This is a genomic window from Streptomyces sp. MGP-P1, assembly GCF_057766565.1.
Genome location: NZ_JBYMEM010000001.1, coordinates 570,339 through 1,031,711, shown reverse-complemented (window position 1 = coordinate 1,031,711; position 461,373 = coordinate 570,339). Strand labels below are relative to the sequence as shown.

At 72.0% G+C, this 461,373-nt stretch carries 386 protein-coding genes, 3 tRNA genes, 26 pseudogenes and 1 riboswitch (3 of these 416 only partly in view); of the genes and pseudogenes, 229 read left to right on the top strand and 186 right to left on the bottom strand.

Annotation, left to right across the window (positions count from 1 at the left end):
* Positions 1-1,355, top strand: partial view of a protein translocase subunit SecD gene (gene secD, locus AC3CH1_RS04670; RefSeq protein ID WP_488461684.1) — the 3' portion only. 1,015 nt of this gene lie to the left of the window's left edge; the window shows 1,355 of its 2,370 coding nt (coding positions 1,016-2,370); its start codon lies beyond the left edge, outside the window; the stop codon is at positions 1,353-1,355.
* 104 nt (positions 1,356-1,459) lie between these two features.
* On the opposite strand, the gene AC3CH1_RS04665 is transcribed toward secD, so the two are convergent.
* Complete coding sequence (locus tag AC3CH1_RS04665) at positions 1,460-2,290, bottom strand: helix-turn-helix domain-containing protein (protein ID WP_488461683.1); 831 nt, start codon at positions 2,288-2,290, stop codon at positions 1,460-1,462.
* Between the two features lie 100 nt (positions 2,291-2,390).
* Between AC3CH1_RS04665 and AC3CH1_RS04660 the strand changes: the two genes are divergently transcribed.
* On the top strand, positions 2,391-2,696 hold the full coding sequence (locus AC3CH1_RS04660) for a 4a-hydroxytetrahydrobiopterin dehydratase (protein WP_488461682.1): 306 nt from the start codon (positions 2,391-2,393) through the stop codon (positions 2,694-2,696).
* Positions 2,697-2,808: 112 nt separating this feature from the next.
* Here AC3CH1_RS04660 and AC3CH1_RS04655 read toward each other — a convergent pair whose 3' ends face one another.
* Positions 2,809-3,771, bottom strand: coding sequence for a LysR family transcriptional regulator (locus AC3CH1_RS04655; protein ID WP_488461681.1), 963 nt, complete (start codon positions 3,769-3,771; stop codon positions 2,809-2,811).
* Positions 3,772-4,141: 370 nt separating this feature from the next.
* Here AC3CH1_RS04655 and AC3CH1_RS04650 point away from each other — a divergent pair, with 370 nt between their 5' ends.
* Positions 4,142-5,095, top strand: a complete 954-nt coding sequence (locus tag AC3CH1_RS04650) for a class I SAM-dependent methyltransferase (protein ID WP_488461680.1) — start codon at positions 4,142-4,144, stop codon at positions 5,093-5,095.
* A 33-nt stretch (positions 5,096-5,128) separates the two neighbouring features.
* Here AC3CH1_RS04650 and AC3CH1_RS04645 read toward each other — a convergent pair whose 3' ends face one another.
* The 4 genes from AC3CH1_RS04645 to AC3CH1_RS04630 all read right to left on the bottom strand — a co-directional run bounded on the left by AC3CH1_RS04645 (position 5,129) and on the right by AC3CH1_RS04630 (position 9,712).
* On the bottom strand, positions 5,129-5,596 hold the full coding sequence (locus AC3CH1_RS04645) for an RICIN domain-containing protein (RefSeq protein WP_488461679.1): 468 nt from the start codon (positions 5,594-5,596) through the stop codon (positions 5,129-5,131).
* A 147-nt stretch (positions 5,597-5,743) separates the two neighbouring features.
* The gene (locus AC3CH1_RS04640; protein WP_488461678.1) at positions 5,744-6,580 is read right to left on the bottom strand and encodes an aldo/keto reductase; all 837 of its coding nucleotides are present in this window, start codon (positions 6,578-6,580) and stop codon (positions 5,744-5,746) included.
* Positions 6,581-6,695: 115 nt separating this feature from the next.
* Positions 6,696-8,495: an AMP-dependent synthetase/ligase gene (locus AC3CH1_RS04635; protein WP_488462144.1), complete on the bottom strand. Its 1,800-nt coding sequence runs from the start codon at positions 8,493-8,495 to the stop codon at positions 6,696-6,698.
* A 323-nt stretch (positions 8,496-8,818) separates the two neighbouring features.
* Entirely contained in the window at positions 8,819-9,712 is an 894-nt protein-coding gene (locus AC3CH1_RS04630; protein ID WP_488461677.1) for a LysR substrate-binding domain-containing protein, read from the bottom strand.
* A 293-nt stretch (positions 9,713-10,005) separates the two neighbouring features.
* On the opposite strand from AC3CH1_RS04630, the gene AC3CH1_RS04625 reads away from it, so the two are divergent.
* Both AC3CH1_RS04625 and AC3CH1_RS04620 read left to right on the top strand, forming a co-directional pair.
* Complete coding sequence (locus AC3CH1_RS04625) at positions 10,006-11,055, top strand: bile acid:sodium symporter family protein (protein ID WP_488461676.1); 1,050 nt, start codon at positions 10,006-10,008, stop codon at positions 11,053-11,055.
* A 60-nt stretch (positions 11,056-11,115) separates the two neighbouring features.
* Positions 11,116-11,331, top strand: a complete 216-nt coding sequence (locus AC3CH1_RS04620; RefSeq protein WP_488461675.1) for a helix-hairpin-helix domain-containing protein — start codon at positions 11,116-11,118, stop codon at positions 11,329-11,331.
* Between the two features lie 115 nt (positions 11,332-11,446).
* Here the strand turns inward: AC3CH1_RS04620 and fdhD are convergent, their stop codons facing one another.
* Complete coding sequence (gene fdhD, locus AC3CH1_RS04615; RefSeq protein ID WP_488461674.1) at positions 11,447-12,295, bottom strand: formate dehydrogenase accessory sulfurtransferase FdhD; 849 nt, start codon at positions 12,293-12,295, stop codon at positions 11,447-11,449.
* 245 nt (positions 12,296-12,540) lie between these two features.
* Between fdhD and AC3CH1_RS04610 the strand changes: the two are divergent.
* From AC3CH1_RS04610 to AC3CH1_RS04535, 16 genes and pseudogenes are all read left to right on the top strand, one after another.
* Positions 12,541-13,499 (top strand): annotated as a pseudogene (locus AC3CH1_RS04610) (beta-ketoacyl-ACP synthase III).
* Positions 13,500-13,705: 206 nt separating this feature from the next.
* On the top strand, positions 13,706-14,887 hold the full coding sequence (locus AC3CH1_RS04605) for an ROK family transcriptional regulator (RefSeq protein WP_488461673.1): 1,182 nt from the start codon (positions 13,706-13,708) through the stop codon (positions 14,885-14,887).
* 224 nt (positions 14,888-15,111) lie between these two features.
* Positions 15,112-16,635: a sugar ABC transporter ATP-binding protein gene (locus tag AC3CH1_RS04600; RefSeq protein WP_488461672.1), complete on the top strand. Its 1,524-nt coding sequence runs from the start codon at positions 15,112-15,114 to the stop codon at positions 16,633-16,635.
* Entirely contained in the window at positions 16,632-17,684 is a 1,053-nt protein-coding gene (locus AC3CH1_RS04595; RefSeq protein WP_488461671.1) for an ABC transporter permease, read from the top strand. Before AC3CH1_RS04600 ends, AC3CH1_RS04595 begins: the two co-directional genes overlap by 4 nt.
* 76 nt (positions 17,685-17,760) lie before the next feature.
* A complete protein-coding gene (locus AC3CH1_RS04590) occupies positions 17,761-18,795 on the top strand; it encodes a substrate-binding domain-containing protein (RefSeq protein WP_137228885.1) in 1,035 nt (344 codons plus the stop codon).
* A 71-nt stretch (positions 18,796-18,866) separates the two neighbouring features.
* Positions 18,867-20,111: a Gfo/Idh/MocA family protein gene (locus AC3CH1_RS04585; protein ID WP_488461670.1), complete on the top strand. Its 1,245-nt coding sequence runs from the start codon at positions 18,867-18,869 to the stop codon at positions 20,109-20,111.
* 6 nt (positions 20,112-20,117) lie between these two features.
* The gene (locus tag AC3CH1_RS04580; protein ID WP_488461669.1) at positions 20,118-21,122 is read left to right on the top strand and encodes a sugar phosphate isomerase/epimerase family protein; all 1,005 of its coding nucleotides are present in this window, start codon (positions 20,118-20,120) and stop codon (positions 21,120-21,122) included.
* Between the two features lie 289 nt (positions 21,123-21,411).
* Entirely contained in the window at positions 21,412-25,131 is a 3,720-nt protein-coding gene (locus tag AC3CH1_RS04575; RefSeq protein WP_488461668.1) for a ThuA domain-containing protein, read from the top strand.
* 93 nt (positions 25,132-25,224) lie between these two features.
* Positions 25,225-26,496, top strand: coding sequence for an inositol-3-phosphate synthase (locus AC3CH1_RS04570; RefSeq protein ID WP_488461667.1), 1,272 nt, complete (start codon positions 25,225-25,227; stop codon positions 26,494-26,496).
* Entirely contained in the window at positions 26,493-27,893 is a 1,401-nt protein-coding gene (locus AC3CH1_RS04565) for an SCO3242 family prenyltransferase (RefSeq protein ID WP_488461666.1), read from the top strand. The genes AC3CH1_RS04570 and AC3CH1_RS04565 overlap by 4 nt, the downstream gene beginning before the upstream one ends.
* Positions 27,890-28,762 (top strand): sugar phosphate isomerase/epimerase family protein, encoded by an 873-nt coding sequence (locus AC3CH1_RS04560; RefSeq protein ID WP_488461665.1) that lies wholly within the window; start codon positions 27,890-27,892, stop codon positions 28,760-28,762. Before AC3CH1_RS04565 ends, AC3CH1_RS04560 begins: the two co-directional genes overlap by 4 nt.
* Positions 28,756-29,445 (top strand): EboA domain-containing protein, encoded by a 690-nt coding sequence (locus tag AC3CH1_RS04555; protein WP_488461664.1) that lies wholly within the window; start codon positions 28,756-28,758, stop codon positions 29,443-29,445. Before AC3CH1_RS04560 ends, AC3CH1_RS04555 begins: the two co-directional genes overlap by 7 nt.
* On the top strand, positions 29,445-30,293 hold the full coding sequence (locus tag AC3CH1_RS04550; RefSeq protein ID WP_488461663.1) for a TatD family hydrolase: 849 nt from the start codon (positions 29,445-29,447) through the stop codon (positions 30,291-30,293). The genes AC3CH1_RS04555 and AC3CH1_RS04550 overlap by 1 nt, the downstream gene beginning before the upstream one ends.
* A gap of 7 nt (positions 30,294-30,300) precedes the next feature.
* Positions 30,301-31,476, top strand: a complete 1,176-nt coding sequence (eboE, locus tag AC3CH1_RS04545) for a metabolite traffic protein EboE (protein ID WP_488461662.1) — start codon at positions 30,301-30,303, stop codon at positions 31,474-31,476.
* Positions 31,473-32,891: an alkaline phosphatase family protein gene (locus AC3CH1_RS04540; protein ID WP_488461661.1), complete on the top strand. Its 1,419-nt coding sequence runs from the start codon at positions 31,473-31,475 to the stop codon at positions 32,889-32,891. Before eboE ends, AC3CH1_RS04540 begins: the two co-directional genes overlap by 4 nt.
* 67 nt (positions 32,892-32,958) lie before the next feature.
* The gene (locus AC3CH1_RS04535) at positions 32,959-34,047 is read left to right on the top strand and encodes a sugar phosphate isomerase/epimerase family protein (RefSeq protein ID WP_488461660.1); all 1,089 of its coding nucleotides are present in this window, start codon (positions 32,959-32,961) and stop codon (positions 34,045-34,047) included.
* A gap of 70 nt (positions 34,048-34,117) precedes the next feature.
* Here AC3CH1_RS04535 and AC3CH1_RS04530 read toward each other — a convergent pair.
* Positions 34,118-34,562 (bottom strand): annotated as a pseudogene (locus AC3CH1_RS04530) (DUF2254 family protein); the annotation flags it as partial.
* Between the two features lie 163 nt (positions 34,563-34,725).
* Between AC3CH1_RS04530 and AC3CH1_RS04525 the strand changes: the two are divergent.
* Positions 34,726-34,813 (top strand) — tRNA-Leu (locus AC3CH1_RS04525).
* Between the two features lie 172 nt (positions 34,814-34,985).
* Here the strand turns inward: AC3CH1_RS04525 and AC3CH1_RS04520 are convergent.
* Positions 34,986-36,056: a glycerophosphodiester phosphodiesterase family protein gene (locus tag AC3CH1_RS04520; RefSeq protein ID WP_488461659.1), complete on the bottom strand. Its 1,071-nt coding sequence runs from the start codon at positions 36,054-36,056 to the stop codon at positions 34,986-34,988.
* Positions 36,057-36,292: 236 nt separating this feature from the next.
* The gene (locus AC3CH1_RS04515; RefSeq protein ID WP_488461658.1) at positions 36,293-37,627 is read right to left on the bottom strand and encodes a cytochrome P450 family protein; all 1,335 of its coding nucleotides are present in this window, start codon (positions 37,625-37,627) and stop codon (positions 36,293-36,295) included.
* Between the two features lie 755 nt (positions 37,628-38,382).
* On the opposite strand from AC3CH1_RS04515, the gene AC3CH1_RS04510 reads away from it, so the two are divergent.
* From AC3CH1_RS04510 to rbsD, 5 genes and pseudogenes are all read left to right on the top strand, one after another.
* A complete protein-coding gene (locus AC3CH1_RS04510) occupies positions 38,383-39,399 on the top strand; it encodes a LacI family DNA-binding transcriptional regulator (RefSeq protein WP_488461657.1) in 1,017 nt (338 codons plus the stop codon).
* A complete protein-coding gene (locus AC3CH1_RS04505; RefSeq protein WP_488461656.1) occupies positions 39,396-41,009 on the top strand; it encodes a sugar ABC transporter ATP-binding protein in 1,614 nt (537 codons plus the stop codon). Before AC3CH1_RS04510 ends, AC3CH1_RS04505 begins: the two co-directional genes overlap by 4 nt.
* A pseudogene (locus tag AC3CH1_RS04500) lies at positions 40,999-42,956 on the top strand (ABC transporter permease/substrate-binding protein). The gene AC3CH1_RS04505 and the pseudogene AC3CH1_RS04500 overlap by 11 nt, the downstream one beginning before the upstream one ends.
* A gap of 57 nt (positions 42,957-43,013) precedes the next feature.
* Positions 43,014-43,943, top strand: a complete 930-nt coding sequence (locus AC3CH1_RS04495) for a ribokinase (protein ID WP_488461655.1) — start codon at positions 43,014-43,016, stop codon at positions 43,941-43,943.
* Entirely contained in the window at positions 43,940-44,329 is a 390-nt protein-coding gene (gene rbsD / locus AC3CH1_RS04490) for a D-ribose pyranase (RefSeq protein ID WP_488461654.1), read from the top strand. Before AC3CH1_RS04495 ends, rbsD begins: the two co-directional genes overlap by 4 nt.
* Before the next feature lie 125 nt (positions 44,330-44,454).
* Here the strand turns inward: rbsD and AC3CH1_RS04485 are convergent, their stop codons facing one another.
* The 5 genes from AC3CH1_RS04485 to AC3CH1_RS04465 are packed head-to-tail and all read right to left on the bottom strand — an operon-like array spanning position 44,455 to position 50,210.
* Positions 44,455-45,051, bottom strand: coding sequence for a hypothetical protein (locus AC3CH1_RS04485; protein ID WP_488461653.1), 597 nt, complete (start codon positions 45,049-45,051; stop codon positions 44,455-44,457).
* Positions 45,048-46,592 (bottom strand): ATP-binding protein, encoded by a 1,545-nt coding sequence (locus AC3CH1_RS04480; protein WP_488461652.1) that lies wholly within the window; start codon positions 46,590-46,592, stop codon positions 45,048-45,050. The genes AC3CH1_RS04485 and AC3CH1_RS04480 overlap by 4 nt, the downstream gene beginning before the upstream one ends.
* Entirely contained in the window at positions 46,589-47,272 is a 684-nt protein-coding gene (locus AC3CH1_RS04475) for a response regulator (RefSeq protein WP_488461651.1), read from the bottom strand. The genes AC3CH1_RS04480 and AC3CH1_RS04475 overlap by 4 nt, the downstream gene beginning before the upstream one ends.
* A 59-nt stretch (positions 47,273-47,331) precedes the next feature.
* Positions 47,332-49,005, bottom strand: a complete 1,674-nt coding sequence (gene murJ / locus AC3CH1_RS04470) for a murein biosynthesis integral membrane protein MurJ (RefSeq protein ID WP_488462143.1) — start codon at positions 49,003-49,005, stop codon at positions 47,332-47,334.
* A 2-nt stretch (positions 49,006-49,007) separates the two neighbouring features.
* Entirely contained in the window at positions 49,008-50,210 is a 1,203-nt protein-coding gene (locus AC3CH1_RS04465) for a lipid II:glycine glycyltransferase FemX (RefSeq protein ID WP_488461650.1), read from the bottom strand.
* Positions 50,211-50,557: 347 nt separating this feature from the next.
* On the opposite strand from AC3CH1_RS04465, the gene AC3CH1_RS04460 reads away from it, so the two are divergent.
* The 4 genes from AC3CH1_RS04460 (at position 50,558) to AC3CH1_RS04445 (ending at position 56,250) form a co-directional block, all read left to right on the top strand.
* Positions 50,558-51,769 carry a L,D-transpeptidase gene (locus tag AC3CH1_RS04460; protein WP_488461649.1) on the top strand — a complete coding sequence of 404 codons (1,212 nt, stop codon included), beginning with the start codon at positions 50,558-50,560 and terminating at the stop codon, positions 51,767-51,769.
* Between the two features lie 414 nt (positions 51,770-52,183).
* Positions 52,184-53,635, top strand: coding sequence for a hypothetical protein (locus AC3CH1_RS04455; RefSeq protein WP_488461648.1), 1,452 nt, complete (start codon positions 52,184-52,186; stop codon positions 53,633-53,635).
* A gap of 102 nt (positions 53,636-53,737) precedes the next feature.
* Positions 53,738-55,009 (top strand): AAA family ATPase, encoded by a 1,272-nt coding sequence (locus AC3CH1_RS04450; protein WP_488461647.1) that lies wholly within the window; start codon positions 53,738-53,740, stop codon positions 55,007-55,009.
* Entirely contained in the window at positions 55,006-56,250 is a 1,245-nt protein-coding gene (locus tag AC3CH1_RS04445) for a vWA domain-containing protein (protein WP_488461646.1), read from the top strand. Before AC3CH1_RS04450 ends, AC3CH1_RS04445 begins: the two co-directional genes overlap by 4 nt.
* A 277-nt stretch (positions 56,251-56,527) precedes the next feature.
* Here AC3CH1_RS04445 and AC3CH1_RS04440 read toward each other — a convergent pair whose 3' ends face one another.
* The 6 genes from AC3CH1_RS04440 to AC3CH1_RS04415 form a co-directional block, all read right to left on the bottom strand.
* Positions 56,528-57,406: an N-formylglutamate amidohydrolase gene (locus AC3CH1_RS04440; RefSeq protein WP_488461645.1), complete on the bottom strand. Its 879-nt coding sequence runs from the start codon at positions 57,404-57,406 to the stop codon at positions 56,528-56,530.
* Positions 57,407-57,550: 144 nt separating this feature from the next.
* Complete coding sequence (gene sph / locus AC3CH1_RS04435) at positions 57,551-58,531, bottom strand: sphingomyelin phosphodiesterase (protein ID WP_488461644.1); 981 nt, start codon at positions 58,529-58,531, stop codon at positions 57,551-57,553.
* Positions 58,532-58,706: 175 nt separating this feature from the next.
* Positions 58,707-59,372 carry a class F sortase gene (locus AC3CH1_RS04430; protein ID WP_488461643.1) on the bottom strand — a complete coding sequence of 222 codons (666 nt, stop codon included), beginning with the start codon at positions 59,370-59,372 and terminating at the stop codon, positions 58,707-58,709.
* 127 nt (positions 59,373-59,499) lie between these two features.
* A complete protein-coding gene (locus tag AC3CH1_RS04425) occupies positions 59,500-59,952 on the bottom strand; it encodes a hypothetical protein (protein WP_488461642.1) in 453 nt (150 codons plus the stop codon).
* A gap of 126 nt (positions 59,953-60,078) precedes the next feature.
* Entirely contained in the window at positions 60,079-62,136 is a 2,058-nt protein-coding gene (locus AC3CH1_RS04420; protein ID WP_488462142.1) for an ATP-binding protein, read from the bottom strand.
* 1 nt (position 62,137) lies between these two features.
* The gene (locus AC3CH1_RS04415) at positions 62,138-62,860 is read right to left on the bottom strand and encodes a response regulator transcription factor (RefSeq protein WP_361866910.1); all 723 of its coding nucleotides are present in this window, start codon (positions 62,858-62,860) and stop codon (positions 62,138-62,140) included.
* Positions 62,861-63,194: 334 nt separating this feature from the next.
* Between AC3CH1_RS04415 and AC3CH1_RS04410 the strand changes: the two are divergent.
* The 16 genes and pseudogenes from AC3CH1_RS04410 to AC3CH1_RS04335 all read left to right on the top strand — a co-directional run bounded on the left by AC3CH1_RS04410 (position 63,195) and on the right by AC3CH1_RS04335 (position 85,375).
* Positions 63,195-64,496 (top strand): annotated as a pseudogene (locus AC3CH1_RS04410) (cytochrome P450).
* Entirely contained in the window at positions 64,493-65,746 is a 1,254-nt protein-coding gene (locus tag AC3CH1_RS04405; protein WP_488461641.1) for a cytochrome P450 family protein, read from the top strand. Before AC3CH1_RS04410 ends, AC3CH1_RS04405 begins: the two are co-directional and overlap by 4 nt.
* A 320-nt stretch (positions 65,747-66,066) precedes the next feature.
* Positions 66,067-66,558: an effector-associated domain 2-containing protein gene (locus tag AC3CH1_RS04400; protein ID WP_488461640.1), complete on the top strand. Its 492-nt coding sequence runs from the start codon at positions 66,067-66,069 to the stop codon at positions 66,556-66,558.
* Positions 66,456-67,631, top strand: coding sequence for a VMAP-C domain-containing protein (locus AC3CH1_RS04395; protein WP_488462141.1), 1,176 nt, complete (start codon positions 66,456-66,458; stop codon positions 67,629-67,631). Before AC3CH1_RS04400 ends, AC3CH1_RS04395 begins: the two co-directional genes overlap by 103 nt.
* Positions 67,628-68,725: an AAA family ATPase gene (locus tag AC3CH1_RS04390; RefSeq protein ID WP_488461639.1), complete on the top strand. Its 1,098-nt coding sequence runs from the start codon at positions 67,628-67,630 to the stop codon at positions 68,723-68,725. The genes AC3CH1_RS04395 and AC3CH1_RS04390 overlap by 4 nt, the downstream gene beginning before the upstream one ends.
* Entirely contained in the window at positions 68,725-73,179 is a 4,455-nt protein-coding gene (gene fxsT, locus AC3CH1_RS04385; protein WP_488461638.1) for an FxSxx-COOH system tetratricopeptide repeat protein, read from the top strand. The genes AC3CH1_RS04390 and fxsT overlap by 1 nt, the downstream gene beginning before the upstream one ends.
* Before the next feature lie 97 nt (positions 73,180-73,276).
* Complete coding sequence (locus AC3CH1_RS04380; protein ID WP_488461637.1) at positions 73,277-74,440, top strand: alpha/beta fold hydrolase; 1,164 nt, start codon at positions 73,277-73,279, stop codon at positions 74,438-74,440.
* Positions 74,437-75,318 carry an effector-associated domain 2-containing protein gene (locus tag AC3CH1_RS04375; protein WP_488461636.1) on the top strand — a complete coding sequence of 294 codons (882 nt, stop codon included), beginning with the start codon at positions 74,437-74,439 and terminating at the stop codon, positions 75,316-75,318. Before AC3CH1_RS04380 ends, AC3CH1_RS04375 begins: the two co-directional genes overlap by 4 nt.
* Positions 75,288-75,572: an effector-associated domain 2-containing protein gene (locus AC3CH1_RS04370; RefSeq protein ID WP_488461635.1), complete on the top strand. Its 285-nt coding sequence runs from the start codon at positions 75,288-75,290 to the stop codon at positions 75,570-75,572. The genes AC3CH1_RS04375 and AC3CH1_RS04370 overlap by 31 nt, the downstream gene beginning before the upstream one ends.
* A 104-nt stretch (positions 75,573-75,676) precedes the next feature.
* Positions 75,677-75,862: a hypothetical protein gene (locus tag AC3CH1_RS04365; protein WP_488461634.1), complete on the top strand. Its 186-nt coding sequence runs from the start codon at positions 75,677-75,679 to the stop codon at positions 75,860-75,862.
* 68 nt (positions 75,863-75,930) lie between these two features.
* Entirely contained in the window at positions 75,931-77,832 is a 1,902-nt protein-coding gene (locus AC3CH1_RS04360) for an HEXXH motif domain-containing protein (protein ID WP_488461633.1), read from the top strand.
* A 210-nt stretch (positions 77,833-78,042) separates the two neighbouring features.
* Positions 78,043-79,545, top strand: a complete 1,503-nt coding sequence (locus tag AC3CH1_RS04355; protein ID WP_488461632.1) for an aldehyde dehydrogenase family protein — start codon at positions 78,043-78,045, stop codon at positions 79,543-79,545.
* Between the two features lie 98 nt (positions 79,546-79,643).
* Positions 79,644-81,251, top strand: coding sequence for a GMC family oxidoreductase (locus tag AC3CH1_RS04350; protein WP_488461631.1), 1,608 nt, complete (start codon positions 79,644-79,646; stop codon positions 81,249-81,251).
* Complete coding sequence (locus AC3CH1_RS04345; protein WP_488461630.1) at positions 81,248-82,414, top strand: quaternary amine ABC transporter ATP-binding protein; 1,167 nt, start codon at positions 81,248-81,250, stop codon at positions 82,412-82,414. The genes AC3CH1_RS04350 and AC3CH1_RS04345 overlap by 4 nt, the downstream gene beginning before the upstream one ends.
* Entirely contained in the window at positions 82,414-84,399 is a 1,986-nt protein-coding gene (locus AC3CH1_RS04340; protein ID WP_488461629.1) for an ABC transporter permease, read from the top strand. The genes AC3CH1_RS04345 and AC3CH1_RS04340 overlap by 1 nt, the downstream gene beginning before the upstream one ends.
* Before the next feature lies 1 nt (position 84,400).
* Positions 84,401-85,375: an ABC transporter substrate-binding protein gene (locus AC3CH1_RS04335; RefSeq protein WP_488461628.1), complete on the top strand. Its 975-nt coding sequence runs from the start codon at positions 84,401-84,403 to the stop codon at positions 85,373-85,375.
* A 54-nt stretch (positions 85,376-85,429) separates the two neighbouring features.
* On the opposite strand, the gene AC3CH1_RS04330 is transcribed toward AC3CH1_RS04335, so the two are convergent.
* The 4 genes and pseudogenes from AC3CH1_RS04330 to AC3CH1_RS04315 all read right to left on the bottom strand — a co-directional run.
* Complete coding sequence (locus AC3CH1_RS04330) at positions 85,430-86,797, bottom strand: cytochrome P450 (protein ID WP_488461627.1); 1,368 nt, start codon at positions 86,795-86,797, stop codon at positions 85,430-85,432.
* A gap of 114 nt (positions 86,798-86,911) precedes the next feature.
* Positions 86,912-87,352 (bottom strand): annotated as a pseudogene (locus AC3CH1_RS04325) (hypothetical protein).
* Between the two features lie 61 nt (positions 87,353-87,413).
* The gene (locus AC3CH1_RS04320) at positions 87,414-88,994 is read right to left on the bottom strand and encodes an aspartate:alanine exchanger family transporter (RefSeq protein WP_488461626.1); all 1,581 of its coding nucleotides are present in this window, start codon (positions 88,992-88,994) and stop codon (positions 87,414-87,416) included.
* A gap of 99 nt (positions 88,995-89,093) precedes the next feature.
* Positions 89,094-89,635 (bottom strand): annotated as a pseudogene (locus AC3CH1_RS04315) (hypothetical protein); the annotation flags it as partial.
* On the opposite strand from AC3CH1_RS04315, the gene AC3CH1_RS04310 reads away from it, so the two are divergent.
* A complete protein-coding gene (locus tag AC3CH1_RS04310) occupies positions 89,585-89,743 on the top strand; it encodes a hypothetical protein (protein WP_488462175.1) in 159 nt (52 codons plus the stop codon). The pseudogene AC3CH1_RS04315 and the gene AC3CH1_RS04310 overlap by 51 nt on opposite strands.
* Here the strand turns inward: AC3CH1_RS04310 and xylB are convergent.
* Entirely contained in the window at positions 89,730-91,214 is a 1,485-nt protein-coding gene (xylB, locus tag AC3CH1_RS04305) for a xylulokinase (protein ID WP_488461625.1), read from the bottom strand. The genes AC3CH1_RS04310 and xylB overlap by 14 nt on opposite strands.
* Positions 91,215-91,435: 221 nt before the next feature.
* On the opposite strand from xylB, the gene xylA reads away from it, so the two are divergent.
* The gene (gene xylA / locus AC3CH1_RS04300; protein ID WP_488461624.1) at positions 91,436-92,602 is read left to right on the top strand and encodes a xylose isomerase; all 1,167 of its coding nucleotides are present in this window, start codon (positions 91,436-91,438) and stop codon (positions 92,600-92,602) included.
* A 214-nt stretch (positions 92,603-92,816) separates the two neighbouring features.
* On the opposite strand, the gene AC3CH1_RS04295 is transcribed toward xylA, so the two are convergent.
* From AC3CH1_RS04295 to AC3CH1_RS04280, 4 genes are all read right to left on the bottom strand, one after another.
* Entirely contained in the window at positions 92,817-94,064 is a 1,248-nt protein-coding gene (locus AC3CH1_RS04295; RefSeq protein WP_488461623.1) for an ROK family protein, read from the bottom strand.
* A gap of 140 nt (positions 94,065-94,204) precedes the next feature.
* A complete protein-coding gene (locus tag AC3CH1_RS04290) occupies positions 94,205-94,828 on the bottom strand; it encodes a DUF305 domain-containing protein (RefSeq protein WP_488462140.1) in 624 nt (207 codons plus the stop codon).
* Positions 94,829-94,860: 32 nt separating this feature from the next.
* Positions 94,861-95,511 carry a thioredoxin-like domain-containing protein gene (locus AC3CH1_RS04285; protein ID WP_488461622.1) on the bottom strand — a complete coding sequence of 217 codons (651 nt, stop codon included), beginning with the start codon at positions 95,509-95,511 and terminating at the stop codon, positions 94,861-94,863.
* Positions 95,512-95,636: 125 nt separating this feature from the next.
* Positions 95,637-96,068: a hypothetical protein gene (locus AC3CH1_RS04280; protein ID WP_488461621.1), complete on the bottom strand. Its 432-nt coding sequence runs from the start codon at positions 96,066-96,068 to the stop codon at positions 95,637-95,639.
* A 146-nt stretch (positions 96,069-96,214) separates the two neighbouring features.
* On the opposite strand from AC3CH1_RS04280, the gene AC3CH1_RS04275 reads away from it, so the two are divergent.
* The 9 genes and pseudogenes from AC3CH1_RS04275 to AC3CH1_RS04235 all read left to right on the top strand — a co-directional run bounded on the left by AC3CH1_RS04275 (position 96,215) and on the right by AC3CH1_RS04235 (position 105,820).
* Positions 96,215-97,930: an FUSC family protein gene (locus AC3CH1_RS04275; protein ID WP_488461620.1), complete on the top strand. Its 1,716-nt coding sequence runs from the start codon at positions 96,215-96,217 to the stop codon at positions 97,928-97,930.
* Positions 97,927-98,433, top strand: a complete 507-nt coding sequence (locus AC3CH1_RS04270; protein ID WP_488461619.1) for a MarR family winged helix-turn-helix transcriptional regulator — start codon at positions 97,927-97,929, stop codon at positions 98,431-98,433. Before AC3CH1_RS04275 ends, AC3CH1_RS04270 begins: the two co-directional genes overlap by 4 nt.
* A 151-nt stretch (positions 98,434-98,584) precedes the next feature.
* Positions 98,585-98,791, top strand: a complete 207-nt coding sequence (locus AC3CH1_RS04265; protein WP_488461618.1) for a hypothetical protein — start codon at positions 98,585-98,587, stop codon at positions 98,789-98,791.
* A gap of 495 nt (positions 98,792-99,286) precedes the next feature.
* Entirely contained in the window at positions 99,287-100,921 is a 1,635-nt protein-coding gene (locus tag AC3CH1_RS04260) for a sensor histidine kinase (protein WP_488461617.1), read from the top strand.
* Positions 100,918-101,325 carry a roadblock/LC7 domain-containing protein gene (locus AC3CH1_RS04255; RefSeq protein WP_007454741.1) on the top strand — a complete coding sequence of 136 codons (408 nt, stop codon included), beginning with the start codon at positions 100,918-100,920 and terminating at the stop codon, positions 101,323-101,325. The genes AC3CH1_RS04260 and AC3CH1_RS04255 overlap by 4 nt, the downstream gene beginning before the upstream one ends.
* Positions 101,322-101,693: a DUF742 domain-containing protein gene (locus AC3CH1_RS04250; RefSeq protein ID WP_026290056.1), complete on the top strand. Its 372-nt coding sequence runs from the start codon at positions 101,322-101,324 to the stop codon at positions 101,691-101,693. The genes AC3CH1_RS04255 and AC3CH1_RS04250 overlap by 4 nt, the downstream gene beginning before the upstream one ends.
* Positions 101,674-102,288 carry a GTP-binding protein gene (locus AC3CH1_RS04245; RefSeq protein WP_003964952.1) on the top strand — a complete coding sequence of 205 codons (615 nt, stop codon included), beginning with the start codon at positions 101,674-101,676 and terminating at the stop codon, positions 102,286-102,288. Before AC3CH1_RS04250 ends, AC3CH1_RS04245 begins: the two co-directional genes overlap by 20 nt.
* 229 nt (positions 102,289-102,517) lie before the next feature.
* Positions 102,518-104,107 (top strand): cytochrome P450, encoded by a 1,590-nt coding sequence (locus AC3CH1_RS04240; protein ID WP_488461616.1) that lies wholly within the window; start codon positions 102,518-102,520, stop codon positions 104,105-104,107.
* Positions 104,108-104,474: 367 nt separating this feature from the next.
* A pseudogene (locus tag AC3CH1_RS04235) lies at positions 104,475-105,820 on the top strand (6-phospho-beta-glucosidase).
* Between the two features lie 91 nt (positions 105,821-105,911).
* Here AC3CH1_RS04235 and AC3CH1_RS04230 read toward each other — a convergent pair.
* Together AC3CH1_RS04230 and AC3CH1_RS04225 are read right to left on the bottom strand one after the other, a co-directional pair.
* Entirely contained in the window at positions 105,912-106,349 is a 438-nt protein-coding gene (locus tag AC3CH1_RS04230; protein WP_488461615.1) for a hypothetical protein, read from the bottom strand.
* Positions 106,343-106,819, bottom strand: a complete 477-nt coding sequence (locus AC3CH1_RS04225) for an ATP-binding protein (protein WP_488461614.1) — start codon at positions 106,817-106,819, stop codon at positions 106,343-106,345. The genes AC3CH1_RS04230 and AC3CH1_RS04225 overlap by 7 nt, the downstream gene beginning before the upstream one ends.
* 207 nt (positions 106,820-107,026) lie before the next feature.
* Between AC3CH1_RS04225 and AC3CH1_RS04220 the strand changes: the two genes are divergently transcribed.
* Genes AC3CH1_RS04220 through AC3CH1_RS04205 form a run of 4 tightly spaced genes read left to right on the top strand, consistent with a single transcriptional unit; the run spans position 107,027 to position 109,442 of the window.
* The gene (locus tag AC3CH1_RS04220; RefSeq protein ID WP_265598113.1) at positions 107,027-107,887 is read left to right on the top strand and encodes a helix-turn-helix domain-containing protein; all 861 of its coding nucleotides are present in this window, start codon (positions 107,027-107,029) and stop codon (positions 107,885-107,887) included.
* Entirely contained in the window at positions 107,887-108,123 is a 237-nt protein-coding gene (locus tag AC3CH1_RS04215; RefSeq protein ID WP_018955330.1) for a DUF397 domain-containing protein, read from the top strand. Before AC3CH1_RS04220 ends, AC3CH1_RS04215 begins: the two co-directional genes overlap by 1 nt.
* 46 nt (positions 108,124-108,169) lie before the next feature.
* On the top strand, positions 108,170-108,979 hold the full coding sequence (locus AC3CH1_RS04210; RefSeq protein WP_488461613.1) for an SAM-dependent methyltransferase: 810 nt from the start codon (positions 108,170-108,172) through the stop codon (positions 108,977-108,979).
* 28 nt (positions 108,980-109,007) lie between these two features.
* Positions 109,008-109,442 (top strand): YchJ family protein, encoded by a 435-nt coding sequence (locus tag AC3CH1_RS04205; protein WP_488461612.1) that lies wholly within the window; start codon positions 109,008-109,010, stop codon positions 109,440-109,442.
* A 91-nt stretch (positions 109,443-109,533) separates the two neighbouring features.
* On the opposite strand, the gene AC3CH1_RS04200 is transcribed toward AC3CH1_RS04205, so the two are convergent.
* The 7 genes from AC3CH1_RS04200 to AC3CH1_RS04170 form a co-directional block, all read right to left on the bottom strand.
* Positions 109,534-111,627, bottom strand: coding sequence for an MDR family MFS transporter (locus tag AC3CH1_RS04200; protein ID WP_488461611.1), 2,094 nt, complete (start codon positions 111,625-111,627; stop codon positions 109,534-109,536).
* 60 nt (positions 111,628-111,687) lie between these two features.
* A complete protein-coding gene (locus AC3CH1_RS04195) occupies positions 111,688-112,542 on the bottom strand; it encodes an ATP-grasp domain-containing protein (RefSeq protein ID WP_488461610.1) in 855 nt (284 codons plus the stop codon).
* A gap of 74 nt (positions 112,543-112,616) precedes the next feature.
* Complete coding sequence (locus AC3CH1_RS04190; RefSeq protein ID WP_488461609.1) at positions 112,617-112,793, bottom strand: hypothetical protein; 177 nt, start codon at positions 112,791-112,793, stop codon at positions 112,617-112,619.
* A gap of 433 nt (positions 112,794-113,226) precedes the next feature.
* Positions 113,227-114,441 (bottom strand): acyl-CoA dehydrogenase family protein, encoded by a 1,215-nt coding sequence (locus tag AC3CH1_RS04185; protein ID WP_488461608.1) that lies wholly within the window; start codon positions 114,439-114,441, stop codon positions 113,227-113,229.
* 4 nt (positions 114,442-114,445) lie between these two features.
* Positions 114,446-114,919, bottom strand: coding sequence for an SCP2 sterol-binding domain-containing protein (locus AC3CH1_RS04180; protein WP_488461607.1), 474 nt, complete (start codon positions 114,917-114,919; stop codon positions 114,446-114,448).
* 126 nt (positions 114,920-115,045) lie between these two features.
* Positions 115,046-115,309 carry a hypothetical protein gene (locus AC3CH1_RS04175; protein WP_488461606.1) on the bottom strand — a complete coding sequence of 88 codons (264 nt, stop codon included), beginning with the start codon at positions 115,307-115,309 and terminating at the stop codon, positions 115,046-115,048.
* Between the two features lie 201 nt (positions 115,310-115,510).
* Positions 115,511-116,725 carry a PucR-like N-terminal domain-containing protein gene (locus AC3CH1_RS04170; protein WP_488461605.1) on the bottom strand — a complete coding sequence of 405 codons (1,215 nt, stop codon included), beginning with the start codon at positions 116,723-116,725 and terminating at the stop codon, positions 115,511-115,513.
* An 809-nt stretch (positions 116,726-117,534) separates the two neighbouring features.
* Here AC3CH1_RS04170 and AC3CH1_RS04165 point away from each other — a divergent pair.
* The 18 genes from AC3CH1_RS04165 (at position 117,535) to AC3CH1_RS04080 (ending at position 136,524) form a co-directional block, all read left to right on the top strand.
* Entirely contained in the window at positions 117,535-118,470 is a 936-nt protein-coding gene (locus tag AC3CH1_RS04165; RefSeq protein WP_488461604.1) for a hypothetical protein, read from the top strand.
* 211 nt (positions 118,471-118,681) lie between these two features.
* Positions 118,682-119,338, top strand: a complete 657-nt coding sequence (locus AC3CH1_RS04160) for a hypothetical protein (RefSeq protein ID WP_488461603.1) — start codon at positions 118,682-118,684, stop codon at positions 119,336-119,338.
* A gap of 522 nt (positions 119,339-119,860) precedes the next feature.
* Positions 119,861-121,357, top strand: a complete 1,497-nt coding sequence (locus AC3CH1_RS04155) for a DUF6801 domain-containing protein (RefSeq protein WP_488461602.1) — start codon at positions 119,861-119,863, stop codon at positions 121,355-121,357.
* Positions 121,358-121,930: 573 nt separating this feature from the next.
* Positions 121,931-122,914 carry an ABC transporter ATP-binding protein gene (locus AC3CH1_RS04150; protein WP_488461601.1) on the top strand — a complete coding sequence of 328 codons (984 nt, stop codon included), beginning with the start codon at positions 121,931-121,933 and terminating at the stop codon, positions 122,912-122,914.
* A complete protein-coding gene (locus AC3CH1_RS04145) occupies positions 122,911-123,783 on the top strand; it encodes an MlaE family ABC transporter permease (RefSeq protein WP_488461600.1) in 873 nt (290 codons plus the stop codon). Before AC3CH1_RS04150 ends, AC3CH1_RS04145 begins: the two co-directional genes overlap by 4 nt.
* A gap of 3 nt (positions 123,784-123,786) precedes the next feature.
* The gene (locus AC3CH1_RS04140; protein ID WP_488461599.1) at positions 123,787-124,590 is read left to right on the top strand and encodes an MlaE family ABC transporter permease; all 804 of its coding nucleotides are present in this window, start codon (positions 123,787-123,789) and stop codon (positions 124,588-124,590) included.
* The gene (locus tag AC3CH1_RS04135) at positions 124,590-125,909 is read left to right on the top strand and encodes an MCE family protein (protein WP_488461598.1); all 1,320 of its coding nucleotides are present in this window, start codon (positions 124,590-124,592) and stop codon (positions 125,907-125,909) included. The genes AC3CH1_RS04140 and AC3CH1_RS04135 overlap by 1 nt, the downstream gene beginning before the upstream one ends.
* Complete coding sequence (locus AC3CH1_RS04130) at positions 125,906-126,937, top strand: MCE family protein (protein ID WP_488461597.1); 1,032 nt, start codon at positions 125,906-125,908, stop codon at positions 126,935-126,937. The genes AC3CH1_RS04135 and AC3CH1_RS04130 overlap by 4 nt, the downstream gene beginning before the upstream one ends.
* The gene (locus tag AC3CH1_RS04125) at positions 126,934-127,953 is read left to right on the top strand and encodes an MCE family protein (protein WP_488461596.1); all 1,020 of its coding nucleotides are present in this window, start codon (positions 126,934-126,936) and stop codon (positions 127,951-127,953) included. The genes AC3CH1_RS04130 and AC3CH1_RS04125 overlap by 4 nt, the downstream gene beginning before the upstream one ends.
* Before the next feature lies 1 nt (position 127,954).
* Entirely contained in the window at positions 127,955-129,109 is a 1,155-nt protein-coding gene (locus AC3CH1_RS04120) for an MCE family protein (RefSeq protein ID WP_488461595.1), read from the top strand.
* The gene (locus AC3CH1_RS04115) at positions 129,106-130,386 is read left to right on the top strand and encodes an MCE family protein (RefSeq protein WP_488461594.1); all 1,281 of its coding nucleotides are present in this window, start codon (positions 129,106-129,108) and stop codon (positions 130,384-130,386) included. Before AC3CH1_RS04120 ends, AC3CH1_RS04115 begins: the two co-directional genes overlap by 4 nt.
* Entirely contained in the window at positions 130,383-131,618 is a 1,236-nt protein-coding gene (locus tag AC3CH1_RS04110) for an MCE family protein (RefSeq protein ID WP_488461593.1), read from the top strand. Before AC3CH1_RS04115 ends, AC3CH1_RS04110 begins: the two co-directional genes overlap by 4 nt.
* Complete coding sequence (locus AC3CH1_RS04105) at positions 131,615-132,136, top strand: hypothetical protein (protein WP_488461592.1); 522 nt, start codon at positions 131,615-131,617, stop codon at positions 132,134-132,136. The genes AC3CH1_RS04110 and AC3CH1_RS04105 overlap by 4 nt, the downstream gene beginning before the upstream one ends.
* A 23-nt stretch (positions 132,137-132,159) precedes the next feature.
* Positions 132,160-132,747, top strand: a complete 588-nt coding sequence (locus tag AC3CH1_RS04100; RefSeq protein ID WP_488461591.1) for a hypothetical protein — start codon at positions 132,160-132,162, stop codon at positions 132,745-132,747.
* A 179-nt stretch (positions 132,748-132,926) separates the two neighbouring features.
* Positions 132,927-133,439: a nuclear transport factor 2 family protein gene (locus AC3CH1_RS04095; RefSeq protein WP_488462139.1), complete on the top strand. Its 513-nt coding sequence runs from the start codon at positions 132,927-132,929 to the stop codon at positions 133,437-133,439.
* A 61-nt stretch (positions 133,440-133,500) separates the two neighbouring features.
* Entirely contained in the window at positions 133,501-134,316 is an 816-nt protein-coding gene (locus AC3CH1_RS04090) for a hypothetical protein (protein ID WP_488461590.1), read from the top strand.
* Between the two features lie 25 nt (positions 134,317-134,341).
* The gene (locus AC3CH1_RS04085) at positions 134,342-135,613 is read left to right on the top strand and encodes a lytic transglycosylase domain-containing protein (protein WP_488461589.1); all 1,272 of its coding nucleotides are present in this window, start codon (positions 134,342-134,344) and stop codon (positions 135,611-135,613) included.
* 185 nt (positions 135,614-135,798) lie between these two features.
* Positions 135,799-136,524 (top strand): hypothetical protein, encoded by a 726-nt coding sequence (locus AC3CH1_RS04080; RefSeq protein WP_488461588.1) that lies wholly within the window; start codon positions 135,799-135,801, stop codon positions 136,522-136,524.
* 135 nt (positions 136,525-136,659) lie between these two features.
* Here the strand turns inward: AC3CH1_RS04080 and ppk2 are convergent, their stop codons facing one another.
* Both ppk2 and AC3CH1_RS04070 read right to left on the bottom strand, forming a co-directional pair.
* Positions 136,660-137,631 carry a polyphosphate kinase 2 gene (gene ppk2 / locus AC3CH1_RS04075; RefSeq protein WP_488461587.1) on the bottom strand — a complete coding sequence of 324 codons (972 nt, stop codon included), beginning with the start codon at positions 137,629-137,631 and terminating at the stop codon, positions 136,660-136,662.
* 133 nt (positions 137,632-137,764) lie between these two features.
* Positions 137,765-138,826, bottom strand: a complete 1,062-nt coding sequence (locus AC3CH1_RS04070; protein ID WP_488461586.1) for an ATP-dependent DNA ligase — start codon at positions 138,824-138,826, stop codon at positions 137,765-137,767.
* A 76-nt stretch (positions 138,827-138,902) separates the two neighbouring features.
* On the opposite strand from AC3CH1_RS04070, the gene ligD reads away from it, so the two are divergent.
* Both ligD and AC3CH1_RS04060 read left to right on the top strand, forming a co-directional pair.
* On the top strand, positions 138,903-139,937 hold the full coding sequence (ligD, locus tag AC3CH1_RS04065; RefSeq protein WP_488461585.1) for a non-homologous end-joining DNA ligase: 1,035 nt from the start codon (positions 138,903-138,905) through the stop codon (positions 139,935-139,937).
* The gene (locus tag AC3CH1_RS04060; protein ID WP_488461584.1) at positions 139,934-141,001 is read left to right on the top strand and encodes an ABC-2 transporter permease; all 1,068 of its coding nucleotides are present in this window, start codon (positions 139,934-139,936) and stop codon (positions 140,999-141,001) included. Before ligD ends, AC3CH1_RS04060 begins: the two co-directional genes overlap by 4 nt.
* A gap of 15 nt (positions 141,002-141,016) precedes the next feature.
* Here the strand turns inward: AC3CH1_RS04060 and AC3CH1_RS04055 are convergent, their stop codons facing one another.
* The gene (locus AC3CH1_RS04055; RefSeq protein WP_488461583.1) at positions 141,017-143,254 is read right to left on the bottom strand and encodes an OmpL47-type beta-barrel domain-containing protein; all 2,238 of its coding nucleotides are present in this window, start codon (positions 143,252-143,254) and stop codon (positions 141,017-141,019) included.
* A complete protein-coding gene (locus AC3CH1_RS04050) occupies positions 143,251-145,755 on the bottom strand; it encodes a ThuA domain-containing protein (protein ID WP_488461582.1) in 2,505 nt (834 codons plus the stop codon). Before AC3CH1_RS04050 ends, AC3CH1_RS04055 begins: the two co-directional genes overlap by 4 nt.
* Before the next feature lie 271 nt (positions 145,756-146,026).
* On the opposite strand from AC3CH1_RS04050, the gene AC3CH1_RS04045 reads away from it, so the two are divergent.
* Entirely contained in the window at positions 146,027-147,091 is a 1,065-nt protein-coding gene (locus AC3CH1_RS04045; protein ID WP_488461581.1) for a multicopper oxidase domain-containing protein, read from the top strand.
* Positions 147,092-147,304: 213 nt separating this feature from the next.
* Here AC3CH1_RS04045 and AC3CH1_RS04040 read toward each other — a convergent pair whose 3' ends face one another.
* On the bottom strand, positions 147,305-149,533 hold the full coding sequence (locus tag AC3CH1_RS04040; RefSeq protein WP_488461580.1) for a DEAD/DEAH box helicase: 2,229 nt from the start codon (positions 149,531-149,533) through the stop codon (positions 147,305-147,307).
* Between the two features lie 474 nt (positions 149,534-150,007).
* Between AC3CH1_RS04040 and AC3CH1_RS04035 the strand changes: the two genes are divergently transcribed.
* Complete coding sequence (locus AC3CH1_RS04035) at positions 150,008-150,802, top strand: VOC family protein (protein ID WP_488461579.1); 795 nt, start codon at positions 150,008-150,010, stop codon at positions 150,800-150,802.
* A 113-nt stretch (positions 150,803-150,915) separates the two neighbouring features.
* Positions 150,916-151,170, top strand: a complete 255-nt coding sequence (locus tag AC3CH1_RS04030; protein WP_003964899.1) for a WhiB family transcriptional regulator — start codon at positions 150,916-150,918, stop codon at positions 151,168-151,170.
* A 454-nt stretch (positions 151,171-151,624) separates the two neighbouring features.
* On the opposite strand, the gene AC3CH1_RS04025 is transcribed toward AC3CH1_RS04030, so the two are convergent.
* The 4 genes from AC3CH1_RS04025 to ssgD all read right to left on the bottom strand — a co-directional run bounded on the left by AC3CH1_RS04025 (position 151,625) and on the right by ssgD (position 157,559).
* Positions 151,625-152,599, bottom strand: a complete 975-nt coding sequence (locus AC3CH1_RS04025; protein ID WP_397917479.1) for an acyl-ACP desaturase — start codon at positions 152,597-152,599, stop codon at positions 151,625-151,627.
* Positions 152,600-152,716: 117 nt separating this feature from the next.
* Entirely contained in the window at positions 152,717-155,152 is a 2,436-nt protein-coding gene (locus tag AC3CH1_RS04020; protein WP_488461578.1) for an ATP-binding cassette domain-containing protein, read from the bottom strand.
* A 148-nt stretch (positions 155,153-155,300) separates the two neighbouring features.
* Complete coding sequence (locus tag AC3CH1_RS04015) at positions 155,301-156,932, bottom strand: ABC-F family ATP-binding cassette domain-containing protein (protein WP_488461577.1); 1,632 nt, start codon at positions 156,930-156,932, stop codon at positions 155,301-155,303.
* A 210-nt stretch (positions 156,933-157,142) separates the two neighbouring features.
* Positions 157,143-157,559 (bottom strand): spore wall synthesis regulator SsgD, encoded by a 417-nt coding sequence (gene ssgD, locus AC3CH1_RS04010; RefSeq protein WP_026290062.1) that lies wholly within the window; start codon positions 157,557-157,559, stop codon positions 157,143-157,145.
* Between the two features lie 207 nt (positions 157,560-157,766).
* On the opposite strand from ssgD, the gene AC3CH1_RS04005 reads away from it, so the two are divergent.
* Positions 157,767-158,897 carry a WD40/YVTN/BNR-like repeat-containing protein gene (locus tag AC3CH1_RS04005; protein WP_488461576.1) on the top strand — a complete coding sequence of 377 codons (1,131 nt, stop codon included), beginning with the start codon at positions 157,767-157,769 and terminating at the stop codon, positions 158,895-158,897.
* A gap of 288 nt (positions 158,898-159,185) precedes the next feature.
* Here the strand turns inward: AC3CH1_RS04005 and AC3CH1_RS04000 are convergent, their stop codons facing one another.
* Together AC3CH1_RS04000 and AC3CH1_RS03995 are read right to left on the bottom strand one after the other, a co-directional pair.
* Complete coding sequence (locus AC3CH1_RS04000; RefSeq protein ID WP_488461575.1) at positions 159,186-160,055, bottom strand: alpha/beta fold hydrolase; 870 nt, start codon at positions 160,053-160,055, stop codon at positions 159,186-159,188.
* Between the two features lie 72 nt (positions 160,056-160,127).
* Positions 160,128-160,424, bottom strand: coding sequence for a YciI family protein (locus AC3CH1_RS03995; protein ID WP_488461574.1), 297 nt, complete (start codon positions 160,422-160,424; stop codon positions 160,128-160,130).
* Positions 160,425-160,531: 107 nt separating this feature from the next.
* On the opposite strand from AC3CH1_RS03995, the gene AC3CH1_RS03990 reads away from it, so the two are divergent.
* The 3 genes from AC3CH1_RS03990 (at position 160,532) to mmpA (ending at position 161,959) form a co-directional block, all read left to right on the top strand.
* The gene (locus AC3CH1_RS03990; protein ID WP_488461573.1) at positions 160,532-161,224 is read left to right on the top strand and encodes an endonuclease V; all 693 of its coding nucleotides are present in this window, start codon (positions 160,532-160,534) and stop codon (positions 161,222-161,224) included.
* 72 nt (positions 161,225-161,296) lie between these two features.
* Positions 161,297-161,734 (top strand): glutaredoxin domain-containing protein, encoded by a 438-nt coding sequence (locus tag AC3CH1_RS03985; RefSeq protein ID WP_488461572.1) that lies wholly within the window; start codon positions 161,297-161,299, stop codon positions 161,732-161,734.
* Between the two features lie 81 nt (positions 161,735-161,815).
* The gene (mmpA, locus tag AC3CH1_RS03980; protein WP_488461571.1) at positions 161,816-161,959 is read left to right on the top strand and encodes a morphogenic membrane protein MmpA; all 144 of its coding nucleotides are present in this window, start codon (positions 161,816-161,818) and stop codon (positions 161,957-161,959) included.
* Positions 161,960-161,989: 30 nt separating this feature from the next.
* Here mmpA and AC3CH1_RS03975 read toward each other — a convergent pair whose 3' ends face one another.
* Positions 161,990-163,180 carry a saccharopine dehydrogenase family protein gene (locus AC3CH1_RS03975; protein WP_488461570.1) on the bottom strand — a complete coding sequence of 397 codons (1,191 nt, stop codon included), beginning with the start codon at positions 163,178-163,180 and terminating at the stop codon, positions 161,990-161,992.
* Positions 163,181-163,388: 208 nt separating this feature from the next.
* Between AC3CH1_RS03975 and AC3CH1_RS03970 the strand changes: the two genes are divergently transcribed.
* The 4 genes from AC3CH1_RS03970 to AC3CH1_RS03955 all read left to right on the top strand — a co-directional run bounded on the left by AC3CH1_RS03970 (position 163,389) and on the right by AC3CH1_RS03955 (position 169,186).
* Positions 163,389-164,537, top strand: a complete 1,149-nt coding sequence (locus tag AC3CH1_RS03970) for a CaiB/BaiF CoA transferase family protein (protein WP_488461569.1) — start codon at positions 163,389-163,391, stop codon at positions 164,535-164,537.
* Positions 164,538-164,546: 9 nt separating this feature from the next.
* Positions 164,547-165,689, top strand: coding sequence for an acyl-CoA dehydrogenase family protein (locus AC3CH1_RS03965; protein WP_488461568.1), 1,143 nt, complete (start codon positions 164,547-164,549; stop codon positions 165,687-165,689).
* Positions 165,690-165,760: 71 nt separating this feature from the next.
* Positions 165,761-166,975, top strand: coding sequence for an acetyl-CoA C-acetyltransferase (locus AC3CH1_RS03960; RefSeq protein ID WP_488461567.1), 1,215 nt, complete (start codon positions 165,761-165,763; stop codon positions 166,973-166,975).
* Between the two features lie 39 nt (positions 166,976-167,014).
* Entirely contained in the window at positions 167,015-169,186 is a 2,172-nt protein-coding gene (locus AC3CH1_RS03955; protein ID WP_488461566.1) for a 3-hydroxyacyl-CoA dehydrogenase NAD-binding domain-containing protein, read from the top strand.
* 36 nt (positions 169,187-169,222) lie between these two features.
* On the opposite strand, the gene AC3CH1_RS03950 is transcribed toward AC3CH1_RS03955, so the two are convergent.
* Positions 169,223-169,954 carry a MerR family transcriptional regulator gene (locus tag AC3CH1_RS03950; RefSeq protein WP_488461565.1) on the bottom strand — a complete coding sequence of 244 codons (732 nt, stop codon included), beginning with the start codon at positions 169,952-169,954 and terminating at the stop codon, positions 169,223-169,225.
* A gap of 196 nt (positions 169,955-170,150) precedes the next feature.
* Between AC3CH1_RS03950 and AC3CH1_RS03945 the strand changes: the two are divergent.
* From AC3CH1_RS03945 to AC3CH1_RS03925, 5 genes and pseudogenes are all read left to right on the top strand, one after another.
* A pseudogene (locus AC3CH1_RS03945) lies at positions 170,151-170,285 on the top strand (Appr-1-p processing protein); the annotation flags it as partial.
* 118 nt (positions 170,286-170,403) lie between these two features.
* A pseudogene (locus AC3CH1_RS03940) lies at positions 170,404-170,520 on the top strand (oxygenase MpaB family protein); the annotation flags it as partial.
* Positions 170,521-170,695: 175 nt separating this feature from the next.
* Positions 170,696-171,478: pseudogene (locus AC3CH1_RS03935) on the top strand (oxygenase MpaB family protein); the annotation flags it as partial.
* Positions 171,479-171,766: 288 nt separating this feature from the next.
* Positions 171,767-173,152: a M14 family metallopeptidase gene (locus AC3CH1_RS03930; protein WP_488461564.1), complete on the top strand. Its 1,386-nt coding sequence runs from the start codon at positions 171,767-171,769 to the stop codon at positions 173,150-173,152.
* Positions 173,153-173,225: 73 nt separating this feature from the next.
* Positions 173,226-174,992: a BCCT family transporter gene (locus AC3CH1_RS03925; protein ID WP_488461563.1), complete on the top strand. Its 1,767-nt coding sequence runs from the start codon at positions 173,226-173,228 to the stop codon at positions 174,990-174,992.
* 235 nt (positions 174,993-175,227) lie between these two features.
* Here AC3CH1_RS03925 and AC3CH1_RS03920 read toward each other — a convergent pair whose 3' ends face one another.
* On the bottom strand, positions 175,228-176,151 hold the full coding sequence (locus AC3CH1_RS03920; protein WP_488461562.1) for an FAD-dependent oxidoreductase: 924 nt from the start codon (positions 176,149-176,151) through the stop codon (positions 175,228-175,230).
* Between the two features lie 157 nt (positions 176,152-176,308).
* Between AC3CH1_RS03920 and AC3CH1_RS03915 the strand changes: the two genes are divergently transcribed.
* The gene (locus tag AC3CH1_RS03915; RefSeq protein ID WP_488461561.1) at positions 176,309-177,946 is read left to right on the top strand and encodes an ABC-F family ATP-binding cassette domain-containing protein; all 1,638 of its coding nucleotides are present in this window, start codon (positions 176,309-176,311) and stop codon (positions 177,944-177,946) included.
* Between the two features lie 61 nt (positions 177,947-178,007).
* Here AC3CH1_RS03915 and AC3CH1_RS03910 read toward each other — a convergent pair whose 3' ends face one another.
* Positions 178,008-180,455 (bottom strand): Tex family protein, encoded by a 2,448-nt coding sequence (locus AC3CH1_RS03910; RefSeq protein WP_488461560.1) that lies wholly within the window; start codon positions 180,453-180,455, stop codon positions 178,008-178,010.
* A gap of 188 nt (positions 180,456-180,643) precedes the next feature.
* The gene (locus tag AC3CH1_RS03905) at positions 180,644-181,513 is read right to left on the bottom strand and encodes an SCO6745 family protein (protein WP_488461559.1); all 870 of its coding nucleotides are present in this window, start codon (positions 181,511-181,513) and stop codon (positions 180,644-180,646) included.
* A gap of 202 nt (positions 181,514-181,715) precedes the next feature.
* Here AC3CH1_RS03905 and AC3CH1_RS03900 point away from each other — a divergent pair, with 202 nt between their 5' ends.
* Together AC3CH1_RS03900 and AC3CH1_RS03895 are read left to right on the top strand one after the other, a co-directional pair.
* On the top strand, positions 181,716-182,678 hold the full coding sequence (locus AC3CH1_RS03900) for a GlxA family transcriptional regulator (RefSeq protein ID WP_488461558.1): 963 nt from the start codon (positions 181,716-181,718) through the stop codon (positions 182,676-182,678).
* Positions 182,679-182,713: 35 nt separating this feature from the next.
* Positions 182,714-183,349, top strand: coding sequence for a DJ-1/PfpI family protein (locus AC3CH1_RS03895; protein ID WP_488461557.1), 636 nt, complete (start codon positions 182,714-182,716; stop codon positions 183,347-183,349).
* Here AC3CH1_RS03895 and AC3CH1_RS03890 read toward each other — a convergent pair.
* A complete protein-coding gene (locus AC3CH1_RS03890) occupies positions 183,339-184,103 on the bottom strand; it encodes an enoyl-CoA hydratase/isomerase family protein (RefSeq protein ID WP_488461556.1) in 765 nt (254 codons plus the stop codon). The two genes, AC3CH1_RS03895 and AC3CH1_RS03890, sit on opposite strands and share 11 nt — an antisense overlap.
* Before the next feature lie 80 nt (positions 184,104-184,183).
* On the opposite strand from AC3CH1_RS03890, the gene AC3CH1_RS03885 reads away from it, so the two are divergent.
* Together AC3CH1_RS03885 and AC3CH1_RS03880 are read left to right on the top strand one after the other, a co-directional pair.
* Positions 184,184-184,807, top strand: coding sequence for an HdeD family acid-resistance protein (locus tag AC3CH1_RS03885; protein ID WP_488461555.1), 624 nt, complete (start codon positions 184,184-184,186; stop codon positions 184,805-184,807).
* Positions 184,808-184,953: 146 nt separating this feature from the next.
* Positions 184,954-185,409, top strand: coding sequence for an ATP-binding protein (locus tag AC3CH1_RS03880; protein ID WP_265598055.1), 456 nt, complete (start codon positions 184,954-184,956; stop codon positions 185,407-185,409).
* A gap of 27 nt (positions 185,410-185,436) precedes the next feature.
* Here AC3CH1_RS03880 and idi read toward each other — a convergent pair whose 3' ends face one another.
* The 4 genes from idi to galE form a co-directional block, all read right to left on the bottom strand.
* Entirely contained in the window at positions 185,437-186,030 is a 594-nt protein-coding gene (gene idi / locus AC3CH1_RS03875) for an isopentenyl-diphosphate Delta-isomerase (RefSeq protein ID WP_360729335.1), read from the bottom strand.
* Positions 186,031-186,177: 147 nt separating this feature from the next.
* Positions 186,178-187,446: a GNAT family N-acetyltransferase gene (locus AC3CH1_RS03870; RefSeq protein WP_488461554.1), complete on the bottom strand. Its 1,269-nt coding sequence runs from the start codon at positions 187,444-187,446 to the stop codon at positions 186,178-186,180.
* A gap of 239 nt (positions 187,447-187,685) precedes the next feature.
* The gene (locus AC3CH1_RS03865) at positions 187,686-188,627 is read right to left on the bottom strand and encodes a cation diffusion facilitator family transporter (RefSeq protein WP_488461553.1); all 942 of its coding nucleotides are present in this window, start codon (positions 188,625-188,627) and stop codon (positions 187,686-187,688) included.
* Positions 188,628-188,807: 180 nt separating this feature from the next.
* A complete protein-coding gene (gene galE, locus AC3CH1_RS03860; protein ID WP_488461552.1) occupies positions 188,808-189,785 on the bottom strand; it encodes a UDP-glucose 4-epimerase GalE in 978 nt (325 codons plus the stop codon).
* Between the two features lie 306 nt (positions 189,786-190,091).
* Here galE and AC3CH1_RS03855 point away from each other — a divergent pair, with 306 nt between their 5' ends.
* The 17 genes from AC3CH1_RS03855 (at position 190,092) to AC3CH1_RS03775 (ending at position 208,152) form a co-directional block, all read left to right on the top strand.
* The gene (locus AC3CH1_RS03855; protein ID WP_488461551.1) at positions 190,092-191,846 is read left to right on the top strand and encodes a DUF5941 domain-containing protein; all 1,755 of its coding nucleotides are present in this window, start codon (positions 190,092-190,094) and stop codon (positions 191,844-191,846) included.
* Positions 191,843-192,580 (top strand): phosphocholine cytidylyltransferase family protein, encoded by a 738-nt coding sequence (locus tag AC3CH1_RS03850; protein WP_488461550.1) that lies wholly within the window; start codon positions 191,843-191,845, stop codon positions 192,578-192,580. The genes AC3CH1_RS03855 and AC3CH1_RS03850 overlap by 4 nt, the downstream gene beginning before the upstream one ends.
* The gene (locus AC3CH1_RS03845) at positions 192,568-193,629 is read left to right on the top strand and encodes an iron-containing alcohol dehydrogenase family protein (RefSeq protein ID WP_050362121.1); all 1,062 of its coding nucleotides are present in this window, start codon (positions 192,568-192,570) and stop codon (positions 193,627-193,629) included. Before AC3CH1_RS03850 ends, AC3CH1_RS03845 begins: the two co-directional genes overlap by 13 nt.
* A complete protein-coding gene (locus AC3CH1_RS03840) occupies positions 193,607-194,386 on the top strand; it encodes a CDP-alcohol phosphatidyltransferase family protein (RefSeq protein WP_488461549.1) in 780 nt (259 codons plus the stop codon). Before AC3CH1_RS03845 ends, AC3CH1_RS03840 begins: the two co-directional genes overlap by 23 nt.
* An 8-nt stretch (positions 194,387-194,394) precedes the next feature.
* The gene (locus tag AC3CH1_RS03835; protein ID WP_488462138.1) at positions 194,395-195,267 is read left to right on the top strand and encodes a glycosyltransferase family 2 protein; all 873 of its coding nucleotides are present in this window, start codon (positions 194,395-194,397) and stop codon (positions 195,265-195,267) included.
* 101 nt (positions 195,268-195,368) lie between these two features.
* Positions 195,369-196,298: an ABC transporter permease gene (locus AC3CH1_RS03830; protein WP_403752565.1), complete on the top strand. Its 930-nt coding sequence runs from the start codon at positions 195,369-195,371 to the stop codon at positions 196,296-196,298.
* Complete coding sequence (locus AC3CH1_RS03825) at positions 196,291-197,076, top strand: ABC transporter ATP-binding protein (RefSeq protein ID WP_003964853.1); 786 nt, start codon at positions 196,291-196,293, stop codon at positions 197,074-197,076. Before AC3CH1_RS03830 ends, AC3CH1_RS03825 begins: the two co-directional genes overlap by 8 nt.
* Before the next feature lie 414 nt (positions 197,077-197,490).
* Positions 197,491-198,402, top strand: coding sequence for a squalene synthase HpnC (gene hpnC / locus AC3CH1_RS03820; RefSeq protein ID WP_488461548.1), 912 nt, complete (start codon positions 197,491-197,493; stop codon positions 198,400-198,402).
* Positions 198,403-198,431: 29 nt separating this feature from the next.
* Positions 198,432-199,352, top strand: a complete 921-nt coding sequence (gene hpnD / locus AC3CH1_RS03815) for a presqualene diphosphate synthase HpnD (RefSeq protein WP_488462137.1) — start codon at positions 198,432-198,434, stop codon at positions 199,350-199,352.
* Positions 199,353-199,470: 118 nt separating this feature from the next.
* Positions 199,471-200,856: a hydroxysqualene dehydroxylase HpnE gene (gene hpnE, locus AC3CH1_RS03810; protein WP_488461547.1), complete on the top strand. Its 1,386-nt coding sequence runs from the start codon at positions 199,471-199,473 to the stop codon at positions 200,854-200,856.
* Positions 200,853-201,956, top strand: a complete 1,104-nt coding sequence (locus tag AC3CH1_RS03805; protein ID WP_488461546.1) for a polyprenyl synthetase family protein — start codon at positions 200,853-200,855, stop codon at positions 201,954-201,956. The genes hpnE and AC3CH1_RS03805 overlap by 4 nt, the downstream gene beginning before the upstream one ends.
* A gap of 107 nt (positions 201,957-202,063) precedes the next feature.
* A complete protein-coding gene (shc, locus tag AC3CH1_RS03800) occupies positions 202,064-204,061 on the top strand; it encodes a squalene--hopene cyclase (protein ID WP_488461545.1) in 1,998 nt (665 codons plus the stop codon).
* The gene (locus AC3CH1_RS03795) at positions 204,061-204,708 is read left to right on the top strand and encodes a phosphorylase family protein (RefSeq protein WP_488461544.1); all 648 of its coding nucleotides are present in this window, start codon (positions 204,061-204,063) and stop codon (positions 204,706-204,708) included. The genes shc and AC3CH1_RS03795 overlap by 1 nt, the downstream gene beginning before the upstream one ends.
* Positions 204,709-204,713: 5 nt before the next feature.
* Complete coding sequence (gene hpnH, locus AC3CH1_RS03790; protein ID WP_488461543.1) at positions 204,714-205,733, top strand: adenosyl-hopene transferase HpnH; 1,020 nt, start codon at positions 204,714-204,716, stop codon at positions 205,731-205,733.
* 91 nt (positions 205,734-205,824) lie between these two features.
* Positions 205,825-207,222 carry an aspartate aminotransferase family protein gene (locus AC3CH1_RS03785; RefSeq protein ID WP_488461542.1) on the top strand — a complete coding sequence of 466 codons (1,398 nt, stop codon included), beginning with the start codon at positions 205,825-205,827 and terminating at the stop codon, positions 207,220-207,222.
* A gap of 82 nt (positions 207,223-207,304) precedes the next feature.
* Entirely contained in the window at positions 207,305-207,913 is a 609-nt protein-coding gene (locus tag AC3CH1_RS03780; protein ID WP_453339235.1) for a helix-turn-helix domain-containing protein, read from the top strand.
* Between the two features lie 65 nt (positions 207,914-207,978).
* Positions 207,979-208,152: a DUF6126 family protein gene (locus AC3CH1_RS03775; RefSeq protein ID WP_018955417.1), complete on the top strand. Its 174-nt coding sequence runs from the start codon at positions 207,979-207,981 to the stop codon at positions 208,150-208,152.
* Positions 208,153-208,199: 47 nt separating this feature from the next.
* On the opposite strand, the gene AC3CH1_RS03770 is transcribed toward AC3CH1_RS03775, so the two are convergent.
* On the bottom strand, positions 208,200-209,012 hold the full coding sequence (locus AC3CH1_RS03770) for a tyrosine-protein phosphatase (RefSeq protein ID WP_488461541.1): 813 nt from the start codon (positions 209,010-209,012) through the stop codon (positions 208,200-208,202).
* 444 nt (positions 209,013-209,456) lie between these two features.
* Positions 209,457-209,617: riboswitch (cyclic di-AMP (ydaO/yuaA leader) on the top strand.
* A gap of 2 nt (positions 209,618-209,619) precedes the next feature.
* Between AC3CH1_RS03770 and AC3CH1_RS03765 the strand changes: the two genes are divergently transcribed.
* Together AC3CH1_RS03765 and AC3CH1_RS03760 are read left to right on the top strand one after the other, a co-directional pair.
* Complete coding sequence (locus AC3CH1_RS03765; RefSeq protein WP_488461540.1) at positions 209,620-210,576, top strand: M23 family metallopeptidase; 957 nt, start codon at positions 209,620-209,622, stop codon at positions 210,574-210,576.
* Positions 210,577-210,765: 189 nt separating this feature from the next.
* A complete protein-coding gene (locus tag AC3CH1_RS03760; RefSeq protein WP_488461539.1) occupies positions 210,766-211,581 on the top strand; it encodes an SGNH/GDSL hydrolase family protein in 816 nt (271 codons plus the stop codon).
* A 12-nt stretch (positions 211,582-211,593) separates the two neighbouring features.
* On the opposite strand, the gene AC3CH1_RS03755 is transcribed toward AC3CH1_RS03760, so the two are convergent.
* Genes AC3CH1_RS03755 through AC3CH1_RS03730 form a run of 6 tightly spaced genes read right to left on the bottom strand, consistent with a single transcriptional unit; the run spans position 211,594 to position 217,831 of the window.
* Entirely contained in the window at positions 211,594-212,517 is a 924-nt protein-coding gene (locus tag AC3CH1_RS03755; RefSeq protein WP_488461538.1) for an STM4011 family radical SAM protein, read from the bottom strand.
* Positions 212,518-212,524: 7 nt separating this feature from the next.
* Positions 212,525-213,907, bottom strand: a complete 1,383-nt coding sequence (locus tag AC3CH1_RS03750) for an STM4012 family radical SAM protein (RefSeq protein WP_488461537.1) — start codon at positions 213,905-213,907, stop codon at positions 212,525-212,527.
* Complete coding sequence (locus AC3CH1_RS03745; RefSeq protein ID WP_488462136.1) at positions 213,904-214,734, bottom strand: STM4013/SEN3800 family hydrolase; 831 nt, start codon at positions 214,732-214,734, stop codon at positions 213,904-213,906. Before AC3CH1_RS03745 ends, AC3CH1_RS03750 begins: the two co-directional genes overlap by 4 nt.
* A gap of 43 nt (positions 214,735-214,777) precedes the next feature.
* Complete coding sequence (locus AC3CH1_RS03740) at positions 214,778-215,935, bottom strand: STM4014 family protein (RefSeq protein WP_488461536.1); 1,158 nt, start codon at positions 215,933-215,935, stop codon at positions 214,778-214,780.
* A complete protein-coding gene (locus AC3CH1_RS03735) occupies positions 215,916-216,875 on the bottom strand; it encodes an STM4015 family protein (RefSeq protein WP_488461535.1) in 960 nt (319 codons plus the stop codon). Before AC3CH1_RS03735 ends, AC3CH1_RS03740 begins: the two co-directional genes overlap by 20 nt.
* Before the next feature lie 5 nt (positions 216,876-216,880).
* Complete coding sequence (locus AC3CH1_RS03730; RefSeq protein WP_488461534.1) at positions 216,881-217,831, bottom strand: STM4015 family protein; 951 nt, start codon at positions 217,829-217,831, stop codon at positions 216,881-216,883.
* Positions 217,832-218,005: 174 nt separating this feature from the next.
* On the opposite strand from AC3CH1_RS03730, the gene AC3CH1_RS03725 reads away from it, so the two are divergent.
* The 5 genes from AC3CH1_RS03725 (at position 218,006) to AC3CH1_RS03705 (ending at position 222,471) form a co-directional block, all read left to right on the top strand.
* Positions 218,006-218,332, top strand: a complete 327-nt coding sequence (locus AC3CH1_RS03725) for a hypothetical protein (protein ID WP_361866713.1) — start codon at positions 218,006-218,008, stop codon at positions 218,330-218,332.
* 66 nt (positions 218,333-218,398) lie between these two features.
* Positions 218,399-219,400: a DUF6745 domain-containing protein gene (locus AC3CH1_RS03720; protein WP_488461533.1), complete on the top strand. Its 1,002-nt coding sequence runs from the start codon at positions 218,399-218,401 to the stop codon at positions 219,398-219,400.
* A gap of 347 nt (positions 219,401-219,747) precedes the next feature.
* Positions 219,748-220,188: a PPOX class F420-dependent oxidoreductase gene (locus AC3CH1_RS03715; protein WP_488461532.1), complete on the top strand. Its 441-nt coding sequence runs from the start codon at positions 219,748-219,750 to the stop codon at positions 220,186-220,188.
* Positions 220,189-220,292: 104 nt separating this feature from the next.
* The gene (locus tag AC3CH1_RS03710) at positions 220,293-221,492 is read left to right on the top strand and encodes an MBL fold metallo-hydrolase (protein ID WP_488461531.1); all 1,200 of its coding nucleotides are present in this window, start codon (positions 220,293-220,295) and stop codon (positions 221,490-221,492) included.
* A gap of 514 nt (positions 221,493-222,006) precedes the next feature.
* Positions 222,007-222,471, top strand: a complete 465-nt coding sequence (locus AC3CH1_RS03705) for a GNAT family N-acetyltransferase (protein ID WP_488461530.1) — start codon at positions 222,007-222,009, stop codon at positions 222,469-222,471.
* 188 nt (positions 222,472-222,659) lie between these two features.
* On the opposite strand, the gene AC3CH1_RS03700 is transcribed toward AC3CH1_RS03705, so the two are convergent.
* Positions 222,660-223,421: a MerR family transcriptional regulator gene (locus AC3CH1_RS03700; protein ID WP_488461529.1), complete on the bottom strand. Its 762-nt coding sequence runs from the start codon at positions 223,419-223,421 to the stop codon at positions 222,660-222,662.
* A gap of 145 nt (positions 223,422-223,566) precedes the next feature.
* Positions 223,567-223,785 carry a hypothetical protein gene (locus AC3CH1_RS03695; RefSeq protein WP_488461528.1) on the bottom strand — a complete coding sequence of 73 codons (219 nt, stop codon included), beginning with the start codon at positions 223,783-223,785 and terminating at the stop codon, positions 223,567-223,569.
* Positions 223,786-223,840: 55 nt separating this feature from the next.
* Between AC3CH1_RS03695 and AC3CH1_RS03690 the strand changes: the two are divergent.
* A pseudogene (locus tag AC3CH1_RS03690) lies at positions 223,841-224,311 on the top strand (hypothetical protein); the annotation flags it as partial.
* A gap of 154 nt (positions 224,312-224,465) precedes the next feature.
* Entirely contained in the window at positions 224,466-224,894 is a 429-nt protein-coding gene (locus AC3CH1_RS03685; protein ID WP_488461527.1) for a pyridoxamine 5'-phosphate oxidase family protein, read from the top strand.
* A 91-nt stretch (positions 224,895-224,985) separates the two neighbouring features.
* Here AC3CH1_RS03685 and AC3CH1_RS03680 read toward each other — a convergent pair whose 3' ends face one another.
* Positions 224,986-225,765, bottom strand: a complete 780-nt coding sequence (locus AC3CH1_RS03680; RefSeq protein WP_488461526.1) for an SDR family NAD(P)-dependent oxidoreductase — start codon at positions 225,763-225,765, stop codon at positions 224,986-224,988.
* A 172-nt stretch (positions 225,766-225,937) separates the two neighbouring features.
* Here AC3CH1_RS03680 and AC3CH1_RS03675 point away from each other — a divergent pair, with 172 nt between their 5' ends.
* Complete coding sequence (locus AC3CH1_RS03675; RefSeq protein WP_488461525.1) at positions 225,938-226,411, top strand: nuclear transport factor 2 family protein; 474 nt, start codon at positions 225,938-225,940, stop codon at positions 226,409-226,411.
* 583 nt (positions 226,412-226,994) lie between these two features.
* Positions 226,995-227,663 carry a hypothetical protein gene (locus AC3CH1_RS03670; RefSeq protein WP_488461524.1) on the top strand — a complete coding sequence of 223 codons (669 nt, stop codon included), beginning with the start codon at positions 226,995-226,997 and terminating at the stop codon, positions 227,661-227,663.
* A gap of 398 nt (positions 227,664-228,061) precedes the next feature.
* On the opposite strand, the gene AC3CH1_RS03665 is transcribed toward AC3CH1_RS03670, so the two are convergent.
* Complete coding sequence (locus AC3CH1_RS03665; protein ID WP_488461523.1) at positions 228,062-229,507, bottom strand: glyceraldehyde-3-phosphate dehydrogenase; 1,446 nt, start codon at positions 229,505-229,507, stop codon at positions 228,062-228,064.
* A gap of 423 nt (positions 229,508-229,930) precedes the next feature.
* Between AC3CH1_RS03665 and AC3CH1_RS03660 the strand changes: the two genes are divergently transcribed.
* The 7 genes and pseudogenes from AC3CH1_RS03660 (at position 229,931) to AC3CH1_RS03630 (ending at position 234,813) form a co-directional block, all read left to right on the top strand.
* Positions 229,931-232,072, top strand: coding sequence for a sensor histidine kinase (locus AC3CH1_RS03660; RefSeq protein WP_488461522.1), 2,142 nt, complete (start codon positions 229,931-229,933; stop codon positions 232,070-232,072).
* Entirely contained in the window at positions 232,069-232,503 is a 435-nt protein-coding gene (locus tag AC3CH1_RS03655) for a roadblock/LC7 domain-containing protein (protein WP_488461521.1), read from the top strand. The genes AC3CH1_RS03660 and AC3CH1_RS03655 overlap by 4 nt, the downstream gene beginning before the upstream one ends.
* A gap of 2 nt (positions 232,504-232,505) precedes the next feature.
* Positions 232,506-232,877, top strand: coding sequence for a DUF742 domain-containing protein (locus AC3CH1_RS03650; RefSeq protein WP_488461520.1), 372 nt, complete (start codon positions 232,506-232,508; stop codon positions 232,875-232,877).
* Positions 232,855-233,478 carry a GTP-binding protein gene (locus AC3CH1_RS03645; protein ID WP_488461519.1) on the top strand — a complete coding sequence of 208 codons (624 nt, stop codon included), beginning with the start codon at positions 232,855-232,857 and terminating at the stop codon, positions 233,476-233,478. The genes AC3CH1_RS03650 and AC3CH1_RS03645 overlap by 23 nt, the downstream gene beginning before the upstream one ends.
* Positions 233,475-234,059: a GAF domain-containing protein gene (locus AC3CH1_RS03640; RefSeq protein ID WP_488461518.1), complete on the top strand. Its 585-nt coding sequence runs from the start codon at positions 233,475-233,477 to the stop codon at positions 234,057-234,059. Before AC3CH1_RS03645 ends, AC3CH1_RS03640 begins: the two co-directional genes overlap by 4 nt.
* A gap of 52 nt (positions 234,060-234,111) precedes the next feature.
* Positions 234,112-234,394: pseudogene (locus AC3CH1_RS03635) on the top strand (ABC transporter ATP-binding protein); the annotation flags it as partial.
* A gap of 18 nt (positions 234,395-234,412) precedes the next feature.
* A pseudogene (locus tag AC3CH1_RS03630) lies at positions 234,413-234,813 on the top strand (MmcQ/YjbR family DNA-binding protein).
* A gap of 241 nt (positions 234,814-235,054) precedes the next feature.
* On the opposite strand, the gene AC3CH1_RS03625 reads toward AC3CH1_RS03630, so the two are convergent.
* Positions 235,055-235,957: a transketolase family protein gene (locus tag AC3CH1_RS03625; protein WP_488461517.1), complete on the bottom strand. Its 903-nt coding sequence runs from the start codon at positions 235,955-235,957 to the stop codon at positions 235,055-235,057.
* Between the two features lie 100 nt (positions 235,958-236,057).
* Positions 236,058-236,768: a transketolase gene (locus AC3CH1_RS03620; RefSeq protein ID WP_488461516.1), complete on the bottom strand. Its 711-nt coding sequence runs from the start codon at positions 236,766-236,768 to the stop codon at positions 236,058-236,060.
* A 127-nt stretch (positions 236,769-236,895) separates the two neighbouring features.
* Between AC3CH1_RS03620 and AC3CH1_RS03615 the strand changes: the two genes are divergently transcribed.
* Positions 236,896-236,969, top strand: a tRNA-Pro gene (locus AC3CH1_RS03615).
* A 56-nt stretch (positions 236,970-237,025) separates the two neighbouring features.
* On the opposite strand, the pseudogene AC3CH1_RS03610 reads toward AC3CH1_RS03615, so the two are convergent.
* A pseudogene (locus AC3CH1_RS03610) lies at positions 237,026-237,328 on the bottom strand (tyrosine-type recombinase/integrase); the annotation flags it as partial.
* Between the two features lie 483 nt (positions 237,329-237,811).
* Positions 237,812-238,789: an AraC-like ligand-binding domain-containing protein gene (locus AC3CH1_RS03605; RefSeq protein ID WP_488461515.1), complete on the bottom strand. Its 978-nt coding sequence runs from the start codon at positions 238,787-238,789 to the stop codon at positions 237,812-237,814.
* A 356-nt stretch (positions 238,790-239,145) separates the two neighbouring features.
* Here AC3CH1_RS03605 and AC3CH1_RS03600 point away from each other — a divergent pair, with 356 nt between their 5' ends.
* Both AC3CH1_RS03600 and AC3CH1_RS03595 read left to right on the top strand, forming a co-directional pair.
* Positions 239,146-239,343 (top strand): hypothetical protein, encoded by a 198-nt coding sequence (locus AC3CH1_RS03600; RefSeq protein WP_488461514.1) that lies wholly within the window; start codon positions 239,146-239,148, stop codon positions 239,341-239,343.
* Positions 239,344-239,563: 220 nt separating this feature from the next.
* On the top strand, positions 239,564-239,839 hold the full coding sequence (locus AC3CH1_RS03595; RefSeq protein WP_488461513.1) for a hypothetical protein: 276 nt from the start codon (positions 239,564-239,566) through the stop codon (positions 239,837-239,839).
* Between the two features lie 289 nt (positions 239,840-240,128).
* Here AC3CH1_RS03595 and AC3CH1_RS03590 read toward each other — a convergent pair.
* A pseudogene (locus tag AC3CH1_RS03590) lies at positions 240,129-240,345 on the bottom strand (hypothetical protein); the annotation flags it as partial.
* Between AC3CH1_RS03590 and AC3CH1_RS03585 the strand changes: the two are divergent.
* From AC3CH1_RS03585 to AC3CH1_RS03545, 9 genes and pseudogenes are all read left to right on the top strand, one after another.
* Positions 240,305-240,493 (top strand): annotated as a pseudogene (locus tag AC3CH1_RS03585) (hypothetical protein); the annotation flags it as partial. The pseudogenes AC3CH1_RS03590 and AC3CH1_RS03585 overlap by 41 nt on opposite strands.
* A 591-nt stretch (positions 240,494-241,084) precedes the next feature.
* The gene (locus tag AC3CH1_RS03580) at positions 241,085-241,315 is read left to right on the top strand and encodes a hypothetical protein (protein ID WP_109981233.1); all 231 of its coding nucleotides are present in this window, start codon (positions 241,085-241,087) and stop codon (positions 241,313-241,315) included.
* A 76-nt stretch (positions 241,316-241,391) separates the two neighbouring features.
* Positions 241,392-242,729 carry a YcaO-like family protein gene (locus tag AC3CH1_RS03575; RefSeq protein WP_488461512.1) on the top strand — a complete coding sequence of 446 codons (1,338 nt, stop codon included), beginning with the start codon at positions 241,392-241,394 and terminating at the stop codon, positions 242,727-242,729.
* The gene (locus AC3CH1_RS03570) at positions 242,708-243,430 is read left to right on the top strand and encodes a TOMM precursor leader peptide-binding protein (protein ID WP_326707347.1); all 723 of its coding nucleotides are present in this window, start codon (positions 242,708-242,710) and stop codon (positions 243,428-243,430) included. The genes AC3CH1_RS03575 and AC3CH1_RS03570 overlap by 22 nt, the downstream gene beginning before the upstream one ends.
* Positions 243,414-245,123, top strand: a complete 1,710-nt coding sequence (locus AC3CH1_RS03565; RefSeq protein WP_488461511.1) for a hypothetical protein — start codon at positions 243,414-243,416, stop codon at positions 245,121-245,123. The genes AC3CH1_RS03570 and AC3CH1_RS03565 overlap by 17 nt, the downstream gene beginning before the upstream one ends.
* Entirely contained in the window at positions 245,114-245,872 is a 759-nt protein-coding gene (locus AC3CH1_RS03560; protein ID WP_488461510.1) for a nitroreductase family protein, read from the top strand. Before AC3CH1_RS03565 ends, AC3CH1_RS03560 begins: the two co-directional genes overlap by 10 nt.
* Entirely contained in the window at positions 245,865-247,631 is a 1,767-nt protein-coding gene (locus AC3CH1_RS03555; protein WP_488461509.1) for an ABC transporter ATP-binding protein, read from the top strand. The genes AC3CH1_RS03560 and AC3CH1_RS03555 overlap by 8 nt, the downstream gene beginning before the upstream one ends.
* Positions 247,628-248,749 carry a hypothetical protein gene (locus AC3CH1_RS03550; RefSeq protein WP_488461508.1) on the top strand — a complete coding sequence of 374 codons (1,122 nt, stop codon included), beginning with the start codon at positions 247,628-247,630 and terminating at the stop codon, positions 248,747-248,749. The genes AC3CH1_RS03555 and AC3CH1_RS03550 overlap by 4 nt, the downstream gene beginning before the upstream one ends.
* A gap of 14 nt (positions 248,750-248,763) precedes the next feature.
* Positions 248,764-249,813: a glycosyl transferase gene (locus tag AC3CH1_RS03545; RefSeq protein WP_488461507.1), complete on the top strand. Its 1,050-nt coding sequence runs from the start codon at positions 248,764-248,766 to the stop codon at positions 249,811-249,813.
* Between the two features lie 674 nt (positions 249,814-250,487).
* Here AC3CH1_RS03545 and AC3CH1_RS03540 read toward each other — a convergent pair.
* The 3 genes from AC3CH1_RS03540 to AC3CH1_RS03530 form a co-directional block, all read right to left on the bottom strand.
* Complete coding sequence (locus AC3CH1_RS03540) at positions 250,488-252,344, bottom strand: KedN5 family methylcobalamin-dependent radical SAM C-methyltransferase (protein WP_488461506.1); 1,857 nt, start codon at positions 252,342-252,344, stop codon at positions 250,488-250,490.
* Positions 252,345-252,528: 184 nt separating this feature from the next.
* A complete protein-coding gene (locus AC3CH1_RS03535; protein WP_488461505.1) occupies positions 252,529-252,756 on the bottom strand; it encodes an MbtH family protein in 228 nt (75 codons plus the stop codon).
* 125 nt (positions 252,757-252,881) lie between these two features.
* Complete coding sequence (locus AC3CH1_RS03530; RefSeq protein WP_018955476.1) at positions 252,882-253,013, bottom strand: hypothetical protein; 132 nt, start codon at positions 253,011-253,013, stop codon at positions 252,882-252,884.
* Between the two features lie 74 nt (positions 253,014-253,087).
* Between AC3CH1_RS03530 and AC3CH1_RS03525 the strand changes: the two genes are divergently transcribed.
* Positions 253,088-253,498, top strand: a complete 411-nt coding sequence (locus AC3CH1_RS03525; protein ID WP_488461504.1) for a DUF6027 family protein — start codon at positions 253,088-253,090, stop codon at positions 253,496-253,498.
* A gap of 19 nt (positions 253,499-253,517) precedes the next feature.
* On the opposite strand, the gene AC3CH1_RS03520 is transcribed toward AC3CH1_RS03525, so the two are convergent.
* From AC3CH1_RS03520 to AC3CH1_RS03490, 7 genes are read right to left on the bottom strand one after another with little or no spacing between them, the layout of a single operon-like run.
* Entirely contained in the window at positions 253,518-254,408 is an 891-nt protein-coding gene (locus AC3CH1_RS03520; protein WP_488461503.1) for a dimethylarginine dimethylaminohydrolase family protein, read from the bottom strand.
* Between the two features lie 37 nt (positions 254,409-254,445).
* Positions 254,446-255,699, bottom strand: coding sequence for a sulfotransferase family protein (locus tag AC3CH1_RS03515; protein ID WP_488461502.1), 1,254 nt, complete (start codon positions 255,697-255,699; stop codon positions 254,446-254,448).
* Positions 255,692-257,623 carry a methyltransferase domain-containing protein gene (locus tag AC3CH1_RS03510; RefSeq protein ID WP_488461501.1) on the bottom strand — a complete coding sequence of 644 codons (1,932 nt, stop codon included), beginning with the start codon at positions 257,621-257,623 and terminating at the stop codon, positions 255,692-255,694. The genes AC3CH1_RS03515 and AC3CH1_RS03510 overlap by 8 nt, the downstream gene beginning before the upstream one ends.
* On the bottom strand, positions 257,620-258,072 hold the full coding sequence (locus tag AC3CH1_RS03505) for a rubrerythrin family protein (protein ID WP_488461500.1): 453 nt from the start codon (positions 258,070-258,072) through the stop codon (positions 257,620-257,622). Before AC3CH1_RS03505 ends, AC3CH1_RS03510 begins: the two co-directional genes overlap by 4 nt.
* Position 258,073: 1 nt before the next feature.
* Entirely contained in the window at positions 258,074-258,817 is a 744-nt protein-coding gene (locus AC3CH1_RS03500) for a class I SAM-dependent methyltransferase (protein ID WP_488461499.1), read from the bottom strand.
* A complete protein-coding gene (locus tag AC3CH1_RS03495; RefSeq protein WP_488461498.1) occupies positions 258,814-259,833 on the bottom strand; it encodes a sulfotransferase family protein in 1,020 nt (339 codons plus the stop codon). The genes AC3CH1_RS03500 and AC3CH1_RS03495 overlap by 4 nt, the downstream gene beginning before the upstream one ends.
* A 3-nt stretch (positions 259,834-259,836) precedes the next feature.
* Complete coding sequence (locus AC3CH1_RS03490; protein ID WP_488461497.1) at positions 259,837-261,501, bottom strand: B12-binding domain-containing radical SAM protein; 1,665 nt, start codon at positions 261,499-261,501, stop codon at positions 259,837-259,839.
* A 173-nt stretch (positions 261,502-261,674) separates the two neighbouring features.
* Between AC3CH1_RS03490 and AC3CH1_RS03485 the strand changes: the two are divergent.
* From AC3CH1_RS03485 to AC3CH1_RS03475, 3 genes and pseudogenes are all read left to right on the top strand, one after another.
* Positions 261,675-261,956, top strand: a pseudogene (locus tag AC3CH1_RS03485) (sulfatase-like hydrolase/transferase); the annotation flags it as partial.
* Positions 261,923-262,828, top strand: a complete 906-nt coding sequence (locus AC3CH1_RS03480; RefSeq protein ID WP_488461496.1) for a sulfatase-like hydrolase/transferase — start codon at positions 261,923-261,925, stop codon at positions 262,826-262,828. The pseudogene AC3CH1_RS03485 and the gene AC3CH1_RS03480, both read left to right, overlap by 34 nt.
* A complete protein-coding gene (locus AC3CH1_RS03475; protein ID WP_488461495.1) occupies positions 262,825-264,180 on the top strand; it encodes an MFS transporter in 1,356 nt (451 codons plus the stop codon). The genes AC3CH1_RS03480 and AC3CH1_RS03475 overlap by 4 nt, the downstream gene beginning before the upstream one ends.
* On the opposite strand, the gene AC3CH1_RS03470 is transcribed toward AC3CH1_RS03475, so the two are convergent.
* Positions 264,088-264,285, bottom strand: a complete 198-nt coding sequence (locus AC3CH1_RS03470) for a hypothetical protein (RefSeq protein ID WP_488461494.1) — start codon at positions 264,283-264,285, stop codon at positions 264,088-264,090. The genes AC3CH1_RS03475 and AC3CH1_RS03470 overlap by 93 nt on opposite strands.
* Positions 264,286-265,459: 1,174 nt before the next feature.
* Between AC3CH1_RS03470 and AC3CH1_RS03465 the strand changes: the two genes are divergently transcribed.
* Genes AC3CH1_RS03465 through AC3CH1_RS03440 form a run of 6 tightly spaced genes read left to right on the top strand, consistent with a single transcriptional unit; the run spans position 265,460 to position 278,801 of the window.
* On the top strand, positions 265,460-267,136 hold the full coding sequence (locus AC3CH1_RS03465) for a non-ribosomal peptide synthetase (protein WP_488462135.1): 1,677 nt from the start codon (positions 265,460-265,462) through the stop codon (positions 267,134-267,136).
* Positions 267,133-268,410 carry an FAD-dependent oxidoreductase gene (locus tag AC3CH1_RS03460; protein ID WP_488461493.1) on the top strand — a complete coding sequence of 426 codons (1,278 nt, stop codon included), beginning with the start codon at positions 267,133-267,135 and terminating at the stop codon, positions 268,408-268,410. Before AC3CH1_RS03465 ends, AC3CH1_RS03460 begins: the two co-directional genes overlap by 4 nt.
* Complete coding sequence (locus tag AC3CH1_RS03455) at positions 268,404-268,976, top strand: DUF6875 domain-containing protein (RefSeq protein ID WP_488461492.1); 573 nt, start codon at positions 268,404-268,406, stop codon at positions 268,974-268,976. The genes AC3CH1_RS03460 and AC3CH1_RS03455 overlap by 7 nt, the downstream gene beginning before the upstream one ends.
* Positions 268,973-276,685 carry a non-ribosomal peptide synthetase gene (locus tag AC3CH1_RS03450; RefSeq protein ID WP_488461491.1) on the top strand — a complete coding sequence of 2,571 codons (7,713 nt, stop codon included), beginning with the start codon at positions 268,973-268,975 and terminating at the stop codon, positions 276,683-276,685. The genes AC3CH1_RS03455 and AC3CH1_RS03450 overlap by 4 nt, the downstream gene beginning before the upstream one ends.
* Positions 276,686-276,687: 2 nt before the next feature.
* Positions 276,688-277,662, top strand: coding sequence for a methyltransferase (locus AC3CH1_RS03445; RefSeq protein ID WP_488461490.1), 975 nt, complete (start codon positions 276,688-276,690; stop codon positions 277,660-277,662).
* The gene (locus AC3CH1_RS03440; RefSeq protein ID WP_488461489.1) at positions 277,659-278,801 is read left to right on the top strand and encodes a cytochrome P450 family protein; all 1,143 of its coding nucleotides are present in this window, start codon (positions 277,659-277,661) and stop codon (positions 278,799-278,801) included. The genes AC3CH1_RS03445 and AC3CH1_RS03440 overlap by 4 nt, the downstream gene beginning before the upstream one ends.
* A gap of 94 nt (positions 278,802-278,895) precedes the next feature.
* Here the strand turns inward: AC3CH1_RS03440 and AC3CH1_RS03435 are convergent, their stop codons facing one another.
* Entirely contained in the window at positions 278,896-279,369 is a 474-nt protein-coding gene (locus tag AC3CH1_RS03435; RefSeq protein WP_488461488.1) for a MarR family winged helix-turn-helix transcriptional regulator, read from the bottom strand.
* 269 nt (positions 279,370-279,638) lie between these two features.
* On the opposite strand from AC3CH1_RS03435, the gene AC3CH1_RS03430 reads away from it, so the two are divergent.
* The 7 genes from AC3CH1_RS03430 (at position 279,639) to AC3CH1_RS03400 (ending at position 294,584) form a co-directional block, all read left to right on the top strand.
* Complete coding sequence (locus AC3CH1_RS03430; protein WP_488461487.1) at positions 279,639-280,799, top strand: NADP-dependent oxidoreductase; 1,161 nt, start codon at positions 279,639-279,641, stop codon at positions 280,797-280,799.
* A 94-nt stretch (positions 280,800-280,893) separates the two neighbouring features.
* On the top strand, positions 280,894-281,754 hold the full coding sequence (locus tag AC3CH1_RS03425) for a DUF4132 domain-containing protein (RefSeq protein ID WP_488461486.1): 861 nt from the start codon (positions 280,894-280,896) through the stop codon (positions 281,752-281,754).
* Positions 281,751-286,991, top strand: coding sequence for a hypothetical protein (locus AC3CH1_RS03420; protein WP_488461485.1), 5,241 nt, complete (start codon positions 281,751-281,753; stop codon positions 286,989-286,991). The genes AC3CH1_RS03425 and AC3CH1_RS03420 overlap by 4 nt, the downstream gene beginning before the upstream one ends.
* A complete protein-coding gene (locus tag AC3CH1_RS03415; RefSeq protein ID WP_488461484.1) occupies positions 286,988-288,250 on the top strand; it encodes an ATP-binding protein in 1,263 nt (420 codons plus the stop codon). The genes AC3CH1_RS03420 and AC3CH1_RS03415 overlap by 4 nt, the downstream gene beginning before the upstream one ends.
* A 3-nt stretch (positions 288,251-288,253) precedes the next feature.
* Positions 288,254-292,372, top strand: a complete 4,119-nt coding sequence (locus AC3CH1_RS03410; RefSeq protein ID WP_488461483.1) for a DUF5682 family protein — start codon at positions 288,254-288,256, stop codon at positions 292,370-292,372.
* Entirely contained in the window at positions 292,369-294,276 is a 1,908-nt protein-coding gene (locus AC3CH1_RS03405; RefSeq protein WP_488461482.1) for a serine/threonine-protein kinase, read from the top strand. Before AC3CH1_RS03410 ends, AC3CH1_RS03405 begins: the two co-directional genes overlap by 4 nt.
* Positions 294,273-294,584 (top strand): NIPSNAP family protein, encoded by a 312-nt coding sequence (locus AC3CH1_RS03400; protein ID WP_488461481.1) that lies wholly within the window; start codon positions 294,273-294,275, stop codon positions 294,582-294,584. Before AC3CH1_RS03405 ends, AC3CH1_RS03400 begins: the two co-directional genes overlap by 4 nt.
* 3 nt (positions 294,585-294,587) lie before the next feature.
* On the opposite strand, the pseudogene AC3CH1_RS03395 reads toward AC3CH1_RS03400, so the two are convergent.
* A pseudogene (locus AC3CH1_RS03395) lies at positions 294,588-295,305 on the bottom strand (DUF899 domain-containing protein).
* Between the two features lie 64 nt (positions 295,306-295,369).
* On the opposite strand from AC3CH1_RS03395, the gene AC3CH1_RS03390 reads away from it, so the two are divergent.
* Positions 295,370-296,026 carry an alpha/beta hydrolase gene (locus AC3CH1_RS03390; RefSeq protein WP_488462134.1) on the top strand — a complete coding sequence of 219 codons (657 nt, stop codon included), beginning with the start codon at positions 295,370-295,372 and terminating at the stop codon, positions 296,024-296,026.
* Positions 296,027-296,129: 103 nt separating this feature from the next.
* Positions 296,130-298,196 carry a phosphocholine-specific phospholipase C gene (locus AC3CH1_RS03385; RefSeq protein ID WP_488461480.1) on the top strand — a complete coding sequence of 689 codons (2,067 nt, stop codon included), beginning with the start codon at positions 296,130-296,132 and terminating at the stop codon, positions 298,194-298,196.
* A gap of 83 nt (positions 298,197-298,279) precedes the next feature.
* Here the strand turns inward: AC3CH1_RS03385 and AC3CH1_RS03380 are convergent, their stop codons facing one another.
* The 3 genes from AC3CH1_RS03380 to AC3CH1_RS03370 all read right to left on the bottom strand — a co-directional run bounded on the left by AC3CH1_RS03380 (position 298,280) and on the right by AC3CH1_RS03370 (position 300,900).
* Positions 298,280-299,176 (bottom strand): DUF2510 domain-containing protein, encoded by an 897-nt coding sequence (locus tag AC3CH1_RS03380; protein WP_488462133.1) that lies wholly within the window; start codon positions 299,174-299,176, stop codon positions 298,280-298,282.
* A gap of 75 nt (positions 299,177-299,251) precedes the next feature.
* Positions 299,252-299,944 carry a response regulator gene (locus AC3CH1_RS03375; RefSeq protein WP_488461479.1) on the bottom strand — a complete coding sequence of 231 codons (693 nt, stop codon included), beginning with the start codon at positions 299,942-299,944 and terminating at the stop codon, positions 299,252-299,254.
* A 2-nt stretch (positions 299,945-299,946) separates the two neighbouring features.
* A complete protein-coding gene (locus AC3CH1_RS03370) occupies positions 299,947-300,900 on the bottom strand; it encodes a HAMP domain-containing sensor histidine kinase (protein WP_488461478.1) in 954 nt (317 codons plus the stop codon).
* Positions 300,901-301,177: 277 nt separating this feature from the next.
* On the opposite strand from AC3CH1_RS03370, the gene AC3CH1_RS03365 reads away from it, so the two are divergent.
* Positions 301,178-301,465 (top strand): DUF3040 domain-containing protein, encoded by a 288-nt coding sequence (locus tag AC3CH1_RS03365; protein ID WP_488461477.1) that lies wholly within the window; start codon positions 301,178-301,180, stop codon positions 301,463-301,465.
* 228 nt (positions 301,466-301,693) lie between these two features.
* Here the strand turns inward: AC3CH1_RS03365 and AC3CH1_RS03360 are convergent, their stop codons facing one another.
* Complete coding sequence (locus AC3CH1_RS03360) at positions 301,694-303,619, bottom strand: DUF2264 domain-containing protein (RefSeq protein WP_488461476.1); 1,926 nt, start codon at positions 303,617-303,619, stop codon at positions 301,694-301,696.
* A gap of 136 nt (positions 303,620-303,755) precedes the next feature.
* Here AC3CH1_RS03360 and AC3CH1_RS03355 point away from each other — a divergent pair, with 136 nt between their 5' ends.
* Positions 303,756-304,562 carry a sulfite exporter TauE/SafE family protein gene (locus AC3CH1_RS03355; RefSeq protein ID WP_488461475.1) on the top strand — a complete coding sequence of 269 codons (807 nt, stop codon included), beginning with the start codon at positions 303,756-303,758 and terminating at the stop codon, positions 304,560-304,562.
* Between the two features lie 26 nt (positions 304,563-304,588).
* Here the strand turns inward: AC3CH1_RS03355 and AC3CH1_RS03350 are convergent, their stop codons facing one another.
* Together AC3CH1_RS03350 and AC3CH1_RS03345 are read right to left on the bottom strand one after the other, a co-directional pair.
* The gene (locus tag AC3CH1_RS03350; protein WP_488461474.1) at positions 304,589-305,080 is read right to left on the bottom strand and encodes a hypothetical protein; all 492 of its coding nucleotides are present in this window, start codon (positions 305,078-305,080) and stop codon (positions 304,589-304,591) included.
* Positions 305,081-305,177: 97 nt separating this feature from the next.
* On the bottom strand, positions 305,178-305,657 hold the full coding sequence (locus AC3CH1_RS03345) for a DUF309 domain-containing protein (protein ID WP_488461473.1): 480 nt from the start codon (positions 305,655-305,657) through the stop codon (positions 305,178-305,180).
* Positions 305,658-305,767: 110 nt separating this feature from the next.
* Between AC3CH1_RS03345 and AC3CH1_RS03340 the strand changes: the two genes are divergently transcribed.
* From AC3CH1_RS03340 to AC3CH1_RS03330, 3 genes and pseudogenes are all read left to right on the top strand, one after another.
* Positions 305,768-308,422: an ATP-binding protein gene (locus tag AC3CH1_RS03340; RefSeq protein ID WP_488461472.1), complete on the top strand. Its 2,655-nt coding sequence runs from the start codon at positions 305,768-305,770 to the stop codon at positions 308,420-308,422.
* A 50-nt stretch (positions 308,423-308,472) separates the two neighbouring features.
* Positions 308,473-308,546, top strand: a tRNA-Pro gene (locus tag AC3CH1_RS03335).
* A gap of 87 nt (positions 308,547-308,633) precedes the next feature.
* Positions 308,634-308,693: pseudogene (locus AC3CH1_RS03330) on the top strand (hypothetical protein); the annotation flags it as partial.
* Positions 308,694-308,734: 41 nt separating this feature from the next.
* On the opposite strand, the gene AC3CH1_RS03325 reads toward AC3CH1_RS03330, so the two are convergent.
* Positions 308,735-309,106, bottom strand: coding sequence for a hypothetical protein (locus AC3CH1_RS03325; RefSeq protein WP_488462174.1), 372 nt, complete (start codon positions 309,104-309,106; stop codon positions 308,735-308,737).
* Between AC3CH1_RS03325 and AC3CH1_RS03320 the strand changes: the two genes are divergently transcribed.
* Positions 309,105-309,314 carry a hypothetical protein gene (locus AC3CH1_RS03320; protein ID WP_488462132.1) on the top strand — a complete coding sequence of 70 codons (210 nt, stop codon included), beginning with the start codon at positions 309,105-309,107 and terminating at the stop codon, positions 309,312-309,314. The two genes, AC3CH1_RS03325 and AC3CH1_RS03320, sit on opposite strands and share 2 nt — an antisense overlap.
* A gap of 391 nt (positions 309,315-309,705) precedes the next feature.
* On the opposite strand, the gene AC3CH1_RS03315 is transcribed toward AC3CH1_RS03320, so the two are convergent.
* Together AC3CH1_RS03315 and AC3CH1_RS03310 are read right to left on the bottom strand one after the other, a co-directional pair.
* Positions 309,706-309,921 carry a hypothetical protein gene (locus AC3CH1_RS03315; RefSeq protein ID WP_488461471.1) on the bottom strand — a complete coding sequence of 72 codons (216 nt, stop codon included), beginning with the start codon at positions 309,919-309,921 and terminating at the stop codon, positions 309,706-309,708.
* Positions 309,922-310,596: 675 nt separating this feature from the next.
* Entirely contained in the window at positions 310,597-310,947 is a 351-nt protein-coding gene (locus AC3CH1_RS03310; RefSeq protein ID WP_488461470.1) for a hypothetical protein, read from the bottom strand.
* Positions 310,948-311,287: 340 nt separating this feature from the next.
* Between AC3CH1_RS03310 and AC3CH1_RS03305 the strand changes: the two genes are divergently transcribed.
* The 3 genes and pseudogenes from AC3CH1_RS03305 to AC3CH1_RS03295 form a co-directional block, all read left to right on the top strand.
* Positions 311,288-314,635: an RHS repeat-associated core domain-containing protein gene (locus AC3CH1_RS03305; RefSeq protein ID WP_488462131.1), complete on the top strand. Its 3,348-nt coding sequence runs from the start codon at positions 311,288-311,290 to the stop codon at positions 314,633-314,635.
* Positions 314,636-314,650: 15 nt separating this feature from the next.
* Positions 314,651-314,866: a hypothetical protein gene (locus AC3CH1_RS03300; RefSeq protein WP_488461469.1), complete on the top strand. Its 216-nt coding sequence runs from the start codon at positions 314,651-314,653 to the stop codon at positions 314,864-314,866.
* 282 nt (positions 314,867-315,148) lie between these two features.
* A pseudogene (locus AC3CH1_RS03295) lies at positions 315,149-315,359 on the top strand (NF041680 family putative transposase); the annotation flags it as partial.
* Between the two features lie 1,148 nt (positions 315,360-316,507).
* On the opposite strand, the gene AC3CH1_RS03290 reads toward AC3CH1_RS03295, so the two are convergent.
* The 14 genes from AC3CH1_RS03290 to AC3CH1_RS03225 all read right to left on the bottom strand — a co-directional run bounded on the left by AC3CH1_RS03290 (position 316,508) and on the right by AC3CH1_RS03225 (position 331,856).
* Positions 316,508-316,672 carry a hypothetical protein gene (locus tag AC3CH1_RS03290; RefSeq protein ID WP_488461468.1) on the bottom strand — a complete coding sequence of 55 codons (165 nt, stop codon included), beginning with the start codon at positions 316,670-316,672 and terminating at the stop codon, positions 316,508-316,510.
* Positions 316,673-316,748: 76 nt separating this feature from the next.
* Positions 316,749-317,171 carry a peptidoglycan-binding domain-containing protein gene (locus tag AC3CH1_RS03285; RefSeq protein ID WP_488461467.1) on the bottom strand — a complete coding sequence of 141 codons (423 nt, stop codon included), beginning with the start codon at positions 317,169-317,171 and terminating at the stop codon, positions 316,749-316,751.
* A 1,151-nt stretch (positions 317,172-318,322) separates the two neighbouring features.
* The gene (locus AC3CH1_RS03280) at positions 318,323-318,610 is read right to left on the bottom strand and encodes a muconolactone Delta-isomerase (RefSeq protein ID WP_488461466.1); all 288 of its coding nucleotides are present in this window, start codon (positions 318,608-318,610) and stop codon (positions 318,323-318,325) included.
* An 80-nt stretch (positions 318,611-318,690) separates the two neighbouring features.
* Entirely contained in the window at positions 318,691-320,205 is a 1,515-nt protein-coding gene (locus AC3CH1_RS03275) for an aldehyde dehydrogenase family protein (RefSeq protein WP_488461465.1), read from the bottom strand.
* The gene (locus AC3CH1_RS03270; protein ID WP_488461464.1) at positions 320,202-321,344 is read right to left on the bottom strand and encodes an ABC transporter ATP-binding protein; all 1,143 of its coding nucleotides are present in this window, start codon (positions 321,342-321,344) and stop codon (positions 320,202-320,204) included. Before AC3CH1_RS03270 ends, AC3CH1_RS03275 begins: the two co-directional genes overlap by 4 nt.
* Entirely contained in the window at positions 321,341-322,363 is a 1,023-nt protein-coding gene (locus AC3CH1_RS03265) for an ABC transporter ATP-binding protein (RefSeq protein WP_488461463.1), read from the bottom strand. Before AC3CH1_RS03265 ends, AC3CH1_RS03270 begins: the two co-directional genes overlap by 4 nt.
* A 14-nt stretch (positions 322,364-322,377) precedes the next feature.
* Positions 322,378-323,325 (bottom strand): ABC transporter permease, encoded by a 948-nt coding sequence (locus AC3CH1_RS03260; RefSeq protein WP_488461462.1) that lies wholly within the window; start codon positions 323,323-323,325, stop codon positions 322,378-322,380.
* Between the two features lie 19 nt (positions 323,326-323,344).
* On the bottom strand, positions 323,345-324,295 hold the full coding sequence (locus tag AC3CH1_RS03255) for an ABC transporter permease (protein WP_488461461.1): 951 nt from the start codon (positions 324,293-324,295) through the stop codon (positions 323,345-323,347).
* Between the two features lie 13 nt (positions 324,296-324,308).
* Complete coding sequence (locus tag AC3CH1_RS03250; protein WP_488461460.1) at positions 324,309-325,943, bottom strand: ABC transporter substrate-binding protein; 1,635 nt, start codon at positions 325,941-325,943, stop codon at positions 324,309-324,311.
* A complete protein-coding gene (locus AC3CH1_RS03245) occupies positions 325,940-327,547 on the bottom strand; it encodes a phytoene desaturase family protein (RefSeq protein WP_488461459.1) in 1,608 nt (535 codons plus the stop codon). The genes AC3CH1_RS03250 and AC3CH1_RS03245 overlap by 4 nt, the downstream gene beginning before the upstream one ends.
* Before the next feature lie 44 nt (positions 327,548-327,591).
* Complete coding sequence (locus AC3CH1_RS03240) at positions 327,592-328,575, bottom strand: dipeptidase (protein ID WP_488461458.1); 984 nt, start codon at positions 328,573-328,575, stop codon at positions 327,592-327,594.
* Positions 328,576-328,713: 138 nt separating this feature from the next.
* Positions 328,714-329,436 (bottom strand): maleate cis-trans isomerase family protein, encoded by a 723-nt coding sequence (locus AC3CH1_RS03235; RefSeq protein WP_018955545.1) that lies wholly within the window; start codon positions 329,434-329,436, stop codon positions 328,714-328,716.
* A gap of 610 nt (positions 329,437-330,046) precedes the next feature.
* The gene (locus AC3CH1_RS03230; protein ID WP_488461457.1) at positions 330,047-330,880 is read right to left on the bottom strand and encodes an IclR family transcriptional regulator; all 834 of its coding nucleotides are present in this window, start codon (positions 330,878-330,880) and stop codon (positions 330,047-330,049) included.
* A gap of 313 nt (positions 330,881-331,193) precedes the next feature.
* On the bottom strand, positions 331,194-331,856 hold the full coding sequence (locus tag AC3CH1_RS03225) for a GntR family transcriptional regulator (RefSeq protein WP_488461456.1): 663 nt from the start codon (positions 331,854-331,856) through the stop codon (positions 331,194-331,196).
* Positions 331,857-332,009: 153 nt separating this feature from the next.
* Between AC3CH1_RS03225 and lhgO the strand changes: the two genes are divergently transcribed.
* Both lhgO and AC3CH1_RS03215 read left to right on the top strand, forming a co-directional pair.
* Positions 332,010-333,257, top strand: a complete 1,248-nt coding sequence (gene lhgO, locus AC3CH1_RS03220) for an L-2-hydroxyglutarate oxidase (RefSeq protein WP_488461455.1) — start codon at positions 332,010-332,012, stop codon at positions 333,255-333,257.
* A gap of 119 nt (positions 333,258-333,376) precedes the next feature.
* Positions 333,377-334,783 carry an MFS transporter gene (locus tag AC3CH1_RS03215; protein WP_488461454.1) on the top strand — a complete coding sequence of 469 codons (1,407 nt, stop codon included), beginning with the start codon at positions 333,377-333,379 and terminating at the stop codon, positions 334,781-334,783.
* A 114-nt stretch (positions 334,784-334,897) separates the two neighbouring features.
* On the opposite strand, the gene AC3CH1_RS03210 is transcribed toward AC3CH1_RS03215, so the two are convergent.
* From AC3CH1_RS03210 to AC3CH1_RS03170, 9 genes and pseudogenes are all read right to left on the bottom strand, one after another.
* Positions 334,898-335,185 (bottom strand): SHOCT domain-containing protein, encoded by a 288-nt coding sequence (locus AC3CH1_RS03210; protein WP_488461453.1) that lies wholly within the window; start codon positions 335,183-335,185, stop codon positions 334,898-334,900.
* 24 nt (positions 335,186-335,209) lie between these two features.
* On the bottom strand, positions 335,210-335,650 hold the full coding sequence (locus tag AC3CH1_RS03205; RefSeq protein ID WP_488461452.1) for a DUF6325 family protein: 441 nt from the start codon (positions 335,648-335,650) through the stop codon (positions 335,210-335,212).
* Positions 335,651-335,781: 131 nt separating this feature from the next.
* Positions 335,782-335,922 carry a hypothetical protein gene (locus tag AC3CH1_RS03200; RefSeq protein ID WP_488461451.1) on the bottom strand — a complete coding sequence of 47 codons (141 nt, stop codon included), beginning with the start codon at positions 335,920-335,922 and terminating at the stop codon, positions 335,782-335,784.
* Positions 335,923-335,988: 66 nt separating this feature from the next.
* Positions 335,989-336,393 carry an SHOCT domain-containing protein gene (locus AC3CH1_RS03195; RefSeq protein WP_488461450.1) on the bottom strand — a complete coding sequence of 135 codons (405 nt, stop codon included), beginning with the start codon at positions 336,391-336,393 and terminating at the stop codon, positions 335,989-335,991.
* Between the two features lie 104 nt (positions 336,394-336,497).
* The gene (locus AC3CH1_RS03190) at positions 336,498-336,998 is read right to left on the bottom strand and encodes a nucleotide triphosphate diphosphatase NUDT15 (protein WP_488461449.1); all 501 of its coding nucleotides are present in this window, start codon (positions 336,996-336,998) and stop codon (positions 336,498-336,500) included.
* Positions 336,999-337,084: 86 nt separating this feature from the next.
* Positions 337,085-337,984 (bottom strand): hypothetical protein, encoded by a 900-nt coding sequence (locus AC3CH1_RS03185; RefSeq protein WP_488461448.1) that lies wholly within the window; start codon positions 337,982-337,984, stop codon positions 337,085-337,087.
* Positions 337,981-338,994: an SPFH domain-containing protein gene (locus tag AC3CH1_RS03180; protein ID WP_488461447.1), complete on the bottom strand. Its 1,014-nt coding sequence runs from the start codon at positions 338,992-338,994 to the stop codon at positions 337,981-337,983. Before AC3CH1_RS03180 ends, AC3CH1_RS03185 begins: the two co-directional genes overlap by 4 nt.
* A 56-nt stretch (positions 338,995-339,050) precedes the next feature.
* Positions 339,051-339,847, bottom strand: a pseudogene (locus AC3CH1_RS03175) (SDR family oxidoreductase).
* A 288-nt stretch (positions 339,848-340,135) separates the two neighbouring features.
* A complete protein-coding gene (locus tag AC3CH1_RS03170; protein WP_488461446.1) occupies positions 340,136-340,765 on the bottom strand; it encodes a TetR/AcrR family transcriptional regulator in 630 nt (209 codons plus the stop codon).
* A gap of 160 nt (positions 340,766-340,925) precedes the next feature.
* On the opposite strand from AC3CH1_RS03170, the gene AC3CH1_RS03165 reads away from it, so the two are divergent.
* Positions 340,926-342,008 carry a phosphatase PAP2 family protein gene (locus AC3CH1_RS03165; RefSeq protein WP_488461445.1) on the top strand — a complete coding sequence of 361 codons (1,083 nt, stop codon included), beginning with the start codon at positions 340,926-340,928 and terminating at the stop codon, positions 342,006-342,008.
* On the top strand, positions 342,005-342,973 hold the full coding sequence (locus AC3CH1_RS03160) for a DMT family transporter (RefSeq protein ID WP_488461444.1): 969 nt from the start codon (positions 342,005-342,007) through the stop codon (positions 342,971-342,973). Before AC3CH1_RS03165 ends, AC3CH1_RS03160 begins: the two co-directional genes overlap by 4 nt.
* Positions 342,974-343,060: 87 nt before the next feature.
* On the opposite strand, the gene AC3CH1_RS03155 is transcribed toward AC3CH1_RS03160, so the two are convergent.
* The gene (locus tag AC3CH1_RS03155) at positions 343,061-343,591 is read right to left on the bottom strand and encodes a PadR family transcriptional regulator (protein WP_488461443.1); all 531 of its coding nucleotides are present in this window, start codon (positions 343,589-343,591) and stop codon (positions 343,061-343,063) included.
* 81 nt (positions 343,592-343,672) lie between these two features.
* Positions 343,673-345,688, bottom strand: coding sequence for an oxidoreductase (locus tag AC3CH1_RS03150; RefSeq protein WP_488461442.1), 2,016 nt, complete (start codon positions 345,686-345,688; stop codon positions 343,673-343,675).
* 201 nt (positions 345,689-345,889) lie between these two features.
* Between AC3CH1_RS03150 and AC3CH1_RS03145 the strand changes: the two genes are divergently transcribed.
* Entirely contained in the window at positions 345,890-346,417 is a 528-nt protein-coding gene (locus AC3CH1_RS03145) for a DoxX family protein (protein WP_488461441.1), read from the top strand.
* Positions 346,417-346,980, top strand: a complete 564-nt coding sequence (locus AC3CH1_RS03140; protein WP_488461440.1) for a DUF7144 family membrane protein — start codon at positions 346,417-346,419, stop codon at positions 346,978-346,980. Before AC3CH1_RS03145 ends, AC3CH1_RS03140 begins: the two co-directional genes overlap by 1 nt.
* On the opposite strand, the gene AC3CH1_RS03135 is transcribed toward AC3CH1_RS03140, so the two are convergent.
* From AC3CH1_RS03135 to AC3CH1_RS03125, 3 genes are all read right to left on the bottom strand, one after another.
* Positions 346,932-349,088, bottom strand: a complete 2,157-nt coding sequence (locus AC3CH1_RS03135; RefSeq protein ID WP_488461439.1) for an MMPL family transporter — start codon at positions 349,086-349,088, stop codon at positions 346,932-346,934. The genes AC3CH1_RS03140 and AC3CH1_RS03135 overlap by 49 nt on opposite strands.
* A gap of 157 nt (positions 349,089-349,245) precedes the next feature.
* Entirely contained in the window at positions 349,246-349,746 is a 501-nt protein-coding gene (locus AC3CH1_RS03130) for a MarR family winged helix-turn-helix transcriptional regulator (RefSeq protein ID WP_488461438.1), read from the bottom strand.
* Between the two features lie 117 nt (positions 349,747-349,863).
* Positions 349,864-350,442 carry a fasciclin domain-containing protein gene (locus tag AC3CH1_RS03125; protein WP_488461437.1) on the bottom strand — a complete coding sequence of 193 codons (579 nt, stop codon included), beginning with the start codon at positions 350,440-350,442 and terminating at the stop codon, positions 349,864-349,866.
* Positions 350,443-350,595: 153 nt separating this feature from the next.
* On the opposite strand from AC3CH1_RS03125, the gene AC3CH1_RS03120 reads away from it, so the two are divergent.
* On the top strand, positions 350,596-351,438 hold the full coding sequence (locus AC3CH1_RS03120; RefSeq protein WP_488461436.1) for a DUF1206 domain-containing protein: 843 nt from the start codon (positions 350,596-350,598) through the stop codon (positions 351,436-351,438).
* Here the strand turns inward: AC3CH1_RS03120 and AC3CH1_RS03115 are convergent.
* On the bottom strand, positions 351,423-351,968 hold the full coding sequence (locus AC3CH1_RS03115) for a DUF4383 domain-containing protein (protein ID WP_488461435.1): 546 nt from the start codon (positions 351,966-351,968) through the stop codon (positions 351,423-351,425). The genes AC3CH1_RS03120 and AC3CH1_RS03115 overlap by 16 nt on opposite strands.
* Positions 351,969-352,110: 142 nt before the next feature.
* On the opposite strand from AC3CH1_RS03115, the gene AC3CH1_RS03110 reads away from it, so the two are divergent.
* Positions 352,111-353,151 carry a MerR family transcriptional regulator gene (locus AC3CH1_RS03110; RefSeq protein ID WP_488461434.1) on the top strand — a complete coding sequence of 347 codons (1,041 nt, stop codon included), beginning with the start codon at positions 352,111-352,113 and terminating at the stop codon, positions 353,149-353,151.
* A gap of 12 nt (positions 353,152-353,163) precedes the next feature.
* Here AC3CH1_RS03110 and AC3CH1_RS03105 read toward each other — a convergent pair whose 3' ends face one another.
* Complete coding sequence (locus AC3CH1_RS03105) at positions 353,164-354,372, bottom strand: cysteine desulfurase-like protein (RefSeq protein WP_488461433.1); 1,209 nt, start codon at positions 354,370-354,372, stop codon at positions 353,164-353,166.
* Positions 354,373-354,946: 574 nt separating this feature from the next.
* Between AC3CH1_RS03105 and AC3CH1_RS03100 the strand changes: the two genes are divergently transcribed.
* From AC3CH1_RS03100 to AC3CH1_RS03075, 6 genes and pseudogenes are all read left to right on the top strand, one after another.
* A complete protein-coding gene (locus AC3CH1_RS03100) occupies positions 354,947-355,888 on the top strand; it encodes a sterol desaturase family protein (protein ID WP_488461432.1) in 942 nt (313 codons plus the stop codon).
* Positions 355,889-355,945: 57 nt separating this feature from the next.
* A pseudogene (locus AC3CH1_RS03095) lies at positions 355,946-365,421 on the top strand (non-ribosomal peptide synthetase/type I polyketide synthase).
* Positions 365,411-367,093, top strand: coding sequence for a phytoene desaturase family protein (locus AC3CH1_RS03090; RefSeq protein ID WP_488461431.1), 1,683 nt, complete (start codon positions 365,411-365,413; stop codon positions 367,091-367,093). The pseudogene AC3CH1_RS03095 and the gene AC3CH1_RS03090 overlap by 11 nt, the downstream one beginning before the upstream one ends.
* Positions 367,090-368,811, top strand: a complete 1,722-nt coding sequence (locus tag AC3CH1_RS03085) for a phytoene desaturase family protein (RefSeq protein WP_488461430.1) — start codon at positions 367,090-367,092, stop codon at positions 368,809-368,811. The genes AC3CH1_RS03090 and AC3CH1_RS03085 overlap by 4 nt, the downstream gene beginning before the upstream one ends.
* Positions 368,808-369,863, top strand: coding sequence for an MDR family NADP-dependent oxidoreductase (locus AC3CH1_RS03080; protein WP_488461429.1), 1,056 nt, complete (start codon positions 368,808-368,810; stop codon positions 369,861-369,863). Before AC3CH1_RS03085 ends, AC3CH1_RS03080 begins: the two co-directional genes overlap by 4 nt.
* 48 nt (positions 369,864-369,911) lie before the next feature.
* Complete coding sequence (locus tag AC3CH1_RS03075) at positions 369,912-371,102, top strand: cytochrome P450 (protein WP_488461428.1); 1,191 nt, start codon at positions 369,912-369,914, stop codon at positions 371,100-371,102.
* A gap of 157 nt (positions 371,103-371,259) precedes the next feature.
* Here AC3CH1_RS03075 and AC3CH1_RS03070 read toward each other — a convergent pair.
* A pseudogene (locus tag AC3CH1_RS03070) lies at positions 371,260-371,499 on the bottom strand (hypothetical protein); the annotation flags it as partial.
* Between the two features lie 73 nt (positions 371,500-371,572).
* Here AC3CH1_RS03070 and AC3CH1_RS03065 point away from each other — a divergent pair.
* Complete coding sequence (locus AC3CH1_RS03065) at positions 371,573-372,850, top strand: pyroglutamyl-peptidase I (RefSeq protein WP_488461427.1); 1,278 nt, start codon at positions 371,573-371,575, stop codon at positions 372,848-372,850.
* A 6-nt stretch (positions 372,851-372,856) separates the two neighbouring features.
* On the opposite strand, the gene AC3CH1_RS03060 is transcribed toward AC3CH1_RS03065, so the two are convergent.
* Positions 372,857-373,318, bottom strand: coding sequence for a ribonuclease domain-containing protein (locus AC3CH1_RS03060; protein ID WP_488461426.1), 462 nt, complete (start codon positions 373,316-373,318; stop codon positions 372,857-372,859).
* A gap of 159 nt (positions 373,319-373,477) precedes the next feature.
* Here AC3CH1_RS03060 and AC3CH1_RS03055 point away from each other — a divergent pair, with 159 nt between their 5' ends.
* A complete protein-coding gene (locus tag AC3CH1_RS03055) occupies positions 373,478-373,771 on the top strand; it encodes a barstar family protein (protein WP_488461425.1) in 294 nt (97 codons plus the stop codon).
* 73 nt (positions 373,772-373,844) lie between these two features.
* Here the strand turns inward: AC3CH1_RS03055 and AC3CH1_RS03050 are convergent, their stop codons facing one another.
* Positions 373,845-374,369 carry a hypothetical protein gene (locus AC3CH1_RS03050; protein ID WP_488461424.1) on the bottom strand — a complete coding sequence of 175 codons (525 nt, stop codon included), beginning with the start codon at positions 374,367-374,369 and terminating at the stop codon, positions 373,845-373,847.
* Entirely contained in the window at positions 374,356-374,541 is a 186-nt protein-coding gene (locus AC3CH1_RS03045) for a hypothetical protein (protein ID WP_488461423.1), read from the bottom strand. Before AC3CH1_RS03045 ends, AC3CH1_RS03050 begins: the two co-directional genes overlap by 14 nt.
* A 296-nt stretch (positions 374,542-374,837) precedes the next feature.
* Here AC3CH1_RS03045 and AC3CH1_RS03040 point away from each other — a divergent pair, with 296 nt between their 5' ends.
* Together AC3CH1_RS03040 and AC3CH1_RS03035 are read left to right on the top strand one after the other, a co-directional pair.
* Positions 374,838-376,322 carry a DUF4331 domain-containing protein gene (locus AC3CH1_RS03040; RefSeq protein ID WP_488461422.1) on the top strand — a complete coding sequence of 495 codons (1,485 nt, stop codon included), beginning with the start codon at positions 374,838-374,840 and terminating at the stop codon, positions 376,320-376,322.
* Positions 376,319-377,581 (top strand): tetratricopeptide repeat protein, encoded by a 1,263-nt coding sequence (locus AC3CH1_RS03035; protein ID WP_488461421.1) that lies wholly within the window; start codon positions 376,319-376,321, stop codon positions 377,579-377,581. The genes AC3CH1_RS03040 and AC3CH1_RS03035 overlap by 4 nt, the downstream gene beginning before the upstream one ends.
* A gap of 192 nt (positions 377,582-377,773) precedes the next feature.
* Here the strand turns inward: AC3CH1_RS03035 and AC3CH1_RS03030 are convergent, their stop codons facing one another.
* From AC3CH1_RS03030 to AC3CH1_RS03015, 4 genes are all read right to left on the bottom strand, one after another.
* Positions 377,774-378,421, bottom strand: a complete 648-nt coding sequence (locus AC3CH1_RS03030) for a class F sortase (protein WP_488461420.1) — start codon at positions 378,419-378,421, stop codon at positions 377,774-377,776.
* Positions 378,422-378,473: 52 nt separating this feature from the next.
* Entirely contained in the window at positions 378,474-379,106 is a 633-nt protein-coding gene (locus AC3CH1_RS03025) for a hypothetical protein (protein ID WP_488461419.1), read from the bottom strand.
* A gap of 420 nt (positions 379,107-379,526) precedes the next feature.
* Entirely contained in the window at positions 379,527-379,904 is a 378-nt protein-coding gene (locus AC3CH1_RS03020; protein ID WP_488461418.1) for a phosphoribosyltransferase, read from the bottom strand.
* A gap of 38 nt (positions 379,905-379,942) precedes the next feature.
* Positions 379,943-381,496 (bottom strand): FAD-dependent oxidoreductase, encoded by a 1,554-nt coding sequence (locus AC3CH1_RS03015; protein WP_488461417.1) that lies wholly within the window; start codon positions 381,494-381,496, stop codon positions 379,943-379,945.
* A 989-nt stretch (positions 381,497-382,485) separates the two neighbouring features.
* Between AC3CH1_RS03015 and AC3CH1_RS03010 the strand changes: the two genes are divergently transcribed.
* Both AC3CH1_RS03010 and AC3CH1_RS03005 read left to right on the top strand, forming a co-directional pair.
* On the top strand, positions 382,486-382,788 hold the full coding sequence (locus AC3CH1_RS03010) for a hypothetical protein (protein WP_488461416.1): 303 nt from the start codon (positions 382,486-382,488) through the stop codon (positions 382,786-382,788).
* 140 nt (positions 382,789-382,928) lie between these two features.
* A complete protein-coding gene (locus AC3CH1_RS03005; RefSeq protein ID WP_488461415.1) occupies positions 382,929-383,603 on the top strand; it encodes a DUF6766 family protein in 675 nt (224 codons plus the stop codon).
* Between the two features lie 45 nt (positions 383,604-383,648).
* On the opposite strand, the gene AC3CH1_RS03000 is transcribed toward AC3CH1_RS03005, so the two are convergent.
* Positions 383,649-383,870 carry a DUF6480 family protein gene (locus AC3CH1_RS03000; RefSeq protein WP_488461414.1) on the bottom strand — a complete coding sequence of 74 codons (222 nt, stop codon included), beginning with the start codon at positions 383,868-383,870 and terminating at the stop codon, positions 383,649-383,651.
* Between the two features lie 298 nt (positions 383,871-384,168).
* Here AC3CH1_RS03000 and AC3CH1_RS02995 point away from each other — a divergent pair, with 298 nt between their 5' ends.
* Complete coding sequence (locus AC3CH1_RS02995) at positions 384,169-384,585, top strand: CBS domain-containing protein (protein WP_453339132.1); 417 nt, start codon at positions 384,169-384,171, stop codon at positions 384,583-384,585.
* Between the two features lie 161 nt (positions 384,586-384,746).
* Here AC3CH1_RS02995 and AC3CH1_RS02990 read toward each other — a convergent pair whose 3' ends face one another.
* The 8 genes from AC3CH1_RS02990 to AC3CH1_RS02955 form a co-directional block, all read right to left on the bottom strand.
* Positions 384,747-386,075, bottom strand: a complete 1,329-nt coding sequence (locus AC3CH1_RS02990) for a cytochrome P450 (RefSeq protein WP_488462130.1) — start codon at positions 386,073-386,075, stop codon at positions 384,747-384,749.
* Positions 386,076-386,451: 376 nt separating this feature from the next.
* Entirely contained in the window at positions 386,452-387,723 is a 1,272-nt protein-coding gene (locus AC3CH1_RS02985; RefSeq protein WP_488461413.1) for a cytochrome P450, read from the bottom strand.
* Between the two features lie 47 nt (positions 387,724-387,770).
* Entirely contained in the window at positions 387,771-388,571 is an 801-nt protein-coding gene (locus AC3CH1_RS02980; RefSeq protein WP_488461412.1) for an SDR family oxidoreductase, read from the bottom strand.
* A 573-nt stretch (positions 388,572-389,144) separates the two neighbouring features.
* Positions 389,145-390,278 (bottom strand): aromatic acid exporter family protein, encoded by a 1,134-nt coding sequence (locus tag AC3CH1_RS02975; RefSeq protein ID WP_488461411.1) that lies wholly within the window; start codon positions 390,276-390,278, stop codon positions 389,145-389,147.
* Positions 390,279-390,375: 97 nt separating this feature from the next.
* Entirely contained in the window at positions 390,376-391,170 is a 795-nt protein-coding gene (locus tag AC3CH1_RS02970) for a SigB/SigF/SigG family RNA polymerase sigma factor (protein WP_488461410.1), read from the bottom strand.
* Between the two features lie 503 nt (positions 391,171-391,673).
* Positions 391,674-392,006 (bottom strand): DUF3140 domain-containing protein, encoded by a 333-nt coding sequence (locus tag AC3CH1_RS02965; protein WP_488461409.1) that lies wholly within the window; start codon positions 392,004-392,006, stop codon positions 391,674-391,676.
* Positions 392,003-392,233 carry a hypervirulence associated TUDOR domain-containing protein gene (locus AC3CH1_RS02960; RefSeq protein WP_488461408.1) on the bottom strand — a complete coding sequence of 77 codons (231 nt, stop codon included), beginning with the start codon at positions 392,231-392,233 and terminating at the stop codon, positions 392,003-392,005. Before AC3CH1_RS02960 ends, AC3CH1_RS02965 begins: the two co-directional genes overlap by 4 nt.
* Positions 392,234-392,317: 84 nt before the next feature.
* Positions 392,318-392,728 (bottom strand): four-helix bundle copper-binding protein, encoded by a 411-nt coding sequence (locus AC3CH1_RS02955; RefSeq protein WP_488461407.1) that lies wholly within the window; start codon positions 392,726-392,728, stop codon positions 392,318-392,320.
* A 224-nt stretch (positions 392,729-392,952) separates the two neighbouring features.
* Here AC3CH1_RS02955 and AC3CH1_RS02950 point away from each other — a divergent pair, with 224 nt between their 5' ends.
* On the top strand, positions 392,953-393,429 hold the full coding sequence (locus AC3CH1_RS02950) for an SRPBCC family protein (protein WP_488461406.1): 477 nt from the start codon (positions 392,953-392,955) through the stop codon (positions 393,427-393,429).
* A 66-nt stretch (positions 393,430-393,495) separates the two neighbouring features.
* Positions 393,496-395,124 (top strand): phytoene desaturase family protein, encoded by a 1,629-nt coding sequence (locus AC3CH1_RS02945; RefSeq protein ID WP_488461405.1) that lies wholly within the window; start codon positions 393,496-393,498, stop codon positions 395,122-395,124.
* 9 nt (positions 395,125-395,133) lie between these two features.
* Here the strand turns inward: AC3CH1_RS02945 and AC3CH1_RS02940 are convergent, their stop codons facing one another.
* From AC3CH1_RS02940 to AC3CH1_RS02930, 3 genes and pseudogenes are all read right to left on the bottom strand, one after another.
* Positions 395,134-396,261, bottom strand: a complete 1,128-nt coding sequence (locus tag AC3CH1_RS02940) for an amidinotransferase (protein ID WP_488461404.1) — start codon at positions 396,259-396,261, stop codon at positions 395,134-395,136.
* A gap of 225 nt (positions 396,262-396,486) precedes the next feature.
* Complete coding sequence (locus AC3CH1_RS02935; protein ID WP_488461403.1) at positions 396,487-397,425, bottom strand: SDR family oxidoreductase; 939 nt, start codon at positions 397,423-397,425, stop codon at positions 396,487-396,489.
* 246 nt (positions 397,426-397,671) lie between these two features.
* Positions 397,672-398,089 (bottom strand): annotated as a pseudogene (locus AC3CH1_RS02930) (molybdopterin-dependent oxidoreductase); the annotation flags it as partial.
* Here AC3CH1_RS02930 and AC3CH1_RS02925 point away from each other — a divergent pair.
* Positions 398,049-398,291: a hypothetical protein gene (locus tag AC3CH1_RS02925; protein ID WP_488462173.1), complete on the top strand. Its 243-nt coding sequence runs from the start codon at positions 398,049-398,051 to the stop codon at positions 398,289-398,291. The pseudogene AC3CH1_RS02930 and the gene AC3CH1_RS02925 sit on opposite strands and share 41 nt — an antisense overlap.
* Here the strand turns inward: AC3CH1_RS02925 and AC3CH1_RS02920 are convergent.
* The 5 genes from AC3CH1_RS02920 to AC3CH1_RS02900 form a co-directional block, all read right to left on the bottom strand.
* Positions 398,276-398,875, bottom strand: coding sequence for a flavodoxin family protein (locus AC3CH1_RS02920; RefSeq protein ID WP_488461402.1), 600 nt, complete (start codon positions 398,873-398,875; stop codon positions 398,276-398,278). The genes AC3CH1_RS02925 and AC3CH1_RS02920 overlap by 16 nt on opposite strands.
* A gap of 106 nt (positions 398,876-398,981) precedes the next feature.
* A complete protein-coding gene (locus tag AC3CH1_RS02915) occupies positions 398,982-400,457 on the bottom strand; it encodes an aminotransferase class I/II-fold pyridoxal phosphate-dependent enzyme (protein WP_488461401.1) in 1,476 nt (491 codons plus the stop codon).
* Between the two features lie 52 nt (positions 400,458-400,509).
* The gene (locus AC3CH1_RS02910) at positions 400,510-401,397 is read right to left on the bottom strand and encodes an SDR family oxidoreductase (RefSeq protein ID WP_488461400.1); all 888 of its coding nucleotides are present in this window, start codon (positions 401,395-401,397) and stop codon (positions 400,510-400,512) included.
* A 117-nt stretch (positions 401,398-401,514) separates the two neighbouring features.
* Positions 401,515-402,567, bottom strand: a complete 1,053-nt coding sequence (locus tag AC3CH1_RS02905) for an SDR family oxidoreductase (protein ID WP_488461399.1) — start codon at positions 402,565-402,567, stop codon at positions 401,515-401,517.
* 45 nt (positions 402,568-402,612) lie between these two features.
* Positions 402,613-403,797 (bottom strand): alcohol dehydrogenase catalytic domain-containing protein, encoded by a 1,185-nt coding sequence (locus AC3CH1_RS02900; RefSeq protein WP_488461398.1) that lies wholly within the window; start codon positions 403,795-403,797, stop codon positions 402,613-402,615.
* Between the two features lie 125 nt (positions 403,798-403,922).
* Here AC3CH1_RS02900 and AC3CH1_RS02895 point away from each other — a divergent pair, with 125 nt between their 5' ends.
* The gene (locus AC3CH1_RS02895; protein ID WP_488461397.1) at positions 403,923-404,459 is read left to right on the top strand and encodes a cysteine hydrolase family protein; all 537 of its coding nucleotides are present in this window, start codon (positions 403,923-403,925) and stop codon (positions 404,457-404,459) included.
* Positions 404,460-404,527: 68 nt separating this feature from the next.
* Here AC3CH1_RS02895 and AC3CH1_RS02890 read toward each other — a convergent pair whose 3' ends face one another.
* The 5 genes from AC3CH1_RS02890 to AC3CH1_RS02870 all read right to left on the bottom strand — a co-directional run bounded on the left by AC3CH1_RS02890 (position 404,528) and on the right by AC3CH1_RS02870 (position 407,714).
* The gene (locus AC3CH1_RS02890; RefSeq protein WP_488461396.1) at positions 404,528-404,929 is read right to left on the bottom strand and encodes a VOC family protein; all 402 of its coding nucleotides are present in this window, start codon (positions 404,927-404,929) and stop codon (positions 404,528-404,530) included.
* An 88-nt stretch (positions 404,930-405,017) separates the two neighbouring features.
* The gene (locus tag AC3CH1_RS02885; protein WP_488461395.1) at positions 405,018-405,992 is read right to left on the bottom strand and encodes a TIGR03557 family F420-dependent LLM class oxidoreductase; all 975 of its coding nucleotides are present in this window, start codon (positions 405,990-405,992) and stop codon (positions 405,018-405,020) included.
* A 180-nt stretch (positions 405,993-406,172) separates the two neighbouring features.
* Complete coding sequence (locus AC3CH1_RS02880; protein WP_488461394.1) at positions 406,173-406,841, bottom strand: HAD family hydrolase; 669 nt, start codon at positions 406,839-406,841, stop codon at positions 406,173-406,175.
* 22 nt (positions 406,842-406,863) lie between these two features.
* Positions 406,864-407,337, bottom strand: coding sequence for a DUF5709 domain-containing protein (locus AC3CH1_RS02875; RefSeq protein WP_488461393.1), 474 nt, complete (start codon positions 407,335-407,337; stop codon positions 406,864-406,866).
* A 50-nt stretch (positions 407,338-407,387) separates the two neighbouring features.
* Positions 407,388-407,714 carry a plasmid stabilization protein gene (locus AC3CH1_RS02870; protein WP_488461392.1) on the bottom strand — a complete coding sequence of 109 codons (327 nt, stop codon included), beginning with the start codon at positions 407,712-407,714 and terminating at the stop codon, positions 407,388-407,390.
* 28 nt (positions 407,715-407,742) lie between these two features.
* On the opposite strand from AC3CH1_RS02870, the gene AC3CH1_RS02865 reads away from it, so the two are divergent.
* The 3 genes from AC3CH1_RS02865 (at position 407,743) to AC3CH1_RS02855 (ending at position 409,004) form a co-directional block, all read left to right on the top strand.
* The gene (locus AC3CH1_RS02865) at positions 407,743-408,018 is read left to right on the top strand and encodes a hypothetical protein (RefSeq protein ID WP_488461391.1); all 276 of its coding nucleotides are present in this window, start codon (positions 407,743-407,745) and stop codon (positions 408,016-408,018) included.
* A 144-nt stretch (positions 408,019-408,162) separates the two neighbouring features.
* Complete coding sequence (gene panD, locus AC3CH1_RS02860; protein WP_488461390.1) at positions 408,163-408,588, top strand: aspartate 1-decarboxylase; 426 nt, start codon at positions 408,163-408,165, stop codon at positions 408,586-408,588.
* Between the two features lie 62 nt (positions 408,589-408,650).
* Entirely contained in the window at positions 408,651-409,004 is a 354-nt protein-coding gene (locus tag AC3CH1_RS02855; protein WP_488461389.1) for a GNAT family N-acetyltransferase, read from the top strand.
* 81 nt (positions 409,005-409,085) lie between these two features.
* Here AC3CH1_RS02855 and AC3CH1_RS02850 read toward each other — a convergent pair whose 3' ends face one another.
* The 5 genes from AC3CH1_RS02850 to AC3CH1_RS02830 all read right to left on the bottom strand — a co-directional run bounded on the left by AC3CH1_RS02850 (position 409,086) and on the right by AC3CH1_RS02830 (position 414,572).
* A complete protein-coding gene (locus AC3CH1_RS02850; protein WP_488461388.1) occupies positions 409,086-409,856 on the bottom strand; it encodes a PIG-L family deacetylase in 771 nt (256 codons plus the stop codon).
* Between the two features lie 518 nt (positions 409,857-410,374).
* Positions 410,375-411,757 carry a type III PLP-dependent enzyme domain-containing protein gene (locus tag AC3CH1_RS02845; RefSeq protein ID WP_488461387.1) on the bottom strand — a complete coding sequence of 461 codons (1,383 nt, stop codon included), beginning with the start codon at positions 411,755-411,757 and terminating at the stop codon, positions 410,375-410,377.
* A 91-nt stretch (positions 411,758-411,848) separates the two neighbouring features.
* On the bottom strand, positions 411,849-412,646 hold the full coding sequence (locus tag AC3CH1_RS02840) for a family 1 encapsulin nanocompartment shell protein (protein ID WP_488461386.1): 798 nt from the start codon (positions 412,644-412,646) through the stop codon (positions 411,849-411,851).
* On the bottom strand, positions 412,646-413,719 hold the full coding sequence (locus AC3CH1_RS02835; protein WP_488461385.1) for a Dyp-type peroxidase: 1,074 nt from the start codon (positions 413,717-413,719) through the stop codon (positions 412,646-412,648). Before AC3CH1_RS02835 ends, AC3CH1_RS02840 begins: the two co-directional genes overlap by 1 nt.
* A gap of 322 nt (positions 413,720-414,041) precedes the next feature.
* A complete protein-coding gene (locus tag AC3CH1_RS02830) occupies positions 414,042-414,572 on the bottom strand; it encodes a DUF5709 domain-containing protein (RefSeq protein ID WP_488461384.1) in 531 nt (176 codons plus the stop codon).
* 282 nt (positions 414,573-414,854) lie between these two features.
* On the opposite strand from AC3CH1_RS02830, the gene AC3CH1_RS02825 reads away from it, so the two are divergent.
* From AC3CH1_RS02825 to AC3CH1_RS02815, 3 genes are all read left to right on the top strand, one after another.
* Entirely contained in the window at positions 414,855-414,998 is a 144-nt protein-coding gene (locus tag AC3CH1_RS02825) for a hypothetical protein (RefSeq protein ID WP_488461383.1), read from the top strand.
* Positions 414,999-415,278: 280 nt separating this feature from the next.
* Positions 415,279-416,754, top strand: coding sequence for a UDP-N-acetylmuramoyl-L-alanyl-D-glutamate--2,6-diaminopimelate ligase (locus AC3CH1_RS02820; RefSeq protein WP_488461382.1), 1,476 nt, complete (start codon positions 415,279-415,281; stop codon positions 416,752-416,754).
* Between the two features lie 139 nt (positions 416,755-416,893).
* On the top strand, positions 416,894-418,450 hold the full coding sequence (locus AC3CH1_RS02815) for a carboxylesterase/lipase family protein (RefSeq protein WP_488461381.1): 1,557 nt from the start codon (positions 416,894-416,896) through the stop codon (positions 418,448-418,450).
* Between the two features lie 125 nt (positions 418,451-418,575).
* Here AC3CH1_RS02815 and AC3CH1_RS02810 read toward each other — a convergent pair.
* Positions 418,576-418,821, bottom strand: a pseudogene (locus AC3CH1_RS02810) (hypothetical protein); the annotation flags it as partial.
* A gap of 38 nt (positions 418,822-418,859) precedes the next feature.
* The gene (locus AC3CH1_RS02805) at positions 418,860-419,222 is read right to left on the bottom strand and encodes a hypothetical protein (protein ID WP_488461380.1); all 363 of its coding nucleotides are present in this window, start codon (positions 419,220-419,222) and stop codon (positions 418,860-418,862) included.
* A gap of 96 nt (positions 419,223-419,318) precedes the next feature.
* Between AC3CH1_RS02805 and sigJ the strand changes: the two genes are divergently transcribed.
* On the top strand, positions 419,319-420,218 hold the full coding sequence (sigJ, locus tag AC3CH1_RS02800) for an RNA polymerase sigma factor SigJ (protein ID WP_488461379.1): 900 nt from the start codon (positions 419,319-419,321) through the stop codon (positions 420,216-420,218).
* A 9-nt stretch (positions 420,219-420,227) separates the two neighbouring features.
* Here the strand turns inward: sigJ and AC3CH1_RS02795 are convergent, their stop codons facing one another.
* Positions 420,228-420,803: a GNAT family N-acetyltransferase gene (locus tag AC3CH1_RS02795; RefSeq protein ID WP_488461378.1), complete on the bottom strand. Its 576-nt coding sequence runs from the start codon at positions 420,801-420,803 to the stop codon at positions 420,228-420,230.
* A 133-nt stretch (positions 420,804-420,936) separates the two neighbouring features.
* The gene (locus tag AC3CH1_RS02790; RefSeq protein WP_488461377.1) at positions 420,937-421,977 is read right to left on the bottom strand and encodes an SCO7460 family lipoprotein; all 1,041 of its coding nucleotides are present in this window, start codon (positions 421,975-421,977) and stop codon (positions 420,937-420,939) included.
* Between the two features lie 274 nt (positions 421,978-422,251).
* On the opposite strand from AC3CH1_RS02790, the gene AC3CH1_RS02785 reads away from it, so the two are divergent.
* From AC3CH1_RS02785 to AC3CH1_RS02775, 3 genes and pseudogenes are all read left to right on the top strand, one after another.
* Positions 422,252-423,397 carry a S1 family peptidase gene (locus AC3CH1_RS02785; protein ID WP_488461376.1) on the top strand — a complete coding sequence of 382 codons (1,146 nt, stop codon included), beginning with the start codon at positions 422,252-422,254 and terminating at the stop codon, positions 423,395-423,397.
* 231 nt (positions 423,398-423,628) lie between these two features.
* Positions 423,629-424,793, top strand: a pseudogene (locus tag AC3CH1_RS02780) (discoidin domain-containing protein); the annotation flags it as partial.
* A gap of 154 nt (positions 424,794-424,947) precedes the next feature.
* A complete protein-coding gene (locus AC3CH1_RS02775; RefSeq protein WP_488461375.1) occupies positions 424,948-425,718 on the top strand; it encodes an isocitrate lyase/PEP mutase family protein in 771 nt (256 codons plus the stop codon).
* A 269-nt stretch (positions 425,719-425,987) separates the two neighbouring features.
* Here the strand turns inward: AC3CH1_RS02775 and AC3CH1_RS02770 are convergent, their stop codons facing one another.
* The 4 genes from AC3CH1_RS02770 to AC3CH1_RS02755 are packed head-to-tail and all read right to left on the bottom strand — an operon-like array spanning position 425,988 to position 430,615.
* Positions 425,988-427,346, bottom strand: a complete 1,359-nt coding sequence (locus AC3CH1_RS02770) for a GH1 family beta-glucosidase (RefSeq protein WP_488462129.1) — start codon at positions 427,344-427,346, stop codon at positions 425,988-425,990.
* Between the two features lie 47 nt (positions 427,347-427,393).
* Positions 427,394-428,287 carry a carbohydrate ABC transporter permease gene (locus AC3CH1_RS02765; protein ID WP_329162311.1) on the bottom strand — a complete coding sequence of 298 codons (894 nt, stop codon included), beginning with the start codon at positions 428,285-428,287 and terminating at the stop codon, positions 427,394-427,396.
* Entirely contained in the window at positions 428,280-429,293 is a 1,014-nt protein-coding gene (locus AC3CH1_RS02760) for a carbohydrate ABC transporter permease (RefSeq protein WP_488461374.1), read from the bottom strand. The genes AC3CH1_RS02765 and AC3CH1_RS02760 overlap by 8 nt, the downstream gene beginning before the upstream one ends.
* Positions 429,294-429,304: 11 nt before the next feature.
* Complete coding sequence (locus AC3CH1_RS02755) at positions 429,305-430,615, bottom strand: ABC transporter substrate-binding protein (protein WP_488461373.1); 1,311 nt, start codon at positions 430,613-430,615, stop codon at positions 429,305-429,307.
* A 142-nt stretch (positions 430,616-430,757) separates the two neighbouring features.
* Here AC3CH1_RS02755 and AC3CH1_RS02750 point away from each other — a divergent pair, with 142 nt between their 5' ends.
* Positions 430,758-432,092, top strand: a complete 1,335-nt coding sequence (locus AC3CH1_RS02750) for an ROK family transcriptional regulator (protein WP_488461372.1) — start codon at positions 430,758-430,760, stop codon at positions 432,090-432,092.
* 82 nt (positions 432,093-432,174) lie between these two features.
* Here AC3CH1_RS02750 and AC3CH1_RS02745 read toward each other — a convergent pair whose 3' ends face one another.
* Positions 432,175-432,675, bottom strand: coding sequence for an NUDIX hydrolase (locus AC3CH1_RS02745; RefSeq protein WP_488461371.1), 501 nt, complete (start codon positions 432,673-432,675; stop codon positions 432,175-432,177).
* A 61-nt stretch (positions 432,676-432,736) separates the two neighbouring features.
* Positions 432,737-433,891 carry a LacI family DNA-binding transcriptional regulator gene (locus AC3CH1_RS02740; protein WP_488461370.1) on the bottom strand — a complete coding sequence of 385 codons (1,155 nt, stop codon included), beginning with the start codon at positions 433,889-433,891 and terminating at the stop codon, positions 432,737-432,739.
* 339 nt (positions 433,892-434,230) lie between these two features.
* Between AC3CH1_RS02740 and AC3CH1_RS02735 the strand changes: the two genes are divergently transcribed.
* Positions 434,231-435,646 carry a transglycosylase family protein gene (locus AC3CH1_RS02735; RefSeq protein WP_488461369.1) on the top strand — a complete coding sequence of 472 codons (1,416 nt, stop codon included), beginning with the start codon at positions 434,231-434,233 and terminating at the stop codon, positions 435,644-435,646.
* On the opposite strand, the gene AC3CH1_RS02730 is transcribed toward AC3CH1_RS02735, so the two are convergent.
* Positions 435,616-436,698, bottom strand: coding sequence for a DMT family transporter (locus AC3CH1_RS02730; RefSeq protein ID WP_488461368.1), 1,083 nt, complete (start codon positions 436,696-436,698; stop codon positions 435,616-435,618). The genes AC3CH1_RS02735 and AC3CH1_RS02730 overlap by 31 nt on opposite strands.
* A gap of 244 nt (positions 436,699-436,942) precedes the next feature.
* Between AC3CH1_RS02730 and AC3CH1_RS02725 the strand changes: the two genes are divergently transcribed.
* Positions 436,943-437,638, top strand: coding sequence for a (2Fe-2S)-binding protein (locus AC3CH1_RS02725; protein ID WP_488461367.1), 696 nt, complete (start codon positions 436,943-436,945; stop codon positions 437,636-437,638).
* Positions 437,639-437,681: 43 nt separating this feature from the next.
* Here the strand turns inward: AC3CH1_RS02725 and AC3CH1_RS02720 are convergent, their stop codons facing one another.
* Together AC3CH1_RS02720 and AC3CH1_RS02715 are read right to left on the bottom strand one after the other, a co-directional pair.
* On the bottom strand, positions 437,682-438,044 hold the full coding sequence (locus tag AC3CH1_RS02720; protein ID WP_488461366.1) for an STAS domain-containing protein: 363 nt from the start codon (positions 438,042-438,044) through the stop codon (positions 437,682-437,684).
* 222 nt (positions 438,045-438,266) lie between these two features.
* Positions 438,267-438,782 carry a MarR family winged helix-turn-helix transcriptional regulator gene (locus AC3CH1_RS02715; RefSeq protein ID WP_488461365.1) on the bottom strand — a complete coding sequence of 172 codons (516 nt, stop codon included), beginning with the start codon at positions 438,780-438,782 and terminating at the stop codon, positions 438,267-438,269.
* A gap of 86 nt (positions 438,783-438,868) precedes the next feature.
* On the opposite strand from AC3CH1_RS02715, the gene AC3CH1_RS02710 reads away from it, so the two are divergent.
* Positions 438,869-440,050, top strand: a complete 1,182-nt coding sequence (locus tag AC3CH1_RS02710; RefSeq protein ID WP_488461364.1) for a PP2C family protein-serine/threonine phosphatase — start codon at positions 438,869-438,871, stop codon at positions 440,048-440,050.
* 234 nt (positions 440,051-440,284) lie between these two features.
* Entirely contained in the window at positions 440,285-440,695 is a 411-nt protein-coding gene (locus tag AC3CH1_RS02705) for a RidA family protein (RefSeq protein WP_488461363.1), read from the top strand.
* Positions 440,696-440,711: 16 nt separating this feature from the next.
* Here AC3CH1_RS02705 and AC3CH1_RS02700 read toward each other — a convergent pair whose 3' ends face one another.
* The 5 genes from AC3CH1_RS02700 to AC3CH1_RS02680 form a co-directional block, all read right to left on the bottom strand.
* Entirely contained in the window at positions 440,712-441,167 is a 456-nt protein-coding gene (locus AC3CH1_RS02700; protein ID WP_488461362.1) for an ATP-binding protein, read from the bottom strand.
* Between the two features lie 96 nt (positions 441,168-441,263).
* A complete protein-coding gene (locus AC3CH1_RS02695) occupies positions 441,264-441,707 on the bottom strand; it encodes a response regulator (protein ID WP_488461361.1) in 444 nt (147 codons plus the stop codon).
* Positions 441,704-443,323, bottom strand: a complete 1,620-nt coding sequence (locus AC3CH1_RS02690; RefSeq protein WP_488461360.1) for a sensor histidine kinase — start codon at positions 443,321-443,323, stop codon at positions 441,704-441,706. The genes AC3CH1_RS02695 and AC3CH1_RS02690 overlap by 4 nt, the downstream gene beginning before the upstream one ends.
* Before the next feature lies 1 nt (position 443,324).
* Positions 443,325-444,560 carry a PP2C family protein-serine/threonine phosphatase gene (locus AC3CH1_RS02685; protein ID WP_488461359.1) on the bottom strand — a complete coding sequence of 412 codons (1,236 nt, stop codon included), beginning with the start codon at positions 444,558-444,560 and terminating at the stop codon, positions 443,325-443,327.
* A 116-nt stretch (positions 444,561-444,676) separates the two neighbouring features.
* A complete protein-coding gene (locus tag AC3CH1_RS02680) occupies positions 444,677-445,579 on the bottom strand; it encodes an RNA polymerase sigma factor SigF (protein WP_488461358.1) in 903 nt (300 codons plus the stop codon).
* Positions 445,580-445,847: 268 nt separating this feature from the next.
* Between AC3CH1_RS02680 and AC3CH1_RS02675 the strand changes: the two genes are divergently transcribed.
* Together AC3CH1_RS02675 and AC3CH1_RS02670 are read left to right on the top strand one after the other, a co-directional pair.
* The gene (locus tag AC3CH1_RS02675) at positions 445,848-447,332 is read left to right on the top strand and encodes an SDR family NAD(P)-dependent oxidoreductase (RefSeq protein ID WP_488461357.1); all 1,485 of its coding nucleotides are present in this window, start codon (positions 445,848-445,850) and stop codon (positions 447,330-447,332) included.
* Positions 447,333-447,689: 357 nt separating this feature from the next.
* On the top strand, positions 447,690-447,866 hold the full coding sequence (locus tag AC3CH1_RS02670; protein WP_488461356.1) for a hypothetical protein: 177 nt from the start codon (positions 447,690-447,692) through the stop codon (positions 447,864-447,866).
* 4 nt (positions 447,867-447,870) lie between these two features.
* Here AC3CH1_RS02670 and AC3CH1_RS02665 read toward each other — a convergent pair whose 3' ends face one another.
* The 3 genes from AC3CH1_RS02665 to AC3CH1_RS02655 are packed head-to-tail and all read right to left on the bottom strand — an operon-like array spanning position 447,871 to position 450,733.
* The gene (locus tag AC3CH1_RS02665; RefSeq protein ID WP_488461355.1) at positions 447,871-449,325 is read right to left on the bottom strand and encodes a lipase maturation factor family protein; all 1,455 of its coding nucleotides are present in this window, start codon (positions 449,323-449,325) and stop codon (positions 447,871-447,873) included.
* A gap of 56 nt (positions 449,326-449,381) precedes the next feature.
* Complete coding sequence (locus AC3CH1_RS02660) at positions 449,382-449,894, bottom strand: DUF1990 domain-containing protein (RefSeq protein WP_488461354.1); 513 nt, start codon at positions 449,892-449,894, stop codon at positions 449,382-449,384.
* Entirely contained in the window at positions 449,891-450,733 is an 843-nt protein-coding gene (locus AC3CH1_RS02655) for a YndJ family protein (RefSeq protein ID WP_488462128.1), read from the bottom strand. The genes AC3CH1_RS02660 and AC3CH1_RS02655 overlap by 4 nt, the downstream gene beginning before the upstream one ends.
* Before the next feature lie 181 nt (positions 450,734-450,914).
* On the opposite strand from AC3CH1_RS02655, the gene AC3CH1_RS02650 reads away from it, so the two are divergent.
* The 8 genes from AC3CH1_RS02650 (at position 450,915) to AC3CH1_RS02615 (ending at position 460,569) form a co-directional block, all read left to right on the top strand.
* The gene (locus tag AC3CH1_RS02650; RefSeq protein WP_488461353.1) at positions 450,915-452,039 is read left to right on the top strand and encodes a DUF6777 domain-containing protein; all 1,125 of its coding nucleotides are present in this window, start codon (positions 450,915-450,917) and stop codon (positions 452,037-452,039) included.
* A 125-nt stretch (positions 452,040-452,164) separates the two neighbouring features.
* Positions 452,165-454,228 carry a SpoIIE family protein phosphatase gene (locus tag AC3CH1_RS02645; protein WP_488461352.1) on the top strand — a complete coding sequence of 688 codons (2,064 nt, stop codon included), beginning with the start codon at positions 452,165-452,167 and terminating at the stop codon, positions 454,226-454,228.
* 123 nt (positions 454,229-454,351) lie between these two features.
* Positions 454,352-455,719, top strand: a complete 1,368-nt coding sequence (locus AC3CH1_RS02640) for a wax ester/triacylglycerol synthase family O-acyltransferase (RefSeq protein ID WP_488461351.1) — start codon at positions 454,352-454,354, stop codon at positions 455,717-455,719.
* Between the two features lie 36 nt (positions 455,720-455,755).
* Positions 455,756-456,616 (top strand): Fpg/Nei family DNA glycosylase, encoded by an 861-nt coding sequence (locus AC3CH1_RS02635; RefSeq protein ID WP_488461350.1) that lies wholly within the window; start codon positions 455,756-455,758, stop codon positions 456,614-456,616.
* Positions 456,617-456,702: 86 nt separating this feature from the next.
* Entirely contained in the window at positions 456,703-457,455 is a 753-nt protein-coding gene (locus tag AC3CH1_RS02630; protein WP_488461349.1) for a LytR/AlgR family response regulator transcription factor, read from the top strand.
* Between the two features lie 62 nt (positions 457,456-457,517).
* The gene (locus AC3CH1_RS02625) at positions 457,518-457,880 is read left to right on the top strand and encodes a hypothetical protein (protein ID WP_488461348.1); all 363 of its coding nucleotides are present in this window, start codon (positions 457,518-457,520) and stop codon (positions 457,878-457,880) included.
* Entirely contained in the window at positions 457,877-459,382 is a 1,506-nt protein-coding gene (locus AC3CH1_RS02620) for a sodium/solute symporter (RefSeq protein WP_488461347.1), read from the top strand. Before AC3CH1_RS02625 ends, AC3CH1_RS02620 begins: the two co-directional genes overlap by 4 nt.
* On the top strand, positions 459,379-460,569 hold the full coding sequence (locus AC3CH1_RS02615; RefSeq protein WP_488461346.1) for a sensor histidine kinase: 1,191 nt from the start codon (positions 459,379-459,381) through the stop codon (positions 460,567-460,569). Before AC3CH1_RS02620 ends, AC3CH1_RS02615 begins: the two co-directional genes overlap by 4 nt.
* A gap of 9 nt (positions 460,570-460,578) precedes the next feature.
* Here AC3CH1_RS02615 and AC3CH1_RS02610 read toward each other — a convergent pair whose 3' ends face one another.
* Complete coding sequence (locus tag AC3CH1_RS02610; RefSeq protein WP_488461345.1) at positions 460,579-461,079, bottom strand: hypothetical protein; 501 nt, start codon at positions 461,077-461,079, stop codon at positions 460,579-460,581.
* Positions 461,080-461,191: 112 nt separating this feature from the next.
* Between AC3CH1_RS02610 and AC3CH1_RS02605 the strand changes: the two genes are divergently transcribed.
* A protein-coding gene (locus AC3CH1_RS02605; protein WP_488461344.1) for a zf-HC2 domain-containing protein crosses the window boundary here: on the top strand, positions 461,192-461,373 show its 5' portion. It continues 16 nt past the right edge of the window; the window shows 182 of its 198 coding nt (coding positions 1-182); the start codon lies at positions 461,192-461,194; its stop codon lies beyond the right edge, outside the window.
* Positions 461,323-461,373 carry the 3' portion of a sigma-70 family RNA polymerase sigma factor gene (locus AC3CH1_RS02600; RefSeq protein ID WP_488461343.1) on the bottom strand. It continues 522 nt past the right edge of the window, so 51 of the gene's 573 nt are visible here — the last part of the coding sequence; its start codon lies off the right edge, out of view; the stop codon is at positions 461,323-461,325. The two genes, AC3CH1_RS02605 and AC3CH1_RS02600, sit on opposite strands and share 67 nt — an antisense overlap.

Here is a 461,373-nt window from a genome sequence, read left to right as displayed (position 1 = left end):
CTCTCGGCGTCACGCTGACGCTCCCCGGGCTCGCCGGTTTCGTCCTCGCGATCGGGATGGCGGTCGACGCGAACGTCCTGGTCTTCGAACGGGCCAGGGAGGAGTGCGCCGAACGGCCGAAACGCTCCCTGCGCTCCGCCCTGACCACCGGATTCACGAAGGCGTGGAGCGCGGTCGCCGACTCCAACGCGACCACGCTGATCGCGGCCGGACTGCTCTTCTTCCTGGGCTCGGGTCCCGTCAAGGGCTTCGGGGTCACCCTCGCCATCGGGGTCATCGCCTCGATGTTCTCCGCGCTGGTCATCGCCCGCGCGCTCACCGAGATCGCCGCGAACTCCAGCTTCGTCGGCGACCACCGGAGCGTCAACGGCATCGCGCGCCCCGGCGCCGTGCGGACCTGGCTGGTCCGCAAGGACCCGAAGCTCTTCCGCAAGCCGGTCCGCTGGCTCGTCGTCTCGGCGGCCCTGGTCGCCGTCGCGGTGGCCGGGATCGTGGTACGCGGCGTCGATCTGGGCGTGGAGTTCACCGGGGGCGACCTGGTGGAGTACTCCACCAGCCGGCCGGTCGACGTCGAGACGGCCCGGGACACGCTCGCCGCCGCCGGGTTCGGGGACGCCGAGGTCACCACGGCCGGGGAAGGCGACCTGTCCGTACGCACAGGGAAGCTCGACAACGACGGCGAACACGCCCTGCGGACCGCGCTGGCCGAGGAGGGCGGCGAGACGACGAAGGTACGGGACGAGCTGATCGGCCCGAGCCTCGGCGACGAACTGCGGCGCAACGCCCTGATCGCCCTGGGGGTGGCCGTCGCCGTTCAGCTGGCCTACTTGGCGGTCCGGTTCCGCTGGACGTTCGCCGTGGCCTCCGTCGGGGCCATGGTGCACGACGTGATCCTCGTGGTGGGGGCCTTCGCCTGGCTGGGACGGTCGGTGGACGGCATCTTCCTGGCCGCCCTGCTCACCGTGATCGGCTACTCGGTCAACGACTCGGTAGTGGTCTTCGACCGGGTACGGGAGACATGGGGGGCGAACCGGCGGACACCGCTGGACGTCATCGCCCGCCGGGCCGTCCTCCAGACCGTTCCGCGCACGGTGAACACCGGGGTGGGCGCTCTGTTCATCCTGGCCGCCCTCGCGGTGCTGGGCGGCGATTCCCTCGCCGACTTCGCGCTCGCCCTGCTCATCGGCATCGTCGTCGGCACGTGGTCCTCGGTGTTCGCCGCCGTACCCGGGGCCATCCTCCTGGAGCGGAACGCCAAGGCCCCGCCGCCCGCCCCCGGCAAGGGGAAGAGCTCGGCGCGCGGGCGCGCGGGCGCTCCCCGGCGCGATCCGCTCGACAACGGAGCGCGCGTCTGAGGTGACCCCGCGCTCCGGCGCCACGACCGGCCGCCCCGGCAGGTCGTGGCGCCGAGGGCCCAAGGGCCCAAGGGCCCAGGGCCCAGGGAAGGCAGGGGGCAGGGTCAGGACGGGACGTGCGCGTGCAGATAGGCGGCGGTCTCCCGGTCGGCGGGGAGGAACGTCTCGATGGCCAGCTCGGCCACCGTCACGTCCATCGGAGTGTTGAACGTCGCGATCGACGACACGAACGACAGGACCCGGCCCCCGTGTTCGAGCAGCATCGGCAGCGCGAACGCGGCGGAGCGCTCCCGCCCCGTACCGCCCGCACCGTCGGTGCGACGGCCCGCGCCGGCCGCCCGTGCGGCGACCGGATAGGCCGCCACCTCGTCGTACAGCGCCCGCAGCTCCGGCGAGCGTACGAGGGCGATCTGGCGGTCCATCTGCGCCAGCAGGTCCGCCCGCCACTCCGGGAGGTTCACGATGCGCGGGGCGAGCCCCTCCGGGTGGAGGGTGAGCCGCATGGCGTTCACCGGCGGGGCCAGCAGCTTCTCGGGCACCCCTTCGAGCAGCAGGGCGATCCCCCGATTGGCCGCCACCACCCCGTAGGTGCCGTCCACCACGAGCGCCGGATACGGCTCGTACGCCGCGAGCAGCCGGTCGAGGCTCTCGCGGAGGGAGGCCATCGCGGGGTCGTCGAGCGGCGTCTGCGCGTAGCGGGGTGCGTAACCGGCCACCACCAGAAGGGCGTTGCGTTCACGGACGGGGACGTTCAGCTTCTCGGCCAGCCGCAGGACCATGTCCTCACTGGGCCGGGAGCGGCCCGTCTCGATGAACGAGATGTGGCGGGCCGAGGAGTCGGCGCGAAGGGCCAGCTCCAGCTGGCTGATGCGCCGCTGTTCCCGCCAGTCCCGCAGCAGCGGCCCTACTCCCGTGTCGGGCAAGACAGTCGTCATGCCAAGACCGTAACGTCACCGGCGGGCCGGGGCCGGTACGGGCCGCCCCGGCCCGCTGTGACGCATGCGCCGATCCACCGAGACCCACGGGAGCCGTTCCATGAGCGCAGAGCCGCTGTCGCCGGCCGAGATCGACCGCCGGCTGGAGAGACTGCCCGGCTGGGCGCTGGAAGGGGACCGGATCACCCGGACCTTCCGGCTGCCCTCCCACTTCGCCGCCGCCGCGCTGACGGTCCACATCGCGCGGATCCAGGACGAGCTGAACCATCACTCGGACCTGACGCTCGGATACGACACGGTGGCCCTCTCCGTCCACACGCACGACGCGGGAGGCGCGGTCACCGAGAAGGACTTCGCGCTCGCCGCCCGGGTGGCCGACGCCGCCCCGGCCCACGGGGCCGAATAGTCCCACGGGGCGGATGGTCCCGCGGGGCGGATGGTCCGGCGAGTCCGATCAGCCCCGGGCCCCGGGCCACGGGGCCGCGCTGCAGTGGGCCGACCGGCCCCGGGCCGGGTGCTCAGGCGACCGTGCCGAACCTCGGGTGCGCGCCGAGCCACCGCGCGTAGCTCGGGCTGCGCGAGACCGCCTCGGCGTAGGCCGCGCGGGTCGCTCCGGCCACCGTCCCCGACGCGGCGTCCGCGGCGGGGGAGTGCGGGTGCCAGCCCACCAGATGACGCCAGCTGAGCGGTGCGCCGGCCAGCGGTCTGGTCACAAGGCCGGGCGCCGGCGGGAACGTCGCCCGGCACAGCCCTATCGCCCGTCCCACCTGCACCAGATGGACGACGGACGAGGTGTCCGTCTCGTACACCGACGCCGGGGTGAAGCCCGAGCGCGCGCAGGCCGCGGTGAAGCAGTCGGCGAAGCAGCCTTCGCCGGGCACGTCCGCCCAGCACTCGTCCGCGAGGGCCGCCAGCTCCAGCTCCGTCTCCCCGGCCAGGGCGTGATCCTCCGGCAGCATCACGAAGACCGGGTCCACCCCGACGACCTCCCAGACCAGCCGGTCCGCCAGCGGCGGCGGGCTCTCGCCGCACGTTCCGATCAGCGCGAAGTCCAGCCGGCCGTCGATCACCAGCGAGGCGATCTCGGCGACCGACCACGAGGTGTACGTCGACACCGGCACCAACGGGTGGGCGGCGGCCATCCGGTCCACCAGACCGCCGAGCAGCGGACCGTGAGTGCCGCCCAGCCGCAACCGGTCCGGCGACCCCGTGGCATTGGCGAACCGCACCGCCTCCGCCTGGAGTTCACTGACCGCGGGCAGCACCACCCGGGCCCGCCCCAGCACCAGTTCGCCGAGCGGGGTGGCCCGCGCCCCGGTGTGGTCGCGGTCGAACAGAGCGCCGCCCAGGGCCTTCTCGATCCGCCGCAGCTGAGCGCTGAGGGCAGGCTGGGCAAGCCCCAGGGTGGCGGCGGCCTTGGTGAGGCTGCCCGTGTCGGCAATGGCACGGACCGTTCGCAGATGGCGCAACTCGAGCTCCATAAGGGCAAGTTATGGGCCCAGGAGCACCCCGGCAATATGTGCGCTCCGCCTACCGTTCGGTCGGTGTGCACGGGGCGTACCCCCGTCGGCCCGGTCGGCGGGGTGCGGTGTGCCGGTCCAGCCCTGCCCGGGCACCGTTCCCGGAGGCCTCGGAGACGAAGTCGGAGAAGTGCGTCGGTTCCCGTCCCAGGGCCCGCTTCACGTCGTCCGTCGTTGCCGCGTCGTGGCCGTCCAGCGGCGTCGCAAGAACCTTTCGGCCAGGAGTTCCGCCTCCGGGCCGACCTCCTCGAACCCAGCCCGGCAGCCACCTCGATTTGCCGGACCGGCAAAGAAGATTGCCGGTCGACCGTCCTTCGGAGAGGCTGATCGCATGAGCAGCCACGCCGGTCACGGCCACCACGACGCGCACGCACCCGCCACGCCCGTACACGCCCACGCCCCTGCCCACGCCCATGTGCACGGATCGGGCGGCGACCCCGCGACGGACATCGACTGGGACGTCCTCGGACCCCTGCTGGAGCAGGAGGCCGAACTCAACGGCGCACAGTACGAGGAGGCGGCCCGCTGGATCGCCGCCCTGCCCACCGCTCCGAAGGTCCGCCGGGTCCTGGACATCGGCAGCGGCCCCGGCGTCGTCTCCTGCCTGCTGGCCGAGGTCTTCCCCGGGGCCGAAGTGGTGGCGGTGGACGCGACGCCCGCCCTTCTGGAACGCGCGAGGAACTGCGCGCGGCGTCTCGGCGTGATCGACCGCTTCCAGACCCTGGAGGCCGAACTGCCCGCGGACTTCGACAGTTTGGGCGAGGCCGATCTGATCTGGGCGGGCAACTCCCTGCACCACCTGGGCGACCAGCGCGCCGCTCTGGCGGGCTTCGCCGGGCTCCTGCGGCCCGGCGGCACGGTCGCGCTCGTCGAGGGCGGCCTGCCCGCCCGGCGGCTGCCCCGCGACATCGGCATCGGGCAGCCCGGCCTGGAGGCCCGTATGGGCGCGGCCGCCGCCACGCGCTTCCAGCACATGCGGTCCGAACTCCCGGGAGCGAAGCGGGAGACCGAGGACTGGAGCGCGCTCTTCACCGCGGTCGGCCTCGTCCCGCAGGGCACCCGGAGTTTCCTCCTCGACCTGCCCGCACCGCTCTCGGGCCCCGCCCGCGACCATGTCGTCGCGAGCATCACCCGAGAGCGCGAGGTGCTGGGCGACCTGTTGTCGGCCGAGGACAGCGCGGTACTGGACCGGCTCCTGGACCCCGAGGACCCCGAAGGCCTTCACCACCGCCCCGATGTCCACCTGCTCACCGCCCGCACGGTCCACCTCGGCCGCCGCGGCTGAACCGGCGACGCTGTCCCGGGCTGCCCCGCTGCGCTACGACACCGGCTCCAACTGCCACCACTGGAAGGGGGAGTCGGTGTCCTCCCACTGCTGAATCGTGCCGCCGTCCTCGGTGGAACGGTCCGCGACCTCCATGACGAGCCCGCTGATGAAACTCACCAGCGTCACCGTCCCGGGCGCCTCCGCGTGCTGCTCGATCAGCCACTCCTGGGCGCCGAAGTTGTTGGCCTTCCACTGCTGGATGCGCGTGCCGTTCGACGTATCGGCGTTGGCCACGTCGAGCCGCTTCCCGCTGTGCTCGTTGACCAGGTGGAAGAGGGCCGCGCCCTCGTGCACCGGGGCCAGCCGCCACACCTGCGAGGCTGTCCCGTCGTCCTCGCCCTGCTGGACCCGGGCCCCACTGCCCTTGGCGGCGCCGTACACCTCCAGCACCAGCTTGCTGCCGACGTTGCGCAGGCGGTACGGACCCGCCTCGACGACGGGCGTGACTTCGCCGCTCATGTTCCCTGTCTCCCCGGTTCGACCTGTGTACTGCCCTACTGCCCTGCTGCCGTACTGTCCTGCTGCCGTCCTGTCGTACTGCCGCCGGCGCACCGGCTGACGACGGCGCCCCCACCGTGGTCGGTGGGGGCGCCGTCGGCCGGACGCTCAGGCGCCGACGTTGAACTCCGCCGGGTCGGGGCCGAGCCGCTTGCCCTCGTCCAGGGCCGCGAAGGCGGCGAGGTCGTCGGCGTCCAGCTCGAAGCCGAACACGTCGAGGTTCTCCTTGATCCGCGAGGGGGTCACGGACTTCGGGATCACGATGTTGCCGGTCTGCAGATGCCAGCGCAGCACCGCCTGGGCGGGTGTACGGCCGTGCTTGTGGGCGATGGCGACGACCGTCGGCACCTCCAGCAGGCCCTTGCCCTGCCCCAGCGGCGACCACGCCTCGGTGGCGATGCCGTGCTCGGCGTGGAAGGCGCGGAGCTCGGCCTGCTGGAGCTGCGGGTGCAGCTCGATCTGGTTGACGGCCGGCACCACGGAGGTCTCGGCGAGCAGCCGCTTCAGGTGCTCGGGAGGGAAGTTCGACACGCCGATGGCCTTCGCACGGCCGTCGGCGAGGATCTTCTCGAACGCCTTGTACGTGTCGGTGTACGCGTCCTTCGCCGGGACCGGCCAGTGGATCAGGTACAGGTCGACGTAGTCCAGGCCGAGCTTGTCCAGCGAGGCGTCGAAGGCGCGCAGGGTGCGGTCGTGGCCCTGTTCGCTGTTCCACAGCTTCGTGGTGACGAAGAGCTCGTCACGGGCGATGCCGGAGGCGGCGATGGCCTTGCCGGTGCCGGTCTCGTTCTCGTAGATCGCGGCGGTGTCGATGCTCCGGTACCCGGTCTCGATGGCCGTGGCGACCGCCTTCTCCGCCTCGTCGTCCGGCACCTGCCAGACGCCGAAACCGAGCTGCGGCATGTCGAGGCCGTTGTTGAGGGTGATGGAGGGGACCTTGCTCACGAGCGATCGATCCTAACGTCGTGGGGTGATGACTCCCCACGACAACGACCGGGCAGGCCACAGCATTCCCGTCCCCTTTCGGCGGCCTCGAACGCGCCGCCGCGTCGCCGCCGGGTCAGTGGTACAGCGCGTCGACCTCGACCGCGTACGCCGTCTCGATCGCCTTGCGCTTCAGTTTCAGCGAGGGCGTCAGCAGCCCCGTCTCCTCGGTGAACGGATGGGCCAGGATCCGGAACGTACGGATCGACTCGGCCTGGGACACCGCCGTGTTGGCGGCCACCACCGCCCGGCGGACCTCCATCTCCAGGTCCGGGTCACGCACCAGGTCGGCCGGGCCGAGCGGGGTGCGGCCCTGCATCGACAGCCAGTGGTCCACGGATTCCTGGTCGACGGTGACGAGCGCCGCGATGTACGGACGGTCGTTGCCGACGACGATGCACTGCGCCACCAGCGGATGCGCCCGTACGCGTTCCTCCAGGCCGGCCGGGGAGACGCTCTTGCCGCCGGACGTCACCAGGATCTCCTTCTTCCGCCCGGTGATCGTCAGATAGCCGTCCTCGTCCAGCGCACCGAGATCCCCGGTGGCGAGCCAGCCGTCCCGCAGCACCGCCCGGGTGGCCCCGGGGTCGCCCAGATAGCCGGAGAACACGTTCGGCCCGTGCACCCACACCTCGCCGTCGTCCGCGATGTGCACCGACGTGCCCGGAATCGGCTGCCCGACCGTTCCGTACCGGGTGCGCTCGGGAGGGTTCGCCGTCGCCGCGGCGGTCGACTCGGTCAGCCCGTACCCCTCGAAGACGCTCACCCCGGCGCCCGCGAAGAACAGCCCGAGCCGGCGGTCCATGCCCGAACCGCCCGACATCGCGTGCCGCACCCGGCCGCCCATCGCGTCGCGGACCTTCTTGTAGACGACCTTGTCGAAGAACTGGTGCTGCATCCGCAGCCCGGCCGAGGGACCGGGACCGTCCCCGAACGCCTTCTGCTCCATGGCCTCGGCGTACTTCACCGCGATGTCGACGGCCTTGTCGAACGGCCCGGCCCTGCCCTCCGCCTCGGCTTTGCGGCGGGCCCCGTTGAACACCTTCTCGAAGATGTACGGCACCGCCAGGATGAACGTCGGCCGGAACGTCACCAGGTCCGGCATCAGCGCGTTCGCGGACAGCTCCGGCTGGTGGCCGAGCTTGACCCGGCCGCGGACCGCGGCGATCTCGACCATCCGCCCGAAGACATGGGCCAGTGGCAGGAAGAGGAGGGTGGCCGCCTCGTCGCCGGGCCTGGAGTGGAACACCGGCTCCCAGCGCGTGACCATCGTGTCGCTCTCGAACATGAAGCCGGCGTGGGTGATCACACACCCCTTGGGGCGGCCCGTCGTCCCCGAGGTGTAGATGACGGTCGCCACGGAGTCGGGCGTCACCGCGTGCCGGTGCCGCTGCACCACCTCGTCGTCGATGTCCGCGCCCGCCCCGAACAGCTCGTCCACCGCCCCGGCGTCCAGCTGCCACAGCCGCTTCAGTCGCGGCAGCCGGTCGATCACGGAGCCGACGGTCATCGCATGGTCCTCGTGCTCGACCATCACCGCCACCACCTCGGCGTCGTGCAGCATCCACAGGACCTGCTCGGCGGAGGAGGTCGGGTAGATCGGCACCGACTGGGCTCCGACGGTCCAGAGCGCGAAGTCGAAGAGCGTCCACTCGAAGCGCGTACGGGACATCAGCGCGACCCGGTCGCCGAACCGCACCCCGTGCGCGATCAGTCCCTTGGCCAGGGCCAGCACCTGATCGCGGAAGTCCGCAGAGGTCACATCGCGCCACTTGCCCCCGGCGTCCTTGCGGCCGAGCGCGACGCGGTGCGGGTCGTCCGCCGCGTAGTCGAAGACCACATCGGCCAGACCGCCGACCTGAGGCGCGGCCGGCAGGGGTGGGACAGTGAAATCGCGCAATGACATGCTCCTCGTGGCGCTCCGCACAGCGCCGCGACGCTACCCCAAGCGGGGACCCGACGGGAGGGGCCCGGACCCTTCGGGCACCGTGTCGTCCGCCCTGGTCAACCGTCGAAATCCGGCCAGATGGGCAAGGCTCGGGCGTCCGTCCGGCCCAGTTCTGACGGAGGGGTAAGCGGCTCGCGCCGGAATCTCCACCGAATCCGACCGCTGCGACCACCGACCACCGAGACCACTGCGACACTGCGAAGGCCGCGACCACCGCGAAGACCGCGACCGCTCCGAGTCCGCTGGGGTGGCTACGGTCCCTCCCCGCCACCGGTCCCGCGGTGCAGCCGGTCGCCGCCCGCCAGGATCGCGGAGGCCAGCGCGTCGGCCGCCTCCTGGGCCGCGCCCCGGCGGTTCCCGTACAGCAGGACGAAGTCGACGCCGCCGAGCTCCGGCAACCCTGCCCTGGCCGGAACCGGCACCAGCCCCGGCGGGATCATCCCCCGGGAGTGCGCCATCACCCCCAGGCCCGCCCGCGCCGCCGCGACCAGGCCGCTCAGGCTCGTACTCGTGCAGGCGATCCGCCAGGGCCGCCCGTGCTCCTCCAGCACCTCCAGGGCGCGGGCACGGGTGATGGCCGGCGGCGGGAAGACGACCAGCGGCACGGGGCGCTCCGGATCGACCCGCAGTTGCGGCGCGCCGATCCAGTCCAGCGCGTCCTGCCACATCAGCTCGCCATGCGTGTCACCGGTCCGCCGCTTGGCCAGCACCAGGTCCAGCCGGCCCGCCGCGAGCTGACGGTGCAGCGTCCCGGACAGCTCCACGGTGAGCTGGAGCTCGACCTCCGGATGGTCGCGGCGGAAGGACTCCAGGATCTCGGGGAGGCGGGTCAGCACGAAGTCCTCGGCGGCCCCGAACCGCAGTCGGCCGCGCAGCCGGGTGCCCGCGAAGAACGCGGCGGCCCGCTCGTGCGCGGACAGGATCGTCCGGGCGAAGCCGAGCATCGCCTCGCCGTCCTCGGTGAGGTCGACGCGATGGGTGTCCCGGGCGAACAGCTGCCGCCCGGCCGCCCCCTCCAGCCGCCGCACGTGCTGGCTGACCGTGGACTGGCGGATCCCGAGCCTGCGCGCGGCCTGGGTGAAGCTCAGGGTCTGGGCCACGGCGAGGAAGGTACGCAGCTGGGTGGGGTCGTACGTGGCGTCCATGCGCCCACGTTATCGGGATCCACGATGACAGTCAGAGCGGTATGCGTGATTCCCGATGAGGAGGAACGGGAGCAGGATGGACGCCGAAACGGCCCGCCGCCCGCACGCAGGACGCCCGCACGCAGGACGCCCGCACGTAGGACTGCCCGCACGTAGGACTGCCCGCACGCGGGGCCGCCCGCGCGCAGCTCGCGTGTACGGAGGACCGCATGTACGCGTTGGGCCGCCCGCGACAGCGGCACGCACGGCTGTCCGCCCGGCACGGCGGACCGACCCCTGGAGACCCCGAGCAGATGACCCGCCGCATCCCGAGACCGCCGTCCTGGCTGCCGGTCGACGCCTACATTCTGGCGCTGGCCGCGACCGTGGCCCTCGCGGCGCTGCTGCCCGCCCGGGGAACCGCCGCCGACGTGGCGGGCGGGGCCTCCACCGGCGCGGTCTCCCTGTTGTTCTTCCTCTACGGGGCGCGGCTCTCCGCGGCCGAGGCGCTCGACGGGCTCAAGCACTGGCGCCTCCACCTCACCGTTCTGGCCTGCACCTTCGTCGTCTTCCCCCTGCTGGGGCTGGCGAGCGCCGGACTGGTGCCGTACGTGCTGACGCCCGAGCTCCAGGCGGGCTTCCTCTTCCTGTGCCTGGTCCCCTCGACGATCCAGTCGTCCATCGCCTTCACCTCGATCGCCCGGGGCAATGTGCCCGCCGCGATCTGCGCCGGGTCCTTCTCCAGCCTCGCCGGGATCCTCGTGACCCCGCTGCTCGCCGCCCTGCTCCTCGGTTCGACCGGGGGCGGGTTCTCGGCGGACTCCCTGCTGAGGATCGTGCTCCAGCTGCTCGTCCCGTTCCTCGCCGGACAGGTGCTGCGCCGCTGGGTCGGTGGTCTCCTCACCCGGCACAGGAAGGTTCTCGGCCTGGTCGACCGGGGGTCGATCCTGCTCGTCGTCTACACGGCGTTCGGCGAGGGGATGGTCACCGGCGTCTGGCGCCAGGTCACCCCGGCCCGGCTCGGCGCGCTGCTCGCCGCCGAGGCGGTCCTGCTGGCTCTGATGCTCACCCTGAGCTGGTACGGGGCCCGGCGGCTCGGGTTCGGCCGGGCGGACCGGATCGCCATCCAGTTCGCCGGGTCGAAGAAGAGCCTGGCGGCCGGGTTGCCGATGGCGACCGTGATCTTCGGGGCGCACGCGAGCCTCGCGGTACTGCCGCTGATGCTCTTCCACCAGTTGCAGCTGATGGTCTGCGCGGTGATCGCCAAGCGCCGCTCCCGCGATCCCGAGCCGCCCAAGGACCCGGCGGATTCGGATTCCCCTTCCGAGGCGTTGTCGGACCCGCCGGTTACGGTGAGCCGGTAGCCGGTAGCCGGTAGCCGGTAGCCGGTAGCCGGTAGCCGGTAGCCGACAGCGAGGAAGCCCATGAGCGACGAGCCCGGTACGCCCGCCGACGACTTTCCGCACGGGGCGGGTAATCCGGCCCGGCGCGCTCTGCGGGCGGCGGGCCACACCCGCCTCGCCCAGCTCACGACCGTGACCGCGGCGGAGGTCCTCGCGCTGCACGGGGTCGGCCCGAAAGCGATCAGGGTCCTCCGCGAGGCGCTGGCCGCCGAGGGCCTGGCCTTCGCGGGGGAGTGAGGCCCCGTACGCCCCGGGCCCCCTGCCCCAGGGCCCCGTACGCCCCGGGCCCCCTGCCCCAGGGCCCCGTACGCCCCGGGCCTCCCCGCCCCAGGGCCCCGCCCCCCTCCGCGCCTCAGCCCTGGCGTACCGCCGGCTCCAACGCGATCCGGTGCTCACCGGCGTACACGTTCATCGACGGGCCGCGCAGGAAGCCGACCAGCGTCAGTCCGCTCTCCGCCGCCAGGTCCACGGCCAGTGACGACGGCGCCGAAACCGCCGCGAGCACCGGGATCCCCGCCATCACGGCCTTCTGCGCCAGCTCGAACGAGGCCCGCCCCGACACCAGGAGAACGGCCCGGGACAGGGGCAGCCGGTGGTCCGTCAGAGCCCGGCCCACCAACTTGTCGACCGCGTTGTGCCGGCCGACGTCCTCGCGGACGTCCAGCAGTTCGCCCTCCTCGGAGAAGAGCGCGGCACCATGCAGGCCTCCCGTCCGGTCGAACACCCGCTGCGCGGCCCGCAGCCGGTCCGGGAGGGCGGACAGCAGCTCCGGGGTGACCCGCACCGGGGGAGCGTCGGCCACGGGGTGCCGGGTCGTGGTGCGCACCGCGTCCAGGCTGGCCTTGCCGCACAGACCGCACGAGGAGGTGGTGTAGACGTTCCGCTCCAGCGTGATGTCGGGGACCCGGACCCCGGGCGCGAGCTTCACGTCCACCACGTTGTAGCTGTTCACCCCTTCCGCCGTCGCCCCGGCGCAGTAGACGATCGACTGCACCTCGTCCCCCTCGGCGATCACCCCCTCGCTGACGAGGAAGCCGGCCGCCAGCGCGAAATCGTCGCCCGGCGTACGCATGGTGATGGCCAGCGGCCGGCCGTTCAGGCGGATCTCCAGAGGTTCCTCCGCCACCAGGGTGTCCGCGCGGGAGGAGACGGCACCGTCCCGGATGCGGAGGGTGCGGCGGCGTTCGGTGGCCCGTCCCATGGGTGTGAACCCCGATTCTGTCCGTATGCGATGGCTTCGGTCCGGATGGGCGAAGCCGGAACCCGACCTTCGTCATTGTCCGGCACCCGCACCGGTGTGTCGCAGTCACCGCCCCAGCACGCTGACCAGGCTGTTGTCAACGCTCCAACGTGTGGGCCGGATTCCTGTGGGATCACGTGCCCCCGTACCCGGCGGTAGCGACCAAGACTGGAGGTTTCCTGCCCTACCCGACGATGGGAACCCGTATGACCGGCTCACGTGTCGTGGCGCTCGGCCACTACCAGCCCGCCAAGGTGCTCACGAACGACGATCTGGCGGCCATGGTCGACACGAGCGACGAGTGGATCACCAGCCGGGTCGGTATCAAGACCCGCCATGTGGGTGGCCCGGACGAGCCGGTGGACGAGATGGCCGCGCACGCGGGAGCCAAGGCGCTGGCCACGGCCGGGCTGGTGCCCTCGGACGTCGATCTGGTCCTCGTCGCCACCTCCACCGCGATCGACCGCTCCCCGAGCATGGCGGCGCGGGTCGCGGCGCGGCTGGGCATGGGCTCGCCCGCGGTGATGGACATCAACGTGGTGTGCTCCGGCTTCACGCACGCGCTGGCCACCGCCGACCACGCGATCCGCGCCGGTGCGGCGACCCGGGCGCTGGTCATCGGCGCCGACAAGATGGCCGACATCGCGGACTGGACCGACCGCTCCACCTGCGTCCTGCTCGGCGACGGGGCGGGCGCGGCGGTCGTCACCGCCGACCCGACGGCCCCCGACACCCCGGAGGGGCCCGGCATCGGACCGGTGCTGTGGGGCTCCGTGCCGGAGATGGGCAACGCGGTCCGGATCGAGGGGACGCCGCCGCGCTTCGCGCAGGAGGGCCAGTCGGTCTACCGCTGGGCCACCACCCAGCTCCCCCGATCGCCCGCCGGGTCTGCGAGAAGGCCGGCGTCGCCCCGGAGGATCTGGCTGCCGTCGTCCTGCACCAGGCCAATCTGCGGATCATCGAGCCGGTCGCCCGCAAGATCGGCGCGGTCAACGCCGTCATCGCCCGGGACGTCGTGGACTCCGGCAACACCTCGGCCGCCTCCATCCCGATGGCGCTGTCCAAGCTGGTCGAGCGCGGCGAGGTCGCCTCCGGCGCGCCCGTCCTCCTCTTCGGCTTCGGCGGAAACCTCTCCTACGCGGGCCAGGTCATCCGCTGCCCCTGACCCTCCGCCGACCCTGACTCCTCGCACCGCGCCGGCCCCCTTCCACGGCGCCTGCGTGAGCTCGGACGGAGAACCTTTGTCCTGAGTGTGGAGAAAGTTGGAGCGGATTCCTGCGCAACTTCTTCCCACTCCGGGAAAGCGCTGCTACGTTCCCCTCGAAAGCCCGACGGACTGGCCGATGTGGCGGGGAGGGACGCGTGAGACGCATGACGGCACGACCCGCGAACGCGCATCAGGCGCGGCTGCTCCGCCTGCTGCGCGACGGGGGCCCCAACTCCCGTGCGCAACTGGGCGATCAGGTCGAGCTGTCGCGCTCGAAGCTCGCCGTCGAGGTGGACCGGCTGCTGGAGACCGGCCTGGTGGTGGCCGACGGACTCGCCGCATCGCGCGGCGGGCGCCGCTCGCACAACATCCGGCTCGCTCCCGAACTGCGGTTCCTCGGGGTCGACATCGGCGCCACCTCGATCGACGTGGCCGTCACCAACGCGGAGCTGGAGGTCCTGGGACACCTCAACCACCCGATGGACGTGCGCGAGGGCCCCGTCGCCGTCTTCGAACAGGTGCTGTCGCTGGCCGCCAAGCTGCGGGCCTCCGGACTCGCCGAGGGCTTCGACGGGGCGGGCATCGGGGTCCCCGGCCCCGTCCGCTTCCCCGAGGGCGTGCCGGTCGCGCCGCCGATCATGCCGGGCTGGGACGGTTTCCCGGTCCGCGAGGCGCTCAGCCAGGAGCTGGGCTGCCCCGTCATGGTCGACAACGACGTGAACCTCATGGCGATGGGGGAGCAGCACGCGGGCGTGGCCCGCTCCGTCGGCGACTTCCTCTGCGTCAAGATCGGTACGGGCATCGGCTGCGGCATCGTCGTCGGCGGTGAGGTCTACCGCGGTACGACCGGCAGCGCCGGGGACATCGGGCACATCCAGGTGGACCCGGACGGCCGGGCCTGCGCCTGTGGCAACAAGGGCTGCCTGGAGGCCCACTTCAGCGGCGCCGCCCTCGCCCGGGACGCGGAGGGCGCGGCCCGGGAGGGCCGCTCGCCCGAGCTCGCCGCCCGGCTGGAGGCGGCGGGCCGCCTCACCGCCGCCGACGTGGCGGCCGCCGCCGCTGCCGGTGACGCCGCCGCGCTCGACCTGATCCGGGAAGGCGGCAACCGACTGGGCCAGGTGATCGCGAGCCTGGTCAGCTTCTTCAATCCCGGTCTGGTGGTGATCGGCGGTGGGGTCACCGGCCTCGGTCACAACCTCCTCGCCAGTGTCCGCACCCAGGTCTACAAGCAGTCCCTGCCCCTGGCCACCGGCAACCTCCCCATCGTGCTGGGCGAGTTGGGGCCCACCGCCGGAGTGATCGGCGCGGCCCGGCTCATCAGCGACCACCTCTTCTCACCGGCCTGACCACAGGGCCGTAACGCACCACCGCATTGGTCAGGTACCCGGCATCAGCCAGGTACTAGTCAGGTACCCGTCCGTACTCGCACGTCAGGTACCAGTCAGCAGCCGTTCGCGGTGCCGCCGGCTCCACGGCACCTCCAGCCCTGCGCCCTGTCCGCTCACCGGCCCTCCCCGGCCCCTCGGCACCGCCCGAGCAGGGGAGACCCCATTCGCCGAGGGGATTCGTCATGGCACCAGAACCACCCCTGCTCACCATGTCCGGCATCACCAAGCTCTTCCCGGGCGTCCGCGCCCTGGACGGCGTCGACCTGGAGGTCCAGGCCGGCGAGGTCCACTGCCTCCTCGGCCAGAACGGTGCGGGCAAGTCCACCCTCATCAAGGTCCTCGCCGGAGCCCACCAGCCAGACGACGGCGAGATCACCTGGCGCGGCGAAACCGTCCAGCTCAAGTCGCCGATCGCGGCCATGCGCCTGGGTATCGCGACCATCTACCAGGAACTCGACCTGGTCGAGGGCCTGTCGGTCGCCGAGAACGTCTTCCTCGGCCACGAGCCGACCAGCGCCGGCTTCATCGTCCGCACGGGGGAGGGGCGTTCCGCCGCGAAGGCGCTCCTGGCCCGCCTCGGTCACCCGGAGATCGACCCCGCCCGGCACGTCGGGGACCTCTCCGCCGCCCAGCAGCAGATCGTCTCCATGGCCAGGGCGCTCTCCCACGACGTCCGGCTCATCGTGATGGACGAGCCCTCCGCCGCCCTCGACCCCGACGAGGTCGACAACCTCTTCCGGATCGTCGACGGCCTCACCGCCGACGGGGTGGCCGTCGTCTACATCTCGCACCGGCTGGAGGAGATCCGACGCATCGGCGACCGGGTCACCGTCATCAAGGACGGCAGGACCGTGGCCGTCGGGCTGCCCGCCGCCGACACCCCCACCCGCGACATCGTTGCCATGATGACCGGCCGGGACGTCGCCTACGTCTTTCCGCCGCGCCCCGAGGAGCCGGCGGCAGCCACCACCGAACCCGTACTCCGGGTCCAAGGGCTCTCCCGCCAGGGTGAGTTCGCGCCCGTCGACCTGGAGCTGCGGCCCGGCGAGATCGTCGGCCTCGCCGGACTCGTCGGCTCGGGACGCTCCGAGATCCTGGAGACCATCTACGGAGCCCGTAAGGCGTCCACCGGGACCGTCACCGTGGCCGGAAAACCGCTCCGTCCCGGCAGCATCCGCGCCGCCGTCGCCGCGGGCATCGGCCTCGCACCCGAGGAACGCAAGGCGCAGGCCCTGCTGCTGACCGAGTCGGTCACCCGTAACGTCTCGGTCTCCACCCTCTCCCGTTACGCCCGGCTCGGCTGGATCGACCGGGGCGGGGAGCGGAAGGCCGTGCAGAGCGCCACCCGTGAGCTGCAGATGCGGCCCGACAACCCGGACGTCGCCGTCCGCACCCTCTCCGGCGGCAACCAGCAGAAAGCCGTCCTCGCCCGCTGGCTGCTGCGCGGCTGCCGGGTCCTGCTGCTGGACGAACCCACCCGTGGCGTCGACGTCGGCGCCCGCGCCGAGCTCTACGCCGTGATCCGCCGGCTGGCCGACGAAGGCCTCGCCGTTCTGCTCGTCTCCAGCGAAGTGCCCGAAGTCCTGGGCCTCGCCGACCGGGTGCTGGTCCTCCGCGAAGGCCAGGTGGTCCACACGGCCCCTGCCCAGGAGCTCGACGAGCACCGTGTACTCGACCTCGTGATGGAAGGGAGCCCGACGCCATGACACAGCCCGCCCCGTCGGCGCAGCACAACGGGCCGGACAAGGGAGCCCTCGCCGGCCCCTCCGACACGCCGCCCGCGAAGTCGGGCGGTGGCACGCCGGCCCTCGGCCTGCGGCTCGACGTCCGGATCCTGTCCCTGCTCGGCGTCCTCGCCGCCCTGATCGTGGTCGGCGGCATCACCGAACCGGACGCCTTCCTGGACACCGGGAACCTCCAGCTGATCCTGACCCAGGCGTCCGTCATCGGCGTCGTCACCGTCGGCATGACCTTCGTCATCATCAGCGGCGGCATCGACCTCTCCGTCGGCGCCATGCTCGCCCTCGCCTCGGTGTGGGCGACGACCCTGGCCACCCAGGAGTACGGCTTCGCCGGCATCGCGTTCACCGCGGTCGTCGTCGGCCTCGCCGCCGGGCTCGTGAACGGCGTCCTCATCGCGTACGGGGGAATGGTCCCCTTCATCGCGACGCTGGCCATGCTCGCCTCGGCGCGCGGACTCGCCCTCCAGATCACCGACGGCAAGACGCAGATCGTCACCGTGGACTCGGTCCTGGACCTCGGACTGCCCGACTCCTACATCCTCGGCATACCGCCGCTGGTCATCATGTTCGCCGTGGTCACCGTCCTGGGCTGGCTCATCCTCAACCGGACCACCTTCGGCCGCCGCACCGTGGCCGTCGGCGGCAACGCGGAGGCCGCCCGGCTCGCCGGGATCGACGTCCGCCGCCAGCGCCTCTACCTCTACCTGCTGTCCGGACTGTGCTGCGGCATCGCCGCCTTCATGCTGATCGTGCTCGCCGGCTCCGGGCAGAACACCAACGGCAACCTGTACGAGCTCGACGCCATCGCCGCCGCGATCATCGGCGGGACCCTGCTCAGCGGCGGCCGGGGCACCATCGTCGGCTCCGTTCTCGGCGTCCTGATCTTCACCACGATCACCAACATCTTCGCTCTCAACAACCTCCAGAGCGACGTCCAGCAGATCGCCAAGGGCGCCATCATCGTCGCCGCCGTCCTCGTCCAGCGCCGCACCATGCGCGGCAGGGAAACCTGAGCGACCGAGCCCCCCGGCCCCCGGGGCCCCCGCCCCGCACCTCGTACGTACCCACCGGATGAAGGGTCAGACCGTCATGCCAGAGACCAGCCGCAGAGGGCTGCTGTTCGGAACCGCCGCCGTCTCCGCGGGCGCGCTCCTCACCGCCTGCACCAGCAACGAGCCCAAGAAGACCGAGCCCGCCGGCAACAGCGCCCCCGCCGACGACAAGCCGGGCAAGGCCGTCACCATTGGCTTCGCCGGACCGCAGGCCGACCACGGCTGGCTCAACGCGATCAACGTGAACGCCAAGTCCCGGGCGGAGACGTACTCCGACGTCACCCTGGAGATCACCGAGGGCTCCAACGACACGGCCGCCCAGATCGGCCAGGTCAAGACCCTCATCAACAAGAAGGTCGACGTCCTCGTCGTCCTCCCCGCCGACGGCAAGGCCCTCACCCAGGTCGGCCTGGAGGCCATGAGGGCGGGCATCCCCGTCGTCAACCTGGACCGCATCTTCGCCTCCCCGCAGGCCTACCGCTGCTGGGTCGGCGGCGACAACTACGGCATGGGTCTCAACGCCGGGCACTACATCGGCGAGCAGCTCAAGGACAAGCCGAACGCCAAGGTCGTCGAGCTCGCCGGGATCGACAACCTGGAGCTGACCAAGCAGCGCAGCCAGGGCTTCGCCGACGCCCTGAAGAACTACTCCAACATCAAGCTGGTGGCCCGTCAGGCAGCCGACTTCACCGTCGAGTCCGGTCAGGCGAAGATGGCCCAACTCCTCCAGGCGCAGAAGCAGTTCGACGCCCTCTGGAATCACGACGACGACCAGGGCGTCGGCGCGCTCCGCGCCATCGAGCAGGCCGGCCGCGACGAGTTCATCATGGTCGGCGGCGCCGGAGCCAAGTCCGCGATGGACGCCATCAAGGCCGACGACTCGGTGATCAAGGCCACCGTCCTCTACCCGCCGACGATGGCCGCGTCCGCGATCGACCTGGCACGGGCACTGGGCCAGGGCAAGGGCGTCAGCGGTCTCTCCGAGATGGAGATCCCGACCTCCCTGACCCTGTACTCCGCGGTCGTGACGAAGGACAACATCGACCAGTACCTGCCGACGGGCTTCAACTGACCGGGACTACGGGGGGTGCTCGGAGCGCATCCCCCGGCCCGTTACCGCACACCGACGAGGAGGAAGTCCGCATGGCCCGTAGTCAAGAGACGGAAACGCAAACCCCAGCCCCTTCGCCGCGGGAGGCGCCGGGAACGCTCGGGGTCGGCATGGTCGGATACGCGTTCATGGGCGCCGCCCACTCGCAGGGCTGGCGCACCGCCGGACACGTCTTCGACCTGCCTCTGCGACCCGCTCTCGCCGCGATCTGCGGACGCGACCGCGCGGCCGTCGACGCCGCCGCGGCCCGGCACGGCTGGGCGTCCGCGGAGACCGACTGGCGGGCACTGATCGCCCGGGACGATGTCCAGCTGATCGACATCTGCACCCCCGGCGACAGCCATGCGGAGATCGCCATCGCCGCCCTGGAGGCGGGCAAGCACGTCCTGTGCGAGAAGCCGCTCGCCAACACCGTCGCCGAGGCCGAGGCGATGGTCCGCGCCGCCGAGGCCGCCTCCGCCCGCGGGCAGGTGGCGATGGTGGGCTTCAACTACCGCAAGGTGCCCGCGATCTCCTTCGCCCGGCAGCTCATCGCCGAGGGCCGGCTCGGCCCCCTGCGCCATGTGCGCGCCACCTACCTCCAGGACTGGCTGGTGGACCCGGCCTCACCGCTCACCTGGCGGCTCAAGCGCGAGCACGCCGGGTCCGGCGCGCTCGGGGACCTCGGCGCCCACATCGTCGACCTCGCCCAGTATCTTTCGGGCGAACTGCTCACCGGGGTGTCCGCCGTGGCCGAGACCTTCGTCCGGGAGAGGCCCCTGCTCGCCGGGGCGTCCGCCGGGCTCTTGGGCAGCGCCGACACGGTGGAGCGGGGCGAGGTGACCGTCGACGACGCGGCGATCTTCACCGGCCGCCTCGCCTCCGGCGCGCTGGCCTCCTTCGAGGCGACCCGGATGGCGGCGGGACGCAAGAACGCCCTGCGTCTGGAGCTCAACGGGGAGCTGGGCTCCCTCGCCTTCGACCTGGAACGGCTCAACGAGCTGTCCTTCCACGACCACACCGAACCCGCCGCCACCGCGGGCTTCCGCCGCATCCTCGTCACCGAACCCGAGCACCCCTACCTGGAGGCCTGGTGGCCCCCGGGCCACGGACTCGGCTACGAGCACACCTTCGTCCACCAGGCCCGCGACGTGGTGAACACGATCGCCGAAGGCGTCCCTCCCGTACCGTCGTTCGCGGACGGGCTCCAGGTGCAGCGGGTGCTCGCCGCCGTGGAGGAGAGCGCCGCCAAGAACTCCGTACACACCCCGGTCCCGTCCTCGGACCTCAGGAGGTAGCCGCCCATGCCCCGCCCCTTCACCCTGTTCACCGGCCAGTGGGCCGACCTTCCGCTGGAGGAGGTCTGCAAGCACGCCCGGGACTTCGGCTACGACGGTCTCGAACTCGCCTGCTGGGGAGACCACTTCGAGGTCGACAAGGCGCTCCTGGACCCCGGATACCTGGACAGCAGGCACCAACTGCTCGACAAGTACGGGCTGAAGTGCTTCGCGATCTCCAACCACCTGGTCGGCCAAGCCGTCTGCGACAACCCGATCGACGAGCGCCACCAGGGCATCCTGCCCGCCCGCATCTGGGGCGACGGCGAGCCCGAAGGCGTACGGCAGCGGGCCGCGGCCGAGATCGCGGACACCGCCCGGGCCGCCGCCGCCTTCGGGGTGGACACGGTCATCGGCTTCACCGGCTCCTCGATCTGGCACCTCGTCGCGATGTTCCCGCCCGTCCCGCCGCACATGATCGAGCGGGGCTACGAGGACTTCGCCGAGCGCTGGAACCCGATCCTGGACGTCTTCGACGCCGAGGGGGTGCGCTTCGCCCACGAGGTGCACCCGAGCGAGATCGCGTACGACTACTGGACCACCAAGCGCGCCCTGGAAGCGGTGGACCACCGGCCCGCGTTCGGGCTGAACTTCGACCCGAGCCACTTCGTCTGGCAGGACCTGGACCCGGTGGGCTTCCTCTACGACTTCCGCGACCGGATCTACCACGTGGACTGCAAGGAGGCCCGCAAGCGCCTCGACGGGCGCAACGGCCGCCTCGGCTCGCATCTGCCGTGGGGCGACCCCCGGCGCGGCTGGGACTTCGTCTCCGCCGGCCACGGTGACGTGCCCTGGGAGGACGTCTTCCGGATGCTCCGGTCCATCGGCTACGAGGGCCCGGTCTCGGTCGAGTGGGAGGACGCCGGCATGGACCGGCTGACCGGCGCCCCGGAAGCGCTCGCCAGCCTCAAGCGGTTCGACTTCGACCCGCCGTCGGCCTCCTTCGACGCGGCCTTCGGCGGCCGGGAGTAGGACGCCCGACCAAGCCCCGGGGCGCGATCCGGTTCACGGCCCCCCAGCCCCCGGGGCTGCCTCGCGCTGCCCGAAAACTCCTTTGTCCTGGCGGAAGCAGAAGTTCGACTTACCTGTTGCACAAGGGCTTTCCGTCGAGGACGAACAGGTCTACCGTCCATTTCGTGTACACGACATGACTCGCGTCACCGGGGTCGCTCCCCTCCCCGGTGACGCATGCGCGGCAGTCCCCGCGCGGCACGGCACGGCTACACCCGCCCGTACAACCGGCACTCTCCGGAGGACCTACGTGCACAGAACCAGAAAGCGGCTCCTGGCCCGGACCCGCGTCCGCAAATCGCTCGCGCTGTTCACCGGCGGCCTGCTCGCCGCCGCCACCCTGACCCTCGGTTCCGCCCCCGGCGCCACCGCCCACCCGGGACACCCCGGGCACGACGAGCCCGTGGCGGAGGACTTCCAGCAGGTCACCCTGGCCAAGGGCGCCGAGGAGACCGGCGAGCCCATGTCGCTCGCCGTCCTCCCCGACCGCAGCGTGCTGCACACCTCGCGCGGCGGCGAACTGCGGATCACCGACAGCGTCGGCAACACCAAGATCTCCGGCACCCTCCCCGTGTACACGCACGACGAGGAAGGCCTCCAAGGCGTCGGCGTCGACCCCGACTTCGCCGAGAACCGCGCGATCTACCTCTTCTACGCACCGCCGATGGACACTCCCGCGGGCGACGCCCCGGAGACCGGCACCGCAGCCGACTTCGCGAAGTTCGAGGGCGTCAACCGGCTCTCCCGCTTCGTCCTCAACGAGGACGGCACCCTCGACACCGCCAGCGAGAAGAAGGTCCTGGACGTCGCCACCTCGCGCGGCACCTGCTGCCACGTCGGCGGCGACATCGACTTCGACGCCGAGGGCAACCTCTACCTCTCCACCGGCGACGACACCAACCCCTTCGCCTCCGACGGCTTCACCCCGATCGACGAACGCCCCGACCGCAACCCGGCGTTCGACGCCCGCCGCACCTCGGGAAACACCAACGACCTGCGCGGCAAGATCCTGCGCATCAAGGTCGCCGAGGACGGCTCGTACACCGTTCCGGAGGGGAACCTCTTCGCGCCCGGGACGGACAAGACGCGCCCCGAGATCTACGCGATGGGCTTCCGCAACCCCTTCCGCTTCTCCGTCGACCAGGCCACCGGCACCGTGTACGTCGGCGACTACGGCCCCGACGCCGGCGCGGCCGACCCCAAGCGCGGACCGGCCGGGAAGGTCGAGTTCGCCCGGGTGACGAAGGCCGCCAACTTCGGCTGGCCCTTCTGCGTCGGCGACAACGAGCCGTACATCGACTACGACTTCTCCACCAAGGCATCGGGCGCCGCCTTCGACTGCGCCGCCCCGAAGAACGAGTCGCCGCACAACACCGGGCTCGTCGACCTGCCGCCGGCCGAGGCCGCGTGGATCCCGTACGACGGTGGCTCCGTGCCCGAGTTCGGCACCGGCTCCGAGTCCCCGATGGGCGGACCCGTCTACCGCTACGACGCGGACCTGGACTCCCCGGTGAAGTTCCCCGAGGCCTACGACGGCGACTTCTTCGCCGGTGAGTTCGGCCGCCAGTGGATCAAGCGCATCGAGCAGGACGTCGACGGCGGCGTCCAGTCCATCAACGACGTCCCGTGGTCCGGCACCCAGATCATGGACATGGCCTTCGGCCCCGACGGAGCCCTGTACGTCCTCGACTACGGCCTCGCCTGGTTCGGCGGCGACGAGAACTCCGCGCTCTACCGCATCGAGAACGCCACCGGAGGCCGCTCGCCCATCGCCGAGGCCTCGGCGAACAAGACCTCGGGCACCGCGCCCCTGAAGGTGAGGTTCTCCTCGGCCGGCACCGCCGACGGCGACGACGACCCGCTCACCTACGCCTGGGACTTCGGGGACGGCGGAACGTCCACCGCCGCCAACCCGACGTACACGTACAAGAAGAACGGCACCTACACCGCCACGGTCACCGCCAAGGACCCGACCGGCCGCACCGGCTCCGCCAGCGTCCATGTCACCGTCGGCAACACCGCCCCGACCGTGGAGCTGGAACTCCCCGAGGACGGGCAGCTCTTCGAGTTCGGTGACGCCGTGCCGTTCAAGGTGAACGTCAGCGACCCTGAGGACGGGACCATCGACTGCACCAAGGTCGAGGTCAAGTTCACCCTGGGTCACGACAGCCACGGCCACGACATCACCACCGAGCACGGCTGCGAGGGCACCATCAAGACCGCCATGGAAGGCGGCCACGACCCCAACGCCAACATCTACGGCGGCATCTCGGCCTCCTACACCGACAACGGCGGTGGCGGCCAGGCCAAGCTGACCGGCAAGGACGCCTCCCGGCTCCAGCCCAAGCACCGCCAGGCCGAGCACTTCGACGCCTCCTCCGGCGTCACCACACCGGCCAAGTCGAGCGCCCACGGCGGCAAGACCGTCGGCGACATCCACAACGACGACTGGATCTCCTTCAAGACGTACGTCCTGGGCGGCACCACCAAGCTCACCGCCCGCGTCTCGTCGGCCGGCACCGGCGGCTTCCTGGAAGTGCGCACCGGATCGCCCACCGGCAAGATCCTCGGCTCGGGACCCGTCCCGGTGACCGGCAGTTGGGACACCTTCCAGGACATCGACATCCCGCTGCGCGGTGCGCCCAAGAAGCAGGCCGAACTCTTCCTGGTCTTCAAGGGCGGCGACGGAGCGCTCTACGACGTCGACGACTTCGAACTGTCCAACACCCCCGTCGACAGGACAGCCAAGCGCGTCCTGGTCTTCTCCAAGACCGCCGGCTTCCGCCACGACTCGATCCCCACGGGCATCGCGGCCCTGAAGGAGATCGGCAAGGACACCAACATCACGGTCGACTCCACCGAGTCCGCCGCCCAGTTCACCACCAGCAACCTGGCCCGCTACGACGCCGTCGCGTTCCTCTCCACCACCGGAGACGTCCTCAACGCCGAGCAGCAGAAGGCGTTCGAGAACTACGTCGCCACCGGCGGCGGCTACGTCGGCATCCACGCCGCCGCCGACACCGAGTACGACTGGAAGTTCTACGGGGGCCTCGTCGGCGCCTACTTCGACTCCCACCCGCAGATCCAGCCCGCCACCGTCCGCGTCGAGGACCACGACCACCCCGCCACCGCCCACCTGGACGAGGAGTGGGAGCGCACCGACGAGTGGTACAACTACGGCACCAACCCCCGGGACAACGCCAAGGTCCTCGCCACACTCGACGAGACCACCTACACCGGCGGGAACATGAAGGGCGATCACCCGATCTCCTGGTGCCAGACCTACGAGGGCGGCCGCTCCTTCTACACCGGGCTCGGCCACACCAAGGAGTCCTACGCCGAGTCGGCCTTCCGCAGCCACGTGCTGGGCGGCCTGCGCTACGCCACCGGCCAGGTCAAGGCCGACTGCAAGCCGGACAAGGACTACCGGCCGATCTTCAACGGCAAGACGCTGGAAGGCTGGAAGCAGGCGGGCCCGGGGAAGTTCTCCGTCAGTGACGGCGCCCTGCACTCCGAGGGCGGCATGGGTCTGCTCACCTACCAGGCCAAGGAGCTGAAGTCGTACTCGCTGAAGCTCGACTGGAAGATGACCGGCGACGACAACTCCGGCATCTTCGTGGGCTTCCCGGAGTCCGACGACCCGTGGTCGGCGGTCAACAACGGGTATGAGATACAGATCGACGCCACCGACGCCGCCGACCGCACCACCGGCGCCGTCTACACCTTCAAGTCCGCCAACATCAAGGCCCGCGACCGCGTCCTGCGGCCGCCGGGCCAGTGGAACAGCTACGAGATCAAGGTGCAGGGCGAACGTCTGCAGATCTTCCTCAACGGAGCGAAGATCAACGACTTCACCAACACCGACCCCGCCCGCAGCCTGAAGGACGGCTACATCGGCCTCCAGAACCACGGAGCCGACGACCAGGTGTCCTTCCGCAACATCCAACTGAAGGAGCTGCCCTCGCAGTAGGGCGGCCGCCACTGCCGACGACGGGCGGGGGAAGCACACACCCTTCCCCCGCCCGTCGTCCTCCACCCCCGACATCCCCCAGGGAGGCAGCCCGTGACCGCACGCGCCGATCGTCAAGGCCGAACCGACGCCCCAGGCCGCAACGACGCCCCTGAGGCGTGTTTCGAAACCCCCGCCGAGCCCGCCCTCCGGGCGGACTCCGCTACCTTCGAAACACGCCCCAGCCCTTCGGAGGCCACCGGCCCCGACGGAGCCGCGGGCCGCACCGGCGTCTGGTTCATCGGAGCACGCGGCTCCGTGGCGACCACCGCCACCGCGGGCTGCGCCGCCATCGCCGCGGGCCTGCACCCGCCGACCGGCATGGTCACCGAGACGCCCCCCTTCGCCGACAGCGGCCTGCCCGCCCTGACCAGCCTGGTCTTCGGCGGCCACGACACCCTCGACTGCCCGCTCGCCAAGCGGGCCGAGGCCCTCGCCGACGGCGGGGTACTGCCGTACGGACTGCCCTCCGCCGTACGCGCCGAACTCGGCGCCGCCGACGCGGAGATCCGCCCCGGCGGACCGCTCCCCGGCGACACCCGCACCGATCAGGAGCTCATCGCCGCGTTCGCCGCCGACCTCACCGACTTCGCCCACCGCCACGGTCTGGCCCGCACCGTCGTCGTCAACGTCGCCTCCACCGAACCCGCGCCAGGACCCGACGACACCCGGCTGCCCGCCAGCTCGCTCTACGCCGCCGCCGCCCTGCGGGCCGGCTGCTCCTACGCCAACTTCACCCCCTCCACCGGCCTGCGCACCCCCGCGCTCACCGACACCGTCGCCTCCAGCGGACTTCCCCACGCCGGACGCGACGGCAAGACCGGCCAGACGCTGCTCCGTTCCGTGCTCGCCCCGATGTTCCTCCAGCGCGCCCTCACCGTACGGGCGTGGTCCGGATCGAACCTCCTGGGCGGCGGCGACGGAGCGGCGCTGGCCGATCCGGCGGCCGCCGCGGCCAAGAACGCCGGCAAGGAGCGCGTCCTCGCCGACACCTTCGGCGCCGCCCCCGAGGGCGAGGTGCACATCGACGACGTGCCCGCGATGGGGGACTGGAAGACCGCCTGGGACCACATCGCCTTCGACGGCTTCCTCGGCTCCCGCATGATCCTCCAGACCATCTGGCAGGGCTGTGACTCGGCGCTCGCCGCCCCACTGGTCCTGGACCTGGCACGGCTGCTCGCCCGCGCCCACGAGAAGGGGATCAGCGGCCCCCTGCCGGAGCTCGGCTTCTACTTCAAGGACCCGGACGGCGGCACGTCGGCGGCGCTCGCCGAGCAGTACGCCACGTTGCTCACCTTCGCCGAGCGGCTGCGGGACCAGCCGTGAGGTGGCGACGGAACGCCCTCCGGGCCGCACTCGCCTCGGCCCTGCCGGCACTCCCGGCCGGGCGGGCGAACGGTGTCGCACACGGCGTGAGAACGACCGCCGTGACCGATGATCGTCTGTCCGGTGCCGGCGGGACTGCGCCCGCACCGGACAGGCCCGAACCTCCCACCACGGGCCGGAACGGGGAACGAGGCGCGGACGCAGGCCCGGACCGGCCCGACCGGACAGCCGACCGGGGCGCGCCCCGGGAGCGCCTGCGGGCCTGGGCGGAACTGCTGCGGGTCTCCGCCCTGTTCTCCGTGCCCGGGGACGCCCTGGCGGGTGCGGCGGCGGTGGGCCGCCGGCCCGGCCGGGGCACCGCCCTGGCGATGGGCGCGTCCCTGTGCCTGTACGAGGCCGGGATGGCCCTCAACGACTGGGCCGACCGCGACGAGGACGCCGTGGACCGCCCGCACCGCCCGATCCCCTCGGGCCGGATCAGCCCGGCGGCGGCCCTGGGCGCGGCCGGGGTGCTGACCGCGGCGGGCCTCGCCCTGGCGGCCCGGGCCGGCCGCCCCGCGCTGACCGTCGCCACGGGCCTGGCCGCCACGGTCTGGGCCTACGACCTGCACCTGAAGCACACGAAGGCGGGCCCGGCGGCCATGGCGGCGGCCCGCTCACTGGACCTGCTGCTGGGCGCGACGGCCACGGCGCCGGTGACGGGGCCCGGCTCGCCGGGCGGGGGAGGCCGGCCCGACAACGTTGCCGGAGCGACGGCCCGGGGAGGGGCCCCGTCGGCAGGCGCGACCCCGGCAGCGGCGCGCGGCGCGGCGACATTGGCTCCGGCGCGCGGCGGCCTGGCGGCATGCCTGCCCGCCCTGCCCGCCGCCCTGGTGCTCGGGGCCCACACCTACGGTGTCACCGCCGTATCGCGCCACGAGGCGCAGGGCGGTTCCACCGGCGCCCCGCTCGCGGTCCTGGCCACGACGACGGCACTCGCGGCAGCGGTGCTGCGGGAGTCCCGGGGACAGGTCCCCGACCGGCCCGGTGCGACGAGGGCCGACACCGACGCCAAGGCCTACACCCACGCAGGCACCGACGCCGGAGCCAAGGCCCACGCCTACGCCGTCGCGCGGCGTCTCGACACAGGTCCGCTCGGCAAGGTCACCGACCCCGTCCGGCTCCTGGTCATCGCGCTCACCGGCGCCTACCTCCGTACCGCCGGGCCACCCCTCCTGCACGCCGCGCTCAACCCGTCCCCGCCGCTGACCCAGCGCGCGGTCGGCGGAGGCATCCGGGCCATGATCCCGCTCCAGGCCGCGCTCGCCGCCCGCGCCGGGGCGCCCGTCACCGCTCTCGCCGTCATGGGCCTCGTCCCCCTCGCCCGCAGCCTCTCCCGGAAGGTGAGCCCCACATGACCCTCCACCTCGGATACGGCACCAACGGGCTCACCGACCTCCGCCTCGACGACGCCCTCGGCCTCCTCGCCGACCTCGGCTACGAAGGCGTCGGCCTGACCCTCGACCACATGCACCTGGATCCCATGGCCCCGGACCTCTCCGAGCGCACCCGCCGGGTCCGCCGCCGGCTCGCCTCCCTCGGCCTCCGGGTCACCGTGGAGACCGGTGCCCGTTACGTCCTCGACCCGCGCCGCAAGCACGGCCCCTCCCTCCTCGACCCGGATCCCGACGCCCGGGCCGCCCGCACCGCGCTGCTGGTCCGCGCCGTCGACGTGGCCGCCGAACTCGGCGCGCACGCCGTCCACTGCTTCAGCGGCATCACCCCGCCCGGCGCCTCGCCGGACACCGCGTGGAAACGGCTCACCGAAGCGCTCGCCCCCGTCCTCGAAGCCGCCGACCGGTCCGGCGTTCCCCTCGCCATCGAGCCCGAACCCGGTCATCTCCTCGCCACCCTCGCCGACTTCCACCACCTGCGCGGACTGCTCGGCGACCCGGGCCCGCTCGGCCTCACCCTCGACATCGGCCACTGCCAGTGCCTTGAGGAGGCGACGCTTCTGGAGTGCGTCGAGGCGTCCGCCCCCTGGCTCCGGCACGTCCAGATCGAGGACATGCGGCGCGGAGTCCACGAACACCTCCCGTTCGGCGAGGGGGAGATCGACTTCCCGCCCGTGCTCGCCGCCCTGGCCGCATCGGACTACCGGGGCCTCACCGTCGTCGAGCTGCCCCGTCACTCCCACGCGGGCCCCGAGCTGGCCCGCACCTCGATCGACTTCCTGCGCGACGCCATGACGCGCGGTACCGCGCCCCAGGGAGCCGCCCCGTGCTGAAGTCCCGCGAGGAACTCGACGCCGAACTCGGCGGAGCCGCCCGGGCCTGGCTCGACGAGGCCCTGGCCGAGGCCGCCAACGACGAGGCCACACCCGACGCCCCCGGCCGGGCGGCGGCCGGCCCGTACACCTCCCCTCCCTGGGAACTGCGCTACGCCGCCGCCGGCCGGCACTGCGGCCTTGAGCACGCCGACTCCGTACGCTCCCTCCTCCTCGTCGAGGCACGCGCCACGCTCCCCTCCGTCACCCGGCTCTACGAACAGGGCACCGCTGCCGAACGCCGCGCCGTCCTGCTCACCCTGCACCGCCTCGACCTCGGCTCCACCGCGCTCCCGCTCGTCGAGGACGCCCTGCGTACCAACGACACCCGCCTGGTCGCCGCGGCCGTCGGCCCCTACGCCGCCGACCACCTGGACACCCACGCCTGGCGGCACGCCGTCCTGAAGTGCCTGTTCACCGAGGTGCCGGTCGCGGCGGTCGCCCGGCTCGGCGACCGGGCCCGGGAAGACGCGGAGCTCGCCCGCATGCTCGGCGACTTCGCCGCCGAACGCACCGCAGCCGGCCGCGCCGTACCCGAAGACCTGCGCACGGTCCTCGACCTCACCGCCCCGGCCGACACGGGCGCCCACCGGGCCCCGCCGACCGCGGCTCCCGCAGCCCCCGCCCCCACGGAGGAGTCCTGATGCGCATCTTCGACCCCCACATCCACATGACCTCCCGCACCACCGACGACTACCGGGCGATGTACGACGCGGGGGTCCGCGCGCTCGTCGAACCCTCCTTCTGGCTCGGCCAGCCCCGCACCTCGCCCGCCAGCTTCTTCGACTACTTCGACGCGCTCCTCGGCTGGGAGCCCTTCCGCGCCTCCCAGTACGGCATCGCGCACCACTGCACGCTCGCCCTGAACCCCAAAGAGGCGAACGACCCGCGCTGCACCCCGGTCCTGGACGCGCTGCCCCGCTACCTCGAGAAGGACGGGGTCGTCGCCGTCGGCGAGATCGGCTACGACTCCATGACCCCGGCCGAGGACCACGCCCTGGCTGCCCAGCTTCAGCTCGCCGCCGACCACGGGCTGCCCGCCCTCGTCCACACCCCGCACCGCGACAAGCTCGCCGGTCTGCACCGCACCATCGACGTCATCCGCGAATCGAACCTCCCCCCGGAGCACGTCCTGCTCGACCACCTCAATGAGACAACGGTAAAGGCCGCCACCGACAGCGGGTGCTGGGCCGGCTTCTCCATCTACCCGGACACCAAGATGGACGAGGACCGGATGGTCACCATCCTCCAGAACCACGGCACCGAGAAGATGATCGTCAACTCGGCCGCCGACTGGGGGAACAGCGACCCCCTCAAGACCCGCAAGGTCGCCGACGCCATGCTGAAGGCCGGGTTCACCGAGGACGACGTCGACCAGGTGCTGTGGCGCAACCCGGTCGCCTTCTACGGCCAGAGCGGCCGCCTCCACCTCGACGTCCCGGCCCCCGATCCACTCCACGAGGGCAACTCCATCCTGCGCGGCGGGGAGTGAGGCGGCCATGCGCTTCCGCCACCCGGACGGCTCGACGGTCCACCTCGCCTACTGCACCAACGTCCATCCCGCCGAAACCCTCGACGGCGTCCGCGCCCAGCTCCGGGACCACTGCGAACCCGTCCGCCGGCGACTCGGCCGGGACCGGCTCGGCATCGGCCTCTGGCTCGCCCGGGACGCGGCCCGCGCCCTGATCAACGACCCCGCCGAACTCCGCGCACTGCGCGCCGAGCTCGACAGCCGCGGCCTGGAAGTGGTCACCCTCAACGGCTTCCCCTACGAGGGATTCGGCGCCGACGAGGTCAAGTACCGGGTCTACCGGCCGGACTGGACCGAACCCGACCGCCTGGCCCACACCACCGACCTCGCCCGCCTCCTGGCCGCCCTCCTCCCGGACGACGTCACCGAAGGCACCATCTCCACCCTGCCGCTCGCCTGGCGCACCCCCTACGACGGGGACCCCGAGGCGGCCCGCACCGCACGCGCCGCCCTCACCACACTCGCCCAGCGCCTCGACGCCCTGGCCGAGATGACCGGCAAGTCCATCCGCGTCGGCCTCGAACCGGAACCGGGCTGCACGGTCGAGACGACCGCCGACGCCATCGGCCCGCTCACTGCCGTGGCCCACGACCGGATCGGGATCTGCGTCGACACCTGCCACCTCGCCACCTCCTTCGAGGACCCCGGCACCGCGCTCGACGCCCTGGCCGCCGCCGGCATCCGCGTCGTCAAGTCCCAGCTCTCCGCCGCCCTGCACGCCGACCACCCCCACCTGCCCGAGGTCCGCACCGCGCTCGCCGCGTTCGCCGAACCCCGCTTCCTGCACCAGACCCGCACCAGCACCGCCGCGGGGCTGCGCGGCACCGACGACCTGGACGAAGCCGTCACCGGCCGGGCCCTCCCGGACAGCACCCCCTGGCGGGCCCACTTCCACGTACCGCTCCACACACCCCCGGCGCCGCCGCTGACCTCGACGCTGCCCGTGCTCCGCGACACGCTCGCCCGGCTCGTCGGCGGACCCGTGCCCCTGACCCCGCACCTGGAGGTGGAGACGTACACCTGGCAGGCGCTGCCCGCCGAACTGCGCCCCCGCACCCGCACCCAGCTCGCCGACGGCATCGCCGCCGAACTCACCCTCGCCCGCGACCTCCTGGTCGACCTCGGCCTCAAGGAACTGCCATGAGCGCTCCCGAACCCGGCACGGAAACCGCACAGGAGAACGGCGGCCCCACCCCCCTCCTGGTCCTCGACGTCGTCGGCCTCACCCCGCAGCTCCTGGCCCACATGCCGAACCTCCGGGCCATGGGGGAGCAGGGCGCGAGAGCGCCGCTCTCCACCGTCCTGCCGGCCGTCACCTGCGCCGCCCAGTCGACCTTCCTCACCGGCACGATGCCCGCAGAACACGGCATCGTCGCCAACGGCTGGTACTTCCGCGAGCTGGGCGACGTCCTGCTCTGGCGCCAGCACAACGGGCTCGTCGAGGGCGACAAACTGTGGGACGCGGCCCGCCGCGCCCACCCCGGCTACACCGTCGCCAACATCTGCTGGTGGTACGCCATGGGCGCCGACACCGACTGGACGGTCACCCCGCGCCCCGTCTACTACGCCGACGGCCGCAAGGAACCCGACTGCTACACCCGGCCCCCCGCCCTGCACGACGAACTCACCGACAGACTCGGCACGTTCCCCCTCTTCCACTTCTGGGGCCCCGGCGCCGACCTCGTCTCCTCCCAGTGGATCATCGACGCGACCCGCCACATCATCGCCACCCGCACCCCCGACCTCGCCCTCTGCTACCTGCCCCACCTCGACTACGACCTCCAGCGCCACGGCCCCGACGACCCCCGCTCCCACCGGGCCGCCGCCGACCTCGACCGGGCCATCGCCCCACTCCTGGCCGACGCCCGCGCCGAGGGACGTACCGTCGTCGCCCTCTCCGAATACGGCATCACCCGCGTCGACCGCCCCGTCGACATCAACCGCGCCCTGCGCCGGGCGGGCCTCCTGGAGGTCCACACCCAGGACGGCATGGAATACCTGGACCCGATGACCTCCCGGGCCTTCGCCGTCGCCGACCACCAGCTCGCCCACGTCTACGTACGCCGCCCCGAGGACCTGGAAGCGACCCGGGCGGCCCTCGCCGACCTGCCCGGCATCGAGCAACTCCTCGACGACCAGGGCAAGAAGGCGCACCACCTGGACCACCCCCGCTCCGGCGAACTGGTCGCCATCGCGGAGAAGGACGCCTGGTTCACGTACTACTACTGGCTCGACGACGCCCGCGCCCCCGACTTCGCCCAGCTCGTCGAGATCCACCGCAAACCCGGCTACGACCCCGTCGAGCTCTTCATGGACCCCCAGGACCCCTACGTCCGGGTCAAGGCCGTCTCGGCGGTCGCCCGCAAGAAGCTCGGCATGCGCTACCGCATGGCGGTCGTCCCCCTGGACCCCTCACCTATTCGCGGCAGCCACGGCCGCCTCCCCGAGAGCGACGACGAAGGTCCGCTCATTCTCTGCTCCACCCCCCACGCGTTCACCGACCGGGTCAGGGCCACCGAAGTGAAGTCCCTGCTCCTCCAGCTTGCCGGACTGCACTGACATTCCCCGTCACGCGCCCGGCACCGCACCACTCACCCCGTCAGGCCAGCAAGGGAGACACCCGAACATGAGCCGCACCTCCAAGGACACCGAACTCGCCCGCAGACTGAGCCGCCGCAACATCCTCGGTGTCGCCGCCGGAGCCACCGCCGCCACCATCATCGGCACGGCGAGCGCCCAGGCCGACAGCCGCGACCGAGGCCAGGGACACGGCAACGGCCACGGCCACGGGCATGACCACGGGCACGGCAAGGGCAAGGGCAAGCCCGTCCTGCCGCCCGGGCGCCTCGGCATCCAGCTCTACAGCCTCCGCGACCAGATCTCCACGCTGGGCTTCGCGCCGGTCTTCGCCGAACTGGAGAAGTACGGCTACGACGAGATCGAGCTCGCGGGCTACACCCAGGGCTCGGCCGGTCCCATCACCCTGGCCCAGCTCAAGCGGCTGGCCCGGGATCACGGCCTCAACCCGATCGGCAGCCACGTCGGCTACTACGACGACAACAACCCCGGCGCGTACACCTTCGCCCAGAACCTGGAGAAGGTCCTCGACGACGCCCAGGCGCTCGGCCTCAAGCACATCGGCACGGCCTCGGGCCCGTTCCGCTACGGCTCCACGGTCGACGGCTGGAAGCGGGCCGCGGAGGAGTTCAACACCTACGGGGCGGCCGCCCGCAAGCGCGGCATGAAGTTCTACCAGCACAACCACGCCGAGGAGTTCTCCTTCGCGACCGACAAGCCGAACGTACGCCTCTACGACGTCCTGCTCGCCGAGACCGACCCGGACCTCGTCTACCTGGAGCTGGACATCTACTGGGCCTACTGCGCGCAGTTCCGCTTCAGCAAGCGCGTGGACGGCAGCCCAGCCCCGCTCGACCCGCTGAAGTACGTCCTGAAGCACCCGGACCGCTACCCGCTCTTCCACGTCAAGGACGGCGTCCGCGACGAGACGACCCGCGACGGCTACCGCATGTCGGACGTGGGCGACGGGGACATCGACTACAAGACGTTCCTGTCCAAGGTCACCGGCCGCACCCACCGCGGCCGGAGCTACCACCACTGGCAGGCGGAGCACGACAACCCGGTCGCGTCGCTCGCGTTCGCCCGCAAGTCGAGCGAGCACCTGCACTCGCTGCGTGAGGGCCGCTGCGCCGACTGACGCGTGCCGACCGACGCGTTAAGCCCGGACCGCCGGAGCCCCTCCGGCGGTCCGGTGGCACCGCTCACCACGGTCCGGCCCCAACCCGGACGAGCAGCAGGTCGTCCAGGACGACGAAGAGCAGCAGACTCAGCGCGAGCATCACCAGGACGAGCAGGCTCTGCACCAACGGGGCCGAGACCACCCGGCGCGGATCGCTCTCGCTCTCGTACGAGGAGAGCACCAGCAGCGAGAAGAAGAACGTCACCAGGAACACCGTCAGCGTGATCTTGCTGATCCGGCTCCTGACGAAGATCCGCGCCACCCGGGGCGTCAGCCGACCGCTCGCCATCCGCGCCGCGACCAGCGCGATACTGAACACGACGCGTGACGATCGCGTCGTCCCGTTCGGTGGCGATCAACCACAGCACGAACACGCAGACGAACCCCATGATCGCGGCGGACCAGAACGTGTCGCGCAGATGCTCGCGCAGAGGGGACAGCGGGCGGGGCCGGCGGTAGCCGCGATCACTCATGGACGCGAAGGTGGCCCCGGGACCTCCGAGGACCGGGAGGTCGAGCTCCCACCGGCACGCCGCACCGCACTGACCACCGGATATGCGGGTGAAGGGCGCGCCGAACCCCTGGTATTGTTTTCCATGTCGCCGCGGGGAACACACCGCGAACGGCAGACACCTTGTCCGGGTGGCGGAATGGCAGACGCGCTAGCTTGAGGTGCTAGTGCCCTTTATCGGGCGTGGGGGTTCAAGTCCCCCCTCGGACACCAGCCAGGGTCAACCGACCAAATGAAGCCGGTCAAAGCGACACTTTGTCGCTTTGACCGGCTTTGTTGTTGTGGTGGACGCGATCCGGCCTTCTGCGGGTTCCCCGAGAACGAATCCGGGTGCCCGTGGTTCGCCTCCGCCGTCCCTGCGCGCCGGAACGTCCGGACCTCGTCCTCAGCGGGGCTCGTAGGCCTTCGGCAGATGCATGCCGCGGTCGGTCATGATCTGGCGGACCCGGTTCGGGTAGTCGGAGATGATGCCGTCGACGCCCATGTCCATGAGCGCTGCGATGGTGTCCGGGTCGTTGCAGGTCCACGGAATGACCTTCAAGCCCCGCGCGTGAGCCTTGGTGATCATGGCCTTGTCGGGGTAGAAGCGGAAGCCGGGGTCGCCGATCTTCCCGTTCTGCGGGAAGCCGTAGTTGGGCGACAGTGCCTCGACGCCCTCGATGGAAGCAGCCGCGTCCACGAAGTCGCCGCCGAAGTCGTCGACGTCGATGCCACCGAGCCACGGGGAGGCGCCGGGCTTGCCCACCTGGAGGAAGTCGTGGTTGGTCAGGGCCACCAGCGGCCAGCGCGGAGCGAGCCGGTGCATCGCCCGCAGGGAACCCCAGTCGAAGGACTGGATCGTCACCTGCTTCGCCATTCCCGAGCGCTGGATCTCCTCGAACACGCGGCGGACGAACAGCTCGCGCGGTGCGGTTTCCTCAGGCGCGCCGGCCTCGATCTTGGTCTCCACGTTGAGGGTGACCTTGTGGGCCTTGTAGCGCTTGACGAGGTGCAGGACGTCCCGGAGCTCGACCATCCGAAAGCCCTTGACGACCTCCTGGTCCGGGTGTCCGGGGAGTCGCTGGAATCCGCAGTCCAGGGTCTGGACCTGCCGCAGCGTGAGGTCCTTGACGAGCTTGCCGGCATAGGGGTACATGGCGTCGCCCGGCGCGACCGGTGCGGTGTCACGGCACTTCTGGGCACTCACCTTGCGGTCGTGGGTGACGACGACCTTGGAGTCCTTGGTGACCTGGGTGTCCAGTTCCAGGGTGCTGACACCGAGGTGCAGCGCCTTGCCGAAGCCCTCCAGGGACCCCTCCGTCGTCATACCGAGACCACCCCGGTGCGCCTGAAGGTCGAAGCGCTTCTTCTGGTGCGACGCCTTCTCGGGACCGTCGGACGTTGCCGCGCGGGCGGTGACCGGAGCGGCGAGCAGCGGCACCAGTACCAGGCTCAGCAGAACACGACGCAGGGACATCAGGAGCCTCTATTCAGTCGTTCTACACTTCCGCCCGAGAACGTAGGCGTGGGAGCGAACGCGATGGATATCCGACGCTGACCCAGACGTGAACAGTGGCCTGCCAACCCGAGTCGGCCGGTACGACCGGCGCCGCGGGCAGAGGCGTCGAGGACGCGAACAGGCTTGTTGCGCGGGCGGTGCCAGTGCATCCGGTGCCCGACCAGGTTGCGGGTGCGGGTGCGGGCGCTGGTTCATCACGGGTCGAGGCGGACGGGCAGTCTGGCCAGTTTCCAGGAGTTGGGGGCCGCTTCACGGACCAGTTCGTCCGGGGTGACGGCCAGGGCGAGACCGGGGAAGCGGTCCCACAGCGCGGTCCAGGCGACCTGGGCCTCCAGGAGGGCGAGGCGGTCGCCGATGCAGCGGTGGGGACCGTGGCCGAAGCCGACGTGCGGGGAGCTGTGGCGGGTGATGTCGAGGCGGTCGGGATCGAGGTGGGCGCGGGGGTCGCGGTCGGCTGCGGCCAGGACCGGCAGGACCGCTTCGCCCCGACGGATCGGGCATTGCCTCAGGCGGAGGTCCTCGGTTGCGTAGCGGGGCAGGGCGCGGGGGCCGGGGCCGCCCCAGCGCATGAGTTCGTCGGCGGCGGCGGGTGCCAGGGTGGGGTCGTCGCGTAGCAGGGCGAGCTGGCCGGGGTGGGTGAGCAGGGCGGCGATGCCGTTGGCGATGAGGTTGGTGGTGGTCGTGTGTCCGGCGAAGACGATGTTGAGGATCAGCGCGACGTTCTCGGTGGGGGTGAGAGGGTCGTCGTGGGGTGCCAGCAGGGCGGAGATGAGGTCGTCGCCGGGGCATGCGCGGTGGTGGTCGACGAGCGTGTGCGCGGAGGTGATCAGGGCGTGCAGGGCATCGCCCAGGGCGGTGCCGGTGGTTCCGTCGGTGATCACGCTGCCCCAGGCGGACCAGTTCGGGCGCTCGGATTCGGGGACGCCGACGAGCTCGCAGATGACGGTGAGCGGCAGGGGGTGGGCGAGGTGGGGGATCAGGTCGACGACGCCGTCCGGGTCGGCGTGGGAGGGGAGGGCGTCGAGGAGGGCGCGGGTGATGTCCTCGATGCGGGGGCGCAGGCGGTTGACGCGGCCCGCGGTGAAGGCCCGGACGACCCTGCGGCGCAGGCGATGATGTTCGGGCCCGTCGGTACCGAACAGGGAGGTGCGCAGGTACTTCGCGTCCTCGGGGCGAGCACCGCGGGCGCGCCACAACTGCTCGATGCGGTGACCGGGTTCGGCACCGGGCACGCGGGCGGGATCGGCGACGAAGCGGGGATCGGACAGGACCCGGCGCACATCGGTGTAACGGGTCGCCACCCACATCGGCTCCACCCCGGGCATCACACCGCGGACCAGCGGCGCCCGTTCGCGGACCGGGGAGAACGCGCGGACCGGATCGCGCATCAGTTGCGGATCAAGCAGGTCGATCGTCTCGGCCGCGACATGCGTGCCGGCGTCGGCGTCACGACGCTCGGGTGCGGCGGCTTTGGCGGCCTTGCCCTGCCCGGGAGCCGCGGCCGGTTCGGTGTTGGTCTGTTCCGTCATGGACACACCTCTCTTCGAATATGGCGTCGAGCTTCCCGCAGCCTGAAAGAAGGCTGTCCCTTGACTCAGTGCCGTACTGGCGACCACTCCCCGCTGGTGCGGCACCCGCATCCTGACGACTCCGGTGGCCCTGTTCCGAAGCAGCTGCTGTGCGGGCAGCAGAGCGACCGCGTCGACGGTTCGGCGGTCTGCTCGAACGCCTCGGCGGTCAGACCGCCTGGGGTTCGGGCCGCCACGTCCCCCCAAGTGGGTGTCGGACGGCAAGGGCGAACAACTTCACTGTGCCCGCCCGGCGGACGGGACGACAAGAGATCTTCCGCCGGGTTACTCCGATCGCGTACATGGCGGACGCCAAACCCTCCGCTCACCGCGGCCGCGGGCCGAAAGTGCCGACGTAGCCCGCTCGGTGGCGGGCGCGGGACGTAGTTCTGGCCGAGTCCCGGGTCGCACAGATCGATCATGAGCTCGGTGCCGCGAGTCTCCTTGACCCGCCGTAGGCCCGGACGGGGCTCGACGGCGCGATGCGCATCCACCAAGGCCCCTGGCGGCTTCCCTCCCTCCCGCGCCGCCCCTCCCGCAGCCCAGCCCCCTCCCGTCACGATCCGGTCTCGGACGCGGGAGGGGGTCTTGCTTTCGGCCATGTAATCGATTCCAATCATCCGTGTAATCGATTCCATGGCGTCGAGCGGCTGGTCCGCCACCGGTCGGCACCAGGGGTTCGAGGTGTACGGAAACCACAAGGAGGTGGTCCGGACATGGCGGGCATCAAGGATGTCGCGGCCGAGGCGGGTGTGTCCGCCGCCACGGTGTCGCGCGTGCTGAACAGCCATCCGTCCGTCAGCGAAGAGGCGCGTACCCGCGTCCTCGCCGCAGTCGAGGCCCTCGGCTACCGGCCCAACGCGGTCGCCCGCTCATTGCGCACCGCGCAGACCCGCACGTTCGGCCTGGTCATCAGCGATGTGCTCAACCCGTACTTCACCGAGCTGGCCCGCTTCGTCGAGGAGGAGGCCCGCGCGCTCGGCTACAGCGTCATCATCGGCAACGCCGACGAGCGGCCCGAGCTCCAGGACCACCACATCCGCACGCTCATCGACCGCAGGATCGACGGTCTCCTCGTCTCGCCCGCCGACGGGGGCTCCCCGTTGATGCGGGACGTCGCCCTCGGCGGCACCCCGATGGTCTTCGTCGACCGCTGGATCCCCGGCATCGACGTCCCCGTCGTCCGGGCCGACGGTACGGGCGCGGTCAGGGATCTCGTCGCGCATCTGCACGGCCTCGGTCACCGTCGGCTCGCCATCATCGCCGGGCCCGCCGCCACCACCACCGGCAACGAGCGTGTCCAGGCCTTCCGGGACGCGATGGGCGAGCTCGGGCTCGCCCTGCCCGACGCCTACATCGGCCAGGGCGACTTCCAGGCGGCCAGCGGCCGCCGGGCCACCGAGCGCTTCCTCGCCCTGGCCGAGCCGCCCGAGGTCGTGTTCGCCGCGGACAACCTGATGGCGCTCGGCGCGCTGGACGCGATCCGGGCCCGAGGGCTGCGGGTCCCCGACGGCATCGCGCTCGCCGCCTTCGACGACATCCCGTGGTTCGTCCACACGGACCCGCCGATCACCGCCATCGCCCAGCCGACCGCCGACCTCGCGCGGGCCGCCGTACGCGCGCTGGCCGACCGGATCGAAGGACGGACCCCGCAGTCCGTCACCCTGCCCGCCCGCCTCGTCGTACGCCGCTCGTGCGGCGGGCCCGCATCGAACCAGAGGAGCGACCGGTGACCGCACCGGAAAAGCCACGGGTGACCGCACCGGACGAGTTGCTGCGCATCGAGGGTCTCCGCAAGACCTTCCCCGGTGTGGTGGCCCTCGACAACGTCGACTTCGACCTCCGCAGAGGCGAAGTGCATGTCCTGCTCGGCGAGAACGGCGCGGGGAAGAGCACCCTCATCAAGATGCTCTCCGGCGCCTACCGCCCCGACCGCGGCCGCATCCTGGCCGAAGGCCGTGAGGTGCGCATCGAGGGCGCGCAGGACGCCGAACGGCTCGGGATCGCCACCATCTACCAGGAGTTCAACCTCGTCCCCGACCTCACCGTCGCCGAGAACATCTTCCTGGGCCGCCAGCCGCGCCGCTACGGGCTCGTCGACCACCGCCGGATGCGCGAGGACGCGGCAGAGCTGCTGCGCCGGGTCGGCGTCAACGTGCGACCCGACGCCAAGGTCCGTGAACTGGGCATCGCCCGGCTCCAGATGGTGGAGATCGCCAAGGCGCTCAGCCTGGAGGCCCGCGTCCTGATCATGGACGAGCCGACCGCCGTGCTCACCTCCGAGGAGGTCGACAAGCTCTTCGCGATCGTCCGCCAACTCCGCGAGGACGGCGTCGGGATCGTCTTCATCACCCACCACCTGGAGGAGATCGCCGCACTCGGCGACCGCGTCACCGTCCTCCGCGACGGCCGCAGCATCGGCCAAGTGCCCGCGTCGACACCCGAGGACGAACTCGTCCAGCTCATGGTGGGCCGCAGCATCGAGCAGCAGTACCCGCGCGAACGGCCCGAACGCCCCGACTCCGCAGACGCGTTGCTGTCGGTGCGCGGGCTCACCCGTAACGGCGTCTTCCACGACATCAGCTTCGACGTGCACGCCGGCGAGGTCGTCGGCCTCGCCGGACTCGTCGGCGCCGGGCGTACGGAGGTGGCGCGCGCGGTGTTCGGGGCCGACCCCTACGACGCGGGCACCGTCGACGTACGCGGCGAACGCCTCGCCCGGCACGACGTGCCCGCCGCGATGGGCGCCGGGATCGGACTCGTACCGGAGGACCGCAAGGGCCAGGGCCTGGTCCTCGACGCCTCCGTGCAGGAGAACCTGGGCCTGGTCACCCTGCGCTCCGCGACCCGCTCCGGGCTCGTGGACCTCAAGGGGCAGCGCACGGCCGCCGCCCGCATCGCGCAGCAGCTCGGCGTCCGCATGTCCGGCCTCGGCCAGCATGTGCGCACCCTCTCCGGCGGCAACCAGCAGAAGGTCGTCATCGGCAAGTGGCTGCTGGCCGACACCCGGGTCCTCATCCTCGACGAACCCACCCGGGGCATCGACGTCGGCGCCAAGGTCGAGATCTACCAGCTCATCAACGAACTGACCGCCTCCGGGCACGCCGTCCTGATGATCTCCAGCGATCTGCCGGAGGTCCTCGGCATGAGCGACCGGGTGCTCGTCATGGCCCAGGGCCGGATCGCCGGCGAACTCCCCGCCGACGAGGCCACCCAGGACGCCGTCATGGCCCTCGCCGTCGGCACCCCGGCCGCCGCTCAGGGCCCCGCCCCCACCGACGTACCGACGTCCACCGAACATCCCGCACCGAAGAAGGAAGAGGAGGGCCCCCGTGGCCACTGAGACAGCCAAGAGTGACGCGGGAACGGGCGGCGGAGTCTCCGTGATACGCCGCGTCCTGCTCGACAACGGCGCGCTCAGCGCCCTGGTCGTCCTGGTGGTGGCCATGTCGCTGCTCTCCGGCGACTTCCTGACCACCCAGAACCTGCTGAACGTCGGCGTCCAGGCGGCCGTCACCGCCATCCTCGCGTTCGGCGTCACCTTCGTCATCGTCTCGGCGGGCATCGACCTGTCCGTCGGTTCGGTGGCGGCCCTGTCCGCGACGGTCCTCGCCTGGTCGGCGACCTCGGCGGGAGTCCCGGTCGTCCTGGCCGTCGTCCTCGCGATCGTCACGGGCATCGCCTGCGGCTTCGTGAACGGCGCCCTCGTCTCGTACGGCAAACTCCCGCCGTTCATCGCGACGCTGGCGATGCTCTCGATCGCCCGTGGCCTCTCCCTCGTCATCTCGCAGGGCAGCCCGATCGCCTTCCCCGACTCCGTCTCGGTGCTCGGCGACACCCTCGGCGGATGGCTTCCCGTACCGGTCCTCGTGATGATCGCGATGGGCCTGATCACCGCACTGATCCTCGGCCGCACGTTCATCGGCCGCTCGATGTACGCGATCGGCGGCAACGAGGAAGCGGCCCGGCTCTCCGGGCTCCGCGTCAAACGCCAGAAGATCGTCATCTACGCGCTGTCCGGCCTCTTCGCCGCCGTCGCGGGCATCGTCCTGGCCTCGCGCCTCGTCTCCGCCCAGCCGCAGGCCGCCCAGGGGTACGAACTCGACGCCATCGCCGCGGTCGTCATCGGCGGGGCGAGCCTGGCCGGCGGTGTCGGCAAGGCGTCCGGCACCCTGATCGGCGCGCTCATCCTCGCCGTCCTCCGCAACGGCCTCAACCTCCTCTCCGTGTCGGCGTTCTGGCAGCAGGTCGTCATCGGCGTCGTCATCGCGCTCGCCGTCCTGCTGGACACCCTGCGCCGCAAGGCCGGTTCGGGAGCGGCCTCCTCCGCGGGCACCGCCCCCGGCGCCCCGGGGCCGGCCGCAGGGGAGCGCTCAAAATGGCCGGAGCGGCACTCTGCGTCGCCCTCGTCGTCGGCGCGGTCTCCTTCTTCAACTCCGGATCGTCCGGCGGCACGAAGAAGGTCGGCATGTCCCTCTCCACCCTCAACAACCCCTTCTTCGTACAGATGAAGGAAGGCGCACAGGCGGAGGCGGAGAAGGCGGGCATCGACCTCACCGTCACCGACGCCCAGAACGACGCCTCCCAGCAGGCCAACCAGCTCCAGAACTTCACCAGTTCCGGCGTCTCCTCGATCATCGTCAACCCGGTGGATTCGGACGCCGTCGGACCGGGCGTCCGCAGCGCCAACAAGGCGGACATCCCCGTGATCGCCGCCGACCGCGGCGTCAACAAGGCGCAGACCGCGACGCTCGTCGCCTCGGACAACGTGGCGGGCGGCAAGCTCGCCGCCGACGCGCTGGCCGACAAGCTCGGCGGCAAGGGCAGCATCGTCATCCTCCAGGGCACGGCGGGCACCTCCGCCAGCCGTGAGCGCGGGGCCGGTTTCGCCGAGGGGCTCAAGGCGTACCCGGGCATCAAGGTGGTCGCCAAGCAGCCCGCCGACTTCGACCGCACCAAGGGCCTCGACGTCATGACCAACCTCATCCAGTCGCACCCCGGCGTCACTGGTGTCTTCGCCGAGAACGACGAGATGGCGCTCGGCGCGGCCAAGGCACTCGGCGGCAAGGCCGGGAAGTCCGTGTCGGTCGTCGGCTTCGACGGAACCCCGGACGGCCTGAAGGCTGTCGAGGCAGGAACGCTCTACGCGTCGGTGGCCCAACAGCCCGCCGAACTCGGGAAGATCGCGGTGCGCAACGCCGTGAAGGCCGCGAAGGACGAGAAGGTCGAGAGCACGGTGAAGGTGCCGGTCAAGGTGGTCACGCGGGAGAACGTCGCCGACTTCTCCTGAACCCGCGCCTTGAACCGGCCTGTTGACCCCGGACCGACGAAAGCAGGAAGCACGCACATGCACGACAACGCCCCCGACGACCGGTACCGGTACGACCTGCTGGTCGTCGGGTCGGCCAACGCCGACCTGGTGATCGGCGTCGAGCGCCGCCCCGCGCCCGGCGAGACGGTCCTCGGCTCCGACCTGGCCGTCCACCCCGGAGGCAAGGGCGCCAACCAGTCGCTGGCCGCCGCGCGCCTCGGCGCCAGGACCGCCCTCCTCGCCCGGGTCGGCGACGACGACCACGGACGCCTCCTGCTGGAGACCCAGCGCGCGGCGGGCGTGGATACGGACGGCGTCCTGGTGGGCGGGGCCCCCACCGGCGTCGCCCTGATCACCGTCGACCCGTCGGGCGACAACAGCATCGTGGTCTCCCCGGGAGCCAACGGCCGCCTCACCCCCGAGGACGTCCGGGCGGCGGCCCCGCTGCTGGCCGCCGCCCGGGTCATCTCCGTACAGCTGGAGATCCCGCTCGCCACGGTGGCCGAGACGGTACGCGGCCGGGGGCCGGGCGCCCGGCTCGTCCTCAACCCGTCCCCACCCGCCCCGCTCCCCGAGGAGGTGCTCGCCGCCTGCGATCCGCTGGTGGTCAACGAGCACGAGGCGCGGTACATCCTCGGCGACGGGGCGGGGGAGTCCCCGCAGGACTGGGCGCCGGCGCTGCTCGCGCTCGGCCCGCGCTCGGTCGTCATCACCCTGGGCGCGGCCGGGGCCCTGGTGGCGGACAGCCGGACGGACTCCCTGGACCACCTGGTCAGCCCGAAGGTCGAGGCCCTCGACACGACCGGTGCCGGGGACGCGTTCACGGCGGCCCTGGCCTGGCGTCTGGGCCGTGGCGACGACCTGCGGGAGGCGGCGGCCTTCGCGGTCAGGGTGGGCGCGGCGGCGGTCACGGCGCGAGGGGCGCAGGAGTCGTTCCCGACGCTGGAGGAGGTCGACGCGCTGTGAAGAAGTCGGGCATCCTCAACCGCCACCTGGCGGGCGCGATCGCCGAACTCGGCCACGGCGACACCGTCCTGGTCTGCGACGCCGGCATGCCGATCCCACCCGGCCCCCGCGTGGTCGACCTGGCCTTCCGCGCCGGGACGCCGTCGTTCGCCGAGGTGCTGGACGGCCTGCTCGACGAGCTGGTCGTGGAGGGTGCGACGGCCGCCCAGGAGATCCGTGACGCCAATCCGGAGGCCGCGGCGCTCCTGGACGGGCACTTCCCCTGGCTGGAAGTGGTCCCGCACGACGAGCTGAAGGCTCTCACGGCGGCGGCCCGGCTGGTCGTACGGACGGGGGAGGCCCGGCCGTACGCGAACGTACTGCTGAGGTGCGGGGTCTTCTTCTGAGCGAGGGCGCGTCCCGGAGCCTCGGGAATGGTCACACCGGCCCTGGGGCTGTCGCAGGACGGTACGGGTCCGGGACGTCGCCGTACGCGGGCCCTGCGGGGCGGCTTCCGGCCGGGGGGGCGTTCTCAGCCGGCTCTGCCGGGGGCGAGTCCGCAGGTGCCGGACCTCTTCACCCCGTCCTGTCCCGTCAGCGTCACGACCCCCCGGCCCTCGGTGGCTTCGTTGTAGGCGATCGTGCAGGTCAACTGATGTAGGGCTGTGCCGTTCAGCCCCCGCACGGCCAGGGGCAGGCGAACCGCGACCCCGCCGGTGGGCGAGACCTCGACCGCTACGGTCCCGCCCTCGCGGACCGCGGGAAGCGCGGTGGTGAGACCGGCGGCCCGGTCCGTCCTTCCAGGGCCCAGGAGCAGCGCCAGGACGACCTTCTCCGTGGGCGTGGGGCCCGCCGGGCCCGTGGGATCGCGGTCGTCGGAGCCCAGTTCCACGTACTCGTCGCTGAACCCGGCCGAGGGTCTGACCGCCCGGATCACGGGGCTCAACCCCCCGTCGGGGGAACGGAAGAAGAGCAACATGTCGTCGTCACGGTTGAGGAAGGCGTCGACGGTCGCGGGTCCGCCCGCCTCGATGACATCGGACTCCTGGATCCCGCAGCCGCCGATCATGGACGCGCCGACCGTGACGAGGACGCCCACCACGAGTCCGCGCCACCACGCACGCCTCATCTGCCGGCCTCCTCGACCCGGAGCGGTATCTCGACGGTGAAGACGGCGCCGCCGCCGGGCAGGTTCCCCGCGCGGATCGTCCCGCCGTGCAGACGCACGTTCTCCAGGGTGATCGCCAGCCCCAGGCCGCTGCCCGGCGATCGGGTTCGGGCCGCGTCGGCCTTGTAGAAGCGGTCGAAGATGTGGGGGAGGGAGGCCGAGGGGATGCCGGGGCCGCTGTCCGCGACCTCGGTGATGAGCACCTGCGTGCCCAAGGAGCTCGCCTCGGTGCGCAGGCGCACCCTGACGGGCGCGCCGCCGTGCCGCAGGGCGTTGCCGACGAGGTTGGCGACCACGATGTCGTAGCGGCGCGGGTCGAGCCGGGCCCGGATGCCGGTGGGGAGCTCGGCGTGGATCCGGTCGTCGTTCGACCAGCGCCGGGTCTGGAGGGACTTGCGGACGGCCTCGGCGACATCTATCTCGTCGGAGTTCAACTCGGCCGCGCGGGCGTCGAATCGGGATATCTCCATCAGGTCCTCGACGAGTACGGCGAGCTTTCCGGTCTCCGCGCTGACCAGCCGGACCGCCTGGGCCGTGTCGGCGTCCAGGCGGTCCGCGTCCTGATCGAGGACCTCGGTGACGGCCAGCATCCCGGCCAGCGGGGTGCGCAGTTCGTGCGAGACGTCGGAGGCGAAGCGGCGCGCCCGTGCCTCGGCGTCGCGCAGTTCGCCGACGGACCGCTCCAGTTGTCCCGCCGACTCGTTGAAGGTGTCCGCCAGGTCGGCGAGTTCGTCGTTGCCGCGTACCGGGATCCGGGTGTCGAGCCTGCCGCCGCCCATGCTCCTGGCCGCGCGGCGCAGCTCCCGCACCGGACGCAGCACACTGCGCGCGGCGATCAGGCCGGGTACGAGCGCGATGGCGAGGCCGGGCAGGGCGCCGTTCCTGGCGGCGACGAGCAGGGCATCGACGTTGACCTGTTCGTCGGTCATCCGCATGACGGCGTACAGGACGAGTCCGGTGGGCAGCACGTCGTCCGGGCCGGTCCTGAAGACCGTGGGCATGCCGATGGTCAGGTACGGGACGCCGTCCTTGACGACCCGCTCGAAGCTCCCGTACCGGTCGGCCGTCGCGGCCCGACGCAGTTCGGGGGTGATGACGGTGGAGACCGGGTTCTCGCCCGAGGACGCGCGGAGCGAACCGTACTCGGCGAACACCACCCAGGGGCGCGGTTTGCCCGCGCGGGCGAGGTCGCGCAGGAACCCCTCCAGTCCCTCCTCCTGAACGGGCAGCCCCCAGCCCGTCCGCTGGACCTGGTCGCGGAACGTCGAGACCGCCGTGTCCTGGGCGGTCTTCAGCAGCGCGTTGCGGGCCTCGCGGTAGGTCAGCGCGGACGTCGTCCCGGCGCTGACCACGGCGACCAGCAGGAAGGCGGCCAGCAGTCGGGTGCGCAGGCCGAACGCCCTGGCCCGCCGACGCCGGCGGATGGTCGCGGCCGAACCGGCGCCGTCCGGTCCTTCGTTCCCGTCACCGCGCGGGCGGCCGGGGCGGGGGACGGTGATCACAGCGGTCCGAAGCGGTAGCCGAAGCCCCGCAGCGTCTGGACGTAACGCGGGCTGCCGACCTCGTTCTCGATCTTCCCGCGCAGCCGGGCGACACAGGCGTCGACCAGGCGGCCGTCGGCGTGGAAGGTGTGCTCCCAGACGTTCTCCAGGAGCTGCTGCCTGCTGAACACCTGCTCGGGAGCGGCGGACAGGTGCAGGAGCAGCCTGAGCTCCGAGGGAGCGAGCGTCAGAAGCCGGCCCGCTTTGGAGACGGTCAGACCGACCCGGTCGATGGTGAGGTCGCCGTAGACCTCGATGGCCGGGCGGCCCGAGGAGCCGTCGTCCATGCGGCGCAGCACGGCCCGGATGCGGGCGTCGATCACCTCGGGCCGGGCGGGCTTGACGATGTAGTCGTCGGCGCCGGCCTCCAAGCCGATGACCACGTCGAAGTCGTCGCCGCGCGCGGTGAGCATGATGATCGGCAGCTGGCTGTGCTCGCGGACCTGTCGGCAGACCTGGACGCCGGTCATTCCGGGCAGCATCAGGTCCAACAGCAGGAGGTCGGGGCGGAATTCGGCCAGTGCGGCGAGGCCGTCCTCGCCGGTCTCGGCTGCTCGTACGTCGTGGCCGCGGCGGCGCAGACCGAGCTGGACCCCCTCGCGTACGAAGGGGTCGTCCTCGACGAGGAGCACGCGGGGCATCGGTTGTTCTCCCTCGGTGGTGATGGTGACAGCGGTGGTGATGGTGACGGTGATGGTGGTCAGGTACGGGTACGGGTCCGGGGCCGCCGTCTGTCTACACGCAGGAGCAGCGCGTTCAGTTCGGCGAGCCGCAGCGGACGGGCGAGCAGGGCGAAGGTGAGGGCGAGGGCGGCGGCGCCGGCGACGGTGGCGGCCAGGGCTCCCGCCCGTCCCGCGCCCAGGGCCGCGAGGTGGCCGAGGGCGGTGGCGGGGACGGCGGCGAGCAGCAGGCGTGCGTGGGCGGCCGCGGAGGAGGACCGCCGCAGGGGGCGTACGACGTCGAGCCGACGGCTCAGCACCCTGCCGGTCAGCGCCCAGCCCGCGCACAGAGCGAGCGAGTAGGCCGCTGCCATGCCCGTGACGGCCCAGCGTGCCGGCAGCAGGTGCGCGGCGGCCAGGGACAGACCCGCGTTGAGGACGACGATCACCAGGTTGAGCAGGAACGGCGTACGGGTGTCGGAGAGCGCGTAGAAGGCGCGGGACAGGACGTACTGGCCCGACAGGGCGACCAGTCCCGGTGCGAAGGCCATCAGGATTCCGGCCATCGCGGCCGTGTCGGCGGCGCTGGTCCTGCCGTACCCGAAGACGAGGGACGTCACCGGCCCGGCGAGGGCGAGCAGCGCGCAGGAGGCGGGTACGACGGCGGCCGCGCAGACCCGCAGTGCGTGGGAGACGTCGTGCCGCAGACCGCTGGTGTTCCCGTCGGCCGCCGCCGCACTCATCCGTGGCAGGAGCGCGGTCACCACGGACACGGTGATGACGCCGTGCGGTACGACCCACAGGGCGTAGGCGTTGTTGTAGGCGCCGAATCCGGGTCCGCCGTCGAGGCCGGCGTTGGTGGCGAGCCGGGTGGTGACCCAGTAGGCGGCCTGGTTCGCGAGGACCAGCAGCACCAGCCAGCCGGCCGCTCGCAGAGGGCGGCCCAGTCCGCTGTCGCGTGGGCCGAAGCGGGGCCGCCAGCGGAAGCGGGCAGCGCGCAGGGCCGGGACGAGCGCGAGTGCCTGGACGGCGATACCGGCGGTCGTCCCCCAGCCGAGCAGGGCGGTCCCCGTCGGTGTGAGGGTGTCCCCGCCGCCCAGGGACAGGGCCAGGTACAGGCCGAAGACGGCCATGACGACGATGTTGTTCAGGGCCGGCGCCCACATCATCGCGCCGAATCGGCCCCGGGCGTTGAGTATCTGGCCGAGCAGCGTGAACAGTCCCAGGAAGAAGATCTGGGGCAGGCAGTAGCGGGCCAGCGCGACGGTCATGGCCGCCTGCGGGCCGGTGTAGTCGGTGTACACGTCGACGATCGTGGGGGCGGCCCACACCGCCGTCGCGGTGATGGCCAGCAGGGCGACGACGCAGACGGTGACGAGCCGGTCGGTGTACGCGGCCCCCGCGTCGGGGTGCTCCTTCGCGGCCCGGACCAGCTCGGGAACGAAGACGGCGTTCAGCGCGCCGCCCAGCAGCAGCATGTAGACGATGGTGGGCAGGGCGTTGCCGACCGCGTAGCCGTCGGCGCTCGGCCCGATGGTGCCCAGAGCCGCCGCGACCACGGCGGACCGGGCGAAACCGGTGGCGCGGGAGACGACGGATCCGGCGGCCATGACAGCACTGCCGCGCGGAGCGGAGATGGCCTCTCCGGCTTCCGGACGGGCGGTGTCGGTGGGCGGCGTCGGGCATGTCTGCGTCGTCTTCGTCTTCGTCTTCATCTTCATCGGCGGTTCAGGTACGCCTGGAAGGCACGGTGAAGCGCGAGGTTGGCGCTGCCCCCCAACGGCCTCTCCCATTCCCCCAACGTCTCGACGACCTGCCCACCGGTGCCGAGCTTCCACCGCAGCAATCCGTAACCACGTTCTTCCGGATCGAGAGTGGAGGCTACCCCGCGCATGTCGTAGACGTCCGCCCCCCGCGCATGGGCGTCCAGCAGCATCCGCCATTGAAGGGCGTTGGACGGCCGGACCTCGCGGCGGTGGTCGGCGGAGGCGCCGGTCTGGTACCAGGCGCGGCGGCCCACGGTGATCAGCGTGTGGGCGGCCAGGATCTCGCCCCGGTGACGGGCCAGGTACAGCTTCATCCGACCCGGTTCCTCGGCGTTGAGCGCGGCGTACTGGCGTTCGTAGTAGGCGAGCGAGCGGCCGAGGCGGAATCCGTCGCGTCGCTCGGTGACGGCGAGCAGGCGGCAGAACTCGGGGAGGTCCGCCGCACTGCCGACCACCACCTCCACGCCCTCCTTCCGGGCCCGGCGTACATTGCGTCGCCACTCCTGGTTGAGCCCGGCCCACACGTCGTCCGTGCTGCGTCCGGCGAGCGGCACCCGGAAGACGTGGCGGGGCTGGGCGTCCCCGCCCTGCCCGGGCCCGTCGCCACCGCATCGGCGCCAGCCCCTGACCCGCAGCCGGTCGGCGACGGCGGAGCCGAGGGGGTCGACCTCGCTGGCCAGGACATCGCCGAGGCGTCGGCCCGGGCCGGTGAGCGGCTTGAGCCGGGCGGCGTCCCAGCGCCGGTAGGCGGGCGACGGGCCGATGCGCACGGCGAACGCGCCCGCGCGGCGCAGGTGCCCCAGGAGCGGATCGAGCCAGTCGTCGACGTCGGGGTCGCTCCAGTCGGCGACAGGCCCTTCGGGGAGGTAGGCGAAGTACTTGCGCGTCCCGGGGAACGGCCGCAGCAGCACCAGGGCCACGCCCGTCAGGCCGCCCGCCTCCGGGTCCGGCCCCCAGCCGATCAGTCGGGAGTCCCATCCCTCCTTGACGCCGGCCCAGGACGGGCACTGGAGGAAGCCGGCGCCGAGGGCCCGGCCTTCGGGGGACGCGAGAAAGCCGCGGTAGGTCTTCGGGGTGATGGTTCCCAGGGCCACGGCCCGGTTCCGTGCTCGGGGCACGGGGCTGGACGACGACGGCACGAGCAGCGCTGACACGGTCTGGCCTCTCCTTCTCCCCGGACTCGGTCGCGGGGACGGCTCCCCGGACTCGGTCGCGGGGACGGCTCCCCGGACTCGGTCGCGGGGACGGCTCCCCGGACTCGATCGTGGGGACGGCTCCCAGGACCTTTCGCGGGGGATGGCTCCCCGGACGTTTCGCGGGGTTGCAGAGGATGCTCACAGCGCTTCGTGACCGCTCCGACCGGCGAATGTGACCGGACGATGACCGTTCCTCACCAGTCGCCGTCACATGGCTCCCCAGCGTCTGACCTCGGCTTTTCCGGCCCTACAGTCGCAGCATCGCCGACTCGTCCGGCTCTCTCGCGGCTCTCCCGGAGGTCCTGTTGTCCCGCTCGTCACGCACACCCGTACGCACCCGTGCCCGCGTCCGGGCCGCCGTCGCGGCCGCCCTGCTGGCACCGCTCGCAGCCTGCTCGTCGAGCGCCCCTCCCGGCGCTCCGGCCGCCGAGGTGACGCCGAGCCCCGACGACCGCCCCGCCACCGTCTCCGTCACGCCCGTGGGCAAGCAGGTCCCGGCCGGTGAGCCCGTACGGGTCACGGTCACGGGCGGCAGCCTCACCTCGGTGACCGTCACCGACGCCGAGGGCCGTCGGCTCGCCGGAAAGGTCGCCGCCGACGGCCGGTCCTGGGTCTCCGACCGCAAGTCCGTACCCGGTACGGCGTACGAGGTGACGGCCGCGACCCGGAGCGCCGGCGGAACCGCCCGGAGCGCCCGGGCCGGATTCACCACGGCGAAGGCGGGCAAGGTCAACAAGGTCGACTGGAGACCGGGCGCCGGCACCACCGTCGGCGTCGCCCAGCCGATCTCCCTGGTGTTCGACCACCCGGTCAGGAACCGGGCCGAGGTCGAGAAGCACCTCAGGATCACCACCTCGAACGACACCGAGGGCTCCTGGGGCTGGATGCGCGACTGGTCGGGCCGGGACCGGGTGGACTGGCGGCCCCGGACGTACTGGAAGCCGGGGACCGAGGTCAGGCTGGACGCCGAGTTGAACGGCACCGACTCGGGCGCGGACGGCGGCTGGTTCGTACGCGACTACACGACGTCCTTCACCATCGGCGACCGGCAGATCGTCGAGGTCGACCTCGACCGCCATCGGCTCTCCCTCGTACGGGACGGGAAAGCGGTCCGCCGGATTCCGGTCTCCGGCGGCACGCCCGGCGGCGACAAACGCTCCTGGCGAGGAACCGCCGTGCTCATGGCCAAGGAGGGCACGATCAACATGAACTCCGAGACCGTGGGCCTCGCCGACGCCTACGACAAGATGGTCGACCACTCGATGCGGTTGACCTGGTCGGGCATGTACGCGCACGCCGCTCCGTGGAACGCCCGCCATCTCGGCAGGGCCAACCGCAGTTCCGGGTGCATAGGAATGAGCGACGCGGACGCGGCCTGGTTCTACGGTCAGGTGCGGCCCGGCGACCCGTTCGAGATCACCGGCAAGGACACCAAGGGCGTGGTCGCCCCCGGGAACGGCTTCGGCGCGTGGAACGTCTCGTGGACCGAGTGGCAGGAGATGAGCGCGTTGCGCTGAGACGGGTGCCGGTCGTATGCGGGAGACCTCAACCGCGGTGCAGGTCGGGCTGGGCGCGGAACACGTCCAGCACCACGTCGTACACCTAATACCCCGGGATGCCTGATCTTCGCGGTGATGCGCGCCTGGCGACGCAAGCGCTTCGCGAACTCCTCGACGTGGTGGGGGACGAGTCTCGCCGGTGGGAGTGTGCCAGGTCCACCGGCGGCCCGGGGCGAGGGACGCGCCGTCTTGTTCCGGTCAACGCAGTGGCTCGTCAGTGCTGTTCAGGGCGGTGCGGCCGCCCTGTCGGCTGCGGAAGGCGCACGGCGGGAGAAGAAAGTCCTGGCAGATCTCGGTGACCGGAGCTAGGCTCCCCGCGATGACTCTCTCCCTGAACAGATTGGGGGACCCGTCCGCGCAAGGTGAGTGCTGATGCTCATCTCGACCGCGAACCGGGATTCCTACCCGTCTCCTCTCTCCTCCCCGTCCTTCTGGCCGCGCGTGCGCGAGTTCGCCGTGCCGGCCCCGATGATCGAGACTGCGACCGCCCGCCGTGAGGCCGGGGACTGGGCAGGAGCGTGCGCCGCGGCAGGCGTCGACATCGATTTCCGCCTCCGGTCCGTGGTGCGCGGCCACGGCCAGGAACTCGCCGCCCGCATCCGGGCGGACCTTCGCCATCTGGCTCCTGACCTGCTGCGCTGGCACATGCCGAGAATCGCCCCGCACGGGCTGCTGCGCCCGGGGCTGACGATCGAACTGGCCCGCTACGACCCACCCGAGCGTGACGGCCCGGGCCCCCTGCACCTGGTCGTCCGGACCCCGCCCGCCTGGGCGAACGCCGGGCAGCGGATCAGCCTCGCACTGTGGGACGGGTCGCACACCGAACCGGGCGCCCGCCGCCACCCCCACCCGCATCCGAACCGGCGCTTCCGCCTCGACCTGCACCGCCACCTGTGGGATGCGCGCAGGGCCGATGAGCTACGGATCCGTTGCGGCCTCGACGACCTGCCGTCCGCCCGTGCCACCGAAGCCGTCGACCCGGAGACGTGGAGCGCCGTCCCGCCGGACCGACGCTGCGCCGTGGACCGTTGGGCGGCGGAGGCGGCGATCCTGCTCCGCGCCGAGGGGCAGGGGCCGGGCAGAGCGTTCAGCGTGCGGCTGGGCGGCCGACATCGCCTTCTCCTGCGACTGGAGGCCGGCGCGGACGGTCGGGGGACGCCTGTCGCGCGGGTCGCGGCGGCGGCCCCCGACCCGGGCGCGTCCACACCACCGGTGCTGCCGGACGCGGCGACCTGGGTGCTGCCCGACCTCGACCTCCTCCGGACCGGGGAGATCGAGGCCGGTCAACTGCACCCGCTGGTCGCGCGGGCCCTCGTCCCGGGCCTGCCGCCGCCTTCTCCCACACCGGCTCGTCCGGGTGGCGGTGACAGTGCGGGAGCGTCGCGCCTCGTGGAGTGCCGGGGAGAGCAGCACCGGATCGGCCTCGTCGCAGGGGCCCTCGCGCCGCTGGACCACGATCCGGCCGAGGTCCGCCGCGAAGAACTGCTGGTCGCCCTGACCGGTACTCCGCTGCCCTGCCTCCAGGCCATCGACGAGGCGCACCGGCGGCCGGACTGCCTCACCGGTGTGCGGGAACGCCTCGACCACGGCGACATCGCCGGTGCGCTGGCCGTCGTCGAGGGGCTGCTCGGCCCCGGGGCGTTGCTGCGCGATGGTCCTCTGCGGGACGAACTGGAGGCCGCCGCGCAACGGCGGATCACCTACGGGCTGTTCCGGGCCGACCTGCTCGGTCCCGGACCCGTCCGCCACCGCTCCGACGCCCGCAAACCCGTCGACCCCCGCCCTCGTCGGTCCCGACGCCCGCGCCACACAACCGTCGGCTGACCCCGGGGCTGCCGGTCCTGTCGGCTCCCGCGCCGTGACCGTCCTGGCCCAACCCCGCACCCCCCTGCGCATTCGCCCCTCTCCTACCCTTAGGTGATCCTCATGCTCACGAGCACTCCGTCCGCCGCGCCCGCACCCGAGTCCACCGACTCTGCTCCCATCTCCCAACTCGTCGTCGCCGACGCGCTGATGAGCCTGCTCCGCGACACCACCACCGAGCCGCGCCCCGACATCCAACTGGAGGCGCTGACCCTGGCGGTCTCCGCCGACCTGCCCGTCCTGCTGTGGGGTGAGCCGGGGATCGGCAAGACCGCGGCGCTCACCCAGCTCGCTTCCTCCCTGGACCTGCCGCTCACCACGGTCATCGCCAGCGTCCACGAGCCGTCCGACTTCTCCGGACTGCCCATCGTCGGCGACGACCCCGCCGAACAGGGCGTGCCGATGGCCCCGCCGGACTGGGCCGTTCGCCTCGTACGGGCCGGGCGCGGGCTGCTGTTCCTCGACGAGCTCTCCACCGCACCGCCCGCCGTTCAGGCCGCGCTCCTCCGCCTCGTACTGGAACGGCGGATCGGAGCACTGCAACTCCCGCCCGGCGTACGGATCGTGGCCGCCGCCAACCCGCGCTCATCGGCGGCCGACGGCTGGGAGCTCAGCCCGCCGCTCGCCAACCGCTTCGTCCACCTCCAGTGGACCCACGACCACGAGGTCGTCGTACGCGGCCTCGCCGGCACCTGGCCCCGCGCGACCCTGCCCCGCCTCGACCCCGACAAGCTGCCCGAGGCGGTGGACTTCGCCCGGCGCGCGGTGTGCGGGCTCCTCTCGGCCCGCCCCACCCTCGTCCACCGGCTGCCCACGACGGAGACACGCCGGGGAGGCCCGTGGCCCTCGCCGCGCAGCTGGGACATGACGCTGAGCCTGATCGCCTTCGCGACCGCCGCCGGGTCCTCCCGGGACGTGCTGTCCTTGCTCGTCAGGGGGACGGTGGGGGACGGCCCGGGTCTTGAACTGCTGGCGAGCCTGGACCGGATGGACCTTCCGGACCCCGAGGACCTCCTCGCCGACCCGGCGGGCGCCGTCCTGCCCGAGCGCGGCGATCTCCGGCAGGCCGCCCTGGACGGGGTCGTCGCGGCGGTCCGTACCCGCCCGGACAGAGCCCGTTGGGACGCCGCGTGGGCGCTGCTCGTCCGGGCGCTGGAGGACGGAGCCCCGGATCTGGTGGTCGTCCCGGCGACGACCCTCGCCTCGCTGCGCCAGGAGGACTGGGACGTACCGGCCTCCATCGAACAGCTCGCGGGCGTCGTGTCCCTGTCCGGGCGCGCGGACCGGGCCGCCGCCCGGGTCACGGCGAAGGCGAAGGCGACGGCGGGCCGATGACGACGACGGACGCGTCGAGCGCACTCGACCTGGACAAACTCTTCGCCGCCCGCCTCCAGGCAGCCCGGGTCCGCCCCTACCTGGCGACCGCGCTGTTCGCCCTGCACACCGTGGAGTCACGGCAGGTCCCGACCATGGCCGTCGACCGGTACTGGCGGGCTTACGTCTCGCCGTCCTTCGTGGCCCGTACCCCCGTCGAGGAGTTGGCGGGGGTGTGGGTCCACGAGGTGTCGCACCTGTTGCGCGACCACCACGGCCGCAGCGACCGGGTCGCCCGGCAGCGCGGACTGACCGGACCGGGGGAGCGGCTGCGGATGAACATCGCCGCCGACTGCGAGATCAACGACGACGTGTACGGCGACGGCCTCGTCGGCCCGAAGGGTGCGGTCTACCCGTCGACGCTGCACCTGCAACCCGGCGAGCTCATGGAGGACTACCTGTACCAGTTCCGCCTCGGCTCCCGCACCCAGGACCTCGCGTGGCTGGACTGCGGAAGCGGCGCCGACGGGCTGGAGAGGGAATGGGAGCTTGGGCCCGACGGCGCGAACGGGCTGAGCGCGCAGGAACAGGACGCGGTCCGCTTCCGGGTGGCGCAGGGCATCACCGGTCGGCCGGGGAACGCCTCGAAGGGGTGGAAGCGGTGGGCGGAGGAGGCGTTCCACCCGCCGCAGCCCTGGCGGGATCTGCTGGGCGCAGCCGTACGCTCGGCCGCCTCGGGGCCCGGCGCGGGGGAGGACTACACCTACGGCCGCCCGTCGCGACGCTCCGCCGGACTGCCCGGCGTCGTCCTGCCGAGCCTCCGCCGCAGACCGCCCCGGGTCTCCGTCATCATCGACACGTCCGGTTCGGTCAGCGACGCCGAACTGGGCAGCGCGCTCTTGGAAGTCGCCGCCATCTCGCGCGCGGTGGGCGGCCGCCGCGACCTGGTCACCGTCCTCGCCTGCGACGCGGCGACCCGGGTCGTCCACCCGCTGTGCCAGGCCGAGGGCATCCCGCTGGTAGGAGGTGGCGGCACGGATCTGCGTACGGGCTTCGCGAAGGCACTCCGGTCCCATCCCCGCCCGGACGCCATCGTGATCCTCACCGACGGACAGACCCCCTGGCCGGCCGCGCAACCGGCCTGCCGGACGGTCGTCGGCCTGTTCCCGAGGGACCACAGGCGCCGCTCCTGGGACGAGGACAACCCCGACTACGTACCCCGTCGGCCTCCGGCGTGGGCGCGGGTGGTGGAGATCGGTTAGCTCGCCGGCTCAGGAAGCCCGTCGAAGGTCGGCCCCGGTGTTGAGTCTGGGGTGGGCGGGATGGTCCCCTTCATGGCATTGCCGTTCAGAGGGCCTGTGCTGCCCCCTGAAGTCGGCGCCCAGTGCCCTACGGATTCTGCCCGCGACCTCGCCGCTCGGCGCCCGGTCTGACGTAACCGCAGCCGTCCCTGCGTAAGCAGTCCTTGCCCTGCCATGTCGGCAGAGCAGGGTCCGGCGCCCGTAGGCGGTTCGGTGCTGGGTCAGAGCGGCCGTACGTTCAGGGAGGCCCGGACGGTCTTCCCTGGGCCGGCGGTGCGGGGGAACCAGCCCCAGTTGTGGGCCAGGGCGGCGAAGGCCGGCTTAGCGCCTCCACCAGCTCCGCCAGCGCCCCGGCCAGCATGTCGAGCCCCGGCCCCGCCGGGCCGCCCGGCTCGCTCATGTACGTGTCGCGGCGGATCTCGATCATCAGCGCGGTGACCCGGCGGTCCGTTCCGTAGTGCCGGAGAGGAACGTACGTACCGGCGAACGGGGTGTCTCGGCCGAGACCGCCGGGGGAGACGCGGCCCCCGAACGCCGTTTCCGCCGCCGCGAGGAGATCCGGCGGGGTGTGGAACGGGTCGGTGCCCAGGCAGACGGGCGGGCGGGGGCCCGTGCCGTGGAGTTCGTAGGGGAGGGGCACGGTCGGGTACGAGTGGACGTCGATGATCACCGCGCGGCCCGCAGCCGCGAGGCGCGACTCGACCGCCGCCGTCATCGCGGCGGCGTACGGGTGGAAGTACGCCTCCAGCAGCGGATCCGGGTCCGCCTCCTGCGGGCGGAGCGGTTCGCGGTGGGTGGTGCGGGTGTAGACGGCGCCCATGCCGACGGCGAGCATCTCCTCCCGCTCGTCCGGGAAGCGTTCCGGGTCGACGACCAGCCGGGACAGGTTGTTGACGAAGCGCCACGGGGCGGCCGGGGCGAGCACCGTGGCCGCCGACGCCAGTTCGGCGGTGTGGGCGTCGGTGATGTGGTCGAGCTCGCGCTCCAGGGCGGCATCGTCCAACGTGATCCCTTCTCGCACTTTTCGCGGGATGCGGCGGGACCCGTGCGGGACGTGCAGGAGGACCGGGGAGTCGGCAGCTCCCGGGATGAGCGTGAACGGCTGCGGATCACTCACCAGTGACTCCTTCGAGGTGTTTCGTTCGTTCCCGCACCAGAATCCCGGATCGGCCCCGGAAGGCATCGGCAGGGGGCGGGCGACGTCGCCGTCCCCCGCACCTCCGGTGGATGAGGGGCGGGGGACGGCGACATCACGGCTCGGCTACCGGCCGGAGCCGATCACCGGGTAGTGGTCGGAGAGGTTCGTGTACGTGTAGTCCTTGCCCCAGCTGGACACCGTCCAGGGGGCGCTCTCCTCCTTGACCACGTCGTTCCTCCAGCCCGCCGGCTTGGCGTGGCCCGTGCGGTGCAGGACGTGGTCCAGGTCCTCGCGCGGGTCGTCGGGGTAGCGCTCGGAGGCTATGGAGTTGTCGCGGGTGTCGAAGGAGTACGGGTGGCCCGTCCGGGTCTCCGGTGCGCTCAGGCCCGCGTCGGAGAGGAACGACGCGTACTCGGCCGAGTGCCCGTCGACGTTGAAGTCTCCCGCCACCACGACCTGTTCCGATGCCGGGATGTTCTTCGCGTCCAGGAACGCGTCCATCTGCTGGAACTGCCGGCTGCGCACCTGGGCCGCCTGGCCCGCCGAGCAGCCGGGGTCGGTCGACTGGGCGTGCGTGCCGACGACGTGGACCCGGACGCCGTCGACGTTCAGCACCGCGTAGGCGAAGCCCTTGTTCGAGAACCAGTCGCCGCCGCAGGCGTCCTTGAAGACGAACTGCTCCTTGCGCACGATCGGCCACTTGCTCAGGATCGTGACGCCGCCGTCCTCCGGCGTCGTCGCCGCGTACGAGCCGCCCGTCGCGTCCCAGCCGCTCTTGCTCCGGCCGACCACCGGGGTCTGGTACGGGTACGGGGACGCGGAGTTCCGCAGCAGCGCGTCGGAGGCCCCGTTGTCGAAGGCCTCCTGGATCACCACGACGTCGTTGCCCCGGAAGAACGATGCCTTCGGGATCTCGGCGGCCCGGTGGTCCTGGCCCCAGTTGGGGTACAGGGTCTTGCTGAAGAGGAACGCGTTGTACGAGAGCACCCGCAGCGACGGGGTCTCGGCAGCCGCCGCCTGCGGCGCGTTCACGGCGAGGGTGACGGCGGCGAGGGTGGCGGACAGGGCCACGCCGGTCAGGCGGCGGAACGCGGTGTTCGGCACGAGGTCTCCTGGGGTGGGTCGAGTGGGGGGGGCGTACCGGTCGATCCCATCCAAGCAGCGGGAGTTACCCACGGGTAGACATCGGGTGGCACGAGTCTGTCCGGCCGGCTGCCATCCGTCGTGCCGACGCCATGTGGGGGCCGTGCTCGCGAGATTCCCGTGGCGGCAGGCCGTTTCAGGCGAGGGCGCCGTACACGATGAGGTTGTCGACCGTATGACCGTCCGCGTCGAACTCGCCGTCGCAGGTGATGAGCCGCAGCGTGCTGTCCTTCGTCGGGCCGTAGACCTTGTCGGTGGGGAACGCCTTCTTGCTGACCGCTTCCTTCCCGGTGACCGTGTAGCGCAGGGTCTTCCCCGCCCCGTCGCGGACCAGGACCTCGGCGCCGTCGCGGATGTTCTTGAGGTCGTGGAAGACGGCGCGGCCGAAACGGGTGTCGTTGTGGCCGATCAGAACGGCGGGCCCCGGTGCCCCGGGCACGGAACCGCCGGTGTACCAGCCCGCTGTCATGCCCTTCTCCGCGGGCGGGACCTCGACCGTGCCGTCCGGATTGAGCCCCAGCTCCATGAGGGGGCTCTGTATGCCGATCGAGGGGATGGAGACGTGGGCGGGAGCCGGCTGATCCGGCTCGCCCGTCCTGGACGGTTCGTTCGAACCGGCCGGTCCGGATGCCGCCCCGCCCTGAGCGGAGGAGGACGAGGCGGAGGGCGCGCCTGTCGAGGCGGAGGAGGACGAGGCGGAGGGCTCGGCGGGCGAGCAACCCGCCAGTGCGACGCAGGCCGCGAGGGCGGTCAGCAGAGCGGCGGTCCGCCGGAAGCGGTGGGGCGACGTGCGGGACGGCACAGAGGACTCCGGGATCGGGACGGGACAGGGCGGCGGGACGGTGCGGTGCGGTGCGGGCCGGTGCGCGGGCGTGGCGCCGCCCCGGTGTGGGGGCGGCGCCACGGTCGGCTGTGGTGAGCGGTGCGGGTCAGCCGTTGAGGCCGGCCGCGGAGCGGCGGCGCAGCACGATCGTGCCCACGCCGGCGAGCAGCGCGGTCCCGGCCACCGAACCGACCAGCACCGCGGTGCTGTTGTCACCGCTTCCGGCGGGGCGCTCACCCGCGGCGACACCGCCGCGCGGGGTGACCACCGGGGCGGCCTCCTTCGGCGTGGGCGCCGGCGCGGGGCCCTCGCCCGCCGCGACACCGCCGCGCGGCGTCACCGCCGGCCGCGCGGCGTCCTTCGCGGCATCATCGGCGGCCTCGCGCTCGGACAGGTCGACCACGGGAGGCTTGCTCTCGGACAGGTCGACGGCGGTGGGCTCCGACGGCTTCGGGGAGGAGTCGGCGAAGGCGGCTGCGGACGGGACCAGCACCGCGCCGGCCGCGACGGCGGCCAGGACGGCGGCACGCAGGGTACGACGAGAGAGGAAAGCGGTCATACGGATGGCTCCATTCCATAGTCGGCCCCGTGACGGTCCCGGATGACGGTGCGCACCGGGGACGGGGCATGCCGCCAGGCTGGCGTGGAGATATGAAGAAGCTGTCAGAGCGCTGTGGTCATCCCATCAGGGGCCGGACGGCGTGGTTCCGGGCAGCCGAAGGACGAACGTCGACCCCTTGCCCTCGACGCTCGTCGCTCCCACCGTGCCACCGTGCGCCTCGACCAGTTTGCGGACGATGGCGAGGCCCAGGCCGCTGCCGCCCGTACGGCGGCTGCGGGACTTCTCCGCGCGCCAGAACCGGTCGAAGACATGGGGAAGGTCCTCGGACGGGATGCCGGAACCGGTGTCCGCCACCTCGACCAGCACCGCCCCGTCACCCTCGTCGGAGACGTACGCGCGCAGCGTCACCCGCCCGCCCTCCGGAGTGTGCCGTACGGCGTTGGACACCAGGTTGCCCACCACCTGCCGGAGCCTGACCGGATCGGCGCGCAGGACCGGCCCCGGGGCGGCGCCCGTGACGGCGAGGGTGACGCCCGCGTTCTCCGCCCGCGCCTGGTGGGCGGCGGCGGCCTGGCTCAACAGCTCCCGGACCTCGACGGGTTCGGGATGCAGCCGCAGCACGCCGGCGTCGGCGGCGGCCAGGTCCTGGAGGTCGTCGATGATGTGCTGGAGCAGCACGGCCTCCTCCAGCAGCGAGGAGACGAACGCCGGGTCGGGGTCGGCGAGCCCGTCCTGGGCGGCCTCCAGCCAGCCCCGGATGTTGCTCAGCGGGGTGCGCAGCTCATGCGCGACGTCGCTCACCATGGCCTTGCGCTGCTCCTCCAGCCGCGCCCGGTGCGCGGACATGTCGTTGAACGCCGCGGCGAGCCGGCCGACCTCGTCGTCCCCCGAGACGGGCACCGACTCCGGCTGCTCCCCGTCACGCATACGCTGCGCGGCGCCGGTCAGCGCGTGCAGCGGGCGCACCAGCCGGGCCCCGGCGAACACCGACGCGCCCACGGTGAGGGCCAGCACGAGCGCCGCCGCCCCGGCGATCCTGGCCGTGTTCGCCGGGGAGAGGTCGAACCCGGGCAGTGTCGCACCGCCCTCGTCGCCGATGAAGAGGAGGGCGGGGGAGGCCACGTACGAGCTGAGCTGTTCGCTCCGGGCCGTGCCCACACAGGACGCGATGGCCCGGTCGTTCTCCCCGGTGCGCTCCGGCGTCACGACGGATGGCTCGGCCGCCTCCGCAGGGGCGTCGCGCGGCGTCGGCACAGGCGCGGGCTCCGGCACCAGCGGCCCGGGTCCGTCCGGCCGCGGACCGGACTCGGGTGCCAGGGACACCCGCGCGGGATCGCCCCAGGACAGGTCGCTGTTCAGCCGTACGCCCTCGCGGCCCTGGCGCTTCAGACAGGCGTCGGCCAGCTCGGTGAGCGCGTCGAGCGCCTTGCGTTCCGAAGGGGTGGGTGTGTCCAGAGCGGCGAGATCACAACGCGTGCCCAGCGCGCGCTCGGGGTCGTTGCCCACGGTCTGCACCCGGGGGCGCCCGCTCGGGCCGACCACCACGTCCGAGGCGATACCCGCCCGGTTCAGGCACTCCACCTTGTCGTCGGCGAGCCGCCGCAACGCCTTGCCATCCGCCGCCGACAGCCGGAACGGCCCCACCGCCCGGGGGTCGATGCGGTCGGCCGCCGTGCCCTCCCCGTCGGCCCCGCGCGCCGCCAGAACGGTGTCCACGGACAACGGGTCGACCACGGCGGACGCCTGCGGCCCGAGCGCCGGGGCGGGCGCCGCGGTGGCCGAGTCGGCGAGCGGCTGCCTGCCCTGCGTGGTCAGGGCGACCCGGCGGCCCGACTCCCGGGCCAGTTCGCGCACCGTCGCACCGACCCCGTCCCAGGTCGGATTGCGGGCACCGTACTCCAGCAGGGTGTCGTAGATCCGGGCGTCCGCGGTGAGGTTCTGCCCCTGCTCCTGCTTGATCGCACCCGAGGTGGTCTGCACGGCGATCCAGGCGGTGGCAGCCACCGAACACGCGGCCACCAGCGCCGAAACGGCGAGCAGCCGCCCCAGCAGGCTCCGGCGCAGCGGCAGCCGCGCCCGGCCCGCCACCTCCCGCCGGCCGTCCCGCCGACCGGGTCGGCCGGCGCTCCTGCCGTCCCCGTCCGTCCCGCGCCCGACCGCCCCGTCGTCCCCGTCGCGCACCCTACGCACGCCGGACGGCCTTCGCCGGATCGGTGAGCTTGTAGCCGACGCCGAACACGGTGAGCAGGCGCTCCGGCCGCCGCGGGGCCCGCTCGATCTTCTTGCGCAGGTTCATGACGTGCACGTCGACGGTCCGGGCGCTGATGTAGCGGTCGAACCCGTGGAGCTCCTCCAGCAGCCGCTGACGGCTGAACACCCGGTCCGGTCCCGCGGCCAGGGCCGCCAGGATCCGGAACTCGCCGGGGGTGCACTCCACCGCCCCGCCGCCCACGGACACCTCGTGCCGCGCCGGGTCGACCACGAGGGCGCCGACCCGCAGAACCGGGTCCTCGGCCACCGGCTCCGGGGCGGCGGTGCGCCGGGTGCGCCGCAACAGGGTACGGACGCGGGCCATCAGCTCCCGCGGACTGTAGGGCTTGGTCATGTAGTCGTCGGCGCCGAGGTCGAGACCGAGCAGGAGGTCGTCCTCGGTCGAGCGGGCGGTCAGCATCAGCACCGGCAGCTCGCGGTTCTCGGACCGCAGTACGCGCACCACGTCCAGGCCGTCGGCCCGGGGCATCATCACATCGAGAACGAGCAGGTCGGGTTCCTGGTGCCGGACGGCGTCGAGCGCGGCGAGGCCGTCGCCCACGATCCGTACGGCGTGTCCTTCCCGTTCCAGATAGCGGCGTACGAGCTCGGCCTGCTTCTCGTCGTCCTCGGCAACTATGACGTCAGCGCACACGCCCTGATCGTAGAGCGGTGGGACAGCGGTGCGAGCCCGGGGCGGCCCCCGCGCCGTCCCCATCCCGGACGCGCCCCCGGACGCGCCCCCGCCCGGGACCCCGCCCGGGACCGACGGCCGTCGGCGCCCGGCCGAGCCCAGCGGCGGTGCCGACCTTGTGATCAAAGGTGTGCAGATGTCATGGGAGAACGGGCGGAACATGAGGTCGAATCGTGAGGAGTTCGGGCGAAGATGAGCGCGAACAGCTCCGATGGTTCACGCAACCTCCTTATAGTGGTGCCGCGTTGATCGTATGGTCGCAACGCGCGAAGCCGCCGCCCCTGGAGTCCGTACGATGACGAACCCCTCGTCCGCCACGCCCGCGTCCAAGGCCGGCGCCGGAGGAGGCTGCCCCGTGGGCGCCGGTACGGGCGCCGTCGCGCTCGGCGGGCCCGGCTTCCCCACCGAGCCGCAGGAGCTCTACCGGTCCATGCGGCGCGACCACGGCCCCGTCGTCCCCGTCGAGCTGCCCGGCGGCCTTCCCGCCTGGCTGGTGATCGGATACCGGGAACTGCACCAGGTCACCAGCGACGGGGAGCTGTTCCCCCGGGACGTCTCCCTGTAAAACCAGTGGGCACACGTCCCCGCCGACTGGCCGCTGCTGCCCATGGTGGGCACCCCCATGCCGTCCATCTACTTCACCGCCGGAGCCGAGCACCGCCGGCACGTCGACATGGTCGTACCGGCTCTCGAAGGGACGGACCCCTTCGAGATCCGGCAGCACTGCGAGCAGTTGGCCGACCGCCTCATCGACGCCGTCTGCCCCCGCGGCACCGCCGACCTCGTCGCCGAGTTCGCCGAGCCGCTGCCCGTGCTCGTGCTCGCCCGGCTCGTCGGCTTCCCCGACGACGAGGGCGCCGACATCGCGCGGGTGCTCAAGGACCTCGCCGACGGCGGCCCCGGCGCCCAGAAGGCGCACCTGAGCTTCGGTGAGCACATGCGGCGCCTCGTGGCGGCGAAGCGGGCCCGGCCCGGCGACGACGTGACCTCCCGGATGCTCGCCCACCCCGAACCGTTCACGGACGAAAAGTACGCGCTCGACCTGATGGCGGTCACGGCCGCCGGCCACCTGACCACCGCCGACTGGATCAGCAACTCCACCCGGCTGATGCTCACCGAGGACCAGTTCGCCGACGCCCTGTCCGGCGGCCGGCACAGTGTCGCCGAGGCCATGAACGAGGTGCTCTGGGAGGACGGCCCCACCCAGATCCTGGCCGGCCGCTGGGCCGCGCGTGACGCCCGGCTCGGGGGCCGGAACATCGCGCGCGGTGACATGCTGCTCCTCGGCCTCGGCGCGGCCAACGCCGACCCGCACATCCGGCAGCAGGTCACCGCCTCCACCGTCCGCTCCGGGCAGGGTGGCAACAGCGCGCACCTGGCCTTCAGCCACGGCGAGTACCGCTGCCCCTTCCCCGCCCAGGAGATCGCCGAGATCATCGCCCGTACCGGCATCGAGGTGCTGCTGGACCGGCTGCCCGACCTCGAACTGGCCGTCCCCGCCACCGAACTGGTCCGCCGGCCGTCCGCGTTCCTGCGCGGGACGACCGCCCTGCCCGTCCGCTTCACGCCCGTACGCACGACAGGAGACGCGTTGTGAACTGCCCGCACACTGCCGCCGCCGCGGCCGGCCGGGGCGCCGGGACCGTCGTCATCGACCCCCTGGTCCAGGACCTGGACGGCGAGACCGCACGGCTGCGCGAGGCCGGCGTCCTCGCCCGGATCGACCTGCTCGGCGTACCGGCCTGGACGGTCACCCGGCACGCCGAGGCGCGCCGACTCCTCCTCGATCCGCGGCTGGTGAAGGACATCGACGCCTGGGGCCTCTGGCAGAGCGGCGCGGTGACCCACGCGTGGCCGCTGATCGGCATGATCGACGCCGGGCGCTCCATGTTCACCGTCGACGGGGCCGCACACCGACGGCTGCGCACCAAGACCTCGCAGGCGCTCACCCCCCGCCGCCTGGAGGCGATCCGCCCGGAGATCGAGAAGTTCACCCAGGAGCTGCTGGACGCCCTCGACGCCGCGCGGGGGGACGACGGGGTCGTCGACCTGAAGGCGGTCTTCGCCCAGCCGCTGCCGATGCGGGTGGTGGGCATGCTCATGGGCGTGGACGAGTCCCAGCACGCCATGCTGACCAGGCAGTACAAGGCGTTCTTCTCCATGCTCACCCCGCAGGACGAACGCCTCGCGCTGCTGGCCGAGTTGGACGTCTTCTACACCGACCTCGTGCGGGAGAAGACCGCCCGGCCCACGGACGACCTCACCAGCGCGCTGATCCTGGCCGAGGAGGGCGGCGAGCCGCTCACCGAGGAGGAGGTGGTGGGCAACCTCAAGGCCATGGTCGCCGCCGGGCACGAGACCACCATCGGACTCGTCCTCAACGCCGTACGCGCCCTCCTCTCCCACCCAGACCAGCTGCGCAAGGTGCTCGCCGGGGAGGCCGACTGGGACGCGGTGATCGAGGAGACGCTGCGCTGGGACACCCCCACGACCCATCTGCTGATGCGGTTTGCCACCGAGGACATCGCCGTCGGCGACGAGGTGATCCGCAAGGGCGAGGGAGTCGTCGTCTCCTACCGGGCGATCGGACGCGACATCGAGCAACACGGCCCCGACGCCGACGCCTTCGACATCACCCGGCCCACCCGGAACCGCCACATGACCTTCGGCCACGGCCCGCACATCTGCCCCGGCGCGGCCCTGTCGCGCGTCGAGGCGAGCGTTGCCCTGCCCGCCCTGTTCACGCGTTTCCCCGGACTCCGCCTCGCCGTCCCGGACGAGGAGATCACCAAGCTTCCGGTGATGACGCAGAACGACATGACCGCCTTCCCGGTCCTCCTGGACTGACGGCGAAGCCGAGGCGGAGGGCGGACGGGAGGGGGCGGTCGGCGAGGCCGACACGGCCTGGTTCAGCACCGTGTACGCCGCCGGCACCGACCGCGCCCCGGACGTGGTGCTCCGGTCGGCGGACCCTGGCGGCCCGGTCCGCGAGCGGGACCCGGCGTTCCCGCGGGACCCGCCCCACCGAACCCCCGTCCAGGGCCTGGGGCAGCGCCCCGCACGGGGCCACAGGAGCGCGTGAAGTTCCTGGTTACCGAAGATTCAATCGTGGTAACTTCGCGTTCAGCCATGTGAGTTGGACCGACTCGGCGGGGGGATGGCCGGCGATGAACGCTGTCCCGCACGGGCACCCGGGACCGGACCTGGTGCAGAGCCTGGTCGACGCGCTGACCCTGCTCGAATGTGTCAAGGACCCGACTCAGCGCGGCGAGTTCGTGGAGACGGTGGCGTACCGACTCGGCGTCGAACTGACCTACCCGGACAGCACGCCCCGGGTCGCCATGACGCATCTGGTCCGCAAGGTGATCCACCGGCCCGGCGGCCCCGAGGCGCTCGTCTACGCGGTCCGCACCGTCTCCGGCCCGGACGAAGCCGAGCGGTTCGCCGCCGAGGCGGGCATCCGGACCGCGCCGGCCGGCCGGCGCCCTGGCCCGCGCCCGTCTTCGCCGATGACATCGCCCGGCAGGCACGGCGGCTGCTCGTCGAGGCGAAGGACATCGACGGCGGCCGCCTCGCCGCCCTCCTCGGCGACGAACTGCCCGGGGACCTGCCGGACCACGGAACGCCGGCCGAACTCTTCGACCACGCACTGGACATGACCGCACGCGGCGACGGCCTCCCGGCAGCCGTCGTCCTCGTCGAAGCGGCCGCCGCCCTGTCGGCCGAGCAGGGCGTGGCGCTGCGCCGCTGGGCGGACCGCTGGGCGGAGGCGGAGGGCCCCGCCGGGCCGGCCGACGACCCCCGGGCGGCGGTCGTCGCGGCGCGGGAGGCACTCGCCGACTGCCGGCGGCGCCTGGAGCGGCCCGTCGCCCCCGACCCGACGGTGCCCCGGTGTCTGGTGGTCATGGTCGAACCGGCCCGGGACGGTTCACCGGACGTCTTCGTCCGGCACTGGCTCAACAAGGTCCCCGGCTACTGGCGGCCGGAGCAGGGCGCCATGGAGACCGTCACCCTGAACACCCTGGCCGGAGCGGTCGAGCGCGCCGTCGAGCGGGGTGAGGCGCTGTGGGCCGACCCTCCGCAGGGGCACTCGGGACAGCCCGAGCCAGGCGGTCGCGCAGGGAAGGCGGGAGCCGGCGGGGGGCCGGTCCACGTCGAGTTCCTGCTCCCCTTCGACCTGCTGAACCACGACATGGCCCGCCTGGAACTGGGTACCGGAGCCCCGAGGCCCCGGCCGATCGGCATGCACTACCGGGTCCATCTGCGCAGCCTGGACCGGATGCGCGGCGACGCCGGACAGTTGCGCCGATGGCAAACCCGCTGGGATCAGCTACGAGCCGCGACCGCCCCGACCCCCCACCGCTGGAAGGCCGCGGACCGGGAAGGATTCGAACGCTGGCGTGCCCACCTCGCCGGGGACGAGTCGCTCACCGCGGTCATCCTCGACGCGCCCGCCGTCCAGGGGCACGGCCTGGAGGCGTTGCAGGCCGCCGTCGTCGAGGGCGTGGGCGTCGCCGCCTGGGACCGCAGGGCCGAAAGCTCCTCCCGGTCCAGCGAACTGCTCACTCTGCTTCTGGGGCACACGTACGCACAACTACCCGAAAAAGTGCACCGGTTGAGGGCGGGAGCGGAGACCGAGGAGGACGGCCCCCTGTGGGTGGGCAGGCACATCGCGTTCTTCTGGGACGACCCGTACCGGCTGGTCGATCGTGAGGAGTTGTTGTCGGCATGACCGGAGAGGCCTCTTCCGTACCACCGTCGCCGCCGCCCCCGTGGTGGGTCTTCCACGCGACCGGAAGGGCGCCCGGGGGCGAGCCGCCGGAGCTGCCGACGCCGCCGCCCTGGCGTACGTTTCCCGGCGGCCCGCTCCAGCCGCCGCCGCCCGAGGACGACCGTGCCGCGGAGCGCCGCCTCGGCCGGATCCAGGACGGGCCGCAGCTGCGCCGCGAGGAGATCGACGCGGTCAACGCCGCCCTGCTGCTGCGCCGCCCGCTGCTCATCACCGGCCCGCCGGGCGTCGGCAAGTCCACCCTCGCCTACCTGATCGCCCGCGAGCTGGGGCTCGGCCGGGTCCTGCCCTGGAGCGTCGTCAGCCGCAGCACGCTCAAGGGAGGCCTGTACGCGTACGACGCGATCGGCCGCGCCCAGGCGATCGCGGCCTGGCGGGCAGCCGACGCCACGAGCGCGCACGGCCCCGCCCCCGACACCGTCGGCGGAGCTCCGGACGGACTCGGCCCGACCGGTGAAGGGCCGCCGGCGCTGGGGGACTTCGTCACCCTCGGCCCGCTCGGCACCGCCCTGCTCGCCTACGCGCGCCCCCGGGTGCTGCTCGTCGACGAGCTGGACAAGAGCGACATCGACCTGCCCAACGACCTCCTGCACGTGCTGGAGAACGGCAGCTACGAGATCCCCGAACTCGTGCGTAGCAACGAGGAGTCGGCGACCGTGTTCACGGACGACCCGCGCGGCTCGGCGAGGGTCGAGGGTGGCCGGGTGGAGTGCGCGCAGTTCCCCGTCGTGGTCATCACGAGCAACGGCGAACGGGAGTTCCCCGCCGCGTTCCGCCGCCGCTGCCTGCCGCTGGAGATGCTGCCGCCGGGCCGCGAGCAGCTGATCGGCATCGTCGTCAGCCATCTGCGGCAGCGCCCGGAAGGCGTCGAGGCGTTGGTGGACGAGTTCGAGAAGCGTCTGCGCGGCGGCGGCACCCAGTCCATCGACCAGTTGCTCAACGCCGTTCAGCTGACGACGGCGGGCGGTTTTCAAGCGGATGCCGACGGGCGTAAACTCGTCGAGATGCTCCTCCGAGACCTCTCGAAGGGCCGCTGATGAACGGCTTGCCCAGGGAGCGTGCTCCGGACCCCGCGTCCGTGCCGGCCGACTCCCCCGATCCCACCACCGGCGACCGGCACGAGGACGACGGCCCGCCCGACCCGGGCGGAGCCGACTGGACGGAGCTCGCCGACGCCGCCTGGCTCGCCGCCGCCCGCCTCGACGCGCAGCGCACCCCCGGGCCCGCCCCGGACCACCCGCCCCACGCCGAACGGCACCCCGACACGCCCGGCCCCGACACGTCCGGTTCCGGGCAACCGCCCGCCGCCGGCCCGCAGCCCGCCGAAGGGACCGAACCGCTGCTCGGCCCGGCCCCCGGCACGGCGTCCATCCCCGCGCCCCTCGCCGTGCCCGGGGTCTCCGGGCTGCCCGGACCACCGGCGTACGAACGGGAGATCAGGACCGTCCAGGAGCTCACCCGCACCGGCCCCGAACGGCTGCCGGGCCACCGCCCCCGGGCCGTGCGCACGGCCACGCCGCGGCTGGCCAGGTCGCTGCGCGGGCTGGGCCGCAGGGTGCCCACCGGGGGCCGGAGCACGCTGGACGAGGAGAGCACGGCCGAGCACGGGCTCACCGACGGACTGTGGGTCCCCTACTTCCTCCCCGACCGCGAGAGGGCCTTCGACCTGGTGCTCCTCGTCGACCGGGCGCCCACCATGCCGCCGTGGGGCGCCACCGTGCGGCAGATCGCCGAAGAGGCCGCCCGCAGCGGGGCCTTCCGCGACGTCCGCACGGTCGGGGTGGCCCTGCCCGCCGGGGCCGGCGAACCCGCGCTGCGCTGGCCCGGCGGACGCGACGGCGACCCCGCCGAACTGCTCGACGGCCGCGGCGCGCGGCTCTTCCTCGTCGTGACGGACGGACTCGCCCACGGCTGGGCGGGCCCCGGGGCCGACCGGCTGCTGGAACGGCTCACCTCCGGCGGGCCCACCGCGCTGGTCCACCTCCTGCCGCCCTATCTGCGCCACCGCTCCTCGCTCTTCCCCTTCCGCGCCCAACTGGACGCCGGAGGCTTCGGCGCGCCGAACCGCCGCTTCCGCTTCCGTCCGCCGCTCGGCGCGCACGACCCCGTCCGGCCGCTGCCCGAACCGGACGACGACACCGTGCCCGTACCGGTGCTCAGCGTGCGCGCCGGGTCCTTCCGCGCCTGGGCCGACCTGGTGACCGGCGAACGCGGCGTGCGGCGAACCCTGCCGGTGGTCCTGGCGGGCGCGATGGCCAAGGGCGCCTCCGCCCCCGGGCTGCGCACCCCGGTCGTCGACGGCCCCCGGGCGGCGGCCGCCGCCGTACGCAGGTTCCGCTCCCTCGCCAGCCCGTTGGCCCGGCAGCTCGCCGTTCTGCTGGCCCTCGCCCCCATGGACTTCGCCGTCATCGACGAGCTGCGCGACCTGGCCCTGCCGGACGCAGGGCCCGAACACCTCGCCGAGGTCATGATGGGCGGGCTGATCGACTGGGACGCCGACGCCGGGAGCGGTCCGGACTTCGCCGACGATGTGCGCGAGGCACTGCTCGCCACCAGCACCAGGACCCAACTCGCCCGCACCGTGGGCCTGCTGGCGGAGCTGCGGACGGGGCAGGGTCACGGTGCGCGACTGCGCGCGGCCCTCCACGACCCGGTGCGCACCGCCCTCCCCGGTGCGGAGCCCGGCGTCCGTCCCTGGCTCCGCATCGAGCTGGCGGTGCTCCGGGCGCTGTCGGGCCCCTACGCCGGCCGGGCCGCCAGGGTGGCCGCCCGCCTGGTGCGTTCGCCGGACGACCCCCCTGCCCGGCCGGGTGAGATCGACGCGGATGTGCTGAAAGCCGCCTCGAAATGGGCAAGGCTGCCACCGGACAGCGTCGTTTCACCAGGAGGACCCGTGCCGCCCACGACACCCCCAGCAGCTGCCCCCTCGGCACCAGCTGACAACACCGCCCGGAGGGCTCACGAGGAGATGGAAGTCAAAGCGCCGGAAGCACGCGTCGTCCGTTCGGGCCAGCCGAGGATCATGGGCAACGTACCGCCGAAGAACCCCAACTTCACCGGCCGCGAGTCCCTCCTCGCCGCCGTGGAGCGGCAGCTGACCGAGGACGAGACGACCGCGGTCCTCCCGCACGCACTGCACGGCCTCGGCGGCGTGGGCAAATCGCAGATCGCGGTGGAGTACGTCTACCGTCACAGCGGCGAGTACAACGTCATCTGGTGGATCCCCGCCGAGCAGGAGAGCCTGATCCTGGCCGCGCTCGCCGAGCTGGCGGCCGGCCTCGGCCTGGAGGTCGGGCCGCAGGCGAACACCGCCGTCCCCGCCGTCCGCGAGGCCCTGCGCACCGGCAAGCCCTTCGACAACTGGCTGCTGGTCTTCGACAACGCCGAGGACATCGAGTCGGTGCGCTCGTACTTCCCCAACGGCGGACCGGGAAAGATCATCGTCACCTCGCGCAACCGGGAGTGGGAACGGGTCGCCACCCCCCTCAGCGTCGACGTCTTCGACCGCGAGGAGAGCATCGCCCTGCTCCAGCGCCGGGCCCGGGGACTGAGCACCCATGACGCGGGCCGGCTCGCCGAGGCGCTCGGCGATCTGCCCCTGGCCGTCGAACAGGCCGGCGCCTGGCACGCCGCCACCGGCATGCCGGTCGACGAGTACCTCCAACTGCTCGACGAACGCCGCCCCGAGATCCTCGAACTGGCCCCGTCCCCGGACTACCCGCTGCCCGTCGCCGCGGTCTGGGACATCTCACTCGGCCGGCTGTCCCTCGAGAACCCCGCCGCCCGCCAACTGCTCCAGATCTGCGCCTGCATGGCACCCGAGCCCATCCCGCTTAACATGCTCCGCGGCGGCCGCAACGTCCAGATCACCCCCGAGCTGGACCCTGTGCTGCGCGACCCCCTGCTGCTCGCCCGCGCCACCCGCGACCTGAGCAAGCTCTCGTTGGTGCGCCTCGACCACAAGGCCGGCACGCTCCAGATGCACCGGCTGATGCAGAACGTGATCGTCGCCCGGCTGGGCCCGGAGGAGCGGGAGGCGATGCGCAACGCCGCCCACGCGCTCCTGACCACCGCGAAACCCGGTCTGCCCGCCTCGCCGGAACAGTGGCCCACCTACCTCGGGCTGCTGCCCCACGTGATCGCCTCCGACGCGGTCGACAGCTCCGACGGCTGGGTGCGCGACCTGGTGTTCGACATGGTCACCTTCCTCTACTACTGGGGTGCGCACGAGGCGGGCGCGGACCTGACCCGGCGGGCGTGGGACGCCTGGAGCGAGCAGTCGGCCGAGGACGACCTGCATGTCATCCGGATCACGAAGATGCTCGGCTTCTACCTCCAGCACCTCGGCCGGATCCCGGAGGCCGCCGCGCTGAGCGAGCAGGCCATGGAGGTCTCGCGCAACGCCCCGATCCCGGAGGAGGAGCTCATCGACTCCATGCTCCAGATGGCCGGTTCGCTGCGCTACCGGGGCGACTTCGCCGCCGCCCGGGAGCTGAACGCCGAGGCCTTCGAGCGGTCGAGCGACCTCTACGGTCCTGAGGACCCGACCACACTGAACGCGGCCCACAGCTACGGCGTCTCGCTGCGGGTGAACGGCGACTTCCGGCGGGCGATGGAGATCGACGAAGAGACCGCCAGGCAACGCCAGTTGCTCTACGGTCCGACCAGCGGCCTGACTCTCAACACCCTGAGCGCCCTGGCGGCGGACACCCGCGAGGCGGGCGACTTCCCCCAGGCCCGGGTGCTCCAGGAGTCGACCTACCAGACCTATCGAACCCATTTCGGCCGCACCAACGCGGCGACGATCCGGGCCGCGCTGAATCTCGCGATCTGCCGACGCCGGGCCGGGCTGCAGGAGGAGGCGTCGGAGCTGGTCGAGGAGATCCTGGAGAGCTTCACCACCCGGTACGGCGCGGAGTACCCGGAGACCCTGGGGGCCGCCCTCGCGGCGGTCGTCGACCGCAGGATCGCGGGCAGGCTGGAGGACTCCCGGCGCCTCGGACGGCAGATCCTCGACCGCTACCGGGACATCTTCGGCGAGCACCACCCGTACACCCTGTGCGCCATGGTCAACGTGGCCGCCACCCTGCGGGCCATGGGCGAGGTCGAGGAGGCCGAGCGGCTGGACACGGTCGCGGGGGCACGGCTCCGGGCGGACCTGGGGGAGCGGCACGTCTACTCCCTGGCCGCCGCGCTGGGCCGGGCCAACGACCACTACGCCCGGCTGGACTTCGCCGGCGCGCTGGAGGTGGACAGCGCCACCCTCCCGCTGCTCACCGAGGTGGCGGGAGAGGACCATCCCTTCACCCTCGTCTGCGTCGCGAACCTCTCCCTGGACCAGCGCGGACTCGGCCGCCCCACGGAGGCGGACCGGCTCAACACCCGGGCGGTGGAGGGCCTGACGCGTGTCCTCGGGGAACAGCACCCGTGGCGGACCTCGGCCCGGCTGCACCAGCGCATCGAGTACGACGTGCCGGTGATTCCGTTGTGAGGCGACGGACCGGGCCGGCGCTCGGACGTCCGGTCCGGACGGACCACGGGACCCGGCCCGGATGGGCGGGCCGGGAGAACACCGACGGGGGCGAGGCATGACCACGGTCATATTCATCCACGGCACGGGCGTGCGACCACCGCACGCCGAGACCCTGTACGCACGGGTCACGGCCTCGCTGGCCGAGGCCGCCCCGGGCGTGCGGGTCGTTCCGCTCGACTGGGGCGAGCGGTACGGGGCCCGGCTCGCGGCGGGCGGGGCCAGCATCCCGTACGACGGGGCCGGAGCCACCGAACGGGACGCGGAGAGCGAGCAGGACGACGAGACCGCCGCCTGGGAGCGCCTCTACCGCGACCCGGAGGCGGAGCTGGCCCGCGCCGCCGCGCGCGGCCCCTCGGGTGAGATCCCGCCGGGCGCCGCCTTCCCCGACGAGGAGTTCCGGGAGCGGCTGGCGGCGCTGGCCGCCCGGGGCGAGGGGACCGCCCCGGAGCTGGGCCCGGGGCTCGGTGCGCGGGCCGCCGCCCTGGCCCGTGGTCCCCTGCTCGCCCCGGCCGCCGAAGCCCTGGACCCCGAAACCCTGGCGACGCTCCTGGCCCGCGCGCTGGCCGCGGCCGTGATCGGCGCGGCCCTGGCCGAGGACGCGCCCGTGATCCCCGACGGGGCCACCCGCGACGCCGCGGTGGACCGCATCGCCCGGGAGCTCGGCGCCGCCGCGCCCGGTACGAGCAGGGGGCCGGTGGGCCGTCTGGTCGCCCGGCCCATAGCCCGGCTCGGCTCCCGTTACGCGGTACGCCGCCGCCGCGCCCTCACCGGGGCCGCCCACCCGGCGGCGGGCGACGTGCTCACGTTCCTCGTCCGCGGCGGCCCCCTGCGCGCCGCGCTGCGCGAGCTGGTCGCCGCCGTGGAGCCCCCGGTCGTCCTGCTCGGCCACAGCCTCGGCGGGATCATCGCCCTCGACACCCTGATCGAGGCCCCGCTGCCCGGCGTCCGGCTGCTGGTCACGGTGGGCTCGCAGGGGCCGTTCCTGTACGAGACGGGGGCGCTGCCCCACCTCGAACACCCAAAACCGCTGCCCGCCCACGTCCCCGCCTGGCTGAACATCCACGACCGCCGCGATCTGCTCGGCTTCGCCGCCGCGCCGCTGTTCCCCGGCCGGGCCGAGGACATCGCGACCGACAACCGGCAGCCGTTCCCCGCCGCCCACAGCGCCTACTGGGCCGATCCGGCCGTCTACCGGGCCATCGCGGAGCGGCTGCCGTGACCGCGGGCGGTGTCGACCCGGCGCGCGTGGTGGCGCTGGTCGTCGGCGTCGAGGCCTATGCGGCGGGCCCGCACTGGACGCTGCCGGGGCCGGTCCGCGACGCGCTGCGCTTCCGGGACTGGCTGCGGTCCACGGGCGTGCCGGACGCCAACATCCTGCTGCACCTCGCCCCGGCGCACGGGTCGGACCCGGTCACCGGCCACCGCGGCGCCGACCACGAGAGCCTGCGTCGGGTCCTGGTCCACGAACTGCCCGCCCGCCAGGGGGACGTGCTCTGGGTCTGGTGGGGCGGGCACGGCGTCCTGGACCGGGACGAACACCTGCGGCTCTACTGCGCCGACGCCACGGACGCCGACCGCCGCAACATCGACCTGGAGTCCGCCCGCCGCCGCCTGAGCAGCGATGTCCTGCCCGGCTTCGCGGAGCAGAACTGGGTCGTGGACGCCTGCCGGACCTTCGAGGAGCGCCACCGCCCGGCGGTCACGATCCCCGACGGGAGCCTCCCCGCCGGGCAGCGACAGCGGGTGCACCGGCAGAACGTGCTGCTGGCCGCCGACCGGGGGCAGCGCGCGGCCAACGACCCCGTGCGCCGCCTGGGCGTCTTCTCCGACGTCCTCCTCCGCGAGCTGGCCGGACTGCCGGGCGGCCCGGCTCCCGACCCGGAGGCCCTCTTCGCGGCAGTCCGGGGCCGGTTCGACCGGCTGCGCGCCGAAGGGAGCCACACCCAGCTCCCCACGCTCCAACTGCACCGCCCCGGCCACTCGGAGCACCTGCCCGACCGTCCGGCGACACCGCCGACGAACGGAGTCCGCCCGGACCCGACCGGACGGGCGGCGGTCTTCTCCGGGTGGTCGAAGCCCTCCTCGCCTATCCGCTGATGAGCGACCGGGACGAACGCCAGACGATGGTGGGGGAGCTGGACCCGGTCCTGGTGGCACGGATGCCACGGCACGCGGTGCCCCGTACGGACGTCCTGGGCATTCTGCGGACGCTGCGGCGGCGCCCGGAGGGACCCTGGGACCTCTACCGGGCCGTCACCCTGCTCGACGACGATCCCGCCAGGGCCGTCGAACTGGAGCAAGCCCTGCGGGAGTTCCTGGTCGAGGACCGGCCCGGTCCGCCCGGACCGTGATCGTACGACGTGATCGCACGGGTTTCCGGAAGGCAACCCATTCGTCATGATGGGAAGGGACGGGTGGCATCGTGTGCCGCCGGACCGAAGAGGGGGAAAAGGCCTTGCAGCAGACGGCATCGGCCGGTGAACCGGCCGACTACCTGGAGTCCGATGTGGCGGACCTCGCGGAAGTGGGCGTCGCCACCGTGCGCGCCCTCGCTCCCGCGCCCGGACAGCGTCTGCTGGAGGAGATCCGAAGAGCGCGTACCAGCACGCTGTCCGAACCCCCCACCGCCCGCGCCGACTGAGCGCTGTGCGGCCCGCCCCGGAAGCGGTTTCCCGCAGGTCGAGTCGGGGCCATAACAGAGGAGCGCGGGTGCACGGACCGATGCGGATGCCCGGCCACTGGTTCGACGAACTCGCCGCGGGCGGTGGCTCGGCGGAGGCCGTCGGCTTCCTCGTGGCAGGCGAACGGGCACGACGCCTGCTCCTGTTGCGGGAGTTGCTGAGCCTGCTGGAGGAACGGCCCGCGCTGCTCGGCCCCGCCGACCTGGGCGTCATCTGGCGGGCCGTCGAACGAGCCGAGGCCCGAAAGCCGGGCTGCGTCGAGGAGTTGCTGCTCAGTCCGCAGGTGGGGAGCTGGCTCGCCCACACGCTGCGGCGATTGCACGGTACCGCCGTCGGCTCGCCGCTGTGGGTGGACACCGGTCACCTGGCCGGCGTCGCCGTGGTGGCCGCGCTGAGGGCCGGGACGGCGGCGGACCTCGTCGTGCCCGCGAGGGAGGGCGCGGTGGCCCTTCCGACGCTCGGCCTCGCCCGACTGCCGGGCATTCCGCTGCTGGGCTTCCAGCCGGTCCACGCGCGGGTGCGAGAGGGGGAGTTGCTCCTCCTCGCGACCGGACGGGGCACCGGGGCGACGGCGCTGACCGTGCGACCGCTCACCGCCCCGCCGAGCGCTCTGTGGTGGCCCACGCACCGGCTGCCGGTCCGGCCGGGCGGGCCCGAGGTCGCCCTCGACGACACCGACCCGTACCGCGACCTCGACCGGCCGATCCCGCCCCGACGGCTCACTCCGCGCGAACTCGGCACCTGGCAGAGCCTCTTCACCGAGGCGGTCGCGCTGCTCGGACCCGCCTGCGGTCCCGGGCCGCGTTCCGGCGGTACGGGACCGGGCACGCTGCGCCCCGAGGCGATCAGGCGCATCGTGCCCTGGCCCGGACGGCTGCCGGACGGCCCCGTCGCGGGGCTTAGCGCCTCCACCGCCGACGCGTTCGGCTCCCTGGTAGTGGCCCTGCCCCCGGACGGCGCGGCGCTCGCGGAGACGATGGTCCACGAGTTCCAGCACAGCAAACTCGGCGCGCTGCTGCACCTCTTCGCGATGCTCGACGACGACCGAGAGGAGGAGCACTACGCCCCGTGGCGCCCGGACCCGCGGCATCTGCCGGGGCTTCTCCACGGGGCGTACGCCTTCGTCGGCGTCGCCGGGTTCTGGCGGGACCGGATCGGGGACCGGGCGGCCGATCCGCTGGACCTGGCGCCCTTCCGGTTCGCGCTCCGCCGCCTCCAGACCCGTACGGTCCTGCGGACCCTGGCGACCCGCGCCGCGCTCACCGGACCCGGCCGCCGGCTCGTCGCCGGACTGACCCGCACCGTCGACGGCTGGCTCCGCGAACCCGTGGACGGGCGGGCCGTGGCGCGGGCCCGCGCGGCGGCGGCCGGTCACCGGGTCGAGTGGCGGCTGCGCAATCTGCGGTGCGCGGACGAGGAGCGCGCCGGCCTGGGCGCTGCGCTGCGCACGGGGGCTCCGCCGCCGCCCGTAGGACGGCCCCTGCTCGTCCCGGCCTCGGAACGTACACACTGGCAGGACGTGCGGGGCGCGCTGTACCTCCGCCCGGACATCGCGCGCCCGGACAGCGCGCCGGACGTCACCGTTGCGGACACCGGGCCGGGCGGCACGTCGGTCGCCGCTCCGGACACCGCGTCGGTCACCGTCGCCCGGGGCGTACGCCTCCGGGCCGCGCCGCCGGTCCGCGCCGATGTGCTGCTGGTCCGGGGGGAGGCAGCGGCGGCACGGGAGGCGTACCGGGAGCGCTGGTCCGAGGCGCCGGGGGATCCCCATCCGCTGGCGGGCTGGCTGCTGGCGCACACCGCGCTCCACCCCGGCCACCGGCGGCTCCTCGCCCGCCCGGAGCGGTTCGCCGCCGCCGTCGCGGGGGAGGGGCCGGAGGTGTGGGAGCACGCGGCCCACCGGCTGGCTGCCGCACAACCACCCGTCTGACCAGCACAAGGCCGCCCGCACGGAGGGCCGGGATCCTCTCGGGGAGGCCCGCGCGCGTGAGGCGCATCACTCTGCGTGAAATTCTCGGCATACATTCCGCCGGACCGGGGAGGGGACCAGGCCGCTGGTGCGGCCGTACCCCGGTTCACCGCGCAGCACGCCCCGGCCGAACCGGAGGGGGCATATCAGGCACGGAAGGCGAAAATCGACATGTCGGCGCTCAATACCATCCACATCGACGGCACCTGGCGGGCCGCCGGATCAGGCGCGACGCGCGAGGTCATCGACCCCGCCGACGCCACGGTCCTGGCCGTCGTGGCGGAGGGCGGGGCGAAGGACGCCGACGAGGCGATCGCGGCGGCGCGACGCGCCTTCGACGACGGCCCCTGGCCTCACAAGCCCGTCGCCGAGCGGGCCGGGCTGCTGCGCCGCGTCGCCGAGCTGCTCCAGCGTGACCGCGAGGAGATCGCGATCACCGAGAGCCGCGACACCGGCAAGACCCTCGGAGAGGGCCGGGTCGACGTCGACGACGTCACGGGAGCCTTCCGCTACTTCGCCGACCTCGTGATGAACGAGAGCGGCGGCCGGGTCGTCGACGCGGGCGACCCCGACGTCCACAGCATCGTCGTCCACGAGCCCGTCGGCGTCTGCGCCCTCATCGCCCCCTGGAACTACCCCCTCCTCCAGGCCAGCTGGAAGATCGCCCCGGCCCTCGCCGCCGGCAATACGTTCGTGCTCAAGCCCAGCGAGGTCACCCCGCTCTCCACCGTCCACCTGATCCGGCTGCTCTCCGAAGCCGGGCTCCCCGCCGGCGCGGCCAACCTCGTCACCGGCGCGGGCGACCCGGTGGGCGCGCGCCTCTCCGAGCACCCGGACGTCGACCTGGTCTCCTTCACCGGCGGCCTCGCCAGCGGTACGAAGGTGGCCCAGGCCGCCGCGCCGACCGTGAAGAAGGTCGCCCTGGAGCTCGGCGGTAAGAACCCCAACGTGGTCTTCGCCGACGCCTGCGCCACCGACGAGGGCTTCGACACCGCCGTCGACCAGGCGCTGAACGCCGCGTTCTTCCACAGCGGCCAGGTCTGCTCCGCCGGGGCCCGACTGATCGTCCAGGACTCGGTCAGCGAGCGGTTCGTCACCGAGCTGGCCCGCCGCGCCGACGCCATCCGCCTCGGCCGGGGCACCTTCGACGGCGTCGAGTGCGGCCCCCTCGTCTCCGCCCAGCAGCTCGCCAAGGTCGAGGCGTACGTCGCCTCCGCCCGGGAGGAGGGCGCGATCGTCCGGGCCGGCGGCGAACGGCCGGAGCCCAGCGACGTACGGCCCGAGGGCGGCTATTTCTACCGGCCGACCGTCCTCGACGGCTGCCACCGCGCGATGCGGGTGGTCCGTGAGGAGACCTTCGGCCCGATCCTCACCGTCGAGACCTTCCGTACCGAGGAAGAGGCCGTCACGCTGGCCAACGACACCGACTACGGCCTCGCGGGCGCCGTCTGGACGACCGACGCGGGCCGGGCCCGCCGGGTCGCCGGACGGCTGCGCCACGGCACCGTCTGGATCAACGACTACCACCCCTACCTGCCGCAGGCCGAGTGGGGCGGCTTCGGGAAGTCCGGCACGGGGCGCGAGCTCGGCCCGACGGGGCTCGCCGAGTACCGCGAGTCCAAGCACATCTACCAGAACCTGAACCCGCGCCCCCAGCGCTGGTTCGCCGGCTGACGCCTGCGGGGGCCCCGGAAACGGTCGACTCCGGTGCCCCGCCCGGCTGTTCGCAGCATCACGTACACGCACGAACCTTGCAGAAGGAGCAGTGACCGATGCCTTCCACCCCCCGCAGCACCGCGGTCCCCGACGGCCCCGTGGCCGACTACGTGATCGTCGGCGGCGGCACCGCCGGATCGGTCATCGCCTCCCGGCTCACCGAGGACCCGGACGTCACCGTCACGGTCATCGAGGGCGGCCCCACCGACATCGACCGCGACGACGTGCTGACCCTGCGCCGCTGGCTCGGCCTGCTCGGCGGCGACCTCGACTACGACTACCCCACCACCGAACAGCCGCGCGGCAACTCCCACATCCGGCACAGCAGGGCCCGGGTCCTCGGCGGCTGCTCCTCGCACAACACCCTCATCAGCTTCAAGCCGCTGCCCGGCGACTGGGACGAGTGGGCCGAGGCGGGCGCCGAGGGCTGGGGCGCCGCCGCGATGGACCCGTACTTCGCCAAGCTGCGCAACCACATCGTCCCCGTCGACGAGAAGGACCGCAACGCCATCGCCCGCGACTTCGTCGACGCAGCCCGGCAGGCGGCCGGGGTCCCGCGCGTGGACAGCTTCAACAGCGAGCCGTTCCACGAGGGCGTCGGCTTCTTCGACCTCGCCTACCACCCCGAGAACAACAAGCGCTCCTCCGCCTCGGTCGCCTACCTCCACCCGCACATCGAGGCCGGCGACCGCCCCAACCTGCGGATCATGCTGGAGACCTGGGCGTACCGGCTGGAGCTCGACGGCGCCCGCGCCACCGGCGTACACGTGCGGACGAAGGCCGGCGAGGAGATCCTGCTGCGCGCCGCCCGCGAAGTCATCGTCTGCGCGGGCGCGGTGGACACGCCCCGGCTGCTGCTGCACTCCGGGATCGGTCCGCGCGAGGACCTGACCGCACTGGGCATCGACGTACGCCACGACCTCCCCGGCGTCGGCGAGAACCTGCTCGACCACCCCGAGTCCGTCATCGTCTGGGAGACCGACGGGCCCATCCCGGACAACTCCGCGATGGACTCCGACGCGGGACTCTTCGTCCGCCGCCACCCCGAATCCCGGGGCCCGGACCTGATGTTCCACTTCTACCAGATCCCGTTCACCGACAACCCGGAGCGGCTCGGCTACGAGAAGCCCGAGCACGGGGTGTCGATGACCCCGAACATCCCCAAGCCGCGCAGCCGGGGCCGCCTCTACCTCACGAGCGCCGACCCCGAGGTCAAGCCGGCCCTGGACTTCCGCTACTTCACCGACGAGGACGACCACGACGGGCGCACCCTGGTCGACGGCATCAAGCTCGCCCGTGAGATAGCGGCCACCGAACCGCTGGCCCACTGGCTGAAGCGCGAGGTCTGCCCCGGGCCCGAGGTCACCTCGGACGAGGACATCAGCGAGTACGCCCGTAAGGTCGCCCACACCGTCTACCACCCGGCCGGCACGTGCCGGATGGGCGCGTTTGACGACCAGCAGGCCGTCGTGGACCCGCAGTTGCGCATCCGTGGCCTGGAAGGCATCCGGATCGCCGACGCCTCCGTCTTCCCGACCATGCCGGCCGTCAACCCCATGATCGGGGTCCTGATGGTCGGCGAGAAGTGCGCCGAACTCCTCGCGGACCGGGCGCGTGACACCGCGCCGGTCACCAGCACCAGCACCGGAGGCGATGTCCGATGAGCGGAACCGAGACCCTCAAGGCCACCGGGCCGGCCGGGGCCGGCGGGAACCCCGTGTTCTCCGTGCGCGGCCTCTGGAAGGTCTTCGGCCCCAAGGCCGACCGGATCCCCGGCGGCGAGCACGCCGCGCTCCCACCCGCCGAACTGCGTGCAGCCACCGGCTGCACCGCCGCCGTGCGCGACGTCTCCTTCGATGTCCGCAAGGGCGAGGTCTTCGTCGTCATGGGCCTCTCGGGCTCCGGCAAGTCGACCCTCGTACGCTGTCTGACCCGGCTGATCGAGCCCACCAGCGGCACCATCGCCATCGACGGCGAGGACGTCCTCGCGATGGACCGCTCCCGGCTGCGCGAACTGCGCCGCCACCGCGCGGCGATGGTCTTCCAGCACTTCGGACTGCTGCCGCACCGCACGGTGTTGGACAACGTCGCCTACGGCCTGGAGATCCAGGGCCTGAGCAAGGCCGAACGCCGTTCCAAGGCGGCGGAGTTGGTGGCGAAGGTCGGCCTCGCGGGTCTGGAGGACCGCCGCCCGTCCCAGCTCTCCGGCGGCCAGCAGCAGCGCGTCGGGCTCGCCCGCGCGCTCGCCGTCGACCCGTCCGTCCTCCTCTTCGACGAGCCGTTCAGCGCGCTGGACCCGCTGATCCGCCGCGAGATGCAGGACGAGGTGGTCCGGCTGCATCGTGAGGAGGGCCGCACCATGGTCTTCATCACCCACGACCTCAGCGAGGCGCTGCGCCTCGGCACCCGGATCGCGCTGATGCGCGACGGCGGCATCGTCCAGCTCGGCACCCCCGAGGAGATCGTGGGCGCGCCCGCGGACGACTACGTGCGCGAGTTCGTCCGCGACGTGCCCCGCGAACAGGTCCTCACCGTCGCCACGGCCATGCGGCCCGCGCTCGCAGGGGAGAGCGAGCGCGGCCCGGCCCTGCGCCCCGGGGCCACCGTCTCCGAGGCCATCGAAGCGGTCTCCCGCTCCGGCGACCCCGCCGCCCGGGTGATGGACGCCGGCCGGCTCGTCGGCGTCGTCGACCACGCGTGCCTGCTCGACGTCGTCGCGGGAACGACCGGACCCCGTCACGCGACCGCCTCCGCCTCCGCGTCCGGCGCCCCGGACCTCGCCGCCGGCCACGACGCGCCGGACGGCTCCCGCGAGGTGACCCTGTGATGGCCACCGCCCAGGCCACTCCGGCCCGCCCCGCGCAGGCGGGCGCGCGCCGGGGACCACTGGCCGTACTCCGCGACCGCCCGGCAGCGGCCAAGCTCCTGCTGCTCGCTCTCGTCGCCGCCGTCCTCGTCCCGCTCGCGCACGGCCGCTGGGGCGGCGGCGTCTGGCCCGACGCGCTGACCGCCGACCTCTCCGCGCCGCTCGGCGACGTGACGGACTGGATCGTCTCCAACCGCGACAGCCACCCGCTGTTCCTCTACTTCTTCGGCCACATCAGCAACGCCGTCGTGCTCTCCGTACGCGGGGTCTACCTGGTCCTCCTGGCCCTCGGCTGGGCCGGCGTCACCGTGTTCGCCGCCGCCGTCGCCTGGCGCGTCGCGGGGATCCGGCTCGCCCTCACCGCGGCCGTCTCCTTCCTGGTCTGCGGGCTGCTCGGCATGTGGGTGCCGACCATGCAGACGCTCGCGCTGATGGCCGTCGCCGTCCTCGCCTCGGTCGTGCTCGGACTGCTCCTCGGACTGGCGGCCGGCCTGTCCGACCGCGTGTTCCGCGTCCTGCGCCCGGTGCTCGACACCATGCAGGTGCTGCCCGCCTTCGCGTATCTGCTCCCCGTGGTGCTGGTCTTCGGCATCGGCGTGCCCGGGGCCGTCCTCGCCACCGTCGTCTACGCGGCTCCGCCGATGGCCCGGCTCACCGCGCTCGGCCTGCGCGGCGCGGACGCCGGCGTGATGGAGGCCGTCGCCTCGCTCGGCGCGACCGGGCGGCAGCGGCTGCTGAGCGCCCGGCTCCCGCTGGCCCGCAAGGAACTCCTCCTCGGCCTGAACCAGACCATCATGATGGCGCTCTCCATGGCCGTCATCGCCTCCGTGATCGGCGCGGGCGGCCTCGGCGACCGCGTCTACCAGGCGCTGTCCTCCGTGGACGTCGGCGCCGCGCTCGCCGCCGGCATCCCGATCGTGCTGCTGGCCGTCGTCCTGGACCGTACGACGGAGGCGGCAGGACGCCGCATCGGCGCCGAGCCCACCGGCCCGGCCCTGCTGCGCGGTTGGCGCGGCTGGTCCCTTGCCGCCGTGGTCACCGCGGCCGTCGCCGTCGTCGGACGGGCCACCGACGGCCGGGTCTGGCCCGAGGACGTGACCGTGGCCATCGCCGGACCGGTCAACACCGCCAAGGACTGGATGGTCGACCACCTCTACACCGGGGTGCCCGTCGTCGGCGGCACCGCCGACCTCGCCTCCCACTTCACCAGCGGCGTCCTCAACCCGCTGCGCGGCGGGCTCACCGGCCTGCCCTGGTGGTCGGTGCTGCTGATCGTCGCCGCCCTCGCCTGGACCATCGGCACCTGGCGCACCGCCGCCACCGCCGTCCTCGCCATGGCCGCGATCGGCGTCCTCGGAGTGTGGGAACCCTCGATGGACACCCTCAGCCAGGTGCTCGCCGCCGTCGCCGTCACCCTGGTCCTCGGCTTCGGCGTCGCCGTCGGCGCGGCCCGCAGCGAACGCCTGGAGCGGCTGCTGCGACCGGTCCTGGACGTCTTCCAGACCATGCCGCAGTTCGTCTACCTGATCCCCGTCGTCGCCCTCTTCGGAGTCGGCCGCGCCCCCGCCGCCGCTGCCGCGGTGATCTACGCGCTGCCCGCCGTCATCCGCATCACCACCCAGGGCCTGCGGGGCGTCGACCCGGCGGCCATGGAGTGCGCCCGCTCGCTCGGCGCGACCCCCGGCCAGCAACTGCGCCAGGTCCAGATCCCCCTGGCCAGGCCCTCCCTGCTGCTCGCCGTCAACCAGGCGGTCGTGCTGGTCCTCGCCGTCGTCATCATCGGCGGACTCGTCGGATCGGGTGCGCTCGGTTACGAGGTGGTCCTCGGCCTCGCCCAGGGCGACCTGGCCACCGGCCTCGTCGCCGGAGCGGCGATCGTCTGCCTCGGCCTGATGCTCGACCGGGTCACCCAGCCCACCGCCCGCCGCCAGCGACAGGAGAGCTGAGATGAACCGCTCCCGCACCCGCCTGCCCGTGGCGCTCGCCTCGGCCGGGGCCCTGCTGGCCACGGCCGGCTGCGGCGCCGCCGACATGACCAAGCAGGCCTCGCCCTTCGCGGCCCCCGCCGGCGTCAGGACCGTCACGCTCTCCGTCCAGTCCTGGGTCGGCGCCCAGGCGAACGTCGCCGTGGCGGAGCACCTCCTCGAGGAGAAGCTCGGCTACCGCGTCGACCTCGTCCAGACCGACGAGGTCCCCGCCTGGGACGCCCTCAGCCAGGGCCGCGTCGACGCGATCCTGGAGGACTGGGGCCACCCGGACCAGGAGAAGTTGTACGTCGACGAGAAGAAGACCATCGTCCGGGGCGGCGACCTCGGGGTCACCGGCCACATCGGCTGGTACGTGCCGAAGTACTGGGCGGACGAGCACCCCGACGTCACGGACTGGAAGAACCTCGACAAGTACGCCGAGGAGCTGAAGACCGCCGAGAGCGGCGGCAAGGGCCAGCTGATGGACGGCTCGCCCTCCTACGTCACCAACGACGTGGCCCTGGTGAAGAACCTGGACCTGGACTACAAGGTGGTCTTCGCCGGCTCCGAGGCGGCCCAGATCACCCAGATCCAGCAGTTCGCCAAGGAGAAGAAGCCCTTCCTCAGCTACTGGTACCAGCCGCAGTGGCTGTTCAACGAGGTGCCGATGGTCGAGGTGAAGCTCCCCGAGTACACCGACGCGTGCGCCGCCAAGGACCCGGCGGACATCGACTGCGCGTACCCGACGACACCGCTGCAGAAGTTCCTCAACGCCGACTTCGCCGAGCGCGGCGGCGAGGCGTCCGCGTTCCTGAAGAAGTTCCACTGGTCGGAGAAGGACCAGAACGAGGTCTCCGAGATGATCGCCTCGCAGAAGCTCGACCCCCAGGAAGCGGCGAAGCGCTGGATCGAGCGCCACCCGGACGTCTGGAAGAAGTGGCTTCCGCGGGACTGAGGTCGCGGCGCCCGGCTCCTGGAGGGGAGCCGGGCATGATCCGAACGAGAGGTCCTACCGCGCCCGGACCGTCGCCAGCACGTCCCGGTCCGGCTGGAGCGTCAGACCCGTCAGCGGCGTGATCTCGCCCGGGTCCACGTCCAGGGTGAAACGGCGGGCCAGCACGGCGAGGAGGAGGACGGACTCCACCATCGCGAAGCGCGTGCCGATGCAGACCCGGGGACCCCCGCCGAACGGGAACCACGCGTACTCCGGGATCTCGTCCCCTGCCTCGGCGTCCCAGCGCTCGGGCCGGAACTCCTCCGGCTCGGGGAACCACCGCGCGTCGCGGTGCGTGGCCCACTGACTGCTCCACACCCGGGTGCCCTCCTCCACGGGCAGGCCACCGATCGTCGCCCCCTCCTTCGCGATCCCGGTGATCAGCCAGACCGCCGGGAACAGCCGCAGCGTCTCCTTCACCACGGCCTGGGCGTAGGTCAGTTGTGCGTAGTCCTCGAAGCCGGGCTCCCGGTCGCCGAGCACCCGGTCCAGCTCCTCGGCGAGCGCGTCCCGGACGCGGGGGGTGCGGGCGAGCAGGTACCACGCCCACACCAGCGTCGTACTCGTCGTCTCATGGCCGCCGATGTACAGCGTGACCGCCTCGTCCCGGATCTCCTCGTCGCTGAGGCGCGTCCCGCTCTCGTCGACGGCGGTGAGCAACCGGCTGAGCAGATCGGGGCGTTCCTCCTCGCCGTCCCGGTGCCGCGCGACGACCCGGCGCACCTCGGCGTCGATGACGACGGCCGCCTTCCTGATCCGTGCCCGGCCCGGGGTCGGCACCCAGTCCGGAAGCAGCGCGCCGAGCCCGGCGAACTCCTTGCCGATCTCCATCTGGGCGACGTCCATCGCCCGGCCCATCGCCTCGGAGTCCGCGGGGGTGTCCACCCCGAAGATCGTGCGTACCGCGATCCTCTGGGTCAGCGCGGACATCTCCCGCTTGACGTCGACCCGTTGGCCGTCCGTCCAACGGTCCGCGAGCTCCACCGCACAGTCCGCCATCGTGGTCGCGTAGGACTTGACCTGCTTGGGCCGCACGGAGGGCTGCACCAGCGAGCGCTTGCGCCGCCAGTCCCGGCCCCGCGCCACGAGCATCCCGTTGCCCAGCACCGTACGGAACGCGATGCCGAGCTTCGGCTGGTCGAAGGTGCGCTCCGTCTCGGTGAGCAACTCGCCCACCAGGTCGGGGTCGGCGAGGAAGACGCACCGGTTGCGTCCGAACCGCCAGCGCACCAGGTCCCCGTGGCCCCGCAGGAGTTCGAAGAAGGCAAGGGGATTCCTGCCGAACTGCGGCAGGTTCCCCACGAGCGGCAGCCCCTTGGGCCCCGGCACGAACGCATGGCCGCGAGGCTGGGTGTCGCGTGCCGGGCCGGTCTGCGTGGACATCGAGGAACTCCGCTCCCTGGGGCACGCCACTGCCGGCGCGCGACTGTTCGAACCTCATCGAACAGGATGGGGGCGGCGCTTCACCAGAGCGACGACAGGCGTGGCCGAAAGCCATCAGGTGCCGTGCGGCGTGAGCCAGTCGAGGGCGGCCTCCGGGTGCGCGCTCCCGGAGTGGGGCACCACGACGACCTGATGCTCGTCCTCGTACACGATCCGGCCGGGATCCGCCGACTCCAGCCGCTCGCACGGCACTCCGTGCGCGGTCAGCAGCGCGAGATAGCCGGGGATCCGGTCCATCAGGTGGACCGCCGTCCCCTTGAACCAGGCCACCGCCCCCGGGTTCACCCCGGGGTCGTACACCGCCGGGTCGATCCGGGAGGGGTCGGTGTACGCGGCGTCGTACCAGTCGTTCGCCGCACGCTAGAAGCGGTGCTGCTCCTCGGTCAGGCGGCCCTCCCGGGCCAGGCCGTTGGCCAGCGCGAAGATCCCGGGGAAGTGACCCCGGGGGCTCCGTTCGGTGCTCTGGAACCGTACGTACGTCGCTGTCCCGCCCATCCTGTCTCCCTCCGTCGCGGCCGGTGAAGGGTTCAGGGTAGGCCCGGGTCGAAGGCGTGGTTCAGAGGCCGACGATCAGCTGGATGCAGACGATCTTGACCAGGATGGCGAGCGCGAACAGCGTCGAGTAGCCGTTGTTGATCCGGCTGTCGCTCGCCCGGCTGTTGGCGTACGCCACGATCGCCGGGTTGCCGACGTAGCCCGACAGCAGCCCCATGGTCCGCTCCCGGCTCTGCCCCAGGGCCTTCGCGACCAGCACCATCAGGGCGTAGCTGACGACCGCGCCGATGGCCAGCACGGCCGCCAGTTTCAGCCCGAAGAGGGAGAAGGCGTTCTCCCGGAACGAGTAGCCCGAGGTGAGCCCCACGACGGCGAGGAAGAGCAGCAGCCCGATCTGGCGCAGGGTGAGGTTGGCGCGGGTCGGCAGGGTCCACACCAGGGGGCCGGTGCGCCGGCGCCAGCCGAGGACCATCCCCATCACCAGCGGTCCCGCCCCGGTGCCCAGGGCGAGCGTGGTGGAGCCCAGCGTGAGGGAGGGGATGCCGAGGAGGAAGCCCAGGGTGAGACCGAGACCCAGGCTGACCGCGCTGACCTCGCTGACCTTCGCCTCGGTGTCCCCGAGGTACGTGGTGACCTCGCCCGTCCGCTCGCGCGGCATGACCACCCGTACCCGGTCGTCGAGCTGGAGCAGCAGGTCGTCGTGGGCGAGCATGTCGAAGTCGCCGCGCCGCACCCGGCTGACGAGGGCCCCGTACTTCTCGCCGAGCCCGAGCTCGCCGACGGTGTGCCCGGCCAGGTCCGGGTTGGTGAGCAGGACCCTCCGGTAGTCCACCGCACTGCGGTCGTCCAGCAGATGGCGCGGGGCGAGGGATCCGAGCGCGTCCGTCGCCGCCCGCACGTCGTCCTCGCCGCCGACCAGCACGACCTGGTCGCCGGGGGAGAGGCGGCCCAGCTCCCGGGCGACCCGGATGACGCCGTCGGCGGGACGGTACTCGCTGGCCAGCACCCGGTGCGCGGCGACGCCGGGCACGTCCGCCCAGCGCATGTCCCGGGCCACCTCGACCGTACGGGTGACGAGGGTGGCCGGCAGGCCCGAGTCGGGGTCCCGGCGGGCGGTCCAGTGGCGGCGGACCGCGATCGCCGAGACGAACATGATCGTGATGACGACGGCGAGCGGGTAGCCGATGGCGTACCCCACGGCGGGCTGCGTCGGGTCCTCGGAGGCGTCCTGGGCGGCGGCGAGACCCGGGGTGGTGGTCCCGATGCCCGCGTACCCGCCCGCGAGGAACGGTCCGTCGATGCCGAACCAGCGGTGTCCGACGAGGCCGACCACCGCCGCGGTGAGGGCCAGGGCCACCACGGCCCCGGCCATCACCGGGAGCTGGCCGCGCAGTTCACGGAAGAACGCGGGACCCGACTCCAGGCCGACCGTGTACACGTACAGGGCCAGGCCCAGCGCCGAGACCCCGGCCGGCACGGCGGCGGCGATGTCCTCGTCGAGCGCCCCGACGAGGAGGCCGACGAACAGGACTCCCGCCGCGCCGAGCCGGACCGGGCCGAAGCGCACCAGGCCGAGCAGCGCGCCGAGCGTGATCACGGCGAACACCGCCACCCACGGATTGTCCGCGAAGAACTGCCACACCGGCCGTGCCTCCCCGACCTCGAAGATCCCGCCCCCGTCCGGGGCCAGGATCCGTGAGGCCGGGGGAGGGCGCCACCCGGGGAGCGGCGGCAGCGCCCCTCAGACGCCGGGCGGTACGCGGACCGGCCGACCCCGGCCCCGCGTCAGCGAGCAGCCGAACACGGCCGCCGGCGCGGCGAGCACGCCGCCGCCCACGGTCCACAGCCAGCGGTCGGTCCGCCGACCCGCCGCCCAGCCGTTCTCCGGCTCACTGGCGGACGTCACACACGGCGCGGCACTCGTGTCGCCCGCCGAATCCGCCTCTCCCGCCGAACCCGCCTCGCCGGCCGAGGCGACCGAGACGCCCGGCGCCAGCGGCTCGGAGAGCGTGCCGTCCACGTCGTGGCCCCGCCCTGCTCCTTCGAGACCGCCTTCACCTCGACGCCGACCGGCAGCCCGAGGTCGGCGGCGGGCAGGTCCACCACCGTGAGGCGGATGTAGTAGCTGCCGGGCAGCGGGTCGCTCGCCCAGGGCTCGGACCAGGACCGCACGGTCCGCAGCACGCAGGACAGCTCGACGGGGGCCGTGTCGGCCGCCGCCTTCCTGGTCTGGTGCCCGTACATGCAGGCCTGGCGGCGGCGCAGCCCGTCGTACACATCGATTCCGCGCGGTTGCGCGCCGCCGCCCGGCGCGAGGGCGGCGCCCCGCGCGCCGTCGGCCTCATCGAGGACATGGTGGCCCTGGCCCCGGGGGGCGTCAGGAACCGGTGAGCAGGGGCCCGGAAGCGCGCTCCAGGACCGAGGTGACCCGCTCCCAGGTCTCCACGTCCCGTTCCACCGGCGGCAGCCGCCGGTCCGTCCCGGTCCGCTGCCAGGCCGTCGCCAGCGCCACCGGATCGCCGCCGCCCGCCGCCGAGGCGGCGAGCGCCGCCGCACCGAGGGCGACCAGCTCGCCGCTGCCCGGGATGACGAGCGGCCGGCCGGAGAGCCGGCGGACCGACTCCACCCACATCCGCCCCCGCGCCCCGCCGCCGATCAGGCGCAGCGGGCGGGCGGCGACCTCGGGCGCGTGCGGGTCGAGACCGCAGGCCGACAGGAGTTCGTCCATGGCCCGCAGCACGGTGACGGCCGCGCCCTCGTAGGCGGCGCCCAGCAGTTGCTGCCGGGTCGTGTCGTGGCGCAGGCCGGTCAGCAGTCCGGAGGCGGTCGGCAGGTCGGGGGTCCGTTCGCCGTCGAGATAGGGGAGCAGGATGGCCTCGCCGCCGGGCGCCGCGTCCTCGCGGTCCAGGCCGAGCAGGGCGGCCACCTTGTCCACGGCGAGCGTGCAGTTGAGGGTGCAGGCCAGCGGGAGGTACGTGCCGTCGGCGGCCGCGAACCCGTTCAGCGCGGTCGACGCGGGCCGGGTGCGGGAGGCTGCGAAGACCGTGCCGGAGGTGCCCAGACTGAGGACCGGGTGGTCCAGCAGTCCCTCGCCGCCGAGTCCGAGGCCCACGGCGGCGCTCATGTTGTCGCCGGTGCCGGCCGCCACCGCGATGCCCGCGGGCAGCCCGAGCGCTCGCGCCGCCGACTCGGTGAGCGAGCCGATCCGGGACGCCCCGGTGGGCGCGACCTCCGGGAGCAGCGCCGCGTCCAGGCCGAGCAGCTCCAGCAGGTCGGGGTCGTACGCCCCGGTGGCGGTGGAGTACCAGCCACTGCCCGAGGCGTCCCCGGGGTCGGTGGCGGCGACGCCCGCGAGGCGTTCGGTCAGGAAGTCGTGGGGGAGCCGGACCGCCGCCGCGTTCGCGGCGCTCGCGGGGTCCGTCTCGCGCAGCCACTGCCACTTGGACGCGGTGATCGAGGCGACCGGTACGGACCCGGTCCGTGCCGTCCATGCCTCCGGCCCGCCGAGCGCGTCGGTGAGCGCGGCGGCCTGCGGCGCGGAGCGGGTGTCGTTCCACAGCAGCGCGGGGCGCAGCGGCCGGCCCGCCCCGTCCAGCACGACGAGCCCGTGCTGCTGCCCGGCGACCGCGATGCCGGTGACCGCGCTGGCGGGGAGGCCGGACTCCTTCAGCCCGGCGGCCACCGCCTCGCACAGGGCCCGCCACCAGATCTCCGGATCGCTCTCCCGGGCGCCGGCCTCGCCGGTGACCACGTGCGGGGCGCGCCCCACGGCGAGCTGCTCGCCGGTCGCCGCGTCGATGAAGGCGGCCTTGGTGGACTGGGTCGAGCTGTCCACGCCGATGACGACGGCGGGTGACGGCATGGGGAGCCTCTTTCGCACGGGACGGCCTGATCATTTGGCTGGGGCACGAACAAATTACGGGATGAGCGCCGCCCTGCACAGGGGGGCGGGGTCGGCTTCGCCCGGCAGGGGGGTTCCCTCGTCGAGGGGTGGTGTGCTTGATTAGTCATGACAATGAACAAATAGGGGTGCCGGGCTGGCGGCCGGGCGTCCCGACGGCAGGCGAAGGCGGTCGGACGACCATGACGGAACGCTTCACCCCCACCCCCGAGGACAAGTTCAGCTTCGGCCTGTGGACCGTGGGCTGGCAGGGCCGGGACCCCTTCGGCGACGCGACCCGCGCGGCCATCGACCCCGTGGAGTCGGTGCGGCGGCTCGCGGAGCTGGGCGCCTGGGGAGTGACCTTCCACGACGACGACCTCATCCCCTTCGGGGCGCCGGAGACCGAGCGCGAAAGGATCGTCAAGCGCTTCCGTACGGCGGTCGACGACAGCGGGCTCGTCGTGCCCATGGTGACGACGAACCTCTTCACCCACCCCGTCTTCAAGGACGGCGGATTCACCGCCAACGACCGTGGCGTACGCCGCTACGCGCTCCGCAAGACCCTGCGCAACATCGACCTCGCCGTCGAGCTGGGCGCGAGCACGTTCGTGGCGTGGGGCGGCCGTGAGGGGGCCGAGTCCGGCGGGGCGAAGGACGTCCGCCTCGCCCTCCACCGGATGAAGGAGGCTTTCGACCTGCTGGGCGAGTACGTCGTCGAGCAGGGCTACGACCTCCGCTTCGCCATCGAGCCCAAGCCGAACGAGCCGCGCGGCGACATCCTGCTGCCCACCATCGGCCACGCCCTGGCCTTCATCGAGCGCCTGGAGCGCCCCGAGCTGGTCGGCGTCAACCCGGAGACCGGGCACGAGCAGATGGCCGGGCTCAACTTCCCGCACGGCATCGCCCAGGCCATGTGGGCGGACAAGCTCTTCCACATCGACCTCAACGGCCAGTCCGGCATCAAGTACGACCAGGACCTGCGCTTCGGCGCGGGCGACCTGCGCCAGGCGTTCTGGCTCGTCGACCTGCTGGAGAGCGGCTACGAAGGCCCCCGCCACTTCGACTTCAAGCCCCCGCGCACCGAGGACTACGACGGTGTCTGGGCCTCCGCCGCGGGCTGTATGCGCAACTACCTCATCCTCAAGGAGCGGGCCTCCGCCTTCCGCGCCGACCCCGAGGTGCGGGCGGCCCTGCGCGCGTCCCGCCTGGACGAACTGGCGCGCCCCACCGCCGGCGAGGGACTGGCGGACCTGCTCGCCGACCGCGGCGCGTACGAGGACTTCGACGTGGACGCCGCCGCGGAACGCGGCATGGCCTTCGAGGCACTGGACCAGCTCGCGATGGACCACCTGCTCGCCGTGCGCTGACCCGCCGGGGCGGGACCCCGGCCCGGTCCACTGGGCCGCACCACGGTCCGTCTCGCCGGGGCCGTCCCACCGGCCTCGTCCCACCGGCCTCGGCCCACCGGCCTCGTCCCACCGGCCTCGGCACCCCGGTCCGGCTCACCGGCCCCGGTCCACTGGGCCAGACCGGCCCACCGGGCCCGCCCCACCGGCTGGGCCGGAGCCGTCCGGCGCCGGCTCAGCCGCCGGACGGCTCCGCGTACGCCACCGGGTCGTCCAGCACGTCCTGCACCACGAGTGCCGCCGCGCCCCGCGCCGCGTCGCCCGCCACCGACGACGCCCGGAGCCGGCCGCCGCCCCGGGACCAGAGCCCCGACACCACCCGGCCGGTCAGCTCCTCGTCGGCGGGCGGCGCCAGCCACGGCATCAGCCCCCGGTAGATCCCACCGAGCACCACCGCGTCCGGGTCGATCAGGTTCACCGCGCCCGACAGCACCCGGCCCAGCATCCGGCCCGCCTCACCGACCGCGGCCACCGCCCGCGGGTCCCCGGCGCCCGCGCGACGCTCCAGCTCCAGCACCCCACAGGCGCCGCCGGGGCCCTCGATCCCGGCCGCCCGCAGCAGCGCCGCCTGACCGGCGTACTGCTCCAGGCACCCCCGCGAACCGCACCGGCACTCCGGCCCCGCCGGATCCACCACGACATGCCCGATCTCCCCGGCGAAACCGTGCGCACCGCGCAGCAGTTCACCGCCCAGGACGAGGGCGCCGCCGACCCCGATCTCCCCGGTCAGATAGAGGAAGCTCCGCACATCCCCCAGGCCGCCGAACCACAGCTCGGCCAGTGCCGCGAGATTGGCCTCGTTCTCCGAGGCGACCGGCAGCACCGGGTGGCCGGGGCGCAGGGCGGCCAGCGCCTCGGCGAACAGCTCCTGCGCAGGGACCTCGTTCCAGCCGAGGTTGGGGGCCTGCCGCACCGATCCGCCGGAGACGAGACCCGGCAGCGCCAGCGCCGCGCCCACCGGACGCAACTCCTGCTCGTACGCCGACTCCAGGGTCCGTGCGGCGATCCGGGCAGCCCGGGCCAGGGCCTCCTCGGCGGGCGCGCCCCGGTTGTCGAGGTGCTCGGTCTGCCGGACCCGGCCGGTGCCCGCCAGGTCGACCACGCACACCGAGACGTAGTCGATGTTGATCTCCACGCCGAGCCCGGCCGGCCCGGTCCTGGCCACCTTGAGCGCGGTGCCGGGGCGGCCGGCCTGCCCGCTGAACGTCTTGCCCGACTCGGTGACGAACCCGCTGTCCATCAGCTGCTCGACGAGCGAGGACACCGCGGCCCGGGTCAGCCCGACCCGGGCGGCCACTCCGGCCCGGGTCGCCTCGCCCCGCTCGCCCTCGTCCCGTACGGCGCGGAGTACCAGGCTCAGATTGTGCCGTCGCACGGTGTCCTTGTCGGCCTTGGGCCCCAGCGGAGTGAGGATGCTCTTCATATCGTCGCCGAGCCTATGTGATGCGGGGCTCCCGGCGGAGGCGCGGGGACGGGCGTACCGCGGAAGCGGAGGGGGAGACGTCACGGAAGGGGGCGGTTCCGGCCGTCCGGCCGGAACCGCCCCCTCCGATCAGGCCCGGCTCAGGAACCCGCGCCCCGGTCCTTCAGCATGTTCGCCATCAGGCCGATCTCCGACTGCTGGCCGCTGACCATGCCCGCCGCCAGATCCCGGATCGCGTCCGTCCCCGCCGCACCCGCGGCCGCCTGCGCCATGTCCGCACCGGCGCGGTGGTGCACGGTCATCAGCCGCAGGAACAGCACCTCGGCCTTCTCGCCCTCCGCGGCCGTGAGGGCCGCCAGCTCCGCGTCGGTGGCCATGCCCGGCATCAGCGACCCGTCGTCCGTCGGCGTGAGGGTGTGCCCCATCCACTCCATCGGCGGCCCGGCCGCGCTCTTCGGCAGCCCCCACAGCTCCAGCCAGCCCAGCATCATGCCGCGCTGGTTGGCCTGGGTGTTGATGATGTCGTACGCGAGACGCCGCACGTCCTCGTCGTCGGTGCGGTCCCGCACGATGAACGACATCTCGACCGCCTGCTGGTGGTGGATGGCCATGTCCCGGGCGAAGCCCGCGTCCACGGAGTCCTCCGCCGGAGCGGACCTCGCCGCGGAGGACGCCCCGGACGGGGAGGCCGCGGAGGGGCGTACGACCATCAGCGCCACCAGCCCCAGCGCCAGGAGCAGCACGGCGGCCCCCGCGAGGACCATCCGACGCATGGAGCCGGGAGACGTCAGGGCGGTCACTTGTCCAGCCCGCCGGTGCAGGCGGCCCCCGGCTCAGGGGTCTGCGGGCCCTGCACGTACTTGGTGAAGAACTGCGAGACCCGGTCGTCCGTGGCGTTCTTGATCGTCACCTGCTTGCCCCATGCGCTGAGCATCAGCGGGTCCTTCTGGTCCTTGACCGGACTCATCAGGGAGTACGGGGTCGACTTGACTTTCTTGGTGAGCGCCTCGATGTCGGAGTCCGAGGCCTTGTCGTTGTACGTGACCCAGACCGCGCCGTGCTCCAGCGAGTGCACGGCGTTCTCCTTCGGTATCTCGTCGGAGTAGACGTCGGCGTTGCAGTTCATCCAGACCTGGTTGTGGTCGCCGCCGACGGGCGGGTTCATCGGGTAGTCGACCTTGGTCGTCACGTGCTCCCGCCCCAGCTTGTCCCAGCTGCGCTCGCCGGTGACCGGCGAGGTCTTGGCCTGGTTCTCCTTCTCCTCCTTCTCGTTCGCCTGCGACATCAGATAGCCGCCCCCGGCGACCAGGGCGGCGACCACGGCCACCGACGCGCTGATGGTGATGATGCGGACCCGTCGCTCGCGGGCGCGCTCCTTGCGGCGCGCCTCCTCGAGCTTGGCGCGACGCGCTGAGGCCGGGTTGTTCTGGTTCTTGGCGGAAGCCATGGGGAGTCCTCGTCGTTCAACCGATGCATACGGGCGATGCATGAAGGGGGAAGGGGTGCGGGGCAGGCGAAGAACCGCTCCCGGTGAACCGGCGCCGGGGCGCGGCGGGAGAGCGGACCCGGCCTCTAGATCCGCTGGACCTGAAGGCGTAGTTGATCGACGGAACGCACACCGTCGTGCGCGGGACCCCGGATGGCCGCCGCGCCGGTGAGCGGGGTGGCGGGGACGAAGGTCACGGGCGAGGGAACGGTGACGGGGGCGGACGACGCCGGAATCACGACGGCAGCCGTGTGCGTCGAGCCCCCGTGGCACGACGTCCCGAGGCCGCGGTCCGCGGGAGAGGCCAGGACGACCGGTTCGAAGGCGGCGTCGGGCGTCGGGGTGAAAGCGCGGACGGCACTCGCCCCGGCAGGGCCCGCGGCCACCGGGGCGCCGGCGGACGAGGTGATGACCGAGCAGCAGAAGAGCATGGCCAGGAGGAAGAACACCCAGCCCAGAGCGAGGGGCGTGCGGGAGCGGTACCGCTCCCGGTCCGTCCGCGTGCTCACCCTGGTCATCGCCCGTCATCGTAGTGGGTGCATGAAGATTCAAAGAATATGGGTCGCGCTGTCCGCGGGACAGTGTGCCCGAGTCGCGGTCGCTCGAACAGGGCCCATATGATCTCCAGATGATTTACAGGTGTAATACCTGCTAACGTAAATGAGTGACTGATACACCTATCCGTTCGGGGCGGCCCTCCGCCCGGGCCCTCCCCCTGGCCTCTGCGCTCCGGCTGTCGCGGCCGTCGGACACCTGGTTCAAGCCCGCCCTCAGCGTGGTCGTCGCCTCCGCCGCGCCCCAGTTGACGCTCCTGGCCATCGGCCGGCTCGACCTGGTGATGTACACCATGGCCGGTTCGCTCTGCGCGCTCTACGGTCACGGCCTGCCGTACGCCCGGCGGGCCGGGGCCGTCGCGGGCGTGGTGCTCGGCATGACGGCCTCGCTCGCCGTCTCCCTGGTCACCGCGTCGCTCACCGGATCGACCGCGGTGCTCATCGCGGTCGGGGCGTTGCTCGCCGCCGCCCAGAAGGTGCTGTGCGACGCCACCCGGATCGGACCGCCCGGCCATGTGATCTTCACCTTCGTCAGCTCCGCCGCCCTCTTCGCCCCGCAGCGCCCGGAGCAGATCCCCGGTCACCTCGCCCTGACCCTCGGCGCGGGCGCGTTCGCCTGGCTGGTCGCCGTTGCCCCCGCCCTGGTCCGTCGCGAGGGCCCCGAACGCCGGGCCGTGGCCCGCGCCCTGGAGGTCGCGGCCGCGTGTGCCGCCGACCCGGGCCCCCGTGCCCGCAACGCGGCGGCCGCCGCCGTGCACGCCGCCTGGCAGTGTCTGCTCGCCTCCGGCCGCCCCACCCCCGTACGCCGGTCGCTGGAACGCCTGGTGGTGCACGCCGAGGCGGCCTTCGCGGCCCCGGGCCCCGGGGGCGGAGCCGTGGATCCGGACCGGCTGCGCGCCTGGGCCGCCCTGACCCGGGCCCGAGGTCCCGTGCCCACGCCGCCTTCGGCCCCTGGCACCGCCGACGAGCTGTACGGGATCGACGCGGAGCGCGCCGCCCGGCGGGCCCCCGAGGCGCGCAGCGCGGCCCGACGCGCCCTGCTCGGCCGCCTCGGCCCAGGATCGCCCCTGCTGCCGGTCGCCGTGCGCACCCTGGCGGGCTGCGCACTCGCCGGATACCTCTGCGCCGCGCTCGGCGTCGGACGCCCCTACTGGGCGATCGTCACCGCCGCCTCCCTCTACCAGGCCAACATCACCCTGTCGTGGAACCGGGCTCTCCAGCGCACCCTCGGCAACCTCCTGGGCGTGCTCGTCTTCGCCGCCGCCCTTCCCGTGTCCCGGATCAGCCCGCTCGCCCTCGTCTGCTGCTGCCTCTTCTTCAGCTTCGCCGCCGAGGCCCTCATCACCCGCAACTACTGGCTCGGCTCCGTCGCGGTGACCCCGATGGCCCTGCTGGTCCTGGAGTTCGGCGGCGCGCATCCGGCCGGGGAGCTCATCGGCGACCGGGTCCTGGACACCGTCCTCGGAGCGGTCGTCGGCTTTCTGGCCGCGACGCTGGTCACCAACCGGCGGGCGGCGGGGCGCGTCGAGCGGGCGCTCGACGCCCTGGACCGGGCCCGCGCCGACGCCGAACGGACCGGAGCCGACCCCGGGGCGGCGCCCGCGACACGGGACCGGGTGCGCCGGACGCTCACCGCGAGCCTCGTCGAACTGCGCGAGGCGGGCGACACCGCCGCGGGCGAGTGGTGGCAGCGCGCCCTGCCCGAGCAGCGCCTTCTCGCGGCCGAGCGGGCCGGACACCGTACGCTCGCCGCGACAGACATACGGCGGGGGCCCGGGGGCGATACGCCTACCGCGGCCCACGCCCCTTCGATCGGAGCGGAGTGACCGACGACATCGTTGCCTCGGTGGTCCGGCAGTGGCAGGCCGTCAACCCCGGGCTCGACACCGGACCGATGGAGATCATCGGCCGGATCAACCGCTGCGCCGCCCTGCTCCAGCAGGCGGAGGACGCCCCCTTGCGTTCCGCCGGACTGACCCGGGCCGAATTCGACCTCCTCGGCGCCGTACGCAGGACGGACCGGGAGCTCACCCCCGGCGAGCTGGCCCGCGAGACCTTCTCCTCCGGAGCGGCCGTCACCAAGCGGCTGCGCGCCCTCCAGGACCGCGCCCTGATCGAGCGCCGTGGCGACGCCCGCGACCGGAGGGTCGCCCATGTCCGGCTCACCGACGAGGGCCGGGCCCTGGTCGACCGGATCCTGCCCGAACAGCTCGCCTACGAACGCGCGGTGCTCGCCGGTCTGGACGGCGGCGCGCGCGACGAACTCGGCTTCAGGTTGGGCGAGTTGCTCGTCCAGTTGGAGGGGCGGCTCGGCGGAGCCCGGCGCTGACCGAAGGCACCCTCACCCGCGCGTGCACCGAGACCCACCCGCCCCGGACCGGGCCGCCCCCGAGGTCGAAGAACCAGCGGCCCGCCGCCCGATCGGAGCTGGGTCACCGGAAACGCCAATTGGTCTGTACCTGTTGGGGCACAAGAGGACCATGAGCGACGACATCCCCACGATCATGGTCGAGTTGCACGGTGGCCCCCTCGACGGTCGAACCGTCCGCGTCACCATCACCGACGAGGACCCCTGGACCGCGATACCCAACGACGGCTGCACCTACCCCGGGGGTCGCAGCCTCTACGCCCCCGACACAACCGGCCACTGGGTCTGGCAGGACGATCAGCCCGCCGGCGCCCCGTGAGAGCCGGTCGGCCAAGCCTGACCCGGCACCCGGAGCCACGCCACGGACCAGAGGCTTCGCAGCCGCGTCAGCGCGGCGATTTCGCGCGTCACTCGCTCGTCGGTCAGGAATCTGCGCCTTTCGATCCGGTTCGATCACCTGTGTCGTTGTCCTGTTCTGCCCTACGAAAGTCGCCCGCGCGAGGGTGATTTGCCCGAGAAAAACTCTCAATCGGTGGTGAATGTTCGGATCCTCGGGTCTGCGGAGCCCTCTCGGTGGAGCGATTTCAGCCACGATCACTCACCGCGCACAACCCAAAGCGCAGCGTGCAAAAACTCGCGAGTGTATTCCTCTCGGAGAGCTTCCGCAGGGGGTTGGGTGAATATGCCGAAGCACTGTTCTGATCTGGCTAAGCTCACGCGCAGTGAAGACGAGTTGAGATGAATTCGAGCACTTGTTCCTGAGTCTCCGCTCACGTGCGCATACATCCCGGAATCAACCGCCAGAGGGTTTTAGATGGTCCGTGTTGAATCACCGCCGACCGACAGAGAAGTTCCCGTCGTCCGCGTAGTCCTGCTGCCCGTGGCCCTGCTCCTCGGAGCCACCGCCGCCGGCTCGGCCGTGGTCGCACCGGCCGCGCGGATACCAGTCGCCGTGTGCGGCGTGATCGCCACGCTCGTGGTCGCCGTACTCACCGTGGCGCTGCACCGCCGCCGACGCGCCATGCGCGTCCAGCGCGCGGAGTACGAACAGCGCATCGCCTACCTGGAACACCGCATCCACTCGCACGACGCCGAGACGGTACGGCTCACCAAAGAAGTCATGCCCGCCGCCATCCGGCGGCTGCGCGTGGGCAATTCGCCCGAAGAAGTGATGCGCGACATCGTCGACGCGGACGCGGCCAACCGGCATCTGCCCAAGGCGCTGCGCGAGCAGGTCTACCAGGTCCTCGAAGTCATCGACAACGAGGAGGCGCGGCGTGACTCCGCTCAGCGCGCCTTCGTCAGCGTCGCCCGCCGCGTCCAGGCGATCGTGAACCGCCAGGCCAGCGAACTGCGGGAGATGGAGAACCACTACGGGCGCAACCCCGAGGTCTTCGACGACCTGTTGCGCATCGACCACGGCACCGCGCTGATCGGCCGCCTCGCCGACTCCATCGCCGTGCTCGGCGGCGCCCGCCCGAGCCGCCAGTGGCCCAAGCCCGTACCGTTGTTCAGCGTGTTGCGCGGGGCGATGTCCCGCATCCTGGAGTACCAGCGCGTCGATCTGCACTCGATCGCCAAGGTCGCCATCGTCGGCACCTCGGTCGAACCGCTCATCCACGCCTGCGCCGAACTCCTCGACAACGCGACCCGCTACTCGCCGCCCCAGACCCGGGTGCACGTCACCGCGGTCGAGGTGCAGACCGGCATCGCCATCGAGATCGAGGACGGCGGCGTCAGCCTCAGCGAGGAGGCCCGCGCCCGCGCCGAGAACATGCTCGCCCAGGCGCAGGCCGGCATCAACATGAACGACCTCGGGGAGTCCCCGCGCCTCGGCATGGCGGTCGTCGGCCGGCTCTCCCGGATGTACCAGCTCCAGGTGTCGCTGCGTCAGTCGGCGTACGGCGGCGTCCGCGCCGTCCTCATCGTGCCGCGCGACATGATCACCACCGGGCCCGCCCCGGGCATCGCCCACGGCATCGGCGCCACCTCGCGGCCCACCAGCTCCCTGGACATGTCGCAGCTCCAGCACGTGGTGCCGCCGCCCGGCAAGCGCAAGCCCAAGCCCGCCGCCACCGGCCCCGTGCCGTCCGTGGCCGCCCCGGTCTCCACCGGAGCCCCCGCGGCCACGTCGCACCAGGCCCCTCCCGCGGCAGCCATGGAGGACGACCTTCCCGTGGTCACCGAGTGGACCGAGAACGGGCTGCCGCAGCGCCGCAGCCGGGGCCGCGCCCCGCTCGGCTCGCACAACCTCCCGCAGCAGCCACCCCCCGCCCCCGCCAACGGGTTCCACCCCGGCGCGGACGAGGGCGCGGCCGACGGACGCGGCGAGGAGAAGCCCCCCGGCCTCTGGCTGGAGGCCTTCACCAAGGCCGTCAACGGCGTACCGCAGGAACGAAAGCACGGCGAAGACTCCGATGACGCGTGGGACAAGGGAGACCTGAAGTGATCCAGCAGCGGGGAAACATGGACTGGATGCTCAAGGAACTGGCCGACGACGTTCCGAGCATTCACCAGATCGTGGTGCTCTCGTCGGACGGCCTGCGCATCGCGATGCACGGCGGCGACCCCGACGTCGCCGACCGGCTCGCGGCGGCCTGTGCCGGGCTGCAGAGCCTGGCCGCAGCCGTGGCCACCGAGATCCCGTACAGCGACGGCCTCATGAAGCTCGTGGTCATCGAGGTGACGGGCGGGTTCTTCTACCTGATGGCGGCCGGGGCCGGCGCCTATCTCGCGGTCCTGGCCGGCGAGACCGTCGACGCCGGACTCGTCGGGGCCCGGATGCGGGACATGGTCGTGCGGATCGGAGCCCACCTGACCAGCCCGCCCCGCCACGGCGGGCAGTCCGGATGAGTGGTCCTCGACGAGAACGCCGCAAGGCCGATCCGGACCTGCACGATCCGGAACGGCTGTACGTGATCACCGGCGATCTCGACGACAGTGAACGGTCCGCCCTCGACCTGGTCACGATGGTCGTCGCGAAGGCGGAGCCCTCGCCGACCTTCCAGCCCGAGCAGGCGGCCATCCTGCGGCTCTGCCAGGCGCCGTTGTCCGTCGCCGAGATCTCGGCCTACCTCAGCCTGCCGTTCAGCGTGGTCACCTCGCTCCTGAGCGATCTCCTCGCGACCGATCTCATCCAGTCGCGTGCGCCGATCGTCCGTGCCACGCTCCCCGACAGGTCCCTTCTCGAAGCGGTGATGCATGGACTTCAGAAGCTCTGACACGATCACCGGACCCCGCAGCGAGGACGTCCTTCCCACCACGGCCACCGCCGCGGTGAAGGTCGTGATCGTCGGCGGGTTCGGCGTGGGCAAGACGACCATGGTCGGCTCGGTGAGCGAGATCCGGCCGCTGACGACCGAAGAGACCATGACCCAGGCCGGCGTCGGCGTGGACGACAACGCCGGGGTGGAGACGAAGACCGCCACCACGGTCGCCATGGACTTCGGACGGATCAGCCTCAGCGAGGAACTGATCCTCTATCTGTTCGGCACCCCCGGCCAGGAACGCTTCTGGTTCCTCTGGAACGGCCTCTTCGAGGGCGCCCTCGGCGCGGTCGTCCTCATCGACACGAGACGGCTCGAAGTCAGCTTCGACGTCATCGGCCGACTCGAGGAGCGCGGAGTGCCCTTCGTGGTGGCCGTGAATACCTTCCCCGACGCGCCGCACCACCCGGTCGAGGCCCTGCGCAGAGCCCTCGACCTGCCGGACGAGGTCCCGATGATCGACTGCGACGCCCGGCTGCGGGCCTCCAGCCGCGATGTGCTGATGACCCTGATGCGCTATCTGCACAGCCTGGCCGTCCCTCTCGCCTGACACCGAACCTCCTTCGGGACACCGAGACACCTCCGGTCCGGCGGACCCGCGACCGGACCCACGACCGGATCTGCGACCGGATCCGCGACCGGATCCGCGACCGGACCCACGACCGGGGGCGCGCTATCCCGCGGCGCCTGCCCCCGGCCCGTCCGGCCCGGGCCGCGAACCGTCGACCCGTCCCGCCCACTCGCGCACCAGCCCTGGAATCCTGATCCCTGGAGCCCCTGTGACAACCCCCTTCCACCACGAACCCGGCGCCGTGCCCCCGCCCCAGTGCCCGGCCCACAACCTCGACATCGGCCCCGGCGGACTGCGCCGGCTCTACGGCCCCGAGGCGGAGAACAACCCGGCGGGCCTCTACGACAAGCTCCGCGCCGAACACGGCACGGTCGCCCCGATCCTGCTCCACGGCGACGTTCCCGCCTGGCTCGTGCTCGGCCACAGCGAGAACCTCCACGTCACCCGGACGCCCTCCCAGTTCTCCCGGGACTCGCGGCGCTGGCGGGCCCTCCAGGACGGCAGCGTCGCCCCGGACCACCCGCTCGCCCCGATCTTCACCTGGCAGCCCGTCTGCGTGTTCGCCGACGGCGCCAAGCACGAACGGCAGCGCGGCGCGGTCACCGACAGCATGGAGCGCATCGACACCCGCGGGGTGCGCCGCCACATCAACCGCTTCAGTAACCGCCTCGTCAACGACTTCTGCGAGAAGGGCACCGCCGACCTGGTCAGCCAGTTCGCGGAGCATCTGCCGATGATGGTGGTGTGCGCGATCTTCGGCATGCCGGACGAGTACGACGAGCGACTCGTCCAGGCGGCCCGGGACATGACGCGCGGCACCGAGACCGCCGTGGCCAGCAACGCCCACATCGTGTCCGTGCTGACGCGCCTGGTCGAGCGCCGCCGCGCCGAATCCGCGCCGGACCTGGCCTCCTGGCTCGTCGAGCACCCCGCGACGATGACCGACACCGAGGTCATCGAGCATCTGCGTTTGATCATGATCGCCGCCTACGAGTCCACCGCCAACCTCATCGCCAACGTTCTGCGCATGGTCCTGATCGACCCGCGTTTCCGTGCCCGGCTCAGCGGCGGGCACATGACCGTCCCCGAGGCGGTCGAGCAGACCCTGTGGGACGAGCCGCCGTTCACCGCCGTGTTCGGCCGCTGGGCGGTCGGTGACACGGAGCTGGGCGGCCAGCAGATCAAGGCGGGCGACGCCCTGCTCGTCGGGATCGCCCCGGCCAACACCGACCCCGCCGTCCGCCCGGACCTGGCCGCCGACATGAGCGGCAACCGCGCCCACCTCGCCTTCAGCGGCGGTCCCCACGAGTGCCCGGGACAGGACATCGGCCGGGCCATCGCCGACGTCGGGGTCGACGCGCTGCTGATGCGCCTGCCCGACCTGGAGCTCGGTGTCGGGGAGAGCGAGCTGCGCTGGGTCGGCAACATCATGTCCCGCCACCTGGTCGAGCTGCCGGTGAAGTTCGCCCCCAGCCCCCAGCAGAAGCTGGACGCCGACCCGCTCTCGGTGATGGCCCGTGCCGCCCGCCCGGCCGACGCCTGGGAGATCTCCTCCCCGGCCAGGCAGGTCCCCGAGCCCCGGCACGAGGCGGTCGTGGCAGAGCCCGCCCACGCCCCGGCCGCCACAGCCGCTCCCGTTCCGGCCGCACCCCTCATGCCCGAACCGGCCCCTTCCCCCGGACCGGCACCGGCTCCTTCCCCCGCACCCGCTCCGGTGGCGACGATCCCGCAGCAGCGCCGGCCGGCCGCCCCCGCCCGGCTCTGGCAGGCCGTCGTCCGCTGGTGGAGCGGCTACTGACACGCCCTCGACCCCCACCAGGCCGCGGCGGCCCCGGATCACGCCCACGGGCCCGGGGCCGCCGCGTCGCGCCAGGCCCTGTCGTCGAACTGCCGCCCTCCGGGCGACGACGAGAGTTCGACGACAGGACCTCGGCCCTGTCGTCGAACTCCCGTCTGCCCCGCGGCGCCATGCACGCACTCTCGCCGCACCGGGCCCACGCCCGAGTACGTCCCGTACGAGGACGTGAGCCCGGCACGCCGAGAGCACGCACCTGACCCCGCAGGGCCGCCCTCCGGGCGACGACGGGAGTTCGACGACAGGACCTAGGGGGCCATGGGCGCGGGCAGCTCCGGGGAGCCCGGAGCTGCCCGTACCATCGAGCAGCGTGAAGCTGACAATTCTTGGCGGTGGCGGATTCCGGGTGCCTCTCGTGTACGGGGCCCTCCTTGGCGATCACGCCGAGGGCCGCGTCTCGCGGGTCACGCTGTACGACACCGACGCCGACCGGCTCACCGCCGTCGCCCGCGTCCTGGAGGAACAGGGGCGGGGCATCGCGGACGCCCCCGCCGTCGTCGCCACCACGGAGCTCGACGAGGCACTGCGCGGCGCCGACTTCGTCTTCTCCGCCATCCGGGTCGGCGGGCTGGCCGGACGCGCCGCCGACGAACGGGTGGCCCTCGACGAAGGCGTCCTCGGCCAGGAGACCGTCGGCGCCGGAGGCATCGCGTACGGACTGCGCACCGTCCCCGTCGCCCTCGACCTCGCCCGCCGCGTCGCCCGGCTCGCCCCGCACGCCTGGGTCATCAACTTCACCAACCCGGCGGGCCTCGTCACCGAGGCCATGTCCCGGCACCTGGGAGACCGGGTCATCGGGATCTGCGACTCACCGGTCGGTCTTGGGCGGCGCATCGCCCGCGTCCTGGGCGCCGACCCGGACCGGGCCTGGATCGACTACGCCGGGCTCAACCACCTCGGGTGGGTCCGAGGGCTGTACGTGGACGGGCGGGACGAACTGCCCCGGCTGCTCGCCGACCCGAAGCTGCTCGCATCCTTCGAGGAGGGCCGCCTCTTCGGCGCGGAGCTGCTCCGGTCGCTGGGCGCGATCCCCAACGAATACCTGCACTACTACTACTTCAACCGGGAAGCCGTACGCGCCTACCAGAAGGCCGAACAGACCCGGGCGCCTTCCTCCGGGACCAGCAGGAGGGCTTCTACGCCCGTATGCGGGAGCCCGGCACCCCTGCCCTGGCCACCTGGGACCGCACCCGCGCCGAACGCGAGGCGACGTACATGGCGGAGAACCGCGAGGTCGCCGGGGCGGGGGAGCGGGAGGAGAGCGACCTGGAGTCCGGCGGCTACGAACAGGTCGCGCTCGCCCTGATGCGGGCCGTCGCCCGCAACGAACGCACCTCGTTGATCCTCAACGTCCGCAATCGCAGCGCCCTTTCGGTCCTGGACGCGGACGCCGTCGTCGAGGTGCCCTGCCTCGTCGACGCCAACGGGGCCCACCCGGTGGCCGTCTCCCCCCTCCCGAACCACGCGGTCGGCCTCGTCACCGCCGTGAAGGCAGTGGAGCGGGCGGTGCTGGAGGCGGCGGAGAGCGGGTCCCGCGCGGCGGCCGTCCAGGCGTTCGCGCTGCACCCGCTGGTCGACTCCGTGGCAGTGGCCGGGCGGCTGCTCGACCGGTATATCGAGGTCCACCCCGGGCTCGCGTACCTCGGCCGGCCCTGACAACGCGGGGCCCGCGTCGGAACGAGACGGGCCCGACCTGACCGGGCCCGGCTCGTCCGACGCGGGCCCCGCCGCCCGGTCGCCAGGAGGACTACGGCGCGGACACGACGCTCGGCCTGCCCGCCGTGGCCCAGCTCGGCGTCACCCCGGTCACCTGGCAGACCATGAGGAAGAGCGGAATGGGCGGGGTGTACGGAGTGAGGCCGTCCGGAGAGTGGATCAGCCGGGGCCGCCCGACGGGCACCTCCGCGTCACGCGCGTACGTCACCTGCTCGGGCCAGTCGAGATCCAGGTCGGAGCCGGCCGGGACGATCCACCACCAGCGGTCGGCGTCGGCGAAGACGCATCCGGTGCGGGGCAGATGGGACATGAGGCGGAAGCCGTGCCGGGCGGGCACCCCGACCGCGTCACAGCCCAGGGTGGTCGACATCGAGGCCGGCACCACCAGCCGCACCCGGCCGCCACGGGCCTGCTCGGGCGTCCGGGCCCGGTGCGCCGAGCGCAGCCTGGCCAGCGCGTTCTTCAGCATGGCCGCTCCGTGCCGGACGGCTGCTCCGCGTCGGTCGCCAGCTCCGCCCAGACGATGCGTCCGGAGGCGTTCTGGGCGTCGTGCGAACCCCAGGCGCTGCTCATCGCGTCGACCAGGAGCAGACCGCGGCCGTGCTCGTCGTCGGACGAGCGGCGCAGCCGCGGACCGTCGGGCTGGTGCCCCTGGTCCTGCACGGCTATCCGCAGTCGTCTGCCGAACCGGCTCAGCTCGCACACCACCCGGGTGCTCGCGGTGTGCACGACGACGTTGGTCACCAGCTCGGAGACGATGAGGACAGCCGCGTCACCGGTGTCACCGCCCAGGTTCCAGGCGTCCGTCCGGGCTCGCGTCAGCTCGCGCGCACCGGCCACCGACTCGGGGTGCGCCGGCAGCGCGAAGCAGTAACGGAGCGCCTCCGTCCCGGGGCTGAGGTCCATGGGACGGGGGATGAGCGCACTGCCAGGTGCCACGACCGATTCCTCACAGTGGGGGCTGCGTCACGCTTCGTTCCCCGGGTGTTCGGGGGCGGGCGTGACTGAGCGAACTGGTTCGGGAGTCAACTCTCCCCCTGACGATGACACTTGGCAAGGGGCACTCTGAAATTTCCAGAGTGACTGTGTCGTTGGGGGCGCACGCATGGCACACTGCTGGCAAAACAGCGCATGGGGAGGTCTGAAGTGAGCGAACCGCGGTCCGCCCCGACCGTGGGCCAGGTCGTTCTCGGCAAGCGCCTGCAAGATCTGCGCGAGCGTGTCGGCCTGACCCGTGACCAGGCGGCGAAGGTGCTCAGGGTCGCCCCGGCGACGATACGCAGGATGGAAACGGCCGAGGTCGGGCTGAAGATCCCCTATGTCCAGCTGCTGCTGAAGGCGTACGGCATCGCCGACCAGGAGGCCGACGCTTTCGTCGACCTGGCCGAGGAGGCGAACAAGCCGGGCTGGTGGCAGCGTTTCCACGACGTCCTGCCCGACTGGTTCAGCATGTACGTCAGCCTGGAGGGCGCGGCGAGCCTGCTGCGCATGTACGAGCCGCACTTCGTGCCCGGACTCCTCCAGACCGAGGACTACGCACGTTCCGTGATGCGGACCGGAGCGGTCGGCCAGACCCGGCCCGAGGACATCGAGCGGCATGTGGCGCTGCGGATGGAGCGCCAGTCCCTGCTGGCCAAGGAGGACGCCCCCCGACTGTGGGTGATCATGGACGAGACCGTCCTGCGGCGACCCGTCGGCAGCGCGCAGGCGATGCGCGGGCAGATCGACAAGCTCCTCGAAGCCACGGAGCTTCCCCACGTCACGCTTCAGATCGCCGAGTTCGCCACCGGCCACCACCCGGGAACCTACGGACCGTTCGTCCTCTTCCGGTTCGCCATCCCCGAACTCCCCGACATGGTCTACAGCGAGTACCTGACCGGAGCCGTCTACTTCGACGCCCGACCCGAGGTGGCCTCCTATCTCGAAGTCATGGACCGCATGGCGGCTCAGGCCGCGACTGCACAACGCACGAAGGAAATCCTCCGGGACTTCCGCAAGGAGCTGTGATGAACCACATATACAACGGCATGCCGGCCGGTGACCTCGGTTCCGAAGGCTGGTACAAGCCGTGGAGCGGCGGGAACGGCGGCAACTGCGTCGAGGCCATGAAGCTCGCCGACGGACGGGTCGCCGTACGCCAGTCCGCCGACCCGGACGGTCCCGCGCTCATCTACTCCAACGGCGAGATCGCCGCCTTCATCCAGGGAGCCAAGGCAGGCCAGGCCGACTTCCTTCTCACCTGAGACCGCCTCCACCTCTCTGTACGGACACCCGACCACGGAGCGCGCCATGACCGGGCAAGAACCCCACTCCATCGAGATCGACACCAGCAAGCCGCATCCGGCCCGGATGTACGACTGGTTCCTCGGCGGCAAGGACAACTACCCGGTCGACGAACAGATGGCACGACAGCTGCTCGCCCTGGACGCACGGGGCCGTGACATGGCGCGGGTCAACCGGGCGTTCATGCACCGGGCCACCCGCCGGCTCGCCGAGAGCGGGGTGCGCCAGTTCCTGGACATCGGCACCGGCATACCCACCGAGCCGAACCTCCACCAGATCGCCCAGCGGACCGCCCCCGACGCGCGCGTCGTCTACTGCGACAACGACCCGATCGTGCTCGCCCACGCGGCGGCGCTGCTCCGCTCCACGCCCGAGGGCGCCACCGAGTACATCCAGGCCGACGCCCGCAGACCGGAGACCATCCTGGCGGAGGCCGGCAAGGTCCTGGACTTCGACGAACCGATCGCCCTGTCGATGCTGGCCCTGTTGCACTTCATCGACGACGAGGACGGCGCGGGCGAACTGGTCGACAAGCTCGTCGAGCGGCTTCCCTCCGGCAGCTATCTCGTGCTCTCGCACACCACGGGCGACTTCAACGTGGAGGGCGCCGCGCAGGCACGGGCCATGTACAAGGCGCGCGGGATGACGCTGCGTCCCCGCAGCCGCGCCGAACTCACGGCGTTCTTCCACGGTCTCGAACTCGTCGATCCGGGCGTCTCGCTCTCCGCCGACTGGCATCCGGAACTCGGAGAGGTCATCGACGTCCCGGGCGACGAGCCGATCCCCGGCTACGCCGGCGTGGCCCGCAAACCCTGAGCCCGCCGCCACGCGTCACAATGGACCCATGTCACGACGCACCTCCCGGCCCCGGGGGCCCGCCGCCGAGCGGATCACCCCCGCCTCCCCGTGCCCGTGCGGCCTGCCCGCCGCCTACGGGGAGTGCTGCGGCCGCTTCCACTCCGGCAGCGCCGCCGCGCCGACCTGCGAGGCCCTGATGCGCTCCCGGTACGCGGCCTTCGTCGTCCGGGACGCGGCATACCTGTCGCGTACCTGGCACCCCGGGACCCGGCCGCCCGGGGTGGACTTCGACCCCGCGATGCGCTGGACGGGGCTGGACATCCTGGACACCACCGAGGGCAGCGCCTTCCACTCCACCGGAACGGTCACCTTCCGCGCCCACTACACCGACGACGGTCGCCCCGACTCCCTCCACGAGAAGAGCCGCTTCGTCCGGCACGAGGGCGCCTGGGTCTACACGACGGCGGTCTTCGTCGACTGAGCCCGCGCCCGTACGGCAGTGGCGCGGCCTTCGTCGACCCAGCCCGCCGGAACGGCAGTGGCCGGGGTCGCGACCGGGAGCGTGCCCGGGCTCAGACCGGGGCCCCCACCCGCCTCGACCCCCCGGGGCCGGCCGCCGGGGACAGCTCCTGGGCCAGGTCCTCCGCCAGCAGCCGTTTGGCGATCACGTCCACGGTGGCCCTCAGCTGACGGTCGTCGGGGCGGGCGCCGTCCTCGGCCAGGCGCTCGTTGAGCCAGCGGCCCCAGGCGTCGGAGATCACCGCGGCCTCGCGCCGGCCCGCCGCCGTGTGCGAGAAGATCCGGCCGTCGCCCGTCAGATAGCCCTCCTCGATCATCCGGTCGAAGACCGGCACCAGCACCTCGGGCGGGATGCGGTGCCGGGCCGCGATCAGCCCGAGGCCCGCGTGGCCGACCATCCTGGTGAAGAGGTCCACCTGCATCACCGCCCAGGCCCCCGCCATGTCGAGGCGGGTGTCGGACTCGGCGGTGATCCGCCGGGCGGTGTCCGGGCCCGCGCCGTGCAGGATCGTGGCCACGGAGTACTCCAGGACCTTCGCCGAGTCCCCGCTGCCCGGCTGGGCGAAGCCCTCGCCCATGTCCGTCGACCCGAGCCGGGCCGAGTCCCGCAGCTTCACCTCCTTCAGGAACAGCGCGACGACGAAGCCGATCAGCGCGACGGGCACCGTCCACAGGAACACGGTGTGCAGGGTGTCCGCATAGGCCAGGGCCAGCGGTTCCGACTGGGCGGCGGGCAGCGCGTGCAGCGCCTGCGGGTTCTGCGAGGCGCGGGCCAGGGTCGCCGGGTCGCCGCCCGCCGCCACCGCCCGAGCGACGCCGTCGGTGAGGTTCGGCTTCAGCGCGTTGGCGTAGATGGTGCCGAACACCGCCGTGCCGAAGGCGCTGCCCAGGGTGCGGAAGAACGTCACGCCCGACGTGGCCGTGCCCAGGTCCTCGTACTCGACGGTGTTCTGCACGGCGATCGTCAGCACCTGCATGGCCAGACCGATGCCGAGCCCCAGCACCACCATGTAGAGCGACTCCAGCCAGACGCCGGTCCCCGGCCCCATCCGGGACAGCAGGAACAGTCCGGCCGCCATGACCAGCGTCCCCACGATCGGGAACACCCGGTAGCGGCCCGTCTTGCTCACCACGTTGCCGCTGAAGATCGAGGCGGCCAGCAGACCGACGACCAGCGGCAGCGTCCGCACCCCCGAGAGCGTCGCCGAGTCCCCGTCCACGTACTGGAGATAGGTCGGCAGGAAGATCATCGAGCCGAGCATCGCGAAGCCCACGATGAAGCTGAGGATCGAGCAGACCGTGAACACCGGGTTGCGGAACAGCCGCATCGGCAGCATCGGTTCCTTCGCCCGCGTCTCCACCACGCAGAACAGCGCCAGCGCGATCAGACCGCCGGCGAACAGCCCGATGATCATGGGCGAGCCCCAGGCGTACTCGTTCCCGCCCCAGCTCGTCGCCAGGATCAGCGCGCTCGCCCCGACGGAGACCAGCGCGATCCCGGCGTAGTCGATGACCGGCCGGCCGGCGGCCTTCACCGACGGAATGTTCCGGGCGGCGGCGATCACCACCACGATGGCGATCGGCACGTTGACGTAGAACGCCCAACGCCAGGTCAGATGGTCGGTGAAGAGCCCGCCGAGCAGCGGCCCGATCACCGTCGAGATGCCGAACACCGCCCCGATCGCGCCCTGGTACTTGCCCCGTTCGCGCAGTGGGATCACGTCCGCGATCAACGCCATCGACGTGACCATGAGGCCGCCCGCGCCGATGCCCTGCATACCGCGCCAGATGATCAGCAGCAGCATGTCCGACGCGAGGCCGCACAGGAACGAACCCGTGACGAAGATGATCGCCGAGACCTGGAAGACCAGCTTCCGCCCGAACAGGTCGCCGAACTTGCCGACCAGGACGGTGGCCACCGTCTCCGCCAGCAGATAGGCGGTCACCACCCACGACATGTGCGCGGCCCCGCCCAGCTCCGAGACGATCGTCGGCAGGGCCGTGCCCACGATCGTCTGGTCCAGGGCCGCGAGCAGCATGCCCAGCACGATCGTCGCGAAGACGATGTTCCGCCGCCGCCGGTCCAGGACGGGCGGCGGCGCGGCGGCACTCTGCGCGGCGGGAGCTTGCTCGCTGGCAGTGGTCACCCCTGCACCCTCACACCGGCTCATGACCCCCGCATGCCGGGGCGGGCCGGACGGGGGTGGTCAGCTGGGCAGCGAGGCGATCGACGTCTTCAGCCGCGCCACGAACGCCTCGCGGACGTCCTCGCCGACCCGGTCGAGCGACAGATACGGGTTGAGGTCCTCCAGCTCGACGAGCAGCAGCGCGCCGTCCGCCGTCCGGCAGGCGTCGACCCGCTGGATCCCGTGGGTGAGGGAGTTCCAGGCGATGAAGCGCTGGGCGAACTCCAGGTCCGCCGCGCTCGCCGGGTACGGCTCCAGCATCCAGCGCCGTTCCGGGTCCGGCGCGTACAGCGCGTACTGGAAGTCGTGGTCGATGAAGTAGAAGGACACCTCGTGGCGGAAGTCGATGCGCGGCTGGACGAGGAGCGAGCCCTCGACCGCCCGCTCCAGCGCGGTGGCCGCCTCCGCCGCCGTGACGAAACGCAGCCCGACCGAGTCCGCCCCCAGCTTCGGCTTGACCACGTAGGCGGGGGCGTCGGGCAGCTTCGGCAGCTCCGCCGCCCGGTCCACCGTGGGGATGACCGGCAGACCGGCCCGGTCCATCTCGACCAGATACTCCTTGCCCGCCATGTCGCCACGCCCGTCCAGCGGGTTGTAGACCGGCGTCCGCAGCTCCCTGGCCCGGGAGCGATACGCGTCGTACGCCTCCCGGTGGTGCAGCACCGGCCCGCTGTTGCGGATGAGTACCGTGTCGAAGCCCTCCAGCAGCGCGGCCGCGTCCCGGGGGTGGCAGAGAGCGACGTCGAACGACTCGCGCAGCCGGGAGCCGAGGTAGATGTCCTCGTCGCAGTAGCGGCGGCCGCGGGCCTCGTACGCGAGATCGGTGACGAGCAGGAGGGAGGGGCGGCGTGCGCCGGCGGGTGACGCGGCGGTCATGAGGTTCTCCCGGGGTCAGGACGCGGACGGACGATCACTATCGCCGATGCCCGGCCGGCCCCGCGGCCCCGTGGTCAGAGGGCGTCCGAGGATCCGCCCCGTACGGCCGCCACCCATTCGACGAGCAGCCGCTCGTACTCCCGGCGACCCTCGGGCGACACCACACCGCCGGCGGCGACCAGAGCGCGGATCTCCGCGTTCAGCTCAACCATCGGGCGGGCAGGCGTCGGCTCGGTCGAAGTGGAGGTCATGTGAAGAGGCTAGTGGCAGGGAGCCCGGAGAGGCACCGGTCAAAGGTGTGGGGCCCACCACGGGCACCGTTCGTCGTCGACCCCGAGGCTGTGCCGACCCGCTGTCGTACTGCGTCGCGACGCTCTCCACGCCGTCGTCACGGATCGCCGCGCGTCATCACGGCCGGACGGTCCGAGCCGTGTTGCCGCACGTCGGCGGGGTGTTGCGCGGCCTCGGCGCTGTTGCGTACACGTCCCGACGCGCTCGGTGACGATCTCCGTCCGGCCTGGCCCGACGGAGAATCGCGCGGCTCCGTTCCCCGTCGGTGTACGCGTTCAGGGCGACGAGGATCACACGGATTCTGGGCGGAGGAGGACCGGATCAGGACTGGATCAGGACCGGATCAGGACTGGATCAGGACCGGATCAGGCCGCCCCGGCCTCCGCCTCCGCCTCAGCGGATGTGCCGACCCGAGATCGCCCGCGCGATGACGAGGCGCTGGATCTCGCTGGTGCCCTCGAAAATGGTGTAGATCTTCGCGTCGCGGTACATCCGCTCCACCGGATGCTCCCGGCTGTAGCCCGCGCCGCCGAGGATCTGGACCGCCTTCTCCGTGGCCGCGACCGCGAGTTCGCCGGCCCGCAACTTCGCCATGGAGCCCTGGCCCGCGTCGAAGGTCCGGTCGTTGCGGGCCATCCAGGCGGCCTGCCAGATCAGCAGACGTACGGCTTCGATCTCGGTGCGGAGATCGGCCAGGGCGAAGGCGATCGACTGGTTCTCGATGATCGGCCTGCCGAACGCCTCGCGCTCCCCGGCGTATTCCAGGGCGTACTCGTAGGCCGCCCGGGCGATGCCGAGTGCCTGCGCCGCCACGGTCGGGCGGCTGACCTCGAAAGTCGCCATCGCCGCCTGCCCCTTGGCGGTGCCGCCCTCGCGCGCCCTGGCGAGGCGGGCGTCCAGCTTCTCCTTTCCGCCCAGCAGGCAGTGCCCCGGTACGGTCACCTCGTCGAGGAAGAGATCCGCGGTGTGCGAGGCGCGCAGCCCCAGCTTCTTGACCGTACGGCCCGCCGCCAGGCCCTTCGTGCCGGGCGGCACGATGAACGCGGCCTGTCCGCGGGCCCCGAGCGCGGGATCGACCGAGGCGACGACGACGTGGACCCCGGCTATGCCGCCGTTGGTGATCCACGCCTTCTGACCGGAGATCACCCAGGAGTCGCTCGCCTCCGCGTAGCGGGCGTTCGTCGTCATCGCGGAGACATCGGAACCGGCCCCCGGTTCGGATACGCAGAAGGCGGCGACCTTCGGGTCGTCCTCGTCCCCGTAGCACTGCGGCACCCACTCGGCCAGCTGGTCCGGGGTGCCGGAGGCGAAGATTCCGGCGACCGCGAGCGAGGTGCCGAACAGAGCCATGCCGATGCCCGCGTCGCCCCAGAACAACTCCTCGTTGGCGATCTGGAGGGAGAGTCCCGTGGGGTCCCCGTACAGGTCGGCGAGCGACTCGAATCCGTACAGCCCGATCCGGGCGGCCTCCTGGATCACCGGCCAGGGGGTTTCCTCCCGGGCGTCCCACTCGGCGGCGGCCGGGCGTACCACCTGGGCGGCGAAACCGTGCACCCAGTTGCGCAGGTCCTGCTGCTCCTCGGTCAGGGCGAGGGAGAAGAAGCTCACGCGCTCACGCCTTCGGGATGTCGAAGTAGCGGGTCAGGCCGGAGGCGAGGCCGACGTCACCGGCGACCTTGAGCTTGCGCGTCATGAACATGGTGACGGGATTGCCGTTGCCGGAGACGAGCTTGAGGAACTCCGCGTCCCCCATCGTCAGCGTGGTGCGCGGTTCGGCGTCCGAGCGGCCGGGGGTGACCCGGCAGCCTCCGTCGGCTATCGCGGTCTCGTAGACGGCGTCGCTCTCCCCGGTGATCTTCCAGCGGATCAGCGCGGTGAGGCCGCCGGCCTCCCCGGGCCGGAACTGCCGCTCCATCCGGCCGAAGACCTCGCCGAGTATCCGGGTGCGCAGCTCGCCCCTCATGACCTCGGCGAGCTGCTTCGCGGACAGGCTCTTGACGATGCGGGCGAACTCCTCGGGCGCGACCGCGGCGAAGTCGAGCCCGGACAGGTCGTCGGTGAGGTTGCCGCTGCTGGTTCCGTCCACGCCAGTTCCTTACTCCTAAGTAAACTTACTTTCGAGTAAGGTAAGGGGAGTGGCGGCTCCCCGCAAGGCCGGTCCGCGGCCGGTCGCGGTGAGCGGGGCAGGTGGGCGGCGAGGGGTGAGGGACGGTCAGAAGGGCGACCCCGGGAGCACGGCGAGTCCGGGGTGGTGCGCGGACAGCGTCTTGTTGGCGCGGGCCAGGTCGGACAGGGCCTGTTCGCGGTCGGCCTGGTCCTCGACGCCGAGCCGGGGGCCGCGGAACCTGCGTACCTCGCGGGCCGCGCAGTCGGCGTCGAACTCCGCCTGGAGGATGTGCGGCGGAATGCACGAACCGATCAGCGCGGCGACCCGGTCCGGGATCGGCACGGGGACGAGGAGGTGCGAGGCGGTCATGGGACGTTCCCTCTCGGATGGTTGGCCAGGAGGCGGTGCACGGGGCCTGTCGCCTGATGGGCGGCAGGTTCCTTCCTGTGTACGGGACGCGGTTCCGGGTTTCTCGTCGGATACGTCTCCGTGTCGCAACCGTTTGGGACTGACCGTCTATTTCGCCTTACGCGCCGGTAAGTTGACCTGCCGCGCCGAACGTGATCCGGGTCAGGGGGATGTGCCCGTGGAGCGGGAGCGAAGCCGCAACGCGCGCAGCACCGCCTCGGTGGCGAAGCGGCTCTCGGGATCGACGAGTTGGTCACCGAAGATGGTCTCCAGGCTCCGCATGCGGTAGCGCACGGTCTGCGGGTGGACATCGAGCAGTGCGCCCATCTGGGCGGCGGTGCCCCGGGTGTCGAGCCAGATCCGCAGCGTCTCGACCAGCCGTTCGCGGCGGGTGGCGCTGATCCCCGCGACGGCGGCCAGTTCCCGCTGGGCGAGCTGGTCCAGCAGGGCGGGGTCGGACAGCAGCCACAGGGTGGTGAGATGGTCCTCGCAGCGGATCAGCGGTGCGTCGTCGATCACGCCGGAGTCGACGAGCTCCAGGACCCGGCGGGCCCAGCGGATCGACTCGCAGGCCAGCGCCGTGGGTACGGTCAGCCCGATCGCCGCGCGGCCGGCCGGCAGGGCCTGTTCCAGCATGGATCTTCGTGCGTCGTCCAGTGCGCCGGGGATGAGCAGATGGGGCTGCGGGGCGCTGAGATCGACGAGGAGGTCGCGGTCCGCGCTGAGCCGGTCGAGCTCCGCCGGGGCGCGGACGGCGATCAGTGTGACCTCTTCCGGCAGTGCCCACCCGACCTGCTCGCACAGGTCCGCGATGGCGCTGCCGGGGGCCGGGCGGCCGGCGAGGATGAGGTGGAGCAGACGGCGGCGCAACGCCTCGCTGTGCTCGCCCGACTGGGACCGGACCTCCTGGAATCCCTCCCGGGAAAGCGATTCCAGTTCGTCGACGTAGGCGAAGAGCGCGTCGGCGAAGCTGAGCATCAGCGTGGGGGACAGGTGGTAGCTCTGTCCGACCTTCTTCGCCCGCCGCAGCGCCACCCGTGCGCCCAGCCGGTAGGCCCCCTGGAGGGTGTCCATGCTCCGGCCCTCGTACGCCTCGAACCTTCCGAAGCGCCGGCACATGTCGTCGCGGAGCGTGGTGGGGGAGGAGGGCTCGGCCACCAGATCGACGAAGGAGGCGAGGCTCTGCTCCACGCCCACCCGGATGGCCTGCCCGTTCGGGCCGTCGAGCAGTCGGGCGTATTCCGGATAGGCCCGGGTGACCTCCACGCCGATTTCCTTGATGAGGCTGGGCAGTTCGGGCCGCATGATCGCCGCGAATTCCTGGGGGAGCGGCCCCAGCGGATCTTCGGTATCCAACGGCTGTATGAGATGTGGCATGACAGGTCCCCTTGCTCTCGGCGCCCGGTGGTGGGGTGAGGCGGTGGGGGGAAAGCGCTCCCACGAACCGACAGGTGCGTACCAAGTTCGCGACGAAGATAGACCAACGAACAGGCACTGCACACCACTTGGGCAAGATCGAAGTGCAGGGGGCACACATCCCGGCCGCACGGTGCGACTTCCGTGCAGGTCGGGCGGTGTTACGCGCTTTCGGACAATGAATTTCGGCCGCGTGCTCCGGCGATGACAACAAAGCCCTTCCGCTGCCGGAGATGTTCTCGGCGTGATGTCCGTGGTGTCGGTCGATCCTTGTGGCGAACCGGAGCGCAAGCGGCTCACCAAGGGGAATGTGGGCGGGTGGCCGGTCTTCGGTGAGCCTTTTCGGCCGAGTGGCTGATTTGCGCGCCATCCGTGAGTGAGTGGAGGCAGGACGTCCGCCGCCTCCGTCTCCGTGGAGCCGCGTGCGCACGGCACGCGGGGTTCCGGTCGCCGCTGCGTAATTCCATGCCCCCGGGTGCGCATTCCTTGACAAGGGGGCGGTGTCCCGATGCTCATTTCCGGATCAAAAAGAGTGCGATGCAAAGAATCTTAGACGGACGGATTGTGTCGCCCGGTTTCCCGCGAGTAACATCACGCCTCGATCAATTCGGTCACGAAATCTGCCCGAAATTTGATGCTCCGATCCTCCGCCCCCGGGCCCACCCGAGGATCCAACACCGTCGAGAAGTCGTCGCGGTGCGGGCTCGCATTACGGAACCGCTCAACTTCGTGCACGAGGCCGCGCCACGGCGGCCGACAGAGGGGACGACATGAGATCCGTTTCCAATCGAACCCGCGTAGGTCTGCTCGCGGCGTTCACGGCATTCAGCGCTCTGCTCTCCACCGGCTCGGCCACCGCCGCCACCCAGCTGAACGGCGACTGGGCGCCCTTCGACCGCTGCCCGGTCGACGCGGCCCACATGCTGGCCGCGGACGGCCTCGACACCATCGCGACCTGCATAGCGTCGAGCTCGGCCACCGGAACCATCACGCTGGGCAAGACGAAGGTCTCCACCGGCGACACCGATCTGCAGCTCGGAGTCATCCAGCGCCCCGGCGGCGCCGCCTCCCTGGTGGCCCCTCCCGAGGGGGCGCTGACCGCGGATCCGGCGGAGATCCCCGGCGGGCTGATCGGACTCATGTGTCCCAGCGGAATTCCGCTCGTATCGGCAATCTGCCGTCAGTTGACGGACAACAATCTCAACCGGGTGACGGCCACCATCGAACCGGCCGGAGCGCCCCGCGACTTCAATATGAGCGCGGCATTCTCCACCGGTGAGCCCATTCTCACCATCCCGGTCCGCATCCACCTCAGGAATCCGTTCCTCGGTGACAAGTGCTACATCGGGACCACGTCCAACCCGGTGCTCCTGAAGCCCCGGAACGTGACGGCTCCGAGCCTCTCGCTGCAGCGGTTCTCGGCCGACGGCACCCCGAACGACGACGAGGGCGAGATGGGGCGCTACACCTTCGGCGGCGCCGATCAGGGTGACGCCACGTTCGGCGTCCCCGGGGCCAGCGGCTGCGGTGCCGGGCTCCTGGACTGGGCGGTGAACCTCAAGACCGGTCTCCCGTCCGCCGCAGGAAAGAACAGCGTGACGCTCGACGCCACCACGACGTACTTCGGCAGCCCCTACGACCCCGCCGGCCTCGCGCCGAACGAGGGCAGGAAGCTGTCCGAGTTCTGGCACTCCGCGAAGCGGTAGCCCCGGTCCCGATCCGCCGGACCCGCCCTGACGCCGCGTACCGAGGAGGTGATGCGCGACCTCCCCCGTTCCCTGTCCGCGCACCTCGACACGAGCCGGTGCCGTGGACCCGCCGAGTGCCGCACCGTCCGGCACGGCGAGCAACCGAGCAAGCGCCTCTCCAGTCACGTTCAGTCAAATCCCCAACGGGACGAGAAAAGGGAGTACCCCCATGTTCAAGCGAACCGGTGTCCTGACCGCGATCGGTGCCGCCGCGGCATCCGTCGTCCTGGCCGCCCCGTCGGCCGTCGCCGCGCCGACCAGCTGGACGATCAGCCCGACCGGTGCCTTCAAGGGCACCGCCGGAGTGACCGTCCTGACCGACAACAACGGCAACAAGATCCAGTGCGCGACCTCCACCGCCTCGGGATCGGCGCCGACCTCCCCGGTCGCCGGGAGCCCGGCCAAGCTCGCGTCGATCTCGGCGATCTCGTTCAACTCGCCGTGCACCGGGCCGTTCAGCTCGACGTGGACGGTGACCACCACACCGCCGTGGGAGATCTGGGGCCTGGACTACGCGGCGGGCGCCGGCACCAACTCCACGGGCCAGGTGACCGGTGAGATCAGAACGATCAAGGCGAAGGTGTCCGGGAACAGCGTCCTCGGCCCGTGCACCTTCGACGTGACCGGCAAGGTCGCGGCCAAGTACAACAACCCGACCCTGAACGGAAGCAACGGCACCCTCAACACCGCGGGCGGCGGGCTCACCCTCGCCATCGCCAACAAGGTCGGCGGCGGCTGCGGCATCGTCGGCACCACCGCCAGCTTCCAGGGCCTGTACACCATCGTGAACACGGCATCGGGCAAGTCCCCGGTCATCAGCGGGTGACCCACCGCCGATGACGTCCCGTACGTGAGCGTCGTGCCCGGCCGTGCGCACCCGACGGCCGGGCACGACGGCGAGCGGGGCACTCCACCCGCGTCGGCCGGAGCCGCACGTACCGCTTCATCCGCGTCGGCCGGTGCGGTGGAGCCGCATGTACCGCCTCATCCGCGTCGGCCAAAGCCGCACGCGCCGCTCCACCGCACCGGCCCGGCACGCCCCGTTCCGCGCACCGGCCGACAAGGGGCGCGGCCGTGGATTGTCACCGGCTGCCAAAGTCCGGGCACCCGTGATCCGAACGGAAGCCCGGCCCTTCCCAGGCGTCGTCGGCGTGCGTACCGTACCCGTCGGTAGGGGTGTATCCCCGTCCGGACGACGTACGGCCGAGCCCGGCCGACGTACCACCGAAGCCCGCCTGAGGTCCGTTCGAACTCCGCTCGACGTCCGCCCGCAGGGGCCGTTGCCGAGAAGTGGACCCGCTTTCCGCAGCCGCCCCCGGGCCCACGCGCGCCGGAAGGACACATCCGTATGACCGTCGATGCACGCGCCGCAGCGAGACGACCGATCCACTGGGCCGTGGGCGGGGCGCTCGTTGTCGCCACCGCGCTCGTCCCCAGCGCCGAGTCGGCCGCCGCGGAACAGACCTCTCAGGTCGCCCTCCGCTACGCCTGCCCGTTCCCCTCCGGGCCCGAGGAGGTGGACGTCGTCGTCTCGGCGGTGCTCCCCACCTCGGTCCGCACGGGCGAGGAGATCCGCCCGTCCCAGGTCTCCGTCGAGGTGAACCTGGAGCCCACGGCGCTCGCCCGGTTCGGGGAGCTGGACGCCGCCACCCTGTCGGCCGTCGCGCGGCTCAACGTCCGCAACACCGTCGGCGACCGGTCCGCCGACGCCTCCTGGCAGGATCTGACCGCTCCGCCCGTCGCCCTGCCCGGGCCCGAAGGGGGCGGTCTGGCCCTGACCGCGACCGGTGACGTGCCGACGGTCTCCTTCGGCAGCCCCGGTCGCGCGACGCTGGCCCCCGCCGAGCTGGCCCTCTCGCTGTCCTCGCTCACCGGCGCCGGCGAGCCGACCACGCCCCCCGGGCTCGACGTCACCTGCGAACCGGACCCGGGCCAGGAACCCGAACTCGCCGCGATCACGGTCCGCGGCGACAGCGACCCCACGGCCCCCGTCCCGCAGCCCTCGGCGAGCGACCCCGCGCCGGGCCCGGCCCCCACCCGGCCGGCCGAGGGCCTGTCGCCCGACGCCCGGGAGAGGATCGACGCCCTCGCCGACGAACGGCTCGCGGCCCTGGACGGCGAGGACCCGGGCAGCTGCCCGATCGAGATCCCGCCCGAGTGGGTGATGACCACCGCCGAGACCTACGCGGCCGGCTACGCCAACGCCGCCAAGCTGGACGGCGCGGCGGCGCTGGGGCCCGCGTTCATGAAGGTGGTGCTCAACAAGCGCTACATCAACGACTCCTGCGCCTCGACCGTCGACGTCAGCTCGGAGGTGGACTTCGACTACCAGGGACGCCGGCAACTCCCCCCGACGAAGGCCACCTTCCTCAGCTACGGCTTCATGCCGACGACCGCGACCATGACGCTGGAGCAGGTCGGTCCGCCGGCCGCGATCCACACCCACACGGTCACCAACACGCCCACCTACCCGGAGGAGACGACCGTCACGGCCCAACTCGTGATGAGGCTCTCCGACGTCGAGGTGAACGGCGTCCCCCTGGACGTGGGCGACGACTGCCGCACGGAACGCCCCTTCGAGCAGGTGCTGAGAGGGTACGGCCAGAGTTATCCGCCGGCCGGCTACCTCGTGGCGACCGGCGGCAGCCTGACCGGGTACGCCCACATCCCGCCGTTCGAGGGCTGCGGCGTGGGCGAGGACCTCGACCCGATCTTCACCTCGGCCATCTCCAGCCCGGGTAAGAAGGCCGACAACTACACGAAGATGACGCAGGCGCCCCTGTGCGTGGCCACGAACCCGGAAGGGCCGGACTGCCCGCCGAGGGTGCCGAAGCCCGAGCGCTGACCCGGACACCTCCCGAGCACTGACCTGAACACCCCCCGAGCGCTGACCCGGACACCCCGAGCCCTTCCGGTTTCCCGACCGGAAGGGCTCTTTCCTGCCCACCGGCCGTCGTGGGATTCCTCATCATCCGACAGGTTTGACACGCGTATTGCTCACCCGTGAACAATTCCTCGCTCCGCGTGAATTCTCGACGAGGAAAGTCTGTACCCAGTATTGCGAAGTCAGGTTACCGGCCCGTAGCGTCCCAGACGTGCCGATCGAAACCGACTGCGTGCCTGTTCGACGGGCACACCCGGTCCCGGTTCGCTCCGCTCCGGTCCAGGGGCGCCCGGATCAAACGCCCACTGCTTGCGCAGATTTCGACAAGGACGGGGAACGGCCTTGTCACCGAATGACAAGTGATCCATTCTCAACCCAGCGTTCGCCGATCTTCGCTGTTCAACGGCTTGCCCTGGCGGTTTCGGCGGACATAACGTGCGCCCCCTGGTGCATGCGTGAAGAGCCGCCATCGATTTTCCCAGAGCCGGAGCGCCAATCGATGAACACGTTCACCGCCACTTCGAGGGAGGGTCGATGGGAATCGAAGTAGTCGTCGAGGGCCTGACGAAGTCCTTCGGCAAGCAGAACATCTGGCAGGACGTCAGTCTCACCCTGCCCGCCGGCGAAGTGAGCGTCATGCTCGGTCCTTCCGGGACCGGAAAGACCGTCTTCCTGAAATCCATCATCGGGCTGCTCAAGCCCGAACAGGGGCGTGTCCTCATCAACGGCGTCGACATGGTGAACAGTTCCGAGCGCGACATCATGGAGACCCGCAAGCTCTTCGGCCTCATGTTCCAGGACGGTGCCCTCTTCGGCTCGATGTCGCTCTTCGACAACATCGCCTTCCCGTTGCGCGAGCACACCCGCAAGAAGGAATCCGAGATCCGCCGCATCGTCATGGAGCGCATCGACATCGTCGGGCTCCTCGGCGCCGAGGGAAAGCTGCCGGGCGAGATATCCGGTGGCATGCGCAAGCGCGCCGGCCTCGCCCGCGCCCTGGTCCTGGACCCGCAGATCATCCTCTGCGACGAGCCGGACTCCGGCCTCGACCCGGTCCGCACCGCCTACCTCTCGCAACTCCTCATCGACCTCAACGCGCAGATCGACGCGACGATGCTCATCGTCACCCACAACCTCGACATCGCGGCGACCGTCCCCGACAACATGGGCATGCTGTTCTGCCGCAACCTCGTCACCTTCGGCCCGCGCGAGGTGCTGCTCACCAGCGACACCCCGGTCGTCTCCCAGTTCCTCGCCGGACGCCGCGAAGGCCCCATCGGCATGTCCGAGGAGAAGGACGCCGCCACCCTCGCCGCCGAGCAGCAGGCCGACCCCGCGCCGCGCACCGGGCCCCGCACCGTCGTCCCCCAGTTGGAGCCCTCGCCCGGGATGCCCGTACGCCAGGGCGCGCTGCGCCGCCGGGAGCGGGTCATGGCGATGATGGGCCGGCTGCCGGAGGCCGCGCGTACGGCGATCCTCGACAGCTACGCCCCGGCCGCGGGAGGTGCGCGCGCGTGACCGCCCCGATGCCGGTGCGGCCGCCCGAGCCGCCCGAGAAGCCCCCGCCGCCCCCCGACCCCGGGACGACCAACCCGTCCGCGCCCGAGCAGCGGCGGCCCTCCCGGCTTCTCGCCCCGCTCCGCGAGACCGGGAAGCTCTTCGCCCTCGCCGGCGCGGTGGCCCGGGCGATCTTCCGCCGCCCCTTCCAGGTGCGCGAGTTCATCGAGCAGTTCTGGTTCGTCGCGAGCGTCACGATCCTGCCCGCCGCCCTCGTCTCCATCCCCTTCGGCGCGGTCATCGCCCTCCAGGTCGGCTCCCTCACCCAGCAGCTCGGCGCCCAGTCCTTCACCGGCGGCGCCAGCGTCCTCGCGGTGATCCAGCAGGCGAGCCCGATCATCGTGGCGCTCCTGATCTCCGGGGCCGCCGGATCCGCGATCTGCGCCGACCTCGGCTCCCGCAAGATCCGCGAGGAACTCGACGCGATGGAGGTCATGGGCGTCTCGCCCATCCAGCGACTCGTCGTCCCCCGGGTGCTCGCCACCATGCTCGTCGCCGTCCTGCTCAACGGCCTGATCTCCGTGGTCGGCACCCTCGGCGGCTACTTCTTCAACGTGATCATGCAGGACGGCACCCCGGGCGCGTACCTCGCGAGCTTCTCCGCCCTCGCCCAGCTCCCCGACCTGTACATCAGCGAGTTCAAGGCCCTGATCTTCGGCTTCATCGCGGGCATCGTCGCCGCCTACCGGGGCCTCAACCCACGCGGCGGCCCCAAGGGCGTCGGCGACGCGGTCAACCAGTCCGTCGTCATCACCTTCATGCTGCTGTTCTTCGTGAACATGGTCCTCACGGCGATCTACCTCCAGATCGTCCCCGCGAAGGGGAGCTGACCCATGGCGATGCTCGGCTGGCTCGACCGATCGGGCGACCAACTCACCTTCTACGTCAAGGCACTCGTCTGGATCCCGCGCACCCTGCGCCGCTATCTGCGCGAGGTGCAGCGGCTGCTGGCCGAGGTCGCCTTCGGCAGCGGCGGACTCGGCGTCATCGGCGGCACCATCGGCGTGATGGTCGCCATGACCCTGTTCACCGGCACCGTCGTCGGACTCCAGGGCTACGCGGCCCTCGACCAGATCGGCACCTCGGCGTTCACCGGGTTCATCTCCGCCTACTTCAACACCCGGGAGATCGCGCCCCTGGTCGCCGGCCTCGCCCTCTCCGCCACCGTCGGCGCGGGCTTCACCGCGCAGCTCGGCGCGATGCGGATCAACGAGGAGGTCGACGCCCTGGAGGCGATGGGCGTCCGCTCCATGCCCTACCTCGTCACCACCCGGATCATCGCCGGAGTCGTCGCGATCATCCCGCTGTACGCGATCGGGCTCCTCTCCTCGTACGTCGCCTCCCGGTACATCACCATCTACTTCAACGGGCAGTCGGCGGGCACCTACGACCACTACTTCGATCTCTTCCTCTCCCCGCAGGACGTGCTGCTGTCGGTGCTCAAGGTGCTGATCTTCAGCGTGCTGGTGATCCTCGCCCACTGCTACTACGGCTTCCACGCCACCGGCGGACCGGCCGGAGTGGGCGTGGCGGTCGGCCGCTCGGTGCGCAACGCCATCGTCCTCATCAGCGTCACCGACTTCTTCCTCTCGCTCGCCATCTGGGGCGCCACGACGACGGTGAAGGTGGCCGGCTGATGCGCACCTCCAGCACCTCCAGCACCTCCAGCACCTCCAGCGCCACCCGCACGGTCCGCCGACGCCTGGCCGGGATCACCTTCCTGGTGGTGCCCGCCGTCCTGGTGTGGGTCTCGGTGTCCGTGTACGAGAAGGACTTCACCGACGACGCCACGGTCACCGTCCGCACCGGAGCGGTCGGCAACGAGATGCACGACAACGCCGACGTGAAGCTGCGCGGCGTCGTCATCGGACAGGTCCGCTCCATCGCCACCGACGGCGACGGCGCCCGCCTCACCCTGGCCATCGACCGGGACAAGCTCGGTCAGGTCCCCGCCGACGTCACCGCCCAGATGCTGCCCACCACCCTCTTCGGCGCGCGGTTCGTCGCGCTCGTCCCGCCCCGCATCCCCACGGGCACCACCCTGCGGGCCGGGGCGGTCATCCCGCAGGACCGCTCCAGCAACGCCATCGAGCTGGAACAGGTCCTGGACAACGTCCTTCCGCTGCTGACCGCCGTGAAGCCCGAGAAGCTCTCCGCCACCCTCAACGCCGTCTCCCAGGCGCTGGAGGGACGCGGGAGGCGCCTCGGCGAGACGCTGACCACGCTGGACGGCCACCTGAAGAAGTTCAATCCCCAACTCCCCACTCTCAACGCCGACATCAAGGAACTCGTCAAGGTGAGCACGCTGTACGCGGATGCCGCGCCGGACGTCCTCGACGCGCTGACCGACGCCACGGTCACCAGTTCCACCCTCGCCGACCAGGAGGCGCGGCTGGCCGGGCTCTACGGCACGACCACGGCCGCCGCGCAGGACACGACCTCCTTCCTGCGGGAGAACAAGGACAACCTCATCAGGCTCTCCGCCGCCGGCCGCCCCTCCCTCGAACTCCTCGCCGAATACGCCGAGTCGTTCCCCTGCACGCTGCGCACCATGGCCGGCTTCGTGCCCGCCATGGACAAGGCCCTCGGCAAGGGCACCGACCGACCGGGGCTGCACGTGTCGATCAAGTCCGTGCCCTCCAAGGGCAAATACCTCCCCGGCAAGGACACCCCGGTCTACAGCGCGAGCGGCGGGCCCGCCTGCTACTCGGTGCCGTACGTCGGCAAGCACGCCCCGACCGCCGACACCCGCCGGGCCGCCGACGTCACCGACCCCCCGGCTGACCCGGGCGACGGCGCCGGCACCGGGCTCGGACTGCCCAACTCGCCGCAGGAGTCCCGGCTCGTCAACGAACTGGTCGCACCCTCGCTGAAGGCCCGGCCCGGAGACCTGGCCGACTGGAGCAGCGTCCTCATCGGCCCGGCCTTCCGCGGTGCGGAGGTGAAGCTCAAGTGAAGCGCCGCTCGCTCGCGGGACCCGTCACCAAGTCCCTCGTCTTCATCGTCGTCACCGTGCTGGCCACCACCGTCCTCGGGCTCTCCATCGCCAACAAGGGCGTCGGCGACACCGTCACGTACCGGGCCCGGTTCACCGACGCCACCGGCCTCATCCCCGGCGACAGCGTCCGGATCGCCGGAGTCAAGGTCGGCCAGGTCGAATCCGTGAAGGTCGCCGACCGCCGGGTCGCCGAGGTCGCCTTCGCCGTACGCAAGGGGCGCAGCCTCCCCGCCTCGGTGACGGCGTCCGTCAAATACCTCAACATGGTCGGCCAGCGGTACGTCGACCTCGACCGGGGCCCCGGGCCCGTCGGCCGGGCCTTCGCGCCCGGCGACACCATCCCGCTCTCCCGCACCACCCCGGCACTCGACCTCACCCAGCTCTTCAACGGCTTCCAGCCCCTCTTCGAAGGGCTGTCGCCGCCCGACGTCAACCAGCTCGCCGGCTCCATCGTCCAGGTCCTCCAGGGCGAGGGCGGCACCGTCGACAGCATCCTGCGGCACGTCGGCTCGCTGACCACCACCGTCGCCGCGAAGGACCAGGTGATCGGCGAGGTGATCAAGAACCTCAACACGGTCCTCAAGACGGTCAACGACCGGGAGGCCGGCTTCGACGACCTCGTCGTCACCCTGGAGAAGCTCGTCACCGGCTTCTCCGGCGACCGTGAACCCCTGGGCGAGGCCATCACCGCGATGGGCGCGCTCACCACCGTCACCGCCGACCTCTTCCAGGACGGCAGGAAGCCGCTCAAGGACGACATCCGCCAACTCGGACGACTCAGTGGCCAGTTGGAGAAGGGCACTCCGCAGATCGAGAACTTCCTGCAGAAGACCCCGGCCAAGATGGCGGCCATCAGCCGGCTGACGTCCTACGGATCGTGGCTCAACCTCTACCTCTGCGAAGCGAAGGTCAGCGGCGTCACCCACGACGACGGCAGCAAGCCGCCGGGCGGCATCGCGATCACCCAACCGAGGTGCCTGGCATGAGAATCACCCCCATCCGGGAACGCAACCCGGTCGCCGTCGCCGTCGTCGGGCTCCTCGTCCTGACCCTGCTCGGCCTCGCCGCCTGGCGCGCCGACTCCCTGCCCTTCGTCCAGGGCGGCACCTCCTACAGCGCCGACTTCACCGAATCCGCCGGGCTCACCGACGGCGACGAGGTGCGGATCGCCGGAGTGAAGGTCGGCGAGGTCACCGGCGTCTGGCTCGACGGAGCGAAGGTCCGCGTCGACTTCCGGGTGAGCGGCGCCTGGATCGGCGACTCCTCCACCGTGGGCATCGCCGTCAAGACCCTGCTCGGCGAGAAGTACCTCGCCGTCGACCCCCTCGGCGACGCCCCGCAGGACCCCGGCTCCCGCATCACCGCGAGCCGCACCACCTCCCCGTACGACGTCACCCAGGCGTTCAACGGCCTCGGCGAGACCATCGGGGCGATCGACACCGAACAGCTCGCCAAGAGCTTCGAGACGATCTCCGCCACCTTCGAGGACTCCCCGCCGCACGTCCGCAGCGCCGCGGACGGGCTCTCCGCCCTCTCCCGTACGGTCTCCGAACGCGACGCCCAGCTCGCCACCCTGCTCCGCAACAGCAAGCAGCTCACCAAGACCCTCGCCGGGAAGAAGAGCAGCTTCGAAACGCTCCTGGAGGACGGGAACCTGCTGCTCGGCGAGATCCAGGCCCGCCGCGACTCCATCCACCTGCTGCTCACCGGCACCCGCGACCTCGGCACCCAGCTCACCGGACTCGTCCGGGACAACGACAAGCAGCTCGGGCCGACCCTGGAGTCCCTCGGCCGGGTCACCGCCGTCCTGGTCAAGAACCGCAAGAGCCTCGACAAGGTCCTGGCGATGACCGGCTCCTACAGCCGGCTCGTCGGCAACACCCTCGGCAGCGGGCGCTGGTTCGACAACTACGTCTGCGGAGTCGTGCCGAAGAACTACCTCCCCGCCGGCACCCCCCCGGCGACCGGCTGCATGCCACCCCGGCAGCAAGGGGGCCGCTGACATGAGACACACCCGCGTCACCGGCATCACCGCCGGACTCGCCCTCGTCGCCGTCGCGGCCGCCACCGGCGTGAGCGCCCTGGAGGAGGACGGGAAGAGAACCGTCACCGCCTACTTCGAACGCGCCACCGGCGTCTACGCCGGATCCGACCTGCGGATCCTCGGTGTCAAGGTCGGAACCGTCGCCTCCGTCGAGCCGCGCGGCGAGGAGGTGAAGGTCGTGCTGCGCCTCGACCACGGCATCGACGTCCCGGAGGACGCCCACGCCGTCGTCGTCGCCCCCAGCCTCGTCGCCGACCGCTACGTCCAGCTCGCCCCGGCCTACGACGGCGGCCCCCGGCTCGCCGACGACGCGGTCCTGCCCGCCGCCCGCAACGCCACCCCCGTCGAGGTCGACGAGCTGTACGCCTCCATCACCGAACTCTCCACCGCCCTCGGCCCGAACGGAGCCAACGCCGACGGGGCGCTCGCCCGGCTCCTGGACACCGGGGCGAAGAACCTCGACGGCAACGGCAAGGCCATCGGGGACTCCATCGAGCAGTTCGGCAAGGCCACCAAGACGCTCGACAAGTCCAGCGGCGACCTGTTCGACACCCTGGCCCACCTCCAGACCTTCACCACCATGCTCAAGAAGAACGACGGCAACGTCCGCAGCGCCGAGCAGCAGCTGAACACGGTCACCTCCTTCCTCGCCGACGACAAGAAGAACCTCAGCGCGGCCCTCAAGGAACTCGGCACCGCACTCGGCCAGGTCAAGACGTTCATCGCCAAGCACCGCGGCGCGCTCAAGAAGAACGTCGAGGCGCTGGTGCCCGTCACCCAGGCGCTCGTCGACCAGCGCGCCTCGCTCGCCGAGGCGATGGACACCCTCCCGCTCGCCGCGGGCAACGTCCTCAACGCGTACGACCCCGCCAACCGCACCCTCAACGGGCGCACCAACCTCAACGAACTGTCCATGGGAGGACCGCTCGTCGACCCCGGGGCCGCCTCCGCCGCCGGCCGGCTCGCCGGACTCGCCCCCGTCGACGCGACCCGCCGCGAGGCCCTGCCCGTCCTGCCGCTCCCGGAGGTCGGCACGGTCTACGGCACCCCCGAGAAGCAGCCCGGGAAGCAGTCCGGCGAACAGCCCGGCAAGGAGAAGGGGGCGCGACGATGAACGACGACGACCGGCGCAGACCCGTCGTACGGGCCGCCGTCGCGGCCGTGTCCCTCCTCGCCACCGGCGCGCTGATCGCGCTGGTCGCGGTCAGCCCCGACGGCCCCTCCTTCACCGGCATCGAGCAGATCCCGCTGCCCGGCGGCGCGGACCTCGGCGACCGGCCGTACGAGGTCACCGCCGAGTTCGGCGACGTCCTCAGCCTCGCGCCGCAGTCCTCGGTCAAGGTCAACGACGTGGCCGTGGGGCGCGTCACGAGGATCGCGCTGGCCCCGGACGGCTGGCGGGCCCGGGTCACCATGCGGGTCAACGGGAAGATCAAGCTCCCCGCGAACTCCTACGCCCGCCTCGAACAGTCCAGCCTCCTCGGCGAGAAGTTCATCCAGCTCGCCCCGCCCCCCGAGGGCACCGCACGCGGATCGCTCGCCGCCGGAGGCCGCATCCCGCACTCCCGCACCAACCGGAACCCGGAGGTCGAAGAGGTCTTCGGGGCCCTGTCCCTGCTCCTCAACGGGGGCGGCGTCAACCAGCTCAAGACCATCACCACCGAACTCAACAAGGCGCTGGCCGGGCAGGAGCCGCAGATCCGCTCCCTGCTCAACCGGGTCGACACCCTCGTGACCAACCTGGACGAGAACAAGGGCGACATCACCAGGGCCCTGGACGGCGTCAACCGCCTCGCCGCCACCCTCGCCACCCGCAAGCAGGACGTCGGCACGGTCCTCACCGGGCTCAGCCCCGGACTCAAGGTCCTGGAGAGACAGCGCGGTTCGCTGCTGACCATGCTGCGCTCCCTCGACACCCTCTCCACCGTGGCCGTCGACACGATCAACCGGAGCAAAGCCGACATGATCGCCGACCTCAAGGCGCTCGCCCCGACCCTCAAGGCGCTCGCCGACTCCGGCCAGGACCTCCCCGACTCCCTCCAGGTGCTGCTCACCTACCCCTTCACGGACGAGGTGCTGCGCGGCGTCAAGGGCGACTACCTCAACGTCTACCTGGACGTGACGGCCCTGCCCGGTACGCAGATCATCCCCGCCCTCACCCCCGATCCCCCCGGGATCCCGCCGCTGCCCCCGGCCGAGGGGGAGGGCGCGGCGGCCCGGGGCGCGCCGCCGCTGCCCCTGCCGTTGCCCGCCGTGCCGGGAACGTCGAAGCCGGGCGTATCCGGAACGTCGAAGCCGGGCGCATCCGGAACGCCGAAGCCCGGCGCATCCGGAACGTCGAAGCCGGGCGCGCCCGGGGCGTCGAAGCCGGAGAAGGGGGCGACACCGTGATCACCCTCGCCATCCGGCTGAAGAACCTCGCCTTCCTCGTCATCGCCACGCTGGCCCTCGGCTACCTGGGGGTGCGGTACGCCGATCTCGGCCACTACGTCGGACTGCGCAGCTACTACACCGTCACGGTGCAGCTCCCGCAGACGGGCGGCCTGTACACCCATTCCAACGTCACCTACCGGGGCGTCTCCGTGGGCCGCGTCGGCCCCATCGAGCTGACCGACGACGGCGTCGAGGCCGAACTGCGGATCGAGAACGACGCGCCGCCGATCCCGGACAGCCTCACCGCCGTCGTCGCGAACCTGTCGGCGGTCGGCGAGCAGTACGTCGATCTGCGGCCCACCCGCAAGGAGGGGCCGTTCCTGGGCAACGGCTCGGTCATCGACGAGGCCGACACCACCATCCCCGCACCCCCCACCTCCGTCCTCACCAGCGTCGACGACCTGGCGAGCAGCGTGGACCTGGAGAGCCTGCGGACCGTCGTCGAGGAGTTCGGGGCCGCCTTCGAGGGGCGCGGCGACGACCTCCAGGTCCTGCTGGACACCGGCGGCGACTTCGTCGAGGCCGCAGACAAGGCCCTGCCGGTCACCACCCGGCTGATGGCCGACGGCGAGCGCGTCCTGCGCACCCAGGCCGAACAGGGGCAGGCACTCAAGGGCTTCGCCTCGGGGGCCAGGGAACTGGCCGCCGAACTCAAGGGCTCCGACGCCGACCTGCGCCGCCTCATCGCGACCACCCCGGACGCCGCCGTCCAGATCAGCGGACTGCTGCGCGACCTGGATCCCGCCTTCGGCGTCGTCGTCGCCAACCTCCTCACCACCTCGGAGGTCGCCGTCACCCGCCAACGAGGCTTGGAGGAACTTCTCGTGAAGCTGCCCGCAGTCGCCGCCGCCGGAGCGAGCGCGGTCGACGACGATGGCGCCCGGTTCGGGATGTCCGTCACCTTCTTCGAACCGCTGCCGTGCACCGCGGGCTACGGCGGCACGGTCTACCGCAACGGCCTCAACACCTCGGACGGGCCCGCCGTGAACACCGCCGCCCGCTGCACCTCCTCGCCCGGCACCGGCGTCAACGTCCGGGGCAGCGCGAACGCTCCCCGGGGCGGCCCGGTGCCGAAACCGGCCGTTCCGGGCTCGATGAAGCTGCCCGGAACGGCGAACGGCGGGTCCGCGACCGCACAGCCGCCGTCCGAGGGGATGGCCGGGCTGCTGGGGCTGGGAGGCGGCTCATGACCCCCCGCACCCGACGCCGGGCCGGCTGGGCCGTCCTGCTCGTCGCCGCCCTGCTCTGCGGCCTGGGGGCCTGGTCGTACGGGCAGGCGCGCGGCGACCGCACCCTGTCCTACGCGAAGGCCCGCGACACGGCCCTGGCCGAGGGCAGAGCGCACCTGGCGACGCTGAACAGCCTGGACGGCGAGGACGCGAAGCGGGTCGAGCACGGGTTACGGGCCTGGCTGGACTCCGCCACCGGGCCGCTGCACGACCAGCTGAAGCGGACCCGGAAGGCCGACGCGAAGTCCCTGACGGCCGCAGGCGACACGGCTCGGGGCAAGGTCACCTCGGCGGCGCTGACCGCACTGGACGAGCGCACGGGCACGGCGGAGCTGATCGCCACCGTGGACGTCGAGGTCACCCCGCGCTCAGGCGCGGCCGCCACCCAGCGCAAGCGGTTCGGGGCGACCCTCGCCCGCACGGCCGACGGCTGGAAGGTCAAGGCGCTCACAGCGATCGGAACGGGCGGCGGCCGATGAGACCGCGGAGAGGAACGGCGACGATGAAGAGCGACACAGTTCTCGATCTCGACGTGGTCCGGGACGCCGGATCGGAGACGGCGGACCTGGACGGTCCGCCGGAGGAGCCCCTCCGCCGGTGGCCCCGCGTCATCGGCGCCGTGCTGACGGTCGTGCTGCTCGCCACCGGGGGAGCCCTGTACGCCGAGGGACGCCACCTGCGGGACACCCCGGCCACGGCGAACCTCGCGCTCACCGACGCGGAGGCGACCGCCCGCGTCACCGGTGACGTCAGCAGCGCGCTCGGGAAGATCTTCTCGTACGGTCCCGGGGCCACCGCCGTCACCAGGGCGGCGGCGGAAGAGGTCCTGGCGGGCAAGGCGCTCCAGCAGTACGCGACGCTGTTCGGCCAGGTCGAGCGGCAGTCCGCCGACCAGGAACTGACGCTCACCACCGAGGTCGTCCGGGCCGGGGTGACCCGGCTGACCGGCGGCAGCGCCCACCTCCTGGTCTTCCTCGACCAGGTCTACGAGCGCCGGGGCCGCGCCCCCACCACCGCCTCCGCACAGCTCACGGTGACCGCGCGACTGCGCGACGGACGCTGGTGGATCGTCGAGATCGGCTCCAGATGACGGCGGGCCGGAGGCGATGGCGCACCGGTCCGGTTCGGCAGGCAGGGGAGAGGCAGCACATGGCACGGCAGCGGACGGCACAGCAGGACCCGGCAGCGCGGGACTCGGCACGCCAGAGCCCGACGCCGAAAGGGACGGAACGGGCGAAGACGGTACGGGCGAAGACGGTACGGGCGGGGGTGCGGAACCCGCTGGCGATCGCCGCACTGGCCCTGGCGGTCTGCGCGGCCGGAGCGGCGGGCTGGGGCGGCTGGCTGCGCTACGAGGCCACCCACGACGACGCGGCGTCCTTCGCGCAGGCGCGGGACGACGCACTGGCGGCGGGCGAGCAGGCCGTGCAGAACATGAACACCCTGGACCACCGCTCCCTGGAGAAGGGGCTCGACAGTTGGGAGCAGTCCACCACGGGCGACCTGCACAGCCAACTCGTCGACGGGCGTGACGCCTTCGCCGAGCAGATCGCCGCCGCCAAGACGGTGAGCACCGCGAAGGTCCTCTCCGGCGCGGTGAACGAACTGGACCAACGAGCGGGCCGGGCCGCGGTGATGGTGGCGCTACGGGTCACCGTGACCGCGCCGAAGGGCGAACCGGCGGTGAAGGAGAGCCGGTTGCTCGGGAGCCTCACCCGCACCACGGACGGGTGGAAGCTCAGCGCGCTCGGCCAGGCGCCCGTCGGCGGCACGGGCGGCTGACCTCGGCCCCCGCATCCGCCCGCACCCGCCTGCCCCGCGCGCCCCGGAGAGGACCCCGCCCATGTCGACGACCCGTCACCTCGTGAACCGCCGCCGCCGGCTGGCCACGGCACCCCCGCGCACACCGGGGACCGAGACCGACCCGGCACCCGAACAGACCACCGCCACCCTCGCTGTCACCGCTGCCGAACCGGCGCAGACAGAGGAGAGCACCGCACCCGATCTCAACACCGACACCGACACCACCACCAACACCAACACCCCCAACACCGACACCAACACCGACACCGACGCCACCGCGACCGCCGGTTCCGGCACCGCTCCCGACGCCCCTGCGGACGCCCCTCGCGCCAAGACATCCCGCCTGCGCGTCGGACTCCCCGCCGTGCTCTGCGCCCTCACCGTGCTCCTCGGCGCCTTCGCCGCCTGGGCGTTCACCTCGGCCGACAGCCTCCGTGACGAGCCGGCCCGGCAGAACACCGCGCTCACCGACATCGGCCGGACCAGCGAGGTGAAGGGCCGGATCAGCGAGGCGGTCGGCGCGGTGTTCTCGTACGACTACGCCTCGCCCGCCCGGTCCGACCGCGCCGCGAGCACCTATCTGACGGGTCGGGCCGTTCAGCAGCACAAGGACATGCTCGCCGACGTACGGGAGCAGGCCCCGAAGCAGAAGCTCGTCCTGACCACCACCGTGACGGAGAGCGGGGTCGAGTTCCTCGACGGCGACCGAGCCCGGCTGCTGATCTTCGCCGACCAGAGCAACACCCGTACCGGCAAGGACGAGGAGACGACGTACGCGGCGGCCATGTTCGCCGTGGACGCCGTCCGCCGCGGGGACACCTGGCTGATCGCCGCCATCGACACGTTCACCCGCTGAGCCCCGGAGAGGGAGTGGAGTCCAGATGAGCTTCAACCGCACGGTGCGCCGACGGCTCGGCACCACGGCCACCGCGGTCGCCGCGATGACCGCGCTCACCGCATCCCAGGCCCCGGGGGTCGCGCTGCCCGAGCCCCGGCAGGGGAAGGCGGCGGCTTCGGACGACGTCGTGTGGAGCGAGGTGCCGGGCGACGACGTCTATCACACCGAGTTGCCTCCGCTGCGGTCCCCGAAGCCGCCCACTCCCCTGAAGCCCGGGACGAAGCCCGATCCGCTCGTGGCGCGCGCCTGGTCCCAGGCGGCGGGCATTCCGGCGACCGTGCTGGCCGCCTACCGCAAGGCCGAGAGCGCGCTGCGCCGCGGCGATCCGGGCTGCGGGCTGCCGTGGCAGCTGCTCGCGGCGATCGGCAAGGTCGAGTCGGGGCAGGCGTCCGGCGGGCGGGTCGACGCCCGGGGCACGACGCTCACCCCAATCCTCGGCCCCGCGCTCGACGGCAACGGCTTCGCCCTGATCCGGGACACCGACGACGGGGCGTACGACGGCGACCGCGCCTACGACCGGGCCGTCGGGCCGATGCAGTTCATCCCCTCGACCTGGGCGGCCTGGGGCGCCGACGGCAACGGCGACGGCCGCCGGGACCCGGGCAACATCTACGACGCGGCGCTCGCCGCCGGGCGCTACCTCTGTGCCGGGTCCCGCGATCTGACCCGCCGCGCCGACCTGGACCAAGCGATCCTCAGCTACAACCGGTCCGCGACGTATGTGCGGACCGTGCTGTCCTGGCTGGAGTTCTACCGCAGCGGAAGCCACGCGGTCGCCGACGGCCGGGGCGTCCTCCCGGCGGGCCCCGGCCCCGGCGGGAAGACCCCGCCCGAGGCGCCGGTCGGCGGGCCCGGTACGCCGGAACGTCCCGGCAAGGGCGACGGAGGCGTCGTCGTCGGCCCGCAGCCCACCCGGCCGCCGAGTCCGACGCCCACTCCCCGTCCCACGGGCCCCGGTTCACCGAGCCCGAGCCCCGACCCGACGGACCCCGGCCCCACCGACCCCGGCCCGAGCCCCAGCCCCGACCCGACCGGCCCGACCGACCCGGGTCCCACCGACCCCGGCCCGAGCCCCACCCACGACCCGACGGACCCCGGCCCCACCCCCTCGCCCGACCCCGGCGAGACGGGCCCGGGCTGCCCCGACGACACCCCGTCACCGTCCCCGTCGGCGCCTTCTCCGAGCGAGGAGACGCCGGGCGGCAAGGACGAACCCGGCGATCCCTGTGCGCCGGGCGAAGGGTCCGGTGGCTGAGCCCCGGGGCCCGGTACGGTCGACGCGTTTCGCACCCGGCCCGGCACAGCCGCTCCCGGGCCCGGATATGCGCATGGCCGGAAATGCTGAGGCCGGAAATGCTTAGGTGGGATTTCGTTTACGGCGGGTACCCGGGAAGTCGAAGGCCCGCAGCGGCCCTTCACTCTTCTGGGAGGGAAACAGTGATGAAGAAGGTATTCCTGGCCGTGGTTTCGGTTTCTCTGGGGGCGACCGCACTCGTCGGATGCGGTGGGGAGAAGAGCGGCGACGAGGCGTTCGGCGGGAAGAGTGCGGATACGATCGCGGCGGACGCGGTCAAGGCGACGCGTGACGCGAAATCCTTACGCGTCACGGGAAACGCGCGACAGAAGGGCGGGAACGAGATAGGTCTCGATTTTCATGTCGACGATCAGGACCGGTGTACGGGCACGATGACGGGCCAAGGCGCCAAGGCCGACGTCCTGCAGGTCGGGCAGCAGGTCTATGTGCGCGGTGACAAGAAGTTCTGGCAGAACTCCCTGCAGGGAAGGCCCGGCACCGACGGGGCGATCGAGCAGTTGCAGGACAAGTGGGTGAAGTCCGAACCGGGACAGTCCGGCACCGAGGGAATGTGTGACAAGCAGGCTTTCCTGGCCTCGCTGGACAGCGACAAGTCCGAGCGGAAGGGATTGAAGAAGGGGGACACCTCGGAGATCGACGGGCAGCCGGTACTGGCCCTGGAGAAGAAGCAGCCGGGTGGTGAGAAGATCACTATGTATGTCGCCACCGAGGGCGATCCCTTTATTCTCAAAGCGGTCACCGAGGGCGGAGACGCACCGGGTGAGGTCGTGCTGAGCGATTACAACAAGAAGGTCGACGCGCAGCCGCCGGCCGACGCCGACGTGGTGGACCCGAAGAAGATCACTGCCTGACCGGGAAAGCGAATGACGTGTGAGGCGTGACGCGCGACGCCTTTCGTGCGGTCTGTTTCCGACCCCGGCACGCGGAACCCCTCTCTCTTCCCCCAAGAGGGAGGGGCCGGTGCCGTGGGAAGGAACGCCCCGGGGTCACGCCCGCCCGGGATGGTCGCCCGGCCCGTGGACCCCGCCGGTCAGGGGGGTGGGCGAGAGATCCGCCTGCTCCTCACCCGGCTCCAGCAAGGTGTCCGCGGGACCCACGATGAGCGGATCAGGGGCTCCTACGCCCTTCTCATCCTTGCTGTCGTAGTCGAAACGCCACAGAAGGCTGCGCATCGCCTCCAGCCGGCCGCGCTTCTTGTCGTTGTTCTTCACCACGGTCCACGGCGCGCACTCGGTGTCCGTGGCCCGGAACATCTCGACCTTCGCGGCGGTGTACTCGTCCCAGAGGTCCAAGGAGGCCACATCGGTCGGCGACAGCTTCCACTGGCGTACCGGGTCGACCTGCCGGATCGCGAAGCGGGTCCGCTGCTCGGCGCGGGAGACCGAGAACCAGAACTTCACCAGCAGGACACCGTCGTCGACGAGCATCCGCTCGAACTGCGGGGCCTGCTTCAGGAAGTGCTGGTACTGCTCCGGAGTGCAGAAGTCCATCACCCGTTCCACCCCGGCCCGGTTGTACCAGGAGCGGTCGAAGAAGACGATCTCACCGGCGGTCGGAAGATGCGCCACGTACCGCTGGAAATACCACTGTCCGCTCTCCCGCTCCGTGGGCTTCTCCAGGGCGACCACGTGCGCCCCACGCGGGTTGAGCCGCTCGGTGAACCGCTGGATCGTCCCGCCCTTGCCCGCCGCGTCGCGGCCCTCGCACAGCACCACCAGCCGCTGCCCGCTCTCGCGGACCCACCGCTGGAGCTTGAGGAGCTCGATCTGGAGGAATCGTTTCTCCCGTTCGTACTCCCTGCGTCGCACCCGCCGGTCGTAGGGATGGTTCTCCCGCCACGTCTCAAGAGGACGGCCCCGTTCGTCGAGGAGCACGGGCTGCTCGGGGCGCCGGCCGTCGACGGTCAGTCCCTTCAGCAGCTCCGCGGGGTCGTCGGTGTTCCGGTCGTCGTCGGTCATGGTCGTGTCCCCGTTCGCTTCGCATGGTCCGGTGCGGCGGGAGAGGGCCCACCCGCCGCGGATGAGCCCTCTCCCGCACGAGCATGTTCCCCGACAACCGCCGGGCATGTCCGAGCGGGCGCGGTGGCCGGGGTCAGCCGCCCGACAGCACCTCGGACAGGTCGAAGGAGACGACCTCCTCCAACTGCGCGTACGTACAGCCGACGGGGGACCGGTCCGGCCGCCACCGGCGGAACTGGGTGGTGTGCCGGAACCGGTCGCCCTCCATGTGGTCGTAGGCCACCTCGCACACCCGCTCCGGGCGCAGCGGCACCCAGGACTGGTCCTTCTTGCCCGACCAGCGGCTCTGCGCCCCCGGCAGCCGGGACTGCTCGTGCGCCGCCGCGTCCGCCCAGGCCCCCCACGGATGCTCGCCGAACCCGACGCGCAGCGGCGCGAGTTCCTCGGCCAGCTCGGCGCGCCGCTTCATCGGGAAGGCCGCGCAGACCCCGACGTGGTGGAGCACGCCGTCGGTGTCGTACAGGCCGAGCAGGAGCGAGCCGACGACCGGGCCGCTCTTGTGCTCGCGATAGCCCGCCACCACGACGTCGGCGGTCCGTTCGTGCTTGATCTTGTACATCGCCCGGGCGTCCGGCCGGTAGGGGAGATCGAGCGGTTTCGCCACGATCCCGTCGAGCCCGGCCCCCTCGTACCGTTCGAACCACTCCCGGGCGACCTCGGTGTCCGTGGTGGCCGGGGCGAGGAAGACGGGCGCGGACGCTTCCGAGAGCGCGGCCCTCAGCACCTCCCGCCGGTCCGCCTGCCGGGTCGCCAGAAGGGAGGTGTCGTCGACGGCGAGGACGTCGAAGGCGATCAGGCTCGCCGGGGTCTGCTCGGCGAGCAGCCGCACCCGGGAGTCCGCCGGATGGATGCGCTCGCTGAGCCGTTCGAAGTCGAGCCGCCCCCCGTGGGCGATGACGATCTCCCCGTCGATCACACAGCGCGGCGGGAGGTTCTCCCGTACGACGTCGACCAGGTCGGGGAAGTAGCGGGTCAGGGACTTGCCCGTGCGGCTGCCGATCTCCACCTCGTCGCCGTCCCGGTACACGATCGCCCGGAAGCCGTCCCACTTCGCCTCGTAGCTCATGCCCGGCGGGATCTTGGAGACCGACTTGGCGAGCATCGGCTTCACGGGCGGCATCACCGGCAGGTCCATGCGCCGATTCTGGCCCGCGACCCCGCCCGTGTCTCCCGATGTGCGGCATATGTGCGACCGGCCTACGGTGGCCGTCATGGGAGCAGCGGTGGAGCTGGACGCGGGCGGACGGGCCGTGAGGCTGTCCAACCCGGACAAGGTGTACTTCCCGGAGAAGGGCTACACAAAGAGGGACGTGGCCGAGTACTTCCTGGCGGTGGGGCCGGGGATCACCCGGGCCCTGGACCGTCGGCCGACCACGCTCCAGCGCTTCGTCGACGGGGTGGAGGGCGACTTCTTCTACCAGAAGCGCGCCCCGAAGAACCTCCCCGAGTGGATCCCCACCGCCCGCATCGCCTTCCCCAGCGGCAGGCCCGCCGACGAGATCTGCCCCACCGAGCTCGCCGCCGTCATCTGGGCCGCCAACCTCGGCACCCTCACCTTCCACCCCTGGCCCGTCCGCGCCGGGGACACCGACCACCCGGACGAACTCCGCATCGACCTGGACCCGCAGCCCGGCACCGACTACGCCGACGCGGTCAGGGCCGCCCATGAGCTGCGCTCCGTCCTGGAGGACCACGGCGTACGCGGCTGGCCCAAGACCTCCGGCGGCCGGGGCATCCACGTCTTCGTGCCCATCGAGCCCGCCTGGACGTTCACCGAGGTACGGCGTGCCACCATCGCCGCCGGGCGCGAGCTGGAGCGGCGGATGCCCGAGCGGGTGACGACCGCCTGGTGGAAGGAGGAACGCGGCGAGCGGATCTTCGTCGACTTCAACCAGACCGCCCGCGACCGCACCATCGCCTCCGCCTACTCCGTACGCCCCTTCCCGCACGCCCCGGTCTCCGCGCCGCTGCGCTGGGAGGAGATCGACGACGCCGAACCGCGCGACTTCGACATCGTCACGCTCCCGGCGCGCTACGCCGAACTCGGCGACGTGCACGCCGACATGGACCACGAGGCCTTCCGGCTCGACGCCCTGCTGGAGCTGGCCGACCGGGACGAGAAGGAGCGCGGGCTCGGCGACATGCCCTATCCGCCGGAGTATCCGAAGATGCCCGGCGAACCCAAGCGCGTCCAGCCCAGCCGCGCCCGCCACGACGACGATGACGGCGACGGCGAGAAGACGTGAGCGGGAGCACGCAGAGGCACGGCGCGCACGGTCGGGCCCCCACCCTCCGCGAGCGCTGGGAGGCGTACAAGAACAGCCCGTTCCTCCCCGCGACCGTCCTCGTCCTGATCGTCGCCGCCGCGGCCGGTCTCTTCGCCGGCTCCTACACGTACGCGATGGCCGACCCCACCCCGCACCGCATCCCCGCCGCCCTGGTCACCCGGCCGGAGGCGGCGCGCGGCGAGGCGTTCGTCGCCGGCATGGAGAAGGCCCTCGACGCCTCCCTCGAACTGCGTGACTACCCCGACGTCGCCGACGCCCGCCGCGCCCTGGACGAGCAGAAGGTCTTCGCCATCGTGCGTGCCTCGGACGGGGGAGTGGCGCTCGACGTGGCCGGAGCCTCCGGCGCGTCCGTGGCCGAGCTGCTCGGCAAGGCGGGCCTGGAGGTGGGGGAGGCCACCGGGGTCGAGGTCACGGTCCGGGACATCAAGCCGCTCCAGCGGGGCGACCCGCGCGGACTCGCCCTGTTCTACATCTCGCTGGCCGCCGTGATCATGGGCTTCCTCGGCGCGATCCAGCTCAGCGTGCACGCCCACGGCCTGAACCCGGCCGAGCGGATCGCCTTCACCGTCGCCTACGCCCTGCTCGGCGGGTTCGCCATCGCGGCGGCCGTGGACTGGTGGCTCGGGGCGGTGGACCTGCCGTTCGTCCAGTCCTGGCTGATCCTCGCGTTCACAATGTTCACCTCCGGCATGGTCTTCACCATGTTCAACACGTTGATGGGCCGCTGGGCGATGATCCCCACCTGGGGCGTCATGGTGCTGCTCGGCAACCCGTCCTCCGGCGGTGCGGTGTCCTGGCCGCTGCTGCCCTCGGCGCTCGGGCACATCGGCCGCTGGCTGCCACCGGGCGCCTCCGTCAACGCCCAGCACACCGCCGTCTACTACCAGGGCCACCAGTTCGTCTTCCCGTACCTGGTCCTCGCCGGCTGGGCGCTGGTCTCCTGCACGGTGTTCTGGGTGTGGCGCCACCGACACCCCGGTGGCCGCGCCCGCACGCCGGAGCATGCGGACGCGGCCACCTGAGACCGCTACAGCGGGTTACAGCTCCTTGATCCGGATGTCGCGGTACGAGATGACGTCGGTGACGCCGTGCACCTGGAGCCCGATGTAGCCGGAGGCGAACCGCCTGCCGTCGGTGCCCGGGTCGTCGCCCCGCGGCGGCTCGAAGAGCTGACCGCCGGTGTTGTCGAACTCGTTGATCAGGACACCGTTGCGGTAGATCTCGTAGTGCTGGTCCACCACCTTGATCTCGTAGTCGTTCCAGGTGCCCTTCGGCGTGACCCCGGCGCCGCCGAGACCCACCCGGTCGAAGCCGTACACCGAACCGGTCTTGTACATGTCGCCGTCCGGCCGGTCGTTGATCTGGATCTCATGGCCGTACTTGATGGCGACCCACTCCGGACGTGACTCCTCCGGGTGGTCGTGGACCTTCGGGAAGCGGACGAAGACCCCGCCGTTGGCGTTGCCCGAGCCCGGGGCGTCGTCCCGCCACTGGAGCTTGAGGGAGTAGTCGCCGTAGGCCCGGTTCGGCAGCCACAGCATGCCCATTCCACCGACCGTGGTGGAGCTGGTGATGGAGCCCTCCTCCTCGTTCAGTTCGAACTTGCCGCCGCCCACGTGGCTCCACTTGGCGAGCGAGGCCGCCGTGCCGTCGAAGAGCTTGGTGTAGCCCTCGACCTGGCCCGGCTTCCCGATGCCCGACTGCTTGGCGGCCTGGTTGATCGCCCGGCGCTCGCGCAGGTCGATGACGCCGTCGGCCTTCAGCCGGTCGAGCACCGTCGTCACGTGCTTGAGGAACAGCGCGTGGGATGACCAGTCCTTCTCGTCCTCGATCAGCTCGTTGATCGTGCAGCGGTTACGGGTGATCCGGTTCGGCACGCCCGTGTCGATCGTGCCGACGAAGACGGTGTGCCGCTCGTCGAACTCGGCGCAGTTCGGCGCGGGAACCCCGCCGCCCTGGGCGATGGTGAACGACACCTTCCTCGCCTCGGACGTGTTGCCCGCCTTGTCCGTCGCCCGGTGGGCGATGGAGTGGTAGCCGACCCGGTCGACGATCACCGGGGTGGTGTACGCCAGGTAGGGGCCGCCGTCGAGGGAGTACTCGACCTTGTCCACGCCCGAGTCGTCGTCGGTCGCCGAGACGGTGGCCTTGGCGCTGGTGATGAACGCCCCGTCGCTGTTCTTGTCGCCCTCGACCTTCACCGAGGTCTCCGGAGCCGTCTGGTCCTGCGACGGCGGCTCGACCACGGTGAAGTCGACGGCCTTCTCGTCGGCCACGTTGCCCGACCGGTCGGTGGCCCGGTAGCGGACCTGGTGCTCGCCCACCTCGTGGACCATCACCGGTGCGGTGTACGGCTGCCACGCGCCGTCCGCGCCGAGCGCGTACTCGATGGTGTTGACGCCGGACCCGGTGTCGGACGCGGTCACGGTGACCGTGGCCATCCCCAGGTACGCGCCGGCGTCGTCCTTCTCGCCCGAGACGGTCGCCGAGGTCTCCGGCGGCGTCTTGTCGTCGGTCGGCGGCGCGGCGACCGCGAAGTCGACGGATTTCTCCGCCGCCACGTTGCCCGCCTTGTCGGTGGCCCGGTAGCGGACCTCGTGGTCGCCGACCTCGTTCACCACGACGGGCGCGGTGTAGGGCTGCCACTCGCCGTCCGCCCCGAGGGCGAACTCGACGGTGTCGACGCCGGAGCCCGCGTCGGTGGCCTCGATGCCGACCGTGGCCTGGCCGATGTACGCGCCGTCACCGTTCTTGTCGCCGTCGACCTTCGCCGAGGTCGCGGGGGCCTCGGTGTCCTCGCCGCTGCCCTCGGTGACGGTCAGGATGCCCTGCATCATGCCGTGGCCGGGGATCGTGCAGTGGTAGAAGTACCGGCCGGGCGACAGCGTGACCTCCACGCTGTGCTTGCCGCCCTCGGCGTCGCCCGGGTTGGCCAGGATGTTCAGCTGGACGTCGTTGTTGAACTCCGGGTCCGACACGCTGAACGTCAGCGTGTGCGGCATGCTCGTCGTGTTCCCGGTGGCCGTGCTGTTCTCGAAGACGATGGTCGCCTTGCCGGCCACCGCCGTCTTCGGCGCGGACAGGTAGCGGTCGATCGGGTCGCCCGCGGTCCAGGTCAGCACCTGGTCGGCGGCGGCCGCCGGGGGAGCGTCGTCCCCCTTGCCGTACGCGGCCGTCGAGGTCAGTCCGAGGACCATGAGGAGGGAGGCCAGCAGGGCCACCCAGAAGCTCGGCGGACGGTGCCGCCCGCGTGCGAGGTGCGGATGGTGTCTCACTTCGCTGCCGCCTTTCCGACGAGGTTCTTGGCGGCCGGGGTCGCGGCGCCGCCCTTGTACGTCACGCGCCACAGCGCGGACTTGGGGTCGGAGGTGAAGAATCCGCGCCCGTAGTCCAGGACGTACAGCGAGCCGTCCGGCGCGAACTTCCAGTCCATCAGGTTGCGGATGCCGGCCGCCCCGACCGGGATGATCTTCTTCAACGACTCGGCGTGCGTGGGCAGTCCGCCCTTGCCGACCGTCCTCGGGTCGGTGAGCACGGCGTGCCGGGGCTGGGTGTCGTCGTAGAAGTCGCCGACGAACCACTTGCCGTCCCAGTAGGCGGGCCACTTGGCGGTGGACTCGCTCTGCGCGTCGTAGCGGTAGACCGGGCCGTTCATCGTGGCCTGCCCGCCGCCCTTGAGCCAGGGGAGCAGCTGCTTGCCCTCCTCCGGCTTGTAGCTCGGTACGCCGTTCTCGTCGCGCGGGTAGTCGACCCCGCCGCCCTGCGGGGAGTACCAGATGGTGTTCGGGGTCACCGGCGGGATCTTGACCAGGCCGTCGTTGTGCGGCGACTCGTTCTTCGGGGCGTCGCAGTCGTACCAGCCCAGCGGCTTGCTCGGGTCGGGCAGATTACGGTCCCGGTAGGGCTGGTTGTTGCCCATGCAGTACGGCCAGCCGTGGTTGCCCGCCTTGGTGATCGCGGCGAACGTGTCGTACTTCGCCGGGCCCCAGGTGGTGGACGGGGAGCCCGCGTCGGGGCCGACCCAGCCCGCGTACAGCGTGTCCGTCGAGGCGTCGATCGAGATCCGGGCCGGGTTGCGCACGCCCATCACGTAGATCTCGCCGCGGGTCTTCCCGCCGCCCTCGTCCGGCTCCTCACCGGTGAAGAGGTTGCCGGACGGCAGGGTGTACGTGCCGTCGTCCTCCGGGTGGATCCGCAGGATCTTCCCGTTGAGGTTGTTGGTGTTGCCCGCGGTGCGGCGCGCGTCGGCGAAGCCGACGCCCTTGTAGTTCGGCTCCGGGTTGTTGCCGGAGTAACCGCCGCTGAAACCGGAGGAGTTGTTGTCACCGGTCGCGATGTACAGGTTGTCCTTCGAGTCCCACGCCATACCGCCGCCCGCGTGGCAGCAGCTGTTGATCTGCACCGGCCAGCCGAGCAGCACCTTCTCCGATGCCAGGTCCAGCTTGTTGGTCGCGGAGTCGAAGGTGAAGCGGGAGACCTGACGGGTCGCCATGCGCTTGTCGCGGTCGATCTTCGCGTGCGGCGTGTAGTGCAGATACACCCACCCGTTGGACGCGAAGTCCGGGTCCAGCTCGATGCCGAGCAACCCCTCCTCGACCTTGACCAGTTCGTCGCCTCCGCCCTTGTTGCCGAAGACGTCCAGCGCACCCGCCAGGGTGACCTTCCTGGTCTTCGGGTCGTAGACGTGGATCTCGCCCTTGCCCTTGCCGATGTTCGGGTCGTTCCAGTCGATGACGACCGGGACGGAGCTGTCGGCCCCGCCGCGCCCGATGTAGAAGACCCGCCCGTCCGGTGCGGTCACCAGGCCGTGCGGCTCGCCGATCTGGTCGTTCTGGCCCGGCTGGTTGGGCTGGGTCAGCCGCTCGGCCGTGTAGTTGGAGGTGATCGTCGCCCTGCAGTCGGCCTGCGAGGTCCGGTTCGTCCAGGAGAGGGCGCCGCGCAGATGGTCACGGAAGTCGGTCTCCGCGAAGCTGTCCGCCGTACCGCCCATGGCCGTGTAGAAGGACCGGCCGCCGTCGTAGTCGCGGCACCAGGAGACCGGGTGGTCCCAGCCGTTGGCGCTCGCACCCGGCTTGTACGTCAACTCCCTCACGCGCGCGACGGTGTGCACCTCGCCGGACGGGTTCTTCGTCCAGTTCAGCCACTTGTCGGGGCGCTTCCACTCCAACGGCAGGTTCTTGGTGGCCGGGTGGACCCGGTCGCCGATCTCCACGGTCGCCCGCTGCGCGGTGGCCGGGCTGTTCGCCGCGGGGCGCGCTCCGACCAGACCGGTGAACCAGTCCGAGTACGGCTCGGTCCGCGCCGCGTCATGGATGCCGAGGAAACCGCCGCCCGCCTCCATGTAGGCCTCCAGGCCCGCTTCCTGCTCCGGGTCGAGGACGTCGCCCCCGCCGGTCAGGAAGACGACGGCGTGGAACGAGCCGAGCCGCTTGCCGTTGGTGAAGACCCTCGGGTCCGCCGTGGCCACGGTGGTGAACCGGCCGGCCTCCGGGCCGCTCAGCCCGATCTTCTCGATCGCCGCGATACCGGCGTTCGTGTACGGCGCCTCGTCGCCGGCCGAGGCGTGGAAGACCAGCACCTTGACCTGGTTCGCGGCGCCGGGCGGAGTCGGCAGGGACAACGTTGTCGCCATCTTCTCCACCAGGGCCCGGTCCGGCGACTGGTCCGCGCTGGCCGGGCCGCCGCTGCCCAGCATGGACACGGTCAGTGCGCCGGCCGCCACGGCCGCCGCGAGGCCGCGTCGTGATCTGGACCGGTGATGTGATGCGCGCTGCATGTGGTCACCCACCCCTCTGTGGTCACTGCACCTCTCGGTGACTGTGGCTTGCTCACTCTTCGTCAGTACCTCTTGATTCACTGTGACAGCGCACGAAGCTAGACCTCTTTTCGCGGTACGCCAATAGGTATGGCAGCAATCGTGTGAACTTTGTCCTGGGTGTGGATAAACGAGGTTGCCCCGGCTACGGTGTGGCCCGTTCCGGGATCCCGTGAGCGCCGTTCCGTTCCTGCGGCATCGCCAGTTCACTTATCGCAGTGGGGAGTTCGACATGGACCGAAGGACCTTCAGCCGGCGGATGCTGGTCGGTGGCGCAGCCGCGGCCGCGACCGGGGTGACATCGTTGTCGCTCGGGGCGGTGGAGGCGAGCTCGGCCGAGAATCCGCCCCGTACGGCCCCGGCCGGCGGAGTGGTGCGACGGCTGAAGATGTACGCCGAGAAGTTGCCGAACGGCGAGCTGGGCTACGGTTTCGAGAAGGGCAAGGCCTCGATCCCCGGCCCCCTCATCGAGCTGAACGAGGGCGACACGGTCCACATCGAGTTCGAGAACCTCACCGACGTGGACGCCAGCCTCCACGTCCACGGCGTCGACTACGACATCGCCAACGACGGCACCCGGATGAACAGGAGCCACGTCGAGCCCGGCGGCACCCGGACGTACACCTGGCGCACCCACGCCCCGCGCCTGCGCAAGGACGGCACCTACGAGCCGGGCAGCGCGGGCTACTGGCACTACCACGACCACGTCGTCGGCACGGACCACGGCACCGGCGGCATCCGCAAGGGGCTGTACGGGCCGCTCGTCGTGCGCCGCAAGGGCGACATCCTGCCCGACCAGACCTGCACGGTCGTCTTCAACGACATGATGATCAACAACAAGACGGCCCACAACAGCGTCAACTTCGAGGCCACGGTGGGTGATCGGCTCGAATTCGTGATGATCACGCACGGTGAGTACTACCACACCTTCCATATCCACGGTCACCGCTGGGCGGACAACCGGACCGGCATCCTCACCGGCCCCGACGACCCGAGCCGGGTCATCGACAACAAGATCTGTGGCCCAGCGGACTCCTTCGGCCTCCAGATCATCGCGGGCGAACGCGTGGGCGCGGGCGCGTGGATGTACCACTGCCATGTCCAGAGCCACTCCGACATGGGGATGGCAGGGCTCCTGCTGATCAAGAAGCCCGACGGCACCATTCCGGGCTACGAACCCCACCACCACGCGGCGGGCGACGCGGAGAAGAAGGCCGAGGAGAAGGCAGAGGAGAAGAGCGGCACGCAGAGCGCCGAGGAGAAGGCCGGGAAGGCCGCCGGGGAGCACCAGCACTGACCCCGTCCGTGCTCCCGCCTGCCACGGGGCCCGCGGAAGGGGCCGGCCCCGGTCGGGATCGGGTGGCGGGCCCGGTCACGGCGGCGGGTCACACCCGGTCTCGGCCGGCGGGCGGCCCCGGTCACGGCGGCGGGCCACACCTGGTCTCGGACGGCGGACGGGCCCGGTCACGGCGGTGGGCCACACCTGGTCTCGGACGGCGGACGGGCCCGGTCACGGACGGCGGGCGTCGTCCGCGAGCCGCCGCTGCTCCTCCTCGACGATGCGCCGGGCCAGTTCGGCGTCGGAGACGTCCACCGCGTCCGGGGTGGTCTCCGCGAGATCGCTGCGCCGGGCGTACGCGTCGAAGAGCCGGTCCTTGCGGGCCAGCAGCTCCACCAGGCGCTGGTCGACGCTGTCCGTGGCCAGCAGCCGGTGCACCTGGACCGTGCGCACCTGGCCCATCCGGTGCGCGCGGGCCACGGCCTGGTGCTCCAGCGTGGGTTTGATCTGCGGCTCGCACAGGATGACCACGGAGGCGGCCTGCATGTTCAGACCGGTGCCCCCGGCCTGGATCTGGCTCAGCAGCACCGCGTGCCCGTCCACGGCGGAGAAGGCGTCGACGAGCTCCTGCCGCCGGGCCGGCGGGACGCTCCCGGAGAGCGGCCCGAAGGCGTCCGGGCCCAGGGCCTCGCCGACGGTCGCGAGGACCTCGCGGAAGTAGGAGAAGACGACCACCTTCAGGCCGGTCTCCCGCGCCTCGTCGACCAGCTCGCGCAGCCGCTCCAGCTTGGCGGACGCCTCGGGCACGGCGTAGGCGGCCCGGCGCATCCGCATGAACCGTCCCGAGGCGACCGCCTGTCGGTAGGCGTCCCGGTCCTCGGCGCCGAACTCCTCCCACTCGTCCACGTGGACCAGCGCCGGGAGTTCGGCCAGCACGTCCACCTGGTTGCGGCGCAGATAGGCGGGGGCGACGGCCCGGCGGAAGGCCCGCGAACCGGCCGCGCCGTGCGTACCGCTGACCGACGGCGCGAGTTCGGGGCGGAGCTGGCGCACGAGGCTGCGGAACTCCTCGACCCGGTTCTCCATCGGGGTGCCCGTGAGGAACAGCACCCGCTCCACGTGCTCCGCCCAGCCGGCGACCGCCCGCGACCGCCGGGCTGCGGGGTTCTTCACGAAGTGGGCCTCGTCCACGACCAGCATCCCGGGCCGCACCGAGGCCGCCGCCCCGGGCAGCAGGTGCAGCGCGTCGAACGTGGTCACCGCCACCCCGCCGCTCTCCCGCCAGTCCGCGAACGCCTCGGTCCGCTCCGCACCGTGCACCGGCACGGCGCGCAGGGTGGAGCGGGCCCGGATCTCCCGGGTCCAGTTGATGAGCACGCTCGCCGGGCAGACCACGAGGAAGTGGCTCTCGCCGTGGGCGGCGAGATGGGCGAGGGCGGCGATGGCCTGCACGGTCTTGCCGAGCCCCATCTCGTCCCCGATGACGACCCGCTTCTGCGCCAGCGCGAAGCGCGCCCCGAACGCCTGGTAGCCGCGCAGGGACACCCGCAGATGCGTGTCGTCCAGGCGCAGCGCGCGTACCCGGTCCGCGATTCCGGCGGGCAGGAACCCCTCGGCGGCGTCCCGGTCCGGACCGCTGCCGGACAGCTCGGCGAGCAGGCTGTAGTACTCGGCGGACCGCAGCTCGAAGTCCACCCAGGCCTCGGCGGGCGACGCCGGTGACCGCAGCAGGTCGGCGGACGCCTGCGCGAAGAGCACCGGAAGCTCCCGCTCCACGGCGTCCGCCACGGCCGCGTGCACCGAGCCGACGGCCTCGCGCGCCCGCGCCCGCGCCTCCCGCCCCGTGAACAGCATGCGCAGCCGGCTCCCGGCCGGTGCGGCCGCCGCCACCGGGGGGCCGAGCCGCTCGGCGAGCCGGCGGGCCGCGTCCACCGCCCGCCGCGCGTCCGTACCGGCCTCGGCCAGCCGGTGCAGGGCGACGACCAGCGCGGTGGTGGTGTCGTCCGGGGCGTCGACGTCGATCCGCACGGAGACGGTGTCCCGCACGGCGTGGGCGAGCTGCGCGGCGGCGGCCAGCGCCTGATCGGCGGTGTGCGCACCGACGCCGGGGAGCTGCCGGAGCTGGTAGCGGTCCGTGCCGTGGACCTGCCCCACCGTGCCGAACCCAGCCTCTTCCAGCGCCGCGAGCCGCAGCCGCCCCTCGGTGACGTCCTTGAGCCGGGACACGGGGATGGCGGCCAGCTCCCGGCGCACCAGGGAGTCGAGCAGCGGATCGAGAACGGAACGTACGGCTTCCACGGCGTTCGCCCGGTCCGCCGGCACGGCACGGGCGCTCTCCAGGAGCCGCTCCGCCCGCGCGAGCAGCTCCCGGACCGCGCCGCCCGTCGGCGCCGGGCTCGCGGCGGCCCCGTGCGCGCGTGTCCCGAGGGCCGTGCCGCCCGCCGCCCCGCTCTGTTCCATGGATGTCCTTCTGTTCCCGAAGTGGGCGCCTCACCGCTCCGGGACCGGTGTCTCACCGCCCCGGGGCCCGCTCCGTCGGCTTTCCCGCCATCGTGCCACGCACCGCCGACAGGCTCCGGGCGTGCACCCCTGACCCCCACCCCCGACAGTCGCGCGACGCGTGTGACGACAGGGCGTTGACGTGCGGCGCCGAACGACCACCGCCCGACGGCCGGGACGACGCGCCGGTCCAACGCTTCGCCCCGGCGCCCCGGTGCTGTCTACGCTGAGCCGCGTGACAGCAGCGATCACCGTCGACCCCGGTCCCCACCCGACCGCCCGGCGCCGGGGGCCGCGGCTCCGGGCGGTGTATCGCACCACGGTCGGTCCCGCGCGGACTGCGGTCGTCGGTGCCCGGTGCGAGACTCGGAACGAGAGGAACCACCTGGCAGCACCGGACGAGTCAGATCACCCGGACCGACTGAGGAGCACGCCATGATCAGCCCCACCTTCCTCGACGGAGCGCCCAACTGGGTCGATCTCGGCACCCCCGACCTCGACGGGGCCACCGCCTTCTACCGGGAGCTGTTCGGGTGGGGTCTGGTCCCCGGCGGCCCCGAGGTCGGCGGCTACGCAATGCTCACCCTGGACGGTCGTTACGTCGGCGGTGTGATGACGGTGTCGGAGGAGGAAGCGCCCAGCGCCTGGTCGGTCTCCTTCCAGTCGCCCGACATCGCCGCCACCGCCGCGGCGGTGCAGCGGGCGGGCGGCGCCGCCGCGTTCGAGCCGATGGACGTCCTGGACCTCGGCAGCATGGGCGGCTTCACGGACCCGGCCGGGGCGTATTTCGGCGCCTGGCAGCCGAAGGAGCACGCTGGCTTCGGCGTCGTCCAGGAGCCCGGCTCGTTCCTCTGGGCCGAGCTGTACACCTCCGACGTCCCGGCGGCGGCCGCGTTCTTCGGAACGGTCTTCGGCTGGGGGACCGACCAGTTGAAGGTGGAGGGCACCGACTACACCTACACCACCGTCCACCCGGCCGGCACCGGCCCGGACGCGTCGTTCGGCGGCCTGGTCCGGATGGGCGACGTCCCGTCCGAGGCCGCCCGGGGCCCGCACTGGCTGCCGTACTTCGCCGTGGCCGACGTCGACGCCACGGTGGCCGGGGCGAAGCGGCTCGGCGGCACGGAGACCCTGGCCGCCATGGACGTGCCCGGCGTCGGCAAGATGGCCAACGTCGCCGATCCGTACGGGGCGGTCTTCGCGGTCATGAGGCCCGAGCCGAGGCAGTAGTCACGGGCGGGGACCGCGGCCCCGGAGGCTTCGGCGCGTACTCCGTGGCCGGCCTCGGGGCGAATTGATGAATCGTTGATCAGTCGTTTATCGCCACCGGGCACCGTGTGCACATGCTGATCAACACCGTGACCGACGACGCGCTCGCCTGGCAGGAGAGCGCGTTGTGCGCGCAGGCCGGGCCCGAGTTCTTCTTCCCGGCCCCGGGCAGTTCGACCCGCGAGGCCAAGCAGCTCTGCAACGCCTGCGAAGGCCGAGTGGCCTGCCTGGAGTACGCCCTCGCCAACGACGAGCGGTTCGGCGTCTGGGGCGGACTGTCGGAGAAGGAGCGCGAGCGGCTGCGCAGAGAAGGCCGCGACCGGGGCTGAACGCCCCCGGCCACACCGTAGACCCCTGGGGTCTTCGGGGCGGGTTCCGCACAATCGGGCCGTTGACGCCCTCGTGGACGCGGCCCCGATGACCCCGGAGGCCGTCGACGCATGGAAGCGAGCCCTCTCGCTGCCGGCCACCGGAGAGAGTGCGGACGACGCCGGTGCGGAGCGCGACCGGCCCGCCCGCCGGCGGGCTCGGCCATCCGGCCCGGACGCTGTCGCTGCGGGCCGGTCCGGACAACCGGCCCGCCTCTGCGGTGCTTGCCGCCGCGGGCCGGACCCCGGCCGCCCACCGGGACCTCGTGCCGGACGCCGTCGCCCCTCTCGCGCGCTCCCTGGACCGATGCTCCGCCGGCACTCCTCGGACGACGTGCGCGACGTGGCGTACGCCGGGGTCACCGGCGCGAAGTGAGGCCCGGGTCCGGATCAGGGCGCCGGCCGGGGGCTGGGATCAGGCGCGGCCGCGCGCCACCATACGGGCCTTGCGGGCGGCGAGCTTCTCGTCGAACTTCGACGCCTCGCTGTCCAGCCCGCTCATGTACAGACCGAGCTCCTCCTGGGCCTTCGCACCCTCCGGGCCGAGCCCGTCGATGTCCATCACCTTCAGGAAGCGCAGCACGGGCTGGATCACGTCGTCGTGGTGGATGCGCATGTTGTAGATCTCGCCGATCGCCATCTGCGCGGCGGCCCGCTCGAAGCCGGGCATGCCGTGTCCGGGCATCCGGAAGTCGACGACGACGTCGCGCACCGCCTGCATGGTCAGGTCCGGGGCCAGCTCGAAGGCGGCGCCCAGGAGATTGCGGTAGAAGACCATGTGGAGGTTCTCGTCGGTCGCGATCCGGGCCAGCATCCGGTCGCAGACCGGGTCGCCGGACTGGTGGCCGGTGTTGCGGTGCGAGACGCGGGTGGCCAGCTCCTGGAAGGCGACGTACGCGACGGAGTGCAGCATCGAGTGCCGGTTGTCCGACTCGAAGCCCTCCGCCATGTGCGCCATGCGGAACTGCTCCAGCTTGTCCGGGTCCACGGCGCGCGAGGTGAGCAGGTAGTCGCGCATCACGATGCCGTGGCGGCCCTCCTCGGCGGTCCAGCGGTGCACCCAGGTGCCCCACGCACCGTCGCGGCCGAAGAGGGAGGCGATCTCGTGGTGGTAGCTGGGGAGGTTGTCCTCGGTGAGGAGGTTCACCACGAGGGCGATCTTGCCGATGTCGGTGACCTTGGACTGGTCGGCCGCCCACGCCTCGCCGTCCTCGAAGACGCCGGGGAAGTTCCGGCCGTCGGAGAAGGGGACGTACTCGTGGGGCATCCAGTCCTTGGCGACCTTGAGATGGCGGTTGAGTTCCTTCTCCACCACCTCTTCCAGCGCGTACAGCAGTTGGGCGTCGGTCCACGCCTTCGAACTGCCGAGGTGGGGAGAGGCGATCGTCACGGGGAGCTCCTGGGGACGGGAGAATTACCTACGGCTTCGTAGGTTACGTGACCGTAGGTTAAGGCGACCGTAAGGTCAAAGCCAAGCCCGTCCCCGGGAACGGCCGGACACGCGGAGTCATCCGGCCAGGTGAGAGAGTGTCCGAGAGCCTTCCCGCGACCTTTCCGAACCCTGTTTCACCGTTCCGGAACGGGTTGCTCCACCCCTGGGTTCCGAGGCCGTTCCACCCCCGCGCCCGGGCGTGGCGCCGACCCCCGGATCCCGCCGCAGATAGTGGCCGGTGACGGATGCCGGATGAGCGAGCAGATCGGCGGGCGTTCCCTCGAAGACCAGCTCCCCGCCGCCCTTGCCGCCGTCCGGACCGAGGTCGATCACCCAGTCCGCCCGCTTGACCACATCCAGGTTGTGCTCCACGCAGATCACCGTGTTCCCCGCGTCGACCAGCCGGTCCAGGAGGTCCACCAGCGTGCCCGTGTCCGCCAGGTGCAGCCCGGTCGTCGGCTCGTCCAGCACGTACACGCTGGAGGTGCGGTGCAGCTGGGTGGCGAGCTTGATCCGCTGACGTTCACCGCCCGACAGGGAGGAGAGCGGCTGCCCCAGGGTGAGGTAGGTGAGGCCGACCGCGTCGAGGGTGCGCAGCCTACGCAGCAGCACCGGGTCCTCGAACAGCCCGGCCGCCCGTGCCGCCGTCATGTCCAGGACGTCCACGATCGACCGGCCGCCGACCCGGTGCTTCAGCACATCGTCGTGGAACCGGCGGCCCTCGCACTCCGGGCAGGTCGTGGTGACCGGATCCATGAACGCCAGATCGGTCGAGATCTCTCCACGGCCCGAGCAACCCGCGCAGGCCCCGGTGGAGTTGAAGCTGAACAGCCCCGCGTCCACGCCGTTCTCCCGGGCGAACACCTTGCGGATGGCGTCCAGCGCGCCGATGTACGAGGCGGGGGTGGAGCGCGACGAGGCCGTGATCGCGCTCTGGTCGATCACCACCGCCTCCGGGTACGCCGCTGTGAACACCCGCGACACCAGGGTCGACTTCCCGGATCCCGCGACCCCCGTCACCGCGGTCAGCACCCCGGTGGGGAACGACACGTCCAGGCCCTTGAGGTTGTGCAGGTCGGCCCCGTACACCGGGAGCCGGCCGGTGGGGGAGCGGACGGTCTCCTTGAGCGGGGTACGGCCGCGCAACGCGCGGCCGGTGAGCGTGTCGGCCTCGCGCAGCCGCTCGAAGGTCCCCTCGAAGACGATGTGTCCGCCGTCCGCCCCGGCCCGCGGCCCCATGTCGACGACATGGTCGGCGACGGCCATCACATCCGGGTCGTGCTCGACGACCAGCACCGTGTTGCCCTTGTCGCGCAGGCGCACCAGCAGATCGCCCAGCCGCCCGACATCGCGCGGATGCAGGCCGACGCTGGGCTCGTCGAAGACGAACGTCAGCCCGGTGAGCGAACTGCCCAGGTGCCGCACCATCTTGAGCCGCTGGCCCTCGCCCCCCGACAGGGTCGTGGTCTCCCGGTCCAGGCTCAGATACCCGAGCCCGATGCCGGCCAGCCGCTCCAGCCGTTCCCGGGCGGCGGCGGCGATGGGCCCGCCCACCGGATCGACGATCCGCTCCAGGACGCCGACGAGTTCGGAGACCTCCATCCGTCCGTAGTCGGCGGGCGAGAACCCGTCGACCCGGGTGGCGAGCGCCGCCGCGTTCAGCCGCGCCCCGTCGCAGGCCCCGCACACCCGCTCCACGGTGAACCGGGCGGCAGCCTCGCGCCGCTTCTCGGACAGCGAGGCGGTGTCGCGCTTGAGGTAGAGGCGCTCGAAGCGCGTCACGACCCCCTCGAACCGCATGTCGGCCGAGCCGGTCCGCATGTCGAGGCGGACGGTGAACCCCGAACCGTGCAGCAGGGTCCGGAGCTCCTCCGCGCCGAACTCGGACAGGGGCAGATCGTTGTCGAAGCGCCCCGACCCCCCGTACAGATTCCACTCCCAGCTGCCCACCGTCAGGCCGGGCAGCAGCAGCGCCCCCTCGTTCAGCGACTTCGACCGGTCGATCGCCCGGTCGAGGTCCAGCTGGACCGTGCGCCCCACCCCGTCGCACTCGGGGCACATCCCGCTGGGGTCGTTGAACGAGTACGCGGTCGCCCCGCCCGCGCTCGGGGTCCCGCAGCGGGAGAACAGCACCCGGATCACCGACCAGATGTCGGTCGCCGTGCCGACCGTGGAGCGGACGTTGCCGCCCAGCGGCTTCTGGTCGATCACGATGGCCACCGACAGGTCCTCGACGGACTCGACGTGCGGTCGCTCGTACTTCGGCAGCCGGTTGCGGAGGAACGAGGTGAAGGTCTCGTTCAGCTGCCGCTGCGACTCCACGGCGATCGTGTCGAAGACGACCGACGACTTGCCCGAACCGGACACACCGGTGAAGACGGTGATGCGGCCCTTGGGGATCCGGAGGGAGACGTCGCGCAGGTTGTTCTCGCGCGCGCCGGTGATGACGATGTCGCGGTGCGCGGAGCCGGGGGTGTACGGCTCCGCGTCGCGCTCGGGGAAGCGATCCATGAGCGCGACGCTAGGCGGGATACCCGACAGCTCCTGTCCCCTTTTCCCGGGAGATCCGATGTCACCCGCCCGCGCCCGAGCTCGCGCTCGGGCTAGCCCGCGACCGCGCCCGGACGTCTCCCGGCTCGACCGCCCCGCCCGGCCGGTCTCAGTGGCCCTCGCGCACCGCCCCGGCCGTCGTGTCCGACAGCCCGCCGTCGACCCGGAGCCAGCGGGTGATCCCGATCGACTCCAGGAACGGCACGTCGTGGCTCGCCACGATCAACGCCCCCTCGTAGGCCCCCAGCGCCTCGGTCAGCCGCCGTACGCTCGCCAGATCCAGGCTGTTCGTCGGCTCGTCCAGCAACAGCAGCCGGGGCGGCGGGTCGGCCAGGAGCAGCATCGCCAGGGTCGCCCGGAACCTCTCCCCGCCCGAAAGGGTCCCCGCCGGGCGGTCCGCCGCCGCCCCCTTGAACAGGAAACGGGCCAGCCGTGCCCGTACGGCGTTGTCCGTGCGGTCGGGAGCCGACCGTGCCACGTTCCGCACCACCGACGCCGCGTCGTCCAGCACGTCCAGCCGCTGCGGCAGGAACCCGGTCGCGACCAAGGGGGTCGCCTCGCCCGAGACGGGCGTCAGCTGCCCCGCGATCAACCGGAGCAGCGTGGTCTTGCCCGCCCCGTTGCGACCGGTCAGCGCGATCCGCTCGGGACCCCGCACCCTCAACTCGCCCCGCATCGGCGGGCCGTAGGGCGGCACCGGGTCGCGCAGCAGCAGTACCTCGCTGCCCGGATGGACCCGGGTCCCCGGCAGCTCGACCCGGATCTCCTCGTCCTCCCGCACCGCCAGCTCCGCCTCGTCGAGACGCTCCCTGGCCGCGGCCAGCCGCTCCGTGTGCAGGATGCGGTGCTTGCCGGCCGACTCCTGCGCGAAGCGCTTGCGCTGCCCCATGACGACCTTGGGCTCGCGCCTGCTGTCCCACATCTTCTGCCCGTAGCGCTTGCGCCGGGCCAACTTCACGTGGGCGTCGGCCAGTTCACGCTTCTGACGCTGTACGTCCGACTCGGCGACGCGCACCATGCGCCGCGCCGCCTCCTGCTCGACGGCCAGCGCGTCCTCGTACGCCGACAGGTTCCCGCCGTACCAGGTGACCGAACCCGCGCGCAGGTCCGCGATCCGGTCCACCCGTTCCAGCAACTCCCGGTCGTGGCTGACGACGAGCAGCGCACCGGTCCAGGCGTCGACCGCGTCGTGGAGCCGCCGCCGGGCGTACACGTCCAGGTTGTTCGTCGGCTCGTCCAGCAACAGCACCCCGGGCCGCTCCAGCAGCAGCGCGGCAAGCCGCAGCAGGACGCACTCGCCGCCGGACATCTCCCCGATGGCGCGGTCGAGCCCGATATGGCCGAGGCCGAGCCCGTCCAGGGTGGCGAGGGAGCGTTCCTCGATGTCCCAGTCGTCGCCGATCACCGCGAAGTGCTCGGGCCGGACGTCGCCCGACTCGACCGCGTCGAGCGCGGTGCGCCGGTCGGCGACGCCGAGCACCTCGTCGACCCGCAGAGCGGTGTCCAGGATCAGGTTCTGGGGAAGGTAGCCCAGTTCGCCACGGGTCCTGATCACACCGGACCGCGGGGCGAGGTCACCGGCGATCAACCGCAACAGGGTCGATTTGCCGCAGCCGTTGAGACCGATGAGACCGGTGCGGCCCGGCCCCACCGCCAGATCGAGACCGGTGAAGACCTCGCTGCCGTCGGGCCAGGAGAAGGCGAGGGAGGTACAGCTGATGTGGGTGTCGGAGGTAGACATACGGATCTCCCGTTGTGCGTCGGGAACGACAGGGACGGTCGGCGGAAGCTGAGATCGCACACGGGCGCTCCGGGCCGCGGCAAGGCGCGGCGAGCGCTGCACGGTGTGCACAGGACCTCAGATCAGCAACGTCCCACTCCGATCGACGACAACAGGAACCGTCACGAAGGTAGGGCCGGGGGCGGGGACCCGGCAACCGGATTCACGAGGTCAGCGAGGACCGCCGAGCAGATCGGTCAGGCCCCGGTCCAGGTCCAGATACCGGTGCTCGTCGCCCATCGGCACGAGCTCCTGCGCCCGCTGGAGGAAACGCCGCAGCTCCTCGGTGCGCACATGGACCATGGCGATGCCCTCGGGGGCGTGGAACTCCAGCACGGTCCGCTCGTACCCGAACGGCCGTACGCGTACGTCCCCCTGCCCGGCGGGGGAGTCCACCCCGGTGGTCAGCAGCTCGCGGGAGAACTCCCAGGACACCTCGGTGCCTTCCAGGGTCGCCGGGGCCGGGAACGCCATGCGTACGGCGAACGGGTACTGGCGGTCGTACTGAAGAGTGGCGGGCAGGGTCTCCATCCGCGGTGCGGACGCGACCATGCGGGCCTGCACGGACTGCTCGATAACGCTGGACAAACCTGCTCCCTCTCGCGCGGCCGGATGAACGGTTCCCGGCATTGGAGTAGACGACGGAAATCCTGGTTTCGTGCACCGGCGCGCGGCGTGAGCTGCGTCACCGGCCCCCGGCGGTCCCGCCCGGACTTGGCGCACCCCCGCTCTCCTGCCCGCTCGGCGGCGACGCACCCTGGACGGGCCGGAACCCGTCGGCTAGCTTCCAGCGCCATGAAGGCCATGGGGAACACGAGACGGCTGATGGCACTGGTGACCGGCGGCGCGGCCCTGGCCGCCGCACTGGTCGCACCGGGAGCACACGCGGCGCCGACGGAAGGCCCGGCCGGGACGCGGGGCGGGACGGCCACGCCCCGGGAGTCGAGCGCTCGCGGACCAGGCTGGCAGCTCACCGAGACCGCCGCCGACGCCCGCTTCCGGGGGTTGGCCGCGGTCAGCCGCACCACCGCTTGGGTCGCCGGGTCGAAGGGCACGGTCCTGCGCACCGGCGACGGCGGCCGCACCTGGCGCGACGTGTCACCGCCGGGCGCCGCCGAACTGGAGCTGCGGGACATCGAGGCGTTCGACGGCCGCCGGGCCGTCGCCCTGGCCATCGGCGAGGGCGACGCCTCCCGGGTGCTGCGCTCCGACGACGGCGGGGCCACCTGGACCGAGTCCTTCCGCAACACCGACCCCCGCGCCTTCTTCAACTGCCTGACGTTCTTCGACAGTCGGCACGGACTCGCGGCGGGCGACCCGGTGGACGGGAAGTTCCGGGTCCTGTCCACGGCGGACGGCGGCCGTTCCTGGCGGGTCCTGCCCGACGCCGGGATGCCCGCAGCCCAGCCGGGCGAGGCCGGCTTCGCGGCGAGCGGCCAGTGCCTGGTCAGCTCCGGCCCCAAGGACGTCTGGCTGACCACCGGGGGAGCGGCGACCGCCCGGGTCCTGCACTCCCGGGACCGTGGCCTGACCTGGACGGCGAGCGCGTCGACCATCCCGGCGGGCGACCCGGCCCGCGGGGTCTTCGCCGTCGCCTTCCGCGACCGGGGGCACGGCATCGCCGTCGGCGGGGACTACCGCCCCGACCAGGCATCCCCGAAGGCCGCCGCCGTCACCGGGGACGGCGGCCGCAGCTGGCGGGCCTCCGCCACCCCGCCGCCCGCCTACCGCTCCGGCGTCGCCTGGCTGCCCCACAGCCGCTCCGCCGCCCTGGCCGTCGGCCCGACGGGCACCGACCTCACCCTGGACGGCGGACGCACCTGGCGGACGGTCGACTCCGGTTCGTACGACACCGTCGACTGCACGCCCGACCTGGGCTGCTGGGCGGCGGGCGAGAAGGGGCGAGTGGCCCGGCTGGGGTTCTAGGTTCTGTCGTCGAACTCCCGTCTGCCCCGCGGCGCCATGCACGCACTCTCGCCGCACCGGACCCACGCCCGAGTACGTCCAGTACGAGGACGTGAGCCCGGCACGCCGAGAGCACGCACCTGACCCCCCAGGGCCGCCCTCCGGGCGACGACGGGAGTTCGACGACAGGCCCTAGGTGTATTGACCCGCCGCGTGAACAACGCCGCGGGTCAATACACCTAGGGCGTGTTGCGAAAATAGCGCCGTCCGCCCGGAGGGCGGGACTTTCGGAACACGCCCCGGACGGCCCTACGAGGCGCCGTCGAGCACCTCCCGCAGCCGCTGCCCGAACTCGTCCGGCTTCCCCGGATAGCCGAACTCCCCGTCGAGGAAGCCGCCGTGATGGCTCGGGAAGACGGACGCGCGCTGCCCGAGCAGTTCGGCGGTCGCGGCGGACGTCCGCCCCGTCTGGACACTCAGGGACTCCTCGCCCACGGCGATCACCACGCGGGTGGCGGCCGCGGCCAGCGCGTCGGCGTCCGGCCGGTAGCCGCTGATCGCCCACGACCGGTCGGACAGCAGCGGGTCGTCGCGCGAGCCGTCGTCCTCGGCGGGCATGCCGAACGCGCCGGGATCGGGCGCGGGCTGTGCGAAGTACGCGTCGGTGAACTCGCCCTCCCACGACGTCATCGCCACGAACGCGGCCATCCCGGCCCCCCACCCCCGCCTCTCGTAGGCGTCCCGGACCCCGGCCCGCGCCCGGACGGCGGCCGGACCGTCCGGGGTGAGTGTGATGAGCGGCGGCTCGTGTGCGACGAGGGTGGTCACGTCCCCGGGATGGCGCGCCACGAGGGCGAGAGCGGTGACCGCCCCGCCGCTGCTGGCGAACATCTCGACCGGTCCGGCCCCGAGCGCCTCGATGACGGCGTGCACGTCGTCCGCCTGGGTCTCGGGCGTGTGGTCGGTCCGACCGTCCTTGCGGATGCTGCGGCCGAGCCCCCGGGGGTCGTAGGTCACCACGGTCCGCCCGGGGAAGCGTGCCGCGAGCGCGACGAATCCGGTGGCGTCCATGGGCTGCCCGATCATGAACAACGGCGGGCGGCCGTCGGCGGTCGGCAGGGGCCCGCGAACGTCGTGGACGAGGTCGGCGCCGGCTGTTTCGAGTGTGTACGTTTCCATACCCGTGCAGACCGGCCCCGCCCCGGAAACTCATCGGCCGTGTCCGGACCGGGAGCGGGCGGGGCCCGCCCGCTACGGCAACGGCTGCTGGTACGGAGCGAGTCCGGGCGCCGTCCTGGTGGCGATGAACTCGGTGATCCGGTACGCGCACACACCGTGCTCGGCGAACGGGTCGCCCGCCGCGATCCTCTCGATCTCCGCCCGGTCCTCCCCGACGGCCAGGATCACTCCGCCGTCCCGGGGGTTCTTGCGGCCCGAGGCGATGAAGACGCCCGCCGCGTACTGCCCGTCGAGCCAGGCGATGTGCTCCCGCATCAGGGCGTCGGCGCGTTCGACCGGAGCCGTGTAGGTCAATTCGAGTACGAACATGATCGTCAGGCTACGGGATTCCGGCCGCCCGTCCCGGGGTCCCGCGACGGGCGGCCGGCGGACACCGCGTAGCAGGCAGGGGCCCGTCACCGCATAAGCTTCCGGACATGACGACCTCCCCCACCCCCGCCCACGAGACCCCCGCCGACGAAGCCGAGGGCCGGGCGATCCAGGACCGGCTGCGCGGCCGGGTGATCCTGGACGAGACGGGACCGGAGCCCGGTACCGGGCTGGTCACCGGGGTGGACGTGGCCTACGACGATGTGAAGGACGTCGTCGTCGCGGCGGCGGTGGTGCTGGACGCCGTGACCCTGGAGACGATCGACGAGGCCACCGCCGTCGGCCGGATCACCTTCCCGTACGTCCCCGGGCTGCTGGCCTTCCGGGAGATCCCGACGGCGCTGGAGGCCCTGGAGGGGCTGAGCGTCGAACCGGGCCTCGTCATCTGCGACGGTTACGGTCTGGCGCACCCGCGCCGCTTCGGACTCGCCAGCCACCTGGGCGTGCTCACCGGGCTGCCGGTGATCGGCGTCGGCAAGAACCCGTTCACGTTCACGTACGAGGCCCCCGGCCCCCGGCGCGGCGACTTCTCCCCGCTGCTGGACGGCGAGGAGGTGGTCGGCCGGGCGTTGCGCACCCAGGAGAACACCAACCCGGTGTTCGTCTCGGTGGGCCACCGCATCAGCCTCGACAACGCCTGCGCCCACACGCTCCGCCTCGCCGGCCGCTTCCGCCAGCCGGAGAGCACCCGCCGGGCGGACGCCCTGTGCCGGCAGACCCTGCGGGAAGCGACCGCCTGACGCGGGCCCCGCGGCCCCGGGTGGGCGGCCCCCCTCGATGGGCGGGGCCGCGCGGCGATAGCGTGCGTCGTCATGACGCGTGTGTGGATGTCGCCGATCCTGTTGGTGCTCAGCGGTGCCGCCGTCGCGACCGGGCCGGCCCGCAGCGGCGACCCCGTCCTGGCGGCCGCACTTCTCGTGGTGTTCGTGCTGTTCGCCGGGGCGATCTCGCCCCTGGTCTTCCCGAGGCCGGTCCCCGCCGCCGAAGCCCGGCGGCGCAGCGCCGTCGATGGCCGCCCGGTCGTCTACTGGCGTCCGGGCTGCACGTACTGTCTGCGGCTCCGCCTCCGGCTGGGCCGCGACGCCTCCCGGCTGCACTGGGTCGACATCTGGCGCGATCCGGCGGGAGCGGCCGAGGTGCGGGCGGCCAACGGCGGCGACGAGACCGTGCCGACCGTCTTCGTGGCGGACCGGCCGCACACCAACCCGGACCCGTCGTGGGTGCGCGGACAGCTGCCGCCCGCCGCGTGACGGTCCCGGGCGTGGAACAGTCCTGCAACTGAGTACCCGTACGGATGGCATAGATCCGCACAGCTGGGCAGGCTAGAACGCATGAACGCCTCTCGTGCAGCTGTCCGCACCGCGCCCTTCGACCCCGCTCAGCGCCGTATGGCCCTCGGCATGCTCCTCGGGAGCGCCGTCGGCCTCGTCTGGCTGGGCGCGATGCTCCACACGCTGGCCGGCTGGATCTTCTAGCCACCCCCCGGCGGGCCCCCGGGGCGCCGACTACCGCACCGCCGCCACCCGGAACCGCAGTCCCGCCGCCGTCAGCCGCTCCAGGAGCGCGTCGCCCATGGCCACCGCCGTGGTGACCTGCCCGGAGGTCTCCGGCAGCTCGTCCAGGGCCAGGCACACCGCCGACTCGGCGAGGATCTTCGCCGTCTCGCCGTAACCCGGGTCGCCGCCCGACACCTCGGTGAAGACGCGCCGCCCGCCGCCCTCGCCGACGAAGCGGATGGTGAACCAGCTCCGCTCGCGGCGTTCCTCGTCCGGCCCCCGCCCCGGCTCGTAACGCCCCATCAGCCACTCCCGGGCGCCCTCCACCTGTGCGGCGGCCAGCAGCGCGCCGATCGCCAGCGGGGCGCCGAGCGCCATCGGCAGGGTCTTGACCGAGGCGAAGTGCCGGTAGCGGAAGTCGGGGCCGTACCGCTCCAGGGACCGTGCCGAGCGGCCCACGATCGTCGGGTCCACCGTCGGCAGCGGCAGCGCCCAGGTGCCGACGGACCCGCTGAAGTGCGGGGAGCCCGCCGGGGTGCGGACCCGCCGGCCCACCACGCGCGGCTCGTGCAGCCGGCGTTCCCGGGCGGCGGCCAGCATCTGCGGGCCCCGGCCCATCGCGGTCAGCGCCGAGGCGAACGTCCCGCCGGAGAACACCGCGTCGGTACGGACGAAGCCGTCGACGGTGAGGGGGACGTCCTCGGGCAGCTGCTTGACGGTGAAGTACGCCCCCAGGTCGTGGGGGACGGAGTCGAAGCCGCAGGCGTGCACGATGCGCGCTCCCGTCTCACGGGCCCGCGCGTCGTGCTCAAGGTAGGTCCGGTCGATGAACTCCGCCTCGCCCGTGAGGTCCGCGTAGTCCGTCCCGGCCTCCGCGCACGCGGCGACGAGCTTCTCGCCGTAACGGATGTACGGCCCCACGGTGGTGGCCACCACCCGGGTGGAGGCGGCCAGTTCGGCCAGGGCCTCCGCGTCGTCCGCGTCGGTCTCCAGCAGCGGCAGGTCCGCGCAGCCGGGGGCGATCGCGGTGAGCCGTTCCCGCAGCCCCTCCAGCTTGGCCCGGCTGCGACCGGCCAGCGCCCAACGCAGGCCGGCGGGGGCGTGGGCCGCCAGGTACTCGGCCGTGAGCGTCCCCACGAAACCGGTGGCACCGAAGAGGACGACGTCCAAGGGGCGTGTCGCGTCGTTCTGCCTGTTCACGAGTACCTCCATTGCGAGCCGGTGCTGACGTGGCAGGCAGAGGGTAGCGGAGAGCGACGTGGCGGCGCCCGGCCGGGCGGGCCGGATGCGAGAGGATCGAGGGGAAAGAACTAAGCGCTTGCTCGGCCCGAGGGGTTGTGCGGAGCCCGGGACGTTCTTAGCATCACAGGTGTTACATCAGTTGTGTCACACCCCTGGGGGCTCACAGATGGCGAAAGGCCCAGCACCCGTCCACGGTCCGCTGACCGGTGTCCGCGCCGTCGAGCTGGCGGGCATCGGACCCGGACCGTTCGCCGCGATGCTGCTGGCGGACCTCGGGGCCGACGTCGTACGCGTGGACCGTCCAGGCGGCGCGGGGATCGGCATCGATCCCGCGTCCGACCTCACCAACCGCAACAAGCGCTCCGTCCTCCTGGACCTCAAGAGCGACGAGGGGCCGGCCCGCGTCCTGGACCTCGTCGAACGCGCCGACATCCTCATCGAGGGCTACCGCCCCGGCGTCGCCGAACGCCTCGGCGTCGGGCCCGAGGCCTGCCTCGCCCGCAACCCGGAGCTCGTCTACGGCCGGATGACCGGCTGGGGCCAGGACGGGCCGCTCGCCGAGCGCGCCGGACACGACATCGCCTACCTCGCGCTCACCGGCACCCTGTCCATGATCGGCAGGCCGGACGAGCCGCCCGTGGTCCCAGCCAACCTGGTCGGCGACTACGCGGGCGGCTCGCTCTACCTCGTCATCGGCGTCCTCGCCGCCCTCCAGCACGCCCGCGCCCACGGTGAGGGGCAGGTCGTCGACGCCGCCATCGTGGACGGAGCGGCCCATCTCGCCACGATGATCCACGGCATGCTGGCCGCCGGGAGCTGGCAGGACCGCCGCGGCACGAACCTCCTCGACGGCGGCTGCCCCTTCTACGGCACCTACGCCACCTCCGACGGCGGCCACATGGCGGTCGGCCCGCTGGAGGAGAAGTTCTACACGGAGTTCGTCGGCCTCCTCGGCATCGCGGACGCCTTCCCCGACCGCTGGGACCTCGCCCGCTGGGACGAGCTGCGCGCCGCCGTCACCGAGCGCTTCTCGACCCGTACGCGCGCCGAGTGGACCGAGATGTTCGACGGCACCGACGCGTGCGTGGCTCCCGTGCTCTCGCTCACCGAGGCGCCGCACCACCCGCACCTCGCCGCCCGCTCCACCTTCGTCGAGCACGGCGGCCTCACCCAGCCCGCCCCCGCCCCGCGCTTCTCGGCCACCCCCGTCTCCGTACGCGGAGGGCCCGCCCTGCCCGGCGCCGACACGGCCGCCGTTGCCGCCGACTGGGACGTCCCCGCGCTGCGGCCCGCCGACTCGACCGACACCCTCTAGGAGCCCCCCGTGCAACGGCAGATCTTCACCGCGGAGCACGACGCCTTCCGCGAGACCGTCCGGGCCTTCCTGGCCAAGGAGGTCCTCCCGTACTACGAGCAGTGGGAGCAGGACGGCATCGTCTCCCGCGACGCCTGGCTCGCCGCCGGACGCGCGGGACTGCTGGGCCTCGCCGTCCCGGAGGAGTACGGAGGCGGCGGCAGCGACGACTTCCGCTACAGCGCCGTCCTCGCCGAGGAGTTCACCCGGGCCGGGGCCCCCGGACTCGCGATCGGCCTGCACAACGACATCATCGGCCCCTACCTCACCGGCCTGGCCACCGACGAGCAGAAGCGGCGCTGGCTCCCCGGATTCTGCTCCGGCGAGATCATCACCGCGATCGCGATGACCGAGCCCGGCGCGGGCTCCGACCTCCAGAGCATCCGCACCACCGCCGAGGACAAGGGCGACCACTGGCTGCTCAACGGCTCCAAGGCCTTCATCTCCAACGGCATCCTCGCCGACCTGGTCGTCGTCGTCGCGAAGACCACCCCCGACGGCGGGGCCAAGGGCCTCTCGCTGATCGTCGTCGAACGCGGCGCGGAGGGCTTCGAGCGTGGCCGCAACCTCGACAAGATCGGCCAGAAGTCCCAGGACACCGCCGAACTGTTCTTCGACGACGTCCGCGTCCCCAAGGAGAACCTCCTCGGCGAACTCGACGGCGCGTTCATCCACCTGATGACCAACCTGGCCCAGGAACGCATGGGCATAGCGGTCGCCGGGATCGCCGCCGCCGAACACCTGCTGGAGATCACCACCCGGTACGTCAAGGAGCGCGAGGCCTTCGGGCGCCCGCTCTCCAAGCTCCAGCACATCCGCTTCGAGATCGCCGAGATGGCCACCGAGTGCGCCGTCACCCGGACCTTCCTCGACCGGTGCATCGTCGACCACTCCGACGGCGTCCTGGACGCCGTCCACGCCTCCATGGCCAAGTGGTGGGCCACCGAACTCCAGAAGCGCGTCGCCGACCGCTGCCTCCAACTCCACGGAGGCTACGGCTACATGAGCGAGTACAAGGTCGCCAAGGCGTTCACCGACGGCCGCGTCCAGACCATCTACGGCGGCACGACCGAGATCATGAAGGAGATCATCGGCCGCTCGCTGCTCGCCTGAGCCGCCCCTCACCCGGGCGGCCCGAGCCGCCCCTCACCCGGGCCGACAACCACCCTCGAAAGGCAGCTGTCTTGAGTACCGAAGCATTCGTCTACGACGCCATCCGCACCCCGCGCGGCCGCGGCAAGGCCAACGGCGCCCTGCACGGGACCAAGCCGATCGACCTGGTCGTCGGCCTCATCCACGAGATCCGGGGCCGCTTCCCGGACCTCGACCCGGCCGCCATCGACGACATCGTCCTCGGCGTGGTCAGCCCGCTCGGCGACCAGGGCTCCGACATCGCCCGTATCGCCGCCATCGCGGCCGGCCTGCCCGACTCCGTCGCCGGGGTGCAGGAGAACCGCTTCTGTGCCTCGGGCCTGGAGGCGGTCAACCTGGCCGCCGCCAAGGTCCGCTCCGGCTGGGAGGACCTCGTCCTCGCCGGTGGCGTCGAGTCGATGTCCCGGGTGCCGATGGGCTCCGACGGCGGCGCCTGGGCCATGGACCCGATGACCAGCTTCGAGACCGGCTTCGCCCCGCAGGGCATCGGCGCCGACCTCATCGCCACCATCGAGGGATTCAGCCGCCGCGACGTCGACGAGTACGCCGCGCTCTCCCAGGAACGCGCCGCCGCCGCCTGGAAGGACGGCCGCTTCGCCCGCTCCGTCGTCCCCGTCAAGGACCGCAACGGCCTCCTCGTCCTCGACCACGACGAGCACCTGCGCCCCGGCACCACCGCCGACTCCCTCGCCGCGCTCAAGCCGTCCTTCGCGGGCATCGGCGAGATGGGCGGCTTCGACGCGGTGGCCCTCCAGAAGTACCACTGGGTCGAGAAGATCGACCACGTCCACCACGCGGGCAACTCCTCCGGCATCGTGGACGGCGCGTCGCTCGTCGCCATCGGCTCCCAGGAGGTCGGCGAGCGCTACGGCATGACCCCGCGCGCCCGTATCGTCTCCGCCGCCGTCTCCGGCTCCGAACCCACCATCATGCTCACCGGCCCCGCCCCCGCCACCCGCAAGGCGCTCGCCAAGGCCGGGCTGACCATCGACGACATCGACCTCGTCGAGATCAACGAAGCCTTCGCCGGAGTCGTCCTGCGCTTCGTCAAGGACATGGGCCTGACCCTGGACAAGGTCAACGTCAACGGCGGCGCGATCGCGCTCGGCCACCCCCTCGGCGCGACCGGCGCGATGATCCTCGGCACCGTCATCGACGAACTGGAGCGCCGCGACCAGCGGTTCGGCCTGGTCACCCTCTGCGTCGGCGGCGGCATGGGCGTCGCCACCGTCGTCGAACGCATCTGACCCGGCCCGGCCCCACCTGCTTACGGAGAAGACACCGACATGACCGAGAGCACGACCATCCGCTGGGAACAGGACGAGACCGGCGTCGTCACCCTCGTCCTCGACGACCCGAACCAGTCGGCCAACACGATGAACCAGGCCTTCAAGGACTCCATCGCGGCCGTCGCCGACCGCGCCGAGGCCGAGAAGGACTCCATCCGCGGCATCATCTACACCTCCGCCAAGAAGACCTTCTTCGCCGGCGGCGACCTCAAGGACATGATCAAGGCCGGCCCGGAGAACGCCCAGGACGCCTTCGACGCGGGCAACGCCATCAAGGCCTCGCTCCGCCGCATCGAGACCCTCGGCAAGCCCGTCGTCGCCGCCATCAACGGGGCTGCCCTCGGCGGCGGTTACGAGATCGCGCTCGCCTGCCACCACCGCGTCGCCCTCGACGCCCCCGGATCCCGCATCGGCCTGCCCGAGGTCACCCTCGGCCTGCTCCCCGCGGGGGGCGGCGTCACCCGGACCGTACGCCTCATGGGCATCGCCGACGCCCTGCTCAAGGTGCTGCTCCAGGGCACCCAGTACACACCGCTGCGCGCCCTGGAGCACGGGCTCGTCCACGAAGTCGCCGCCACCCGCGAGGAGATGACCGAGAAGGCCCGCGCCTTCATCGACGCCCACCCCGAGTCCCAGCAGCCCTGGGACGTCAAGGGCTACAGGATCCCCGGCGGCACCCCGTCCACCCCGCGCTTCGCCGCCAACCTGCCCGCCTTCCCGGCCAACCTGAAGAAGCAGCTCGCGGGCGCGCCCATGCCCGCGCCGCGCAACATCCTGGCGGCGGCCGTCGAGGGCTCCCAGGTCGACTTCGAGACCGCCCTGACCATCGAGGCCCGGTACTTCACCGAGCTGGTCACCGGACAGGTCTCCAAGAACATGATCCAGGCGTTCTTCTTCGACCTCCAGGCCGTCAACTCCGGCGCCAACCGCCCGAAGGACATCCCCGAGCGCCCCGTCCGCAAGGTAGCCGTCCTCGGCGCCGGGATGATGGGCGCGGGCATCGCCTACTCCTGCGCCAAGGCCGGGATCGAGGTCGTCCTCAAGGACGTCTCCACCGAAGCGGCCGCCAAGGGCAAGGCGTACAGCGAGAAACTGCTCGCCAAGGCGCTCTCCCGGGGCCGTACGACCGAGGCGAAGCGCGACGAGTTGCTGGCTCGCATCACCCCCACCGGCGACGCGGCCGACCTCGCGGGCTGCGACGCGGTGATCGAGGCCGTCTTCGAGGACACCGCCCTCAAGCACAAGGTGTTCCAGGAGATCCAGGACGTCATCGAGCCGGACGCGCTGCTTTGCTCCAACACCTCCACCCTCCCGATCACCGTCCTCGCCGAAGGCGTCTCGCGCCCCGTCGACTTCATCGGGCTGCACTTCTTCTCGCCCGTCGACAAGATGCCGCTGGTCGAGATCATCAAGGGCGAGCGCACCGGCGACGAGGCGCTCGCCCGCGCCTTCGACCTGGTCCGCCGGATCAAGAAGACGCCGATCGTCGTCAACGACTCCCGCGGCTTCTTCACCTCGCGCGTCATCGGCCAGTTCATCAACGAGGGCGTCGCCATGGTCGGCGAGGGCGTCGAGCCCGCGTCGATCGAGCAGGCCGCCGCCCAGTCCGGCTACCCGGCCAAGGTGCTCTCCCTGATGGACGAGCTGACCCTGACCCTGCCGCGCAAGATCCGCGACGAGACGAAGCGCGCGGTCCAGGAGGCCGGCGGCAGCTGGCCCGGCCACCCCTCCGACGAGGTCATCGACCGCATGGTCGACGAGTTCGGCCGCCCGGGGCGCAGCGGGGGAGCGGGCTTCTACGACTACGACGAGGACGGCAGGCGAACCGGGCTCTGGCCCGGACTGCGCGAGCACTTCGCGAAGCCCGACGCCGATGTGCCCTTCGAGGACATGAAGGAGCGGATGCTGTTCTCCGAGGCCCTGGACAGCGTCCGCTGCCTGGAGGAGAACGTCCTGATCTCCGTCGCCGACGCCAACATCGGCTCCATCATGGGCATCGGCTTCCCGCCGTGGACCGGCGGCGTCCTCCAGTACATCAACGGGTACGAGGGCGGCCTGCCCGGCTTCGTGGTCCGCGCCCGGGAACTCGCCGAGCGTTACGGCGACCGCTTCCTGCCGCCCGCGCTGCTGGTGGAGAAGGCGGAGAAGGGCGAGACCTTCCACGACTGAACCATCGACAGGCGCCTCCACGGCCCGCGTTCACCGTCACTCGGCGGTGAACGCGGCCCGCAGCTCCTCCTTCAACGAGCGCTGAAACGCCGTCACCAGCGCCTGCACCACGATCGGTTGCATATCGGCGGACAGCGACTTCATCGCCGCCACATGCTCCGGGTCGCCCCCACGCTCCCGATAGGGGTTCCACACCTCGTCCCGGAAGAGCCGGGTCATCTCCTGGGCGGCCGAGCGGGTGTGCTCCAGCAGAACGGTCCGCGCCGCCAGGATCGTCTCGTGCGCGATCGGCACGTCCAGCAGCTCCACCCCGAGCCGCAGCAGCCCCAGATCCACCCGGTACGCCCCGCCGTCCTCCAGCGGCCGGACCAGCACCCCCATCGCCGCCAGCCGCTCCACATCCGCCTCCGACAGCGCCCGCCCGGCCCGTCGCTCCAGCTCGGCCCGGGCGAAGTCCTCGGTCCGGTCCGGCGCCCAGGACGCGACCAGCGCCCGGTGGATCGCCAGATCGTGGGCGCTCAGGTCGGGCGGCAGCTGTTCCAGATAGCGCTCGATCGCCGCCAGCGTCATGCCCTGCTGCTGGAGCTCCTCGATCAGCGCGAGCCGCGAGAGGTGGTCCGGCCCGTAGTGTCCGACCCGGCGCGGCCCGATGACCGGCGGCGGCAGCAGGCCCCGGGTGCTGTAGAACCGCACGGTGCGCACGGTGACCCCGGCGCGGGCCGCCAGCTCGTCCACCGTGAGCGTCGGCTCCTCGGTCCCCGTCGCCATCTCTGCTCCCCGCCGTCGAACCCTCGTATCGGACAGTTCCGCTGTCTCACCATGACTGTGAAAGTCTCCGGCACCATCGCGCCGCCGTCCACCCCGGGTCCGTTGTCAGTGGCGGCCCGTACGGTGAGGTCATGTCGGAGATCACCTACGTACGGGGGGACGCCACCGCGCCGCAGGGCAAGGGCGTCAAGGCGGCGAGCCGGGGGCCTCGGTCCCTGTGCCCCGGATCGGCTGCGGGCTCGCGGGCGGCACGTGGGCCAGGACCGAGCCGCTGATCGAGCGACGCCTGATATCCGCGGGCATACCGGTGACGGTGTACGACCACGACTGACCGGCCCGCCGACGGTTCCCGACCCCGCCCCGGGGGTTCTCGCGGGGGGAGGGACCATGGAGGAGAGGAACAGGGCGCGGGCAGCGCACGGCAGGCCCGCCGGACCGCGGGAGCACGGATGAGCAGCGCGACCGACGCTTGGAACCCCGAGCCGCCCCCGCCCGGAGGGGTGCTCTGGAGCCTTTCCGGGGACATCCGTGCCCTGCTGATGCTGCCCGCGGCCCTCACCCTCCAGGCCCTGTCGTCAAACTCCCGTCTGCCCCGCGGCGCCATGCACGCACTCTCGCCGCACCGGGCCCACGCCCGAGTACGTCCAGTACGAGGACGTGAGCCCGGCACGCCGAGAGCACGCACCTGACCCCGCAGGGCCGCCCTCCGGGCGACGACGGGAGTTTGACGACAGGGCCTAGGTCGCCCACCCGGCCGTCGGCGCCGGCGTCGACGAGCACTCCGTCTTCCGCATCGACCCCTGGGGGCGCGGTGAACGCTCGCTGCGCTCGCTCCAGCTCTGGGTCTACGGCGGCGCGGAGGCCGCGGAGGAGGGCCGCAGGCTGCGGGTGCTGCATCGCACCATCCGGGGGACCGACACCCGCGGCCGCCGCTACCACGCCCTGACGCCCGCCGACTACGCCTGGGTGCACGCCACCGGTTTCCCCGTGTACCAGCACGCGGCCCGGTATCTGATCCGCCCCATGACTCCCGCCCAGGAGCGTGCCCTGTACGCGGAGTGGCTCCAGGTCGGCCGGATCCTGGGCATCCACGACCGGGACATGCCCCGGACCATCGAGGACTTCCGGCCGTACTGGGAGAAGATGCTCGCGGGCGAGATCGAGGCGACCCCCGTCGTCCGGGAACTCGTCGCCACCCACCAGTCCGTCCCGCCGCCGGACCGGGGGCCGTGGCCGATCCGGCTGCTGTCGCGGGCCCTGTGGCCGGTGCTGCTCCCGCCGCTGGCCCGCTTCCGCCGGTTCGTCACCATCGGGCTCATGCCGCCCGACGCCCGACTGGCCATCGGCCTGCCGTGGACCCCGGACCAGGAGAAGCGGCTGCGCCGGATGTGCGCGGTGCTGCGCATCGTCGTCCCCGTCCTCCCGGAGCGACTGCGCTATCTGCCCCGGGCGCGAACGGCCCGCGCCGCGTCGCGTACGGCGGGGCAGGCGGCCCGCGCCGCCGAAGCGCGTCGGACTGGCTGAACGCCCGCCGCTCCGCCGCCCCGGCACACGTCAGCGGTGGTCGTGACCCGCGTGTTCCCCGGTCGGTTCCGCGTCCTGACCGCTCGTCATGAGGCCCTGCACGGGGCGGAACAGGGCGCGCCCTGCCGGGCACCTCTGTCACACGATCACCGTTCCGTCGTCACGGACGGCCCGCACGACAGCAGTGATCAACCCCTGTCGCCCAGGAGTTGACCGGGGTAACGTCCGCACATTGCCGACAGCCGGACGGGCGTCACGGCGCCCGCCCCCATGCTCCGGAGGCCGCTGATGACCCCTCGCATCGCTCGTGCGCTCCGCATGCTCAGCCCGCACCCGTGGCTCGCGCCGGTCGCGGCCCCCGCCCGGTGGCAGTCGGCGCCCGCGTGCCGCGGGGCGAGGGCGATGCGCCGGACGGCCGTGGCGGCGACACTCGCCGGGCTGGCCCTCCCGTTCGCCATCGCGCCCGCCGAGGCCGCGCACCGCCCGCCGCGCACCGGGTTCGAGACGAGCGAGGGGGCCCGCTGGACCGGCGAGACGGAGGAGCGGTCCTTCCTCGCGGCGGTGGACCGGGGGAGCGACCGGGTCTCCGTGGACCGCGTCGGAACGTCCGGTCAGGGACGCCCCCTGCGGCTGGTACGCGTCGGCCGGGAACGCCCCGGGGCCACCACGGTGCTCCTGATCTGCAGCCAGCACGGGGACGAGCCCGCCGGGCGCGAGGCCTGTCTGACCACCATCCGTGACCTGGCGTTCGCCGAGGACCGGGCGACCCGCGCCTTCCTGGCCCGTACGACCCTGCTGGTGCTGCCCACGGCCAACCCCGACGGACGCGCCGCCTACACCCGGGGCAACGCCGACGGGGTCGACGTCAACCGCGACCACATCGCCCTGGAGACCGCCGAGGCGCGGGCCGTCGCCACCGTCGTACGCGACGAACGACCCCAGGTGATCTACGACTTGCACGAGTACGGCGCGACCCCGCCGTACTACGACAAGGACCTGTTCGCGCTGTGGCCGCGGAACCTCAACGTCGACGACCGGGTCCACGACGTCGCGCGCACCCTCTCCGAGCGGTACGTCCGCCCCGCCGCGACGGCGGCCGGCTACAGCAACGGCCATTACGGCATCTGGACCGACCCGGCCACCGGGGAGCCCGTCAAGCAGGTCGCCGGCGACGGTCAGGAACGCATCCTGCGCAACACCTCCGGCCTCAAACACGCCGTCGGCCTGCTCATCGAGTCCCGGATCGACGCGCTGAGCGACGCGGAGAAGGCCGATCAGGCGCTCAACCACCGGCGCAGGGTCCACTCCCAGGAAACCGCGCTCGGCGGTCTCTTCGCCTTCACCGACGAGCAACGCGCCCGGCTCCGGACGGCCACCGCCCTCGCGCGCCTGAGCGGCCTCGCCGACCGGGGGCCCGTGTACCTGGGCGGCGCCGACAACGACCCGGCCGAGCCCGCGGAGGTCCTCGCCGACCCGCCGTGCGGCTACCGGCTGGACGCGGCCCAGTACGCGGCGGTGAAGGATCGGCTGGCCCTGCACGGCGTCTCGGCCCGACCGGAGGAGAGTGGCGTGTTTGTGCCTATGCGCCAGTCGGCTCGACGCTTGATTCCGCTGCTTCTCGATCAGCGAGCGACATATCACCTCACAAACGGTCAAGCCAGAACAGCTTGTTGATCCTTCGAGATCCAGGGCAGGTGTGGTACTGCCTACGGAGAGCGTTTTTCAGACTCGGTGAAAGGTGCCATCAGTGTCCCAGGACGACCAGACAACGGACGGGCGGGAAGGGCTGTCGGTCACGGCGGACCTTCCCCCCGAACCGCTCAGTACCAGGACCCCGAGCACCGACCGGGTGGTGTTCGGAGTCACGGCGGTCCTCACCCTCGCCTTCGTCGTCTGGGGCGCGACCGCCACCGACTCCCTGGAGACCGTCTCCGGCAAGTTGCTCACCGGGCTGATCCACAACGGCGGCTGGGCCTTCATACTGGCCGCGTCCGCCTTCGTCATCTTCGCCCTGTGGCTGGCCGTCAGCCGGTACGGGAAGATCTGCCTCGGCCAGGAGGGCGAGAAGCCGGAGTTCCGGACCATCTCCTGGATCGCGATGATGTTCAGCGCCGGTATGGGCATCGGGCTGATGTTCTGGGGCGTCGCCGAGCCCCTCGCCCACTTCCGCACCCCGCCGCCGGGCACCGACCCCGCCGCCTCGGCCGAGGCCATGCAGACGGCGATGGCCACCACGCTCTTCCACTGGACGTTGCACCCCTGGGCCATCTACGCCGTGGTCGGGCTCGCCATCGCCTACAGCGCCTACCGGATGCGCAGGAGGCAGACGATCAGCGCGGTCTTCGAACCGCTGATCGGCAAGCGCCATGCCTACGGCGGCGTCGGCCGCGTCATCGACATCCTGGCCATCTTCGCCACCCTGTTCGGCTCCGCGGCCTCCCTCGGCCTCGGCGCGCTCCAGATCGGCAGCGGCATCCAGGAACTGGACTGGCTGGAGAAGGCGGGCACCGGACTTCTCGTCACCGTCATCGCCGTGCTGACCGTCGCCTTCGTCGCCTCCGCGGTCTCCGGCGTCGAGAAGGGCATCCAGTGGCTGTCCAACATCAACATGGTGCTGGCCCTCGTTCTCATCGTGTTCGTCTTCATCGCCGGTCCCACGATCTTCGTGCTCGACCTGGTGCCCACCTCCCTCGGCGCGTACATCACCGACCTGGGACAGCTCGCCGGACGCACCGAGGCGACCGGCGGCGGTGACGTGGCCGACTGGCTCGGCAGCTGGACCGTCTTCTACTGGGCCTGGTGGATCTCCTGGACTCCCTTCGTCGGCATGTTCATCGCCAGGATCAGCCGTGGCCGCACGATCCGTCAGTTCGTCGGCGGCGTCATCCTGGTGCCCAGCACCGTCAGCCTGATCTGGTTCGCCGTCTTCGGCGGCTCGGCCATGAAGCTGGACGAGGCCGGGAAGCTCGGTGGCGCCGACACCCCGGAGGCGCAGCTGTTCGGCGTCCTCCAGGAGTTCCCGATCGCCACGTTCACGAGCATTCTGGTGATGGTCCTGGTCGGCATCTTCTTCGTCTCCGGAGCCGACGCCGCCTCCATCGTCATGGGCACCCTCTCCCAGAAGGGCGTCCTCGAACCGAGCAAGTTGGTCGTGATCTTCTGGGGCGTCGTGACCGGGGCCGTGGCCGCGATCATGCTGCTCATCGGCGACGGCAAGGAGAACGCGCTCCAAGGGCTGCAGAACCTCACCATCCTGGTGGCCGCCCCCTTCGCCGTCGTCATGATCGGCATGTGCGTGGCCCTGATGCGGGACCTGCGCAAGGACCCGCAGATCGTCCGCCAGGAGTTCGGCGTGGAGGCGGTCGAGTCCGCGGTGATCGAGGGGCACGCCAAGTACGACGGCGACTTCGAGATCCGCATCGGCCCCGGGACCACGACCATCACGGACGAACGCCACCGGCCCGACACCACCGGATCGGGCTCCACGGCCACGGAGAAGCGCCCCTCCGACTGACCGGGGAACCTCCGTCCTTTCCGTACCCGAACCGGAGCCCGCGACCGCCGACAGGCCGCGGGCTCCGGTACGTCGTGTCCCTCGCATCACCGGGTGGGCCCGGCACACGGCAGGTATCCGCGCACCACCGGACGGTTCCGCTCCCGCCGGGCCCGCGCGCAGCAACCGGCGGGCCCGCGCAACAACCGCCGGGCCCGCGCGCACCATCACCCTGCGGGCCCGTGCCCGGCCCCGGTCAGCCCACCAGCGCCGCCGCCGCCCGCGCGCACCCCCAGGCCACGGTCACGCCCGCGCCGCCGTGCCCGTAGTTGTGCACCAGCAGACCGCCGCCCGGCAGCGCCTCCGCCTCGATCCGCACCCCGGCCTCCCGCGCCGGGCGCAGCCCCACCCGGTGCCCGAGCACCCGGGCCCCGGCGATCTCCGGCCGGATCCGCGCACACCGCGCCACGATCTCCCGCGCCGTCCCCGGGTCGGGCTCCGTGCGCGGATCGTCCACCTCGGCCGTACCGCCCAGCACCAGCCGGCCCGGCTGCGGGAAGAAGTACGTCGTCGCGGCCGACGCCGGGTCCGCCTCCGTGTACCACTCCTCGATCCCCGGGTTCTCCACCGCGACCAACTGCCCCCGCACCGGCCGCACCCCGGCGTCGGGCACCAGTTCGCGCGCCCCGAGCCCCGTGCAGTTCACCACCACCGGGCTCCGCTCCGCCGCCTCGCCGAACCCCGTCACCGCCCGCCGCTCCACCGTGCCGCCCGCGGCCGCGAGCCGCCGCTCCAACCACGCCAGATGGACGGGCATGTCCAGCAGCGGCAAGGTCACCCGCAGCCCTTCGGGCACTTCCACGGCGTCCTTCAACCCGGCCGACCAGTCGCCCAGCACCGCGAGCCGCTCCCCGCCGTGCAGCCCCGCCACCCGCCGTACGCCGGTCTCCTCCGGGGCGCCCGACAGCTCCTCGTAGACCGCCAGCGTCGCCAGCGACCAGTCGCCCACCCGCTCCGCCGGCTCGATCCGGTACGGCCACCACAGGGCCCCAGCCACCGCCGACGTCGTCGCCCCGGCCGGATCGCGCGACCAGACCCGCACCCGCAGCCCGCGCTCCGCCAGTGTCACGGCGGTGGTCAGACCGACGACCCCGCCGCCCACCACGATCACATCCGCCATCACGGTCACTCCTGTCCCATCGGTGCACCCGGTCGCTGCGTGGACGCTAACGGAAGCCGGAAACCGGAGGCCAGGGGGCACGAGGTGATGGGCATGGGCCCCGGCGACCAGGGGGTGTCCCGCGGATCATGACCGGGGCTCTAGGATCGACACCCTGATGACTGCCACTCTCGTCGCCAAGGACCTCGCCGCCGGACACGGCGACCGCACGCTCTTCGCCGGGCTCGACCTCGTCGTCGCCCCGGGTGACGTGATCGGTCTCGTCGGAGTCAACGGCGCCGGCAAATCCTCCCTGCTCCGGCTGCTCGCCGGGCTCGACCGCCCGGAGGAGGGCGAGCTGCGGCTCTCCCCGCCCACCGCCACCGTCGGCCACCTCCCGCAGGAGCCCGAGCGCCGTGACGGCGAGACGGTGTCCGCGTTCCTGGCCCGCCGCACCGGCGTCGCCGACGCCCAGCGGACGATGGACGAGGCGACGGAGGCCCTGGTCGCGGGCGCCCCGGGCGCGGACGACGCGTACTCCGAGTCCCTGGAGCGCTGGCTCGCCCTCGGCGGCGCGGACCTGGAGGAGCGGGCCGAGCAGGTCGCCGCCGAGCTGGGCCTGACCGTGGGCCTCGACCGGCCCATGACCGCGCTCTCCGGCGGACAGGCCGCCCGCGCCGGACTCGCCTCGCTGCTGCTGTCCCGCTACGACGTCTTCCTGCTCGACGAGCCCACCAACGACCTCGACCTGGACGGCCTGGAGCGCCTGGAGCGCTTCGTGTCCGGCCTGCGCGCGGGCACCGTCGTCATCAGCCACGACCGCGAGTTCCTGATGCGTACGGTCACCAAGGTGCTGGAGCTGGACCTCGCCCAGCAGCAGATCAACCTGTACGGCGGCGGCTACGCGGCCTACCTGGAGGAGCGGGAGACCGCCCGAAGGCACGCCCGCGAGGGCTTCGAGGAGTACGCCGACAAGAAGGCGTCCCTCGAAGCGCGCGGCCATATGCAGCGCTCCTGGATGGACAAGGGCGTCAAGAACGCCCGCCGCAAGGCCACCGACGGCGACAAGCTCGGCCGCAACGCCCGCAGCGAGGCCAGCGAGAAGCAGGCAGCGAAGGCCCGCCAGACCCAGCGCATGATCGAACGCCTCGACGTCGTCGAGGAGCCGCGCAAGGAGTGGGAGCTGCGGATGGAGATCGCCTCCGCCCCCCGCTCCGGATCCGTCGTCGCGACCCTGCGCGACGCCCGCGTGGTGCGCGGCGACTTCTCCTTCGGCCCTGCCTCGCTCCAGATCGACTGGGCGGACCGGGTCGCCATCACCGGGGCCAACGGCGCCGGCAAGTCCACGCTGCTGGCCGCCCTGTTGGAGCGGCTTCCGCTGGACTCCGGGAACGCCACGCTCGGTTCGGGCGTCGTCGTCGGTGAGGTGGACCAGGCCCGGAAGCTGTTCCTCGGCGCGCAGTCGCTGCTGGACGCGTTCTGCGCGGCCGTGCCCGACACGGAACCGGCCGAAGTCCGCACGCTGCTCGCCAAGTTCGGCCTCCGCGCCGACCATGTGATGCGCCCGGCGACCAGCCTGTCCCCGGGCGAGCGCACCCGCGCGGCCCTCGCCCTGCTCCAGGGCCGGGGCGTCAACCTCCTGGTGCTCGACGAGCCGACGAACCACCTGGACCTGCCCGCCATCGAGCAGCTGGAGGCGGCCCTGGAGACGTACACGGGCACCCTGCTGCTGGTCACCCACGACCGGCGGATGCTGGAGGCGGTCCGCACGACCCGGCGCATCGAGGTGGCCGCCGGCCAGGTCAAGGAAGTCTGAGCCGGGTCAACGGCAGTGGGGGCGGGCCGCACACAGCAGACCGCCCCCACCTCCGTCCGTCTCAGCGCCCCCGGCCGCCGCCCCGCTTCGGGTCGGTCAGCCCGGCCCGCCGCAGCGCGTCCGCCATGGCGCTGTTCGCCGGAGCCGGGGCCCCCTGGCCCTGCCGGGACGCACCGCCACCACCGCGCCGGTCCCGGCCGCCGCCGCCCTGCCGGACCTGGCCGCCACCGGACGGCTGCCCCTGGCCGTGCCCCTGGCGCTGCTTCGGGGGACGGCCGCCGCGCTCGCCGCGGCCCTGCTGCCCGTCGCCGGGGCCGCCGCCCGCGCCCGGCTCGTCGTCGAGACGAAGCGTCAGCGAGATCCGCTTGCGCGGCCCGTCGACGTCCATGACCTTGACCTTCACGATGTCCCCGGGCTTCACGACGTCGCGCGGGTCCTTCACGAACGTCTTCGACAGCGCCGAGACGTGCACCAGACCGTCCTGATGGACGCCGACGTCGACGAACGCGCCGAACGCGGCCACGTTGGTCACCACGCCCTCCAGCACCATGCCGGGCTCCAGGTCGCCCAGCTTCTCGACGCCCTCCTTGAAGGTCGCCGTCTTGAACGCCGGACGCGGGTCGCGCCCCGGCTTCTCCAGCTCCTTGAGGATGTCCGTCACGGTCGGCAGCCCGAACATGTCGTCCACGAAGTCCGCGGCCCGCAGGGCGCGCAGGGCCTCCGCGTTGCCGATCAGCGAAGCCACCTCGCTGCCCGCGCTCTTCCCCATCCGCCGCACCACCGGGTAGGCCTCGGGGTGCACGCTGGAGCCGTCGAGCGGGTCTTCGCCGTCGCGGATCCGCAGGAAGCCCGCGCACTGCTCGTACGCCTTCGGGCCGAGCCGCGCCACGTCCTTGAGTGCCTTGCGGGACCGGAAGGGCCCGTTGGAGTCCCGGTGGGCGACGATGTTCTCCGCGAGCCCCGAGCTGATCCCCGACACCCGTGAGAGCAGGGGCGCGGACGCGGTGTTGACGTCCACGCCGACCCCGTTCACACAGTCCTCGACGACCGCGTCCAGTGAACGCGACAGCTTCACCTCGGACAGGTCGTGCTGGTACTGCCCGACGCCGATCGACTTCGGGTCGATCTTCACCAGCTCGGCCAGCGGGTCCTGGAGTCGCCGGGCGATGGAGACGGCGCCGCGCAACGACACGTCCATGTCCGGCAGTTCCTGCGAGGCGAACGCGGAGGCGGAGTACACCGAGGCGCCCGCCTCCGAGACCATCACCTTCGTGAGCTTCAACTCCGGCTGCTTGTCGATCAGTTCACCGGCGAGCTTGTCCGTCTCACGGGACGCGGTGCCGTTGCCGATGGCGACCAGGTCGACCGCGTGCTCCTTCGCGAGGTGCGCGAGCTTCGCCAGTGCCTGGTCCCACTTGTTGGCGGGCACGTGCGGGTGGATCACGTCGGTGGCCACCACCTTGCCGGTGGCGTCGACGACCGCGACCTTCACCCCCGTACGGAATCCGGGGTCCAGGCCCAGCGTGGCCCGCGTCCCGGCCGGGGCGGCGAGCAGCAGATCGCGCAGGTTCGAGGCGAAGACCCGCACCGCCTCGTCCTCCGCCGCCGTGCGCAGCCGCAGCCGCAGGTCGATGCCCAGGTGCACCTGGATCCGGGTCCGCCACGCCCAACGCACGGTGTCACCCAGCCACTTGTCGCCGGGGCGGCCCCGGTCGGCGATCTCGAAGCGGCGGGCGATCATGTTCTCGTACGCGGAGGGGCCGGGCCGCTCGGCGGCCTCCGGCTCCTCCGGTTCCAGGACCAGGTCCAGGACGTTCTCCTTCTCGCCGCGCAGCATCGCGAGCACCCGGTGCGAGGGCAGCGCGGTGAACGGCTCCGCGAAGGAGAAGTAGTCGGCGAACTTCGCGCCCGCCTCCTCCTGGCCCTCGCGCACCTTCGCCGCCAGCCGGCCGCGCGTCCACATGCGCTCGCGCAGCTCGCCGGTCAGGTCGGCGTCCTCGGAGAACCGCTCGGTCAGGATCGACCGGGCGCCGTCCAGGGCGGCCGCCGCGTCCGCGACGCCCTTGTCGCCGTCCACGAACGCGGCGGCCGCCGCGAGCGGATCGACCGACGGATCACCGAGCAGGCCGTCCGCCAGCGGTTCGAGCCCCGCCTCCCGGGCGATCTGCGCCTTCGTCCGCCGCTTCGGCTTGAACGGCAGGTAGATGTCCTCCAGGCGCGCCTTGGTCTCGGCGGCCCGGATGCTCGCCTCCAGCGCGGCGTCGAGTCTGCCCTGCTCGCGTACGGATTCGAGGATCGACGTACGCCGCTCCTCCAGCTCCCGCAGATAGCGCAGCCGTTCCTCCAGCGTGCGCAGCTGCGCATCGTCGAGGGATTCGGTCGCCTCCTTGCGGTAGCGCGCGATGAACGGCACGGTCGATCCGCCGTCGAGCAGCTCGACGGCCGCCCTGACCTGTCGCTCACGTACGCCGAGCTCCTCGGCGATCCTGCCTTCGATGGACGTCGTCACGGTTTTCCCGACTCGCCTTCTCGTACTGGCTGTGCTGGCCGTGCTCGTGTCGCGATGAGCACGTTCTTGCTTGCCGGGGGTGTCCCCCCTGGCCTGCATTGTGCCGGGTGGCCGGGGGCGGTGTCGCGTGACCTCGGCGAACACGCCCGGAGCCCCTGGCGTGTGCGAGGGCTCCGGGCGGTGCGGGGTCAGCCCCGACCGGTCGCCGAGGCCGGGAACGCCCCCGCGGCGGCGGCCGTGAAGAGGAAGCCGCGTCCCAGTTCGGTGAGCCGCTCCACGCCTTCCGCGCCCAGGTGTTCGTACGGGGCGGTGTCCATGCGGTCCGTCGCCTCCTCGACCTCCGCGCGCAGCGCCGTGCCCGCCTCGGTCAGTGCCGGCTCCTCGCCGTCGGCCAGCAGCCCGCGCTCCCGCAGCCGGCCGGACGCAACCTCCCAGTCGGTGCGCCGCCAGCCCCGGGAGGACAGGAGCCAGCGGATCGCCATGCCCTTGCCGGTGGCCGTGTGGCTGACGAGGGACTCCAGCGGGTCCAGGCCGGCCGCGAGCAGGGCGGCGAGGTGCGCGTCGCCCCGGTGCTCGCGCAGCAGGGTCGCGGCGTGCCAGAACGCCAGGTGCGGCTCCTTGGGCACCGGCAGCTCCGCGTGCGCGGCGTAGAGCGGGCGGGCGTGCGGGGTGCAGGCCTCGGTGGCGCGCAGCGCGAGCCGGGCCGCCTCGGCCATCGCGTCGGAGGCGATGACCTCCTCGCCGAGCAGCCGGCGCAGCGTCGTGTCCGCCGCCCGGAGCCGGGCCCCGAGGACCACCTCGGGGGAGGCGGTCTCCCAGACGGCGGGCACATGCCGGGCGACCAGCGCGGGGTTGAAGCTGTAGAAGGTGGCGCTGACGGTCCCCGCCCCGACCGCGCCGAGTGCGGCGGCCCGGGTCGCGAAGTAGACGGCGCTCTGGTCCTCGATACCTATCTTCGCCATCTCCGCGCCCAGGTCGGGGGAGAAGAAGAGGCAGGAGTGCAGGGGGTTGACGGCGTTGTGGCAGCGGCGCTCCGCGCGGGCCGAGAGAGTACTCATATCAACACGTTACCGACTGGTCGGTACGGAGTGGAACCCCGGGGGGCGGAACGATCCACCAGGACAGGCCCTACGACCGGGCCAGGCCAGCTCCAGGGCGGGGCCGGGGAAAGTCCGGCGCGGGCCGGGGCCGGGTCGATGGCAGGAAAGGTGGGGTACTCGTCATTGCGGCCATCGCCGCCCACCGCCCAGGATGGCGCATGTGCAGCAACGAACCGTGCTCGTCGTCCTCTTCGACGGCATCCAGAGTCTCGACGTCACCGGCCCGGTGGAGGTCTTCGCCGGAGCCTCCCGGGCGCCGGGCGTCTCCTACGACCTGTGGACCGCCTCGCTCGACGGCGGGCCCGTCCGCTCCTCCAGCGGCCTGACCCTGATGCCCGACAGCAGCCTCGCCGACGCGCCCGCTCCGCACACCCTGCTGGTTCCCGGCGGGCACGGCACCCGGGGCTCCCACCCGGAGCTGACCGGCTGGCTGCGCGAGCACGCGCCACGGGCGGAGCGGCTCGTCTCCGTGTGCACGGGCGCGCTGCTGCTGGCCGAGGCGGGCCTGCTGGACGGACACCGGGTCACCACCCACTGGAACTACTGCGAGCAGTTGGCCAGGGACTACCCGGCCGTTCACGTCGATCCCGAACCGATCTTCGTACGGGACGGGCGGCTGGCCACCTCGGCGGGCGTCACCGCGGGCATCGACCTCGCCCTCGCGCTCGTCGAGGAGGACCACGGGCGGGATCTCGCGCTGGAGATCGCCCGGCATCTCGTGGTGTTCCTGCGCCGCCCCGGCAACCAGGCCCAGTTCAGCGCCCAGCTGTCCGTCCGGACAGCTCGGAGCGAACCGCTGCGCGAGGTCCAGCACTGGATCACCCAGCACCCCGACGCCGACCTCGGGGTCGACGCCCTCGCGGCCCGCGCCCGGCTCTCGCCCCGGCACTTCGCCCGCGCGTTCCGGGCCGAGACCGGAACAACCCCGGGGCGGTACGTCGAGCGCGTCCGCCTGGAGCACGCCCGCCGGCTCCTGGAGGACACCGCCGAGGGCGTCGGGCGGGTCGCCCGCGCCAGTGGATACGGCACCCCGGAAGCCATGCGCCGTGCCTTCGTGAAGACCCTCGCGACGGCGCCGGCCGAATACCGCCGCCGCTTCCGCACCCCCGCCTCCAGCACCTGAACCGCACCGTCCGACCGAACCGAGAGGCAGCTCCCGTGCAGATCGCCATCCTGCTCTTCGACCGTTTCACCGCCCTGGACGCGGTGGGCCCGTACGAGATCCTCAGCCGTGCGCCCGGCGCCGAGCCCGTCTTCGTCGCGACACGGACCGGCCCCGTCCGCAATGACAGCGGGAGCCTCTCGCTCGTCGCGGAGAAGACCCTCGCCGAGGTGCCCTCCCCGGACCTGGTGATCGTCCCGGGCGGCCCCGGCCAGGGCGACCAGATGGAGAACGAGGCCCTGCTGGGCTGGCTGCGCTCGGCCGATGCCACCAGCACCTGGACGACCTCCGTCTGCACCGGGTCACTGCTGCTGGCCGCCGCCGGGCTCCTGAAGGACAGGCGGGCCACCTCGCACTGGCTGGCGCTGGAGGCGCTGAGGGGGTTCGGCGTCGAGCCCACCGGGGAGCGCGTCGTCCTCGACGGCAAGTACGTCACCGCCGCCGGGGTCTCCGCCGGCATCGACATGGGGCTGACCCTGCTCGGCCGGATCGCGGGCGACGACGTGGCGCGCTCGGTGCAGCTGCTCACGGAGTACGACCCGAAGCCGCCCTACGACTGCGGGTCGCCGGAGAAGGCCCCCGCGGCCCTCGTCGAGGAATGGCGGGCCAGGAGCCGTCACATCACCCGGTAGACCTCGCGGTCCAGGTGAACCGGGGCGCGCGCCGCTCCAGGAAGGCGGCGGCGCCCTCCGCCGCGTCACCGCTGCCCCGCGCCTCGGCGGCCCAGTGGGCGTCCCGGTCCGTCCGACCCCCGGCGAAATCCTTCGCCGCGGCCTGGGTGAGCAGGGACCGGGACGCCAGGACCCGTACGTACTCCTCGACCCGGTCGTCCAGGCCGCCGGAGGGGAGCACCTCGTCGACCAGGCCGGTGCGCAGCGCCCGTTCCGTGCCGATCAGCTCGCCGGAGAACAGCATGTGCTTGGCCGTGGCGGGACCGACGAGGGCGACCAGCCGCCGGGTCGAGGAGGCGGGGTAGACGATGCCGAGCCTGGCCGGGGTGACCCCGAAGGAGGCCCCCTCCTCCGCGAACCGCAGATCGCAGGCGGCGGCGAGCTGGGCGCCGCCGCCCACGCAGTAGCCGCGCACCGCGGCCACTGTCGGCAGGGGGAACGCGGCGAGCGCCTCCTCGGCCGCCACCGCCAGGCCCTGGGCGGTGCCCGCGCCCTCCCGCAGCGTGGAGATGTCGGCGCCGGCGCAGAAGGTGTCCCCGGTTCCGGTCAGCACCAGAGCCCGGACCGCCGGATCGGCCCCGAGCCGCTCCAGCAGCTCCGGCAGGCTCCGCCACATCGCGGTGGTCATCGCGTTGCGCTTGGCGGGGTTCGCGATCACGACCGTGGCGACGCCGCGCTCGACGGACGAGATCAGGCGGGGTTCCGAGGGGTCCATGCGCCGGATGCTATCCGGCGGGTTCGAACCTATGATCAAGAAGGGGTCGCGGGGCGGGCACGCACCGTAAGGAGTCGTCGATGAACGAATCCACCGCCGAGGGCCGGAAGCTCAGCCGCAGTTTCGGCTGGCTCGCGCTGCTCGGCACGCTGCTGGTGATCGCGGGCGTCATCGGTCTCGTCTACACCGGCGTCGCCACGCTCACCTCGATGCTGCTCTTCGGCTGGCTGCTGCTCGTCGGTGGCCTGGTCGGGCTGCTGCACGCGATCGAGTCACGCGGGACGAACTACTTCTGGCTGGGCGTGGTGGTCGCGGCCCTCAACATCGCCGCGGGCGTCGTCGTCATCAAGCACCCCGAGGGCACGGCCGAGGCACTGACCATGTTCGCCGCCCTGCTCTTCCTGACCGGCGGGGTCTTCCGGCTGGTCGGCAGCGTCGTGGTGCGTGGTCCGCAGATGGGCTGGACGCTGCTGCAGGGCGCCTTCGGGCTGCTGCTGGGCCTGCTGGTGCTGTTCGACTGGCCGCACAGCAGCCTCTACGTCCTCGGCTGCTTCTTCTCGCTGGCCCTGCTGTTCGACGGGCTCGGCCTGATCGCCATCGGCGTGGGCGGCCGGCGCATCGTGAGCATGGTCTCGGAGCGGCTCGATGAAACCGCCCCGCCCTCGGAAGACCCGATCAAGTCACCAGAAGACGAGCGGAAATAGTCCCCGAGTCGTCAAGATCATGCATGTTTGGTCAAACAGCGCCGATACCGGGCTACTTCCGATCAGTGGCACGGGCCGGACCAGGCCATTCCCAACACTCTTTACTCGACGGTCAGTGCAGTGCGAGTGAGAGCTGGTGCCGGACGATGGAGAGCCTCGGGAGTGCCCCTGCCGACCCCGTGTCGTACGAGGGGGTGTGGCGCTTCACCGCCCTGGCCGTGGACGCGTCCGTGCCGAGCGCCCGGCACGCGGTACGTGACCTCCTCGACCGGCAGGGCGTGCCGATCGAGGACGACATCCTCCAGGGGCTCCTGCTGATCGTCTCGGAGCTGGTCACCAACGCCGTCAAGCACGCGGCGCTCCTCTCGCCCGAACTGGCCGTCGAGGTGGCCATCGCCGCCGACTGGGTCAGGGTCTCGGTCGAGGACAACCACCCCTACCGCCCCACCGCGCTGGAGACGGACTACGCGCAGACCGGCGGCCGGGGCCTGCTGCTGGTCAAGGTGATCACCGCGGAGGCGGGCGGCACCTGCGACGTCGAGCACACCGCGAGCGGGGGAAAGATCATCTGGGCGGCGCTGCCCTTGAAGACGCAGCTCTGACCGCCCCGTACGGATACGAGCGGGGGTTCACCAGCCCGCGGAGGGGCCCGTCAGCTCACGGATCGCCGGCCGTGCCGCGTCCAGCACCGTCATGAACCACGCCGAGAACGGCGCCCGCGCGTGGCGCTCCGCCAGCTCCGCCGCCGTCACGAAGGCCGTCTCCCCGACCTCCTCGGGGTCCGGCTCCGGCGCCGTCTGCGCCATCCCCACGAACAGGTGGTTGAACTCCTGCTCCACCAGCCCCGACACGGGGTCCGGGTGGTTGTAGCGGACCGTTCCGGCCTCGGCCAGCAGCGAGGGGGAGAGTCCCAGCTCCTCGTGCGTACGCCGGGCGGCGGCCGCGAACGGGGCCTCGCCCGGGTAGGGGTGCCCGCAGCAGGTGTTCGACCAGACACCGGGGGAGTGGTACTTGCCGAGCGCCCGGCGCTGGAGCAGGAGCCGCCCCTGCTCGTCGAAGAGGAACACGGAGAACGCGCGGTGCAGCTGCCCGGGGGCCTGGTGGGCCGCCAGCTTCTCCGCGGTGCCGATCGTGGTGCCGTTCTCGTCGACCAGTTCGAGCATGATCGCTTCTGCGGTGCCGTTCGACGAGCTGTGCGTCGCGGTGGCTGGTGTGGTCGGCATACCCATCCTTCGCTTTGGTCCCCGGCCTCGTGCGCCGGGCCCCTGGAGTCCGGTCAAGTCTGCCGTACAAAAGCCGCTTGTCCGCACTGCGGGTCCGGGCATGTCCGCCCCGCCGCGCCCCCGGGGCGCGGCGGAGCGGACGGAGCGTCAGACCCCGAAGGCCGCCGGGTAGCGGATGACGCCCGCCGGAACAGGGACGGAATCGTCCAGTACCAGGGCCATCATCGCCTCGTCAGGCACCTCGAAACCCGGCCGGATCCCGTAGCGCGAGGCCGGCACGAAACCGAAGCGCGGGTAGTACTCGGGATGACCGAGCACCAGCACCAGCGCCTCACCGCGCATGCGGGCGGCGTCCAGCACCGCCCGCACCACGGCCTGCCCCGCACCCTGCCGCTGGTACGCGGGAGAGGTGGCCACCGGGGCCAGGGCGAGCGCCGGGGCGTCGCCGACCCGGCAGCGGGTGAGCAGCGCGTACGCCGCCGGTGAACCGTCCGGGGCCTCGGCGATACGGCCGAGCTCCGGCAGCCAGGCCTCGGAGTCGGCCCGCAGGGCGTCCACGAGGTCCGCCTCGCCCCGGGTGGGGAACGCGGCCGTGTTGACCGCGTGCACGGCCGCACGGTCCTCCGGTGTCTCCGGACGGGTCCTCCACCGCGGATCGGCGGGGCGCAGCACATACGCGGCGTAGCCGTACTCCGTGCCGTGCTCCCGCCGCACCGCCAGCTCCTCACGGGTGGCCGCGAGTGCCCCCTCCATACCGGGAGTGCCGGGATCGGCGCTCCCGACCCGTTCGGCGAGCGGTACGTAGTACTCGTCCCAGTCGCTCTCGGGCTGGAGCAGCACGGCGTCGACCGTGCAGCCGGCGGCGACGGCCGCCGCGGTGGTCTCCGGCAGGGTGCGCAGGGAGCCGTTGCGCTCCCAGAAGTCGCGCGCCCCGGCGGACGGCGCGTCCGTGGTCCAGACGCAGTCGGAGATCATCATCGCGCCGCCCGGCGCCAGCAGGCGCTGCCAGTCCCGGACGGCGGTGTCGAATCCGATGCAGTACGCGGAGCCCTCGGCCCAGATCAGGTCGAAGGAACCCGCGGGGAAAACGGGCCCGGTGAGGTCGCCCATGTCCGCCTTGACGGTACGGACGCGTTCCCCGAGGCCCCGGGCCCCGGCCGCCTCGCGCAGCTCGTCCAGGAACGGCTGGTGCAGGTCGACCGCGGTCACCTCGGCGCCCGCCTCGGCGGCGAGCAGCAGAGCGGCCCGGCCGGGACCGCAGCCCAGGTCGAGGACGCGCGGGCGGTCGGGCAGCGGGCCGGCGAGAGCGAGCAGCCGACGCGTGGTCGCGTCGGAGCCGGGGCTCTGCCGGGGAAGACGGTGGTGCAGGGTGAAGAACGCCTCGGTGCGCGAGGCGTCGTCAGTGTGGTCGGTCAACGTGGGAACCCTTGGGTGTGAGGGCTCCGACCCGATCCGGGAGAAGAGTGGACCTAGCCGGAAACCCGGGAGATGAGGAAGGACCGATTGCCGCGCCGGTAAGGCGTCGTCGCGACCGTCATCAACCTCAGCTCCTCTCGAGAAGGGTCCCGGTGTCACCGAGTTCCGCTCCACCGTGAGACTCGAACGTCTCAGCGAAACCACCCTAGCACCCACGCTCGGCCCGCACTCGGGACGCCTCAGTGGCAGAGCCGCGCCTCGTGCACCGCGTGACCGCTCGGCTCCAGCTGGAAGGTGCAGTGCTCCACGTCGAAGTGGTCCCCGAGGCAGCCCTGCAGCTCGTGCAGCACCTTCTCGTGCCCTATCGAGTCGAGCATCTCCTGGCGCACCACCACATGGGCGGAGAGCACCGGCATCCCCGAGGTGATCGTCCAGGCGTGCAGGTCGTGGACGCCCAGGACCCCGGGAAGCTCCGTGATGTGGGCCCGTACCTCCGCCATGTCCACACCCTTGGGCGCCGCCTCCAGCAGCACGTTCAGGGTCTCCCGCAGCAGCTTCACGGTCCGGGGGACGATCATCAGACCGATCACCAGGGAGGCGATCGGGTCGGCCGGCTGCCAGCCGGTCGCCATGATGACGCCCGCCGAGATGATCACGGCGAGCGAGCCCAGGGTGTCGGCCAGCACTTCCAGATAGGCGCCCCGCACATTGAGGCTCTCCTGCTGCCCGCGCGTCAGCAGGGAGAGGGAGACGATGTTGGCCACCAGGCCGACGGCGGCGAACGCGATGGCCAGGCCGCCCTTCGTCTCGGCCGGGGTGATGAACCGCTCGACCGCCTCGAAGACCAGATAGCCGCCGACCCCCAGCAGCAGCAGACAGTTCGCGAGCGCCGCCAGGATCTCCGCGCGGGCGAAGCCGAAGGTGCGGTTCGGCCCGGCCGGACGGTTGGCGAAGTGGATGGCGAGCAGCGCCATCCCGAGCCCCAGGGCGTCGGTGGCCATGTGGGCGGCGTCCGCGATCAGGGCCAGCGAGTCCGAGAGCACGCCGCCGACGATCTCCATGACCATCACGCTCAGCGTGATCCCCAGGGCCACCCGGAGCCTGCCCCGGTACGCGGCGGCCGCCGTGCCCGTCGGAGGCGGTCCGCCGTGTGTATGCCCGTGATCGTGGCCAGCCCCCATGCGAAACGCCTCCAGGTCCCTGCGACGCACCGGGGCGAAACCGCCCCGACGAGGCCAGTGAACTACGGGTGGGGGGTATCGGGCAACACGGCACTGAACACCGTTGTCATTGGCCCTGACCTGCGGAAACGTTCCGCAGGTCAGGGCGTTGACACGATCACCGACGCCACCCGTGACCGATCACGAACGCGCCTCGGGGTGGCGCAGGCACCAGCCCTCCCAGGCCGACTCCACCATCTCGCGGACGCTCCGCCGCGCCGCCCAGCCCAGCTCCTCGGTGATCCGCGCGGACGACGCCACCGCCGTCGGCGCGTCACCGGCCCGGCGCGGCTCGACCACCGGCGTGAGGGCGTGGCCGGTCACCTCGCCGATCACCTCGGCCAGCTCCCGGACCGAGACGCCCTCGCCCCGGCCGACGTTGAGCGTCAGCTCACCGGCGCCCGCTCCGTCCAGCCGCCGGGCGACGGCGAGATGCGCCTCCGCCAGATCGGCGACATGGATGTAGTCACGGACACAGGTGCCGTCCGGCGTCGGGTAGTCGTCACCGAAGATCCGCGGGGCCTCGCCGCGCGTCAGCCGCTCGAACATCATCGGCACGATGTTGAAGACCCCGGTGTCCGCGAGTTCCGGTGCGGCGGCGCCGGCCACGTTGAAGTACCGCAGACAGGCGGTCGAGAGCCCGTGGGCCTTCCCGGTGGCCCGCACCAGCCACTCACCGGTGAGCTTGGTCTCGCCGTACGGGTTGATCGGGAGACAGGGGGTCTCCTCCGTGATGAGGTCCACGTCCGGTACGCCGTAGACGGCCGCCGAGGACGAGAAGAGGAAGCGCGGCACCCCCGCCGCGACCACGGCCTCCAGCAGCACGGCCAGTCCGGCCACGTTCTCCCGGTAGTACAGCAGCGGCTTCTCCACGGACTCGCCGACCTGCTTCTTCGCCGCGAGATGCACCACACCGCTCACCGCGTGGTCGGCCAGCACCCGGTCCAGCAGGGCCCGGTCGGAGGCCGAGCCCTCCACCAGCGTGACGGCGTCCGGCAGCCGGTCCACGATGCCGCTTGAGCGGTCGTCGAGCACCACGACCCGCTCGCCCGCCGCCACCATGGCCCGTGCCACGTGTGCCCCGATGTATCCCGCCCCGCCTGTGATCAGCCAAGTCATGACCGACACCCTAAGCCGCCCACCCACCGGCGGTTTGTGGCCCGGGCCCCCGATCGATGATGATGATCGCCAACGCCGCCCGGGCCCGCGGGTCCACCCGTACAGCGCGCAAACGGGCGGTGAACTCGGTCTTCCGTTCATCCGATAGCCTCAGCCGACACGCCGCCGGCCCGCCTCGTGGCCGTGCCGCCGTGTGTCGTCCACGTCAGTGCCAAGGAGTGAGTTCGTCTGTCGACCGCCATTCTCACCGGTACGCCGGTACCCGGGTCGTCGCTCGCGGACGATCTACGGTCCCTGGGCTTCGACGTGCAGACCGCCGCCGACGCCGCTGACGCCGCGGCCCTCCTCGCCGCCGTCCCGGCAGGCCGCCGGGTCGCCCTCGTCGACCCGCGCTTCGTCGGGCACGTCCACGCGCTGCGGCTCGGGCTGACCGACCCGCGCTTCCCCGCCGCCACCGTCCCCGGCGCGCTCACCGCCCAGCCCGAGGCGCGCGGAGCCCTGCTGCGCGCCCTGGACCGCACCGCCACCGCGGTCGGCGCGGGTGCCCCGGTCGTCGAGCCGGGGGCCGACCCCGCGCCCGAGGACCGCACCGTCCCCGGCCGGATCGCCGTCGCGCTGGAGGCCGAGGGCATCCCCGTACAGCGCCCCGCCCTCGGCTCGCTCGTCGCGGCCGTCCCCACGGATCCGGAGCAGCAGGCCGCCGCCGAGGCGAGCCTCGCCTCGGTCGACGACGAGGCGGTACGGCTGCGCAACGCGGTGAAGGCCCACGACGGGTTCTTCACCACGTATTGCATCAGCCCCTACTCCCGCTACATCGCCCGCTGGTGCGCCCGCCGCAACCTCACCCCGAACCAGGTCACCACCGCCTCGCTGATCACCGCGCTCATCGCGGCGGGCGCGGCGGCCACCGGAACCCGGGGCGGCTACGTCGCCGCCGGAATCCTGCTCCTGGTCTCCTTCGTGCTGGACTGCACCGACGGGCAGCTCGCCCGCTACTCGCTGCGGTACTCCACGATGGGCGCCTGGCTGGACGCCACCTTCGACCGGGCCAAGGAGTACGCGTACTACGCCGGGCTCGCCATCGGCGCCGTACGCGGCGGCGACGACGTGTGGGTCCTGGCGCTCGGCGCGATGGTCCTCCAGGCCTGCCGCCATGTCGTGGACTTCTCGTTCAACGAGGCCAACCACGACGCGGTCGCCAACACCAGCCCCACCGCGGCCCTCTCCGACAAGCTCGACAACGTCGGCTGGACGGTCTGGGTGCGGCGGATGATCGTGCTGCCGATCGGCGAGCGCTGGGCCATGATCGCCGTGCTCACCGCGCTCACCACCCCGCGCATCGTCTTCTACGCCCTGCTCGTCGGCTGCTCCCTGGCCGCCTGCTACACCACGGCCGGCCGCCTGCTGCGCTCGCTGACCCGCAGAGCCGGCCGCACCGACCGCGCCGCGCGGGCACTCGCGGACCTCGCCGACTCGGGGCCCCTCGCCCAGGGCGTCGCGAGGGTCGCGCCGGGCCTCCCGGGCGCGTTCACGGCTCCGGCCGTCGCCCTGCTCGGCACGCTGGTCATGATCGGCGGCGCCCTCCTCCTCCCGTACGGCAGCTGGCTCACCGTCGCCGCGGCGACGGTGTACGTGGTCCTCTCCGGCCTCGCCGTCGCCCGCCCCCTCAAGGGCGCGCTGGACTGGCTCGCGCCGCCGTTCTTCCGGGCCGCGGAGTACGTCACGATCCTGGTGCTGGCGGCCCGGAGCGACGTACCGCACGCCGTTCCGGCGGCCTTCGGGCTCGTCTCGGCCGTCGCCTACCATCACTACGACACGGTGTACCGCATTCGCGGAGGCACCGGCGCGCCGCCCCAGTGGCTGGTGCGGACGATCGGTGGACACGAGGGCCGCACCACGCTGGTGGCCGTCCTCGCCGCCGTACTCACCCACACCTCAGGTTTCACCACGGCCCTGACCGCGCTCGCGGTCGCCGTGGCTCTGGTGGTGCTCGTGGAGTCCATCCGCTTCTGGGTGTCCTCCTCGGCCCCCGCCGTACACGACGAAGGAGAACTCGCATGATCGGCCTCGTACTGGCAGCCGGTGCAGGACGACGTCTGCGCCCCTACACGGACACGCTTCCCAAGGCGCTCGTCCCTGTCGACGGCGACAAGACGGTCCTCGACCTCACGCTCGCCAACTTCGCGGAGGTCGGACTCACCGAGGTCGCGATCGTCGTCGGCTACCGCAAGGAGGCCGTCTACGCCCGCAAGGCCGAGCTGGAAGCGACCTACGGCGTCACCCTCACGCTCATCGACAACGACAAGGCCGAGGAGTGGAACAACGCCTACTCCCTGTGGTGCGCCCGTGACGTCATCAAGCGCGGCGTGATCCTCGCCAACGGCGACACCGTGCACCCGGTCTCCGTCGAGAAGACCCTGCTGGACGCCCGCGGCAGGGGCCAGAAGATCATCCTCGCCCTGGACACCGAGAAGGTCCTCGCCGACGAGGAGATGAAGGTCATCACGGAGGAGGGCAAGGGCGTCCAGCGCATCACGAAGCTGATGGACCCGGCCACCGCGACCGGCGAGTACATCGGCGTCACCCTCATCGAGGCCGAGGCCGCCGAGGAGCTGGCGGACGCGCTGAAGACCACCTTCGAGCGCGACCCCGACCTCTACTACGAGGACGGCTACCAGGAGCTCGTCAACCGCGGCTTCACCGTCGACGTGGCCCCCATCGGCACCGTGACCTGGGTCGAGATCGACAACCACGACGACCTCGAGAAGGGCCGTGAGATCGCGTGCCAGTACTGACCCGGCTCATTCCGTCCCCGGTCGTCGTCGACATCCGGCGCGGCGCCATGGACGATCTGGCGGGTCTCCTGGCCGATCAGCGCATCTCCTCCTCGGGCAAGCTCGCCATCGCGATCAGCGACGGCTCCGGGCGCGCCCTGCGGGAGAGGCTCGCCCCGGTCCTGCCGGGAGCCGACTGGTATCCGGTGTCCGACGGAACGATCGACTCGGCGGTGAAGCTCGCCGACGGCATCAAGGGCAACCGGTACGACGCCGTCGTCGGCCTCGGCGGCGGCAAGATCATCGACGTGGCGAAGTACGCCGCGGCGCGGGTCGGCCTGCCCATGGTCGCCGTCGCGACGAACCTCTCGCACGACGGCCTGTGCTCGCCGGTCGCGACGCTCGACAACGACAACGGGCGCGGCTCCTACGGGGTCCCCACCCCGATCGCCGTGGTCATCGACCTCGACGTGATCCGTGAGGCGCCCGCCCGCTACGTCCGTTCCGGCATCGGCGACGCGATCTCGAACATCTCCTGCGTCGCCGACTGGGAACTGGCCCACGAGGTCAACGGTGAGGAGATCGACGGCCTCGCGGCCGCGATGGCCCGCCAGGCGGGCGAGGCCGTGCTGCGCCACCCCGGCGGGGTCGGCGACGACGCCTTCCTGAAGGTGCTGGCCGAGGGGCTCGTGCTCACCGGCATCTCGATGTCGGTCGCGGGCGACTCCCGCCCGGCCTCCGGCGCCTGCCACGAGATCAACCACGCCTTCGACCTGCTGTTCCCCCAGCGCGCGGCCAGCCACGGCGAGCAGGTCGGCCTCGGCGCCTGCTTCGCCATGCATCTGCGCGGTGCCCGCCAGGAGTCCCTCCTGATGGCATCGATACTGCGCCGCCACGGTCTGCCGGTCCTGCCGGAGGAGATCGGGTTCAGCGTCGACGAGTTCGTCAGGGCCGTCGACTACGCGCCGCAGACGCGTCCGGGACGCTTCACGGTCCTGGAGCACCTCAACCTGTCCACCGACCAGATCAGGGACGCGTACGCCGACTATGCGACGACCATCAGTAGCTGAACTCCGTCCGGTCGTTCACCCCCCGGGGGTGAAGGACCGGCGCAGCGGCGAGCACTGGGCCGGGCGCATGTACATGCGCGAGGTCTCGCTGCGCGTGGACCGCTACCTGGTCAACACCCGCGTCTCGCCGAACCAGGTCACCTACGTGATGACGCTGGCCGGGGCCCTGGCAGCCCCGGCGCTGCTGGTCCCGGGCGTCTGGGGCGCCGTGCTCGGCGTGGTGATGGTCCAGCTCTACCTGCTGTTCGACTGCGTGGACGGCGAGCTGGCCCGCTGGAAGAAGCAGTACTCGCTCAGCGGGGTCTACCTGGACCGGGTCGCCGCCTATCTCTGCGACGCGGCGGTGCTCGTCGGCCTCGGCCTGCGCGCCGCCGACGTCTGGGGCGAGGGCCGGATCGACTGGCTCTGGGCCTTCCTCGGAACCCTCGCCGCACTCGGCGCGATCCTCATCAAGGCCGAGACGGACCTGGTCGGCGTGGCCCGCCACCAGGGCGGGCTGCCACCGGTCAAGGAGGCGGCGTCCGAGCCGCGCTCCTCCGGCATGGCGCTGGCCCGCCGCGCGGCCGGGGCACTCAAGTTCCACCGGCTGATCCTCGGCATCGAGGCCTCGCTGGTGATCCTCGTGGTGGCCGTGATCGACGCGATCGGTGGCGACCTCTTCTACACCCGTCTGACCGTCGCGGTGATGGCCGGCATCGCGCTGCTGCAGACCCTGCTGCACCTGGTGTCCGTCCTGGCGTCCAGCAGGCTGAAGTGACCTTTCCCATGAAACTGGGCGCGGTGGTCATCACCCTGGGCAACCGCCCGGAGGAGCTCCGCGCCCTCCTCGATTCGGTCACCGCCCAGCACGGTGACCGGATCGAGGTCGTGGTGGTCGGCAACGGAGCCCCGGTCCCCGACGTGCCCGCCGGGGTGCGCACGGTGGAACTGCCCGAGAATGTGGGCATCCCCGGCGGCCGCAACGTCGGCATCGAGGCGTTCGGCCCCTGCGGCGCCGACGTGGACGCGCTGCTCTTCCTGGACGACGACGGGCTGCTCCCGAACCGGGACACCGCCGAGCTGTGCCGGCAGGCGTTCGCGGCGGACCCGAAGCTCGGGATCGTCACCTTCCGGATCACCGACCCGGACACGGGCGCCACCCAGCGGCGGCACGTGCCCCGGCTGCGGGCCGCCGACCCGATGCGCTCCTCGCGCGTGACCACGTTCCTGGGCGGCGCCAACGCCGTACGCACCCGGGTCATCGCCGAGGTCGGTCCCCTGCCGGAGGACTTCTTCTACGCCCACGAGGAGACGGACCTGGCCTGGCGGGCGCTGGACGCGGGGTGGATGATCGACTACCGCGCGGACATGGTGCTGAACCACCCCACCACCGCCCCCTCCCGGCACGCGGTCTACCACCGCATGGTCGCCCGCAACCGGGTCTGGCTCGCCCGCCGCAACCTGCCTGCCCCACTCGTCCCCCTCTACCTGGGGGTCTGGCTGCTGCTGACCCTGGTCAGACGTCCCTCGGCCCCCGCGCTGAAGGCCTGGTTCGGCGGATTCCGGGAAGGCTGGAGGACCCCCTGCGGACCCCGGCGCCCGATGAAGTGGCGTACGGTGTGGCGGCTGACGAGGCTGGGCCGACCTCCGGTCATCTGAGAGGCTTTCCTCTGAGAGCATGAGGCGTATTTTCTTTCCGGAACCTGTCCGCCTGAGCCGCGCCCGCGACTGGCTGCGCGTGAAGACGAGAGTTTCAACTTGTGAGTGACACGACCCACGACGGTGGGGTAGCCCTCGGGACCCCGCCGTCCGCCGACGAGGGCCTCGACGCGGCCCAGCTGGCCGCCAAGTACGGCCTGACCGTGAGCGGCGCCAGGCCGGGGCTGTTCGCATACATGCGACAGCTCTGGGGACGACGCCACTTCATCCTGGCCTTCTCCCGGGCGAAGCTGACCGCGCAGTACAGCCAGGCCAAACTGGGCCAGCTGTGGCAAGTGGTCACGCCCCTGCTGAACGCCGCGGTCTATTACCTGATCTTCGGGCTGATCCTGGGAACCAGGGAGGGGATCTCCCACGACGTCTTCGTGCCGTTCCTGGTCACCGGCGTCTTCGTCTTCACCTTCACCCAGAGCTCGGTGATGGCGGGCGTCCGCGCGATCTCCGGCAACCTCGGACTGGTCCGGGCCCTCCACTTCCCCCGGGCCTCGCTGCCCATCTCCTTCTCGCTCCAGCAGCTCCAGCAGCTGCTGTTCTCGATGATCGTGCTGGTCGCGGTCGCCGTCATCTTCGGCAGCTACCCCTCGCTGTCGTGGCTGCTGGTGATCCCCGCCCTGATTCTCCAGTTCTTCTTCAACACGGGCCTGGCCCTCGTCATGGCGCGGCTCGGCTCCAAGACCCCCGACCTCGCGCAGCTGATGCCGTTCGTCATGCGGACGTGGATGTACGCCTCGGGCGTCATGTTCTCCATCCCGGTGATGCTCAAGGACAAGCCGGCCTGGATCGCGGACGTCCTGCAGTACAACCCGGCGGCGATCTACATGGACCTGGTCCGCTTCGCCCTGATCGACGGGTACGGCTCCGAGAACCTGCCGGACCACGTCTGGGCCGTCGGCGTCGGCTGGGCCGTGCTGCTGGGCGTCGTGGGATTCGTGTACTTCTGGAAGGCAGAGGAACGGTACGGCCGTGGCTGAGGACAACGCACAGGGGCGCATCCCCACGGTGATCGCCGACGACGTGCACATCGTGTACCGGGTCAACGGCACGGGCGGCGGACGGGGCAGCGCCACCGCCGCGCTGAGCCGCATGATGCGGCGGGGCAAGGGCGAGCCGCGCGGCGTCCGGAAGGTGCACGCCGTGCGCGGTGTCTCCTTCACCGCCTACCGCGGCGAGGCCATCGGCCTCATCGGCACCAACGGCTCCGGCAAGTCGACGCTGCTGCGCGCCATCGCCGGCCTGCTGCCGACCGAATCCGGTCAGGTGTACACGGACGGCCAGCCCTCGCTGCTCGGCGTGAACGCCGCGCTGATGAGCGATCTGACCGGTGAGCGCAACGTCGTGCTCGGCGGACTGGCGATGGGCATGAGCCAGGACGAGATCCGACAGCGCTACCAGGACATCGTGGAGTTCTCCGGCATCAACGAGAAGGGCGACTTCATCACCCTGCCGATGCGGACGTACTCCTCCGGCATGGCCGCCCGGCTGCGCTTCTCCATCGCCGCCGCCAAGAACCACGACGTCCTCATGATCGACGAGGCGCTCGCCACCGGCGACCGCAAGTTCCGCGTCCGGTCCGAGGAGCGGATCCGCGAGTTGCGCAAGGAGGCGGGCACCGTCTTCCTGGTCAGCCACAACAACAAGTCGATCAGGGACACCTGCGACCGCGCGCTGTGGCTGGAGAAGGGCGAACTCCTGATGGACGGTCCCACCGAGGAAGTCCTCAAGGCGTACGAGCGCGAAACGGGCAAGTAGCCCGCGCGCGTTCCGCGGCCCCCGCCGGACCGGTCCGGCGGGGGCCGCGCGGTGCCCGGCACCGCGCCGACCGTCCGCAGTACAGGCCCGGCGGTGATCTCCTCCCGGCGGATGACGTCAATTCCGCCACGCGCGGGGAAGGTTGACGGAAACGGCCGGGAAGCGGCGGTGGGCCCTCCACCCCGCCGACCCCTTGTGAGCTGTACAACGTAAGCTGTAGTGGTGCTGATTCATGGCAAGTAGGGCGATACGCCCCGGCACCGGCCGCTCTGCCGCAGTGCACTCGGAAGACCGAGCGGCGTGTCCGAAAAGGGTTGTTTTGGATCAGCAGTGTAGAACGGGAGATGTGACGGCAATGACGGAAGATCTCCAGCTCCGGCGTGGTCTCGCCGTCCCCCCGCCGGGCGGTCCGCAGTGACCTCGACCCCCGAGACGCGCATCGGTGACGCCACCCTCGGCAAGGCCGCGGACGAGAACTTCCCCGTGGCGCCCTTCTTCCTGCCCCGGGCCTGGCGCGACGACCTGATGGCGGTCTACGGCTTCGCCCGGCTCGTCGACGACATCGGCGACGGCGACCTCGCCCCCGGCGGCGCCGACGCCCGCCGACTCGGGCTGGAGCCGGAGCAGAGCGACGACCGCCTCGCCATGCTCGACGCCTTCGAGACCGATCTCCACCGGGTCTTCGCCACCACCGGTGAGGAGCCGCGCCACCCGCTGCTGCGCAACCTCCGCCCCACCGTGCGGCGCCGGGCGCTCACCCCCGAGCCCTTCCTCGGCCTGATCGAGGCCAACCGCCAGGACCAGAAGATCCGCCGCTACGGCACCTACGCCGATCTCGCCGCCTACTGCGAGCTCTCGGCCAACCCGGTCGGCCGCCTGGTCCTCGCCCTCACCGGCACCACGAGCCCGGAACGCGTCCGCCGCTCCGACGCGGTCTGCACGGCGCTCCAGATCGTCGAACATCTGCAGGACGTGGCCGAGGACCTGGAACGCGACCGGATCTATCTGCCCGCCGAGGACATGGAACGCTTCCGGGTCACCGAATCCGACCTGGCCGCACCCTCCGCCGGAGCCTCGGTGCGTGCCCTGATCGCGTACGAGGCCCAGCGTGCGAGCGCGTTGTTGAACGAAGGCCCCCCGTTGGTGGGCAGCGTCGACGGACGACTCAAGCTGCTCCTCGCCGGATTCGTCGCGGGCGGGCGCAGCGCGCTCACGGCGATCTCGGCCGCCGGGTTCGACGTACTGCCCGGACCGCCCAAGCCCACCAAGCCCAGCCTGCTGCGCGAAGTGGGATTCGTCTTGCGAAGAGCGCGTGGAGAGAGGTGAGCCGGACCGTGGAGGGACAGACGACGTACATGTCGCCGCCGGTGCAGGCCGCATACAGTTACTGCGAGGCCGTCACCGGACAGCAGGCCCGTAACTTCGCCTACGGCATCAGGCTGCTGCCGTACGAGAAGCGGCAGGCCATGTCGGCGCTGTACGCCTTCTCCCGTCGTGTCGACGACATCGGCGACGGGGAGCTGGACCCGGAGACCAAGCGGACCCGGCTGGAGAGCACCCGCGAACTGCTGGAGCGCATCCGCAAGGACGCGGTCGACGAGGACGACACCGACCCGGTGGCCGTCGCGCTCGCCGACGCCGCCCAGCGGTTCCCGCTGCCGCTCGGCGGGCTCGACGAGCTGATCGACGGCGTCCTGATGGACGTTCGAGGTGCGACCTACGAGACCTGGGACGACCTGAAGGCCTACTGCCGGTGCGTCGCCGGAGCCATCGGACGCCTCAGCCTCGGCGTCTTCGGCACCGCGCCGGGCGCCCGCGGGGCCGAGCGCGCCGCGGAGTACGCCGACACCCTCGGCCTCGCCCTCCAGCTCACCAACATCCTGCGCGACGTCCGCGAGGACGCCGGCAACGGGCGCACCTACCTGCCCGCCGACGACCTGGCCAAATTCGGCTGCTCGGCGGGGTTCCACCGGACCACCCCGCCCCCCGGCTCCGACTTCGCGGGCCTCATCCACTTCGAGGTCCGGCGCGCCCGCGCCCTGTTCGCCGAGGGCTACCGGCTGCTGCCGATGCTCGACCGCCGCAGCGGCGCCTGTGTCGCGGCGATGGCCGGGATCTACCGCCGCCTCCTCGACCGGATCGAACGCGACCCCGAGGCCGTGCTGCGTGGACGGGTCTCGCTGCCCGGCCACGAGAAGGCCTACGTCGCGGTGCGCGGTCTGTCCGGACTGGACGCCCGCCACATCTCGAAGCTCACCACCAGGGGGCGGGACTGATGCGTCTTCGTGGCTCCGGCTCCCGGGCGACCCTCCAGTGGCCCGACACGTCACCGACTGCGACGATCTCCAGGGTGAGGGCCCGGCAGAGCGCACCGAACCGGCGAGAGGGGAACGCGTGAACGACGAGAGCCCCCGCCCCGTCGCCGTCGTCGTGGGCGGCGGACTCGCCGGTGTCACGGCGGCGCTCCGCCTCGCCGACGCCGGACTCGACGTGACCCTCCTGGAAGGGCGGCCCCGCCTCGGCGGCCTCGCCTTCTCCTTCCAGCGCGGCGACCTCACCGTCGACAACGGCCAGCACGTCTATCTGCGCTGCTGCACCGGCTACCGCTGGTTCCTCGACCGGATCGACGCCGCCCACCTGGCACCGGTCCAGGACCGCCTCGACGTGCCCGTGCTGGACGTCGGCCGGGCCGCCGGGCCGCGTCTGGGACGGCTGCGGCGCACCGGCCTGCCCGTACCGCTGCACCTCGCCGGCGGACTCGCCGCCTATCCCCACCTCTCGCTCGCCGAGAAGGCGGGCGTGGGCCGCGCCGCCCTCGCGCTCGGCCGCCTGGACCCCGCCGACCCCGAGCTCGACCGCGTCGACTTCGCGACCTGGCTGCGGCGGCACGGCCAGTCGGAGCGCACGATCGAGGCCCTGTGGGACCTCGTCGGCGTCGCCACGCTGAACGCCACCGCCCCGAACGCCTCCATGGCCCTCGCGGCGAAGGTCTTCAAGACCGGCCTGCTCTCCGAGCCCGGAGCCGCCGACATCGGCTGGGCCACCGTGCCGCTCGGCGAGCTGCACGACACCCTGGCCCGCAAGGCCCTGGACACCGCGGGCGTCCGCACCGAACTGCGCGCCAAGGTCGGCTCCCTCACCCGCACCGAGGACGGCCGCTGGAGAGTCGAGACGGCGGGGGAGCGGATCACCGCCGACACCGTCGTACTGGCCGTGCCGCAGACCGAGACCCACGACCTGCTGCCCGCGGGCGCGCTGGACGAACCGGACCTGCTGCTCGACATCGCCTGCGCGCCCATCCTGAACGTGCACGTGATCTACGACCGCAAGGTGCTGCGCAGGCCGTTCTTCGCCGCGATCGGATCCCCGGTCCAGTGGGTCTTCGACCGGACCCACTCCTCGGGGCTGACGGGCCCCGGGCAGTATCTCGCGGTCTCGCAGTCCGCCGCCCAGGACGAGATCGACCTGCCCGTCGCCGAACTGCGCTCCCGCTACCTGCCCGAACTGGAACGGCTGCTCCCCGCCGCCCGCGGCGCGGGCATCCGCGACTTCTTCGTCACCCGGGAGCGCACCGCCACCTTCGCGCCCACCCCCGGCGTCGGGCGGCTGCGCCCCGGCCCCCGGACCCGGCTGTCCGGACTTCAGCTGGCGGGGGCCTGGACCGACACCGGCTGGCCCGCGACGATGGAGGGTGCCGTGCGCAGCGGCGCCGGCGCCGCCGACGCGGCGCTCCACGACCTCGGCCGCCCCCCAGGACATCCGCTGCAGGAGGCGGCATGAGCAGTACCACCGGAACAAGAGGAGAGTCTGTGACCCCGGCGAATCCGGCTTTCGACACCGTGGCGGACACCGCGGACGTCACCGCCCTTCTGGAGCGCGGACGAGCCCTGTCAGCGCCGGTCCTGCGGGCTGCCGTGGGCCGGCTCGCGCCGCCCATGGACACCGTCGCCGCCTACCACTTCGGCTGGATCGACGCGGAGGGGCAGCCCTCGGACGGCGACGGCGGCAAGGCCGTGCGCCCCGCGCTCGCCCTGCTGTCCGCCGAGGCGGCGGGGGCCCCCGCCGAGGCCGGCATCCCCGGCGCGGTGGCCGTCGAACTCGTGCACAACTTCTCGCTGCTGCACGACGACCTGATGGACGGCGACGAGCAGCGCCGCCACCGTGACACGGTCTGGAAGGTGCACGGCCCCGCCCAGGCGATCCTGGTCGGCGACGCGCTCTTCGCGCTCGCCTACGACCTGCTGCTGGAGCTCGGCACCGTCGAGGCGGGCCGTGCGGCCCGCCGGCTGACCACCGCCACCCGCAAGCTCATCGACGGGCAGGCCCAGGACATCTCCTACGAGCACCGCGAGCGGGTCACCGTCGAGGAGTGCCTGGAGATGGAGGGCAACAAGACCGGCGCCCTGCTGGCCTGCGCCGTCTCCATCGGCGCGGTGCTCGGCGGCGCCGACGACCGCACCGCCGACACCCTGGAGTCCTACGGCTACCACCTCGGCCTCGCCTTCCAGGCCGTCGACGACCTCCTCGGCATCTGGGGCGACCCGGAGGCCACCGGCAAGCAGACCTGGAGCGACCTGCGCCAGCGCAAGAAGTCCCTGCCCGTCGTCGCGGCGCTCGCCGCGGGCGGCGAGGCCTCCGACCGGCTGGGCGAACTGCTCGCCGCCGACGCCAAGAGCAACGACTTCGACAGCTTCTCCGAAGAGGAGTTCGCCGCCCGCGCGGCACTCATCGAGGAGGCGGGCGGCCGCGAGTGGACCGCCCAGGAAGCGCGTCGTCAGCACGGAAACGCCATCGAGGCGCTGCACGCCGTCGACATGCCCCACCGGGTGAGGGAACAGCTCACCGAGCTTGCCGACTTCGTGGTGGTACGAAAGAGATGACAACGCTTCGCATATGACTCGCAGTCGCCGGCCGGCGCCCCTCACCAGGCGCCGGCCGACGGTGACCCCAGCACAGCAGAGAACCGACTGCACGTAAGGGGAAGCTCATGACAGCGACGACCGACGGATCGACCGGGACCGCGAACCCCGAGGCCACGGCCCACGATCCGACCGACACGACAACCGCCGCGGACGACGTGACCGTCGCCGCGCGTCGGGCCGCGGAACGCTCGGTGGAGCACCTCCTCGGCAGGCAGGACGAGCAGGGCTGGTGGAAGGGCGACCTCGCCACCAACGTCACGATGGACGCCGAGGACCTGCTCCTGCGTCAGTTCCTCTCCATCCAGGACCCCGAGACCACCCGCGCGGCCGCCCTCTTCATCCGTGGCGAACAGCTCGGCGACGGCACCTGGAACACCTTCTACGGCGGACCGGGCGACCTTTCCGCCACGATCGAGGCGTACGTCGCGCTACGGCTGGCCGGGGACCGCCCCGACGAGCCGCACATGGCCCGCGCCTCCGGCTGGATCAGGGAACAGGGCGGCATCGCGGCCGCCCGCGTCTTCACCCGCATCTGGCTGGCGCTGTTCGGCTGGTGGAAGTGGGACGACCTCCCCGAGCTGCCGCCCGAGCTGATGTTCTTCCCCAAGTGGGTCCCGCTCAACATCTACGACTTCGGCTGCTGGGCCCGGCAGACCATCGTGCCGCTCACCATCGTCTCCGCCAAACGCCCGGTGCGCCCGGCGCCCTTCGCCCTGGACGAGCTGCACACCGACCCGGGCGACCCCAACCCGCCCAGGAAGCTTGCCCCGCCCGCCAGTTGGGACGGACTCTTCCAGCGCCTCGACAAAGGGCTGCACCTCTACCACAAGGTCGCCCCGCGCCCACTGCGCCGCATCGCGATGAACCTGGCCGCCCGCTGGATCATCGAGCGCCAGGAGAACGACGGTTGCTGGGGCGGGATCCAGCCGCCCGCCGTCTACTCCGTCATCGCCCTGCACCTGCTGGGCTACGACCTCGACCACCCGGTGATGAAGGCGGGCCTGGCCTCGCTCGACCGGTTCGCCGTCCGGCGCGAGGACGGCGCCCGCATGGTCGAGGCCTGCCAGTCGCCCGTCTGGGACACCTGCCTCGCCACCATCGCACTGGCCGACGCCGGACTCGGGGCCGACCACCCCGCCCTGGTGAAGGCCGCCGACTGGATGCTGGCCGAGGAGATCACCAGACCCGGCGACTGGTCGGTACGAAAGCCCGAACTCGCTCCAGGAGGCTGGGCGTTCGAGTTCCACAACGACAACTACCCGGACATCGACGACACCGCGGAAGTCGTCCTGGCGCTGCGCCGGGTGCGCCACCCCGACCCCGCCCGCATGCAGGCGGCCATCGATCGCGGGGTCCGCTGGAGCCTCGGGATGCAGTCCCGCAACGGTGCCTGGGGCGCGTTCGACGCCGACAACACCAGCCCCTTCCCCAACCGCCTGCCCTTCTGCGACTTCGGCGAGGTCATCGACCCGCCGTCGGCCGACGTCACCGGTCACGTCGTGGAGATGCTCGCCGTCGAAGGGCTCGCGAGCCACCCCCGTACCCGCGAGGGCATCGCGTGGCTGCTCGCCGAACAGGAGGCGTGCGGAGCCTGGTTCGGCCGCTGGGGCGTCAACTACGTGTACGGCACCGGGTCCGTGGTGCCCGCCCTGATCGCCGCCGGACTGCCCGCCGGGCATCCCGCGATCCGCCGGGCCGTCGCCTGGCTCGAGTCCGTCCAGAACGACGACGGCGGATGGGGCGAGGACCTGCGCTCCTACCAGGAGGAGAAGTGGATCGGGCACGGCGAGTCCACCGCCTCCCAGACCGCCTGGGCGCTCCTCGCGCTCCTCGCCGCCGGCCGCCGCGACACCCGCCCCGTCGCCCGCGGCGTCACCTGGCTGACCGCGGCGCAGCAGGCAGACGGTTCCTGGGACGAGCCGTATTTCACCGGGACCGGCTTCCCCTGGGACTTCTCCATCAACTACCACCTCTACCGCCAGGTCTTCCCTCTCACCGCCCTCGGACGCTATGTGTACGGCGACCCGTTCGCCGACCGCGCGACCGCCGCCGAGGGGGCCTGATGGGTGATCCGAGACGGCCGGGGAGCCTCGCGACGCCCCTGCTGGTCGCCTGCGCTCTGGGCATCGAGCAGGTGGCCCTGCGCAGCGGCAGGGGCGTTCCGGGCCCGGTCCGGGTCGTGCGCACCGGGATGGGCCCCCGGGCGGCGGAGGCGGCCGTGGCGCGCCTCCTGGGCCCCGGGGGGATTCCCGACGCCGCCGTCATCGCCTCCGGCTTCTGCGCCGGCCTCGCCCCGGGGATGCACCCCGGGGACCTCGTCGTCGCCGAGGAGACCCGGGACGCGGACGGCACCACACCCTGCACGGGCACCGGCGTCCTGGTCGCCGCGCTCGCCAGGGCCGTTCCGGGCCGCAGGGTCCACACCGGCCCGCTGACCGGCTCCGACCACGTCGTACGGGGCTCCGAGCGGGCCGCGCTGCGGGCGGGCGGGGCCGTCGCGGTGGACATGGAGTCCGCCGCGACGCTGCGTACCGCCCTGTGTCACGGGCCGCGCCCGGTTGCGGCCGTCCGGGTGGTCGTGGACGCTCCAGAGCATGAGCTCGTCCGTATCGGCACCGTACGCGGTGGAATATCGGCTTTCCGCGTTCTTCGTTCCGTCCTTCCGGCTTTCTACGAATGGCACCGATCCTTAACGCTCCCCAGGAGGTGAGCTAGATGGCCATGCCGCTCCGTCAGTCCATCAAGGTTGCGACGTATCTCCTCGAACAGAAGCTCCGCAAGCGTGAGAAGTTCCCACTGATCGTCGAGCTGGAGCCGTTGTTCGCCTGCAACCTCGCCTGCGAGGGGTGCGGGAAGATCCAGCACCCGGCCGGTGTCCTGAAGCAGCGCATGCCGGTCGCCCAGGCGGTGGGCGCGGTGCTCGAATCCGGCGCCTCGATGGTGTCCATCGCCGGTGGCGAACCGTTGATGCACCCCCAGATCGACGAGATCGTGCGTCAGCTCGTCGCCAGGAAAAAGTACGTCTTCCTCTGCACCAACGCGATGCTGATGCGGAAGAAGCTCGACAAGTTCACCCCGTCCCCGTACTTCGCCTTCGCCGTGCACATCGACGGACTGCGCGAGCGGCACGACGAGTCGGTCGCCAAGGAAGGCGTCTTCGACGAGGCAGTCGCCGCGATGAAGGAGGCCAAGCGGCGCGGCTTCCGGGTCACCACCAACTCCACCTTCTTCAACACCGACACCCCGCAGACCATCATCGAGGTCCTCAACTACCTCAACGACGACCTGCACGTCGACGAGATGATGATCTCTCCCGCCTACGCCTACGAGAAGGCCCCCGACCAGGAGCACTTCCTCGGCGTCGAGCAGACCCGCGAGCTGTTCAAGAAGGCCTTCGCGGGTGGCAACCGGGCCCGCTGGCGGCTCAACCACTCACCGCTCTTCCTGGACTTCCTGGAGGGCAAGGCGGACTTCGCGTGCACCGCGTGGGCGATCCCCAACTACTCGCTCTTCGGCTGGCAGCGCCCCTGCTACCTGATGAACGACGGCTACGTACCGACGTACCGTCAGCTCATCGAGGAGACCGACTGGGAGAAGTACGGCCGGGGCAAGGACCCTCGCTGCGCCAACTGCATGGCGCACTGCGGCTACGAGCCCACGGCGGTGCTCGCCACGATGGGGTCCCTGAAGGAATCCCTGCGCGCGGCGCGGGAGACCATCAGCAGCAACCGCTGAGGCGGTGTCCGACGAGGTACGGCCGGCCGCCACGGTTCTCCCGGGGCGGCCGGCCCCCATGGCGCAGCACACCCGAAGGGAAGAGCGGGCGATGACGGACGGCGGATCCCAGGGCTTCGACCTGGCTCGGCTCCTCGCCGAGCGCGGGGCCGAACGGTACGACCTGCACGCACGCCACCTCAACCACCAGCTGCCGCGCATGCTGCACACCCTCGGCTTCGACAAGGTCTACGAGCGGGCCGAGGGCGCGTACTTCTGGGACGCGGAGGGCGACGACTACCTCGACATGCTCGCCGGGTTCGGCGTCATGGGCCTCGGCCGTCACCACCCCGTCGTCCGTCAGGCCCTGCACGACGTCCTGGATGCCCAGCTCGCCGACCTCACCCGCTTCGACTGCCAGCCGCTGCCCGGACTGCTCGCCGAGAAGCTCCTCGCCCACAGCCCCCACCTGGACCGCGTCTTCTTCGGGAACAGCGGCACGGAGGCGGTCGAGACGGCGCTGAAATTCGCCCGCTACGCCACCGGGAAGCCACGGGTCCTCTACTGCGACCACGCCTTCCACGGGCTCACCACCGGCTCCCTCTCGGTCAACGGGGAGAGCGGCTTCCGCGACGGCTTCGCCCCCCTGCTGCCGGACACGGCCGTCCCGCTCGGCGACCTGGAAGCGCTGCGCCGCGAGCTGAAGCGGGGGGACGTCGCGGCCCTGGTCGTGGAGCCGATCCAGGGGAAGGGCGTGCACGCCACGCCGCCGGGCTATCTGCGGGGGGCGCAGGAGCTGCTGCACCGGCACAAGGCGCTCCTGATCGTCGACGAGGTGCAGACGGGCCTCGGCCGGACCGGGGACTTCTACGCCTACCAGCACGAGGAGGGGGTGGAGCCCGATCTGGTGTGCGTCGCCAAGGCGCTCTCCGGCGGTTATGTGCCCGTCGGGGCGACCCTCGGCAAGGACTGGATCTTCCGCAAGGTCTACTCCTCGATGGACCGGGTCCTCGTCCACTCCGCGAGCTTCGGCTCCAACGCCCAGGCGATGGCGGCCGGGCTCGCCGTCCTGACGGTGATGGAGGACGAGGAGACCGTCGCCAACGCCCGGCGCACCGGCGACCTGCTGTGCGAGCGGCTGGCGGCCCTGGTGGACCGCTACGAGCTGCTGCACGAGGTCCGCGGGCGCGGGCTGATGATCGGCATCGAGTTCGGCAGGCCGTCCTCGCTCAAGCTCCGCAGCCGCTGGACCATGCTCCAGGCGGCCCGCAAGGGCCTCTTCGCGCAGATGGTCGTGGTGCCACTGCTCCAGAAGCACCGGATCCTCACCCAGGTCTCCGGCGACCACCTGGAAGTGATCAAGCTGATCCCGCCGCTGGTCATCGGGGACGCGGAGGTGGACCGTTTCGTGGCGGCCTTCACGTCCGTCATGGACGACGCGCACAGCGGGGGCGGACTCATGTGGGACTTCGGCCGGACGCTGGTCAAGCAGGCCGTGGCCCACCGCTGACCGACTTCCGCGAGGGAAACGAGGAAATTGCCTCTGAGGCAAGTAATTTGCCTCAGAGGAAAGATCCTGGCCCAATGGAGCCATGAACCCTCCGGACGAAGGGGTGCCGGACGAGCTCCCCGGCGTCGCACCCCGACTGCGCGACCTGCGCCGCGATCGCGGCCTCACCCTGGAGACCGCCGCCGGCCGGGCCGGGCTCTCCCCGGCCCATCTCTCCCGGCTGGAGACCGGCCGCAGGCAGCCCTCGCTGCCGATGCTGCTGGGCCTGGCCCGCATCTACGGTACGACGGTCTCCGAGCTGCTCGGCGAGCAGCCGCCCGAACGGGACGCGATCGTCCGCGGCGGCGGCTTCGAGGGGGCGGAGGCCGACGGCTGGATGTACCGGCAGGCAGGCGGATCCGGTCGCGCCATGCAGGCGCTGCGGGTGCGCGTTCCGTACGGGGCCCAGGGCGACCTGGTCCGGGTCCATCCCGGCGAGGAGTGGCTGTACGTCCTGGAGGGGCGGCTGCGGATCGGGCTCGGCGACACCGTCCATGACCTCGAACCCGGCGACAGCGCCCACTTCGACTCGCTCACCCCGCACCGGATCGCGGCCATCGACCGCTGCGGCGCGGAGCTGCTCTTCGTCCACTCCCTGCTGCAGAGCCCCGCCGCCGAGCTGTGCCTCGGCAACGCCCTCCACGCGCGCTGAACCGGCCGTCCCCGCCGGCTCCATCCTTCGCTCCACCGGCCGCGAGGCCGACAGAGAGGACCGTCATGTCCGATTCCGAGCACTACGACCCGCTGGGCCCCGGCCGCCGCCCGAACGAGGACCCGCAGGAGAAGCGGATGCCGCGCGGCGTCATCATCCGCCTCTTCGCCTACCTGGTGGCGGGCCACGTCATCGCGGGCTTCCTCTACCTGCTCTTCGTGGTGGCCGGGAGCAAGTGACGGCGGGCGGACGACCGGCCGCCCCGGGCGGCCGCCTCCCGTCCGGGTCAGGCCTGGTCGAGCAGGCGCTCGCGCAGCCGCTCCCGGGTCTCGGGGGAGACCTTCAGCCCCTCCGACAGGTAGCGGTCCGTCGTTCCCCAGCTCTCCTCGATGGCCGTGAAGGCCGCCGCGAGGTAGGCGGGCCGCGCCCCGAAGAGCGGGTCCAGCAGCTCCAGCACCTCGGGCGACATGTCGGTGCCGGACGCGTCGGAGCGCTTCAGGGCGTAGCGGCGGCGGAGGTCGTCGGACTTGAGGTAGTCCTCCTCGATCGCTTCCGGCTCGACGCCGACCGCCAGCAGGGCGACCGCGATCGAGAGACCGGCCCGGTCCTTGCCCGCCGCGCAGTGCATCAGGGCGGGGACGCTGTCCTCGGCCAGGGAGTGCAGCACCCGGCTGTGCTCGGCGGTGCGGTCCAGGATCGTCGCGCGGTACATACGGATCATGCGGTCGACGCCCTTGCCGTTCGCGAGGACCGAGCGCAGCTGCTCGATGTTTCCGTCGCTCACCAGCCGCCAGAACTCGGCGCCGTCCGCCGGGTCCGAGAGCGGAATGCTGACATTGCGGACACCGGCCAGCTCGATGTCGTACCCGTCGAGCCGGTGGTCGGCGGAGTGGCGGAAGTCGAAGATCGTGTGCAGCCCGAGCCCGCCGAGGAAAGCCGCGTCCTCGGCCGTGGCGTGCGCCAGGTGACCGCTCCGGTAGAGCCGCCCGAAGGCGGTGCGCCGTCCGTCCGCGGTGGGGAGCCCGCCCACATCGCGGAAGTTGCGGACTCCGGTCAGCACGGTCTCTGTCGGCGGGACCTGCGGCACCTGTTGCGTCACGGTGGCTCCTGGGATCTCTGGCGTCGGCGCGGCTCGCCGGCGAGGGCGCTCCCGTGACGATACGACATCGATTCGACGGAAAATCATCACGGTCGAGAGCTCCGGTGCGGGGTGCCGAGACGTCCGGGCTGACCCAGTGTCAGGAGGGGGGTCGGCCCAATGTCCGTATTGGTGCATTTCGCAGAACATGCCCCGCTAATGGGGGAGATGGGATTTCGGAGGTGAGCGGGATCATATCCGTGACGGTCCGTGGTGAGTGCGCCCCGAGGCATTCCCGTTGCCCGCACGGAAATCCAAGATCCGTAATCCACGGAGTGTGACGGGAATTCCGGGTCGATAGTGAACCGATGATTCCGGCGAGCAACCGATGGCTTGTTCAGCTCGTCCTGACTCGTTTACGGTCGCCGCAATCCGGACGGACCGCCTAATCCTGCCGCCGCCCGGAATTCGCACCCACCCACTCACGCGTGGCAGGAGCGGGGGAACCAGGTAAGCCGCCGATCCGGAGCGATCCGGACCGGCTCGGGGTGAAGTCGCCGCAACGCGACCGGGCATCTCCAGCCCGAACCCGACAGCTCACCTCGCAGGCGCCGGAGAGGAACTTCCCATGCCCGCAAAGGGTAAGCACCGTCGTCCGAAGTCCGGCCCGATCTCCCGCGGCGTCCTCGTCGCAGGGACCGGCGGCGCCGCACTCGCCCTCCCGCTCATCGGGGCCACCGTCGCGAACGCGGCGGACCAGGCCGCTCCGGCCGTGAAGCCCGCCGCCGCCTCGGTCGCCGCCGCGCACACCGTCCCGGCCACCGCCCCCGCCGCGTCGAAGACCGCCCCGAAGACGTACGCCGTCGTCTCCGGCGACTACCTGGCGAAGATCGCGGCCGAGCACCAGCTCAAGGGCGGGTGGGAGAAGCTCTACCAGGACAACCGCTCCACCGTCGGCGAGAACCCCGGCCTGATCCACCCGGGCATGAAGCTGACCCTCGGCGCCAAGGGCTCCGAGCCGGCCGAGAAGTCCGCGGCCCCCGAGGCCGCCCCGAAGAAGGCCGCACCGGCGCCGAAGGCCGCGCCTAAGGAGGCCCCGAAGGCCGACACCGTCTCCGCCGACGACTCCGAGGGCTCCGGCAGCACGTCGGGGACCGGCTCCTCCGAGGCCACCGGCTCCGGCTGGTCCGCCCCGCTGGCCAGCGCCAACGTCACCACCCAGTACCGGGCTTCCGGCGCCAGCTGGTCCAGCGGCTACCACACCGGCTCGGACTTCCAGGCCGCCTCCGGCACCCCCGTACTCGCCATCGGTCCGGGCACCGTCGTCTCGGCCGGCAACAGCGGCTCCTACGGCAACGAGGTCGTCATCCAGCACGAGGACGGCATGTACTCCCAGTACGCCCACCAGTCCTCGCTCAACGTCTCCGTCGGCCAGACCGTCACCGGGGGCCAGCAGATCGGCCTCTCCGGCTCCACCGGCAACTCCACCGGACCGCACCTGCACTTCGAGGTCCGCACCGGCCCGAGCTACGGCTCGGACATCGACCCGATCGCGTACCTGCGTCAGCACGGCGTCTCCGTCTGACGTCTCCGTCCAGGGTCGCCGTTTCCGACCGGACGCGGCGAGAAGTGATCGAGGGGCGGTGCGCGGCGGCGCACCGCCCCTCCACTTATTCCGGCTTTACCAAAAACTGACCGGGTGGTCTATCTCACCACCCGTCAACCCCGTATTACGGTCGCGTAGGTCACATCGCACGATGCAGGATAAGTGCTTGTGGCAGACGATTCGAGAAACAACCGGCAGCACACCATCGGGTCGTACGCGGCGATTGGCGACAGTTTCACCGAGGGCGTCGGCGACCCCGGCCCCGACGGGACGTATCTCGGCTGGGCGGACCGCTTCGCGGTGCTCCTCGCCGACCGGCTCCCGGCCCCCGAGGGGGCGACCGGCCCCCTGGACTACTTCCGCTACGCCAATCTCGCCGTACGAGGACGTCTCCTCGACCAGATCGTCGAGGAGCAGGTCCCGCGCGCCAAGGAACTGGCCCCCGACCTGGTCAGCTTCTGCGCGGGCGGCAACGACATCATCCGGCCCGGCACCGACCCCGACGACCTCGCCGAGCGCTTCGAGCGGGCGGTCGCCGACCTGAGCAACGCCGTCGGCACGGTCATGGTCACCACCGGCTTCGACACCCGGGGCGTTCCGGTGCTGCGCCACATGCGCGGCAAGATCGCCACGTACAACGTCCACCTGCGGGCCATCGCCGACCGCTACCACTGCCCCGTGCTGGACCTGTGGTCGCTGCGTTCCGTGCAGGACCGGCGCGCGTGGGACAGCGACCGGCTGCACCTGTCGCCCGAGGGCCACACCCGCGTGGCGCTGCGCGCCGCCCAGGTCCTCGGCCACGAGGTGCCCGCCGACCCCGACCAGCCCTGGCCGCCGCAGGCCCAGCGCAGACCCTTCGACGCACGGCGCGACAACATCCAGTGGGCCCGCGAATACCTCGTGCCCTGGATCGGCCGACGGCTGCGCGGAGAGTCCTCCGGCGACCACGTCGGGGCGAAGCGCCCGGACCTCCTGCCGCTGTAGCCGTCGAACCGGTCAGGGCTCCAGCAGGGGAAGCGCACGCCGGGACGGGCCCGGCACCACGAGCCCGTCCGGCGGCGTGCCCCCGCCCCGGGGGTGGGCTGCCGGTATCCGCTCCAGGACACCGCCCGCGAACACGTCGTACAACGGCAGCGACTCCAGATGCACATAGCCGATGTGGCAGTCGCACACGGCGAGCGGACAGGCCCGCGGGCCGAGCGCCCGGCGGTAGCTGCCGTCGTAGAGATTGCCCAGCTCCGCCTTGACGAAGTGACAGCGCCGCACCGTGCCGTCCCCGTCCACCGAGATCACCGACTCGCCCGTCCGGCAGGGCAGCCCCGCCGAACGGTGCGGATCACGGCTGTAGGGGAACAACGGATCCAGCTCCGTCCACCGCGCCGCCTCCTCGTCGGTGTAGGTGTGTCCCTCGGCGGCGTTCACCCAGAGATAGACCTCCTCCGGCAGCGCCGCCCGCAACCGCCGGGCCTCCTCCAGATGGGCGTCGAAGCCCACCACCCCCACGCTGTGGCGGATCCCCTTCGCGGACAGCTCCCGACACTTGCCCAGGAACCGTTCGTACGGTGTCTGCCCCGGGTGGTAGGTGCACCAGAGCGCGATCCGCTCCGGATCGGCGTCGGCCAGCCAGTCGGTGCGACCGCTCAGGTTCGTCTGGATCGCCACCCGCCCGATGTGCGGCAGCCGGGAGAGATCGGTCAGCGCCCGCCGGTACCAGGAGCGCACCAGGCCCTCGCCCCACGGGGTGAACAGCACGGACAACCGGTCACCGGTCCGCTCCGCGGCCCAGCCGGTGAACCGCTCCAGCGCCTCCCGGTCCGCCGTGAGCTGCGCGCGGCTGTCCCGCCGCTTGGCGAACGGGCAGTACGGACAGTCGTAGTCGCAGGAGGCGAGCGGGCCCCGGTAGAGAATCGTCAGGTCCATGGCCCCGTCACTTCCGCTCGTACGCGGCCATCGCGGACCGCACCCCGGGGGAGAACAGCGCGGGACCCAGCGCGTCGGAGTGGGCGAGGCCCGACGGGGACAGCCTCAGCAGACCGTCGGGCGCCGACGCGTCCAGCCAGCCACGGGCCGCGAACCCCGCCAGCTCGGCCGGGAAGTCCGCGCCCGGATCCGTGCCGAACCGTGCCCGGTAGTCCGCCACCGGCAGCCCCGCCGCCTGGAGCAGCGACTGCAGCAGATGCCGCCGCCGCGCCTCGTCCGCGTCGACGTACCGGCCCACCTCGGCCCGCGAGAAATCCTCGGCGGCGGTGAACCGGTCGATGATCGACCGGATCTCCCGCATGTCCACCGCGTAGTCGAAGGAGTAGTGCAGGGCCGCCGTGTACGAACGGGCACCGCAGCCGAGGCCGATCATGCCGTCGGTCTGGCAGGCGTAGTCCTCGGGACCCTCCTGCTCCCGCGGTCCGTCGGACCGCCGGAACATCCGCATCGACACCTGCTCGTAGCCGTGCGCCAGCAGATGGTCCCGCCCCACCGCGTACAGCCGCAGCCGCTGCTCGTCCCAGGCGGTCTGCACCGCCTCCGCCTCGGCGCCGGTGGCCGCGCCCAGGCGGTGCAGACCCGTGAGCGGGCGGACGTACAGCGGATAGAGATACAGCTCCTCCGGACGCCAGGCCAGCGCCGCGTCCAGCGAGGAGCGCCAGCTGCGCTCGGTCTGCCCGTCGATGCCGTAGATCAGGTCGATGTTCAGCACCGGGATCCGGGCCTCGCGGATCCGGCCGAGCGCCGCCTCCACATCGGCGCGGCGCTGCGGACGGACAGCCGCCCGCGCCTCCTCGTCCACGAAACTCTGCACACCGATGCTGATCCGCGTCGTGCCCCGGTCGGCCAGCACCGCCAGCCGGTCCGCCGTCGCCGTGGACGGGGACGTCTCCACCGACAGCGGCACCGAGCGCAGGTCGGCGCCCATCCGTTTCTCCGCCATGTCGCAGAGCCGCTCCAGCTCACCCGCGGTCAGGAACGTCGGCGTGCCGCCCCCGAACGCCGCCGCGGCGAACCGCACCGGCTCCTCGTCGCCCAGCGCGTCCCGCACGGCGACGGCCTGCCGCTCCAACGCGTCCAGATAGCGCGTCGTCAGCTCCTCTGGCGCGCCGATCCGGGTGAAGAGGTTGCAGAAGCCGCAGCGGACCTCGCAGAACGGTATGTGGAGGTAGAGGGAGAGCGCGTCCTTGGGCTCCGCCGCCCACAGCGACCGCAGCGAAGGGCGGTCCTCCAACGGCCGGTAGGCCGTCTTGTGCGGATAGGCGTAGACGTAACTCTCGTACGGCCGGACGGCGGTGGCCGCTTCGGCGGCGACGGTGGTGGTGGTCATCGGGCGGCCCCCGGGGCGAGCGGTGCGGGTGGTTCGAGGAAGAAGTGGGCGTACGGGACGGTCCAGACGGCCGGGTGGCCGAGCCGGTGACCGGTGTAACCGTCGTCGCCGTAGGCCGTGCCGTGGTCCGAACAGACGACGGCGAAGCACCGGCGACGGCTGCTCGCCGCGGCGAAGAGCCGACCGATGTGCCGGTCCACGTACTCCAGGGCCGCCGCGTGCGTGGCCCGGGAGTCACCCGCCTCACGGGTCGCCCCGGGCAGATGGAACCAGTTCGGCTGATGCAGGGCGGACACGTTGACGAAGAGAAACAGCCGCTGTTCCCGGGGGAGCGCCGCGACGACCTGCTCCGCCCGGGCGACCTGTTCCTCGAACGAGGTGGGCGAGGCGACGCCGAAGCCCGGTTCCCAGTGGCTCTCCTGGAACATCCCGGGCAGCACCGATCCGAGCGGCCCCTGCCGGTCGAAGAAGCCGACCCCGCCGACGCACACCGTGCGGTAGCCCTCGGCGGCCAGCCCCGACACCAGATCAGGCGTGTCGAACACGAACGTGCCGTCCGCCGTCGTCTCGCTTCCCGCGAACCGCGCCGCGAACAACCGGGGGTGCGGTCCCGGGGAGGCGGGCGTCGGCAGGAATCCGGCGAACATCGCCTGGTGCGAGGCGTAGGTGAAGCTGCCCGGAGCATGCCGCTCCTCCCAACCGCCCCCGGGCAGATGCCGGGCGAGGTTGGGCAGCCGCCCGGCGGCCGCCAGCTCGACGGCGACGTCGTGGCGCAGGGTGTCCAGGGTGACCAGCAGCAGATCGTGGCTTCCCACGACCTCGCCCATGTCGGGCCGGCCACCACCGCCGGGCAGGGGGGACGTGTCGGGGTCAGGACGGGGTGACGGCACGGTGGTTCCTTGCTCGGTCCAGTACGGCGGCGACCTGCGCCGCGTAGGTGTTCAGGCCCTCGGCGCCGCTGCCCGGCAGACCGGTCAGTCCGGGCAGCAGATCGCCGAAGGCGTTGACCTCGCCGACGGCGAAGCGCCGCCAGCCGGCGGTGGGCAAGAGGTCGACGCCCACACAGGGCGTCCCGGGGAAGCAGGCCGCCGCCCGCTCGCACATCGCCAGCGCCTCGCGCCAGCAACCGCCGGCCGCCGCCACGGCGGTCCGGACCTCGCCGAGGTCGCCGCGCGCTCCGCCCAGATGCAGATTGGTCATGGGGCTCGTGCTCGTCCGCACCACGGCGTGCGTCGCCCGGCCGCCGACCACCACGATCCGCAGATCCGCGGCCCGACCCCGCTGGGACGCCTTTGGCAGCCAGCGCTCGATGTGCAGCCCGTCCGGGGCCAGCGCGTCCACGACCGCGCCGACCTCCGCCTCCGAGGTGTAGCGCCGCACCCGCAGCGAGTTGAACAGCCGACCCGACGCGTCCCGCTCCACGGAGGTGCTCGCCCGGACCCGGCCGGGACCCGCCGTCTCCACCGCCAGCACCCCGGAGGCGGAGGAGCCGTGCGCGAGCTTCACGAACGCCCGGGGCATCCGGTGCTCCCGCAGCAACTCCCGTACGTCTGACCAGCCGCGCACCGGGGCCGCCCCCGGGCCGGACGTCGGCGAGGCGGGCACGGGGACCCCCGCGCGGTCGAGGAGCCCGTGGCACAGCCGCTTGTCGAAGAGCACGGCGATGTCACCGGGGGAGCCCAGCACCTCGGCGCCGGCGGCCGAGGCCGCGCCCGCCACCGCGTCCACCGCCGCCGTGAAGCGCGCGTACCACCGGGCCGAACCCTCCACCCGGGTGGGGTCGTCGACCCCGCGGAGCAGCCGCTCCACTTCGGCGTCCTCACCGGGCGAATCGATCCGTACGCTCTCGCCCGCCGCGAACACCGCCTCGCCGCGCAGCACCCGGAGCCAGGGCACCACCCGGGCCGGCGGCAGCCCGGCGGATCGCACGGCCTCCTCGAAGAAGGCGACCCGACGGTTGCCCGGATTGCCGACGACCGCGAAGCGCGGCGCCGGGCCGCCCCCGCCGCTACTCGCTGACCGCGACATAGCGTTCCGGTTCGTAGTCCTCGTCGTCCGGGTCCCCGTAGTCCTCCTCGGCCTCGCCGGCCTCGACGACGGCCGGGGCACACGCGGTCCTGACGCGGTCCAGCACCGGCTCGGTGAGGTAGTGGTGGCGCAGGTCGAGCGTGGCCAGGTGGTTCAGGGGCTGCCCGTTGAGCAGGGCCTCGCCGCCCGTGTCGCTCAGGGTGCCCATCGACAGCGCCAGGGTCTCCAACTGGGCGACGACGGGCGCGGAACCCACCGCGACGGCGATCTCGTCCTGAATCTCGCTGTTCTGCAGCCCCAGGTGGCGCAGCCGGGGGAACACGCCACCCGACAGGACCGGCCGGATGTCGTCAAGGGTGGCGTCGCCGCCGTACCACGAACTGCCGAACCACAGGTCCAGCCGCTCCAGCGCGGGCAGTTGGCTCGCGGCGACCGCCCGCACCACCTCGCCTGGCAGGCCGCCGGACTCGAAGCGCAGCGACTTCAGCGACGCATGGCGCAGCGGGCGCAGCCGCAGCCCCTCCTGGCCGCAGCCGCGCACGGCGAACTCCTCCAGCAGCGGCAGCGCTTCGAGCACGGGGGTGATGTCGCACATCCGCAGCCAGGACACTTCGCACTCCTCGCCCACCACATCGGCGAGGAAGAGCCCGCGCAGGGCCGGGAAGCGGTTCGCGTGGGCGACGATCAGCTCTATCACGGGGGCGAACGGGGTGTAGTCCTGACGCCACCAGGGGCCGATGAGGAGCGCCTGGACCCGCGTCGTGTCCACCGTCTCCAGGAACTGCTCCCACAGTGCGGGGAAGTCCGTGTCCTCGTCGTAGGAGCACTCCAGCCGCCAGGCGACGGAGTCGGCGGCGGGCAGGGACCCGGACGACGGCCCGGGGGAGTGGACCGGCAGCCCGTGGAAGCGGTCGAGGTGCCGGATGCCGATGTACGTCATGGCGCCTACTCCGAGACGGCGGTGTAGCGGCCCTCGGCACCCCGGTCGCCCCAGGGCTCGCACTTCTCGGAGAGATCGACGCGCACACCGTGGGGCTCCAGGGCGGAACGGACCCGTTCCGCCATCGCGTCGGTGAGGAAGTGGTGGTGGAGATCGAGGAGTTCCAGGTGGGTCAGCGGCTGCCCTTCGAGGAGGGCGGCCGCACCTTCGTCGCCCAGCGTCCCGTTCGACAGGTCGAGCACCCGCAGTTGGGCGACGACCGGAGCCGAGGCGAGGGCCGACGCGATCTCGTTCTCGATCTCGCTGTTGCGCACTCCCAGGTGGTTCAGCCGGGGGAATCGGGTGCCGGAGAGCAGCGGGGCGAGGTCGGTGAGGCCGGTGTCGCCCTCGTAGGCGGACACGCCGAGCCAGAGGTCCAGCCGCTCCAGCGCGGGCAGTTCGCTGTCCAGCACACCCCGCACCACCTCGGCGGGAAGGCCCCCCGCCTGGACGGTCAGCGCCCGCAGCCGATCGTGCTTCGTCGGTGGGAACACCAGCTCGGAGCCTCCGCGCACGCCGAATTCCGTCAGTGCGGGGAAGGCGGCCAGCAGCACGGTCACGTCCGACTGCTGGATCCAGGTGATCTCGGCCTCCTCCGCCTCCAGATCCCCGACGAACACCGCCTCCAGCGAGGTCAGCCGGTTCGCGGCGGCGATCACGAGGCCGATCGGCACGGAGGAGGTCTCCTCGTACGCCTCGCCCCATTGGCCGATGACCAGGGCCCGGACGCCGGCCGGGTCGACCTTGTCCAGGAAGTCGGCGAACTCCTCCTCCCAGGGCCGGTCGTCGTCGTACGGGTCGACGGAGACACGCCAGGCCACGGCGTCCGCGGCGGGCCGGGAGCCCCCGTCGGCCGTGTGCTGGAAGTCGACGACCGGAAGGCCGCCGAACTCGTGCAGATGCTGCGCACCGTACATGGCCCTGAACTCCTGATCCTGGGGACTGGATGTCCGCAAGGTCTATCAAGCCGCACTGACAACCCCGCGCCCGGGACCCGTCCGCGGCCGTCGCGGCGGTCCGTTGTCAGACCCTGCCCGTAGCGTTTTTCCCGTGGCCGGCACAGCGGGTGCCGCGACCGAGGGGAGACGTCTGTGTACCGGCAGGGCGATGTACTGATCATGGAGTTGGAGGAGTCGGCGGTGCCCGCCCCCTTCCTGGAGGCCCCGGGCGAACTGCGCGACGGGCGGGGGCGGCTGGTGCTCGCGCTGGGAGAGGTCACCGGACACGCGCACGCCGTGCAGGGCCCCGGCCGGCTGATCCGGGAAGCGGGTCAGTTCGGCCCGATGCTGCTCCATCTCCCCGAGGGCGGGCGGGTGGTGCACGAGGAGCACGCGGTGATCCCGCTCCCCAAGGGCTGGTTCCGCGTCGTGCGGCAGCGGGAGTACGCACCGGGCGCGATCCGCGTCGTGGCGGACTGACCGCTCGGCCGTGGCGGAGCAAGCACAGCTTTCCAGAACGAGCACAGCAGGGGACGGGGACAACCGATGCAGAACGTGAATTCCTGGCGGAGCGTGGCGGCGGCGACCGGCCGGGCGGACCGGGCGGCGGCCGAGGCCGGTGTGCGGCGTGCCTATCGCACCGCGGGCCTGGCCGAGCCGGACCGGATCATCTGGGCCGCGTCGCCGCGGGCCGCCGTCGAGACGGTGGAGAAGCTGGCCGACGCCGGACGGTCGGTGCGCGAGGAGGTCCGCACCCGCCCATGGGCCGAGGAACGCCGCCGGATGTACGACGAGCTGGGCCCGGCGGGCTGGTCGGCGCTCTGGTCCGCCACGGGGGCCCAGCTGTGGGAGACCACGGGCGCACTCGCCGAGCGGATACGGACCGGTGTCGTCGCGGACCTCGCGCCGCGGCCCGAGGACGAGGGCGCCGTGCGGCTGGTGCTCCTGGACGCCGTGCTCGGCCAGCACGACGCCGCCTGGCTCGCCGCCTTCGACGGGCGGGGCGACCGGCTGACGGGCCTCGCGGAGGTGGCCCGCAACGCCGGCTGGTGGTGGCCCTACGAGCACGCCGCGGTCATCAGCGAGCGGCCCGACGTCCTCCACCGCGACGAGGCGGGCCGGCTCGACCACGGCGAGGGACCGGCCCTCGCCTACGGGGACGGCTTCGCCCTCCACGCCTGGCGCGGCATGCCCGTCCCCGCCGCGTTCCTGGCCGAGCTGTCCTCCCTCACCCCCGAGCGGATCCGTGCCGAGGAGAACGCGGAGCTGCGCCGCGTGATGCTGGAGTACTACGGCTACGACCGGTATCTCACCGAGTCGGGCGCCGAACCGGTCCACCGCGACGAGACGGGCATCCTTTGGCGCATCTCCCTCGCGGGCGACGAGGACGTGGTGATGGTCGAGGTGGTCAACTCCACCCCCGAGCCGGACGGCACGTACCGCACCTACTGGCTGCGCGTGCCGCCCGCCACCCGGACCGCGAAGGACGGGGTCGCCTGGACGTTCGGACTGGACGGAGCGGCCTACGCACCGGTGCGCCAGACCTGACCCGAGGAGCTGGTGCGTCGGGCGGGCGTTCGGGCGCGGCCGTCAGCCCGTCGCGGGAAGGACCCGTGCCGCGGGGTTCGGAGGCCGGCGGACCGGTCCGCTCCGCCAGGCCGATGCCCAGCCCAGGTGCGGGCGCCTTCGAGACCCCAAGGGCTCCGACCTGCCCGACCGTCGCGCGCAACAGCTCCTCGCGCCGCTCCGGCACGTTCAACCGGACGCCAGTCACCGGCCCGCCCTCACCCCCCGACCCATACGCCAGGTCAGCGACGGAGGGACCGCGTCCGACGGAGGCATCGGCGGCTGCGGCGCACCGGAATCCTCCGGACGGCCCGGACGTTGCATCCTGCATGACGCGAATCGAACCGGCACAGGAAGCACTGCTCCGCCTCTTCGGTGAGCACGACGGCGGAGTCCTGGTCACTCTGAAACAGGACGGACGCCCCCAGCTGTCCAACGTCAATCACGCCTTCTATCCCGAGGAGCGATTGGTCCGTGTCTCGATCACCGAGAACCGCGCCAAGACCCGTAACCTGCGGCGCGACCCCCGGGCGAGCTACCACGTCACCAGTGACGACCGCTGGGCCTGGACCGTCGCCGACGGGACCGCTGAACTGACCCTGCCCGCCGCGGCGCCCGACGACGCCACGGTGGAGGCGCTGATCACGCTCTACCGGGACGTCAGGGGTGAGCACCCCGACTGGGACGACTACCGGCGGGCCATGGTCGAGGACCGCAGGGTGCTGCTCACCCTGCGCATCGACCATGTCTACGGGCAACCGCGTGGCTGACGTCGCCGCCGGCCGGGCCGGTTGCCCCGTTCAGCATCCTCTGGGCTCGCCCTGTCGTACAGGCCGACCATAATGAGATGACACCGACTCCCTCAGGAGATCTTGTGACCGGCGCTGACTACTTGCTTCCGTTCCGCACGAAACTGCGCGCGATGCGCACCGAGTCCTTCGGAGCCGATCCGGCCGGAGCGCGGATGGAGCGCATCCGCCGCTCGCCCCAATTCGTCGACGGAGCGTTCCAGAACCCGGTGGGGGCGCGGACCAGGCCCTCCGGGTCCACCGTCGAGTTCGCCAAGATCTACTTCCACAAGGAGCAGCGGGCCCGCAGGACGCCGACGGGCTCCGTGCCCGTCCACGCCACGACCCTCGCCGATTTGGCCGTACCCCCCGCCACCGGGCTCCGGCTGACCTGGATGGGCCATTCCAGCGTGCTGGCGGAGATCGACGGGCGGCGGATCCTGTTCGACCCGGTCTGGGGCGAGCGCTGTTCCCCGTTCCCCTTCGCCGGGCCCAAGCGACTGCACCCCACTCCACTGTCGCTGGCCGCGCTCGGACCCGTCGACGTGGTCGTCATCTCCCACGACCACTACGACCACCTCGACCTGCCGACGATCCGCGCCCTGGCCCGCACCGACACGGTCTTCGCCGTGCCCCTCGGGGTCGGAGCCCATCTGGAGCGCTGGGGCGTCCCCACGAGCCGGATGCGCGAGCTCGACTGGAACGAGACCGCGACCGTCGCCGGAATCAACCTCACCGCCACCCCCGCACGCCACTTCTGCGGCCGCGGGCTGCGCAACCAGCAGCACACGCTCTGGGCGTCGTGGACGGTCACGGGTCCGGAGCACCGGATCTACCACAGCGGGGACACGGGCTACTTCCCCGGCTTCCGGGACATCGGGGCCGAGCACGGGCCCTTCGACGCCACCATGATCCAGATCGGCGCGTATTCGGAGTACTGGCCGGACATCCACATGACCCCCGCCGAAGGCATGCGCGCCCACCTGGACCTCCAGGGCGGTCGCCCGCACGGCGTACTGCTGCCGATCCACTGGGGCACCTTCAATCTGGCCCCGCACGCCTGGGCGGAGCCGGCCGAGTGGACGAAGGACGCCGGCGAGGAGGGCGGGCAGGCGGTGGCGTTCCCTCGGCCGGGCGAGCCGTTCGAGCCGGCGGGGAAGCTGCCGGCCGAGCCATGGTGGCGTGCGGTGTCCCAGCCGCCGAACTCGACCCCGTGGCGGCGTCCGAAGGTGACGGATGCGCCACCGGTGCATCGAGAGGAAGTCGACCTTGCGGGCGAGCGCTGATCGAGGACGTGGGTGATCTTCAGCAGCTCTCTCAGCTGTTGAGCGATCTGCCGCGCGCGAACAGAGGGCCGGTCCACGGGCGGCTGTGGATGCGCTCTGCGGAGGTGGACGTCCGACTGTGCCGCGGCAGTGTGAGTCGCTGCCCTCCGCGCAGGGGACAGAAACGCTCTATGCCCACAGCCAAGAATAGTTCGCCCATGCCCGGAGCACAGACAGGGAGCAGGCCGACCTGGCCCGCGAGGGACAGGTGACCGGCAGATACGTCGAGGCCGGCACGCCCTTCCCCCATGAACGTGACAGAGATGGGTTCGCCGACCGCCTCGGCCGATCCGAGCACCCTCTCCATCTCCTCGTTGATCGGGCAACCGGCCACTACGTCGATCTGTAAGCCCATGGAGCCCGAGGCTACTGGTCACCTATGACATGCCACGCCGGCAGCTCCTGCGGCTCGTCGACCACGGCCACCACATGCGCTGCCCAGTACACGGCCCACGGGAGCTGACAACATGGCCCCATGAGTGCAGTGGATCCGGGCGAGTTCGATGTGCGCCGCGCGAGCGAGTCGGAGGCGGACACGCTGATCGGGATCGACGCGATTGCGGTCGAAGGCGACGGCGAACGACAGGCGAGCATCCGAAAGTGGTGCCGGGAGGGCCTGGCGGTCGTGGCGGAGGATGCGTCGGGCGCGCTCGGCTACTGCGTGGTTGAGTACACGTTCTTCGAACAGGGCTTCGTGACGATGCTGATGGTGACGCCCTCCGCCCGCGGCAGAGGCGTTGGCCATCGGCTGCTGAACGCCGCGGCAGCCTCATGCGCCACCCCGAAGCTGTTCACCTCGACCAACGTGTCCAACCAGCCGATGCAGCGGCTTCTCCAACGAAACGGATGGAGCCCGGTCGGCCTTCTCCACGGCCTCGACGAGGGCGACCCCGAGCTGTTCTACCTCTGGCAACAGCACACCAGCACGATGCACCTGTGACCTGTAGCGCTCCCCAGCAGTGCCGTGACGGTCAAGGAGCCGGTCGGCCCCGGCCCCGCACCGGCGGCGCGGAGCGGTCTCGGCCTGGCCGGGGAGCGCTGACCACGTGCGGCGGTGCGGACGCCTCCGTCCGCGCCGCTGATGGCTGAGGGCCGCCACCGGCTTGTCCCGCGGCGGCCCCGTCCCGGTCAGGCGAGGCGGGAAGCGGCGTACGCCTCGATGGCGACCCGCTGGTATGCGGCCAGGCCCGGGGCGATGGCCTCGTACGCGGCGCGCCACTGCTCGTTGTCCACGCAGGAGCGCCCGATCGCACGGAACTCGTCGGCGGACACCGGGTGCAGTGCCGTGAGCGCCCGGTACTGACCTTCGATCTCGGTCTGCACGGGCTCGGCGTCGGCCGGATCGCCGACGGCCATGTGCTCGGCCAGTCGGATCATCAGCGCCGTGCGCTCGCGCTGCCCGGCCTCGGTCTCCGCCGGGGGCATGGTGGCGGCCCGTCGGCCGGCCTCCTCGGCGAGGTCGGGAAAGTCGCGCAGGTTCTCCTCGTACCGGGAGGGCTGAACGCCCTCGAACAGGTTCTCCGGCCGGTTGATGGCGGTCATGGCGGTACCGTCCTTTCTGGACTGTTCCAGCTCGGCGATCGTGCGGGAGACGGTCGCGGCGAGGCTGTCCAGCCGGTCCCGTTCGGTGAGCAGCCGTCGACGGTGTCCGCGCAGGGCCTCCACCGTGTCCACCTGGTCGGCGAGGACCCTGCCGATCTCCGGCAGTCCGACATCCAACGCCCGCAGCACGAGGATCTGCTGCAGCAGCAGGAGTTGGTGCTCCTCGTAGTAGCGGTGGCCGTTGGAGCCGATCCTGGCCGGTGGCAGCAGACCGATCTCGTCGTAGTGCCGCAGGGTCCGGGCGGTCACCCCCGACATCCGGGCGACCTCGGAGATCGGCCAGTCCATCGCCACTTGCTCACTCCCTCACGAGCACCTCACGGGGCCGGTTCCTCCGGCCCCGGTCATGACCGTAGAAGCTGCCGCTGCGGCAACTTCAAGCCCGCTTCCGCGGCGGTCGGAAGACCGGCTCACCGAGGCGTGGCGGCCGGCTTCAGCACCGGCCCTCCTCGACGGTGATGGAGAGGCTCACCGTGATGTTCTCCAGCGCCGACTCGGGCTCCGGCGGCGACACGCTCAGACAGAACGTGGCGTCGACGCTTTTCGCCGTGACCTCGAACAGGTCGACGGACGGGTCCGCGTCCTGGTCATGCCGGGCTCGTCGCCGACGAGCTATGGCCCTCCGGACGACCGCAGCGTTTTCGGCATGCACTCGACACCGCCCGCGGCGCAACGATCGGCGGCCGGTGAGCGTCTCTCCGGGTGTGATGGATCTTCCCGAGACCATGAACCCCGTCGACACCCAGGACGAGGACGAGGACGAGCGTGTGCGGTCCGGCCCGCTGTGGCGTCATGCGCTGTGGGCGGCGCTCGTCACCGCCGCCGGGGTGACGCTGGGGTGGTTGGGCGCCCTGTTCCGCATCGGCCCGGAGGAATACGGCCTGCCGCCCGCCGCTCCGGGGGCGCTCTGGCCCTATCTGCTCGCCTGGGCCGTGATCGGTCTGGTGCTGGGCGCCGTCCTGCGGTTCGTGGCGGCCAGAGTGCCGGTCTACTCCCCGTCGGAGGTCCTCCTCGGCACCGTCATGATCGGCACCCGGCTGTCTCTGGGCTGGCGGCCGGCGCCCCTCGAAGTCGCGGGCCTCGCCGCGGCCGCGCTGCTCCTGGTGGCCGTCTGGTGCGTCGTGGCCCTGCGTGGGGCGGCCGTCGTACGACGGTCCCAGGACGCTCCCGGCGTCTCCTGGAGTCCTGCGCGCCGGACCGCGGGGGTATCTCGCGGCGGCCGCGAGGCACCCCGTACGACACGCCGCGCGCTCCGGCGCCGGTGACGCGAGACACGCCCGGCGCGCGGGGCACACTGGGGCAGCCCTCGAATCCCGTACGAAGGAGCATGCAGTGGCACTTACCCGTGAAGAGCGCGAACAGTTCCTCGCCGAACCCCATGTCGCCGCCCTGGCCGTCGCGTCGCGGGGCGGCGACCGGGCCCCGCTCAGCGTTCCCATCTGGTACCAGTACGTGCCGGGCGGCGACGTGCGCATCCTCACCGGCCGCACCTCCCGCAAGGCCGAACTGATCGACGCGGCAGGCCGGTTCACGCTCATGGTCGACCGGCTGGAGCCGACCATCCGCTACGTCTCCGTCGAGGGGCCCGTCGTCGACACCCGCCCCGCCACGCGCGCGGACCTGGAGGAGATGTCGGCGCGCTACCTCGCGGCAGAGAAGGTCGCCGGTTACGTGGACTTCGCCTGGGAGAACCACGGCGAGCAGGTCGTGATCACCCTGCGCCCCGAGCGCTGGGTCAGCTCGGACCTCGGCCAGGTCTGAGCCTCGGCCGTGCGGCCCGCGCGGCGCGTTCTCCCCGCCGGCCTCGCCCGGACGTACCTTCGGTACCGACTGGCGTTCGCCGGCGCCGATTTCACAGGGCGTGCCCGCCGGCTACTTGCAGCACCTGTCCGGTGATCCACCGCGCTTGGTGGGAGGCGAGGAACACGACGGCGTCGGCGATGTCCTCCGGCTCGCCCACCCGCCCCAGGGGGATGGCCCGCCGGGCCCGGTCGATCAGCTCCGCGTCCATCCAGCCGGTCTGCACGGGCCCGGGGGCCACGACGTTGACCCTGATCCCTGAACGTCCGAGATCGAGCGCGGCGGCCCTGGTGAACGCCTCCAGTGCCGCCTTGGACGTGCCGTAGCCGATCTGCCCGGGGAAGGCGCGCGCGGCATCGGTGGAGATGTTCACCACGCAGGGCGACCGGTCGGCGCGCGCACGGTGGGCGAGCGCGGACGTGAGCAAGGCCGGAGCGGCGACATTGATCCGGTAGTGGCGCTCCAGACCGGACGCGGTCAACGCGTCGACGGTGTCCGGACTCTCGCAGTGGGCGGCGTTGTTGACCAGCACGTCAACGGGCCCGAGCCGGCCTTCGACCTCGTCGAACAGGCGATCCGCGGCGTCCGGGGCGGAAAGGTCGGCCGCGACGGTGATGGCGTCGCCCAGCTCCCGTACCAGATCCATCGCCTCCTCGGCCGGCGGAATCGCATGCTCCCAGCGCTTTCCCGGAGGAGGCGCCTGCTCCGGGACGTAGTGGTGCACGGCCACGCGGGCGCCCTCGGCTGCGAAGGCACGACTGATCGCTCTGCCGATTCCTCCACTCCCCCCGGTCACGAGCACGATGTGGCCGGCGAGACGTGTATCGATCATTCCTCAAGCGTCGGGGACGGGCCGGCCGCCACGCAAACCGTTTCGAACCTGATGCGTCCGCAGCGCGCTACACGCGGTCGCTGACGGGGCCGGACGACGACGCCGCGCGATGCTGCCCAGGGCCGCGGAAAACAAGTCGTCTGTCCCCGGCGGGCGTTGGTAGGAAGGGGGCATGGAAGCCGATGCGCTTAATCCCCTGGACCGTCTGCTCGCCGAGCGAGCCTGTGAGCGGCTGGTCGTCGAGTTCGTCCGCACACTCGATCTGGGTGAACCCGGCGACGTGGCAGAGCTGTTCACCCCCGACGGGGTCTGGGAATGGGCCGAAGGAGTCCGGCGGATCGAGGGCCGGGACGCTCTGCGCGCCTACTTCGGCGGCCGTCCCGCCGACCGGCTCTCCCGCCGCCTGTGCACCAACATCCTGGTGAACCTGACGTCCGCGACGTCGGCGAGCGCGAGCACGTATTTCACGACGTACCGCGTGGACGGTCACGCCGGCGGAATGCTGCCGCCGCGCCCTCCCGTCCAGGTCGGCCACTACGAGGACACCTTCCGAGAGGTCGACGGACGGTGGCTCCTCGCCGAGCGGGCCACGTTCCTCGACTTCGGAGGGCCGACCGAACGACTGGAGCCGACCGCCCCGCGCTGAGGCGACCGTCCGCCCGCGCTCCGGCCGGCGATCGTCGGCTATGTTGCGCGCGCATGGTGACCAGACGGTGTCCGGCGACTATGCGGGCGTTGCCTGGAGACCGCCTGGTGGTCCTGGCTGCTCCCGTTGTCAACGGTGCGCGGGCACACTCGGTCGGGCAGGTGCGGTGGTTCGTCTCCGAAGAGGGGCAGCGCTGCTTCGGTGTGCGCCTCGGCTCTCCCTCTGTCCTCGCGGCTCGTGTGAGGCGTGGCAGCAAGTCGGCGGGGTACTGGAATCGAGGGAGGCCGGGATGGCCCGGCACGACACCGCCATCATGACCATTCTCTTCCTCGTCCTCGGGGTGAGATACCTTGGCGACGCCCTCAGCGGTCTCACCACTGGAAAACGGCAGCAACACGGTCACGTCGAACGAGACGTTCCTCCGGGTCGGCAAACATGTGGGCGATTTGCGAGGCCTGTTAGGGAGGCCCAAGGGCCGGATCTGGCTTGGTCGGTCTACTCAAACGCCTCGGGGGAGATCACCCGGCGACACTTGGGTACCCGTACTCACGTGCCGTCGATCCGGCGCGCACAGGATGTGCACATGAAGCGAATCTTCGGCACGCGTCGTCACCTCGTCTCCGCAACGGCCCTGTGCGCTCTGGCCCTCACCGCATGCGGCACCACCCAGGCCTACGACAGCGGCTCCGCGACGCCGGCAAAGCCCGCGAAGGGCGCCGACGCCTCGGCGGCTCCGGAGCCGGATGCCGAGCCCGGTCCCGAGGAATCCGCTCAGCTGCTCACCTTCATGACGTTCCTGAACAAGGTCGCCGAGCCCTGCTCCCCCGACCTCCCCGAGGAGCCGCCGCTCGCCGACGAAGCGCCCGCCACTTCGTCGGCCTCTTTGCCGCCCATTCCCGACGGGCCGCCCTCGCCCGACGAGTTGAACCCGGGCTCGTACAAGGAGACCGAGGAGGACAAGAAGGCGGAGGCGGAGCTGGAGGCCAGGAACACGTGCGTCATCAAGGCGCACGCCGATCGCGTCACCAAGGCGGTCAAGGGCCTCAAGGCCCCTGCGCAGGTGCGCGGCTCACTGAACCGCAGCGGATACGTGGACAGCGTGCTGAAGACGCGCGAGCAGCCCGGCACCGGGACACGCTTCAGTCTGGACCTGGGTAGCGTGTGCCTGATCGGCACAGCCGACGGCAGCGCGTCCCCGTCCGTAGGGGGCCACGAGGTGCTGGACCCGGAGAACCCCTGCCCCCGCCTCTGACCGGCCCCGGAAAACTCCTGCCCCCGCCTCCGAACGGCCCGGCGGGACGGCAGCCTCCGACCGCCCCGTCGAGGCCCGGATGACCAGTTCCGGGTACGGAGAGAACCTGCCGGCGCATGCACCGGACCGCCCCAGCGCCATGCGGTCGCACATGCTGACGATCGCGTTGAGGGCTGTGTGGGGCCGGTCGCCCAGCACACCGCCCGGGCGCTGGGGGCCGGCGGCAGGCTCGGGGACGGCTGTTCGTACGTCGCGCGTACCCGTGCTGGACTCCGGATGACCACGGACCGGAAGCTGGTTACCGTCCGGAGTCAGTGCGCACAGACCCTCGGGATGGCGCGTTCGGTGCGCATCTCGCGGGTACGGTGCGCACCGGCTCGCGGAACCTGCGTCCGGGGTCAGACCGCCGGGGCCGGGTACGTCGGGTACTCCACTCCGGAGACGTGCTGGACGACCCGGATGACCTGGCACGAGTAGCCGAACTCGTTGTCGTACCAGAGGTAGAGGATCGCGTTGTCGCCGTCGACCTTGGTGGCGCCGACGTCGACGATCGAGGCGTGGCGCGAGCCGATGAAGTCGCTGGAGACCGCGTCGGGCGCGCTGATGAAGTCGATCTGACGCTTGAGCGGTGAGGCCAGCGACACGTTGCGGAGGTAGTCGAGGACCTCTTCGCGGGTGGTCTCGCGCTCCAGCCGCAGGCTGAGGATCGCGATCGAGACGTCCGGCACCGGGACGCGGATGGAGCTGCCGGTGATCGGGGCGTCGAGGTCGGGCAGCGCCTTCGCCACGGCCGAGGCGGCACCGGTCTCGGTGATGACCATGTTGAGCGCCGCCGAACGGCCACGACGGTCGGAGCTGTGGTAGTTGTCCAGCAGGTTCTGGTCGTTGGTGTACGAGTGGACGGTCTCCACGTGCCCGCGCAGCACGCCGTACTCGTCCGCCATCGCCTTCAGCGGCGGCACGATCGCGTTGGTCGTGCAGGACGCGCAGGACAGGATCCGCTCGTCCGGCTTGATCGTGTCGTGGTTGACCCCATGCACGATGTTCGGGACGTCGCCCTTGCCCGGTGCGGTCAGCACGACCTTGGCGATGCCCGCCCGGAGGTGCTTGGAGAGGCCCTCGCGGTCGCGCCACCGGCCGGTGTTGTCGATCAGGATGGCGTCCTTGATGCCGTACGCCGTGTAGTCGACCGCCGTCGGGTCGTCGGAGTAGATCACCTGGATCTCGTTGCCGTTGGCGATGATCTTGCTGTTCGCCTCGTCGACGGTGATCGTGCCCTGGAACTGGCCGTGGATCGAGTCGCGTCGCAGCAACGAGGCGCGCTTGACGATGTCCTGGCCGGAGCCCTTGCGGACGACGATGGCCCGCAGGCGCAGGCCGTTGCCCGAGCCGGCCTTCTCGATGAGCAGGCGGGCCAGGAGCCGGCCGATGCGGCCGAAGCCGTAGAGCACCACGTCACGTGAGGCGCGGCGCTCGATCTTGTTGTCGCCCGTCGCCCCGGCGACGGACTCCGCGGTGAACTGCTCGACGGAGAGTCCGCGCCCGTCGGCCCGGTACGTCGCGGCCAGCATGCCTATGTCGATCTGGGAGGGACCGAGATCGAGCGTCGTCAGAGCCCGCAGGAACGGCATCGTCTCGGTGACCGAGAGCTCCTCGCCCGCGATCTGCCGGGCGAAGCGGTGCGTCTTGAGGATGCTGACCACCGACTTGTTCACCAGGGAGCGGCTGTGCAGCAGGACATTGACGTCCTGCTCGCGGTGCAGCTTCCCGATGATCGGGATCATCGACTCCGCGATCTCCTCGCGGTGCATCCAGTTGGTGAACGAGTCGTCATTGACAGTCACAAGTTTATCTTTCGAGCTAGGCGGCGCTCATATGGTAACCGGCCGCGTCCTCGCCCCGTCGAGTGGCCCCCTGCCTGCGGGTAAACCCCGCTCAGGCATCCGTCGGGCGGCCCCGGTGACCCTGAAGTGTCCAACATGTGGACGGCCTTTCGACGTCTCGGGTCGAATCGGGGTCAAGGCGGCGCAATCGGGCGCACGTGCGAGTGGTCATACCAGAGTGGGACGGATGGCGGGCAAGTTCGACAACTGCCCGTCGCGCATACGTCATTGACGACTACCGTGTGTGCCCGGTGATCAACGGTGGGCTCATGACGTTCAGGCCTGCCCGACCGATGACCCGCGCCTGACCGACCACCGTAGGGGCCACCGCATGGACGCCGGCACGACCGCCGATCCCCGGTGCCCCCTGTACCGAGGACGCTGATGTCTCAACTTCGCGCACCCGACGCGCGACCGGACCGCCGCGAAGGCGGGCGGCACGGCCGCCCCGGCACGCGCGCCCACTCGGCCACTAACAGGCCGCGCGCCGCAGTGCCTCCCTCCGACGCCCGCATACGGCCCCAGCTGCTGCGGACCGCACTGCTCCCCGCCATCGCCGCCGTGCTCAGCGGCGCCGCGGCCGTCATCTTCACCGTCCGCGCGGGCGCCGTCGACGCCTCGCCCAGCCTCTGGGCGGCGCTCGGCGGATCCGGCGCGCTCGCCGTCGCCGCCGTCGCGGCCGCCTACCTCGGCGCCAACCGCGTCGCGGGCCAGGTGCTCGACCGGGCCCTCGCGCTCCGGCGGGCCAGCGCCCAGGGCCAGGCCGAGCTGCAACGGGTGATGGAACAGCTCCGCAACGGGGAAGCCGTCGCCGCCCGGCCGCCCGCGCAGCCCCCCGCGCCCGGGGCCGACGCCTTCGACCTGCTCGGACAGGAGATGGCGCGGGCCCAGGAAGCCGCCCTCACCGCCGTCGTCCAGGCGTCCCAACTCTTCAGCAGTACCGGCAACGACCAGAAGGTCGAGGTCTTCGTCAACCTCGCGCGACGGCTGCAATCCCTCGTCCACCGCGAGATCCAGATCCTCGACGAGCTGGAGCACGAGGTCGAGGACCCCGACCTCCTCAAGGGACTCTTCCACGTCGACCATCTCGCCACCCGGATCCGCCGCCACGCGGAGAACCTCGCCGTGCTCGGCGGGGCCGTCTCGCGGCGGCAGTGGAGCAACCCGGTCACCATGACCGAGGTGCTCCGCTCGGCCATCGCCGAGGTCGAGCAGTACCCCCGGGTCAAGCTGGTACCGCCGATGGAGGGCACCCTGCGCGGCCACGCCGTCGCCGACGTGATCCACCTGCTGGCCGAGCTGGTCGAGAACGCCACGGTCTTCTCCGCCCCGCACACCCAGGTCCTGCTGCGCGTCCAGCACGTCACGGCAGGCCTCGCCCTGGAGGTGGAGGACCGCGGTCTGGGAATGCCGGACCACGAGCAGAAGCGGATGAACGCCCTGCTCTCCGACCCCGACCAGGTCAACGTCGCCCACCTGCTCCAGGACGGCCGGATCGGCCTGTTCGTCGTCTCGGCTTTGGCCCGCCGCCACGGCATCGCCGTCCGCCTCCAGAGCAACATCTACGGCGGTACGCAGGCGGTGCTGGTACTCCCGCAGTCGCTGCTCGGGGCCGACCCCGATGCCCCGCCCTCGCCCGACGCCGTGCCCGTGCCGCCCCCCGGCGCCGTGCACCGGCCGCCCGTCGAGGTCCAGGCCCCCGCCGCCCCGCCGCAGAGCGGTACGGCCCGGCCTTCGCGTCCGGCCCAGGCGGCCATGGACGGATCGCACCAGAGGCCCGGCCAAGGGCAGAGCGGCGGCCCGCGGTCGGCGGCCGGCGATCACCCGCAGAACGGCCGCCCGCGACCGCCCGCGGGCGACGCCCCGCCCCTCCCGCTGCGCGCCGAACGCCTCGACCGCCCCACGCCGCACGCCTCCCCGCCCGAGCACGACGGCCGGCCCGCCCCGGCGGCCGCCCACGAGCGCGACGACCGCCCGCCTCCGTCCCGATCCCGGCCCGAACTGCCCAGACGGACGAACCAGGAATCCCTCGTCCCGCAGTTGCGCGAGGCACCCGCCCCCCGCGTCGAGGACGAACACGCCCTGCACGACCCGGGTCTCATGGCGGCCTTCCGGCGCGGCGTCGATCTCGCCGAGGCCCGGACCGCCCAGGAAGAGAGCCCCGCCGGCGGATACGGGGGCCCCGGCGCCACGGGGACCGGGGGACAGACCGCCCTCGACGCCCCGCTGGAGTCCCTCTCGCCCCTTCCCGTACGCGGAGCCACCGCCCCGCCCGACCTCCCCGGCCCGGCCGACGCGTCGCTGGCCGACCACGCACTGCCCGCGGCCGGCCCGCCCGTGCCGGACGGCTACCCGCCCGACGCGTACCCGCACGACAGCCCCGCGTACCGGCGCGACACCTACGCCGAGAGCGCCCACGACCCCGTCCCGGGCGAGCCCGGAGCGTTCGCGTCCGACCCCTTCCTGCCGGGCCGGGTCGTCCCGGAACCCCGAAAAGACGCCACCTTCAAGGAGCAGACACCATGACGACCGAAATCCCGTCCGGTCAGGTCTCGGACCTGGACTGGCTGCTGAGCGGACTGGTCCAACGCGTGCCCTACACACGCAGCGCGGTCCTGCTCTCCGCCGACGGGCTGGTGAAATCCGTGCACGGCATGGACCAGGACAGCGCCGACCACATGGCGGCCCTGGCCGCAGGCCTCTACTCACTGGGCCGCAGTGCCGGGGCCCGCTTCGGCGACAACGGGGACGTACGGCAGGTGGTCGTCGAACTGGACTCCACGCTTCTGTTCGTCTCCACCGCCGGATCCGGCACCTGTCTCGCCGTCCTCTCGGGACGCGAGGCGGACGCCGCGGTGCTCGGCTACGAGATGGCGATGCTGGTCAAGAGTGTCCGCCCGTATCTGACGACCCCGCCGCGGCAGCCGTCCGGGTCGGCGTTCACCCCGGGGCGCTGAGGATGCCGGCCCCGCAGGACGGGCCCCTGCTCGACGACGCGGCCGGCCGGCTGATCCGCCCGTACACGATCAGCAACGGCCGCACCAGGCCGTCCACCGCGTTCGACCTGCTGTCCCTGATCATGGCCACGGGAATCGAGCCGGACATTCCGCTCGACCCGGAGCACACCGTGGCCCTCGGCATGTGCGAAGGGCCGATGTCCGTCGCCGAGATCGCCGCACACCTCCGGCTGCCCGCGGTCGTCGCCAAGGTCATCCTGTCCGACCTGGTCGCCTGCGGGGCGGTCACCGCGCACGCTCCCGCTTTCCAAGACATGCCCACCGACCGATCCCTGCTGGAGGCAGTGCTCGATGGTTTACGACGACAGCTCTGACCGCACCCGAACCTCCGAGTTCTTCCCCGTGGCACTCAAGGTCCTGGTCGCCGGAGGATTCGGGGTCGGCAAAACGACGTTCGTGGGCGCGGTCAGCGAGATCGCGCCGCTGAGCACCGAGGAACTGCTGACCCAGGTCAGTGTGGGGACGGACGATCTGGAGGGCGTCGAATCCAAGACGGCCACCACCGTCGCCATGGACTTCGGCCGCATCACCCTCTCCGAGCAGCACGTGCTCTATCTGTTCGGCACACCGGGCCAGGAACGCTTCTGGTTCATGTGGGACGAACTCTCCCAGGGCGCGCTCGGGGCGGTGGTGCTGGCCGACACCCGGCGCCTCGCCGAATGCTTCGCCGCCGTGGACTTCTTCGAACGGCGCGGCATCGGATTCATCGTCGCCGTCAACGAGTTCGACGGCGCCTACCGCTACGAGCCGGACGAGGTCCGCGCCGCGCTCGACCTCGGACCCGAGGTGCCCGTCGTCCTGTGCGACGCGCGGATCGCCAGCTCCGGAACGGGCGCCCTCGTCACCCTCGTACAACACCTCATCAACGCCACCACGGCGTCCGCCCCACTACAGACCTTCGGAGCCCACCCGTGACATCCTTCGCCACCGGCCGGATGCTCCTGACGCCCACCGACCGGCACGGCCCGGCCCGCGCGCAGCGGCTGCGCAAGCTGGACCTCGGCGAACGCCCCGACGCCTCCTACGACAACTTCGACGCCTTCGCCGACAAGGTGGCCGAAGTCACCGCCACGCCCTACTCGATGGTCAACTTCATCGACGAGAACCGGCAGTTCTTCGCGGGGCTGCACACTCCGGCGGGCAACCGCGGTGGCCGGGACCTCGGTTCGGCCGCGGCGGGCAGCAACCGCAGCAGCCGTTACATGGCCCGCGACCACGGCTACTGCCCGCACGTCCTCGTCCGGCGCAAGGCCCTCGTCCTGGACGACGTCTGCGACTACCCGCGCTTCGCGGGCAACCCGGTCGTGGACGACATAGGCATCCGCTCCTACCTCGGGGCGCCGCTGATCGACCGCACCGGCATCGCGCTGGGCACCGTCTGTGCCGTCGACACCGTGCCGCGCCCCTGGGGCCGGGCCGGGCTCGACACCATCAAGTCGCTCGCCCATGAACTCGTCCGCCAGATCGACGACCGGGAACGCCACCACCCCCTCTGACACCCCCCGCGGGTGGTGCCGTACTCAACTCCCGGGCGACGCACCGACGCTGCCGGTCCTCCTGATGGACGAGCCGTTCGGCGCGCTCGACGCCCTCGCCCGCGAGCAGATGAACACCGAGCCGAACCGGATCCGGCGGACCACCGACACCACGGTCCCCCTGGTCACCCACGGCCTCTCGGACGCGGTCCACCTGGCCGAACGGGTCGTGGTGATGAGCCCGCGCCCCGGCACCCTCACGGAGATCACCGAGGTGGGTCTGCCCGTCGGGAGCGACTACGGCGAGACGCTGGGCCGCCCGGCGTTCCGCGCACATCCGTGATCTGCTGGGCGCGGGGAAACGGAGGCCCGGGATGACCGAACATGCCGCGATCACCGCCGCCGATGTCCGCTCGGCCGCGCTGTCCCTGCCCGACACCACGGAGAAGCTCGCCTGGGGGCAGGCCACCTTCCGGGTGGCCGGCAAGATCTTCGCCTCGCTCGGTGACGACGAGACGGCGATGGGCGTGAAGTGCCCCCCCGGGAGGACCGTGCCGAGCTGATCGCCGCCGAGCCGGAGAAGTTCTTCATCCGCGAGGGGCACGACGACCACTACGCCTGGATGCGCGTCCGGCTGTCCGCCCTGGCGGACGCGGATGAGCTGACCGCCATCCTCGCCGACTCCTGGCGGCAGGTCGCCCCGCGCCGACTGCTGGCGGCGCACCCGGAGCTGGACGCGCCGAGGGACGGGGTGGCGGGGGAGAGCGAGGGGTGAGGATGCGAGGTGAGCGCGGCGGGTGACCGGCAGACGGCGGCCGGGGCGTGTGGTCGCGTCGGTGGGGTGGGCCGGGCCGGCGGTACGGGTGCGCGGGGGCGGGCGGCGGCCCGATCGCGCGGGCTTGCCTCCGGCCGGGCTGAACGGGGTGGGGCCGATCGCGGGGGAGTGCCCGGCGTGCCCGGGCTGACGGGGTGGGCGGCGGAGTCGGCGGGTCGGGTTGCTGGGTGGGCCCTGCCGATCAGGGGCGCAGGAATCCGGTGATCCGCTTTCGCAGGCCCTGCGGGTCCAGGCCGTGCGCCGCGAGGTGCTCCTCCAGCTGCCCGTACCGGCGCAGCTCGGCGCGGCCCACGCCCAGCCCGAGCACCCGGTGGGGCAGGTCGATCAGCGCTTCGCCCGCCGCGGTGGCGGAGGTGCCCGCCAGATAGGGCTCCACGATCACCACGTCCGCGGTCGTGGCCGCACCGGCGGCCCGGCGCACCCCCGCCGCGTCGAACGGCCGCACGGTCGTCGCGTACAGCACGGTGACGTCCAGCCCCTCGGTGGCGGCGAGGACGTTGTCGAGCATGGGGCCGACCGCGATGACGGTCCCGTGCCGCCCTTCGCGCACCACGGTGAACCCGGCCGTGCCGCTCACCGGCAGCGCCTCCCGGTTCGCCTGGAGCGAGAGGCGTACGTACACCCGGTCGTCGCCGGCGACGGACTCCCGCAGCAGGGCCTCGGCCTCGTCCGGATGGCCCGGCACATGCACGGTCCAGCCGTCGAGCGTGTCCAGGAGGGCCACGTCGCCGGGGGACATGTGCGTGAAGCCCCCGGCCGGCCAGTCGTACGAGCCGCCGGCGCTCACCAGGATCCCCCCGACCCCCTGGTGTCCGAAGTCCAGCTTGACCTGCTCGAACGGTCGCTCGACCAGGAAGCTGGCGAAGGTGTGCACGATCGGCCGCATTCCCGTCAACGCCATCCCCGCTCCGGCCCCGACCAGCAGTTGCTCCCGGATTCCGACGTTGATCACCCGGTCCGGGTGGGCGCGCCGGGCCGGGGCGAAGCCGTCGGCGCTGATGTCGGCGAGCACGACGGCCAGCCGGGGCTCCTCGTCCAGGAGTCGCGAAGCGGTGCTGATGAATCGGTCACGCATGGTGTCCATGAAGGGGTCCCTCCCGGGGGCTCCGGTGTGCGCAGAGTCGGTGGTGCCGTGGTGGTGCCGTGGTGGTGCGGTGGTGGTCGTACGGGGTCGGTCGGTGCGGTCAGCTCTTGGGCTCGACGCGGGCGACGACGGCCAGCGGTTTACCCGGGTGGGGTGTGGTGAACGCCGTGTACAGGGCCTCGTGGTCGCGACCGTCCACGGTCACCGCCGCCCACCCGGCGGACGCGAAGCGGGAAGCGATGCCGCCGGGCCAGCCGTGGGTGGCGGACGCGTTGTCGATCACCAGCGTGTGCAACTGTTCGAGCCCGGCGGGGCCCGCGTGGGCGATGGCCTCGTGATTGCTGCCCTCGTCCAGCTCGGCGTCGCCGATCAGGACCCATACCCGGGGGTCGGTGAGGCCCTGGGCGCGCAGCCCGAGCACCGTTCCGACGGCGAGCGGCAGCCCGTGCCCGAGGGATCCGCTGCCGATCTCCGCCCCCGGCACCAGCAGTCGGTCCGGGTGGTGGCCGAGCGGCGAGTCGTACGCTCCGAAGCCGGGCAGCAGCTCCTCGCCGAAGAAGCCGTGCGCGGCGAGGACGGCGTAGTACGCCATCGGGCCGTGCCCCTTGGACAGCAGGAAGCGGTCCCGCCCGGGGGCGTCGGCCGTGTCCGGTGTGACGCGGAGCACCCTGTCGTAGAGCACCCACAGGGCGTCGAGTGTGGAATGGGCGGCGGGGGCGTGTTTCTCGGCGCCGGTCATCAGGGCGATCAGGCGGTCGAGGTCATGGAAGGCGAGGGGGCCGCGTACCGTCGAGCCGGTCGTGTTCGTCATGCCACCGAGCGTTCAACATCAACCACGGTTGAGGTCAAGCGCGGAATGGTGTTGGTGACCACCTGCCGGAGTGCGGTATTGTTCTCATGCGCGTTCAGCCAGGGGAAACCCCAGGTCAAACGGGTAACGGGACGTGGCGCAGCTTGGTAGCGCACTTGACTGGGGGTCAAGGGGTCGCAGGTTCAAATCCTGTCGTCCCGACTGGAGACAGTCGTAGATCAGGGCCGGTATCGGAGCAATCCGATACCGGCCCTTGATCATTTTTTGGGGGCCAGTTGGGGACCAGCTGGAGGTCTGGCGTCCTTGACCGGGTCTCCGGCGCAGCGGGGCATGACGATCGGGCTCGGCAGTGAGCGCGGTGCGCGCAGCACGTTGAAGTGGGCCGAGAGCGCCGCCCCGGCAGCCGTGATCTTGTGGACGTCCGGGTGCAGGTAGCGCTGGGTGGTGGTCAGCGAACCGTGGCCGGCGATCCTGCGGAGGACGTGTACTTGGACCCCGGCGTCGGCGAACCAGGTGAGTGCGGTGTGCCGGAGGTCATGGCGGCGCCGATGCTCGTATACGCCAGAAACGGGGGCCGTAGACCCAGCCGTCCGGTATCCCACTCGTACGCCAGTGCGATGTACCACCTCTGGCGACCCGTCAGGATACACCTGAAAACTCTTGCGGCACGCCCTCTTCGTACCCGTACCGGTACAGGAATGAGGCGGCAGGCTCGCCCCCTGGCAGCAGGCCGGTTCAGTCGTCGTCCGGTGTGCTGCCGATCCAGGCGACCGGCCCCTCCACCGCGGCAACCCAGTGTGGCGACCAGCCAGCGGCGCCTCCGGCGTACGAGCGCGATCACTATCGCCACCGCCCCCGACCCTGACCACGATTGCCGTGCTTAACACAACTGGGCCAGCAGGCTGTGTAGGAGCGCGTTGCCGGGCAAGGTCGAGGTCCCCAAGGATCAGCTGGAGGACCTGCTGAAGGGGGACGTGCGCGTCGTCCTCGACCACGCCGCACGCCCGGACGGTGTCGCGTGGGTACCAGCCGCGTAACCGTGTTCATGACTCGGGGTCAAGGCCCCCGGCCCTGTTCTGGTCGCGCCAGGTCCGGGGGGAGACACCGTAGGCCTGCTTGAACACCCTGCTGAAGTGTGTGGCGTCTACGAAGCCCCATCTGCGGCCTGTGGCAGCTATGGTCCGGTGCCGGCCCTCGGGGCCGGTCAGTTCCCGCTTGCACTCCGCCAGACGGTGCGTCCGTATCCACTCCCCCAGGCTGACACCCGATCGGGTCAGCACGGTGTAGAGGTGACGGACCGAAATACCGTGCGCAGCGGCGATCCGTGCGGCCGACAGATCGTGATCGGCCAAGTGCGCCCTGATATACCCCATGATCCGGAGGCTGAGCGTCGCCTGCAGCGGGGCCCGGCCCAGGTCGGAGTTCCCGAGTTGGGAGGCTACGACGGAACGGAGCAGTTCGACGCTCGGCTCCGTGACCGCCTCGGCGTACCTGCCTCGACGCAGCTTGTCGCTGACGGCCAGTTGGGAAAAGTAGTTGGAAGCGAGGCGCGCGAGGGGGTTGTCAGTGCCGAGGGTGACTGCCGTGATGTCGCGTAGCGACCGCTCGGGAAGCGCGAGTGCTGATCGAGGGAAACGGAGGAAGTGCTGGTCGACACCCTCGTCAAAGACAAGTGTGTAGGGGGTACTCGTGTCGTAGAGGGCGAAGTCTCCCGGTCTCAGCAGAGCCTGGCGGCCGTTCTGCACCACCAGGCTGGTGCCCGACATCTGCAGACCGAGGAAGACCGCCGGTTCCTCGGTCTCCCGCGCCAGTCGCTGTGTCCGTTTGATGGTCAGCGCGGTCGCCCGCGCGGAGCAGACCCCGATGGGCCCGACGGTCTCCAACCCGATGCGGACCGAGAGATTCTTGGGCGGCAGGTGGTGAGCGATGTCGATCTTCACGACGGAATCCCACACCGCTTGCCGCACCGCTTCCTCCCGGTCCCGCGACGGTACGAACGCTGTGTCCAGGACCGGGCTCACGAGGTGGACCTCCAACGGTGGGAACGGTGTTGACCGGACCGGTTCGGTTCAGGGGCTCTGATCTCGTCGCTACCGTGCCTTCCCCCCAAAAGAACCCGTCCTTCGACCAGGAGCCCAATTGGGCATCACCATGGCAGGGCTCGGTCACCCGTGCAACGGAGTCGTTAGGAATGTGCCCTACCTGAAAACAGGGGCAGGGGCAACCGTTGTCGTGCTCGCTCCGCCCCGCACGCCTGGTCAAGAACCGCGCACGAACGGCACATGTGGTGTGCCGCCGCCAGCCTAGGTTCATCCCAGGGCGAACCCGGCGTGATGATCTGCGCTCTGGAGAGTCCGCATGAGGGAGGCACGCACTCGTGAGCATCAAGATCGCTCTGGTCGCAGCGGGCGCCGCACTGCTGCTGGCATCCGCAGTAGGCAGCGCAACCGCACAGGCTCGGACCCAGGCAGGAGGAGGTTCGGCCGCACCCGCGATCGTCACCGGCTCCAGCTTGATCGAACCGGCCCAGTTGTGCATGGGCGCGTCGGTGGCATCGGGTGGGCGTCAGCCATGATGTCACGAGGTGACCGGGCTGCTGCCGTTGGGTGCCGGTCCCGAAGACGGCGGGCCGTCATGCAGGCGCCCGTTCGCACGGAGGATCCGGCTGTCCGCGCCGGTGGAGTGCACGGGGCAGGTTCGGAGTACGGCTGGCTATCGACGGCCCCGGGGGTGGCGACACAGCTCAGGGCGCGTGACACCAATTTCCTTGCTGTGCATCTTAGTTGGGGGGTCCGATGGGCATTGGTTTGCCTCTGTTGGTTTTCGTTGTGGTCTGGCTGGTGATCGGGCTGGTGCGGAGGCCCAGCCCCTCGGCGCAGAAGGCTTGGGCCAGAGGCGTCACCGGTATCTCCGTGCTCTTGATACTTGGTGCGGTCCTCTACGGCGCAACGGTGGAAGCGAGCTCCGGCTATGACGGACCCTCGCCCGCTCTGCTGGCGTTGCTCGTGGTCGCGATCGCCGTGGCACCGGGTGTGATCGCAGCGCTGGTGCGCAGCGGCAGGAACAGCTAGGAGCCGTACTTCTGAGCGTTCCCCGACCGCCTCCGGCCCCCCGGCCGGGGGGCGGTCGCGTTCCGCGCTCAGATCGGCGTGGACGTCCTCGTCTGCTGCCCTTTCTACTCCTGACACCGGGGGAGGCGCGGCGGGTGGGGGCGGCGGTCCTCGGAACGGGCGGGCGCTGCGCTGGCTGGAGGACCGCGTCGGCGGGTGGCTACGCGGCGGAGCGCCGCCCCGCCAGCAGCCATCAGGCCGTCAGTGCCCGATCAGGGCCGGTATCGGAGCGATCCGATACCGGCCCTGATCATTTTAGGGGACCAACTGGGGGCCAGTTGGAGGTCCGGCGTCCTTGACCGGGGCAGCGGGTCATGACGATGAGGCTAGGCAGTGAGCGTGGTGCGCGCAGCACGTTGGAGTGGGCAGGGAGCGCCGCCCCCGGTGGCCGTGATCTTGTGGACGTCCGGGTGAAGGTAGCGCTGGGTGGTGGTCAGTGAACCGTGGTCGGCGATCCTGCGGCGGACCCTGGACGAGCGGCAGCGGCGTCTGCTGGTGGGAGCTGAGGTCCGGCTCCTGGGACACGGAGGGATCCGGACCGTCGCCCAAGCGGCCGAGGTCAGCGAGACCACCGTCCGTAAAGGCGTGGGCGAGTTGGAGGCGGGGGCGGGACCGTCCACCTCGTCCAGCCCCGCCTCGCCGAGCACGGCTGCACCCTTCCACCCCCGGTCGTGCTTCGTGACCGACGAGGAAATTTGCCAGGCGAGGGAGGACTGGGCGACCGGCACCCGCTGAGCGGGTGAGCTGCCCCACCCGCGTGCCGAAGGCCGCAGGGCCGGCCCCGCACGCCGGATTCTCGCAGTGCCGCGGTCGAGGTGGCGCCCGCAGGGCGTCGCAGGGGCGCGCGGAGACCCGCAGAACGCGGCCGCGAGGAAATAGCGGCGTCGTTCGGATCCGGCCCCGGGGTCGACGTGACCCCTGGCGCGCTCCGTGGTCCGTCTCGTTTTCGAACCAACCGGCTCCCGCTCTCGCCCCCCATCAGGGCGAACAGTCGCGAGGCACTGCGATGATCATCTGATGGTTCGTCACGAACGCTCGCACGTTCGGGTGTTGAAGATCCAGCCGCTTGTCGTCTCATATTTTCTTCACACTTTCTTGAGCGTGAAAAGTGATCAGTGACCCTAGGTTGAGCCTGACTCGGGCGCACCGATTCGGCCAATTCCGCGCCGGAGTTGACTTGTTATTCGCGAGAGAAGGGAAGAGCAGATGCTTGACACCGATCCCACGCCAGGAGGAGCGGTCGACCTCGTCGTCGGCGATGCCGATGAGTCCTGGGAGGACCTCGTACGCGATCTGATCGCGGGCCCGGCGGACCCCTCGCGCATCCTCACGGACTGCGGTGGTAACGGCTGTAACTGTGCCGGCTGTGTCGGCTGCGGCCTGAACTGCATGAGCGGCGGCTGGAAGTGCGCCACGTGTGGCAGCGCGTGCTGCTAGTGCCGTCCCCGGCCGACCCCGCCGGTCGAGGCGGTAGGTAGCGAATCGGCCCGCCGGCGGTGGTACCCGTCGGCGGGTGCCACCCGGACAAGGACCACGGTGTTCCTTGCCTGACCTGAATGACGTGAACATGAAACAGCTTGATCCGCTTCTCTCGCGCTACGGCGTCGTCGGGGACGCCTTCGACCTCTCCCCGTCCCGCTATCGAGGTCTGCCGGAGCTGAGCTCCTACGGGGTCGATCTCGGCAGCGGCTTCCCGGGCTTCGAGGCACGCCCGGACGACCGGGTTGTGGCCGGAGGGCATGCGCTGGGAGACAAGGACAGGGCACGCCTGCTCGCCATCGCCGAGGGATGCGAGCGCTACTCGGGGGCGCAGTTCGGCACGGAGGGCGTAGTGACCGCCGCCGCGCACGATCTCGATGGCAGGGTGCTCGACTGGTCGCGGGTTCCGCGTCTGTCCGACGCGGAGTACGCGCATCCGCGGTGCCCGCTCGTCCCCTTCGATCCGGCCGCGCCGATCAGGTGGGTGCGGGGGGTGGATCTCCGGGACGGAGACCCCACCTGGCTGCCGCTCTCCATGGCGGCCTACCGGTCGGGGCGCCGTCTCCCGGCCGAGCGCTTCGTGGCGAGCATCTCGACGGGCTGCGCCGTGCACACCGATCCCGCGAGTGCTGTCTTCGGCGGCCTGAGCGAGGTCGTCGAGCGGGACATGATCGCCGTTCTGTGGCTACAGAAGCTGCCGCTGCCGCACATTCCTTTCGACGTGCTGGACGAGCGGGAACTCACCGTGGTCGAGTGGGCGCACGATCGCTTCCTCGACACCGTGCTGCTGGATGCCACCAGTGACATCGGTGTACCCACGGTGTACTGCATGCAGACCGCACCGCATGACCAGACGATACGCACCATGGTCGGGTGCGGTACCGGGCTCACCATTCAGGATGCCGCGTACAAGGCGTTGCTGGAAGTCACCTGCTTCCGTGATTCGCTGCATGTGGAGTGGGAGGAGCCCGAGTCCTTCGCCGACTACACCGATATCTCGGACGGCGCGAAGTACATGGGCAAGCCGGAGAACGCCCCGCACTTCGCATTCCTCACCGATGACCACCCCGACCGGCCCTCGTTCCAGGATCGCGGCCGTTACGCCGCCGATGCCACTGAGGGGCTGACCCGCGCTGTCCGGAGGTTCGCCGAGCTGGACATGGCGGTGATCGCCGTAGACCGGACGACGACGGAACTCGCCTCGGTCGGACTGCACTCTGCGACCGTGGTCATCCCGGACCTCCAGCCCATGTCTCTCGTGCCGCTCGCCCAGTATCACGCACATCCCCGGCTCTACTCCGCCCCCGCGGCGATGGGATATCGCGTACTGCCTGTCGAGGAGTTGAACCCGTGTCCGCAGCCGTTCGCCTGACCCGTCTGTCCGTCCTTGGTACCGGGGCTTTCGGCGCCCGGGCGTCCGAACTGCTGCCGGAGATCTCGGGCCTGGCCGTCACCCAGGTCGGTCCGGAGATCACCTGCGACATGCTCGTCGATGCCGATGCAGCCGTGCTGGTACTGGACCGTCCAGCCCGGCGGTTGGCACGCCGATTCCGGCAGGTGGCCTCCGAGGCGGGAAAGCCGTGGCTCCTGGTGGAGTTCGATCACCCCGTCATCCGAGTGGGACCGTACTTCGATCCTGCGGCCGGCCCATGCCTGGACTGCTTCTACGCGCGTGAGGACCAACACGCCGACAAGCCGGCTCCCCTCCGGAAACCCGTACCCGGGCACGAGCACACGCACGAACACAACCACGGACACGCCCACGCACCGGACTGTTCGCACACATCGGCCCCCGCGTCGGCGGAGGAAGGACTCGGCGTCGAGGCGGCGGCCGGGGTCCTGCCGCATCAGGCGCGCATCGCCGCGGGGCTGCTGAGCCTGTCGCTGGCCGAGCAGGTTCGCGGGCGGGTGGTCACCGTCGATCTCCGCACGGCGGCGGTCCGCTCGGACCAGGTGATCGGCTGCCACGGCTGCCCGCACTGCGGCGACGAGACCCAACGCACGCTCATGTCGCGACAGCTCGATCACCTGTTCCGTACCGTGGGAGGCGTCACTCATGACGAGCACCGGTAGTTTCCCCGTCAACGGCCTCCGGCCCCGGTTGCGCGGTGGGGTGGCGGTCTCCGCCGCCGACGGCCAGGTCGTCTTCTCGGCCGGACAGATCCGCAAGAGGATCGGTGGAGGGGACGCCCTCCGGCTCCTGCTGCCGATCGCGTCGGCGATGGACGGACGCCGCACGGTCGGCGACCTCGCCGAAGCGACGGACCTTCCGTACGAGGCGGTGGCCCAGGCCGTGGCACTGCTGGTGAAGCAGGGCCTCGTCCTCTCCGGGGAGGTCTCATCGCCGAGGCCGCTGGCGGCCGGCGTCGTCGACTACCTGGAACAGACCGCCGGTACCTCGGCCTCGTTCCGCGACGCCTCCGAGGTACTGGAACGCCTGTCTCGATGCGCGGTGCTGATCGTCGCCCCACCGAGCCACACGGAAGCCGTCCGCGACGACCTGGCGATGAGCGGCGTCGGAGCAGTCCACAGCGCCTCCACGCCGGCCGGGGTCGGGAACGAGGTGCTCGACAGCCTGCGGGAAGCGGCGGGCAGCCTCGTGGTGCTGTACGGCCCGCCTCGCCACGATGACGGCACGGACAGCTTCACCGACGACTGCGCGGCCCGCGACATCGCGGTACTGCACTACGCGGCGTACCAGGGGCAGGTCGACCTCGGTCCGTTGGTGCATCCGCGAGCGACGCTGTGCCGACGCTGCTTCACCAGCGGCTACCTCGCGGAGTTCGGAAGCGAACAACCGGCCCCGGCCGACACCGCCACGGGGACGGTCGCCGCCGGACTGGTGGTGGGCGAAGCGCTGGCCTACCTGGCCGACGTCGACAGCGTGCGCACCAGTCAGGCCCTCGTCCGCTGGACCCTGCCGGACCTCACCGCGGTGCGGTACGCGGTCTCTGCCGAGGCCGGCTGCGCATCGTGCGCGACGACGTCCCGCCGCTCGGGGGAGCGTGCAACCGTACTTGAGGCGTACGAGGACATCGTCGCCGCGCATCCCCTCGCCGACCGGCCTCAGCCTCCGGTCACCGCCGGCCGGGAGAAGCGCCTGACGGCGCTGGGCAAGGAACGCGAGCCGTTCGCCACGGCACCGGTGATACCACTGCCTCCGCCACCGGCGACCGCGTCGGCCGCCCCGACCGGTGGTGAGGTGCGGGCCGCGTCCGAGGCGGGCCCATCCGGGGCAGTGGGGACCGCCGACGCGGCATTCGTCGCCGACCTGGCGGCGATGGTGGCGGGACGGCGCGGGGACGGCGAACCCGGCAGGTGGACCGCGTCCGGGGGAGACCTCGCGTCGGTCGAGCTGTATCTGATGTGCGCGGACACGGTCTCCGGACTGCCCGCGCACACCATCCTGAAGTACGACGACATCGCACACCGGCTCCTCGTCACCCGCCGGACCCACGGGCCCGGCCTGTGGCGGTCCATGCTCGACGCGACCGGGATCACGGACAGTCCGGACGTCGTTCTGGTCGTCGTCGGCGCGCTCTGGAGACTGAAGCTCAAGTACAGCACCTTCGGGATCAGGCTGGGGCACCTCGACGCCGGGTGCGCCCTCGCGCAACTGCACGCGGTGGCCACCGACAGAGGAGCACGGGTCACTCTGAACGACCGCTGGCAGCCGACGCTGCCGACACTGCTGGAACTCAAGGAAGACGAACAGGTCATGGCCGTGGCCGGCCTGTGGACCCCGCGGAGCGCGCGATGCCACTGATCGACGAGACCGACCTGTGGTCGCTGGCGAAGCGTGCACTCGCCCCCGCCGACCACCCCGACGAGCGCACCCCTCCGGACGGGCCGTCGGCACAGGACACCTCCCGCGCCTCCTTGACCTCCCGGATCTCTGGGAGTGTGCCGCTCCACGACGTGCTGGCAGCCCGTCGATCGGTCCGCCGGTTCCGGGAGGACCCGGTGTCCGACACCGACCTCGCCACCCTTCTGGATCTGGCCACGTCGACCGACCGGCAGATGTGGCCGCACGGTACGGCCGCGACCACCCCGCAGGCATGGCTCGTCCGCGGCCTGACAGGTACCTCGGGAGCGCGGCTGCGCCAGTACATCTCGCGGCGGTCCACGGCGGGACAGACCACGGCGGGGGAGCCCCTCGCGGGGGAGTTCACCGACCACGGCGACAGCCCCGGACCGGCCCTGCTCGCCACGCGTTACGCCCCGGCCCCGGTAACGCTCCTGATCTGCGCGAGGATCACCGACGACACCGACACCGACACCCGCTCCGACGACACCGGCTCGGACTACGGGCGGGCGCTCCTGCGGGCGTCGGCTTTCGGCTACAACGCCTGGCTGTCGGCGGTCGCGGCGGGTCTCGGCGGCAGCGTGTACGGCCGTTCCTCACCTGAGGTGACCCGCATCGTGCGCCGGTACACCGGTACACCGGCGAGGCACCTGTTCACCCTGGTGCTGGGGCACCCCGCCGAAGCCCGCAGGAGTCCGGACCGTGAGTGACACCGAACGGATACAGATACGCGCTCTCGGCCGGCGCGTACTGCGGCGATTCGCCGCGCACAAGGCCGCCTTCGCGCTGTCCCTGCTGACCGTCGTGCTGTCCACGGGGCTCGGGATCAGCGGGCCGCTGTTCCTTCGCGTCATCGTCGACGAGGCGGTGCCCCAGCGCGACCGGGAGCTGCTGATGTGGATGTGTCTGGGCATGCTCGCCGTGGGGATGGCCCAGAGCGGCTTCTTCTACCTACAGAGCCGGTTGACGAACTCGATCGGACTCGGAGTGGTCCACGGTCTGCGGGTGGACGTGTACGAGCGGGTGCAGTCGATGCCGATCACCTTCCACGCCGGCCGGTCGGGGGCGGAGGTGCAGACAAGGCTGGCCAGCGACATCGGCGGCATCTCCGATGTCATCACCTTCACCGCCCAGCGCGCGCTCGGGTCACTGACGATGGTGATCACCATCGGGACGGCCATGCTCATCCTCAGCTGGCCCGTCGCCGTGGTGGCGATCGGTCTCACACTGGGGCTGGTCATCATGAACCAGCGCTACGCCGAACGGCAACGGCTCCTGGCTGTCGAGGCACAGGAGCACACATCGGAGATGATGCGCCTGGCCGGCGAGCACCTCTCCCTGCCCGGTGTCCTCATGGGACGTACGCTGCGCTGCTGGGACGGCCAGCGGGACCGGTTCCGGGCATCGTCGTCGGCCATCGCCGACCTGACGATCCGTGAGCGTTCCATGGCGACCAGCGCGGAGTCGATCATCGGCGTCTCCTTCGCGGCGATCCCGCCGGTGGTCTACTGGATGGCAGGCGGCGGCTTCACCAGCCTGTCGATCGGCACCGCGATCGTGCTGGTCGTGCTGCAACTCCAGCTCGCGCAGCCGATCCAGGCACTGCTCGGCCTGAGCACGTCCGTGCGGCGGTCACTGGCGCACTTCGACCGGATCTTCGAGTACGTCGACCTCGGACCGACGGCGGCCCTGCCCGCGCCGCGGACCCCGCACACCGGGACCCAGGTACCCGCGGTCGGCATCACACTGCGCGAGGTCTCCTACCGCTATCCGGAGAGCGGCAGGAGCACACTGCGCGGGATCGACCTGGACTTCCCCGCCGGTTCCACCACCATGATCGTGGGTTCGACCGGCTCCGGAAAAAGCACCCTGGGCTACCTCGTAGCGGGACTGCTGGAGCCCGGCGCCGGTACGGTCCGGGTGTCCGGCGGCGATGACAAGCCGTCCGAGACGGTCCTGTTGGTGCCCCAGGAGCCCGGTATCTTCAACGCCTCCTTCCGGGACAACCTCCTCCTCGCCCGCCCGGGCGCCACCGAGGCCGAACTGCGTGAGGTGCTGTCCCGCCTGGCTCTCGACGATCTCGTCTCCTCGTTCCCCGAGGGACTGGACACCTCGGTCGGCGAAAGGGGCTACCAGCTCTCCGGCGGCGAACGCCAGCGGCTCGGGCTGGCCCGCGCACTGCTGTCGGACGCCCCCGTCGTCGTGCTCGACGAGGTGACGAGCGCTCTGGACTGGGCGACCGCACGAACGGTGCAGGCGGCACTGGAGGAACTGCGCGGCAACCGGACCACGGTCGTCATCAGTCACCGGCTGTCCGGAGTCAAGGACACCGACCGGGTGGTGGTTCTCGCGGAAGGGCTCGTCGCGGAGAACGGTACCCATGGCGAACTCCGTACCGCGCCCGGCCGGTACTCCGACCTCCTACGCATGCGCGACGAGGACCTGTCCGAGGCGGGTACGACGCCATGAGTTCCCCCATCAGAGTCTCCGCGGCGATCATGACCCACCCCGCTCGCAGGGCGAGAGCCCTCGCACTCAGGGACAGCCTTCCGGAGTTGGGCCTCCAGGTCGTCGAGGATCCCGACCCCTACGGCCCCGGCTCCTGTTCGGCGAGGACCGCGGTGCTTGCCTGGGGAACGGTGGCCCCCGAGGCCACCCACCACCTGGTCCTTCAGGACGACGCCGTCCCCGTCGCGGACCTGCGGGAACGTGTGCTGCGTACGGTCGGTGAGCGGCCGACCGCCGCGATCAGCCTCTACACGGAATGGGCTTCGGCCACGTCGTCCGCCGTCCACCTCGCGGCCTGGCTCGGACAGCCCTTCGCCGAGGTGTGCGACCCGTACACACCCTGTATCGGACTCGTTCTGCCGGCGGAGGCGGCCCGTGAACTGGTGAGGACGAGACCGGAGGTTCCGCAGGACGACGTCATGATCGCCGGCGTGCTGCGCAGGCTCGGGGTTCCCGTGTACGTGACCGTCCCGAATCTGGTCCAGCACGCGACCGAGGTGAGTCTCACCGGCAATACCCCGATGGGGCTGCGGCTGGCCGCCTGCTACTCCACCGCACCCCACAGCGACACCGCGCCGGTGGTGGACGCCCGGGTGGACCTGCTGCCCTGCTTCTCACGCTCGTACGGAAGGCCGTACTACCTGGAACGGGACCCCGGCAGCGTCTCGGGCTGGTCGCAGCGCGGCCTGCTCGAGACGCTGCGGCGGCGAGACGTGGATGTGCCCGCACTGCAACGCACGGCGGCACGCCGGTCGGCGGATCTGCACCGCGCCCAACCGGATCTGCGGCCCGACATCGTCATCAGCCTGTGGATCACCGCTTGGCTGGGGGGTAGCGAACTCCGCCGGCTCCTCGACGACCATGCCGTGGACCCGGTCGAGGTGCTCGACCGGAGACTGGGGCACATCGCTCTGGCCAACATCGGCCCCGGGATCTTCGACCAGTACATGTTGCCGGAACGACTCCTCGAACTGTCACCCGTCCTGGAGACCTTCGCCCGTGCGGCGTTCACCGAGGGCGTCACGCCGTCCGGTGTCCGCGACGGGCGATTCCCCGACCACCGGTCGCTCAGCGACTGAAGAGGAACTTACCGATGAGAGTCAATTTCGTCTCGCGCGGTCATGGCTACGGCCACGCGGCCAGAGACCTGAGGATCATGGCCGCGATGCGTCAGGTGCACCCCGGGATACAGATCAGGCTGGCTTCGGCGGGGAGCGGAGTGGACTACTACCGCTCCCGCGGTGTCGAGGTCGTCGACCTCGGTTTCGACGACGCCGACGACATGGGTGAGGCGGCGGGTTGGCGCGTCTGGCGATTCCTGTACGAGCGTGCCGACGCCGACCTGGTGGTGAGCGACGAGTTCCTGACCGCGCCCGGCTTCTGCCGCCATGTCCTCGACGTTCCGAACGTGCTGATCACGGACTGGTTCTTCGCCGAGCTCGGCCGGCCCGACCTCGACTCGATCATGGACGACGCGCTGGAGGTGGTGGTCCCCGACTTTCCCGAGGCACATCCGGTCACACCGGCCACGACCGCGCCGGTGTGGTTCTGCGGACCCCTTGTGGACGCCTTCGCACCACAGCGGGCGGAGGCGCGCAAGGCCCTCGGCCTCGACGAGGACGCGCTCGTCCTGACGGTGGCGGCGGGCGGTCGCCCGGACCGTATCGCCGCCCTGCGCATCCAGTTGCAGGCGCTCCAGGCGTGGAGCCGATACGCCGCCCCGACGGATCAGCTCCTCCTCCTGGCGGACCCGCCCCCCACGCGCGGGCGAACCCCCGCCACTCCCAACGTCCGATGGGTCGGGCGGAGCGATCGGCCGGAGCTGTACTACCGGGCCGCCGATGTCGTACTGGCCGACGCGCTGGGCTTCACCGGCTGCGAACTCGTCGCCAACGGCGTGCCGGTCATCGCCTCCGTCACCCCGGACCCCGGCCGGGAGGTGCGCGTCGGATTCGCCGAGCGCATGGACATGCTGGAGCGGACCGGTCTGCTGACCCGCACCCACGCCGACGAGGACCCCGCGGCGCTGTGGGACAGCGTGCGGGAGATGCGCGGCCGGTCCGACCATCCGGCGCCCGGGGACGTCTGGGCCGACCCCTTGGATGTCGCCGCCCGGATACTCGGCCACGGCCATACGGGTTGAGGCCGCCTTCCCTCTCGCCGTGCACCGGCGGCGGGGGGGAGGATGATCCCGTCCGGATATCCCTGGGTGGGCCAGGGCGAAGGAAGCACCGTTCCCCGGTATCGGTGGCGCGTCGTGCGCACCTTGGCCGGGTCACACAGGATGACGTCCCCCGTGGTCGGCCACCATCTGCCGTCGCAGCGGCGTCGGTGGAGAGCGGCGGTGCCGGTTCGCTGTTCTACGACTACCTCATCGAGGAAGGGCTGCGGGAGCGAACCCGGTCGGCCGCGGTCGCTACAGCCCAGCAGGAATTTCGGCGGCCACGGCCGCGGGCTGTTGCCTCTGATTACGCCAGGAGCCGGCGGAAGCGCGACGTCCGGCCCGGACACGGCAGCAGCGATGGCGGCCATGATCAGGTGCCGCTCGCACAGTGCTGTCAGGGGTGTCAGGGGGGTATGGCACGGTGACGTCCATGACTGCGACCGCACCTGAAACCGTCCGCGATGCCGGGCGGGCTCTTGGCGTACCCGAGACGGTGACCGAGGCGTTCGTCCGCCTCCTGCGCCCCTGCGTCTACCTCTGTCGCTACGAGCAACTGCCGGAAGGGCTGCGGATGAACGCCGCTCCGGCCGATCGCCCCGTCGTCCTCGGCCCGACGCCCTGCCGAACGGAGCGTCCGTCCGTCGCGCCGTCGGCTACCGGATCTCGAGGCAGCGACCGGCGTAGTAGGTCGCGAGTTCGTGGTTGTCGAGGTAGTCGTCGAATCCGACCCGATACGCGAGCGTGAGTTCGACCGGCGAGGGTGCGTCGTCGAAGGGCCGGCTCGCGCGGATGGCGTCGAGGATGTGCGGCATCGCGTACTGGAACCGCTGGCCGCTGCGGACGTAGTGCGGGAGGCCGTCGATGCTGCGCAGCTCGGCGTCCTCGGCACCCGAGCCGGCGTAGATCGGGCGGGTCGCGTTGTCGTAGCGGAAGATCTCGTCGAGCAGCGGCCTGTGCCGCTCGGGCGCCTTCGGCAGGATCGCCTCGTCCCACCACCGTTGGAAGACCGGCGCGAACCGCGGGTCGGCGTAGAGCTTGTGCAGCGACTCGACGACCAGGCCGGAGTCGGTGAACTCGCGGCCGTGGGCGAGCAACTCGGCGACGGCGGCGTCGGTCGAGTCCTGGAACCAGTCCGACAGGATCAGCAGTACGGCGCTCTGGGTGAGCCCGGCGAGCTCCCGCAGCGGCACCCAGATGTGCCGGAAGTACATGTTCTCGCTCATCATCCGGGCCCAGAACATGAACCGCTGCATCGTCGTGTTCTCCGCGACCGTGACGGTGCGGTTGGCGAGAACGTACTCGAAGTCGTCGCTGTCCCCGCGGACGGTGACGAAGCCGTGCTCCTCGCGGTTCTCCGTGTAGTTCGTGTTGGGCAGCAGCAACAGGGGATAGACGGCGATACGGGACACGTGTTCGGACAGTCGGTCGTAGCCCGCCAGGAAGGAGTCGACGGTCTCACCCGGCGCGCCCCAGATCAGCTCCGCGTAGGCGTCCAGCCCCTCCGCGGCGAGCCATGCCGCCAGCTCCTTCCACTCGTTGAGCCGCATGTTGCTTCTGCCCATGTCACGCAACGCCGTGTCGTCCAGTGTCTGCAGCGCCACGGTGAACGAGCTCTGGAACCCCTCGGCCTTCATCCGGCGGATGATGTTGTGGAACGTCTTGGACTTGTTCTTCGCCCATGACGTCTCCAACGACTTCGGGAACCCGTATTTCTCGCGCGTCCTGACGAGGTCCTCGACGAACTCCGCGTCCGGCTGGCGCATGCCGAAGTTGGAGTCGCACAGCACCACCGTCGGAATCCGGTGATAGCCGAAGATGTCGAGCTCCGCGCGCAGCCGCTCGCGGGAGAAGTCGCGCATCCGCTGGCCGACCGCGCCACCCCAGTAGCAGAACGAGCACTTGTACGGACAGCCTCGATTGGTCTCCATCAGCGCGACGTCGTAGGGGAACCGGCCACGGTGGTCGAGCAGCGGGATGGCCCCGGTGAGGAAGGGTGACGGAATGATGTCCAGGTCGTCGATGCGCGGAGCCTCGGCAGTGGTGTGGATCGTGCCTTCCTCGTCGCGGTAGGAGATTCCCGGCACCTGCGCCAGATCGTGCGGCGACTTCTCCTCGAGGACGGCGAGCAGCAGGTCGCGGAAGGTGAACTCGCCCTCGCCGTTGGCGACGACGTCGACCTCGGGAAAGCGCCGGAAGACACGTTCCGCCTGGTGGGCGACGTGCGTTCCGCCGAAGACGACCCAGCCGTCCGGGCGCACCGACTTGTAGGTCTCGGCGAGCGCGCCGAACTGGTTGAGGTTCCAGCCGAGGACCGAGAACGCCAGCACGTCCGGCAGCACACCGGAGAAGATCGTGCGCGCCATCGAGCCGAGTGATTCTCCGCCGCGGAAGTTCTGTATCCCCACGTCGAACTCGGGTCCCACCAGGGGATCGGCCCGTGCCGCGGCTGTCAGATAGCCGGCGGCGAGCGGCATCGACTCCTTCGGCATGTCCCAGGCGCCCTGTTGCACGATCAGCGCGCGCCCGCGCTTCTCCTGTGAACGCGGTCGTGGTCGTGGTCGTGGAAACGGAAGTGTGGACTGGCTCACTGTTCTGCCCCCATGCGGCCATGCCGCCAGGTTCCCGCGGGCGACGCGGGTGACGAAGCGGTCCCATGCCGCCGCCACCGCGAAGACCGCGCATCCATCCGGTAGCTCACCCGGTCGCGTCGTCCATGGCGCGGCGCAGGGAGGCCGGACGCAGGTCGGTCCAGTTCTCCTCGACGTAGGCCAGGCAGGCCGCCCGGCCGTCCGGGCCGTGCACCACGTGCCACCCGGCGGGCACCGGAGTGAACTCCGGCCACAGCGAGTGCTGGTCCTCGTCGTTGCGCAGCACCCAGAACGGTGCGTTGTCGTCGTCGAACGGGTTGGTCGTCTCAGCCATGCCGCCTCCAGGTCGCCGCACGCTACAACGCGCCGTCAGGTGGTCAACACTCCCGCCCTCCAGCACGGTGACCCTGCTCGGAACGCCCCGGCCCGCCCGTGCGGGCGGACCGGGGCGGTGTTCGGTCAGATGCGGTAGCCGAGGCTGCGCAGCTGCTGACGGATCGCCTCGTCGTCGGCTGTGGCGGTGCCGCTGGTCGCGGCGCCCGAGTCGGCCGGAACGAGGGCGAGTCGCTCCTCACGAAGGTTCTCGTTCACTGGTTCTCCTTTCCTGACTTCGGTGTTCATCCCTGCCCGGTCGGACAAGCTCGGTGCCGCCTTAGGGTGGCGGCATGGATGGCGACATGGATGACCTGGCCTACGACGTGACCGGTACGCCGGCGGTTCGGCTGCGCCAGTGGGAGCGGTGCTGGCCACCGGATGACCCGCATGGCAACTTCAAGGCCGAGGTGGTCGACTACGGGCTCCTCGACCCCCTGGAGACCGTGCGCGGCATGTCCCGGAACCTGGACATCCCGGTCGGCGCGATCGTCCGGTACGTGCTGGCGAAGTGGGCCACCGGCGGCAGCGGCGGCCTGCTCGAACTCGGGCCGGTGATGGTGCCGCGCCTGTGGGAGCCGATCGCGGCGGCGGAGGAGGCCGATTCCGACGAGCAGCGGCTCGCGGCGTACCACCAGCTCCGGCAGATGATCTCCTGGCTGAAGGTGCCGCTGGACGACCCCACCGTGTACCCGGCTCAGTAGTCGGCCCGGTGACCGGCTCTCAGTGCTCACGGCGCACCACCCCGGTCACGCAGCCGATCCCGCCGGCCGCCCACAGATACTCCCCGACGTCGATTTCGTCGACGGCCACGCCCGCCCGCTCCAGCGTCCGGCGGATCCCCGGGCAGCCCGCGGGCATCAGCACCCGCCCCGGCGCGAGCACCAGCAGGTTCATCCCGCGCCCCACCAGCAGTTCCTCGTCCGGCGGCAGCCCGATCACCCGATAGCCGTACTCCGCGAGCAGCGCCGTCAACTCCGGTGGGGTCGCGGCCCGGTGGATGACGGCGGTGGACGGGTCGAGGAACACCACCGTCCCCAGCAGGTGCTGTACGCCCGGCACCAGCGGCACCGTCACCACCCGCGCTCCCAGTCCCGCGACCGCCGAGGCGGCCTCGGCCGCGCCGGCGTCGTTCGTGCGGAATCCGGTACCGACGATCACCGTCGACGGGTCGATCCACAGCGCGTCGGCGCCCTCGAACACGGCGGTGCCGGACACCGTGCGCAGGATCGGGAACCCTGCCTCGGCCAGCGCGAGCGCCGCATGCCGTTCCTCGCCGGCCCGCTGCGCGGACGCCATCCGTGCCACCACCGCCCCGGCCGGGGTCATCCAGAACAGGTCCCGCGCGAACACCACGTTCGGCGTCGCCTCGGGGGAAGTCAGGTGTACCTCGACCCCGTGGCCCCGCAGGCGGTCCGCCAGCGCGTCGCACTGTGCCCGCATCGCCGGCAGATCCACCGGCCCGAGCATGAGCGAGGCCCCCGCCCGTCGCACCGCGGCGATGCTGTCCGGCGGGCGGACCAGTAGCACCGACCGCAGTGCTGCCGTCTCCGACCGGTACCCGCACGGCGCCCACACGCTCCCGGCCGCGACCTCGTCCCCGTGGGACGCCACGCGGGGGACCCACCCCGGGCCGCCGTGGGTGCTCAGCTCAGATCCAGTGGTCGTCACGGGCATAACCGAGCCTCTCCGCCATCGCGAGCACGTCGGCGCTCAGCGCCGACCTGACTTCCTCTTCCCGCGCCCGCCATCTGCCGGGGCGTGGTGCGGCGGTGGACACGGTGGCGGCGATGCCGTCGGTCGCGGCCCGCTTCAGCGGCCCGTCGAACGGGACCCCCAGCCAGTCGGCGATCCGCTCGACGGCGTCCGCGCGGCCGTGCGGACCGCTGATCAGATCCTCGAATCGCACCGTGTGATCCGCCCCGTGCGCGAGCACCGCACGGTGACTTGACCACCACTGGCGGGCGCAGACCCGGGGCAGGGCGGCGGCGGTGTACGCGGACCAGCCGGGTGGCAGGTCGAACTTCCACCAGTGCCGGTCGGCGGGCCGCACGTCGGCGTATCCCGCGATGCGCAGCGGTTCGTCCAGCCGGTACGCGTGGAACCCGTGGTGCAGCCACCCGTCGACCAGGCCGTTGATCGAGGCGGCCGGGTTCCTGGTCAGGTGCAGGACCCGCAGGCGCGCGTTGGGGAACACAGCCCGCAGGAAGCCGAGCCGGTAGGCGTTGCCCGGCGTCTTGATCACCAGTGGCTTCGTGGCGAGATCGTGCTCGTCCGCCGGCCGCCACGGACGGGGGAGGACGAAGGGCGGCTCCTCGATCAGCACGTCGCCGGGCGGCCCGGCCGGTCGTGGTCCCGGGGACCGCCCGGGAAGGTCGTAGTACCAAGGGTTCACACCGGCGCTGTCGATCAACTCCCGCGCGAACCGGGGGAGATCATGGTCCAGTATCTTCTCGGCGGTCCGCACCAGGTCGACGGGATCGAGGTCCCGCCCCGGCCACTGCACGACCAGCCGCCACGCCGCGTCCACCGCCAGGTTCTCCACGCCGACGCCGGGGGAGCCCGCGTCCAGTGCCAGTTCCGCCTCGAACAGGGCCCGGGACCGTGGCGGAAGCCCGTGCCAGTGCGCCGCGTCCAGCACGTCGGATCCGGTGCCGCTGTGCGGGTGGTCGAGGCCGACCAGCCGCAGCAGCGGATTCAGCTCACCGCGCAGGTGCAGCAGGTGCGGCGAGGACCGCAGCAGCTCGGCGAGCATGCTCGACCCGCCCCGCGAGCTCGACGCGACGACGACGAGATCGCGCACCTTCGCGCAGAAGCCCTCCACCGGCGTGCCCCGGAGCGGCCGCAGCACCTCCAGCCGGCGCACGACCTCGGCGACGAGGCTGTCCACGGTGCGGCTAGGCATGGTCGGGCTTCCGCACCGAGTACACGCACCACCGCCACCGGTCGCGCACCGAGCCGTCCGGCAGCACCTCGAACGGGTGGACGGCGCGCACCTCGCGCGGCGCGTCGTAATAGAGGCGGTAGATCTCCTGCCGGCTCGCCGGTGTCGTCTCGTGGGTGTCGATCCACCGGTCGATCGACTCCCACAGGAAGTACTCCTCCATCCGCACATCGGTGAACCCGCCGCCGGTGAGCAACGCCCGGAAGTCCTCCTCACGGAACATCTGGTACAGCAGGGGCTGCTTCTTCTTGAACACGCGGAACATCCAGAACGCGTCCACATCCGCGTACGGCACGATCTGCCCGACGATGAACTGCCCGCCCGGCCGCAGCACACGGAAGATCTCCGACACCGGCAGCTCCGGCCGGGGCAGTAGATGCAGCACCTCCCGGGTGACCACGAGGTCGAAACTGGCGTCGGGGAACGGCAGGTCGTAGACGGTGCCCTGGTGCACCACGTCCAGCCGGGTGGCGGCGAGCGCGGCCATCTCCGGGGTGAGGTCCAGCCCGACCGTCTCGCCGACCCGGCCGCGGAACGCGCCGCCGACGACACCGCTGCCGCAGCACACGTCCAGCATCCGCGCGTCCGGCGGCACCGCGCACAGCTCCGCGTGCTTGCCGAGCAGGTCCTCGTCGGTGAGCCAGGAGCACGAGTCGTGCCAGTCCTTCGAGCGGATCCCGAACTGCCGCTGGTAGACCGCGTAGTCGACCTCGACGGCCCGGGTCCGGGAGCGGGCCGTCCGCCCGGCCAGCCGCGCGGCCAGCCGGGCCCGGCTCGCGTCGACGGCCCGTTCGGCGATGCGGCGGGCCAGCTCCGGGTCGGCCGCCAGCGCCCGCCGCGCCTGGTCGGTGACGACGTCGAACACGCGGGCGCCCGCCTCGTCGTTGCGCAGGGTGCGTTTGGTCTGGCCGTCGAACCGCGCGTCCGGGATCCGGATCGCGATCACCGCGGTCAGCCCCTCCAGGATGTCGACCACGGTCATCTTGTCCGCGGCCGCGCCGAGGTGTTCGGCCACCACCCCGGCCAGCGCGCCGCGCAGGGCGTCCACGTGCGACCCGCCCAGGTCGGTGCGGATGGTGTTGACGTAGGCGAAGATCTGCTCCGCGTACCCCTCGGTCCACTGGACGGCGGCGTCGATCACGCACCCGTTGCCCGCCCAGGTGATGGTGGTCGGCTCGGCGTGCACCTTCTCGGTGTCGCGGGCGCGGTACGCGAGCAGGCCCCGCACCCCGGTCATCTCGTACAGCGACTCGTTCCGCCCGGTGCGGTGGTCGATGAGATCGACGCGCAGCCCCGGGTGCAGGTACGCGATGTCGAGCAGCCGGGCGTGCAGCAGTTCCGCGTCGAGCACGCAGGAGGAGAAGATCTCCGGGTCCGGGCGGAACCACACCCGGGTGCCGCGGCGGCCGCTGTCGCCGCCCCGCTTGAGCGGGGTCTCGACCGAGCCTCGGGCGAACGACTCGCTGTGGTGCGCGCCGTCGCGCCACACGTCCAGCCGCAGCCACTCCGACAACGCGTTCACACAGGCCAGGCCGACACCGTGCAGCCCGGCCGAGGTCGCGTACGAGGAGCGGTCGAACTTGCCCCCCGAGTGCAGCGTGGTGAGCACGAGCTCACACGCCGGGATCCCGGCCTCCGGGTGCGGAGCGGTGGGGATGCCCCGGCCGTCGTCGGTGACCGAGCAGGAGCCGTCGTCGTGCAGCTCCACCGAGATCGCGCCGCAGTGCCCGGCGGCGGCCTCGTCCACGGCGTTGTCGACCAGTTCGAGCACCAGGTGGTGGGCGCCGTCCGGGCCGGTCGACCCGACGTACATCGACGGGTTGCGGCGCACCGCCTCAAGACCGGAGTAGACGGTGATCGCCTCGGCGTCGTATTCGGTGGTCATGGCGCTCCGTTCCCGGCGAACCGCGGCTCGGCCAGCCCGGTGAGGGCCTGCTCCAGCCGGTCCACGTGCGTCTTCTTCAACGTGCACAGCGTCTCCAGCCAGCTCGCCAGATCGGCCACGCCGTCCATGTGCGCCCGCGCGGCCAGGCCGGGATAGCGTTCGGTGGCCTCTTCGAGGTCGCCGCTGATCGCCGCGGCGAGGTTGCGGCGGGTGTCGCCGAGCGCGCGGCCGGCGCCCGGGTCGTCGCCGCCCAGCAGGTCGCGCAGCAGATCCAGGTGGCCGTGGGCGGCGCAGGCCACGCTCTCGGCGAGCTCGCCGAACACCCGGGCCGCCTCGGTGTGACCCTCGATCTCGGCGACCTGTGCGAAGTAGGTGTACCGCGCCGCGGTGGCCGCCTCGGCGAGGAACGCGGCCCGCACGCCGTCGGCGGGGGACTGGTCCGGTTCCATGTCAGACCCTCGTTCCCGAGACGACGACGAACAGCATCCGGTCGGTGATCCGCCCGCCCGTCCCGGCCACCGCGTGCCGGGCGCGGAACGCGGGCGACGCCCGTGCGTAGCGGTCCCGGATGGCCTCCCGCGCGTCCTCGCCGATCGCACCGTTGTCCGACCACACGTCCACGTCCTCCACCGACACGTACCGCTGCGACCGCACCGGGTCGCACCCCGCGCCGGCGAGCAGGGCCTCGACATCGCCGGGCCGGAAGAAGTGCCGCCGTGCCGGGTTGCGCAGCCGCAGGATCTCGGCGTACTCGTCGCGGTCGTCGTCCCCGTAGGCGCACAGGTGGGTCAGTACGACCCGCCCACCCGGCCGGGTCACCCGCGCCATCTCCCGCACCGCGTCCGGCAGGGTCATGAACTGGATCCCCTGGCGGCACACCACGATGTCGAACGTGCCGTCGTCGAACGGCAGCTCCTCCGCCGGGGCGATCACCAGCTCGTCGAGCACGTCGCGCGCCTGCTCGGCCATCTCCGGCGTGATGTCCACGCCGGTCAGCCGCCGCACCCGCCCGGCGAACAGCCTCGACACCAGTCCGGTGCCGCACGCCACGTCCAGGACCGCGTCGCCGGGCCGGGGCGCCGCCGCGGACAGCATCAGCGCGCCGAGCGCGTCGTCGGTGCACCACGCACTGGACCGGTCGTAGGTGCTCGCCCGGTCGGCGAAGTGCGTGCGGACGCTTCCCGTCTCGTTCATCTGCTCTCTCCTGCCGGAACAAGGGCGCGGCGGGGCTTCGCGCGGCGGCGCAGCCGGCGGACGGTGGCGTCGCGCCGCCAGCGCCGGAAGTGGTTGCGGTCGGTGCGCAGCGATCGCGCCTCCACCGCCGTCCGGACCGCGAACCCGCGCAGCGCGACGCCGAGCGGACCGGGAGCCGGTTCGTCGAGCGAGGCCGGGTCGAACGGGTAGCGGAGCCTCTCCATCGCCCGCGCGGTCACGCTCTCGACCTGCCGTCGCTCCCGGTCGGACAGCCCCCGCCGGTGGGCGCCGATCCGGGCCGTGGTGATCGGGTCGCCCGCCGTGCGCCAGGACGCCGACAGCGACGCGGTCACCCTGGCGTTGCCGCTGAGGTGGTGCGCCAGCATCGCGGGCTCGAACGCCTCACCGATGAAGTCGCAGATCGCCCGGATCTCCCGGTCGGGCTCGGACACCAGGTCCTCGTACCGCACCAGGTGCACCACTGACGGCCCCCACCGCTCCAGGGCCGCGCGGGCGAGCTCCTGTTCGGCCGTCCACCGCAGCGCCATCCGGTAGGGGTGGCAGTGGCCGAACACGGCCCGCTTGGCCGACGCGGCCACATCGCGGGGGTCACGCACCAGCCAGAGGAACCGGGCGTCCGGGAGTGCGGCGAGCACCTCGTCGACGTGCTCGACCATGAACGTGCTCTTGCACCCCCACCGGGCCGCGCCCTCCGCGACGCGGTACTGGTCGTAGATCGCCGCCACCACCCCGAACAGCGACGGGCCGGCCGCCTCGGTCACCGCGGCCCGGTCGATCACGTGCGGCCACGGGTGGATGTGGTCGCGCAGCAACGACATCGCGTCGCCCACCATCGCGTCGACATCACCGTCGTACGGGATGCCGGACAGGTACCGCATGAAGTGCGGCGGGTGCGGGACCGCGATCCGCGTGTGCGCGTCGAGCACCAGCCGCAGCAGGTTCGACCCGGAGCGTTCGGTCCCGATGATCAGGATCGGGCCGTCCTGAGTGGACACGGGTCAGCCCCCCACCGCGAGCTTCTTCGCGCCGCAGTCCATCAGCGTGCTCCCGACCGCGGCCACCTCCGGGTCGGCCACCTTGTCCAAGGTGTACTGCTCGGACCCGGGGACCAGGGGCGCGGCGGCGGAACTCCACTCCGCGCGCCAGCCGTTACCGGCGTACGACGTCGACCGATCGGTGCCGTCGGCCGGCTGCGGGTGGAAGTACTGGAAGTGCTCCGGCCAGTGCTGGAAGTCCATCACCGGGCCGGGCTGATAGGCGTCGTACACACGCTTGTAGGCGTCCCGGCAGACCTGCTCGGGCAGCCCGCTCACGTTCAGGAACTCGTCCTCGTGCAGCGCCTGTTCGACCGACAGCCAGTTCAGGTGGTCGATCTCGGTGCGGATCACCTTGTTCCGCACCGCGTCCTGGTACACCGTCGTGCCGGGCATGGCCGACAGGTACTTCACCCGGGTCACGTGGTTGTACTGCTCGGCGAACTGCACCATGTCCGCCAGGGACTCCTCGGTCTCGTTCGGCAGACCGACGATGAGCAGCGAGCCGAACCGCACGCCGCCCTCGAACGTGGTGCGCATCGCGCGGACGGTCAGGTTCTCGCTGCTGCCCTTGCGGGCCTCGCGCAACACCTCGCGGCCCAGCGACTCGACGCCGTACAGGATGATGTCCGCACCCGCCTCCCGCATCGCGTCGATGCGCGGTACGTCCATGTCGGCGCACCGGGTCAGACAGGTCCACCGCAGATCGTGCTGGGAGATCACGTCGCACATCTCGATGGTCTGGCCGCGGTGCGAGCTGAACGTGAGGTCGACGAAGAAGCAGAACTCCACGTCGTACTGGGTTTTCAGCCAGTCGAGGTCGCGGTCCATCTTCTCCGGCGACTTCGCCCGCACCTGCGGGGTGGTGCGGTAGCAGAAGGAGCAGTCCATCTTGCAGCCGCGGCTGTAGGACGAGATCACCTGCGGCTGCATGCCGAGCGGCGACCGCGACTGGGGCCACAGGTCGAGCCGCATCCTGGGCAGCGCGTCGAGATCCATCATCTGGCCACGCGGCGGCGTGCGGCGGGCGTTTCCCTTCTCGTCCCGGTAGCAGATGCCCTTGACGGTCGGGAGGTCCTGCTTCCACGAGCCGCGGGCGTAACTCTCCATCAGCTCCAGGATGGTGATCTCGCCCTCGCTGATCACCGCGATGTCGCAGGCGGTGTCCGACATGAACACCGCCGGCGCGGAAGTGACCAGCGAGCCGCCGCAGATGATCGGTACGTCCGGGTGCGATGCGCGGACCATCGCCATCAGCGCGCGGCAGAACGGGAAGTTGTCCTCGAACGTGCACATGCCGAGCACGTCGGTGCCCTCGTTGATCTGCTCGTACGCCGCCTGCAGGGGGTTCGGGGTGTAGCGGACGTCGACGATGCGCACCGGATATCCGGCGTTGTGCAGCACGGTCGAGATGTACGTCGCCCCCTCGTAGGGGGAGGTGAGGAAGAACTCCCAGCCACGCGGCATGGTGAACGGCGAGGGCCCGACGACGAGGGTGAACCTCGGCAACGTGGGATCGAGCGGCACCGGTTCTGCGTCCTGGTCGCGCATCTGATCGATGTAGCGCTGGTCGACGGTGCCGTTCGCGTCGGCATACAGCTCCAGGGCCAGGGACAACTTACGCGCCATGTGAATGCTCCCTCGCTTCACGGTCGTGGAGTCTCCGCCGCGTAACTGTAGGAGCCGGACGCGCTGTTCAGCACGGGTGTTCAGGTCGCACGGCTCATCGTTGTCGTACGCCGCGAGCTCGTTGTTACCTTTCGGGGCCGCTGGAGTCGACAGAGGAATACCGAGGTATCCCGGTGACCACACAGCCGAACATCCTGTTCATCTCCCTGGACACCGTGCGCGCCGACGTGGCCTATTCGGGGAAGTACCCCGGCATCGAGCGGCTGCGCGCGAGCGGGGTCAGCTTCACGCAGGCGATCTCGTCGTGCCCGCTGACGCCGGTCAGCCACGCCACGGTGTTCACCGGGCTCCAGCCGCCGCGCCACGGGGTCAGGCACCTGTTCCGCGAAGCGCTGGACAAGGGGGTACCGACGCTGGCGGAGTGCCTGTCGGCGGCCGGGTACACGACCGGCGCGGTGGTGTCCTGCCCCGGTATGAACCAGTGGTACGGGATGGATCGCGGGTTCGACTTCTACGACGACGAGATCCCGCTGCTGCCGGACGGCCGGGACCCGCTGTCGGTCGGCGACGTGAAGCTGCGCGGGCTGGCGCTCAAGCGCGCGCCGGTGGTGGTCGATCGCGCCACCCGCTGGCTCGGGTCGCTGGACGGCGCCGGCCGTTCTTCCTGTTCGCGCACTTCTTCGACGCGCACTGGCCGTACGAGCCGCCGGAGGACGTCGGCGTCGAGGTGGCCAACCCGTACGAGGGCGAGATCGCCTACACCGACCACTACGTCCAGCTCCTGCTGCGCCGCATCGCCGAGATGGGCCACGACATCGAGTCGATGCTGGTGGTGTGCTTCTCCGATCACGGCGAGGACCTGGCCGGGTGGTACCCCAACGACCACGCCGGCGATCTCGGCCACCCGTACGAGGAGGGCCACGGCTGCCTGCTGTTCGACGCGACCCAGCACGTGCCGCTGGTCATCGCCGGCCCCGGGGTGCCGGTGGGGACGAGCGTGGACAGCCAGGTCCGGCTGGTCGACATCATGCCGACCGTGCTCGACCATCTCGGGCTGGACCCGCTGTCGTCGGACGGCGCCTCGCTGGCCGAGTTCTTCGCGGGCGGCACCGGGGCGTCCCGTGAGGCGTACTCGGAGACCTACTTCCCGCAGGAGCGGGCCGCCGCCTCGGACGAATACCCGGACCTGAAGGCGCTGCACGCGGTGCGGGCGGACGGGCGGAAGGTGATCTGGGAGGCGGACGGACGGCAGGTGTGGGCCTATGACCTCGCCGCCGATCCCGACGAGCTCGGCGGGCGGGTCCTCGTGTCCGATGAGGACGCATGACCCCAGGAGTGACCCCGGCGCCCCGTTCGGTCCGCCGGGTGCTGATCGCGAGCACGATCGGCACCGCCATCGAGTGGTACGACTTCTATCTCTACGCGACGGCGTCCGCGCTGGTGTTCGGCCCGCTGTTCTTCCCCGGCTCGTCGGCCGCCGGCGGTGTGCTCGCGTCGTTCGCCACCTACGCGGCCGGGTTCGTCGCGCGCCCGCTGGGCGGCCTGCTGTTCGGCCACTTCGGCGACCGGGTGGGCCGCAAGTCGATGATGGTGTGGACGTTGCTCGTCATGGGCATCGCCACGTTCGGCGTCGGCCTGCTGCCCACCTATGAGACGGCCGGTGTCCTCGCGCCGGTCCTGTTGGTGACGTTGCGCGTCGCGCAGGGCATCGGCATCGGAGGCGAATGGGGAAGCGCGGTGCTGCTCAGCACCGAACACGGGCCGCCCAAGCGCCGCGGCTTCTTCAGCAGCTGGCCCGCGATGGGCTTCGCGCTGGCGCTGTTCGGCAGCAACCTGACCTTCGTGCTGATCTCCAAGCTGCCCGAGGAGGACTTCCTGACCTGGGGATGGCGGCTGCCGTTCCTGGGGTCGATCGTCCTCGTCGGCATCGGCATCTGGGTCCGGCTGGGGATCGAGGAGACACCGGAGTTCGTGCGTGGCCGGGCGGAGAGCCGCCCCGCCCGGGTGCCGGTGATCATGGTGCTGCGGCGGTGGCCGCGCCGCGTGGTGATCGGCATTCTCGCCTCGCTCGGCACCGGGTCGGTGATCGCGATGTTCACCGTCTTCCTGGTGGCCCACGCGGCGAAGGCCGGACCGGAGGTGCGGTCGACCGTGCTGACCGGGCTGATGATCGCGGCCCTGGGAGAGTGCGTGACACTGCCGGTGTTCGGCGCGCTGTCCGATCGGTTCGGCCGCCGGCCGGTCATGATCTTCGGCTACGCGGTCTCGGTGGCGGCGATGATCCCGGCGGGCGCCTGGCTGTCCTCGGGCGATCCGACACTGGCCGTCCTGGTGCTCGTCCCCGCGCTGACCATCGCGCACGGCGCGATCTACGGGGGCCTGGCGGCGTTCCTGGTGGACCTGTTCCCGACCATGGTGCGGTTCTCCGCGATCGCCGTGACCTACCAGGTGGGCGTCACGGTCTCCAGCTTCTGGCCGCTGGTCGCGGTCGCGATCATCGGCGACTCGTCGTCCCTGCTCCCGGTGGTCGCGCTGTTCGCCGTGGTCCAGCTGGCGGCGGCGATCGCCGTGGCGTGCGCGCCGGACTCACGCGCTGACGCGGACCTGTTCGCGGACCCGGCAGGCGAGTGCCGACCAGTCGGCCGCGCAGTCCAGGGCGAGGTCGGCGACCACCGGTGACCAGCGCTGGGGCACGGCGGCGGCGAGGCTGTCCCACTGCGCGGTGTCGAGGGTGTTGGCGTCGAGCAGCCGCAGGAGCGCGCGGCCGATCTCGGAGAACCGCAACGACGGATCGGTGCGCAGCGAGAGCAGGAACCGGTCCCGTTCGGCGCGAGGCGTGCCGGGGCGCCGGGGCGTCCGGGGGCGCCGTTGTCGCCACCGCCGGTGTGGTTGCCCGATGCCTTGTCCTGCGGTGCGCTGCTTTCCGCGCGGTGTCCGGTGGAAAGGCGATATCGCAGCGGAATAGGATCCTCGCCGCGGCGCATTCTTTCCCGGACGTCCCGGGCGGTGCCGACCGATATTCCGGCGATGCGGGCGATCGCCCGTAACGAAAGATCTGGATTGTTCGAAATCGCCTGACTCGCCATCGTGCGCCCGTGGGAGGCGTCGAGTGGCCGCACTTTCCCGTCGCGGCCGAGGCGGGTGTGCAACTGAGTCATTTCCCCGGTTGTACGCTGCCGGATCGCGGCCACCGTCTTGGTGGACAATCCGGCCGTCGACGCGATCAGGCGGTCCGACAGGTGCGGATGCGACGACAGGATCCGGGAGGCGGCGGCGGTGCGGTCGGCCAGCGTCAGCGGCAACCCCTGGGTCACGTTGGCTCTCACGGCTAGCACGAACGCGTCCTCCTCCGTGCCGTCGACGAACCGCACACCGATGGTGGCCTCCCCGCGCAGCTTGGCCGCACGCAGGCGGTGCACGCCGTCGATCACCTGCATGGTCGGCCGGTGCACGAGGATCGGCGGGAGGTCGTCCGGGCACTGCGCGAGCGCGCTGACATGGTCGGGAAGGGAGCCGGCGACCCGCACGAGAGACGTTTCGGTCACCTGGTCGACCGGTACGAACGTCGGTGCCGTGTCCCTCGATCGCATATCCAGCGATGTCCCGCTCATCCGAACTCCTCCAGATGGGCCAACCCATTTCCGAGCACGACACGGTCACGCTCACGCTCGAAAGCGCGCAACTGATCAGATCTCGGGAAGCGGCTACAAGATACTGGCCAGATCATGGCACCGAACAGACCGGCGAGACAAAGTTTCCCTTAGCAAGTTCTCATAATTGCCCCGGTCGACGCGTCGGGTGAGCGTCGGGGCAAACACCTCGTCGACCTCGTTGACACCGATCCGCTTTATGAGACAGAGTTCCCCCCGTTCTCTCTCATAGATTTCCGTGGGTCACGGAGTGTGAAACGACAGTGGACGCGCGAATAGATACGGTGAATTCCTTGCCGGCCGGGACGATGGTGGGGGCGTTCCGCCGCCAGGTCGCCCGGGCCCCGGAGGCGATCGCGGTCGTCACCGCCGAGGGCACGCTCTCCTACGGCGAGCTCGACGCCCGTGCCTCGGCGGTGGCCGGCGGGTTGCGAGACCGCGGGATCGGGCCGGACGACATCGTCGCCGTCGTGATCCCGCGCGGCGCGGACATGGTAGTGGCCGTCGTCGCCGTGCTCGCCGCGGGAGCCGCGTACCTGCCGGTCGACTCCACCCAACCGCCGGACCGGGTGGCCGCCGTGCTCGCCGACGCCCGCCCCGCCCTGGTGCTGACCCCGGAGGAGCTACGGGTGCTGGAGGCCGTCGAGGCGTCCGCCGCCCCGGTGGCGGAACCCGATCCGTCGTGCGCCGCCTACGTCATCTACACCTCCGGCTCGACCGGGAAACCCAAGGGCGTGGTCGTTCCCCACGCGGGGATCGCTCATCTCGTCGCGGCGCAACGCGAACGCTTCGATGCCCGACCGGGCGCCCGGGTGTTGCAGTACGCGTCGGTCGGCTTCGACGTGGCCGTCGCCGACCTGTGCATGGCGCTGCTCACCGGGGCCACGCTCGTTCTCGCGCCGCCCGAGGGCCTTCCGCCCGGCGAACCGTTCGCCCGGTTCATCGCCGAGCACGGCGTCACCCATGTGTGCATGCCGCCGAGCGCGCTCGCCACCCAGCCGGACCTGGCGCTGGCGCTGCCCTCGGTCGCCTGCCTGATCGTCGCGGGGGAGGCCCCGGGCCCTGACCTCGTCGCCCGGTGGTCCCCCGGCCGACGGATGATCAATGCCTACGGCCCGACCGAGACGACGGCGTGCGCCACCATGAGCGCGCCGCTCACCGCCGGCCCGGTGGTGCCGATGGGAACGGCGATCCCCGGCACCGAACTACGGGTGCTGGACGAGAGGTGCGCCCCGGCCGCCGAGGGCGAGCTGTACATCGGCGGCGCCGGGGTCGCGCGCGGCTACCTCGGCTGCCCCGGCCCGACCGCGCAACGGTTCGTCGCCGACCCGTGGGGGCCGCCCGGGTCGCGCATGTTCCGCACCGGCGACCTGGTCCGCGTGGGGCCCGACGGTGACCTGCTGTTCCTCGGCCGGGCCGACGATCAGGTGAAGATTCGCGGCCACCGGGTCGAACCGGCCGAGGTGGAGGCCGCGCTCGGCGCTCACCCGGCGGTGGCGCGGGCGGCGGTCGTCGCCCGCCCCGGACCGCTCGGCGCCTACCTGGTGGGCTATGTGGTGCCGCGTGGCGCGGGCGTGCCGGACCTCCGCGCGCACCTGGCCGAGCGGCTGCCGGCCCACCTCGTCCCGGACCTGATCGAGGTGGTCGGGCACTTCCCGTTGACCCCCCACGGGAAACTGGACCGGTCTGCGTTCGCGGAGCCCGCGCCGCGGGCGTCGGGCGCGCTCGCCGACGACCTCGCCCGGCTGTTCGCCGAGGTGCTGTCGGTGGATACGCCCGCGCCGGACGACGACTTCTTCGCCCTCGGCGGCACCTCGCTCATGGCCACCGCGCTGGTCAGCCGGATCCGGATCGAACTGGCCGTGGAAGCGTCCGTCGCCACCGTCTTCGACGCCTCCACACCCGCCGAACTCGCCGACGCCCTGTCCGCGACGGCCTCGGCGACCCCGGCGGACCCGGTGGACTCGGCCCGGGGCCGGACATGAACGTCGTCATCGTCGGGGCCGGCATGGCCGGAACGATGCTGGCGATCCGGCTGGCACGCCGCGGCCACCGGGTGGACGTGGTGGAGCGGCGCGGCGACCCACGCGGCACGAACGGCCCGGACGCCGGGTCGATCAGCGTCGGGCTGTCCGAACGCGGGCGGGCGGCGTTGCGCGACATCGGCCTCCTCGAAAAGGCCCTGGGCGCGGCGGTTCCGATGCGCGGGCGGATCGTCCACCACAGCGGCCGGGTCAGCTACCAGCCCTACGGCGCGGACGACACCGAGGTGCTGCACTCGGTCCGCCGCCACGACCTCAACATCACCCTGCTCGACGCCGCCGCATCGGCTCCCCGGGTGCGGCTGTGGTTCGGGCACCGCGTCACCGGCCTGACCGGCACCGAGGTGCGGACCCCCGCCCGGACGTTCTCGGCGGATCTCGTCGTGGGCGCGGACGGCGCGTACTCGACCGTGCGCACGCACCTGCACCGCCGGGTGCGCGCCGAGTTCCACCGGACGCACCTGGACTGGGGCTACCGGGAGTTCACCATCCCGGCCCTCGACCGACCGGAGGCGTTGCACGTGTGGCCCGGCCGGCGGGGACTGGTGGTGGCACACCCCAACCCGGACGGATCGCTGACCGGCACCGTGTTCCTGCCGTTCGACGGCGACACCGGCTTCTCGGGGCTGCGCGATTCGGCGCGGGCCGGGGCGTTCCTGGCCGAGGAGTTCGGCGACCTGACCGATCTGGTGCCGGACCTGGTCACGCAGTTCCTCGCGCACGAGGCGGGCACCCTGGTCTCGGTGCGTACCGCACCGTGGCAGCACGACCGCGTCGTCCTCGTCGGCGACGCCGCGCACGCCGTGTTCCCGTTCTACGGCCAGGGGATGAACGCCGCGTTCGAGGACTGCGCGGTGCTCGACGCGTGTCTCGCCGAGCACGCCCCGGGCGACGCGCTCGCCGCGTTCGAGGCCCGTCGACGCCCGCACACCGACGTGCTCGCTGAACTGTCCGCGCGCAACTTCGTGGAGCTGCGCGACCGGGTGCGGTCACCGGTCTTCCGGGCCCGCAAGCGGATCGACTTCGAGCTCGGCCGCCTGTTACCGGGGTGGCGGACGCTGTACGCGATGATCAGCCACAGCAGCCTCCCGTACGGCGACGCGCTCGCCCGGGCCCGCCGCCAGGACCGCCTCCTCGGCGGACTCACCGGGCTCGCCGGGCTCGGCGGAGTCACGTTGCTCGCCGCGGCGCGGCGGAAGCGGAGCGGGAGATGCTGAGCCACCCGGCGGGTGACGTCGCGCTGTTCGAGCCGGACCACCCGGACCTGCCTGCCGCCGGAGAGGTGGTGCTGGCGTGGGCGCGGTCCTACCTGTGCCGACCGCACCCAGATCTGGGGCGGGGCGGCGACGTCTGCCCGTACACGGCCCTCTCGCTGGAACGGGGCGGGCTCTTCCTCGCCGTACACCCCGGGCGGCCGGACCTGGGGGCGGTGATGGCCGCCTACCGCGACTGGTTCCCCGACCTGCCTCCGCGCGAGGGGCCGGGGGCCAGGTACCGGACGGTCCTGGTGGTGCTGCCGGACGTCACGCCCGGGGAGATCGACCGCACGCAGCGGGAGCTGAAGCCCGGTTTCGTGGAACGCGGCCTGATGATCGGAGAGTTCCACCCGGGTCCACCGTCCGCACCCGGTCTCTGGAACGCGGACTTCCGCCCGATGCGCAGCCCTCTGCCGTTGTTGGCGGTGCGGCACATGGTCTCCGCCGACGCGCCGTTCCTACGGGCCGACCCGGAGCAACTGGCCGCTTACCGAAGCCGGTTCGGGGACAGGGGAGTGCATCGATGACGGTGCCGCTCCCGCCCGGGGCCCGACGGCTGTGGTTCCTGGAGGCGTTCGCCGACGGCGCGCCCCTGCACAACAACCCGGCGGTGTTCCGGTTGACCGGCCCCGTATCGGTGGACGCGCTCCGTCGCGCGGCGGATCTGGTGGTGGCCCGGCACCCGGTGCTGCGCACCACATGCGACGAGGTCGACGGCGAGCCGGTCGGACGGGTGGGCCCGGTGGGCGCCGCGGATGTCGTGGTGCGGACGGTGCCGGCCGCGGACGCCGCGGCGTTCGCGGCGCGGGCCGCACGGGAACCGTTCGACCTGCGCACCGGGCCGTTGTTCCGGATCCGCCTGGGCCGGATCACGCCGACCGACCACATCCTGGTGATAGCCACGCATCACGCGGTCGTCGACGGCAGGTCACTGTCGGTGCTGTGCGAGGAGATCAGCGCCCTGTACGCCGACCCGGCCCGGCCACTTCCGGATCCCGGAGCGCCGCCGGACATCATCGACCACGACCCGTCCCGCCGGGCGTCCGATCTGGACGGTGTGCCGGACCTGCTCACCCTGCCCACCGACCGGCCCCGCCCGAGGATGCGCGCCTTCCGGGGCGAGTTGCGCCGCCACGCCGTCCCCGAGGGTCTCACCGCGCGGGTCGACGCGCTCGCCCGCGCCACCCGCGCCACCCGGTTCGTCGTGCTGCAGGCCGCGTACGCCGCCACGTTGGGCACGACGGCGGGCCAGGACGACGTAGTGGTCGCCACCCTGGTGTCCGGGCGACCGGGCCCGGAGTTCGCCGGCGTCGTCGGCATGTTCGTGAACCCGGTGCCGCTGCGGATGGGGATCGGCGGCGATCCGACGTTCCGTGAGCTGGTGGCCAGGGCCCGCAGCGCGGTAGCGGCGGGGTTGGGCGGCGCGGCAGTCCCGTTCGACCGGATCGTCGAGGCGGTCGGAGCCCCCCGCGACCCGAGCCACGCGCCGCTGTGCCAGGCGCACCTCGTGATGCAGGACCCGCCCGAGGTGGTGCTCCCCGGCGTGCTGGCCGAGCGGATGCCGCCGGACACGGGCACGGCCGACGTCGACCTCACCGTGATGGTGGAGTCCGGCGGCACGGAGATGGCCGTGGTCACCGAGCACGACACGGATCTGTTCGACGGTGCGACGGTCGACGGTGTCGCCGGGCGGCTGCTGACCTTGCTGGACCGCGCGTGCGCCGACCCCGATCGCCGGTTGTCGGCGTTGACGGCGGGCACTTCGGTCGCCGCGTCGGTGGCCGGGCCGACCGGTGCTCCGGCGCCGTCGACCGTGCTGGAGATGATCCGGTTCGACGCGGACGGCCTCGCGGTGGGGGAGTTGTCCTACGCCGAGCTGGAGCGCCGTTCGGCGGCGCTGGCCTCGGTGCTGCGGGCGAAGGGCGCCGGGCCCGAGGTGTGGGTCGCGGTGGACCTGCCGCGCGGCACGGACCTGGTGGTGGCCATCCTCGGGATCTGGCGGGCGGGCGCGGTGTACGTGCCGGTGGAACCGCTGTGGCCCGAGCCGAGGCGCCGGGCCGTGGCCGGGGCCGCCCGCGTGGTGCTGACCGGGATGCCGGACCTGCCGGAGGAGTTCGAGCGCGTCGAACCCGCCATCGCACCCGAGTCACTGGCGTACGTGTTCCACACGTCCGGGTCGACCGGCCGCCCGAAGGCGGTGGGCGTGCCGCACCGGGCGGTGGCCGGGATGCTCGCCCGGTCGACGGCGTTGGTGGGGCTGGCCGCCGGGGACGTGGTGGCGGCCATGACCTCCCCGGCGTTCGACATCTCGGTGTGGGAACTCGTGGCACCGCTGACGGTGGGCGCCCGGGTGGCGCCGATACCGCCGGAGACCGTCGGCGACGGTCCCGCGTTGGCGCGGCGGCTGAGGGCCGAGGCGGTCACGGTCGTCCAGGTCACCCCGTCGGTGTGGGCGGTGCTGGCGGCGGCCGGGGGCGTTCCGGAGTGCGTGCGCATCCGGGTGTCGATCGGGGAGGTGCTGACGCCGGAGCTTGCCGGGTCGCTGGGCGGGGCCGCGCTGTGGAACGCGTACGGCCCGACCGAGACGACGATTTGGTCGACCGCCGAACCGGTGCACGGAGGAAGCCGGTTCGGCATCGGCGACCCGCTCGACGGCGTGGCCGTGCATCTGCTGAACGCGGGCCTGCGACCGGTCGACGACGACGTGGTCGGCGAGGTGTACCTGGGTGGTTTCCCGTTGGCGCGCGGCTATCTCGGCGCACCCGGCCGGTCGGCGACGAGGTTCGTCGCCGACCCGTTCTCACCGGTCCCCGGCGCGCGCATGTACGCGACGGGCGACCTGGCGCGCCGCCGGCCGGACGGTCTCGTGGAGTTCGTCGGGCGGGTGGACGCGCAACTCAAGGTACGGGGTCACCGGGTGGAACCGGCCGAGGTGGAGGCGGCGCTGCGCACGGACCCGGAGGTCGCCGACGCCCGCGTGGCCGGTGACGGCGACCGCCTGGTGGCCTACGTGATCCCGGCCGCGGGGCGTCCCCGCTGGCCGAGGGTGCGGGAGCGGCTGAGCCGTGCCCTCCCCGCCTACCTGGTGCCGTCGGCGATGGTGACCGTGGACGCGTTCCCGTTGACCAGCTCCGGAAAACTGAACGTACGCGCTCTGCCCCCACCGACGGAGGACGTCACCGCCCCTGCCCCCCGGCCGGGCCTGGAGACCACGCTCGCGGAGATCTTCGCGCGCCTGCTGGCTCGCCCGGTCAACCGTGACGACGACTTCTTCCTGTCCGGCGGCCATTCCCTGGCGGCGGCGAAGGCCGTTGCCAGGATCCGGGCGGCGCTAGGCGTGGAGGTGACGATCAGAACCCTGTTCGCCAACCCCACTGTCGCCGCCCTGGGCGCCGCGATCGAGGCAGGCCGGGAGAATCCCGGCATTCCGGACGACTCCGGGTCGGTGCCCGCTTCGCCAGGACGGCTCTCCGGCCCCCAGCACGGACTCTGGATCCTCCACCAGACGGGTCAGGACAACGGGGCCTACGTCGTGCACGCCGCCCTCCGGCTGGAGGGCGCGCTCGACGAGGCGGACCTGCGGGCCAGGTTCGCCCACACCCTGGCCATCCATCCCGCCCTGCGATCGGCGGTCGTCGTCCATGACGACACCCCGCGGCTGAGCGCGGGGCCCTACACGGACGAGCTGTCGGCGCGGGCCTGGCGCACCACCGACCTGAGCGCTCACGCGGACCCGTGGCCGGAGGCCGAACGCCTGGCCGCCCGGGACGCCGACCGCCCCTTCGACCTGACCCGGCGCCCGTTGGTGCGGGCCCACCTGATCAGAACCGCCCCCACGACGCATCTCCTGACGATCACCGCTCACCACATCATCTGCGACGACCCCTCGATGGCGATCCTGCTGACCACCCTGACGACCGCGGATCCGACCTCCCCGCTCCTGCCCGGTGCCACGGATGTCCAGGGGCCGAAGGCCGCGCTCAGCACGGAGACCGACGCACCGGAACTACCGGTCCCCACACCGGCAGCCGTGGGCCCCCGCCAACGAACCACCGCATTCTGGACGGAGACCCTCCGCGACGCCCCACCTGCCTCCGGACCCACCCCGGACCACCCCTACGGCCGGGCCTGGGCCCCCACGCCGGGCGGATCGCCGCCCCCGGAATCCGGCCCGGCCCCGGCTCACCCCCGCCGCGCGGGCGCCGCCCCCGGCGCCACCCACCGGTTCACCGTCCCGGCCGGGCTCGCCCGCCGCTTCGCCACCTGGTGCCGGGACGAGCGGGCCACCACCTACGCCGGTCTCCTCGCCGTCCACGCCATCGTCTCCTCCACCCGGGACGGCGGCGGGGACCTCGTCGTCGGCACCCCGGTCAGCACCCGCCCGGCCGGTTGGGAGGACGTGATCGGCATGTTCGTCACGACCCTCCCGCTCCGGCTCCGCACACACAGCCGGGCCACCCCCCGCGACCTGCTCGCCGACGCCACCGGGGTGGTGGCCGACGCGATGGACCACGCCGACATCTCCCTGGCCGACATCCTCACCACGGTCCCCACCCCCCGGGAGGACCACCCCCTGTTCCGGACGATGCTGGTCCTCAACCGCGAGCAGACCCCCGTCACCTTCACCGGCCTGACCACCACCCCGCTGCCGATCGACCGCGCCACCAGCCGTTTCGACGTCACCCTCCACATCAGGGAGCGCGAGGGCGACTGGCCCGCCCTCATCGACTACCGCACCGACCGGTACGAGGCGGACACGATCACCCGGATCGCCGAGCAGGTGCTGGCGGTCATGGAGGCCGTGGCCCGCCACCCCGGTCTGCCCCTGTCCCACCTGGACCTGTTGTCCCCGGCCGACAACGCCGTCCACACCGCCCTCGGCACCCGGTCCGAGCAGGCCTTGCCCGGTGGACCGCGTGTCCGGTCCACCGGGTCCGATCCGGCGTCGCCCGGTGGACCGGACACGCAGTCCACCGGCCTGGCCGCTCCCGCGCGACCGGCGGCCACGACCGTTGTGGACCTGATCGCGGCCCAGACGGCCCGGACCCCTGACGCCACCGCCGTCCTCGACCTCGCCGCCACCCCCCTCACCTACCGCGACCTGGACCGCAGATCCTCAGCGGTCGCCCGCCACCTGCGCGAGGCCGGCATCCGGAGCGAGGACCCGGTCGCGATCACCATCCCGTCCAGCGCCGACGCGATCATCGCGATCCTCGGCGTGCTGAAGGCGGGCGGATGCTTCGTCCCCATCGACCCCGCCCAGCCGTCCTCCCGCCGACATGCCCTGATCACCGCCAGCGGGGCGAGGACCGTCCTGACCCGCGATGCCCTCCCCACCACCGGCCACCACGAGCCGACGCCCATCCACCGCGACCCGACGCCCATCCCCATCCACCCGTCCCAGCTCGCCTACGTCGTCCACACCTCCGGCTCCACCGGCGAACCCAAGGGCGTCGAGGTACAGCACGACACGCTCCTCAACCTCACCACCGCGTTCATCGCCGAACACGGCCTCACCGCCGCGCACCGCCTCCTCATGGTCCCGCCCCCGCACTTCGACGCCGCGTTCGGCGACATCTTCCCGGTCCTCGCGGCCGGGGCCACCCTGGTCATCCACCCCGACCCGGGCGGCCTCACCGGACCGGACCTTCTCCGGCTCTGCGTCGAGCACCGACTCTCCGCGGTGGACACGGCGGCTCCTCTCTGGCAGAGGTGGGTGGCCGATCTCGCCGGAGAACGCCTCCCGTTGGAGTTCATGATGGTCGGCGGCGACATCGTCCCGGCGGCGACCGTCCGCGCGTGGGCGAAGCACGGCATTCCCCTCCACAACCACTACGGCCCGACGGAAGCCACCGTCTGCGCGACCAGCCACCGCACCGTCGACGGCCGCGAGCACCCCTCCCGACTGCCGATCGGTCGCCCGCTAAGAGACGTCCGCGTCCACCTCCTCGACCGGGCTCTGCGCCGGGTACCCGTCGGCGTGGTCGGTGAGGTCTACATCGGAGGGCGGGCGCCCGCCCGGGGGTACCGGGGAAACCCGGCCGCGACCGCCGCGGCGTTCTTCGCCGACCCGTACGGCGACCGCCCCGGCGCCCGCATGTACCGGACCGGCGACCTTGCGCGGCTGAACCGGCACGGCACGCTCGAGTTCGTCGGCCGGGCCGACGACCAGGTGAAGATCCGCGGCAACCGGGTGGAGCCGGGGGAGGTGGCGGCCGTGCTCGCCGCCCACCCGGCCGTCGCGGAGGCCGTGGTGGTGGCCCGGGGGGACCGCCTCATCGGCTACGTCGGCGTCCCGGTCTCGATGGCGCCGAGCGCGGGCGTTTCGGGTGCGGCCTCGACGGCACTGACCGGGAGCGCTTCGGGTTCGGTCTCGGGGGCGCCGAGCGCGGGCGTTTCGGGTTCGGTCTCGACGGCACTGACCGGGAGCGCTTCGGGTTCGGTCTCGGGGGCGCCGAGCGCGGGTGTTTCCGGTCCGGGCTCGACCGCACTGACCGGGAGCGCTTCGGGTTCGGTCTCGGGGGCGCCGAGCGCGGGTGTTTCCGGTCCGGGCTCGACCGCACTGACCGGGAGCGCTTTGGGTTCGGTCTCAGCGGCGCCGAGCCAGGGCGTTTCCGGTCCCGCCTCGACCGCACCCACCGGGAACACTCCCGCCCCGCCCCCCCTAGACTCGCGGGTCGCCGTCCCGGACGTCCCCGGTCTGCGCGCCTTCTGCGCCGACCGCCTGCCCGCGCATCTCGTGCCGGACACCGTGGTCGTCCTCGACGCCCTCCCCACCACCAGCACCGGCAAGGTCGACAGAACAGCCCTCCCCGAGCCATCCACCATCACCCCCTCCGTCCCGGCGGATCCGCCCCGGACCGCCACCGAGCGAGCCGTCGCCACCATCTGGGCCACCGTTCTCGACCGGTCCGACGTGGACCGCACCGCGGATTTCTTCGCCATCGGCGGGCACTCGCTCATCGCCGCCCACGTCCTCGCCGCCGTCCGCGACCGCCTCGGCGTCACGGTGCCGATGCGCACCCTGTTCACCGCCCCCACCGTGGCGGCGTTCGCGGCGGCCATCGACGACGGCGCTCCGCCGGACCTGCCCACGGTCGACCGGTTGCGTGCCGACGCCGTCCCCCCACCCGAGATCCGTCTGCGTACCGACCCTCCCCCCGGGATCCGTCTGCGTACTGTCCACGCACCCGGCATCCCCTCGGCCGGCACACCGCGCCGGATCCTCCTCACCGGCGCCACCGGCTTTCTCGGCCGCCACCTCCTCCACCAGCTCCTGGCCCGGACCGACGCCAAGGTCCACTGCCTCGTCCGCCAGGGATCGATCGACCGGCTGCCGGTCACCGACCGCGTGATCCCGGTCCCCGGCGACCTGTCCGCACCTGGCCTCGGCCTGTCCACGGAGGATCACGACACCCTCACGACCGTGGACGCGATCTACCACAACGCCGCCGTCCCGCACTTCGCCGCGTCCTACGACGCGCTCAAATCCGCCCACGTCGATGCCACCGCGGCGATCCTGCGCCTGGCCTGCGCCGGCGGCGCCCCGCTGCACCTGATCTCCACCCTCGGCGTCTTCCTCGGTGACGCCCACGACGGCCGCGTCGTCACCGAGGCCGACGCTCCCACCGACCCGAGCGGCCTCACCAGCGGCTACGACCTCAGCAAATGGGTGGCCGACGCCATGGCCGTCGCCGCCCGCGGCCACGGTCTGCCCGTCTCGATCCACCGCATCGCGGCCATCGTCGGCGACACCACCACCGGCGCCGCCGACCCGCGCTCCGCGTTCAGCCGCTGGCTCACCGGATGCGTCGCCGCCGGCGCGGTCCCGGACACCGCCGAGGTGCTGGACATGGTGCCCGTGGACACGGTGGCCGCGGCGATCGTCGCGCTCTCACAGGCCCCGAACCTCATGGGCCGGGACCACCACTACCACGGCGACGGCGGCCTCACCCGTGCCGCCCTCGCCGCCGCCCTCACCTCGGCCGGTCACCCGGCCGAGGTGGTGCCGTACCACCGATGGCGGGAACGGATGCTCGCCGACCCGGCCGGGCCCTTCGCCCCGCTCGCCTTCTCCCTCCCCGAACGCCCCCGACCGCACCCGCGGTTCGACTGCTCCCGCACCTGGGCCGCCGCGGCCGGGGCGGGGGTGGGGTTCCCCCCGGCCGACGAGCGAATGCTGCGCAGGCACCTGGACTTCCTCACCCGTGCCGGCGCGCTTTCCGGAAGTGGATGATCATGCCCTTGTCCGAAGAATCCCCTGGTGTCCCGGCTCCGGTACTGGACCGGCTCGGCGCGGCCGGGTACCGGGCCATGATCGCCGGCGTCCGGCTCGGGGTGTTCACCGCGCTGGAAGCCGGCCCGCTGTCCGTGGGGAAGCTGGCCACCACGATCGGCGGTGACCCGGCCGGGGTGCGCAGCCTGGTGAACGTCCTGGTGACCTTCGGCTACCTGCGGCACGACGAGTACGGGGTCACGACCGCCGCGAAGCCCGGCCCGGTCGACGCCGAACTGTTCTGGCACGAGGTCCTGTTCGAGCACTGGGCCGACATCGAGGAGACCATCCGTACCGGCACGCCCCGCCGCGGCTTCTACAGCTGGCTGGAGCGCCCCGCCTCCGGGGCCCGCCTGCGCCGGATGCTCGCCGGCGCCGCCGTGGAGCTGGCCGATGACATCGCCGCCGCGCTGCCTCCCGCGGCGACCGTCCTGGACATCGGGGGCGGCCACGGCGACCATGCCGTCGAACTGTGCCGCCGTCGCCCGGACGTGCGGGTCACCGTCTTCGATCGGCCCGAGACGATCACGGCCCTCCGCGAGGACGCCCCGCCGGACCGGGTGACGGCGCGGGCGGGCGACTACCTCACCGACGACCTGGGCTCCGGGCACGACCTGGTGCTGCTGTTCAACGTCCTGCACGGCCACCGCCCCGAGGAGTGCCGCGAGCTGTTCCGGCGCGCGGCGAGATCGCTGTCCCCCACCGGAAGCATCGCCATCCTCGACCACGACCGGGAACCACCGGCCGAACTGGGACCGGCCGCGGGCGGGTACCTCGCCATGTTCGACCTGACCCTGTGGCAGGGCCACGCCGGCGGCGTGCACCGCTACACCGACCTCGCGGCATGGCTCGGCGAGGCCGGGCTCACCGAGACGCGGGTCGTGCCGCTCACCGCGTCCCCGCTGGAGAAGCTGCTGATCGCCGGCCGGCCGTCGTGACGGCCGACCCGTACCCGGGCTACGCCTGGTTGCGCGAGCACGAACCGGTCTGCCCCGTCGGCGGCCCGCACGTACCGGGCCGGATGTGGCTGGTGACGCGGTACGACGACGTCCGCGCCTGCCTGGCGGACCGCCGCCTGGGCAGCCGCGCCCCGGTCAACCCCGACCCGCACCCGCCCGGTCTGTCCCATCTCGACGATTCCGGACACGCCAGGCTGCGCCGACTCGTCGCCGCGGCGTTCACCCCCGCCGCCGTGTCCCGCCTGCGCGATCGCACCGCCCGGACCTGCGCGCGCGCCGTCGAGTCGTTCGCCGGGCGGGGGCACGCGGACCTCGTCGCCGAGTACACCCGAGAGGTCCCGGTCGCCGTCATGCACGACCTGCTCGGCGTCCCGGAGGCCGAGCGCGCGCCCGCCGCCGACGTGCTGGACCTGTGGTACCGCGCGAAGTTCCAGCAGCCGCGCGACGAGGTGAGGCTGGCCGAGTTGCTGGGTTACGTCCGGAAGCTGGTGGCCTACAAACGATCGCACCCGGGGGACGACCTGCCGACGCGGTTGATCGAGTCGGGCGCGCTGACCGGGGACGAGCTGGAGGTGATGGTCATGACGTTGATCGGCGCCGGTCACATCACCACGATCCAGTTCCTCGGAACCACCGTCCTGCGCCTGCTCGGTCACCCCGGCCGGCGAGCCGCCCTGCTCGGCGGAGACGTCGACTGGTCCCGGGCGGTCAACGAGCTGCTGCGCCTGGACTCGCCGTCGCACGTGGCGGAGTACCGGTACGCGGGCGAGGACCTGACGATCGCGGACACCCGCGTGGCAGAGGGCGACGTAGTGCTCCTGTCGCTGGCGGCGGCGAACCGCGACCCGAACCGGTTCCCCGACCCCGGCGCCCTGGACCTCACCCGTGACGCCCGCCCGCACCTGGCGTTCGGCCACGGCGCGCACACCTGCCTGGGCAGCCATCTGGTGAAGCTGGAGACGGAGATCGCGATCACCACGTTGTTCGGCCGCCTGCCCGACCTGACCCTGGACATCCCGGCCGGCGAGGTCGCATGGGGCTACGCCCCGACGTTCCGCGGCCCCCAGGCCCTCCCGGTCACCTTCACCCCCTCCGGGTCACCTTCACCCCCTTCGTGAGCCGGCTATACCGCCTCCGCTGAGACGCCTTCTTCGGCGAGAAGGAGCGTGCTGCACGGGCCGGCGGGCACCCGTGCGGGCGCGGCCCTGGTGCTCAGCCTCCTTCGAGCTCCCGGCGCACGGTGGCGGCGATGCGGGTCAGCGCGGTTTCGAGGTGGCGGCGCTGGGCGGCACTGAGCGGATCGAACACGAGTCGCTTCACCTGCGCGACGTGTTCCGGTGCGCTCTCGACGAGCTTCTGCCGTCCGGCGTCGGTCAGGGAGGCGAGGGTGTATCGGCCGTCGCCGGGGTCGGTCCGGCGGATGACCCAGTCGCGGGCCTCGAACCGGTCCATCACCTTCGACAGCCGGGGCTGGGTGCTGTCGCAGAGCCGGGCCAGTTCGCTGAGTCGCATCGTGGCCTCGTCGGCCATGGAGAGCTGGGCCAGGACGCCGTACTCGAAGTTGGAGATACCGGCGTCTCGCTGCAGTTGACGGTCGAGGGCCGCCGGGAGGGCGATGACGACCGTGAGGAGCGCCTGCCAGAGGTCCTGCTGGCCGTCGTCGAGCCAGGGTGACTGAGTGTCCATGCTTCTCATCCTACTTGCCCAGGCAAGTTCTATCACTTGCCTGGACAACCCTTCGTGAGCTACTTTCTGACTTGCCCAGGAAAGTGAAAGTAATTTCCTGGGCAAGTGAGGGAGTTCATTTTCGCTTCGATGGAGGCCGCGGCGAGCAGCCCGGCCGACGTCCGGTCCTGCGACCGTCGCCGGCCCCCGAGTGCCCCGAAACGCCGCACCGTCCCGCCGACCACCCCATTCTCGGGCGGCGGCGTCAACACACCCTGGAGGAAAGTGCCATGAAGGCCATACGTTTCCACGAGTTCGGCAGCAGCGAGGTCCTGCGCCACGAGGACGTCGAGCGTCCGGCCCCCGGCGCCGGTCAGGTGCTGGTGCGGGTTGCGGCCACGTCGTTCAACCCGGTCGACGACCACATCCGCGCCGGATTCCTGGCCGAGATGATCCCGATAATCTTCCCGTACGTTCCGGGGATCGACCTGGCGGGCACCGTCGCCGAACTCGGTGCGGACGTGAGGGGCCCGAAGGTCGGCGACCGCGTCGTGGCGATGCTGCCCCTCGACTCCGCCGGTGGCGCCGCCGAGTACGTGCTCGTCCGGGCCGACTCACTCGCCCCGGCGCCCCGGACGACCGAGCTGGTCGACGCCGCGGCGCTTCCGTTGACCGGGCTGGCGGCCTGGCAGACGCTGTTCGAGCTCGCCGAGCTGAAGTCCGGTCAGACCGTCCTGGTCAATGGAGCGGGAGGCGCGGTCGGCAGTCTCGTGGTGCAGCTCGCCGTCGACGCGGGGGCGCACGTGACGGCGGTTGACGCACCGCGGCACGCCGACCGCCTTCGGGGCTACGGCGCCGACCGGGTCACGGGCCCCCTCGACCTCGCCGCCGGGCCGGGCGCAGTGGGCGGCCCGTTCCAGGTCGTGGTGAACCACGTTCGTGTCTCGCCGGAGGAGCTGGCGCAGTTGACGAGCTACGTCGCCGACGGCGGGGTGGCCGCCAGTACGGCCGGTCCGGTCCCGGAAGACCCCGCCCGGGGCGTGCGCAGCGCGAGCCTGTGGGTCCGCAGCGACGGAGCCCAGCTGACCGAGCTGGTCGCCAAGGTCGACGCCGGCAAGCTCCGGGTCCACGTCGCCGCCCACCGCCCGGTGGCCGAACTGGCCGCCGTCCATGAGGACGCCGGCGCGGACGACTGCCCGGCAAGACGGTCGTACTCGCTCCCTGACGCACCGAGCGGGTCGCACGCAGTTCGCTGTCCGCTGTCCGCAGTTCGCAGTTCGCAGTTCGCTCGCGCCGCTGTCGCCGCTCTCGCCGGACGTTCCGCCCGTTGCTCCGGCGGGTCCCTCGACGCGGAGGGCCGGACCTTGGCGTTACGCGGGCGCTCCTTCCGGGGCGCCCGCCGCAGGACGCTGGTGAGGGGGCCCGAACCCGTTGTCACTGGGGCCGCCTAGAGTCTCTCCCACTCGTCACGGTGCGTTGCCGTCGACGGGTCTCATCAGCGTGCCACCGGTTCGGCGGCCGTTCGGAAACAGGGGAGAACTGCGCATGGGGTGGGTGTCGGCAGGCGATTACGAAGTCGCTCTGGAGGCGGGCAAGGTGGTCTGCCGCAACGGGAAGGGGCGGCGGCTGAAGTCCGTTCCGGCCAAGTTGAAGGACGATCCGGCGGTCGTGGGTCTCCGACAGTTGACCGAGTGGATGGAGCGGCACGAACGCCGGTGCCTGACCGACGTCGAGCAGTGGATGGTGCGCTCGCTGCCCGTTCCCACAACCGTGCTCGCCAGGGTCTGGCCCGACCCGGCCTGGCAGGCGGCCCTGCGGGACGTGGTGGTCACCGGCGCGGACGGCGGGGTCGCCGGATTCCTGCGCGACGTCGATCCCGAGCGCGGTCTCGGCCTCGTCGACCTGGACGGCGACACGGTCCGCATCACCCCGGACGTGGTCAGCGTGCCCCACCCCGTGCTCCTCGACGACCTCGACGAACTGCGGGAGTTCGCGGTCGAGCTGGGAGTGCGCCAGAACGTGGAGCAGCTGTTCCGCGAGGTGTGGCGCCGCCCGCCGGGCCTCGCCCCGGAGACCACCTCCGTGGACACGTACGCCGGCGGCGTGTTCAAGGAACTGCGCTTCCTGCACGGCCGCGTCACCCAGCTCGGGTACCGGTCACGCGGGGGATACGCGGTCTGCCCGGTGGTCGAGGACGGCGCCACCGCCGAGGCACGCATCTGGATCGGCGAACACGACGGATACGACGCGTACGACACCGAGACGGGCCCCCTGGGCTGGACCGACCCCGCGGGGCGCGCGCTGACGGCGGCCGAGATCGGCCCCGTGGCGTGGTCGGAGGGCATGCGGATGGCGGCGGCGCTCTACGCCGGCCGCGACGTCGAGGACGAGGAGCGGGCGGCATGAGCATCACGACGACGAGCACGGACGCGAACACGCCGGCAGCGGACGCGAACACGACGGCAGTGCACGCGAACACGACGGCAATGGACGCGGCGTCCCTTCCCGGCCAGGCCCGGGGCGAGAGCCCCGCCGACCCCGCCGCCCGGGCCCGCGCGACAGCCCTGCTGGACGCCGGCGCGATCCTCCCGGCCGGCACCACCGACCGGGACGACGCCGACGCGCTGACCGCCCGCACCTACACGCACACCGCCCTCGGCGACCGCCCCGTGGTCCGCCTCGTGCCCGGCACCCTCGGCGAAGCCGAGGACCTGGCCCTGGAGTTCCTCGGCCTGGCCCGGACCGTCGACGCCCCGGTCGTGGGTCAGGTGCGCCGCGAGACGCTGGGCTTCCCCGCCTGGGCGCTGGTCAACGACCCGGCCAACGGGCACCACGCCCTGGCCCTGGTCAAGGACATCGAGCGGCTGGGCCGGCAGGCCAAGGGCCGTGCCGGAGCGGCCAAGGAAGGCTTCGACGCACTCGGCACCCGACTCGGCCGGGCCGTGCCCCACTTCCTTCCCACCTACTACGAGCAGGTGGCACGCCTCTTCCTCCAGGCCGAGAACACCAGCTACGCCGCCTCCTTCTTCGGCAAGGCCCGTGAGGCCGAGCGGGTGCACGGGCTCGTCGTGGACGAGGAGCGGCAGCGCGCCGTCTTCCTGGAGTTCGCCCTCGTCGGCGCGCTGACCGTCAAGGCGCTCCGGCAGTACGTACGGGACTTGGTGGCCCGGCTCGCACCGGCGGACGCCTGGGCGCAGTTCCGCCGTCTGCTCGTCGAGCGCTGTGCGGCCGGCATGCCGCCGTACGCGGCGCTCCCACAGGACGTGCGCGCGCTGGTCAAGGCCGCCGGGCTGGACCGCGAGGCCGCCGAACGCGAACTGGTGGCCGATCTGATCGGCTCGCCGGGAGTCGTCCGCGCCCCCGCCTCGTTCTGGGAGACCTACCGCTCCTCACTCATCGACCTCGCCCGACGGGACGCGTCCGTGCAGGCCCGTCTCCTGGGCTTCTTCCCGGAGACCTTCGGCGAGAGCGGCCGGGACGCCGACGGCGAACCGGGCTGGCTCGCCCTGCTGGCCGAGTCCGGCGCCGATGAGCTGCTGACCGCCCTTCCGGCCCCCTCCGGCGCCCCGGCGTCCGACTCCGCCGCCCTCTCCACCCCGACCGTCTCCCCGGCGGACTGGCTCGCCCGCTGGGAAGCACACCGCGGGCGCAGTCGGGTCACCTCGGGCCGCTGCCCGGGGACCCTCGATCTGACCGCCCGGATGGCGGACCGGCTGCGCGCCGACGGGCACCCCGTCGAACTGTTCCAGGGCCGCTGGCAGCGCACCGCCGACCTGGACCTTCTCGACCTCTGCCTGGCCTCCGGCATCCCCGTCGCCGAGCCGGACGACCAGGACGCGGGGACCGCGCGGTCCCTCGGATTCGAGATCGGCCCGTGGCTCACCGACACCACGCCCGGCGCGCGTGATCTCACCGCCGTCGCCGGACGCCCCTTCTTCCGCGCCCTGCTGAGCCGGAACGTCGGGAATCTGGGCGATGGACACCGCCAGCGACTGAGCGACGCCGGCCTGGCGAAGGTCGCGGCCCACCCGGTGCTCTCCGTCATCCTGAGGGAGTGGCTGACGGCCCGCGCCGAGGAGTACACGGCCGCACGAGGACTCCCCGGGCTGCGCACCGCCCTCAACAGGCTCTCCTCGTTCCGGTCCGTTGTCGAGGGCGTCGCCCCGGACGCCGTACGGCTCATCGAGAGCCACGACGTCGTACCGTTGCTCGCCGCCACCCTGCGCACCGGCGTACTCGACGAACTGGGCTGGCCCGCGCTCGACGAGACCTACGCCGAACTGGCCGCCGAGGCCGCGGCCGCCGGGCGTCGGCAACACAACCGGCGGGAGACCGCCGGCGTCACTGGCGCCTGGCCCGCACTGATCCTGAACACCCTCGAACGGGCCGTCGTCGTCGGCCCGGAAGGCGTCCTGCTGCGGCACACGCTGCGGCTGCCCGCCACCCTCGACCACTGGCGGACGATCGCCCTGCGGTACGTCGACGGGGAGTTGTTGGTCATCTGGTGGGAGGACGGCAAGCAGCGCGGCTACTGGTCGCACCGCCCCGCCGAGGTCTTCACCGTCGGCGGGGAGCAACTCCCCCGCTGGGGCGGCTCCGGCCCCTCGGACGAGGTCTGCCTGCCGCTGCCCGGCGGCGGCCGCGCCACGGGCGGCAAGGCCCTGCACGCGGGCGACACCTCCCTCCCGCCCCAGCGCGCCGTCATCTCCGACGGCGCCGGCCACTGGCGCGAGGGCCACCAGGGCACCCAGCGGGTGTGGCTGGAGTACGACCCGGCCGGCGGCACGCACGGTCGCGCGTCCCTCCCCGCCTTCCTCCGCTCCGGGGTGCGCGACGGCACTCGGCTGCTCGCCGAGCACTGCCAGGTGCTGCCCCTCCAGCCCGGCCTGGAGACCACCCCGTTCGGCACGGACGGCACGGTCCTCGGCCGCTGGGTCCGCCGCACGGTCACCGAGACCGGCACGGCCGCCCCCGCCGACGGGCATCGCATCGTCGCCGGCACCCCCGACGGCCACACGGTCACCCTGCCGCACCCGCTGCCCGGCGGCGGCTCCCCGGTGCCGCTCGGCGCCCTCGCACTGCCCGGCGGTTCACGGCTGATCGCGGCCCTGAACCACCGCTCCGTGGAAGCGCACCCGGCGGACACGGACGGCACCGGTGGCCGCCTGTGGTCCGTCACCACCGACTCCTCCGGCGGGAACGACGCGGCGGGCACCCCCTATGTGCCTCCCGTCTCCTACTGGCACGCCCTGCGCCCGAGGGACGAGCGGGGCTCCCTGGCCCTGCGGAACCTGACGGACGCCCGGGCGGAGGAGCTGTTCAACGAGGTCGCCACCGCGGTCGCCCGGCACCTGGAGGCGTTCCGGGCCGTCGAGGAGTACACCGGGCCCTCCTCGCGGGAGCTGACCGAGGAGGCCGCCGCCCGGGTGCTGCCCGAGGTGTCCGACGCCCGGCTCCTTGCCGGCGTCACCGCGCTCGTCCGGAACGCGGTGGACCAGGCTGTCGCCGCCGCCCGGTACGTGGAACCCCCGGAGCCCGTGGAGCCGGCCACCCCCCGGAACACCGCGCGCACCAAGGGCATGTTCTTCGACCACGAGCCCGAGCACGGCGACGACGCGACACTGCGGGACGCCTCCGCCTGGGGCTCCGAGCGGATGCACGGCAGCTGGTGGGGAGGCGGGAAGCGGTGGACCGTGATCCGCCAGATCCTCGCCGTCAACCATGTTCTCGGCGGCGAGCCGGCGTTCGGCCCGCCCACCCCGTCGAAGGTCCCGTTCACCCCTGTGGACGGCTGGCAGCGGGACGAGTACACCGTGCCGGGAGACTCCCTCACCTGGCTCTCCCTCCTCGACAAGCTGCCCGAACTGGCCTACCGGGCCGCCTCGGAGACCACCTCCGCCGAGCACCGCACCGGGCTCCTCGTGCTGCTGGAAGCCCTCGCCGCGGGCCCGCTGGCCGACCCGGCGGGCACGGTCCGGCAGGTGGAGCTCGTCGAACCGCTCGGCGGAGCGACGCCCGTGCGAGGGCGCCCCGAGGCCGTGCACCGCCTCGGCCAGGTGCTGCGCAAGGGCGCCCGCACGGTCGTCGTCCTCGCCGAGCGCGGCCGGAACACCCGGGACGACGCGGCCTGCTGGCTCGCCCTGGACCACGACCCGACCGGCGCATTCGGCCCCGTCCCCGGCTTCACCCTGGACCGCGAGCGCGTTCACCGGGGAGGCATCGCCCGCGACCGGCTCACCCGGCTCACCGCCCTGGTACGGGAGCGGGGCCCGGCGGCCTGGCGCCCCGAGGCCGCCGAGGCGTTCCACACGGCCACCGGAATCGGCCCCCTCCAGTCCGCCGCGCTGCTGTCGGCGGCCGTCCAGGAGCCCGGCGTCGAGGCGCTCGCGCTGCTCGGCGCGAAGACCCGTGCCTTCGAGGAAGCCGCGGCACGGCTGGACGCCCTGCCGCGCGACGACCGGCACGCCCTGCTCCGGGCGCTGCTGCCCGAGGACCCGGCCGAGCTGTGGTCCACCGGCCCCGACGTCCGGGCCGCCACCGAGGTCTGGCAGGAGCGCCTGGCCTCCCTCGTCCGCGTCCCCGAGGAGCTGGACCTCGACCTCTCGGGCACCACCCCGGGCGCCGTCGACCTGATCCTCAACGCGGCCTCCCGGACCTGGCTCGCCCACGGCACCGCAGTCCAGGACGGCACCGGCCGCCCGGGCCCGCGCGTGACGGGCGCACGCGGCACGGTCTCCTCCGCCCTGACCGCCCTGCACACCCTCGCCTACACGCTGCCGTACGGGCACCCCCTGCGGGCGCACCTGCCCGTCGGGCTCGCGACCCTGCGCGGCCGCCTCGCCGACCCGGACCTGGTGCTGGACCTCGGTCTGCACTGGACCGAGTCGGGAGGCTCGATCGGCGCCGCGGTCCGCGCCGCCCACGGGCTCCCCGAGTCCGGCGGCGCCGACGCCGACGGACTGGTCCGGGCCGGCACGGCGCTGCTCCTCGCCCCCGGTTACGGCGACAACGAGAAACTGCTGATTCGCCCGGCCGGCCTGGCCGGCCCCGACGACCCGGCGTTCGGCCTCGTCGAGGGCACCGTCAGCAGTCACGGCACCGGCGATCTGCTCGCCCTGCGCGCACTGCTGGGTGAGGAGACCGACCTGCTGGCCTCGGCGGGCGCCCCCGACGGATCCCCGCACCACCCGGCCCAGGATCCGACGCGTGCGGTGCCGGAGCTGGTGGTCGAGGCGGCGGACGCCCTCGACCTGAGCGCGGACACCGCCGCCCTCTACCTGATGCTGCTCGCCCTGCCCGACCCCACGGACCGCAACTGCGTCCGCTGGACCGAGTGGAAGCCCGCACGGATCAAGAAGGCCCGTGCGGAACTCGCCGCCACCGACCTCGTCGTGGAGGCGAAGCGCTCCCGCGCCGGCCGCACCCTGTTCCTCCCCTGCGGCTGGCTGGAACGCGGAGCCCCCGGACTGCCGCTGGAGACCTGGAAGGAACGCCTGTACCCGGTGGCCGGGTCCACCCGGACCCTGCCCCACCTCCCCGTGCCCGCGTTGTACGCGGCCGCCTGGACACGGGTCCGCGACGGCGACGCACCCGCCTTCGAAGAACTGGACACCCGCGCAAGCCGGAAGGGCCGCCGTCGATGACGAACGACACCACGACCACCACGCCCATCCCGGAAAGCAGCACCACCGACAGCGCTACGGCCGACAGCACCACCACGGGCGGGATCCCGGGCCGGGCGGCGGCGCCCGGCCGGGCGCACCGCCAGATCACGCTCCCCGAGGACCGGTACGCCACCGAGCTGGCCTTCCTCGCCGCCCACGACCCCGGCCCCAGGCCGCCCGGCTGGCTGCTCACCCCGCGCGCCGTCGTCACCTTCGTGACGGGCAGCGCGGGCGAGCCACTGGGCCTGCCGAAGGGCGCCGCCCCCGGTGCCGGGGTGCCGCGCCGCCTGGTGATCGAGCAGAAGTTCGTCGGCGAACGCGCCCTGGTCGAACGGTGCGTGGTCACCCTCGCCGGGGAGCGCGGGCTCCTCCTCGTGGGCGAACCCGGCACCGCCAAGTCCATGCTCTCCGAACTGCTGTCGGCAGCCGTCTGCGGGACCAGCGCCCTCACCGTGCAGGGGACCGCGGGCACCACCGAGGACCAGCTCAAGTACGGCTGGAACTACGCGCTGCTGCTCGCCCAGGGCCCCACCGAGCAGGCCCTGGTGCCCTCCCCGGTCCTCACCGCCATGACCCGGGGGGCCGTCGCCCGCGTCGAGGAGGTCACCCGCTGCCTGCCGGAGGTCCAGGACGCTCTTGTCTCGCTGCTCTCCGAGCGGCGGATCGCGGTCCCCGAACTCGCGGGAAGCGAGGGCGCCCAGATGCACGCGGCTCCCGGGTTCACGCTCATCGCCACCGCCAACCTGCGGGACAAGGGCGTCTCGGAGATGTCCGCCGCGCTGAAGCGTCGCTTCAACTTCGAGACCGTGGGCCCCATCGGGGACGTGGATGCCGAGACCGCGCTCGTACGGCGCCAGTCGCGGGCAGCCGTCGAACGCGTGGGCGCCGCCTACCAGGTGGACGACGCGGTCCTCGAAGCCCTGGTCACCGCCTTCCGGGACCTGCGCGACGGCCGCTCCGTGGAGGGCTGGGAGGTGGAGCGCCCCTCCACGGTGATGAGCACGGCGGAGGCCGTGTCCGTCGCGGGCTCCCTCGGCCTGGCCGCCGCCTACTTCCCCGGCGATCGGGACGTGCTCTCCCTCCTGCCCGGCCATCTGCTCGGCGTCGTCCGCAAGGACGACCCCGCCGACGCGGCACGGCTCCTGGGGTACTGGGACGGCCCGGTGCGCAGGCGCGCCGAGCAGGGGTCGGCCACCTGGCGTGCCTTGTGGGACCTGCGCGCGGTGCTGGAGAACTGACGGATGAGCGAGTCGACCATTCCCGGGGCGCGGTCCGCCTCGGAGGCCGCGGTGGCGGCCCTCGCGGCGACCGGCCCGGGGCAGCCGTTCCTGATCGGGGTGCGCCACCACGCGCCCTCGCTGGCGGCCGCCCTCCCGGCGCTGCTGGACGCGGCGGCCCCCGACGTCCTCCTCGTCGAACTTCCCGCCGAGTTCCAGCCGTGGCTGGGCTGGCTCGCCCACGAGGAGACCGAGGCGCCGGTCGCGCTGGCCGCCGTGCCCGCGGACGGGCCCGGCGCCGGCCCGGCGGACGAACGGGGGCCGGCCTTCTACCCGTTCGCCGACTTCTCGCCGGAGCTGGTCGCCCTGCGCTGGGCGGCGAGGAACGGGGTCCCGGCCGTGGCCTGCGATCTGCCGCTGGCCGACCGGGCGTGGGCCGTGGGCGGCCCCGACACCCCCGCCCCGGCCCCCGGCGCCGACTCCGCACCGGTGCCGGAGGAGGGGCGGGGGCTGTCCGCCGCGCTCCGGTCCCGGCTCACCGGCCGCGACGGCGACGACCTGTGGGACCGGTTGGTGGAGGCCCTCGCGCCCGGTTCGACACCCGAGTCGCTCCGCCGCGCCGCCCTGCTCACCGGCTGGGCACTGCGCTACGAGGCCGAAGCGCGGGGCGGCGTGCACGGCACGGACCTGGTGCGCGAGGCGTGCATGCGCCGACATGTCACCGAGGCCCTGGCGAGCGGGCGGCGGCCCGCCGTGGTGGTGGGAGCCTTCCACACCCCGGCGCTGCTGACATCCGCCGCAGGGGGCCGCGCGCCGCACGCGTCAAAAGCACCGGAAGCCCCGGAAGCACCGGAAGAAGGGGGAGCAACAGCAAAGCCGGAAGCACCAGCAACGCTGAAAGCGGCGACAACACCGGAAGCACCAGCAACGCCGGAAGCGGCGACCGGCACGGAAACGCCCAACCGGGCCGCCGCGCCCGAGCCGGGTGCGGAGGGCGCGGACGGCCACCTGCACGGCACCGCCGGGACGACCGGCTGCACGGTCTCCCTGGTCCCGTACACGTACCCGCTGCTCGACTCACGCTCCGGTTACCCGGCCGGCATCAGGGACCCGGAGTGGCAGCACACCGTCCTGGACGCGGCCGGGGACCCGGCGGCGCTGCACGAGGCGCTGATCCGCACCGCCGTCCGCGTCTGCGCCGCCCTCCGCGAACAGGGCCACCCCTACGGCCCGGCGGACGGGCGCGAGGTCGTCCGGGTGGCCGGTGACCTGGCCCGCCTGCGCGGACTGCCCGCCCCCGGCCGCGGTGAACTCCTGGAAGCCGTACAGACGGTGCTCGGGCGTGGAGAGACCTACGGCACGGGCCGCGCCGTCGCCGGAGCCCTCGAACGCGTACTGGTCGGAGCCCGCACCGGGCGGCCCGCACCCGCCGCTCCGCGCAGCGGACTGGGCCCCGCCGTCGAGGCCGAGACCGCGACGCTCGCGCTTCCCGGGCCCGGGGACGCGCACGAGAAGACACCGCGCGACCTCCGGCTGGACCCGGCGCGCTCCACCCTGGACCGACGCCGCGAACTGCTGCTGCGCAGGCTGACGGTGTGCGGCATCCCCTACGCGCAGGAGCAGGGGGTGGCCGGTGCGGCGGGCGGGGAAGGGCTGACGACGCGCTGGCAGGTGCGGTGGACCCCGGCGACGGCCGCGATGCTCACGGCGGCCGGGGCCCGCGGTGTCACCCCGGCCCAGGCGGCCGAGGGCGTGCTGCGGCAACGGCACGCGGCCGAGCGCGCGGAGGGCGGTCCAACGGCCGCGCAGGTTGTCCGGGGCCTCGCGGAGGCCGCCGCGTGCGGACTCCCCGCCCTGGCCGACGAACGGCTGACGGAACTCGCCGCCGTACTCCCCGCGAGCGGGACCCTTCCCGAACTCCTCGCCGGGCTCGACCTGCTGGATCGCGTGGACGCCGGCCACCTGCCGGGGCTGGCCGCGCCCGACGGATCCACGGCCCCCGACACCAGCGCCCGTGCCGCCCGTACCGCGCACGCGGCCGAACTGCTGACCTCGGCCGCGGTACGCCAGGTCGACGGTCTGACCGGTTCCGAGGACCCCGAGGACGCGCGGGCGCTGCTCGAACTGGCCCAGCGGGCCGACCGGGTGGGCGGCATCCGGCTCACCGGCGCCCTCGCCCGGCTGGCCGCCGACGGCACCCCGTTGATCGCCGCGGCCGCCGGAGCGGTCAGGGTGCTCACGGGCCACGAGGAGGCCGAGTCCTTCGGGGCTCGCGTCGCCTCCTGGGTGGACGGAGCCGTGGGCAGCGCCTCCAGGACCGCGCTCACCGCCCGCCTCACCGGCGTCCTGACGGTGGCGGGCCCGCTGCTGACCGTCGGCGTCGGCGCCCTGGACCCGTTGCTGCGCCGGGTCGTCGAGCTGGACGACACCGCGTTCCTGGCCCGGCTACCGGCCCTGCGCGGTGGCTTCGACACCCTGAGCCCGGCCGCCCGGGACCGGCTGCTGGACACGGTCGAGGAGCGGCTCGGTGAACGGGTGGACACCCTCGACGCGGACGACCCGATCGAACTGGCCCGCCGGACGACAGCCGACCTCGCGGCCCGCGAACTCCTGACCGGCCTCGGCCTGCCCGTCCCGCCACCCGAACGGGACCACCGGCTCCCGGCCACCCCGCAGCCCGGCCGCCCCACCGCAACGAGCCCCGTCACCGCACCCGACGCCGAGCCCGCCACGGCGCACGCGCCGGCGACCGAGGCTGCCCTCATCGCCACACCCGCCACAGCGCCCGAAGCCGGGCCCGCCACCACACCCGACGCCGAGCCCGCCACGGCTCACGCGCCCACGCCCGCCACAGCGCCCGAAGCCGCGCCCGCCACCGCGCCCGAGGCTGCCCTCACCACCACGCCCGGCACCGAAGCCGCCCCCGTACCCTCCCCCGAAGGCACCCCCACGCCTGATAACGCTTCCGCCCCCGCCCCCGCAGCCCCCGCACCTTCCACCGGTTCCACCGGGACCGCCCCCGCGCGGACCCTCGCGCCCGCCGACCGCTGGCGGCTCGTGCTCGGCCGCCGCGCCGATCAACTGCCGTCCGGCGCCGCCCGCCTGGCGACCGCTCTGGACGAGCTGTACGGCGCGGGACACGGCGAGGGATCCCGTGGCGGTCTGCCCGGTCACGGCGGCTCCGGACCGCGCGGCGGCCGGGAGCCGTCGTTCCCCGGCGTCCGCGAGTGGTCCGAGGAACTGGCCGCGCTGTTCGGCCCCGGCGTCCGCGAGGAGGTCCTCGCCGCCGCGGCCGGGACAGGGCGACAGGACGTCCTCGCCGAACTCGACCCGGCGGCCGCCACCCCCTCCGTGGAGCTGCTCCGGACGATCCTGCGGTACGCCGGCGGGCTCCCCGAAGCCCGCCTCGCGGCGCTCCGGCCCCTGGTCCGCCACCTCGTCGACGAACTGACCCGGCAGCTCGCCACCCGGCTGCGCCCCGCCCTCACCGGCACGATGTCGGCCAGGCCCACCCGCCGCCCGGGCGGCAGGCTGGACCTGCCGCGCACCCTGCGCGCCAACCTGGCCACCGCCCGCCGCACGGCCGACGGAACGATCCAGGTGATCCCGGAGAATCCCGTGTTCCGCAGCCGTGCCCGCCGGTCGGCCGACTGGCGCCTGATCCTGGTCACCGACGTCTCCGGATCCATGGAGTCGTCCACGATCTGGTCCGCGCTGACCGCGTCCGTGCTCGCCGGGGTGCCGACTCTGAGCACCCATTTCCTGGCCTTCTCCACGGAGGTCGTCGACCTCACCGGCCATGTGCACGATCCCCTCGCCCTCCTGCTGGAGGTGAGCGTGGGCGGGGGCACGCACATCGCCGCCGGACTGCGGCATGCCCGCCGTCTGATCGAGGTGCCCAGTCGCACCCTCGTCGTCGTCATCAGCGACTTCGAGGAGGGCGCGCCCCTCGCCGGACTGCTGGCCGAGGTGCGGGCCCTGGTGACCACCGGCTGCCACGTCCTCGGGTGCGCGAGCCTCGACGACGCCGGCCGGCCCCGTTACTCGACGGGCGTCGCCGGGCAGCTCGTGGCCGCCGGCATGCCCGTGGCGGCCCTCAGCCCACTTGAACTGGCCCGCTGGATAGGGGAGAAGACCGCATGAACGACGACCGGTTGCCACCCGTCGCACCGGAGGTCACCGCCACGCTCGTGGAGGACCTCTCGCCCCGGCTGCGCAAGCGGCTGGACGCGGCGGTCACGAAGATCGACGCCCGTCCGAAGCGCCGCGACGGGGACACGGTGACGATCGAGGTCGACGACGAGACCGAGCTGCGTCTGCACGCCCCGGGCGGCGTGGTGGCGACGACGGACGCCATCACCTGCGGCTGCCTCCTCGCCCCCGCATGCGTCCACCGGGCGGCCGCCGCCTGCGCCGCCCCCGCGGCGGACCTGCCGCCCGAGCTCGCCGACCGGCCCACCGCCAAGGCCCACGAACCCGACTCGGCAGCGGACCCGGCCCGTGCACCCGACTCCGTGACAGGCCAGGCACCCGACCCCGCCCCCGACTCCGCCTCCCCGCCCGAGGTGGCGAGCCCGGCCCAGCGCGCCGCCGCCGACGCCCTGTGGTCGGCGGGCGCCGCCGCGCTGGAGGCCGGCGTCGACGGGGCCGGCGCCGTCACTCAGTCGGCCCTTCTCCGTGCCGCGCACACCGCCCGGCTCCGGCAGCTGCCCCGTGCAGCGGGCGCCGCGCTGTCCGTCGTCACCCTGCTGCGCGCGGCCCGCGCGGGTGACCCGTCCTACCGCACGGCCGACCTCGTCACGGCCCTGGCCGAACTCCTCGGCACCGCACACCGGGTAGGGACGACGTCCGGGACCGAGCTGGCCGCCGTCCGAGGCCGCGCCCGCCGCCCGTACAGCCCGGACGGCTCGCTGCGCCTGTACGGCCTGTTCACCGAACCCGTGGTCACCGACTCGGGGCACGGCGGCGTCCGCACCTGGGTCGCCGCATCCGACGGCCGCCTCTTCACGGTCGGCGACGTGGCGCCCGGCGGCGTCGGACGCGCCCTGGGCGTGGCCGACCGGGCCGTGCGCCTGGGGGACAGCGCGCTCACCCACCGGGAGCTGGGGCGGGCCGGCCTGGCGGTCTCCGGTGCGACGGCGTCGCCGGACGGCAGACTGGGGGCCGGGAAGGGCGTCAAGGCCGTAACCGCCCGGGGCGCGGCATGGACGGAACAGCCGCTCGCCGCCCTGTGGGAGACGCCGCCGTCCGAACAGGCCGCCCGCGCCCTGCGCTCCACCGCCCGCTACGCGGACCCGGAGGGCGGCGGCAGCGACCTGCTCTTCCTGGACGTCGAACTCCTCGGCGCGGTACGGGAGTCGGGCGGCTCCTGCCTGCTCGCGCGGTGCGAGGGCGGCGTCCTCGTCCGGCTCACCGTCGCCGACGACGACCCCGCGCTGGCCCATCGCGACAACGTGACGCTGCTGGCCGCGGCACCGGGGACGCGGCTGCGGATCATCGGCCGACTGGTGCCCGCCCCCCACCCCCGGCTCACCCTTCTCGCCTGCTCGCATCCCTCCGGCGAGGGCACGGTCGACCTCGGCTTCGACCGCCTGAGCCGCGCCGACCTCCCGGACCCGAACACCCCCGGGCGCCCCGCCCCGCCCCGGCCCGGAGACTCCGGCGCGCACTCGCCGCTGTACCTCCTGGAGCGCCGGGTGGAACAGACGGTTCCGGCGGGCCGTGCGGCCCTCGGCCTGCTCGGCGACGTCACCGCCGAGAGCCGCCGGATCCGCCGCGCCGGTCTCCCCACGGCCGCCGGACTCCTCACCGGGCTGTGCGCATCGGCGGCCCGACGCGACCGCGATCTGTTCGGCCGCCTGCTCCCCGCCGACACCGACGGTTTCGCCTCCCACTGGCTGGCTGCCGCCCGCTACACGGCCGCCGTGGCCGAATCCCTGTGCTCGGCGGCCTGGGAACCGGCGCAGGAGGGCCCCGCCCCGTCGTCGCACACGCCGACGTCCCCGCTCACGAGGTCCGAACCGGCACAGGGCATCATGCAGGCATGATCACCATTCACCTGAAGTACGAGATCGACGCGGACAAGCTCGAGGACTTCGAGGAGTACGGCCGCCGCTGGGTCCGCCTCGTCAACCGTTTCGGCGGAACGCACCACGGCTACTTCCTGCCGAGTGAGGGCGACAGCGACACCGCCTACGCCCTCTTCTCCTTTCCCGGCCTTGCCGCGTACGAGCAGTACCGCACGGACAGCATGTCCGACCCGGAGTGCCAGGAGGCGGTTCGGCTGGCCCGTGACACCCGCTGCATCAAGCGGTACGAACGCCGCTTCCTCCGCCCGCTCGACGACCTGGCCTAAGGGCTACCCGTCGTAGTCGTCGTGGTGGCGGACCCAGTCCATGATCCCGGCCTCCTCCTGGCGCCCGAGAGGGGTCAGGTCCAGGTAGTTGAAGGTGCCGTTGAGGAGATCGGTACCACGTGAGTACGTCGAGTAGGTGTGAAACACCCGGTCGCCCTCGCGGAGGAAGACGCTCAGGCCGTGCTGCTCGCCGCTCAGGGCCCAGGACCCGACTCCGGCCTCCCGCAGCTCTTCCTCCGTGCGGAAGTTGAAGAGAACAGGCGTCACGGACTCATCCATGGTGACGTGGAAATCGTAGTTGAACGACGTGCCGTGGGAGGAAAACCAGGGAAAGGTCCACGCCATGCGTTCACGGAACTTCGTGATAGTCGCGAGAGGCGCGCGTCGAGACCGCGGCGAATGATGTCCGGGCCGCGTGCAGATGCGCCAAGTGGCCGATGTTGTCGGCGAGGAGCGAGCACCCGGTGCAGCCGGCCTCCCAGTCGGGTGCCAGCATGAAGTGGTAGACGATGAGCTGGCTGCGACCGTCGAACAGGTCGACGAGGCTTGCCGTGCCGTCCGGACCGTCGAAGACGTACGGTTCGGTGACCTCGACCATGGGCAGGGCGCGGCGCTGTGCGCTGAGCGCGTCCCGTTCCCGGTCGAACTGTTTCTCCCGCGCCAGTAGTTCCTTCCGGGCCGCCAACCATTCTTCTCTCGACACCATCGCCGGACGGTTCATTCTCGGTCCTCGCTGTCGTCGTACATTTCCAGCTGCCGGAAGGTTACGTGAGGAGGCGGACGCGCTGTCTGTCGTACTGCTGGTTCATGGCCTGTACCACCGTCCCGAACACTTCGGCAGGGTGGCGGAACGCCTGCGGACCGCGGGAATCGAGGTCGTCGTGCCCGAGCTTCACCGAGGCTCGCTGGCCGCCGACACCGCAGCGGTCCAGGCCGCCGTCGACGCGGTGGCGGAGCCTCCCCTCGTGCTCGGCCACTCCTACGGCGGGTCGGTGATCACCGGAGTGCGCGGAGCGGGACAGTTGGTCTATCTGGCGGCCTTCGTGCCGGACACCGGCGAAAGCGCGGCCACCCTGGGCGGGGCGTCGCCGCGACTCCAGGAGGCGATCAATTCCGAGCCCGACGGATCGACCAGTCTGCGTCCCGAGCGGGCCGCCGAGGTCCTCTACAACGGCTGCTCCGAACCCCTCGCCACCTGGGCGGCCGGCCTGCTCCGCCCGCAAGCTCCCGGCTGCGGACGCGGAGTCCCGCTCCACCACAGCTGGAAGGACACGCCCTCCACGTACGTCGTCTGCGGCCAGGACCGGGTCATCGATCCCGTTCTGCAACGGAGGATGGCCGCGCGGTGCACGCAGGCACGTGAGTGGCGGACGGGCCACTCCCCGTTCGTGGGGCACCCCGGTCTCCTCGCCGAACTCCTGGAGGAACTCATACGGCGTTAACCGATCCGTCACGGCCCCTTCCGTTCTGTTCGATTCTCTTGGAACATCCTGTTCGCTTCTGTTCCCCCACACTCCAAGAGGCTCCTCACTCATGGCTGAACTCATGGCTGATATGAATCGGCGCCGCTTCTTCCGGACAGCCGGTGCGACGCTGGGATTCGCCGCACTGTCGGGCAGTATCGACCGCGCCGCCGCCATCCCCGCCCACCGGGCCTCCGGGACGCTCCAGGATGTCGAACACATCGTCGTCCTGATGCAGGAGAACCGTTCCTTCGACCACTACTTCGGAGCGCTGAAAGGCGTGCGGGGGTTCGGGGACCCGCGGCCCGTGACGCTGCCGAGCGGGAAGTCCGTCTGGCATCAGGCCGACGCGACGGGCAAGGAGACCCTGCCGTTCCACCCGACGGCCGACGACCTGGGGATGCAGTTCCTCCAGGGCCTCAACCACGACTGGGCGGGCGGCCACCGGGCGTACAACGACGGGCGGTACGACCGCTGGATCCCGGCCAAGACGCCGACGACGATGGCGTATCTGACCCGGGACGACATCCCCTTCCACTACGCGCTCGCCGACCGGTTCACCGTGTGCGACGCCTACCACTGCTCGTTCATCGGGGCCACCGACCCCAACCGCTACTACCTCTGGTCGGGGCACACCGGCAACGACGGCACCGGCGGCGGACCCGTCCTCGGCAACGAGGAGCGCGGCTACGGCTGGACGACGTACCCCGAACGACTGGAAGAGGCCGGAGTCTCCTGGAAGATCTACCAGGACATCGGCGACGGCCTGGACGGCCCCGGCGGCTGGGGCTGGATCGACGACGCCTACCGCGGCAACTACGGGGACAACTCGCTGCTCTACTTCGACAAGTACCGCGACGCCCAGCCCGGGAACCCGCTGTACGACAAGGCGCGCACCGGCACGGACGTGGCCGGCGGCGACGGATACTTCGACGGTATCGCCGCCGACGTCCGGGCCGGAACACTGCCGCAGATCTCGTGGGTCGCCGCCCCGGAGGCCTTCACCGAGCACTCCAACTTCCCCTCCAACTACGGCGCCTGGTACATCGCGCGGCTGCTGGACGCGCTGACGTTCGACCCCGAGGTGTGGAGCAGGACAGCCCTGTTCATCACCTACGACGAGAACGACGGCTTCTTCGACCACGTCGTGCCGCCCTATCCGCCGACCTCCGCCGACCGGGGCCTGTCCACGGCCGACACCTCGACCGAGGTGTACACGGGCGGCGCCTCGTACGGCCCCGGTGTCTACGGGCTCGGGCCGCGCGTCCCGATGCTGGTCGTCTCGCCCTGGAGCACCGGCGGCTACGTCTGCTCCGAGACCTTCGACCACACCTCGGTGCTGCGGTTCATGGAACAGCGCTTCGGCGTGCGCGAGCCGAACATCTCGCCGTGGCGGCGTGCCGTCTGCGGCGACCTGACCTCCGCCTTCGACTTCGCCCGCACCGAGCCCGCCCCCGGCGACCTGCCGGACACCTCCGCCTACGAGCCCCCGGACCGCGCACGTCACCCCGACTACCGGCCCACCCCGCCCGCCGTCGGATCGCTGCCGAAGCAGGAGCCGGGCAGCCGACCCGCCCGGCCGCTCCCGTACGCCCCGTACGTCGACGGCGCCGTCGACGCGGGCACCGGGAAGATCACGCTCACCTTCAGCCCGGGCACGGCAGCCGGCGCGCAGTTCTACGTCACCTCCGGGAACCGGACCGACGCCCCGTGGACGTACACCGCCGAGGCCGGCCGGACGGTGTCGGACGCCTGGAACTCCGCCTACTCCGGCGGTACCCACGACCTCACGGTCCACGGCCCCAACGGTTTCCTCCGTACGTTCAGGAGCCCGGGTTCCACCATCGGTCCCGAGGTCGTCGCCCGCCACAACGACGGGAGCGGCAACCTCGACCTGACCCTCACCAACCCCGGCGACACCGCGGTCCGCCTCACGCTCTCCAACGCCGACGCCTACGGGGGAGCGGAGCAGTCGGTCACCGTCCGGCCGGGCGCCACCGTGTCGCGCACCATGGACCTGAGGGCGGGAAAGCGCTGGTACGACGTGTCCGTCACGGCCGAGGGCGACCCGGTCTTCCTGCGCCGCTTCGCCGGTCATGTCGAGACGGGGGCCGCCGGGATCAGCGACCCGGCAACGGCCACGGTCTGACGGGACGGAGTACCCGACAGCGAAACGGCGGGGCCCGGATGTGGTCCGGGCCCCGCCGGTCACGCGACGCCGGGCGGGGCCGTTCAGACGGCTCCGCCGCCGCCTCCTCCAACACCGGACGCGGCCTTGATCCCGCGGGTGATGTCGTCCAGGACGGACAGCTTCGGCGCGTCCTTGTTGACGTCGAACCCGGACCGGACCACGACGAGCATGTCCTTGGAGACGGGGGAGGGGAACACCAGCGATTCCACGTAGCCGTCGTCGCCCTTCTCCGTCACCACCTTCCAGCGCACGACGTAGCCCTTGCCGCCCGCCACCGTGACGGCCTCGGACCTCAGCTCCTCGTGCGAGGAGATCTTCCCGTAGCTCTTACCGCCGTAGGACTCCTGCGCGTTGAGGACGATGTCCTTCTCGGCCGCCTCCTCGGGCGTCCCCGCGGTGAGCTTCATGGCAGCCGCCGGGGCGGAGAACACTCCGCCGCGCACACAGGTCTCGGCGGTGTCGCCGGGACACGCGTGCTCACCCGTCGTCAGTCCGGCGCCGACCGCCCCGGAGGTTCCCTTCCAGCCCTTGGGTACCGGAAGGCTGATCCCCGCGGCCAGGTCCGTGGCGAAGCCCGGCTCGGTCGGCGGGAGCCGGTCGCCGGGTCCCTGACCGTCTCCGTTCCCCCCGTCGCCCTCCCGGCCGTCCTTCTCGCCGCCGTCCGGTGCGCCGGGCGGATCGGGGACGGCGGACGGCGAGGAGGCCGCCGTGTCCGGCCGGCCGCCGCTGTCCTCGCCGAGCAGATACACACCGCCCCCGATGGCGGCGAGTACCACCGCGCCCACCGTCACACCGACACCGACGCGGATCCCGCGACGGCGCGCCGCGCCGGGAGACGCGCGGACATGGCCGGTCCACTGCGCTCCGTCCCACCAGCGTTCCTGAGCGGGGCCATTGCCTGAGTGCCCGGGGTCTGGATGCCAGCCGGGCGGGGTCATCTGGGTCACGGTGGCACCCTATGCGGACCGGGTGAGAATCATATGAACTGCCCGCGCCGCCCTCGATCCCGCGGGTCAGGGTTCGATCAGCCCGGCGCGGATCGCGTAGCGGGTCAGCTCCAGGCGGTCGCGCAGGCCGAGCTTCTGGAGCAGGTTGGCGCGGTGCCGCTCCACGGTCTTGACGCTGATGACGAGCAGGTCGGCGATCTCCTTGGAGGAGTGGCCCTCGGCGACCAGCTTGAGGATCTCCTCCTCGCGCTCCGTGATGGCCCGCGCCGGCAGGTCCTCGCCGTCCCTGGCCCGGTCGAGGAAGTTGCGGATGAGTGCGGTCACCGCGCCCGGGTAGAGGAACGGCTCGTCGCGCATCGCCGCCCGGCAGGCCTCCACCAGGTCCCGGTCCGCGACCGACTTGAGGACGTACCCGGCCGCCCCCGCCTTCAGCGCCTCGAAGAAGTACTGCTCGTTGTCGTACATCGTGAGCATCAGGATCCGCAGACCGGGCATGACCCGGGACAGCTCACGCGCCGCCTGGAGGCCGGTCAGGCGGGGCATCGCGATATCCAGGATGACCAGATCGGGCCGTTCGGCGCGGGCCATCTCGATGGCTTCGGCGCCGTCGCCCGCCTCGGCGACGACCGTCAGGTCCGGTTCGCCGTCGAGGATCAGCCGGACGCCGCGACGCACGAGTGCGTGGTCGTCCGCGAGCAGGATGCAGGTCGGAGTGGTCGCGCCCCTGGAAGGTGTGGCGATGGACGGTGAGGTGGGCATGGTCACTTGCTTCCGTTCCGGACGGGCACATCGAGACGTACTTCGGTGCCGCCCTGCGGGCCTGAACCGAGGAAGACCTCGGCGCCGATCAGCAGAGCGCGTTCGCGCATACCGCGCAGGCCCGCCCCCTCCGGGGCGTTCCCGAGGCCGCGGCCGTCGTCGCGGATGCGCAGCTCCACTCCGCCGGGGCTGCGCCGCAAAGACAGTTCGAGCCGGGTGGCGCGGGCATGCCGGACGGTGTTGGTGAGGGCTTCCTGCGCGATCCGGTAGACGACCAGTTCGGCCTCGGCGCCCAACTCGGGCAGGTCCTTGCCCATCCGGCGGCGGATCGTCAGCCCGTCCGGCGTCGGGGTCTCGGTGATCAGCGCCGTCAGCGCGCTCACCAGGCCCAGTTCCTCCAGCACCCCGGGCCGTAGCCGGCGCGCGATCCGGCGGATCTCGTCGAGCGAGCCCCGGGTGATCTCCTGGACCTGCCGCAACTCCCCGCGCAGCGGCTCCGGGGCGTGGTCGGCGACCCGCTTCAGCTCCAGCAGAACCGCGGTCAGCGTCTGCCCGACCTCGTCGTGCAGCTCCTGCGCCACACGGCGGCGCTCGGCCTCCTGCGCGGAGAGCGCGCGGGCACTGCTGGTGGCCCGCTCGGCCTCCAGCCGGTCCAGCATCGTGTTGAACGTCTCGATCAGCGCGGCGATCTCACCGTGACCCGCGACCTCGGGCCGCGGGCTCGGACGCAGCAGATCGGTGGTCGTCATCGCGCGGGTGACGCGCTGGAGCGGGAAGAGGCCGAGCCGGAGCAGAGCGGCGTTGGCCGCGAGCATGAAGGCGATGCCGCCGGTCAAGATCATGGCCTCGGTCAACAGGACCGGGGTGGAGACGGTGATCGGCCCGAGCAGCAGCAGGGCGCCGGCCGCCACCAGCACGGCGGCGTTGAGCAGGAAGATCCGCCAGAACAGGGACAAGGTCGAACGGCTCCTTCCGAGGTCGGGTCCATGGGCGCGCTGACAGCCTCCACTATCGCCGCTGCGCGGGTGGCCGGCCGTCGCCGCCAGGCCCCGACACCCCGCGCGCCCGGTCTGCATGGTGCGCACCCCCGGATATGGGTGCTGTCCCCGATGGTCCCCGGCGGCCTCCCCCGACGACCATGAGGCCAGGGCCCCAGGGGACCTGCCCCGTGCCGCACCGCGGGGGCGGGAGCATCAGGCGCCGAGAGGGTTTCCGTACCGGGAGGGAGACACCGTGCCCACGTACGACCAGCGGCTGCGAGACCTGGAGGAGCAGCTGCGTCACGACGATCCCGGGTTCGTCGAGGCGATGTCCGGCGGGACCCCGCGCCCCCCGCGCGAGTACCGCCGCCGCACCGCCTGGGTGTGGCTCGCCGTCGGGCTCGCCGCACTGGGCACCGGTATCGCCGTGGGCCACGGTCTTCTGATCGCCGCCGGTCTGGTCGTCTCCGGAGCGGCGGCACAGCTCTTCGACCCGCAGCGCGGACGACTGCACGGGCGGGACATCCCCAGCACACGCTGACCCGCGCCCCCCTCCCGGCAGCGCCCGCCCCCGCCGCCCCCGCCGACCCCTTCCGGCCGGCGTCGAGGCCTCGCCGGACCTCCGGGCGGGGCCTTCGCGTGTACGGGAGGGAGGAGCGCTGTCCGTGGGACGAGGTCGCACCGGACGCCCGAGATCCGATCAACACGATGCGGTTCGACCAGACGTTCAGGTCTGACCGCCGATCCGGCCTGATCCGAACGCGAGGCCTCAGGCGGCGGTGCTCCCCGGCCCGTGAGCCACCGTCACCGCCGCACCCCCGAACGTGATCCGCGTCCGCGCCCCGTCCAGCGCCCAGCGCACCTCGACCGTGTCACCGGCCACCCACACCCGGCCCACCACCTCGGCGGGCTCCAGGTCGGCTGCCGGGTCGGCGGTGAGGGAGGCCAGGGCGGCCAGGACCACCGTGCCGGTCACCTCGGCGGCGAGCCGGGGCACGGTCGCCCAACGGGCGAACGCCGTCCCCCGGGGGACCCGTACGTCCTCGGGAGCCTCCCAGCCGTGCAGCCCCCACAACCGTGAGCGCACCGCCCCGCCGGGGTCGGTGGCCCAGCCCGTCAGCTCGGCCCGCGCCCCGTCCGGCGCGCCCAGCACCCGGTGCACCCGCAGTTCATGGCAGCCCCGCGCCACGATCGCGCTCTCCACCCGCAGCCCGGGGACGGTGGACGGGCCCGTCGGAAACACCGGAAAATGCCAGGAGGCCGCCCAGCCCCAGCCGTCGCCGTGCCCTGACCCGAGCGGATGGATGCGCCGCCGTGCGCTGCGCGCCCCGCCGACCGTCAACGACAGATGGTTGTCCGCGGTGTTCGCCGCCGAGGTGGGCCCGGTCACGGTGGAGTACGCGAGCCGCGCGTAGTGCGGGTCCTCGTCGGCCGCGGACTCGCCCTCGTCCGGGCGGACATGGTCGCTGCCGTGGTTGTGCAGCCGCACCACGCCGTCCACCCGCGTCGACTGCACCAGAAGGCCCGCCGCGGGCACGGACAGCACCCGGTCGGGTCCCTCGCTCGGGGCCGCCTCCTCCGGCGACGACCAGAATGGATGCTCGGCGGGAGCCAACAGGGACACGAACGCCTTCGACGCCCAATAAGGTGACGCGGGGCCGGAGTAGGTCTGCAGCGTCGCCGCGTGCGGGCCGTGCCAGCCGAGGCTCAACTGCCCGCTCCCGTCGACCGCGCCGCGCTCCAGGAAGTACCGCAGCGCCCCACTGACCACTCGCCGGGACGCCCCCGGGGCGAGTGGTGTGTGCCCGGTCACCGCGCCCAGAGCCACACCAGCGCCCGCGGCGAAGCGATAGGTCAGCGAGCGCCCGAAATGCAGCGGGGCCCCGTCGCCGCCGAACATCAGCGCGAAGCTCTCCAGATGCTCGCGCAACCGCGCCCCGTGCCGCGCCGACTCCCGTGCGTCGCCCGACAGATGGGCGTCGAGCAGCGGATACAGGTGCAGCGCCCAGCCGTTGTAGTGGTCAAAGGCGCGCCCGTCCCCGTCGGCGTACCAGCCGTCGCCCCGGTACCAGCTCTCCAGCAGCTCCAGAGCCCGCTCCCGGGCCCGTGCCGTCTCCGCGTCGCCCCGGCCCACCGACTCCAGGAAGCCGGCCACGGTGTACGGGAAGAGGTACCAGTTGTTGCCCGCCGGAACGTGCCGCAGCGAGCCCCGCAGCCAGTGCGCCGCCCGGTCCCGCACGTCGGGCGTCAGCCGGTCCCAGAGCCAGGGCCGGGTGAGCCGCAGCCCGAGGGCCACCGAGGCCGACTCCACCATGGGCTGCCCCTGCACATCGTGGTCCAGGATCAGCGGCCAGGACTCCGCGTCGTCCCGGCCCGGTGTCCGCGTACCGGCGTCGAGCCCGTCCGCGTACCGCTCCAGCCAGCCGTTCGGGTCCTTGCCACCCGCCCCCGCGATCCGGAAGCCGGCCGCCAGGAACGTGCGCGCGTACCCCTCCAGCCCGTCGGAGCGGACGCCCGAGTGCGACGGTGGACCGGGCAGGTCGAGCCGGGCGCCACGCGGCGTGGCCCACTTCCAGGCGGCGTCCAGCATCCCGTCGGCGGCCGCCTCCCAGTGGGCGCGGGTGTATCCGGTGTACGGGCTCGACGCGCGGTCTTCCGGGCGGAGTTCGAAGAGGGCACCAAGGGAGACGGTCATGCGGGAATCCTGAGCGACTGATCGGAGAGGGTCAATGGATCAATCGAAAGCGGGCTAAATCGATCAAACGCTCACGGAGGGGCGAGGGTAAGAGCCCGGCGGTCGGAAAACCGATGCGCTTACCATCTTTCCCGACATGGACACCATCAGCCTCTGGCAACTGGCCGCACTCGCGGCGGCATCCACCCTCGTCGGCTTCTCCAAGACAGCTGTCAGCGGTGCCAACACGATCAGCCTCGCGGTCTTCGCGGCCGTTCTCCCGGCCCGCGAGTCGACCGGGGTGCTGCTCCCGATCCTCATCGTCGGCGACCTCCTCGCCGTACGCGTCTACCGCCGTCACGCCCACTGGCCCACCCTGCTCCGGCTGTTCCCCGCCGTCGCCGTGGGCGTCGTGGCGGGCACCCTGTTCCTGCTGTGGGCCGACGACGCGGCGGTCCGTACCTCCATCGGCGCGATCCTGCTGTTCATGACGGGGGTGACCCTGTGGCGCCGTCGGATCGCGGAGAAGACGACCGGGGCCGAGGAGCAGGCGACCGGGACCGAGGCGGGCACCGGTCCCGTCGCGGGTGACCAAGCCGCTACCGGCGCCGGTCGGACCGCCGCGCGCGGCTACGGGGTTCTCGGCGGGTTCACCACGATGGTCGCCAACGCCGGCGGGCCGGTGATGTCCCTCTATCTGCTCTCGGCCGGCTTCCGCAAGCTCGGCTTCCTCGGCACCTCGGCCTGGTTCTTCCTGATCCTGAACGTGTCCAAGGTGCCGTTCAGCGTGGGCCTCGGCCTGATCGACGCCCGCTCCCTGCTGCTCGACGCCTGCCTGCTGCTGTTCGTCCTGCCCGGCGCCTACCTGGGCCGGGTGTGCGTCGACCGGATCGACCAGAAGGTCTTCGACCGGATCGTCATCGGCGCGACGGTGGTCGGCGGACTTCAACTGCTGCTGATCTGAGGCATCCGGACCGCCGGACCGCCTCCTCAGGGGAGCAGCAGCCAGTCCGCTCCCACGGCGGCCAGCAGCCCGGTTCCCAGCAGCCAGCTGGCCAGCCGGGTGCGTCCGTTCCTGCTCAGCTCGATGACCACGCCGCACAGGATGAGCGCGAGCCCGTAGACGCCGACGACGAGTACCGACGAGCGGCTCGCGATGCGCAGCCCGAGCACGAGGGCCATCGCCGCCATGCCCACCGAGGAGAGCACGATCCGCAGCCGCCGGGCCTGGCGCGGGGTGAGTCTCTCCCCGTCCTGACCGTCCTGACCGTCCCCACGGTCCTCACCACCGGCAACATCGACTCCGACCGCAGCCGCAGCCGCAGCCGCAGCCGCAGCCGTAGCCGTAGTCGTAGCCGTCTCCCTCTCCGTGGCCGCTTCCGTCTCCGTGGCGGCGTCGGCTATCGGGGAGTCGGTTCCCCGGTCCTTCGCGTGCTGGTCCCGCTGCTGATCCTGGGCCTGGTCCTGGTCAGAAGTGCTCATGGAGCCGGATCGTAGTAGCTGCACGGAGCCGGGGCCCGCGGACCCTGTCCTTCCGCTCCTGACCCCGCCCCGCCCCGGCCCCGCCCCGGCCCTCGGACTACCTCCGCAGGCGGGGCGCCTCGGCCGACGCGTCAACCGTCGGCCCTGCCTCCACCCGGTCCGCCAACCGCCGGGCCCAGTCGGACAGTCCCGCGATCGCGATCCCGTGCGGCCCGGACGCGGTGAACGGGGCGAGCGCCCCCGCGCCCCGGCGCAGCAGCCGCGCGCCGCCCGCGGTGTTGCCCCGCGCGGAATGGGTCAGCCCCACCGCGAGCTGGGCCAGCCCCCGCCAGAGCTCACGCTCGTCCCTCGGACCCGACTTCCAGGCGTCCTCGAAGACCTCGTGCGCGTGGAACGGCATTCCCGCGTCCAGCAGTCTCTGCGCCTCCCGGAGCGTCTCCGAGGGCGTGCGGACGACCCCCTCCGGCTGTCGTTCGACACCGGGCGTGCCGTACGGCAGGGGGCGTCCCAGTCCGTCACGGGGGCGCGCGTTGCGCGCCCGGCCCTCGGCATCACGGTCTCTGCGCGTCTCGTTCACCCCTCGATTGTGCCCCGCACCTGCGGAGAATCATGCGAACCCTGTCGATGAGCACCCGCGCACGACTAGGCTCGACCGTCGAGAAGACTGCCTCTGTGGGAAGGGTGGGCATGAAGCCGTCCCAACCGTTGTATGAGCGTGAACCGGAACTCGCCGCCGCCGCGGAGGCGGTGGACGCCCTCTGTGGTGCGCAGGCCGTCGGCGGACTCCTGGTGTTCAGCGGAGAGGCGGGGATCGGCAAGACCGCGCTGCTCGCGGAGATCCGGAGGATGGCCGCCGACCGCTGCACCGTCTGGTCCGCCCGGGGAGGCGAGACCATCACCTCCGTACCGTTCCACGTCGTACGGCAGTTGTTGCAGCCCGCACTCGATCAGTTCCCGCCCGACGAGACCCGCGCCCTGTTCGGCGACTGGTACGAGACGACCGCCCCGGCCCTGGGACTCGCCGAGCCGAGCGGGCCGCAGCCCGATCCGCAGGGTGTGCGCGACGGCCTGGACTTCGTCGTCGGCCGACTCGCGTCCCGGCTCAGCCACCGGCCGTTACTGCTCATCGTGGACGACGCGCACTGGGCGGACGGCGAATCCCTCGCCTGGCTGGCCTCGTTCACGGCCCGTCTCGGTGAACTGCCGCTCCTGGTGGTGCAGGCGCACCGCCCGCAGGAGCTGGCCGAGCGCGACGCCAACTACATCGCCGACCGCGAGGCCGAGCGCGGTTTCGGCAGTCAGGGGACGGTGACCCGGGTCGCTCTGCGGGCCCTGACCCCGGACGCCACCGCCGTACTGGTCCGCGCGGGCCTCGGTGATCACGCCGACGACCCGTTCTGCCGTGAGGTGTGGGCCGTCACCGGAGGCAATCCGTACGAGGCGGTCGAACTGGTCGCCAAGGTCCAGGACCGCGACCTGCCGCCGGTGGAGGAATCCGCGGGCGAACTGCGCGAACTCGGCGCGTCCGCCAGGGGCAGCGGCCTCGTCGCCCGCCTGGAACGGCTCGGCACGAACGCCAACCGGTTCGCCTGGGCAGCCGCCGTGCTGGGTACCGACATCTCGCAGGAACTGGCCGCCACACTCGCCGGAATGAGCTCGGCGGAGGCCGCCGACTGCACGGCCCGGCTGCGTGACGCCCGTATCGTCAGCGGCTTCGACCCGTTGGAGTTCGTCCACCCGCTGATCGCGACGGCGGTCTACCGCTCGATCCCGCCGGCCACCCGCACCGCCATGCACGGGCGCGCCGCCTGGGCGATCACCCGGGCCGGCCTCGGCGCCGCCGCGGCCTCCCGGCACCTGCTGGAGGTCCACCCGGACGACGACCAGGAACTGGTCGCGCAACTACGGGAAGCCGCCGGCCAGCACCTCGCCGTCGGTGCGCCCGAAGCGGCCCGGCGCTGCCTGGAACGGGCACTGGAGGAGCCTCCGCGCCCCAAGGACCGGGCCGTCCTGCTGTACGAGCTGGGCTGCGCGACGCTGCTGAGCTCCCCGCCCACCACGGTCCAGCACCTGCGCGCCGCCCTGGACATGCCGGGACTCGACGACGGGCTGCGGGTCGACGCCACCTTCCGGCTCGCCGCCGCGCTCGCCCACAACAACCAGCTCAAGGACGCGGCGCTCTCGCTGGCCGCGGAGGCCGCGCGCACCGCACCCGGCCCCGGGCTGATGCGGCTGCAGGCAGCGCACTTCATGTGGGAGGGCATGCAGGCCACCGAGGACGACGGACCCGCCCGCTCCCGGCGGCTCACCCGCAACGCCGACCACCTCAAGGGCCGCGACAACGCGGAGCGGGCACTGCTCACGCTTCGGGCCTTCGACGCCATGGTGCGCGGTGAGAACGCCCAGCTCATCGTGGACCTGTGCGAACGCGCGCTGATCGACGGCAGTCCCGCCCGGGGGCTCGGCTGGACCGACTCCGAGTGGGGTTTCGAACTCCCCACCATGGTCGGTATCGCCTACACCTTCGTCGACCAGCTGGACCGCGCAGAGAGCCTCTTCGGCGAAGCGGTACGGGCCTTCGAGATCTCCGGCTGGAGCGGGGCCCACCTGGCGTTCGCGCACACCCTGCTCGGCATGGTCCACCGTCGTCGCGGCCGCCTCGCCGAGGCCGAGGGCTTCCTGCGCGAGGGGCTTCGCCTCGCCGACCGCGTCGGTTCCGGACTCCCCGTCCACTGGGACGCGGCCTGCCTGCTCATCGACACCCTGCTGGCCCGCGGGCGCACCGAGGAGGCCCGCCGCATCGCCGACCGCTACGACTTCGGCCCGCCCTACCCCAGCGCCATGGTGCTGCCCGACGCACCATCCATGCGGGGCCGCCTGCTGCTGGCGGAGGGCCGCAAGGAGGACGCGATCGCGGAGCTCGAGGTGGCGGGCGCCGCCCTGGAGTCGCGCCAACGCTTCAACGGCGTCTGGGCTCCCTGGGCCGGCGACCTGGCGCGGGCCCTGGCCGACGACGACCCGGCCCGTGCGGCCCACCTCGCCGCCCGGAACCGCGTGCACGCCGAAAGGTTCGGAACGCCCACCGCCATGGGCGAGGCGCTCCGCTGCGTCGCCCTCTTCGCACCCCCGGAGCGGGCCGCGCAGCTGCTCGCCGAGGCGGTGGGGCACCTGGAGAAGTCCTCCTCCGCCTACGAGCACGCCCTCGCCCGAGTCGACTACGGAATCGCGATCGGTTCGCACCGGGAGCTCGCCCGCGCCCAGAAGCAGGCGATGGCCTGCGGGGCCGAGGGGCTCGCCGCCCGCGCCCAACAGGCACGGGCGTCGATACGGTCCTCCGAGTGAGGTAATGTTTGTCCTGCGCGGTCAACCGGGGAAAACCGGGGGAAACGCGACGGGACGTGGCGCAGCTTGGTAGCGCACTTGACTGGGGGTCAAGGGGTCGCAGGTTCAAATCCTGTCGTCCCGACTGGAGACAGTCGCAGATCAGGGGCCGGTTTCGGAGCAATCCGAAACCGGCCCCTGATCATTCCTCGCCCCCAGGACCCGTTCGGCCGTGGTGCTGAGCCACGGACGCGGCGCCTCGCGCATTCTCATCAGCGGCCTGGCCGAGGAACTCGTCTCCCACGGGCACCTCGTCGCGGCCGTCGACCACACCTACGATGCCGCGCCGCGACCGTCCGCTTCCCCGACGGCCGCCTGGTGCTCGGCGCCCTGCCGGCCGAACCGGAGGCCTGGGATGCCCAGGACCGGCTGGAAGTCGCCGTGCGCGCCGCGGACCTGCGCTGCGTCGCGGATGCGCTGTGCCGTCGCACCCGCCCCCTCGCCGGGGTCGCCGTCCAGCGCATCGGACTGCTCGGCCACTCCCTGGGCGGTGCCGCCGCAGCCGAGGCCATGCGGACCGACCGCCGCTTCGTCGCCGGGCTCGACCTGGACGGCGGCCTGTTCGGCACCACGCCGGTACGGAACGGCTCTTGGCGGCAGGCCTCCAATAATTGGTCTGTACCTATCGGGGCAGAAGAGCGGCATGAGCGACAACACCATCTCGATAGCAGTCGAACTGCACGGCGGACCAGTGGATGGGCAGACCACCTCCGTGACCCTCACTGATGATGAGGACCCCTGGGTTGCGCTTCCCAACGACGGCTGCACCTTCCCGGGCGGCAGCAGCATCTATGCGCCCGACATCAACGGCCGCTGGGTGTGGCAGGACGACCAGCCGGCTGATGCTCCGTGACTCCGCCCGCATCCCCCCGGCACCACGGCAGCACCCGGAGGAAAAGTGGTGAACCGCATTCGCATGACAGCTGCGTGGCTGGCTGACCTCGCGGCAGCTTTGCTGTGCAGGGATGAGGAGGTACTCCTCGGAGTCCTTCAGCAACCTGACTATCCCGCGCTCGTGTCATGTCCGATCTGTGACGAGCACCCGGAAAGCGTCGTGTCATGTGTCGAGGACCCCACTAGCGGCGGGCGCTCGGTGGTTCTCGTGGACTTCAAGCCCTGTCGGCATGGCGTTTGGGTGCCCACCGACGAATAGCGGACCGCCTGAGCGCTCCGCCAGGGCGTATTCCGACGCGGGGCCCAAAGCGACCTGGCTCCCGCTTAGCACACAGCGCGGCGGCAGCCGACTAAAAGGCGCGCAGGGCATCGGGGGAGTCGAGGCGGCGGGGACGTTCAGCCGGACCAGGCGGCAGCAGCCCCGTCTTCACCGGGATCAGCCATCCCCGCGCCTTGTCCTGCACCGCCCCGGCCGGATCCCCCGCCTCACGGTGTCGGCGGGTCGTCGTAAGGCTCACACCGCGCGCGGCGGCAGCCTCCCGCTGGGTCAGCATCGGACGCGTCATCCTCCTATCCTCCCAGCCCCGGCCAGCACCGCCCGCCGCGCCCGCCGGTCCGGTCGGGTGACCCCTACCCGTCACCCGCTGGCAGCGGGCCGGTACTGAGCGGGCGGCGCCCGACCGGACGGAACACGGGCGGGACGGCGGCAACACCGTCCAAGCGGTCCGCCGCGAGCACGGCGCGCGAGACGGCCCCACCGAGCGACGCCCCCTCCTGTTCGTCCTCTACAACGACATAGCCTGGCACTGCTGCTGCTGGAGCCGGGGGTTCGGCTCAGGGCAGACCTGCTGGCGTCGCCTGGGCCGGGGTTTATACCCGCACTCTGAACAGCAGGGGGCCCTCACCGATCGCGGTGAGGGCCCCCGCTGTGCTACGGCGATGTGCCACGTCGGGTCGGCGGCCGTCCCGGCCGGTACGGACGACCGCCGACCGTGGTGCGGGGTGGTGTCAGTCGCCGGTCTCGTGGGGGAGTCCGTCGTCCAGGACGATGCGGATGGTCTGGCCTTCGCCGTGGACGGCCCCAAGACGATGCGCCGGTCGGGGTTGCCCTGGCCAAGTGCTTGGCGCGCCCTCGGCACCTGGTCCCGTCCAAGATCCGCGGCAGAGTCAAGGCAGCCTGAGGGGGGCTCGCGTCCGGCCGCCCTCGCGCCGGTCCCGTCGCTGCTTCCTCCAGGGGTGGGCTATGTGGCCCGGTCGTAGTGGGTGGGTTCTTCGGGGGAGGAGGGGTCACCTTGCCCGTCCTCGTCGGCGGCCCGTCGGAGGAGCTTCTGCTGGGCGGCGCGGAGAAGGGCCCAGGTGATGAACAGGGCGGCGGTCGCTGCCCAGGTGACGGCCCACCAGTTGGTGGCCGACCGGTGCATGGCCTCGGCGGCGGTCAGGGCCATGGCGGCCGCGTGAGCCCAGTACAGCAGGATGCCGGCCCAGCGGGTCGCGCGGTCGACTCCGTGGATGCGGTGCTTCGCTCGTCGGCTGTCCTGCTCCTTGCTCCCCCTGCTTGGCACGTTCTTCTTTGCCCGACCTTGATCGTTCATGCGTTCGAGCGTGAGGGGTGGTGCGACCCGCGACTGGTTTTCAGCCCCGATTCTGTTGACGTTGAAACAGTTGCCACAAGGCAAGAGAGGCTCCAGTAGAGGCCGTTCCGGGGCGAATCGGGCGATGAAGTCGGCTTGTTCCGGCCCGTTTGCGTGTTCTCGGTCGAGAAGGTGTTCGCGTCTTGTGAAGGAGCCGTGGCAGCGTGTGGGGCTCCGGTGGCTTCAGTGGCCACTGCGTCTACGTATCCCGTGGGGGGATTGCATGGTTTCGCGTGCTTCCGGCACGCCGTTTCGGCGTGCCCGTACATCTCGCAGAAGTGCTCTGACAGCAGCCCTGGTGGTGGCCGCGCTGGGGGCAACCGCGCTCCCGGCACTGGCCGCTCCGGCCGGCGCTCCGACCGCCGACGGCGCGGCGGCCTCCGCGTGGGGCCCGGGCGGGCCGAAGGCGGAGATGCCACCGGTCAAGGTCGGCTCCAACAAGCCGGTCGGCAACCTGGCGGAGGCAGCCCCCACGCCGGAGAAGGCCGCTTGGCTGGAGGCGGAGAAGGGGCGGGCCGGGACCGGCACACCGCCCGCGCCGTCCCGGAAGGCGGCCCGCGGTTCGACGGCCGCCGCGCCGTCCGCGTATGTCCCGGAGGGGCAGGGGTCGGTGCCCTGGCATCAGATATCCGATTTCCGGGTCACCGATTCGCTGGTGGCGCGGGTCAATTACTCCACGGGCAACCTGATGCTGGCGGGGACGGACTTCGAGGTCGCGGGGGTGGGGCAGAAGCTGCGGCTGGCCCGTACGTACAACTCGCTCGACGCCCCCTGGGGGAAGGTGTCACAGCGGTGGTGGCAGGAGTTCGAGCGCTACCTGAACCTGTCGAACGCGGACGAGGTGGTCCTGTACGACGCCACCGGGGCCGCAGTCCGCTTCACCAAGGCGGCCGGCGGGGCGCTCACGACCCCGAAGGGGTACTCCAAGGATCTGAAGAAGAACGCGGACGGCACGTACACGCTGACCGACCGCAAGTCGGGCTCCAAGGACACCTACAACGCCAACGGCACGCTGACGAAGGTGACCGACAAGAACAACGGTGCCCTCACCGTCACCCAGCACAACACGGGTTCCGAGCACAAGGGCTTCAAGCTCACCGAGGCCCGCTCCGGCCGCTGGGTCGACCTGGTCAAGACGTACCCGAACCAGTGGCAGGCCAAGGACCACACCGGCCGCACGGCCGTCTTCGACCTCAACCCCGCCGGCGACCTGGCGAGGACGACGGACACCGAGGGCAAGACCACGGTCTTCGACTACGACTCCTCCCGCCGCCTCACGAAGATCACCACCCCCAAGGGCCGGGTCACGGTCTTCACCTACGACGACCAGAGCCGGGTCACCTCCATGCTCCGGGCCACCGAGCTGAACGGCTCCGGCCACACCGGCCCGACCTGGACCTATGCCTACTCCGCTGCCACCCCGTCGGCGGCAGGCCGGACGACGGTCACCGACCCGGAGCAGCAGTCCACGAAGTACGACCACGACGCGGACGGCCAGGTCACCAAGGTCACCGACGCGCTGGAGCGGTCGCGCTCCAAGAAGTACGACGCGAACCGCAACGTGCAGGAGGCCGCGGACGCCATGGGCGTGGGCGGCGTCTCCGGGAACGTCACCAAGTACGGGTGGGACTCCCGCAACAACCTCACCTCGTCCGAGCTTCCCACCGGCGCGACGGCCACAATGGGGGGCTACCAGACGATCGCCGGTGCGGACCTGCCCGAGACGCTGACGACGGCGGACGACGAGAAGACGAAGTACACCTACGACACGGCCGGCAATACCAAGTCCGTCGCCGTCGAAGGTACAGGCGGTGGCAACCAGTCCTTCGACTACAACCCCGCCACCCCGACCTGTGGTGGTTTCGAGGGCCAGGTCTGCAAGGTCACCACGAAGATGACGGCGTCCAAGTCGGTCTCCACGACCTTCACCTACGACGCCCAGGGCAACCTGAAGACCGTCAAGGCCCCGGCGCCGCTCGGCACCACCACTTACACCTACGACGCGCTGGGCCGTCCTGAGACGGTGAAGGACGCCCGCGGCGTCACGGTCCTCTACACCTACGACAACCGCGACCGGGTGAAGAAGGTCGACTCCTCCAACTACCTGGCCGTCACGTACGAGTACGACGGTGACGGCAACCTCACCCAGCGCTCGGACGGCACCGGGGTCATCAAGTACGAGTTCGACGCACTCTCCCGCGAGACGATCCGCACCCTGCAGAACGGTTCCCAGACGGTCCTGGCCTACACCCCTGCAGGAAACGTCGACACCTACAAGGACCCGGCGGGCCTGACCGACTACACCTGGAACGAGGTCAACAAGCTCAAGGAGCTGAAGGACCCCCAGAGCAAGATCACGAAGTACGAGTACAACAGGAACGACGTCCGCACCAAGACCACCTACCCCGGCAGCACCGTGCAGGAAGTCACCCCGGACAAGTCCGGCCGCCCCGAGAAGATCAAGGCGACCAGTCCGAAGGGCACCCTGGTCGATCTGGCCTACACCTACGGCTACGGAACCGGCGGCGCCACCGACGGCAACAAGATCCGCACCACCACCGACGCGGTCGCGGGGACGAAGACGAGCTACGAGTACGACAAGGCGGGCCGCTTCGCCTACGCGGCGGAGAACAAGGGCAGCACGCTGAACGCCTCCTGGCAGTACTGCTACGACCTGGCCGGGAACCTCACCTCGCAGGGCGTCGACAAGGGCTGCCCGCGCGGCACCACCTACACGGTCAACGACGCCCAGCAGATCACCGCGAAGGACGGCTCGACCACGAACTGGTCCTACGACCAGATCGGCAACGAGACCGCCGGCGCCTCCACCCCCGAGTCCACCCGCACCGGCGTCAAGTGGTCGGACTACTCCCAGATGACGTCGATCACCACCGGCGGCAAGACCTACGCCGGGCAGTACGGTTCCACCGACCAGTCCGAGCGGATCAAGCTCGGCGACACCTTCTTCCACAACGGGCCCCTCGGCCTGTCCGCCACCTCAACGGCCGGAGTGGACACGGGATTCAACCGCGAGCCCGGGGGCACGCTGAACTCCATGACCCGTGGGGGGAAGAACCACTACTACCTGACCGACGCACTCGGCAGCGTCGTCGCCCTGGCCGACGAGACCGGCACCAAGGCCAATACCTACGCCTACAGCCCCCGCGGCGTCCAGCGCACCACCACCACCGAGACGGTCCCCCAGCCCTACCGCTTCGCCGGCGGCTACCAGGACCCCACCGGCCTCTACCACTTCGCGGCCCGCTACTACGACCCCAACATCGGCCGCTTCACCACCCCCGACCCCTCCGGCCAGGAACAGAACCCCTACCTCTACGCCGCAGGCGATCCCGTCAACAAGATCGACCCCACCGGGCTCCTCAGCCTGGGCGGATTCGTGGACAAGGCTGGAACAGCATTCGACATCGGCGGAGTCGTGAGTGATTTCGCCAGTGGTGATACGAAAGCGGGCTTTGCCGGGCTGGCGGGCCTGGCTGGTGGCGCGCTCGTCGGGGCCACCTGCGGGGCTACAGCAGCCGCCTTCGGCGTCACCACCGGCGGCGTGGGCCTCGCGGTCGGAGTCGGCTGCTACGCAGCGGCGGAATTCGGGAGTTATGCCGCCGAAGACTTTGCCAACAGGCAATTTTAGACCAGGAGACCCATCATGATTGTCGCTGTCGTGCTCGTCCTGCTCGGAGTGCTGTTCGTCGCCATCGGAATCTACGCTTCCCGGGCGCAAGGCAGAATGATCGCGGCGCGACAGGACGAGCGCAATGCGGTGATCGGCAAGTCGGTCACCCGAGTCCTCTTCCTGGGCGTAGGCGTGGTCTGTTTCATCGCGGCCGGCGCGTATGTCGTGGGTGAGATCTCCAGGGGTTGATGGCGACACCACATAACCCAGGCGTGACGGCCGCCCCAGGAGGGGCAGGACGGCACCAACCGCCTCCAAGAGATCGTGGCCGGAGCGCTCGAGGAGGTGTACTTCCAGGGTGGCGGCCGCCTCGTCGGAACCGTGGACGAGGTGTGCTTCACCGTCATCGAGCACTTCGCGTTCGACCTGTGGACGAGCGCCGCTGAACAGCCTGTGAGCCCCGGACCGTCAACGGTTCGGGGCTCTGGGCAAGCCGGGCAGCGCGTCCACGCCGAGTCGGACGGCACCTGCGTCCGCAGAGGGTTCAGGAACCCTGCGCGCGAAGACCGGCTCCCCAACCGGTGCACCGAAACCTACCCGCCCCGGCCCTGGCCGGCCGCTCGGCTCGAAGAACCACCGCACGGCAACCCGCTATGACGTGGGCAGAATCCTCGCCACCGGCCAGGGACACACCCGCCCCGCACACCACAAGACAGGAACCAAGCCCCGCCGCACTGGATGAACCCGCAGCCCACAGCACCTACGACGACCAAGTGGGTCTCGCACCGGGCAAGATGAGCTCCGTGGCCATTGAAGGAAGCACGGGCTTCACGCTGCCGCGGGGTGCGACAGACTTTTGCGTACCGAAGGACGGCACCCTTCCGGAAACCGACCTGCGGCCGTTCCGGGCCGCTTTGTATTCCGCTGCCGAGTCGTCGAAGGCCACGTGGGCGAGATCGAGAACCAGGAGTACCCCCGCACCTTCCACACCGCTTCGGTCGTCGATCGCACTGGTGAGAGCGTCATCCTGTGTCACGCCCATCACCCCTGGATTGCCTTCGCATAGGAACGCCGGAACTGGTACTCAGAAGAGTTTCTCTGCCCTCCGCCGTGGGCCTCTACCTTCGCTGAAGCAGGCTTCGTAGTTCTGCGTAGCGAGCAGCTCGCCACGCCTCTCTCCGACGTGGACACCTCAGTGCTTACAAAGGGCGAGAGGCGTCAAATCCGCTCCTACGGCATCACCACGCTGGGCGGAACGCTCTTCAATGCATGTGCCTGATGACCAAGCAGAGTCGTTAAACGAAAATCCGAGCAATCACGAGAATAAGGTGGAAGCTGCTGTCGGCTGCATCAGCGGCATCGGCGCCGCAGCCGAAGCGGGAATAATCCAGGCCGCAAGCGTCTTCGGCGGACCCCTCGGGACGGTGGCCGCAGTAGCTGCGATCTGCGCGGTTGGTGGCACAATGGGCTACGCGGGCATAAGTATCATCAGCTACGGGTGATTATGTGGTGGTGCCGATAGCTCGTTAGCTTCAAACTCTGTCGCGGCAACGGATTCATCCGTTGCCGCGACCAAGGGCAAGCATGCAAGAATATGGAGTTCAGGGTGAACGATAAGGTCAAGCTGCAAATATACTCTGTCGTTTGCGTTGTGATATCTATCGCGGCATTGGTGGCCGGCGTGCAGACAGGTGACGGGATGTATCTTTTCTTGGGGGGCATGGGACTGCTAGGGATAGCTCTGCTTGTTTTCGCGGTGATACACAGAGGGAAACGCAGTTCTTGATCCGCGAGATAGCCGGTCGCCCCAGACCAGCGGGGGTGGGTCGGCGGGTCCGGGAAGCCGACGCCTCTTTCTCCGCTACAACCGGGGCAGAGGGCCCTCCGCATTCATACGAGGCGGTGGCGGGTCCGCTGGCTGCCGGGGTTGCCGTCCACGTCGACCGGGTCATTGCCGGGCTTCCGGACGACGCCAACGCCCATGCGGAGGGGGAGGTGTACGTCCGCGTCGACACTGGGCTGGTCGTCGCGGTGCTGGCCGGGTCGGGCCGACACGGCACGCATTCCGCGGCCCTCGGCCCCATGGCCCTCGGCCCCATGGCGGCGGCTCGAGGGTTGGGGGCCGGGGTCACTACTTGCGCAGCTGGCGCCATGTGGATGAGCCGACGATGCCGTCCGCCCCGATTCCCCGGGCGCGCTGGAACGCTGTGACCGCGTTCTTGGTTGCGGGGCCGAACTGCCCGTCGACCGTCAGGCTGTAGCCGTGGTAGATGGCGAGGCACTGGATCTCCCGGACCCGGTCGCCGGTGTCTCCCTGCCTGATCACGACGTTCCACGCCCAGCTGTAGCCTGCGGTCAGGCCCGAGTAGTCCACGCCCACCTTCCAGTAGACGGAACACGCGGCCTGCGCCGAAGCGGCCGTCGAGTTACGCCCTGTCTCCGTCGAGGCCACTGCCGTGCCGGGGCCTGCCAGCACGGTTCCCAGGGCGAGGGCGGAGCAGACAGCTGCTCCGGTGAGCGCGCTACGGAACCGCGTCGAGGACCGCATGCTCATGAGTTTCTCCTTGATCGGTGCCGTTTGTTGCGCATCAGGCTGAGTCAGCTGATGCGGCGACACACTGGCATGACAGGGGAATTCGCACCTGAAGCGTGACTCTGTTCCGGACAGACCGAAGCTGTCCAGCGGCTGCCTTGCGCAGCGGCAAACCGTGATTCGGCTGGGGCGGTCGCTGCCGGGATCCACCGGAGGGCGACGAGCGTCCTTTTCCCCCAGGGCTGCGATGCAGGCAGGTGATCAATGACTTGATGCTCCGGTCTCTGCCGGCTCGTACATTCATGTCGCAGGCAGACCCCCCTGTTCAGAACGAAGAAGCTTGCGAAAGTCCCCACGGAGGGGCCGGTGACGGCAGTGTGCTCGGAAACCTTGGAGCGCATGTGGCCGGTACTTCTTCGGAACAGTGTGAGACCGGAGAATGCGCTGTGCGGGCTGAAAACTCTTGATCGTCACCATGAGCGGCGGCTCTTAACGTGGCCTGGAGCGGCCGCCCCGACTCCGAAGTTCCCGGGCCGGCACCCGCCGCTGCGTGCGGGGCGCGGGGCACCCGGATCCGTCGCGTCAACTGGTTCTCTGAGATACCGGGGGCCAGGCAGGGCTCCGGCTCTGCACGGTCTGCACCCCGGACACCCAGGTCGGCAGAGCGTAGGCCTACCGTGGGGCAGCGGGAAGTCACGGTCCGGGGGCTGCTTTTCAGTTGTCTACCGGGCGTGTGCTCCGGGCCATGACGACCGGGCCGAACTCGCGTACCGCCCGACAGGAGCAGGACCCCGGATGGGGCGTCACCGCTTCCTGAACGACCGCAGTGCCCTGAAGGAGAGCTCCGGGGCTTCGTCCTGGCCGCCTGCTCCGGTGCACGCGGAAGGGAACGTGACGAACTCTCAATCACGGCGTTTACCAGAGCCGCTGCCCAGCAGCAGGTCGAATCCAGCGACGCGGCCCCGGGCGCGCGCTGCAACGCCTCGCGGCCGAACGGGCCGGGCTGACAGCGATCACCCCGGCGGCGGCCGCGCCCGCGTCGGCATGGACCGGCCCGTCACGTGGTCGCGGTCCCAGCCCGACCGCGTGTGGCCCCTGAGCAGCCCGGCACCGTCGTCTTCGGTGCATGCGCTGCTCGTGTACGGGGCACGGCCACCGAAACCCCTGCCCGATCAGGCCGAGGGCCCCGGGTCGACCGGGTGATCGGCCAGGGCGTGCACCGTGACGTCCATCCAGGGCCAGACCGGCAGCGACGAGATGGTGGCGTGGAGTTCGGTGGGGTCCGCAGCACGCCACAGTCCCCAGTTCTCGGTCCGGCCGGGCACCCGCCACATGCGGACCAGGGACCCGGACGCGGCGAGTTCGGCGGCTCGGCGGCGCTCGTCGTCGGAGACCTTCGTCTTGAGGTCGGGGTCCATGGCTTCGGGCCAGGTGATGCGGATGTTGACGAGGAATTCCATGGGACGCGTCCTGTTCCTGGGGCTGAGAGATGACGGAGGCGGGCAGGCCGACAGACCGGCGGTGAGGGGGCCGGTGGTGGTCAGTCGCCGAACGGGTCGGCCGGGGTGCCGTGTTCGGTGATGACGGACTTCGTCTGGAGGAACTCGGCGACGGCCTCGACGCCGTTCTCCCGGCCCAGGCCGGACTGCTTGTAGCCGCCGAACGGCACGCTCCAGTGCAGCAGCCGGTAGGTGTTCACCCAGACCACGCCCGCCTCCAGCCGTCGGGCCACCCGGTGCGCACGCGCCGCGTCGCGGGTCCAGAAGCCCGCGGCCAGGCCGTACTCGACGGAGTTGGCGAGCGCGACCGCCTCGTCCTCCGTGTCGAAGGGGTGCACCGTGACCACCGGGCCGAAGACCTCCTCCCGGCAGACCGCGAGGTCGGGCGCGGCGTCGGCCAGCACGGTCGGCTCGTACCAGAAGCCCGCCTCGGCCGACGCTCCGACGGTGGCCCGCTTCCCGCCGGTGACGGCCCGCGCGCCCTTCGCGAGGGCGTCGTCCACATACCCCTCGATCCGCTCCAGAGCCGCGGCCGAGGGCACCGGCCCGACGTGGGTGCGCGGATCGCGGGGGTCGCCGACCCGCAGCCGCCCGACCGCTTCCCCGTACCTGCGGAGGAACTCCTCGTACACCTCGCGCTGGACGAGGATCCGGGAGCCCGCGACACAGGTCTGGCCGGCCGCGGAGAAGGCTCCCTGCCGGGCGGCGACGACGGCCGCGTCGAGGTCGCCGTCGGCGAAGACGATGTGTGCGGACTTGCCGCCGGCCTCGCAGACGTAGCGCTTCATCCGCTCGGCCGCGCGCGCCCCGAGGGTCCGGGCGACGGCGGTGCTGCCGGTGAAGGTGACCATGGCGACGTCGGGGTGGTCGGTGAGGCGGCGCCCCTCGTCGGCGCCGCCGATGACGACGCCTATCACCCCGGGCGGGAACCCCGCCTCCAGGGCCAGTTCGGCCAGCCGCACCGAGGAGGCCGGGGCGTGCGGCGGCGGCTTGAGGATCACGGTGTTGCCGGCGGCCAGCGCCGGGGCGAGTTTCCAGGAGCCCAGGGAGAGCGCGCCGTTGAAGGGGGTGAGCGCGGCGACGACGCCCAGCGGTTCCTGGGTGATGAGCGCTCGCGCCGTGACGCTGAGCGGACGGGAGACGTCCTCCATGGTCTCCGCCACGGCCGCGAAGTAGCGGTACCAACGGGCCAGCGCGCCGACCTCGCCGCGGGTGGCGGTGAGGGGTTTGCCGTTCGCCCGGGTTTCCAGTACCGCGAGTTCCTCGGTGTGCGCGACCAGCACGTCGCCGAGGCGGTAGAGCAGGTCGGCGCGGGCGTGTGCGGGAAGCGCGCCCCAGGACGGGGCGAGGAAGGCGGTGCGGGCGGCCTCGACGGCGGCGTCCACGGCTTCCGGGTCCTGGTGCGCACGGGCCCAGACCTCCCCGGTCGCCGGGTCCGTCAGCGGCACCGCCGTGCCGGCCGGCGCGCGCCGTGCCCCGCCCGTGTGGGAGGTGTAGTCCGCCATGGCCGGCAGGCCGCCGGGAGCGTTCTCGGAGGTGAGGTCGGGGGTGTTCATGGGGCGGTGGTCCTTTCCGGGGGCGGGGTTTCCGAGGAGGGGGCTTCCAGGGGCGGGGTCGCCGGGGGCGGGCTGTTCCGGGACAGTGCGGCCCGTACCTCGGGGGCGTCGGCGTGGTGGCAGGCCAGGGTGTGTCCGGTGGCCCCGGCGGCGACGGTCGGGGGCGGCGCGCCTTCGCGGCAGACCTCGGTGGCGAACGGACAGGAGCGCTGGAAGCGGCAGCCGGGCAGCGGATCGGCCGGGTCCGGGGGCTCGGCCCGGGCGCGGATCTCGCCGCGGAGGCCGGGGGCCCGGGGGTCGGGCACGGGCACGGCGGCCAACAGCGCGTGCGTGTAGGGGTGGCGGGGGGCGGAGAACACCTCGTCGCAGGGGCCGCTCTCCATGATCAGACCGCCGTACATGACGATGACGTGGTCCGAGATGTGCCGCACCACGCTCATGTCGTGGGAGATGAACAGGAAGCTGACGTCCTGTTCGCGGCGGAGGTCCTTGAGGAGGTTGACGATCTGGCCCTGGATGCTGACGTCGAGAGCGGAGACGATCTCGTCGCAGACGATGAAGCGGGGCTCGACCGCCAGGGCGCGGGCGATGGCCGCGCGCTGACGCTGGCCGCCCGAGAGCTCATGGGGATAGCGGTCGGCCAGCTCCGTACGGAGGCCGACCTGCGCGAGGAGCTCCTCGACCCGCTCCCCGGTCTTCTCGCGGGGCGTCGTCCGGTGCACGGTGACGACCTCGCGGATCATCGTCCTGACGGTCATCCGCGGGTTGAGGCTGGCGTACGGGTCCTGGTAGACGATCTGGGCGAGCCGGGGCAGCGCTCCCGCGCGGCGGATCTCCTCCAGGGGCCGGCCGTGGACGCTGACCCGGCCCGAGGTGATCGGCGAGAGGCCGACCAGGGCGCGCCCGGTGGTGGTCTTCCCGCTGCCGCTCTCGCCGACGATGGTGACGATGCTGCGGGCGGGCACGGTGAAGGAGACCCCGTCCACGGCGTGCGCGGTGCCGGTGACCCGGCGCAGCACCCCGGTACGGAGAGGAAAGTGGACGCGGAGGTCGGTGACGGCGACGGCGACGGCGTCGGTCTCGGTGTCGGCTTCGGGTGGTTGGGTGGTGGCGGGGGGCAGGGCGTCGGCGGCGTTCATGTGCGCTCCTCTCGGTGGTCCGCCCCGACGAGGACCGGTGCGGTGTAGGGGCAGCGGACAAGGTGGCCGGGGGCGGTGGAGGTGAGGGGGAGGAGTTCGGGGACGGAGCCCTCGCAGGACGCGCGGGCGGCGGTGCACCGGGGCTGGAAGGCGCAGCCGGGCGGCGGTGCGGCGGGGTCGGGCGGGAAGCCGGGGATGGCGGGCAGGCGCTCGACCCGTTCGCGGTCCATCCGGGGAATGGACTCCATCAGCGCCCTGGTGTACGGGTGGCTCGGACGGTCGAAGAGCGCGGTGGTCGGGGCCGTCTCCACGATCCGGCCCGCGTACATCACCGCGATCCGGTCGGTGACCCCGGCGACGACCCCGAGGTCGTGGGTGATGAGGATGAGGGCCATCCGGAGGTCCTTGCGCAGCCGGTCGATGAGCTGGAGCACCTGGGACTGGATGGTGACGTCGAGGGCGGTCGTGGGCTCGTCGGCGATCAGGACCTGCGGTTCGCGGCTGATGGCCATGGCGATCAGAACGCGCTGGCGCATGCCGCCGGAGAGCTCGTGCGGATAGCTGCGGAGCCGTTCGCGGGCGGCGGGGAGGCCGACGAGATCCAGGAGCTCCGCGCACCGGGAGGCGGCGGCCCGCCGGCTGAACCCGTCGTAGTGGATGAGGGGTTCGGCCATCTGCCGGCCGATGGTCATGGCCGGGTTGAGGGCGGAGAGCGCGTCCTGGGAGACGAGCCCGATGCCGGAGCCCCGGACGGTCCGCATCTGCCGGGGAGTGAGCGCGGTCAGGTCCTTTCCGTCGAACGTCACCCGGCCGGAGATCTCGACGCCGGCGGGGGCGAGCATCCGCAGGACCGCCAGCATCGTCTGGCTCTTGCCGCAACCGGACTCGCCGACGACGCCGAGCGATTCGCCGGCGGCGACGCTGAACGAGACGTCGCGCACGGTCTCCAGGGGGGCGTCGTCGCCCTGGTTCTGGCCGCCGTAGGCGACCTTGAGGTGTTCGACTTCCAGTACGGTCACGGTGACGTCTCCCTCTAAGCCAGTTTGATCTTCGGGTTGAAGTACGCCTGGAGCACGTCGACCAGGAAGTTGATCAGTACGAACGCGATGGCGATCACGAGGATCCCGCCCTGTACGAGGGGGATGTCCCGGGCGGAGATGGCCTGGTGGAGGGCGAGGCCGATGCCCGGCCAGGAGAACACCGTCTCGGTGAGCACCGCGCCGCTGAGCAGGAAGCCCGCCTGAAGACCGATCACCGTGATGACGGACGGCATGGCGTTGGGGAGCACATGGCGCACGATCACCCGGAACTCACCGACACCGCGTGAGCGGGCGGTGCGGACGTAGTCGTTGCCGATGACCTCCAGCACCGAGGAGCGGGTCATCCGGGCGATGACCGCCAGCGACCACGCGGCGAGGGTGATCACCGGCAGCACCATGTGGGCCGCCACGTCGAGGGCTCCGCCGCCGCCGATGGAGGTCATCCCGGTGGCGGGAACCATCCTCAGCTGGAGCGAGAAGACGATGATGAGCACCAGCCCGAACCAGAACGACGGTACGGAGTTGAAGAACAGCACGCCGACGGTGAGGCTCCGGTCCCGGGGCGAGCCGGGCTTCTGCGCGGCCCAGGTGCCGATGGCGACGCCCACGACCGCCGCGAGGACGATCGCGGTGCCCGACAGCAGCAGGGTGTTGAGCAGCCGGTCGGAGAGGACTTCGGAGACCGGCCGGCCGAAGGAGAGCGAGCGGCCCAGATCGCCGTTGAACAGGCTGCCGAGGTAGGTGAAGTAGCGGGAGACGGCCGGTTGGTCCAGGCCGAGGTCCTCGCGGAGCGCCTGGCGGTCCGCCTCGGAGGCGGTGGGGCCGAGCAGGGCGCTCGCCTGGTCGCCGGGGATGATCTGGCCGAGGCCGAAGGTGGCGATGGTCACCCCGAGGATGACCGGGAGCATGTGCAGCGCGCGGCGCAGCGTGAAGGTCAGCATGGCGAATCTCCAGGACTGTTCATGACCGGCTCCACCGGGTCCGCAGGGTGCGTCCGCCGCCGCGCATGGCCCGGGACCTGCGGTTGCGCGGGTCGAGACGGTCGCGGATGCCGTCGCCGAGCAGGTTGAACCCGACGGCGAGTACGACGATCGCGAGGCCGGGGATGGTGGCGACGTGCGGCGCGGTCACCAGCAGGGCGCGCCCGCCGCTGAGCATCTGGCCCCAGTCGGGGGTGGGCGGCTGCGCGCCCAGCCCGAGGAAGGCGAGGCTGGAGCTGAGGATGACGTTGCGGCCGGTCTGGAGGGTGGCGAAGACGACCACACCGCCGAGCAGGTTCGGGGTGATGTGGCGGAAGGCGATGCGCAGATGGCTGTAGCCGAGGGCGCCGGCGGCCTCCACGTAACTCTCCTGGCGCAGGGCGATGACGTTGCCGCGGACGATCCGGCCGAACTCGGGGACGGTGACCACCACCATGGCGATGACCATCGAGGTGATGCCGGGGCCGAGGGCGACCCCGATGCCGAGGGCGAGCAGGATCCCGGGGAAGGAGAACATCACGTCGAAGACGCGCATCAGGGTGCTGTCGAGCCGGCCGCCGACATAGCCGGAGAGCAGTCCGAGACAGCCGCCGATGGCGAGCGCGACCAGGGTCGGAACCACGGCGACCAGCAGGGCGAGCCGGGTGCCGTACATCAGCCGGCTGAGGATGTCGCGGCCGACCTCGTCGGTGCCGAGGAGGTGGCCGCCGCTGAAGGGGCCGAGCCCGATGGACGAGGGGTTGGTGGCGAGCGGGTCGTCCGGGGCGATCAGGGGCGCGAGGAGCGCGACGAGGATCGTGGCGGCGACGATGGTGCCGCCGATGAGGGCGGTGGCGTTGCCCGAGCCGAGCAGAGCGCGGAGGCGGGTGCGCCGTCGAGGGGGCGCGGCCCGCACGTCGGCGGGGCGGGGCGGTGCCGCAGTGGCCTTCATGGCTGTGGTCTCCTCACCGGCGGCGGATGGTGGTGTAGTCGATGTAGACGGACGCGGCGGGCACGACTCCGTCGACCTTCCGGCTCAGCAGGCGGGGCAGCCGGTCCTGGTAGAGGAACACCCAGGGCGCGTCGGCCGCGATGCCGTCGGCGGCTTCCCGGTAGAGCGCCGTGCGGCGGTCCGGGTCGGGTTCGCCCCTGGCACGGTCGAAGAGGGCGTCGACGTCCCGGTCGCGGTACCAGCCGCGGTTGACACCGTCGGGGGGATGCAGCTCCCCGCTGAACATCCGCTCCAGGAAGTCGGCCGCGTCGGCACCGGTGGTCCATCCGTTGAACGAGCCGTGGGTCGTGTCGTTGTAGCCGTTGCCCTCCTCGGCGACGAGCGAGGCGAACTCCATGTACTGGGTGTCCAGGCGGACGCCGACCGCTTTGAGGTCCTGTTGGATGAGCGACATGATCTCGGTGGCCTGGGAGAAGCCGGGGCCGCTGTCGGGTGCGAGCATCCGCAGCCGTACGGGGGTGGGCACGCCGCTCTCACGGATGAGCCGGCGGGCCTCGTCGGGGTCGTAGGAGTCCGCGGCGGCCCCGGGGCTCTCCCGGTACGCCTCGTTGCCCCGGGGCAACGGCCCGGTGGACGGGGCGACCTGCCGGCCGGTGAGGGTGGCGATCGCCCGGCGGTCGACGGCGTGGTTGAGCGCCCGCCGGAAGACGGCGTTGTCGGTGGGGGCGATCCGGGTGTTGAGGCGGATGAAGTACTGGTTGGCGGGCTCGGGGTACTGCACGGTCATGGTGCCGCCGTCGGCGAGCTGCTGGACCTGCTGGGCCCCGGCACTGAGGATCGCGTCCACCTCACCGGTCTGCGCGGCGATGGCGAGCGTCGTGGGGTCGGTGACGGACTCCACGATGATGGAGGGCGTCCTGGGGGATCCGCCCCAGTAGGCCGCGTTCCGCTTCAGCGTGATGCGCTTGCCGCGGTCGGAGGACTGCTGGGTGAAGGGGCCGGTGCCGACGGGATGCAGGCCGATGTCGTCGGGCCGGTGGGCGCGGAGCGCCTCGGGGCTGATGATCGACATCCGGCGGTCGGTGAGCACCCGGGGGAGCCCGGCGTACGGCTCGGTGAGTCCGAGGACGACCGTCTGCGGGTCGCGGACGTCGACCTTCTTGATCCAACGGGTCAGGAACTTCATGTTCCCGGCCGCCGTCGGGTCGTGGAAGGCGGAGCTCTCGTCCATGATCCGGTCGAAGTTGGCTTTCACGGCGGCGGCGTCGAAGGGCGAGCCGTCGGCGAATGCGACCCCCTCACGGAGCTTGAGGGTGTAGGTCCGCGCGTCCGGTGACGCCTGCCAGGATTCGGCGAGCGCGGGCCGGAGTTCGGGAGCCTGGGCCGTCTCGGTGCCCAGGTCCTCGCGGATCAGCGGATCGAAGAGGGCGTCGATGACCCGGAGCACCGGGGTGCCCGATGCGCGGTGCGGATCCAGGGTGGGGATCTCTCCCTCGGCGCCGATGACCAGGGTCTGCTCGTCGCGGCCGAAGGAGGGATGGGCGCTGCAGCCGGTGAGCAGGACGCCCACGACGGCCAGACAGCCCGCCGTCCGGCGGAGTGTTCCTGTGCGTGGGCGCTGCGGCCCATCGCGGCGCGAAAGCCTCATGCTTGTCGCCTTTGCTCGTGGTGAAGGTCGTGGAGCACCGCTTCGGCCGTGTTCCTGCCGGGTGTTCCGGTGATGTAGCCGCCGGGCCAGGTCCCGGCGCCACTGACGTAGAAGCCCTGGAGCGGGGTGCGGTAGCCGGCGACCTCGGGGTGCGGGCGGGCCCCGAAGAGATTTCCCGGCAGCATGTCCCCGTGGGTGATGTTGCTTTCCAGCAACCCCAGTTCGCTCTCGATCTCGACCGGATTCATGAACCGGTGATCGACGACGCGGTCGGCGAGTCCCGGCATCAGCCGGGAGAGTTCCTCGACGCACCGTCGGCCGAAGCGCTCGGTGCGCTCGGCGTCCCAGGGCCCGTCGTGCGGGCGGTAGGGGGCGTGCCAGGCGTTGACGCTGATGAGATGGGTGCCCCCCGGGGTGAGACCGGGGGAGGTGAGGGTCGGTATCAGCCCCCACATGAGGGGCTGGTCGCTGGTGTGGCCCCGCAGCGCCCGGGAGATCGACTCCTCGATCTGTCCGAGCGAGGAGCCCACCCGGAACTGGCAGGCCCGCACCCGCTCGGGATCCGCGTCCTCGGGGAGTCCCGCGTAGGCGGGCAGCGAGTCCACCTCCAGGACGATCTTGAAAGCCGATCCGCGCATCGCGGTGCCCGTGACCTCCGCCCGGATCTCGGGCCCCATCGCCGCGTCGTCCAGCAGATCGCGGAAGAGGTGGACGGGGTTGACCGCCGACACCACCCGGGCGGCGGTGAACTCCTCGCCGGACGCGGTGACCACGCCCCGGACCCCGGCGGGGCCGTGCAGGATCCGCACCACCGGGGAACCGGTCCGCAGGGTGACGCCGTGGGCGCGGCAGCAGCCCTCCAGCGCGTCCACGATCGCGCTCATCGACCCGACCGGGAGACCGGTGGAGCCGCGGAGCGCGACCCGCTCGGCCGCGTCGCCGGCGTGGGGTGCGCCCGCCGCGGCCAGGGCGAACGGGCGCATCATCAGTCCGACGGCGCTGCCGGGCGTCGAGGGCGGTACGAGCTGGGCGTTCAGCGCCAACAGGGCGAGCAGCGCCTTGGCCTGGTCCGACACGAGACGCTCGTCGAGCAGCCCGGTGAGGCTGCCCTCGAAGACGGCGGTGAAGAGCTTGAGCTCCTCCGGGTCGGTCAGCCGCTCCCGAAGAGCGGAGAGCGCGGGCGGGGGATCGTCGAGGGAGACCCGCAGGCTCGCGCCGAGCCGCTCCAGACCGCTGATCAGCTCCCGGTAGCGGTCGGCCTCGCCCGGCGCGAAGGCGTCGAGCTGCCGGTCGACGCGGGCGGGGTCGCGCCAGCCCAGGAAGCACCGGCCGTCGAACTGCTGGACCACGGTCGGGTCGGCCCGGACGAACCGGAGACCGTGGTCGGCGAGCCGGAGTTCATGGACGACCGCCGGGTTCAGCGACCCGGGCGAGTTGGTGAAGGCCAGCCTGCGACCGGGCAGGAACTCGTATGCTCCGCAGGGCCCGCCCAGGCGCTGCCGGGATTCGACCACGGCGACGCGCAGTCCCGCCCGGCCCAGATAGGCGGCTGTCACCAGCCCGTTGTGACCGCCCCCGACGACCACGACGTCAAACCGGTTCATGCCCACCGCTCCTCTCCGTGTCCACGCCGTCTTCTCGGCGGCCGTCAGTTCCGGGGGTCGGCCACGAAGCCGGCGTCGAACATGCGCAGCCAGTTGCCGCCGGCGATCCGCTCGACCTCGCTCTCGCTGAACCCGCGCTTGCGCAGGTGCTCCAGGACGGTGGCGTAACCACGGCCCGCGGCGAACCATTCGGGGAACTCGACCGGTCCGGAGATGGGGACCATGGGCTTACGGCTCCAGCGCCCCTGCCGCCACCAGTGGAGTTCTTCGTCGCCCTGGCCGGCGTAGTAGTCGGAGCCGAGTCCGACGTGGTCGACGCCGACGAGGTCGACGGTGTAGGCGACCATGTCGCAGAATTCGTCGATGGTGCAGCCGACACCGCTGGGAGCGATCCGCGGGTACATGCTCAGGCCCACGACGCCGCCGGACTCGGCCGCCTTCTTGAGGACCGTGTCGGATTTGTTACGGAAGGCCAGCTCGACGTTCTCGCCCACGAAAGCCCGGGGGTTGGCGTGCGTGATCGCCACGGGGCGTTCGGACGCCTCCAGGGCTTCCAGGGAGGTGCGCTCGTTGCAGTGGGAGACATCGATGAGCATGCCCACCCGGTTCATCTCCCGGATCAGGTTGACTCCGTAGGTGCGGGAGAGGCCTGCGTCGTCGCTCTCCCAGCAGCCCGCGCCGGCGGAGTTCTGGGTGTTGTAGGTGAGTTGGCAGATCCGTACGCCGGCCTGGTGGAAGGCTCCGACCAGGTCGAGGTCGTCCTCGAAGGGGCTGCTGTTCTGGAATCCGAGGATGACGGCGGTACGGCCGTCGTTCCCGGCCGCGCGGACGTCGTCGGCGCTACGGCCCTCCGTGAGGAGGTCGGGGTTCTCCGCGAGCAGCCGCTGCCAGCGGCCGACCTCACGCATGGTTTCGGTGGAGTCCTCCCAGATGGCGACGGTGGCGTGGACGCCGGCTATTCCGGCGGCGTGCCACTCCTCGAAACGCTCGCGGGCGGGCTTGACGAACTGCAATGCGTCTACCAGCACGTGCTTTCCTCTTCGCAGGTGAGCCACGTGGCCCGGGCGAGATGACGGCCCGGCCGTACGACTCGGTGTGGACGGTGGGGTGCGGTGGGGGTGCGGTGGGCGGTGCCATCGCCGTGCGGTGGTGCGGTCGGTCCGGTGTCAGACCTCGCGGCCGAGGCGGCCGAGCTCGGGGATCTCGTCGCGGAGGCCCAGGGTGCGCAGGGCGCTCCAGAGAGACGCCTGATTGCTCGTCACCACCGGGCGTCCGGTGTCCATTTCGAGGTAGGGCAGGATCTCGAAGGTCCGGTAGGTGCCGCAGGAGATCAGCAGCGCGTCGGCGTCGGGGGCGGCCTTGTGCAGCCTGCGACCGAGCCGGTAGGCGCTGTCCGCGTCGTGGACGCTGGCCTCGTAGGGGTCGGTCATCTGGAGCCCCTCCATCACGGGCACCTCGAAGCCGACGGCGGTGAGGTACGCGCGCAGCGCCTCGTTGACCTCGTCGGTGTAGATGCTGCCGACGGCGACGGAGGTGGCGCCGACGGCGCGCAGGGCGTCGACGGTCGCCTGCATCATGGTGATCGCCGGGATCCCGGTCTCGGCCTTGATCTCGTCCGTGACCTTCTCGTCGGTGCCGGGGCCCGGGATGAAGGTGCCGGGCGCGCCGCACTGCACGATCAGGTCCACCTTCGCGGTGGCGAGTTGCCGGGAGGCTTCGAGTACCTGGCTCATCATCTCGCGCAGGCCCTCGGCGTCGACGCGGGGAACGATGGTCCGGGCGTCGGCGAAGGCCACTCCGGTGGGCGCGACCGAGCGCCACTCCTCCGCACCTTCGATCGCGGTCGCCGGGCGGATCTGTCCGATTCGTGCACGCCAGCCGAGCATCATAAGGCATTTCTCCTGAGATGAGCTGTAGATACGGAAAGGGTGAGGCTTGGGGCGAGCTCGCAGTGGCTCGAAAGGGTGCATGAATTCTTGCTGCGCGAACGTCGCCCGTACAGCGGCAAAGGTCCCGTCTTCCTGGCGATCAGCCGAGGTCGGCGGTGTTGTCGAACGATCTGGGACAGTGGACCAGATTGTTTGGGACAATGTACCTACACGTTTTAGTCAGGTCAATGGGTAGGTTTTTGGCTCGAAGAAGTGCCGCCGGACATGCGGCGGCAGCGCGGTGCGGCGCAGGCCTGCGCAGGGGTGTGCGCGGGGTTGCCCGGGTCTGCGAGGACCTGCGAGGACACGCGGGGGCCTGCGAGGGCCGGCGAGGGCCTGCGTCGGACGATTCCCGTCAGCCGTCAGCCGTCAGCCCGGCGGGCAGTTCGCGGGGGGAGCGGCTGGGCGCGGCGGCGCCTGGATCGGGGCCGCCCTCGGCCGGGCGCGTCCGACGTTCGGCGCGCCGGTTCGGCTCAGGATCCGGCTGTCACACGGTCCTGCCGACGGGAGGTCGCCACCCGCCCGGCTTGCCGCGGAAACGCATCGGAGTGTGCGGAGGATCAGGTGCGGATCAGGCGGGCTGGCGCCAGCGGATGGCGATCTGGGCCGCGGCCGACTGGAGGAGCGGGACCAGGTCGGCCATCCGCTGGTCCGCGAGCCGCGCCTCGGGGCCGTAGATGCTCAGTGCCGCCGTGACGGTGCCCTGGGTCGCGATGGGCACGGCCACCCCGCACCCTCCCATGATCCACTCGCCGCGGCTGAAGGCGTAACCCCGGTCGCGGGCGGCGGTGACCCGGTCGACGATCTCCGTCGCGTCCGTCGCGTCCGTCGCGGCGACATGCTCGCCCACCAGGTGCTTCAGGTGCTCCTCGGGCAGCATCGACAGCAGTACGCGACCCGTCGCGCCGGAGAAGAGGGAGTAGGGCCTGCCGACCCCCGTGATCAGCCGGAGCGGCTGGGAACTCTCCACCTCGTACACCGTCACCCGGCGCCCGTCCACCACGGCGGAGACGCACGCGGTCTCTCCCGTCGCCGCGGCGATGCGGGTCGTCGCCTCGGAGGCGGCGCTCACCAGGTCGCTGTTGGCGGCGTGTCGCCAGGCGAGGGTGAGCGCGGCCGGCCCGATCACGTACTTGCGGGAGTTCTCGTCGACGACGGCGAGCCCGACGCGCTCCAGCGAGGCGAGGATCCGCTGGGTGGAGCTCTTGCTGATCTCCAGGTCCCGGCTCAGCTCACGCAGCCCGCGCGGCCGGTCGGCCTCGGCGATCGTCTTGAGCACCAGCAGGGCGTGGTCCACGATCTGCACCGTGCTCGCGGGCGGCGTCCGCTTTCCGGTCGTGCCGACCGTCGGCTCATCGGACGACGAGGGGGTCTCGGTAGGCTCCGGCCCCTGTTCGTTCACCATCGGGCCGGTCCTCTCCCTGGGGAAGCAGGGCCCGGTGGGGGGTGCGCCCGCAGGACGGCCCCGGACCCTGTCCGCGCGTTGCATGAATGATCGCTCGCGATTATCACACAGTGGCCACACGCCGTCATCCACGGCGATACCCGCCGGCCGTCGACGCGGTGAGCCGGTGGGAAGGGCCCGTCGGCCGAGGCTCATCCCTGTGCGGCCCCTCTCCCGCGGGCATCGCCCGGGTGCCCGCGGCGGTTCCCCGGACGGCCTGCATCCGCTCGTGCCGACGGATGCGCGGCGCGGCTCATGGGTACGGGGCCGAGGGTCACTCTCCTTGCTGGGCGGCCATGACGTGATCGCGAGCGCCTTCGACATGCGCGACGATCACGCGGCGCAGTGCCGACGCGTCACGGTCGCGCAGCGCGTCGACCATGCGCTGGTGCTCGTCGTCGATGCGCTCCAGGTCGTGTCCCGAGCGCACCCAGCGTCGACTGTACGGCTCGACGAGGTGCAGCAGTTGGTCGACGAAGCGCAGCGTGAGCCGACGTTCGGACAGGGCGTAGACGCGCTGGTGGAATTCGTAGTTGAGGGAGGCCCGGCCGGCGGCGTCCGCACCCCGGCGGCACATCTCGTCGACGATCTCCTGGAGTTCGTCGATGTCCCGGTCGCGGCAGCCGCGCACGATCTCTTCGGCCAGGGGCGGTTCCATCTGCAGACGCAGTTCGAAGAGTTCGGCGATCTCGCCGTGGCTGAGCTCCGCCACGAGCATGCCGCGCTGCGGCTGAACCTCGATCAGGCCTTCGGCGGCCAGCGTGTGCAGGGCCTCGCGCAGCGGAATGCGGCTCACCTTCAGCTCGGTCGCGAGCTTCTCCTGCACCAGACGGGTGCCTGGGAGCAGTTCGCCGTCGCGGATGGACGTACGTAGCCGTTCTGCGATGACGGCGGCGCCGTTCCTCGTACTGCTGGGGGTCCGGACTGGTCGGGTCACCGTCTCACCCTATCTCTTGTGCACTGTCGCAGCGGCTGTATACATTCGCCTCTCTCGCAGCGAATGTATACAGCCGCTGCGATGTCTGGTTCACGTTGCCAGAGAGCCACCAGAGCCACCAGAGCCATCAGGGTCACCAGAAAGGCCAGTCGGATGTCACGTGCCATAGATGTCGCCGTCATCGGGGGAGGACTGCTCGGACTCGCCACGGCCCGGGCGCTGCTGCGTGCCCGGCCCGGTCTGTCCGTCACGGTCCTGGAGAAGGAGGCGCACTGGGGCGCCCACCAGTCCGGGCACAACAGCAACGTCATCCACAGCGGCCTGTACTACGCGCCCGGCTCCCTCAAGGCCCGGCTGGCCCGGGCCGGGGGCGAGGAGATGATCCGGTACTGCGAGCAGCACGAGGTGCCCGTCAAGCGCCCCGGAAAGCTCGTGGTGGCCACGTCCACGGCCCAACTCCCCGGCCTGGAGGCACTCGCGGAGCGCGGCCGGGCGAACGGCGTCACCGTACAGCGGCTGAGCCGCGCCGAGTTCGCAGAGCGGGAACCGCATGTCACCGGGGTGGCCGCACTGTCGGTGGCCGACACCGCCATGACCGACTTCGGCCAGGTCTGCCGCGCGCTGGCGGCCGAGCTGACCGGACTCGGCGCCGACCTGCGCACGCGGTCACCCGCCCTCTCCTTCGCCGAGGCCGAGGGCCGTACCGTGATCCGCACGCCCGACGAGGAACTCCGGGCCCGCGTCCTGGTCAACTGTGCGGGTCTGCACAGCGACAAGGTAGCCATCGCAGTCGGTGACCGCCCGACGGTACGGATCATGCCCTTCCGCGGCGAGTACGCCGAGATCAGGCCCGGTCGGCGGGGGCTGGTCAACAATCCGGTGTACCCCGTGCCCGACCCCGAGCTGCCCTTTCTCGGCGTGCACATCACGCCCATGCTCGACGGTTCGGTCCATGTGGGGCCCAACGCCGTGCCCGCGCTGGCCCGCGAGGGCTACCGCTGGCGCGACGTCGACCCCCGCATGGTGGGCGAGCTGCTGCGGGACCCCGCCCTGCGCGGTCTCGCGCGACACTTCTGGCGACACGGGGTCACCGAGATCAGCCGGTCGCTGATCTGGCCGCTGTTCGTCCGCGACGTCCGCCGCCTCCTCCCGGAGATCGAGAGCAGGGACATGCGGCGCCACGGAAGCGGCGTACGGGCGCAAGCGGTCACGGCAGACGGGCGACTGGTCGACGACTTCGTCATCAGCCGCACCCCCCGCGCCGTCCATGTGCTCAACGCGCCGTCGCCCGCGGCCACATCGAGTCTCCCCATCGGCGGCCGGATCGCGGCCGACGTCTTCGAGCAACTCGGCCACGAGGAGTCCGCGCGGACCGTACGGGAAGAGTCCGCCGCGGTCTGACCGTCCCCGCCCCGCGCCCTCTGCCTCACTTCCTCCGCCTCACTTCCTCCGCATTCCTCTCCCTTTCGTTTCCCTCTTCCCCCATCCCCCTCTCCTTCAACGGTGATCGAGGACAGCCCATGGCGAACGCCCCGCACACAGACACGCAGGACCCCGGACCATCCCCCGCCACCGCCCGCCGCCGCGTGGCCACCGCCACCATCGTGGGCTCCGCGCTGGAGTGGTACGACTTCTATCTCTACGCCTCCATGGCCGCCCTGGTCTTCGGCAAGATCTTCTTTCCGCAGACCGACGGCACGACCGGCACGATGGCCGCCTTCGCGACCTTCGCGGCCGGATTCCTGGCCCGCCCACTGGGCGGCATCCTGTTCGGACACCTCGCGGACCGCATCGGCCGGCGGAACGTACTGATCATCACCTTCGTCCTGATGGGCGTCTCCACCGGGCTGATCGGGCTGCTTCCCACGTACGAGACCGCCGGACTCGCGGCCCCGGTCGCCCTGGTGATCCTGCGCATCTTCCAGGGCCTCGGCGCCGGAGCCGAGTACAGCAGCGCGGCGGTCGTCGCCTACGAGCACGCCGACGAGAACCGGCGCGGCCGCCAGGGCGCCTGGCCGGCGCTGGGGCTCAACCTTGGGCTGCTGATGTCGTCGTTGACCGTCACGGTGCTGACGACTCTGGACGAGGAGGTACTGCTGTCCTGGGGTTGGCGTGTCCCGTTCGTCGCGAGCTTCGCCCTGGCCGGCGTCGGCCTGTGGGTCCGGCGCCGTGTGCCGGAGTCGCGCGACTTCCACGACAGCCAGAAGAAGCAGGAGCGTGACGCCGCCCCGCAGCTGCCGTTCGTCACCCTGTTGCGCAAGGAGCGGCGCGGCCTTCTCGTGGTCCTGGCCGTCTCGTTGGGATACAACGCCCTCAGCTACATCTTCAAGACCTTCTCGCTGGCCTACCTCTCGGACTTCCAGGACGTCTCGGCGAGCGTCGGTGCGTTCGGGATCACGCTGGCCAGTGCCACGGCCCTCGTCACCGTGCCGATCTTCGGCTGGGCCAGCGACCGCTTCGGCAGCCGCCGGGTGCTGGCGGCCGGTGGTATCGCCTCGGCGCTCTTCGCCTTCCCGTTCTTCGTCCTGCTCGACACGGGCAGCTCGGTCCTGATCTGGCTGTGCCTGATCATCGCGACGGGCCTGCTGGCGCCGGCCATGTTCGCCCCGCAAGGCTCTCTGCTCTCCCGTCAGTTCCCGCCGGACGTCCGGGTCAGCGGCGTCGGCACGGGGCGGGAGATCGGCGCCGCGCTCTCGGGCGGACTCGCCCCGATGGCTGCCCTGGCCATGGTCGGGGCCAGTGCGACCAACGCCACCTGGGGCGTCTCGCTCGTCCTCGTCGCCGGAGCCGTCATGGTCGTCATCGGCGCCGCCTTCGACCGGGGCGCCCACCCGGTCTCCCCTCCCGTACGGCGGGACTCCGGAACCGACCTGCCTCCCGGCCCGACACCGGACCGGGAAGAAGTCCGCGCGGGTCAGGCCCCCTGAGGGCCGGATCACCGGAGACCGACGAGCAGCCGAACGGGTCGGCCCGGACCGAGCACGGTCCGGGTTGACCCGTTCGGCCGCGAAACCACCTGGCGCCCGGCGCGGGGCGGCCGCTCAGGACCCCAGGATGCGGGCCTTCTCGGTGGCGAACTCCTCGTCGGTGAGCAGCCCCTGGGCCTTGAGGTCGGCGAGCTGGGTCAGTTGGGACACCCGGTCCGTACCCGCCGGCGCCGGCGCCGGGGGAGGGGGTGCGGCTGCCGGCGTCTGCGGGGCCTGGGCAACCCCTTGGCGCCGCAGGTCACGACGGTCCACCCGGTTGGAGACCGCGGTGGCGGTGCCCGAGATGACCGCGGTACGGGCGATGCTGCCCAGCAGGCCGGGCCGTCCGAATCGTTGAGGCATGACTGGCCGTCTCCTTCTTCTCTGTCAGTCGCCGTCGAGTGATGCGATCGCTTCGACGACGGCGTCCCGCGGAACGCGTTCCAGCATCACCAGCTCGCCCTCGGATCCCCGCACCGCCGCCGCCAGCCGCGCCGCCCACGTGTTCTCCCAGGCCACGACGAGTGCGGAGGACCCGTTACCCAGGGAGTCGGACACGGTCCGCAGGTCCTCGTCGCTGAGCAGGTCGAACTGGGCGTCCGTGACCTGCCGCAGCGTCTCGGCCACCCCCGGATCGGTGAGTTCCACCACCGTGACCGAACTGTCCGACGCCTTGGAGACGAAAGCCAGATCGAGAATCCGCACCGTCTCCTTCTGCTGCAGTTCCCGCAGTGCGGGGACGACCTGGCCGTCGAAGCGGTTGCCCTCGAAAGCGATGACGGCGACGTCCACCGGCCCGACTGTGTCGGCTTGGAGACCACTGGGCACGATCAGCCCACCTTCCATGAAGTGTCATTACGGATGAAACATGACAATTTCCAGCATCATGGAGAAAGGGTTCGAACGCCTGCCGACCGGGAGAGGCGTCGCCGCCCCCGGTGACGCTGGTCCCGTCACCATCAGGGGACCGTCGTCGTCTCCGTATCGGGCGGCACCTCCTCCTCCTTCTCCTGTACTTCCCGCTCCTCCGTCTCCCGCCGCCGGGACGTGCCGCGCAGGAGTACGACGGCGGCCCCGAGGGCGGCCACTCCGGCCAGCACCAACAGCAGCAGCCGGTCGGAGGCCGCCCCGCCTATCGCGGACAGCCGTTCCTCCCACGCCCTGCCTCAGGCGAGGAGCTTCGCCTTCGCCCGCTCGTACTCCTCGGGGTTGAGCGCGCCCGTGTCTCTGAGCTCGGCGAGTTTCGCCAGATCCTTCACATGGTCGCTGCCGCCGGATCCGCCCTGGCTCGTCGCGGCTTCGCGCACGTAGTTGCGGAACGCCGCCTCCGAGTCCTTGGCCAGCTTCTCGTCGCGCTCGTGCATGCTGCGACCGCGGGCGATCAGGTAGATCAGCACGCCCAGGTACGGCAGCAGGATGACGAGGACCAGCCAGCCCGCCTTGGCCCAGCCGTTCAGCGAGTGGTCCCGGAAGAGGTCGGTGACGACCTTGAACAGCAGGAAGAACCACATGACCCAGAGGAACAGGTACAGCATGGTCAGAAAGACGTCCAGGAGCGGGTAATCGTCCATGGGCCTACTCCCTATCGCACGGATGGTCCCTTATTCATACAGGGGGTCCGATTGCGCCGCATCTGTGAGTGCGGGGAGGGGCGCGGGAGCTGAGGAGCGGTGCGTCAGGCGCGGTTCTCGTCCGGGGCGACGCGCAGCACATGAGCGGGCGGATGGGTGATGCCCAGCTCCGGCCGCCAGGCCGCGAGGATCTGGGCCGACGGGTCGAACAGGGGAGTCGGCAGTTCCGCGGGCGAGGTCCACCGCCAGGTGCTGATCAGGTGGGGTTCGGTCACCTCGGGGACGCCGGAGGCGAGCCGCACGACGGCCGCCATGCTGATGCGGTTGATCCCGCCGATCACGTCGTGGACCATCGCGACGACGTCCACGGCTGCCTCGTCGACCACCAGGCCCGTCTCCTCGCGCAGCTCCCGGGCAGCCGCCGCGGCGATCGACTCGCGCGTCGCGTCGACCTTCCCGCCCGGCAGCTCCCACGTACCGCTGTGGTGCCGGCCCAGCAGTACGCGTCCCCGGCCGTCCTCGACGATCACACCGACCCCGAGAGCCGCCTGGGCCGTGGGCGGGCGGGTGTTGCGGGCGGGCTCGGTGACAGGGTCGGCTGACATGGTGCTGGTTCTCCGCTCTTCGGTGCCGGGTCCGGCCCACCGTAGCGAAACGGCCCGGGCGGCCGGGGCGGTGGTGGCGGGTGCGCTCAGGTCACCAGGCGCAGCGACCTCTCCGCGATGCCGAGCCGTACGCTCTGCCCCCAGGTCAGCTCCAGGGCGTCGGACTCCATCCCGTCCCCGAAGACCACGACCCGGTCCGACTCCACGGTCAGCCGCAGCCGCTGCCCGCGCCCCAGCTCGCCCGCCACCCTGGACGTCCCGGTCGCCGGGGAGGGCCAGGCCTCGCGCACGAACCACAGGAGGCGTGCGTCGCACGGTGCGGGCAGCGGCAGGGTGCCGCCGCGCTCCAGCCACAGCGAGCGGAGCCACCCCGTGGCTCCCGTGCCGGTGCCGACCAGCACCCCGGAGGAGGCCTGCGCCTCCCCGGGGGCGCTCTCGCCGTCGGGCCCCAGACGGTAGCGGGCCGTCTGGTGGCCGGGCGGCCCGAGGTAGATCTCGTTCAGGGCGAGGAGGCGCTGCGTGTCGTCGGCGACGGCCTCGACCATCGTCAGTTCCTCGGCACTCCCTCCGGCGGCGGTCGCGGCGCGCAGCAGGGCGGCCGCGTCGGCGTGGCGGTGGCGGACCAGGACACCGGGGTTGCGCCCCGGGTCGGTGTCGATGCCCACCACCGGCTGCCCGGACAGGTACTTCGCGGTGTTGGCGACCAGCCCGTCCTGGCCGACCACGACCACCACGTCCTCCGGGGCGAACAGGAAGCGGTCCAGGTCCGCCCGCTCCACCCGGGAGCTGCGCCAGGTGAGCGGCACCGCCGCCGCCACCTCCCGCAGGGCCTGCCGGGTGTCCTCGTGGCGGCGGGCCACCTCGTCGATCGAGCGCCCCCGGCTGGACAGGAAGAACGCGGCCTGTCCGTGCGTCCCGTGCCGGGCGAGGAGCTCCTCGTACTCCGTCCGCCGGTGGACGAGCACCGCCCGGGGTGCCAGGCTCACGCGCCTGCCCCGCCTTCCGGGCGGCCGAGCTTGGCGAGCAGGCCGGTGAGCACGTCGGGGGAGAGGGTGATGCTCTCGACGCGCGGCAGGTTCTCCGCGAGCCGGGTCGCCGCCAGGGCGTGCAGCGTGGCCGGATCGGCCTCGCCGTGCACCCGCAGCCAGGCGGCCTGGGCCTCGGCCCGCGCCGCGCCCGTCTCGCGCGCCGCCTCGGCCTCCGCGCGGGCCAGGCGCACCTTGCGGGCCGCCTCCGCCTCCGTCCGTACACCGTCGGCCGCGGCCTTCTCCTCGGCCTCGCGGCGGGCGTTGGTGCCGCGCTGGTCGACCAACTGCTCCTCGCGGCGGGCCAGTTCGATCTGACTGGCCAGCTCGTTCTCGGCGATGGCGCGTTCACGCTCGACGGCCACGGCCCGCCGTTCGTAGGTGGCCCGGTCCGCCTCCTGCTGTATCTGCTCGCGGGCCGGGGTGCGCAGAGCGCGCTCGACCTCGGCCTCGGGGCGGATCGCGACGACGCGCACGGCCACCACGTCGATGCCGGTGGCCGGGAGGCGGGGCTCGGCGGTGAGACCGGTGGCGACCCGTTCCCGTACGGACGCGACCCCGTCGACCAGGGCCGCCGCGAGCGGGGTGCGGGCCAGTACGTCCAGCGTGTGCTGCTGCGCGGTCTCGGTGAGCAGGGTGGCGATCTGTTCCAGCGGTGCGCCGCGCCAGCTCCCGGTGTCCGGGTCCACGGAGAAGTCGAGCCGGTTCGCCGCCTCGGCCGGATCGCTGATCCGGTAGGTGACGGTGGCCTGCACGGTGACGTCCTGGAAGTCGGCCGTACGGGCGTGGAACGCCATGGCCAGCTCCCGGTCGTCGACCGGCACTTCGGAGAGCGCCGCCGACAGCGACCGGTACCAGAAGCTGAGCCCCTGGCCGTCGTGGGTGAGCCGGCCGCGGTGGTGGTGGCGGATGTGGGCGGTGGGCGCGGAGCGCAGGTGGCGCCAGCCGAAGCGCCGGGTGATATCGGCCATGATGAGGACCCCCTCGATTTCGTCAGTACGACGATAAAGGGTGAGGGTGAATAGAGTCAAAGTGACGAAAAGGGGGGTGTGGTCCGGCGGGCCGCATGCCTGGCCGGGATCTCGCCGCCCCCGTGCACGGCGAGATCGGCGCCGTTGACGTACGAGGAGAGGTTGCAGGCCGGCCAGAGGCAGGCCCGCGCCACGTCGTCCGGTTCCGCCAGTCGTCCCATCGGGATGATCTCCGCCGCCGTGGCCCCGTCGTCGTCGCCGTACAGCGCGGTGGCGTTCTCGGTGCGGATGAGGCCCGCGGTGATGTGGTTGACGCGGACCCGCGGCGCCCATTCGAGGGCCAGTGCCCGGGTCGGCCCGAGCAGGCCCGCCTTGGCGGCGGAGCAGTCGGCGGTGCCCGGCGGCGGGGCGTGGGCGGAGTCGCTGCCGATGTTGATCACGCACCCGCCGTCCGGCTGCTCCCGCATCACCGGATTCGCCGCCTGGGCCGTGTGGAAGGGGGGCTAGAAGGTTGAGCGCGACCGCTTTCTCGACGAAGCGCGGCGATGCGGTGGCCGCGTCCGCGTCCGGGGAGCCGCCGGCGTTGTTCACGAGCACGTCCAGTCGGCCGAACCGCCCGGCGGTCGCGGCGACGAGATCCGCGGCCGCCGAGAGGTCCCGCAGGTCCGCGGCCCGGAACGAGGCATCACGCCCCGCCCGTCGACGGCAGGGTGGCCGGCGTGCCGCGGCCGCAGACCATGACGTCCGCACCGCTCGCGAGGGAGGCCCTCGCCAGCGCGGCCCCGAGGCCCCTGGTGCCGCCGGTGATCAGCACCGCCCGCCCGGCGAAGTGCATCGCGTGGGGCTGCTCCATGGTCCGCCCTTCGTTCCTGGTCCCGGAGCCTCGCCCGGTCTCGTCCCGCGCACTCCTCCCGCAATCTACCGAGCGCTTGTTAGAGAACCCAGGGGGCTGACGGACCGGAAAAATTGGACCGGGATATAGGACCGGGAAATCGGGCAGGCCGCGAAGAGGTGCGGACACACGGGCGGCCGGTGGCCTCCGAAGAGGTCACCGGCCGGCCGGGCGGTGCGCCGCCCCCGTCCCCACGGTGCGGCGCGGGTGGACCGCCCCCCATCCGCTGGGGCGGGCGGTCCACGTCTGTCAGGACTCCGGCGCTCCCGCCGTGAGTCCGAGGCCCGGGAGGATCGCCGTCTCCACGAACCGGGTCAGATAAGCCGCGTCGGCGTAACGCCCCTCCAGCAGCGGCCGGGCGCGCATCACGCCGAGCAGCTGGGCCGCGACGAACTCGGCCCCCGCGAGGTCCGCCGCGATCTCGCCGCGCTCCCGGCCCCGCCGGACCATCGCGTCGATCGCCGCGATCTCCGGCAGGATCAGGGCCTCGCGCAGCGCGCACAGCAGCTCCGGGCTCTGGAGCGCGGCATGCCCGAGGGCGTGCATCAGCGGGGTGTCGCTGCCCGAGGCCTCGCCGATCGTCCGCGCGGCCTCCAGCAGGTCCCCGGCCAGCGTCCCGGTGTCGATGTTCGGGAGCCGCATCCGCCGGGTGCCGTGGAGTGCGGCCACGACCAGTTCCGGCTTGGAGCCCCACTGTCGGTACAGCGTCGACTTGCCGCACCGCGTGCGCGAGGCCACGCCCTCCATCGTCAGCGACTCGTAACCACTTTCCCGCAGCAGCTCCAACACTGCCCCGTAGAACTCCTGCGCCCGCTCCGGTGTGATCTTCGACCGGCGGGACGTGAGGGCTGACTCCTGCGCGGAATCGGGCGACGGCATGGGCTGTACCTCCTGCGGCGGTGCGGTGAGGTTCTCGATACGCCAGTGTACCGATACGCGCGTGTACCGATACGTCGCCGTATCGGTACACTGGCGTATCGATACGGCGTGGATCTGACCGGGCCGTCCTGACACCGCTTCGCATCCAAGGGGGCACCGGGTGACCTACGCCCGCACCGAGCCCACGGACCAGGAGCCGGACATACGTGCCCGACCGCCCCTCGTCCGCGAGTTCCTTCTCGTGGCCGGACTCTTCCTGGCCTACAAATTCGGCCGTCAGGCCGCCAACGGTCATGTCGAGGAGGCGTTCCGCAACGCGGGGAACGTATGGGACCTCGAACGTGCCCTGCACCTTCCCGGCGAGGGCGCGGTCCAGGGGCTGCTGCTGCACAGCCAGACCCTGATCCACGCGGCGAACACCTACTACGCCGCCGTGCACTTCCCGGCCACGGCCCTCTTCCTGGTCTGGCTCTACTGGCGCCGCCCCCGCCACTACGTCCGGTCGCGCCGCGTTCTCGCCGCGCTCACCGCCGCCGCCCTGGTCCTGCACCTGCTGTTCCCGCTGGCCCCGCCCCGGATGCTGCCGGTCGCCGGACTCGTCGACACCGGCCAGGTCTACGGGCCGACGGTGTACGGACAGACGCCCGCGACCGACACGATGGCGAACCAGTTCGCCGCGATGCCCTCGCTGCACGTCGGCTGGGCCCTGATGGTCGCCGTCGGCCTCATCGTCGCCACCCGTTCCCGGTGGCGCGGCCTGTGGCTGCTGCACCCGGCTCTCACCCTGCTCGTCGTCGTGGGCACGGCCAACCACTACTGGCTCGACGCGATCGTCGTCGGAGCCATGCTCGCCGTCGCCCTTGCCGTCTTCCGGCTGCCGCTGTCCGCCCGGACCGCCCCCGCGCGGCTGCTCCACCCGGCCCTGTGGGGCCGTGGCGAAGGGTCTCCCGTGCCGGCGTACGCGAGTGGCGCGGGGTCCCGCGCCTTCGCGTCGGCCGTCGCGGCGGGGCCGGTCACCGTGTCCGGGGTCTTCACGCCGGCCGGTCCGGCGGGGCCCGGGGGGCCGGTCACCGTGTCCGGGGTCTTCGCGTCGGCCGTCCCGGCGGGGTCCGCCAGGTCCGCCGCCGTGTCCGGGGTCTTCGCGTCGACCGGTCCGCCGCCGCCGTCCGCCGGGTCCGCCGGGCCCGCGACCGGCGCGGATGCCGGAGCACAGGCGCCCGCCGGGGCCGGAGCCGTGCGATGAACGCCACGCTGCTCGCCGTCGCGCTCTCCCTGGTCTCGGCCGGCGCCTACGCGGCCGCCGCCGTGGCGCAGTCCCGGCTCGCCGGCCGCACCGACCCGTCCACCGGAGTCCTTCGCCTGCTGGGCCGGGGCGCCTGGTGGTCGGCGGTCGGCCTCAACGCCGTGGGCGCGCTGCTGCACGTCGCCGCGCTCAACTTCGGCCCGCTCACCCTGGTCCAGCCGCTGGGCGCGCTCACCCTCGTCGTCGCCGTCCCGCTCGGGGCGCGCGCCGCCGGACGCCGGGTCGGTCGCGTCGAGTGGCGGGGCACGGCCCTGGCCCTGCTCGGCCTCGGCGCGCTGCTCCTGACCGCGGGCGGCTCCGCGCCGCACGAGACCCTCAGCCTTCCCGAGGCGCTGGGCGTCGGCGCGGCGACCATGGCGGTCGTCGCCGGACTCGGCCGGCCCGGGGCCCGCCCGGGGCTGCGGCACGCGGCGGCCTCCGGAATCACCTCCGGGGTCGCCTCCGCGCTCACCCAGACCCTCACGGTCGCGGTCACCGACCACTCCGGCGGCCCGCTGTTCAGCTGGCGGCTGCTGACGGTGGCGCTGCTCGTCTCCGCCTTCGCGATGGGCGGCCTGCTGCTCTCCCAGACCGCGTACCGGGGCGGGCTCGGCGCCCCGCTCGCGGTGGTCACCCTCGCCAACCCGGTCGCCGCCGCCGCTATCGGCCTGGCCCTCCTCGGCGAGCGCCTCCAGGGCGGGCCGGTCAGCCTGGTGCTCGCGCTCCTCGGTACGGCGGCCGCCGTGCGCGGGGTGATCCTCCTCAGCCGCGCCCAGGCGCGGAACACGGACCCGGCCGCCCCGCCCGAGACCGCCGTCCCGAAGGGCCAGGTGCCCTCCAGGGTCGTCATCGGCAGCCCTCGGCGCGCGGACCCCCCACCCCCGGCGGGCGTCCCGGAACCCGTCCCCGCGCACGCGAGCGGCTGACGGGCCGGGGAGCGGAAGCGGTCGGGGGTCGGGGGTCGGGGGAGCCAAAGCCGTCGGCGGGCTGCCCGCTCCTGCCGGTCCGATCGCTCAGCCGTCCAGGTCGGCGATGGCGCGGGTCAGCCAGCTGATCCAGAACGTCTCCAGGTCGATGCCGCCCCGCAGCACCAGATACCGCAGCCGGTCCTCGTCGGTCGTCGGCGCGGGGGTGAAGTTCCGCTCCTCGATCCCCCGGTACTCCGTCAACTGCCTTTGGTGCAGGGTGAGATGACGGCGCAGCTCCGTGCCCATGCCGTCCGCCCCGACGACCGCCGCCGCCCGCATCCGCAGCAGGAGCGGGTCGCGGACCGGCCGGGGATCCTCGGGGAGGGCCACCCAGGACGCCAGTTCCTCGCGGCCCGCGGGCAGGACCTCGTACTCCTTCTTCTGTCCCCGGGCGGGCACCGGCGCGGGCAGCGCCCTGATCCGCCCGGCCTGCTCCAGTTTTCCCAGCTCGCGATAGATCTGCTGGTGCGTCGAGGACCAGAAGTAGCCGATCGACCGGTCGAACCTGCGGGTCAGTTCCAGACCCGAGGACGGCTTCTCCAGCAGAGCGGTGAGAATCGCGTGCGGCAGTGACATGGGGTGCATCCTAAGGACGCGACGAGACCGGGAGCGCGCCGTCCTTCGTGGGCGCCCCCGGCCTCCGGACGTCCAGGGAGCTCACAGCGCGGCGGCGAGCTCCGTGCCCTGGCGGATGGCCCGCTTGGCGTCCAGCTCGGCCGCCACGTCCGCGCCGCCGATCAGATGGACCGGGACGGCCCCCGCGCGCAGCTCCTCGTACAGCTCGCGGCGCGGTTCCTGGCCCGCGCACAGCACCACCGTGTCGACCGGCAGCACCCGGCGCTCACCGTCGACGGTGAGGTGGAGGCCCTCGTCGTCGATGAGGTCGTAGGAGGCTCCGGCGATCATCTCGACGCCCCGGTGGCGCAGTTCGGTGCGGTGGATCCACCCCGTCGTCTTCCCGAGCCCCGCACCGACCTTGGTGGTCCTGCGCTGGACCAGGTGGACCGTGCGCGGCGACTTGGGACGCTCGGGGGCCCGCAGCCCGCCGCGCTCCGCGTAAGCGGTGTCGACGCCCCACTGCCGGAAGAACGTGTCCGCGTCCAGGCTCGCCGCGTCGCCGCCATCGGTCAGGAACTCCGCGACGTCGAAGCCGATGCCGCCCGCCCCGACGATCGCGACCCGTGCGCCGACCGGCGCCCCGTCGCGCAGCACGTCGAGATAGCTGACGACGTTCGGGCGGTCCGTGCCGGGGATCGCCGGGGTACGCGGCTCGACGCCGGTGGCGAGCACGATCTCGTCGAAGCCGTCCAGCGAACCGGCGTCCGCCCGGGCGCCCAGCCGTACGTCGACCGCCAGCTCGGCCAGCCGCGTACGGAAGTACCGCAGCGTCTCGTCGAACTCCTCCTTGCCCGGGACCCGGCGCGCCACGTTCAGCTGCCCGCCGATCTCGTCCGCCGTGTCGAACAGGGTCACCGTGTGCCCCCGCTCGGCCGCCGTGACGGAGCACGCGAGGCCCGCCGGACCGGCGCCGACCACGGCGACGCGCTTACGGGTCCGGGTCGGCGCGAGGACCAGCTCGGTCTCGTGGCAGGCGCGCGGATTGACCAGACAGGAGGTGATCTTGAGGTTGAAGATGTGGTCCAGGCAGGCCTGGTTGCAGCCGATGCAGGTGTTGATGGCGTCCGCCCGGCCCGCCGCCGCCTTCGCGACGAACTCCGGGTCGGCCAGGAAGGGGCGGGCCATGGAGACCATGTCCGCCCGGCCCGAGGCGAGGATCTCCTCGGCGACCTCGGGGGTGTTGATGCGGTTGCTCGTCACCAGCGGTACGGAGACCGCGCCGCGCACCTTCTCGGTCACCCAGCTGAACGCGCCGCGCGGCACGGAGGTGGCGATGGTCGGTATCCGCGCCTCGTGCCAGCCGATGCCGGTGTTGATGATCGTCGCACCCGCCGCCTCGATCTCCTTCGCCAGCGTCACGACCTCCTCCAGCGTCGAGCCGCCCGGCACCAGGTCCAGCATGGAGAGCCGGTAGATCAGGATGAAGTCGTCGCCGACCCGTTCGCGGACCCGCCGCACGATCTCGATGGGCAGACGCATGCGGTTCTCGTAACTGCCGCCCCAGCGGTCGGTGCGGTGATTGGTCGCGGAGACGATGAACTCGTTGATCAGATAGCCCTCGGAGCCCATGATCTCGACGCCGTCGTAACCCGCGAGGCGTGCGAGACCGGCCGCGCGCACGAATTCCTCGATGGTCTCCTCGACCTGGTCGTCGGTGAGCGCGTTCGGGGTGAATCCGCTGATCGGGGCCTTGAGCGCGCTCGGCGCCACCAGGTCGGGGTGGTGCGCGTACCGCCCGAAGTGCAGGATCTGCATCGCGATCCGGCCGCCCGCCGCGTGCACCGCCGAGGTGATCTCCCGGTGCTGCTCCGCCTCCGCCTCGGTCGTCATTTTGGCCCCGCCGGGAAAGGAGCAGGCCCGCTCGCTGGGGGCGATGCCACCGGTGACCATGAGGCCGACGCCGCCCCGGGCGCGCTCCGCGTAGAACGCGGCCATCCGCTCGAAACCGCGCTCGGCCTCCTCCAGACCGATGTGCATCGATCCCATGAGCACCCGGTTGGGCAGGGTGGTGAACCCGAGGTCGAGGGGGCTCAGCAGGTTCGGGTACAGGGTCACGAGGTCTCCTCCGCACAGGGTCGTCGGGTCAGTTGTAGACCACCGCCAAGTCCTTATGCAACAAGTTGCACAATGATCTGCGTCGCACCCCGCGCTTGGGGCGACGGGTCCGTGCCACGGACGGCGTACCCGGCCGCGCCCGCTCGTCACCCGCCGACGATAGTGGGATCCGTACCCCAACCCCCCACCCCGGGAGTCCTCATGGTCTGCGTCAACCGGCGTGATCTCGGTCTGCTCGCCCTGCGCGTCGGCACCGGCGCGGTGCTCGCCGCCCACGGCAGTCAGAAGCTGGCGGGCTGGTTCGGCGGCGGTGGCATCCAGGGCACCACGGCCGCGATGGAGGCGATGGGGTTCCATCCGCCCAAGCACAGCGCCGTGGCCGCCGGGCTCGGCGAGACGGGCGGCGGCGTCCTGCTCGCCCTGGGCCTCGCCACCCCGGCGGCGGGCGCGGCGGCCGCCGGGGCGATGGCCGGCGCCGTGGCCGTGCACGCTCCCGCGGGCTTCTTCGCCCAGGGCGGCGGCTACGAGTACCCGGCGTTCCTCGGCTTCACCGCGGCGGCCATCGGGCTGACCGGTCCCGGGCGCTACTCCGTGGACCATGCCACCTGCCATGTCTTCGACCGCGCCTGGATGGTCGCGCTGGCCTTCGCGGGCAGCGCGGTCGCCGCCGCCGCGGTGGTCGGCAAGCGCACGAGGGCGCAGTCCGACCGGGCTCAGGAGGAGTCCTGATGGGCGAGGACCCCTCCCGGGCCGCCGACCCGTCCGGCCCCGGCGCCCCGACGCCACCGGACGGCCTCGCGCAGGGGCCCCGGAGCGGGCCCGGCCGGGGGGACACGCCGTGGCAGCGCGCCGACGGCCCGTCCGGCCCCGCGCCGGCACCCGATCCGGACAGCCTCTGGGTGACCGGCGGGGTGCTCTTCGCCGGGATCCTGATGCTCTGCCAGGGCGCCGTGGCGGCCCTGGAGGGCATCGCGGCCCTCGCCGACGGAGACGTCTACGGCGACGTCGGCGCGTACCTCTACCGGATCAGCCTCACCGGCTGGGGCTGGATCCACCTGGTGCTCGGCGTCTGCGTGGCCGTCACCGGGGCGGCGCTGCTCAAGGGGGCGGACTGGGCGCGGGTGGCCGGCATCCTCTTCGCCTCCCTGAACCTCTTCGCGCACTTCCTCTTCCTGCCGTACGCGCCTCTCTGGTCGGTGATCGTCATCGGTCTGGACATCTTCGTCATCTGGGCCCTGGCCGCCTACCGGGAGCCGGACCCGGACCCGGCCTCCGCGACCGCGCCGCGCTGACCGTCCGTCCCGTCCGACCCCTCCCGGCTCAGGGCCCCCGGCCACCACGCCTTGGGCCCGATGTCCCGTACCAGCGCCGGGACGAGGAGCGACCGGACGACCAGCGTGTCCAGCAGGACGCCGAACGCCACGATGAACGCGATCTGGAGCAGGAACGCCAGCGGGATCACGCCCAGCGCGGCGAAGGTGGCCGCCAGGACGACACCGGCCGACGTGATGACCCCGCCGGTCGTGGTGAGCCCGCGCAGGATGCCCTCCCGGGTGCCGTGCCGCAGCGACTCCTCCCGGACCCGGGACATCAGGAAGATGTTGTAGTCGACGCCCAGGGCGACCAGGAACACGAATCCGTACAGCGGCACCGACGAATCCGTGCCGCTGAAGCCGAACACATGGGTGAAGACCAGCGAGGAGATGCCGAGGGTGGCGAGGAAGTTCAGCGCCACGGTCGCCACGAGCAGCACCGGCATCAGCAGTGACCGCAGGAGGAAGACGAGGATCACCAGAATGATCGCCAGCACCACCGGCACGATCAGCATGCGGTCGTCCTCCGCCGTCCGCTGGGTGTCGTACTGCTGCGCGGAGTAGCCGCCGACGAGCGCGTCCGAACCGGGCACGGCGTGGACCGCGGTCCGCAGCGCGGCCACCGCCTCCTTGGCGCCGTCGCTGTCGGCCGCGTCCTCGAGGGTCGCGTCGACGCGGACCCTGCCGTCGACGACGAGGGGTTCGCCGCCCGGCCGCCCGCCCGCGCTCACCGGTGCGACCGAAGCCACTCCTTCGGTGCGTTCGGCGGCCTCGGTGACCTCGGGCAGACGGTCCGCCGCGGCGATGATCACCGCCGGGTTGCCCGAACCGCCGGGGAAGTGCTCGCTCAGCGTCTCCTGGGCGGCCACGGACGGGGCGTCGTTGACGAAGATCTCGTCGAGTGGAACCCCCTTGGAGGTGAGCGTGGGGGCGAACGCGGCACAGGCGATCAGGGCCGCCAGGGTGATCGCCCACACCTTGCGGGGCGCCCGGTCGACGAGGGCCGCGACCTTGTGCCAGATGCCGTGACCGCCGGACACCTTGTCGTCGGCGGGCTTGGGCTTCGCCGGCCAGTAGGCCTTCCGGCCCAGCAGCACCAGGGCGGCGGGCAGGAAGGTGAGGGCGCTCAGGACCGAACAGACGATGCCGATCGCACCCACCGGACCGAGGGCCCGGTTGTTGGTGAGGTCGCTGAGCAGCAGGGCGAGCAGCCCCGCGGCCACCGTCGCGGCGCTGGCCGTGATCGGGCCGAAGGACTCGCGCAGCGCGACGCGCATCGCGGTGAACCGGTCGCCGTGTACGGCGAGTTCCTCCCGGAACCGGGCGGTGAGCAGCAGTGCGTAGTCCGTCGCCGCGCCGATCACCAGGATCGACAGGATGCCCTGTACCTGACCGTCCACGCGCACGATGTCGTGGTCGGCGAGGACGTAGACGATCGCGCAGGACAGGGCCAGGGCGAACACGGCGCCGAGGATGATGACGAAGGGCAGCAGCACACTGCGGTAGACCAGCAGCAGGATCACGAGCACCGTGATCAGGGCGACCCCGAGCAGCAGCCCGTCGATGCCCGCGAAGGCGTCGGACAGGTCGGCCTGGCTCGCGGCGGGCCCCGCCAGTTGGACCGTCGTGCCGGGCACGGACGCGCCCGCCTTCTCGATCCTGTCCAGCGCCGTCGGCAGTTCGTCCCCGAGACCGGGGCTCAACTGCACGATGCCCTGGAGGGCGAGGCCGTCCTTCGAGGGCAGTGCGGGGGAGGGCGCTCCGACGACGCCGTCGCTCCCGGCGAGCGAGGCGAGGGCGCCGGTGGCGGCCTCCCGCTGCTCGTCGCTCACCGGCGCGTCCTTCTCCGCCGATGTCCAGACGACGATGGCCGGCAGGGTCTCGTCCTGCTCGAAAGCCTTCTGCGCCTCGATGACTTGGGTGGACTCGGCGTTCTGGGGCAGGAAGGCGGCCTGGTCGTTGGTGGCGACCTCGCCGAGCTTCCCGGCGTACGGGCCGAGCCCGCCGCCGACGCCGAGCCACGCGATCAGCAGCACGACGGGGACGAGCCAGCGGATCGACCGTGCGGAGCGTGCAGGGGTGGACATGTCTCTCCCGGGGGTGGAGATATCTCAGTAGTGAACAATCTCAATCGTTGAAATACATTACGTGACTGCTCGTGCGGACAGCCGCAGGGGGTGGGTTCGACGGCCGCCCCGTCCTCCCCGTGTGCCCCCGCGGGCGCCCCGACCCCTCAGGGAAAGCTCAGCGACGCGCCGGGGGAACCTCGCCCAGCTCCTCGTTCATGGCGGTGAGGAAGCGCAGGACGGTCGCCAGCTCCGTCTCGCTGAAGCGCGCCCTTGCTCGTGCCGTGGCCTCGGCGAGCGGCATGAAGTAGTCGCGGGCGGCCGTCCGGGCGCTCGCCTCGTAGTGCACGTGCACGACCCGGCGGTCGGTGCTCTCCCGGGCCCGGCGGACATGACCGGCCCGCTCCAGCCGGTCCAGACAGGCGGTCACCGCGCCGGAGGTGAGACCCAGATGCTCACGCAGCGCCCCCGGGGTGAGGGGCGACGGGGCGTCGAGGATGGCCGCGAGCGCACTCACGTCCGTCGGATGCAACTGCTGGTTCGCCGCGAAACCGTGAGTCATCCGGTTGATCTCGCCGTTCATCCGGCGGAGCTCCACCGCGAACGCCTGGAGGTCCGCGAGCGGCGCCCCGGGTTCCGGGGAGCCGCTGCGGGTCGGTCGGTCGTCGGCGCTGGTCACGCCCTCAGCGTATAGAACAGGCGCGCGGAGGGCCGTGCCCGGACCGTCGCGCCGTGCCCGGACCGTCGCGGGGTCCGGGCACGGGATCCGCTGTGCGCGGAAGTGGCGCAACCGTCTCTAGGACGGCGGCATGAGCACGGTGTCGACCAGGTTCACCGTGGCGTTGGCCGTCGGCACGTTGCCGCAGACGATCTTCGAGGAGTCGTTCACCGTGAACTCGGCGCCCGAGCCCTTCGTCGTGAGTTCGCCGCCCTCCAGCGTCTTGAAGGTGCCGTCCTCCATCTGCTGGGTCGTGACCTTCTCGCCCACCACGTGGTACGTCAACACCTTGGTGAGCTTGGCCTTGTCGTTGAGGAGTGCCTCCAGATCGGCCTGCGGGATCTTCTCGAAGGCGGCGTTGGTCGGCGCGAACACCGTGATGTTCTTCGCGTTGTTGAGCGTGTCGACCAGGCCTGCCTTCTTCACCGCGCTGACGAGGGTGGAGAGCTCGGGGTTGTTGGACGCGGCGGTGGCGACCGGGTCCTTCGCCATGCCCTCCAGGCTGCCCGCGCCCTCCTTCGGTACGGAGGAGCAGGCGGGGCCGTACGGTTCGGCGGGCGCCTCGGCCTGGGCCTGCGGGGCGAAGAACGCCAGAGAGGCGGGAAAGGCCAGTGCCGAGGCCGCGGCCGCGGTGCGCTGCAGGCGGGTGATCGTCATGATGTCTCCTCCGGCGAGCGGGGGTGGGTCTTCTGCTTCTCTCCCACGCTGACGCACATCCGCCCCTACCGCCCGCCGCGTCGTTTCTGCGTCGAAAATCACCTTCCGGCGCGCTCATGACATTGATCCGCCGGACCGGGGCAACTGGCATTCATGAATACCCGTTCAGTAGCAGCGCAGGGACGCGGCCAGGCCAAGAGAGCCGCGAACAGCACCGCAATGGAGGCCGGCGCCCGCGCGGGCTTCGTGGCCCGTGGGGTGATCTACATTCTGGTGGGCGCCCTCGCCCTGCAGATCGCGCTGTCCGGAGGCGGTGGGAAACAGGCCGACCGGGGCGGCGCGATCGGCGAGATAGCCGAGAAGCCCTTCGGGAAGATCCTGCTGTGGGTGCTGGGCATCGCCCTGGTGGGAATGGCCCTCTGGCGGCTTTCGGAGGCCCTGTTCGGCGCGGCCGGGTCCGACGGCCGCAAGCCCACCAAGCGGGCCATGGCGGCGGGCCGTGCCGTCTTCTACGGATTCGTCGCCTACTCCGTCCTGTCCTTCGCCGCCGGTGACTCGGGCAGCGGGGGCGGATCGTCGGACCAGCAGTCGAAGGACATCACCGCCATGGCGCTCGGCTGGCCCGGAGGCCAGTGGATCGTGGGGATCGTGGGGGTCGGGGTGGCCTGCGCCGGTCTCTGGATCGCCGTTCGGGCGCTCCTGCGGAAGTACCACAAGCACCTGAAGATGTCCGAGATGTCCAAGCGGGTCCGGCAGGCGGTCGACTTCACCGGAGTCTTCGGCGGCACGGCGCGCGGCATCGTGTTCGCCACGGCGGGCGGATTCGCGGTGGGCGCCGCGATCAAGCATCAGCCGGACGAGTCCAAGGGCATGGACGACACCCTGCGCTCCTTCACCGAGACCCCCGTCGGCCCGTGGCTCCTGGTGGTCATCGCCCTCGGACTGGTCGCCTTCGGCGTCTTCTCCTGGGTCAACGCCCGCTACCGCAAGGTCTGAGCGCCTTCCCGTCCGAGCCGTCCGCCCGCCGCCGCACTCCTGCGGGTGGCGGCGGCCTCGCGGTCCGCCTGCTCCGGGTGGCGGCGGAGCCAGTACGGATTGTCGTGCGGCAGGCCGCCCGCCACCCGTCCGTACATGCCGAACGTGAGGATCAGCAGCCCCATCACGAAGCTGAAGACGACGTTCGACATCCCGAAGTCCAGGATGTTCGCGGCCCGGTCCAGGATGAAGAGGTGGCCGAAGCCGCTCAGCAGGAAGAGTGCGCCGATCGTCATGTTCAGGGTGGACGCGACGTTTCCGCCCACCGCGGCCCCGGCGATCAGCAGCCCGCCGACGACCACGGAGATCAGGCTCAGCAGGCCGTTGGTCGACAGTCCGGCGATGTGATCGCCGCTGGTGTCGAAGAAGCCCAGCAGACTGGTGAAGCCGAGGATGCCGAAGGCCAGCAGGATGGCGCCGCAGAGACCCGCGCCGATCCGGTACACCTTCGCCAGCCGGTGATCGACGGGGAGTTCGTCGCTCAGTTTCATGGCCGTCTCCTGTCCATCCCGCAGAGGGTCGAAGCGGGGCGATGTGGCGGGTGGGCATCGCACAGAGCCCCGGTGCCTCAAGCGAACCGCGGGGCGACGGACGGGGCAACACGCACCGTTCGTGCGTCGTATCGTGGAATTCATGGACCCCGTGATGGACCCTGCCAAGGACCTCGTGGCGGACTCGGACCTTGTGGTGGACTCGGCGAGGGGCCCGGCGGGCCGCCGCGCCGGCGGTCGGCTTCCGCGGGCGCCGGCCGACGGAGGGCTGACCACCGGTGCGGTGGCCCGCCTTCTCGGGGTCGCGCCGACGACGCTGCGCTCGTGGGACCGCCGCTACGGCGTCGGCCCGGCCGCACGGGAGGACGGCCGACACCGTCGCTGGACCGGGGCCGACATCGCCGCCCTGCGGCACATGTGCCGCCTGACGAGCGCGGGCCTGCCGCCGGCCGAGGCCGCTCGTGCCGTCCTGGCCGGAGGCCCCCGCCCCACGGCCGCGCCCCGGCGCGGACACCCGCACAGGGCGCCCGGGGCGCTTCCGCTCGGCAGCGCCCGCCGGGACTGCCGGGGCCTGGCCCGGGCGGCGCTCCGGCTGGACGCGCCGGCCATGGAGGAGCTGCTCACGGAGGTCCTCGACCGCTACGGGCTGCCGGCCGCCTGGGACGAGGTGATGGCGCCGGCGCTGCACGCGGTGGGCCGCAAGTGGGAGACCGCGGGGGAGCGGTACATCGAGGTCGAGCACCTGCTGTCCTGGCACGTCTCCGGCGCACTGCGCGGGGTCCGTGCCGCCGGGCCCCCCACCCCCGGCGCCGGCCTCTCCCTGCTGGCCTGCGCACCCGGTGAGAGCCACACGCTGGCCCTGGAGGCACTCGCCGCCACGCTCGACCGACACGGACTGCCGGTCCTCATGTTCGGCGCCGCCCTGCCCGTCGAGGCGCTGGAGGAGGCGGTCCGGCGCACCGGACCCGACGCGGTGGTGCTCTGGGCTCAGTCGCACGGCACGGCGAGCCGATCGCTCGCCGTCCGGGTGCAGGCGATCGAGTGGGGCGTACGGGGCGCGCGCAGGCGGCCTGTCGTCTTCACCGCCGGGCCCGGCTGGGCCGGGCGGCAGCCGCCGGGGACCCGGCACCCGTCCGGGCTCGCCGACGCGGTGGCAGCACTGGCCGCACTCGGTGCGCGGTGACGGCGTCCGCCGTCACCGCAGCCAGTCCGCCAGGCCCGTCAGGAGGCGCTCCACGTCGTCCGTGTCGTTGTACGCGCAGAGTCCGACGCGCAGGCCCCCGCTGTCGCCGAGCCCCAGGTGGCGGGAGGCCTCCAGGGCGTAGAAGGAACCGGCGGGCGCGTGCACCCCGCGGCGGGCGAGGGAACGGTAGGCGTCCGCCGCGTCCCTGCCGTCGAAGGTGAGCAGCAGGGTGGGGGTGCGTTCGGCGGCACGGGAGTGGACCGTCGCCCCGCCCAGTTCGCCGACCGCCTTCTCGATGCTCTCCCGCAGTGCCGTCTCGTGGGCGTCGATCGCCGCGTACGCCGACCGCAACCGCGCCCGACGCCCGCCCACCGCGTCCTCGCCGGCGCCCAGGTCCGCGAGGAAGTCCACCGCCGCGCGGGTCCCCGCCATCGACTCGTAGGGAAGGGTGCCGAGTTCGAAGCGTTCCGGCACGGCGTCGGTGGACGGCGCCAGCTTCTCCGGACGGAGAGTGCCGAGCAGTTCGGGACGGGCGGCGAGCACCCCGTGATGGGGCCCGAAGAACTTGTACGGGGAGCAGACGAAGAAGTCCGCCCCGAGCCGTTCCACATCCACCGCGTGGTGGGCTGTCAGATGGACCCCGTCCACGTACAGCAGCGCGCCGGCCCGGTGGACCAGTTCGGCGATGGCCGGGATGTCGGGCCGGGTGCCGATGAGGTTGGAGGCGCCGGTCACCGCTACCAGCCGGGTCCGGCCGGTGATCTGCGCGCCGACGGCCTCGGGGGAAAGCTCGCCGGTCGACGGATCGAAGTCGGCCCACCGCACCACCGCCCCCGCCCGCTCGGCCGCCTGCACCCACGGCCGGATGTTGGCATCGTGGTCCAGTCGGCTGACCACCACCTCGTCCCCCGGGTTCCAGGCCCTGGACAGGGTGCGCGAGAAGTCGTACGTGAGCTGGGTGGCGCTGCGGCCGTACACGATCCCGCCCGGGTCAGCGCCCAGCAGGTCCGCCATCGCCTGTCGGAACCCGCGGACGATCTCCTCCGCGTTCACCTCCCCGGGCAGCTCGGCGCCCCGGATCGACAGGGGCCCGCTCATCGCTCCGCCGATCGCGGCGATGACGGAGGCCGGGGTCTGGGTGCCGCCGGGCCCGTCGAAGTGCGCCGTACCGGACCGCAGGGCGGGGAACTGTGCGCGCACCGCGCCGACGTCGTACGACAAGGAGGCTCCTCGATTCGTTCGCTGATGTGCTGCCGGATCTCACTGTGATCATCGCAGGGCGGAGTCCTGCGGTGGAAGGAGCGGGAGACCCCAGGTGGATCCCCGCTCCGAGGCCTCCCTTCGGGGGGCGCTTTCGGGAGTCGGTTCCGCGCGGGCGCACCGCTCCCTCTCCGGCATACGCCGGAGCGTGGGGCAGCGTCTCCCGGCGCACGGAAATGCGCCGTACTGAAACGTCACGATGATCCTAAGAAAGAATTGTTCGCACAAATGAACTCACCTCGGTTGCGCGATCCTTCTCGTATTCCCGTCACGAACAAATGCGCCGGATGATTTCTCCGGGTCGGGCGTGATTAAAGCGGTGGGAACGGGAAATAGATGATCTGGGCTGATGGGGTCGGGGGCATCAGTTCACGCCACGGCCGGATTTCATCGAGGTCGGGTGTCTGAAAGTCGCCAGTGCGGGGGCCGTGGCCGCCGCCCGGGGTTTCCTGTCACGTCCTGAGGATGCTCTGGCCTGCTCTGATGCGATGTGAGGGTCTCTCTCCCCAGCACTGTCATTTGTGGAGGGTCACGGATGGACGAGCGCGAGCACCCCGCCGATGGCGGAATCTATTCGGCCGGGTATTCGGTCGGCCGGAAGGGGCGGTCCGGTAATTCCCCCGCTCGACTTCTTCGCGTGGCTGCGTACCCGGTTCTCCTCTCCGCGGTCGTATCCGTAAGTGTGGCCGCATTGTGGCTGGAGTGGGATCCGGCCTGGGTCAGTTCGCTTTTTCTGGTCGGGGCCATCGCCTATCTCGCTCTCCTGGAACGGCTGATTCCTTATGAGCGGAACTGGCACCCCGGAAAGGTCGAATGGCGCTGGTACGGCATCTACTTCCTGCTCACCACGGCCGGCAGCGGACTGGCACAACTACTGGTCGCGCTGGCCGTCGGCCTGATCTCGCCCGCGGCATCGGACCGCCATCTCGGCATCGAGATCCCGGGCGCGCTCCTCGCCGGATCCCTCGTCAGCTACGCGGTGCACCGGCTGGGCCACCGGAACGCCCTGTTCTGGCGGCTGCACGGAGTGCATCACGTGCCGGAGAAGGTCAACGTCGCCAACAACGGGGTCAACCATGTGCTGGACATCGTCCTGGCGCAGGCCCTCGTCCAGCTGACCCTGGCGTTCGTGGGATTCTCCCGACCCGCGGTGCTGGTGGTCGGACTCTTCGTCGCCGCCCAGGGCTACTTCATCCACGCCAACATCGATGTCCGCATCGGACGGCTCAACCATCTGCTGGCCAGTCCCGAGCAGCACCGTCTGCACCACAGCACCGATCTGTCCGAAGCCGGCCACTACGGCTCCGACCTGTCGTGCTGGGACCACCTCTTCGGCAGCTTCACCTGGTACCCCGGCCGCGAGCCCGCCGCCGTGGGCCTGCACGACCCGGCGTCATTCCCCGGCACCGGCGAGATCCTCGCCTCCCTCGCACATCCCTGGCGACGCCGACCGGCACGGGCCCCCGGGCCGGAGTGACCACCGCCTCCTGACGCTCCACCACGACTTGCTCCACCACGACTTGAGGAGTTCGACATGGCCGACGCGAACAACCGGGCGTTACGGAACAAGGTGGCGATCATCGGGATGGGCTGCCGCCTGCCCGGCGGCGCCTCGGACCACCGCACGTACTGGCGCAACCTGGTGGAGGGCAAGGACTGCATCACGCCCACACCGCCCGACCGGTACGACGTCAGCACGCTCGGCAGCCGGTTCCGCGACAAACCCGGACGCCTCGTCGGCGGCCGCGGCGGATACATCGACGGTTTCGACGAGTTCGACCCCGCGTTCTTCGGCATCAGCCCCCGCGAGGCCGACCACATGGACCCGCAGCAGCGAAAGCTGCTCGAAGTGGCGTGGGAGGCCCTGGAGGACGGTGGCCAGCGTGCCGCCGACCTCGCCGGCGGCAACGTCGCCGTCTACGTCGGCGCGTTCACCCTGGACTACAAGATCCTGCAATTCGCCGACCTGGGCTTCACCTCGCTGGCGGCCCACACCGCGACCGGGACCATGATGACGATGGTGTCGAACCGCATCTCGTACTGCTTCGACTTCCGCGGCCCCAGCCTCTCCATCGACACCGCGTGCAGCTCCTCCCTGGTCGCCGTCCACCTGGCCTGCCAGGCACTGGACAACGGGGAGAGCGACCTCGCGCTGGCCGGCGGCACCCTGCTGCACATGGCCCCGCAGTACACCGTGGCGGAGACGAAGGGCGGGTTCCTGTCGCCCGAGGGCCGCTCCCGTACGTTCGACGCCGCCGCCGACGGCTACGTACGGGCCGAAGGCGTGGGCCTGGTGGCGCTGAAGCGGCTGGACGACGCCGTACGGGACGGGGACCGGATCCACGCGGTGATCGTCGGCAGCGGCGTCAACCAGGACGGGCACACCAACGGCATCACCGTGCCCAACCCCGACGCCCAGGTCGACCTCATCCGCCGGGTCTGCGCCGAGGCGGGCATCACCCCCGGCGACCTCCAGTACATGGAGGCGCACGGCACCTCCACCCCGGTCGGCGACCCGATCGAGGCGAACGCCCTGGCCCGCGCGCTGGCCGTCGGACGCGCTCCGGGCGCCCGCGCCTACGTCGGCTCGGTCAAGACGAACATCGGCCACACCGAATCCGCCGCCGGGATCGCCGGGCTGATCAAGACCGTCCTGAGCATCAAGCACCGCACGATCCCGCCCCACATCAACCTGGAGAACCTCAACCCCGCCATCGACCCGGCGACCCTCCCCTACGAGATCCCCACCCGGCCCACCGCCTGGCCCGAACACGAAGGGCCCGCCCGCGCCGGGGTCAACTCCTTCGGATTCGGCGGCACCAACGCCCATGTCGTCCTGGAGGAGGCCCCCGAGGTCCTGCCGGACGTCCGCCCCTCCGCGCCCGCCGGGCGACGCTGGAGCATCCTGCCCCTCAGCGCCCGCAACCCCGACGCCCTGACGGAGATGGCGGCCGGGATCCGGGGCGAGCTGGCGGGCGACAACGGCCCGGCAGTGGCCCTCGACGACCTCGGCCACACCCTGGCCCACCGCCGCCAGCACCTCCCCGAGCGGCTTTCCGTCGCCTACACCTCGCGCGCCTCCCTCGACGAGGCCCTCGCCGCCCACGCGCGCGGCGAGGCGCACCCCCGGGTCGTCCACGGCCGCGCCCGGGACGCCGCCGACCGTCGGCTGGTGTGGGTCTTCACCGGCATGGGCCCCCAGTGGTGGGGCATGGGCCGCCAACTGCTGGAGGAGGAGCCGGTCTTCCGCGACGCCGTCGCCGCCTGTGACCGGGCGCTGCGGGAGTTCGCCGACTGGTCCCTCATCGAGGAGATGACCGCCGACGAGTCCGTCTCCCGGATGGCGGAGACCTGGCTCGCCCAGCCCGCGAACTTCGCCGTCCAGGTCGCCCTGGCGGCCCTGTGGCGGTCCCACGGAGTGCGCCCGGACGCCGTGGTCGGCCACAGCACCGGGGAGATCGCAGCCTTCCACGCGGCGGGCGTCTACTCCCTGCGGGACGCGGCCAGGATCGTCGTGCACCGCAGCCGCCTGCAGCAGACCCTGGCCGGCACCGGCGCCATGCTCGCCGTCAGCCTCTCGGAGGACGAGGCGGAGCGCCGGGTGCGCCCCTACAGCGACCGGGTCTCCATCGCCGCCGTCAACAGCCCCACCGCGATCACCCTGGCCGGGGACGAGGCCGCGCTGACCCTGCTGGCCGAGGAGTTGCGGTCCGAGCAGCAGTTCGCGAAGTTCCTCACCGTCGAAGTGCCCTACCACAGCGTCGTCATGGAGCGGATCAAGGACGAACTGCTGGCCGAGCTGGCTCCGTTGGAGCCGCGAGAAGCCCGGGTTCCGCTGTATCTGACGGGCGTCGAGGGCAGGGCCCGGGGCGAGGAGCTGGACGCCGCGTACTGGTGGAAGAACGTCCGCGAACGGGTGCGCTTCCGCTCCGCGGTCGACCGCATCGCCGACGACGGCCACCAGGTGTTCCTGGAGATCGGCCCGCACCCGGTCCTCGGCCACGCGATCCGCGAATGCCTCGACACGGGCGGGACGAGCGGACTCACCCTGCCCTCGATCCGCCGCCGGGAGAACGAGAGCGAGCGCTTCGCCGCCTCCCTCGGCTCGCTCCACAACCTGGGCGTCCCCGTCGACTGGAGCGTCCTCCAGCCGTCCGGCCGGCCGGTCACCCTGCCCCGCCATCCCTTCCGGCGCGACCGTCACTGGACCGAACCCCGGCCGGTCGCCCAGGTCCGGCTCGGCCACCGCGACCACCGACTCCTGGGCCGCCGCACCGACCGTACGGAGCCCACCTGGCAGGCCCGCCTGGACACCGAGGACCTGCCGTACCTCGCCGACCACCGCATCCAGGACACCGTGGTCTTCCCCGCCGCCGGGTATCTGGAAATGGCCGCCCAGGCCGTCCTGAGGCTCACCGGCGGCACCACCGCCGTCCTCGCCGACATCGATCTGCGCAAGGCACTCTTCCTGCCCGACGGCGAGGACCGGACCGTGGAGGTGTCGCTCTCCCTGGAGAACGCCGCCTTCACCATCGCCTCCCCGACCGGGGACGACGGGGAACGGGCCGTGCACGCGAGCGGGATCGTCCGCACCGGGCAACGCCGCCGCGCCGCCCCGCCGCTCGACGCCCCCGCGCTCCGCGCCAGGTCCCTGCGGCACCTCGAAGGCCCCGACTGCTACACCGCGCTGGCCGCCCTCGGCTACCACTACGGCCCCGCCTTCCAGGCCATCGAGGAGGTCTGGATCGGCGCCGGAGAGGTCCTCGCCCGGATCCGCCCGCCCCGGGCGATCGGCGACGACGCCGCAGGCCACCACCTCCACCCCGTCCTCCTCGACGCCTGCTTCCAGACCCTCCTGACTCCGCTGATCCCGCCGACCCCCCAGGATCCCGCACCGGTCACCGGGATCAGGCTGCCGCTCTCCCTGGACGAGGTCGCCCTCGAACCCATCGGCGACCAGCCGTTCTGGGCCCACGCCACCCTGCTCCCCGGGGACGCCGACAGCACCCTCGGCAACATCGCCCTCTACGCGGACGACGGGGCGCCGCTCGGCCGCGTCCTCGGCTTCCGTGCCGCCGACGTGGAGAAGGCGGCCACCGCCGTCGCCCGGACCACGATCGACTCCTGGCTCGCCGAACCCGTCTGGACCGACTGCCCGCCGCTGCCCGCCCACGCCCTGCCGCAGGACGCTAACGACGGTGACGTGAACGACGGCGACCTGCACGGCGACGCCGTACGCGGCGAAACGTCGGGAAGCACCCCCCAGCGCCGACCGGCACCCCCGGCCCGCTACCACGACTGGCTCGTCCTCGCCGACACCGGCGGCGTCGCGGACGCCTTCGCCGCCCTGGCCGCCGCCCGGGGCGAACGCTGCCGCCTGGTACGCCGGGGCGCCGCCTACACCGCTTCCGGCGACGGCGCCACGTTCACCGTGGACCCCGCGTCCGACGCCGATCTGCGCCGGCTCCTCGCCGACCTGGACCGCGACGGGGGGCCCTTCCGGGGGGCCGTCCTGCACCTGTGGAACCTCGACGCACCCGCCCTCGCCACGTGCGACCGGACCTCCCTGACCGACCACACCGGCGCGGGAGCGTACTCACTGATCGCCCTCGCCCGGCTCCTGTCCGCCCGGGGTTCCGGAGGCCGCCTGCACATCGTCACCCGCGGCGCCCAGCCGGCCCTGCCCGGCGAGGGGCCCGAACCCCTCGGGGCACCGGCCTGGGGCATCGGCCGCGTACTGCGGCACCAGGAACTGATCGAACACCCCGGCAAACTCATCGACCTCGACCCCGGGCGGCAGCCGGGCCCCGACGGTGACCGGGCCGAGGCCGAAGCGCTCCTCGGCGAAGTCCTCAGCGACGACGAGGAGGAGATCGCCCTGCGCGACGGCGGCCGCCGCACCAGCCGCCTCCGCCCCGCCGAGGGTCTGACCCGGCCGCTGCCGCTGCGCCTGCGGCAGGACGGAAGCTACCTGGTCACCGGCGCGTTCGGCGCGCTCGGCCGACTGCTGTGCCGCACCCTCGTACGCCGCGGGGCCCGCCGGATCATCCTGGTCGGGCGCACCCCCGTCCCGGCCCGCGAGAAGTGGGCCGGCACCGATCCCGCCACGGCCGAGGGCCGGGCCGTCGCCCTGCTCCGCGAGCTGGAGGCGCTCGGCGCTCAGCCCGTCCTCGCCACCCTCGACATCACCGACGAGGACGCCCTGGCCGGCTGGCTCGACGCCCACCGGCACAGCGGGGCGCCCCCCGTACGCGGGGTGTTCCACCTCGCGGGACAGGTCCGCGACACCCTCGTCGCCGATCTGGACCGGGCCGCCTTCGACGCCGTCCACGACCCCAAGACCGTCGGCGCCCACCTCCTGCACCGGCACCTGCGCGACGAGCCCCTCGAACACTTCGTGCTCTTCGCCTCCATCGCCTCCCTGCTGACCACGGCCGGCCAGACCAACTACGCCGCGGGCAACGCCTTCCTGGACGCCCTCGCCCACCACCGCCGCGCCCAGCAACTGCCCGCGCTCAGCCTGGACTGGGGCCCCTGGGCCACCGGAATGATCGAGGAGCTCGGACTGGTCGACCACTATCTGCACAGCCGTGGCATGAGCTCGCTGTCCCCGGACGCCGGCATGGCCGTCCTGGAACGCGTCATCGGCCAGGACCACGCCCAACTGGTCGTCGCCACCGTCGTCGACTGGCCCGTCTTCCTCGCCTGGTACCCGTCCCCGCCGCCGCTGGTCGCCGACCTCGCCGCGGCCGCCGCCCCGCCGGCCGACGCCGCCTCGGGCAACGGATTCCTCGACACCTTCCGCGCCGCCGACGAAGAGACCCGCCGCACCCTGGTCGCCGAACGGTTCGCCGCGCTCTCGGCCACCGTGCTGCGCACCGGCACGGACCGCATCGACCCCGCCACCGGCCTCGGCGAACTCGGCCTCGACTCGCTCCTCGCCATGGAGCTGCGGGCCCGGATCCACGCCGAGCTCGGCGTCGCCCTCCCCGTGGTCGCCCTGCTCAGCGGCACCCCGGCCGGGGAACTCGCCGCCCAGCTCCACGACGGCCTCGCCGCCCTGGCCTCGGCCGACGCCCCCGACGGGGCCCCGGGAGCGGTGGAACTCCACAGCGACGAGGGGCAGTACCCACTGACGCAGAACCAGAAAGCGCTCTGGTTCCTCAAACACCTCAACCCCGATGGTTACGCGTACAACATCGGCGGGGCCGTCGAGGTGACCGTCACGCTCGAACCGGACCTGATGTTCGAGGCCGTCCGCCGGCTCATCGCCCGGCACCCCGCGCTCCGCACCAACTTCCTGCTGGTGGACGGGCAGGCCGTGCAGCGGGTGTCCGAGAACGCCGCGACGGACCTCGCCCTCTTCGACGTCCAGGGAGAGGACTGGGAGTCCATCCACGCGACGATCGTCCAGGAGTACCGCAAACCCTACGACCTCGCCCACGACCCACTGGTCCGCTTCCGGCTATTCAAGCGGGGCCCGGACCGCTGGATCATCATGAAGGCCGTCCACCACATCGTCTCCGACGCCATCTCCACCTTCACCTTCATCGAGGAACTCCTCGCCGTCTACGAGGCGTTGCGCCGCAACCAGGAACCCCAGCTCCCGCCGATCGAGGCCCGCTACCTCGACTTCCTCAACCAGCAGAACGCCTTCCTGGCCGGGCCCGGGGCGGCGGGCATGCTCGACTACTGGCGCGCCCACCTGCCGGCCGAGGTCCCGCTCCTCGACCTGCCCGTCGACAAACCGCGCCCGGCGGTCCAGACCCACAACGGGGCCTCCGAGTTCTTCGTCCTGGACGACGCCCTCAGCGCCCGCGTCCACGCCCTGGCCCGCGCCCACGGCGTCACGCCGTTCATGGTGCTGCTGAGCGCGTACTACCTCCTGCTCCACCGCTACTCCGGGCAGGACCACATCATCGTCGGCAGCCCGGTGACCGGCCGCACCCGGCAGGACTTCGCCTCCGTCTACGGCTACTTCGTCAACCCGCTGCCCCTGCACGCCGACCTGTCCGAGGACCCGACCGTCGCCGAACTGCTGCAACAGGTCCGCCGGACCGTGCTCGGCGGCCTGGACAACCAGGAGTACCCCTTCGTCCTCCTCGTCGAGGAGCTGGGCCTCCAGCACGACCCCAGCCGCTCCGCCGTCTTCCAGGCGATGTTCATCCTCCTCACCCACAAGGTGGCCACCGAGCAGTACGGCTACCGCCTGGAGTACATCGAACTCCCGGAGGAGGAGGGGCAGTTCGACATAACACTGTCCGCCTACGAGGACGATGCCGAGGGCCGCTTCCACTGCGTGTTCAAGTACAACACCGACCTCTTCCTCCCCGAGACCATGCGCCGCATGGCCGCCCACTACACCCGCCTCCTCGACCGGATGACCCGGGCGCCGGGCGAACAGCCCGCCTCACGGCTGGAGATGCTCGGCGACCGGGAGCGCGAGCGGCTCGTCGGGGAGTGGAGCCGTGCGGCCCTGCCGTCCGCCGGAACCGGGGCGGAGCCGTTCGTCCCGGTCCAGACACTGATCGGCCGCGTCGCCGCCGCACACCCCGCGGCCGTCGCCGTCACCCTGCCCACCGCACACGGCGGGGCGCACCGGCTGACCTACGCCGAGCTGGACCGGCGGGCCACCGACACCGCCGCCCGGCTGCGGGCGCTCGGCCTCGGCGAGGGCTCGGTGGTCGTGCTCTGCCTCGACAAGTCGCCCGAGCTGATCGTCGCCCTGCTCGGCGTCCTCAGGGCGGGCGCCGCCTACCTCCCGCTCCGGCCCGACCAGCCCGCCGACCGGCTCGCCCACCTCGTGACGACCACCGGCGCGGCACTCGTCCTCGTCGCGGACGACGCCCCGCCGGAGCAGACCGGAGCCCTGACCGCCCCGACACTCACCCTCGCCGCGCTCGGGCGCACCGAACCGCACCCGGAGGGGCCGCCCGCCGAGGCCGGCCCCGAGGCGCCCGCGTACGTCATCACCACCTCCGGATCCACCGGCCGCCCCAAGGCCGTCCGCGTCAGCCACCGCAACCTCGCCTCCGTCCAGGCCGCGTGGCGCCAGGAGTACCGGCTGGACACCGACGTCCGCACGCACCTCCAGATGGCCGAACCGTCCTTCGACGTGTTCACCGGCGACCTGGTGCGCGCCCTGTGCTCGGGCGGCACCCTCGTCCTGGCCGACCGCGACCTCCTCTTCGACACCACCCGGCTCTACCGCACGATGCGTCAGGAACGCGTCGACTGTGCGGAATTCGTCCCCGCCGTCGTCCGCGGCCTGATGGACCACTGCGCACGGGAGGGGCTGCGGCTGGACTTCCTGCGCCTGCTGGTGGTCGGCTCGGACGCCTGGAGCGTGGGGGAGTACCGCCGACTGGCCGGGCTCTGCGGACCCGGCACCCGCCTGGTCAACTCCTACGGCCTCACCGAGGCCACCATCGACAGCGCGTACTTCGAGGGGCCCGTCGACGACCTGGAACCCGGTGCCATGGTCCCGATCGGCCGGCCCCTGCCGGGCAGCGCCCTCCACGTCCTCGACGCCCACGGCGAACCCGTCCCGCCCGGCGTGCCCGGCGAACTCTGGATCGGCGGCGACGGCGTCGCCCTCGGCTACGCCGGAGACCCCGAACAGACCGAGGAGCGCTTCGTCACCCGGACGCTCGGCCGGGGAGCCGACGCCCGGCCCGAACGCCTCTACCGCACCGGCGACATCGCCCGCTGGGACGCGCACGGCCGCGTCCACCTGCTCGGCCGCACCGACGGACAGGTCAAACTGCGCGGCCACCGCATCGAGATCGGCGAGATCGAGGCGCAGCTCGCCCAGTGGCCCCCGCTCGCCCGGGCCGTCGTCACCGTACGCACGGACACCGGGGGAGAGGCGACCCTCTGCGCCTACTGCGTCCCCGCGCCCGGCGCGTCCCTGGACGTCCGGGCCCTGCGGCGCCACCTGGCCCGCTCGCTGCCCTCGTACATGATCCCGTCCCACTTCACCGAAGTGCCCGCCCTGCCGCTGACGGCCAACGGCAAGGTCGACACGGCCGCCCTGCCCGCCCCCCGGGCCGAGGCGGGGGCCGGCCGCACGAGGAGCCCGTGACGCTCTACGAGGTCAGCGTCGCCCGCCACTGGAAGACCCTGCTCGGCCGCGAACAGATCAGTCTGGAGGACGACTTCTTCGAACTCGGCGGCAGCTCGATCAAGCTCATCGAACTCCTCCACCACCTGCGCACCGAGTTCGGCGTCGGCGTCCCCGTCAGCAGGCTCTACCAGGTCACCACCCTGCACGGCATGGCCGCCACCGTGGAGGACGTCCTGCTCGGCACCACCGCCGACGAACTGCCCAGCCTCACCTTCAACGCCGGACAGGCCCCCGCCCTCTTCTGCTTCCCGCCCGCCGGCGGCCACGGACTCGTCTACCGGGGGCTGGCCGCGCAGCTCCCCGACTACGCCGTCACCGGCTTCAACTACCTCCCCGGCGACGACAAGGTCAGCCGGTACGCCGACCTGATCGAGGCAGACCGGCCCGACGGCCCCTATCTCCTCCTGGGCTACTCCCTCGGCGGCAACCTCGCCTTCGAGACGGCCAAGGAGCTGGAGCGGCGCGGCCGAGACGTCGCCCACGTCGTCATCCTCGACTCCCGCCGCATCCTCGCCGCCTACGAACCGGACGCCTCGGGCATCGCCGCCTTCGAGAGCGAACTCGCCGACCACGTACGCAAGCACACCGGCTCCGACGCCGTCGCCCACGAGACCCTCGCCCACGCGGCCGAATACCTCGCCTTCTGCGGGCGCACCCCCAACACCGGCACGGTCGCCGCGACGGTCAGCGTGATCACCGACGAGGAGAAGGCCGCCCTCTACGCCGCCGGCGAGCACGGCACCTGGCACGGCAGCTCCACCGGCGCCACCGCCGTACTGCGCGGCTCCGGCATCCACGCCGACATGCTCGACGCCAAACACCTGCCCCGCAACGCCGAGCTGGTGCGCTCCGTCCTGAGGGGAGACGCGGCCCATGGCGGATGACGACCCCACCGACTGGACCAGCAGGGAACGCGCCCCGGGCACCCCGCCCCGCGTCATCGTCATCGGCGCGGGCGTGGCCGGCCTCTCCACCGGCGTCTACGCCCAGATGAGCGGAGCCAGGACCCGCATCTTCGAGAAGCACGTGCTGCCCGGTGGCTGCTGCACCGCCTGGTCGCGCGACGGGTACCTCTTCGACTACTGCATCGAATGGCTCATCGGCACCGCCCCGGGCAACGACGCCCACCGGGTGTGGAGCGAACTCGGCGCACTCGACGGCAAGACGGTCACCAACTTCGACCTGTTCAACAAGGTCGAGGACGCCTCGGGCCGGTCGGTGACGTTCTACAACGACCCCGACCGGCTGGAGGCCCACCTCCTGGAGGTCTCACCCGCCGACGCCCCGCTCATCCGGGCCTTCACCCGGGACCTGCGGCGCTTCATCGACGTCGAGCTGTACCCGTTCCTGACCGCGCCCGCGCTCAGGACCGTAGGGGAGAGGGCCCGGACCCTGCGCACCGTGCTCCCCGTGTTCCGGCTGTTCTGGCGGACCGCCGCCACCCCGATGCACGTGTTCGCCGACCGGTTCCAGGACCCGCTGTTGCGCAAGGCGTTCCGCAACATCTTCTTCCAGGACCCCGAGGGCTTCCCGATGCTGCCGTACCTCTTCAACATGGCGGCCGCCCACCACGGCAACGCGGGCTTCCCCCAAGGCGGTTCGCTCGGCCTCGCCCGCTCCGTCGAGGAGCGCTACAAGAGCCTGGGCGGAACGATCACCTACCGGGCCCGCACCGAGCGGATCCTGGTCGAGGACGACCGGGCGATCGGCATCGAACTCCGCAACGGCAGAAGGTACTTCGCCGAACACGTGGTCTCCGCCTGCGACGGCCACACCACCGTCTACGGACTCCTGGGCGGGCGGTACACCGGCCCCCGGATCGACAAGCTCTACACCGACCTCCTCCACCGCCCCGGCACCCTCTTCCCCGCCGTCGTCTCCGCCTTCGTCGGTCTGCGCGGCGACCTGGAACCCGAGGAGGCGCACAGCACCACGCACCTCCTCGGACCGGACGACGCGGCCCACCTCCCCGGGGCGCTCCAGGACAGCTTCGTCGTGCAGGCACGCTCCCGCTACTCCGGCGGCTTCGCACCGCCGGGCCACTCCGTCCTGCACTGCACCTACTTCAGCGACTACGCCCACTGGAAGGACCTGCGCACCAGGGACCGCAAGGAGTACCGCCGGCGCAAGCGCGAAGTCGCCCACTTCGTCCGCGACTTCCTGGAGCGCCGCACCCCCGGCATCGCGGACCGCATCGACATCGTCGAGGTCGCCACGCCCGCCACCACCCACCGCTACACCGGCAACCTCGGCGGCTCCATCCTCGCCTGGAAGGCGTTCTCCGAGGCCGACGACGTCGCGGCGCGCCTCGTCGGCAAGGACCGGATGCGGCTGCCGGGACTGAGCGGCTTCTCCATGGCCGGACAGTGGGTCGGCATGGGCGGCCTGATCCGCGCCGCCTCCACCGGCCGCTTCGCCGTCCAGTACCTCTGCCGCGACCTGGGCCTGGAGTTCCGGGCCTGGGAGAGCAAGGGCGCCGAGCCCTGGCACCCCGGGAAGCTGGGACACCTGCCCCAGCTCGACCGGTGGTCCGCACGGGAGAGCGAGGGCGCATGAGCGACACGAACGGACCCCGGGCCGCCGGCGCACGCCGGCCGCGGGAGACGATGATCATCATCGGGGCCGGTCTCGGCGGGCTCTCCACCGGCTGCTACGCCCAGATGAACGGCTACCGCACCCGCGTCCTGGAGATGCACGAGATCCCCGGCGGCTGCTGCACCGCCTGGGAGCGCGGCGGCTTCACCCTGGACGCCTGCGTCAGCTGGCTCCTCGGCAGCGGCCCCGGCAACGAGATGCACCAGATCTGGCTGGAGCTCGGCGCCCTCCAGGGCAAGGAGGTCCGCCACTTCGACGTCTTCAACATCGTGCGCGGCACGGACGGCCGGGCCGTCCACTTCTACTCCGACCCCGACCGGCTCGAAGCCCACCTCATCGGCATCTCGCCCGCCGACGCCCGGCTCGTGCGGAAGTTCTGCGCGCAACTGCGCAGCTTCCGCAAGGCGCTCGCGGTCTACCCCTTCCTCAAGCCCGTCGGACTGATGGGACGCCGGGAGCGCTGGCGGATGCTCGCCTCGTTCCTGCCGTACTTCAACTCCGTCCGCACCACGATCACCGTCCTGATGAGCGACTTCTCCCAGAAGTTCAAGGACCCCCTCCTGCGGGAGGCCTTCAACTTCATCCTGTACGAGAAGCACCCGGCCTTCCCCGTCCTGCCCTTCCACTTCCAGCTCGCCTCGCACGCCAACCTCTCCGCCGGAGTCCCCGAGGGCGGCTCCCTCGGTCTAGCCGAGTCGATCGAGGCGCGTTACCGCCGACTCGGCGGCGAGGTCTCCTACAACACCAAGGTCGAGACGGTGATCGTCGAGGACGACCGGGCGGTGGGCGTCCGCCTCAGCGACGGTCAGGAACTGCGCGCCGACATCATCGTGTCGGCCTGCGACGGCTACACCACGACCATGAAGTTCCTGGAGGGCAGGTACCTGGGCGAGGACTACCGCAAGCTCTACACCGAGACCATCCACGAACCCGGCATGGTCTTCCCCGGCTACTTCACCCTCTTCCTCGGCCTCTCCCGCCCCTTCCCCGAGGGCGACCCCTGCACCACCTACCTCCTCGACGAGGCGACGGCCGCCGAACTGACCGGCATCCGCCACCCCAGCATCAACGTCCAGTTCCGCAGCCGCCACTACCCCGAACTGTCGCCGGACGGCACCACCGTCGTCTACGCCACCTACTTCTGCGACATCGCCCCCTGGCGCGCCCTGGACGAGGGCCCCGAACAGATCACCCGCACCCGCGGCGGACAGGAGCTGCACACCCTGCCCGTACGGCACGGGCGCGGCTACTACGCGGCGAAACGCCGGGCCCGCGAAACACTCGTCGGCTTCCTGGAGCAGCGCTACCCCGGGCTGCGGGACGCGATCGTCGTCCGGGACGTCTCCAGCCCCCTCACCCAGGTCCGCTACACCGGCAACTACGACGGCACGGTGCTGGGCTGGCAGCCCTTCGTCGAGAGCGGCGAGACCCTCGAAGAGCTGATCAAGAAGCACGGCCCGGGCCTCCCCGGACTGCGCGACTTCTACCAGTCCGGCGTCTGGGCCACCACCGGCGGGCTCATCCGGGCCGCCGCCGCCGGACGCCACGTCATGCAGTTCGTCTGCCGCGACGACGACCGGCCCTTCACCGCCTCGATCGACCTCACCGCACCCCCACCGACCCACCGGGTCATCCCCGTGCCCGTGCGCCCCGCCGCACCGACCGAGAGGAAACCATGAAGATCGCGAAATGGGTGGTCCGCGAACACGTCGAAGGAGTCCCCGACGTGGACCGCGTCTACGAGAAGGTCGTCGAGAACGTCCACGTCACCCTCGCCCCCGACGAGATGCTCCTGCGCACCCTGTACGTCTCCGTCGACCCCTACCTCCAGGGCATCGCCCTCGACACTCCGATCGGCCGGCACATGGGCGCCGACTCGATCATGGAGGTGGTGGAGGCGGGACCGCGCGCCGCCCACCGCGTCGGCGACCTCGTCCAGGGTTTCGGCGGCTGGCGCACCCATGTGATCAGCACCGGCGTCCCCGAACTCTGGCAGACCGGCACGTTCCCCATGGTCTTCCCCGCCTACCGCAGACTCGACCCCCGGTGGTACGACGACGCCCTGCCGTTGACGACCGCCCTCAGCGTGATGGGGGGCCCCGGCATGACCGCCTGGGGGACCCTGACCAAGTACATGACGATCAGCCCCGGCGAGACCCTCGTCATCAGCGGGGCCTCCGGCTCGGTGGGCGCCCTCGTCGGACAGCTCGCCGCGCTCGCCGGCGCCCGGGTCGTCGGCACCACCTCGTCCCCGGAGAAGGCGGACTACCTCACCGGGCTCGGGTTCGACGCCGTGGTCGTCTACCGCCACGGGGACGGTGCGGAGACCGTCCGCGACGCACTCCTCCGGGCCGCCCCCGACGGCGTCGACCGCTACTTCGACAACCTCGGCGGCGCGGTCACCGACGCCGTGTTCTCCATGCTCAACATCGGGAGCCAGGTGGCGGTGTGCTGGCAGTGGGCCACCCAGGTCGGCAACGAGGGCACCGGCCCCCGGCTCCTGCCCTACCTGATGTTCCCGCGCGCCACCGTGCGCGGCATCTTCTCCCTGGAATGGTTCACCGAACAGAACTGGCAGGACCTCCACACCGACCTGGGCGGCCGCGTCCGGCGCGGCGAGGTCGCCTGCGACCACACCCTGCACCACGGCTTCGACGCGATCCCCGCCGCCTACGGCAGCCTCTACGGCGACCGGACGGCCAACCGGGGCAAGGTACTCGTCGAACTCTGAGCGCCGTCCTCCCTCCGCTCGATCCAACGGCGCTGCCCAGGAGGCACGTTGACCACCACCGACCCCACGCATCCGGCCCCGGAGCCGCTCCACCGCCTGCATTTCGAGGAACCCGGGCCGCCCCGCCCCGCCGAACTGCCGGGCGGCGGCCCCGCCTGGCTGGTCAGCCGGTACGAGGACGTCCGCCAGGTGCTCTCGGACCCGCGGTTCGGCCGGGCCCAGCTGTACGCCCCCGACGCCCCCGCCCTCTCCGGCGTACCCGACCTCGTGAACGACCCCGACCTGATGTTCAACCAGGACGGCCCCGACCATCTCCGGCTGCGCCGCACCCTGCGACGCGCGTTCACCCCGAGGGCCGTCGCCCGCTGGCGCCCCTGGATCGCCGCGATAGTGGAGGAGCTCCTCGACCGGCTGGGCACCCGGTCCCAACCGGTCGACATCGTCGCGGAGTTCGCCCTCCCGTTGCCGGCGGCGGTGATCAGCCGCCTCATGGGGCTCGACGAGTCCGCGTGGGACCGGATGAGGCACTGGAGCGAACACGCCTTCTCCGACGGCACCCACGAGCGCGATCAGGTGGCAGCGGTCCTCGAGGAGTTCAGCGCGTTCGGCGCGCACCTCCTCGCGGAGCGGCGCCGGACCCCGGGCGAGGACCTGATCAGCAGTCTGGTCGCGGCGGCCGACGAGGAAGGGGGCGTTCCCGAGAGCCAGTTGGTCAGCCTGGTGTGCGGACTGGTCGTCGGCGGCCACGACAGCACGATGACCATGCTCGGCAACGCCCTGCTCTACCTGCTGGGCGAACGCCGTGAGACCTGGTCCCGCCTCGGCGCCGACGAGGAGGCCGCGGGGCGTCTCGTGGACCGCCTCGTCCACCTCGTCCCGCTCGGCGACGACCGGGGCAGCACCCGCCACGCCGCCGAGGACGTCGAGGTCGGAGGAGTGAGGGTCCCGGCGGGCGCGATCGTGCTCGCCGACTGCGGCATGGCCAACCGCGACCCGGAGGTCTTCCCGCCCGCCACCCTCCACGACCTGTTCGCCCCACTGGAGGCCCCCACACTCTCCTTCGGCGCCGGCCCCCACTACTGCCTCGGCGCCTGGCTGGCCCGCACGGAGCTCCAGCTCGCCCTGCACCGCCTGGCCGCCCGCTTCCCGGAGCTGCGCCTGGCCGCCCCCGTCGACACGGTCGTGTGGCGGACCGGGACGACCTCCCGCAGTCCGCAGGGGCTCGGCGTCGGTTGGTAGGGGGGAGGGCCGAGGTGCGCCGGTTCGTCCGGCGCACCCCGGCCGCCGTCAGCCGCGTGCGACGGCGATCGAGCCCCCGAGCCGGTCGCCCGCCTCGTAGACCAGGTACGGCACGCCCCGGTCCGTGCCGAAGCTCGGTGAGGCGGCACGGCCGTTCGTCGTGCGGGGCGTAGTAGGGGTAGTAGCGGCCCGGCGGGTTCGCGGGCTTGTCGTAGACGCCCCGGACGCACGGGAAGGTGATCTCGCCCGTCGGGTTGTACTTCAGCTGGGAAGGCGTCAGCAGCGATCCCCGATGGCGGTAGTCCGGGATTCCGCCGGGAGCCGCGACCGCGCTCGACGCGTTGGGGACGCGCGGGCGCGTTCTGCGTACTCCGTCCCCTTCTCCATGGGCTTGCAACGTTCTTGCCCCATGGCTTCGTCTCCGGCGGTACCGCGATACTGCGACGAGCCGTTGACCCGAAAGGACCCACGTGACGCACCCCTTCTCCGCGACCACCCGGCTCGGCCTCGGCGGCATGGCGCTCCTGCTCGTCCTCGCGGGCCCCGCCCTGCCCGCCGCCGCCTCCCCGGCGGACGCCGCCCGCACCCCCGCGCCGGCGACCGTCGAGGAGCAGCGCCTCGATCGGACCGCGCCGCAGGAGATCCTGCGGCGCAGCGGCTTCGACTCCCTCGCCCCGCGCTTCGAGCGGGCCCTGCGGGGCTCCGACGGTTACGCGCAGGCCGAGCGAACGGTCACCCGCCACGCCTCGGCGCTGTGGCGGCGTGCCGTGGACCGCGCCCAGGGCCGAGGCCCGGCCACGGGCGACTTGAGCCGGGGCGATGACCGCCCGCTGTACTGGGCCCGACTCGCGCTCAGCCGTGAACTCCGCTCGTGGGAACCCTGGTTCGGGCTGAGCGACCAGCAGCGCAAGGCCTTGCACACCGCCCTGGAGACCTCCTCGCGCGGTCAGGACGACATCCGCTTCCCGGGCCACCGGGTGAAGCGGGTCCTCGTCACCGGCTTCGACCCGTTCACGCTGGACAGGGACGTCCGGATCGGCAACCCCTCGGGCGCGAGCGCGCTCGCCCTGGACGGCACCCTGATACGGACCGCGGAGGGACCGGCCCGGATCGAGACGGTCGTCTTCCCGGTGCGCTGGGCGGACTTCGCGGAGGGAGCCGTCGAGCGGGCCCTCGCTCGGCAGCTGCCCCGCCTGGACCTGTTCACCACCGTCAGCCAGGGCCGGCAGGGCCGCTTCGACGTGGAGCGCACCAACGGCGCCTGGCGCGGCGGCTTCCCCGACAACGAGAACGCGGCGAGCACCGGGGCCGTCCCCGTCGACGACCCCGGCTCGCAGCCGCAGTGGACGACGACCACGCTCCCGTACCGGCAGCTCGCCCAAGCGGACACGGGCCGCTTCCCGGTGTACGACAACACCGAGGTCACCGAGATCCCGGCGGGCGGCAGCCGGCCGGTGACCAGGCCGGACGGACCCACGCCCGGCTCGGCGTCGCGGGCCGGAGGCGGCGGCGACTACCTTTCCAACGAGATCGCCTACCGGGCCACCCTGCTGCGCGACCGACTGGTCCTGCCCGACCTGCCGGGCGGTCATCTCCACACTCCGGTACTGCGGTTCGGCGCGGAGAACACGGACCCGCGGACAGGCGCCATCACGGACCCGGACTTCGAGCGGAACCGGGCGGACATCATCAGCCAGGTGAGGGAGTTGGTGAAGACGGCGGTGGGCGCCTCCACTCCGCGCCCGTAGCCCTCGTCACTCGCAACCGGAGGAGATCTCCTGGAAGTTGTCGTAGTGGTCGCCGGTGTACCAGACGGTGTGCGTGGCCTGGTCACGGACGACACGTTCGGCGTCGCGGTGCTCCCCCCGGTTGCGGGGGTTGACGTCGTACTCGCGGTAGCGGCCCTCCAGCGGCAGGTCCCCGGAGCGGTTGCGGTAGACGTTGCTGCCGCGGATGACCAGACGGGTGTCCGCCACGGGGTAGTCGGTGGGCCGGGAGGACTGCGGCCACGTCAGGTCCTTCCAGATCTCGCAGGCTTCCTGGACCTGCCCGGGGAACTCCTCGACCGGCAGAGCCGGTTCGATGATGTCGGCCGACCGCACCGAGGGATGTGCCGGGGCCTGGAGGGGAGCGGCGGAAAAGGCGGCCGGGGCCGCGAACACGGTCAGGAGCAGGGCGGCGGCCGCCCCACGGCGAAGGTTGCGCAGAGTAGTCATGCTTTCTGCAACCGCAGGCGAGCGCCGGGGACACGGCTCACTCCGGCTGAACTTCTTCCGTCGCTGGTCATCGACGTACGGGGAACCCGAACGGCGCTACCACCGGGCGGGCCCCCTTGTACGGGTCAGCGGTACGGGCGGTCCGGATAGGATGCCGATATGACGGAAAGTGAGCTGCTGATCGACCTGCGTGGCCGCCGGATCGAGACGCTCGATGATTTCTGGGATGCGGTGACCGGGCCCTGCGGGCTGCCCGACTGGTTCGGCCGGAACCTCGACGCCTGGGCGGACACCATTGACGGACGGGGTATCTCCGACGTGATCGACCGTCACAGCACCCTGTCCGTCCACGTCGACCGGACAGGGATCTTCGCCGCGAACGACCCGGACGCCCGAGGCCTGGGCGAGGTCTTCGACGGCGAACGGAACAAGCTGGTCGTCCACGCAGTCTGAGCGGCGGCTCGACCGGCGTCGGCCGGTTCGGTGACCCGCGACGCCGGTCGAGGTTACGCGTCGGCGCTACGGGTTACGGGAAGGTCGGGAACGCCGGCGGCGTCGCCGCGCCCGGGACGTAGTCGAAGTTGGGCGTGAGCGTGCCGAAGAGGCTGCCGGCCCGGGGAGCCGTCGCTCCGGTGGCCGTCGCGAAGAGGTCAGCGGCCTCCTGAGTGACGTAGAACGGCGCCTTCTTGATGCGGAAGCCCGTGGGACTCGGGCGGGCGCCGGCCATGACCTCGACGTACGTGGACTCGGCGATCACCACTTCCTCGCGGAGCTTCTCGCCGTCGATCGACACGCCCGCGGAGTAGGCGGGTGTCGGCATGACGCGGATGAACGTGGACTGCAGGGTGATGCTCTTGCCGGACGCCTGGTGCTGGATCCTGAGTCCACCGGGGTAGAAGATGCGCCCCTTGGCGTCGAGCCCGTCACCGGCCGTCGAACCGATCGGCATGCTGAAACCCCGGCCGTCGGCGTCCATCACGAACGGGCTGATGGCCTCCAGGGTGATGCCCTCGCGCTCCATCCAGGCGAGGGTCTCGTCACCGATCGCCACCTGGGGAGCCCCACGGGGAGATGTAGGCGCCCGGCAGCGGGGCGGCGGGCGCGGTCCTGACGGCGCCGGCCGGCTGCTGGGCGGCAGCCCCGGACGACGTCAGCCCGAGCGGGACGGAGAGCGCGGCCACGGCGGCCACGGCGATGAGACGGCGGATCGCGTGCATACCCATGGGGGGTCCAGTCTGTGAGGAGGGTGGGGGGAAGGCGTCAGATGCTCTTCCCGAAGGGTCCACGAACGCGGGAGCGAGAGAGAGTTCGGCGTCGTGACGACAAGCCGGTCGAAGATCGACTTCGCGATGAGTATGCCTGGCCATGCATGGTTTTTCGACCATGCGGGCCGGTCGTTGGTCCATCCGGTGGGAAAGTTCCACGCGGCGAGTGATGCGCGACGCGGAGGAGTCACTCCAAGATCATTCGCGCCGTTGGCTGGTGTGACTCCCTTCCCACGACAGCCCTGGAGACTCGCGTGCCCAAAACCCCCAGAACGTCCGCGACCGGCTCACCGGCCCGTTCCCGAATCGGTCTCGCCGCCACCACGGCCGCGCTCACCGCAGCCGCCCTGTCCGGACAGTTCATGGGCGTCGGCCGAGCGGGCGGCCACATCGACGCCCCCTCGGCCGTGCTGGACTCCCCGGCGGACCTGACCGACGTGTACGCCTTCACCAGCCCGGACGACACGGACATGGTCACGCTCATCGCGAACGTGCGCCCTTTCCAGGTTCCCGGCACCGCGGCCAACGCGCTGGTGGACTTCCCGTTCGCGACCGGCGCCCGGTACGAGATCCACACGGACGCCGACGGCGACGGCGCCTCCGACACCACCTACCGCTGGACCTTCCGGGACGAGGACCGTCGGCCCTTCGGGGTGGGCCCGAAGGTCGGGCCGCTGCCGGTGAACTCACTGGACGACCGGTCGCTCGGCGTACGCCAGAAGTACACCCTGGAGAAGATCGAGGCGGGCGGCGCCGGCCGGACGCTCCTCAGGGACGCGATCGCCTCACCCACCCACACCGGGTGGACCCTGATGCCCGACTACGGGAGACTGCGGCAGCAGGCGACCCGCCAACTCCCCGGCGGAGGACGGACCGTGGCCACCCAGGCGGCGGAGGCGTTCAAGGCGGACACCCAGGTCTTCGGCCTGTACACGGTCGGCACCAGCGGACCCGTGCCCGGATGGCTGCCCGATGCCCAGCCGCTCTCGGCGCTGAACGTGAACAGCCTGATCCTGCAGGTCCCCAAGAAGGAGATCGCCCTGAAGGGCGACCCGGAACGCAACCCGGTCGTCGGCGTGTGGGCGTCCGTCTCCCGGCAGGGCGCGGACCTGGAGCGCAGCCTCTCGAAGCAGGCACCCACCTTCCGGCAGGTGTCCCGGCAGGGCACCCCGCACCTCGCGTTCGCCCTGTTCGGCTCCACCGTCGGCCTGGCCCGGCCCGGCGGGCCCGAGGACCGCTTCCAGGCGCGTCTGCCGAAGGACGACCACCTGGAAGGCGACTTCCTGGCCGCCACCCTCGACCCGGCACCGCCGCACCGGATCGAGAGGGCCCAGGGCCGCACGGCGCCGGCCACCCCGCGCCGTGACATCCAGGCCCTGTTCATGAAGGGCATCGGCAAGGACAACGGATCCACGTTCGGCTTCGACCTCAACGCCCACACGATGAACGCCGACGCGGCCCCCGGACGCATCGTGCTCGCCGAGCAGTTGCGCCTGAACCTCAGCACTCCCGTCACCGCGGATCCGAAGAGCCAGGGTGTCCTCGACGGCGACCTCCAGGGCTTCCCGAACGGGCGGCGGCTGAACGACAACATCGACGGGCCGCTGATCCGCATGCTGGAGGGTGAGCCCGCCGGGCCTTCCGCCGCGGACCTGCTCCCGCGGCCGGTCCTCAGTCTGCAACCCGCGGACGCGCAGGCCACGTTCCCGTACCTCAATCTGCCCCACGCGGGCCCGTGAGGCGTCTGATCACCGCCGCGGGCGCGGCGGCGGCCGTGGCCGGGTGCGTGGCGGGACTCCTCCTCCTCGGTCCCGACACCTCCCGGCCGTCGGCCACCACCGCGCCCGCGGGCGCCTCCAGCGAGGGCTCCGGCTCCGCCGACACCATCCGCAGGAGGACAGAGACCCACCCCGAGGACCCGACGGCCTGGGCCGACCTGGCGCACGCCGAGATCGAACGGGCCCGCACCACCTTCGACGCGCACCTGCTCGATGGAGCCGACACGGCGCTGCGCCGCTCCCTCGCCCTCGACGGCACGGACAACTACCGGGCCGTGACAGGCCGGGGACTGCTCGCCAACGCCCGGCACGACTTCGGCGAGGGACGCCTGCACGGGCTGCGCGCCACCCGGATGGCTCCCGACCGGCCGGACGGATACGCCGTACTCGCGGACGCCGAGATCCAGCTCGGGAACTATCCGCAGGCCCGGCACGCCGTACAGCGGATGCTCGACATCGCCCCGGGCACGGCCGCCTACAGCAGAGCCGCCTACGACCTGGAGACCGGCGGGCGGCCCGAGGACGCCGCCATCGCACTCCAGCGAGCCGTGGACAGCGCGGTCACCCAGGACGAACGAGCCTTCGCTGAGGCGCGCCTGGGCGACCTGGCCTGGTCCCGGGGCCAGATCGACCGGGCGGCACGACACTACGGGCGCGCCCTGGGCTCCGTGCCGACCCACCCCTACGGGCAGGCCGGACTGGCCCGGGTGGCCGCCGCGCGAGGTCACCCGGACAAGGCGCTCGATCTGTACACACGGCTCGTCGAGCGGATGCCGCTGCCCCAGTTCCTGCTGGAGAGCCTGGATCTTCGGCGCGCGAGCGGGAATTCCCACCGGGGAAGCGAACGGGCGGTCCTGGCGGCGCAGCTGCGGATGGCCCGTGCGGACGACGGACCCGTGGACCCGCATCTCATCCTCTACGCGGCCGACCACGGCGACCCCGAGGTCGCGGTGGAGCTCGCGCGCAGGGAGTGGAAGCACGTCCGAAGCGTCATCGTCGCCGATGCGCTGGCCTGGTCCCTGCACCGCGCGGGCCGCGGTACCCAAGCCCTCACCTATGCGCGCCGGGCGGCCGCCACCGGCTGGAAGAGCGCTCTGTTCCGCTACCACCGGGGCACGATCGAGCAGTCCCTCGCCCTGCCCGAGGGAGCCCGCCGCCTGAGCGAGGCCCGTGCCCTGAACCCGTATCTCTTTCTGTACCGACCCGACGCAGATGGGTAGTCGATGAAGTTTCCCTGCCGTGCGGCGGTCGTCGCGGCGCCCCTGCTCGTGCTGTCCGGCCTCACCGCGGCACCGACGGCGCAAGCCCACCCCCTGGGCAATTTCAGCGTCGACCACTACGACGGACCCGCAGGCCTCCAGGGCGGCCGGCACCTTGTCCCCGAGGTACCGGCCGACCCTGAGCGGCGGGGCTCAGGCCGCCTTCTTCCATGACGTGAGATGCGCGAAGACCACCACGTTCGCCGAATATCCCGCCTTCTCGTCGAAACGCCCGCCGCAGGTCAGCAGCCGCAGTTCGGGCCGCCCGGTCTCCCCGTACACCTTGTCGTCGGGGAACTTGTCCTTCGTGTACGTCTTCACCGCGTCGACCGTGAACACCGCGGTCTTGCGGTCGGCACGCACCACGTTGACCTTGTCGCCCCGGCGCAGTGCGTTGAGGTTGAGGAAGATGGCGGGGCCGGTCCTGGTGTCCCGGTGGCCCACGAGCAGCGCCGTGCCGTTCTCACCGGGCGACGGCCCCTTCTCGTACCAGCCCGTCAGCTTGGGCTTGCTCAGCGGCGGGGCCCCCAGCCGGCCCTTCGCGTCGAGTCCCAGTCCGGTGACCGCCGCCTCGATGAAGATGGCGGGGATGGCGACCTTCAGCGGGCGGGAGGGCACCAGGGGGGCGTGCGAGGCGGGCACGTGTTTCTCCGGTTCGTGCGGTGCCCGCCGGAACGGCTCCCGCCCGCCGCCCGCGGCGTCGCTGCCGCGGGCGGAGGCGACCGTCCGGGTGTCCTCGGAGGAGCCCGAGGACACCCAGACGATGCCGGCCACCAGGGAGAACGTCACGCACAGCGTCATGGTGAGACGGCACGCGCGCGTCGGTCCCCGTCGTCGCCGTCGGCAGCGGGCGTTACGCCTCGCCACGGGCACGGCGACGTGCGGACCGGCGCATCATGACCAGGCCCGCGGCTCCTGCGGCCCCGGCAGCCAACGCGGCGGCCGCTCCGACGTTCGAGCCGCTCTCGGAGCTGACGGGCTCCATGTCCGGGACACCGCCGCCGCCCGCGGGGACGCCGCCGATCGGCCTCTGCGGCTTGTGGGGCTTGCCGCCGCCGTGACCGCGGTCGGGGCACTCGACCTTGAAGCTCTTCTGCTTCGGGCCCGCCGGGACAACCCACACCAGCTGGTACGTTCCCTCCGGCAGCAGGTACGTCTCGCTGCGCGCACTGCCGTTGATGAGCGGAAGCCTGTCCATCAGGGTGGTGCCCGGCGGCACGGTCGGGGGCTGCTCGGTGATCGTCCAGGGGACCGAGGGGAACGACTCGAAGTTGCTCGCAGCCAGCACGAACTTGCAGACCTCGACTCCGTCGCGGTCACTGCGCGAGTGCCAGCTGACCGAGCGGATGTCGATGTTGCCGCTGTCGCCGGGGAGGGCGTAGGCGGCGGGTGCTCCGGCCAGGGTGGCGCCGGCGACCGCGACTGCGACGGCGACCTTGGCGCCCGTGCGGGCGCTGCGGGAGCGGACGGAACGGGAGATGCGCATGAAGGCTCCTTCAAGCCGAGATGATTGTCGTACTGATCACCTGATCGCCTAAGACATGCCATGAATCGTCGTAAAAGTCAGATATGACACGAAAAATGTGACGGAAGTTCCCTGATCGGCAGGCAGCATACGAGTGGCGTTCGCGCGGGCGCGGGAGCGTACCTTCGTCGACACAGCAGCCACGGGACGAGTCGGCACGCGGCCAACTGACCGTTGCCGTGCCCGGGTGGCCGGAGACCGGCGACCGGGCCGCGCTGGGAAAGCTGCGGCGGCGCAGCCGCACAGCGCATAGCGCCCCACCCGGCCGGACCGCTCCCGTCAGCCGAAGCTCCTGTGCGACTTCGGGTACGGCGGCCCATGCGAACGCGCTCGTCCGCACTCACATGGTCCATCCGAAGGCGTCGAGGACGGCCGGTGCTCTCAGTGGCCGCGCAGAAGGGCGAGGACTTCGCCGTCCGTCACCTGGTCGAAGTCGTCGTACCACTCACTCACGGACCGAAGGCCCGGCGGCTGTTGGAGGCAGAGGACGTCGTCCGCATCCCCGCGCAGGCGGTCTCGGCTGCCGGGAGCGCCGACCGGTACGGCGAGAATCAGCCGGCCCGGAGCGTGACGGCGTATGTGGCGCAGGGCGGCAAGGGCGGTGAGGCCAGTGGCGAGGCCGTCGTCGACCAGAACCACGGTCCTGCCGGCGACCCGGGGCTCGGGCCGGCCGTCCCGATAAAGCTCCTCGCGACGGCGCAGCTCCGCGCGTTTCCGGGCCAGTTGGGGGCCGAGACGGTCCTCGGAGAGGCTGAACACCTCCAGTTTCGGTGGGAGCCGGCGCCTCCGGAATGGGCTCACTCCGCCTCGCCGGGGACCTCCAGTTCTTCCAGAGCGCGTGTCGCCGGCCCCTGGAGCACAGTGCCGTCGGTTCCGAACCGGGAGCCATGACACGGACACTCCCAGGTGGCTTCCGCGTCGTTGAAGGACACCAGGCAGCCGAGGTGGGTGCAGCGGGCGGAGACGGCCCGCAACGTGCCGTCCTGATGCCGGTAAACGGCGCAGCGCCGCCCCTTCACCCGCACGACGGCGCCCGTGCCCGGCAGGATGTCACCCACCGAGTCGACGTGGGTCACCCTCATCCGGTCCCCGGCGAAGTGCTTGGCCACCTCGGCTTGCTGCTTCAACAGTGCCGCGCCCTCGCGCAGGACACCCGCGACACGTCGGGGATCGTACAGCTCCGCCCAGGCCGGCCGGGGTTCGGACTCGGTGATCAGAGCGGTCAGCAGCCGACCCGCGAGGACACCGCCGGTCATTCCCCAGCCACCGAAGCCGGTCGCCACGTAAGTATGACGAGCCCCGACATGGAGGGGGCCGATGAGTGGCACCGTATCGCTGGGGTCGTTGTCCTGCGCCGCCCACCGATGGGTGGTGGCGCCCACCGGAAAGCGTTCGTGCATCCAGGAGTCGAGACGGCGAAAGCCCTCCCGCGGATCACCCGTTCCCGGTGTGAAGCTTTCCCCGGTGACGATCAGCAGACGGCGGCTCTCGTCGAGCGGCGCGGTACGCACCGACCGCTTTCCCTCGTCCTCGGTGATGTACATCCCCTTCGGGGCCCGGTCGCTGGCCACCGGCGCGGCGACCACCAACTCCCGCCGGGGCGAAAGCCGCGCGAAGAGCATCGCGCGGTCGAAGATCGGGTAGTGGGTGGCGACGACCACGTCCCGGGCCGTCACCACCCGCTGGTGCTCTGTGGTCAGTCGACACGGCTGCCCTTCCGAAAGTCCGGTGACCCGGGTCCGTTCGAAGACGAGACCTCCGAGACCCAGCAAGTCCTCGGCCAGAGCCAGGAGGTAGGCGCGCGGGTGGAACTGCGCCTGTCCGTCCAGGCGTACCGCGCCGCCGACCGGGAAGGGCAGCTCCGTCTCGGTGACGTACGAGACCTTGAGACCCGACGCGGCAGCGGCACGGGCTTCAGCTTCGACGGCCGCGCGTGAATCGGGCCCAGCCGCGTAGGAGTAGGCGCTCACCCGCTCCAGATCACAGGCGATGCCCACCTCGTCGACGATCGCCGCCAGCCGTTCCACCGCGTCCAGCTGCGAGCCGGCGTACAGGCGGGCGGCCTCGGGGCCATGAGCCCGCCGCAGCCGGTCGTACACGAGCGAGTGCAGCGCCGACACCTTGGCCGTGGTGTAGCCGGTGACGCCGGACGCGATGCGGTCCGCCTCCAGCACCGCGACCCTCCGGCCCGCCCGGGCCAGCTCCCACGCCGTGCTCAGACCGGCGATGCCGCCGCCCACCACAGCGACGTCCACGGCGATGTCCTCGGTCAGGCGCGGGTAGGGCGACGCATCCGTCGTATCCATCCAGTAGGACTCGTCCTGCCCGGAGAAGGGGCGGGGGTCGGTCATGACGTCATCTCCCCAGATCGGTCGCGGCTCGGCGGAGGTGTCCGCGGGGTAGCTCACCACGCGTGGTGCGCGCGACGTGGTGCGTGTCGAGCGGCCCTACTGTCGCCGGGTACCACCGTGGTCAGCTGCCAAACGCTGGAGCGGGGCCGGGCGCAGTCGGGGGAAGTCGGCCGGAACCAAGGTTCAGGACGCGGGGACCAAGCTGCTCCCCGACCGGGCGAAGGATGCTCTGCCCCGCGGAATGCCGCAACCCGGACCGGTCGGCGAAGGGGCGCCGGGAGAGGCGCGGAAATGAGACGTCCTCCTTGATCAGTGCGGAGACTTGATCAGTGCGGAGACGCGTTTGAGAGGAAGCCACTCGGGGACTCGGGTGGCACACCGATCCCAGCGGAGGGAGCGATCGCGATGTCGAACCCGCAGCAACCGGAACAGCGGCGCAGCGACAAGGGTGGGGCCACCCCGCAGGACAGCGCCGAAAGGAAGGCGCGAGAGCCTGGAACACCCCGCGGGGGCGGCGCGCACGCGCACGGAACGGACAAGGGAGGCAAGGGCGGAGGCCCCGGTGGCGGGGTCCCGCCCGAGGAGCGCCCGGATCACCCGTGAGCGACGCCCGCGCACCGCGTGACGGCGCTGATCGAGCGGCGCCGTATCGGGCCTTCTCCGAGGAGTCGCCGGTGGCCTCCTGTGTGAGGCGCCGCCCCCCGGTGCCCGCCGACGGCCCCCGGCTCGGAGCCGGGGGCCGTCGGCGGGCACCGGGGGCGGCAGTCGCCCCGGGATTCCGCACCGAGGCGTGTCGGAGGGGTGGCGGGCGGCCTCACCCACCCATGATGTCCCCGGAGGAACGGTCGGTGGACGGAGACACGATGGGGTATTGCCGCTCCCCGCGAGCATGTCCGGCTCCGCTACCGGCTTCACTGCTCGCGGCGACGCTCCTCCTGACGGGGTGCGGCGGGGCGGGCGGCCGCACGGCCGAGGTGCGGGACGCGGCCGTGGCCTTCCGAGAAGGGCTGCGCACCAAGGACGCGGCGGCGACGTGCGCGTTGCTGGCCCCCGCGACCCGCGACACGCTCGAATCCTCCGAAGGGAAGCCATGTGTCGCGGTCATCGCGGGCGAAGAGCTGCCCGTGGCCGGCCCGGTCCGTCGCGTTGACGTGTACGGGAATCAGGGCCGCACCGTTCTCGACGGTGACACGCTGTTCCTGTCACGCTTCCCCGACGGGTGGAAGGTCGTGGCCGCCGGCTGTACGCCGGACCCGGGGCGGCCGTACACCTGCGTTGTCGAAGGCGGCTGACCGTGACGAGAGCGCTGTTCGTCCTCTGTCTCACCGTCGTCGTCTGCGGGCTCGCCTACTTCACCGCGCTGGGGCTGATGCACAGATGAGAGGGCTGCCGCCTCGTCGACGAGGACGTGCGACAGGGAAGGCCTCGTCGGATGCGTAGATTCCTGCGGGACAACTCGCTCACGCTGGCTTTCGCCTCGGCCTTCCTGCTCACCCTGGCCGGACAGGCCCTCGTGGGCCGCGCCGAGTTCAACAACGGGCTGCTCGTCGACTCCCTGGCGCCGGTGTCCCTGACCGCTTACCTGATGTCGTCGGACTTCGCCGTCGATGTGACCGAGAATTGGCAGTCGGAGTACCTGCAGTTCTTCCTCTACATCTTCGGCACCGTCTGGCTGCTCCAGCGTGGCTCCCCCGAGTCGAAGGAGTTGGACAGGGTGGGACCGGAGGACGACGAGACGCAGCGGGTCGGAGCACACGCCCGTGACGACTCGCCCCGCTGGGCGGCGGCCGAGGGGATCCGCCAGAAACTGTTCTCGCGCTCGTTGGGCCTGGTCATGGCGGCGCTGTTCTTCTTGTCGTGGCTGGCTCAGTCCGTCGCGGGCACGGCAGCCTACAACGAACAGCGGCTCCGGAACCTTCAGCCGCCCGTCGACTGGAGCGGATACGTTCTGTCGGCCGACTTCTGGAGCCGAACGTTGCAGAACTGGCAGTCCGAACTCCTCGCGGTGGCTTCCATGGCCATCCTGTCGGTCTACCTGCGCCAGCGTGGTTCCCCGGAATCCAAGCCGGTCGGCGCGTCGCACGACGCCACCGGCGTCGAGGGCTGAAGAGCCGTTGTCGGTGGGGGCTTCCCGCGGAAGCGGGCGCCGCGGTCATAGGAGCAGGGCGTAGACGAGGAAGAAGGCAGCCACCATGGCAGTGACCGTGATGATCGCGGTCAGCGGGCCCTTGGCCCAGCCCTTGGGCGGTGCGTGACGCGGTCCTGCTTCGGAGGTGCTGCTCTCACCGGGGGGAGTGTCGCCGGGGGTGACTCCGCCGCCGGGCTCCAGGCCTGGCGTATCGCGCGGATCCGGGTCCGGGTTTCCTGTGCTCATGCACTCCGAGTACCCCTTCGCGCCGAGGCACACGTGGACTCAGCAACCTTTCCCGGCAACCGAGCTTCGTTCCGGGCCCAGGGACGCAGGGCACAGGGCCTGCCGAGCCCGCCGAGCCCGTCGAAGCCCGTCGAGCCCGCCGAGCCCGTCGACGCGGCGGCACGCGCCCTGTAGGGGCCCTGCGGGTCGCGTACGCCCGGCTCTTCCGTCCGGGCGTTAGGAACGTCTCCCGCGGGGAACCCGCCGCCCCACGGGCGATCCGCACTATCCGCACGATCCCAGGAAGGGAACGAGACCCATGACTACCGCACGCGAGATCATGACCAGCGGCACCGAGTGCGTCGGTGAGAAGGAGAACATCCTGGACGCCGCGAAGAAGATGAAGGACCTCGGCGTCGGCGCTCTCCCGATCTGCGGCACCGACAACAAGCTGAAGGGCGTCCTGACCGACCGCGACATCGTGATCAAGGTGCTCGGCGCGGGCAAGGACCCGGCGGACTGCACGGCCGGCGAGCTGGCCCAGGGGGAGGCGGTGACCATCGGCGCCGACGACCCCGCCGAGGAGATCCTGCGCACGATGACCTCGCACAAGGTCCGCAGGCTGCCGGTCATCGACGGCCACACCCTGGTCGGCATGGTCGCCACCGCGGACGTCGCCCGCGCCCTGCCCGACCCGCAGGTCGGAGACCTCATCGAGGCGCTTTCCACCGGCTGAGGCCACTGCCCCCGCATCGCTACGGGCCCGTCCGTCGCTCACCCGTCGCAGACGGGGAACGGGCGGGCCCCCGCGCGTCCTGCCGATGGAGCACACGTCCACCGCGGCGGGGCCGGCCGGGGGGATCCCGCAGAAGTGTTCCATGGGCCGCCGGCGTCGGCCTATTTTCGGGGTGCGCAGGGTGGGGCGTACATGGTCAGGCCTTTGGGCGTCGGTGTGAGTTCCAGGCTCACGCCGATCTTGCGGCCCGGCCGCGCCGGGCGCAGCGTGCGCGAGCCGCACAGCGTCGCCAGGGCGACGGGCAGCATCGCATCGGCCGCGGCTGCGCCGGGGCAGTATCGGGGACCCAGGCCGTAGGCGAGCAGGGCGGAGGGGGCCGGTGGCGGCTCGGCGTGGGGGAGCCAGCGCCGCGGGTCGAACACGTCCGGGTCGCGGTAGCGGTTCCTGTCGCGGCGCAGGGCCCCCAGGGGCAGAGTGACCACGGCTCCGGCCGGGATGCGTACACCGCCCTGGCTGGTCTCGTGGCGGGTGCGGCGGACCAGGAACGGGATGCCGTGGAGGCGGGTGACCTCTTGAACGAAGGCGGTCGCGAGCGGGAGCTGGTGTGCCTGGAGGCGGTCCGTGTCGGGCGCGGCGTCGGCTTCGTCCCGGAGAGCCCGCTGGTAGTGCGGGTGGCGGCCCAGTTCGTAGCAGGCCCAGGCGAGGGTGGAGGCGCTGGTCTCCATGCCGGCGATCAGCAGAGCGCGAACGTCCCGCTGCACCACGTCGGGGTTACCGGGAGCGGCGGCTTCGAGCAGGGACACCAGGTCCTGGCTGTCGGGGTCGGGCCGGTGGTGGGCTCGCACCTGGCGGACGGCCTCGTCCAGTTCGGCGAGCGCACGACGGCTGGCGCGGCGCCGGGGCACGGGCACCCAGGGCCAGGGTGCGAGGGCGTAGCGCCAGAAGATGCCGCCGGACAGGGTGGAGCGGGCGGACGCGATCCTGGACAGGGTGTCGGGAGTGAGCTCGCTGTTGAGGACACAGCTGACGAGGAGGCCGCAGGCGAGCCGGCTCATCTCCACCCGCATGTCGAGCGGTCGGTCCGCGGGCAGCTCGGCGAGAAGCTGCCGGGTACGGGCCTGGACACTGGGCCCGAGAGCGGTGAGCCGGGACGCGGTGAACGCGGGTCTCATCACGGCGCGCCGCTCCCGGTGGGCGGCGCCCTCGAGGCCGACCACCCCGTTCGCGGTGAAGTCGCGCAGGCTCGGGTCGGGGCCCCAGAACCGGAACGTGTCCTCGTCACTGCCGACCTTGCGCAGCAGTGCCGGGTCGTTGACCTGGAAGGCGGTCGCCGGGCCCGTCCTGGTCGGGACGACCGGGCCCGCCTGTTCGAGACGGGCCGCGAGGTTGGCCGGGTCGAGCCAGAACCGCAGGGCGCGGGAGGGGGCGAGTACCCCCGCGCCGGGCGGCACGACCGGTTGTCCGGGGCAGGCTGTCCTGTCCACGCTCATCAGCTTCGCTGTCCTGTCCACGTTCGTCGGCCTCCGCGGCTCCGGCCGCCAGTACCGTATGGGCAACGATCAACCGCTGGGGCGGTCACGGGTGGACCGGTCGGCCCTATGCGAACCCTTGAGCGCCCGACCGGACCTGCCTGGTACCAGACAGAGACCGTCGTCCACGCCCAGCAACTCCGACGCCGGCCACCCCGTCCCCCTCGGCACACAGGTCCACCCGTACGCGCGCAACACGCTGATCGACATGCATCTGTCCCTGGCGCATGTCTCGCGGCTCCTCGACCGCCTCCTGAACCGCTTCTTGGCCAGGCTCCGCCAGGGCACGCTCGCGCAGAGCCGGCACAGCCGTACGGAGCGGGCCACGCCATGCGGGTCAGGCGCGGGTCGCCCTCCCCGTGGGGCCCGCGGCAGATGGTGCCGCGACATCGCTGATGACGAATCCGCTGCGGGGGGCCGTCGGGATCCTCCGCAGCGGGATCCGCAGGTCCTGCTCGGTGACGACGTACGCCAGCCGCGCCAGGAAACGGGCCACCGTCGCGAGGACGGCGACGGTCACGTCCTCCCCAGGGCAACGGTGGCCGTCCACCGGGCCGCCGCCCTGGGGGACCAGGGCGTCGGCCGGTGCGGGGCCCGCCAGGAAGCGCGTCGGGTCGAAGCGATAGGGCTCGGGCCACAGATCCGCGTCGTGATCGAGCCCGTACAGGTCCAGCAGCACCATCGTGCCGGGGGTGATCGTCTGCCCGGCCCACTCCAGCCGCTCGGCGGCCAGGCCCCCCACGAAGGGGGCGAACGGGTAGAACCGGCGCACCTCCTGGGCGAACGCCCACGCGAAATCGGGGCCGTCGTCGCCCGCCAGGGGTTCCCGGTGTTCGGGGTGACGGTGCAGCGCGTGCGCGGCGAACACGGCGAACCAGGTGATGGCCACCGTCGGCCGCAGCACATTGAGCAATTCGACCGCGGCGGTGCGCGGCGTGAGCGGCGACCCGTCCGCGTTCCGGTGTCCCGCGATCGTCCGGAACACCGTGGGGCCGGGTCCGGGGCCGTCGCCAGGACCGGCGTCGGCACGAGCGGCCTCCACGAGGGATGCCAGCCGCTCCTCCTGGCGTCCGCGGGCCCGACGTGCCGCGAGATGACGGGGGCCGACGGCGGCGAAGCCGTCGACCATGGCGATCAGGTCGCGCGACGTGCGCGTCAGCGCGTTCTCGTCCAGGGGGACGCCGGCCCAGGTGTGCACCGAGCGGGTGAGCACCTTCGCCAACTCGTCGAAGAGGACGACGCGGTCCTCGCGCGACCATTCCGGCCGGGCCCGTTCCAGTTCCACGCCCACCTGCCGCGAGAGCTCACGCACGGCCGACGGGTCCTTGAGCAGGCCGGTGAACAGGGCCTTGCGCACCCGGTGGCGCTCGCCGTCCAGCGTGTGGACCGCGCCCCGGCCGAACAGCGTGTCGATCACCGGCTGCGGCAGCGCGTCGTGGCGCCGGATGTGCTTCTCGTCGTAGAAGAACCGCACCGCGGCCGGGCCGTGCAGGGCGATGGCCTTCTTCCCCAGGAGGCGTGTACGCACAGGCGCTCCGCCGCTGCGGCGCCTGCGGTCGGGAAGCCAGGCGTAACCCTGGAGAAGGAGCGGGAGAGTGCTGTCGACCATGGTTCCTCCGTGGTGCGCGCGGACGGGTGCTGGCGGGGGTGGTCGCGTCAGGGGCGGCGCCAGTCGTCGGAGCGCAGGTGGGAGCCGGCCTGAGGCCCCATGCGCAGCATTCCGCCGTCCACCGCCCACGAGGCTCCGGTGGTGTAGGACGACTCCGGGCCGGCGAGGAAGGCGACCACGGCGGCGACCTCCCGGGCGTCGCCGGGTCGCCCGAGCGGGATGCCCGGCCGGTCCACGCCCTCCACCTCGGTGTCCTCCTGGCCCGTCATCGGCGTCGCGATCTCCCCGGGGGCCACCGCGTTCACCGTGATGCCGTACTCGGCGAGCTCCAGGGCCATCACCTGCGTCAACAGGCCGAGCCCGCCCTTCGCGGCACAGTAGGGGGCCGCGCCGACCCGGGGCTGATGCTCGTGCACCGAGGTGATGTTCACGATGCGTCCGCCGTCCCCCTGGGCGATCATGCGGCGGGCCGCACGCTGGGAGCACAGGAAGGGGCCGATGAGGTCCACGTCGATGACCCGCCGCACCGTGGCGTGGTCCAGGTCGAGGAACCGGGTGGACGTTCCGGTGCCCGCGCAGTTGACCAGTACGTCGACCCGGCCCAGCTCGTCCGCCAGGGCATCCACCACGTCGGCGGCGGCCGGCAGTTCGGTGAGGTCCAGCCGGGCGACCACGGCGCGTCGGCCGGCGGCGCGGACCTCGGCGGCGGTGTCCTCGCCGCCCCGACGATCGCGGTGATAGGTGATGCCCACGTCCATCCCCTGCCGAGCGAGCCGGACGGCGACCGCTCTGCCGATGCCCGAGTCCGCCCCGGTCACCAGGGCGACCGGGACGCTGTCGTCGGTCATGTCTCCTCCAAGGGCGGTATCGGGGAGGGGCAGCGGCCCGCTCCCGCTCCGGGCATCGGCGGGTACCACCGCCGCGCGGAGGCAAACGTGCGGATCACCCGGTCTCCATCGGCGGGCCGGCCACCGCCGAAAGGCGTGCGCCGTCGACGTACGGCGGCGCTGCCCGCGGGGACAGGCACCGGGTTCACCAGTGGTCCAGCGGTACGGTGGTCAGATTCTCACTGCCCACCGTCGTCGGCCAGCGCAGGATCCCGCGCTGGCCGTGACCAGGGCGCCCATGAAGCCGTGTGCCCGGTCACCGTGAACCGGCCCGCACACGAACAGCAACTGCTCATAACGCGACGGGAGCGCCTCGTCGAGGCTCGGTCCGCCGGGGACGAACGCCGGACCCCATGCCCTCTCGTGCACGATGCCCAGCTGGTCGAGCGAGGCCGGGACGGCCCGATGGGCGAGAGCGTCGCCGGCGGCGACCTCGCCCTCCGCGAGGCTGAACCAGCCGGTGACCAGGACGCGCCCCGCCCCGCCCCGGGCCCGAGCCGGTCGTCCAACCGGGTGCCGAGGGGCGACGCGGCATCAGAGCGGCCCCTCTCCTCTTGGTGCACGGGCGGGCGGTACGTCCGCGTCCGCTCCGTCGGGTGCGAGGTCGTCGAGCAGCGCCTGGCAGTCGGCCGTCAGGCTGCCGAGCGCGGCCCCGACCTCGGGGCCCTGACCGTGCAGATGTTCCTTCAGGTCGGCGAGGGCTCGATGGGCAGCCGCCAGGGCATCGTTCCTTCGGCCGCACCGCTCCTCGTCCGCGCCGTACGCCATGATGGGTTCGTCGGCCGAGCACACCTCCGCCGCGGCCGACAGGAGCCCGCCTATATCGGTCAGGGCGCGGCGCGGCGGCAGGGGGAGGCCTCGCTCCTCGGAGGCGGTCTCCCACAGCGTCAGGGTGAGGGCGAGCAGCCGATTCGCCACCCGGGCCCAGACGATGTCCCACGCGGTGGACGGAACGGGTGTCCGGCGCCGGAGCCGGTGGCCGGGGTTGAGCCGGAAGCTCTCGGAGTCCCACCCCCGGGCCACATGGAGCTCGGACAGCGCGGCCAGCAGGTCGTGCGCGCTCCGGTGCCAGTGCTCCGCCCGCTGCGCGTCGTACTCCCGCATCCCGTCGCCCATGTCTCGCAGCAGCTCGGCGCAGTCGCGCGGCAGCGCACACGCCAGCCTGCTGACGTGGAGCGAGTGGACGGGCGGCAGGACCGCGGCGTTCACCGCGATGCCCACGGCGGCTCCCACGGCCGTCTCCAGCAGTCGGTGCCCGACGGCCGGCAACGAGTACGAGCCGTAGGCCAGCACGAAGAGGGCGGTGGTCGGCGCGTACAGGCCCTGGCCGCCGACGGGCGCCAGGTTGCCGAGCAACACGGTGAGGGGGAGGGCGATGACCATGGCCGCCATCGTGTTTCCCGTGAGGGCGGCGGCACCGGCGGCGAGCAGGGTCCCGGCCGTGATCATCAGAAGGAGCTGGGTCGCGGTGCGCACGGACCGGTAGACGGTCCCGAGCACCAAGGCCACAGCCGCCCAGGGAGCCATCAGCGCCATCGGCGCCGTCAGCCACCATCCGGTGAGCGCCCAGGCGATGATGGCCGCGGCGGCCGCCTTCAGGGACTGCGTCACCTGGTACGTGTCGGGCCGGTGCAGGCGCGGTGTCACGCGGGCGAGCGCCGTCCTCATGGCCTGCTTTCCGGCGCGGTGGGCTTGAGCGGGACCACCGGCCGCGGGTCACCCGGCCGCAGGTCGCCCGGCCTTCGGGGAAGCGGCGTGGGCGCGGTCATGCCGCCCCCTGGAGGGCGTCGTCGCGCAGCCGCTCGCAGGACTGGCTGAGCAGGCGCGAGACGTGCATCTGGGAGATGCCGAGGCGTTGGGCGATGCTCACCTGCGTCATGTCGCGGAAGAAGCGGAGGTAGAGGATCGTGCGCTCCCGCTCCGGCAGCTTGCGCAGGCCCGGCTTCACGGCTTCCCGGTCGACGGCGACGTCCAAGGCCCGATCGTTGGACCCCAGTCGTTCGGACAGCGGGCTGCCGCCATCCGGGCCCGCCGGTTCGGCGTCCAGGGAGAGGGCGCTGTAGCTCTCCAGCGCCTCCATGCCCAGCAGCACGTCCTCCTCGCTGAGCCCTGCCGCGGAGGCTATCTGGGCGCAGGTGGGCGCGCGTCCACCCGCGGTCTGGCTCAGATCACGCCGGACCGCCCTGACCCGGTTGCGCAGATCCTGGACGCGACGCGGTACGTGGACATCCCAGGTGTGATCGCGGAAGTGCCGCTTCAACTCGCCCGTGATGGTCGGAACCGCGTACGTCTCGAACGCCTTGCCGCGGAGCGGGTCGTAGCGGTCCACTGCCTTGACCAGGCCCATGGCGGCCACCTGTCGAAGGTCGTCCATCGTCTCCCCCCGGTCGCGGAACCGTGACGCTATCCGGTGAGCCATCGGCAGCCACGCACAGACCAGATCGCTGCGCAGCTCGTCCCGCTCCGGGCCCGGAGGCAGCGCGCTCAGCCTCTGGAGAGCCTCGTGCGCGGCCGAGTCTTCCTCGTCCGCGCGTCGTTCGTGGCCAGGTGCAGCCTGCATGAGAGTTCACTCCTCGACGACGGTTACGTTGAGTCGCCGTAGGAGCGCGCGGAGTCGGACATATGCCGCCCGGAACTCCCACGGGCGCGCCTCATGTCCGAAGCGCAATATTCGCATACCCGCACGAATGAGGAGCAAACGTGTGGAACGCGACTAGAGGCAGAAACTCGCCGTCCAGTCCGGTCGCGGTGCCGCCGACCAGACCGGTGCGAGGGCTGGGCCGCGAGCGCTCCCCCTGAACCCGTGCTCCGCGGGCCGACGCCACGGCGCACCGCCCGGCCGCCAAGCCGCCGCGTTCCCTTCCGCAGGGAACCCAAACAGGATCACTACACGCTGTGCGTGACCACCGGTACTCGGGACATCGCCTCGGCTTACTCGGACATCGCCTCGGCTCTTGTGGCCGCGCGAAAGCAACTGCGCCGCCTCGTACCGGAGAGGACCTCCGCAGCCGTGTCCCGACGGGTCGCGAGCCGACGGGAGCCGGGAGCGGAGGCCGTTGAACGCTACTTCTCGGGGTCGTGGCCCCAGTTCATCAGGGAGTAACGCCACGGTGTGTCGCTGACGTCGCCCTCGGGGCGTTGTTCCGCATGCCGCCGCACGTAACCGGTGACCTTGCGCATGTGCCCGAGGTCATCGTCGCTGAGATCGCCCTGGCGGGTGCGCAGCAGCTTGACGATCCGTCGGCCGGAGGCGTGCCCGGTGGACTCCCCACCCCCGTCCTTCTGCCCCACCTCTCGTGACTGCTCGGTGTCGAGCCACTTCTCCAGCTCACCCGCGGTCATGTTCACGGCCTCATGGAAGCGGTCGAGGGTCACCTGCCTTTCTTCGTCGCTCATGACCGGCCTCCGTCCTTCTTCCGGTCCAGTGACTCCGGGCGGTGGACAGCCTTTCTGCCCGTCTTGTCGCTCCGTACTTCGTACTGCGGTTCCTTCCGGGAGGCGTCGACCTTCCGGCCGGCCCTCTCGGTCCGCTTCTCGATCCTCCCGGTCACCGTGCCCTCGACGTCGTGCCCGTGGCTCCGCCAGACGACATCGTCGCCCTTGGACAGCTTCTTCTTCGCCATGGTGCGCTCCCTTCTGTGCTTCATCGTCCGTCGATGCCTGCTGGTGGCCCGCCGGGCGCGTGTCCGAACCGGACCGACGAGCGCTCAGCCCAGTGCGGACAGGAGGTCGTCGCACGCCTGCTCGCAGCGCCGGCACGCTTCGGCGCAGACACGGCAGTGAGCGTGTCGGTCCGCATGGGCCTCGCACTCCTCGGCGCAGGCCTTGCAGACGGTGGCGCAGGCTCGGAGGAGCGCGCGGGTCACGTTCGCGTCGTACCCCGTGTGGCGCGAGAGCACGGCCGCGGTCGTTCGGCAGACGTCGGCGCAGTCCGTGTCGGTACGGATGCACTTGGTCAGCTCGGCGACCGTCTCCTCCGACAGGCACGCGTCGGCGCAGGCCGTGCACGCCTGGGCGCAGGTGACGCACTCCTCGATACAGCGGGCGAGTTTCCGGCGGTCCACCCCGCCCAGGTCGGCGGGGTAGGTGTTGAGCATCTCCTCGACCACGGTGGTCATGAGCGCCTCCCGGCGAGTAGGTCTCCGGTGCGGCGGAGTGCCGCTGTTCCGTACGGGTAGGCCGATCGCGGGTCGCGAAACGCCTGGGCGTCGGGAAATGCGCGCGATCACGGGGGGCCCGCCGGTCCGCGAGGGGACGGGTTTGTTCTCCGGTATCGGTGGTACCCAGTAGCGGCAGGACGTCCGGCGTTCGGGACGCTCCGACCGACGAACCGAGGAGGAACATGGCCGCCCGTCACCATCTCATCGACCGCCCCCCGTCCGCCGTGTGGGCGGTGCTGGAGGACGAAGGTCTGTACGGCAACTGGGTGGTGGGGACCTCCGGGTCCCGCAGGGAGCAGGGCGACTGGCCCGAGCTGGGTTCCTCGATCACCTACAGCGTGCGGCTGGGGCCCAAGGAGCTCACCGGGCGCACGGTGGTTCGGCGCGTCGAAAGGCCCCGGACCCTGGAGCTGGAGGCCGAAGCCGGTCCGCTGGGTTCGGCGCGCATCGCCCTGGACATCCGGCCGTGGGGCGACAAGACGCTCGTGACCGTCGACGAACACCCGCTGCGCGGCATCGGCGGCACGCTCCACAACGTCCTGTTGGACTCGCTGATCCAGATTCGCCATCGCACCATGCTGGCCCGTCTCGCCCGGCTGACCGAGCGCCTGACGCCGAGGGCGGGCGGAGGGATCGTCGCGCCGGCCGACCGCCCATGAGTTCCCGCTGTACGCGAACCCCCACGGTGAGGGGTTCGCACCGTCGAAACGGAGGATGAGGCTCCCATGGTCGACGCAGTAGTGGTCGGCAGCGGCCCCAACGGTTTGGTCGCGGCCAATCTGCTCGCCGACGCCGGCTGGTCGGTGGAGGTGCTGGAGGCGCAGGACGAGCCGGGCGGCGCGGTCCGCAGTGACCGCGGTGTCCACCCCGAATACGTCAGCGACCTGTTCAGCTCCTTTTACCCCCTGGCCGCGGCCTCTCCGGTCCTGGCCAGGCTGGACCTGCACCGGGAGGGGCTTCGCTGGAGCCACGCGCCCCAGGTGCTCGCGCACCCGCTGCTCGATGGCGCCTGCGCGGTGCTGGACCGGGACCGATCGGCGACCGCCGCCGGCCTGGACCGCTTCGCACCCGGCGACGGCGAGGGCTGGCTGGCCCTCTGCCGGATCTGGGACCGGCTGGGCGAGGACATCGTCGACGCCCTCTTCTCGCCCTTCCCCCCAGTCCGGGCCGGGACCGCGCTTGCGGCACGGCTCCGGGCGGCGGGCGGGCTGCGGCTGGCCCGCAGCCTCATCCTCCCGGTGCGCAGGCTGGGCCAGGAGGAGTTCGCCGGGGAGGGCGGGCGGCTGCTGCTGGCGGGCAACGCCCTACACGCCGATCTGGCGCCGGAGGCGGCGGGCAGCGGCGGCTTCGGCTGGCTGATGTCGATGCTGGGGCAGTTCCATGGTTTCCCGGTCCCCGTCGGCGGCGCGGGGGCTCTTACCGCGGCGCTGGTGAGCCGCTTGCAGCGGCGCGGGGGAAGCGTGCGGTGCGGGCAGCGGGTCACCGAGGTCGTCGTGCGGCGGGGGCGCGCCGTCGGCGTCCGTACGGCTACCGGAGAGGCGATCCCCGCCCGCAGGGCCGTGCTGGCCGACGTGTCCGCCCCGAGCCTGTACGGGGCGCTGGTCGCCCCGGAGCACCTGCCCGGCCGGCTTCTGGACGACATGCGACGGTTCGAGTGGGACTTCGCCACGTTCAAGGTGGACTGGGCGCTGAACGGCCCTGTCCCGTGGAGCAGCGCGGCCGCCGCCTCGGCGGGCACCGTCCACCTGGCCGACGGGGTCGACGAACTCACCAGGTGCGCGTCCCAGATCGCCCGCGGCCTGATCCCGGACCGCCCGTTCCTCCTGGTGGGGCAGATGACCACCGCCGACGCGACCCGGTCGCCGCTGGACACCGAATCAGCATGGGCCTACACACACGTGCCCCACGCGGTGAAGGCGGACGCCGGCGCCGACGGGCTCACCGGCGGCTGGGACGCCGACGAGCGGGAGCGGATGGCCGACCGGATGGAGGACCAGGTGGAGCGCTACGCTCCCGGCTTCCGCAGCCGGATCCGGGCCCGGCGGATCCTGTCCCCGGCGACGCTGCAGGCCGCGGACGCCAATCTGCGTAATGGCGCCATCAACGGAGGTACGGCCTCGATGCACCAGCAGTTGGTGTTCCGGCCGGTGCCGGGAACGGGCCGCCCCGAAACACCCGTGAAGGCGCTGTACCTGGCGTCCGCGTCAGCACATCCGGGCGGCGGGGTGCACGGCGCTCCGGGCGCCAACGCCGCCCGTGCCGCCCTCCGCTCCGGCCGGGGCACCACGACTGTGCTCTCCGCCGCGCAACGACTGCTGGCCCGCCGGAACAGGACCGGTGAGCCGGACCAGTGAGGAAGCGGCCTACCGGTCGAAGTAGGACTCCAGGCTGCCACGGCGACGGATGTCGAGTGTCGCGCAGTGGAAGGATCCGCCGAAGGGCGCGTAGTGCAGCAGGTCGCACGGGATGGGTTCGAATCCCCAACCCTCCAGAGCGCGCAGCATGGTGGTGTGATGCCGTTCCGCGATGACGCGCTTCTCGTCGACCATGAGGATGTTCATGCTGAGCCACTTCCCGCACAGGGAGGTGAGCCGCAGGAGCGGATCGCGAATCGGATCGGGTTGGGGCGCGATGAGAATGTCCCAGGAACTCAGGACGTCGGGCAGGCGGTCGACGTCGACGTACTCGGGGTTGATCAGGGCCTTGCCGGGGGCGAGCAACAGAAAGGTGGTGTCGATGTGCATGGGGGTGCGACATCGGCTCTCGATCTCGTGGACCCGGTAGTCCGGGCCCAGGTGGCGTCGCACCCACTCGATGCCCATGCGATTGGTGACGTTGCTCCGGGTGACGAACAGATCCCGGCCCGCACGGACGAAATCCGCCGCGTCGAACACGGGCTCGAACTCGGTCAGGAGGTAGCGCATGGGTTCGCCCGGCCGGGGAGTCCGGTAGTCGGGGTCGTAGAGCGCATCGGTGAGCTGCGGTTTCGGCGCGGCGGTCCAGCGTGCGCCCCTCCGGAAGTAGTCCTTGAGCAGGGCACGGTAGGAGTGGGTCTCGAAGTATCTGCACGGCCAGGCCATCGGGGTTTCGATGATCTCCTCCCCGATCACCAGCATGCTGTCCCGGGGGCAGGTGTTGCAGAACCCGCGCGACGACCAGTTCGGCGTGGAGAACCGCCGCCGGTGGTCGACCGCGTCGGGGCGGGTGACGGTGATGCCGAGGGACTCGAGAAGCTCGATGAACTGGTCGAGTTCCCGCTGAGCCGGCCCGATCAGGGCCCGTGGATATCTGCGTCCGGCGGTGAGCCGCTGGAACCGTGCGGCCAACGGCGGGACGTTGCAGGAGACGACGGAATGCCGTGAGGGGGTGGTGGCCCCGTCGAGACGGCCGACCACGACCTCCTCGAGAGGATCCCATTCATTGTGCGAAGCGACGGGGGAACGCGGAGTCTCCGCAGCACCGCCGGTGGGCGCCTTCGACGCGTCATTCATGCGTGGCCCCCTGACGTCGGCAGGAGGTTCAACGGGTACGAGTTTCTTCTTCCCATCGCTCTCACCATGCTCCTCCGCGTCGTCCGCGTCCTGCCGTCGGCACGGCTTCCGGCCGACCGAGAGACGGCCCAGTAGGGGGTATCCCGTCGAATTGGTCCGTAACGTCCCGTCCTGTTCAGGCTTCTCAAGGACTCGGACCGTGGTCGTGGACATGGACTGCTCGTCCTACGGGTCGGATGGGGGAGCCGAGCGGGAGGCCCGGTAGGAGTTCCAGTCGGCGCGCCCTCCGGCGCCCAGGACCGTGCCGCTGGAAGACGCGGCCCCGTCGGGGTGGTCCCGTAGTTCGCGGCGGGCGGTCCGGGCGACGAGGGCCGGGAACAGGGGCCGGAGCGGCTGGCACCAGCGGAGCCAGGGCGGGGCGTAGAGGTGACGGCTGCGGCGGGCGATGCCTCGGGTGAGCCACTGGGCGACCTGGGCGGCGCTGTGGACGCGGCGGGCGGGGCGGGGCTGATTGCGGCGCAGCGCCGCGAGGACGGGGTCGTCGTCGATGCCGGTGAGCATGTCGGTGCCGGTCCAGTGCAGGTAGGCGATGCCGACCTGGACGCCGACCGGTTCGACCTCGCCGCGCAGGGAGAGCGCGAACGACTCCGCTCCCGCTTTGGAGGCGCAGTACGCGCTCATCATGGGCGCGGCACCGAACGCGGCGGTGGAGGCGATCTGGAGGAAGTACCCGCGGGTGGTAGTGAGCTGGGGAAGGAAGGCGCGGGCGGTGTTGGCGGAGCCCGTGAGGTTGACGTCGATGACGCGTTGCCAGAGCTCGGCGGCCGTACGGTCGAACGGGCCGCTCACCGCGATGCCGGCGTTGGCCACGACCACGCTCGCGGGCCCGAGCTCCCTCTCCACGCGGCGTGCCGCGTCCGCCAGCGCCGTGCGGTCGGTGATGTCGCACTCGACGCACATGCTCCGGCCGGGAAGGGCCTCGGCGGCCTTCAGCAGGGTCGCCCTTTCCCGGCCGAGCAGGGCGACCTGCATGCCGACGCCGGAGAGGCTGCGGGCGAGCGCTTCGCCGACACCGCGAGCGGCGCCGGTGACGACCGCGACCCGCCCGTGAAGAGGGTGGACGGGCGCACTCCGGGCCCGGCGCCCGTCTGGGCTGTCGTGCATCGACTTTCCTCGCTTCCTGACGACCGCGCCGCTGTGGGCCGCGCTCCCGGCACCACCGTCACGCGAAGAGTCGGCCCACGCAACCGGGCCGGCAGCTCGGGGACGGGGCCGGGCCGCACACGGAGCCGCGCTCGGGTATGCGCGGCGAGCCCGTCACCCATCCTGCTCGTCACCGGCGGTGAGAAGCTGCGGGGACAGGTTCTTGATCATGGTGGTGGACCACTGCATCTGGCGCAGCGTCCGGGGATGGCAGAAGGCGTTGAGCAGGGCCACGTTCGTCCCGCCGCGCGGAGCGAGATGGACGGTCGCACGTCGTGCGACGGCTGTCGGGCGTGGGTCGATACAGATGAGCCGCGGAGGATCGGTGCTATCGAGCCGGTCGAGGATGCGCATCCACTGCACGGGTTGCGTCTCCGCGAGGTTGTGACCGTACAACGCGATGACGTCGGCGTGGTCGATGTCGTCGTAACTGCCGGGCTGGCCGTCGCAGCCGAAGGACTCCTTCAGGGCCTCGGCCGCCGTTGAGGTGCACAGCCGGGTGTTGCCGTCCAGGTGATTGGTTGACCCGGTCCGAGGCCCTGCCCCGTACGCCGACCATCGAACCGTTCCTGACGGCGACGTCCATGGCATCACCGTCGGAGTGCAGGATCGAAGCGGTCTGCACCCACCGCTCGACGTCCGAGGACCTCACCCCCTCGGCCAGGAAGGTGTCGACCCTCGTCGGCCAGGTCTCGTGCCGCCCGTACGGCGTGCGAGTTCCCCACGGCTCAGCGATCCGGTCCACCGGCATATGCACCAACTCCCTCGACGTTCCTGACGACCTCGGCCTCGCCGTCGCCGCCAGCGCGGATCAGGCTGCCGGGTAGGGGCTCCCGGTGAGTCGGCGGGCCAGGTGCACGGCGTTGGCCGCGAGGGCCTTGGTGGTCGAGGCGACGGCTTCGGGGGTCTCGTCCAGGTCCTGGTAGTCGGTGCCGTGCATGGCCTCGCCGACCCAGTACGTGACGGCTCCGGGGGCGAGCGAGAAGCCGACGTCGTTGAGTCCCTGGAACACGTCGGCGCTCACCTTGTGCGCGCCGTCCTCGTTGCCGACGACTGCCACGGCGGCGACCTTGCCGTACGTGTGGGGGCGGCCCTGGTCGTCGGTCTCGGACGACTCGGCGTTGAGGCGCTCCAGGACCAGCTGGCAGACGCTGGAGGGGTGCCCGAGCCAGATGGGGGTGGCGATGAGGAGGATGTCGGCGGCCAGGACCTTCTCCCGCAGCGCCGGCCAGGCGTCGCCGTCGCCCAGGTCCACCCCGATCCCCGGGCGGACGTCGTGGTCGGCGACCCGGACGACCTCTCCCTGGACGTCGTGGTCGGCGAACTGGGCCATGACCTGCTCGGCGAGGTACTGGCTGCTGGAGGGGGCGGGTGAGGCGTTCAGGGTGCAGACGAGGGCGAGAGCACGCATGGCGGGGGCTTCTCCTTGATCTGAAGGGGTGCGGTGGGGGCTGGGTCCGTCACGGGTCTTCCCGGCGACAGCGTCGGTCGGACCCGGAGCTGATCGGGCCTGGTTCTCAGGGGTCCTCGGTGCGGACGCGGACGGTCTGAAGGGTGGGATCGGCGGGGTCGGGGATGTTCATGCCCGCCTCGAATCCGGAGCGCAGGTAGCGCAGGAGGGGTTCGGTGATCCGCTCGCCGGGCAACACAGCTGGAATGCCGGGAGGGTAGGGCGTGAGCATCTCGGCGGCGACGCGGCCCACGGCCTCCGACGCCGGGACGTCCTGCGTCCGGGCGAAGTAGGCGTCACGCGGCAGACATACCTGGTCGGGACGGAGCTCGGCGGGCGTGGGCACACACACCTCGGGAGCGGGGCGGAGCGTGTGCGCGTGGCGGGCCAGGTCGCGCAGGGCCGTCAGCAGCCGGTCGGCGGTGTCCTCGTCGTCGGCGTGGGTGAACTGGGCGCTGATCCGGCGGTGGTCCACGAGGTGCATGTCGATGCGGTGGTGCTCGCGCAACCAGTCGGCGGCCCGGTAGCCGGTGGTGCCCAAGGCCTCGATGTCGATGATCACGGGCAGCGGGTCGAATTCCGCTGCCGCACCGGGTCCGCAGAAGTCGTCCGGCCCGTTGACGTGCATGCCCTCGATCTCCTCGATGCGGCGGCGCACCGTCGCCACGAGGTCGAGCGCTCGGGAGAGCAGTCCGTGGCCGTCCAGGACCATCTGCCGGCGCGAGCCGTCGATCCCGGCGTAGAGCAGCACGGAGGGGCTGGTCGTGCCGAGGAGGTCGGCCCGTGAAGCCAGGGTGTCGTGGTCCACCAAATCGCCCTGGAGGTGGAAGACGGAGCCTTGTTCGAGGCCGCTGCCCATCTTGTGGATGCTGGTGACGCAGACGTCGGCGCCCGCGTCCATGGCCCAGGACGGCAGGTCCGGGTGGAACGGCAGGTGGGCCCCCCAGGCTTCGTCGACGATCAGTGGCTTGGAGCGCCGGTGGCAGATGTCGGCCATGGCGCGCAGGTCGGCCGCCGTGCCGTACGGGGTGGGGCTGGTGATCAGGGCGCCGCGCGCGTCCGGGTGCCGGGTGAAGGCTTCCTCCAGGGTGGAAGGGGACGGCGGGTGTGCGAGATGCCGCTCCTTGTCCCACTGGGGTTCCAGCCAGACGGGCTCGATGCCGCAGAGGATGAGGCCGGCGATGACGGACTTGTGGGCGTCCCTGCCGACCAGCAGCTTCTGGTGGGGTGCGGCGACGCTGAGCATGGCGGCCTTGACCGAGAGGGAGCTGCCGCAGGTGGAGAAGAAGGTGTGCTGCGCGTGGACGGCGTCGGCCATGAGGTCTTCGGCCCGTTGCAGTACGGAGGACTTCTCCCGGCGGTCGTCCAGCCCTCCTATGGCGAGGACGTCTCCGAGGAACATCGCGTCGCCCAGTACGGCGCGCACGGCTGGGGCCGCGCCTCGCGCTTGTTTGTGACCGGGCGGGGAGAAGCCCAGCTCGTCCCGGTCACGATAGGCGGTGAGAGCGTCAAGAACCGGCGTTTCATGATGGTTCATGGTCATACGACACGCCTTCCCGGCCGACGCGCGGTCAAATCAGCCTCCTTGCCCCGGATCACGGGAGCGGTGTACCGCCGGTGGCGTTCATGATCTCGCCGGTGATGAACGAGGCGTTGGCCGAGGCCAGGAAGACGTAGGCGGGCGCCATTTCCGCCGGCTGCGCGGGCCGGCCCAGCGGGCTCTGCTTCCCGAACTCGGCGGTGTCGGGCAGCGTGGCCGGGATGAGGGGCGTCCAAACGGGGCCCGGCGCCACGGCGTTGACGCGGATGCCGTCGGAGGCCAGCATCTGCGCCAGGCCCTGCGTGAAGGTGACGATCGCCCCCTTGGTCATCGCGTAGTCCAGGAGGTGGGGGCTCGGCTTGTACGCCTGCACCGAGGTGGTGTTGATGATCGACCCCCCTGCCGGAATGTGTGGCAGGGCGCTCTTGCACAGCCAGAACATGCCGTAGAGATTGGTGCGCAGCACGCGGTCGAACTGCTCGGTCGAGATCGCGGAGATCCCGTCGGGCTGCGACATCTGATACGCCGCGTTGTTGACCAGGACATCGATGCGGCCGAACTCGGACACCGCGCGCTCGACGAGCGAGCGGCACTGCTTCTCGTCCCGGATGTCACACAGGACGGGCACCGCACTGCGGCCCGCCTGCTCCACCAGGCGCACGGTCTCCCGAGCCTCCTGCTCCTCCTCGGGAAGGTGGGTCAGCAGGACGTCGGCGCCCTCGCGTGCGAAGGCCAGCGCCACCGCGCGGCCGATCCCGGAATCGCCCCCGGTGATCACGGTTTTCCGGCCGTCGAGCAGGCCGGAGCCGCGGTAGGACTCCTCGCCGTGGTCGGGCGGCGGGTCCATCGGTCCGGTCCAGCCGGGATGCGCCTGGTCCTGCTGGGGAAAGTCGGGGCGCGGATGGAGCGTGTTGGGGTCCTGCGGCTGTTCACTGTTCGCCATGGTGGTCCTTCCTACGTCGTCGGTCGTCGTAGATGCCCAGTACATCGGAGGCTCCCGGAGCTTGCGGACCGTGCGGGCCTTCCCACTGGAGTTCCGCCGACGGCACGGGCGGGTGGCTCAGCCGATCTTCCGGCCCGCCAGCGGTGCGGTGTTCTCGCCCGCGCCGGTGCGTACGCCGCGCAGAAAAGCGCTCAGCGCGTCTTCCGCCGTACGGGTGGGCCGCCAGCCCAGTACGTCGCGGGCCCGGCCGGAGTCCAGTACGGGCAGACGCAGCACCGCGTCGAACAGGTGCGGGGAGGCCGGTACGGCATGGGCCCGCCAGGCGGCCGAGAGCGCGGTCCGCACCAGCGCCCTGGGGATCCGCACGATCCGGGCGTCGAGCAGGCCCGCCAGCGTGCGGGCGTCGATGACCGGGTCCGCCGCGAGGTTGAAGGGGCCCCGTACATCGTGGAGCACGGCCAGCCGGTAGGCGTCGGCGGCGTCGTCGGTGTGGAGGACCTGGAAACGCAGCCCGTCCAGGTCGGGTACGAAGGGGAGCAGATCGGGCCGCAGCAGGGGGCCGGGGGCGTAGCGGCCGGCGAAGATCCGCCGCTGCTCGGGGGCGGCGGTCTCCTTGAAGAGGAAACCGGGCCGCATCCGGACCACCCGGATCTGCGGGTGGCGCAGCTCGAAGGTGTCGAGGACACGTTCCAGGTAGGCCTTCTCCCGGCAGTAGGCGGCGTCCGGCCAGCCGTGCGTGGGCCACTCCTCGTCGACGCCGGGTTCGTCCTTGGGCCCCGGGGAGTAGGCGCCGACGGACGAGGCGTGCACCAGGGCGGGGACCCCGCCGCGTGCCACGGCCTCGAAGACTCGCCGGGAGCCCAGCACGTTGCTCTGCCACGTCACCACAGGGTCGTGGGTGGGCTGGAAGCGCCACGCCAGGTGGACGACGGCGTAGGCACCTTGCAGCAGACCCGCGAGCCGGTCCTCGCTGTCGGCCCGGGACAGATCGACGGTGTCCCACTCCACCTTCGGGATCTCGAGGGATGGCTTTCTGCGGGCCAGCCCGAGGACGGACCCGATCTCCGGTTCCGCGGCGAGCGCGCGGACCACGCTGGTTCCCACATTGCCGGTGGCGCCCGTGACCACCACGCGCTTGCCGGGATGCCGGCTGTTGTTCTCGTTCTCCATGCCCGGGTCTCCTTCCTGCCAGTGGCCCCGGTTCCCGTCGCCGGATCAGGGGATGAGCAGGGTCTTGATCATGCCGTCGGCCTTCTCCCGGAACGTGTCGTACGCCTGGGGTCCCTCTTCGAGCGGGAGGTGGTGGGTGGCGAAGGAGTCCACGCCCAGCGGGTCGTCGTCGGTGAGCAGGGGCACCAGGTCGTCGACCCAGCGCTTGACGTTGGCCTGGCCCATGCGGAGCTGGATCTGCTTGTCGAACATGGTGAGCATCGGCATCGGGTCGGCGGAGCCGCCGTACACCCCGGAGACGGAGATCGTGCCGCCCCGGCGCACCAGGTCGATCGCCATGTGCAGTGCGGCGAGGCGGTCGATGCCCGCCGTCTCCATCATGCGCTGCGCGAGGGTGTCGGGGAGCAGCCCGACCGCTGTGTGCGCCGCCTTGGCCACGGGGGAGCCGTGGGCCTCCATGCCGACCGCGTCGATCACGGCGTCCGTGCCGCGCCCGTCCGTGAGGTCGCGGACGGCGTCACCGAGGTTCTTGCCGTAGCGGCGCAGGTCGAGGCAGGTGGCGCCGTACCTGCTGGCCCGGTCGAGCCGTTCGGGGACCAGGTCCACCCCGATGACGAGATCGGCGCCCCGGTGGCGGGCGATCCGGGCGGCCATGGCGCCGATCGGGCCGAGGCCGAGGACGGTGACGCTGCCGCCGGGCGGGATGTCCGCGTACTCCACTGCCTGCCAGGCGGTCGGCAGGACGTCCGACAGGTAGACGAACCGGTCGTCCGACGGGCCGTGCGGGACCTTGATGGGCAGGTCGTTGCCGAAGGGCACCCGCAGGTACTCGGCCTGGCCCCCGGGCACCTGCCCGTAGAGCTTGGTGTAGCCGAACAGGGCGGCGCCCATGCCGCGCTCGCGCACCTGCGTCGTCTCGCACTGCGAGTGCAGCCCCTGACCGCACATGTAGCAGTGCCCGCAGGACACGTTGAAGGGGATCACGACCCGGTCCCCCGGAGCGACGCCGGTCACCTCGCGGCCGACCTCCTCCACCAGCCCCATCGGTTCGTGGCCGAGGATGTCGCCCGGGTCGAGGTAGGGCCCCAGTACCTCGCCCAGGTGGAGGTCGGATCCGCAGATCCCGGTCGACGTGATCTTGACGATGACGTCCGTCGGGTCCTGGATCCGCGGGTCCGGGACCGTCTCCACCCGGACCTCCCGCTTTCCCTGATAGGTCAATGCGCGCACGGGTCCGCTCCTTCCGTCGCCGGTATTCAGTGGGCGAGTGTGCCGGGTTCCCACCCTGCCAACCGTGAAACGCCCAGGCAGGTCGTGGGCCGGAACACGAGTGCTCCCTTTGCGATGATGCATGGATGAGGAACAACGCGCTCATCGTGGTCGACATGATCAACACGTACGATCATCCCGATGCCGACCTGCTCGTTCCATCCGTCCGCAGCGCACTGCCCCACATCGCGCGGCTCATCGCGCGCGCCCGATCGGAGCACGTGCCGGTCATTTATGTGAACGACAATTTCGGAGAATGGCGGTCCCACCATGGAGAGATCGTCGAGAAGACTCTCGCGGGAAAGAACGCGGAGCTGATCGAACCCATCCTGCCGGACGATGAATCCCTCTTCGTCGTCAAGGCCCGGCACTCGATCTTCTACGAGACGCCGCTCAGCTATCTGCTCTCCCAACTGGGCGCCGACCACCTCGTGCTGTGCGGGCAGGTCACCGAACAGTGCGTCCTGTATTCAGCCCTGGACGCCCACATCCGGCAGCTGCACGTCACCGTCCCGCGGGACGCCGTGGCACACATCCACAGCGACCTCGCCGACGCGGCTCTGCGCATGATGGAACGCAACATGGGAGCCAGGATCATCCCCACGGACGACGTCACCTTCTGACATCGGTACTCGAAGGCGCCGCGGTATCGTCCCGCCCGCGGCGGGCCGGCCCTCCCGAACCGCGGAGTTCAATCGTGATCGAGGTAGTGGGCGTGTCCCTGGTCATCGAGGCCCACGGAGCCGGGGCCCTCGGGGATGACGCAGAACTCGTTGCCCTCGGGGTCGGCCATCACCAGGAAACCACCGTCGGCGTCCTCCTCCAGGCGTCGTCCTCCGAGCGCCTCGACCCGCCGCTGCTCGGCTGCCGGATCGGGGGAGGAGATGTCGAAGTGCATGCGGTTCTTCCCGGGCTGGGGCTCACCGGCCTGTTGGAAGCCCAGGCCCAGCCCGTTCTCCCGCCGCAGCCAGACGTAGGGGCCGGTACGGTCCACGATCGGACGGCTGAGCAGCTCGGACCAGAACGCGGCGAGCCGCTCGGGGCTGTCAGCGTCGATGACGAGGGCGTTGATCCACAGAGGTGCTGCTGTCATGCGTCGCTCCTTTGTCACCGGGCGGCCTCGTGCCATGCCCGCGGTCGCAGCCTCGGACGACGACCCGCCCGGGGCCCGGCTTTCAGGTTCACGCGCTGTTCGGCTCCAGCTGTCGGATGCGCGCGTCGAGCTCACGCTGGTAGAAGTCGATGAAGCCGTCGGGGTCGGGGCCCGCGTTCTGCATGACCAGCCTGTCGAAACCCGCGTCGACATAGCTCTGGGCGACCTCGACGTAACGTCCGGGATCCGCTCCGCAGGCGAACTTCTGCAGAATGTCCTCCTCGCGCACGGTGGTGGTCGCGGCATCGAAGTTGACCGGATTGGGCAGCTCGCTCATCACCTTCCACCCGGTCAGCGCCCACCGCGACGTCTCCAGGGCGGCGCGCGCGGCGTTGTGCGCGTCGGGCGCCCAGGCCATCGGAACCTCGCCGTAGCACGGGCCGGTTCCGCCGGCGTCACGGTAGTGCTGGACGATGCTCGGCTTGTCCTCCGTGGCGAACAGGCCGTCGCCCAGCTCGGCGGCGATGCGCGTCGACAGGTGACCGCTGGCGGCCACGGCGATCAGAGGCAGTTCGTCGGGGAGGTCGAAGACCCGGGCGTCCCGCAGCCGCAGGTGCTTTCCCTCGTAGGACCGGTACCCCCCGCTCCAGAGCAGCCGGATGATCTCCAGGGCTTCCGTGAGCATCTCGTGCCGGGGCTGGACCGCGTCGGGGAATCCGGGACCGACGACGTGTTCGTTCAGCCGCTCCCCCGAGCCGACACCGAGGACGAAGCGGCCTTCCGAGAGCAGGGCGAGTGTCGCGGCAGCCTGAGCGATGATGGCGGGGTGGTAGCGCACGGTGGGGCACGTGACCCCGGTCGCCAGACCGATCCGCGACGTCTTGGCCGCGATGCTTCCCAACACCGTCCAGGCGAACGGCGAGTGTCCCTGGTTGTCGAGCCAGGGGTGGTAATGGTCGCTGATCTCGACGAAGTCGAATCCCGCCTCCTCGGCGAGCACGGCCTGCCTCACCAGCTCCGCCGGGCCGAACGCCTCCGCCGCCAGCTTGTATCCCACCTGCATGTGATCCTCGTTCCGCACGTGTCATGGCTGTCTCTTCCGCACAGGGGTACCCCTCGATCTCCGTACATAACGGTCGAGGGTGTGGACAGGGCGGGACGAGGCCGGGGTCTGGCCCGTCAGGGCCTAGGCCGTCCTGTCCAGCCCGCACGGCTACGCGACGGGAGGTTCGCGGTCCGCGCGTCAGTCGGGGCCCGGCCCGAACGGGCTGTCGTCGAGGCGGTCGAGCAGATCGGCGACATCCTGGTAGACCGCTTCCGCTCCGGCCCGCTCCAGGTCCGCGCGAGGGGTACCGCCCGACAGGAGAGCCACCGCGGTCACCCCGGCCCGGGCCGCCGCCTCCATGTCCCACACCGTGTCGCCCACGAACACCGCCTGCCCCGCACCGACTCCGGCCAGTCGGCACGCCAGCTCCACGGGCTCCGGGGAGGGCTTTCCCCGGTCGACGTCGTCCGAACTCGCCGTGGCCCGGACCGCCTCGTCCGCATCCACCGCCCGCCGCAGAGCCGCGAGCTCCGTCCCGCTCGCCGAAGTGGCGAGGACAACCTGCCAACCGCGGTCTGCCAGGGTGCGTAGCAGGTCGCCCGCGCGCCGAAAGGCGGGGAGACGGTCGAAGTACGTCGCGTAGAGCACCGTGTGCGCGGAGCTGATGGCCGCGTCCTGCTCCGCGTCACGGTCGGGCCCCAGCAGCCGCTCGATCAGATCACCGGAGCCGAGGCCGACCGCCCGGTGGATCTCCGGCATCGGCACGGTGTGCCCGGCCTGCCGAAAGGCCTCCCACCAGGCCACCACATGGAGGTGATTGGTATCGGTGAGCGTGCCGTCCACATCGAAGATCGCCGCGCCAGTCATGGTCTCCCACTTTCACCGGCCGTCAGGCCTCGCGCCCCTGGATGTCCGCCTCGTCCGTGACATGGACGGCCGCTTCCTCCGCCGACGCCGCGCCACCGTCGACGCCCACGTCCTCGGCGAAGACGTCGTTCTCCCGCCCGGCCGCGTCGTCCGCCGCGCTGAGCCGGCCTGCCCGGGGCTCGCGCTCGGTCCCCTCCAGGGGTTCGCCCTCACCCTCGGCGAGGTCGCCGATGCCGTCGCCGTCGGGCGGTTCCACGTCGTCGGTCTCCTGGGCGAGCCGCTGGTCCAGGGATTCACCGTGGCGCACCTCGGCCCCGGTCGTGCCGAACTTGTTCACGGCCAAGGGGCGTTCGGGCGGGGAGTAACCCTCTTCCATCCGATCGTCCAGGTCTCGTTCGTCGAGCGTGTTCTCCAGGTCGAGCTCGTCGTTCGGCGGATCGCCGCCGTCGTCGTCCTGGGGCTGGTACACGTCGTCGCCGCGTGCGTCTGCGGGCATGTCCTGTTCCCTCCGTCGGGTGGCGGCCGGCCCCGGACCGCCGATGGGTGTCAGCGTCCGAGGGCCTTGCGGAGCTGCTCCTTGTTCATGGAGGAGCGCCCGTCGATGTTCTTCTTCTTGGCCTCCGCGTAGAGCTGGTCCTTCGTGGGCCCCTGCGCCCCCTTGTGGGAACGTTCGCCGCCGCGTTCGTAGGCGGACTTCCTGTCCTGCGTCGACGTCTTGCTCGCCGTCTTCGACTCGCCCGACCGGGCGCGCTCCTTGTTGACGGTCCGGGCCGCGATCTCCTTCGCGCGGCTCTGCGACGCGCCCTGCTCCTCCTGGCTCTCCTTGATGTGCTCGTACTGCCGCTCACGCTTCTTGTTGGATCCAGCCGGCATGGCGTACTCCTCCATTTCCGTCCCGGGTGTGTCGGGACATCGCGTTTCCGGTACGGATCCCACTAAACAACGCCCGCCGCGACAGCGCCCCCGCAGGCAGGACCACGAGTGGCACCCCCGAAGCCGGCGGGGAAACCAGCTCGGCGAGCAGCTCGCGCTGCTCATCGACGGCGCCGCGGCCCGCACCCGGGTCCTCGACGCCGACGCCTTCCCCACCGCCGCGGCCATCGCCGCCGTCCTCATCGGCAACGCTCTCCCCGCCACTGCGGGCCACGACCGCCGACGGGAGGAATCGTCGAGCTGACCTGGCGCCTTGTCGGCGAAGGCCTCCGACCGTCCCGAGAGCGGCCGTACCTCTTGGTCGGCATCGCCTCTCGTTGTAGGGTGAGGAAACAGCCCTTGACCTGCACATACGCAGGCAGGGAGCAGGCAAACCGGGAGTTTCTCCATGCTGCGCACCATGTTCAAGTCCAAGATCCACCGGGCCACCGTCACCCAGGCCGATCTGCACTACGTCGGTTCCGTGACGATCGACGCCGCCCTGATGGAGGCCGCCGACCTGCTCCCCGGGGAGCTGGTCCATATCGTTGACATCGACAACGGCGCCCGCCTGGAGACGTACGTCATCGAGGGCGAGCGCGGCTCCGGTGTTATCGGGATCAACGGCGCGGCCGCACACCTCGTGCACCCCGGTGACCTGGTCATCCTGATCAGCTACGCACAGATCGACGATGCCGAGGCCCGTGCCCTCGTGCCGCGGGTCGTGCACGTGGACGCGGAGAACCGGATCGTGGCGCTCGGAGCCGACGCCTCGGCTCCGGTTCCCGGGACCCGTACGGAGCGGAGCCCGCAGGCCGTCGTCGCGGGCGGTTGAGGTCGCCGTCCGTGTTTCCGGGGCGAGCGACGTCCAGGGTCACGAACGAGAAAGCGGGAGTCATGGCCGAGAAGGCAGCTGTGGAGATCAGGGACGACCGGGAGCACGGCAGCCTCGTGGCGTACGAGGACGGCAAGCCGGCCGGGACCATCGCGTACTTCGTCATGGACCCGGCTCCCGGCGCGCTGGTGGCCGTACACACCGTCGTCCGGCCCGAGCACGAGGGCAAGGGCGTCGCGGGGGCGCTGGTCCGGGAGTTCTTCACCATGGCCGCCCGCGAGGGCGTTCCCGTCGTTCCGCTCTGCCCGTACGCGGCGAAGTGGGCACAGCGTCACCCCGACGAGGCGCCCGAAGCCCCGGCCGAGCTCGTCCAGGAGGCGGAGCGGCAGCTCAGGAACCACCCCGAGCTGTTCTGAGAGCTGATACCCGGGACCGGTACGGGTGTGGCGGGGGCGTTCGGAGCGGTCCTCCGGTCGCTGTTCCCCGCACGCTTCCCGTCACGCCGTAAGCGCCGTGGCCGATCCGTTCCGGGGTGCGAGGTCCCGGCGGATGTACCACTCGGTCCCCAGCACCTCGCGCTGAACAGCCGCAGGAAGCGAGGCGATCCGGCCGGGCGCCGCTCCGCGGTCCACCTCGCTGCGGTGCGCGAGGATCGCGGCCAGTTTCCGCGGGAGCCAGGGTCCGACGTCGACGGTCGTGGTGATCCACGCGTCCTCCGAGCAGTACAGGGCGTCGGCCGGGGTTCCCGGCCGGGCCCGCCGCCCGCCCACCGGGACAGCGGCCGAGCGGGGGTGCGTGGCGAGGTAGAGGGCGCTCGGCTGCCAGGGCTCACCGGACCCCGGACAGAAGCGGGGGAGACCGGCGGCCCGGACCGCCGGCGCGGTGATCCGATGGGCGTGCACATGGTCCGGATGGCCGGTCATGCCTCCGTAGGCGTCCACCGTGATGACGATCTCCGGCCGGACGTCACGGATGTGGCCGACGACGGCTTCCACGGCCTCGTCCAGCGGCGCGTCGAGGAACCGGGGCCGGCCAGGGGCCGACCCCGGCATGCGGGCGTCCGCGTAGCCGAGCAGCCGTGGGGGACCCGCGCCCAGGGCGTCGAGGGCCTCGGCGAGCTCGGCGGCCCGGTGCGTGCCCTCCGCCCAGGTCGCCGTGACCACCGCGGTCCGGGCACCGTCGGCCGCGTGCTGAGCGAGGACGCCTCCGCAGAACAGGGACTCGTCGTCCGGATGGGCGTGGACGGCGAGAACGCTCGGCAGGGGCATGAGGGACACCTTTCGCATCGACGGCGCCGGTCGCGGATCCGGACGGAGCCGGCCAGGTCCAGGCAGCTCGCCGGAGTCCTGCCCACTCCGGACGGTCCCGCACACACCGGCTCGCGGGCCGCGGTCGCCAGGCGCAGGTGTGGACTCGGCAGGCGCGGGCAGCCGCTCCGGGAGACGGTGGAGGAAAGCTCCATCTGTCCATTTCGTGCCGTTGTGGAGGATCGCGATGACCCACCCGTACCCCGACCCCGTACCGCCTTCGCCGACCCCTCCGCCCGTACCGGGCCCGCCCACTCCGGTACCCGGCCCGCCGCCCGTGCCGCCGGGCCCGGGGCCCGGACCCGCGCCGGACCCGATCCCGCAGCCGCCCGCGCCCGGGCCGGACCCCGTGCCGGATCCGGAGCCCGAGCCGCAGCCCGCCGGAACGTGACCGGCGGCCGGCCGGCCGTCCGCGTCTTGGCCGGTCGGCCTGCCGGCCTCGGCCGTACCGGCCCCGCCCGTTCCCTCGCCCCGCCCGTTCAGTCGGCCCGTTCGATCAGCGCGTCCGCGTGCGCGAGACCGCTCTCCGCCGCGATGTCGTCCAGCGACTGCGCGTCCCGCACCGTCACGAACGACACCTGCCCGTCGTGGCCCGAACCGTCCATCAGCCCCGCCCCCGCCCGGAAGCCGTACACCGCGGGGCGGGGCAGGCTGTTGTACGCCCACGGGGTGGAGAAGTAGTACGCCCCCGTGTCGTACAGCACGACGACATCGTCCTCGGCCAGCTCCGGCAGCTCCCGGCCGTACGCCACCACGTCCCCCGCGAAGCAGCACGGCCCCGCGATGTCCTGCGCCAGCGGCGGGCCGCTCTTGGGCGTGCCGTCCGGGCCGAACGCCCCGATCCGCAACGGCCAGGCGTCGGGCATGAGGACGGTACGGGTGGCGGTCTGCGCTCCCGCGTGGGTGAGCGCGATCCGGCGGCCCCCGGCATCCTTCGTGTACTCCACCCGGGCCCCGATGAACCCGTTCTTCGCCAGCAGCGAGCGGCCGAACTCCGTGACCAGGGAGTAGCGGCCGGAGAAGAGGCCGGGGGCTGCCGCCGTCAGCGCCGCCACGTAGTCCGCGTAGCGGGGGCGTACGGTCTCGTCGGCGAAATTGACCGGAAGGCCGCCGCCGATGTCCAGGCTGGTGACCTGTCGGACGCCCAGCGTCGCGTTGATCTCCTCGGCCAGCTCGTACGTCCGTGCCACCCCGTCCGCGATCAGCTCCAACGGACAGCCCTGGGAGCCCACGTGGGCGTGCAGCCGGGTCAGCCACGGCCGCCCCCGGAAGGCCCCCACGATGGCCTCGCGGGCCCCCGGGTCGCGCAGAGCGACCCCGAACTTCGAGGTGTCGGTCGCCGTGCTCATCGGCCCGATGGAGCCACCGCCCACCTGAGGGTTGACCCGGAGTCCGATGACCGAGGCGGTGCCCGGGTTGCGAAGCGCGTCGATGCGGCGCAGTTCGTCGAGGCTGTCGGCGTTGACGGCGACGCCGAGGGCGAGCGCCAGCCGGATCTCCTCGCGGGTCTTGGCGGGGGAGTCCAGGACCACACAGGACGCGGCGAAGCCGGCCTCCATGGCCAGCCGCAGTTCACCGGGGCTCGCCACCTCGCATCCCATGCCGCAGTCGGCGAGCAGCCGCAGCACCGGGACGAGGGAGCAGGCCTTGGCCGCGAAGGTGTGCATCACCTCGGGCGTGGCGGCGAAGGCGTCGTGCAGGTCGACGACGGAGGCGCGCACGCCGTCCGTGTCGATGAATCCGGCGACCGGGCTGCCCTCGCCCAGCAGCCCCTGTCCCACGGCCGCCCGCACTACGGTGTCGAAGCGGGCGGCCGGCGGTGTCGTGCCGCCCTCGTGGTGCGCGGAAGTCGTCTGCGTCATGCGGCCAGGGTCCCTGATGGCTGCCCCCAGGTCTTCGGCGGAACAGGGGCGCTCGGTCGCCCGGACACGCGCCGGTGAGCGCCCCCGGGGATCAGGCGATCAGGCCGACCACGGCCTCCGGTGTCAGCATCCGGAAGGTGAAGGCCTGCTGGAAGTAGAGGTGGATGCTCGTGGCGTCGTGGTCCGCGTAGCCGATCGACAGGTCCTGGCCGAGGCAGAGCTCGAAGTCCCCGCCCCGGGTGGACAGGAGCACCCCGCCCTTGACCGCGGGCGCCCACAGGATCTCGTCGTCCACCAGGCGGCTCAGGTGTGTCTTGACCGGATACCCGTGGTCCGAGGTCTCGGCGGCCTCGGTGAACGCGTCCGCACCGAGCAGCAGCCGGTACGGTCCGTCCACACCGGCCAGCCGCAGCCGCGTCACGGCCTGGCTGACCGCCACCGGATAGTCCCGCGCGTCCGCGGGCAGCGGGAGGGGAGCGTGGGAGGAGCCGTCCCGCAGGCCGGTGATCCCGGCAGCCCCGTACCCGTCGATGATCGCCATGTCCTCGGCGAACGCGCAGGTGCGTGCCGCGTCCTTGACGGGCTGCCAGTCGCTGTCGGCGGAGCCGCGCTCCACGTCGTCCACGGCCTGTCGGGCCACCGTGAACGGCACCCGCCACTCGATGACCGGCATTGACGTCCGGGCCCGGGCCGCCACGTCCGGGGTGGGCGGATCGATGTCGTTCAGATGGCCGTCGCCGACCGCGGCCAGTGTCGGACCCGCCGGATCGGACACGTCGACGACGCGGCGGCCGGCGACGTGGCGGCGGAAGGTGCGCCGGGCCTCCTCCTCGATCTCGTCCCAGGCGGACGGGGTGACCGGCGCGAGTTCGCGATGCAGATTGTTCATCACTGGGCGCTTTCTTGCAGGCTGCCGATGCGCAGCGAACCGTGGTCCGCCCCGGCCGCGAGAGGCCCCTGCCGGACCGGTGCGGGCGCCGGTTCGGGCCGGTCCCCGGCGCGCGTCAGGACGGGCGGGGGCGGCGGAGCGTCGAGGAAGTCGGCGCGGGGGGCGAAGAACAGGGAACCGGTGACCGCGGTGGAGAAGTCGAGGATGCGGTCGTGCGTGCCGGGCGGATCGCCGAGGAACATGTTGCGGAGCATCCGCTCGGTCACGTCGGGATCGGCGGCGTAACCGATGAAGTACGTACCGAACTCGCCCTTCCCGAAGCTTCCGAACGGCATGTTCGCCCGCAGGATGTCCCGTTCGGTGCCGTCCGGGTCGGTGATCGTGTTGAGCGTGAGGTGGGAGTCGGCGGGTTTCTCGTCGTCGGGGAACTCCACGTCGTCCACCTTGGTGCGGCCGATGACGCGTTCCTGTTCCTCCACGGAGAGCGCGTTCCAGGACGTCAGGTCGTGCAGGTATTTCTGTACGACGACGTAGCTGCCGCCCTCGAACTGCGGGTCGTCCTCCGCCCCGACGAGCGCCGCCGAACGGGCGTCGTCGCCCACCGGATTCTCCGTGCCGTCCACGAAGCCGAGCAGATCCCGGTGGTCCAGGTAGCGGAAGCCGTGCGTCTCGTCCACGATCCGCAGCGCCCCGCCGAGTTTGTCGAGCAGTTGGGCCGCCCACGCGTAGCAGACGTCCATCCGCTCGGCGCGGATGTGCAGCAGTACGTCGCCGGGGGTCGCCGGGGCATGGTGGAGAGGGCCTCGCAGCTCCGGGAACGGGTGGAGGCGAGCCGGGCGCGGCCCGGCGAACAGCCGGTCCCAGGCGCTGGAGCCGAAGCCCGCGACACAGGCGAGACCGGCGTCCGGGTAACGGAAGCCGAGCGACCGGGCGGCGGCCGCGAGATCCGGCAGCACGTCCAGCACCGCGCTCTCGCCGCCCGGCTCGATCGTGCCGACCAGGAACAGCGCCGCGCTGGTCAACGGCGCCACGACGGGCTGGACGGAGACGGGGTCGGGGACGGCGTCGGGCATACGCGCACTCCACTACGACGGTGTACGGACGGCGGTGGATCGCCGGTGGTGAACGGTCGGCGGTCGCGGACCACGGTGAACAGGGCTCGCAGCCACTAACCCACGTCCCGTCCCCGCCCGCACGCCGGGAGCGCCCGGCCGGGCGAGCACGCCCGGGCACGGACCGGGGGAAGACGTTCGCCGGCCCCGGAAGTGATTCCTGGGACCGGCGGCACCTGCCGTGCGCGAGCAGCCGGTGGAGCGGGGGCCGCCCTGTTTCGGTCAGGAGACTACGGGCCCGGGGACAGTCGCGTTCAGGGGCGGGCGCTCGCCAACGGCCTGTTCACGGCGAGGGCGAAGCGGCCCCGCCACCGGTGGAGGGGCTGGTTCCGGGCGCAGGACCGGCCTCCAGGAGGGCGTCGTCCCCCGGCTCGGGGATCACATGCATCGCGGCCTCCTCGGCCGACGCCGCCGCCCCGTCGATGCCCACGTCGCTGGCGGTGAGGGCGGCCGGGACGCTTCCGTCCGCCTGCTGGGTCAGCCGCCCCGCGCGGGCGACGCCGACCTCGTCGTCGAAGGGCTCGCCTTCGCCGCCCACCAGATCGCCCACGCCGTCGCCGGCGAAACCGTCCGGCTCGGGCACTTCCCTGGTCAGCCGCGCTTCGAGGGACTCGCCGGTGTGCCGCTCGTTGGCCGTGGTGCCGAGCCCGTCGACGACCCAGGGGCGGTCCGGCGGAGCGTAGCCCTCGTCCAGCGGGTCGCCGGTCCCGGACGGATCCATGAGCGTGTCCCCGGCGTCGAGCTGTTCGTCGGGGTCGGAAGCCTCGGGTTCCTGGGGCTGGTAGACGTCGTCCCCCCAGTCGGTGTCGCTCATGGCGCGTCCTTTCCTCCGGGAGTACCGCATACCACTGTCCCCTGTACGCAATTCCACTCCGGTCCCGCTCCGGCCGCAAAGGGAAGATCGGGTCCCGGCGCCGCGGACGCGCCTCGCGGACCGGCCCGTACGCAGGTCGTGGCCCGTTCGCCGCGCATCCGGGGGTCGAGCCGCGCCAGGGGCCGCGCCAGGGGCCGCACCCGGGGCCGTCCCCGGCCGTCCCCGGCCCCGGAGCGCCCGGCGGCGGACCGGGACCCTTCCCACCGCACGTACACTCGGCCCATGGGACGCAGCGCCGAACCGAGGACCCGCCCGCACCGGGCCGCCTCCGCGCTGCCCCCGGCCGCCACCCGCGCGGCTGTGCTCCCGGTGCCCGCGGACGCGGCGCCCGGAACGGGCCGTACCGCACTGCACGGCCACGGCTAGCGGCCCACGCCGCGGTTCCCGACAGCAGCGTCCGGCGCGCCCGGCCCCCGGCGTAAGAGCCCCGGCCCGCCGCCTCCTCACCCACACCAACACACCACCGCACCAGCACACCACCACTCCGGCCCGCTGAGCGCCGGACCTCACCGTCGCCTCCGGCGCTCGCCGGACGCGAGAGTCACGAGCGGCTCCACAGCACCACGCGGCCCACGGCGCACCCGCCCGTACCGCTTCCCGGCGACGGCCGCACCAGCCGGACGGCGCCGCACTCGAAGGGATCATCGTGAAGCTGAGCGACCTCATGGCCGGGCAGGACCACCACGTGCTGCGGGGAACCCCCGCCCGCACCGACGTCACCGCCGGAGCGACGTTCGACGTGGACCGGGTCACCCCCGGCTCCGTCTACGCCGCGGTGCCCGGCCACACCGCCGGCGGCCCGGAAGCCGTCGCCCCGGCGGTCGCCCGCGGAGCTGTCGCCGTACTCGTCGACGAACAGGCGCCGCCGCTGCCCGCGGCACTGGGCGATGTGTGCGCCGTACGCGTCCCCGATGTGCGCAGGGCCGCGGCGGTCCTCGCCTCGCGCTACTTCGGCGAGCCGGGCCGGGCGATGGACCTGATCGCCATCACCGGCACCAACGGCAAGACCTCCGTCTCGTACATGACCGAGTCGGTGCTGCGGATCGCCGAGGGGGCCCGGGTCGGGGTGATCGGCACCGCGGGCAGCCGCATCGGGGACGAGCCCATCCCGATGCCCCCCTCCGTGCTCACCACCCCGGAATCGCCCGATCTGCAGCATCTGCTGGGGCACATGCGCGACCGCGCCACCGGGAGCGTCGTCCTGGAGGCCACCTCGATGGGGCTGCTGACGCACCGCCTCGACCGTACGTTCATCGATGTCGGCGTCTTCACCAACCTGACCCAGGACCACCTCGACGACCACGGCACCATGGAGAACTACCGGGACGCCAAGCTCCGCCTCTTCCAGGGGCTGTGCCGGCGCGCCGTGGTCAACGCCGACGACCCGGTGGGCGCCGGGATTCGGAAGCTGATGCCCGATGCCGTGACCACGTACGCGCTGGACGGCGACGCGGACTACCGCGCGAGCGATCTCACCGTGGACGCCTCGGGCACCCGGTTCACGCTGCACCACGACGGCCGCAAGTACCCGGCGGCGATCCCCTCGCCCGGCCGGTTCTCGGTCTCCAACGCGCTGGCCACCGTGGCGGCCTGCCACCTCCTCGGCCACGGTCTGACCGGGCTGGTCGACGCGCTGGAGCGGATGCCGCAGATCCCCGGCCGCTTCGAACGCCTCCACACCTCCAGTGGCACCTCGGTGATCGTGGACTACGCCCACTCGCCGGACTCCCTCAGCAAGGTCCTCACCACGATCCGGGGCTTCGCCCGGGCCCGCGTGATCACCGTCTTCGGCTGCGGCGGCGACCGCGACACCACCAAGCGCGCCGAGATGGGCGCCATCGCGGGCGACCACTCCGACCTGTGCTTCCTCACCTCCGACAATCCCCGCTACGAGGACCCCGAGGCCATCCTCGACGAGATCGCCCCCGGCATCGCGGCGACCGGAACGCCGTTCGAGCGGATCACCGACCGCCGCCTGGCCATCGCCGCGGCGCTCGCGGAGGCGGGGCCGGCCGACATCGTGCTCATCGCGGGCAAGGGCAGCGAACCGCACCAGAGCATCCGGGGCGAACTGCTGCCGTTCAGCGACATGGCCACCGTGCGCGAACTGATCGCCGGATAGGCGGACAGGGGACTACGCAGGCCGGCGGGAGACCGGGGACCGGGCCAGGATCAATCCGGTGGTGGTGGCGCCGGAGGTCCGGCATGCCGGCCCGGCCGCGCCGAGCGTCGGACGAGGCAGCGACGGGGGAGTGGGAGCCGTGGACGTCTTCACGACGAGGTCCGGGAGGGTACGGGGGCGACGCGCCGCCCGGGACCACGCCATCGTCGCCGTACTCGGACTCCCTTACGCGGCACCGCCGTTCGGCGCCCGCCGGTTCCGGAAGCCGCAGCCGACGGAACCCTGGGACGGCGTGCGGGAGTGCACCGCCTTCGGGCCGGTGGCCCCCCAGTCGGCCGAACTTCCGGGCGCGCCGGGCTGGTCGCCCGGTGACGAGGACATCCTCACGCTCAACATCTGGACGCCCGCCGACGGGCCGGGCGACCTGCCCGTGCTGGTCTGGATCCACGGCGGCGCGTACGTCTTCGGGTCCTCGGCCCAGCCCGACTTCGACGGCACCGCGCTGGCGGGCCTGGGGCTCGTCGTCGTCACCCTCAACAGCCGCCTCGGCTTCGAGGGGTTCGGCCACGTGCCGGAACCTCCGGATGTCGTCAGCGGCATGCCCGGGCCCGACGCCGACGGCGGTGCCACGAACCTCCCCGGCAACCGTGGCCTCCTCGACCAGATCGCCGCCCTGGAATGGGTCAGGGACAACATCTCCGCGTTCGGCGGCTCGCCCGACCGGGTCACCCTGGCCGGACAGTCGTCGGGCGCCACCTCCGTGGCCTGCCTGACGGTGGCCGACCGGGCGCGCGGCCTCTTCCGCCGCGCGGTCCTGCACAGCGCCGTCAACGCCTTCGCCACGGTGGAGCAGGCGGCCCGCACCACCGCCGAGGTCGCTGCGGCGGCCGGGGTGCCCGCCACGCGTGCCGGGCTGCTCGCCGCCCCGCCCGAGGCACTCGTGGCCGCGACGGACCGGGTCTGCGAGCGGTACGCACAGGACCCCGGCTCGGGGCGGCGCCACTACGACCCGGCGATCTTCGGCCCGGTCGCCGACGGCGTCCTCCTGACCGCCGACCCGCTGGAGGCACTGGCGGCCGGAGCGGGCGGCGCGGTGGAGCTGCTGGTCTGCCACACCACGGAGGAGTACTGGCTCCTGGACGCGGTCGGCAGCAGCGCGAAGGTCACATCGAAGGAGCGACTGGCGGTCTTCGCAGCCGACTTCGGGCTTCCGGCGTCGCTCGTCGAGGGCCACCGGGAGCTTCTGCCGGACGCGCCGGTTCTCGACGTCTACCTGGCCCTCTGCTCCGGCCTCCTGTTCGCCGAGTACAGCACCCGCCTCGCCGAGGCCCACGCGCTGGCGGGCGGCCGGGCCTTCCTCGCCCGCTTCGACCGCCGTCGGGACCGTGCGGGGCGGCGGGTGCGCGCCTGGCACTGCGCGGACGTTCCGTTCGCCTTCGGCAACCTCCACGAGGAGAGCGTCCACTTCCTCGTCGGCGGCCCGCCCGGCCCGGCCGACGAGGAACTCTCCCGGCGCATGACCCGTGCCTGGGCCGGGTTCGCCGCCCACGGAGACCCGGGCTGGGCGCCCCTCGACGGGCCCGCCGACAGCGGGGCTACGGTTCGGGTCTGGCGTACGGCGGCGGAAGGGCCCGGGGCGGAGCACGGGTTCCGCGACCTGTGGCGTACGGCCGGACTGCCGTTGCTGGAGCCCTGAGGCTCCCTGCCCCCCAGCGATCCGGCCCCCTTTGCCCTCAACCGGCCGGGGAGCCTGACGCCCGGGCCCGCGTGCGACTGCCGTCCGGGCAGTGGCGGGTCCCGCCGCCGCGGATCCTGGCGGGCCTAACCCGTGCACGGGGTCGGGACGGACCCCGTCCACCCCAGCCCGCCCGCGCGGGCCGGCCAGCGGCCCGCGTGCCGGGACACCTCGATGGGGCGGCCGAAGCAGGCGGTCATGCGCTCCTGTGTGAGGACGTCCTCGACCGCCCTCGCCGCGAGGACGCGCCCCTCACGCAGGAGCAGGGCGCGACCGATCTTCGGCGACAGCTCCTGCCGGTGGTGCGTGGCCGTCACCGTCGACGACTCCGGTCCTGGCCACCCCTACTCGTGACCCGTCGCGGTGGACCTCAGCGCCGGGCCAGGGCGAGCAGGCTCAGCCCGAACATCAGCACTCCCAGGGGGAGATGGACCGACGGGAGGTGCGCGATACCGACCGCGACCTGGACCGAGGCCAGGACCAGGAAGCCGGACGCGTACAGGATCGGCCGGGGCGGGCCGCCGCCCGGCTTCCAGGCCAGCACCGCCGCGAGTACGTACAGCATCGACGCCCCGTGCATCACGCGCGCACCGACGCTGTGCAGCGTCTCCCCGTAGGACGAGGTCATCAGCAGTCCGGAGGTGACCGCTTGAAGGAAGATCGTCAGAGTCTGCAGCGCGATCGCGATCCGCAGGAACGAGAACGCGTGCCGTGCCGGAATCCAAGTGGCCATGCCGCGCCCCTTTTTCCGCCCGTGGGCAGTCGATCGATAAGGTCTCACCAACCCGACGACACGGGCCGGCGAAAGGTAAGGCGAGGGGGCCGGAGCATGGGGGCGGCGAGGCCGGAGGTGGAGGGGCCGGCCGGTGAGCGCGGCCGACTGATCAATGTGGCCTACCGGTTGCTCGGATCGCTCGCCGAGTCCGAGGACGCCGTGCAGGAGGCCTTCGCGCGCTGGTACGCGCTGCCGCCGAGCCGGCGGGACGAGATCGTGTCACCCGGCGCCTGGCTGACCACCGTGACCGGCCGCATCTGTCTGGACGTGCTCGGCTCGGCGCGGGTCCGGCGCGAACGCTACGTCGGCGCGTGGCTGCCCGATCCCCTGCCCGACCCCGTCGAGCGCGGCGGCGGCCGGGGCTCCGACCTCGCGGACCGGATGGTCCTGGACGAGTCGGTGACCATGGCCTTCCTCGTGGTCCTGGAGACGATGACCCCCGCCGAGCGCGTCTCGTTCGTCCTGCACGATGTCTTCCGCTACCCCTTCGCGGAGATCGTCGACGTGCTCGGCCGGACCCCCGTCGCCTGCAAGCAGCTCGCGTCCTCCGCCCGGCGGCGGGTGTCCGACGCCCGGACTCCGGTGGCGGCGGACGCGCGGCCCGATGTGGTGCGGCGGGTCAAGGAGGCCTGGGAGAACAAGGACATCGCGGCCCTCGTCGATCTCCTCGACCCGTCCGCCGTGATGACCGCCGACGGCGGCGGTCTGGTCGGTGCCGCACTGCGCCCGATCGAAGGAGACGCGCGCATCGCCTCGTACATGGTCGCCATCGCCGACCGGGCCCCGGGGCTGGAACTCCTGGAGCGGTCGGTGAACGGTGCGCCGGGCCTGGTGGCCCTGCGGGGCGGCGTCGTCCTGACCGTGGCCTCGTTCGACGTGACCGACGGCCGCGTCGCCCGGATCTGGGTGGTCCGCAACCCGGAGAAGCTGCGGCCGTGGGTGCCGCGGGGGTGACGATCGCCGCTACCCGCGCAGGTCGAGCCGCATCAGGACGCGGGGATGGCCGGCCAGCACCGAGGTGGTGTCGGCGGCGTGGGTGAACCCGGCGCGCTCGAAGTTCTTCCGGATCCCGGGGTACGCCATCGTCACATCGACCTTGGCGTCACCGCTGTCGAGCGGGTACGCCTCGACCGCCGGCGCACCGTGGGCGCGGGCGAACTCGGCCGCACCGGCGATCAGCTCGTGCGAGATCCCCTTGCCGCGGTGACCGGGGCGAACCCGGATGCACCAGAGGGACCAGACCGGCAGGTCGTCGACGTGCGGGATCTTTCGGCTGCGGGCGAAGGAGGTGTCCGAGCGCGGCGCCACGGCGGCCCAGCCCACCGGCTCGTCACCGTCGTAGGCGAGCACCCCCGGCGGAGGCTCCGCACGGCACAGCCCGGCGGCGTACTCACCCCGCGCGGGACCGCGAAGCTCGGTGTCGAGCTTGGACGGAATGCGGTAACTCAGGCACCAACAGACGTTGGCCTGCGGTGACTTCGGGCCGACCAGGGTGCGAACATCTTCGAACACCGAGGCCGGGCGAACGGCGATGGTCATGGCGCCACCATCCCACGACACCTCCGGCGACGCCCGCGGGAAACCGTCCTCGCCCGCGCCGGGAGCGAACAGCGGGGGTTCCGGGGCGGCCCGTCCTCAGTACGGCGCGCCGGAGTCCCGGGGAGCCCCGTCCTCAGTACGGCGGCAGCCGCAGCATCCCGGTGCCCTCGCGTACGTCGTGCACGAGCCGGATCCTCCCCACCGGAGTGCCGTGCTCGTCCGTGGTCACCAGGGCCGCGTCGTCGCTGTTGACGCACTGCCCGCGCGCGTCCGGCTCGGGGCAGAACAGTACGTAGCCGGTCTGCCGGTCGACGCGGCCCGGCTCCAGTCGCCAGATCCACTGGTAGGTGCTCATGACCACCCGGGGGTAGGCGGCGCGCAGGCGCTCCTTCACCGCGTTCTGCACCGTGTCGCCGAACTCCTGGCGTTCCCGGAACGGGCGGACGACCCGGGCGCGGCCCGTGGTGTCCACCCGGCCGGCCACGATCTCGTAACTCGCCGAGAAATAGGTTTGCTCGGTGAGCGAGGCCAGGAGGTCCTGCCGGGTCAGCCGCATCACGGTGGGCCACGACGCCTCGCCCCGGTGACGCCGTTCGGCGACGGACGGGGAGACCACGTTCACGTACGCCCCCTGGGCCCTCGTCAACGTGCCGGCGGCCCCGCTCGCCGTGACCCAGCGTTGGACGCACTCCCCGATCTCGCCCAGCACCTTCGCGACGGTGGCGTTCGTCAGCTCGGCCACGACGTAGGGCGGGGCGCCGGTCGGGCCCAGGGCGACGACCTCATAACCGCAAGCGTCGAAGGCGCCCTTGAGCATACGGAACTCCTCGGCCTGCTGCCGCCCGCGCTTCACGGCTTCGGTCAGGGCCCCCGCGCAGTCCTCGCGGTCGCACGTGCCCTCGTCCGCGCTGTCCGTGTCGATGCGGAGCCGGACCACGGCGTCGCGGTCGTCGGCCACCGCGAACGTGACCTCCGAGCCGCCGGAGCCCGGGAAGAGCGTGCGTGCTCCGATCGCCTCCAGCTGCCCCGGGAAGTGCTTCTCGGCCAGTTCCTCCGCCGCCCGGCGGTCGTCATCGGTGTCGACCACTCCGCACGCGCCCACCAGCACGACCAGCGAACCCGCCAGCGTGCCGGTCAGCGCGGCTCGCCACCCTCTGCGGCGTGATCCGGTCATGATCAGCTCCTCCATCTGGCCCCGTCCCCTGTTCCGGTGACAGTAGGACGCGTGCCTGCGGGCCGGATGAGTACGCCTACTCACCCCGGTGTGCGGCGTTCGCGCTCACCTCTTCCGACCCATCGTCTCCATTGGCATGGACCTGACTATCGAACTCCGCTACAGTCCGGGACGGCGCATCTGAGAGCGCTCTCAAACGGCACGATCGACACACGCTCCCGGACGCCTCCCGTTCCACCCCCACGTCGCTGGAACAACAGGAAGGGTCACTCCCTTGAGACACGCAACCGTGCTGCGGACCGGTCTGTCCGCACTCCTGCTCCTCGGTGCCTGGGCCGTCGCCGGCCCGTCGTCCGCCTCCGCCGCCCCCACCGACTCCGCGGAGGCCCCCGCTTCCACGGCCCTGCTCACCGCGATGCAACGCGACTTCGGCCTCACCGAGGGCGAGGCCGTCGCGCGGCTCGCCGACGAGAAGGCGGCCACCGCCCTGGAGCCGACCGTGCGGCGCGCCGCGGGCTCCGCCTTCGGTGGATCCTGGTTCGACGAGAGGACCGGCAAGCTGGTCGTCGCCGTCACGAACGCCGAGAAGGCCGAGGCCGTACGGGCCTCCGGCGCCGACGCCCGGGTCGTCGAGCACTCGGCGAAGCGGCTCGACGCGGCGAAGGCCCGCATCGACGCCCTGTCCGCCCCGTCCGGCGTGAGCAGCTGGCACGTCGACCCGGCGACCAGCAGCGTCGTCGTGAACGTCGTCGCGTCCGAGCAAGGTGACAACGATGTCCGGTCCTTCGTCGCCAAGGCGCGCGAGGCCGGCCCCGTGACCGTGGAGACGACCGCGGAAGCGCCGCAGACCTTTGCCGCGGGAACGGTCGGAGGCGACCCGTACTACACGGGCAACGTCCGCTGCTCGATCGGCTTCTCCGTCCACGGCGGCTTCGTCACCGCCGGGCACTGCGGCGGCGCCGGCCAGTCCGTGCGTGGCTGGGACGGCTCGGCCATCGGCAACTTCCAGGGCTCGTCCTTCCCCGGCGACGACTACGCCTGGGTGAACGTGGCCAACGGCTGGTGGACCGTGCCGGTCGTCCTCGGCTGGGGCACCGTCTCGGACCAGCTGGTCCGCGGTTCGAACGAGGCGCCGATCGGCGCGTCCATCTGCCGCTCCGGCTCCACCACGCGCTGGCACTGCGGCAGGGTCCTCGCCAAGAACGAGACCGTCAACTACAGCCAGGGCGCCGTGCACCAGATGACCAAGACGAGCGTCTGCGCCGAGGGGGGCGACTCCGGCGGCTCGTTCATCAGCGGCGACCAGGCCCAGGGCGTCACCTCCGGCGGCTGGGGCAACTGCTCCGGCGGCGGGGAGACCTGGCACCAGCCGGTCAACGAGATCCTCAACCGGTACGGGCTGACTCTGCACACCGCGTGATCCGGGGGAGCCGTCCCGCCGTCCTCCTCGGCGGCGCGGCTCCCGCCGACGGGTGAGGGTGCCGGGCCGCGAGCGGCCCGGGGCCGCCGGATCCCGTCGGCTCGGCGAAGGCACTGTGAGCGGCCCCGCCCGACGGCGGGGCCGCTCTCGTGTGCGGGTCTGCCGGGAGAGCGTTTTCCCGAAGCCCAACAGCCTCTGCCCAGCGCATCGTTCACCAACTATTGACACTCTCTCGACGCGGTCGACCCGAACCACCCGGTCACCTCGACGGACGCGTGGACCGGAGCCTGGCCGTACTACAAGAAGAACGCGCCCGACCTCGACCTGTACGCCGTGAACTCCTACGACGCCGTCTGCGACATCGAGGAAACCTGGGAGAGCGGCGGCTACGACAAGCCCTACATCGTCACCGAGGGCGGGCCCGCCGGCGAGTGGGAGGTGCCGGACGACGCCAACGGCGTACCGGACGAGCCCGGCGACGTGGCGAAGGCCGAGGGCTACCAGCGGGCCTGGGACCGCGTCGACGGGCACGAGGGGGTGTCGCTCGGCGCCACGCTGTTCCACTACGGGACCGAGTACGACTTCGTCGGCCGTCTGGTTCAACCTGCTCCCCGCGGGCCAGAAGCGGCTCTCCTACTACGCGGTGAAGGAGGCGTTCGGCGCGGACACCTCCGGCGACAACACCCCGCCGGTCATCAGCGGTATGACCGTCGACGACGCCTCCGCCGTCCAGGCGGGCAAGCCGTTCACCTTCAAGGCGTCCGTCTCCGCCCCGGACGGTGACCCGCTCACCCACCAGGTGCTGGTCAACTCCAAGTACATGGACAACGGTGGCCAGTTGACGGAAGCGGCCTTCACCGACCGGGGTGACGGCACGTTCGAGGTCACCGCACCGGACAGGCTCGGCGTCTGGAAGGTCTACCTCAAGTCGACCGACGGCAAGGGCAACGTCGGCATCGAGACGAAGTCCCTCAAGGTGGTGCCGCCCCGGGTCGACGGGGTGAACCTGGCTTCCGGGAAGCCCACCGAGGCCTCGTCCTTCCAGCCGGACAGCGTCGGCTGCCCCTGCCCGGCGGCCAACGCCGTCGACGGTTCCTTCGACACCCGCTGGGCCGGCGACTGGGCCGACCGGCAGTGGATCCAGGTCGACCTGGGCGCGACCACCTCCTTCGACCACGTCCAGCTGGCCTGGGAGGCGGCCTACGCCAAGGCGTACACGGTCCAGACCTCGGACAACGGGCAGGACTGGAACACCGTTCACACCCAGACGGCGGGCGACGGCGGCATCGATGACATCGAGGTCGCGGGCGACGCCCGCTACGTCCGCGTGAGCACCTCCGAGCGCGGCACCCCGTGGGGCTACTCGCTCTACGAGTTCGGCGTCTACCGGAGCTGATCCGACAGGGCCGAGAATCCCTCCGCGCCGTCCCATCCCCGCTGTCGGCGCGGAGGGGCCGGCGGCGGTCACGGACACCCGTGACCGCCGCCGGCTCGCGTTCGCGCCCTCGGCCGCGCCCCGTCGGCGCGTCCCGGAAGGTAGCGTGATCGGCATGGACCTTCGAACCACCGTTGAGCGCGCTCAACGCCTCAAGCAACTGCACGCCGAGCACAGTCCCCTCGTCCTGCCGACCGTCTGGGACGTCTGGTCGGCGCGGACAGCGGCCGACGCCGGGTTCCCCGCGCTGACGGTCGGCAGCCATCCGCTCGCCGATTCCCGGGGGGCCGCCGACCAGGAGGGACAGACCTTCGAGGAGGTGCTCTCCGCCGTCAGGCCGATCATCGCGGCGGTCGACGTCCCCGTCTCCGTGGACCTGGAGGCCGGCTACGGACGGCAGCCCGCGGATCTCGTCGCCGGTCTCATCGAGGTCGGCGGCGTCGGCCTCAACATCGAGGACACCGTTCACTCGGAGGGCGGACGCGTACGGAGTACGCAGGAGCACGCGGCCTACGTCGCCGGCCTGCGCGCGGCAGCCGACGAGGCGGGAGTCCCGGTCTGGATCAACGGGCGCACCGACCTGTTCCTGCACGCGGAGGACGCCTCCGCCGTCCTCGACGAGGCGATCGAGCGACTGCGGGCCCTGGAACAGGCGGGCGCCGACAGCGTCTACCCGGTGCGCATCCAGGACAACGACGAATTGCTCGCGGCGGTGACGGCAGCCGTCTCCGTGCCGGTGAACTCCACGGCGCATCCGGTCAAGCACGATCTCGACCGCTTCCGCCGCCTTGGCGTCGGCCGGATCACCTACGGTCCGCTGCTGCAGTTCGCGATGACCGACGCGATGAAGGACATGCTCGGGCCGTGGGCGCCCCAGGCGCTCTAGGCCCTGTTGTCGAACTCCCGTCTGCCCCGCGGCGCCATGCACGCACTCTCGCCGCACCGGGCCCACGCCCGAGTACGTCCAGTACGAGGACGTGAGCCCGGCACGCCGAGAGCACGCACCTGACCCGGCAGGGCCGCCCTCCGGGCGACGACGGGAGTTCGACGACAGGGCCTAGACGCGGGTGTTCCGCGGGCGACGGGAAAACCCTCCGGCCGCGGCGAAGGATTCGCCGCGGCCGGAGGGGGTTGGCAGGAGCCGGGGGAGGAGCGTCAGACGGCCGCCCGGCCGCGCTGCTCCGCGTGCTTCCGGACCAGCTCGGCGTACCGGCGTCCGCTGCTCTTGACCGTACGGCGCTGGGTCGCGTAGTCCACGTGGACCAGACCGAACCGCTTGTCGTAGCCGTACGCCCACTCGAAGTTGTCCAAGAGCGACCAGGCGAAGTACCCGGCCAGCGGGGCTCCCTTGTCGACCGCGCGGGCGCAGGCGGCGAGGTGCTCCTCCAAGTACCGGACGCGTTCCGGGTCGTGGACCGAGCCGTCCGCCGCGACGACGTCCTCGTACGCCGAACCGTTCTCGGTGACGTAGATCCGCTGGACGCCGTACTCCTCGGTCAGGCGCAGCAGCAGCCGCTCCAGGCCCTCCGCGTGGACCTCCCAGTCCATGTGGGTGAGCCGGGCGCCGGGGACCGGGACCTGCTTGGCGTGCGGTGCGGGCCCGTCGGGGTCGGCGGTGACGATCTGCCGGAAGTAGTAGTTCAATCCCAGCCAGTCGAGCGGCGCGGCGATCGTCTCCAGGTCGCCGGGCCGGACCGGGAGTTCGACCCCGTACAGCTCCACCATGTCCTGCGGGTAGCCGCGGCCCAGGATCGGGTCCAGCCACCAGCGGTTGATGTGGCCGTCGGCGCGGCGGGCCGCGGCGAGGTCGGGCGCGCTCGTGCTCGCCGGCTTGATCGGGCTGAGGTTGTTGACGATGCCGACCCGGGCGTCCGAGGAGGCCGCCCGGATCGCCCGCACGGCCAGACCGTGGCCCAGGTGCAAGTGGTAGGAGGCGCGCACGGCGGCGGTCAGATCGGTGAGACCCGGCGCCATCCGGCCCTCCAGGTGACCGATCCAGGCCGAGCACAGCGGCTCGTTGAGCGTCGCCCAGTCCTTGACGCGGTCGCCGAGGCGCTCCACCACGTGGGAGGCGTACGCGGCGAAGTGCTCCGAGGTCTCCCGTACGGTCCAGCCGCCCCGGTCCTGGAGCGCCTGCGGCAGGTCCCAGTGGTAGAGGGTGGCGAACGGGGTGACGCCGGCCTCCAGAAGGCCGTCCACGAGCCGGTCGTAGAAGTCCAGGCCCGCCTTGTTGACCGGTCCGTCGCCGCCGGGCACCACGCGCGGCCAGGCGATCGAGAAGCGGTAGGCGTCCGCGCCGAGCTGCTTGATCAGGCCGATGTCCTCGGGGACCCGGTGGTAGTGGTCGCAGGCCACGTCACCGGTGTCGCCGTTGTCGATCGCGCCGGGGGTGTGCGAGAACGTGTCCCAGATCGAGGGGGAGCGGCCGTCCTCGGCCACGGCTCCCTCGATCTGGTACGCGGCGGTGGCGACGCCCCAGGTGAAGTCCGCCGGGAGGGCGTTGAGGTCGGGCACGTGCTGCCTTTCGGTCGGGGGCGACGGACGGCTCTCGCCGGTGGGGGTCACTTCACGGCTCCCGCGGTGAGACCGGCGACCAGATAGCGCTGGAGGAGCAGGAACCCGGCGACGATCGGGACGCTGACGACGAGGGACGCGGCCATGACCTGGTTCCAGTACACGTCGTTCTGCGTGGCGTAGCCCTGGAGCCCGACGGAGAGGGTCCGGGTGGCGTCGTTCGTCATGACGGAGGCGAAGAGGACCTCGCCCCAGGCCGTCATGAAGGAGTACACCGACACCGCCACGATTCCCGGGACGGCGGCCGGCACGACGACCTGGAAGAGGGCGCGGACGGGGCCGCAGCCGTCGACCAGGGCCGCTTCGTCGAGGTCCCGGGGGATGGAGTCGAAGTACCCGATCAGCATCCAGATGGAGAACGGCAGCGAGAACGTCAGGTACGTGAGGATGAGCCCGCCGCGCGAGCCGTACAGCGCGACGCCGGTGCTGTTGCCGATGTTGACGAAGATGAGGAACAGCGGGAGCAGGAAGAGAATCCCCGGGAACATCTGTGTGGACAGCACCGTGACGGTGAAGACCCGCTTGCCCCGGAACCGGTAGCGGCTCACCGCGTAGGCGGAGAACACCGCGATCGTCACCGACAGCACCGTCGCCGAGCCCGCCACGATCAGCGAGTTGACGAAGTACTTGGCGAGCGGAACGGTCTCCCAGATGTCGAAGTACGGCTGGATCGTCAGCGTCGACGGGATCCACTGGAACTTCCCCGACACGTCCTGGAGCGGCTTCAGCGAGCTGCTGACCATCACGTAGACGGGCAGCAGGACGAAGCCGGCGAGCAGGGCCAGGACGATGCGGCGGGTCCAGAGGAAGGACTGCGGCGCGGCCATCGGCGAGCGGGCCCGCGACCGGGTGGTGCGGGTCGGCCGCGTGAGGCTAGACATCGGCGCCCTTCCTTCCGCGCGAGGTGAGGAACAGGTACACGGCGGTCACGACCAGCAGGAAGAGCAGCAGCAGGACCGACATCGCGGATCCGGTGCCGAAGTTCCAGGTGACGAACGACGACTGGTAGATGTGGATCGAGATCAGGTCCGCGCTCTCCGGGGCCGATTTCCCGAACAGGACGTACGGGGTGTTGAAGTCGTTGAACGTCCACAGGAAGAGCACGAGGACCAGGACCTGGTTGACCGGGCGCAGCGACGGAAGCGTGATCCGGCGGATCTGCTGCCAGATGCCTGCGCCGTCGATCGAGGCGGCCTCGTACAGCTCGCGCGGGATGTTCTGGAGCCCGGCCATCAGCATGAGGAAGGCGAACGGCCAGCCCTTCCACACCGAGACGATGATCAGGGCGTAGATGCTGTTGTCACCGATCAGCCAGAACGACGGTTCGTCGGTGATGCCGAGCTGGTCGTGCAGGACGTGGTTGATCATCCCGTTGTCCCGCTGGAACATGAACGCCCAGGTGATGACGGCCGCGTAGACCGGCAGGGCGTACGGGACGAGGAAGATCGCCCGCAGGATGCCCCTGCCCCGGAAGGTCTCCTGGAGGAGGATCGCCGCCGCGGTGCCGAACAGCCAGGCGAACCCGACCGAGAAGAACGTGAAGACGCAGGTCACGAAGAACGAGTGGAGCAGGGCCTCACCGATCGGCGCGTCGAAGTCGACGGCGATGCTGTAGTTGTCGAGGCCTATCCAGGGCGCCGCGCCCCAGTTGCTGATGAAGAACTGCGTGAGCTGCCGGAAGCTCATCACGATCCCGATGACCATCGGGATGATGTGGATGAGGAGTTCGAGCAGGACGGCGGGCAGGAGCAGGAGATAGGGCAGTCCGCCTTGGCGGATCCGGTCGGGGATGCGCGGCAGTCTCCTGCGCGCACCCCCGGTGCCCCGGCTCGTACCCTTGTCGGTCGACGTGTCGACCTCGGGGTCCGTGGTGACGGTGGCGGTCATGGATCAGGGCCTCACTGCTGCATCGTCTGCTGCGCCTTTTCCAGGCGCGCCTTCACGGATTCGTCGGTCACGGGGCGCCCGGCGGCGGCGTCCGCCCACAGCTCCTTGACCGCGGTGCCGACGGCCGTCTCGAACTGCGACTCGTTCGGGACCTGGGGGAGCGGGGCGGCGCTGGTGGCGAGGGTGTCGCGCAGGACCTTGAGGTCGGGAGCGCCGAAGGCCTCGTCGGCCTGGGCGGCCTTGACCGGCGGGATCGAGCCGTAGGTCTTGTTGAGCAGCTTCTGCTCGGCGTCGCTCGTCATGAACTTCACGAACTTCTTCGCGCCGTCGATGTTCTTGGTGTTCTTGAAGACGGCCATGTTGATGCCCGCGACCATGGAGTTGGTCTGCTTGTCCGCGCCCGGCGCGCCCGAGGGGACCGGCACCGGGGCCGCGCCCCAGTCCTCGGGCTTCATGCCCTGGGCGGCGAAGGTGGAGGCGGCGGCCTGCCACAGCACCATCGCCGTCTTGCCCTGGGCGAAGTCGGTGAGCGACTGGTTCTGGGCGTACTCCGCGTTGCCCGGAGCGATGATCTTGTCCTTGGCCATGAGGTCGATGTACTGCTTGACCGCCGCGACCGCACCGTCGGAGGTGAAGGTCGCCTTGCCGTCCGCGTCGAAGAAGTCGGCGCCGTGCTGCTTGGCCAGGACGAAGGTCTGGTGGATGTTGTTGGAGAGGTTGCCGCCCTCGGCGCCCAGCCCCCACTTGCCGTCCTTGGATACCTTCTTGCCCGTCGCGACCAGCTCGTCCCAGGTGGCCGGGGGCTTCTCGACGCCCGCCTCGGCGAACATCTTCTTGTTGTAGTAGAGGGCGTACGCCAGCGAGTAGAGCGGCACCGCGGCGGGCGGCTCCCCCTCCTTGCCGGCCGAGGCGACCGCCGAGTCGACGAAGCGGTCCCGGCCGCCGATGGCCTCGAAGTTCTTCTCGTCCCACGGCAGGAGCGCGCCGGTGGCCTGGAGCGAGGCCGACCACGTGTTGCCGATGTTCAGCACGTCCGGGCCCTGGCCGGAGCTGGTGGCGGCGAGGATCCGGTTCAGCAGGTCGGCCCAGGGCACGACCTCCAGCTTCACCTTGATCCCGGTCTCCTTCTCGAACTTCTTCAGCTCGGGGGTGAGGATCTTCTTGTCGGCCTCGATGCTGGGGCCCTGGTTGGACGCCCAGTAGGTGAGGGTCTTCGGCGACTCGTTGCTGCCGCCCGAGGTGGTCCCGCCGCCACAGCCGGTGGCGGCTACGGCGATGGCGAGTGCGAGGGTGGCGGCGCTTGCGGCTCTGACGTGACGCATGTGAGGTGGCCCCTTTCCGGGGATGGCTGCGTTCGGGAACCGAACGGCCTCCATGACTTAATTTATGCCGTGATTTAAGAGGTGAAAGAAGGTCGCGTCAAGGTCTGGGACCGGGGTATGTTCCTGGACGGGAAGGAGCAACATGGCCGAGCGCAACAGACGGACCGTGCGTGACCTGCGGCGAGGCAACCGGGCGAGGGTATTGCAACGGTTGTATTTCGACGGCCCCTTGAGCCGTCAGGAGCTCGGACCGGTCACAGGTCTGAGTTCGGGATCCATCAGCAACGTTGTCGCGGAACTTTCCGCCGAAGGACTGCTGGAGGAGGCCGGAGTCGTCGACTCGGACGGCGGCCGCCCCCGTACGCTGCTGCGCGTCGCCCCGGACGGCGGACTGCTCGTCGGCATCGACATCGGCGAGACGCGCGTCCGCGTCGAGCTGTTCGACCTCTCCCTGACCGAACTGGCCCGCACCGAAAGGCTGCTGGCCCAGCACGGCTACGACGTCGACCGCATCGTCGCCCATGTCCGCACCGGCGTCGCGGACGTGCTGCGCGACGCCGGAGCCGACCCGAGCCGGCTGCTCGGCATCGGCATCGGGGTCCCCGGCATCATCGAGCGCGACGGACCCGAAGGGCCCGACGGCTCCCGGAGCGCGGTGGTCCACGGCCAGACCATCGGCTGGCGCGCGGTCCCCTTCGAGCAGTTGCTGCGCGAAGCGGTCGACGTGCCGCCCGAGGTGCCGCTGTTCATCGACAACGGCGCCAAGACGCTCGGCCAGGCCGAGATGTGGTTCGGCGGCGGCCGGGGCGCGGGCGCCGCCGCCATCGCCCTCATCGGCTCGGGGGTGGGGGCCTGCGTCGACCACGGCGACATCCTCGACGAGGACCGCATGAGCCTCGCCCTCGAATGGGGGCACACCACCGTCCAGTTGCGCGGCCGCCGGTGCCGCTGCGGCTCCATCGGCTGCCTGGAGGCGTACGCGGGCGCGGAGGCCCTGCGCGAGCGCTGGCGCGAGGCGGGCGGCCCGCTCCCCGAGGACGCCGACGACGAGACGGCGCTCGCCGCCCTGCTCGCCGCCGCCTACCCGGGAGGAGGCGGCCCCGCCCCGGACCCGGTGGCGCTCTCGCTGCTCGACGAGACGGCCGAATGCCTCGGCGCGGCCCTCGCCGACCTGATCAACCTCTTCCTGCCCGAGCGGATCCTGATCGGAGGCTGGGCGGGCCTGCTCATCGGCCCCCATCTGCTGCCCGAGATCCGCCGGTACGCGAACGAGTACGCCCTGCGCCACGCGGCGGCCCGCACCACCATCGAGATGGGCCGTCTCGGCCCGGACGCGGTCACCGTGGGCGCTGCGACGCTCCCGCTCGCCGACTTCCTCACCCGCGGCGGCAGCCGCCCCGGGCCGGGCGACTCCGGCACGCCGCCCCGTACCCCCGTCCAGGCGGTCCGGGAACGTCACCGCACCCCGACGGGCTGAGCGGGCCACCCGCGTGACGCGTCCGCCACCCGCATGCCGGCCGACGCGTCGCCCGGCACACGAGCGGCGTGGCTGCCGCCCCTCAGCGGGCCGTGTCCCGCGCGCGGCCGGGGCCCCCGGCCGCGCCGCCCGAGGCCATCCAGCGCGGGTCCACCATGCCCAGCCACGCGTCCTGGGCGTCGGCCGGCGGGTGCTCCAGGGGGAGCGGCGCGAACCGGCAGGCGAAGCGCATCCCCGTGTCGGACCCGTCGCCGCGGACCCGGTGCTCCCACGCCGCCGGCCCGTCCGAAGGGGCGTCGAGCAGGAGAAAGGTGGTCATCCGGGGCTGTCCGGTCTCGGGGTGGGGCCGCTCGTCCACCGTGATCCGCCGGACGACGCGGGCCCCGGTCAGCCCGGTCTCCTCGGCGACCTCACGCAGGACGGCTCGCTCCGGGTCCTCGCCCGGCGCGACGCCGCCCGCAGGCACCTGGGTGCCGGCCTCGGGACAGTCCGCATGGTCGAACACCAGCAGGGCGGGGCAGGGATGACGCCGGATCACATAGGCGGCGACCCGGAGCCGGGGCCCGGCCTGGGGAGAGGTCATACGGGCATCCTCGCCCATGTCCGGGCGGCCCCGCCCGCCGGGCCCGGTGGCCGCACCCCGGTCACGCCGAGTCCCGCACCACCAGCTCCGGTTCGAAGACCACGGAGGTCACCGGAGCGTCCGGCCGGGCCAGCCGGTCCAGCAGGAGGCGCGTCATCTCGGCGGCCATCCCCTCCACCGGCTGGCGGACCGTGGTCAGCGGCGGGCGGCAGGCCAGGGCCGCGCTGCTGTCGTCGAAGCCCACCACCGCCACGTCCCCCGGAATCGAGCGGCCGTGCTCCCGCAGGACGTGGCAGGCCCCCAGGGCCATCAGGTCGTTGGCGGCGAAGACCCCGTCCAGGTCCGGATGGTCCGCGAGCAGCCGCGCCATCGCCGTCTCGCCGCTCTCCTGGGTGAACCGGCCCTCGACGACGGGGATGTACGGGTGCCCGTGGCGTGCCATGGTGTCCCGGAAGCCCTTCAGGCGGGCGTGGCCCGCCGGCACGTCCAGCGGACCGGTGATCGTCGCGATCCGGCGGCAGCCTCGGTCCAGGAGATGCTCGGCCGCCAGCCGCGCGCCGTCCTGGTGCGCGAGGTCGACATAGCTCACCGGGACCGGCCGCGCCGGGCGCGCGTACAGGACGGCCGCCAGGCCGGCGTCCGCGATCAGCCCCGGCAGCGGGTCCTCGGCGTGCGTCGAGACGACCAGGGCCCCGTCCGCGCTACCCTGCCTCAGGTACGCCACCACCTCCTCGCGGGCCCGCGAGGTCTCCGCGAACATCAGCACCGGGTGCATGCCGCGCGGACGCAGGTAGTCGACCACGCCGGTCACCACCCGGCCGAAGAACGGGTCGGCGAACACCTGCGCGGTGAACGAGCCCGAACTCCCGTGGCTGTCCTCGTCCTTCCCGGAGGCCCGGGTGCCGGACCAGGACCCGGACCTGCCCCCGTCCCCGGACGCTCCGGTGCCGGAGTCCCGCCGGGCAGCCTCCCGCTCGACGCCCGCGCCCGACACCACCAGGGCGATGGCGTCCGCCCGTCGGGTCACCAGGGACCTGGCCGCCCGGTTGGGGGTGTAGCCCGTCATGGAGACCGCCTGACGCACGGCCTCCTGGATCACCGGGTCCACATTGCGCACCCCGTTGACGACCCGGGAGACGGTGGCGCGCGAGACGCCGGCCGCCCGCGCCACGTCCTCCAGGGTGGGCGCTCCGGCCGAGCGCGGATCATCCGTCATGAGCGCCTTTATAGCACTCGCGGAGAGCGCTCTCCATCGATCTTGTCCAGGCGGGGCGAGGTAAGGAGTCCGGCCGGGCAGCAGCGGGAGGGGCCCCGGGGAACGGCCGAGCGCGACGGACAGGCCGAACGGGGAAGCGACAGACGGCAGGAACGCGTTTCGGGCGGAACTCGTCGGGCGGAACGTGTCGGGCGGAGCGGAAGCCGAGGCCGACCGGACGGTCGAGGATCGGAATCCGGCCATGGACCGGCCGACTATCACGTTTCGCTTGTGATCAGTCACTGTGCGGACCTACGTTGCCCCTTGCGACATGACCCGAAGCCAGTGGGGGAGCCACGTATGGCCGCGAACGGACGGCACCGCAGATACCAGCCGAGCCGGATCAACCGTGCCTCGCTCACGGTGACGGCGAGCGGCGCGGGCATCGCGCTTCCTCTCATCACCGCGGCGTCGGCGGGGGCCGCGCCGGTCGAGGTCTGGGAGAAGGTCGCCGCCTGCGAGTCCAGCGGCGATTGGGACGTCAACACGGGCAACGGCTACTACGGCGGCCTGCAGTTCAGCGGGTCCACCTGGTCGGCCTTCGGCGGCACGCAGTACGCGCCGCGCGCCGACCTCGCCACCCGGGACCAGCAGATCGCCGTCGCGGAGAAGGTGCTGGACGGCCAGGGCCCCGGCGCCTGGCCCACCTGTTCCGTACCGGCGGGGCTCACCCGGGACGGGGACGCGCCCGGGGCCGCCCCGGAGTCGGGGACCGACACCCAGAGCGCGGGCAGCCGGACGGTCCGGGCCGCGGCGCCGCAGAGCGCGCCGCCCCGCCAGCCGCGGACCCGTCCCGCAGAGGCGACGCCCACCCATGTGCCGGGCAAACGCGACTCGTACACCGTCGCGAGCGGCGACTCCCTCTCCGGCATCGCGTCCGCCCAGCGGGTGCGCGGCGGCTGGCAGGACCTCTACGCGGCCAACCGCACCGTCGTCGGGGACGACCCGGACCTGATCCTCCCCGGGCAGCGGCTGAGCCTCGACCAGAGCCGGGCGGGGAAGGCGGGGGAGGGGAAGAGCTCCGGACAGCCCCCGCGGAAGACCGCCCCGAAGCCCCCGGCGGCGACGCCGGAGGCGAAGAAGGCGGATCAGCGCAAGGCCGAAGCCAAGAAGGAAGCACCCGCGCAGGCCGCGCCCAAGGAGAAGGAAGCCCCGAAACAGCGGGCCCCTGAGAACACGGCGCCCAAGCAGCAGGCGCCCAAGCAGCAAGCCCCCAAGCAGCAGGCGCCCAAGAAGGAAGCACCTAAAAAGGAAGCGCCCAAGAAGGAAGCGCCGAAGAAGGAGCGGCCCGCTCCGGAGCGGGCCGTGAAGCACACCGGTTTCAGCGCCCCGGTCTCCGCCGGCACCGGCACTCCCTACCGGCAGGCCGGCGGCTGGTCCAGCGGCTATCACACCGGCGTGGACTTCCCCGTGCCCACCGGGACATCGGTGAAGTCGGTGGCTCCGGGCCGCGTCGTCTCGGCGGGCTGGGCCGGAGCGTACGGCTACGAGGTCGTCATCCGGCACAGCGACGGCAAGTACAGCCAGTACGCCCATCTCTCCGCGCTCCACGTGCGCGCCGGGCAGTCGGTCTCCGGTGGGCAGCGCATCGCCCGCTCCGGCTCCACGGGCAACAGCACGGGCCCGCACCTGCACTTCGAGATCCGTACGGGCCCCGGCTACGGCTCGGACGTCGACCCGCTCGCCTACCTCCGGGCAGGCGGCGTCAGGGTCTGAACCGTCCGGTCGGAGCGGGAGCGGCGCAGGGTGGCTCCACCGCGCCGCCGCTGCTTCGTGAGGGGGCCCGGGGTGCCGAACTCCATCTGCGGCACCGCCTGCCCCGGCGGCAGGGGCGAGGGCGGCCGCGTCACGGGGAGCCGCGCCGACGCCGGTTCCGGCACGATCGGTGCCGGCGAGGGGGCAGCCTCCGCGCTGGCGTTCGTCCACGGCTCCTGGGCGTGCTCCGTGCGCAGCCGCTCCCTCGTCAGCATGATCAGTCCGCCGGCGGCCAGCGCCCCGCAGGAGAGGGCCAGGACGGTGCCCGGGACGCCGAGGCGGAAGTGCTCGCCGAACAGCGTGATGCCGATCGCGGCGGCCACCACGGGGTTGACCACCGTCACCGTCGCGAGTGGAGCGGTGAGGCCCGCGCCGCGGTAGGCGGCCTGGGAAAGGAACAGGCCCGCCGCCGCGAGCGTGGCGATCACCAGCAGCGGCAGAGCGCCCGAGCGCAGCGAACCGGACGTCCACTCCACGGCCACGGTCTTGGTGAACACCGAGGCCATGCCGAACGCCGCGCCCGCGCCCGTGGCCAGGACGATGCTGCGCAGGACCGGCCGGCGCAGCGTACGGGCGAGCACGACGAGCGCGCCGACCGCCCCGAACGTCACCGAGGCCAGCAGCGCCTGCTCGGGACCGTCCAGGGTGTGCGGCTCGGCGTTCCCCGTGAGCGCCAGCAGACCGCCGAGCCCGGCCGTCGCCATCAGGGCGCCGCGCCAGGCCGTCGCCCCCGCCCTCCGCCCGACGAACAGGGCCGTCATCGGCAGGGCGAAGACGATCGTCAGCGCGCCGAGCGGCTGGACCAGGCTGAGCGGACCGTACGCGAGCGCCACGACGTGCAGGACCGCACCGGTCCCGTTGAGGAGGACGGCGGCCCACCACACGCCGTTGCGCAGCAGGGCCTGCCACGCGTTGTCACCGGTCGCGGCCACGCGCTCCTGGACGATCGCCCCGGCCGCGTAGGCGACCGCGGAGATCAGTGACAGCAGCACGGACAACGCAAGGGAGCTCATGTACACCACGATGTCCCGTCCGGGGCCCCGCGTCGTCGTCCTTGAGACTGCACTTCGGCCTACTGCCCCAGTAGTACGCCCGACGGACCGACGTCCTCCTCCCGACGGTAGTCCTCTTGTCCCCGGGCGTCAGAAGTTGTCGCCCGGCGGATACGGTGAGCTGCGAGGGCGGCACCGCCGGTGGCCGTACGGCGGGTCACGGGGGCGGGCCGGAGGCGTGCCGGAACCGAGGGGGGAACAGGACGTGGACCTGGAGCTACTGGCGTCGGTCGGGGGATTCTTCGCGCTGCGGACCACTCCGGTGCCGGGCGGCGGGCACCGTCCGCTGGCGGAGTCGTACGCGGGGGACGGCGGCCCTCTCGCCGCGCGTGTCGACAAGGTCGCGGCACGCCTCGCGGCCCCCGAGCGCAGGGTCGCCGCCTCCATCGCCCATCTCGGTCTCGCCGCCCGGCTCTGGTCCCTCGCGCTGGGCCCGGCCGCGCTCTTCGGGCGGATCCCCGCGCTGCCGTCCGACGCCCTCCACTGGGACCCGTGGGCCACCTCGCCGGACGACCTGTGGCTCGCGGGGACGGCCGAGCTGCCCGGTACGGCGGCCAGGATCCGCGAGGTGGTCCAGCACGGGCACCTGGACCCGCTGTCCGAGGCGTTCCGGCGCGACGGCGCCATCTCCCCACAGCTGCTGCGGGGCAACGCGGGGTCCGCGCTCGCCGGAGCCGTGCGCGAACTCGTCGCCTTCGCGCGGGCCCACGACCGGCCGGACGTGGCCGCACGGGCCCGCGCGCTGGCGGCCGAGCTCTTCGACGACGAGGCGCTGCGCCACACCGGGGCCCCGCACGGCCCGGCGTTCCGGCGGCGCAGCTGCTGCCTGTACTGGCGCTGCCCGGGCGGCGGGCTGTGCGGGGACTGCGTGTTCGACCGGGCGCCCGGGCAGCGGGCCTAGGGACGGTAGCCGTCCCTAGGCCCGCTGCCCGGGACCGGGACCGTCAGGAAGGCAGTGCGGCGTCGATGGCGGCGTCCACCGAGGGCAGGACGGGCAGGGCGCTGTCGAGGCCGATCATCCCGATCAGGCGGCGCATGAACGGGGACGGGGCGGCCAGCCGCAGCCGGTCGCCCAGCACGGTGTGTCCCTGGAGGAGCACATTCACCGTCGTCGAGTCCGCGAAGCCGACGCCGGAGAGGTCCACGACGACCGGGCCGGAGCCGTTGTCGGCCGCCGCGGTCAGCGCGAGACCCAACGGTGCGACGCTGTCGATATCGAGGTCACCCGACACGGTGAGGACCGATGCGTCCCGTTCCTGCCGGGTGGTGATTCTGACGGCTCTGTCTTCGTTGGGCGATGAAAGCACGGGAGGCACCTCGGGCGGATCGGAACGGACGGAGAGCCGTGTCGCCGGACGGGCCGACATGGTTCCGTCCCTGGTCGGGGCGGGGTACGGGCTAACGATAGAAGTAACAGTTGCCATTTGACAACATTCTCCATTGGGTAACAATCTGATCCCCGACGGTCGCCCGGCCGGCCTGCCCAAGGGCGGAGAACCGATGGACGCGGAAGCAGGAGCTGGATGGAGCTAGGCGCTGTCCGCGACATCATCGCGGAGTGGGGAGGCGGCCGTACCCCTTTGCGGGGAAAGGCGCTCCGAAGCGGCTGCGTGGAAGGCCGCGAGGCCCTCGGCGAGGGCGGCGAGAGCGGCGGGAGCCATCCGTTCCAGCACGGCGTTCAGTTCGCCGGCGCGCAGGGCCCGGTACTCTTCCAGAAGGGTGCGACCACGCGGACTCAGCCGCAGTTCCACCTCGCGGCGGCTGGTCGGGCTGGGCGCCCGCTGGACCAGCCCCATCGCCTCCATCCGGTCGCAGAGCCTGCTGACGGACGGGGCACGCGAGCCCAGGGCTTCGGCCAGCGCCCGCAGATTGGTGCCCTCCTGCTTCTCGATCACGAGCAGGGCCCGAAGCTGGGAGGGCGATACGGTTCCCGAAGCGGCGGATTCCTGGCCCCTGCCCCACAGCACCTCCAGCAGCTCCGAGGCCGCGACGGCGTCGGCGGACGCCTGTTCGCGACTGCTCGGGCGGAATCCTCGGTGGGGCATTCAGCCACTGTGTCACCCGTCGGGCCTGCTTGTCAGCCCGGCCCCGCCCCCTACCACGTCGCAGGACGAAGATTGTGCGAGAGACCGTGAACCGAAGAACGGACATCGAGGCCGCTGTACGGGCCGCCGCGCCGCACGCCCTGCTGGCCACCCTGCGCACCAAGCTCAGCAGCGCCTACGGGGCCCTCGCGGTCGAGCTCCACCTCGCCGACTACAGTCTGCGGGTCCTCAAATCCCTGGACCGGCCCGATGACGACAGCGAGCCGCTGTCCCTCCACAACAGTCCCGAGGGCCGGGCGTTCGGCAGCCAGGAGCCCCGCGAACAGCAGGTCCGGCACGACGACGCCGTCGATCACCACCTGCCCGTGACCGTACGGGGCGAACGGCTCGGCATTCTCACCGTCCGGCTGCCCCAGGCCCTGTCCACCCCGGAGCTGGTCGGTGAGCTGTCCCACATGGCGGACCTGCTGGGCCACGAGATCCTCGTCGCCGAACGGGACACCGACCTGTACCAGCGCGCCCGGCGCACCACCCGCCTCACCCTCGCCGCCGAGATGCAGTGGCAGCTGCTGCCCGCCCGCGCCTGTACCGCCGCCGAGTTCGCGATCGGGGCCCAGTTGGAGCCCGCGTACGCCATCCACGGCGACAACTTCGACTGGGCCGCCGACGCCGACGAGCTGACCCTCGCGGTGACCAACGGCATGGGCGAGGGCATACAGGCCTCCCTCCTCACCAATCTCGCGGTCAACGCCCTGCGCAACGCCCGCCGGGCCGGCATCGGCATCGCGGACCAGGCGGCCCTCGCCGACCAGGCCATCTACGACCAGCACCGTGGCGCGTCCCACGTCTCCACCCTGCTGCTCCGCTTCGAGCTGGCGACGGGGAAGGTCGGCGTCGTCGACGCGGGATCGCCGCAGCTGTGGATGCAGCGCGGCCGGGAGGTCCGCCGGATCGACCTGGAAGCGCAGCTGCCGCTCGGGATGTTCGAGGAGTCGCAGTACACGGTCCAGGAGTTCCACGTGGAGCCCGGCGACCGGCTGCTGCTGCTCAGCGACGGCGTCTACGAGGCCGTGTCGCCGCTCGGCGAGGCGTACGGGGAACGCGCGCTGGCCCGCGCCATCCAGTCGACACGGCTGCTTCCGGCCGCCACCGTTCCGCGCGCGATACTCGGCGAACTGGCGGAGTACCGGGGCACGGAGACGATCGACGACGCACTGGTGCTGTGCCTGGACTGGTTCGGCCGGCCGGAGAGCCGGGACGTGGCCTGAGCCGCGTCGGAGAAGATCTCCCGCGCCGCCGAGTCCACGTCCCGCAGATCCGCGTCCCTGCGGCGAGCCGCTGAACTGCTGGGTCACCATCAGGTTCCCTGGTCACCGAAAAGTGCGTTCTTCCATGTCAGCGGCGACTCTCCTACGGTTCCCGAGTAACCACGAGTGACCGGGAATCGGCCGGTCCGGTGGCAGGAGGGGGGCACGGCCCCCCGGGACGAGGAGGCGGGCAGCATGGCCATCACCCTGGTGAACCCGAGCGGACTGCCGGAGATCGGCGCCTACAAGCAGGTATCGGTCGCGACCGGATCGAGGCTGGTCTTCGTCGCCGGGCAGGTCGCCTGGGACGCGAAGGGCGCCACCGTCGGCGAGGGCGACCTCGCCGCGCAGGTCGAGCAGGCCTACGTGAACATCGGCACGGCCCTCGCCGCGGTCGGCGGCACCTTCGACGACGTGGCGAAGCTGACCGTGTACGTCGTGGACTGGACGCCCGAGAAGATGCCCGCGTTCCTGGAGGGCGTGGACCGGGCCGCCGCGCGACTGGGCACCACGCCCCGAGCACCCGGCACCCTGGTGGGCGTCGCGGCCCTGGACCTCCCCGAACACCTGGTGGAGATCGAGGCCACCGCCGTGCTCGACGCCTGAGGGAAGCCGACCGGGCTCAGATGCTGAGCTGGAACTCCGCCCGGATCCGCTTCCCCACCGGCACCCGCTCGGCCGTGAGCCGGTCGCACAGGGCCACCACGATCTCCATGCCGTGACCGCCGAGGCGGGAGGGGTCCGGGGCGTACAGCACGGGCATCGCGGTGCTGCTGTCGTACACCGTGACGCTGATGAGCTGCGCGGTGCCCTCCAACTCCAGGAGATAGGGGCCGTGGCTGTAGCGGTCGGCGTTGGTGACCAGCTCGCTCACGGCCAGCATCAGGTCGCTGCGCGTGTGCTCGCCGATCGGGGCAAGGCACTCCACAGCCAGTCGCGTCAGGAAGCGGTCGGCGAGCGCACGCGCCAGCGCTATGCAGCCCGGCTCGCCGTCGAAGACCTCGGCGCTGAGCAGTACCTCGGCGGAAGCCGGCCCCTGACCCGTGTCTTCCGGTGGGGAGGTGACCTGTTCGTTCATGTGCTCCAGCCAAGGCGCCGCAGTGAGGTCGGAGACCTTTTCCGCCATTCGTCTACCCCTGGCGAACGATCCCACTCCAGGAGATCCGGACCGATCCTACGCACGTCCGGGCAGCCGCACCACGGTCACGAAGAACTCGTCGATCTGGCGCACCGCGGCGATGAACTGGTCGAGGTCCACCGGCTTCGTCACGTACGCGTTGGCGTGGAGTTTGTAGCTGCGCAGGATGTCCTCCTCGGCCGAGGACGTGGTGAGCACGACCACGGGGATGAGGGCGAGTTCGGGGTCGCTCTTGATCTGCTCCAGCACCTGACGGCCGTCGTACTTGGGCAGGTTCAGATCCAGCAGCACCAGGTCCGGGCGGGGGGCCTCGGTGTACTCGCCGCGCCGGTAGAGGAAGTCCAGCGCCTCCTGCCCGTCGCGCACGACGTGCAGGGTGTTGCGGATCTTGTTGTCCTCGAAGGCCTCACGCGTCATCAGCTCGTCGCCGGGGTCGTCCTCGACGAGCAGGACCTCGATGGGCTGGGCAGGGGTGTTCACGAAGGATCTCCCGGCTGGCTGGTGAGCAGGGCGGGAGCGAGCAGCTCCGCCGTGGTGTGCGTGGGCACCTCGGGCGCCACGGGCAGGGTGAAGTGGATACGGGTGCCTTCGTCCGGTTCGGGCTCCAGCCAGATCCGGCCACCGTGGAATTCGATGATCTTCCGGCAGAGGGCTAGACCGATGCCCGTGCCCTCGTACTCGTCACGGGCGTGCAGCCGCTGGAAGATGACGAACACCTTGTCCGCGAACTCGGGCGCGATCCCGATCCCGTTGTCCGACACCGTCAGGTGCCAGTCCTCGTCCTCGCGGACGCAGGCGACCGAGATCCGGCCCGGGACGCCCTCCCGGCGGAACTTCACCGCGTTGCCGACGAGGTTCTGCCAGACCATGGTGAGCGCGGTCGCGTCCCCGAGCAGTTCGGGCAGCGACTCCGGCCGCTCGATCACCGTCCCCGACTCCTCGATCGCGAGGGTGAGATTGCCCAGGGCACGGTCCAGGGCGTGGTCCAGATCGACCGGCTTCCAGCTCTCCTGCACCCGGCCCACCCGCGAGAACGTGAGCAGGTCGTTGATGAGGACCTGCATCCGCTTGGCGCCGTCCACGGCGAAGGCGATGTACTGCTTGCCGCGCTCGTCGAGCTCCTTGCCGTACCGCTTCTCCAGGAGCTGGCAGAAGGACGCGACCTTGCGCAGCGGCTCCTGGAGGTCGTGCGAGGCGACGTACGCGAACTGCTCCAGCTCCGAATTGGAACGCCGCAACTCCTCCGTCTGCTCGGCGAGCAGGGCCTCGCGGCTCTGCGCCTCGGCCAGCTCGTCGGCCAGCCGCCGCCGCATGTCCTCCACGGCCCAGGCCACGGCCTGGACGTCGGACGGTCCCTTGATCTCGATCCGCGTTCCGAAGGCCCCCGCCCTGACACGGTCGGACGCGGCGCGCAGCCGGTTCAGCGGGACGCCCACCACCCGGTGGAGCAACAGGCTCAGCGCCGCGACGGTGGCCACGAAGACGGTGAGCAGCGCGACCCCCACCCGGTCGCGGGTTTTGCGCGCCGTGTCGAGGTCGGTCCGCGCCTGGTCCCGGGCCTCGGCGAGATGCCCCTGCTGGGCACCGTACGCCTGTCGCAGCTGGTCGAAGTCCGCCTTGCTGCGCTGCAACTGAGCGGAGGTGGCGGCCCCGCTCGGCCCGCCCTCCCGGACCGTCGCGATCAGCGGCTCGGCCTTGCCGCGCCGCCACTTCTCGGCGGCGGATGCGATGGCGTCGAGGTCGTCGGCGTACCGGGTGCCGGGGCCCACCAGCCGCCGTACCTGTGCGAGGCGCTCCTGCTCGGCGGCCTTCCCCGCCTCGTAGGGTTCGAGGAAGGAGTCGTCGCCGGTCAGCGCGAACCCCCTGATCCCGGTCTCCTGGTCGAGCAGGGAGTTCTGGAGCTGGAAGGACGCGGACCTGGCGGGCTGGATGCGGTCCACCAGCTCGGTCGTGCGGTCGGAGATCCGGGCCATCACGATCCCGCCGATCACCAGACAGGCGCAGACCACCACGATGAATCCGCCGAGTATGAGATGGACCCAGTTCTGCACCGACAGCCGAGCCGCGAGGCCGCCCGGAGCCGGTTTCTTCGTCATGTCATCGTTCATCGGATTCCGATCCCCAACCCAGATGCAGCACGGCCACATCGTCCGCGAGGCCGCCGTAGGGGGCGGCCCCCTCGGTGGCTCCCGCCACCAGAGCGTCGATGAACGAGCGGGCCGGCAGATGACCGTTGGCCCGCGCCATCGCGAGCAGCCCTTCCTCGCCGAGTCGGCTGTCGGGTCCGTCGCGCCCCTCGAAGAGCCCGTCGGTGAAGAGTACGAGACCCGCACCGGGCGTCAGCGGGATGTCGACCGTCGGCCACCGGCCGGCCCCGGGCAGCAGCCCGAGCGCCATGCCGCCCTCGGGCTCGACCCAGGTGACGTCCGTGCCCTCACGCAGCAGCAGGCCGGGGTGACCGGCCCGCAGGACCTGTGCGTGCCGCTGCCCGGGCGGGAACGCCAGCGAGGTGACGGTGGCGAACACGTGCGAGTCCGAGCGCTCGGCGACCAGGATCTCCTCCAGGAGTGCTATCTGCTCGGGGTGGGACGTACCGCACAGCACGGCGGTGCGCCAGGCCACCCGCAGACACACACCGAGCGCGGCCTCGGCGGCCCCGTGCCCGGAGACGTCGCCGATCACCGCGTGCACCGTGCCGTCCGCGGTCTGCACGACGTCGTAGAAGTCACCGCTCAGCAGCCCGTGGACCCGCCCCGGCTCGTAGCGGGCGCGCGCCCGGAAGCGGTCGTCCCGCAGCAGGGGGACGGGCAGCAGCCCGCGCTCCAGCCGGGCGTTCTCCTGGGCGATCAGCCGGTTGGCGCGCAGCGCGGCGGCGGCCCGTTCCACTTCCTTGCGCTGCAGGGCGTAGCGGACCGCGCGCGACAGTACCTCCGGGCCCAGGCGGCCCTTGACCAGGTAGTCCTGGGCGCCGCCGGCGACCGCGCGGAGCCCGGTGCCGGACTCCTCCAGACCGGTGAGGACGACGATCGCGGCGTCGCTGTCGGACTCCAGGATCTGGCGTACGGCGTCCAGACCGTGGACGTCGGGAAGGTGCAGGTCCAGGAGGACGCACACCGGGGAGGTGGCCGCGCTCAGGAAGGCGCGCGCCTCGGCCAGGGTCTTGCACCAGGTGAGGGCGGAATCCAGCTCGCTGTCGGTGAGCATCTCCTCGACGAGCAGCGCGTCACCCGCGTCGTCCTCCACCAGCAGGATCGACGCGTTGACACTCCAAATCGGGGCCTCGATGTGCTCCGAGGCCCCGACCTGTTGGGAGGGAATTCCGGAGATGCCCACAGGAATCGAAGCTGTGCCCAGGGGCGACCCGGTCAACCCTCCACCCCCTCGTCCGACGGCGCGGTTCGTCCGGCCTGCTCGTCAGAAAGCATAATCGAGCGAGGGACCCGTCAGACTCATGCCTCGACGCTCATCCCCTTGCGCAGCTGCTGGACGATCCTGCTGAGCAGCCGCGACACGTGCATCTGCGACACCCCCAGCTCCGCGCCGATCTGTGACTGCGTCATCTCCGCCCCGAAGCGCATCTGCACGATCCGGCGCTCCCGGTCATCCAGCTGATCCAGCAGCGGGGCCAGCGTGTGCAGGTTCTCGACGGTCTCCATGCCCGGGTCCGCCTCGCCGAGGACATCGGCGTACGCCCGCTGGTCCTGGCCCGAGTCGCTGTCCGCGGAGGGGGTGTCGAGGGAGCCGGCGGAGTAGCCGTTGGCGGCCACGAGCCCCTCGATGATCTCCTCCTCGGAGAGGTCGAGGTGGGCGGCCAGCTCCTTGACGGTGGGGTCGCGGTCGAGTTCCGCGGAGAGCTGCTCCTTCGCCTGGGCGAGGGCCACCCGCAGCTCCTGGAGCCGCCGCGGCACATGTACGGACCAGGTGGTGTCGCGGAAGAAACGCTTGATCTCCCCGACGATGTAAGGCACGGCGAAGGTCGCGAACTCGACCTCGCGGGACAGGTCGAACCGGTCGATCGCCTTGATCAGGCCGATCGTGCCGACCTGGATGATGTCCTCGGTGTCGTCGCCGCCCCGGTTGCGGAACCGGGATGCGGCGAAACGCACCAGGGAGAGGTTCATCTCGATCAGGGTGTTGCGCGCGTACTGGTGCTCACGGGTGCCTTCCTCCAGGACCTGGAGCCGGTCGAAGAAGATCTTCGACAGGGCCCGTGCGTCCTTCGGGGCGATCTTGCCGGCGTCCTCGACCCAGGGCAGCTCTCCGGTGGTGACGTCCGCCGTCCGCGCACCGGTTCGGCTGTCGCTGTCGCTCAGCGTCGTCGTTCCCGTGGCTCGCGCTGACATCGCCGTCATGGTGTCGCCCTCCCTGCTGCCCAATGTGTCGGACGGTCGTCTTCCCGGTCCTCGGGAAGTCATGCGTCCCTGATTCCGCTTATTTTCGCAGGGCTCCGCGGCGCCCCTCCGCCGGGGGGCTCTCCCGCCCCCTCCGCCGGGGCCGCGCTCGTGCGCCGCCCGTACGCCACTCGAACGGAGCAGTGGCCCGCGCATGGCAAACTTGGGCGGGGTGTTTCGGCCTGCGGTGATCCACGATCCGCGGCGAGAAGATGACAGAGGAACGGCAATGACGGTGACAGAGGACAGCCCGGAGCTCGCTCCCGGAATCGAGGAGTTCGGTCCCGGTATCGACCCGGAGCGGCTGGCCGTCTGCCTGAGCGTGCTCGACGAGCTCGACCGGATCGAGGTGGACCACCCGGACGCCATCGCGGTCCGCCGCGCCACCGCCGGGATCTACCGCACCGTGAAGCAGCGCCGCCGCCAGGAGCGCCGCGCCGCGAAGACAGCCCACGACCGGGCCGTCACCGAGGCCACGGCGACCGGCTCGGCCGAGCGCATCGACGACGAGACGCAGGGCGTGCTGCCCTCCTCCTCCGCCCGGGCCGAGATCGCGGGCGTCCTCCAGCGGCCCCGGTCCTGCTACATCTGCAAGACGCGCTACGTCGAGGTCGACGCCTTCTACCACCAGCTCTGCCAGCCGTGCGCCAAGGAGAACCGCTCCCGCCGCGATGCCCGCACCGATCTGACCGGACGCCGGGCACTGCTCACCGGCGGCCGGGCGAAGATCGGCATGTACATCGCGCTGCGGCTGCTGCGCGACGGCGCGCACACCACCATCACCACCCGCTTCCCCAACGACGCGATCCGCCGCTTCAAGGCGATGGAGGACAGCGACGAGTGGATCCACCGGCTGAAGATCGTCGGCATCGACCTCCGCGACCCGGCCCAGGTCGTCGCGCTGGCCGACTCGGTCGCCGCCGAGGGCCCGCTGGACATCCTGATCAACAACGCGGCCCAGACCGTGCGCCGCTCCCCGGGCGCCTACGCCGAGCTGGTCAACGCCGAGTCGGCCCCGCTGCCCGCGGGCGAACTGCCCGTCGCCGAGGTCATCGGCACCTTCGGCAGCGGCACGGTCGACCGGGTCGCGGCTCTGCCCGCCGCCCGCAAGGAGGGGCTCAGCGCGCAGGAGGTCACGGACCTCGCCCTGGTCACCGGCTCCGCCTCGCCGGCCCGGATCGCGGCGGGCACCGCGATCGACGCGGGCGGCCTCGTCCCCGACCTGCACGACACCAACAGCTGGGTCCAGACGGTCGAGGACGTCGAGCCGATCGAGCTCCTCGAAGTGCAGCTCTGCAACTCCACCGCGCCGTTCATCCTGATCAGCAGGTTGCGCCCGGCGATGGCGGCGACCGCCGCGCAGCACGCGTACGTGGTCAACGTCTCGGCGATGGAGGGCGTCTTCAGCCGCGGCTACAAGGGTGCCGGCCACCCGCACACCAACATGGCCAAGGCCGCGCTCAACATGCTGACGCGCACCAGCGCCCAGGAGATGTTCGAGAAGGACGGCATCCTGATGACCGCCGTGGACACCGGCTGGATCACCGACGAGCGCCCGCACCCGGACAAGATGCGCCTCGCGGAGGAGGGCTTCCACGCGCCCCTCGACCTGGTCGACGGTGCGGCCCGGGTCTACGACCCGATCGTGCGCGGTGAGGGCGGCGAGGCCCTCTACGGCTGCTTCCTCAAGGACTACGCCCCCGCCAACTGGTAACCCGAACGGCTCAACCGGCCCGTCGGCCCCGCGCGACGGCCGGGAACCCGGCCCAGGATGTTCCCTGGGCCGGGTTTTCGCTGTACCCAGTGGCCGAAAGTGACCTACCGCACACGTTCTATCGAGCGCGGTGGCGCTCATTTGGTTAGGGTGAGGCGAACGGACGTCATCGAAGGGCCCACGAAGGTTCCTCGACCGTCCTGGGACATGGTCGGTAACCCGGCCGCTGTTCCGCCCCGAACCGGCGCCACCGCGACCGACATATCCCATCCCTGCCCCGCGCGGGGCGGTCGCGCCCCGGCATCGCCGCCGGGGCGACGGCGGCGCCCCGGGCGACGCGACACGAAGGAGTGCGCGGTGACGACACCGGAACTGACCGAGCGCGACATGCGCCCCGCCGAACGGAACGCGGGGCGGCCAGGCCGCCCCGAGAAGCTCAGGAACATCGAGGTCTGGGCCAGGTCCGCCCCGATCCGGCTGGCCGGATACGAGGACGACCTCGCCGAGCCGCACATCCTGCCCGGCATCGACTGACCGCTCAGCGCGTTCCGCGGCCCGTCTCCCCGCCCTTCCGCTCCGGCGGCAGCGGCCGGGAGACGGGCCGCAGGAATTCCCGGACATAGGTGCGGCGCCACCAGCATCCGGTGGCCCGCAGCTCCCGGAGCCCGGTGAACCGGTAGCGGAACACCCGGGCGCGCACCTGCCGGGGCGGTCCCTCGGGGAACGGGTTGTGCCCGAGCAGCCGGAGCGTGTCCCGGTCGCCGTCGAGCAGCCGCTCGGCGAAGGGCCCGAACCACGGGCGGGCGTACGCGGGGGAGAGTGCCGCGAACCACATCATCCAGTCGAGCCGCAGGTGGTACGGGGCGAACAGGCGCGGCAGCCTGCGTGGATCGCCCGGCTTGCCGCGGAAGCCGTACTCCCGCCACTCGGCCCCCTCGCGCCCCACCGGATCGGCGCTGCCCTCCACCACGACCTCCAGCCGCATCCGGCTGATGGAGCCGAACGCCCCGTAGGTGTTGACCAGGTGCAGGGGATCGTAGGACCGGTTCATCGCCTGGCGCCGCGAGAGCAGATTGCGCACCGGGCGGTAGCTGAGCACGAGGACCAGGGCAGCCACCGCGATGACCACCATCTCGTACCAGAGGGGCGGCGCGACCCGGGCGGGCGGCGGCCCGGTCAGAGGGGTCCAGTCGATCGCGGAGAGCGCCAGCGCGATGGTGAGCCAGTTCAGCCAGGCGAAGTTCCCCGACAGGACGAGCCAGAGCTGGGTGAGGATCATCAGGCCGGCCGCCGCGCTCGCCACCGGCTGTGGGGTGAACAGCAGGAAGGGCACCAGCAGCTGGGTGACGTGGTTGGCGGCGACCTCCACCCGGTGCACCGGCCTCGGCAGATGGTGGAAGAACCAGCTCAGCGGCCCCGGCATCGGCTGCGTCTCGTGGTGGTAGTCCAGGCAGGTCAGCTTCCGCCAGCACGCGTCCCCGCGCATCTTGATCAGCCCCGCGCCGAACTCCACCCGGAAGAGCAACCACCGCAGCAGCCACAGCACGAGCACCGGCGCGGCCGTGTCCCCGGTGCCGAGGAAGACCGCCAGGAACCCCGTCTCCAGCAGCAGCGACTCCCAGCCGAATCCGTACCAGACCTGCCCCACCTGGACGATCGACAGATACAGCGCCCACGGCAGCGCCCAGAGCAGCATGCCGCCCCACAGCGGCAGCAGCCCGTCGAGACCGGCGATCAGGGCCACCGAGACGGCGCAGCCGCTCCAGGCGACGACGGCGAAGAAGCGGTCCGAGTAGTGCAGCCGGAAGAGCCCCGGAGCGGCCCGCCAGGGTGTGCGTCGCAGCAGCTCGGGAACGGGCAGCATGCCGCGCTCGCCGATCAGCGCCCGGAACTGCAGCGCGGCGGAGAGGAAGGCGACCAGATAGACCACGGCCAGAGCCCGCTGGAAGATCAGCCGGCTCAGCCAGGAGCCGTCCGCGGTGAACCAATCCATCCCTGCCAGTATCGGCCAGGGCGCGCCCCGGGACCTGCCGGTCGTGGCCGGGCGGGTCAGCTCGCGGCGACGATCCGGCGCAGAGTGCGGCCGAGCCTGCGCGCGTACCAGTGCTGCACGAGCGGCACCAGCGGTCCGGCGAGCCGGGTGTACCAGGACGCGGGGCGCGAGAACGCCAGCACCGTGAACCACACGGTGCCGTCGTCCGCGAGGTCCACCACGAAGCACTCCTCGCCCCGCTCCGGATGCCCGGCGAGGGTGCCGTAGCCGAAGCCGGTGCGGCCGTCCTCCCCGTACGCCGTCCAGATCACCTCGCAGGGTGCCGTGAAGCGCAGCGGACCGAGGCCGAGGGAGACCCGGACGCCGCCGCCCGGCTCCGCGCGGCGCCCCGAGGCCTCCACCCGCGCGCCCGAGGCGCGGTGCATCCGCCACTCGGTCACCGCCGCCCCGGCGGCCGCGAAGTCCGCCGCGCCCCGGCCGATCCGGGTGCGGTGGTGGAGGTGGTGGTAGCCCCGGGGGAGCGGGCCGAGGCGGGTCGCGCCGACCTCCGGGTAGGTGAGGGTGCTCATGCGGTCCTGCCTCCGGTGCGGTCGGGTTCCTCGGTGCGGATGCGCCGCCAGGCCAGCAGCGAGCAGAGCGCGAAGCCCAGCGCGTTGCCCAGGCCATGGGTGGCGGCCATCCAGGTCAGGGTGGGGTGGGGCAGTCCGGTCGCCTCGCCGAGCGCCCAGCTCAGCGCGAGCAGCATCGTCGCCACCAGGACGGCGGCGGAGGCGAGCAGCAGGAGCCGGGTCGTCCGGCCCCGGCCGTCGGCGCGCCCCATGCGCCAGGTCAGCAGGCTGACCGTCCACATTCCGGCCGTGAGCACGAGCGCCCCGGCCAGCTCGGCCCAGTCGCCGATGAAGTACCCGACGAGGACGAGCAGGGTGCCCAGCGGCACGCTCAGCGCGGCGAAGCGGCCCGCCGGGCCGTCGGAGACCCGGCAGACCAGCCCGGCGATCAGGGCGGCGGCGAACCCGGCGAAGTGGAAGTGCGGCACGGTCAGCGCCAGGATGCCGAGGTCGAACCCGAAGAGCTCGTGCCCCGACCGTTCGGCGACCAGGGCGACCGCGGCGACCGCCGGGGTGACCAGCGCGGTGAGCAGCGCGATCCCCGCCGGGTCGAGGTCCCGGCCGCGGACCGCCCGGCGCGGGGCGTGCAGGGCGAGCAGGACGGCTCCCAGCGCGTAGCAGCAGGCGAGCGCCGTGGCCGCGGTGGAGCGCGGCAGCCAGAGGGCGACGGCGCCCGGCACGGCGAACAGGGGCCAGAGCCGCCGGATCCGGTCCAGCTCCTGCCGGCCGGTCAGCCGCAGTCCCGCCGGCACGACGACGAGCATGCCCAGCATCACGATGGTGTTGACCAGTACGGACATGACTTCCCCCTGCTTCGAGCGCCCCGCTTTGAACGTGTTCAAGTCCCGAGGTTGAGAGTAGAGGTTTTATTGAACACGTTCAAGGCGGGGTTGGTGGGCAGTCGTCCGCTTGCGGGACCGCGCTCGGTGCGGCACAGATGGTGACACCCATCCGTTCCCCAGGGACAGGCAGGAGAGCTCTGTGCGCTCACCCGGACGTAACCGGCGTTCCGCGCTCGCCGCGCTGTCCGCCGGAGTGCTGTTGGCCGTCGCCGGCTGCGGAGGCGGCGACGACCGTACGGCGAAGGGCACCACGGGCACCGCGGAGGCCAAGGACGTCCTCCTCCAGCCGCTCGCCTCACCCGGCCCCGGCCCGTTCACCGCTTCCACGGCGCTGGCGACGGCCTCCCCGGCCCCCACCGGTGCGCCGGACCCCGAACCGTCCTCGGCCACCCGGACGGTCCATCCGGTCTCCGGAGCCGTACCGGGGCTCTACGGCGGCACCCGGTCGGTCGCCGCCTGCGACATCGAGCAGCAGACCTCCCTCCTGGCCGACGACGAGGACAAGGCGCGCGCCTTCGCCGACGCGTCCGGCATCGAGGCCGTGCAGATCCCGGGCTACCTGAAGTCCCTCACCCCGGTCGTCCTGCGCGCCGACGCCCAGGTCACCAATCACGGCTACGGCGCCGGCTCGGCCACCGCCTTCCAGGCCGTGCTCCAGGCGGGCACCGCCGTCCTGGTCGACAGCCGGGGGATGCCCCGCGTCCGTTGCGCCTGCGGCAACCCCCTGGCCCCGCCCGTGGTCGCCGACGGGGAGGTCGCCCACCGGGGGGAGCGCTGGCCCGGCTACGATCCCGCGCGCATCGTGGCCGTCGAGCCCGGCGTCAAGGCGGCCACGAGCCTGATCATCGTGAACGCCGACGACAACACCTGGATCGAGCGGGCCATGGGCGACAGCGGCGGCCGCGACCGCACCCCGGACGACCCGCCACCCTACGAGCCCGACGCCGACCTGCTCTTCCCGTCGCCGGGCCGCCCCTCCGAATCCGCGCCCCAGGACACCGTCCCGTCCGAGCCGGCCCCCTCCGAGCCGGCGGAGCCCACGGATCCCGGACCGCCCGAGCCGTCCGACGACTTCGGTGACACGCCGCCGGAGGACCCGTGGGAGTACGAGGAGGGCGACCCGGACGTCGCGCCGGAGCCGACCCAGGTCTTCCCCGGCGAGCCGGACGAGCCCGTGGGGCCCGACGGCCCCTTCGAGCCGGAGGCGCCCGCCGAGCCGGACGTGCCCATGGAAGCGGGCCTCGACGGCGTGTTCACCGGCTGAGCGGACCGGACGCCGGGGGCTGCGCCTCCTGTCGGCGGAGCCCGGCCGGCGCGGCCCCGACCCCGTACGAAACCGTCGGCGAATCGGACGAGAAGAATAGGATAAAGGGTGGCAGAGTGGCCCACATGGATGATCGGGTAGCGGGTGCCCTGTCACTCCCCGACGACTGGCCCGCCCACCCGGACCTCAGATTCGCCCTGAACCGTATGGGCAGCTTCGACTGGGATCTCGACACCGGCCTCATGCACATGGACCAGGCCGCCCTCGACGTGTTCGACCTGACCGCGGACGAGTACGACGGCCGGCCGGCGTCTCTGGCGCCGCGCGTGCCGACGGACGAGGCCCAGCGGCTGGACGGGCTGGTCTCGCACGCCCTGAAGAGCGGGCGCACCGACTACGGCGCCTACTTCCGCATCCAGCGGCGCGACGGCACGCTGCGCTGGACCCACACCCAGGGTTTCGTCCGCCGGGACGGCACCGGCCGCCCGCACCGCATCATCGGGATCGTCCGCGACGCCACCCAGGAACTGGCCGACTCCACCGCCCGGCGCGAGCTGGACGAGGATCGCCGCCGGCGAACCAGCCTGGTCGAGAGCACCACCGCCGCGCTGGCCCACGCCCGTACGGTCAAGGACGTCATCGCCGTCCTCAAGAACTCCCAGGGGCTCGCCCACCTCGGGGCCACCAGCCTCGTCATGGGCCTGCTGGAGTCCGGCCGCATCCACCTCGTGGCCGACGGCCCCGAGGGCGCGTACGTCCCCGGCACCCGGTACACCCGGGTGGACGAGCAGTACCCGATGAGCGAAGTGGTGCGGACCCTGGCCCCCCGCTTCATCGAGTCCGCCGACGACTTCGCCGCCTCCTACCCGATCCTGTGGAGGAACATCAGCCACCTCGGGATCACCTCCGCCGCCTACATGCCGCTGATCGCGCAGGCCCGCCCGATCGGCGCACTCGGCCTCCTCTACCGGGACAAGGGAGGCTTCACCGCCGACGAACGCAACCTGCTGATGGCGCTCGGCACCTCGATCGCCCAGAGCCTCCAGCGCGCGATGCTCTACGAACAGGACCACGACCTCGCCGAGGGCCTCCAGCAGGCGATGCTGCCGCGCAGGATCCCGGCCGTGCCCGGGGCGCAGGTCGCCGTCCGCTACCGTTCGGCCCGCCTCGGGCGCGACATCGGCGGCGACTGGTACGACCTGATCCCGCTGCCTGGCGGCCGGGTCGGCGCCGTCATCGGGGACGTCCAGGGGCACGACACCCACGCGGCCGCCGTCATGGGGCAGCTCCGGATCGTCCTGCGCGCGTACGCCGCCGAGGGGCACAGCCCCGCCACGGTCATGGCGCGCGCCTCCGTCTTCCTCCACGAACTGGACACCGACCGCTTCGCCACCTGCACCTACGCCGAGGTCGACCTCACCACCGGCGTCGTCCAGCTGGTCCGCGCCGGACACGTCGACCCGCTGGTGCGGGACGTGGACGGGAGCTGCCGCAGGATGCCGTCCGAGGGCGGGCTGCCGCTCGGCCTCTCGGCGGAGTTCGGCCGGCTGGAGTACCCGGTCGGCACGGTCGAACTGGACCCCGGCCAGACGATGGTCCTGTTCACCGACGGCCTCGTCGAGCTGCCGGGCCTCGACCTCGACGAAGGCATGCAGCACCTCACCGCCCTCGTCACCAACGGCCCCCAGGACCTGCAGAAGCTGGCCGACCAGCTCTGCGACGCCGTCGACGAGCGCGGCGGCCAGGACGACGTCGCGGTCCTGCTGCTGCGCCGCCGTGCCGCGCACGCCCCGCAGCCGGGCGGCCGGCTCCAGCAGCACGTCGCCCAGAACGACCCCGAGGCGCTGAGTTCGTCCCGGCACATGATCCGGGCCGCGGTCCGGGCCTGGGGAGCGAAGGACCGGGCGGATGAGATCGAACTCGCGGCCGACGAACTGATCACCAACGCGCTCATGCACACCGACGGCGGCGCCGTCGTGACGATCCGGGTGCTCGCCGGAGGCGAGCGACGGCTGCGCGTCGACGTCGAGGACCGCTCCAGCGCACTGCCCCGGCGCCGCGACGCGGGGGAGTCGGGAGTGTCGGGACGCGGCCTGATGCTGGTCGACCGGCTGGCCGACGTCTGGGGCGTGGAATCCCGTGGCAGCGGCAAATGCGTGTGGTGCGAGTTCCTCATTCCGGCCCGCTGAACCGCGCACCGAAATGTAACAGTACGTAACATGTCTGTGCTTGACCGTAATCGACCGCGAACGATTGACTGCGCGGGACCGGCCGCACCCCGGCCTGCCGCCTTCGACGACATGAGGCCCCCGTTGGGTACCGAGCTCCTCGCCCCGCTCGATCTCGCTTTCTGGCACCTCGAATCGGACGCCCATCCCATGCACCTCGGCGCGCTCGCCGTCTTCGCGCCGGCGCCCGGCGCCGCCCCGGAGCGGATCCTCGACCTGCTCGGCACCCGCGCCGCCGCGATCCCCCGGCTGCGCATGTGCGTACGGGACGTCCTGCTGCCGGTCGGCGGCAAGGCCTGGACCGTGGACAAGGACTTCGACGTGCACCGGCACGTCCAGCGCGTCGTCGTGGACGACGGCGACTTCATGGCGGAGGCCGGCCGACTGGCCGGCGAACTGATGGAGCGACCGCTCGGGCGCGGGCTGCCGCCCTGGCGGATGTATCTCATCGGCGGCGCGGCGGGCGGCCCCTTCGCCGTCCTGGTCAAGCTGCACCACGCCCTGGCCGACGGGATGCGGGCGGTCGCCATCGGGGCCGGGATCTTCGACGAGATCGCCGCCGTCACCAGCGCCCGCACCGCCGCCCGGGGCCGCCCCGCCGTCCCGCCCCGCTCCTGGCTGCCCGACCCCCGGGAGATGGCGGGCATGGCCCTCGGCCGGATCGGCGAGGTCGGCCGGGCGCTCGGCGTGGGGGCCTCCCTCGTCCGCGCGGGCCGCCTCGACCTGCGCTCCACGACCGCCTTCACCGCACCCTCCAGCGGCACCCGCCGCCTGGCCACCGCCGACCTCGACGCCGGGGACCTCCAACGGATCCGGCGCGCCGAGGGCGGCACCGCCAACGACGTCCTCCTCGCCGTCGTCGCCGGTGCGCTGCGCCGCTGGATGGCCGGGCGCGGCGAACCGCTGTCCGCCGCGGACCCGCGCGCCCTGGTCCCCGTCTCCCGCCGCCGGCCCGGTGGCGCCTCCGCCACCGGCAACCGGCTCTCCGCCTATCTGCTCGACCTGCCGGTCGCCGAGGCCGACCCGCGCGGGCGGCTCCGGGCGGTCCGGACGGCGATGGACCGCAACAAGGCGGCCGGCCCCCTCAGGGGCGCCGGAGCCGTCGCCGTACTGGCCGACCAACTACCCCCGCTGGCACACCGGTTCGGCGCACCACTGGCGGCCGGCGCCGCCCGCGTGCTCTTCGACGTACTGGTCACCAGCGTGCCGCTGCCCCGCTCCGCGCTCTCGCTGGGCGGCTGCCGGCTGACCGCCCTCTACCCCATGGCCCCGCTGGCCCGGGGCCAGTCCCTGGCGGTGGCCCTGACCACCTACGGCGGCCGGGTGCACGTGGGACTGGTCGCCGACGGCAAGGCGCTGCCCGACCTCGACCGGCTCGCCGCCGCGGTCGAGGAGGAGTTCACCGAGCTGGGCGCCGTCATCACCGGCACGGACCGCGCACCGGTCTCCTGAGAGGCAGCCGCCCACCGGCTGCGGCAGTCTGGAGCCATGCCCGAACTGCCCGAAGTCGAAGCCCTGAGGGTCTTCCTCGACGACCAACTGGTCGGCAAGGAGATCGCCCGCGTCCTCCCGCTGGCGATCAGCGTCCTGAAGACGTACGACCCGCCGCTGACCGCCCTGGAGGGCACGGTCGTCACCTCGATCGCCCGCCACGGCAAGTTCCTCGACATCGAGGCGGGCGGCCTCCACCTCTTCACCCACCTGGCCCGGGCCGGCTGGCTCCGCTGGAAGGACTCCTTCCCGGCCGCCCCGCCCCGCCCCGGCAAGGGACCCCTCGCCCTGCGCCTGGTCACCGCCGACGGCGACGGCTTCGACCTGACCGAGATGGGCACCAAGAAGCGCCTCTCCGTCCACCTCGTCCACGACCCCATGGACGTCCCAGGCATCGCCCGCCTCGGCCCGGACCCCCTCGCGGACGCCTTCGACCGTGACGCGTTCGCCGCGCTGCTCGCCGGGGAGCGCCGCCAGATCAAGGGCGCGCTGCGCGACCAGTCGCTCATCGCGGGCATCGGCAACGCCTACAGCGACGAGATCCTGCACGTCGCGAAGATGTCCCCGTTCAAACGGACCGCCGACCTCGGCGAGGACGACGTCACCCGTCTGTACACCGCGCTGCGCGCCACGCTCGAGGACGCCGTGACCCGCTCCAGCGGGATTGAGGCCGGAAAGCTCAAGGCCGACAAGAAGACCGGGATGCGGGTCCACGGGCGCGCCGGGGAGGCCTGCCCGGTCTGCGGGGACACTGTCCTGGAGGTCTCCTTCAGCGACTCCTCGCTCCAGTACTGCCCCACCTGCCAGACCGGCGGGAAGCCGCTCGCGGACCGCAGGCTCTCCAAGTTCCTGAAGTGAGTCCGTGTCGCGGCGGTACGGGTACAACCCGGGATTCGTTCACGCCCCGGCCCTGATCCGCCCCGCACCCCCTAAACTCCGGCCTCATGCTGCGCGTACTCGCCGTCGACGACGAACAACCCGCCCTGGAGGAACTCCTCTACCTCCTGCGCGCCGACCCCCGTGTCCGCAGCGCCGAGGGCGCCACCGGCGCGACCGAGGCACTGCGCCGCATCGGTGGCGCGGTGGACGCGGGCCCCGACGACCCGTCCGCGATCGACGTGGTCTTCCTCGACATCCACATGGCCGGTCTCACCGGCCTCGACGTCGCCCAGCTCCTCGCCGGCTTCGCCGCGCCCCCGCTCATCGTCTTCGTCACCGCGCACGAGGGCTTCGCCGTCCACGCCTTCGATCTCAAGGCCGTCGACTACGTCCTGAAACCGGTCCGCCGCGAACGCCTCGCCGAAGCCGTCCGACGGGTCGCCGAGCAGGTGGGGGAGCGGTCCGCGCCCGTCCACGACAGCGCGGGCGACCAGATCCCGGTCGAACTGGGCGGCGTCATCCGTTTCATCCCCATCGACGAGATCGCGTACGCCGAGGCGCAGGGCGACTACGCCCGCCTGCACACCGCCACCGGCAGCCACCTCGTCCGCATTCCGCTCACCACCCTGGAGGAGCGGTGGCGCTCCCGGGGCTTCGTCCGGATCCACCGCCGCCACCTCGTGGCGCTCGGCCGGATCGACGAACTGCGCCTGGACGCGGGCAGCATGAGCGTACGCATCGGGGAGGCGGAGCTGGCCGTCAGCCGCCGCCACACCCGTGCCCTGCGCGACCTCCTGATGCGCCAGGGTGGCCGCTGACCAGGGAGGTTCTTCGCCGAGCCCTTCCCAGTACGGCACGCCGACGCCTACACTCCGAGCCCATGTCCGCAGAGCCACCGCCCCGGCGCGAAGTGGTCACGGGGGAGCCGCGGCGGGTGCGCCCGCTGCCCCGTTACCGCACCCAGTCGGAGATCGACGAGCAGACCGCCCTCGGCGGCGCCTATGTGCGATCGCTGATGCGCGGCCAACTGCGCGCCGGGCTCACCGTGTTCGGCGTCCTCGTCCTCGTCGCGGGCACCCTGCCGCTCCTCTTCGCCGCGCTGGACAGCTCCGCCCTCGTCTGGGCGGTGCTCGGCTTCGCCACCTACCCGCCGCTCACCCTGGCCGCCTGGTGGTACGTCCGCAGGGCCGAGCGCAACGAACGCGACTTCGCCCGGCTGGTGGAGGGCCGCCCCGCCCCGTGAGCACCCCCGACCACGCGGCGTCCTGGGTGGCGGTCGCCCTCGTCGTCCTCGCCACCGTCCTCGTCGGCGGCTTCGGCCTGCGTATCTCCCGTACGACCTCCGACTTCTACGTCGCCTCACGCACCGTGCGACCCCGCCTCAACGCCGCCGCGATCAGCGGCGAATACCTCTCCGCCGCCTCCTTCCTCGGCGTCGCCGGGCTCGTCCTCGTCCACGGCCCCGACATGCTCTGGTACCCGGTCGGCTACACCGCCGGATACCTGGTGCTCCTGGTCTTCGTCGCCGCCCCGCTGCGCCGCTCGGGGGCGTACACCCTGCCGGACTTCGCCGAGGGACGGCTCGAATCACGGCAGGTCCGCAGACTGGTCAGCGCGCTCGTCGTCGGCGCGGGCTGGCTCTACCTCGTGCCCCAGCTCCAGGGGGCCGGCCTCACCCTCAAGATCCTCACGGGCGCTCCGGGCTGGCTCGGCGACGTCCTCGTCGCCACCGTCGTGACCGCCGCCGTCGCCGCCGGCGGCATGCGCTCCATCACCTTCGTCCAGGTCTTCCAGTACTGGCTGAAACTCACCGCGCTCCTGGTGCCCGCCCTCTTCCTGGTGCTCGCCTGGCAGGGCGACGGCCGGCCCCGGGTCAGCTTCGACGAACAGCTCGCCGTTTTCCGCGCCGACCATCCGCTGTACGCCACCTACGGGCTGATCGTGGCGACCTTCCTCGGCACCATGGGTCTGCCGCACGTCGTCGTGCGCTTCTACACCAGCCCCAACGGCCGCGACGCCCGCCGCACCACCGTCGCCGTCCTCGCCCTGGTCGGCCTCTTCTACCTGCTGCCGCCGATCTACGGAGCCCTCGGCCGGCTCTACACGCCCGAACTGCGTTACGGCGGCGACGCGGACGCCGCCGTCCTCCTGCTGCCCGCCCGCGTCATCGGCGGACTCGGCGGCGACCTCCTCGGGGCGCTGATCGCCGGCGGGGCGTTCGCCGCGTTCCTGTCCACCGCCTCCGGGCTCACCATGGCCGTCGCCGGAGTCATCACCCAGGACGTCCTGCCCTCGCGCGGAGTACGCCACTTCCGGCTCGCCACCGTCCTCGCGATCGCCGTACCGCTCGCCGGTTCCCTGCTGGTGAGCCGGGTGCCGGTGGCCGACGCGGTGGGCATGGCCTTCGCCGTCTCCGCCTCCTCCTTCTGCCCGCTGCTCGTCCTCGGCATCTGGTGGCGGCGGCTCACCCCGCCCGGGGCCGTGGCGGGGCTCCTGCTGGGCGGCGGCTCCGCGCTCGTGGCGGTGGCCATCACCGTCAGCGGAGCCGTACGCCCGCCGGGCTGGCCGCACGCCCTGCTCGCCTGGCCCGCCGTCTGGTCCGTCCCCGTGGGGTTCCTCGCGATGATCCTCGTCTCGCTCGCCACACCGGGGCGGATACCCCCCGGCACCAACGCCGCCATGACCCGCTTCCACCTCCCCGAGGCCCTCTCCTCGGCCCGGTCGGCCGCGGGACGGGAACGATGACCGGGGCCGCGATCGCCGTTCTCGTCGTGTCGGCCGTGCTGCTGCTCGGCGCCGGGTATCTGGTGGGCCGCCGCACCGCCCGCCCGCTGCGCCCCAGCGATGTCGGCACCCCCGTCGAGCACGCCACGTTCGAGACGCTGCACACCGCGTCGCTGGCCGCCCCGCCGCTGCGGGCCGGCCTCACCGAGGAGAGCGCCCGACGCGCCGCCCGCCGGCTGCGCTCCCTCCTCGGCACCGACGCCCTCTGCCTCACCGACCGGGACCGCGTGCTGGTCTGGGACGGCGCCGGTCACCACCACGGCAAGGACGTCATGGAGCACCTGAAGGCGCTCCTGGACAACGGCCGCCGCACCGCCTTCGACAGTGGCTGCGCCGACCTCGACTGCCCGCTGCGCTGGGCCGTCGCCGTTCCGCTCACCGTCGAGAACCGGGTCCTGGGTGCGCTGGTCGCCTATGCCCCGCGCGAGTCGGCGGTACTGGCCCGGGCGGCGGGGGAGGTGGCCCGCTGGGTCTGCGTCCAGCTGGAGCTGGCCGAGCTGGACCGCTCCCGCACCCAGCTCATCGAGGCGGAGATCAAGGCCCTGCGGGCGCAGATCTCCCCGCACTTCATCTTCAACTCGCTCGCCGCCATCGCCTCGTTCGTCCGGACCGACCCCGAACAGGCCCGTGAACTGCTCCTGGAGTTCGCCGACTTCACCCGTTACTCGTTCCGCAGGCACGGGGAGTTCACCACGCTGGCGGACGAACTGCACTCCATCGACCAGTACTTGGCCCTCGTCCGCGCCCGCTTCGGCGAACGCCTCGCCGTGACCCTCCAGGTCGCCCCCGAAGTGCTGCCCGTCGCGCTGCCGTTCCTGTGCCTCCAGCCGCTGGTGGAGAACGCCGTCAAGCACGGCCTCGAAGGGGCGGCCACCCGCAGCCGCATCACCATCAGCGCCCTGGACGCCGGCTCGGAGGCCGAGGTGGTCATCGAGGACGACGGAACCGGCATGGACCCCGAACGGCTGCGGCAGATCCTGCGCGGCGAGGGCGGAGCCTCCACCGGCATCGGCCTGCTCAACGTGGACGAGCGACTGCGGCAGGTCTACGGCGACGACTACGGCCTGGTCATCGAGACCGGGGTCGGGGCCGGCATGAAGATCACGCTGCGGCTGCCCAAGTACCGTGCCGGGGTGCACGGTTCCTGAAGCAGGGGATCAGCACAGGTGGACGGCCAGATGGCCCAGCGGCAGCCCCAACTGCCAGGCGGGCGTCCAGACGCGTACCTCCTGGTCGTCGGTCTCCCAGGACCCGGGGCCGATCGCGTCGAGGTCCGCCGCGAGCAGCTCGGTCTCCTCCAGCCACCGCCAGGCCGCCCGCGCCAACGCCAGATCGGGGTCGCCGGGCTCGGTGTTCCGTCCCGCCTCCGTCAGCCGCTCGCAGATCCAGGCGCGCCAGGTGCACTCGTACGCCGTGAGGCTCCGCAGCTCGTCCACCCGCGGCCCGGGCAGGGCCCGGGGGGCGGGAGCGTCCCGGGGGACTCCGCACAGGAACATCGTCAGCGCGAGGGCGTCGCGTCCCGCCCGGAACTCCAGGGTCGCCGGTTCCATCAGATCGCCGGTCCGTAACAGGTCGTCGGCGAGGTACTCGGTGCACAGCCAGGTCATCGGTACCTGGAGGTCGTTCCCACCGGTCCCATCCGTATCCTCGGGACGCATCCCGTCTCGCCTCTTTCCTTGCTCGGTGCCGGGCTTCACGCAGCATTGAACCGGGGGCGGGCGCCCCGCGTGGGCAGAAGGGGAGGATCGCCCAGGAGATGCGAGGCAGTGAATGAGTGTCGACCCCGGCGACGACGGGCATGTGCGCCTGCTGCTGGGCGCGTACGTCCTGGACGCCCTGGACGCCGAGGAGACCTGTAGGGTCGCCCGCCACCTCCGGGGCTGCGACGGCTGCGCCCGGGTCTACGTGGAGGTGGCCGAGGCCTCCGCCCTGTTGGCGCTGTTCCGGGCGGA

Bases quoted from the DNA above. Each gene is read 5' to 3' on its own strand.
- AC3CH1_RS04665 (WP_488461683.1), bottom strand. From the start codon at position 2,290: ATGACGACTGTCTTGCCCGACACGGGAGTAGGGCCGCTGCTGCGGGAC.
- AC3CH1_RS04660 (WP_488461682.1), top strand. From the start codon at position 2,391: ATGAGCGCAGAGCCGCTGTCGCCGGCCGAGATCGACCGCCGGCTGGAG.
- AC3CH1_RS04655 (WP_488461681.1), bottom strand. From the start codon at position 3,771: ATGGAGCTCGAGTTGCGCCATCTGCGAACGGTCCGTGCCATTGCCGAC.
- AC3CH1_RS04650 (WP_488461680.1), top strand. From the start codon at position 4,142: ATGAGCAGCCACGCCGGTCACGGCCACCACGACGCGCACGCACCCGCC.
- AC3CH1_RS04645 (WP_488461679.1), bottom strand. From the start codon at position 5,596: ATGAGCGGCGAAGTCACGCCCGTCGTCGAGGCGGGTCCGTACCGCCTG.
- AC3CH1_RS04630 (WP_488461677.1), bottom strand. From the start codon at position 9,712: ATGGACGCCACGTACGACCCCACCCAGCTGCGTACCTTCCTCGCCGTG.
- AC3CH1_RS04625 (WP_488461676.1), top strand. From the start codon at position 10,006: ATGACCCGCCGCATCCCGAGACCGCCGTCCTGGCTGCCGGTCGACGCC.
- AC3CH1_RS04620 (WP_488461675.1), top strand. From the start codon at position 11,116: ATGAGCGACGAGCCCGGTACGCCCGCCGACGACTTTCCGCACGGGGCG.
- fdhD (WP_488461674.1), bottom strand. From the start codon at position 12,295: ATGGGACGGGCCACCGAACGCCGCCGCACCCTCCGCATCCGGGACGGT.
- AC3CH1_RS04605 (WP_488461673.1), top strand. From the start codon at position 13,706: ATGACGGCACGACCCGCGAACGCGCATCAGGCGCGGCTGCTCCGCCTG.
- AC3CH1_RS04600 (WP_488461672.1), top strand. From the start codon at position 15,112: ATGGCACCAGAACCACCCCTGCTCACCATGTCCGGCATCACCAAGCTC.
- AC3CH1_RS04595 (WP_488461671.1), top strand. From the start codon at position 16,632: ATGACACAGCCCGCCCCGTCGGCGCAGCACAACGGGCCGGACAAGGGA.
- AC3CH1_RS04590 (WP_137228885.1), top strand. From the start codon at position 17,761: ATGCCAGAGACCAGCCGCAGAGGGCTGCTGTTCGGAACCGCCGCCGTC.
- AC3CH1_RS04585 (WP_488461670.1), top strand. From the start codon at position 18,867: ATGGCCCGTAGTCAAGAGACGGAAACGCAAACCCCAGCCCCTTCGCCG.
- AC3CH1_RS04580 (WP_488461669.1), top strand. From the start codon at position 20,118: ATGCCCCGCCCCTTCACCCTGTTCACCGGCCAGTGGGCCGACCTTCCG.
- AC3CH1_RS04560 (WP_488461665.1), top strand. From the start codon at position 27,890: ATGACCCTCCACCTCGGATACGGCACCAACGGGCTCACCGACCTCCGC.
- AC3CH1_RS04550 (WP_488461663.1), top strand. From the start codon at position 29,445: ATGCGCATCTTCGACCCCCACATCCACATGACCTCCCGCACCACCGAC.
- eboE (WP_488461662.1), top strand. From the start codon at position 30,301: ATGCGCTTCCGCCACCCGGACGGCTCGACGGTCCACCTCGCCTACTGC.
- AC3CH1_RS04540 (WP_488461661.1), top strand. From the start codon at position 31,473: ATGAGCGCTCCCGAACCCGGCACGGAAACCGCACAGGAGAACGGCGGC.
- AC3CH1_RS04535 (WP_488461660.1), top strand. From the start codon at position 32,959: ATGAGCCGCACCTCCAAGGACACCGAACTCGCCCGCAGACTGAGCCGC.
- AC3CH1_RS04520 (WP_488461659.1), bottom strand. From the start codon at position 36,056: ATGTCCCTGCGTCGTGTTCTGCTGAGCCTGGTACTGGTGCCGCTGCTC.
- AC3CH1_RS04515 (WP_488461658.1), bottom strand. From the start codon at position 37,627: ATGACGGAACAGACCAACACCGAACCGGCCGCGGCTCCCGGGCAGGGC.
- AC3CH1_RS04510 (WP_488461657.1), top strand. From the start codon at position 38,383: ATGGCGGGCATCAAGGATGTCGCGGCCGAGGCGGGTGTGTCCGCCGCC.
- AC3CH1_RS04495 (WP_488461655.1), top strand. From the start codon at position 43,014: ATGCACGACAACGCCCCCGACGACCGGTACCGGTACGACCTGCTGGTC.
- AC3CH1_RS04485 (WP_488461653.1), bottom strand. From the start codon at position 45,051: ATGAGGCGTGCGTGGTGGCGCGGACTCGTGGTGGGCGTCCTCGTCACG.
- AC3CH1_RS04475 (WP_488461651.1), bottom strand. From the start codon at position 47,272: ATGCCCCGCGTGCTCCTCGTCGAGGACGACCCCTTCGTACGCGAGGGG.
- murJ (WP_488462143.1), bottom strand. From the start codon at position 49,005: ATGAAGACGAAGACGAAGACGACGCAGACATGCCCGACGCCGCCCACC.
- AC3CH1_RS04455 (WP_488461648.1), top strand. From the start codon at position 52,184: ATGCTCATCTCGACCGCGAACCGGGATTCCTACCCGTCTCCTCTCTCC.
- AC3CH1_RS04450 (WP_488461647.1), top strand. From the start codon at position 53,738: ATGCTCACGAGCACTCCGTCCGCCGCGCCCGCACCCGAGTCCACCGAC.
- AC3CH1_RS04445 (WP_488461646.1), top strand. From the start codon at position 55,006: ATGACGACGACGGACGCGTCGAGCGCACTCGACCTGGACAAACTCTTC.
- AC3CH1_RS04425 (WP_488461642.1), bottom strand. From the start codon at position 59,952: ATGACCGCTTTCCTCTCTCGTCGTACCCTGCGTGCCGCCGTCCTGGCC.
- AC3CH1_RS04400 (WP_488461640.1), top strand. From the start codon at position 66,067: ATGAACGCTGTCCCGCACGGGCACCCGGGACCGGACCTGGTGCAGAGC.
- AC3CH1_RS04390 (WP_488461639.1), top strand. From the start codon at position 67,628: ATGACCGGAGAGGCCTCTTCCGTACCACCGTCGCCGCCGCCCCCGTGG.
- fxsT (WP_488461638.1), top strand. From the start codon at position 68,725: ATGAACGGCTTGCCCAGGGAGCGTGCTCCGGACCCCGCGTCCGTGCCG.
- AC3CH1_RS04380 (WP_488461637.1), top strand. From the start codon at position 73,277: ATGACCACGGTCATATTCATCCACGGCACGGGCGTGCGACCACCGCAC.
- AC3CH1_RS04355 (WP_488461632.1), top strand. From the start codon at position 78,043: ATGTCGGCGCTCAATACCATCCACATCGACGGCACCTGGCGGGCCGCC.
- AC3CH1_RS04350 (WP_488461631.1), top strand. From the start codon at position 79,644: ATGCCTTCCACCCCCCGCAGCACCGCGGTCCCCGACGGCCCCGTGGCC.
- AC3CH1_RS04345 (WP_488461630.1), top strand. From the start codon at position 81,248: ATGAGCGGAACCGAGACCCTCAAGGCCACCGGGCCGGCCGGGGCCGGC.
- AC3CH1_RS04340 (WP_488461629.1), top strand. From the start codon at position 82,414: ATGGCCACCGCCCAGGCCACTCCGGCCCGCCCCGCGCAGGCGGGCGCG.
- AC3CH1_RS04335 (WP_488461628.1), top strand. From the start codon at position 84,401: ATGAACCGCTCCCGCACCCGCCTGCCCGTGGCGCTCGCCTCGGCCGGG.
- AC3CH1_RS04330 (WP_488461627.1), bottom strand. From the start codon at position 86,797: ATGTCCACGCAGACCGGCCCGGCACGCGACACCCAGCCTCGCGGCCAT.
- xylB (WP_488461625.1), bottom strand. From the start codon at position 91,214: ATGCCGTCACCCGCCGTCGTCATCGGCGTGGACAGCTCGACCCAGTCC.
- xylA (WP_488461624.1), top strand. From the start codon at position 91,436: ATGACGGAACGCTTCACCCCCACCCCCGAGGACAAGTTCAGCTTCGGC.
- AC3CH1_RS04295 (WP_488461623.1), bottom strand. From the start codon at position 94,064: ATGAAGAGCATCCTCACTCCGCTGGGGCCCAAGGCCGACAAGGACACC.
- AC3CH1_RS04290 (WP_488462140.1), bottom strand. From the start codon at position 94,828: ATGGTCCTCGCGGGGGCCGCCGTGCTGCTCCTGGCGCTGGGGCTGGTG.
- AC3CH1_RS04285 (WP_488461622.1), bottom strand. From the start codon at position 95,511: ATGGCTTCCGCCAAGAACCAGAACAACCCGGCCTCAGCGCGTCGCGCC.
- AC3CH1_RS04280 (WP_488461621.1), bottom strand. From the start codon at position 96,068: ATGACCAGGGTGAGCACGCGGACGGACCGGGAGCGGTACCGCTCCCGC.
- AC3CH1_RS04265 (WP_488461618.1), top strand. From the start codon at position 98,585: ATGAGCGACGACATCCCCACGATCATGGTCGAGTTGCACGGTGGCCCC.
- AC3CH1_RS04260 (WP_488461617.1), top strand. From the start codon at position 99,287: ATGGTCCGTGTTGAATCACCGCCGACCGACAGAGAAGTTCCCGTCGTC.
- AC3CH1_RS04250 (WP_026290056.1), top strand. From the start codon at position 101,322: ATGAGTGGTCCTCGACGAGAACGCCGCAAGGCCGATCCGGACCTGCAC.
- AC3CH1_RS04245 (WP_003964952.1), top strand. From the start codon at position 101,674: ATGGACTTCAGAAGCTCTGACACGATCACCGGACCCCGCAGCGAGGAC.
- AC3CH1_RS04230 (WP_488461615.1), bottom strand. From the start codon at position 106,349: ATGCTGAAGAACGCGCTGGCCAGGCTGCGCTCGGCGCACCGGGCCCGG.
- AC3CH1_RS04215 (WP_018955330.1), top strand. From the start codon at position 107,887: ATGAACCACATATACAACGGCATGCCGGCCGGTGACCTCGGTTCCGAA.
- AC3CH1_RS04210 (WP_488461613.1), top strand. From the start codon at position 108,170: ATGACCGGGCAAGAACCCCACTCCATCGAGATCGACACCAGCAAGCCG.
- AC3CH1_RS04205 (WP_488461612.1), top strand. From the start codon at position 109,008: ATGTCACGACGCACCTCCCGGCCCCGGGGGCCCGCCGCCGAGCGGATC.
- AC3CH1_RS04195 (WP_488461610.1), bottom strand. From the start codon at position 112,542: ATGACCGCCGCGTCACCCGCCGGCGCACGCCGCCCCTCCCTCCTGCTC.
- AC3CH1_RS04190 (WP_488461609.1), bottom strand. From the start codon at position 112,793: ATGACCTCCACTTCGACCGAGCCGACGCCTGCCCGCCCGATGGTTGAG.
- AC3CH1_RS04175 (WP_488461606.1), bottom strand. From the start codon at position 115,309: ATGACCGCCTCGCACCTCCTCGTCCCCGTGCCGATCCCGGACCGGGTC.
- AC3CH1_RS04170 (WP_488461605.1), bottom strand. From the start codon at position 116,725: ATGCCACATCTCATACAGCCGTTGGATACCGAAGATCCGCTGGGGCCG.
- AC3CH1_RS04165 (WP_488461604.1), top strand. From the start codon at position 117,535: ATGAGATCCGTTTCCAATCGAACCCGCGTAGGTCTGCTCGCGGCGTTC.
- AC3CH1_RS04160 (WP_488461603.1), top strand. From the start codon at position 118,682: ATGTTCAAGCGAACCGGTGTCCTGACCGCGATCGGTGCCGCCGCGGCA.
- AC3CH1_RS04155 (WP_488461602.1), top strand. From the start codon at position 119,861: ATGACCGTCGATGCACGCGCCGCAGCGAGACGACCGATCCACTGGGCC.
- AC3CH1_RS04150 (WP_488461601.1), top strand. From the start codon at position 121,931: ATGGGAATCGAAGTAGTCGTCGAGGGCCTGACGAAGTCCTTCGGCAAG.
- AC3CH1_RS04140 (WP_488461599.1), top strand. From the start codon at position 123,787: ATGGCGATGCTCGGCTGGCTCGACCGATCGGGCGACCAACTCACCTTC.
- AC3CH1_RS04135 (WP_488461598.1), top strand. From the start codon at position 124,590: ATGCGCACCTCCAGCACCTCCAGCACCTCCAGCACCTCCAGCGCCACC.
- AC3CH1_RS04125 (WP_488461596.1), top strand. From the start codon at position 126,934: ATGAGAATCACCCCCATCCGGGAACGCAACCCGGTCGCCGTCGCCGTC.
- AC3CH1_RS04120 (WP_488461595.1), top strand. From the start codon at position 127,955: ATGAGACACACCCGCGTCACCGGCATCACCGCCGGACTCGCCCTCGTC.
- AC3CH1_RS04115 (WP_488461594.1), top strand. From the start codon at position 129,106: ATGAACGACGACGACCGGCGCAGACCCGTCGTACGGGCCGCCGTCGCG.
- AC3CH1_RS04105 (WP_488461592.1), top strand. From the start codon at position 131,615: ATGACCCCCCGCACCCGACGCCGGGCCGGCTGGGCCGTCCTGCTCGTC.
- AC3CH1_RS04100 (WP_488461591.1), top strand. From the start codon at position 132,160: ATGAAGAGCGACACAGTTCTCGATCTCGACGTGGTCCGGGACGCCGGA.
- AC3CH1_RS04090 (WP_488461590.1), top strand. From the start codon at position 133,501: ATGTCGACGACCCGTCACCTCGTGAACCGCCGCCGCCGGCTGGCCACG.
- AC3CH1_RS04085 (WP_488461589.1), top strand. From the start codon at position 134,342: ATGAGCTTCAACCGCACGGTGCGCCGACGGCTCGGCACCACGGCCACC.
- AC3CH1_RS04080 (WP_488461588.1), top strand. From the start codon at position 135,799: ATGAAGAAGGTATTCCTGGCCGTGGTTTCGGTTTCTCTGGGGGCGACC.
- ppk2 (WP_488461587.1), bottom strand. From the start codon at position 137,631: ATGACCGACGACGACCGGAACACCGACGACCCCGCGGAGCTGCTGAAG.
- AC3CH1_RS04070 (WP_488461586.1), bottom strand. From the start codon at position 138,826: ATGGACCTGCCGGTGATGCCGCCCGTGAAGCCGATGCTCGCCAAGTCG.
- ligD (WP_488461585.1), top strand. From the start codon at position 138,903: ATGGGAGCAGCGGTGGAGCTGGACGCGGGCGGACGGGCCGTGAGGCTG.
- AC3CH1_RS04050 (WP_488461582.1), bottom strand. From the start codon at position 145,755: ATGCAGCGCGCATCACATCACCGGTCCAGATCACGACGCGGCCTCGCG.
- AC3CH1_RS04045 (WP_488461581.1), top strand. From the start codon at position 146,027: ATGGACCGAAGGACCTTCAGCCGGCGGATGCTGGTCGGTGGCGCAGCC.
- AC3CH1_RS04040 (WP_488461580.1), bottom strand. From the start codon at position 149,533: ATGGAACAGAGCGGGGCGGCGGGCGGCACGGCCCTCGGGACACGCGCG.
- AC3CH1_RS04035 (WP_488461579.1), top strand. From the start codon at position 150,008: ATGATCAGCCCCACCTTCCTCGACGGAGCGCCCAACTGGGTCGATCTC.
- AC3CH1_RS04030 (WP_003964899.1), top strand. From the start codon at position 150,916: ATGCTGATCAACACCGTGACCGACGACGCGCTCGCCTGGCAGGAGAGC.
- AC3CH1_RS04020 (WP_488461578.1), bottom strand. From the start codon at position 155,152: ATGGATCGCTTCCCCGAGCGCGACGCGGAGCCGTACACCCCCGGCTCC.
- AC3CH1_RS04015 (WP_488461577.1), bottom strand. From the start codon at position 156,932: ATGTCTACCTCCGACACCCACATCAGCTGTACCTCCCTCGCCTTCTCC.
- AC3CH1_RS04005 (WP_488461576.1), top strand. From the start codon at position 157,767: ATGAAGGCCATGGGGAACACGAGACGGCTGATGGCACTGGTGACCGGC.
- AC3CH1_RS04000 (WP_488461575.1), bottom strand. From the start codon at position 160,055: ATGGAAACGTACACACTCGAAACAGCCGGCGCCGACCTCGTCCACGAC.
- AC3CH1_RS03995 (WP_488461574.1), bottom strand. From the start codon at position 160,424: ATGTTCGTACTCGAATTGACCTACACGGCTCCGGTCGAACGCGCCGAC.
- AC3CH1_RS03990 (WP_488461573.1), top strand. From the start codon at position 160,532: ATGACGACCTCCCCCACCCCCGCCCACGAGACCCCCGCCGACGAAGCC.
- AC3CH1_RS03985 (WP_488461572.1), top strand. From the start codon at position 161,297: ATGACGCGTGTGTGGATGTCGCCGATCCTGTTGGTGCTCAGCGGTGCC.
- mmpA (WP_488461571.1), top strand. From the start codon at position 161,816: ATGAACGCCTCTCGTGCAGCTGTCCGCACCGCGCCCTTCGACCCCGCT.
- AC3CH1_RS03970 (WP_488461569.1), top strand. From the start codon at position 163,389: ATGGCGAAAGGCCCAGCACCCGTCCACGGTCCGCTGACCGGTGTCCGC.
- AC3CH1_RS03955 (WP_488461566.1), top strand. From the start codon at position 167,015: ATGACCGAGAGCACGACCATCCGCTGGGAACAGGACGAGACCGGCGTC.
- AC3CH1_RS03950 (WP_488461565.1), bottom strand. From the start codon at position 169,954: ATGGCGACGGGGACCGAGGAGCCGACGCTCACGGTGGACGAGCTGGCG.
- AC3CH1_RS03930 (WP_488461564.1), top strand. From the start codon at position 171,767: ATGACCCCTCGCATCGCTCGTGCGCTCCGCATGCTCAGCCCGCACCCG.
- AC3CH1_RS03920 (WP_488461562.1), bottom strand. From the start codon at position 176,151: ATGGCGGATGTGATCGTGGTGGGCGGCGGGGTCGTCGGTCTGACCACC.
- AC3CH1_RS03915 (WP_488461561.1), top strand. From the start codon at position 176,309: ATGACTGCCACTCTCGTCGCCAAGGACCTCGCCGCCGGACACGGCGAC.
- AC3CH1_RS03905 (WP_488461559.1), bottom strand. From the start codon at position 181,513: ATGAGTACTCTCTCGGCCCGCGCGGAGCGCCGCTGCCACAACGCCGTC.
- AC3CH1_RS03890 (WP_488461556.1), bottom strand. From the start codon at position 184,103: ATGGACCCCTCGGAACCCCGCCTGATCTCGTCCGTCGAGCGCGGCGTC.
- AC3CH1_RS03885 (WP_488461555.1), top strand. From the start codon at position 184,184: ATGAACGAATCCACCGCCGAGGGCCGGAAGCTCAGCCGCAGTTTCGGC.
- AC3CH1_RS03880 (WP_265598055.1), top strand. From the start codon at position 184,954: ATGGAGAGCCTCGGGAGTGCCCCTGCCGACCCCGTGTCGTACGAGGGG.
- idi (WP_360729335.1), bottom strand. From the start codon at position 186,030: ATGCCGACCACACCAGCCACCGCGACGCACAGCTCGTCGAACGGCACC.
- AC3CH1_RS03865 (WP_488461553.1), bottom strand. From the start codon at position 188,627: ATGGGGGCTGGCCACGATCACGGGCATACACACGGCGGACCGCCTCCG.
- galE (WP_488461552.1), bottom strand. From the start codon at position 189,785: ATGACTTGGCTGATCACAGGCGGGGCGGGATACATCGGGGCACACGTG.
- AC3CH1_RS03850 (WP_488461550.1), top strand. From the start codon at position 191,843: ATGATCGGCCTCGTACTGGCAGCCGGTGCAGGACGACGTCTGCGCCCC.
- AC3CH1_RS03840 (WP_488461549.1), top strand. From the start codon at position 193,607: ATGCGACGACCATCAGTAGCTGAACTCCGTCCGGTCGTTCACCCCCCG.
- AC3CH1_RS03835 (WP_488462138.1), top strand. From the start codon at position 194,395: ATGAAACTGGGCGCGGTGGTCATCACCCTGGGCAACCGCCCGGAGGAG.
- hpnD (WP_488462137.1), top strand. From the start codon at position 198,432: ATGTCGCCGCCGGTGCAGGCCGCATACAGTTACTGCGAGGCCGTCACC.
- AC3CH1_RS03805 (WP_488461546.1), top strand. From the start codon at position 200,853: ATGAGCAGTACCACCGGAACAAGAGGAGAGTCTGTGACCCCGGCGAAT.
- shc (WP_488461545.1), top strand. From the start codon at position 202,064: ATGACAGCGACGACCGACGGATCGACCGGGACCGCGAACCCCGAGGCC.
- AC3CH1_RS03795 (WP_488461544.1), top strand. From the start codon at position 204,061: ATGGGTGATCCGAGACGGCCGGGGAGCCTCGCGACGCCCCTGCTGGTC.
- hpnH (WP_488461543.1), top strand. From the start codon at position 204,714: ATGGCCATGCCGCTCCGTCAGTCCATCAAGGTTGCGACGTATCTCCTC.
- AC3CH1_RS03785 (WP_488461542.1), top strand. From the start codon at position 205,825: ATGACGGACGGCGGATCCCAGGGCTTCGACCTGGCTCGGCTCCTCGCC.
- AC3CH1_RS03780 (WP_453339235.1), top strand. From the start codon at position 207,305: ATGAACCCTCCGGACGAAGGGGTGCCGGACGAGCTCCCCGGCGTCGCA.
- AC3CH1_RS03775 (WP_018955417.1), top strand. From the start codon at position 207,979: ATGTCCGATTCCGAGCACTACGACCCGCTGGGCCCCGGCCGCCGCCCG.
- AC3CH1_RS03765 (WP_488461540.1), top strand. From the start codon at position 209,620: ATGCCCGCAAAGGGTAAGCACCGTCGTCCGAAGTCCGGCCCGATCTCC.
- AC3CH1_RS03755 (WP_488461538.1), bottom strand. From the start codon at position 212,517: ATGGACCTGACGATTCTCTACCGGGGCCCGCTCGCCTCCTGCGACTAC.
- AC3CH1_RS03750 (WP_488461537.1), bottom strand. From the start codon at position 213,907: ATGACCACCACCACCGTCGCCGCCGAAGCGGCCACCGCCGTCCGGCCG.
- AC3CH1_RS03745 (WP_488462136.1), bottom strand. From the start codon at position 214,734: ATGGGCGAGGTCGTGGGAAGCCACGATCTGCTGCTGGTCACCCTGGAC.
- AC3CH1_RS03740 (WP_488461536.1), bottom strand. From the start codon at position 215,935: ATGTCGCGGTCAGCGAGTAGCGGCGGGGGCGGCCCGGCGCCGCGCTTC.
- AC3CH1_RS03735 (WP_488461535.1), bottom strand. From the start codon at position 216,875: ATGACGTACATCGGCATCCGGCACCTCGACCGCTTCCACGGGCTGCCG.
- AC3CH1_RS03730 (WP_488461534.1), bottom strand. From the start codon at position 217,831: ATGTACGGTGCGCAGCATCTGCACGAGTTCGGCGGCCTTCCGGTCGTC.
- AC3CH1_RS03720 (WP_488461533.1), top strand. From the start codon at position 218,399: ATGCAGAACGTGAATTCCTGGCGGAGCGTGGCGGCGGCGACCGGCCGG.
- AC3CH1_RS03715 (WP_488461532.1), top strand. From the start codon at position 219,748: ATGACGCGAATCGAACCGGCACAGGAAGCACTGCTCCGCCTCTTCGGT.
- AC3CH1_RS03705 (WP_488461530.1), top strand. From the start codon at position 222,007: ATGAGTGCAGTGGATCCGGGCGAGTTCGATGTGCGCCGCGCGAGCGAG.
- AC3CH1_RS03700 (WP_488461529.1), bottom strand. From the start codon at position 223,421: ATGGACTGGCCGATCTCCGAGGTCGCCCGGATGTCGGGGGTGACCGCC.
- AC3CH1_RS03680 (WP_488461526.1), bottom strand. From the start codon at position 225,765: ATGATCGATACACGTCTCGCCGGCCACATCGTGCTCGTGACCGGGGGG.
- AC3CH1_RS03675 (WP_488461525.1), top strand. From the start codon at position 225,938: ATGGAAGCCGATGCGCTTAATCCCCTGGACCGTCTGCTCGCCGAGCGA.
- AC3CH1_RS03670 (WP_488461524.1), top strand. From the start codon at position 226,995: ATGAAGCGAATCTTCGGCACGCGTCGTCACCTCGTCTCCGCAACGGCC.
- AC3CH1_RS03660 (WP_488461522.1), top strand. From the start codon at position 229,931: ATGTCTCAACTTCGCGCACCCGACGCGCGACCGGACCGCCGCGAAGGC.
- AC3CH1_RS03655 (WP_488461521.1), top strand. From the start codon at position 232,069: ATGACGACCGAAATCCCGTCCGGTCAGGTCTCGGACCTGGACTGGCTG.
- AC3CH1_RS03650 (WP_488461520.1), top strand. From the start codon at position 232,506: ATGCCGGCCCCGCAGGACGGGCCCCTGCTCGACGACGCGGCCGGCCGG.
- AC3CH1_RS03645 (WP_488461519.1), top strand. From the start codon at position 232,855: ATGGTTTACGACGACAGCTCTGACCGCACCCGAACCTCCGAGTTCTTC.
- AC3CH1_RS03625 (WP_488461517.1), bottom strand. From the start codon at position 235,957: ATGGACACCATGCGTGACCGATTCATCAGCACCGCTTCGCGACTCCTG.
- AC3CH1_RS03620 (WP_488461516.1), bottom strand. From the start codon at position 236,768: ATGACGAACACGACCGGCTCGACGGTACGCGGCCCCCTCGCCTTCCAT.
- AC3CH1_RS03595 (WP_488461513.1), top strand. From the start codon at position 239,564: ATGGGCATTGGTTTGCCTCTGTTGGTTTTCGTTGTGGTCTGGCTGGTG.
- AC3CH1_RS03580 (WP_109981233.1), top strand. From the start codon at position 241,085: ATGCTTGACACCGATCCCACGCCAGGAGGAGCGGTCGACCTCGTCGTC.
- AC3CH1_RS03565 (WP_488461511.1), top strand. From the start codon at position 243,414: ATGACGAGCACCGGTAGTTTCCCCGTCAACGGCCTCCGGCCCCGGTTG.
- AC3CH1_RS03560 (WP_488461510.1), top strand. From the start codon at position 245,114: ATGCCACTGATCGACGAGACCGACCTGTGGTCGCTGGCGAAGCGTGCA.
- AC3CH1_RS03550 (WP_488461508.1), top strand. From the start codon at position 247,628: ATGAGTTCCCCCATCAGAGTCTCCGCGGCGATCATGACCCACCCCGCT.
- AC3CH1_RS03545 (WP_488461507.1), top strand. From the start codon at position 248,764: ATGAGAGTCAATTTCGTCTCGCGCGGTCATGGCTACGGCCACGCGGCC.
- AC3CH1_RS03535 (WP_488461505.1), bottom strand. From the start codon at position 252,756: ATGGCTGAGACGACCAACCCGTTCGACGACGACAACGCACCGTTCTGG.
- AC3CH1_RS03525 (WP_488461504.1), top strand. From the start codon at position 253,088: ATGGATGGCGACATGGATGACCTGGCCTACGACGTGACCGGTACGCCG.
- AC3CH1_RS03515 (WP_488461502.1), bottom strand. From the start codon at position 255,699: ATGCCTAGCCGCACCGTGGACAGCCTCGTCGCCGAGGTCGTGCGCCGG.
- AC3CH1_RS03510 (WP_488461501.1), bottom strand. From the start codon at position 257,623: ATGACCACCGAATACGACGCCGAGGCGATCACCGTCTACTCCGGTCTT.
- AC3CH1_RS03505 (WP_488461500.1), bottom strand. From the start codon at position 258,072: ATGGAACCGGACCAGTCCCCCGCCGACGGCGTGCGGGCCGCGTTCCTC.
- AC3CH1_RS03500 (WP_488461499.1), bottom strand. From the start codon at position 258,817: ATGAACGAGACGGGAAGCGTCCGCACGCACTTCGCCGACCGGGCGAGC.
- AC3CH1_RS03490 (WP_488461497.1), bottom strand. From the start codon at position 261,501: ATGGCGCGTAAGTTGTCCCTGGCCCTGGAGCTGTATGCCGACGCGAAC.
- AC3CH1_RS03475 (WP_488461495.1), top strand. From the start codon at position 262,825: ATGACCCCAGGAGTGACCCCGGCGCCCCGTTCGGTCCGCCGGGTGCTG.
- AC3CH1_RS03465 (WP_488462135.1), top strand. From the start codon at position 265,460: ATGGTGGGGGCGTTCCGCCGCCAGGTCGCCCGGGCCCCGGAGGCGATC.
- AC3CH1_RS03460 (WP_488461493.1), top strand. From the start codon at position 267,133: ATGAACGTCGTCATCGTCGGGGCCGGCATGGCCGGAACGATGCTGGCG.
- AC3CH1_RS03455 (WP_488461492.1), top strand. From the start codon at position 268,404: ATGCTGAGCCACCCGGCGGGTGACGTCGCGCTGTTCGAGCCGGACCAC.
- AC3CH1_RS03450 (WP_488461491.1), top strand. From the start codon at position 268,973: ATGACGGTGCCGCTCCCGCCCGGGGCCCGACGGCTGTGGTTCCTGGAG.
- AC3CH1_RS03445 (WP_488461490.1), top strand. From the start codon at position 276,688: ATGCCCTTGTCCGAAGAATCCCCTGGTGTCCCGGCTCCGGTACTGGAC.
- AC3CH1_RS03435 (WP_488461488.1), bottom strand. From the start codon at position 279,369: ATGGACACTCAGTCACCCTGGCTCGACGACGGCCAGCAGGACCTCTGG.
- AC3CH1_RS03430 (WP_488461487.1), top strand. From the start codon at position 279,639: ATGAAGGCCATACGTTTCCACGAGTTCGGCAGCAGCGAGGTCCTGCGC.
- AC3CH1_RS03425 (WP_488461486.1), top strand. From the start codon at position 280,894: ATGGGGTGGGTGTCGGCAGGCGATTACGAAGTCGCTCTGGAGGCGGGC.
- AC3CH1_RS03420 (WP_488461485.1), top strand. From the start codon at position 281,751: ATGAGCATCACGACGACGAGCACGGACGCGAACACGCCGGCAGCGGAC.
- AC3CH1_RS03415 (WP_488461484.1), top strand. From the start codon at position 286,988: ATGACGAACGACACCACGACCACCACGCCCATCCCGGAAAGCAGCACC.
- AC3CH1_RS03410 (WP_488461483.1), top strand. From the start codon at position 288,254: ATGAGCGAGTCGACCATTCCCGGGGCGCGGTCCGCCTCGGAGGCCGCG.
- AC3CH1_RS03405 (WP_488461482.1), top strand. From the start codon at position 292,369: ATGAACGACGACCGGTTGCCACCCGTCGCACCGGAGGTCACCGCCACG.
- AC3CH1_RS03400 (WP_488461481.1), top strand. From the start codon at position 294,273: ATGATCACCATTCACCTGAAGTACGAGATCGACGCGGACAAGCTCGAG.
- AC3CH1_RS03385 (WP_488461480.1), top strand. From the start codon at position 296,130: ATGGCTGATATGAATCGGCGCCGCTTCTTCCGGACAGCCGGTGCGACG.
- AC3CH1_RS03380 (WP_488462133.1), bottom strand. From the start codon at position 299,176: ATGACCCCGCCCGGCTGGCATCCAGACCCCGGGCACTCAGGCAATGGC.
- AC3CH1_RS03375 (WP_488461479.1), bottom strand. From the start codon at position 299,944: ATGCCCACCTCACCGTCCATCGCCACACCTTCCAGGGGCGCGACCACT.
- AC3CH1_RS03360 (WP_488461476.1), bottom strand. From the start codon at position 303,619: ATGACCGTCTCCCTTGGTGCCCTCTTCGAACTCCGCCCGGAAGACCGC.
- AC3CH1_RS03355 (WP_488461475.1), top strand. From the start codon at position 303,756: ATGGACACCATCAGCCTCTGGCAACTGGCCGCACTCGCGGCGGCATCC.
- AC3CH1_RS03350 (WP_488461474.1), bottom strand. From the start codon at position 305,080: ATGAGCACTTCTGACCAGGACCAGGCCCAGGATCAGCAGCGGGACCAG.
- AC3CH1_RS03340 (WP_488461472.1), top strand. From the start codon at position 305,768: ATGAAGCCGTCCCAACCGTTGTATGAGCGTGAACCGGAACTCGCCGCC.
- AC3CH1_RS03320 (WP_488462132.1), top strand. From the start codon at position 309,105: ATGAGCGACAACACCATCTCGATAGCAGTCGAACTGCACGGCGGACCA.
- AC3CH1_RS03325 (WP_488462174.1), bottom strand. From the start codon at position 309,106: ATGCCGCTCTTCTGCCCCGATAGGTACAGACCAATTATTGGAGGCCTG.
- AC3CH1_RS03315 (WP_488461471.1), bottom strand. From the start codon at position 309,921: ATGACGCGTCCGATGCTGACCCAGCGGGAGGCTGCCGCCGCGCGCGGT.
- AC3CH1_RS03310 (WP_488461470.1), bottom strand. From the start codon at position 310,947: ATGAACGATCAAGGTCGGGCAAAGAAGAACGTGCCAAGCAGGGGGAGC.
- AC3CH1_RS03300 (WP_488461469.1), top strand. From the start codon at position 314,651: ATGATTGTCGCTGTCGTGCTCGTCCTGCTCGGAGTGCTGTTCGTCGCC.
- AC3CH1_RS03285 (WP_488461467.1), bottom strand. From the start codon at position 317,171: ATGAGCATGCGGTCCTCGACGCGGTTCCGTAGCGCGCTCACCGGAGCA.
- AC3CH1_RS03280 (WP_488461466.1), bottom strand. From the start codon at position 318,610: ATGGAATTCCTCGTCAACATCCGCATCACCTGGCCCGAAGCCATGGAC.
- AC3CH1_RS03275 (WP_488461465.1), bottom strand. From the start codon at position 320,205: ATGAACACCCCCGACCTCACCTCCGAGAACGCTCCCGGCGGCCTGCCG.
- AC3CH1_RS03270 (WP_488461464.1), bottom strand. From the start codon at position 321,344: ATGAACGCCGCCGACGCCCTGCCCCCCGCCACCACCCAACCACCCGAA.
- AC3CH1_RS03260 (WP_488461462.1), bottom strand. From the start codon at position 323,325: ATGCTGACCTTCACGCTGCGCCGCGCGCTGCACATGCTCCCGGTCATC.
- AC3CH1_RS03255 (WP_488461461.1), bottom strand. From the start codon at position 324,295: ATGAAGGCCACTGCGGCACCGCCCCGCCCCGCCGACGTGCGGGCCGCG.
- AC3CH1_RS03250 (WP_488461460.1), bottom strand. From the start codon at position 325,943: ATGAGGCTTTCGCGCCGCGATGGGCCGCAGCGCCCACGCACAGGAACA.
- AC3CH1_RS03245 (WP_488461459.1), bottom strand. From the start codon at position 327,547: ATGAACCGGTTTGACGTCGTGGTCGTCGGGGGCGGTCACAACGGGCTG.
- AC3CH1_RS03235 (WP_018955545.1), bottom strand. From the start codon at position 329,436: ATGATGCTCGGCTGGCGTGCACGAATCGGACAGATCCGCCCGGCGACC.
- AC3CH1_RS03230 (WP_488461457.1), bottom strand. From the start codon at position 330,880: ATGGTGAACGAACAGGGGCCGGAGCCTACCGAGACCCCCTCGTCGTCC.
- lhgO (WP_488461455.1), top strand. From the start codon at position 332,010: ATGTCACGTGCCATAGATGTCGCCGTCATCGGGGGAGGACTGCTCGGA.
- AC3CH1_RS03215 (WP_488461454.1), top strand. From the start codon at position 333,377: ATGGCGAACGCCCCGCACACAGACACGCAGGACCCCGGACCATCCCCC.
- AC3CH1_RS03210 (WP_488461453.1), bottom strand. From the start codon at position 335,185: ATGCCTCAACGATTCGGACGGCCCGGCCTGCTGGGCAGCATCGCCCGT.
- AC3CH1_RS03195 (WP_488461450.1), bottom strand. From the start codon at position 336,393: ATGGACGATTACCCGCTCCTGGACGTCTTTCTGACCATGCTGTACCTG.
- AC3CH1_RS03190 (WP_488461449.1), bottom strand. From the start codon at position 336,998: ATGTCAGCCGACCCTGTCACCGAGCCCGCCCGCAACACCCGCCCGCCC.
- AC3CH1_RS03180 (WP_488461447.1), bottom strand. From the start codon at position 338,994: ATGGCCGATATCACCCGGCGCTTCGGCTGGCGCCACCTGCGCTCCGCG.
- AC3CH1_RS03170 (WP_488461446.1), bottom strand. From the start codon at position 340,765: ATGCCGTCGCCCGATTCCGCGCAGGAGTCAGCCCTCACGTCCCGCCGG.
- AC3CH1_RS03160 (WP_488461444.1), top strand. From the start codon at position 342,005: ATGAACGCCACGCTGCTCGCCGTCGCGCTCTCCCTGGTCTCGGCCGGC.
- AC3CH1_RS03155 (WP_488461443.1), bottom strand. From the start codon at position 343,591: ATGTCACTGCCGCACGCGATTCTCACCGCTCTGCTGGAGAAGCCGTCC.
- AC3CH1_RS03145 (WP_488461441.1), top strand. From the start codon at position 345,890: ATGGTCTGCGTCAACCGGCGTGATCTCGGTCTGCTCGCCCTGCGCGTC.
- AC3CH1_RS03140 (WP_488461440.1), top strand. From the start codon at position 346,417: ATGGGCGAGGACCCCTCCCGGGCCGCCGACCCGTCCGGCCCCGGCGCC.
- AC3CH1_RS03135 (WP_488461439.1), bottom strand. From the start codon at position 349,088: ATGTCCACCCCTGCACGCTCCGCACGGTCGATCCGCTGGCTCGTCCCC.
- AC3CH1_RS03125 (WP_488461437.1), bottom strand. From the start codon at position 350,442: ATGACGATCACCCGCCTGCAGCGCACCGCGGCCGCGGCCTCGGCACTG.
- AC3CH1_RS03120 (WP_488461436.1), top strand. From the start codon at position 350,596: ATGAATACCCGTTCAGTAGCAGCGCAGGGACGCGGCCAGGCCAAGAGA.
- AC3CH1_RS03115 (WP_488461435.1), bottom strand. From the start codon at position 351,968: ATGAAACTGAGCGACGAACTCCCCGTCGATCACCGGCTGGCGAAGGTG.
- AC3CH1_RS03110 (WP_488461434.1), top strand. From the start codon at position 352,111: ATGGACCCCGTGATGGACCCTGCCAAGGACCTCGTGGCGGACTCGGAC.
- AC3CH1_RS03100 (WP_488461432.1), top strand. From the start codon at position 354,947: ATGGACGAGCGCGAGCACCCCGCCGATGGCGGAATCTATTCGGCCGGG.
- AC3CH1_RS03090 (WP_488461431.1), top strand. From the start codon at position 365,411: ATGGCGGATGACGACCCCACCGACTGGACCAGCAGGGAACGCGCCCCG.
- AC3CH1_RS03085 (WP_488461430.1), top strand. From the start codon at position 367,090: ATGAGCGACACGAACGGACCCCGGGCCGCCGGCGCACGCCGGCCGCGG.
- AC3CH1_RS03080 (WP_488461429.1), top strand. From the start codon at position 368,808: ATGAAGATCGCGAAATGGGTGGTCCGCGAACACGTCGAAGGAGTCCCC.
- AC3CH1_RS03060 (WP_488461426.1), bottom strand. From the start codon at position 373,318: ATGACTACTCTGCGCAACCTTCGCCGTGGGGCGGCCGCCGCCCTGCTC.
- AC3CH1_RS03055 (WP_488461425.1), top strand. From the start codon at position 373,478: ATGACGGAAAGTGAGCTGCTGATCGACCTGCGTGGCCGCCGGATCGAG.
- AC3CH1_RS03045 (WP_488461423.1), bottom strand. From the start codon at position 374,541: ATGGGTATGCACGCGATCCGCCGTCTCATCGCCGTGGCCGCCGTGGCC.
- AC3CH1_RS03030 (WP_488461420.1), bottom strand. From the start codon at position 378,421: ATGACGCTGTGCGTGACGTTCTCCCTGGTGGCCGGCATCGTCTGGGTG.
- AC3CH1_RS03025 (WP_488461419.1), bottom strand. From the start codon at position 379,106: ATGCGCATCTCCCGTTCCGTCCGCTCCCGCAGCGCCCGCACGGGCGCC.
- AC3CH1_RS03015 (WP_488461417.1), bottom strand. From the start codon at position 381,496: ATGACCGACCCCCGCCCCTTCTCCGGGCAGGACGAGTCCTACTGGATG.
- AC3CH1_RS03005 (WP_488461415.1), top strand. From the start codon at position 382,929: ATGCGTAGATTCCTGCGGGACAACTCGCTCACGCTGGCTTTCGCCTCG.
- AC3CH1_RS03000 (WP_488461414.1), bottom strand. From the start codon at position 383,870: ATGAGCACAGGAAACCCGGACCCGGATCCGCGCGATACGCCAGGCCTG.
- AC3CH1_RS02995 (WP_453339132.1), top strand. From the start codon at position 384,169: ATGACTACCGCACGCGAGATCATGACCAGCGGCACCGAGTGCGTCGGT.
- AC3CH1_RS02990 (WP_488462130.1), bottom strand. From the start codon at position 386,075: ATGAGCGTGGACAGGACAGCCTGCCCCGGACAACCGGTCGTGCCGCCC.
- AC3CH1_RS02985 (WP_488461413.1), bottom strand. From the start codon at position 387,723: ATGGTCGACAGCACTCTCCCGCTCCTTCTCCAGGGTTACGCCTGGCTT.
- AC3CH1_RS02980 (WP_488461412.1), bottom strand. From the start codon at position 388,571: ATGACCGACGACAGCGTCCCGGTCGCCCTGGTGACCGGGGCGGACTCG.
- AC3CH1_RS02975 (WP_488461411.1), bottom strand. From the start codon at position 390,278: ATGAGGACGGCGCTCGCCCGCGTGACACCGCGCCTGCACCGGCCCGAC.
- AC3CH1_RS02970 (WP_488461410.1), bottom strand. From the start codon at position 391,170: ATGCAGGCTGCACCTGGCCACGAACGACGCGCGGACGAGGAAGACTCG.
- AC3CH1_RS02965 (WP_488461409.1), bottom strand. From the start codon at position 392,006: ATGAGCGACGAAGAAAGGCAGGTGACCCTCGACCGCTTCCATGAGGCC.
- AC3CH1_RS02960 (WP_488461408.1), bottom strand. From the start codon at position 392,233: ATGGCGAAGAAGAAGCTGTCCAAGGGCGACGATGTCGTCTGGCGGAGC.
- AC3CH1_RS02955 (WP_488461407.1), bottom strand. From the start codon at position 392,728: ATGACCACCGTGGTCGAGGAGATGCTCAACACCTACCCCGCCGACCTG.
- AC3CH1_RS02950 (WP_488461406.1), top strand. From the start codon at position 392,953: ATGGCCGCCCGTCACCATCTCATCGACCGCCCCCCGTCCGCCGTGTGG.
- AC3CH1_RS02945 (WP_488461405.1), top strand. From the start codon at position 393,496: ATGGTCGACGCAGTAGTGGTCGGCAGCGGCCCCAACGGTTTGGTCGCG.
- AC3CH1_RS02940 (WP_488461404.1), bottom strand. From the start codon at position 396,261: ATGAATGACGCGTCGAAGGCGCCCACCGGCGGTGCTGCGGAGACTCCG.
- AC3CH1_RS02935 (WP_488461403.1), bottom strand. From the start codon at position 397,425: ATGCACGACAGCCCAGACGGGCGCCGGGCCCGGAGTGCGCCCGTCCAC.
- AC3CH1_RS02925 (WP_488462173.1), top strand. From the start codon at position 398,049: ATGGCATCACCGTCGGAGTGCAGGATCGAAGCGGTCTGCACCCACCGC.
- AC3CH1_RS02920 (WP_488461402.1), bottom strand. From the start codon at position 398,875: ATGCGTGCTCTCGCCCTCGTCTGCACCCTGAACGCCTCACCCGCCCCC.
- AC3CH1_RS02915 (WP_488461401.1), bottom strand. From the start codon at position 400,457: ATGACCATGAACCATCATGAAACGCCGGTTCTTGACGCTCTCACCGCC.
- AC3CH1_RS02910 (WP_488461400.1), bottom strand. From the start codon at position 401,397: ATGGCGAACAGTGAACAGCCGCAGGACCCCAACACGCTCCATCCGCGC.
- AC3CH1_RS02905 (WP_488461399.1), bottom strand. From the start codon at position 402,567: ATGGAGAACGAGAACAACAGCCGGCATCCCGGCAAGCGCGTGGTGGTC.
- AC3CH1_RS02895 (WP_488461397.1), top strand. From the start codon at position 403,923: ATGAGGAACAACGCGCTCATCGTGGTCGACATGATCAACACGTACGAT.
- AC3CH1_RS02890 (WP_488461396.1), bottom strand. From the start codon at position 404,929: ATGACAGCAGCACCTCTGTGGATCAACGCCCTCGTCATCGACGCTGAC.
- AC3CH1_RS02885 (WP_488461395.1), bottom strand. From the start codon at position 405,992: ATGCAGGTGGGATACAAGCTGGCGGCGGAGGCGTTCGGCCCGGCGGAG.
- AC3CH1_RS02880 (WP_488461394.1), bottom strand. From the start codon at position 406,841: ATGACTGGCGCGGCGATCTTCGATGTGGACGGCACGCTCACCGATACC.
- AC3CH1_RS02875 (WP_488461393.1), bottom strand. From the start codon at position 407,337: ATGCCCGCAGACGCACGCGGCGACGACGTGTACCAGCCCCAGGACGAC.
- AC3CH1_RS02870 (WP_488461392.1), bottom strand. From the start codon at position 407,714: ATGCCGGCTGGATCCAACAAGAAGCGTGAGCGGCAGTACGAGCACATC.
- panD (WP_488461390.1), top strand. From the start codon at position 408,163: ATGCTGCGCACCATGTTCAAGTCCAAGATCCACCGGGCCACCGTCACC.
- AC3CH1_RS02855 (WP_488461389.1), top strand. From the start codon at position 408,651: ATGGCCGAGAAGGCAGCTGTGGAGATCAGGGACGACCGGGAGCACGGC.
- AC3CH1_RS02850 (WP_488461388.1), bottom strand. From the start codon at position 409,856: ATGCCCCTGCCGAGCGTTCTCGCCGTCCACGCCCATCCGGACGACGAG.
- AC3CH1_RS02845 (WP_488461387.1), bottom strand. From the start codon at position 411,757: ATGACGCAGACGACTTCCGCGCACCACGAGGGCGGCACGACACCGCCG.
- AC3CH1_RS02840 (WP_488461386.1), bottom strand. From the start codon at position 412,646: ATGAACAATCTGCATCGCGAACTCGCGCCGGTCACCCCGTCCGCCTGG.
- AC3CH1_RS02835 (WP_488461385.1), bottom strand. From the start codon at position 413,719: ATGCCCGACGCCGTCCCCGACCCCGTCTCCGTCCAGCCCGTCGTGGCG.
- AC3CH1_RS02830 (WP_488461384.1), bottom strand. From the start codon at position 414,572: ATGAGCGACACCGACTGGGGGGACGACGTCTACCAGCCCCAGGAACCC.
- AC3CH1_RS02825 (WP_488461383.1), top strand. From the start codon at position 414,855: ATGGGACGCAGCGCCGAACCGAGGACCCGCCCGCACCGGGCCGCCTCC.
- AC3CH1_RS02805 (WP_488461380.1), bottom strand. From the start codon at position 419,222: ATGGCCACTTGGATTCCGGCACGGCACGCGTTCTCGTTCCTGCGGATC.
- sigJ (WP_488461379.1), top strand. From the start codon at position 419,319: ATGGGGGCGGCGAGGCCGGAGGTGGAGGGGCCGGCCGGTGAGCGCGGC.
- AC3CH1_RS02795 (WP_488461378.1), bottom strand. From the start codon at position 420,803: ATGACCATCGCCGTTCGCCCGGCCTCGGTGTTCGAAGATGTTCGCACC.
- AC3CH1_RS02790 (WP_488461377.1), bottom strand. From the start codon at position 421,977: ATGACCGGATCACGCCGCAGAGGGTGGCGAGCCGCGCTGACCGGCACG.
- AC3CH1_RS02775 (WP_488461375.1), top strand. From the start codon at position 424,948: ATGGACCTTCGAACCACCGTTGAGCGCGCTCAACGCCTCAAGCAACTG.
- AC3CH1_RS02765 (WP_329162311.1), bottom strand. From the start codon at position 428,287: ATGTCTAGCCTCACGCGGCCGACCCGCACCACCCGGTCGCGGGCCCGC.
- AC3CH1_RS02760 (WP_488461374.1), bottom strand. From the start codon at position 429,293: ATGACCGCCACCGTCACCACGGACCCCGAGGTCGACACGTCGACCGAC.
- AC3CH1_RS02755 (WP_488461373.1), bottom strand. From the start codon at position 430,615: ATGCGTCACGTCAGAGCCGCAAGCGCCGCCACCCTCGCACTCGCCATC.
- AC3CH1_RS02750 (WP_488461372.1), top strand. From the start codon at position 430,758: ATGGCCGAGCGCAACAGACGGACCGTGCGTGACCTGCGGCGAGGCAAC.
- AC3CH1_RS02745 (WP_488461371.1), bottom strand. From the start codon at position 432,675: ATGACCTCTCCCCAGGCCGGGCCCCGGCTCCGGGTCGCCGCCTATGTG.
- AC3CH1_RS02740 (WP_488461370.1), bottom strand. From the start codon at position 433,891: ATGACGGATGATCCGCGCTCGGCCGGAGCGCCCACCCTGGAGGACGTG.
- AC3CH1_RS02735 (WP_488461369.1), top strand. From the start codon at position 434,231: ATGGCCGCGAACGGACGGCACCGCAGATACCAGCCGAGCCGGATCAAC.
- AC3CH1_RS02730 (WP_488461368.1), bottom strand. From the start codon at position 436,698: ATGAGCTCCCTTGCGTTGTCCGTGCTGCTGTCACTGATCTCCGCGGTC.
- AC3CH1_RS02715 (WP_488461365.1), bottom strand. From the start codon at position 438,782: ATGCCCCACCGAGGATTCCGCCCGAGCAGTCGCGAACAGGCGTCCGCC.
- AC3CH1_RS02705 (WP_488461363.1), top strand. From the start codon at position 440,285: ATGGCCATCACCCTGGTGAACCCGAGCGGACTGCCGGAGATCGGCGCC.
- AC3CH1_RS02700 (WP_488461362.1), bottom strand. From the start codon at position 441,167: ATGAACGAACAGGTCACCTCCCCACCGGAAGACACGGGTCAGGGGCCG.
- AC3CH1_RS02690 (WP_488461360.1), bottom strand. From the start codon at position 443,323: ATGACGAAGAAACCGGCTCCGGGCGGCCTCGCGGCTCGGCTGTCGGTG.
- AC3CH1_RS02680 (WP_488461358.1), bottom strand. From the start codon at position 445,579: ATGACGGCGATGTCAGCGCGAGCCACGGGAACGACGACGCTGAGCGAC.
- AC3CH1_RS02675 (WP_488461357.1), top strand. From the start codon at position 445,848: ATGACGGTGACAGAGGACAGCCCGGAGCTCGCTCCCGGAATCGAGGAG.
- AC3CH1_RS02665 (WP_488461355.1), bottom strand. From the start codon at position 449,325: ATGGATTGGTTCACCGCGGACGGCTCCTGGCTGAGCCGGCTGATCTTC.
- AC3CH1_RS02660 (WP_488461354.1), bottom strand. From the start codon at position 449,894: ATGAGCACCCTCACCTACCCGGAGGTCGGCGCGACCCGCCTCGGCCCG.
- AC3CH1_RS02655 (WP_488462128.1), bottom strand. From the start codon at position 450,733: ATGTCCGTACTGGTCAACACCATCGTGATGCTGGGCATGCTCGTCGTC.
- AC3CH1_RS02645 (WP_488461352.1), top strand. From the start codon at position 452,165: ATGGATGATCGGGTAGCGGGTGCCCTGTCACTCCCCGACGACTGGCCC.
- AC3CH1_RS02635 (WP_488461350.1), top strand. From the start codon at position 455,756: ATGCCCGAACTGCCCGAAGTCGAAGCCCTGAGGGTCTTCCTCGACGAC.
- AC3CH1_RS02630 (WP_488461349.1), top strand. From the start codon at position 456,703: ATGCTGCGCGTACTCGCCGTCGACGACGAACAACCCGCCCTGGAGGAA.
- AC3CH1_RS02625 (WP_488461348.1), top strand. From the start codon at position 457,518: ATGTCCGCAGAGCCACCGCCCCGGCGCGAAGTGGTCACGGGGGAGCCG.
- AC3CH1_RS02615 (WP_488461346.1), top strand. From the start codon at position 459,379: ATGACCGGGGCCGCGATCGCCGTTCTCGTCGTGTCGGCCGTGCTGCTG.
- AC3CH1_RS02610 (WP_488461345.1), bottom strand. From the start codon at position 461,079: ATGCGTCCCGAGGATACGGATGGGACCGGTGGGAACGACCTCCAGGTA.